This is a genomic window from Fibrobacter sp. UWB13 (assembly GCF_900177805.1).
Taxonomy (GTDB): domain Bacteria; phylum Fibrobacterota; class Fibrobacteria; order Fibrobacterales; family Fibrobacteraceae; genus Fibrobacter.
On sequence record NZ_FXAX01000001.1, the window covers coordinates 978,613 to 1,439,985 of the forward strand.

At 47.4% G+C, this 461,373-nt stretch carries 374 protein-coding genes, 5 tRNA genes and 3 pseudogenes (2 of these 382 cut by a window edge); 165 read left to right on the forward strand and 217 right to left on the reverse strand.

Features of this window, described 5'->3' with window-relative positions; all coding sequences use genetic code 11:
* Together B9Y77_RS04130 and B9Y77_RS04135 are read right to left on the reverse strand one after the other, a co-directional pair.
* Positions 1–2,027 carry the 5' portion of a carbohydrate binding domain-containing protein gene (locus tag B9Y77_RS04130; protein WP_085490563.1) on the reverse strand. The gene continues 1,135 nt to the left of window position 1, outside the view, so only the first 2,027 of its 3,162 coding nucleotides appear in the window; it begins with the start codon at positions 2,025–2,027; its stop codon lies off the left edge, out of view.
* A 101-nt stretch (positions 2,028–2,128) separates the two neighbouring features.
* Positions 2,129–2,863, reverse strand: coding sequence for a DsbA family protein (locus tag B9Y77_RS04135; RefSeq protein WP_085490564.1), 735 nt, complete (start codon positions 2,861–2,863; stop codon positions 2,129–2,131).
* 442 nt (positions 2,864–3,305) lie between these two features.
* Between B9Y77_RS04135 and B9Y77_RS04140 the strand changes: the two genes are divergently transcribed.
* Both B9Y77_RS04140 and B9Y77_RS04145 read left to right on the forward strand, forming a co-directional pair.
* A complete protein-coding gene (locus B9Y77_RS04140; protein ID WP_254899916.1) occupies positions 3,306–5,102 on the forward strand; it encodes a homoserine O-acetyltransferase MetX in 1,797 nt (598 codons plus the stop codon).
* A 1-nt stretch (position 5,103) separates the two neighbouring features.
* Complete coding sequence (locus B9Y77_RS04145) at positions 5,104–5,985, forward strand: YicC/YloC family endoribonuclease (protein ID WP_085490565.1); 882 nt, start codon at positions 5,104–5,106, stop codon at positions 5,983–5,985.
* Positions 5,986–6,212: 227 nt separating this feature from the next.
* Here B9Y77_RS04145 and B9Y77_RS04150 read toward each other — a convergent pair whose 3' ends face one another.
* The 4 genes from B9Y77_RS04150 to B9Y77_RS04165 all read right to left on the reverse strand — a co-directional run bounded on the left by B9Y77_RS04150 (position 6,213) and on the right by B9Y77_RS04165 (position 12,880).
* Positions 6,213–7,082, reverse strand: coding sequence for a hypothetical protein (locus B9Y77_RS04150; RefSeq protein WP_085490566.1), 870 nt, complete (start codon positions 7,080–7,082; stop codon positions 6,213–6,215).
* 3 nt (positions 7,083–7,085) lie between these two features.
* Entirely contained in the window at positions 7,086–11,192 is a 4,107-nt protein-coding gene (locus B9Y77_RS04155) for a C25 family cysteine peptidase (protein WP_085490567.1), read from the reverse strand.
* 86 nt (positions 11,193–11,278) lie between these two features.
* Positions 11,279–12,163, reverse strand: a complete 885-nt coding sequence (locus B9Y77_RS04160; RefSeq protein WP_085490568.1) for a hypothetical protein — start codon at positions 12,161–12,163, stop codon at positions 11,279–11,281.
* A 36-nt stretch (positions 12,164–12,199) separates the two neighbouring features.
* The gene (locus tag B9Y77_RS04165) at positions 12,200–12,880 is read right to left on the reverse strand and encodes a hypothetical protein (protein ID WP_244536504.1); all 681 of its coding nucleotides are present in this window, start codon (positions 12,878–12,880) and stop codon (positions 12,200–12,202) included.
* Between the two features lie 33 nt (positions 12,881–12,913).
* On the opposite strand from B9Y77_RS04165, the gene B9Y77_RS04170 reads away from it, so the two are divergent.
* Together B9Y77_RS04170 and B9Y77_RS04175 are read left to right on the forward strand one after the other, a co-directional pair.
* Positions 12,914–13,405 (forward strand): peptide chain release factor family protein, encoded by a 492-nt coding sequence (locus tag B9Y77_RS04170; protein ID WP_073423952.1) that lies wholly within the window; start codon positions 12,914–12,916, stop codon positions 13,403–13,405.
* Between the two features lie 144 nt (positions 13,406–13,549).
* The gene (locus B9Y77_RS04175) at positions 13,550–14,788 is read left to right on the forward strand and encodes a hypothetical protein (protein WP_085490569.1); all 1,239 of its coding nucleotides are present in this window, start codon (positions 13,550–13,552) and stop codon (positions 14,786–14,788) included.
* A 127-nt stretch (positions 14,789–14,915) separates the two neighbouring features.
* Here B9Y77_RS04175 and B9Y77_RS04180 read toward each other — a convergent pair whose 3' ends face one another.
* The gene (locus tag B9Y77_RS04180) at positions 14,916–15,374 is read right to left on the reverse strand and encodes a hypothetical protein (RefSeq protein ID WP_073423950.1); all 459 of its coding nucleotides are present in this window, start codon (positions 15,372–15,374) and stop codon (positions 14,916–14,918) included.
* Positions 15,375–15,408: 34 nt separating this feature from the next.
* Positions 15,409–15,822 (reverse strand): Holliday junction resolvase RuvX, encoded by a 414-nt coding sequence (ruvX, locus tag B9Y77_RS04185; protein ID WP_173465762.1) that lies wholly within the window; start codon positions 15,820–15,822, stop codon positions 15,409–15,411.
* A 91-nt stretch (positions 15,823–15,913) separates the two neighbouring features.
* Here ruvX and typA point away from each other — a divergent pair, with 91 nt between their 5' ends.
* Complete coding sequence (gene typA, locus B9Y77_RS04190) at positions 15,914–17,749, forward strand: translational GTPase TypA (protein ID WP_085490571.1); 1,836 nt, start codon at positions 15,914–15,916, stop codon at positions 17,747–17,749.
* 188 nt (positions 17,750–17,937) lie between these two features.
* On the opposite strand, the pseudogene B9Y77_RS04195 reads toward typA, so the two are convergent.
* Both B9Y77_RS04195 and B9Y77_RS04200 read right to left on the reverse strand, forming a co-directional pair.
* Positions 17,938–18,141, reverse strand: a pseudogene (locus tag B9Y77_RS04195) (cell filamentation protein Fic); the annotation flags it as partial.
* Positions 18,142–18,215: 74 nt separating this feature from the next.
* Positions 18,216–19,202, reverse strand: a complete 987-nt coding sequence (locus B9Y77_RS04200; RefSeq protein ID WP_085490572.1) for a virulence RhuM family protein — start codon at positions 19,200–19,202, stop codon at positions 18,216–18,218.
* A 403-nt stretch (positions 19,203–19,605) separates the two neighbouring features.
* Between B9Y77_RS04200 and B9Y77_RS04205 the strand changes: the two genes are divergently transcribed.
* Complete coding sequence (locus tag B9Y77_RS04205) at positions 19,606–20,769, forward strand: LPO_1073/Vpar_1526 family protein (RefSeq protein WP_217807215.1); 1,164 nt, start codon at positions 19,606–19,608, stop codon at positions 20,767–20,769.
* A gap of 117 nt (positions 20,770–20,886) precedes the next feature.
* Here B9Y77_RS04205 and B9Y77_RS04210 read toward each other — a convergent pair whose 3' ends face one another.
* The 6 genes and pseudogenes from B9Y77_RS04210 to B9Y77_RS04235 all read right to left on the reverse strand — a co-directional run bounded on the left by B9Y77_RS04210 (position 20,887) and on the right by B9Y77_RS04235 (position 28,070).
* Positions 20,887–21,546, reverse strand: a complete 660-nt coding sequence (locus B9Y77_RS04210) for a hypothetical protein (RefSeq protein WP_139829255.1) — start codon at positions 21,544–21,546, stop codon at positions 20,887–20,889.
* A gap of 1 nt (position 21,547) precedes the next feature.
* A complete protein-coding gene (locus B9Y77_RS04215) occupies positions 21,548–22,570 on the reverse strand; it encodes a hypothetical protein (protein ID WP_085490574.1) in 1,023 nt (340 codons plus the stop codon).
* A gap of 606 nt (positions 22,571–23,176) precedes the next feature.
* Entirely contained in the window at positions 23,177–24,022 is an 846-nt protein-coding gene (locus tag B9Y77_RS04220; RefSeq protein ID WP_139829256.1) for a hypothetical protein, read from the reverse strand.
* Positions 24,023–24,253: 231 nt separating this feature from the next.
* Complete coding sequence (locus B9Y77_RS04225; RefSeq protein WP_085491443.1) at positions 24,254–25,276, reverse strand: virulence RhuM family protein; 1,023 nt, start codon at positions 25,274–25,276, stop codon at positions 24,254–24,256.
* A gap of 385 nt (positions 25,277–25,661) precedes the next feature.
* Positions 25,662–26,135 (reverse strand): annotated as a pseudogene (locus B9Y77_RS04230) (UDP-N-acetylglucosamine 2-epimerase); the annotation flags it as partial.
* A 57-nt stretch (positions 26,136–26,192) separates the two neighbouring features.
* Positions 26,193–28,070 (reverse strand): hypothetical protein, encoded by a 1,878-nt coding sequence (locus B9Y77_RS04235; protein WP_085490576.1) that lies wholly within the window; start codon positions 28,068–28,070, stop codon positions 26,193–26,195.
* A gap of 212 nt (positions 28,071–28,282) precedes the next feature.
* Here B9Y77_RS04235 and B9Y77_RS04240 point away from each other — a divergent pair, with 212 nt between their 5' ends.
* From B9Y77_RS04240 to B9Y77_RS04250, 3 genes are read left to right on the forward strand one after another with little or no spacing between them, the layout of a single operon-like run.
* Entirely contained in the window at positions 28,283–28,861 is a 579-nt protein-coding gene (locus tag B9Y77_RS04240; protein WP_217807217.1) for a TIR domain-containing protein, read from the forward strand.
* A 43-nt stretch (positions 28,862–28,904) separates the two neighbouring features.
* On the forward strand, positions 28,905–29,408 hold the full coding sequence (locus B9Y77_RS04245; RefSeq protein ID WP_085490578.1) for a TIR domain-containing protein: 504 nt from the start codon (positions 28,905–28,907) through the stop codon (positions 29,406–29,408).
* Complete coding sequence (locus B9Y77_RS04250; RefSeq protein ID WP_085490579.1) at positions 29,405–30,286, forward strand: macro domain-containing protein; 882 nt, start codon at positions 29,405–29,407, stop codon at positions 30,284–30,286. The genes B9Y77_RS04245 and B9Y77_RS04250 overlap by 4 nt, the downstream gene beginning before the upstream one ends.
* A gap of 69 nt (positions 30,287–30,355) precedes the next feature.
* Here B9Y77_RS04250 and B9Y77_RS04255 read toward each other — a convergent pair.
* The 5 genes and pseudogenes from B9Y77_RS04255 to B9Y77_RS04275 all read right to left on the reverse strand — a co-directional run.
* Positions 30,356–30,577: pseudogene (locus B9Y77_RS04255) on the reverse strand (IS256 family transposase); the annotation flags it as partial.
* A 12-nt stretch (positions 30,578–30,589) separates the two neighbouring features.
* Positions 30,590–31,102: a hypothetical protein gene (locus B9Y77_RS04260; protein WP_085490581.1), complete on the reverse strand. Its 513-nt coding sequence runs from the start codon at positions 31,100–31,102 to the stop codon at positions 30,590–30,592.
* A complete protein-coding gene (locus B9Y77_RS04265; protein ID WP_085490582.1) occupies positions 31,102–31,665 on the reverse strand; it encodes a Panacea domain-containing protein in 564 nt (187 codons plus the stop codon). The genes B9Y77_RS04260 and B9Y77_RS04265 overlap by 1 nt, the downstream gene beginning before the upstream one ends.
* 91 nt (positions 31,666–31,756) lie before the next feature.
* Complete coding sequence (locus tag B9Y77_RS04270; protein ID WP_085490583.1) at positions 31,757–32,500, reverse strand: hypothetical protein; 744 nt, start codon at positions 32,498–32,500, stop codon at positions 31,757–31,759.
* A gap of 31 nt (positions 32,501–32,531) precedes the next feature.
* Positions 32,532–32,879, reverse strand: a complete 348-nt coding sequence (locus B9Y77_RS04275) for a hypothetical protein (protein ID WP_139829257.1) — start codon at positions 32,877–32,879, stop codon at positions 32,532–32,534.
* A gap of 323 nt (positions 32,880–33,202) precedes the next feature.
* Here B9Y77_RS04275 and B9Y77_RS04280 point away from each other — a divergent pair, with 323 nt between their 5' ends.
* The 10 genes from B9Y77_RS04280 to B9Y77_RS04325 all read left to right on the forward strand — a co-directional run bounded on the left by B9Y77_RS04280 (position 33,203) and on the right by B9Y77_RS04325 (position 42,812).
* Positions 33,203–34,465 (forward strand): DegT/DnrJ/EryC1/StrS family aminotransferase, encoded by a 1,263-nt coding sequence (locus tag B9Y77_RS04280; protein ID WP_085490585.1) that lies wholly within the window; start codon positions 33,203–33,205, stop codon positions 34,463–34,465.
* Positions 34,465–35,148 (forward strand): sugar transferase, encoded by a 684-nt coding sequence (locus B9Y77_RS04285; protein WP_085490586.1) that lies wholly within the window; start codon positions 34,465–34,467, stop codon positions 35,146–35,148. Before B9Y77_RS04280 ends, B9Y77_RS04285 begins: the two co-directional genes overlap by 1 nt.
* Positions 35,148–35,741, forward strand: coding sequence for a hypothetical protein (locus tag B9Y77_RS04290; protein ID WP_085490587.1), 594 nt, complete (start codon positions 35,148–35,150; stop codon positions 35,739–35,741). The genes B9Y77_RS04285 and B9Y77_RS04290 overlap by 1 nt, the downstream gene beginning before the upstream one ends.
* 3 nt (positions 35,742–35,744) lie before the next feature.
* Positions 35,745–36,938: a glycosyltransferase family 4 protein gene (locus tag B9Y77_RS04295; RefSeq protein ID WP_085490588.1), complete on the forward strand. Its 1,194-nt coding sequence runs from the start codon at positions 35,745–35,747 to the stop codon at positions 36,936–36,938.
* 15 nt (positions 36,939–36,953) lie between these two features.
* Positions 36,954–37,733 carry a glycosyltransferase family A protein gene (locus tag B9Y77_RS04300; protein WP_085490589.1) on the forward strand — a complete coding sequence of 260 codons (780 nt, stop codon included), beginning with the start codon at positions 36,954–36,956 and terminating at the stop codon, positions 37,731–37,733.
* Complete coding sequence (locus tag B9Y77_RS04305; RefSeq protein WP_139829258.1) at positions 37,718–38,605, forward strand: glycosyltransferase family 2 protein; 888 nt, start codon at positions 37,718–37,720, stop codon at positions 38,603–38,605. The genes B9Y77_RS04300 and B9Y77_RS04305 overlap by 16 nt, the downstream gene beginning before the upstream one ends.
* 103 nt (positions 38,606–38,708) lie before the next feature.
* Positions 38,709–39,761, forward strand: a complete 1,053-nt coding sequence (locus B9Y77_RS04310) for an O-antigen ligase family protein (protein ID WP_176221710.1) — start codon at positions 38,709–38,711, stop codon at positions 39,759–39,761.
* The gene (locus B9Y77_RS04315; protein WP_085490592.1) at positions 39,736–40,755 is read left to right on the forward strand and encodes a glycosyltransferase; all 1,020 of its coding nucleotides are present in this window, start codon (positions 39,736–39,738) and stop codon (positions 40,753–40,755) included. Before B9Y77_RS04310 ends, B9Y77_RS04315 begins: the two co-directional genes overlap by 26 nt.
* Entirely contained in the window at positions 40,752–41,570 is an 819-nt protein-coding gene (locus tag B9Y77_RS04320; RefSeq protein WP_085490593.1) for a PIG-L deacetylase family protein, read from the forward strand. Before B9Y77_RS04315 ends, B9Y77_RS04320 begins: the two co-directional genes overlap by 4 nt.
* 138 nt (positions 41,571–41,708) lie before the next feature.
* Positions 41,709–42,812 carry a glycosyltransferase WbsX family protein gene (locus B9Y77_RS04325; RefSeq protein WP_085490594.1) on the forward strand — a complete coding sequence of 368 codons (1,104 nt, stop codon included), beginning with the start codon at positions 41,709–41,711 and terminating at the stop codon, positions 42,810–42,812.
* Between the two features lie 135 nt (positions 42,813–42,947).
* Here the strand turns inward: B9Y77_RS04325 and B9Y77_RS16320 are convergent, their stop codons facing one another.
* From B9Y77_RS16320 to B9Y77_RS04430, 21 genes are all read right to left on the reverse strand, one after another.
* On the reverse strand, positions 42,948–43,610 hold the full coding sequence (locus B9Y77_RS16320; protein WP_085490595.1) for an acyltransferase: 663 nt from the start codon (positions 43,608–43,610) through the stop codon (positions 42,948–42,950).
* Positions 43,607–44,581 carry a glycosyltransferase family 2 protein gene (locus tag B9Y77_RS04335; RefSeq protein WP_085490596.1) on the reverse strand — a complete coding sequence of 325 codons (975 nt, stop codon included), beginning with the start codon at positions 44,579–44,581 and terminating at the stop codon, positions 43,607–43,609. Before B9Y77_RS04335 ends, B9Y77_RS16320 begins: the two co-directional genes overlap by 4 nt.
* On the reverse strand, positions 44,574–45,938 hold the full coding sequence (locus tag B9Y77_RS04340) for a lipopolysaccharide biosynthesis protein (RefSeq protein ID WP_085490597.1): 1,365 nt from the start codon (positions 45,936–45,938) through the stop codon (positions 44,574–44,576). Before B9Y77_RS04340 ends, B9Y77_RS04335 begins: the two co-directional genes overlap by 8 nt.
* Position 45,939: 1 nt before the next feature.
* Positions 45,940–47,721, reverse strand: a complete 1,782-nt coding sequence (locus B9Y77_RS04345) for a thiamine pyrophosphate-binding protein (RefSeq protein ID WP_085490598.1) — start codon at positions 47,719–47,721, stop codon at positions 45,940–45,942.
* A gap of 3 nt (positions 47,722–47,724) precedes the next feature.
* Entirely contained in the window at positions 47,725–48,618 is an 894-nt protein-coding gene (locus B9Y77_RS04350) for an NAD-dependent epimerase/dehydratase family protein (protein ID WP_176221711.1), read from the reverse strand.
* Positions 48,618–49,592, reverse strand: coding sequence for an acyltransferase family protein (locus B9Y77_RS04355; protein ID WP_085490600.1), 975 nt, complete (start codon positions 49,590–49,592; stop codon positions 48,618–48,620). The genes B9Y77_RS04350 and B9Y77_RS04355 overlap by 1 nt, the downstream gene beginning before the upstream one ends.
* A gap of 14 nt (positions 49,593–49,606) precedes the next feature.
* Positions 49,607–50,689: a CDP-glucose 4,6-dehydratase gene (rfbG, locus tag B9Y77_RS04360; RefSeq protein ID WP_085490601.1), complete on the reverse strand. Its 1,083-nt coding sequence runs from the start codon at positions 50,687–50,689 to the stop codon at positions 49,607–49,609.
* A 3-nt stretch (positions 50,690–50,692) separates the two neighbouring features.
* A complete protein-coding gene (rfbH, locus tag B9Y77_RS04365) occupies positions 50,693–52,027 on the reverse strand; it encodes a lipopolysaccharide biosynthesis protein RfbH (protein ID WP_085491444.1) in 1,335 nt (444 codons plus the stop codon).
* Between the two features lie 14 nt (positions 52,028–52,041).
* Positions 52,042–52,818: a glucose-1-phosphate cytidylyltransferase gene (gene rfbF, locus B9Y77_RS04370; RefSeq protein WP_085490602.1), complete on the reverse strand. Its 777-nt coding sequence runs from the start codon at positions 52,816–52,818 to the stop codon at positions 52,042–52,044.
* A 159-nt stretch (positions 52,819–52,977) separates the two neighbouring features.
* Entirely contained in the window at positions 52,978–53,631 is a 654-nt protein-coding gene (locus tag B9Y77_RS04375) for a CatB-related O-acetyltransferase (RefSeq protein ID WP_085490603.1), read from the reverse strand.
* Positions 53,632–53,690: 59 nt separating this feature from the next.
* Positions 53,691–54,605, reverse strand: a complete 915-nt coding sequence (locus tag B9Y77_RS04380; protein ID WP_085490604.1) for a glycosyltransferase — start codon at positions 54,603–54,605, stop codon at positions 53,691–53,693.
* Positions 54,606–54,647: 42 nt separating this feature from the next.
* A complete protein-coding gene (locus B9Y77_RS04385; protein WP_085490605.1) occupies positions 54,648–55,769 on the reverse strand; it encodes an EpsG family protein in 1,122 nt (373 codons plus the stop codon).
* Positions 55,770–55,781: 12 nt separating this feature from the next.
* Positions 55,782–56,666, reverse strand: coding sequence for a glycosyltransferase family 2 protein (locus tag B9Y77_RS04390; RefSeq protein WP_085490606.1), 885 nt, complete (start codon positions 56,664–56,666; stop codon positions 55,782–55,784).
* Positions 56,667–56,784: 118 nt separating this feature from the next.
* Positions 56,785–57,489: a DUF2334 domain-containing protein gene (locus B9Y77_RS04395; RefSeq protein WP_085490607.1), complete on the reverse strand. Its 705-nt coding sequence runs from the start codon at positions 57,487–57,489 to the stop codon at positions 56,785–56,787.
* Positions 57,486–58,595, reverse strand: coding sequence for a glycosyltransferase family 1 protein (locus B9Y77_RS04400; RefSeq protein ID WP_085490608.1), 1,110 nt, complete (start codon positions 58,593–58,595; stop codon positions 57,486–57,488). Before B9Y77_RS04400 ends, B9Y77_RS04395 begins: the two co-directional genes overlap by 4 nt.
* Positions 58,592–59,716: a glycosyltransferase family 4 protein gene (locus B9Y77_RS04405; protein ID WP_085490609.1), complete on the reverse strand. Its 1,125-nt coding sequence runs from the start codon at positions 59,714–59,716 to the stop codon at positions 58,592–58,594. The genes B9Y77_RS04400 and B9Y77_RS04405 overlap by 4 nt, the downstream gene beginning before the upstream one ends.
* A complete protein-coding gene (locus tag B9Y77_RS04410; protein WP_085490610.1) occupies positions 59,717–60,637 on the reverse strand; it encodes an NAD(P)-dependent oxidoreductase in 921 nt (306 codons plus the stop codon).
* Positions 60,634–61,611 (reverse strand): acyltransferase family protein, encoded by a 978-nt coding sequence (locus tag B9Y77_RS04415; protein WP_085490611.1) that lies wholly within the window; start codon positions 61,609–61,611, stop codon positions 60,634–60,636. The genes B9Y77_RS04410 and B9Y77_RS04415 overlap by 4 nt, the downstream gene beginning before the upstream one ends.
* A 15-nt stretch (positions 61,612–61,626) precedes the next feature.
* Positions 61,627–62,220, reverse strand: coding sequence for a sugar transferase (locus B9Y77_RS04420; RefSeq protein WP_217807219.1), 594 nt, complete (start codon positions 62,218–62,220; stop codon positions 61,627–61,629).
* 27 nt (positions 62,221–62,247) lie between these two features.
* On the reverse strand, positions 62,248–63,087 hold the full coding sequence (locus B9Y77_RS04425) for an aldolase/citrate lyase family protein (protein WP_085490613.1): 840 nt from the start codon (positions 63,085–63,087) through the stop codon (positions 62,248–62,250).
* Positions 63,088–63,327: 240 nt separating this feature from the next.
* Positions 63,328–64,245 carry an Rpn family recombination-promoting nuclease/putative transposase gene (locus B9Y77_RS04430; protein ID WP_085490614.1) on the reverse strand — a complete coding sequence of 306 codons (918 nt, stop codon included), beginning with the start codon at positions 64,243–64,245 and terminating at the stop codon, positions 63,328–63,330.
* A 231-nt stretch (positions 64,246–64,476) separates the two neighbouring features.
* Between B9Y77_RS04430 and B9Y77_RS04435 the strand changes: the two genes are divergently transcribed.
* Positions 64,477–65,547, forward strand: coding sequence for an acyltransferase family protein (locus B9Y77_RS04435; RefSeq protein ID WP_085490615.1), 1,071 nt, complete (start codon positions 64,477–64,479; stop codon positions 65,545–65,547).
* 264 nt (positions 65,548–65,811) lie between these two features.
* Here the strand turns inward: B9Y77_RS04435 and B9Y77_RS04440 are convergent, their stop codons facing one another.
* Positions 65,812–66,774, reverse strand: coding sequence for a PD-(D/E)XK nuclease family transposase (locus B9Y77_RS04440; protein WP_085490616.1), 963 nt, complete (start codon positions 66,772–66,774; stop codon positions 65,812–65,814).
* Positions 66,775–66,972: 198 nt separating this feature from the next.
* On the opposite strand from B9Y77_RS04440, the gene ruvA reads away from it, so the two are divergent.
* Together ruvA and ruvB are read left to right on the forward strand one after the other, a co-directional pair.
* The gene (gene ruvA / locus B9Y77_RS04445; RefSeq protein ID WP_085490617.1) at positions 66,973–67,581 is read left to right on the forward strand and encodes a Holliday junction branch migration protein RuvA; all 609 of its coding nucleotides are present in this window, start codon (positions 66,973–66,975) and stop codon (positions 67,579–67,581) included.
* A gap of 74 nt (positions 67,582–67,655) precedes the next feature.
* Entirely contained in the window at positions 67,656–68,693 is a 1,038-nt protein-coding gene (gene ruvB / locus B9Y77_RS04450; RefSeq protein WP_085490618.1) for a Holliday junction branch migration DNA helicase RuvB, read from the forward strand.
* 169 nt (positions 68,694–68,862) lie between these two features.
* On the opposite strand, the gene B9Y77_RS04455 is transcribed toward ruvB, so the two are convergent.
* Positions 68,863–70,314 carry a BamA/TamA family outer membrane protein gene (locus B9Y77_RS04455; protein ID WP_254899917.1) on the reverse strand — a complete coding sequence of 484 codons (1,452 nt, stop codon included), beginning with the start codon at positions 70,312–70,314 and terminating at the stop codon, positions 68,863–68,865.
* A 29-nt stretch (positions 70,315–70,343) separates the two neighbouring features.
* Between B9Y77_RS04455 and B9Y77_RS04460 the strand changes: the two genes are divergently transcribed.
* The 6 genes from B9Y77_RS04460 (at position 70,344) to B9Y77_RS04485 (ending at position 78,698) form a co-directional block, all read left to right on the forward strand.
* The gene (locus B9Y77_RS04460; protein WP_085490620.1) at positions 70,344–72,776 is read left to right on the forward strand and encodes an MMPL family transporter; all 2,433 of its coding nucleotides are present in this window, start codon (positions 70,344–70,346) and stop codon (positions 72,774–72,776) included.
* On the forward strand, positions 72,760–73,950 hold the full coding sequence (locus B9Y77_RS04465) for a pyridoxal phosphate-dependent aminotransferase (protein ID WP_085490621.1): 1,191 nt from the start codon (positions 72,760–72,762) through the stop codon (positions 73,948–73,950). The genes B9Y77_RS04460 and B9Y77_RS04465 overlap by 17 nt, the downstream gene beginning before the upstream one ends.
* Before the next feature lie 12 nt (positions 73,951–73,962).
* On the forward strand, positions 73,963–76,041 hold the full coding sequence (locus B9Y77_RS04470; protein WP_085490622.1) for an ATP-binding cassette domain-containing protein: 2,079 nt from the start codon (positions 73,963–73,965) through the stop codon (positions 76,039–76,041).
* Positions 76,038–77,543 carry a serine/threonine-protein kinase gene (locus B9Y77_RS04475; protein ID WP_085490623.1) on the forward strand — a complete coding sequence of 502 codons (1,506 nt, stop codon included), beginning with the start codon at positions 76,038–76,040 and terminating at the stop codon, positions 77,541–77,543. The genes B9Y77_RS04470 and B9Y77_RS04475 overlap by 4 nt, the downstream gene beginning before the upstream one ends.
* A 50-nt stretch (positions 77,544–77,593) precedes the next feature.
* Positions 77,594–78,010, forward strand: a complete 417-nt coding sequence (locus B9Y77_RS04480; protein ID WP_085490624.1) for a YraN family protein — start codon at positions 77,594–77,596, stop codon at positions 78,008–78,010.
* 100 nt (positions 78,011–78,110) lie between these two features.
* A complete protein-coding gene (locus tag B9Y77_RS04485; RefSeq protein ID WP_085490625.1) occupies positions 78,111–78,698 on the forward strand; it encodes an L-threonylcarbamoyladenylate synthase in 588 nt (195 codons plus the stop codon).
* A 105-nt stretch (positions 78,699–78,803) separates the two neighbouring features.
* Here B9Y77_RS04485 and B9Y77_RS04490 read toward each other — a convergent pair.
* From B9Y77_RS04490 to B9Y77_RS04520, 7 genes are all read right to left on the reverse strand, one after another.
* A tRNA-Arg gene (locus tag B9Y77_RS04490) sits at positions 78,804–78,876 on the reverse strand.
* A 142-nt stretch (positions 78,877–79,018) separates the two neighbouring features.
* Positions 79,019–81,358 (reverse strand): MAC/perforin domain-containing protein, encoded by a 2,340-nt coding sequence (locus B9Y77_RS04495; protein ID WP_085490626.1) that lies wholly within the window; start codon positions 81,356–81,358, stop codon positions 79,019–79,021.
* Positions 81,359–81,798: 440 nt separating this feature from the next.
* Positions 81,799–84,006 (reverse strand): HD-GYP domain-containing protein, encoded by a 2,208-nt coding sequence (locus B9Y77_RS04500; RefSeq protein ID WP_254899986.1) that lies wholly within the window; start codon positions 84,004–84,006, stop codon positions 81,799–81,801.
* 286 nt (positions 84,007–84,292) lie between these two features.
* Positions 84,293–84,847 carry a DUF1353 domain-containing protein gene (locus B9Y77_RS04505; protein ID WP_085490628.1) on the reverse strand — a complete coding sequence of 185 codons (555 nt, stop codon included), beginning with the start codon at positions 84,845–84,847 and terminating at the stop codon, positions 84,293–84,295.
* A gap of 62 nt (positions 84,848–84,909) precedes the next feature.
* Positions 84,910–86,928, reverse strand: a complete 2,019-nt coding sequence (locus B9Y77_RS04510; RefSeq protein WP_085490629.1) for a hypothetical protein — start codon at positions 86,926–86,928, stop codon at positions 84,910–84,912.
* 59 nt (positions 86,929–86,987) lie between these two features.
* Positions 86,988–87,719 (reverse strand): hypothetical protein, encoded by a 732-nt coding sequence (locus B9Y77_RS04515; protein WP_085490630.1) that lies wholly within the window; start codon positions 87,717–87,719, stop codon positions 86,988–86,990.
* Between the two features lie 327 nt (positions 87,720–88,046).
* Entirely contained in the window at positions 88,047–88,316 is a 270-nt protein-coding gene (locus B9Y77_RS04520) for a hypothetical protein (RefSeq protein WP_139829259.1), read from the reverse strand.
* A gap of 18 nt (positions 88,317–88,334) precedes the next feature.
* On the opposite strand from B9Y77_RS04520, the gene B9Y77_RS04525 reads away from it, so the two are divergent.
* Together B9Y77_RS04525 and B9Y77_RS04530 are read left to right on the forward strand one after the other, a co-directional pair.
* Positions 88,335–89,675 (forward strand): LuxR C-terminal-related transcriptional regulator, encoded by a 1,341-nt coding sequence (locus B9Y77_RS04525; RefSeq protein WP_085490632.1) that lies wholly within the window; start codon positions 88,335–88,337, stop codon positions 89,673–89,675.
* An 88-nt stretch (positions 89,676–89,763) separates the two neighbouring features.
* Positions 89,764–90,318, forward strand: coding sequence for a hypothetical protein (locus B9Y77_RS04530; protein ID WP_085491445.1), 555 nt, complete (start codon positions 89,764–89,766; stop codon positions 90,316–90,318).
* Between the two features lie 143 nt (positions 90,319–90,461).
* Here B9Y77_RS04530 and B9Y77_RS04535 read toward each other — a convergent pair whose 3' ends face one another.
* The 5 genes from B9Y77_RS04535 to B9Y77_RS04555 all read right to left on the reverse strand — a co-directional run bounded on the left by B9Y77_RS04535 (position 90,462) and on the right by B9Y77_RS04555 (position 94,822).
* The gene (locus B9Y77_RS04535; protein WP_085490633.1) at positions 90,462–91,790 is read right to left on the reverse strand and encodes a TldD/PmbA family protein; all 1,329 of its coding nucleotides are present in this window, start codon (positions 91,788–91,790) and stop codon (positions 90,462–90,464) included.
* A gap of 78 nt (positions 91,791–91,868) precedes the next feature.
* The gene (locus tag B9Y77_RS04540) at positions 91,869–92,105 is read right to left on the reverse strand and encodes a helix-turn-helix transcriptional regulator (RefSeq protein WP_073422880.1); all 237 of its coding nucleotides are present in this window, start codon (positions 92,103–92,105) and stop codon (positions 91,869–91,871) included.
* A 94-nt stretch (positions 92,106–92,199) separates the two neighbouring features.
* The gene (locus B9Y77_RS04545; RefSeq protein WP_014547195.1) at positions 92,200–92,490 is read right to left on the reverse strand and encodes a GIY-YIG nuclease family protein; all 291 of its coding nucleotides are present in this window, start codon (positions 92,488–92,490) and stop codon (positions 92,200–92,202) included.
* A gap of 100 nt (positions 92,491–92,590) precedes the next feature.
* A complete protein-coding gene (locus B9Y77_RS04550) occupies positions 92,591–94,279 on the reverse strand; it encodes an alginate O-acetyltransferase AlgX-related protein (RefSeq protein ID WP_085490634.1) in 1,689 nt (562 codons plus the stop codon).
* Between the two features lie 36 nt (positions 94,280–94,315).
* Positions 94,316–94,822 carry a hypothetical protein gene (locus B9Y77_RS04555; protein WP_254899918.1) on the reverse strand — a complete coding sequence of 169 codons (507 nt, stop codon included), beginning with the start codon at positions 94,820–94,822 and terminating at the stop codon, positions 94,316–94,318.
* Between the two features lie 159 nt (positions 94,823–94,981).
* Between B9Y77_RS04555 and B9Y77_RS04560 the strand changes: the two genes are divergently transcribed.
* Positions 94,982–95,962 carry an Rpn family recombination-promoting nuclease/putative transposase gene (locus tag B9Y77_RS04560; protein ID WP_244536405.1) on the forward strand — a complete coding sequence of 327 codons (981 nt, stop codon included), beginning with the start codon at positions 94,982–94,984 and terminating at the stop codon, positions 95,960–95,962.
* A gap of 267 nt (positions 95,963–96,229) precedes the next feature.
* Positions 96,230–100,675, forward strand: coding sequence for an acyl-CoA dehydratase activase (locus tag B9Y77_RS04565; RefSeq protein WP_085490635.1), 4,446 nt, complete (start codon positions 96,230–96,232; stop codon positions 100,673–100,675).
* A gap of 156 nt (positions 100,676–100,831) precedes the next feature.
* On the opposite strand, the gene B9Y77_RS04570 is transcribed toward B9Y77_RS04565, so the two are convergent.
* The 10 genes from B9Y77_RS04570 to B9Y77_RS04615 form a co-directional block, all read right to left on the reverse strand.
* Positions 100,832–103,120 (reverse strand): hypothetical protein, encoded by a 2,289-nt coding sequence (locus B9Y77_RS04570; RefSeq protein WP_085490636.1) that lies wholly within the window; start codon positions 103,118–103,120, stop codon positions 100,832–100,834.
* A 364-nt stretch (positions 103,121–103,484) separates the two neighbouring features.
* Complete coding sequence (locus B9Y77_RS04575) at positions 103,485–104,930, reverse strand: glycosyl hydrolase family 8 (RefSeq protein ID WP_085490637.1); 1,446 nt, start codon at positions 104,928–104,930, stop codon at positions 103,485–103,487.
* Between the two features lie 88 nt (positions 104,931–105,018).
* Complete coding sequence (locus tag B9Y77_RS04580) at positions 105,019–106,695, reverse strand: hypothetical protein (RefSeq protein ID WP_085490638.1); 1,677 nt, start codon at positions 106,693–106,695, stop codon at positions 105,019–105,021.
* 21 nt (positions 106,696–106,716) lie between these two features.
* The gene (locus tag B9Y77_RS04585) at positions 106,717–109,485 is read right to left on the reverse strand and encodes a TIGR02171 family lipoprotein (protein WP_176221712.1); all 2,769 of its coding nucleotides are present in this window, start codon (positions 109,483–109,485) and stop codon (positions 106,717–106,719) included.
* Complete coding sequence (locus tag B9Y77_RS04590) at positions 109,486–112,245, reverse strand: TIGR02171 family lipoprotein (RefSeq protein ID WP_085490639.1); 2,760 nt, start codon at positions 112,243–112,245, stop codon at positions 109,486–109,488.
* Between the two features lie 3 nt (positions 112,246–112,248).
* The gene (locus B9Y77_RS04595; RefSeq protein WP_085490640.1) at positions 112,249–115,005 is read right to left on the reverse strand and encodes a TIGR02171 family lipoprotein; all 2,757 of its coding nucleotides are present in this window, start codon (positions 115,003–115,005) and stop codon (positions 112,249–112,251) included.
* A 40-nt stretch (positions 115,006–115,045) separates the two neighbouring features.
* Positions 115,046–117,826: a TIGR02171 family lipoprotein gene (locus tag B9Y77_RS04600; RefSeq protein ID WP_085490641.1), complete on the reverse strand. Its 2,781-nt coding sequence runs from the start codon at positions 117,824–117,826 to the stop codon at positions 115,046–115,048.
* Positions 117,816–120,674: a TIGR02171 family lipoprotein gene (locus tag B9Y77_RS04605; RefSeq protein WP_085490642.1), complete on the reverse strand. Its 2,859-nt coding sequence runs from the start codon at positions 120,672–120,674 to the stop codon at positions 117,816–117,818. Before B9Y77_RS04605 ends, B9Y77_RS04600 begins: the two co-directional genes overlap by 11 nt.
* Before the next feature lie 20 nt (positions 120,675–120,694).
* Positions 120,695–121,384, reverse strand: coding sequence for a transglutaminase-like domain-containing protein (locus B9Y77_RS04610; protein ID WP_254899919.1), 690 nt, complete (start codon positions 121,382–121,384; stop codon positions 120,695–120,697).
* 40 nt (positions 121,385–121,424) lie between these two features.
* A complete protein-coding gene (locus B9Y77_RS04615; RefSeq protein WP_085490644.1) occupies positions 121,425–123,380 on the reverse strand; it encodes an alginate O-acetyltransferase AlgX-related protein in 1,956 nt (651 codons plus the stop codon).
* 210 nt (positions 123,381–123,590) lie between these two features.
* Here B9Y77_RS04615 and B9Y77_RS04620 point away from each other — a divergent pair, with 210 nt between their 5' ends.
* The 19 genes from B9Y77_RS04620 to B9Y77_RS04715 all read left to right on the forward strand — a co-directional run bounded on the left by B9Y77_RS04620 (position 123,591) and on the right by B9Y77_RS04715 (position 145,992).
* A complete protein-coding gene (locus B9Y77_RS04620) occupies positions 123,591–123,782 on the forward strand; it encodes a TM2 domain-containing protein (protein ID WP_073422902.1) in 192 nt (63 codons plus the stop codon).
* 38 nt (positions 123,783–123,820) lie between these two features.
* Positions 123,821–124,447, forward strand: coding sequence for an RdgB/HAM1 family non-canonical purine NTP pyrophosphatase (gene rdgB, locus B9Y77_RS04625; protein WP_085490645.1), 627 nt, complete (start codon positions 123,821–123,823; stop codon positions 124,445–124,447).
* Positions 124,448–124,449: 2 nt separating this feature from the next.
* Entirely contained in the window at positions 124,450–125,445 is a 996-nt protein-coding gene (locus B9Y77_RS04630; RefSeq protein WP_085490646.1) for a tRNA-dihydrouridine synthase family protein, read from the forward strand.
* Positions 125,442–126,329: a radical SAM/SPASM domain-containing protein gene (locus B9Y77_RS04635; RefSeq protein WP_085490647.1), complete on the forward strand. Its 888-nt coding sequence runs from the start codon at positions 125,442–125,444 to the stop codon at positions 126,327–126,329. The genes B9Y77_RS04630 and B9Y77_RS04635 overlap by 4 nt, the downstream gene beginning before the upstream one ends.
* 561 nt (positions 126,330–126,890) lie before the next feature.
* On the forward strand, positions 126,891–128,264 hold the full coding sequence (locus B9Y77_RS04645) for a radical SAM family protein (RefSeq protein WP_085490649.1): 1,374 nt from the start codon (positions 126,891–126,893) through the stop codon (positions 128,262–128,264).
* Between the two features lie 3 nt (positions 128,265–128,267).
* Positions 128,268–129,500: a hypothetical protein gene (locus B9Y77_RS04650; protein ID WP_085490650.1), complete on the forward strand. Its 1,233-nt coding sequence runs from the start codon at positions 128,268–128,270 to the stop codon at positions 129,498–129,500.
* Positions 129,497–130,216, forward strand: coding sequence for a WbqC family protein (locus B9Y77_RS04655; protein ID WP_085490651.1), 720 nt, complete (start codon positions 129,497–129,499; stop codon positions 130,214–130,216). Before B9Y77_RS04650 ends, B9Y77_RS04655 begins: the two co-directional genes overlap by 4 nt.
* A gap of 20 nt (positions 130,217–130,236) precedes the next feature.
* On the forward strand, positions 130,237–131,370 hold the full coding sequence (locus tag B9Y77_RS04660; protein ID WP_085490652.1) for a DegT/DnrJ/EryC1/StrS family aminotransferase: 1,134 nt from the start codon (positions 130,237–130,239) through the stop codon (positions 131,368–131,370).
* Positions 131,371–131,432: 62 nt separating this feature from the next.
* Positions 131,433–132,596, forward strand: coding sequence for a sugar-transfer associated ATP-grasp domain-containing protein (locus B9Y77_RS04665; RefSeq protein WP_085490653.1), 1,164 nt, complete (start codon positions 131,433–131,435; stop codon positions 132,594–132,596).
* A gap of 8 nt (positions 132,597–132,604) precedes the next feature.
* Positions 132,605–133,927, forward strand: coding sequence for a CapA family protein (locus B9Y77_RS04670; protein WP_085490654.1), 1,323 nt, complete (start codon positions 132,605–132,607; stop codon positions 133,925–133,927).
* Positions 133,928–133,997: 70 nt separating this feature from the next.
* A complete protein-coding gene (locus B9Y77_RS04675) occupies positions 133,998–134,945 on the forward strand; it encodes a hypothetical protein (protein ID WP_139829260.1) in 948 nt (315 codons plus the stop codon).
* A gap of 16 nt (positions 134,946–134,961) precedes the next feature.
* The gene (locus tag B9Y77_RS04680) at positions 134,962–136,404 is read left to right on the forward strand and encodes a lipopolysaccharide biosynthesis protein (protein WP_085490656.1); all 1,443 of its coding nucleotides are present in this window, start codon (positions 134,962–134,964) and stop codon (positions 136,402–136,404) included.
* On the forward strand, positions 136,401–137,432 hold the full coding sequence (locus B9Y77_RS04685; protein ID WP_085490657.1) for a glycosyltransferase: 1,032 nt from the start codon (positions 136,401–136,403) through the stop codon (positions 137,430–137,432). The genes B9Y77_RS04680 and B9Y77_RS04685 overlap by 4 nt, the downstream gene beginning before the upstream one ends.
* Positions 137,433–137,435: 3 nt before the next feature.
* Complete coding sequence (locus B9Y77_RS04690; protein ID WP_085490658.1) at positions 137,436–138,767, forward strand: O-antigen ligase family protein; 1,332 nt, start codon at positions 137,436–137,438, stop codon at positions 138,765–138,767.
* A gap of 4 nt (positions 138,768–138,771) precedes the next feature.
* Positions 138,772–139,740: a glycosyltransferase family 2 protein gene (locus tag B9Y77_RS04695; RefSeq protein ID WP_085490659.1), complete on the forward strand. Its 969-nt coding sequence runs from the start codon at positions 138,772–138,774 to the stop codon at positions 139,738–139,740.
* Positions 139,721–141,994, forward strand: coding sequence for a glycosyltransferase (locus B9Y77_RS04700; protein ID WP_085490660.1), 2,274 nt, complete (start codon positions 139,721–139,723; stop codon positions 141,992–141,994). Before B9Y77_RS04695 ends, B9Y77_RS04700 begins: the two co-directional genes overlap by 20 nt.
* A 25-nt stretch (positions 141,995–142,019) precedes the next feature.
* Positions 142,020–142,643 (forward strand): LbetaH domain-containing protein, encoded by a 624-nt coding sequence (locus B9Y77_RS16290; RefSeq protein WP_303393598.1) that lies wholly within the window; start codon positions 142,020–142,022, stop codon positions 142,641–142,643.
* A 58-nt stretch (positions 142,644–142,701) separates the two neighbouring features.
* Positions 142,702–143,745 carry a glycosyltransferase family 4 protein gene (locus B9Y77_RS04710; protein ID WP_217807220.1) on the forward strand — a complete coding sequence of 348 codons (1,044 nt, stop codon included), beginning with the start codon at positions 142,702–142,704 and terminating at the stop codon, positions 143,743–143,745.
* Between the two features lie 78 nt (positions 143,746–143,823).
* Positions 143,824–145,992 (forward strand): polysaccharide biosynthesis tyrosine autokinase, encoded by a 2,169-nt coding sequence (locus tag B9Y77_RS04715; protein ID WP_085490663.1) that lies wholly within the window; start codon positions 143,824–143,826, stop codon positions 145,990–145,992.
* 63 nt (positions 145,993–146,055) lie between these two features.
* Here the strand turns inward: B9Y77_RS04715 and B9Y77_RS04720 are convergent, their stop codons facing one another.
* Together B9Y77_RS04720 and B9Y77_RS04725 are read right to left on the reverse strand one after the other, a co-directional pair.
* Positions 146,056–147,636 carry an ATP-binding protein gene (locus B9Y77_RS04720; RefSeq protein WP_085491447.1) on the reverse strand — a complete coding sequence of 527 codons (1,581 nt, stop codon included), beginning with the start codon at positions 147,634–147,636 and terminating at the stop codon, positions 146,056–146,058.
* Between the two features lie 77 nt (positions 147,637–147,713).
* On the reverse strand, positions 147,714–148,208 hold the full coding sequence (locus tag B9Y77_RS04725) for a nucleoside deaminase (RefSeq protein WP_085490664.1): 495 nt from the start codon (positions 148,206–148,208) through the stop codon (positions 147,714–147,716).
* A 160-nt stretch (positions 148,209–148,368) separates the two neighbouring features.
* Here B9Y77_RS04725 and B9Y77_RS04730 point away from each other — a divergent pair, with 160 nt between their 5' ends.
* Entirely contained in the window at positions 148,369–149,250 is an 882-nt protein-coding gene (locus tag B9Y77_RS04730) for an arginase family protein (RefSeq protein WP_085490665.1), read from the forward strand.
* On the opposite strand, the gene B9Y77_RS04735 is transcribed toward B9Y77_RS04730, so the two are convergent.
* The 6 genes from B9Y77_RS04735 to B9Y77_RS04760 form a co-directional block, all read right to left on the reverse strand.
* Positions 149,237–149,428 carry a hypothetical protein gene (locus B9Y77_RS04735; RefSeq protein WP_085490666.1) on the reverse strand — a complete coding sequence of 64 codons (192 nt, stop codon included), beginning with the start codon at positions 149,426–149,428 and terminating at the stop codon, positions 149,237–149,239. The two genes, B9Y77_RS04730 and B9Y77_RS04735, sit on opposite strands and share 14 nt — an antisense overlap.
* A complete protein-coding gene (locus B9Y77_RS04740) occupies positions 149,415–149,972 on the reverse strand; it encodes a hypothetical protein (RefSeq protein ID WP_085491448.1) in 558 nt (185 codons plus the stop codon). The genes B9Y77_RS04735 and B9Y77_RS04740 overlap by 14 nt, the downstream gene beginning before the upstream one ends.
* Positions 149,973–150,220: 248 nt before the next feature.
* Positions 150,221–153,193: a type I restriction endonuclease subunit R gene (locus tag B9Y77_RS04745; RefSeq protein WP_085490667.1), complete on the reverse strand. Its 2,973-nt coding sequence runs from the start codon at positions 153,191–153,193 to the stop codon at positions 150,221–150,223.
* 47 nt (positions 153,194–153,240) lie between these two features.
* A complete protein-coding gene (locus B9Y77_RS04750) occupies positions 153,241–154,509 on the reverse strand; it encodes a restriction endonuclease subunit S (protein ID WP_085490668.1) in 1,269 nt (422 codons plus the stop codon).
* 94 nt (positions 154,510–154,603) lie between these two features.
* A complete protein-coding gene (locus B9Y77_RS04755) occupies positions 154,604–156,442 on the reverse strand; it encodes a type I restriction-modification system subunit M (protein ID WP_085490669.1) in 1,839 nt (612 codons plus the stop codon).
* A gap of 395 nt (positions 156,443–156,837) precedes the next feature.
* Entirely contained in the window at positions 156,838–158,532 is a 1,695-nt protein-coding gene (locus B9Y77_RS04760) for a pectate lyase family protein (protein ID WP_085490670.1), read from the reverse strand.
* Between the two features lie 176 nt (positions 158,533–158,708).
* Between B9Y77_RS04760 and hisC the strand changes: the two genes are divergently transcribed.
* Together hisC and B9Y77_RS04770 are read left to right on the forward strand one after the other, a co-directional pair.
* Positions 158,709–159,818: a histidinol-phosphate transaminase gene (hisC, locus tag B9Y77_RS04765; RefSeq protein WP_085490671.1), complete on the forward strand. Its 1,110-nt coding sequence runs from the start codon at positions 158,709–158,711 to the stop codon at positions 159,816–159,818.
* A 68-nt stretch (positions 159,819–159,886) separates the two neighbouring features.
* Complete coding sequence (locus tag B9Y77_RS04770; protein ID WP_254899920.1) at positions 159,887–160,615, forward strand: pseudouridine synthase; 729 nt, start codon at positions 159,887–159,889, stop codon at positions 160,613–160,615.
* On the opposite strand, the gene B9Y77_RS04775 is transcribed toward B9Y77_RS04770, so the two are convergent.
* Genes B9Y77_RS04775 through B9Y77_RS04795 form a run of 5 tightly spaced genes read right to left on the reverse strand, consistent with a single transcriptional unit; the run spans position 160,612 to position 165,619 of the window.
* Positions 160,612–161,496 (reverse strand): NAD(+)/NADH kinase, encoded by an 885-nt coding sequence (locus tag B9Y77_RS04775; protein ID WP_085490673.1) that lies wholly within the window; start codon positions 161,494–161,496, stop codon positions 160,612–160,614. The two genes, B9Y77_RS04770 and B9Y77_RS04775, sit on opposite strands and share 4 nt — an antisense overlap.
* Positions 161,497–161,548: 52 nt before the next feature.
* The gene (locus tag B9Y77_RS04780) at positions 161,549–162,928 is read right to left on the reverse strand and encodes a 3-phosphoshikimate 1-carboxyvinyltransferase (RefSeq protein ID WP_085490674.1); all 1,380 of its coding nucleotides are present in this window, start codon (positions 162,926–162,928) and stop codon (positions 161,549–161,551) included.
* A 19-nt stretch (positions 162,929–162,947) separates the two neighbouring features.
* Positions 162,948–164,132 (reverse strand): prephenate dehydrogenase/arogenate dehydrogenase family protein, encoded by a 1,185-nt coding sequence (locus B9Y77_RS04785; protein ID WP_085490675.1) that lies wholly within the window; start codon positions 164,130–164,132, stop codon positions 162,948–162,950.
* A complete protein-coding gene (locus tag B9Y77_RS04790) occupies positions 164,132–164,395 on the reverse strand; it encodes a chorismate mutase (RefSeq protein ID WP_014547164.1) in 264 nt (87 codons plus the stop codon). Before B9Y77_RS04790 ends, B9Y77_RS04785 begins: the two co-directional genes overlap by 1 nt.
* Before the next feature lie 60 nt (positions 164,396–164,455).
* Positions 164,456–165,619 (reverse strand): mechanosensitive ion channel family protein, encoded by a 1,164-nt coding sequence (locus B9Y77_RS04795; protein ID WP_085490676.1) that lies wholly within the window; start codon positions 165,617–165,619, stop codon positions 164,456–164,458.
* Between the two features lie 57 nt (positions 165,620–165,676).
* Here B9Y77_RS04795 and galE point away from each other — a divergent pair, with 57 nt between their 5' ends.
* Entirely contained in the window at positions 165,677–166,693 is a 1,017-nt protein-coding gene (gene galE / locus B9Y77_RS04800) for a UDP-glucose 4-epimerase GalE (protein ID WP_085490677.1), read from the forward strand.
* Between the two features lie 89 nt (positions 166,694–166,782).
* Here the strand turns inward: galE and B9Y77_RS04805 are convergent, their stop codons facing one another.
* The 3 genes from B9Y77_RS04805 to B9Y77_RS04815 form a co-directional block, all read right to left on the reverse strand.
* Positions 166,783–167,253 carry a hypothetical protein gene (locus B9Y77_RS04805; protein ID WP_073422928.1) on the reverse strand — a complete coding sequence of 157 codons (471 nt, stop codon included), beginning with the start codon at positions 167,251–167,253 and terminating at the stop codon, positions 166,783–166,785.
* A gap of 152 nt (positions 167,254–167,405) precedes the next feature.
* Complete coding sequence (locus B9Y77_RS04810; protein ID WP_014547160.1) at positions 167,406–167,996, reverse strand: inorganic diphosphatase; 591 nt, start codon at positions 167,994–167,996, stop codon at positions 167,406–167,408.
* 119 nt (positions 167,997–168,115) lie between these two features.
* Complete coding sequence (locus B9Y77_RS04815) at positions 168,116–169,399, reverse strand: BamA/TamA family outer membrane protein (protein ID WP_085490678.1); 1,284 nt, start codon at positions 169,397–169,399, stop codon at positions 168,116–168,118.
* An 86-nt stretch (positions 169,400–169,485) separates the two neighbouring features.
* Here B9Y77_RS04815 and B9Y77_RS04820 point away from each other — a divergent pair, with 86 nt between their 5' ends.
* Both B9Y77_RS04820 and B9Y77_RS04825 read left to right on the forward strand, forming a co-directional pair.
* Entirely contained in the window at positions 169,486–169,950 is a 465-nt protein-coding gene (locus B9Y77_RS04820; RefSeq protein WP_073422931.1) for a hypothetical protein, read from the forward strand.
* Between the two features lie 84 nt (positions 169,951–170,034).
* Entirely contained in the window at positions 170,035–172,647 is a 2,613-nt protein-coding gene (locus B9Y77_RS04825; RefSeq protein ID WP_085490679.1) for an ATP-dependent helicase C-terminal domain-containing protein, read from the forward strand.
* Between the two features lie 184 nt (positions 172,648–172,831).
* On the opposite strand, the gene B9Y77_RS04830 is transcribed toward B9Y77_RS04825, so the two are convergent.
* From B9Y77_RS04830 to thiL, 14 genes are all read right to left on the reverse strand, one after another.
* On the reverse strand, positions 172,832–174,409 hold the full coding sequence (locus tag B9Y77_RS04830; protein WP_085490680.1) for a choice-of-anchor I family protein: 1,578 nt from the start codon (positions 174,407–174,409) through the stop codon (positions 172,832–172,834).
* 33 nt (positions 174,410–174,442) lie between these two features.
* Positions 174,443–174,901: a hypothetical protein gene (locus B9Y77_RS04835; protein WP_085490681.1), complete on the reverse strand. Its 459-nt coding sequence runs from the start codon at positions 174,899–174,901 to the stop codon at positions 174,443–174,445.
* A 10-nt stretch (positions 174,902–174,911) separates the two neighbouring features.
* Complete coding sequence (locus B9Y77_RS04840; RefSeq protein ID WP_085490682.1) at positions 174,912–175,871, reverse strand: adenosine kinase; 960 nt, start codon at positions 175,869–175,871, stop codon at positions 174,912–174,914.
* Positions 175,871–176,764 carry a rhomboid family protein gene (locus B9Y77_RS04845; protein WP_085490683.1) on the reverse strand — a complete coding sequence of 298 codons (894 nt, stop codon included), beginning with the start codon at positions 176,762–176,764 and terminating at the stop codon, positions 175,871–175,873. Before B9Y77_RS04845 ends, B9Y77_RS04840 begins: the two co-directional genes overlap by 1 nt.
* Positions 176,751–177,332: a pantetheine-phosphate adenylyltransferase gene (coaD, locus tag B9Y77_RS04850; protein WP_085490684.1), complete on the reverse strand. Its 582-nt coding sequence runs from the start codon at positions 177,330–177,332 to the stop codon at positions 176,751–176,753. The genes B9Y77_RS04845 and coaD overlap by 14 nt, the downstream gene beginning before the upstream one ends.
* A gap of 19 nt (positions 177,333–177,351) precedes the next feature.
* Positions 177,352–177,894 carry a 16S rRNA (guanine(966)-N(2))-methyltransferase RsmD gene (rsmD, locus tag B9Y77_RS04855; RefSeq protein WP_085490685.1) on the reverse strand — a complete coding sequence of 181 codons (543 nt, stop codon included), beginning with the start codon at positions 177,892–177,894 and terminating at the stop codon, positions 177,352–177,354.
* Position 177,895: 1 nt separating this feature from the next.
* Positions 177,896–178,885 (reverse strand): hypothetical protein, encoded by a 990-nt coding sequence (locus B9Y77_RS04860; protein WP_085490686.1) that lies wholly within the window; start codon positions 178,883–178,885, stop codon positions 177,896–177,898.
* Positions 178,882–179,793 carry a type IV pilus biogenesis protein PilM gene (locus B9Y77_RS04865; protein WP_073422948.1) on the reverse strand — a complete coding sequence of 304 codons (912 nt, stop codon included), beginning with the start codon at positions 179,791–179,793 and terminating at the stop codon, positions 178,882–178,884. Before B9Y77_RS04865 ends, B9Y77_RS04860 begins: the two co-directional genes overlap by 4 nt.
* A gap of 33 nt (positions 179,794–179,826) precedes the next feature.
* The gene (locus tag B9Y77_RS04870; RefSeq protein ID WP_085490687.1) at positions 179,827–180,300 is read right to left on the reverse strand and encodes a ComEA family DNA-binding protein; all 474 of its coding nucleotides are present in this window, start codon (positions 180,298–180,300) and stop codon (positions 179,827–179,829) included.
* Entirely contained in the window at positions 180,287–181,039 is a 753-nt protein-coding gene (locus B9Y77_RS04875; RefSeq protein WP_085490688.1) for a 3-deoxy-manno-octulosonate cytidylyltransferase, read from the reverse strand. Before B9Y77_RS04875 ends, B9Y77_RS04870 begins: the two co-directional genes overlap by 14 nt.
* Before the next feature lie 6 nt (positions 181,040–181,045).
* The gene (gatC, locus tag B9Y77_RS04880) at positions 181,046–181,327 is read right to left on the reverse strand and encodes an Asp-tRNA(Asn)/Glu-tRNA(Gln) amidotransferase subunit GatC (RefSeq protein WP_073422954.1); all 282 of its coding nucleotides are present in this window, start codon (positions 181,325–181,327) and stop codon (positions 181,046–181,048) included.
* Positions 181,328–181,422: 95 nt separating this feature from the next.
* Positions 181,423–183,957: an ATP-dependent helicase gene (locus tag B9Y77_RS04885; protein WP_085490689.1), complete on the reverse strand. Its 2,535-nt coding sequence runs from the start codon at positions 183,955–183,957 to the stop codon at positions 181,423–181,425.
* A 196-nt stretch (positions 183,958–184,153) separates the two neighbouring features.
* A complete protein-coding gene (locus tag B9Y77_RS04890; RefSeq protein ID WP_254899921.1) occupies positions 184,154–186,079 on the reverse strand; it encodes a GspE/PulE family protein in 1,926 nt (641 codons plus the stop codon).
* The gene (gene thiL, locus B9Y77_RS04895) at positions 186,076–187,062 is read right to left on the reverse strand and encodes a thiamine-phosphate kinase (RefSeq protein WP_085490690.1); all 987 of its coding nucleotides are present in this window, start codon (positions 187,060–187,062) and stop codon (positions 186,076–186,078) included. The genes B9Y77_RS04890 and thiL overlap by 4 nt, the downstream gene beginning before the upstream one ends.
* A gap of 64 nt (positions 187,063–187,126) precedes the next feature.
* On the opposite strand from thiL, the gene B9Y77_RS04900 reads away from it, so the two are divergent.
* The 4 genes from B9Y77_RS04900 to B9Y77_RS04915 are packed head-to-tail and all read left to right on the forward strand — an operon-like array spanning position 187,127 to position 190,202.
* Positions 187,127–187,582: a hypothetical protein gene (locus B9Y77_RS04900; protein WP_139260759.1), complete on the forward strand. Its 456-nt coding sequence runs from the start codon at positions 187,127–187,129 to the stop codon at positions 187,580–187,582.
* A gap of 17 nt (positions 187,583–187,599) precedes the next feature.
* Positions 187,600–188,580, forward strand: coding sequence for a hypothetical protein (locus B9Y77_RS04905; protein WP_085490691.1), 981 nt, complete (start codon positions 187,600–187,602; stop codon positions 188,578–188,580).
* Positions 188,581–188,620: 40 nt separating this feature from the next.
* Complete coding sequence (locus tag B9Y77_RS04910) at positions 188,621–189,475, forward strand: hypothetical protein (RefSeq protein WP_085490692.1); 855 nt, start codon at positions 188,621–188,623, stop codon at positions 189,473–189,475.
* Positions 189,476–189,527: 52 nt separating this feature from the next.
* On the forward strand, positions 189,528–190,202 hold the full coding sequence (locus B9Y77_RS04915; RefSeq protein ID WP_085490693.1) for a hypothetical protein: 675 nt from the start codon (positions 189,528–189,530) through the stop codon (positions 190,200–190,202).
* A 3-nt stretch (positions 190,203–190,205) separates the two neighbouring features.
* Here the strand turns inward: B9Y77_RS04915 and B9Y77_RS04920 are convergent, their stop codons facing one another.
* Together B9Y77_RS04920 and efp are read right to left on the reverse strand one after the other, a co-directional pair.
* Complete coding sequence (locus B9Y77_RS04920; protein WP_085490694.1) at positions 190,206–191,780, reverse strand: sialate O-acetylesterase; 1,575 nt, start codon at positions 191,778–191,780, stop codon at positions 190,206–190,208.
* 192 nt (positions 191,781–191,972) lie between these two features.
* Positions 191,973–192,557, reverse strand: coding sequence for an elongation factor P (gene efp, locus B9Y77_RS04925; RefSeq protein ID WP_072827029.1), 585 nt, complete (start codon positions 192,555–192,557; stop codon positions 191,973–191,975).
* Positions 192,558–192,598: 41 nt separating this feature from the next.
* Between efp and B9Y77_RS04930 the strand changes: the two genes are divergently transcribed.
* On the forward strand, positions 192,599–193,567 hold the full coding sequence (locus B9Y77_RS04930) for a KamA family radical SAM protein (RefSeq protein WP_085490695.1): 969 nt from the start codon (positions 192,599–192,601) through the stop codon (positions 193,565–193,567).
* A gap of 9 nt (positions 193,568–193,576) precedes the next feature.
* Here the strand turns inward: B9Y77_RS04930 and B9Y77_RS04935 are convergent, their stop codons facing one another.
* The 8 genes from B9Y77_RS04935 to B9Y77_RS04970 all read right to left on the reverse strand — a co-directional run bounded on the left by B9Y77_RS04935 (position 193,577) and on the right by B9Y77_RS04970 (position 203,378).
* Positions 193,577–195,445: a hypothetical protein gene (locus B9Y77_RS04935; protein ID WP_085490696.1), complete on the reverse strand. Its 1,869-nt coding sequence runs from the start codon at positions 195,443–195,445 to the stop codon at positions 193,577–193,579.
* Positions 195,432–196,268, reverse strand: a complete 837-nt coding sequence (locus tag B9Y77_RS04940; protein ID WP_085490697.1) for a TIGR02147 family protein — start codon at positions 196,266–196,268, stop codon at positions 195,432–195,434. Before B9Y77_RS04940 ends, B9Y77_RS04935 begins: the two co-directional genes overlap by 14 nt.
* Positions 196,269–196,506: 238 nt before the next feature.
* Positions 196,507–197,565 (reverse strand): hypothetical protein, encoded by a 1,059-nt coding sequence (locus tag B9Y77_RS04945; RefSeq protein ID WP_085490698.1) that lies wholly within the window; start codon positions 197,563–197,565, stop codon positions 196,507–196,509.
* 294 nt (positions 197,566–197,859) lie between these two features.
* On the reverse strand, positions 197,860–198,444 hold the full coding sequence (gene hisB, locus B9Y77_RS04950; RefSeq protein ID WP_073422978.1) for an imidazoleglycerol-phosphate dehydratase HisB: 585 nt from the start codon (positions 198,442–198,444) through the stop codon (positions 197,860–197,862).
* Between the two features lie 11 nt (positions 198,445–198,455).
* Positions 198,456–199,400 carry a helix-turn-helix domain-containing protein gene (locus B9Y77_RS04955; protein ID WP_085490699.1) on the reverse strand — a complete coding sequence of 315 codons (945 nt, stop codon included), beginning with the start codon at positions 199,398–199,400 and terminating at the stop codon, positions 198,456–198,458.
* Between the two features lie 3 nt (positions 199,401–199,403).
* Positions 199,404–199,976 (reverse strand): Maf family protein, encoded by a 573-nt coding sequence (locus B9Y77_RS04960; RefSeq protein ID WP_085491450.1) that lies wholly within the window; start codon positions 199,974–199,976, stop codon positions 199,404–199,406.
* A gap of 13 nt (positions 199,977–199,989) precedes the next feature.
* Complete coding sequence (locus B9Y77_RS04965; protein WP_254899922.1) at positions 199,990–202,467, reverse strand: putative LPS assembly protein LptD; 2,478 nt, start codon at positions 202,465–202,467, stop codon at positions 199,990–199,992.
* Positions 202,468–202,568: 101 nt separating this feature from the next.
* A complete protein-coding gene (locus B9Y77_RS04970; protein ID WP_085490700.1) occupies positions 202,569–203,378 on the reverse strand; it encodes a PDZ domain-containing protein in 810 nt (269 codons plus the stop codon).
* A 262-nt stretch (positions 203,379–203,640) separates the two neighbouring features.
* On the opposite strand from B9Y77_RS04970, the gene B9Y77_RS04975 reads away from it, so the two are divergent.
* A complete protein-coding gene (locus B9Y77_RS04975; RefSeq protein WP_085490701.1) occupies positions 203,641–204,462 on the forward strand; it encodes an ADP-ribosylglycohydrolase family protein in 822 nt (273 codons plus the stop codon).
* Between the two features lie 3 nt (positions 204,463–204,465).
* On the opposite strand, the gene B9Y77_RS04980 is transcribed toward B9Y77_RS04975, so the two are convergent.
* From B9Y77_RS04980 to B9Y77_RS05065, 18 genes are all read right to left on the reverse strand, one after another.
* Positions 204,466–205,578, reverse strand: coding sequence for a hypothetical protein (locus B9Y77_RS04980; RefSeq protein ID WP_014547124.1), 1,113 nt, complete (start codon positions 205,576–205,578; stop codon positions 204,466–204,468).
* Positions 205,579–205,588: 10 nt separating this feature from the next.
* Positions 205,589–206,395 carry a metal ABC transporter permease gene (locus tag B9Y77_RS04985; RefSeq protein ID WP_085490702.1) on the reverse strand — a complete coding sequence of 269 codons (807 nt, stop codon included), beginning with the start codon at positions 206,393–206,395 and terminating at the stop codon, positions 205,589–205,591.
* Between the two features lie 117 nt (positions 206,396–206,512).
* Positions 206,513–207,241 carry an HAD family hydrolase gene (locus B9Y77_RS04990; RefSeq protein WP_254899923.1) on the reverse strand — a complete coding sequence of 243 codons (729 nt, stop codon included), beginning with the start codon at positions 207,239–207,241 and terminating at the stop codon, positions 206,513–206,515.
* Positions 207,225–208,532 carry a deoxyguanosinetriphosphate triphosphohydrolase gene (locus B9Y77_RS04995; protein WP_073422990.1) on the reverse strand — a complete coding sequence of 436 codons (1,308 nt, stop codon included), beginning with the start codon at positions 208,530–208,532 and terminating at the stop codon, positions 207,225–207,227. Before B9Y77_RS04995 ends, B9Y77_RS04990 begins: the two co-directional genes overlap by 17 nt.
* A gap of 65 nt (positions 208,533–208,597) precedes the next feature.
* Positions 208,598–209,593, reverse strand: coding sequence for a metallophosphoesterase (locus B9Y77_RS05000; protein ID WP_085490704.1), 996 nt, complete (start codon positions 209,591–209,593; stop codon positions 208,598–208,600).
* Positions 209,593–210,405 carry a thymidylate synthase gene (locus tag B9Y77_RS05005; protein WP_072827012.1) on the reverse strand — a complete coding sequence of 271 codons (813 nt, stop codon included), beginning with the start codon at positions 210,403–210,405 and terminating at the stop codon, positions 209,593–209,595. The genes B9Y77_RS05000 and B9Y77_RS05005 overlap by 1 nt, the downstream gene beginning before the upstream one ends.
* 22 nt (positions 210,406–210,427) lie before the next feature.
* Complete coding sequence (locus B9Y77_RS05010; RefSeq protein ID WP_085490705.1) at positions 210,428–210,682, reverse strand: hypothetical protein; 255 nt, start codon at positions 210,680–210,682, stop codon at positions 210,428–210,430.
* Between the two features lie 62 nt (positions 210,683–210,744).
* Positions 210,745–213,162, reverse strand: a complete 2,418-nt coding sequence (locus B9Y77_RS05015; protein WP_085490706.1) for an OmpA family protein — start codon at positions 213,160–213,162, stop codon at positions 210,745–210,747.
* Between the two features lie 170 nt (positions 213,163–213,332).
* The gene (gene radC, locus B9Y77_RS05020) at positions 213,333–214,034 is read right to left on the reverse strand and encodes a RadC family protein (protein WP_073422998.1); all 702 of its coding nucleotides are present in this window, start codon (positions 214,032–214,034) and stop codon (positions 213,333–213,335) included.
* Positions 214,035–214,140: 106 nt separating this feature from the next.
* A complete protein-coding gene (locus B9Y77_RS05025) occupies positions 214,141–215,040 on the reverse strand; it encodes a porin family protein (protein ID WP_085490707.1) in 900 nt (299 codons plus the stop codon).
* Between the two features lie 175 nt (positions 215,041–215,215).
* The gene (locus tag B9Y77_RS05030; protein ID WP_085490708.1) at positions 215,216–216,037 is read right to left on the reverse strand and encodes an amino acid ABC transporter ATP-binding protein; all 822 of its coding nucleotides are present in this window, start codon (positions 216,035–216,037) and stop codon (positions 215,216–215,218) included.
* Positions 216,038–216,045: 8 nt separating this feature from the next.
* On the reverse strand, positions 216,046–216,705 hold the full coding sequence (locus B9Y77_RS05035) for an amino acid ABC transporter permease (RefSeq protein ID WP_085490709.1): 660 nt from the start codon (positions 216,703–216,705) through the stop codon (positions 216,046–216,048).
* 71 nt (positions 216,706–216,776) lie between these two features.
* Positions 216,777–217,568 (reverse strand): amino acid ABC transporter substrate-binding protein, encoded by a 792-nt coding sequence (locus tag B9Y77_RS05040; RefSeq protein ID WP_085490710.1) that lies wholly within the window; start codon positions 217,566–217,568, stop codon positions 216,777–216,779.
* Between the two features lie 276 nt (positions 217,569–217,844).
* On the reverse strand, positions 217,845–218,621 hold the full coding sequence (locus B9Y77_RS05045) for a succinate dehydrogenase/fumarate reductase iron-sulfur subunit (RefSeq protein WP_014547104.1): 777 nt from the start codon (positions 218,619–218,621) through the stop codon (positions 217,845–217,847).
* The gene (locus B9Y77_RS05050; protein ID WP_085490711.1) at positions 218,621–220,534 is read right to left on the reverse strand and encodes a fumarate reductase/succinate dehydrogenase flavoprotein subunit; all 1,914 of its coding nucleotides are present in this window, start codon (positions 220,532–220,534) and stop codon (positions 218,621–218,623) included. Before B9Y77_RS05050 ends, B9Y77_RS05045 begins: the two co-directional genes overlap by 1 nt.
* Positions 220,535–220,545: 11 nt before the next feature.
* Positions 220,546–221,391 (reverse strand): succinate dehydrogenase cytochrome b subunit, encoded by an 846-nt coding sequence (locus B9Y77_RS05055; RefSeq protein ID WP_073423018.1) that lies wholly within the window; start codon positions 221,389–221,391, stop codon positions 220,546–220,548.
* 40 nt (positions 221,392–221,431) lie between these two features.
* On the reverse strand, positions 221,432–221,884 hold the full coding sequence (ndk, locus tag B9Y77_RS05060) for a nucleoside-diphosphate kinase (RefSeq protein ID WP_073423020.1): 453 nt from the start codon (positions 221,882–221,884) through the stop codon (positions 221,432–221,434).
* Positions 221,885–222,024: 140 nt separating this feature from the next.
* On the reverse strand, positions 222,025–224,106 hold the full coding sequence (locus B9Y77_RS05065; RefSeq protein WP_085490712.1) for a peptidyl-prolyl cis-trans isomerase: 2,082 nt from the start codon (positions 224,104–224,106) through the stop codon (positions 222,025–222,027).
* A gap of 309 nt (positions 224,107–224,415) precedes the next feature.
* Between B9Y77_RS05065 and B9Y77_RS05070 the strand changes: the two genes are divergently transcribed.
* Positions 224,416–228,390, forward strand: a complete 3,975-nt coding sequence (locus tag B9Y77_RS05070; protein WP_085490713.1) for a hypothetical protein — start codon at positions 224,416–224,418, stop codon at positions 228,388–228,390.
* Complete coding sequence (locus tag B9Y77_RS05075) at positions 228,387–230,324, forward strand: BamA/TamA family outer membrane protein (protein WP_073423026.1); 1,938 nt, start codon at positions 228,387–228,389, stop codon at positions 230,322–230,324. The genes B9Y77_RS05070 and B9Y77_RS05075 overlap by 4 nt, the downstream gene beginning before the upstream one ends.
* Before the next feature lie 44 nt (positions 230,325–230,368).
* Here the strand turns inward: B9Y77_RS05075 and B9Y77_RS05080 are convergent, their stop codons facing one another.
* The 10 genes from B9Y77_RS05080 to B9Y77_RS05125 all read right to left on the reverse strand — a co-directional run bounded on the left by B9Y77_RS05080 (position 230,369) and on the right by B9Y77_RS05125 (position 248,372).
* On the reverse strand, positions 230,369–231,196 hold the full coding sequence (locus B9Y77_RS05080; RefSeq protein WP_085490714.1) for an ABC transporter ATP-binding protein: 828 nt from the start codon (positions 231,194–231,196) through the stop codon (positions 230,369–230,371).
* Positions 231,193–231,891 (reverse strand): hypothetical protein, encoded by a 699-nt coding sequence (locus tag B9Y77_RS05085; RefSeq protein WP_085490715.1) that lies wholly within the window; start codon positions 231,889–231,891, stop codon positions 231,193–231,195. Before B9Y77_RS05085 ends, B9Y77_RS05080 begins: the two co-directional genes overlap by 4 nt.
* Before the next feature lie 165 nt (positions 231,892–232,056).
* On the reverse strand, positions 232,057–233,364 hold the full coding sequence (locus B9Y77_RS05090; protein WP_085490716.1) for a polysaccharide deacetylase family protein: 1,308 nt from the start codon (positions 233,362–233,364) through the stop codon (positions 232,057–232,059).
* Between the two features lie 172 nt (positions 233,365–233,536).
* A complete protein-coding gene (locus tag B9Y77_RS05095) occupies positions 233,537–237,136 on the reverse strand; it encodes a fibro-slime domain-containing protein (RefSeq protein ID WP_085490717.1) in 3,600 nt (1,199 codons plus the stop codon).
* A gap of 281 nt (positions 237,137–237,417) precedes the next feature.
* Positions 237,418–238,701 (reverse strand): serine hydroxymethyltransferase, encoded by a 1,284-nt coding sequence (gene glyA, locus B9Y77_RS05100; RefSeq protein ID WP_085490718.1) that lies wholly within the window; start codon positions 238,699–238,701, stop codon positions 237,418–237,420.
* Positions 238,702–238,906: 205 nt separating this feature from the next.
* A complete protein-coding gene (locus B9Y77_RS05105; RefSeq protein WP_176221713.1) occupies positions 238,907–240,601 on the reverse strand; it encodes a pectate lyase family protein in 1,695 nt (564 codons plus the stop codon).
* Entirely contained in the window at positions 240,591–241,532 is a 942-nt protein-coding gene (locus B9Y77_RS05110) for a TIGR02147 family protein (protein WP_085490720.1), read from the reverse strand. Before B9Y77_RS05110 ends, B9Y77_RS05105 begins: the two co-directional genes overlap by 11 nt.
* Before the next feature lie 465 nt (positions 241,533–241,997).
* Positions 241,998–243,752 carry a GDSL-type esterase/lipase family protein gene (locus tag B9Y77_RS05115; RefSeq protein WP_085490721.1) on the reverse strand — a complete coding sequence of 585 codons (1,755 nt, stop codon included), beginning with the start codon at positions 243,750–243,752 and terminating at the stop codon, positions 241,998–242,000.
* Positions 243,753–243,815: 63 nt separating this feature from the next.
* Positions 243,816–245,675: a GDSL-type esterase/lipase family protein gene (locus tag B9Y77_RS05120; RefSeq protein ID WP_085490722.1), complete on the reverse strand. Its 1,860-nt coding sequence runs from the start codon at positions 245,673–245,675 to the stop codon at positions 243,816–243,818.
* A gap of 60 nt (positions 245,676–245,735) precedes the next feature.
* Positions 245,736–248,372, reverse strand: coding sequence for a rhamnogalacturonan lyase family protein (locus tag B9Y77_RS05125; RefSeq protein WP_085490723.1), 2,637 nt, complete (start codon positions 248,370–248,372; stop codon positions 245,736–245,738).
* Positions 248,373–248,644: 272 nt separating this feature from the next.
* On the opposite strand from B9Y77_RS05125, the gene B9Y77_RS05130 reads away from it, so the two are divergent.
* Positions 248,645–249,610, forward strand: coding sequence for a YihY/virulence factor BrkB family protein (locus tag B9Y77_RS05130; RefSeq protein ID WP_014547088.1), 966 nt, complete (start codon positions 248,645–248,647; stop codon positions 249,608–249,610).
* Entirely contained in the window at positions 249,607–250,206 is a 600-nt protein-coding gene (locus B9Y77_RS05135; protein WP_073423051.1) for a hypothetical protein, read from the forward strand. The genes B9Y77_RS05130 and B9Y77_RS05135 overlap by 4 nt, the downstream gene beginning before the upstream one ends.
* 126 nt (positions 250,207–250,332) lie before the next feature.
* On the opposite strand, the gene B9Y77_RS05140 is transcribed toward B9Y77_RS05135, so the two are convergent.
* Together B9Y77_RS05140 and B9Y77_RS05145 are read right to left on the reverse strand one after the other, a co-directional pair.
* On the reverse strand, positions 250,333–251,082 hold the full coding sequence (locus B9Y77_RS05140) for a fibrobacter succinogenes major paralogous domain-containing protein (protein ID WP_085490724.1): 750 nt from the start codon (positions 251,080–251,082) through the stop codon (positions 250,333–250,335).
* 369 nt (positions 251,083–251,451) lie between these two features.
* Positions 251,452–251,661, reverse strand: a complete 210-nt coding sequence (locus B9Y77_RS05145) for a hypothetical protein (RefSeq protein ID WP_244536412.1) — start codon at positions 251,659–251,661, stop codon at positions 251,452–251,454.
* A 151-nt stretch (positions 251,662–251,812) separates the two neighbouring features.
* On the opposite strand from B9Y77_RS05145, the gene B9Y77_RS15905 reads away from it, so the two are divergent.
* Positions 251,813–251,953: a hypothetical protein gene (locus B9Y77_RS15905; RefSeq protein WP_170861477.1), complete on the forward strand. Its 141-nt coding sequence runs from the start codon at positions 251,813–251,815 to the stop codon at positions 251,951–251,953.
* Between the two features lie 67 nt (positions 251,954–252,020).
* Here the strand turns inward: B9Y77_RS15905 and B9Y77_RS05150 are convergent, their stop codons facing one another.
* Positions 252,021–252,860, reverse strand: a complete 840-nt coding sequence (locus B9Y77_RS05150; RefSeq protein WP_085490725.1) for a fibrobacter succinogenes major paralogous domain-containing protein — start codon at positions 252,858–252,860, stop codon at positions 252,021–252,023.
* 201 nt (positions 252,861–253,061) lie between these two features.
* On the opposite strand from B9Y77_RS05150, the gene B9Y77_RS05155 reads away from it, so the two are divergent.
* Positions 253,062–253,499, forward strand: coding sequence for a Panacea domain-containing protein (locus B9Y77_RS05155; RefSeq protein ID WP_073423057.1), 438 nt, complete (start codon positions 253,062–253,064; stop codon positions 253,497–253,499).
* Complete coding sequence (locus B9Y77_RS05160) at positions 253,418–253,915, forward strand: hypothetical protein (RefSeq protein WP_139260761.1); 498 nt, start codon at positions 253,418–253,420, stop codon at positions 253,913–253,915. The genes B9Y77_RS05155 and B9Y77_RS05160 overlap by 82 nt, the downstream gene beginning before the upstream one ends.
* Before the next feature lie 30 nt (positions 253,916–253,945).
* Here the strand turns inward: B9Y77_RS05160 and B9Y77_RS05165 are convergent, their stop codons facing one another.
* Complete coding sequence (locus B9Y77_RS05165) at positions 253,946–254,563, reverse strand: fibrobacter succinogenes major paralogous domain-containing protein (protein ID WP_085490726.1); 618 nt, start codon at positions 254,561–254,563, stop codon at positions 253,946–253,948.
* Between the two features lie 118 nt (positions 254,564–254,681).
* On the opposite strand from B9Y77_RS05165, the gene B9Y77_RS05170 reads away from it, so the two are divergent.
* The 5 genes from B9Y77_RS05170 to B9Y77_RS05190 all read left to right on the forward strand — a co-directional run bounded on the left by B9Y77_RS05170 (position 254,682) and on the right by B9Y77_RS05190 (position 261,223).
* Complete coding sequence (locus B9Y77_RS05170) at positions 254,682–257,252, forward strand: excinuclease ABC subunit UvrA (protein ID WP_085490727.1); 2,571 nt, start codon at positions 254,682–254,684, stop codon at positions 257,250–257,252.
* 24 nt (positions 257,253–257,276) lie between these two features.
* Positions 257,277–258,533: a glycoside hydrolase family 18 protein gene (locus tag B9Y77_RS05175; protein ID WP_085490728.1), complete on the forward strand. Its 1,257-nt coding sequence runs from the start codon at positions 257,277–257,279 to the stop codon at positions 258,531–258,533.
* 74 nt (positions 258,534–258,607) lie between these two features.
* On the forward strand, positions 258,608–259,024 hold the full coding sequence (locus B9Y77_RS05180) for a Fur family transcriptional regulator (protein WP_085490729.1): 417 nt from the start codon (positions 258,608–258,610) through the stop codon (positions 259,022–259,024).
* 36 nt (positions 259,025–259,060) lie between these two features.
* Entirely contained in the window at positions 259,061–260,218 is a 1,158-nt protein-coding gene (locus B9Y77_RS05185; RefSeq protein WP_085490730.1) for a CobW family GTP-binding protein, read from the forward strand.
* Between the two features lie 93 nt (positions 260,219–260,311).
* Positions 260,312–261,223 carry a TIGR02172 family protein gene (locus B9Y77_RS05190; protein WP_085490731.1) on the forward strand — a complete coding sequence of 304 codons (912 nt, stop codon included), beginning with the start codon at positions 260,312–260,314 and terminating at the stop codon, positions 261,221–261,223.
* On the opposite strand, the gene B9Y77_RS05195 is transcribed toward B9Y77_RS05190, so the two are convergent.
* On the reverse strand, positions 261,220–262,728 hold the full coding sequence (locus B9Y77_RS05195) for a glycosyl hydrolase 53 family protein (protein WP_085490732.1): 1,509 nt from the start codon (positions 262,726–262,728) through the stop codon (positions 261,220–261,222). The genes B9Y77_RS05190 and B9Y77_RS05195 overlap by 4 nt on opposite strands.
* Before the next feature lie 128 nt (positions 262,729–262,856).
* On the opposite strand from B9Y77_RS05195, the gene B9Y77_RS05200 reads away from it, so the two are divergent.
* The 3 genes from B9Y77_RS05200 to B9Y77_RS05210 are packed head-to-tail and all read left to right on the forward strand — an operon-like array spanning position 262,857 to position 266,095.
* A complete protein-coding gene (locus B9Y77_RS05200) occupies positions 262,857–264,251 on the forward strand; it encodes a class I SAM-dependent methyltransferase (protein ID WP_254899924.1) in 1,395 nt (464 codons plus the stop codon).
* Between the two features lie 15 nt (positions 264,252–264,266).
* The gene (gene ung, locus B9Y77_RS05205) at positions 264,267–264,944 is read left to right on the forward strand and encodes a uracil-DNA glycosylase (RefSeq protein WP_085490733.1); all 678 of its coding nucleotides are present in this window, start codon (positions 264,267–264,269) and stop codon (positions 264,942–264,944) included.
* Positions 264,945–264,958: 14 nt separating this feature from the next.
* Positions 264,959–266,095, forward strand: coding sequence for a cation diffusion facilitator family transporter (locus B9Y77_RS05210; RefSeq protein WP_085490734.1), 1,137 nt, complete (start codon positions 264,959–264,961; stop codon positions 266,093–266,095).
* 20 nt (positions 266,096–266,115) lie between these two features.
* Here B9Y77_RS05210 and B9Y77_RS05215 read toward each other — a convergent pair whose 3' ends face one another.
* From B9Y77_RS05215 to B9Y77_RS05225, 3 genes are read right to left on the reverse strand one after another with little or no spacing between them, the layout of a single operon-like run.
* On the reverse strand, positions 266,116–266,859 hold the full coding sequence (locus B9Y77_RS05215) for a hypothetical protein (protein ID WP_085490735.1): 744 nt from the start codon (positions 266,857–266,859) through the stop codon (positions 266,116–266,118).
* Positions 266,856–267,485 (reverse strand): hypothetical protein, encoded by a 630-nt coding sequence (locus B9Y77_RS05220; RefSeq protein ID WP_085490736.1) that lies wholly within the window; start codon positions 267,483–267,485, stop codon positions 266,856–266,858. Before B9Y77_RS05220 ends, B9Y77_RS05215 begins: the two co-directional genes overlap by 4 nt.
* The gene (locus tag B9Y77_RS05225; protein ID WP_074208746.1) at positions 267,482–268,228 is read right to left on the reverse strand and encodes a hypothetical protein; all 747 of its coding nucleotides are present in this window, start codon (positions 268,226–268,228) and stop codon (positions 267,482–267,484) included. The genes B9Y77_RS05220 and B9Y77_RS05225 overlap by 4 nt, the downstream gene beginning before the upstream one ends.
* 562 nt (positions 268,229–268,790) lie before the next feature.
* Between B9Y77_RS05225 and B9Y77_RS05230 the strand changes: the two genes are divergently transcribed.
* Both B9Y77_RS05230 and gatA read left to right on the forward strand, forming a co-directional pair.
* A complete protein-coding gene (locus B9Y77_RS05230) occupies positions 268,791–269,117 on the forward strand; it encodes a DUF4321 domain-containing protein (RefSeq protein WP_073423078.1) in 327 nt (108 codons plus the stop codon).
* Complete coding sequence (gatA, locus tag B9Y77_RS05235) at positions 269,117–270,535, forward strand: Asp-tRNA(Asn)/Glu-tRNA(Gln) amidotransferase subunit GatA (RefSeq protein ID WP_085490737.1); 1,419 nt, start codon at positions 269,117–269,119, stop codon at positions 270,533–270,535. Before B9Y77_RS05230 ends, gatA begins: the two co-directional genes overlap by 1 nt.
* A gap of 98 nt (positions 270,536–270,633) precedes the next feature.
* On the opposite strand, the gene B9Y77_RS05240 is transcribed toward gatA, so the two are convergent.
* From B9Y77_RS05240 to B9Y77_RS05320, 18 genes are all read right to left on the reverse strand, one after another.
* The gene (locus B9Y77_RS05240) at positions 270,634–271,722 is read right to left on the reverse strand and encodes an expansin family protein (protein WP_085490738.1); all 1,089 of its coding nucleotides are present in this window, start codon (positions 271,720–271,722) and stop codon (positions 270,634–270,636) included.
* A 112-nt stretch (positions 271,723–271,834) separates the two neighbouring features.
* Positions 271,835–272,590, reverse strand: coding sequence for a hypothetical protein (locus B9Y77_RS05245; protein WP_139829261.1), 756 nt, complete (start codon positions 272,588–272,590; stop codon positions 271,835–271,837).
* A 217-nt stretch (positions 272,591–272,807) separates the two neighbouring features.
* Positions 272,808–274,973 carry a hypothetical protein gene (locus B9Y77_RS05250; RefSeq protein WP_139829262.1) on the reverse strand — a complete coding sequence of 722 codons (2,166 nt, stop codon included), beginning with the start codon at positions 274,971–274,973 and terminating at the stop codon, positions 272,808–272,810.
* A 316-nt stretch (positions 274,974–275,289) separates the two neighbouring features.
* Positions 275,290–276,747, reverse strand: a complete 1,458-nt coding sequence (gene guaB / locus B9Y77_RS05255) for an IMP dehydrogenase (RefSeq protein WP_073423085.1) — start codon at positions 276,745–276,747, stop codon at positions 275,290–275,292.
* Between the two features lie 168 nt (positions 276,748–276,915).
* Positions 276,916–278,019, reverse strand: coding sequence for a glycoside hydrolase family 11 protein (locus tag B9Y77_RS05260; RefSeq protein WP_085490741.1), 1,104 nt, complete (start codon positions 278,017–278,019; stop codon positions 276,916–276,918).
* 106 nt (positions 278,020–278,125) lie between these two features.
* On the reverse strand, positions 278,126–278,680 hold the full coding sequence (gene pth / locus B9Y77_RS05265) for an aminoacyl-tRNA hydrolase (protein WP_015732305.1): 555 nt from the start codon (positions 278,678–278,680) through the stop codon (positions 278,126–278,128).
* A gap of 22 nt (positions 278,681–278,702) precedes the next feature.
* Positions 278,703–278,855: a hypothetical protein gene (locus tag B9Y77_RS15910; RefSeq protein ID WP_158212973.1), complete on the reverse strand. Its 153-nt coding sequence runs from the start codon at positions 278,853–278,855 to the stop codon at positions 278,703–278,705.
* 22 nt (positions 278,856–278,877) lie between these two features.
* Complete coding sequence (rhuM, locus tag B9Y77_RS05270) at positions 278,878–279,825, reverse strand: RhuM family protein (protein WP_085490742.1); 948 nt, start codon at positions 279,823–279,825, stop codon at positions 278,878–278,880.
* Positions 279,826–279,942: 117 nt separating this feature from the next.
* Complete coding sequence (locus B9Y77_RS05275; RefSeq protein WP_073423094.1) at positions 279,943–280,563, reverse strand: 50S ribosomal protein L25; 621 nt, start codon at positions 280,561–280,563, stop codon at positions 279,943–279,945.
* A 31-nt stretch (positions 280,564–280,594) separates the two neighbouring features.
* Positions 280,595–280,666, reverse strand: a tRNA-Gln gene (locus B9Y77_RS05280).
* A gap of 104 nt (positions 280,667–280,770) precedes the next feature.
* Positions 280,771–281,676, reverse strand: a complete 906-nt coding sequence (gene ispE / locus B9Y77_RS05285) for a 4-(cytidine 5'-diphospho)-2-C-methyl-D-erythritol kinase (RefSeq protein WP_085490743.1) — start codon at positions 281,674–281,676, stop codon at positions 280,771–280,773.
* 26 nt (positions 281,677–281,702) lie between these two features.
* Positions 281,703–283,163 carry a PP2C family protein-serine/threonine phosphatase gene (locus B9Y77_RS05290; protein ID WP_085490744.1) on the reverse strand — a complete coding sequence of 487 codons (1,461 nt, stop codon included), beginning with the start codon at positions 283,161–283,163 and terminating at the stop codon, positions 281,703–281,705.
* A gap of 1 nt (position 283,164) precedes the next feature.
* Positions 283,165–284,889, reverse strand: a complete 1,725-nt coding sequence (locus B9Y77_RS05295) for an MATE family efflux transporter (RefSeq protein WP_085490745.1) — start codon at positions 284,887–284,889, stop codon at positions 283,165–283,167.
* Between the two features lie 8 nt (positions 284,890–284,897).
* Positions 284,898–285,197, reverse strand: a complete 300-nt coding sequence (locus tag B9Y77_RS05300; RefSeq protein WP_073423102.1) for an STAS domain-containing protein — start codon at positions 285,195–285,197, stop codon at positions 284,898–284,900.
* 24 nt (positions 285,198–285,221) lie between these two features.
* Positions 285,222–288,170, reverse strand: a complete 2,949-nt coding sequence (locus B9Y77_RS05305) for a non-ribosomal peptide synthetase (RefSeq protein ID WP_085490746.1) — start codon at positions 288,168–288,170, stop codon at positions 285,222–285,224.
* A gap of 15 nt (positions 288,171–288,185) precedes the next feature.
* Positions 288,186–289,313, reverse strand: coding sequence for an aminotransferase class I/II-fold pyridoxal phosphate-dependent enzyme (locus B9Y77_RS05310; protein ID WP_073423106.1), 1,128 nt, complete (start codon positions 289,311–289,313; stop codon positions 288,186–288,188).
* Complete coding sequence (locus B9Y77_RS05315; RefSeq protein ID WP_139829263.1) at positions 289,306–290,460, reverse strand: type III PLP-dependent enzyme domain-containing protein; 1,155 nt, start codon at positions 290,458–290,460, stop codon at positions 289,306–289,308. Before B9Y77_RS05315 ends, B9Y77_RS05310 begins: the two co-directional genes overlap by 8 nt.
* Positions 290,461–290,617: 157 nt before the next feature.
* Positions 290,618–293,782, reverse strand: a complete 3,165-nt coding sequence (locus tag B9Y77_RS05320; RefSeq protein ID WP_085491452.1) for an FtsK/SpoIIIE family DNA translocase — start codon at positions 293,780–293,782, stop codon at positions 290,618–290,620.
* A gap of 101 nt (positions 293,783–293,883) precedes the next feature.
* Here B9Y77_RS05320 and B9Y77_RS05325 point away from each other — a divergent pair, with 101 nt between their 5' ends.
* Positions 293,884–296,913 (forward strand): CHASE2 domain-containing protein, encoded by a 3,030-nt coding sequence (locus B9Y77_RS05325; protein ID WP_073423112.1) that lies wholly within the window; start codon positions 293,884–293,886, stop codon positions 296,911–296,913.
* 10 nt (positions 296,914–296,923) lie between these two features.
* Here B9Y77_RS05325 and panC read toward each other — a convergent pair whose 3' ends face one another.
* Genes panC through folK form a run of 3 tightly spaced genes read right to left on the reverse strand, consistent with a single transcriptional unit; the run spans position 296,924 to position 298,937 of the window.
* Positions 296,924–297,775: a pantoate--beta-alanine ligase gene (gene panC / locus B9Y77_RS05330; RefSeq protein ID WP_073423114.1), complete on the reverse strand. Its 852-nt coding sequence runs from the start codon at positions 297,773–297,775 to the stop codon at positions 296,924–296,926.
* Between the two features lie 2 nt (positions 297,776–297,777).
* Positions 297,778–298,428, reverse strand: a complete 651-nt coding sequence (locus B9Y77_RS05335) for a deoxynucleoside kinase (RefSeq protein WP_073423116.1) — start codon at positions 298,426–298,428, stop codon at positions 297,778–297,780.
* Positions 298,428–298,937, reverse strand: a complete 510-nt coding sequence (folK, locus tag B9Y77_RS05340) for a 2-amino-4-hydroxy-6-hydroxymethyldihydropteridine diphosphokinase (RefSeq protein WP_073423118.1) — start codon at positions 298,935–298,937, stop codon at positions 298,428–298,430. The genes B9Y77_RS05335 and folK overlap by 1 nt, the downstream gene beginning before the upstream one ends.
* A gap of 363 nt (positions 298,938–299,300) precedes the next feature.
* Between folK and rho the strand changes: the two genes are divergently transcribed.
* From rho to B9Y77_RS05355, 3 genes are all read left to right on the forward strand, one after another.
* Positions 299,301–301,316 (forward strand): transcription termination factor Rho, encoded by a 2,016-nt coding sequence (rho, locus tag B9Y77_RS05345; protein WP_254899925.1) that lies wholly within the window; start codon positions 299,301–299,303, stop codon positions 301,314–301,316.
* A gap of 191 nt (positions 301,317–301,507) precedes the next feature.
* Positions 301,508–302,314 (forward strand): pyrroline-5-carboxylate reductase, encoded by an 807-nt coding sequence (gene proC, locus B9Y77_RS05350; RefSeq protein ID WP_014547045.1) that lies wholly within the window; start codon positions 301,508–301,510, stop codon positions 302,312–302,314.
* A gap of 3 nt (positions 302,315–302,317) precedes the next feature.
* Complete coding sequence (locus tag B9Y77_RS05355; protein WP_085490748.1) at positions 302,318–303,688, forward strand: sigma-54 interaction domain-containing protein; 1,371 nt, start codon at positions 302,318–302,320, stop codon at positions 303,686–303,688.
* On the opposite strand, the gene B9Y77_RS05360 is transcribed toward B9Y77_RS05355, so the two are convergent.
* The 3 genes from B9Y77_RS05360 to B9Y77_RS05370 all read right to left on the reverse strand — a co-directional run bounded on the left by B9Y77_RS05360 (position 303,669) and on the right by B9Y77_RS05370 (position 306,340).
* On the reverse strand, positions 303,669–304,499 hold the full coding sequence (locus B9Y77_RS05360) for a TraB/GumN family protein (RefSeq protein ID WP_176221714.1): 831 nt from the start codon (positions 304,497–304,499) through the stop codon (positions 303,669–303,671). The genes B9Y77_RS05355 and B9Y77_RS05360 overlap by 20 nt on opposite strands.
* Before the next feature lie 107 nt (positions 304,500–304,606).
* Positions 304,607–305,359, reverse strand: a complete 753-nt coding sequence (locus B9Y77_RS05365) for an ABC transporter ATP-binding protein (protein ID WP_254899926.1) — start codon at positions 305,357–305,359, stop codon at positions 304,607–304,609.
* A 9-nt stretch (positions 305,360–305,368) separates the two neighbouring features.
* Complete coding sequence (locus B9Y77_RS05370; protein WP_085490750.1) at positions 305,369–306,340, reverse strand: FecCD family ABC transporter permease; 972 nt, start codon at positions 306,338–306,340, stop codon at positions 305,369–305,371.
* Between the two features lie 130 nt (positions 306,341–306,470).
* Between B9Y77_RS05370 and nspC the strand changes: the two genes are divergently transcribed.
* Positions 306,471–307,598: a carboxynorspermidine decarboxylase gene (gene nspC, locus B9Y77_RS05375; protein WP_085490751.1), complete on the forward strand. Its 1,128-nt coding sequence runs from the start codon at positions 306,471–306,473 to the stop codon at positions 307,596–307,598.
* A 116-nt stretch (positions 307,599–307,714) separates the two neighbouring features.
* Complete coding sequence (gene tsaE, locus B9Y77_RS05380) at positions 307,715–308,128, forward strand: tRNA (adenosine(37)-N6)-threonylcarbamoyltransferase complex ATPase subunit type 1 TsaE (protein ID WP_073423128.1); 414 nt, start codon at positions 307,715–307,717, stop codon at positions 308,126–308,128.
* Positions 308,129–308,182: 54 nt separating this feature from the next.
* On the opposite strand, the gene B9Y77_RS05385 is transcribed toward tsaE, so the two are convergent.
* From B9Y77_RS05385 to B9Y77_RS05395, 3 genes are read right to left on the reverse strand one after another with little or no spacing between them, the layout of a single operon-like run.
* Positions 308,183–308,875 carry a hypothetical protein gene (locus B9Y77_RS05385; RefSeq protein ID WP_085490752.1) on the reverse strand — a complete coding sequence of 231 codons (693 nt, stop codon included), beginning with the start codon at positions 308,873–308,875 and terminating at the stop codon, positions 308,183–308,185.
* A gap of 9 nt (positions 308,876–308,884) precedes the next feature.
* Positions 308,885–309,337: a SufE family protein gene (locus tag B9Y77_RS05390; protein ID WP_254899927.1), complete on the reverse strand. Its 453-nt coding sequence runs from the start codon at positions 309,335–309,337 to the stop codon at positions 308,885–308,887.
* A 1-nt stretch (position 309,338) separates the two neighbouring features.
* Positions 309,339–310,535 carry an NAD(P)/FAD-dependent oxidoreductase gene (locus tag B9Y77_RS05395; RefSeq protein WP_085490753.1) on the reverse strand — a complete coding sequence of 399 codons (1,197 nt, stop codon included), beginning with the start codon at positions 310,533–310,535 and terminating at the stop codon, positions 309,339–309,341.
* Between the two features lie 122 nt (positions 310,536–310,657).
* Between B9Y77_RS05395 and B9Y77_RS05400 the strand changes: the two genes are divergently transcribed.
* The gene (locus B9Y77_RS05400; RefSeq protein WP_085490754.1) at positions 310,658–311,974 is read left to right on the forward strand and encodes a pentapeptide repeat-containing protein; all 1,317 of its coding nucleotides are present in this window, start codon (positions 310,658–310,660) and stop codon (positions 311,972–311,974) included.
* Between the two features lie 78 nt (positions 311,975–312,052).
* Here the strand turns inward: B9Y77_RS05400 and radA are convergent, their stop codons facing one another.
* The 3 genes from radA to B9Y77_RS05415 form a co-directional block, all read right to left on the reverse strand.
* Complete coding sequence (gene radA / locus B9Y77_RS05405; protein WP_073423136.1) at positions 312,053–313,444, reverse strand: DNA repair protein RadA; 1,392 nt, start codon at positions 313,442–313,444, stop codon at positions 312,053–312,055.
* Between the two features lie 100 nt (positions 313,445–313,544).
* A complete protein-coding gene (locus B9Y77_RS05410) occupies positions 313,545–317,510 on the reverse strand; it encodes an EAL domain-containing protein (protein ID WP_085490755.1) in 3,966 nt (1,321 codons plus the stop codon).
* A 276-nt stretch (positions 317,511–317,786) separates the two neighbouring features.
* The gene (locus B9Y77_RS05415; protein ID WP_085490756.1) at positions 317,787–318,524 is read right to left on the reverse strand and encodes an SDR family NAD(P)-dependent oxidoreductase; all 738 of its coding nucleotides are present in this window, start codon (positions 318,522–318,524) and stop codon (positions 317,787–317,789) included.
* 306 nt (positions 318,525–318,830) lie between these two features.
* On the opposite strand from B9Y77_RS05415, the gene B9Y77_RS05420 reads away from it, so the two are divergent.
* The 5 genes from B9Y77_RS05420 (at position 318,831) to argC (ending at position 322,602) form a co-directional block, all read left to right on the forward strand.
* The gene (locus B9Y77_RS05420; protein WP_085490757.1) at positions 318,831–319,196 is read left to right on the forward strand and encodes a helix-turn-helix domain-containing protein; all 366 of its coding nucleotides are present in this window, start codon (positions 318,831–318,833) and stop codon (positions 319,194–319,196) included.
* 40 nt (positions 319,197–319,236) lie between these two features.
* Positions 319,237–320,310, forward strand: coding sequence for a dual-specificity RNA methyltransferase RlmN (gene rlmN / locus B9Y77_RS05425; protein ID WP_012820178.1), 1,074 nt, complete (start codon positions 319,237–319,239; stop codon positions 320,308–320,310).
* On the forward strand, positions 320,304–320,924 hold the full coding sequence (locus tag B9Y77_RS05430) for a methyltransferase (protein ID WP_073423141.1): 621 nt from the start codon (positions 320,304–320,306) through the stop codon (positions 320,922–320,924). Before rlmN ends, B9Y77_RS05430 begins: the two co-directional genes overlap by 7 nt.
* 188 nt (positions 320,925–321,112) lie before the next feature.
* Positions 321,113–321,610: a YchJ family protein gene (locus B9Y77_RS05435; RefSeq protein WP_085490758.1), complete on the forward strand. Its 498-nt coding sequence runs from the start codon at positions 321,113–321,115 to the stop codon at positions 321,608–321,610.
* Between the two features lie 26 nt (positions 321,611–321,636).
* Complete coding sequence (gene argC, locus B9Y77_RS05440) at positions 321,637–322,602, forward strand: N-acetyl-gamma-glutamyl-phosphate reductase (protein WP_085490759.1); 966 nt, start codon at positions 321,637–321,639, stop codon at positions 322,600–322,602.
* Between the two features lie 147 nt (positions 322,603–322,749).
* Here the strand turns inward: argC and B9Y77_RS05445 are convergent, their stop codons facing one another.
* On the reverse strand, positions 322,750–324,825 hold the full coding sequence (locus tag B9Y77_RS05445; RefSeq protein ID WP_085490760.1) for a transketolase family protein: 2,076 nt from the start codon (positions 324,823–324,825) through the stop codon (positions 322,750–322,752).
* A gap of 194 nt (positions 324,826–325,019) precedes the next feature.
* Between B9Y77_RS05445 and B9Y77_RS05450 the strand changes: the two genes are divergently transcribed.
* From B9Y77_RS05450 to gmk, 3 genes are all read left to right on the forward strand, one after another.
* Positions 325,020–327,581: an NPCBM/NEW2 domain-containing protein gene (locus B9Y77_RS05450; protein ID WP_085490761.1), complete on the forward strand. Its 2,562-nt coding sequence runs from the start codon at positions 325,020–325,022 to the stop codon at positions 327,579–327,581.
* Positions 327,582–327,746: 165 nt separating this feature from the next.
* Complete coding sequence (locus B9Y77_RS05455; RefSeq protein WP_085490762.1) at positions 327,747–328,658, forward strand: glycosyltransferase family 2 protein; 912 nt, start codon at positions 327,747–327,749, stop codon at positions 328,656–328,658.
* A 104-nt stretch (positions 328,659–328,762) separates the two neighbouring features.
* Positions 328,763–329,323 (forward strand): guanylate kinase, encoded by a 561-nt coding sequence (gene gmk / locus B9Y77_RS05460; RefSeq protein ID WP_012820245.1) that lies wholly within the window; start codon positions 328,763–328,765, stop codon positions 329,321–329,323.
* Between the two features lie 93 nt (positions 329,324–329,416).
* On the opposite strand, the gene B9Y77_RS05465 is transcribed toward gmk, so the two are convergent.
* Positions 329,417–330,427 (reverse strand): hypothetical protein, encoded by a 1,011-nt coding sequence (locus B9Y77_RS05465; protein WP_085490763.1) that lies wholly within the window; start codon positions 330,425–330,427, stop codon positions 329,417–329,419.
* A gap of 121 nt (positions 330,428–330,548) precedes the next feature.
* On the reverse strand, positions 330,549–333,335 hold the full coding sequence (locus tag B9Y77_RS05470) for a TIGR02171 family lipoprotein (RefSeq protein ID WP_085490764.1): 2,787 nt from the start codon (positions 333,333–333,335) through the stop codon (positions 330,549–330,551).
* Positions 333,336–333,457: 122 nt separating this feature from the next.
* On the opposite strand from B9Y77_RS05470, the gene B9Y77_RS05475 reads away from it, so the two are divergent.
* From B9Y77_RS05475 to B9Y77_RS05490, 4 genes are read left to right on the forward strand one after another with little or no spacing between them, the layout of a single operon-like run.
* Complete coding sequence (locus B9Y77_RS05475) at positions 333,458–334,723, forward strand: hypothetical protein (RefSeq protein ID WP_085490765.1); 1,266 nt, start codon at positions 333,458–333,460, stop codon at positions 334,721–334,723.
* Between the two features lie 25 nt (positions 334,724–334,748).
* Positions 334,749–335,666: a hypothetical protein gene (locus B9Y77_RS05480; RefSeq protein WP_073423150.1), complete on the forward strand. Its 918-nt coding sequence runs from the start codon at positions 334,749–334,751 to the stop codon at positions 335,664–335,666.
* A gap of 11 nt (positions 335,667–335,677) precedes the next feature.
* Positions 335,678–336,571: a hypothetical protein gene (locus B9Y77_RS05485; protein WP_085490766.1), complete on the forward strand. Its 894-nt coding sequence runs from the start codon at positions 335,678–335,680 to the stop codon at positions 336,569–336,571.
* A 52-nt stretch (positions 336,572–336,623) separates the two neighbouring features.
* Positions 336,624–337,499, forward strand: a complete 876-nt coding sequence (locus B9Y77_RS05490) for a DUF6544 family protein (RefSeq protein WP_085490767.1) — start codon at positions 336,624–336,626, stop codon at positions 337,497–337,499.
* A gap of 182 nt (positions 337,500–337,681) precedes the next feature.
* Here B9Y77_RS05490 and priA read toward each other — a convergent pair whose 3' ends face one another.
* The gene (gene priA / locus B9Y77_RS05500; protein ID WP_244536420.1) at positions 337,682–339,736 is read right to left on the reverse strand and encodes a replication restart helicase PriA; all 2,055 of its coding nucleotides are present in this window, start codon (positions 339,734–339,736) and stop codon (positions 337,682–337,684) included.
* A 130-nt stretch (positions 339,737–339,866) separates the two neighbouring features.
* Between priA and B9Y77_RS05505 the strand changes: the two genes are divergently transcribed.
* Both B9Y77_RS05505 and B9Y77_RS05510 read left to right on the forward strand, forming a co-directional pair.
* Positions 339,867–342,776, forward strand: a complete 2,910-nt coding sequence (locus tag B9Y77_RS05505; RefSeq protein WP_085490769.1) for a DUF349 domain-containing protein — start codon at positions 339,867–339,869, stop codon at positions 342,774–342,776.
* A 63-nt stretch (positions 342,777–342,839) separates the two neighbouring features.
* Positions 342,840–343,802, forward strand: a complete 963-nt coding sequence (locus B9Y77_RS05510) for an L-threonylcarbamoyladenylate synthase (RefSeq protein ID WP_254899928.1) — start codon at positions 342,840–342,842, stop codon at positions 343,800–343,802.
* A 63-nt stretch (positions 343,803–343,865) separates the two neighbouring features.
* Here the strand turns inward: B9Y77_RS05510 and B9Y77_RS05515 are convergent, their stop codons facing one another.
* Together B9Y77_RS05515 and B9Y77_RS05520 are read right to left on the reverse strand one after the other, a co-directional pair.
* Positions 343,866–344,594 carry a M15 family metallopeptidase gene (locus B9Y77_RS05515; RefSeq protein WP_254899929.1) on the reverse strand — a complete coding sequence of 243 codons (729 nt, stop codon included), beginning with the start codon at positions 344,592–344,594 and terminating at the stop codon, positions 343,866–343,868.
* Positions 344,595–344,641: 47 nt separating this feature from the next.
* Entirely contained in the window at positions 344,642–346,993 is a 2,352-nt protein-coding gene (locus B9Y77_RS05520) for a hypothetical protein (RefSeq protein ID WP_085490771.1), read from the reverse strand.
* A 66-nt stretch (positions 346,994–347,059) separates the two neighbouring features.
* Here B9Y77_RS05520 and B9Y77_RS05525 point away from each other — a divergent pair, with 66 nt between their 5' ends.
* The 6 genes from B9Y77_RS05525 to nth all read left to right on the forward strand — a co-directional run bounded on the left by B9Y77_RS05525 (position 347,060) and on the right by nth (position 351,522).
* The gene (locus B9Y77_RS05525) at positions 347,060–347,857 is read left to right on the forward strand and encodes a nitrilase-related carbon-nitrogen hydrolase (RefSeq protein ID WP_085490772.1); all 798 of its coding nucleotides are present in this window, start codon (positions 347,060–347,062) and stop codon (positions 347,855–347,857) included.
* Between the two features lie 231 nt (positions 347,858–348,088).
* Positions 348,089–348,226 (forward strand): hypothetical protein, encoded by a 138-nt coding sequence (locus B9Y77_RS15915; protein ID WP_170861481.1) that lies wholly within the window; start codon positions 348,089–348,091, stop codon positions 348,224–348,226.
* A gap of 95 nt (positions 348,227–348,321) precedes the next feature.
* Positions 348,322–348,591 carry a hypothetical protein gene (locus tag B9Y77_RS05530; RefSeq protein ID WP_139829264.1) on the forward strand — a complete coding sequence of 90 codons (270 nt, stop codon included), beginning with the start codon at positions 348,322–348,324 and terminating at the stop codon, positions 348,589–348,591.
* Positions 348,592–348,835: 244 nt separating this feature from the next.
* Positions 348,836–350,020, forward strand: coding sequence for a phosphotransferase (locus B9Y77_RS05535; protein ID WP_085490774.1), 1,185 nt, complete (start codon positions 348,836–348,838; stop codon positions 350,018–350,020).
* A 54-nt stretch (positions 350,021–350,074) separates the two neighbouring features.
* Entirely contained in the window at positions 350,075–350,863 is a 789-nt protein-coding gene (gene cysE / locus B9Y77_RS05540) for a serine O-acetyltransferase (RefSeq protein WP_085490775.1), read from the forward strand.
* A gap of 32 nt (positions 350,864–350,895) precedes the next feature.
* Entirely contained in the window at positions 350,896–351,522 is a 627-nt protein-coding gene (gene nth / locus B9Y77_RS05545; protein WP_085490776.1) for an endonuclease III, read from the forward strand.
* A 33-nt stretch (positions 351,523–351,555) separates the two neighbouring features.
* Here nth and B9Y77_RS05550 read toward each other — a convergent pair whose 3' ends face one another.
* Both B9Y77_RS05550 and B9Y77_RS05555 read right to left on the reverse strand, forming a co-directional pair.
* Positions 351,556–352,590, reverse strand: a complete 1,035-nt coding sequence (locus tag B9Y77_RS05550; RefSeq protein ID WP_085490777.1) for a DUF3300 domain-containing protein — start codon at positions 352,588–352,590, stop codon at positions 351,556–351,558.
* A gap of 173 nt (positions 352,591–352,763) precedes the next feature.
* Positions 352,764–354,431 carry a glutamine--tRNA ligase/YqeY domain fusion protein gene (locus B9Y77_RS05555; RefSeq protein WP_085490778.1) on the reverse strand — a complete coding sequence of 556 codons (1,668 nt, stop codon included), beginning with the start codon at positions 354,429–354,431 and terminating at the stop codon, positions 352,764–352,766.
* A 152-nt stretch (positions 354,432–354,583) separates the two neighbouring features.
* Here B9Y77_RS05555 and B9Y77_RS05560 point away from each other — a divergent pair, with 152 nt between their 5' ends.
* Positions 354,584–355,498 carry a DMT family transporter gene (locus B9Y77_RS05560; protein ID WP_085490779.1) on the forward strand — a complete coding sequence of 305 codons (915 nt, stop codon included), beginning with the start codon at positions 354,584–354,586 and terminating at the stop codon, positions 355,496–355,498.
* 7 nt (positions 355,499–355,505) lie between these two features.
* On the opposite strand, the gene B9Y77_RS05565 is transcribed toward B9Y77_RS05560, so the two are convergent.
* Entirely contained in the window at positions 355,506–357,026 is a 1,521-nt protein-coding gene (locus B9Y77_RS05565; RefSeq protein ID WP_085490780.1) for a Na+/H+ antiporter NhaC family protein, read from the reverse strand.
* A 3-nt stretch (positions 357,027–357,029) separates the two neighbouring features.
* Positions 357,030–357,203, reverse strand: coding sequence for a hypothetical protein (locus B9Y77_RS15920; RefSeq protein WP_170861482.1), 174 nt, complete (start codon positions 357,201–357,203; stop codon positions 357,030–357,032).
* 139 nt (positions 357,204–357,342) lie between these two features.
* On the opposite strand from B9Y77_RS15920, the gene B9Y77_RS05570 reads away from it, so the two are divergent.
* The 10 genes from B9Y77_RS05570 (at position 357,343) to B9Y77_RS05615 (ending at position 372,974) form a co-directional block, all read left to right on the forward strand.
* On the forward strand, positions 357,343–358,641 hold the full coding sequence (locus B9Y77_RS05570) for a DUF1565 domain-containing protein (protein WP_085490781.1): 1,299 nt from the start codon (positions 357,343–357,345) through the stop codon (positions 358,639–358,641).
* Positions 358,642–358,793: 152 nt separating this feature from the next.
* Positions 358,794–360,410, forward strand: a complete 1,617-nt coding sequence (gene thiC, locus B9Y77_RS05575) for a phosphomethylpyrimidine synthase ThiC (RefSeq protein WP_085490782.1) — start codon at positions 358,794–358,796, stop codon at positions 360,408–360,410.
* Positions 360,411–360,451: 41 nt separating this feature from the next.
* Positions 360,452–362,224: an AAA family ATPase gene (locus B9Y77_RS05580; RefSeq protein ID WP_085490783.1), complete on the forward strand. Its 1,773-nt coding sequence runs from the start codon at positions 360,452–360,454 to the stop codon at positions 362,222–362,224.
* A gap of 21 nt (positions 362,225–362,245) precedes the next feature.
* Entirely contained in the window at positions 362,246–363,640 is a 1,395-nt protein-coding gene (locus tag B9Y77_RS05585) for a class I SAM-dependent methyltransferase (protein ID WP_085490784.1), read from the forward strand.
* A gap of 40 nt (positions 363,641–363,680) precedes the next feature.
* Positions 363,681–364,835, forward strand: coding sequence for a LysM peptidoglycan-binding domain-containing protein (locus B9Y77_RS05590; RefSeq protein ID WP_073423167.1), 1,155 nt, complete (start codon positions 363,681–363,683; stop codon positions 364,833–364,835).
* A 127-nt stretch (positions 364,836–364,962) separates the two neighbouring features.
* Positions 364,963–367,011, forward strand: a complete 2,049-nt coding sequence (locus tag B9Y77_RS05595) for a sensor histidine kinase (RefSeq protein WP_085490785.1) — start codon at positions 364,963–364,965, stop codon at positions 367,009–367,011.
* A complete protein-coding gene (locus tag B9Y77_RS05600; RefSeq protein WP_244536424.1) occupies positions 367,008–367,730 on the forward strand; it encodes a response regulator transcription factor in 723 nt (240 codons plus the stop codon). Before B9Y77_RS05595 ends, B9Y77_RS05600 begins: the two co-directional genes overlap by 4 nt.
* Complete coding sequence (locus B9Y77_RS05605; RefSeq protein WP_085490786.1) at positions 367,723–370,251, forward strand: PQQ-binding-like beta-propeller repeat protein; 2,529 nt, start codon at positions 367,723–367,725, stop codon at positions 370,249–370,251. Before B9Y77_RS05600 ends, B9Y77_RS05605 begins: the two co-directional genes overlap by 8 nt.
* Positions 370,252–370,382: 131 nt before the next feature.
* On the forward strand, positions 370,383–372,116 hold the full coding sequence (locus tag B9Y77_RS05610; protein WP_254899931.1) for an ABC transporter substrate-binding protein: 1,734 nt from the start codon (positions 370,383–370,385) through the stop codon (positions 372,114–372,116).
* 60 nt (positions 372,117–372,176) lie between these two features.
* The gene (locus B9Y77_RS05615) at positions 372,177–372,974 is read left to right on the forward strand and encodes a CDP-alcohol phosphatidyltransferase family protein (RefSeq protein WP_073423172.1); all 798 of its coding nucleotides are present in this window, start codon (positions 372,177–372,179) and stop codon (positions 372,972–372,974) included.
* A 93-nt stretch (positions 372,975–373,067) separates the two neighbouring features.
* On the opposite strand, the gene mpaA is transcribed toward B9Y77_RS05615, so the two are convergent.
* The 3 genes from mpaA to ruvC form a co-directional block, all read right to left on the reverse strand.
* Positions 373,068–373,766, reverse strand: a complete 699-nt coding sequence (gene mpaA, locus B9Y77_RS05620; RefSeq protein ID WP_085490788.1) for a murein tripeptide amidase MpaA — start codon at positions 373,764–373,766, stop codon at positions 373,068–373,070.
* A 108-nt stretch (positions 373,767–373,874) separates the two neighbouring features.
* Positions 373,875–374,558 carry a M15 family metallopeptidase gene (locus tag B9Y77_RS05625; RefSeq protein ID WP_085490789.1) on the reverse strand — a complete coding sequence of 228 codons (684 nt, stop codon included), beginning with the start codon at positions 374,556–374,558 and terminating at the stop codon, positions 373,875–373,877.
* A complete protein-coding gene (ruvC, locus tag B9Y77_RS05630; protein ID WP_085490790.1) occupies positions 374,555–375,124 on the reverse strand; it encodes a crossover junction endodeoxyribonuclease RuvC in 570 nt (189 codons plus the stop codon). The genes B9Y77_RS05625 and ruvC overlap by 4 nt, the downstream gene beginning before the upstream one ends.
* A gap of 90 nt (positions 375,125–375,214) precedes the next feature.
* On the opposite strand from ruvC, the gene B9Y77_RS05635 reads away from it, so the two are divergent.
* Genes B9Y77_RS05635 through B9Y77_RS05645 form a run of 3 tightly spaced genes read left to right on the forward strand, consistent with a single transcriptional unit; the run spans position 375,215 to position 380,273 of the window.
* Positions 375,215–377,098, forward strand: coding sequence for a CHC2 zinc finger domain-containing protein (locus tag B9Y77_RS05635; protein ID WP_085490791.1), 1,884 nt, complete (start codon positions 375,215–375,217; stop codon positions 377,096–377,098).
* Positions 377,098–378,279, forward strand: a complete 1,182-nt coding sequence (locus B9Y77_RS05640; RefSeq protein ID WP_085490792.1) for a glycosyltransferase — start codon at positions 377,098–377,100, stop codon at positions 378,277–378,279. Before B9Y77_RS05635 ends, B9Y77_RS05640 begins: the two co-directional genes overlap by 1 nt.
* On the forward strand, positions 378,276–380,273 hold the full coding sequence (locus tag B9Y77_RS05645) for an LTA synthase family protein (protein WP_085490793.1): 1,998 nt from the start codon (positions 378,276–378,278) through the stop codon (positions 380,271–380,273). The genes B9Y77_RS05640 and B9Y77_RS05645 overlap by 4 nt, the downstream gene beginning before the upstream one ends.
* A gap of 114 nt (positions 380,274–380,387) precedes the next feature.
* Here the strand turns inward: B9Y77_RS05645 and B9Y77_RS05650 are convergent.
* Together B9Y77_RS05650 and B9Y77_RS05655 are read right to left on the reverse strand one after the other, a co-directional pair.
* Positions 380,388–380,461: transfer RNA gene (locus B9Y77_RS05650), tRNA-Pro, on the reverse strand.
* A gap of 117 nt (positions 380,462–380,578) precedes the next feature.
* Complete coding sequence (locus B9Y77_RS05655) at positions 380,579–381,313, reverse strand: hypothetical protein (protein ID WP_139829265.1); 735 nt, start codon at positions 381,311–381,313, stop codon at positions 380,579–380,581.
* Between the two features lie 34 nt (positions 381,314–381,347).
* Here B9Y77_RS05655 and B9Y77_RS05660 point away from each other — a divergent pair, with 34 nt between their 5' ends.
* The 3 genes from B9Y77_RS05660 to B9Y77_RS05670 are packed head-to-tail and all read left to right on the forward strand — an operon-like array spanning position 381,348 to position 384,180.
* Positions 381,348–382,136 carry an HAD family hydrolase gene (locus B9Y77_RS05660; RefSeq protein WP_085490795.1) on the forward strand — a complete coding sequence of 263 codons (789 nt, stop codon included), beginning with the start codon at positions 381,348–381,350 and terminating at the stop codon, positions 382,134–382,136.
* A gap of 41 nt (positions 382,137–382,177) precedes the next feature.
* Entirely contained in the window at positions 382,178–383,299 is a 1,122-nt protein-coding gene (locus B9Y77_RS05665) for a cysteine desulfurase family protein (RefSeq protein ID WP_085490796.1), read from the forward strand.
* 20 nt (positions 383,300–383,319) lie between these two features.
* Positions 383,320–384,180: a tRNA 2-thiocytidine biosynthesis TtcA family protein gene (locus B9Y77_RS05670; RefSeq protein WP_073423897.1), complete on the forward strand. Its 861-nt coding sequence runs from the start codon at positions 383,320–383,322 to the stop codon at positions 384,178–384,180.
* A gap of 14 nt (positions 384,181–384,194) precedes the next feature.
* On the opposite strand, the gene B9Y77_RS05675 is transcribed toward B9Y77_RS05670, so the two are convergent.
* From B9Y77_RS05675 to B9Y77_RS05690, 4 genes are read right to left on the reverse strand one after another with little or no spacing between them, the layout of a single operon-like run.
* Entirely contained in the window at positions 384,195–384,896 is a 702-nt protein-coding gene (locus B9Y77_RS05675; protein WP_085490797.1) for an AgmX/PglI C-terminal domain-containing protein, read from the reverse strand.
* Between the two features lie 22 nt (positions 384,897–384,918).
* Positions 384,919–386,199: a tyrosine-protein phosphatase gene (locus tag B9Y77_RS05680; protein WP_254899932.1), complete on the reverse strand. Its 1,281-nt coding sequence runs from the start codon at positions 386,197–386,199 to the stop codon at positions 384,919–384,921.
* A gap of 16 nt (positions 386,200–386,215) precedes the next feature.
* Positions 386,216–386,827 carry a DUF2238 domain-containing protein gene (locus tag B9Y77_RS05685; RefSeq protein ID WP_254899933.1) on the reverse strand — a complete coding sequence of 204 codons (612 nt, stop codon included), beginning with the start codon at positions 386,825–386,827 and terminating at the stop codon, positions 386,216–386,218.
* A 44-nt stretch (positions 386,828–386,871) separates the two neighbouring features.
* Positions 386,872–387,705: a PDDEXK family nuclease gene (locus B9Y77_RS05690; RefSeq protein WP_085490799.1), complete on the reverse strand. Its 834-nt coding sequence runs from the start codon at positions 387,703–387,705 to the stop codon at positions 386,872–386,874.
* 500 nt (positions 387,706–388,205) lie between these two features.
* Between B9Y77_RS05690 and miaB the strand changes: the two genes are divergently transcribed.
* The 10 genes from miaB (at position 388,206) to argS (ending at position 395,976) form a co-directional block, all read left to right on the forward strand.
* Complete coding sequence (gene miaB / locus B9Y77_RS05695) at positions 388,206–389,528, forward strand: tRNA (N6-isopentenyl adenosine(37)-C2)-methylthiotransferase MiaB (RefSeq protein ID WP_012820295.1); 1,323 nt, start codon at positions 388,206–388,208, stop codon at positions 389,526–389,528.
* 158 nt (positions 389,529–389,686) lie between these two features.
* Positions 389,687–390,652, forward strand: a complete 966-nt coding sequence (locus B9Y77_RS05700) for an SPOR domain-containing protein (protein ID WP_073423186.1) — start codon at positions 389,687–389,689, stop codon at positions 390,650–390,652.
* Positions 390,653–390,769: 117 nt separating this feature from the next.
* A tRNA-Leu gene (locus B9Y77_RS05705) sits at positions 390,770–390,853 on the forward strand.
* 25 nt (positions 390,854–390,878) lie between these two features.
* The gene (locus tag B9Y77_RS05710) at positions 390,879–391,610 is read left to right on the forward strand and encodes a hypothetical protein (protein WP_073423187.1); all 732 of its coding nucleotides are present in this window, start codon (positions 390,879–390,881) and stop codon (positions 391,608–391,610) included.
* 6 nt (positions 391,611–391,616) lie between these two features.
* Positions 391,617–391,973 (forward strand): aspartate 1-decarboxylase, encoded by a 357-nt coding sequence (gene panD / locus B9Y77_RS05715; RefSeq protein ID WP_012820298.1) that lies wholly within the window; start codon positions 391,617–391,619, stop codon positions 391,971–391,973.
* Between the two features lie 83 nt (positions 391,974–392,056).
* Positions 392,057–392,635: a hypothetical protein gene (locus B9Y77_RS05720; RefSeq protein WP_085490800.1), complete on the forward strand. Its 579-nt coding sequence runs from the start codon at positions 392,057–392,059 to the stop codon at positions 392,633–392,635.
* A 127-nt stretch (positions 392,636–392,762) separates the two neighbouring features.
* On the forward strand, positions 392,763–393,350 hold the full coding sequence (locus B9Y77_RS05725) for a hypothetical protein (RefSeq protein ID WP_085490801.1): 588 nt from the start codon (positions 392,763–392,765) through the stop codon (positions 393,348–393,350).
* 74 nt (positions 393,351–393,424) lie between these two features.
* Entirely contained in the window at positions 393,425–393,874 is a 450-nt protein-coding gene (locus B9Y77_RS05730; protein WP_073423190.1) for a LytR C-terminal domain-containing protein, read from the forward strand.
* Positions 393,858–394,277, forward strand: a complete 420-nt coding sequence (gene rsfS, locus B9Y77_RS05735) for a ribosome silencing factor (RefSeq protein WP_012820303.1) — start codon at positions 393,858–393,860, stop codon at positions 394,275–394,277. The genes B9Y77_RS05730 and rsfS overlap by 17 nt, the downstream gene beginning before the upstream one ends.
* Entirely contained in the window at positions 394,264–395,976 is a 1,713-nt protein-coding gene (argS, locus tag B9Y77_RS05740; RefSeq protein WP_073423191.1) for an arginine--tRNA ligase, read from the forward strand. The genes rsfS and argS overlap by 14 nt, the downstream gene beginning before the upstream one ends.
* A gap of 90 nt (positions 395,977–396,066) precedes the next feature.
* Here the strand turns inward: argS and B9Y77_RS05745 are convergent, their stop codons facing one another.
* The gene (locus B9Y77_RS05745; RefSeq protein WP_073423192.1) at positions 396,067–397,188 is read right to left on the reverse strand and encodes a fibrobacter succinogenes major paralogous domain-containing protein; all 1,122 of its coding nucleotides are present in this window, start codon (positions 397,186–397,188) and stop codon (positions 396,067–396,069) included.
* 106 nt (positions 397,189–397,294) lie between these two features.
* Here B9Y77_RS05745 and purU point away from each other — a divergent pair, with 106 nt between their 5' ends.
* From purU to fusA, 11 genes are all read left to right on the forward strand, one after another.
* Positions 397,295–398,134, forward strand: a complete 840-nt coding sequence (purU, locus tag B9Y77_RS05750) for a formyltetrahydrofolate deformylase (protein WP_233138457.1) — start codon at positions 397,295–397,297, stop codon at positions 398,132–398,134.
* Positions 398,135–398,143: 9 nt separating this feature from the next.
* Positions 398,144–398,767: a hypothetical protein gene (locus B9Y77_RS05755; RefSeq protein ID WP_085490802.1), complete on the forward strand. Its 624-nt coding sequence runs from the start codon at positions 398,144–398,146 to the stop codon at positions 398,765–398,767.
* 9 nt (positions 398,768–398,776) lie between these two features.
* The gene (gene pyrE / locus B9Y77_RS05760; protein ID WP_073423194.1) at positions 398,777–399,448 is read left to right on the forward strand and encodes an orotate phosphoribosyltransferase; all 672 of its coding nucleotides are present in this window, start codon (positions 398,777–398,779) and stop codon (positions 399,446–399,448) included.
* 27 nt (positions 399,449–399,475) lie between these two features.
* Positions 399,476–400,171, forward strand: a complete 696-nt coding sequence (locus tag B9Y77_RS05765) for a hypothetical protein (RefSeq protein ID WP_073423195.1) — start codon at positions 399,476–399,478, stop codon at positions 400,169–400,171.
* A complete protein-coding gene (locus B9Y77_RS05770; RefSeq protein ID WP_085490803.1) occupies positions 400,168–401,424 on the forward strand; it encodes a hypothetical protein in 1,257 nt (418 codons plus the stop codon). Before B9Y77_RS05765 ends, B9Y77_RS05770 begins: the two co-directional genes overlap by 4 nt.
* Positions 401,425–401,487: 63 nt before the next feature.
* Positions 401,488–402,879, forward strand: coding sequence for a DEAD/DEAH box helicase (locus tag B9Y77_RS05775; protein WP_073423197.1), 1,392 nt, complete (start codon positions 401,488–401,490; stop codon positions 402,877–402,879).
* Between the two features lie 40 nt (positions 402,880–402,919).
* On the forward strand, positions 402,920–403,681 hold the full coding sequence (gene map / locus B9Y77_RS05780) for a type I methionyl aminopeptidase (RefSeq protein ID WP_012820312.1): 762 nt from the start codon (positions 402,920–402,922) through the stop codon (positions 403,679–403,681).
* Between the two features lie 128 nt (positions 403,682–403,809).
* Entirely contained in the window at positions 403,810–404,145 is a 336-nt protein-coding gene (locus tag B9Y77_RS05785; protein ID WP_085490804.1) for a hypothetical protein, read from the forward strand.
* A 20-nt stretch (positions 404,146–404,165) separates the two neighbouring features.
* A complete protein-coding gene (locus B9Y77_RS05790; RefSeq protein WP_085490805.1) occupies positions 404,166–404,453 on the forward strand; it encodes a hypothetical protein in 288 nt (95 codons plus the stop codon).
* A 17-nt stretch (positions 404,454–404,470) separates the two neighbouring features.
* Complete coding sequence (locus tag B9Y77_RS05795; protein WP_073423200.1) at positions 404,471–405,187, forward strand: EcsC family protein; 717 nt, start codon at positions 404,471–404,473, stop codon at positions 405,185–405,187.
* A gap of 192 nt (positions 405,188–405,379) precedes the next feature.
* Positions 405,380–407,509, forward strand: a complete 2,130-nt coding sequence (fusA, locus tag B9Y77_RS05800; protein WP_085490806.1) for an elongation factor G — start codon at positions 405,380–405,382, stop codon at positions 407,507–407,509.
* Between the two features lie 426 nt (positions 407,510–407,935).
* On the opposite strand, the gene mazG is transcribed toward fusA, so the two are convergent.
* A complete protein-coding gene (mazG, locus tag B9Y77_RS05805; protein ID WP_085490807.1) occupies positions 407,936–408,733 on the reverse strand; it encodes a nucleoside triphosphate pyrophosphohydrolase in 798 nt (265 codons plus the stop codon).
* A 172-nt stretch (positions 408,734–408,905) separates the two neighbouring features.
* Between mazG and B9Y77_RS05810 the strand changes: the two genes are divergently transcribed.
* Positions 408,906–409,778, forward strand: a complete 873-nt coding sequence (locus tag B9Y77_RS05810) for a DNA-processing protein DprA (RefSeq protein ID WP_085490808.1) — start codon at positions 408,906–408,908, stop codon at positions 409,776–409,778.
* Positions 409,779–409,782: 4 nt separating this feature from the next.
* The gene (locus B9Y77_RS05815) at positions 409,783–410,061 is read left to right on the forward strand and encodes an FtsB family cell division protein (protein ID WP_085490809.1); all 279 of its coding nucleotides are present in this window, start codon (positions 409,783–409,785) and stop codon (positions 410,059–410,061) included.
* An 11-nt stretch (positions 410,062–410,072) separates the two neighbouring features.
* On the opposite strand, the gene B9Y77_RS05820 is transcribed toward B9Y77_RS05815, so the two are convergent.
* The 10 genes from B9Y77_RS05820 to B9Y77_RS05865 form a co-directional block, all read right to left on the reverse strand.
* Entirely contained in the window at positions 410,073–413,129 is a 3,057-nt protein-coding gene (locus B9Y77_RS05820) for an efflux RND transporter permease subunit (protein WP_085490810.1), read from the reverse strand.
* Positions 413,129–414,220: an efflux RND transporter periplasmic adaptor subunit gene (locus tag B9Y77_RS05825; protein WP_085490811.1), complete on the reverse strand. Its 1,092-nt coding sequence runs from the start codon at positions 414,218–414,220 to the stop codon at positions 413,129–413,131. The genes B9Y77_RS05820 and B9Y77_RS05825 overlap by 1 nt, the downstream gene beginning before the upstream one ends.
* Positions 414,221–414,394: 174 nt before the next feature.
* Positions 414,395–415,102, reverse strand: a complete 708-nt coding sequence (locus B9Y77_RS05830) for a hypothetical protein (protein ID WP_073423207.1) — start codon at positions 415,100–415,102, stop codon at positions 414,395–414,397.
* A complete protein-coding gene (locus B9Y77_RS05835) occupies positions 415,102–416,628 on the reverse strand; it encodes a hypothetical protein (protein WP_085490812.1) in 1,527 nt (508 codons plus the stop codon). The genes B9Y77_RS05830 and B9Y77_RS05835 overlap by 1 nt, the downstream gene beginning before the upstream one ends.
* Before the next feature lie 89 nt (positions 416,629–416,717).
* Positions 416,718–419,570 (reverse strand): MBG domain-containing protein, encoded by a 2,853-nt coding sequence (locus B9Y77_RS05840; RefSeq protein ID WP_085490813.1) that lies wholly within the window; start codon positions 419,568–419,570, stop codon positions 416,718–416,720.
* Positions 419,571–419,764: 194 nt separating this feature from the next.
* On the reverse strand, positions 419,765–420,211 hold the full coding sequence (rplI, locus tag B9Y77_RS05845; protein ID WP_012820326.1) for a 50S ribosomal protein L9: 447 nt from the start codon (positions 420,209–420,211) through the stop codon (positions 419,765–419,767).
* A gap of 16 nt (positions 420,212–420,227) precedes the next feature.
* The gene (rpsR, locus tag B9Y77_RS05850; RefSeq protein ID WP_012820327.1) at positions 420,228–420,479 is read right to left on the reverse strand and encodes a 30S ribosomal protein S18; all 252 of its coding nucleotides are present in this window, start codon (positions 420,477–420,479) and stop codon (positions 420,228–420,230) included.
* Complete coding sequence (gene rpsF / locus B9Y77_RS05855) at positions 420,479–420,850, reverse strand: 30S ribosomal protein S6 (protein WP_073423210.1); 372 nt, start codon at positions 420,848–420,850, stop codon at positions 420,479–420,481. Before rpsF ends, rpsR begins: the two co-directional genes overlap by 1 nt.
* 123 nt (positions 420,851–420,973) lie before the next feature.
* A complete protein-coding gene (locus B9Y77_RS05860; protein ID WP_085490814.1) occupies positions 420,974–422,098 on the reverse strand; it encodes a hypothetical protein in 1,125 nt (374 codons plus the stop codon).
* Between the two features lie 191 nt (positions 422,099–422,289).
* Positions 422,290–423,285: a tryptophan--tRNA ligase gene (locus B9Y77_RS05865; protein WP_085490815.1), complete on the reverse strand. Its 996-nt coding sequence runs from the start codon at positions 423,283–423,285 to the stop codon at positions 422,290–422,292.
* 126 nt (positions 423,286–423,411) lie between these two features.
* Between B9Y77_RS05865 and B9Y77_RS05870 the strand changes: the two genes are divergently transcribed.
* The 4 genes from B9Y77_RS05870 (at position 423,412) to B9Y77_RS05885 (ending at position 428,351) form a co-directional block, all read left to right on the forward strand.
* The gene (locus tag B9Y77_RS05870; RefSeq protein ID WP_085490816.1) at positions 423,412–424,572 is read left to right on the forward strand and encodes a ribonuclease D; all 1,161 of its coding nucleotides are present in this window, start codon (positions 423,412–423,414) and stop codon (positions 424,570–424,572) included.
* 53 nt (positions 424,573–424,625) lie between these two features.
* A complete protein-coding gene (locus tag B9Y77_RS05875) occupies positions 424,626–425,180 on the forward strand; it encodes a 5-formyltetrahydrofolate cyclo-ligase (protein ID WP_254899934.1) in 555 nt (184 codons plus the stop codon).
* A gap of 84 nt (positions 425,181–425,264) precedes the next feature.
* On the forward strand, positions 425,265–426,380 hold the full coding sequence (locus B9Y77_RS05880) for a TrmH family RNA methyltransferase (RefSeq protein ID WP_085490818.1): 1,116 nt from the start codon (positions 425,265–425,267) through the stop codon (positions 426,378–426,380).
* 174 nt (positions 426,381–426,554) lie between these two features.
* Complete coding sequence (locus B9Y77_RS05885) at positions 426,555–428,351, forward strand: CotH kinase family protein (protein ID WP_085490819.1); 1,797 nt, start codon at positions 426,555–426,557, stop codon at positions 428,349–428,351.
* Between the two features lie 103 nt (positions 428,352–428,454).
* On the opposite strand, the gene cysK is transcribed toward B9Y77_RS05885, so the two are convergent.
* From cysK to B9Y77_RS05900, 3 genes are all read right to left on the reverse strand, one after another.
* Positions 428,455–429,375, reverse strand: coding sequence for a cysteine synthase A (cysK, locus tag B9Y77_RS05890; protein ID WP_085490820.1), 921 nt, complete (start codon positions 429,373–429,375; stop codon positions 428,455–428,457).
* A gap of 64 nt (positions 429,376–429,439) precedes the next feature.
* Positions 429,440–430,849, reverse strand: a complete 1,410-nt coding sequence (locus B9Y77_RS16185; protein WP_254899935.1) for a hypothetical protein — start codon at positions 430,847–430,849, stop codon at positions 429,440–429,442.
* Positions 430,842–431,675, reverse strand: coding sequence for a TIGR02147 family protein (locus B9Y77_RS05900; RefSeq protein WP_085490821.1), 834 nt, complete (start codon positions 431,673–431,675; stop codon positions 430,842–430,844). The genes B9Y77_RS16185 and B9Y77_RS05900 overlap by 8 nt, the downstream gene beginning before the upstream one ends.
* Positions 431,676–432,039: 364 nt before the next feature.
* Here B9Y77_RS05900 and rbr point away from each other — a divergent pair, with 364 nt between their 5' ends.
* A complete protein-coding gene (gene rbr, locus B9Y77_RS05905; protein ID WP_085490822.1) occupies positions 432,040–432,579 on the forward strand; it encodes a rubrerythrin in 540 nt (179 codons plus the stop codon).
* 100 nt (positions 432,580–432,679) lie between these two features.
* Here the strand turns inward: rbr and B9Y77_RS05910 are convergent, their stop codons facing one another.
* The 3 genes from B9Y77_RS05910 to B9Y77_RS05920 all read right to left on the reverse strand — a co-directional run bounded on the left by B9Y77_RS05910 (position 432,680) and on the right by B9Y77_RS05920 (position 434,501).
* The gene (locus B9Y77_RS05910) at positions 432,680–433,090 is read right to left on the reverse strand and encodes a hypothetical protein (protein WP_139829266.1); all 411 of its coding nucleotides are present in this window, start codon (positions 433,088–433,090) and stop codon (positions 432,680–432,682) included.
* 153 nt (positions 433,091–433,243) lie between these two features.
* Complete coding sequence (locus B9Y77_RS05915; RefSeq protein ID WP_085490824.1) at positions 433,244–434,296, reverse strand: polysaccharide lyase; 1,053 nt, start codon at positions 434,294–434,296, stop codon at positions 433,244–433,246.
* A 16-nt stretch (positions 434,297–434,312) separates the two neighbouring features.
* The gene (locus B9Y77_RS05920) at positions 434,313–434,501 is read right to left on the reverse strand and encodes a hypothetical protein (RefSeq protein WP_073423223.1); all 189 of its coding nucleotides are present in this window, start codon (positions 434,499–434,501) and stop codon (positions 434,313–434,315) included.
* Positions 434,502–434,728: 227 nt separating this feature from the next.
* On the opposite strand from B9Y77_RS05920, the gene B9Y77_RS05925 reads away from it, so the two are divergent.
* The gene (locus B9Y77_RS05925; RefSeq protein WP_085490825.1) at positions 434,729–435,619 is read left to right on the forward strand and encodes an Rpn family recombination-promoting nuclease/putative transposase; all 891 of its coding nucleotides are present in this window, start codon (positions 434,729–434,731) and stop codon (positions 435,617–435,619) included.
* Positions 435,620–436,292: 673 nt separating this feature from the next.
* Here B9Y77_RS05925 and B9Y77_RS05930 read toward each other — a convergent pair.
* Positions 436,293–437,456: a hypothetical protein gene (locus tag B9Y77_RS05930; RefSeq protein ID WP_139829267.1), complete on the reverse strand. Its 1,164-nt coding sequence runs from the start codon at positions 437,454–437,456 to the stop codon at positions 436,293–436,295.
* Positions 437,457–438,018: 562 nt separating this feature from the next.
* Between B9Y77_RS05930 and B9Y77_RS05935 the strand changes: the two genes are divergently transcribed.
* From B9Y77_RS05935 to nudC, 6 genes are all read left to right on the forward strand, one after another.
* Positions 438,019–439,293, forward strand: coding sequence for a saccharopine dehydrogenase family protein (locus tag B9Y77_RS05935; RefSeq protein ID WP_074208888.1), 1,275 nt, complete (start codon positions 438,019–438,021; stop codon positions 439,291–439,293).
* A 132-nt stretch (positions 439,294–439,425) separates the two neighbouring features.
* On the forward strand, positions 439,426–441,324 hold the full coding sequence (gene speA, locus B9Y77_RS05940) for a biosynthetic arginine decarboxylase (protein ID WP_085490827.1): 1,899 nt from the start codon (positions 439,426–439,428) through the stop codon (positions 441,322–441,324).
* 1 nt (position 441,325) lies between these two features.
* Positions 441,326–442,144: a glycosyltransferase family 2 protein gene (locus B9Y77_RS05945; protein WP_085490828.1), complete on the forward strand. Its 819-nt coding sequence runs from the start codon at positions 441,326–441,328 to the stop codon at positions 442,142–442,144.
* 2 nt (positions 442,145–442,146) lie between these two features.
* Positions 442,147–442,848: a glycosyltransferase gene (locus B9Y77_RS05950; RefSeq protein ID WP_254899936.1), complete on the forward strand. Its 702-nt coding sequence runs from the start codon at positions 442,147–442,149 to the stop codon at positions 442,846–442,848.
* Positions 442,849–442,857: 9 nt separating this feature from the next.
* Complete coding sequence (locus B9Y77_RS05955) at positions 442,858–443,799, forward strand: glycosyltransferase (protein ID WP_085490830.1); 942 nt, start codon at positions 442,858–442,860, stop codon at positions 443,797–443,799.
* 7 nt (positions 443,800–443,806) lie between these two features.
* Positions 443,807–444,640, forward strand: a complete 834-nt coding sequence (gene nudC / locus B9Y77_RS05960) for an NAD(+) diphosphatase (RefSeq protein ID WP_085490831.1) — start codon at positions 443,807–443,809, stop codon at positions 444,638–444,640.
* 95 nt (positions 444,641–444,735) lie between these two features.
* On the opposite strand, the gene B9Y77_RS05965 is transcribed toward nudC, so the two are convergent.
* Positions 444,736–445,362, reverse strand: a complete 627-nt coding sequence (locus B9Y77_RS05965; RefSeq protein WP_073423233.1) for a hypothetical protein — start codon at positions 445,360–445,362, stop codon at positions 444,736–444,738.
* Between the two features lie 71 nt (positions 445,363–445,433).
* Here B9Y77_RS05965 and B9Y77_RS05970 point away from each other — a divergent pair.
* The 5 genes from B9Y77_RS05970 to B9Y77_RS05985 all read left to right on the forward strand — a co-directional run bounded on the left by B9Y77_RS05970 (position 445,434) and on the right by B9Y77_RS05985 (position 452,546).
* A tRNA-Gly gene (locus B9Y77_RS05970) sits at positions 445,434–445,506 on the forward strand.
* A 418-nt stretch (positions 445,507–445,924) separates the two neighbouring features.
* Positions 445,925–448,102 carry an MAC/perforin domain-containing protein gene (locus B9Y77_RS05975; RefSeq protein WP_085490832.1) on the forward strand — a complete coding sequence of 726 codons (2,178 nt, stop codon included), beginning with the start codon at positions 445,925–445,927 and terminating at the stop codon, positions 448,100–448,102.
* A 167-nt stretch (positions 448,103–448,269) separates the two neighbouring features.
* Positions 448,270–449,307: an FISUMP domain-containing protein gene (locus tag B9Y77_RS05980; RefSeq protein ID WP_083555456.1), complete on the forward strand. Its 1,038-nt coding sequence runs from the start codon at positions 448,270–448,272 to the stop codon at positions 449,305–449,307.
* A 58-nt stretch (positions 449,308–449,365) separates the two neighbouring features.
* Positions 449,366–450,412 (forward strand): type 1 periplasmic-binding domain-containing protein, encoded by a 1,047-nt coding sequence (locus B9Y77_RS15925; protein ID WP_158212992.1) that lies wholly within the window; start codon positions 449,366–449,368, stop codon positions 450,410–450,412.
* On the forward strand, positions 450,399–452,546 hold the full coding sequence (locus B9Y77_RS05985) for a C13 family peptidase (RefSeq protein ID WP_176221715.1): 2,148 nt from the start codon (positions 450,399–450,401) through the stop codon (positions 452,544–452,546). The genes B9Y77_RS15925 and B9Y77_RS05985 overlap by 14 nt, the downstream gene beginning before the upstream one ends.
* Before the next feature lie 25 nt (positions 452,547–452,571).
* Here the strand turns inward: B9Y77_RS05985 and B9Y77_RS05990 are convergent, their stop codons facing one another.
* The 6 genes from B9Y77_RS05990 to B9Y77_RS06010 form a co-directional block, all read right to left on the reverse strand.
* Positions 452,572–453,660: an HAD-IIA family hydrolase gene (locus B9Y77_RS05990; RefSeq protein ID WP_073423237.1), complete on the reverse strand. Its 1,089-nt coding sequence runs from the start codon at positions 453,658–453,660 to the stop codon at positions 452,572–452,574.
* Between the two features lie 5 nt (positions 453,661–453,665).
* Entirely contained in the window at positions 453,666–454,310 is a 645-nt protein-coding gene (locus B9Y77_RS05995) for a hypothetical protein (protein ID WP_085490834.1), read from the reverse strand.
* Positions 454,311–454,380: 70 nt separating this feature from the next.
* Positions 454,381–454,518 (reverse strand): hypothetical protein, encoded by a 138-nt coding sequence (locus B9Y77_RS15930; RefSeq protein ID WP_159462285.1) that lies wholly within the window; start codon positions 454,516–454,518, stop codon positions 454,381–454,383.
* Between the two features lie 80 nt (positions 454,519–454,598).
* On the reverse strand, positions 454,599–455,507 hold the full coding sequence (locus B9Y77_RS06000) for an aspartoacylase (RefSeq protein WP_085490835.1): 909 nt from the start codon (positions 455,505–455,507) through the stop codon (positions 454,599–454,601).
* A 9-nt stretch (positions 455,508–455,516) separates the two neighbouring features.
* A complete protein-coding gene (locus tag B9Y77_RS06005; RefSeq protein ID WP_085490836.1) occupies positions 455,517–458,150 on the reverse strand; it encodes an efflux RND transporter permease subunit in 2,634 nt (877 codons plus the stop codon).
* A 78-nt stretch (positions 458,151–458,228) separates the two neighbouring features.
* On the reverse strand, positions 458,229–460,163 hold the full coding sequence (locus B9Y77_RS06010; RefSeq protein WP_254899937.1) for an LTA synthase family protein: 1,935 nt from the start codon (positions 460,161–460,163) through the stop codon (positions 458,229–458,231).
* 87 nt (positions 460,164–460,250) lie between these two features.
* Between B9Y77_RS06010 and B9Y77_RS06015 the strand changes: the two genes are divergently transcribed.
* Positions 460,251–461,373, forward strand: the 5' end (the start) of a protein-coding gene (locus B9Y77_RS06015) for an SNF2-related protein (RefSeq protein WP_085490837.1). It continues 2,786 nt past the right edge of the window; only the first 1,123 of its 3,909 coding nucleotides appear in the window; it begins with the start codon at positions 460,251–460,253; the stop codon falls past the right edge of the window.

The following is a 461,373-nucleotide window of genomic DNA, read 5'->3' on the forward strand; positions in this document are numbered from 1 at the left end:
ATGCCGTGGTTGATGCGCTTTGCAAATTCACGAGTCTGAACCTTGAAGTTCTTGTTGTCGAGCATGTCGCCGTCCCAAAGGGCTGCGTTGATACCGAACAAGCCACCAGAGATTTCCGGGTTGAGAACTTCCTTTTCGCCCTTCACCAAGACCTTGATGACAGCCGGACGTTCCTTAGCCTTCACTTCGCGCTGGTTGGTCAAGCGGACGTTATCGATCTTGAAGCCACCGGCAGTACCTTCGCCACTCGGCTTGAAGTCGAGGTTGACAACACCCTTGAGGTCAAAGATGCCGTTTTCGACAGCCTCAGGCGGCTGGTAGTACGGGAACTTGCCGAACGTGCGGAACGGAACGAGAAGGGTCGTCTTGCCCTTCGGAGCACCGACGTTGGAAACGAAGATTTCGTTGCCTGCATCCTGCACCTGGACGGTAATGGACTGCCAAGCCTTTTCGGAATAGACATCGAACATGATGCCCCAGTGCTTGGTCCAGTCGCGATCCGTTGCCGGGCGGCCAGTCTTCTTCATGTCAAACACCACATCGACCCAGTCGGCGAGGAGGTAATGTTCGACATTCAAGCAGTTGCTCTTGAATTCCGGGCAATTTTCGATCTTGAAGCGGAGCTGGGACTTCGGACCCATGGACGGTTCCCACTTGTCCTTAGCATACTTGCTTTCGAAATCCGTAATGACGAGATCCGGAGCGTTGGACTTGAAGGAATCCCACTTGAGATCCGGGTCAACCCAGTCGATATTTTCAGTAAACGTAATCTGGTCAACGAAGACCGTCACAGGTGCCGGCTTGCCCGGTTCGCCTGCGTTTTCGCCCTTGCCGACAGAGAAACGGATTTCCTGAATCTTGTTCCACTGGATGTCCTTAGCGACTTCGGCCTGCTTGTTAGCGTCCCAAGCCTTACCCTTGTCCATGAAGCGCTTCAGAGGAATCTTGACGAGCTGCCAATCCTTGGAGACCTTGATCCAGTCATTGAGGCCAAGCTTGGTCTGGCTCTTCACGTCGTTGCCCTGGTTGTCGAGGATACCGACATAGAGCTTTTCGCCGCCGAGCTTACCCTTGATCCAGAAGTAGAGGCCGCCCTTGTTGCGGACCTTGGAAAGGTCGATGTACTTGCCTTCGCCAAGCGAGTAGGTCACGCCGGACCAGTCGTTGTTGTCGATGTACATGGCGAGCACGTTCTTGTTGCCCGGAGTCTTGGACTGAGCTTCACGCTGAGCGGTGAGGCCACCATAGCTATAGGCAAAACCCTTGACCTGGTTGTCATAGAACGTAGCGAGCGTCTTGGCCTTGCCGTCGAGCTTTTCCGGGTTCTTTGGACCGTCAATGATATCATTGTTTTCGTCCCAGTAGACCATCTGCTTCTTCGGAGCAGCCTTCTTGTTACCCTTCACGATTTCGATGTTGTCGACCCAGACTTCGAATTCGCTTGCAGCGCTCTTGTCAATGGAGAAACGGATTTCAGCAATCTTGTCCCAGTCGATACGAGCCGGGAATTCGGACTTGCGGGTGTTGTCCCAGTAGAGACCACGGTCCGGGAAGTCCACGAGAGGAATGGAAACCTTCTTCCAATCCGTCGTCACAGCACCGCCTTCGATGTACTTGTTCATCGGAAGCACGACCTGAGTCTTCTTGCCATCAGAGACTTCTTCGTCGAGAAGACCGACCTTGACAGCTTCGCCACCATGCTTACCCTTGATCATGAATTCGACCTTGGAATCAAGCATGTACTTGTTCAAGTCGAAAAATTCATTGTAAAGGCAGATGGAAGCACCGGAGTATTCCTTCGGGTCCAGCTTGATGTTCAAGGCAGCCTTGGACTTGTAACCACCAGACTTGGTGATGGTGACACCCTTGCTCGTGCCGCCGTAAGAGTAATCGTATCCACCCGGACGGTACTGTTCATCGAAGAACTTGTACACAGCCAGATGCGGACGTTTCGGCTGAGCCATTGCAGCTGTAACGCTCAAGCCGAGGACGGCGAGCGAGGCAACTTTCAATGATTGCTTAATCATAATGTGCATCCTTTTGTTGTTTTTTTTGAATTTAAATTACAAACTTGAAAATTAAAAAGCGCACACGTCAATCAATTTAACGTGCACGCCTGAAAACGTAATTACTTCGCTTCCTTCAACATCTTTTCGACGAGTTCCGGGCTGAAGCGATCCTGACGCTTGCCGTTGATGTAGAAGTTCGGGGTACCCTGAACGCCGACCTTGACGCCCAACTGGAAGTCCTTGTCGATGCGAGCGCTCATAGCGGAATCGAGAACCATGTCCTTCTTGAACTGTTCGACGTTGAGGCCAATTTCCTTAGCGACAGCGAGGTAGACGGAGTCAGAGAGTTCGCGGGAGTGCGGTGCGAGAGCATAGCGGTATTCCCAGAACTTGCCCTGCTTCTGAGCTGCGATAGAAGAAGCGGCTGCGGCCTTAGCATTGGAGTGGAAGCTAAGCGGGAAGTGCTTGTAGACGAACTTGATTTCGTTCGGGTACTTCTTGTTGAGTTCCTGCATGGTCGGAGCGATACGAGAGCAGTACGGGCACTGGAATTCAGTGAATTCGACAATCGTGAGCTTAGGATTCTTGGTGTTGCCAAAGACCGGGCTTTCATCATCCGGGATGTCCCAGACCTTGTTGTCAGCTTCCATTTCGGCACGAGCCTGTTCGAGGGAAATGCCGCGCTTGTCGAGAGCATACTTGATGATTTCAAATTCTTCCTTGACCTGCTTGAAATCCTTTTCGAGGGAATCGAGGCGAGCCTGCTGGTTGAACGAACCGCCAGCGGAAGCTTGGTTGCAAGCAACGAGGCCGGAGACTACAAGAGCCATAGCAATGAGAGATAGACGTTTCATTTTAGTCCTTTGAGTTAAAACTTTGGGGCACAATCAGCCCACGATGTGTGAGAAATATAATAACGAAAACTTACTTTGATTGGAGAAAATCATCAAAAAAGCATACACAATCGTCTCATCTGTATCCATTAAAATCGATTGTAAAATCCGAATTTTTGACCATTTTTCACAAATCGAAGTCCGTAACTATAAGCAATTCAATAAGTTACAAAAGTGTGGTGGGTAAAAAACGTGACTAAAATCGCACGAAAAGAATTTACAATGTAGTTGTTAGTCAATGGTCAGTGGTCATTGGTCAGTGGTCAATAGTAATTGGTCATTAGTCAATGGTATAAGTAACAATAGACAAATGTTATTGTCGCAAAGCTATCATCGAAAGACATTTAACTAATGACAAAAGGCGAACGACCAAGAACCAAACATTTTACTATTTTTTATGCATATGAGTGAATATTTGCATAAATCGTTTGGTCCCGTAATCCCCAAGGATTTCAACAAGGATTATGGTGAACAGGGCTTTTTGCTGGAAAGCGGCAAGACGCTCCCTGCCTTGACCATCCGTTACGAAACGTACGGCACATTGAACGCCGCCGGCGATAACGCCGTGTGGGTTTGTTCGCCGTTGACCGCTGATGCGCACGCCGCCGGCTGGTACACCGAAAATGACAAGAAGCCCGGCTGGTGGGATGAACTCATCGGACCTGGCAAGGCTATCGATACAGACCGATTCTTTGTAGTTTGCAGTAACATCCTCGGCGGATGCAAGGGCTCTACTGGCCCAGCAACGATCAACCCGCGCACGGGCAAGCCCTACGGCAGCACCTTCCCTACCATTACGATAGGCGACATGGTACACGCCCAAAAGGAACTTGCAGACGGTCTCGGCATCAAGGAATTCTACAGCGTCATCGGCGGATCCATGGGCGGATTCCAGGCGATGAAATGGGCAATTTACTACCCGGAACAGGTAAAGCGCATCATCGTGATTGCTAGCTCGCCCAGATTCTCGAGCCAGGCGCTCGGCTTTGAAGTGGTGGCCCGCGATGTCATCACGCAAGACCCGAACTTCCACGGTGGCGACTATTACGAAGAAGGTAAGACAAGACCGGACATCGGCCTTGCGAACGCCCGCAAGCTTGCGCACATCACATACCTCTCTGCAGTGGGCATGGAGAAGAAGTTCAAGCGCGCCCAGGACCAGGAAAACAGAAGCCACGCCGTCACTTACTCGACGCCATATGACTTGAACCTCCCAATTGAAAGCTACTTACGTTATCAGGGAACGAAGTTCGTCGATCGCTTTGATGCGAACAGCTATTTGCACATTGCACATGCGACCGACGCATTCGACCTCGAAACGGAATACGGCAGCATCGAAAACGCCTTCAAGGGCATCAAGGCTGAAGTCCTGAACGTGAACCTTTCGACCGACTGGCTTTTCCCGCCGCACGAGAGCCGCCGCATTACAAGCGCACTCCTCAACACCGGCAAGACCGTGACGAGCCTCGAACTCGACACGCAATTTGGCCATGACGGATTTTTGATTGAAGTGGGTGAACTCGGCAAGGCTGTGGGCCGTTTCCTCGATTCAAAGATTATCCCGCAGAACGGAACGCAGGCAGTGCCTGTATTCCACGACCAGAGCGACTTCCAGCGCATCAGCAAGCTCGTGAAGGAAGGTAGCCATGTACTCGACCTCGGTTGCGGCAGTGGCGACTTGCTAGATTACCTTATCCGCAAGAAAAACGTCACGGGCTTTGGCATCGAAAAGAACATCAAGGGAATTCTAGACTGCCTCGAAAAAGACGTACAAGTTATCCAGCGCGACTTGGATGAAAGTGGTCTCACGGACATCAAGGACGGAAGTTTCGACTACGCGATTATCAACCGCACGATTCAGGAAATCCGCGACCCGGTGGCCCTTTTGAACGAACTTTTGCGCGTTGCAAAGCAGGTCATTGTGACGTTCCCGAATTTCGGCCACTGGTCTGCCCGCGGAAGCCTGATGCTCCACGGTCGTATGCCGATTTCGAAGGAACTCCCCTACGAATGGTACGACACGCCGAACATTCGCGTGCTTACGCTCAAGGACTTCTATACGTTGTGTAACAAGGAAGGATTCAAGATTGAAAACCTGCACTTCCAGAATGAACACAAGATAAGCAAGTTCCTGACCGCCATTGGTCTCCCGAACTTCGGCGCCGAACACGTCATCGCTACGATTTCGAAGAAGGTTTAGAATGTCTATTATCTCCATGACCGGATTCGGCAAGAGCGAATCCACATTGCAAGGAATCACGTGCGTTATCGAAGTGCGTAGCGTGAACAGCCGTTTCCTCGAAATTTCGAGCAAGATTCCAAAGAACTTCGCCTACCTCGAAAACGATTTCAAGGCACAAATCAAGGACAAGCTCGTTCGCGGTTCCGTGAACTTTTCGATTACGCTTGGCGCAGGCAACGCCGGGAACATTCCCGTTTGCTACAACGAAGCCGCTGTGGCAAAGTTCGTGGAAATCACGAAGGCAATGCAGAAGAAGTACGGCATTGCAGGCGACATCAAGCTCGAACATGTACTTGCCATCCCTGAAGTTTTGCAGTTCACGGACGGCAACGGCGACAACGAAGTCTGGGAAAAGCACCTGAAGGCTGAACTCGACAAGGCTTTGGACGGTGTCATCGCCATGCGCGAAAAGGAAGGCGCGAACCTCGCCGTAGACCTTACCCGCCGCGTGATACACCTGAACGAAGTCATCGACAAAGTCGAAGTCCTCGATCCGCAGCGCATTGAAACGTGGAAGGTCAAGTTCCGCGAACGCATCAATACGCTCATGAAGGATTCCGAAATCGACGATGTCCGCCTGTTGCAAGAAGCCTGCATCATGGCAGACAAGCTCGACATCCACGAAGAAATCACGCGTTTCCGCAGCCACAACAAGCTGTTCCTCGACGCGCTCGCCAAGGGTGGCGCCCAGGGCAAGAACCTCGGGTTTATCCTCCAGGAAATGGGCCGTGAAGCGAATACGCTTGGCACCAAGTGCCAGAACGCCGAAATCGCAGCACTTGCCATCGAGCTCAAAAACGAGATTGAGTGCATCCGCGAGCAAAGCATGAACGTAGCGTAGATCAACACGCACGGAAATTCTCAACACTATTTCTCAACATGGATTTTTTATCCATAAAAAGCCCTACGAAAGTAGGGCTTTTTGCTTCAAAACAATCTAACTTATAATCAGAAAGAATAAAACATCCACACTCCAACAACAAGCGTCTCGTGCAAATCGCACGGGACGCTTTTTGGTAATGGTTAAAATGGAGATGCCCGATCAAGTCGGGCATGACATGGTAAGATTTACTTCTTTTTAGTGGATTTCTTTTTCTTGTCGGTCATCTTGACGCGGCGGGAGCCGGAGCGGATGCGTTCCCACGGGGCAAAGGACATCGTCCCGAAGGTGAAACCGAAGAACCACACGTTAAACGAGAGCCAAAGAATGGCGGCACAGCCGATCCTCTTCCAGTCCACGACAACGCTCATATCAATCACAAGCGCCGAAAGTGCGAGAAGCGAGGCTATAATCACGGGAGCAAGCATTCTCTTGCCCGCCTTCACGAGAGCGCCTGCAGAAGGCGTTCCTTCACCGAGTTCCTTGCCTGCAATCAGAGCACAGGCGACAACGCCCGAGAAAGCGATAGCGCTAAGCACAGCCCACATGAGCCAAGCCTTGCCAATCATCAACGGGAACCAACTTACAAATCCCGTAAGCAATAGCCACGAAAGTGCAAACGGGAACAGCGCACAGGCAACGCTCCACTTGGCAAAAAGCACGAGCAAAAGTGCAACACCCGCAAACACGGCAAAGAAAATCAGGAGCAAGTCTTCGTCACCGCCCAAGGCAAACAGCGAACCCACAAAAGCAGCGAGAGCTAGCAAGCCGCCCACGCCACCGCGAACCCCGCCAAAGACGGAAAAGAGCACAATCATCGAAAGCGCTGCGACAAAGATGTACTGCGAAGAATGCCAAGCCGAAGCCACATTCGTAAAGTTCGCCACCCACATGCCAAGCGCTTCAGAAGCGCCCAACGGGAGAGAAGCCATCTGCTGCCAGCCTGTCGCGAGGAACGCCACAGAAAAGCCAACCATCAACAACACAAAAATCAGGCGAAAGCGGAGGGATAGTTCCAGAAGCTTTTGCACTTTGCCCGGTTTTTCACGTAATTCCATTATTTACCTCGAAATCAACAGTTTTTGTTTTTTAGTCCAAGTTTGAGTTTTAGAGCCGGAAGTCTTGACTTCGTTCCGTACTACATAGTGGTACAAGCCATTAGCAAGCAAACGACCGTAATTGTCCTTGCCATTCCAGTGCGTGACACCGGACTTGGCATCCTTAATGACCTTAACGAGTCTGCCATGCTGGTTGTAAATGAATATCGTTACCCTCGAATCGGATTCAGGAGCGAGATTCTTGAAGTAGAATGTCGTGCCTTTTTTGCCGACCGGATTCGGGACGTTGAACACATCCGTGAGCCCGACCTGCAAAGACTCCGTAATCTGGAGATTGACGTACTTTATAGAGAGATTTCCAAGCACATCCAAGGCGCGCACCCTGAACGTATAGGTTCCCGGCGGGAACGCTTCCGTAGTCAACGTTTTGCGGGCAACAGCGCGTTTCGAAGACTGTTCCAGGAATGGAGCCGGATGGTACGGGGATTCCACACCGATGATATCAAACGTGATACCTTCATCTGCCTGTTCGCGGTAATCCAAAGCGGTTTCATCTTCTATAACGACCTGCAAGCATGCCGGAGTCTGCATCTTGACAAACTGGTTATTGGAGAACGAAGACGAAGAGCCCGCATAGCACGACTGGATACTAATCGACGGAGGCGTTTTGTCGTCCAGCGAGTCCGCATAATTCGAAATACCCGCAATCTTAATATTCTGTTCGAGAGAGCGACCGATAGCCACATCATTTGAAGAATAAGCCCAAGCACGCAACTCCGCAAGAGTATCACCGATATTGAGCTTTTTCGGAGTCACAAATTCGGTTTCGAAACGGCCGCCGACAACTGGAATAACTTCGGAATAAATAAGAGCGCCATCGTAAAGAACAGGCGTCGTCACATCATTGACGGACGTAAATTTCTTTTCAAATCGACCTTCACGAAGCGTCAAGGAAATATTGCCCGAAGACATCCCCGATACCGTTCCGGACAACTTCATCTTGTCCAGAGCCATGATAGAATCCACCGGGTTATCAAATTTAATTTTCTTCTCGGCGAGCGGCATACGGATGACCGGTTCGCCAATATAGACAAAGTGTTCTGCATTGTACATGCAATCTTTGTCGCACGCACCGCTATAAACGCTGTCTTTCGCCTTCATATAGGCAACCCCTAGGTAAATACCATTTTCGCCCAGTGCGCGACGAATAAAGTTATGGGCAAAGACTTCGTTCGAGCCAGCATACGTTTCGCGAGCAGCACCAATAGCGGCAATAGCACCAACATCCGAAGCCATCACAAAGGTTTCCGACAAAGACCTCGTATCGCCTTCATCAAAGCGCCCAACAGTGCAGGCAAAAGAATTCAGCACAGTGTACTTTTTCTTGTTGGATAGTTTCGACACGTACGAATTTTTAAGCAAGCCTTCTGAAGCCCAAGCCACCTTTGAACCATGTCCAAAATACGTTGTCATCAAGGCGCCCTGGTTCATGACATTCAAGAAGTCATTCATGGCATCCATTTTCTGCCCCGCCGCATCGAACACATAATCCAAGAGGTAAATCTTCTTGAGGTTCAAACGGAAACCCTGCGAAGCCGCAACTGCATCGATAGCTCTTGCCAAAGTTTCTTGGTAACCCGTATGCTCGATAATATCTTTCTCAACAGAATTGCGATCGTCATCGGCAGCAAGCAAGAGCGTCGAACGCCATTCACTTTGATCAAACCAATTCACTTCGTCGTAATCGCGAGCCTTACTGACGTAGCCATAGAATTCATCCACAGAAGAAACAGGCAAACGCCCTAAAGCCAAATCCAAATCGTACATTTTACCGCTACGCACGACTTCACCGGAATCGAGAGCGGCAAAGAAATCTTCCGTCACAGAAGATTCCTTTTCAAACGGAGGCATATAGTTCTTGCCATACTTGGCGTTGAACCCACGGTAGTCGTAATGACCGGAACCCGCCAACAACACAAAGCGCAAGTCCGGACAAACGCTACGGGCATAAGCGATATAGTTTCTAATCGCAATCGGCGAAAGCCTGCCTGCAGTATAATGCCTATAAATATTTTCGACAGCGACAACAGCCGTTTGAAGAGGGCTTGCAGACTTGTCACTAGAACGGAACACCGCCAAAGATTCGGCAGGCGCCAGGAATTCTTCGGGCGTAATGATGAGGTATTCCGTCTTCGAAGAAATTTGCGAAAGCTTCTGCACAACGTTCTGCGAGGCAAGCGGAATCCCCTCAATAGAGAGCGTCTTACGTCGATCCGCATTGCGGCGGTCCTTGCCATTCAAAAGCAAATAGCGGACATCATCATTGTAACCGATGCTATCAACAGCAACCCCGTTCGTAACCTTCAAGTACCCTACGGGAACATTGTCCTTGAACTTTACCAAGCGGAGATTTTCATTTTTGCCCACCGGGATGCGGACAATGCCAGTAGCAAAGCCCGGCAACATCCATTCCGCAGAATCTATAGAAACCGCAGTCGGATCCCACTGGTAAGCGACAGAATAGCCATCAAAGCGGTCGTACTGGTAATCGTTGGGGTATATTGTCAATTCATATTCGTTCCCGGACTCTTTCAGGGAATAGACTTGCATTGCAAAATTGCAGCCCGGCAAAATAGTACCATCATTCCAGTAATCTTCTTGCGCTTTTAATCTCGAATGGAATTCGTCATTTACCCTCATTCCAAAATGAATGAACTTAATTCTATCGGCATAACTAAAAGCTGTAGAGAATTTATAGCTTGTAGACTGGTCGACATCTTTAGAAGAACTCAAAGAACGGTACGGGAAAAATGAAACCGCAACAAAACCTTTACCGCCAGAAACAAGTCCCGGCAATTCCGTAGTCGGCATGTGCAAGCCCAGTTCCGAAGAGGAAACTACAGTCGTATCTTTTCGAGCATGCCAAACCCAGAACCATTCCTTACCGGTCGTCTTTTCCCAGTCAATGGACTTTCCATAATAAGTATCGCGCAACAGCACGTCTTTTTCGCCACGGACGTAACGGAGCCATTCAATATCCTTCGGCGTAGATTTCGGTTCGGAGAGTGTTTCTAGGCGGAGCCCCTTCCCCACTTGCTTGTATCCCAAAATAAAATGCTGGGTCGAGGAATACGGCGAATACGAATGGAAATACGCCATGCTCGTTCTAGGAGAGCTTAGCGGTTCTGCATCGATTCGTTTCCAGAAAGCGCTGCCATAGCCAACGAAATAAAGGGAGTCGCCATCATCGAAAATGCCGTTGGAATTGCGGTCATCGACTTTGATGGGCAGTTCAAGCAGCTGGTTCGGGTTACGGAGCTTGGAACCCGGAGCCATGTCCGCAAGCGTATCCGGCGAGACACCATACAGGCAGAGCTTGTCAACAGAAATTCCATCGAGCTCACTTTGGCGCACAACCTTCAAAAGCGAATTGCGGATTTGCTTAAAGTCGACCGCATACATGCCGTCTTCGGCAAATGTCGCCATGTTGTCGTCACCCACCACAAATTCGGCGAGCTGCACCATATCATCAATTTCAGAGCGGGCTTCCTTGCGCAAGACTGCATTTGATCGCCCTGCAATACCAAATTGGGAGGCTCCCTTGGTATTTTCCACACGCATGAGCGCACGGGCACCAGGATTTCGACCGCTGGCAGTAGCCGATGCAAACTTGACATTCAAGCGGAAATTCTCACGTAAAGCGATGGAGGCGCCCTGCTTCACATAAAGAGGTACCTGCACATCGATCATCCACACATTGTCCTTGAGGAACGGCGAAGACATCGTGATGGACTGTTGCTTTATCAAAACGGATTTGCAAAGCGATGAACCTAGCGGAGTAAGCTTGCTGTTCGTCACAGAGACCGAAGGCTTATCACCAGACGGCAGCGCCAAGCGATAATTGCGGAATGGAGCCCCATCCTTAAAAAAGGCATTTTCGGGATGGAATTGCTTTCCCGAACCGTCTTCACAAGACACTTCAAACGAGCTGAGGACTTCGTCGTCTAAAATAAACTGTTTCCTGGAATCTTCAATGACAGAAGACGCCAAGCTAGAAACTGCTGCACAGGCAACAAATAGAATCTGAAATTTTTTGATGATAGACTTCACGAATTCTAAAATAGTAAAAAACAGAAATGGAAATGCCCGCTCAGCGGCGGGCATGACAAATGGTAACATCTTTTTGGGTGTTAAAATTAGGGTCTTGTAATGACCATTTCTAAAAATCCGTTGCCCGTTGTACGCATTTCAATCATTTCGCCGCTAGAAGCCTTGGCTTTAAAGACTGTTATATACTCCGGAGGGACACCCTTAGAAAGAATCATCTCGATTTCCTTAGCCGAAATCATGGATTTTGCGTTCCACTTGTCCATATACCAGTGCCATGGCTGCCAGTTGAAAATGCCACGGGTCGACTGCACAAAGGCACGGAGCATCATAGAATATTCATACTTCAAAAAACCGAGATAGTCGTTCACTTCGGTACGCTTTTCGACAATAGTCTTCTTTGCAAAATCGGGATCGTAACGGAGCGGGGTTTTATCGGGATTGTCATACGTAAAACGAATCATCTTGTCCAGCACAGAGATTTTCAAGTTCGGACGGTCGAGATGCACGAACTCCTTTTCAGAAATTTGTTTGTAATCTCTGAACACGACATCGGGAGAAAGGACCTTGTTGAGCTTCAGCTGAACCGGCTTACCATCGAGAGCCCCAAGTTCGTAAAAGACAATGACCTCGCCCGCCCCCTTCGGCAAGAGCACAGCAAGCAACGGCTTTGCGCGTTCGGTAATCGCCCAAATCATCTTCGGCTTGTTCGTCGAATTCAGAAGCGGGTCCAAGACCTTCATCACGGACGGATCACGAACGCCGTTCACGTCCCATTCCATCCACGTTCCCGTACCGCCGACAGAATCGAGCACGTCAAAAAGGCGCCCGCCTAAAAAGCCATCCTTCGCTTCGATAGCGCCATAGATTTTAGTCGAGCCCACCGACTTTGCTTTCGCAGAAGATGCGGGTGCAGCAAACGCAGAAGTCACAAGAATGGAAAAAAGCGCACAAACCGCAAGAAACTTACGCATAGACACTATACCTTGATTTGAAGTCCGAAAAAAGAATTAAAAACCAATAGGCTCAAACAACGATTCGTCCAAACGCGAATACTGCAAGTGGTACTTTTTGTCGAGCCAGTAAAGGGCAAGCTTTGCACCAGTCCAGTTTTTCTTCGCAGCAGTCGCTTCGACACCCTTCGTGATGAGCGGGAGCGTTTCAATCAAGTCGAGTTTCCACTTGGTATCGTCCCAGTTAAAGAGCATAATCGGAACCTTCGGGCTTGAAGCAAGTCCAACACTTCCGCGGTCGTTCCTGACTTCGAACGGTCCCATTTTCACGTGGTCCACCACATCCAAAAAGCCGCTATCGTAAAGGAGCAAGTAAAGCATGCGGTAATCCGGCACGGTCCAGAGGTGTTCGCGTTCGTAAAGCCTGTAAAGCACGATGGCGTAGGCTTCGTAGAACTGGCATGTGTCCATAGCGGCGGCATCATAAGACTTGGCGTGGCTTTCGAGTTCATTAAGCCAATCTTCCGAAGGGTCCGTCAAGAAATCAAGCAAGATATCGTGCGGAGCGCGGTTTTTGACCGAGGACTTGAACAGTTCATACATCTCTTCGAGCATGACAAGCTTTTGGGATTCCTGGGCTTTGACCTTTGCGTCACGGACGGCTGCCGTCTCGGTTGGTTCACCCGCAGAGCCTTGAGAAGACCCGGCACAACCCGCCATAATTGCAAAAACGCTCACCAAAAGCGCTAGAACTATTTTATTTTTCAGAACATGCATCGCGATACCTACCTGAAAATGAATCTGGATGAACTTTTACGCGCCTGTTCCCTGAAAGGTTATCAGGGCAGCGGACCCGGCGGCCAGCATAGGAACAAGACCAATACCGGCGTTCATCTTTCGTTACAACAATATAATTTAGAAATTAAGTCTTCCGAAAGCAGGAGCGCAAAAGAGAACAAGATTCACGCCCTCCATCGCATGCAAATGGCGCTCGCCTTAAACGTTCGCGAAGAACCGCCCGCCGTCGAGATGAAATTCCCCGGGAGTAACGGGCATATCCAGCCGAGCAATCCGCAGTTTCCGCTGTTTGTGGCACACGTCTTTGACATCATGGCGACTAAAAACGGCGATACAAAAGCCGCAGCGGCGGCGTTCGGGCTGAGTCCGAGTGCGCTCGTGAAGATTTTACGGCAAGACAAAGCCTGTGCAGCGAAGTTGCAAGGAAATCGCGTCGAGAACGGGAAAAGTAAATTGCATTTGTAAAATGCGGCTGCGGGATGCGCGCGGAATGACAAATACAATCGCGCGGAATCTAGTTTAGAAAAATTTACAGAAATTTAGCGGAATATTTGGAGCAAACTTGCGTGTTATATACGTGTAGGACCAACCATTATATCAGGAGGTTATATGAGTCCTACAACAAAAAAACACGTCTGCCGTTGTGCGGCTACGGCTCTTACTGCTCTTGCACTCTGGAATTGCTCTGACGAATCCAAGGCAGAGGCGCCCATCACCATCGAAATCGGCGAAACCGCGAACGTTGCGCTCAAGCTGGACTATACCGAAACACCCTTGCTCGATAGCCTTGTGCTGGACTGCTATGGCACGGATACGGTCCACCTCGTGCATTCCATCGAAAAGAAGTCGTTTAATCTCGACCTTTTCCCGGGTGACGACTGGACTTTTGAAGCGAAGCTCTACGCGAACGGTGCTTTGATGCAGAAAGGCGAAGTCACGACAGCCCTCGAAGCAGGTTCCGCCGTGAACTTGAACATTCCGATGCATGCGCTTGTCGGTTTTGTCTACGTGAAAATTCCTATCGGTTTCGGGAACCCTGCTGGTATCAAGAAAGGCGAAATGAAGCTCACCAGCGGAGACGAAACGTTCACCTACCCCATGGTGTTCGATTCGGACAACGTCACATTCACCAGTGACAACCTCAAGCTCGACCGAGAATACCACATCGCCATCTCGATGCAGGACGAAAGCGGAAAGACTATTTTCAGCATGGAAGACGACTTCACGCTTGACGAAAACACGCCTATTCCGAATTTCCAGATTGAATCGCTCCGCAGCAAGATAGCACTTGCCATCGACATTGCGAAGGACGTGAATTTGCAGGTATCGCTCAAGCTACCCGCCATGAAGCGTTCGCCAACCACAAATGACATCGTGGTCAGCGAGTTCTTTGTGCAGCCCAAGGATTCTACGCAGTACACGTTCGTGGAATTCTACAACGGCAGCACGGACACGCTCGTTTTGGACAAATGCACGCTCGGGAAAACTTCGAACGTGAGCGGTGCGGCAGAAATCGCCACCATGACGTTCCCACCCAACGAAGTGCTTGTCGTTGGTAGTAGAGAAACCGCAGACATTGCAGGCATTTACAGGTACACCGAAAGCATGCCGCAATTCGGCAAGACTTCGGGTTCGATTGTGTTGCAGTGCAACGGGAACGTTCTCGACTCGCTCTATTACGGCAAGGCGGATACGCTCCACGTGACTCCGCTCCCCATCGGGTCTTCTTCGGCGGCGGTACGCAAGAGTACACAGCTCAATATCGGGTTGTGGAACAAGCGTAATGAACCGGATTCCTGGTGCACGGACACGCCTACGCCGGGCGTGATTTCCGCCTGCGGGAATTAAAAACGCCGATGCCGGAATAAATCCGGCATGACAAACAAGGTCGTCCCGTTTTGGGGCGACCTTTTACAAGATGGCGATGCCGGAATGGTTCGGCAGGCTCACCAACCTTAGTGCGGCATGACAATGCTTAGGCGTGGATTTGGGAGCTGGCGCGTTCGATATCGAACAGGCGACGCAAGTTTTCGGCCTTGGCCGGTTCGCGTTCTTCCGGGAGCGTGAGCGGACCCATGTTGATGGCAACCAAGATTGAACCCGGATAGTTGTTCACGCGCTTGATGAAATCGCTGACGGAAACACCTTCGGTGTAGAAGTCCACGACGAACGTATCCCAGTCGTCTTCTTCGAGCTGCTGCAGAGCTTCTTCTTCGGTCTTCACGGCCTTGAAGTAAGCGCCCACGAGCAAGTCCGAAAGGACTTCGAGGCAGGCTTCACGGCGGACATCGTCTTCTTCCCAAATCAGGATGCGACGGTCGCTGTAGTCACGGACTTGCGGGACAAAGTTTTCTTCGGCGTTCAATGCATCGAGCATCGCACCGTTGGCTTCGTCCATTTCTTCATCATCAAAATTATCGATTTCTTTAGCCATAGTTAAAATATAGTAAAAAGTTGGGTATTAGGTTTTATGGGTTTTCGTCGAACCAGCGCTGGAGTATGATCGCGGCGGCGGTACGGTCGATGATTGCCTTGTTCTTCTGCTTTTTCTTTTTGCTCATGTACGAGGTAAACTCCTGCGCCTGCACACTAGAGTACGATTCGTCCTGCGTATGGATTTTCATCCCCGGGAAGCGCAGCGCCAAATCCTTGATAAAAGCCTCCACCACCACGTTCTTGCCATCCTTGCGGCCGTCCGGGTGGTACGGCATCCCGACCACGAATTCGTCAATCTTGTTGATGCGCACGAGCTGGTCCAGACGTTCGAACAGGTTCGTCGTCTTTTGGTCGATCGTCTCGCGCGAAAACGCCATCTTGAGCTCGGAATCGCCAAATGCGACCCCGACACGATGCTCTCCGTAATCCAAAGCCAAGTAATTCACGCCTCTAAATATAGAATACGAGCGCTAAATATTGCAATTTTCCACTCATTTTTCTATCTTTGCGCCGAAAATTAAAGCCAAACGGTAAAATATGGATCAATCAAAAATCAGAAACGTTGCCATCATCGCCCACGTTGACCACGGTAAAACTACCCTGGTGAACCAGCTCCTCAAACAGTGCGGTACCTTCCATGAAGGTGAAGAAATCGTGGACCGCGTGATGGACTCCGACAACCTCGAACGCGAACGCGGCATTACCATCCTCTCCAAGAACACGAGCGTGATGTACAAGGGATACCGCGTGAACATCGTCGATACCCCGGGGCACGCCGACTTCGGTGGCCAGGTGGAACGCGTTTTGGGTACAGTCGATGGCGTTCTTCTGGTCGTTGACGCATTCGAAGGCCCCATGGCCCAGACCCGCTTCGTGACGAAGAAGGCTTTGGAACTCGGCCTTACCCCGATCATCGTCGTGAACAAGATCGACCGTGACGGTTGTAACCCGCTCCTCGCCTTGGACAAGGTCTTTGACTTGTTCTGCGAACTCGATGCAACCGAAGAACAGCTCGATTTCGACAGAGTTTTTGGCAGTGGCCGTAAGGGCATTTGCCGCGCCGAACTTGAAGACCCGGATGGCGACTTCAGCATCTTGATGGACAAGATCATCGAACGCATCCCGGCTCCGAAGGGCGATCCGAACGGCGAACCGCTCCTCCAGATTGCCTCCCTCGAATACTCCAGCTTCCTCGGCCGTTTGGCTGTGGGTCGCGTGCAGCAGGGCGTGTTCAAGCCGAACCAGACCTACGCTCAGGCATTCCCCGACGGAACCGTCAAGAACGTCCGTCCGCAGAAGATCCTCCGCTACGAAGGCCTCACCCCGAAGCCGATCGAAGAAGCTGGTCCGGGCGAAATCATCCTCATCGCAGGTCTTGACTACTTCGATATCGGTGATACGCTTTCTTCTACGAACAATCCAGTTCACTTGCCGCGTATTCACATTGACCCGCCGACAATCTCCATGCTCTTCACCGTGAACACTTCGCCGCTCGCCGGCAAATACGGTGGAAAGTTCATGACGGGTAACCAGCTCCAGGAACGTTTGGAACGCGCCCACATGGCTGACCCGGCACTTCTCGTCGAAAAGGCCGAAGGCGCCTCTACGTTCAAGGTCTCTGGCCGTGGCATTTTGCACCTCACGATTCTCGTCGAAAACATGCGCCGTGAACTTTATGAATTCACCATCGGTTCTCCGCAGGTCATTTTCCAGAAAGACGAAAGCGGCAAGCTTTTGGAACCGGTCGAAGACTTCAAGGTCGAAGTTCCGAACGAATTCAGCGGCGCCTGCATCCAGGAAATCCAGCAGCGCAAGGGCGAAATGGTCAACATGACCACCGACGAAAACGACCGCGTTTCTCTCGAATTTATCGTTCCCTCCCGTGGCCTTATCGGTATCCGTCCGAAGCTCCTCTCCCTTTCCAAGGGTTACGCTGTGACGCAGTCCTTCTTCAAGGAATACCAGCCGTACAAGGGAGAAATTCCGTCTCGTATCAACGGTGTACTCATCGCCAAGGAACCGGGCGAAGCTGCAAGCTATGCTCTTTCTAACTTGGAAGATCGTGGCTACCTCATCATCGGTCCGGGTGCCGAAGTTTATCCGGGCATGATCGTGGGTGAACACAACCGCGACGTCGATATCACCGTGAACGTCACGAAGGGCAAGCACCTCACCAACATGCGTTCGAAGTCCGCTGACGACATGATCCAGCTCACGCCGTACCGCCGCATGACTTTGGAAGAATGCGTGACCTTCATCAATGAAGATGAATGCATCGAAGTCACTCCGGAAGTGCTCCGCATCCGCAAGACCGAGCTCGACCCGATCAAGCGTAAGCAGATGTCCAAGAAGCCGGCTGAAGACGACGATTAATTAGACGAAAGAACGAACCTTCGGTTCTACAGACGAAAAATTAGAGAAGCACCCTGCGGGGTGCTTTTTTCGATGAACCAGCGTTACCATACTACGCCTTATATTCTGCGGTAGCTTCCATCAGTTTATCAAAATCACTTTTGTAGGTAGCATCTCGAATCACACGAAATAATAGCTCCGTGCGGAGTGGTTGTTTCCATTTTGGAAACAACCACTTTTTCATCAAGTTCCCCACTTTCGAAGATGTTCTTCAAATGCTTTGATATAGCCGATTTTTGAACATCAAAAAGATTGGCCATTTTCGCTTGAGTAAGCCAAAGATTTTCGTTATGCAATAAAATCTCAACTTTGACTTCTTCGTTTTCGGTCTTGTAAAGCAGAATCTCTTTCATATACACAAATGTACACTAAAGTTATAATTCTGTCAAGTAATGCAAAAAGGGGCCTTACGCCCCTTTTCCCCCGCCTAAGTTTTTTTCGAAGTCTTTTTCTCAATCGTCTTGATGGAATCCAGGAAAGCCTTCTCTACAGACGAGAGCGTCTTTTGCTGGTACTTGCGATATTCGCCGGTAGCCTTTTCGACCGCCAGTTCATGGGAAACAGATCCGTTGCCTTTAAGCAACTGTTCTCCGCCAGCCGTCAGGATCTGGTCCAGGTGCTTAGACCAGTCCGCCATAGTCATCGGTTCATGGCGTTCGGCCTTGCGCTCCGCGAAATCCAGATAACCCGAAACGATTTGCCCCATGGCGCGCAATTCCTTTTCATCCAGATAATTTTTGGCAATCAACGCCTCTTGAAGGGTCGGCTTGTCCCCGGAAAAAGTCGTAAGCCCCATAAAGACCTTCTCGGCATCTGCGCGGCTATAGATGACCTCCGCCGCAGTCTGCCCGTGCACGGCAAAATGCATCTTGTTCTGCACCTTCTTGAAGAACAGGACCGAAGTATCCGCCTTGGGGTCATAGTCAATACTCGTCGCGTAAATGTCGAGAACCTGACGGTAAAACACCTTCTCGCTGGCACGGATGTCGCGAATCCGCGCCAGAAGTTCTTGCCAGTAATTGCCTCCGCCCAGCTTTTTCAGGCGATCGTCGTCCATCGTGAAGCCCTTGACGATGTATTCCTTGAGGCGTTTCGTGGCCCACTGCCTGAACTGGGTGCCTCGCAGGGACTTTACGCGATAGCCCACAGAAATAATGACGTCAAGGTTGTAAAAATTGGTCATTTTCGTCAAATTTTGCGTAAATTCGGAATTTCCGAATTTTCTCATCACCTGCGATTCAACCAGTTCACCTTCCTGGAAAATATTCTTTATATGCTCATTTATGGTCGATTTCGATTTACTAAACAGCACGGACATCTGGTCCTGCGTAAGCCAGGCCGTCTCATCCTCAAAACGGACCTCCACATTGATGGCCTCGTCGTCGGTCTTGAAAATTACAATCTCGTCGTTCATATCGCCCCCCAAAAAAGAAGCCTACACATTTGTTCACCACAAAATATACACAAATGCATGGCGATTGTCAATAGCCCCTCCCCCATGTCATCCCGGCCTTGTGCCGGGATTTCATGCAACTATTGTTGACATCAAGAAATCACGGGCGTTCCCTGCTGCGCAGGGGCAGGCTCTCGCGGCATAAAATTACGGCCTCACGCCGCAATTTTTCCGCCTAGAGGGCCGAGCGCGGGACACCAGCGGCCCTCCCGGCCCTACGGGCTTCGATCCCTAACGCAGAAAGGGGCCTCGCCCCTTTCGAACGGAGCCTCATTCACCGGCACCGCAACGCCCCGTTTGCTTCTAGAATGTTTGTTGACAGATTTGTTCTTGCATTAGTATATTTCATCTAAAGGATAATTCTATGATTGACTACATCATCGCAAACAAGACATGGATTTTTAGTGGTATAGGCATTCTAGTAATTACCGGAATCGGTTCCTTCATCGCAATAATCTTCAAGCGTAAAAAGAAAAACAACTCTTCGCAAAATCAATCTTCGGGGAACAATTCCGTCAACATACAAACCAACGGAAATGTCACAGTCAATCAAACTAGCGCATCCTATACAGAAATCAGAGAAATTGCACTTGATGTTTTCAAAGCAAACTTCATGGTATCGACTGGAAACTCTCAAAAAACAGCGAACAAAAGAGCAGAGCATATAACAGAAGAATTTCTTGGCAGATTGCAAGAAGAGAATCCATCGGGATTAGGCGCTGCGGAGGAACCAGATTTCCAGGACGCATTGTTTACTGTACAAAAAGAATATGCAAAAAGCGGAGATGCTAAATTAGGCGACATTCTAGTTGATTTGCTCATAAACCGAAGTAAAGAACAGCACCGTAGCCTAATCCAGCTTGTTCTTAACGAGGCCATAAAAACTGCTCCGAAATTAACACAAGAGCAGCTGGCAATACTTTCCGTGATATTTTTACTTCGGTACACAGCACAACTTAACATCACATGCTTAGAAAACCTCGGCGATTATTTAGATAAATACATTCAACAACAAATCCCTCACCTGAACAAAGGGGATGCATATTATCAACATTTACAATATGCAGGATGCGGAAACATAGAATTGGGAAGTGTTGAATTATCCAGAATATGGGAATCGCACTATCAGGGGTTGTTTTTTAAAGGGTTTGATCTATCTCTGGAAGAAAAAACAAGAATCTCTGAAGGATCATTTTCGACATTCATCATACCTTGCTTAAACAACCCTTCGAAATTTCAGGTCAATGCCCTAACGCAAAAAAATTTAGAAGAAAAACTGTCTAAATCAAATCTCAGAGAATCAGAGAAAACATTTATCAAGGAACTTTTTAACAGGAACAAGATGTCCTATGATGAAATAAAAACGAAAATAACAGAAATCCGCCCATATATGAGCGATTTCTATAACATTTGGGAAAAATCCTCAATGAAAAAATTTCAACTAACTAGCGTTGGAATTGCGATTGGACATGCCAACATCAAGAAAACGAACGGAGAATTTACCGACCTTTCGATATGGATAAATTAAACAGGATCTTGCTTGTCGGGATTTCTTTCTATAGGTTCTTAATGGTTGTTCGGGTCAAAGCAACCCACGGCGGTTCCGAGATAATTGTTGACATCCATATTCTTTGACATTACACAATCACTTCACTATGGCAATTTTTCCATCAAACACCAAAGTTCCTCCCTCATAAAAGAGTCCTCCTTCTTTATGGAAACTGCCGGATATCCAACCTTCTCCATCAAGCGAAAATAAAGTCGATTTCAAGAACGAATGTCCCTCTTTCTTACCTTCCCTTTTTATCAAAGCCCGCAGAACATAGATTTCTAATTGATATAAGCCCATTAACGCTTTAATGACATTCCCTTGGTTTGCAAATTTATAATACTCCTGGGTAATATCCTCGATAGTTCCTACTTTGAAGCGTTCGTGTTTTATCTTGTTATACGCAGTCCACCAACCGGGATTTCGCATGCTCCAATTCTGCCATGGAATTTCATCAAAGGATTCCGACACAACTCGAACACGTTCAAATTCCGGGACGTTTGCCAAAATATATGTTTTGTAATCATTAATGTTTGAGACGTTGTTTTGCCTCAACCCCTCCGAGCAAAAATACCTGGCAAGAATATCAATTTCGCTACCTATTTCAAGGAGTAATTTCAAGAATGCCGAAGAATAAGTTGTGTAATTACATATATCAAACGCAACAAATCGTTCCGTCTGAATAAATTCTTCTTCTATGGAGGTGTAATTCTTCCAATAAAGCTTTCTAAAGGTCTCTGCAGTCATTTCTCCCATTTTATGCATCCTTTTTTAAAAATTGAACATCGGCTACACCACTCTTTTCAGGAGGATCAAGAATTTCCATGTAATCGTCCAGTGTTATTGGATCATAAGTGTATTTGACAAAAACAAGACAATCTTCAAATTTATTCAGGCCGCACATATAATTATGGAAGACCGCCAGCCATTTATACTTTCGTATGATCTTATTTTTCAGAGCAACAGCATTTTTGTCGTCTTTGTTGACATCGCTATAACCACAATACTTCTGAATGCTTCCATATAAAAACTTCTGATGCCTAGCCAAATTGTCGTGAATTTGTTTTTTTACATCCGAAGATATCGCTGTTCGAGTTCTCTCGTATTCTTCTGGAGAATCCTTTTCAAGTCGTTCCAACACTTCCATGCCACCATTTTTCAAAACGGGATAAACCTTTTCTAATTCGGGAACGGACAAATAATTCAGAAAAGGCTTTTTGTCTCCAACAGCACCGAATACCAACGATTCAACCCACGCCAGCATACCGTCCTTTGTAAGAAAATCATTCGGGAATAGATTGTTGATTAAAGCAGAAACTGCCTTATCTATTGAATTATCGATAAGAATTCTTGGGTAAATCCCTGTTTCCTCCAGATTTACAGCCTCTATCAGAGCGGGTCCCATAATCAGCGTTTCGTCCGAATAAAATTTTCCCGCCGTGACCCCTCCTCGCAACAATAACGCATGACCAAACAAAACCTCCCTTTGTAATTCAGCAATCACCTGAAGGAAAGTCAGCAATCGAATTATTTCCAAAGGAGAATCAGTAATCTTTAGGTACAAGGCAACATTATCCGAAAACAACCTATATTCTATTTTCATTTCAGGGAGCGTATTCAGAGGCCTTGAATTGTTTATTCCTAGTGCAGCTTTTAGCGAACAAGCAACCATCCCCTTCAATTGGTACAGAAAAGACAAGGCCGCATTGTCATCATCGGCAAAATAGGATTTGCAGCCAAGAACATCAAAATAGGCTATGTAGTATTCACCAAATTCCATATTTGGCACTCCTTTAAAGGAAAAAAAATCACAGTTAAATATACATTCCCATTTTGTCACAAAATGACAATACCGCCCCTTTTTCAAGCAAAACATCCCCTTCCGAGTGTGGCGACGGAGCCGTCACCCTCGGTTTTAGGAAAGTGCATTTGTCTAGATTATCTACTTTTCCTTTCATAAACAACCTTTTTTGTATTATAGCAGACTTGTTACGCATCCTATCATGGATTTCAACAAAAAAAATTTTTTCACATCAGAAGTTTCCCGCCAGGATTACACGAACCTTAGCAAGGTTTAAACCACCCTCCAACCTTGAAGAAATGGTTTTCCTATATATTATACGGAGTAACTAGTACATCACCGGGCAAAAATGCAGTTCGGTTGGGATAAAAAAAGTCCATCAGGACCAGATTTGGTTCGCCGAGAAGGGCAAGCCCCACGAAGCGACTGTGCTAAAGCGGCTTAGCGGAATCGAGATGAGCAACGATTTCGATTTGATCGAGGCAATGAAGGGGGGTAAGGGAACAGAAAACCGAACCTTCCTGGCTCAAGGAAATGTCCGCTGGAATCGACCGTGTCGAGCCGTTTCACTAGCTGAATAAAAAATCAGGAATCAACCTCATCTATATAATCATACATATCAGGTTCAGATTCATGCATTTTTTCATAATTATCAAAACAAGCCGAAAGTGCATTATACGACATCAAAATAGAACTTACCTCATGAGCAGCGTCTTCCGTGCCACCCAAATCAAACCACACCTTATCTTTTAAAATTAAAGAGATGTTGGCTGCAACAAAGGCAATTTGCTTATTCACCAAACTTTTCAAAGACTGAATTGAATTATAATTGTATGTACCAAACGGACTTAATGAAAGAAAATTAGGGTCGCCTATGTACGGTTCTATAGGCAATGCTGAAGACGAATTTGCATGAATAAATTCTGAGAGTTTTGAGCCAATAGGATCTTTAATAAACTCATTATAACAGGTTTCGTCGACATCCTTTAAAACAGTTTCTATTTTCTTTGCTGCCTTGCCTCGGCCTACATGTTTATTCCAATACTCATTAGCATCCAAGGATTCTCCCATAATAGCTTGAGCTTCATTTTTATCCAATATAATCAACAATTCCAGTTGCATTTCTTCGAACGCACGTCTATAAAGAGCCAACCCCATTGAAGAATATCCAGAAAGGAAAAGGATTCTAACAGAATTCACGTTCTTTATCAAATCCAATACCAGAGTAACAGGGGATTTCGGAGTGTCAATCCTTTCATACAATTTGGACAAGAGCCACATTAGATAAATACTTTCTTCATATAGCCTAAGCCAAGGTTGCAGCAGTCCATTAAGTTTCTGATCAATTTCACTCCGACGATTCAATTGACGATAAAATTCTTCTCGACGATTAATATCTTCTTTTGAAAAATCTTTTTCTTGTTGTTTCAAGTACCGCAAAATAGATAGATCTATTTGATTGTCAATATAATCGTACATAATTCTCTAACCTTCATATTATTTTTTATTTTCGCACACCTGTCTGCAATCCGATCCCGAGACCCTTTCTCCAGAAAGGGTTTCGCACTCTATACGCCCGGTCAAGCCGGGGAAGACAGGTTGACAACAAAAGGATGATTCACCTGAAACTAGTTCAGGGCAGGCTCTCTCGGCACGAAGTTTTCACTTCTTTTCTTCAATCGCTTTCGCTTCATTCAGGAACTTGTCAAAATCGCTCTTGAACAGTTTGTCCTGGACAACGCGGTATTTTTCGAATTCACTTTCGGCAAAAGCCTTTGCAATTTCAGCCGACACCCGACCCTTGTCTGTCAGAATCTCCACCTCGTTGAAATCCAGGAACTTGTTGAGGCGAAGCGCCCAATCTTCCATCGTCATGGGAATCTGCCGTTTCGCCTGAAATTCCGCATAGTCAAGGTACATTGTCACGAATCGTTCCAGTTGATGCAATTCATCCTTTGAAAGGTAGTTCTTCGCAATGCTGACATCCGACTTCTCGATTTTCCCGTCAGGCGCCTTGCGCCAGGTCGTCAAGCCCATGTGCGTCTTTTTCGCATCGGCGCGTTCCATAATGAGTTCGGCAGCCGTATGCCGGTGGATAGCCCAGTGCAACTTGTTCTGCACATTTGCGAAAAAATCCCTTGTCGTGACGGCATCCCGGCTGTAATCGACACTCGTCGCGTAGATATCGGTAATCTTCTGGTAGAATTTCCGCTCCGACATCCGGATTTCCCGGATTTCTTCAAGCAGGTTCTCAAAGTATTCTTCGTCAAAAATCTGGCCGTTTTCCAGGCGTTGTTTGTCGAGAACATAACCCTTTATCGCGAAATTGCGCAAAACGTTGGTCGCCCATTGCCTGAATTGCGTTGCGCGGATAGAATTCACGCGGTATCCCACCGAAATTATCGCATCGAGATTGTAGAATTTGGTATTGTAAGTCTTGCCGTCGGCGGCAGTATGTGCAAATTTTGCACATACTGAAATTTCTTCCAACTCGTTGGTCTCAAAAACGTTCTTTAAGTGCTTGGTGACTACGGACCTATCGACATCGAACAGCCTTGAAATTCCGTCCTGCGTGAGCCACACATTTTCGTCCTGGACGCGCACTTCTATCGAATCCTGAGAATTCTGCTTGGTAAACACCAAGAAATCGATGGTACTATTGCGAATCTGCAACATTTTGCTCATTTCTACCTCAGAATTCAACACAACAGGCTCTTTTTTGTTCATTTTCAACTCCTTCCTTGCGGACAAGCAAAAACCGCAAGGCACAAAGATACACATTTGTTCACTATTAAATATACACAAACACGAGACGGTTGTCAATAGGTCCGCCCCGTTTTTTGCTGGAATTTTCTGTCCTTCGCGTAGGCGGCCACCGCATTCGACACCGGGCGTTCCCTGCTGCGCAGGGGCGGGCTCTCGCGGCATAAAATTGCGGCCTCACGCCGCAATTTTTCAGCCTAGAGGGCCGAGCGCGGGATACGAGCGGCCCTCCCGGCCCTACGGGCTTCGATCCCTAACGCAAAGAGTCCCGCCATAGCGGGACTCTTTCAATTTCAAGAGCAAGATTCTAGAACTTTCGCCAAACCATCTTGTTGACGATACCGGTGTAGCTCTGGATGATCTTCACGACCTTGGTCGAGACGTTTTCTTCGATGTAGTCCGGCACGGGGATGCCGTAGTCGCCGTTCTTATTCATCGTGACGGCGGTGTCGACGGCCTGCAAGAGGGACTTTTCGTCAATGCCGGCGATAAAGAAGCAGGCTTTGTCAAGCGCTTCGGGGCGTTCCGTGCTGGTGCGGATGCAGATTGCCGGGAACGGGTGGCCGACGCTTGTGAAGAAGGAACTTTCTTCGGGGAGCGTGCCGCTGTCGCTCACGACGGCGAATGCATTCATCTGCAAGCAGTTGTAATCGTGGAATCCGAGCGGTTCGTGCTGAATCACGCGCTTGTCGAGCTTGAAGCCCGAGGCGGCAAGGCGGTTACGGCTGCGCGGGTGGCAGCTGTACAGAATCGGCATGTCGTACTTTTCGGCCATTTTGTTGTTTTAACGCATTATAACCCGTTGCGCAGAAATATCTAAGAGGTCCCCAAAGCACATTCACTTATTCGACACCCTTAATCTAGCGACAGGACTTATTTGGCTTAAAAATCTAGTAGCTTGCTTGTCCATCGGCTTATTTGGATTAATTAAATTTTCCCTTTCATTCATTTTATTTCTCAAAAAATCATTTTTTTCGATTAATTTACTTCCTCCATATTTGGCCAAAGCAGCAAATGTTCCAATGAATCCAAAAATTGCCAAATCACCCAAAGCCTTACCCAGTGCAAAACCAGCCACATCGCAAAGAAGAGATAATTCCAAATCCAAACGTTTCGCCTGTTCATCTCTTTTTAATCTTAAATTTCCAAGCGATTTATTATATTCTAATATTTTCGCATTTCGTTCTTCAGGAGTAAAAGAATCCAAGTAAGAGAAAAGCGTATTAAAATTTTTCGACGTACAATATGTTTCCGAAAACTGCAAAATTTCATGTATTGTGGGGTAATCTTTAACTTCTAATATATCCAAATTAGGAACAAACATTTTCCCATTTGAATAAGATTTCATCTGTATATTATGCTGTTCTAATTCATCCGCATTCCGACATTTAAACAACTTAATCATATTGTACATAAGCGATGCTTGCGTTTTTGTTTCATAATCTTTTGCCCAAAAAGGAAAATAGAACGCATTCAAAGCACTTGCAATATGAACATATTCTGAGTTCACAACGAATTCAAATTCTAAAGCATCTCTATTTGGAACATTATCAGGTATAGAAAAGCAATTGTTAACGCCCAATGCAGAAATACATGAAGAAGAATTAAGTGTCAGCAGCTCAAAAGATTTTCTAAGTGCTCTTCGAGGCCATGTCGCTAAATTATACAATTTTTTGGACACATCTACTCCCAAACCAGCAAACAAATCAGGCGATAAAACAGGCAAACATTCATCTGCAATCAAACAATTTTTATTCATTTCAACCAAATCGGCTATTATAAGAGCGTTCAAACATCGTCTAGAAAGAACTGCTTCGGGTTTCATTTTATATATCGAATCAAGAAAACCATAGTCAATCCTATTTGATGGTTGGTTCGTAATAAAAGTTATCCGACTTTGATTAACCAAAGAGATTAACTCATCTTCAGTAACTTGCTGTTTTAAACAAAAATCTTTAACAGATGTTTCACAGGGTAATTCAACATAAATATGATCAAACATCAATATTCCATTACGAATATTCACATTTGAAAAACTAGAGTATTTGATATAACAAGAATTTTTTTTACAACGTTGGCCAAGAATAGTTTCCTTAGAAACTGATCCATTGTATATACCCTTTATGTTATCAAACCAAAAAGCTTCATCATGTCTTTCGTATTCAACATTTGCCGAATTCCATCTCGTTGGCAAAATTATCAAAACAGGATTCGTGTCGGAGCCCACACTAAAACTTCCATCCTCAACCTGATCAAAAACAGCCTTAAACTTGATAACATCACCACTCATTGAGTCTAAAAAAGATGTGAGCTGAGAATTATACAAGCCACTCATGTTGTTAGGAAAATGGACCTTGACAACCCTATTTTCAACAGAATCTATCTTAATTGACTTTAGGAAAGAAAACTTAGAATACAATAAATTGTAAAACTGATTAACAGTCCATCCTATGCCAGAGAAATTATCCCCTATTTGGGAATCTTCAATAGTAGGGATTTCCCTGACAAAATTTTTGGGCAAATCAAAAGTCAAATTAACAGGACTAGTTACAAAACGAATAGAATAATCAAACTCTTTACATAAAGCTACCCTATTCTTAATGGGATTCTGAATATATATCAAAAACTTATTTTCCGAAACTTCGAAAATTCGCGTTTTGAAAGAAGGATACACACTTCTCAATCTTAAATCATCTCTTCTCACATATTGTTCCATACAGGTTTCCTTCAAAAAAAGCCAAATTCATTAACATATATTTAAAATCAGCAATTGGCACAATTATTTTGAATATAAAAAAATACCTTTTGAGATTTCATCTATAAATCTTCAACACGTATACAAAACACTCTATATCTTGCACAAACAACTTAACAAATCTATGAAACCGTTCTTATATTTCCCCAAAAGAGCCTTGTCCACAAGGAGGAATGAGATTTATGGAAGACCATAGAACAGGCAACTACACCGCCTTTTATGTCAGCGAACCTTTCGATTCGTCAAATTTGGGTGCCAACGCGACCAAAGACTTCTGCTATTATCGAACAATAACAGCATGGGAAGCAAAAGATCCTGATTTTCACTTCATAGATTCCCATGACAAAACATACAATATTCGCGATGACAGCTCCTGGGAAGATACATTGAAGCCAAGACTCCACAAACGTCTCAGAAAATCAAAGAACATTATCCTAATCTTGAGCTCCAATACAAAAAACAGCCGAGCTATTCGGGAAGAATTAGACTACGGGATTAACACCTGCGGTCTGCCCATTATTGTGATTTACCCCGATTTCCCCGAGAAATCAGATATCGTTAATAAAGAAGGTAAAATCCTCCTCAATATAAAAAAAATGTGGGACAAATTACCGGTTTTCAAAAACAATATGAGCAAAGTCGCTACGATTCATATAACATTCAAACAGGATCTATTAAAGACGTGTTTGGACGCCCCTGATTTAACCGTACAACATATGACAAAAAAAGGCCGATTCTATTTTCCTATATAAAACAAGTCCATATTTGTTATTATATTATTCATTGGAGAATAACATGACCTACAGAAATAGAACATACATTGCTTTTGACGGCGACAATGACATGCCGTATTACAACCTAATGCGAGCATGGAGTGAAAACGACAATTTCGAGTTTAAATTCTATAATGCCCATGGAATAAACACAGCTCGTGACACCAGCCAAGAAGAATCGATTAAAAAACAATTATTGTATCGTTTCGAATACACAAAAATATTTGTATTACTTGTAGGAGAGCACACACGGTTTCTATACCGTTTTGTTCGGTGGGAAATAGAGCAAGCCATTCGACTACAGTTGCCAATAATCGTAGTAAACATAAATGGCACCCGGCATATCGACAGCGAATTTTGTCCACCAATTCTCGAAGACAAGCTAGCCATTCATGTTGCGTTCAAGCAAAAAATCATCCAGAAAGCTTTAAATGAATGGCCCGCATATCATGAAAAATGCCTGAAGGAAGGAAAAACTGGTCCTTTTTATTATAATGATTCTACATATGAGGGCTTAGGATTATGAAATATCTCACCAAGCTTTTTTTTGTTAGATATATTGAAACCATTGGAGTTTTCCTATTAATAAACGAATTACTGTGCACGCTTTTAGGTCCTGACAAATTAGATTTCATTCCAAAACCAATCATTTTCGGCGTACTTCCTGTAATAGTTTGCATCATCGAGTTATTACGCAAGTTATTTTTCACCGATTATTCAATTAATCAAACGGATTCAAAGATTTCACTATCATTTGGAAATATCTTAAGAAAAAAAGGAATTATCATCATACCTGTAAATCAAGAATTTGACACATATGTTGGTGACGGTATCGTTTCCCCAAGATCTTTGCATGGAGAGTTTATAAATAGATTCTATAAAAACGATTTAACTACACTAAACACGCTCATTGACGCCGAATTACAAAAACAAAAAACATCTTATATAGCAAGACCTAACAAAACAAAAGGCAAGCAAAAAAGTTATCCATTAGGAACATGTGTTAGAGTTGAAAAGAATGGCATAATCTTTATTCTTGCCGCATTAACAACTTTTGATGATAAATGCCACGCCAAATCAATAGACAGATTTCAACGAAACGAATTTTTATCAAAAATTTGGGAATGGGTTCGATTAAACGAAGAACCAAGTAACATTCACTTTCCATTAATAGGGGCTGGAAATTCAAGAATGAAAGGAACCTCACAAGAAAAATACCGCGCTATAGTTGATTCGGGAATAGCGGAAATTAGCCAAGCAAAATCATTTCAAACATTTGATATAACACTACCATTTTGCAATTTTTCAAAATATGAGGAATTTGACGAATACATCCGTTTTAAAGCATTGTATAAGGATGTTTCTAATTCGGATCAAACCAATCTAGGAACGGAGACAAATTAGTCTCGCCATACAAGCCGGAAGTGTAAATCAAACTGTGTCATCGTCCGTTGTTTGATCACTTGAGTAAAGTTATAAAATTTTAAATCGTTCCTCGAACCTTATACATAGTTGCTGAGCGATTAAGGACCAGTTCGCCAAGGGCATGGTCCATTTCTTTTTTATGTTGCGATAAGCCAGATAGACGAGCTTTAGCAGGGGCTCATCTGAACAGAACTCGTCTTTAGTCTTTGTCACTTTGCGGATTTGGCGATGGTAACCTTCGACCGTATTGGTCGTGTAAATCAGCTTGCGACACAGTTTATTTTACAGCCTCGCCTCAACTTTGTCTTCGTCTGGCAACACAAAATCATTTATGCCGTAAATTTTCTTTATGTGTTCTTCAATAAAATCGGAATCTTTTAATTTTCGCATCATAACGCTTAAGTCATAAGAATTTAAGCGACCTTTCTTTTGTGCGTTTCTAGCAACAATCTTGCGGACTTTTAGTTCCTTGATTTCAAAGCAATCCAACCAACTGTCGTATTCTAAAATTCCTCTATAATTTTTCTCATACAACAGATATTGTTCATTTTGCCATTCTTTTGATTCTGAAAAATCGTTATCCGAATTAATCAAAACTGCAGCAATTTGTTTTCTATCTGATTTTGCACCAGAAACAACAATGTATTTTAGTCGAGTCGGGTAGCCTTTTGTATTTATACCATCAGCCGGATCTAGTTCGACATAGATTATGTCGCCAACACACAAATCCTCGGCAGACTTTACAAAACACAATTTTTCATGAAGTTTAGCAAGAACTCCGCCTTTATCTTCCACTATGCAAACTCCGCTGCAAGAAGTTCCTTTTCGCGGATATATGCAATCATTTTTTCAGAAGCTTGACCGGACCTTGCAATGTCGATAAACGTCATTACATCTTGTTGCGGATCTAGCTTAGCCCTTTCGACCACACTTTTGTAAACGGAATCATGCGATTCATCAGACAAAGCATATGATTCTTTGTCCTTACAGTAGTCAAACCACTTGTCGAGGTATTCCCGTTCTTTTTTAGCTATAAAATCCAAATCAGGTTTCTTTTGAGCAAAAACCTTCTGATCTATAACCTTAATAGAATCCATAAATTCTTTCAAATCAGGAAAATTATTATAGGAACCTTCCTCAACATTTTTTATAACCTTATTAGTCAATGTTGGAATAGGGCCGTGCATTCTAGCTTTAAATGTTTCAGGAACAATAGGTTTTCCAAAACGACTCAAATAATCACGTTGGGCAAAATAAAGAATTTTAAAAAGTTTGATATAATCAACGCCATCATCAAACTTCTGTAATATATATAATATTACATTTTCTATTTTTTTTATTTGTTCTTGAGTTTTCATTTTTTCACTTCAAAAATAGCCATTAAAAAAAGCGTTGTCAAGCATCCATTTCATTATTAATATACAAAAACATTACAAAAACGCCAATATATTATTTATTTCTCAAATCAATACAAATAACCGCAACCTTTTTCTCAAAGCCATATGGAATTTTCTTTTCTATATCCTTTTGCAATGTTTCAGGATCTTTTTTGAAACAGAAAACAAGACATATGCCCAAATATATGCCTGACGTAAAATACTTATCAATTAATTGTTCTGTTAAACCACTATAAAGACTTTCTGCATTAAGGTCCCTTTTGCATTCAACCTGAACTGTATAATTTCGGCCTTTTTTGTTTACAAGCCTCATATCTACACGATTATGACCTTCATTTCCTTCTTGAATAACATCCAAATCATCCTTGTTTGCACGAATCAAATTTCTTAAAATTTCATCTCTACACTCGTGATAATCGGGTTCATCCTTCAAAACATTAATGAAAGGCTCTTTATAAAAATATTCTAACCGTTCATCTTCTAAGACATCTTTGGCCAATTTCCTTATTTTACCTGACGAACCTAATGTTAGCAAGTCACTTAAAAAGAAAAGATAGTGATTAGGTTCGCTTTTACATTTTCTATATTCCGCAATTAGGAAAGTATCTAGTCCCGACTCATAAAAGGATTTTGAGGCGAGCGAAAAGCCCTTTCTATAAAAATATGGATCATTTTGAGAATAATCTCGAATAGCTTCAACGACCTGTTTCTTTTGTTGTGTTGAAAAGAAAGAATTGTCTCCATATTGATATTGTAAATACGGATCAATTTTTATCAATTCATCTTCTTCAAGCAATGTACAGAGCCACGAATATACACCCCGATATTCAGAATACACACAACCACTTTTGCTCATAATTTAGAGGATCAACAGTATAAACCTTAACAGGCGCATTTACAAAGTTACATAAAGCATCTTCATCTCTATTTCCACACCAATCCATTTCACGACATGCAATTACAACGGCAATTTCTCTTTGTGCAAAATCACTCAATATCATGGCAAGTTCTTTGACAATTGCGCTTTTAGACTTGCCCGTATTCGAATTTCGATATTCATCAAATCCATCGAGCAACAAGAATTTTGCTGTCTGAGCTATACTTTTTTTCAATAAAAAATCTTCAACAGAATAATACAGACATTCTTTTGGGTGTCTTTTTTCAAATTCCTGCAAAATCCGTTAAGGTCAACCCGACAAATGGAATATCACTCACAATCACCCTCTTTATTTAACAAACTTTTCAACCAAGTCTACAAGTTGGCTATACGCCCCTTTTATTTTTGTCAAACTATATTCCAAGACTTAGAAATTGTAATGTTTTTGGGATTAAAAATACATTTTACATCAAAAAAAAATCCAAAAAGGAATATTTGTTTGAAAAACGCCCCAAAAGAGGGGCGAAGCCCCTCTTTTTAGGCTTTTTTTCATACATAAATTTGCCGTTTTAGCGGTTTCTCCCCTCCCCTACCGCAACTACCCTGAGGTTGCGGTAATCCATGACGCGTTTCGAGAAGAAGGTCTGGCTCTCTAGCCCTACTATGCACGGCGACGAGATCAAGTTTGTCACCGAGGCTTACGAAACCAACTGGATGAGCACCGTCGGCGCGAACATCAACGAAGTCGAAAGGCTCGCCGCTGAGAAGGTCGGCTGCAAATACGCCGTCGCACTCTCTGCCGGCACCGCAGCCCTCCATCTCTGCACAAAACTTGCTGGCGAAGCCCTTTACGGCATGCCCAAGGCGGGCGAAGGCTCGCTCCGCGGACACAAAGTGTTCTGCAGCGACATGACGTTCGACGCCACCGTGAACCCCATCGCCTACGAGAACGGCGAGGCAGTGTTCATCGACACCGAATACAAGACGTGGAACATGGACCCGGTCGCCCTCGAAAAGGCATTCGAAATTTACCCGGACGTGCGCCTGGTGGTACTCGTACACCTCTACGGAACCCCGGCCCGTGTTGATGAAATCCGCACCATCTGCCAAAAACACAACGCCCTCCTTATCGAAGACGCCGCCGAAAGCTTCGGTGCAAGCTACAAGGGCAAGCAGACCGGCAACTTTGGCGACTACAGCGCCATCAGCTTCAACGGAAACAAGATTATCACCGGCAGTAGCGGCGGCATGTTCCTCACCGACAGCAAGGACGACGCCGAGAAGGTGCGCAAGTGGAGCACCCAGAGCCGCGAGGCCGCCCCGTGGTACCAGCACGAAGAAATCGGCTACAACTACCGCATGAGCAACGTCATCGCTGGAGTGGTACGCGGCCAGATGCCCTACCTCGAAGAGCACATCGCCCAGAAAAAGGCCATCTACATGCGCTACAAGGAAGGCCTGAAAGGCCTGCCCGTGCAGATGAACCCCTACGATGCCAACAACAGCGAACCGAACTTCTGGCTCAGCTGCATGATTATCGACAAAGACGCCATGTGCAAGCAGGTGCGCGGCGAAACTGAAGCCTTGTTCATCCACGAGAAAGGCAAGAGCTGCCCGACGGAAATCCTCGAGCGCATCGCCGCCATGAACGCCGAAGGACGCCCCATCTGGAAACCGATGCACATGCAGCCCATGTACATGAGCCACGCATTCATCACTGCTAACGGAAATGGACGCGCTCGCACGAACGCCTATATCGCAGGTGAAACCCGTGACGTGGGTGCCGACATCTTTGCCCGCGGACTCTGCCTCCCGAGCGACAACAAGATGACCCCCGAACAGCAGGACGCCATCATTCAGACCATCAAGGAATGCTTCGAGTAATGTACGCTCGTTTCTTCAAACGCCCACTCGACTTCTTCTGTGCTCTGGTAGCCATTCTCTGCCTGAGCCCGATTCTCGTCGTGCTCACAGTCCTTGGAGCCATCAAGATGAAGGGCAACCCGTTCTTCACGCAACCGCGTCCGGGCCTTAACGAAAAAATTTTCAGGCTCATCAAGTTCCGCACGATGACGAACGAAAAGGACGCCAACGGCAACTTGCTCCCGGATGAAGTGCGCCTGAATGCTTACGGCAAGTTCCTCCGCAGCACGAGTCTTGACGAACTCCCGGAACTATTCAACATCCTCAAGGGCGACATGGCAGTAATTGGGCCGAGACCGCAACTTGTGCGTGACATGGTCTTCATGACTCCAGAACAGCGCAAGCGCCACACCGTGCGTCAGGGACTTAGCGGGCTTGCACAGGTGAACGGACGTAATGCCGTAACTTGGGAAAACAAGATTGCTTTTGACTTGAAATATATCGACCATATCACCTTTATCGGGGATGTGATAATCATTCTCGCAACGCTGGGTAAAGTGTTTAGGCGTGATGGGATCACCGAAGAAGGTTGCGATACAGCTACTGACTTGGGGGACTATCTGCTTTCAAGTGGCAGGATTACCCGCGAACAGTACGACCGTGGACAAGTTGAAGCGAAAAAACTGATTGCGGAGGCTTTCTGATGCTCTACAAGTTGGCGCACATACTCCGCGACAAGTTCGGGTTCCTTTGGAACATCATTGAATGGTGCAATGCTTTTGTGTTTTCTCTAACCCACAGAAACGCTTTGAAACAGATCCCGGAAATCCTTAAAGAATGCTCTGGGCAGTTTACACTCCGCATGGCTGCACCAGCCGATGCGGATCCGCTTGCCATATTTTTTGCCGAACAACCTGAAGAAGCCTTTAAGTTCTTTAAGCCTCATGCATTCGATGAGAAAACACTTTCGAAAATCATCAGAAACAAGGCATTCCTTACGTTCCTCGTCATCGATGGCGATAAAATTGTCGGATACTTTTTCTTGCGCTGTTTTGTGAACGGGAAAAGTTTCAGGGGGCGTATTGTCGATTACCGTTGGAGAAACAAAGGTATTGCAAAATTGATGGGCTTAACGATGAACAAAATCATCGCGCAACTTCATGTCCGTCTTTTCGGTTCGATTTCACCCGACAATTACGCCTCCTTGCAATCTACAAAGGCCGTTAATGACATTCGCATTATCAAGACTCTTGATAACGGTTACTACTACATCGAATATTTGCCGAAAAAAGACTAGTATATGAAAGACATCGTTATCATTGCGAATTTTGTAGGTGGATTGCACGGGACGGACAATAATCGTTTCCCGTATTTGGCAAGCATGCTGTGCAAAGATAACGATGTGGAACTGGTTGCGTCCGATTTTTGCCATGGGGAAAAGGCTCGTCGGACAAATATTTATAATTTTCCATTCAAGATAACGCTCTTGAACGAACCGGGATACAAGAAAAACATCTGTTTGAGACGGTTCTGGAGCCATTATGTCTGGGGCAAGAATGTCGTCAAGTATCTGAAATCTCGAAAGAAACCAGATGTTGTATATTGCGCGGTCCCTTCTTTAACTGCTCCAGCAAAAATTGCTGACTATTGTAAAAAAAATGGCATTAGATTTATTATTGATGTGCAGGATCTTTGGCCTGAAGCGTTCCAAATGGTTTTCAAAGTTCCTGTACTCAGTAAACTTGTTTTCTGTCCATTCAAATACCTGGTAGATAAAGCGTATAAAAATGCAGATGAAATTGTTGCAGTTTCGCAGACTTATGTGGACCGGGCATTGTCGGTGAACGAAAAAGGCGCTAAAGGCTATTCTGTTTTCCTTGGTACGAATCTTGAATCATTTGATGAAAATGTAAAGAAAAAGATTGATTGGTGTAAGCTTGTTTTTCCGAAAGATGATGAAATATGGCTTGGGTATTGTGGAACACTAGGAAAAAGCTACGATATTCCAGCCGTTATAGATGCTTTATACCTGCTTGGTTCAAAAAACAAATCAGTTCCTAAATTTATTGTTATGGGAGACGGCCCTCAAAAGGCTGAATTTGAGGCTTATTCGAAAATAAAGAATGTAGATGCATTGTTTACAGGACGAATGCCTTATGAATGTATGTGTGCTCTGTTGTCACTCTGTGATATAGTTGTTAATCCCATTGTAGGTTCATCAGCTGCAAGTATAATTAATAAGCATGCAGATTATGCTTCTGTTGGGAAACCTGTTATTAACACACAGAATAGTCCTGAATATAGAAGGCTGATTGATGCGTATGAAATGGGGATTAATTGCGAAAGTGGAAATGCAATAGAAATAGCCCAAGCGGTAGAGACGTTGTCTGCTGACAAAGGTTTAAGAATTAGGATGGGGAAGAGTGCTCGCAAGTGCGCAGAAGAAAAGTTTAATCGAGGAAATACATATTTGGCAATTTCAAACATCATCTAGAATTGGAAATATACTATGAGCCAAGTTGAAGTTTTAATATCCGCAATGAATCAAAATGGTCCGTCTATTTTTAGACAGACAAACATTCAGTCTAGTGCTTTGATGGTAAATCAATGTGATGTAAATGATTATTGGGAACAAAAGCTAGAATTTGGAACAATCAGAATCTTTTCAACAAAAGATCGAGGCTTAAGCAGAAGCCGAAATATGGCTGTAGAAAACGCCTCAAAAAAGTATGCTTTGTTATGCGATGATGATGAATATTTATACAAAGATTATCCTCAATTAATCGAAACGGCTTTTGCAGACAATCCCAAAGCAGATGTAATCTGTTTTCAGGTCAAGTGTCCCGGGAAAAAATATTCAAGTAAAAGCTTTAAACTTGGATACATAACAACTCTTAGAATTGCAAGCTGGCAAATTTGTTTTAGATTAGAATCTGTAAGAAAAGCAAACATCGTCTTTGATACTCGATTTGGCTCTGGAACTGTGATGGGATCTGGCGAAGAGAACATTTTTTTATATGATTGTTTGAAAAATGGCTTGAACATTTACTATGTGCCGATTTGCATTGGTGAAGTGTCTCGTAAAAAATCAAATTGGTTTAAGGGGTTTACACAAACTTATTTTTTTAATCGAGGGAAAATTTTAAGACGGATGATGGGTTCTTTTTGGGGAGGTGTATATTGTGTGTATTTTGTAATTGCAAAACATCGACGCTATAAAAAGGAAACGAACTTCGCAAACGCCTGCAAGAACATTGTTAAAGGTTTTTTCTCGTGGTCGGAAAAATGAGCCCTTTAGTATCTGTCATTATTCCAACATTCAAAAGATCGGAAATGCTTCCGAGAGCGATAAATTCTGTATTGTCGCAAACGTATAAAAATGTTCAAGTTGTAGTTGTTGATGACAATAATCCTAATACAGACTACCGCCAATTAACTGAAAACAGAATGAAACTTTTCGCAAATGACAATCGTGTAAAGTACATTCTTCATAGTAAAAACAGCAATGGCTCTGTTGCTAGAAATACTGGAATAAAAAATGCAGATGGAGAGATTGTTACGTTTTTAGATGATGATGATGTGTATAGGCCGGATAAAATACAAAAACAAGTCGAATTTTTACTTAAGAATAAACGGTACAGAGCTGTATATTGTGGATGGACTAGAGAAAAAGAATATATTCCATCTCATCAAGGAAACTTGTCATATGATATACTGAGTGGTGACAATATCATTTATACAAATGCAATCATGATGTGGAAAAAAGACGCTTTATCATGTGGAGGGTGGGATGAAACTTTTCTACGTCATCAAGAAGCGGCCTTTCTTCTGCGTTTTTTTTCTAAAGGTGGAGAAATTGGCGTTGTATCAGAATCTTTAATAGATTTTGATGTGTCTGATAGATCAAATGCTCCTCAAAATCCCGACAAAAATAGAGACCATGTATTACATTTGCTAAAAAACTATATTGATACAATGGAATGTAGTGAAAATATTGAAATAAAAAAGAAGATTGTTTCTCATAGGTATCGCGGAATTTTGTTAGGCTATTTGAAAAGACGTTGTTTTATAGGGGGACTATTCTTCTATTTTGGGGCGTTAATTAAAATGCCCATACGATTCAATGTTGATTTAATAATATATATTTTGAAACACGTCTAAAATGTTAAGATATATAAAGACACCGGAATTTCTTTTCGTTTTGTATGTTTATGGATTTGTTTTATTACGTCCATTGATATATTTGACACATGATTATTCCACAATGATTATAGGTGGTTATGTATCATTATTGTTGATTTTGCTCACGGTAGTAAACAGATCTTCTAGAATAGACTTGCGAAATATTTTTGTATGGTTACTCCTATCATTATTTTTTGGATCTCAACTCGTTTACGCAACTTTGTTTAAGGGGTATGAGACTTCTTATCAATATTCTCTAAATTTCATCATATTTGGATTTGTTCCGTTATATTTTTTATTGAATGTCAATAATTTTAAATTATTGATTTATTGTGCCTTTATAATTTCATGTGTAAATGGTTTGGTTTTATTACTTGATCCTTTGAATGATTATTGTTTGTCTGGTAATTATATGGGGTATGGTTTTGACTTGTTGATGTTTTCGTTTTCAGGGTTACTTTTTGGTTTTTATGCTTTAAGGAAAAAAATACTGCTTGCTCCAATAATAATAGAATTATCTTTTATAGTTATCTATGGAAATAAGGGCGCTGCGCTGGGTGCTTTAGCCATGCTGTTGGTGATGTTCTTTTTTCAAATAAAATCCATTTCTAAGTTAATTCTTTCGTTGGTAATCTTTCTTATTTTAGCGAATTGGAAATTGTTGCTGTCTGCAATTGTTAGTCAACTTATGAAATTCAATCTACCCACGTATTCACTCTTAACATTGCAATTGCTAGTCTTGGATGAATCTGATCAAGTATATTCAGCAAGAACAAATATTTGGAATGTTGCAATTGAATGGATTGAACGAAATCCTTTTTGGGGGAATGGAATATGTACTTTTGACGAGTTTAACAATGGCTATGTTCATAATGTTTTTTTAGAAATAACGCTCGCATATGGGTATATGGGATTAATTGTCTTTGTTGGGTTGTTAGTGCATAGTATTTTTTTGCTTGTGAAGATGAATGATCCGTATAAAAGGTTCTTTCAATTAATCCTTTTAGTTGGATGGCTTGTTCCGATGCAATTTTCTTTAACCATTTGGAATGTTTCGTTATTTTGGATTTATATAGGGATATATCTTCTTTCGATTACAGGAAAAAAAGATGAAAGTTTTAGTCAATACGTATGATACGGCTTTTCAAAATATAGCAGGAGGTGTTCACAAACGAATAGAAAAAACCTCTCGTTTTATAAGGGATCTTGGTTGCCAAATAGATTTCTTTGATAAATTTAGTACAAAAGTTGAAGATTATGACATTCTACATGTTTATATGATTGATGTTGGTAATGTTGAATTGGTAAAGTATGCAAAATCCAAAGGTTTAAAGATTGTTTTGTCGTCTATAGTCAATCTAAATCATAGCCTTTCATTAAGATTGTATTGGCTTATTAGAAAAATGCCGATAATGACTACATATAAATTATTTTTCCAAATGTGCTTGTTGGCTGACGTTATTGTCGTTGAAACGGAAAAAGAAAGAAAGTTTGTTAGTAGATATTTTCATGTTTCTGAATCAAAAATAACAATTATTCCAAGTGGAGTTGATGAAGTTTGCTATAAAAAAGATGAACTTATTTTTGAGAAAATAGGGAAAAAATGTGACTATGCAATAGAGGTTGCAAGATTTGATCAAAACAAGAATCAGCTGAATGTAATAAAGGCTATGGCAGGTGAAAAGGAAAATGTTGTTTTTGTTGGTGGCGGCGATTCAAAGAATTCCAAATATTATCAGCAATGTTTGGATATTGCAAAGAAATGTAAAAATATTCATTTATTAGGTTGGGTTGATGCGAATTCTGATTTGCTGAAATCTGCCTATTCAAATGCAAAAGCTGTCATTTGTTCATCTTATCAGGAAACTTTTGGCCTTTCAATTTTGGAAGGAATTCAAGCTGGAGCATTCCCTATTCTTTCTAAGACATTACCGATTTTAGATTTTAAAGAAATGAGTGGATGTGAAACCTTTGATCCAGATGATTTGATGGATATAAGGGATAAAATTAAGAAAGTTATGAATACTAATAAAGTTTTTGAAAATAGAGATATGGTAAAATCGTCATTTTCATGGGATGCTGTTGCTAAGAAACATGTTGATATATTTGAAGGCTTGCTGATAAAATGATGCAAAAAAAAATAATTATTAGTTTTTTGTATAGAATAAAAACCAAATTGTTTTGGACTGTTGATAGAGTTGTTGGTCGACTAAAGTCTGAATATATTGATATTCCTGTACTGAATGCCGATTGTAAAATATTGATCCTTGCCCCGCATTCCGACGATGAGTGGATAGGTTGCTCACAAATCATCAAAGATAATACAGATGTGTTAATTTGCAACATGGATATGGATGGTGGTGATACACAAGAAATTCATGCCATTCGTTATCAAGAAATGAAATCTTTGGCAAATAAATATCATCGACCGTTTTCTACCGTTAATGCGAATAATAGGGAATGTGGTCTTTTGAAAATAGTTCAAGATTATCGCCCAGAAATTATTTTTCTTCCTTTTTTTATGGATTGGCATGAAGAACACGTTCAGGTAATGAATGTACTGAAGAGCGTGTCTGCCTCAGTTAAAGGATTTCAAATAGGAATGTACCCCGTATCACTACCAATGTTGCCGAATTTTATTACTCATTTTAGACCTTTGAATAAAACAGCATTAAAGGCCAAATGGGATGAGTTCTTGAATGTTTATAAAACGCAAACGTTTATTCCATGGAAGCGCTTCTTGGCAAATGAGCGAATTAATGGTGCTTATTTAAACCAATATGCGGCTGAAGTTTATTCGATAATTCCTGTAGAGCAGTGGATTAAATTGTTGGATAATCACTTGTTGACTGACGAGCAAAAAAAATGCTTAAAAGGTAATTTGAATAAAATTTCTAAAGTTCGAAAAATGATGAGTCTGTTTTATGCTGCGAAAGAGGCTTGATGTTATGAAAAAGATTGGGCAAGAGACTATGTTTGGCAATAATTACGGAGCTTGTTTGCAGGTGCTTGCTTTGTAACATATATGTTGTGCAAACATTCTTGCTTTAAAAAATATGCAAGTTGAAATAGGAGAAATACCATGTCTGATGCTAAAATTCTAGCTTATTATCTACCCCAATTTCATCCATTTAAGGAAAATGATGAATGGTGGGGGAAGGGATTTACGGAATGGACGAATGTTGGAAAAGCAAAGCCGTTGTTTAGGGGACATTATCAGCCTAAAGTTCCTGCAGATTTAGGGTATTATGATCTTAGGTTGCCTGTTGTTCGTCAGCAACAGGTTGAGTTGGCCCAAAAAGCTGGCATAGATGGTTTTTGTTATTGGCATTATTGGTTTGGTGGAAAAGGACGTCAGTTAATGAACTGTATTATTGATGATGTCCTGGAATCTGGAAAACCTGATTTCCCTTTTTGCCTTGGTTGGGCGAATGAGTCTTGGAAGGCAAAGTTATGGAATAAGGATGGTAAGGGTGATAAGCTGTTGATGGAACAGCGTTATGAAGGAATAGATGATTATCGTGCACATTTTGAGTATGTATTAAAATTATTCAAAGACCATAGATATGTTAGAGTAGATGGGAAACCTTTTTTTCTGATTTATCGCCCACAATTGTTTAGTGAAGTTCAATTGTTTATCAATCTTTGGAATAAATGGATTAAAGAATCTGGTGTTGCCGATGGAATATATTTTGTTGCGAATCTTGATGATGAAAGTGAATATAAAAAATGGATTTCAATGGGATTTGATGCGGTAACTCCATCAATGTGGTCTCGGACAGATCCTTATTTTAATTATTCAAAGCTTGGAAAATATATTATGCAAAAACGGCGGGCACATTGGCCTAGCCCAGTAAGAAATGATTATGGATATATTTGTAATCATCTCCTTTGGAAGGATTATATGGATTTTAATGATGATGTAATCCCATTCATAATTCCACAATGGGATCATACACCAAGAAGTGGGACGAAAGGGCGCGTGTTTGTAAATGTAACACCTGAGCTTTTTGAACAACAGGCAAAAAAAATTCTGCAGAATGTACAAAAAAAGAATAACAAAATCGTCATGTTGAAATCATGGAATGAATGGGGTGAAGGCAATTATATGGAACCCGATTTAAAATATGGGCATGGTTTTATTGATGCTTTGAGAAACGCTTTGAACACCATATTGAATAAATAATTGGGGGCTGCGAAGCCTGTTGTTTGAAAAAAACGAAAGCCATCTCTTAAGAAAGGAATGAGTCCGGTATAATACCGGACTCATTGCGCTTGTTTAATCCTTGCTTCAAATAATCCAACTTTTGGGGCTGCAAAACTAAGCCTGAGAGTCTCTTTGTAATGTTGGTTGCTTTATAATTTTCGCCGGATTCCCAGCCGCAACGCTATATGCAGGTACATTTTTTGTTACTACAGCATTTGCGGCGATAATTGCGCCTTTGCCGATATGTACTCCTGAGAGAATCGTTGCCTTATCTCCAATCCAAACATCATCTTCAATAACAACAGGTCCCTTTGAAATGATAGGTCTTTTTAATGGATGCATTTTCAACATTTCCATAGATGAATCTCCATGATTATTGTCTGAAATTGTAACCCACTTACCTGTTAGTACGTTGTTACCTATTGTCATTTTATTAGTACATGTAATATGATTGAATGCCCCAAAATCACAATAAGCACCAATCATTAAAGAAGGTTTTTCTTTAACAAGATTGGGCCATGTTGTTAAATAGATATAATCGCTAAAATATGTTTTTTCTTCAATTGTTATGCATTCTCCACCATGAATGAGTCCAATTTTTCCAAAAGATACCGTTTTGTCGCATTGTTTAAAAATTGGCTGAAGCCAGTAGGAACGAATCCTTGTTTTTAAGGATAAATCTACATATTCAAAGGTTTTATAGGAATAGATAAATCTTAATAAAGAAACAATCCTTCTTAACAAAAAAGAAATAAAACGATGTACTTTTTTTTTCATTTCATTCTCGCTCTAATAAAATTCAATACAGTTTTTGCTAGTTGTTTCGGAATCAGCGTCCAAAAATACAATTCATGACCATAATACTTAAGCAATAATTTCCATGCTCCTTTTATCTTGAATCCATTACGGTTGCCAATATTATTCGCATTTTCGCTTTTGACATTTCGGTGAAGCAACAATAACATGCAATTGTAATTAATGATAAATTTTGAATAAATATCCCTTTTTATGAATGCATAGCATTTTTTAGAAACAATTCCCTTATCTACATATTCTTTCCAAATGTTTAGGTAGTTTTCAACAAAAACCTGATAAAAGTTATACCCACCATTACTACTTCCATCGAGTCCATCTTGCATTACAGATTTTCGAACAAAAAGGTTCTTCTCTCGGAGTGTTGAAGACATTAAATAAAATGGAACCTGCAACAAACGAGTTGGAATGTAGCGTTCACAGTTATCAACAAGATGTACAGCCTCTTTTAAAAATATACTGCCACTCATGAAGGTCACCCAAAAAGAAATGGCCTTCCAAAAATCATCGCAATCAGAATATTCTTGAGTCTCGGGTAGGTTGTCTTTATTTTTTAAAACACTTAAATGGATTAATCCATAATCTCCGTTTCGAATTAAATCTAGTATATATGAAATTGAACCATCTTTTAAAAGATCGTCATCTCCCAATAACCAGATGTATTTACCTGATGCCCATTGCATACATTTTATAAAATTACCTGCGGCACCAACATTCTCGGGATTCCTATTATATGTAATAGGTAATCCCTGATCAATAAACGATTGAACAACTTGGGGTGTATCGTCGTCAGAGGCGTTATCAGAAACAAAAATTTCAATTTCTGATGAATCTATTGATGCAAGCTGTTCACAAAAGCTATTCAATGATATAGATAAAATTTTAGCACGATTCCATGTCGGAATACATATTGAAAGCAAAGGTTGTTTAGTCATTGTGCCATTCCCTCTTTTTATGGCGATATATGTAATTAATCCATGTCAATGAAACAAAACGGAGCAAAGCAAATGCTATTGTAATGCCGTAAACTCCATATAGATTTCCAAATGTAATTGTTGATATGCAACATAAAATTCCGACAACAACAGAATTAAGTAACAACGGTTCTTTTTTATGGCACCTTAAATATGTAGCCCAGCAATTTATAGGGAACATTGTCCATATTGCCCAAGCCATTAGACTTAATGGGAGTATCGGTAAAAATCTATCCCCAATATGAATTCCAAATAGCATAAAGTCCATTTTTTGAATAGCATATATAACAACTATAAAGGCAATCAAGCATGAAGTCCCAATTAGCATCATTTGTTTCATAGTTTTGCCAAAAAGCAAATCTAAATTTTTGTAGTCCTTCTGAGCGATGAATCCAGAAAGTCTCGGAACTTTTGTATTAATCCAACTCTGAGTTAAAGCATGTAAACCATTGAGGGCTGCCATAGTCATGCCCATTTGTCCTGCAACCCTTGCACCTTCAGTCGCGAACAACACTGGATTAAATAATTGATAGATAAAATATCCACTAATCCAACTTACAGCAATTCGCCATTGATATGGGAATATTTCTTTCATATAAAGGACTGCTTCAGATCCAAAATCATTCCAAATATTCTTTAATATTTTGAAGAAGGGAGACTTTGCAATAATTATAACGACGATAAAAACCCTTACAAAAGCATCTGCTCCGGATACAAATAATTTTCCACCAATAGATAGGCCTCCCCAGACTACAATCGGATGCACAATTTGCTGAACAAAACGCAACTGAGCAACTTCTTTGACTTTCCCAAGCCCCTCCAAAAAAGCTGTAATTGGAGACAGCAGCAAATTAAATGCAGTACCAACAGCAAGTAAGATCCACGGCAAGAACCATTCAATGTCCTTGTGTTCAGCACTATATTTAGAGAAGAATATGGATCCAAAAATTCCAAGAGCGATAAACACGAGAATCGCTATAACAAGATACCATTTTGTACAAAACTTCAAAAGTGAAGAAAGTCTTGATCGATATTTTTCTTCTCCTTCCATTCTGTATTCAGAATTCAGCTTCAAGTGTGAAGCTTCATGAGCAACAAACTGCGTAATAATGCCTGTCAAGCCAAGCTCAAAGAAAACTTGCAAAGCAACAATGCTGCCAAAAGTATAGTAGAATCCCTGTTCCTCCGGCGAAAGATTTTTTGCAATGAAAAACACCGTGAATAGGGCTGTCGATATAGACAACCCTCGGCTTAACAAAGTGTAAAATATCGCCTTGTCAACGCCTAGTTTCTGTGTTACAAATGTTTTAAAGCTCATATTACTTTGCTGACACTGACATGATTTCTGCGAGTTCTTCTGGAGGGAGCAATGGTTTCATGTCCTCTAGTGGGCGTGATGCCATTTGTCCTTCTGGAGTCTTGTAGTTTGCTTGGCGAGGCTGAATCGGTTGCGTTATGCAGACCTTTACATCGCAGAGAGCGGGACCATCGTATGTAAGAACCTCTTCAACAACAGAATCAATTTCAGAATTGTTGTTTATAGCAAAAGTCTTTATTCCATACGCTTCGGCAACGGCTTTGATGTTTCCGATTGCTAGACCTGAATTTTGATTACAGCATACAAAATGCTGATTGAATACATTTGTCTGTGTTGCAACAATTGTGGCGTAACCATTATTGTTCAAGATAAAGAACTTGATTGGATAGTTATGGTATTTGATTGTTGCCAAGTCCTGAATATTCATGACAAAGCCACCATCACCATTATTGCATACAATCTTTTGTCCAGGGTGCGCTACAGCGGCACCAATTGCTGCAGGCAAACCATAGCCCATCGAAGAAAGACCCTTAGTCGCAATGACTGTTTGGTTCTTTTTTACCTTGAAAGCATGAATCACGGTGTCAACGCAAGTTCCTGCACGACCGCCACAATAAACGTCATTTACGTTCATTTGGCGAGAAATAGAGTCAACCAAATAATACGAGTTCACGAAATCTGTATTATTCAGCCATTCTGGATTCAGTACTGGGTATTTTTTTGCCCATGTTTTGCCTTGAGCAATCCAAGCCGAATTATCGTTAGGAATAATATCAAGCGAATTTAACTCTGTAAAAAAAGTCTTTGCATCGCTTTGGATTTTCAAGTGGGGATGCAATTTTTGCTTATCAAGTTCCGCTTTGTCTATATCAACCATGATTAATTTTGCAAATCTTGCATAGGCATCGTAAGCGAACCCTGTCTGAAGTGGCGCAAGTCGCGTCCCCACAGTAATCAGCAGGTCTGAATTTTGAAGAACGAAGTTGGCGTGTCTTTGACCAATCGCTCCAGGACGGCCCATATACAGAGGATGGTCATCCCAAATCAAATCCATTCCGTTCCAAGTCGTCAATACCGGAATTTGCAATTTCTCAACAAATTGGAGAAACTCTTTTCTAGCATCACCTAGAGCGACTCCTGCCCCCACATAAATAACGGGGCGTTTCGAGTGTTCAAGCAAAGACTTTATTTCTTTTAAATACTCATTCGGTATTTCATACTTGTCGTATTCAGCGTTAAATCCATCAAGAGTATTTTCGTCCACACGTGTTGCTTGAACATCTAATGGGATATCCAACAGGACTGGGCCTGGGCGACCATTTTTTGCCATGAATACGCACTTTTCCAACTCATAGCGAATCTTTAACGGATCGTTCAAAAGAACAGCATACTTTGTTACAGGCTTAGCCATTTCAACGATGTCCACTTCTTGCACACCCATTTGGCGCACCCCTGTGCCAATCATAGAATCTCCGCGTTTAACCTGACCGCTAATCACGAAGAGCTGGGTTGATTCAATCCAAGACGCAGCAACAGCTGTAAGTGTATTCGTTGCCCCGGGGCCCGTAGTAACGATGGCAACGCCAAGTCCGTTCTTGTTTCTTGCATAACTTTCTGCAGCCATGGCACATGTTTGCTCGTGCAGACATGCCACGCAATTCATATTCGGATTAGCACCTGCAGAATCGTCAAGATGCATGGCTCCGCCACCGACAAACATGAAAACATCGGTTACACCATGCTTTAACAAAAATTCAATTACGTAATCAGAAACTTTAATCATCTGTTATTTCCAACGAGAATCAATCCCTTCAATGTTCAGAGAATCTTTTTGACTTAAATAATAGCGATAAACTTTTTCTACAGCGGTCTCAATAGAAGTGAGTGTAATAGGAAATTCCGCCTTCATTCGCTTGTTAGATGCGGTGTATTCTAGATTCAAACCATCCGTAGCAAAATGAATTGCATTCTTGTTATTGGATAAGTTCAGAATCATTTCTGCAATATCAGACAACAGATAACTATCATCCATTGCAAGATTGTAATCGTGATATTTCAGATCCGTTTTTAGTGCGGATTCAATAATTGACACAACATCATCGATATCAATAAAGCTAAACCTGCAATCCTGACGCAATTCCAATGGTTGTCCTAAAATTGCCTTGACGCATAAATTAGAAATTACATTCTTGGTAAAGCGTTCATACCGGTTTACCGTTCCGAAAAGTCGAAAATTGTATATATTGTCGCTTTTGAGCGTATGGCAATTCATTAGGTATTTTGCAAGACCATATTTGTTTTTGGGAATAGACCTTCCAAAATCAGTTTCAGCAACATTTACAATCGGTTTTGACTTATCAAATTCTGCACCGCTACCCATGTAAACCATTTTTTTGAATTTTGATGATTGGGATGCGAGCGCAAAATACATTCGTATGTTACTTTCCAATTCCTCGTCAACAAGATGAGAAGCGTCAGCGGATGTCGGTCGAAAAGTTGCACAATGAATAATATAGTCTACACTATTATTAGCAAAAAACGTCCTAACAGCATCGTCGTTAGTTAGGTCAAGTTCCTTGCTAGACGGGGTAATCAAGCGATACATTGATTGTAGGCGTTCCTTTATTAAACGCCCCGTAACACCTTTAGGACCTGCCCCAGTGATAAGAATAGATTCCACTATAACCCCACAATCCACTTATATTTTGAATGTTTCAAAGCAACATTAGCTATAGGTAGAATGGCGATATTAGAAAGTAACAATAACGCCAAAAGAATCGTTTTTTCAAATTTAAAAACATCATCTACGCAAAGAATAATATCAATAACTATCATGTGCAACACATAGTATGTCATGGAATCTTGTCCTATTTTTATTAAAGGAATAAACTGTATGTTAATTTTTTTTAACAAATTGTTAACAAAAATCACAGCACACATTGCATAGACTATCCATAAATAAAAATTTCCGTAAATTAGAGAGTTGTTTGCAAAAGATACGGAACTATCCTTAAATACTGCAATAAGAACAAGGACAACAGATGCGATTATAAACACACTCCATTTATATTGTTTATCTTTCAATAAATATCCCGCGGAATAGAAAAAAAGACCTAGAGAAACATTTAAAATATACCATGGCCTCGATATATTCAAACAATGGAAAATAATAGAAAATAAAAGACAAACTAATGGACAAAGATATAATGCATATGAAGGCAATTTTATGTTTATATAATTAAAAAGCAATCGACAAGCAAACAGAGACAATAAAAACCATAAAGCAAGATTGCCAGGAAAAGCTCCATTAACTAGGAACGTTCCCATGATTTGTTTAAAAGTCGTAAAAACATCATTACCAGAAATGAAAACTTTTCTCGCAAAAAAAAAGACAAAACCAAATGAAGAAAAAACGACAAAAGGAACAATTAACCTTTTGTAACTAGAACGAGCTGTTTCAAGCATATCCTTTTTTTTGTAAAACATTCCTGCTTTAAAGAAAAACCAACTCATTGAAAAAAACAATATGTGAAAATACTTATAAATGGAGCAATCAGTCATACCCGCAGCTTGGAATATATGACTTACAACAATATGAAGTATGCAAAGACCGCATACCATATCTAAATATTCAGAACGAATCTTCTGTTCCATTCTCACATACCTTTTTAGGATTTGTCGTTTGTGAAAGTCTCAATTTCTTCTACACAAAGCTTATACACATCTTCATTCTTATAACGCTTATACCAGTCAGCAACAAGAGCCAAACACTTTTGCATATCCAATCTCGGTTTCCAGCCTAAACGAGTCTTGGCCTTGTTAATGTCAAGCATCAGCAATTGAGCTTCGTGAACAGAGTTAGGGTTAGAAGAATCTTTCAATTCGCCTTTGCCAAAATTCTTGACCAATTCTGTTGCGACATCCCAAACTGTAGAAACAGATTCCGCTTCAGGACCAAAATTCCAGCCTTCGCAATATTCTGTCGGTTTATTCCACATTTTCTGAGCAAGCAACAAGTAGCCAGAAAGAGGTTCCAACACATGTTCCCACGGGCGTACCGATTTTGGCGAGCGAATGTCGATTGGCTTGTTAGCTTCCAACGCACGAATGCAATCGGGTATGATTCTATCTAAGGACCAATCGCCACCACCAATCACATTGCCTGCACGAACAGAGGCTATCGACTTGCCATGTTTTTCGAATTGGTCCGGGTTAAAGTAGCTCCGACGCCATGACTGAATGGCAATTTCGCAAGCACCCTTCGAAGAACTATACGGATCGTAACCGCCAAACGGATCGTCTTCCTTGTAACCGCAAAGTTGTTCCTTATTGTCGTAGCATTTGTCCGTAGTAATCATCACACCGACCTTCACGCTTTCAGTGGCGCGAATAGCTTCGAGAATGCTGATTGTCCCCATGACATTTGTTTCATAGGTTTCTACGGGTTTTTCATAGCTCAGACGGACAAGAGGTTGAGCAGCCAAATGAAAAACAATCTCCGGCTGGAATTCAGCAAAGATATTTTTCATTTTCTGCAGGTCTCGGATATCCGCACGAATATCGGCCTTAATTTTTGAGCCGATACCGCTCAAAACGAAATTATCCTTTACAGAATACGGTTCAAGACCAACGCCAATCACTTCAGCTCCAAGTTCATGAAGCCAAATCGAAAGCCAACTACCCTTGAATCCCGTATGACCGGTTACAAGGACTCGCTTGCCTTTATAGAAACCATTGAACAAATCAATCATAAATTACCGATTGCAAAATTCCCTGATAGAATCGATCATGTACTGGAGCTTTTCCTCGGTCATACCAGGATAGACACCAATCCAGAACGTGTGTTCCATGATAAAGTCACTCACTTCAAGTGAGCCCGGCACGCGGTAGTCCACATTCTCGATATATTGCTCAAATGCAGGATGCTTAATCAAATTGCCCGCGAACAGGTTGCGAGTCTGGATTTTCTTGCTTTCGAGGTAAGTGGTCAAATCGTTGCGCGTGAATCCGGCGTCTTCTTTGACCGTAATCAAGAAACCAAACCACGACGGATTAGAATTTTTCTGCGGTTCAGGGAGAATAAGCCCCTTGGTTCCTTCAAGTCCTTCGCGGAGAATCTTGAAATTCTCGCGGCGGCGCTGCACAATGGTGTCAAGTTTTTCAAGCTGAGCGCAGCCGATTGCAGCTTGCATATCAGTAGCCTTGAGATTGAAACCAAGATGGCTGTAAACGTACTTGTGGTCATAACCCTTGGGAAGCTGACCGAACTGACCCGTAAAGCGTTTGCCGCAGGTGTTATCCACTCCACCCACGCACCAGCATTCACGCCCCCAATCGCGGAAAGATTTCACGTACTTGTCGAGTTCGTCGTTGTTGGTATAAACGGCGCCGCCTTCACCCATGGTCATATGGTGCGGCGGATAGAAGGAACTTGTACCGATGTCGCCGATGGTGCCCGTCTTTTTCCATTCGCCGTCAATCAAGTATTCGGAACCAAGTGCATCGCAGTTGTCTTCGACCAACCACAAATTGTGCTTGCGGCAAAAATCGACAACAGCCTGAAGATTGTATGGGTTGCCCAAAGAATGAGCGATCATCACAGCTTTGCACTTGGGTGAATAAGCGGCTTCAAGCTTTGACACATCGATATTGTATTCGGGAATGTTCATGTCCACAAACACGGGAATAGCACCATATTGCACAATTGGGGCGACTGTTGTCGGAAAACCTGCAGCCACAGTAATCACCTCGTCACCACGCTTGATCTGTCGGTCTCCGAGTTCCTGCGCAGTCAGAGCAAAGAACGCAATCAAGTTCGCCGAAGAACCCGAATTGACCAAACTGCAGTGTTTGACTCCCAGCCACTTGGCAAAGCGTGTTTCAAACTTGCGAGCCCATGGACCTGCTGTCAGCCAAAAATCCAACGACGAATCCACGAGGTTCACCATTTCTTCGGCATCAAAGAAACGACCACCATAATTCACATGAGTTTTACCCGGAACAAAATCCGGCTTAGTTTCGTGGACCTCCCTGTAATATTCACGGGTAAGTTCCAAAATCTGTTGTTTGAGTTCTTCTTTTTTGGACATAAACGTTTCCTTTGTTACCATTTTTTCCAAGGAGCCTGACCACAGGCTAATAATTTTTCCAGCATTGATTTTTCGCGAATGTTGTCCATACACTGCCAAAAACCTGTGTGAGTGTAGGACATCAGCTCTCCATCACTAGCGAGTTTTGCTAGCGGTTCTTTTTCGAACACGCAAGTATCATCAGTGAGATAATTGAATATCTCGGGCTGCAACACCATGTAACCAGCATTAATTGTAACACCGTCATTCACGCTCTTTTCACGGAATGACTTAACTGCGTTATTGCCGCCAATGTTGAGAACGCCCTTGTCTTGAGCCAATTTGACCGCAGTGAGTGTTGCTATTTTGCCATGACTCTTATGGAATTCAAGAAGCTTATTGATGTCTACATCGCAAACACCATCACCATAAGTCATAAAAAACGGTTCATTTCCAACATATTCTTGAACGCGCTTAATGCGCCCACCAGTCATCGTATTGTAACCAGTATCGACTACAGTTACTTTCCACGGTTCAATGTGACTATGGTGAATTGTGATTTCGTTTTTGTTGTTGCTAAAATCAAAACTCACATCAGAATTTTGCAAGAAGTAGTTTGAGAACCATTCTTTGATATATTCCTGCTTGTAACCAGCACAGATGATAAACTCCGTATGACCATAATAGGCATATTCTTTCATGATGTGCCAAAGAATCGGCTTTCCGCCTATTTCAATCATGGGCTTCGGCTTGAATGCAGATTCCTCTGAAATACGGGAACCAAAACCACCTGCTAAAAGAACTGTTTTCATTAAGAAACCTTACAATATTCTTTTTTATATAGTATTATCAAATTGAAACAAATTTAAAAAAAAATAACACATTGTCAAATATCATTGAAAACAATTGACATTTTACCGCATTCTGGCAATGGTGGTTGATATCTCAATAATGATTTTTTTCAGGTATGACTAAATATCTTTTTTGGGAAACCAACTAAATTTTTCTTTTATTTTTTCTAGCTCAATTTCATTTATAGAATTATAAAGGTTATCGACGTGAGCTTTTATATGCTCTTTTGTCAGTTTTTTAAAATCTAAAGATAAAAGATAACCGATTGTTTTTTCGTCGAATCGTTTTTTTATAACTCGAGCAGGAATTCCTCCCACCACCGTATATGGAGGAATGTCTGAGGTTACTACTGCTCCTGCCGCTATAACTGCGCCCTGTCCTATGTGGACTCCTGATAAAATTGTAGCACCAAAGCCAATCCAAACATCGTCATCAATTACAATATCGCCCTTACCGATTGGTTCATCAGCGATACCAAGTCGTGCTTTGAATGGATATGTCGATATCGTTGATAAATTGTGCTCAACTTCTAGCAAAAACTTCACATCATTAGCAATAGAAACGCACGTTCCTATAATTAGCTTATGCTTTCGACCATAAGTTATGAGATGTATAGGACCATATGAAAACTTGCCGACAGAAACTAAATTCTGGTTGTAATTATTTTGGGGATAAGTCCAATTTTCAGCATTTTTCTTTCGCCAACGATTATACAACATATTTGTTTTAATATGTCTTAACAATTTTCCTAATAAGGTTTGTTTAAAAAACATGATTTAGTCTCTTTTTAAACCAACTTCTATCTAATTAAATCCAAGTTTTTTAACAATCCTTAATACTGATTTGTTAAAATTCGAATCAAATTCTTTATTTTTCTGTCTTGGTCAACTCTGTGCAACTCTCTTCTTATTAATTTTATTTTATCAGAAATATTTGTGCGGTAATTTACGGATTTTTCCAAAAGCTTTAAATTGTTATTTGACATATATTCTCTAAAATTTTCAACAATATATTTTCGCATTAAGAAATTTTTTGAGTTACCATGGTCTTTTAAGATGTCCGTTATTTTTTTGAAAACGCATCTCTTAGCCTTTTTATTACCACTAGCATTCCTATTGTGTTGACGATAAAGAAGAACCTGCGAGTCATCCCTGTAAAATGTACCTATAAAAGGCGTTAGTACACTCAAAAAATTATCATGTGCAAAGGAATAATATTTTAAATCAATTTTATGTAAAATGTTATTCAAAGCGTTGTTCCATACAAAGGTGCATCCTAAACCGAAAAATTGGTATCCCAGCGCATCGTCTACATTCATTTTGCCAAAATGTAAATGATCAACCATAGAGGAACAGCCATTTAGTGGAGATAGTTTTGAATCAACATATTGTGGAAGAGCGCTGTATGCAGCTGGTTCTGTATACTTTTTCAATCGTTCGCAAGCTTTTTCTAATTTGTTGTTAAGCCAGACATCATCTTGATCGCAAAATGCGTAAAAATCTGCTTTTTCTGCGATCTTATTTGCTAGCCACATGAAACTTCTTCCAAATCCTAAATTTTCAGAATGAATAACCGTGATTTTATTATAGCCACAATATTTATCAATATACGCAGCTTCTGTTTCATTAGAACCATCGTCTCGAATGTATATATGTACATCTACATTTTTCTGTTTTAACAAACTTGCAATTTGATCATCTATATATTCCGAACCATTATAATAAGATAAATAAACATTGACTTTCATAGGAATACCTATATTCTTGATTTATATTTCTGAAAATAGATGCTATATTAACGCTCCATAATTTATATAATAAATAATGTCGTGTCTCAACTTCACTATTATAGAGGTTCCCAAAACAAACAATATGGCAAAATATCTGTCAACTTCATTTTTTTCATATCGAATTAATAAATAAAAGAAAATTCCTATTGGTACATAAAATAAAGCGGTAAATCTAAACATCCAATACGAAACAATTGAGAATAAATACAAACAAGATCCGATAATCGATAAAAAAAGATATTGGTGATAATATGGAATAATTTTCTCAAAATTATTTTTTTTCATTAATCCATAACATGTTATAAAATAAAAAGGAATTCCCTTGATGAATGTCAAAAAAGAACCATACCCAGTATATTCTTCAAAAAAATAATGAATAATTTTTGCGGATAAAACCGGTATAAAAGATGATGAAAAAGACACTAAAAAAATTAAAATGTGTTTAAAAAAAAGAAGCATCAATAGCATTAAAAAGAGAATAAATCTTAGAGATACAACCTTTTTTTCAATGAGTTTCATTGCTAAAAAAATTGGGAAAAGAATAAAACCTGTTGTATGAAATAATGATGCACTCAAAGCATAAAGTACACAAGCAACATCTCTTTGAACACTACTTTCTTTTAAAATGTTTGCGAAAAATAAAATACAAAATGCATTTGTATAGCACTGTTTCAGCTGTGCAAAAGTTAAAGAAAAATAATCAGTTACAAGCAAAAAGAATAGAACAAATAACGAAAAATTTTTTGTTTTTTTTAAACCATAAAAAGTTATTGTGCAACAAATAAACGTTGTTGCGTATAGAACATATAGAAAATCAACATGAAGAAAGCGTGCAGCATTAAAAATAAGTTCCAAACCGGGCATTTCCACTCGATGGTTAACAAAGCTAACAAAATAATTAAGCCTGTCTCCGCCCAAACCATTAATCCCGCCGGAAAGATTAGTGCAGAAAATGTTATAAAAAGTGAATATCAATGAAAATAATATTATGTCAAAATTTGAGAACCTTATTAATGGATATGCGAAAACAGTTGTATTAACATACTTCATTTTTGTATAAGAATATATCAGCACAACCACAAAAAAATACAATAAAATTGTACTTAAAATTTTTACATCCATATCATCTCCAAATTATCTTTTTACCCACATCCTTTTACAAATGTAATATGCTAATAACCCCAATGGGTATAAAATAGCTGTTAAAATAGGTCGTGAAGAGCCATAAACGGGATTCCCTTTTTTAAGGAATGAACAAGCTATGATATATTTTATGCAATATTCAACACGTTTTTTTAAATATTTGACATGTTTAACATTGTTGTTGTATAGGTCACAATATCCATTTAAATTTTTAAACCAATTTTTTCGAACATTTGAAGTGTATCCAGAATCTTGGTATTCAATGTTCGTAGTAAAATCGTTCAGGATGAGGAACGGTTCGTCCGGTAATTGAAACCACTTATAGCTTTCAGAAACCAATTTCTCATTTGAGTAAACAGGAAATTTATTAGTTTTTTTTATCACATCAGTTCTGATAATGATTGCAATATCTCCGTAAACTTTATATTTACAGAACAAATCTTGATAGGAAGATTCTTTAAGTCCAAGAGGAAACTTGGTTTGATTCAGTTTGTTAACATTTCGATCTAAAGCAAAAATTCCAAGATAGGTTCCTTTTTTTTTATTCCATAATGTTTGAACTTTTTCAACGGCATCATTAATTAGCCAATCATCGGAATCAACCCCCCATAAAAGTTCTGTTTTAGCAATTTCAAAAGCAATTTCTCGAGCTGTATGAACGCCTCCATTTTCTTTATAAACATATTCTATCTGAAATGGAGAGCTTTGTTTCCATAGATTGATTAAAGCCCCAGTTCCATCAGATGATCCATCATCGACAACGAGCCAGATAAAATTTTTGCATGTTTGATTGCATAAGCTATCATACAATCGAGGCAATAAGTTTTTACGATTGTATGTTGGCGTGTAAATTGTGAACAATGGCAAATTAAACATTTTATCTTTTCTCAATTTTCTTTGTGATTACATTCATTTTTACAGCAGAGAAGTTTGAAAAAAAAATCATATTTTCCCTAAGTATTTTGCAAAATAATTTATTTGTCTAATGGATCTATTAGTGTCTTGCATAATACATTCCCATCAAAAATTTATCAACTAACGATAGTTTCCTTGTAGATTCTTCAATTGGAAAAATTTCAAATCTGTTTTGCTGTAAGAATTTCTCCAAATTAACAAAGCTGCTTTCATTCATCGTATTTGGATGATAGCAGAATGTAACCGTATTAAAAGGCAATTTACGAACACGCCCAGACTGTTGCGGAACAAAAGTCATTCCGTATTTTGAAAACGGCTTATTTGCTGGTGTGTCTGAAATTATGCGGATGTCCGAAGCATCCTGCAGTGCCTTTATTGTATTTTCATCAAACGTATGTGCCGGCGCAAAGAATACCTTAGGGTTTATACCATGACTGCGTAGAATGGCGACACCATCAGCAATCATCCGTTTTTGCTCTTCATACGGAAGCCCGGCAAATTCAGAACGATGATTTACAGGGTTAATACCGCCACAATTTGTTTTGAAGATATGGTTATAGCCATGTAATGCCAATTGCCAGCCTTTTTTTTGCCAAGATGCTATTCGCTTTGTCCAAAAATCTGCATCTTCCGTAAAACAATCCATATCGGGATCTTTGCAATCAGGAATTACACCAACAAGCGGTTTGACACCATACTTTTCAAGCAAAGCTTCCATTCTATCCCATTTAGCCATATTTCGCTTAGGGCAAGCATCATCAAGACGCATAATGTAGCGTGTCATGCAGACCTCCAATTTGCTTGATAAAATTCAGCAAGTTTTTTTGAAGATTCCTTAATATCGAACCCATGCTCAACAACAGACTGAATTGGATTCATGGAAGAATCGGTTCGTTTTGCCCATAGAAGTGCTTGTTCGGCCCATTTTTGTGCGTTGTCGGTTGGCAGAAAGGCACATTGTTCAGTTACTTTGACCAATCGAGGGATGACATCACTGCAAACACATGGTAATCCTGCAGACTGAGCTTCTACGGCAACCATTCCAAATCCTTCCCAAACAGAAGGAAATAAGAAACAATCTGCCGCCTGCAAAAGATTTGGAACATCACTCCTGCTTCCTAGCAAAATTACATCGTTTTGCAAATTGAGAGAAGTAATTTGCTTTTCAATCTCTGGGCGTAATTCACCATCACCAGCAAGCAATAAGACTGTATTCGAATCAACCTTATGTATCTCGGCAAAAACATTCAGTAAAAATGGATGATTCTTTGCTGGATGAAAACGGCCCACATGAATAAATGTTTTCTTGTCACCTAAGCCAAGTTTTTCGCGGTATTCCTTACGAATTTCTGGATCAAATTTGTACTGTTCCGTATCAATGGCGTTTTGCAAAATATGATACTTCGGACTGTTGACAACATTATTGCCAAACAGCCATGCACCCGCTTCTTTAGAACAACCAAAGAAATACTCGGCCTGCCAGCGCAAAGGATACTGCATAATACGCTTTACGACAGAACTTAAGCCATTGCCATTAGAAGTGCTGTGGCTATGAATAATTGTTTTCAGTCCAGCTTTTTTTGCAATAGGCAGATAAAGTGATGCATAGCTGCGAACATGAGAATGAAGAATCTTGTATTCAGGATGTTCTCTGAAGAACTGCTTCCAAAGTTTCTTCATCTTGAAATAGTTCAAGCCATTAAATGCCGGAAAGCTATAGATTTTGCCACCTAGCGCAATGATTTCGTCATAATAGGCTTGGTGTTTGGTCGTATGAATTATAAAATCAAACTGTACTTGTGTTCTGTCTATGGCACGGTAGAGGTTCATCACCATTGTTTCTGCGCCACCACGTTCCAAACCACCTAATACATGGAGAATTCTAATCATTGAATATTCTCCATTTCTTGATACCCAATAACATCCCTCATCTGCTTATTGATGATGGAGACTTCGTATTTTTCTTTGCAGATTCTGTATGCGGCATCGCCCATGGATATGACTTTGTTTCTATCGCAAAGATCAATCATTCTTTCAGCCAAAGCTTTGCTGTTCTTGATCGGTACGAGATATCCATTCACTCCGTTCACAACAGCCACTCTGCATCCCGTCCAATCTGTTGTAATCACAGGGCGACCACAGGCAAGAGCTTCCAAAATTGTCCTCGGCAGCCCCTCACGATAATAGGATGGTAACACAAATACAGATGCTTTGGCGTAAAACGCAATAGGGTCTTTCACTTCGCCCGGATGTTCAATCGTGCCGTCATTGATATAGGCTTGAATATCTTCTGACTTCAGGGCTCCAATAGAAGTATCAAACCCACCGAGAAGAATGCATTTTGCTTCTGGATGAACTTTTTTCAATTCTCGGGCAGCTTCACAAAATTCAAGGACGCCCTTTTCCTTGATGATGCGCCCCACCATCAAAAACACAGGCTTTTCTGGAATTTCAGTTTTCTTGAAACGATCCAAGTTCACTCCGGAGCCATTAACAACGGTAGTTTTTTCTTTAGGCAAATAGCCATTGCTTACCAGATACTCTATATCATCGCCATTTTGGAAAATAACCTTGTCACAAGCTTTGAATGCCTTCTTGTAAAGAGTCTTTGTGATAAGGCGAAGCACCTTGTTTTTCAGTCCGCCTGCACCGTAAACGCGTCCAAGTCCGGTTACCATTGCATAGATGTGCGGTACTTTGCAAGATTTTGCAGCAATGCTGCCGTAAATGACAGGCTTGATGTTGTAACTAAATACGATATCTGGCCGAATTTCCTTAATGTTTTTTTTCAATAGCCTAAGGTAATTCAGATCGTTTTTTACACTTGTATTATCTTTAACCGAAGGAATTTCAATAAATCTCTTAACACCCAACGCCAAGACATCGTCTATAAAATCCTTATTCGGACCCGTCACATAAACTTCGTTTCCGTGAGCAATCATATCCTTGACGAGATCACCACGGAAGTTAAATACGGTCTTATTTTTTGCAGAAACAATCAGGATTTTCATTTAAGCCAACTCCTTCTTACTCTGCATGTTGTATTCTTCCAAATTTTTCATAATCACATCGCTCATGCGTTTGCCATTTCCGTTCCCGACAAAGCTATTGTGCGGCGTGACCAAAACATTTTTCATATTCCATAAGGAACTTGTTTCAGACAATGGTTCTTCTTCAAAGACATCCAAAACTGCTCCGTACAATTTATTGTCCAAAGCCTCAATCAGAGCGTCCGAATCCACTAGTGCTCCCCTTGCGATATTCACGAGAACAGATTCGTTTTTCATCGCTTCAAAAAGCTTCTTGTTGAACATATGCCTAGTTTCATCTGTCAGTGGCAAAGTGATGATTACAACATCTGATTGTTTCAGAGCTTCAAAAGAATCGTCAGTATGGAAAATGCGGGAGAAATATTTATTTTCTCGAACAAAAGGATCCACCCCAATTACGGAGCAACCCATCGCTTCAAATCTTTTAGCGCACTCGGAACCCACAGAACCGCAGCCAAAGACGCAAACAGTCTGACCATGCAGTTCTTTCAGTTCTCTCTCTTTTTTCCATAAGTGACATTTTTGATTTTCGAAAAAGGAACGTCCTTTTTTATAAAGCGCTAATACGGAATACAGAGCGTATTCCGCCATCGGGATGCTGTAAACGCCTCTAGCATTGCAAATTTTTATGCCACGCTCTTTCACGTATTCCATCGGGACACGATCAAAACCTGCTGACGTCAGCTGGATGTATCGGAGATTCGTAAAAGATTCAATAGGGTGAGAAAGGAATATTCCGTTACCAATAATTCCTTCAACCCATGCCGGGTCGCATGGCAACTCATCTTTCTCCCATGCAAGGAACTTGACTGAATGAGTCTTTTCAATCTGTGCAATATATTCGTTTGCCTGTTGCCAAGCACCAGTTATCAGCAGGTTCATGTATTCCCCCTAAGCATTTTGTCTACAGAACCACTCATCAAGCCCCAAACTTTGTGCAAGATAAACGCAGACAAAAGAATAGATGACGTCAGAACAAGCCAATTTAACGGGAACATCAAATTAAGGTTCCTAACAGCATCAATAATAACATACTGAACCAAATAAATTTCGAGCGTTATATCAGAAAGCAGTTGTATCATTTTTTTTACACGGATGGGTGCTTTTTCAAGCATTCCGTCTAAGCCACAGAATGTTCGGAAAAGGAAAAAGAGAACAAGGAATATTGCAATTTGATTCAAGAATTGAAATGAAGCCAAATTCATCATATGAACAAACAGCAATTTGCTAGCAAAATAAGCCAAAAAAGACAGAAAAGTTGCAATCGGATAGAACCATTTAAACTTGTTTCTCAGCTTTTGGTCATTTTGCCTAAACCAAGCCCCCAACAGCATACTTTCCATAAACAAAAAACGAATCATCGGTTCGCGCACTTTATCTATGTGATAATAACTATGGTCATAAGCAAGCATATAAACAAGCAACCATACAACAGCCAAGCCAATCATAATCAATACAAGTCGTTTGTTCAATGCAGGAATCTTAACAATAAAGAACAGCGGAATGTACAATACAATAATAGATGCAACAAAATGATAATTCGTTGGGTAAACATACCACCAAGCAGCACCCATTTCTGCACTAAGTGCGTACGCTCCCACAAACATATAGATTGCAGTCATGATAATGACAGGTGGGTATATGCGCCAAATTCTTCTACCATACCATTGCGCAAAGCCTATGGCGTTTAAATCATACTTCACATTATAAAGGCAAAAACCGGAAACGGCAAAGAAGAGTACATCACCAATCAAGCCTCCATTAGCAATGAGATCTGTAGGATATATTCCCGTATAATGCGCATTTGTTATAAAACAAGCCGCTAGAGCACGTAAAAAAGTCACGAAGAATATCACAACCGTTTTCCTCGATTACTTTTTAACAAGAGTCTCGCCAATATTTTGATTATCGGCATTCGTAGCGACCTTGAAAATGGTCATAAAGAAAATTTTCATGTCAAGCAAAAGTGATACGTGATCAACATACCAGACATTCAGTTCAATTCTCTTGTGCCATTCAACATCTTTACGACCATGGACTTGAGCCCACCCCGTAATGCCAGGACGTACATCAAACATGCGCTTCTGCTCTGCGGTGTATTCATTAATTGGCCACGGATGGTAAGTCAGAGGCGGACGAGGACCAATAAGGCTCATGTCTCCCTTAAGCATGTTCAATGCTTGGGGGAGTTCATCAATCGAAGTCGCTCGAATGATGCGACCAACAGCAGTCACTCTTGCATCGCCTTTGCCGCTGTACACGCCCGAACCGGTATGTTCCGCATTTTGCACCATAGAACGGAACTTGTAAATGTCAAATTCTTTGCCTCCGAGACCTAAACGACGTTGCTTGAAAATCACGGGGCCCTTGGAATTGAGTTTAATCGCTATAGCCGTAATTAAGAGAACTGGAGACAGAAAAACAAGAACACCGAGGGACACAACAATATCAAGTAACCGTTTCAAAAAACTCTTATACATCAGATTATCCTTTTATGCATTTTTTTTCGCACGTTTGATTGCGGCAACAACATCGGCAACGGCTGTTGCGACTTCGACTTTGTTTTGTGCAAAATCTTCAGGAGTTTTATTAGCGAGAGAGGCTTCGAATGCACGGAGCGTCTTCAAATTTTCACTGAAGGTCTGTTCAATTTCAGTAATGTCCGTAATTTTGGCACAATCGCAGAATGAGCGAGAAAGGATGGCGCGGGTAGAATCGAGCCTGTAATGTTCCATGATGACCTTTTCGGCAGGCAACATGCCGCTACCAAGCTTTGCGATACCGCCAAAACCGTATGGAATTTTTGCAGTCTTGAACTTGTCGCAGAGTTTTTCGACAGTTCCATCCGACAGAAGTTCAAACATGAAAGTCATGCCGTACGAAAGGTGCAGGTCGTTGAGTCCAATATGAATTTCGTCAAAACCGCCTTTCGCTAGAACTTCGTCTACGCATTCCAAAGCCTCTTTTGTTTCGAGAAGCAGCGTTGTTTTGCAACGTCCATCAACAGCTTTGATAAAATTCGAGACTTCCTCGGGTGTTTTCCAGTACGGGAGCATAATGATGTCTGCCCCGGCTTCTATTACAGAATCAATTTCAGCAAGGCTACCGTCGTACCATGGGTTTATGCGAACGAGCATTTCTGAAGTCGTAAGATGCGGCTTTATGCTCCTGATATCTGCAACGGAGTGTTGAGACTTGACCGAATCGTAATTTTTCTGTCGTTCCTCTTTGCCTCGGGTTTCCAAATCAACCCAAATGCGGTCAACGCCGTATTTCTGGGCAATTTCAGCCACATCAGACCGATTCGTGATGTACATCAGCTTTAGTGGCATTTAATTACCGCAACCTCAGGGTTACTCCGGTCATCTTTTGTGTGTAGCGACCTCCGCTATTCCTGGTCAGACCGGACGTGGAACTAATTGTGGCAAATATAAGTAATATTATTGTAATTTTGTAGGGTTACTGCCCATTTAATGACAGATTTCTTATTTTTTCTTTAAAAGATGACGTTTCGGAAGCAAAAAAACGGCCTCAAAAAGACCGTTTTTTACGTTTTTTGAATGTTTGAGGGGTTATTTGATGGCGAGCATCGCAGCAATCACATCATCCGGAATGTTCTTCGAACGGAGATACTCGACCCGTTTGGAATCACGTTCATCGATTTTTTCGCGTTCTTGCTCAACGCCTAACTTTTTCCCACGACGGAGTGCGGCACGTTCTGCGGCACGCAGGCGATCCCCTGCGGTCTTGATGCCTAAAGCCTGTCCGATACTAATTTGCATACGCAACTCCTCCACGACATCCTTGTCGAGGTACTCTCCTAAATATACTACAATTTTTTCGGCAAGAGTAGCCCTCGCGCTGTTCTCCATCTTCGAGAGCATTTTTACCAACTCGCCACAAATCTTTTTCAAACCGTCGGCATCAAAAGCGTGTTTCATCACCAAAGCACCCACAGCAGCCTCTATATTTTGCTCCGCAAAGCAGGCCTTGTCAGGGACATCTGCGAGGTTAACGAAGACACATTCAAAAGGCAACTTCTTGCCACTAAGCTTTCCCCCATGTTTCTTGCGGAACTCCGCCAGCGGATCCCAATTCTTTTGCCCGTTATAGATGACAATAGCCTTCGTATGAAGCCACCGAAAATCCGTCGCGTTCTTGTTAACCATGACCTGGAAGGTGTATTCGTAAATCTGCGAAAGCACATCCCTTTCACGGTAGGATTTGTGTTCGAGCAGAATCCCCACAAAAAACTCGGAGCCGTCCTTGTATTTTGCAGTGAAAGCAAGGTCTGAATAGCCCCATTCCTTGACGGAACTAAAGCTGCCAGGAATCAACTCAAGGCTCTGCATGTCCACAACGGAAAGCATCTGACGGAGTTCAGCATTCTTAAGCTGAGCAAGTCGCAATAGTGCCCGAGTATTTTCAGGAACAGCATAGACATATCGGAAAAACGGATCGTGTTTGCGATTTGTTTTCTTCTTTTTCATTTAAACATGTTTATCTCTCGGGAACGCCCCCGTAAAGCAGTAGGATTTCCCCATACCACTATATTTAACACGCGATTTTCCCGGAAAAGTTTCGGTTAAATTTTGGATACATTGCAATTAGTCCCAAAAACAACTAATAGCGGTTTGTCAAAGAAATAAAACATTTATCCGTCTCATTTTATATTAAATTTTCATGAGTACGTAACAGAGACTTTGTTTTCAAGGTTAAGGATGGATTCAGCGGGACCGCACAAGTGTTTAGAGCGTTCAAGGAACTTGGACATTATCAAGGGCATCGGGATTGTCCTTGTGGTTCTTGGCCATTGCGAATGCGCGGCGAAGCATTTTATTTACTTGTTCCACATGCCGATTTTCTTCATGGCTTCGGGCCTTGTCCTGAATTCGGGCTACAGCGATAGCTTCCCCAAGTTTCTGGATTTGCTCCGGAAGAGGTTCAAGAGCCTGTGGTTGCCGTGTTTCTTTTTCAACACGCTGTTCCTTTTGCTCTCCGGGGCGTTCATCAGGTACGAGATCTACCCCATCGATGTCAAGACGGCTCCGACTCTTGCAAACGGGATTCTTTTCAACGCGCTTTTGTACATGAAGGGCGGGCCGCTGGCGGGTGCCTGCTGGTTCCTCGGGACGTTGTTCGAGGTCACGATTCTTTACGCGTTTGTGGATTATTTGCTCAAGCGTCTGCACGTGCGGTTCCGGGAATTTGTGAACTTTGCGCTGGGGCTCGCGCTGTTTTTGGTTTCGTTCTACCTGATTCAGCGAGGCATTCGAATTCATAGCATTTTCGAGCACATCGCGGGGGCTTATGTGATGTTTGCCATCGGGGTTCTGCTGAAAAAATTGCCGTTTAACGCCATTTCGCCACGGATTTGGATGTCGGTTTTCGTGGTGACGCTTGCGATTTTGCTCGTCTGTAACCAGTTCGGGTCAGTAGAGCTGAGCATGGGGGTCTACACCTCCCCCGCGTTCTATTTGTTATGCGCGGTCGCGGGCTGGTTCCTGATTTACTCCGTTTCGGTCGGGGTGTCGCATTTTTCGCATGCTTCGAGCTTTTTCAGTTATCTGGGGCAGAATACGGTCTGCATCATTGGGCTGCACTTTTTGACGTTCAAGATTGTGACGTACATCCAGGTTAGCCTATACAATTTGCCGCACGAGACTCTGAGCGTGTTCCCGGTTTTGGCGGATAGGCCGTTCTGGTGGTTGGCGTACACGGTCGTCGGTGTTGGGGCGCCGCTGCTAATCAATCAGGGGTACAAAAATGTCAAGAGAAAAGTATTCTCTTGACCCCACAATGATGGTCAAACATGTTAGCCTCCAATGCTTTCAAAAGTTCTGGTTTCTTTTTTTCGATTAAGAATATATCTATTCTATATGAACGGCGCAAGTGATTGGAGTTTTCAAAGCAAAAGCAGAACGGGTAGAGATTCCCTACCAAACGCTTTTAAACTCAATCGTGAAGCGTTACACCGAGAGTATGCTAGACAAAAAAACGATTTAAATTTTCAGCTCCTGCAAATTTGCAGGAGCATTTTTTAGGAAGATTTTTAGCTACTTCAGGGCAAAACCCTCAGAGATAATATCTTCCGGAACGCCCTTAGAACGGAAATACTCAGCCCTCTTGGAATCACGAGCATCACTTTTTTCGCGTTCCTGCTGGGCACCCTTTTCCATACCACTCGCAAGGCCCCGAGCTTCGCCCTTAAGGAAGGCTTCGGCTTCAAGAGCTTCGTATTCATGATGGTCAAACATGTTAGCCTCCAATGCTTTCAAAAGTTCAGGTTTCATGCGGCTTACGCGCAAACGTTCACGAGCATTCACGAAAATTGGGTCTTCCGTTTCCGGAACCTGAAGCGGACCTCGAGAAATAAGACGGAGCCAAAAATCCTCGCGGGTTTTCACGCCCTTACGCAAACGCAAAAAATTGGGCAAGTCCACTACAATATACCTATTTTTCCGAGAAATAGGAAGTGCGTTCCCCGACTTGACCTCATATTCGCTATAAGTGGTCCAAACGTCCTTATAGATGTCCTTTGATTGAAGAATCGAACTATTGCAGAGCCAAATAGATACTGTTTCTGGAAGCTCATAATAGCGATACTTACGATCCTCTTCCGACAGTCCTTGAAAATACGGCGAACGATTATATTCATACTTGCCACGCAGCGTGAGGTACGAATTATAGAGTTGCATGCGGTCAAAGAAGAACGAGTGCACCTTATTCTGCATTTCAATATTAAGATACCGATTGTCCTTGGTATGTACCCAGACATCAAGACGCGCAGGGTCATTTTCCGGCATAAAGATGTCAATGGGCTTCTCGAATTCGTATTCGAGATCAACAATTTCATGGTCATGATCCAGCTGAAGTAAGCTATTAAGGACATCACGAATAGTATCCTTGTCATCCATTAAAATACGGAAGATTGCCGCGTATTTAGGCAGCAAGAATTCCTCGCCTTGTTCGTTCCTGACTATGTATTTTTTAGTCGATTGATTAGCGTTATTAGACATGTATTTTCCCTTTTTGTTAAGATATTGCACCCGCCCCTATTACTTAACACGCTTTTTTGCGGAATTTATTCCGCTAAACTTTTGTAAAAAATTTCAAACCCCTAAAATACAAGGCTTGCCAAAGTTTTCTCTTGACACGCGTACAAAAATAGTGTATATTCGTGCAGTAGCACAAAAGTGCATATTTTTGGAGATTTTATGATTGAGCGGATTCGAGGCGTTTTGGTGCAGAAATCCCCCACGTTTGTGGTTGTGGAGTGCGCGGGTGTCGGTTACGGCATCAATATTTCGGCTTTTACGGCGGGCAAGCTGCCCGAAGAAGGTGCCGAAGTCACGCTGCATACAAATCTTGTGGTGCGCGAAGATTCCATGACGCTTTTCGGATTTGCGGACACGACCGAAAAGAACCTGTTTTTGATGCTTTTGGAGGTCAACGGGGTCGGTCCGAAGCTTGCTCAGCGGATTCTGAGCGGGAGCACGCCTGCGGACTTGCTGAACATGATTGCAAGCGACAACAAGGCTTCTCTTGGAAAGATCAAGGGGCTCGGCAAAAAGACTTGCGAACAGATGACGCTTACGCTTAAGGAAAAAGCGGCGAACATGCTGCAGGCGCTCGGCGATGTCGAGGGCAGCGGGATTACAAGTGTCGGGGCGCTGACGGGAGCAAAGCTCGAGGCTGTTTTGGCACTGCATACGCTCGGGGTGAAGGATCCGGCGGCGGAAAAGGCTGTTGTAAAGGCGGTCGAGGTTCTTGGGGACGGGGCGGATGCCGCAGCCCTCATACCGGAGGCTTTAAAGTATTTATAAATTGGCGACCCCAAAACAAAAAAGCCTCCAATACAATAACTATTGACTACTGACCAATGACTAAGAACTAAAATATGGAAGATCAGCGTATTATTTCACCGCAGAAGTGTTCTTTTGACGAGGGCGATACAGACCGCAACTTGCGACCGCCTAGTTTGAGCGAATTTACAGGGCAAGACGACATCAAGGAAAGCCTTTCGATTGCGATTGAAGCCGCGAAACAGCGCGGCGATGCGCTCGACCACTGTTTGTTTGCAGGCCCTCCGGGACTCGGAAAGACGACTCTTTCGAGCATTATCGCTAAAGAAATGGGAGTAAACATCCACATTACAAGCGGTCCCGTGCTCGAGAAGGCAAGCGACCTTGCGGGGCTCCTCACGAGCCTGCAAGAGAACGACATTTTGTTCATCGACGAAATCCACCGATTAAACCGCGTGGTCGAGGAGTACCTCTACCCCGCCATGGAAGATTTTCGCCTCGACATTATGTTGGATTCTGGGCCTGCGGCAAGGAGCGTGAATCTCCCGCTCAAGCATTTTACGCTTGTGGGTGCGACCACTCGCAGCGGGCTTTTGACCGGACCGCTCCGTGACCGCTTCGGGTTGCAGTACCGCCTGGAGCTGTACAACGAAAAGGACATCGTCAAGATTCTCATGCGTAGCGCTCGCATTTTAGGCGTTGAGCTCTCGGAAGAGGCGGCCAAGATTCTCGGCGGACGCTGCCGCGGGACGCCACGTGTGGCAAACCGTGTACTCAGGCGTTGTCGAGACGTGGCTCAAGTGCGCGGAACAGGCGTGATTGACGAACGCGCCGCACTCAAGACGCTCGAAATGCTCGGAATCGATAGCGAAGGGCTGGACCCGACCGACCGCAAGATTCTCGCGATGATGATCGACAAGTTCAACGGAGGTCCGGTCGGTCTCGGGACGATCAGTGCTGCCATGGGTGAAGAGCCGGACACGCTCGAAGAGGTCTACGAGCCATACTTGATCCAAAAGGGGCTTATTTCCAGGACGCCGCGCGGACGCATCGCAACGCCAAACGCGTACAGGATGCTGCACAAGACAATACCAAAATCGCTGATGAGCGAGCAGATGGAATTGCTTCTGTAAAAAATCACTGGATCCTTCGACTACGCACCTACGGTGCTTCGCTCAGGATGACGAGAGGGAGGTGCCCGCTCGGTGGCGGGCATGACAGTGTTGCGATTCGAGAAAGGCGATGCCGGCACAGTGGTCGGCATGACAGCATTACGGCTCGGTGGCCGGCATGACAGCGTCATTAACGGAATTCTGGGGCGATGGTGAAAATAAGGCTGATGCCGTGCCAGCTATGGAAGGCAAACTGCAAGCGGAGCAAGAACATATCGGGCTTACGCACGCGGACACCAAAACCCCACGAGTTGTAGAGATGGTCCTTTGACCAGCTATTCACCTTATCGCTAATCATTGCATATTCGTCGAACACAACGCCATCCACCAAGCGGTCCACCGGCCAACGGTATTCCGCCGAAAATCCCATCAAGAACGGAGCCACCCACGCGTTCGTGTAACCACGCAGGGGGAACCTTGCATTCAATGCCGGGAAAGCCGAATACGGCGCGCCGCCCTTTTCCATTTCCCAAACGCCCTGGAAACGGAACTGGAATGCAAAAACACGGCGTTCAAAAAGTGTTTCCACTAGATTTTCTGGGCGCCACACACGAAGCGCTTCGCTCCACGAGAAATCTGTATAGAATTTTCTCGTTTTGCGGCCTTCTTTTGCCGTAAGCACATACTTATCCGCACTTCCGATGAAGAAATAGATTTGATAAAAGGCGTCGATACTGATAAAGTCATGGTTTTTGCCACCATCCTTTAAACCGCCCTCACGTTTCAGACCTACCAACGCAAGGTCATCGGAATTAATCCCCTCGTACTCACTTACAGCCACATAAGACGCTCTCAAGCTAAAACGTTGACCTCTCGACGGCGCATACGGGAAATCTAGGTTATCATAAACGAGGTTCATGAAAATCGGAAATTCATAGTGGGTCTGGTACAAGCCGCGGTCTTCTATCCGGTATTTTGGGTCATCGAGCACGGAGTCCTTTGTATCCGTAAAATCCGCCCAATGGTAATAGAGTTCGCCTCCAAAGCTAAAGTTCCAATTTCGCGATTCCGTCAACGGAAAACCCAATTGCACGCCCCAATTCAGAGTCGTATCCGCCTGCTTGAACGATTCCTTTGTCATCGGCAGAACAAATCCATTATCACGGTCCATATAGAGGTTCAAATTCGTCGCTCCGTACAATTTTTTCCCGAAAAGGGACTGCTTTGAATAGCGCAATTTGACATCGACGTCGCTATTGGCGTAAAAATGCTCCTCAATAACGGTATAGTCGCTCTGCAAAAACAGGTTCCGGTGGCGGTAGCACACGCCAATCATCGTGGAGCTCCCCGGTTTCAGGTTAAACACCGGGTAAATGAGGATATTGCGCTTGCTTCCGAACGTGATAAGCTCCACCGCCTTGTCGGCAACGCCATTGTCAATCGCATAAAGCATCGGAGCCGCAATCGGGTAAACGAGCGAGCTAAAAAACGGCTGGATGACATGGACGAAGGGCCAAGAAATGATCTCGAAGAACGACGAAGAACTCGAAGAAGTGTCCTGCACCGCTTCGCTAGACTCATTTGCACGCGCAGGCAAACACAGCACGCCCACAAGTACCAGTAATGTTACCAAACGAATCATTTCCACCCTAATATATAGTTATATTGAGTATGATGTTTTCACTTTTTGCAAAAATTATCAAAAAATTAGCGACTTACCCAAAGATTATCCTTACGGTGTTCCTTGCGGTAGGCATCTTGAGCATTTACCCCATCATGCACTTGCGCTGGGATTTGCAGCTGCAAGACACGATTACGAGTGCGCGTGAACCGAGCAACGTCCAGAAGATTGAAGACGAATTTGGTGGGCTCGGGAGCCTCATCGTCATTTTGCAATCGGCGGATTCGAGCGCGAACTATCGCATCGCCAAAGACCTCGCACAAAAGATGCAGACGAGTCCGGCGGTCCATTTTGCGGACTTCGAGACCGACATCGATTATTACAAAAAGAACAAATTCTTGTACGCCAGTGAAAACGATATTGACATCATGGTGCATCGTATCGAGCAGCTCAAGCACGACTACATCATGAAGAACAACCCGCTGTTCATCGACCTCAAGAGCGCGATTGATTCCATCACGCAGACGACTTCGGAACAGCGCGAACAGCTTTTGAGCGACCTCGAAAAGAAGTACTTTGACAAGCTCGCCGTGAGCCATTCCAACAAGACCGGGACCATCCGCATTGTCGAGATTTACCCGACGCATTCCATCTCGGATTTGCAGGCGAATCGTAACCTGTTCTATGAAGTTACCGAGCAATTGAAAAACGAAAAAACGCCCAGCGATTTCCAGGTGCATTACGCGGGCAAAGTCTACGAATCTATCCAGACCGGCAAGCGACTTTTGCCCGAAGCGAAGATGGTGGGCTACGTCACGGCGGGGCTGATCATTCTGCTTTTGATTCTCAACTTCTTTAGGCAGCCGCAATTGATTTTTATTTCGGCACTGCCGATTGCAACGCCGATTGTCACGACGATGGCGTGTTCGTACTTGTTCTACGGGCGCATCAACCTGTTTACGCTTTTGCTTGCAATTGTGCTTCCGGGGCAAGCGCTGCAGATTATCAACCACGTTCTGAACAGATACTTCTTGGAACGCGAACAGAACTTGAGTCCGCAACTTTGCATTGAAAGTGCGCTGCTCGGCATTGGTCCCTCCACCGCTGTTTCAACTTTTGCATTTGCCACGTTGTTCGCTAGCCTCATCTTGATTCCGCTGCCGGGACTCCAGGAACTCGGCGTGCTCGGATCGACGGGCTGCATTTTGAACTGGGCGATTACGCTGCTTTTCTCGACCGCACTTTTGCAGGTGGCACAGCGCAAAAAACCGTTTTCCATCAGGCATTCGCAAATCCATCCTGAATGCAAAATTTCGATGCTTTCGAACCGTCTGAACTGGACGATTTTCTCGATTATCATCGCGGCAAGTCTTGTCGGACTTTACATCGGCGGCACACGCTTGCACATCCGCAACGACTTTTCGGCAACAGAAATCAACTACAAGGACGCGACGATTGATTCCCTGATTGCAGAGACGGGATTCATGAACAAGACACCGGTCATCGTGATGCTCCCGGAAAGTGCCGAAAGCGAGAATCTGCTGGAAGAATTCACCAAGCTTAAGAACGATGGTGAACTTTCGACCGTCAATTCACTGTTTACGCTCGCGCAGTTCTCCCCCAACTTGCAGCAGAAGAAAATGGAAAAGCTCCGCCAGTTGCATAGCTTGGTCACAAAGGAATTCCGTGAAGCGCTCTCCAAGAGCGAACTTGAAAATCTTGAGAAGGTGGAACAAGCTCTAGAATTTGACGAAACGGATGATTTTGAACCGCCCGAGTACATCGCCAAAAAGTTCCGCGACAAGCACGGCAAGCAAGGGCGTTTTGCGTTCATCTTTACCGACATCAAGGAAAACTATGGTAGTGAATGCGTCAAGCTGTACAAAGAACTTCACCAGATTGAAGGAATCGATAGCGGAAAATACTTGGTGGCGGGCATACCGATTACACGCGCTATTTTCTTGGACAGGATTACAAATAACTTTAGTAGGCCCTTGCAAGTGGGCGGTATTTTGATATTCCTGTTTATCCTCGTTTATTACAACCGCTTTAGCCGTGCGTTGTTTACGGCGCTCCCGGCCGTATTTGCGGCGTGCTGGTTCGTAGCGTCGCTCAACGCGTTTGACGTACAAATTTCGGCATACAGCGCCCTCGCCTTCCCTATCTTGCTTGGCACAAGCATCGATGGTTCCCTCCAGTTCTTCACGGCTTATTATGAGAAGCAAAAAGGAACGGCGCTCACCATTCTTAGGGACAAGTTCTTTACGATTTTCCTCTCGCAGATGGCTGCGTTTATCGGTACTTACGGCATGCTTGTTTCGTCCCACCCGGGGTTGCGTAGCATGGGTTATGTCTCGTTGACAGGCCTTATCTGCATATTCATTTCTCAATTCACCATCTTCCCCCTCATCGCAGGATCGCTCGACCAATACCGTCTGAGACAGAAAAGGAAAAAGGAAGCTAAAAATGAAAACGCTTTCTGATAGAACGCAAAATATTGCAGCATCGCTCACCGTCGCCATCGACACGATGGCAAAACAGATGATCGCAGACGGCAAGGACGTCGTGAGTCTCGGCGCAGGCGAACCCGACTTTGGAACGCCCACTCCCATTCAAGATGCGGCTATCGAGGCAATCCGCGCAGGCAAGACGCGCTATACCGCACCCGTCGGGATTTTGGACGTGCGTAAGGCAGTCGCCAAAAAACTGGAAGACGAAAACGGGCTCCATTACGACGCATCGCAAATCATCATGACTAGCGGTGCAAAGCACGCTGTGTTCAACGCACTCGCCGCCTTGATTAACCCTGGCGACGAAGTGATTATCCCCGCCCCGTACTGGGTCACGTACCCGGAACTTGTGAAGTGGCTCGGCGGTACGCCGGTGTTTGTTGAAGCCGGCATTGAAAAGAACTTCAAGATTGATGCCGAAGATTTGCGCAAGGCTTGCACGCCGCGCACGAAGGCAATTCTCTTGAACAACCCGTGCAACCCTACTGGCGCCGTTTACAGCAAGAGCGAACTTGAAGCACTCGCCAAAGAAATTGTCGCACAGGACATCTACTGCATCTCGGACGAAGTTTATGAATACTTTGTCTACGATACAGAATTTACAAGTGCCGCGGTATTCCCCGGCATGGCAGAACGTACAATTGTGATTAACGGTTTCTCGAAATCGCATTGCATGACCGGCTGGAGAATCGGTTACGATGCTGCCCCCGCTCCTATTGCAAAGATCATCGGCAAAATCCAAGGGCAGGCCACGCACCATCCGAGCAATGTCGCACAGTACGCCGCCCTCGGCGCACTCAACATGGACAAGAGCAATGTACACGCCATGCAGGCAGCCTTCCGCAAGCGCAGGGCTTACATGCTCGAACGCACTTCGTTCCTCTCGACCAAGCCGCGCGCCCCCGAAGGTGCATTCTACCTGTTTGCACCGGTGAGCGATTACTACGGCAAAAAGACTCCGGACGGCAAGGTGATTGCAGGCTCGATTGATTTTTGCAGCGCACTTTTGGAAAGCAAGGGACTTGCGATTGTGCCGGGAGCCGCCTTTGGCGACGACACATGCGTTCGATTCTCGTACGCCGCAAGCGACGAAAATCTCGCGAAGGCTTGCGACCGCTTTGAAGCGTTCGTGAAAGAATTACAATAACGGACAAACGCGATGTTTCCATTCCGCCTCGTCAATCCAGACCCATCGAAACCGTTTACCATCGGGCGCAAATCGGATAACGTTTTGCAATTCGACAACCTGATGGTTTCGAGGTATCATGCGGTTCTGAATTTTACGGACGGCAAATGGATTTTGCAAAGCTTGACCCAGAACAGCATCACGATGCTGAACGGGAAAGACGTGACGACCGCCGTTTTGAATGATGGCGACGTGATTCTCATTGGGCCAAGGCAGTTGCGAGCAACGCTCCGTGGCGCAGATTTGACGCTTTTGATTATGGAGCGAGAAGCGGAAAGCGATATGCAGACCGTAACGCTCACGACGGAATGGAGAGAAGTCGAGATTCCGGGAATCGGGAAAGCGAAGTGCCGCAGGATTGTGAGCCGAGATGCGCGCAGTTCTGGAAGTGCCGAGATTAAATTCGCGAAAGCGATTGTGGACGAGGGCGGCAAGCGCACACGCACGATTTCGATTGCAAGCGGTGACGCCTGTCGATTTGAATCGGCTGTGGTCGGGTTCCGCAATAACGATTTGCTGATTGAAGCGCAAAATTCGGGCTTTGATGTTTTTGCGCAAAATGTGAATGTTTTTGCTGGTAAAAAGCAATTACTGAAAGGGATTGATTTCGAGCTCCCCGCAGGTGAAATTCTTGCGATTATCGGGCGTTCCGGTCAAGGTAAATCTTCACTCCTGAAGATGATTCAAGGCATCAACAGTTGCGACAAGCAAAGCATTGTGCGCATTGGCGGTGTCGATTATCGCAAAAACGAGATTCGCAGGCGCATTGCAATATTGCCGCAAGACCCGCCGCTCCGCCCGGAGCTGACCGTCGAGGAAACCATCCTCGACGGTGCGCGTTCGTCGATGGACGTGCGGAACTTCAAGCAAGATGCACTCGCGCGACTCGAAAAGTTCTGCGAACTTTTCGGGCTGAGCGGACGCAAGCATAACCTCGTGAAGACGCTCAGCGGCGGCGAAATGCGCCGCGTCGCGCTCGCACGCGAGCTCATGGGCAATCCGGGCCTCGTGATTCTCGACGAACCGCTCTCGGGTCTTGACCCGTACAATTCGAGAATCCTTTGTACGCACTTGAAGCAGCTAGCGTTCCTCGGTCATACGATTATCCTCACGACTCACAGCTACGAAGCGTTGCAGATTGCAAATAAAGTTCTCGTACTGCACCTGGGCGAAGAAGCATTCTTCGGTACCGTTCAAGCAGCATACACGCACTTCAATACGAACGACCCGCAAGCGCTCCTCACGAGCATCACACAAAGCAAGGCAGCGGAATTTCACGAGAACTACAAGCACGAGCAAAAAGTGCGCGACAGCAAGTATTACTTTGAACGCACGAAGCTCCCCCGCAATTTTGCCTACACCGTACGCCTTACCGCCAAGCAGTGGTTCCGCGACAAGGGCCGCATTGCCGCACTTTTTGTGCAGCCTGCGATTATCGGATTTTTGCTTTCGCAGATTTTTTCCGATCAAAGTTCGCTTTGGACCGTCGCCTTCGCGATTATTCTTTGTGCGAACTGGTTTGCGCTCTCGCTTTCCATCCGTGAAATCGTGCAAGAGAAAGACATTCTCCGCGACAAGTTCCGCCGAGGCGTTTCGGCACTTTCGACGCTGACTGCAAAATGCACGCTCCCCATCATTTTCACAATGATGCAGACGGCAATCGTCTATGCGTTTATCAGTAGCCGCATTACCCCCACCCCCAAAATTACACTTATCGCCTGCGTTTTCGCCTGCATCGCCGTCCCCGCAACCACCGTCGGGCTTTTCACGAGTACGCTCGCCAAGAACACGAGCCAGGCAAATGCCTTCTTGCCGCTCCTCATCATCCCGCAAGTCGCCCTCGCCGGAGCCCTCGTGCCACTCGACCAAATGCAGCCCATTGGCCGCGCGCTTTCGAGCGTCATCTGGTCGCGCTACAACCAAGCTTCGCTCCTCAACATTTTGCTGGAACGAAAAGACGACATTTTCAACGCGATTTTCGCCATCGCCATCGCGCTTAGTTTCTATATTGTAACTGCAATTTTACTACACAAATTAAAGAAGCCAAGATGATACGTCCAGAACAACCGCTAAATTTTCCGTACCCCTTTAACGAAAACTACGAACTATTGGGAACGCTCGGCAAAGGTGGAATGGGCTATGTCTACAAGGCTCTCGATAAAAGGCTAAACCGCGAAGTAGCCTTCAAGATTCTCGACTCGACCTCCGATGTCGAAGCTATCAAGCGTTTTTATCTCGAAGCGCAGGCCATGAAGGAACTCGACCACCAGAACATTGTTCACGTGTTCGACTTTGGACAGCAAGGGAACCAGCTTTTTATCTCGATGACTTACGTGCAAGGTATTTCACTTGCCGAAATTTTGCAGAACAAGAGCAAGCTTTCGTTCGAGGCGATTGAAGTCATCATCAAGCAAATTGCACGCGGATTACTTTATGCGCACAGCAAGGGCATTGTCCACCGCGACGTGAAGCCCTCGAACATCATGCTCACGCGCGACAACCGCGTCTACATCATGGACTTTGGCATTTCGTACATCCAGGAGATGGAAAAGGAACGCCTCACCCGCACCGGCATGACGATGGGTACGCCCGAATACATGTCGCCCGAACAGTGCCACGGTGACGAAGTCACGCTCCAGTCCGACATTTACAGCATGGGCGTGATCCTTTACGAAATGACTTGCGGACGTTTGCCCTTCGAAGGCAGCCGCCCTGTGGAAATTGCGCTCAAGCACGTGCAGGAACCGCCTCCGGCTCCGGAACTTTTCCGCGAAGATATCCCGGACGGACTTTCGGCGCTGATCCTCAAGTGCCTCAAGAAAAAGCTGAACGAACGCTTCCACGACATGCAGGAATTCTTGGACGAATGCGACCAGGTGTTCCCGCAGCACGACACGCCTTATCAGAATTCTTCTGTCGGACGAAAGACCGGCAGCCACCGCAGCGTGCCTTCCATTGCAGAAGCAGCCAAGCGATTCAGCAGCAACCTTACTCCGCACAAACTCATCATTGTCGCGTTCTCGGTGTTGTTCCCGCTCATCGTAATTTTGCTCATGCTCCTCATGTTCACGCACAAGCCGCAGAATATGTTGCACGAAATCGAGTGGAACGAGGTCATCGCAAACTACGAAACGAGAGCGATCGAGCCTGAGATGAAAAAGGGTTACCCGATCGAAAACTTGACCGACGGCGACCTCACCACGGCATGGCTCAACAAGATGCCGCTCAAGCCGCTGAACCCGGTGCTCGCCATGTACTTCGACCAGAACACGCTCATCACGAACATCGGCATTGCCGTTGGCTACCAGAAGTCCGTGGATGACGCATTCGGTGACCGCTTCCGCATTTTCAAGAAACCGCGCACGCTCACCATCGAGACGAAGGATGGGTTCAAACAACGTGTTAAGCTTGAGAACATCAAGGGGATGCAGTACCCGAACATTCAGGCGGTTGAAACGACGGAGCTCAGGTTCTACCTCGAAGATGTGCACGAAGCCGACAACGACGACTACGCTATTTCGGAAATTCGCCTGCTTGGGATGGAAGTGAAATAGAGACGAGAGAACGGCTCAGAGAGCCTACAGACGAAAGACGAGAGGGGATAATGCAAAAAAAGGTTGTGCAAAGAACATGCAACCGCGCTAAAGGAAATTTTATCGAGTCGCAGGCGGTGGCGTTCTTGATGCGCAAAGGCTACCAAGTTGTCGCTCGTAATTACGCTTACCATGGCGGAGAGCTCGACATTGTCGCCCGCGATAACGGAACGCTCGTTTTTGTTGAAGTCAAGTCTGTTTGGAACAACCAGGAAGGGAATCCCGCTGCCCGCGTGAACAGTCTCAAGCAAAAGAAGATTTGGCAAACCGCTTGCCATTTTTTATCAACGCAAAAAACAATCGCGCCCAAAGGTTTCGACACGCCGTGCCGTTTCGACGTTCTGAGCACCCGCGCCTACCAGGAACCGCTCCAGTTCGCGCACTTTAAAAACGCCTTTGAAGCAAGCGAAGTCCTCCCGAGGATTTGATGATAGCATCATCGCGATTAACGCGATTTTCGTCACAGCTTTTTCCCGACTTTTTTTGTATATTATTCCCTCAAAAAACGAGAAATACAGATAGAATAATATGCGACTCGAAGTACATCCAGAAAATCCGCAGACCCGCATCGTGAAGCAGGCAGCCGAAATCCTCGAAGACGACGGACTAGTCCTCTACCCTACTGAATCCGGCTACGCCATCGGCTGCAACGCCGAATCTTCCAAGGCCATCCACAAGCTTTACGCCCTCAAGAAGCCCATGAAAAAATTCTTCATGGCGCTCATCGTCCCAGACATTCGCTTTGCCACCGGCTACGCCCACGTGAGCAACTTCGCGTTCAACATCATCAAGCAGCGCGTGCCCGGTCCGTACACGTTCATCCTCCCCGCCGACCCGCACATTGCGCGCAAGCTCGACGTGAAGCGCCCGGAAATCGGCATCCGCATTCCAACGCACCCGTTTTTCAAGGAACTGTTCCAGCATTTTGACAAGCCCATCTTGAGCACTGCCGCCAAGCTCAGCGACAAAGACATCTACGAGACGGACGAGCTCTGGAAAACGTTCCAGCACTCCGTGAACATGATGGTCGACTGTGGCAATATCGAAATCAACCCGACAAACGTCGTGAGCCTCGTCGGTGACTGCGTGGACGTAATCCGCGGGGAACTGGTTTAAAAAATTGCAAGGGAGATGCCCGCTTTCGTCGACTTCGCTCAGAACAGGCTCTGGCGGGCATGACAAAATATGAGAAAAGGACCGCGCGAAGCGGCCCTTTTGCTATACCCGGTTCGCGAGTCGAACGCGAGTTTAATCCTTAGGAGGGACTCGTTCTATCCATCTGAACTAACCAGGCGAGTAAGCGGGTGTGAATATAGAAAAAATTTCAGGATTCATCAAGCGGAATAGGCCAAAGCCAATGTTCCCAAGACAAAATGCAGAAAAGGGCAGACTTTCGTCCACCCTTTTTTTCACTTTCAAAAGGAAGATGCTTTCGATTAATAATAGAGGTACGGAATTTTAAGCACGCACTTAACTCCTATGTTACCATAATCATTACCGGAATCATCAAGCTTGACATACACACGAGAAGTATCTGTGTCAATGAATTGGCAACCTGCTTTTTTAATAACATCGGTCACATCGATATAATCATGATACTTTCCTTTATAAGTTCCGTATACATCGTCACGAATGTACGTTGTACCATTAATAACAGGCTGATTTGCAGCTTGATAAATATAATGACGAGGAACTTCTATTTTTTTTCGAAGTTGGATTACGCTCCGCCCTGCACCCTTACCACCTTCGTATACAGTGAGAGTCAACGCAACAATAAACGAACCATCATCAAAATTAACAGGTTCTACACCTATTTGCCATCCAGTTATTTTCTTCTTTTGCGTGCATATATCCCCATCACAAGAGCCACCATTCAATTTGTCATAATTCACGCAATCATTCCCCCCCCTGTATTCAGTGAATGGCAAATACATAGTGCTATACTTACGATCTGCAAAAGTAGTGCCATTTTCCGCATAATACTTAATAATAGCACTCTTTACCATAGAAGCTGTTAAACGATGACCAACAGGAATAATTTCATGAAGCGGAATAATTGTTCCAGGAACAAAATCGGAGAAAATAGGTTTAGTGCAAGAATTCAACCATCTTTCATACTTGCTTTCATTACTAGGATCTGTAGTATACAAATTTCCGTAGTTAATATTACCACCAACAACTTTAACTTCAACCTTAGAATTTTCTGTTTCAATGTTAGAAGTTGTGGTAGAAGTTTCTTCCATCAACACAGAGCATGCGCCACCCGTTCCTCTAGGAGCATCACCGGTTTTATCACTAGCCGGTTTTGCCGTTGTTTTCGTAGAACTATTTTTTTCTTTGTCTATTGCAACAGTCAACTCCTTGATTAACTGTGCGTTTGATGAGTTTATAACTTTTTCCTGTAATTTTTGGAGATATGTTTTTTCTGGAGTTGATTTTTTCTGCGAAGGCAATCCCGTTGTGCTAAATTCGAAACTCGTAGATGTCGAAAAACTTTTAGTCGTTGTTTCTTTAGAAACGGAACGGTCATACATGTAACTATAATCTGCACGATAACCCATATAGACACCCATCAATACATGGGTACCATATTCTCTGACAAGATTATCCGCAGTATAGCCAACACGATCCAATTTCTGTAAAAAACTAGGGCTAAGGAACGCCGATACCACAGCAGAATCTTTATAACCTTCAATTCTATACATATACTGGTGCATAGAATTACGAGAAGTCTTGAATGCACAAGTCCTTGTTTCACTAGTATTCTTTTTAGATGTAACCGACGTTTGATGACTCAACGATGCGCCAAAAGCACTTGCAGAAGCCTTAACTTCAAGTTTCTTAGAAATATCAGAGGTATATTCTTCAAAAGTTTTACCTTCTTCAACTACTGAACTAGCTTCATCAACCTCAACTTCATTAATTCTTCTGTATGCATTTAATGCTTTAACATCCATAATCGGCTCTTTGCAACCACCGGGACAAGCATATTCACCCACACACATGTCGTAGCCATGTCCAAGGGTATCCATCACACCATCCGATATTTTAGAAAGTACATCATTCGAACCATACGATTTAGGCAAAGTTCCTACAGATGCAGCCTGATCATCAACAACCGTAACAGTAGTTTCCGAGCCAGAGATTTGTAACGGAATGCTTAAGAAGCCCTTAATACCCATATTTCCGGCCTTTGTAAGTTCACTACCGGTATCATCTATTTTAACTAACAATTCACCATAATCATTTTCTAAAGGAATCCATGATTGATGTTTTTTCGTGGGAGTATAACCACCATACCATGCGGGATCCAGCTTTGAGTTTGGACTAATACTGAGCCAGCCATGTCTTTTATCTTTCGTATTGTAGTAATCCGTATAAAAAGCTTCTGGGCAAGCAACCAGACTAGCAGTCTCTACTGTAGTGATTGTAGAACTGCCTTCTTTACGAGATAAATTTTTATTAAAACGTGAAATATCAATGTCTTTTGTTGCAGTAAAATAAAGACAATCACTTTTTTTACCAGGCTTTTTAAAATAGCTTGATTCCCAAACTTGATACCTTATAGTCAATCTAAGCAAACTAGTACTGATCTGAGACATATTAGCTGTTGCACTGAAGATAACCTTGCCGCCATCACCAGTATTAATATCTCCATCACCCAAACTGTAGTTGTACTTATAAACCTTAGCATTCCCCTCATTGCCTTTAAATTCAAAGGGTTCGGACAATGTGATTCTATTTTGATATTTTCTTGTTGTTGTCTTTATACTCATTTTTTTACCATGGACCTTATTTTATAAACAACTATCCAACAACGGCAATCGGTCCTTTAATTGCCATTTTGATATAGTTCCTTCTTTTATTCGATTTTGGAATAAAATTTCTATAGCAAACTTACAACAAAAAGAATACAAAGAAAAAAAGTAAAAAAAACAATACAAAAAAAATTGTATTAATACGTCTCATCAACACCAATTAACATATAAAGTAAGTATAATATTTCAAATTAGGGCAAATTAAACAATAAAATTTAAAATAAAATAAAAACAGTATATTTTATTTAAAATATAAACATTCATCATATACGTGATATTGATATCTATTTTTTACACACTTAAAAAACAAACACCCAAAACATAAGCCTAGTCCCGCAAGGGGCTAGGCTTTCTAGATTCCAAGATGGAGATGCCCGCTCGGTGGCGAGCATGACATTCTATACAGGTTTCGCGGCACCCGGCGCGGCATTCTCCGTTGCTTTTTCAGCCGCATTCCCAGTATTCCCCACGACATTCCCAGCTGCATTTTCAGCAGCCTCGCCCGCTTCAGGCGCGAGCTTTGTGCGGGCATCGTACAGGCTCTTGGAAATATGCGTAAACGCTTCGACAATGACGGGGTCAAAGTGTTTGCCAGCCCCTTCGGTGATAATGGCCATAGCCTTTTCGTACGGGAATCCCTTCTTGTACACACGTTCGGCGATGAGGGCGTCGAACACGTCTGCAACGGCCATGATTCGCGCGGAGAGCGGGATTTCCTCGCCTTTGAGGTGTTCGGGGTAGCCCGAGCCGTCCCATTTTTCGTGATGGTAGCTTGCCATTTCGATAGATTCGTTGAGGTAGCCCGCATCGAACGTGTCGCCTGCATCGTGCACAATCTTCTTGAGGATTCGCCCACCTTCTGTCGTGTGGCTCTTCATGATGGCAAATTCTTCGTCGGTGAGTTTTCCATTCTTGTTCAGAATCAAGTCCGAGACCGCGATTTTACCGATATCGTGGAGCGGAGCTGCCTGCTTGAGTTTACTGATGTAGCCATCATTCAACACACCCTTGAACTTGCCTTCGGATCGCAATTCCTTTGCAATCGCTTCAACGTATTCAGCGGTCTTTTTGATGTGGTCGCCAGTGTTCTTGTCGCGAGCTTCAACGAGTTCTGCGAATTCCGTAATCATCACGTTCTGCATTTTCTGGATTCTAAGAACCTGATCGCGCACCTGTTCAATAAAGCGCTGGGTGTCCTTGGTCATCGAATTGAAATGGTCGTACAATTGGCCGATTTCATCACTTGTATTAATCTTGAGGTCATTCACATACGCAACAGCATTTTGAATCAGCGAAAGATCGAGCTTGCCCATTTCAAACGCCATCGCCGTACGCATCGTAGCCCCAGAAATTTTCATAGCAGCATGAGACATTTTGTTCACGGGCACAACAAAGCCATACTTCATCACTTCAATAATCACCATCATGATAATCAGCGAAAGACCAAAGAAGAGCGACAGAAGCTTGATAAAGAACACGGCCTCGTCGCGAACAATGGATTCCATGGAGATATCGGCAGCCACATAGGCAACCGTCTTCCCCTCCGCATTTTTAATCGGTCTGTAAACCGTGAGGAGCCAGCCAAACTGGTCATCCGAAATAATCGGCTCGATTTCTTCGCCAGCCAAAAGCTTCGGCAAATAGGGTTCAAAAGACGGGTCAAATTCCACCAAGGAACCCGGAGCACTGCCCGGCACACCATCCGTATCTAGGTCAAACACCACATGGCATCCATCCGGCAAAATTTTGTACACATACACGTACTTTGTCTGCGGGAAACTTTCACGGATGCCACCAAGAACATCACGAGTATGCGCATAGCCCTCGACTCCATACCCCTGCGCTACATAATTGTCCACCTTTTCAGCATCAATTGCTATAGAGGCAGCTTCGGTCACGCCCCTTGCAATACTAACAAAGTTATTCACACAATTATCACGATACAAATAGAAGCCGATCATGCTCGCAAGCCCTCCCAAAAGGACTTCCGCGATAATCACCATGATTACAACCTTGTTCAGCAAGGATTTTTTTTTCGAAGAAAAAACCTTTTCGGGACCTTTATGATGGAACAACTGAACATCTTTAAGTTCATCCTTGATGTTCTTTGGGATAAAACGGAAAATGAGAGCAGACAAAAGAACAATGGCACTCTTGTCAAAAATGTCAATCACGATATCGGCAACAAACTGTGAATAAAAACGATTCCAGTGCAAAACATCATGGAACGCAATAGCAAACGGCGCAGAGATGCCCTCGCCAAAATTGAACCCATACAAAGCGTAAGTAAAGATAGAGCCAATGCCGCCACCAATCAACGCAAAAAGCAAGATGACTATAAGGAGTTTCCAAATCGTATGGAAGAATCCACGACGGAAAAGGAAAGTCGCAAGCATCGCTATCAAGACGCTCAAGACGCCGTAATACATCGCGACCGGTTCAGCAATCCCGTTGATAGCATTCACACTAAAGCCGACGATAACCGCAGGCAAGTAACCGCCGAGCATAGCCGTAAGCACGGTGCCCAGGCAGTCCAAAAACAAGGGGATTCCAAAGAAAATAGCAAGCTTGGCAGGGATGACGTTCAGAAGCAAGCCCACGAGCATCAACAAAAGGATATTCCTCGACCGCGAGAAAAAGCCCTCGACGGAAGCCCATATCGCTTTCAGTTTTAATTTTAATTTCAAAACATACTTTCTCATACCCAAAATTCTTCCTTTTAACTTACATAAAATAAATAAAAAAACAGGCCACTATCACGAGCTTGCAATAAAAAAACATCATATAAAAGGAGATGCCCGCTCGGTTTATTTACCGGGCGGGCACTCTAGACTTAACCGGGTCCTTCACTTTCGTTCAGGACGACGAAAAACGTTCGGGATGACGAGATGTTTAGCGGTATTCGAACTTGGCCTTAAACAAGTGTTTGCAATCGTTGGAGTCATTGCCCCAGTGGTCCGAAGAGCCAGCAAAAACGTGGATGCCAAGGTCTGCAGCACCTGCCACCAGACGGCTCATGCCAGCGATACGCCAGATGCCACGGAGAACATCGTCGCATTCTTCACGAGTGAGGTCTGCCCCATCGATAACGCCCTTGCACATGTACAAGCCATCGTGGATAAACGGAGCCGAATTGTAGACATCGTTACCGGCCTTGATATCTGGGACAACAAACTGGGCAAAAGACGGAGCCGAAGCGCCATCGGACATAAAGCCACGCTTGAACAGGCAAGTCAGCAAAAAGTCGCGAGTCTTACCATCAGCCTTGGTGTAGCGCGTGCCCTTGACATAAACGTAACGGTCGAGCTTGAAGAAATACATTTTGCCGTTGCCATCGAACATGAGCGGGAAATCGATCGTGACATCGTCCACGGTAATGGAATTACGTTGTTTTTCGAGATAAGTTCGACTCTTTACCTTGTCGATATACATTTTTAAGTTAGCCATAAACTCCTTCACGGTGCAACGCTATTGTGCACACGAAGTAAAAGATATAAAATTTATCGGGATTACATTTTCTTTTTGCGCACCATGACCACAACAATCGCTACACTAGCAACTAATAATACACATGCAACAAAGCAGACAAAGCGGATTCCCCAACGATGCATACAGACGAAGGAGGCAATTTTTCCTTGGCGCGAGCCATCACCATTTTCATTTTCGAAATACTTGAGCATGCATGCACCGAGATTTCCTCCTACAACACAAGAATCCTTTGCAGAGATATCCGTGGCGTAAGGACCTACACCGAAGTTGTAATACGAGTCGTTATAATACAAGGCATCGTTACTAAACTTATCCCATCCAACATTATCAAACCAAACGACAGGAACCAAAGAATTTAACACATTGCGACGATCAAGACCGTCCAACTGCAAACTCATATCATTCAAGAGAATCTGTTTATTCCGAGACACAGGTTCGTCCAGCACAACGTACAAGTAATTTTTAGTTTCATTTTTTTCAGATTTGAGCAGATTCAAGAAATTATTGTAACTATAAATTCCGCTAGACAAAACCTGCACCACAGTATCAGCAATCAACTGATGATTATCTACAGATAAATCGAATTGATTCATCATCAAATTTACATAAACAGACTCGTTTTTCTCAGCAAGCTTATTTTTCAATTCACCAAAGAAATTATTAAACTTCGATGTGCTACTACTATCCTTCGGGAAATTTTTAAAGAATAAAGTTACACCATCACCACGATTTTCCAATTCATCGGTATTGAATGTAACCGCGTTTACGAAACGCTGGAAAGATGAATTAATTTTCTTGTTTAAAAGTTCATCAATTTCACCAGTAAGTTTAGCAAAGAACGATTCTAAGCTAACATTTTTCCAATCATCTTTAAGAACAACCCAATCTAGCTTTACATTATGGCGATGAGCTTCATTGACAAATTCATAATTATCTTTTTCGTCAAAATGCGTCAGCGCAGATTTTCCTGAAGGCGTCACAAGAGAGCCGTTATTATCAGCCTTCAGACCATAATAAGCAAGTCGAGTAATCCCTTCAAAGTCCACCCATTTAGTTGTATCACCAGCATACCAGTACGGATAAAAACCTACGATTTCGCCATTCAATTCCTCTTTATGGCTAGCTCCACTAAATTTGCCGTTTAAAATTATCGAAGCATCATCATTGTTGTACACCTTATCAAGCGAAAAGTCTACGACTTCCTTAAAGTAAAGAGAATAAAGAGAATCAAGCCTATCGAAAGATTTTTTCCAAAGATCATCCGAGCAGATTCGGCCACTATATCTATCAATAAATCTCTTTTCACGATTAACATCAGAAGCTATTATTTTCCCCACATTGCTATATATCTGACGCATGTTGCATTTTTTCTCCATACATGCGCCATAATCTTTTTCTTTTTTGCATTTTTCGCTCTGAACATTTCTTATGGAATCTACAAGGTTCTTTCTCTTCTCAGAAAAAAAAGACTCGAGAGTGGAATTTACATACTCGTCTAAATCATTTACTTTTCCGCTACAAAGATTAAAACTCGATGCCAAGAGATTTTTGAAGTATCGATGAAGCTGTATTGAATCCAAAAATGCAGTTTCCTGCATCTGTTTTACAAAATCATACGCTTGTTGAGAAAACACCATCTGGTTTGTAGCATCATCAACGATATACCATTTCAACGAATCGATAGAGTTATCATCCAAAAAGGCCTGCATATTGAGCATTCCCATCACGTCTGTAACGGTATCCTCTCGGATCGTCCACGAAGTCTGAATGAAGTTATTTACAATTTTCTGATGCTGAGGATAAGCCTTAAACCTTTCGTTGATTTTTTCGGCCATTTGCGAGCGACTTTCATACTTAAAAGCCTTCTGCTGATTAAGCGTATCAAACACCGCAGCGGTATCTTTCAGCAAATCCTGTTCTGCATACTTTTCCACTTTTTCGGGAGAAATCGTGTAGTAACCCATTCGCGATTCATTTGCAAACGACAAAACAGAAGCAAGTCCTAAAACAAGACTCGCAAAGAAATACTTCATTTTCATGGGATTTCCCTTCCTATCAAAAATACGAACATACTAAATATAGTATTTCTCAAACAAAATCACGGATTTACAAAGCATTCAGCGACAATCGCCCTTGAGCCATCATCGAGGCTTGCCTTGGCAATCGATTTGGCACTTGCATTTGGGAGGCTTTTCACAAGGACTTTCGATGTTGCAGAATCGAGCAACTGGAATCGTGGAGGCGCCCCGCTTACAATCGGGATTTCCGTCCGCGACACATATAGCGATAGACGCGGGGACTTTTCCACACAATCGAACTGTACAGGATGTTCGCCGTTCAGCGAATCGTTTATTTGCAAGTCACGCTCGGCAAAACTGCCCGAGACGCAGTAACACCACCTCAATTTCTTTGTTGGAACTTTCACGGTGCAGGTCAACATTTTGCGGGGAGTCAAATGGAGTTCGAGTGCAAAAATAACGCCAAACATTCGTTGCAATTCGGGCATGGAATCCTTCTTGCGCCCTTCAAAACACGTTCCATTTCCAGAAACCACGGCTACCGGAAACTCGTCATGCGCAATGCAATCGAAGTTCGTCACGTTCCAGACTTCGGCAATGGAGGCCTTGACGTAAAAGAAAAGCGTCGTCTCTTGCGAAAAAGCAGCTGCAGGCGCCATTATACGAACTTTTCCGTCGTATATACGGCACAAGGCTTCTTCCCTTTTTAAGATTTCAGCGGTCTCGGGAGAAGCGAGAACCTTAAAGCCACAAGAACTCCCATTATAATATTCGTGACAAAGCGATACATCTACAATTCTTGCGTATTCCACTAAACAACCTCCTTTCTCGGCATAAGAGATTGTCGCATGCAGATTTTACGACACAATCCAAAACTGCCAAGAGCATGCTTCTTTGGCATAAATTTCAACACCTCAAACATTTTTAGCATCCCTTACATTTTATACAAATTCCCTTATGTATTATAAGTTTATCTGCATCACATACACCCATCGCCGCAATATAATTATATGTACAGCGTTTTGTAAATTGTAAAATTTATTTTTCTAGTTTTCAGTTTTTTTTAAAGACAAAATATTGTAATCGAGCAGACAAGCTAGAAGAAATTTATCACAAAACGAAGTTTAGAACAACATTTTTCACAAAAAGACAAATTTAAGTAAACAAAAGTTTTCAAACAGCCATAAAAAGAACATATTCAAAGGCAAAACAGGCCTCATAAAAATCCAAAAAGTATAGCTAAATACTATACGTATCATGTTATGATACAGCCCTATAATACAATTTGAAGCAAAAACCGCCCAAAACGGCTCAAAAACGCGTTTTTTTAAGCCTAAAGCGCCATCTTTACCTTTTTGTAACAAAAATAACACATTAATTACAGCATATTCCATAATAATAGAACCCACATTTATTAAATTATAGCCATGTTTGAGCAAAATAAGCAATCTGAGTTAACATCCCGCCAAAAAGAGATATTGTCTCTACTACGCAAGGGACTCACCAATAACGAAATTTGTAAGACTTTGAATATTTCGGCGAATACCGTCAAAGCGCACCTCGCCAACATCTATAAAATTCTCGAAGTTACAAATAGAACTGAGGCCGTTTCTACAAAAGCCGACGAAAAAAATTTTAGCGACGATATCAAAAAAGACCTCAACATCATTTTTCTCAAGAAAAACGACATTTCTGCGTTTCCAAAAGCCAACGGGCTTTACTACGCGCTCGTAGAATCGCTCCATCAGTACCATATTTTTCGCATTTCAGACACGGCCGAAGCAACCGTAGAACCCGCATTTTCCATTGATGTTTCCGCCGCCGAAGACAAAGACGAAGCTTTATTCTTATCTATCAGAATTGGCTCGACACACGAAATACTTTGGACAACCTCTGTCAAAATCAGCTCAGACAACATTCTAGAGATTGCCCAGAAAGCGGCAATGCTTTTGTTCCGACACATCGTGCTTGCGACGGCCAATATAAAGTATACTCCCCAAAGTCCCATTCCCTATTGGTGGTACGCGACCGCGCATTGCAACATCAAGTTCGAAAACCGCAGCAAGGAAACATTCAACTACTGCAAGGACATGCTCACGCCTCTTGCCACTGGCGAAATCTACAGCGAACAGGCGGCATACACGCTCGCGCTGGTCTACTATATTGCGATTCTTGACAACTGGGGCAATTCCGCCGCCTACACAAAGCAGCTCGCCGAGATCGCCCGCAAGACCATGTTCAACGCCCCCTACTCCATCTATTCCCAGATGGTCATGGCGTTCTACAACATCGTTATCGGCAACAAGAGCGAAGCAATTGCTTATTTCAAGCAGGTCATCGAGGCAAACCCGCAGACGATCATCGCACGTACCATCCTTATCCAGATTTACATGCTGATTGGCCAGAACGAAAACGCGTTGAACCTCATCAACGAATGCGAGCGCCTGATTCCAGCAACTGCGGCACAAACCTCCATCAAGCAAGGCAAAGCGTTCATCCTGCTTTTACAGGGCAAGTACGAGGAATGCATCAACCTTGCAAACCAGATTTTGCTTTACACCCCCAAAGCGACCGTTTTGCGCCTGTTTATCATTTTCTGCAACAATAAACTGGGTAAAAAGGTCGAAAGCGAAGTTCAAATCAAGGAACTCTACGAGCAACACCCGGATTTTGACAAGCCGTACCTCGAACAAATCCTGAAAGGGGTCAATCCGCAGATACAAAAGCTGTTCATGGACAACCTCCAGAACCTTTTTGTGCAAAAATAACCCATAAAACTACCCAAATGGGCTATTGCAATATAACCCATGGGGAATATATCTTTGGTCTATGCTTTTCACGGAGTGCAGGACCAAAATGACGATAATAGACAAAATTATCGAAATAATCGATAAACCGCAGGCGGCAAGGCTTTTATGCCCATATTCCGGCCTCGTCTTTTTGGCCATGGTCCTCATTTACAAGGACGTCTCCGGCATAAACCTCCGGCAAGCGACAGTCATCAAGCTTTTAAGGGCTGCCGCCTCCGAATTAAAGGCAACCAAGCTAAAAAGCAAGCTCAAAGTAGCGGTTTTACCGCAAAATTCGCCAAAGCGTTCGGTGACATTGCTAGACCTCTACGCAGAACACGCTGCCGAATACAATTTCAAGACATCGCGTTTTGCGACAGGAAGCGACGAACCGGTAATGGAGCCTGTTCCAGAACTTCTCAAAAATCTCATCGACAAGGGTAACGCAAACCACGTGGGTTTAGTCAAGGGGAATGCCTTGAGCCACGCCATCGAAGAATTTTTGAAGGCGATGATGATCGCCTGCGGGATTATTGTCAAGGATATCAAGGACTTGATTGAAAACGCGAAAAGGCAGCAAGCCTCGTTTGTCATCCCAGACGAGCTAAGCCTGCAAGCGTAAAAAAGATTGACACCTCAAACATAGTGCTGCAAGGACCTGAATTTGGCCACCTCCGGATTCTCGACCTTGCAGCATTTCTGTATATAGAAAAGGCAGGCAAAAGCCTGCCATATTCATCAAGATGCCAGCCGAAGAGCCGAGCCTTAAGCACTCACGCTGAGTTCGCTCAAAGCGAGGGCGGGCACCTTGTAGCTTGCAAACGGGTCGCGGTATTCGTTACCGACCGCCACGATGTTCTTGAGAATGTCGAAGAAATTACCGCTGAGCGTGACGCCATCCACCGGATGCTGGATAACACCATTCTCGCACCAGAAGCCGTGCGCCCCGATACTGAGTTCGCCACTCACGGAACTGCAACCGGAATTGCCTTCCAGGCGTACGATAAGCAGGCACTTCGGGAAGAGCTTGAGGAGTTCCATCGCGGTCATGCTTCCAGGCGGCACGAGCAAGTTATAGAAGCTCGTCGACATTTTGCTGCCAAAGCCACGGTCACCATTGCCGGTCGTTTCGCGGCCTGCCTTTGCAGCCGTTTCGAGGTTGTAAAGTGCAGAATTGAACACGCCATTTTCGATGACCTTCACGCGCTTGGTAGGGCAACCTTCGGAATCAAAATAGCTCTTGTGTTCGAACATTTCGCCGGTCGGATCGTTCCACATCGAGAACACATCGCTGGCAATCTTTTCGCCTTCCTTACCGTCGAGGCGAGACTGTCCCTTCTGCATGGCTTCGGCAAAGAACGGACGAGTGTACATGCCGATGAAGCGAGAAGAAACGCGTTCCGAAAGGATCACCGGAATCTTGCCGCTTTCGATTTTTTTTGCGCCAAAGAGTTCCGTCGCATATTCGGCGGTCTTGCTTGCGATTTCATCGACAGAGAATTCGTTCCAGTTGCGACCGTTCTTGACAAAGTTGCCAAGTTTCTTGACGCCATCGCGGCTTGCGACAGCTCCTGCACCCGCAGAAGCGCAGTTCGAACGGGCTTCGTAGAAAAGTCCCGTATTGTTTGCGACAATGGAATAGTCATGCTCGATGTCGCCACCGAGGTACGGGATGTTCTCGATTTCTTTGGACTTTGCGAATGTAGCCTTTTCGAGCTCGATGCAGAAGTCCTTCACCGTTGCAAGGTCGAGCGATTCGAGCGCCGGGTTGTAGTTCGGTTCGCCCTTCGGGAGTTCAATAGCCTGCGGAAGCGTAATGTCGATTTTTTCGGTCCACTGCGTGTGGCAAAGAGCATCCTTGAGCGTCTGGCGCAAGGCTTCGTCGGTGAGGCGTTCCGTATGGGCGTAACCCGGACGACCGTCCTTGATGACGCGGACCCCGAGACCTACAGAATCCGAAATTTCAGTACTCTGGACCTGCCCCTGGAAGACGGACAAGCCTTCGGAATGGGTGTTAGAAGCGATAACATCGAACTGTTCGGCTTCGCCCTTGGCGAGGTCACACATGAAAGAAACGGCATCTTTAATATTCATATCGCAAGTATAATAATTATATAGTCAGGCAAAACTACTCTAATTTGTCATGCCCGCCTCCGAGCGGGCATCTCCCATTTATCGAGAAGCGCGGCTTTTGCGTTCGAGCATTTTCCAATAGGCGGCGGGGCTGCCGGTCACGGATTCAAGCGCATTCGCTATTTCGGTCGAGATGCTGATTTCACCCGCAATCAGCTGGTCGAGCATTTCTACAGAAACGCCCACCCTGCGGGCAAATTCCGGCTTGTCGATCTTAAGCCATTCAATTCCTTCGAGGATCGCCTGTCCCGGCGTCGGTGTTCCATGTCTTGGCATATCTTAGTCACTAGTTAAAGGTCAATAGTTAATAGTTAGAAATGAAGCAAACAGTGTCATTCTGAGCGAAGGGCGTAGCCCGTAGTCGAAGAATCTAAGAGTCATCCTGCAAAAGATCCTTCCATAAAGGATTCATCTGCATAATGAGGATCTCCTTTTTCTCTCGTCGCCAGCCTTTCAACTGTTTTTCACGTTTTATTGCATCTGTAATTTCCGTATATCGTTCAAAGTAAATCAACTTATTAATCTTATATCTTGAAGTAAAAGTAGCTCCACAACCTTCAATATGCTCTAAAGCGCGGCGACTTATATCATTTGTAACACCTACATAAAGAGTTGTATTACTTTGATTTGTCATCATATATGTATAATAACTATTTGGCATACTTAAAATTATAGATCCTTCGACTCCATTACATTCCGCTCAGGATGACACAAAGCATAGATTCGAAATTCAACAACATCTTAATCCCAACATCCGATTTTTAAAAATCCACATTCTTCCAGCCTTCGGCGCCGAAGCGGAGGTCGCGTTCAACGAATTCCCAAATGAGGAGCTTTTTGCCCTTGAGCACGCTTGCTTTGCGGGCGAGTTTTTCACGGACGAGCGTCGAGGCGCCACCGTCACTCACGATGCTTGCGACGCGGGCGTTCATGTTCTTCGCGAAGTGGGCAATCCATCCGGCGTTTACCGGCGAATCGGTCTGATAAATACGGCTGAAGCTATCACCGAGAATCAAAATTTCGGACTTGCGAAAATCGTCTTTGAACGGAGTAACGGTCGTGTCATAAAGCACCGTGTCACGCTCGCAAAGCGCTGACTGAGCCGTAAAGCAAGAATCGTTCTTTTTGCAAGCGATCTTAGCAGCATCGACACAAGTCGAATCCACCGGGAGCTTTTCGGTGCGTTCCTTGATATTCTGCTGCGAAACCACGTGTCCCGTCACCTGTTGCACCTTGAACACACCGAACTTATTGAGGCCACTCATCTCGCCCACGTCACCCATGCGGTCTGCGATGGAATCAGAGGCTATGTAGCGCACATCGTCCTTTCCGCGGAATTTGACAGTTCCTGCATCCACCATCTCGCGGACTTTCTTCGCGATTTCAGCCGCCGCAAGTTCAGCACCGCGCGGAGTCCAGTGCGTATCATCGTTCAGGTAAAGCGGACCTTCGGCAGCATCGCGGGACTTTGCGGCCAAAAGCGGCGTATATAAATCTACAGTGTTAAAGCCTGCACGAGTAAGCGAATCGAGAATTTTCTTGCCATGCGACTGAAGCCCAGCACCATCCGAATTCTTGCCCGTCAAACGTTCGGTATAGATGCTCGGCTTGCCCGGCGTAATCACCACCAAGAGTTCCACGCCCTTCGCCTTGAGCTGGTCGCGGAACCTTTCAATAGCCTTCACCGGATTGTCGAGCTTAGCACTGCGCACATCAAGCGGAGACGGCTGCACCAGGAATTCCACATCCTGGCGGTAGAAAAGCCATTTGTCTTCGGGCTTGGCATCTTCCCTACCGCAAGACTTGCCGATGCAATTACCAGCAGCGCCGAGAACGACCTTCTCGCCCGGATCGCTAAAGAGGTTCCACACCGCAAGTTGGTACTTGGGGCGCAACGCCAACACAATAGCGCTTTCGTCATCAATCTTATTTTCAAAAGCACGCAAATAGCGGCTCGTCCACACGCCGTAATGTTTCACATCCAAGAAAGCACGCCTCAGCGACACATGCCCAAGGTCAGCCACGAGCGACTTGATGCAAGAATCCGCCTGTGGGAACGATTCCGGTTCGTCCTCCAGCTTCGAGAGGAGCGTATCCGCCAACTTGAGGCTCTTGTAACGAGCTTCAGCCGTATCGAGTTCGGCATACGTATTCACCGAAAGCACCGCCGCTTCCAAGTCCGAAAGCGAAGATGTCACAGGCTCCAAAGCATCAGCGACCTCAGCACCCGCAGCAATAGCCTCGCGCGCCGCACGCCATTTTGCATCGAGCGAGTCCGCAGCCGCAGCGACCTTTTTCTCGCGCACAATCGGAGTGTAAACCACATCCTTGAAAATGTCAAACGGCTGGAAGCGCTTTTCGCCACGCAGGTCGACAACCGCCTGCACGCCAAACGGGAGCAACAACAAAATCGAAAAAATAACGACGGGGATGATATACTTTTTATTCACGGGAGATAAGATAGAATTTTGTGAAGTAGTTACTAATTAATAGTTAGTAGTTTCTAGTGATATATCGTAAGAATATGTGTCGTTATAGAAATTAATGTAGTAAGGCGTGTTTTCTTTACGGAAATGCACCCTAAGTGTATCAACACCAATAAGAGTCGGCGTTTGGAATGTCAGGCATGAATCGCTAGATATAATCGCTTTTAATGATGTTTCCCACGCGACAACAGGCGCGTCAACACAAATCTTGACGATTTCGTTTTTCGCCACTTCGAGCCAGTTTTCTTTGTTCAAAACATCGCGACTTACATTAAATGTTCTTTGGATTTTATTTTCAGGAATCTTTTCCAAATTCTTTCTTGGCTTAACGCCTTCAACCGGCTTTTTCACCAAAATCGGGCCATGGAATCTTTTTGCAAGCCCAACAAGCGTCGCGTAGTCCAAGCTGTCCTTATACGCACCGCGACTTTCTCCATGCTTGTCGTAATAGAATTGAGCATTCGCAAGCGCAAAGCACATCGTTAGGAGCAACAAAATCTTTCTCATACAACAGAATATACAAAAGTAGCGTCATTTGCAATTGTCAGCGCATGCCCCGCTCCTGTCTAAAAATATTTTACAATGATTTCTTGAAACAAACGGCTTGCTTATGCGTGTTAATAGTATAGGGGCCAAATCATAACCAACCCTCTAAAGGAAATGTAAATGACCGAAAACAACACAACTTCAGAAAAGAAAGCCTACTACATCGTTACGAACGAACAGGGCGAAGAGTTCTTGCTCCCTTATTACAGCGAAACGTTCCGTGTGCTGATGGATGACAAGGACACCATACGCGATATGCTCAACTGCTTGCTTGGGCTAGACCGCGACCACGAAATCATAGATCTCGACTACGAGTTCGAGAAGCCCATAGACGTTTTCATGCCGGAAGATGACTCCGCGCGCCTAGACGTGTGGGTAACTACAAAGGATCACCGTTATTTCAACATAGAGATGCAGAATAGGAGCCATCCATTCTTTCTTGACCGTCTCCAACTCTACAATTCTTACCAGACGTTACGTGGCAAGTACGAATATAACAGGTCAACGTATTTCAAATTGATGGACGAAAAGGAGCGTAAGGTTCATTTTTATGAACTACCTGAAACGGTATCTATCTGGCTCTGTAATTTTCAAATTCTCAAGTCAAAGGATATTTTTAAAGACACTTGGGCCGTCTATAGCGAGGACAACGTCAACCACAGCGACTCAACACATCGGGCGCTTCCCATTTTCAGTAAAAATAGATATATTATAGTAGACCTTCCGAATTTCAAGAAACTGCGAAAAAACATCAGTTCACGCGAGGACTACTGGCTGAAACTCTTGTCGCAGGGTCCACTTGAAGTTCCCGAATCGAAGGACCCGATCTTTAGGGATGCCCTCAACCGTTTACGAGTAAGCCGCATAAGCCCTGAACTGCTTAAAGCCTTGGAGGAACATATGTTCGATAAACACGCTGATGAAGCTATCGAAGCCGAAATTTGGCTCAAAGCAGAAGCTAAAGGGCGAGAACAAGAACGTGCAGAAAATAAAGTCGATACAGAAGCCGTTCTGCGAGCCAAGGGTCTTTCTGAATCGTTGATTACTGAAATACAATCCGAGCTTGAAGCCCTTCGACAAAATCGTCACGTAGAGAAATGAGCTTCTTTTCGCCCCGCTTCAGCGTAGCAATTTCACTAAGCGGGGCTGTTTCGCTACTCAGAATTGGACTGCAATTCGGTGAAAGTTTTTAGAAAGGTGAAGTGCATATAAAAAGAGGTCGTTGGGCCTCTTTTTGTTTTGCGCGGTCCCCTACAACAATCTGCACATGCGAGCAATTACCCAAAATCCCCCAAATTGCGCGTTTTATCGCCATAAACGCAAAATGACTTTTTCAAATAATGAAAAAAAACTAAATTTGGCTTCACTATGAATACTTCTATGAACGATTTATGGGTGGGTGTCGACGTAGGCTCCACCACTGTGAAAATTGCTGTAGTCGATCCCGAGACATCTAAGCTTTTACACTATACATATCAGCGTCATAACGCCATGCAGGCGAAAAAGGTCTACGAGGTCCTGCGCGAAGCCCATGCCCTTTTCCCGGGCAAGAACTTCAGGGTCACGTTCTGCGGTAGCGGCGGTCAGCCGTTCGCCGAGGCCACTCACGCCTTCTTTGTGCAAGAAGTAGTCGCAAACGCACTTGCGGTGCGTGCCACCTACCCCGATTCCAGGGTCGCCATCGAACTCGGCGGTCAGGATGCCAAGGTTGTGTTCTTCGAAAAGGACAAGACCACCGGTAAGCTCATCGCCTCCGACATGCGCATGAACGGCGTGTGCGCAGGCGGTACGGGTGCATTTATCGACCAGGTCGCGGAACTCCTCCGCATCAAGACAGAAGTATTCGAAAGCTACGCCAAGCGTGGCCAAAAAGTCTATGAAATCTCGGGCCGTTGCGGCGTGTTCGCCAAGACGGACATCCAGCCGATGCTCAACAACGGCATCGCGAAGGAAGATATCGCACTTTCCAGTTTCCACGCCATCGCAAAGCAGACTATCGGTGGCCTTGCCCAGGGCATGGAAATCAAGCCGCCTGTCATTTTTGAAGGTGGCCCGCTCACGTTCAACCCGACTCTCGTGAAGGCATTCAAGGAACGCTTGGGCATCTCCGACGAACAGGCGATTGTTCCGGAACATTCCGAAGTGCTCGTTGCCATGGGCGCCGCTCTCGCTAACGGCTCCATGTTCGCAAACCAGGAATGCATGTACCGCGAAGAGGGTTCTCTCGACGCGCTCGTTCACTTTAACGAAATCCGCCAAGCCGAGAATAAGGCAAAGGCAGCCTCCGACCTCTTCTTCCAGAGCGAAGCGGAATACAAGCTGTTCCTCGAAGAGCACAAGATGGCGGACAACCATTACCCGCAGCCGCCTTCCGGCACGACCATCAACGCCTACTTGGGCATTGACGCGGGCTCTACCACCACGAAGTTCGTGCTCATCGACGAAAACGAAAAGGTCATCGACGGCTTCTACGCCAGTAACGACGGTGAACCGCTCGCCGTCTTGAAGCGTGCCATGGTGGACCTCGCCGACCGCTACGAAGAATACGGCGTGAAGCTCAACATCTTGGGCGTGGGTACAACCGGTTACGGCGAACAGCTCTTTGCAAAGGCTGTCCACGCAGACTACCACACGGTAGAAACGGTCGCCCACGCAAACGCAGCCCAGCGCCTCTGCCCCGACGTCTCATTCATTTTGGACATCGGCGGTCAGGACATGAAAGCCATCTCCGTGCAAGACGGTGTCGTCACGGGTATCATCCTCAACGAAGCCTGCTCCTCGGGTTGCGGTTCATTCATCGAAACGTACGCCCGCAGCCTCGGCATCCCGATGGAAAAGATTGCGGAACTCGCTTTCAACTCCAAGAGCCCGTCCCAGCTCGGCAGCCGCTGCACCGTGTTCATGAACAGTTCCATCATCACGGAACAGCGCGACGGCAAGCAGCCCGAAGACATCATCGCTGGCATCTGCCGTTCCATCATTAACAACGTCTTTACGAAGGTCATCCGCATCCGCAACCTGAACACGCTGGGCAAAAAAGTCGTGGTGCAGGGCGGTACGTTCAAGAACAACGCCGTTCTCCGCGCCTTCGAACAATATACGGGTCTCAAGGCCATCCGTCCGGAACGACCGGGCGAAATGGGCGCTATCGGTATCGCTCTCCTCACGAAGAAGTTCATGGAAGAAAAGCGTGCCGCAGACCCGAACGTGCAAAGTAAGTTTATCGGCCTCGAAGCCATGCGCACCTTCAGCTGGCACAACCAGCCGGGTCAGCTCTGCCAGTACTGCACCAACCATTGTTCCCGCACCATCGTCACGTTCAGTGACGGCCAGAGCTTTGTGACAGGCAACCGCTGCGAACGCGGCGAAGTCACCGCCGACCCGAACGATCCGGCCACAAAGAAACTCATTGCCGAAATCAACAAGAAGATGCAGGCCGTGCCGGACATGATCAAGCGCACGAACCAGCTCTTGGTCAAGGACTACGCTCCGCAGATTCTCTTGCCGCAGAACGGAAAGACCATCGGTATCCCGCGCGTACTCGAATTCTGGAACAGCCTCCCCTACTGGAAAGCATTCTTCACCGCCCTCGGCTACACCGTTGTCGTAAGCCGCCAGAGCGACTACAAGATGTTCGAAGCAGGTCTTCACAGCGTGCCTTCGGATACGGTCTGCTTCCCGGCCAAGCTCGTCCACGGTCACGTGCTCAGCCTCATCGAAAAGAAGGTCGACCGCATCTTCTTCCCGATGATGATTTCGCTCCCGAGCGACCACACCAAGTTTAACGCCACGACGGTCTGCCCGGTCGTGCAAGGTTACCCGAACATTTGCCAGAACACGGACGAACCCGAAAAGAATTACGGCATCCCGATGGACCAGCCGATTTTCCACTGGGCAAACACCAAGCTCCGCAGAAGCCAGACCATCGACTGGTTCCATGACAACTGGAACATCGACCGCAAGACTTTGGACAAGGCCGTCACGGAAGGCGAAAAGGCACTCAACAACTACCGCACCACGCTCCTCGAAGAAGGCCAGAAGATTCTCGACGACGTGAAGGCGAACAACAGTTTTGCCGTGGTCATTGCAGGCCGCCCCTACCATGCCGACTTGCTCATCAACCACAACATTGCAAGCCACTTTACCGCAATGGGCATTCCGGTGCTCACGACCGAATCGCTCCCGGGCGTTTACGACCAGGATGTGCCGAACCACACCCGCGTAGAAATCAAGAACACGTTCCACTTGCGCATGCTCGGTGCAACGATGATTGCTTCGAGAGACCCGCATGTTGAACTTGCCCAGATTGTGAGCTTCGGTTGCGGACACGACTCCGTGTTGACCGACGAAATGATGCGCATGATGCACCGCGATTCCAACAAGGAAATGCTCATGCTCAAGCTCGACGAAGGCGACGCAAGAGGCCCGGTGGGCATCCGCATCAAGAGCTTTATCGAAACCGTGAAGGCCCGCCGTGCGGCGAACCTCCCGGAAAAGCCGATTTCGAACGAACCGCAGTTCCACACGCCGTACGTGGCAAGCGACAAGAACAAGCGTATTATTTTAACGCCGAACCTCTCCCCCGCTTTTGCCATTCTCGCAAGTAGCTACATCCAGGGCAAGGGTTACCTCTCGGATTACCTCCCGGTTGCAGACAAACGTGCTATTGAACTTGGCAAGAAGTACGTGCACAACGACATCTGCTTCCCCTGCCAGATCAACATTGGCGAATGCCTCAAGTGGCTCGAAGAACACCCGAACGTTCCGCAGACCGAAGTTTCGATGTGCCTTGCCAAGAACTGCGAAAACTGCCGCGCTGTGCAGTACTCCGTGCTTGGCCGTAAAGCTCTTGACGAAGCGGGTTACAAGGACGTTTCCATCATCACGACCGGCATCGACTATAAAGGCATGCATCCGGGATTCCAGCTCGGGCTCGACTTCCGCCTCCATACACTTTGGGGCCTTGCCTTCATGGATGCCATCGAAACAGCGTACCGCGCACTCCGCCCCTACGAAATCAACAAGGGTGAAACCAAGAAGATTTACAGCAAGTGGATGCCGGAACTGATGAAAACCGCAGCAACGCTCAAGAAGACGGAACTCGGCTCTGCCAAGCGCCTTGTCGAAATGCTGCACCAGTGCATCGAGGAATTCAACAAGGTCGAAATCACGGAAAGCCGCAAGAAGGGCATCCGCAAGCCGCGCGTCGCTGTGCTCGGCGAAATCCTCATGAACTTCCACCCGAGCGCCAACGGACATGTCGAAGACTACCTCATGGACAACGGCATGGAAGTTTACCTCCCAGGCATGATGGACTTCTTCCGCGTCGACGAAGTTGTGCGCGCCGAAAAGATCAAGCGCGGATTCTCGGCAAATCCGATTTCAGACCGCCTCGAAGGTGGCATTACCGCAAAGCTCTTTGAACACGCCGCAGCAACCGCCAATAAGGTCATGCAGTCGTTCAAGCTTTACGAACACCACGCAGACTGCTTCGAACTCGTGAACTACATCGACGGCATTATCGACCCGACGTACAACACGGGTGAAGGCTGGCTCATCCCGGCAGAAATCCTTTACAACTCGAAGCACGGCATCAATAGCTACATCATTGTGCAGCCGTTCGCCTGCCTCGCAAACCACATCAGTGGCCGTGGCCTCACGAAGGCTGTAAAGGAACGTTGCCCGCACGTGCAAATCCTGAGCTTGGACTACGATCCGGATACCAGCTTTGCCAACATCGAGAACCGCTTGCAGATGCTCATCATCAACGCTCGCGAACTCGAACGTGCGAATAAGGTTAACGTTAATCGCTAGCCAGTAAGCAGTGTCATCCTGAGCGAAGTGCGCAGCACGAAGTCGAAGGATCTATATATCAGAAGAGGAACCCCCGACGGGGTTCCTTTTTTGCATTAAAAAAAGCTTCCTCTTTCGAGGAAGCCCTTTCACAATTCGACTTAAATCGTTAAGGAATTAGCGGATTGCAACGCGCTTCGTAGCGAGGACCTTGCGGCCTTCGACGAGACGGACAATCACAGCGCCCTTGCCAGCAAACTGAGCCATGTCAACGGTCTTTGCAGCACCGGAGAATGTTTCAGAGAGGAGCATGTCGCCGCGAACGCTAAAGATCTTCACGGACTTGACGCCGTTGGAGTTCGTTGCGATGCTCAGCATGTTGTTGGAAACAGTCATGCTAGCCTTGGTTGCAACTGCTGTAGCGAGAGCGGTCGTGCCATTGTTACGGCCGTTAGCCTTGGCAACAACCGGTTCCGGCTTCGGTTCTGCGAGAATCGGCTTGACATCAGCGCAATCATCGCCCTTGCAGACAATTTCGATCGGTTCTTCAACCGGTTCTTCGACAACTTCCGGAGCTTCACCGCAAGAAGTTTCGACCCACCACCAAGTCTGAGCGGCATCGTCGTTAATCCACTGCGGGACACCTTCAGCAACGCGAGCCGGATTCATGGTGTAGCACTTGCCTTCAGCCATGTTTCTCAAGCCAGCGTTATAGCAATGCTGATCGTAGTCGCCAGTGCCGTTCACATAAGCAATGCAAGTAGACACGACGATTTCGCTAGAGCTAGAAGATTCTTCGCTGGAGCTGGATTCAACAGAGCTGGAAGATTCTTCGCTAGAGCTAGATTCAACAGAGCTGGAGGATTCTTCACTAGAGCTAGATTCAACAGAGCTGGAGGATTCTTCGCTGGAGCTAGATTCAACAGAGCTAGAAGATTCTTCGCTAGAGCTGGAGATTTCGGTACCGCAAGAGGTTTCAACCCACCACCAGGTCTGGGAAGCGATGTTGTTGATCCAAAGCTGGTTCTTGACATCGTTATAGCGATCCGGGTTGATGGCGTAGCACTTGCCTTCTTCCATTTCGAGGAGACCTGCGTTGTAGCAGTTATCAATGTAGTTGCCAGAGCCGTTCACGAATTCGATGCAAGTAGACACAACGATTTCGCTGGAGCTAGAGACTTCTTCAGAGCTAGAAGATTCTTCGCTAGAGCTGGATTCTTCAACAGAGCTAGAAGATTCTTCGACGCTGGAGCTAGATTCTTCAACAGAGCTGGAAGATTCTTCGACGCTGGAGCTAGATTCTTCAACGGAGCTGGAAGATTCTTCGACGCTGGAGCTAGATTCTTCAACAGAGCTAGAAGATTCTTCGACGCTGGAGCTAGATTCTTCAACAGAGCTAGAAGATTCTTCGACGCTAGAGCTAGAGACGACGATTTCTTCGTAGCACGGAGTTTCGATCCACCAATTGACACTCTTTTTATTTTTACCATGTCCTGTGGTTTTAACACCATTAACATCGCGAGTGTATCCGGAATAAGAGCCGAATTGAGCCTTGATTTCCGGATTAATGGCGTAGCAAGTTTCCGCCTTCATGTTTCTCAAGTCAGCGTTGTAGCAGTTATTAGCAACAACACTGGCATCCAACTTTTTATTGCCGTAAGCAACGCAGAGTTCAACGAGTTCAACCTGAACGCTAGAGCTGGATTCTTCAACAGAGCTGGAGGATTCTTCGCTAGAGCTAGAGACTTCTTCGGAGCTAGAAGATTCTTCGCTGGAGCTAGATTCTTCGACAGAGCTGGAAGATTCTTCGCTAGAGCTGGAGATTACGGAACCACAAGAGGTTTCGACCCACCACCAGACCTGAGATGCAATGTTGTTGATCCACAGCTGGTTCTTGACATCGTTATAGCGATCCGGGTTGATGGCGTAGCACTTGCCTTCTTCCATTTCGAGGAGGCCTGCGTTGTAGCAGTTTTCAGTGTAGTTGCCAGAGCCGTTCACGAATTCGATGCAATTAGAAGCAACGATAACTTCGCTGGAGCTAGAAACCGGCGTTTCGCTAGAGCTGGAGAGCGGTTCTTCACTAGAACTGGATTCTTCAACAGAGCTGGAGCTCGATTCCGGTTCAACGATTTCACTGGAACTGGATTCCGGCTCAACGATTTCGCTAGAGCTGGATTCCGGTTCGACGCTGGAGCTAGAAACTTCTGCGATGCAAGGAGTTTCAGACCACCACCACGTCTGTGAAACCACGTTGTTGATCCACTGAGGAACGCCTTCCTTAACACGGTCAGCGTTCATGGTGTAGCACTTGCCTTCTTCCATGTCAAGGAGACCGGAATTATAACAGTTCTTGTCATAATCGCCGACGCCATTGACGAACGGAATGCAAGCAGAGCCTTCCTGAGCAAAAGCCATTGCAGATGCCAAGCCCAAGAAGATGGTTGTTGTTTTGGTTGTTTTCATTTATTCACCTTTTTTTTAGTTTATTTTAAGGTCGAATAAATTTAGTAAACAAATCATACAAAATAATTTCAAACATACAAAAATTATATATTATATACACAAAATGCTTAAATTTTTAAAATTTAAGCAATATCACACACGATGTAATTTTATTTTTACTAGTTGACAACGTAATTTTAGTTTACTTATGAGCACCTGTTTATAAAAAAGCAAACAAATGTTTACAAGTAAAGATTGTTCAAAATAATTCGTTAAAAACACATTAATTCGTCATAATTTTACACAACAAAAAAAAAGCCCGAGAACTTGCAGTTCCCGGACTTTTAAAGTTTTCCCGCAGGGGCGGGCTTCGCTGTTTTAGCTTTTAGTCGAGCTTGATTTTCTTGAGGCTCGTCATACCAGCGTTCTTGACGCGTACAACGTAGAGACCGTTCGGAACAGCCTTCAAGGAGACGTTCAACACTCCATTGGCGTGATTGTCGAACGACTTCAACACGCTACCCGTCATGGAAATCAAATCCACATGGACATTGCCATTGGCGGCAATCTGGAGCGTTCTACCGGCAAGCGTCATCTTCGGAGCGCTCGTCATTGCGGCGGTCAAGGCAGTCGTTCCGCTGCTGGAGCTGGATTCCGAATTCACAGAGCTCGAAGAAGTCGGCTGCGAAGGCGTTGCAGCGGCGAGGTTCGGCATGTTACCCGAAACGAGAAGTCCGTTCAAAAGCTTGAGAGACTGGTTGAAGTAGTTTTCGTCACCGAGAGCGACCGCTTCCTTCCAGTATTCATCGAGCTTTGCCTGATACTTGGCATCGGAGATAAGAGATGTCATGAGGGAGGTCACGAACGTGCTGTTGTGATCGTTGCCAAGACTGCCAGACGATCTGAGGACAGGGCCCTTCATGTTGGCGGCACTGACGGTAGAGACAAATTCAGCCATTTTCTTGTCGAGAGCGAGAGCACGCGTATCGCCATGCCAGCAGACAGCCTTTGCATTACGCCACGGAGCGCGGGATGCATCGTAACTATAGTAGTCGTCTTCGCTCTTACCGTTTTTATCAGTCCAGTCATCAATGAGGCCCGTCGTAACTTCTGCAGAGCTAGCTTCGTAAAGCTTCATGTTGGCATCGTAAGCGGTCTTGTTCCAGAATTCCGCATTGTCCGTATCGATCAAGGCAAAAACCGGCATGTAGGCAGGGTCAAAATAGCCCGGGTTCTTGCGGTTGAAAGCGGCATCGCCCCACTTGTCGCCCGGCAAATGCAGACCGTTCGATTCGAACTCGGACTTTTTCATAGCTTGGATGAGCTTCTTGGCATCTTCCTTGTACTTTTCGTCACCGAACTGGAAGTAAGCCATTGCAAGAGCAGCGGCGGCATCGATATCGCCATCGAGTGCAGCACCGTTACCCGCATCCCACGACTGAGAAAGGTTACCGACCTTCCAAATCATGAGGCCGTTTTCGTTCATCATCTTCTTGTAGAAGTTCCAAATCTTGTCGAATTGCGGCTGATAGCTTGTAGTGTTATCGCTAAAGTAGACCATAAGGAGCATGCCATAGCCGACACCTTCCGAGAAATACGTATCGGAGCCCGGATCAGAACGGACACCGGCAACATCGCCCTGTTCGTTGTACATGGTTTTGAGCCAGTAGGCAAACTGGGACTTCAATTCTTCGGAGGCCTTGGCCTTGTCGCTCAAAAGCGTCGCATTTCCACCGTAATCCGACATCTGCGGGAACGGGAAATTGACCTTAGCCTGGGCAAGACCAAAAGCAAACAGGCCTGCAAGACCCATTTTCACCAAACGATTCATACACAACTCCATTGCCCACACAGGGCCGTTAAATCTATCTAAAAATAAATTATTAGCGACCAAATTTAAATTTTTTTAGTCTTACGTTTTAGTACTGTGTGCGGTCCATCACGACAAAAAGCGAATCGCGGTACCCAACGTGCCATTTTTCGCTAGAATCAAGAGCTGCAATCAATTTATCCCACCTGGCGTAATAGCGGAGCGGGAGCACTACGCGGTCGATATCCTGCAATTCGGCATCGCGCAAAAAGAGCTGCGGCGTTTTCGCATATTCGAGATAGCGTTCAAAAAATTCCGCCGTCTTCAAAATAAATCGCCCGTCAATGTAAGTTGAATCTAGCGGGTTCATAAATGCCAAGTAACCGCCTGCACGGTCATCGTTGAAAAGTCTCCCCGGGTGCGGATTTTCCATCATCCAGTGCGCCGCCGCCACGGGCACGCGCTGGTACGCCACCATGGAATCGTAAGACAAGACTGACTTTACCCAAAGTCCGAGAAGGAACGCGACAACAAGAGCAGCAAGCAACGTATCCGATGTGTTTTTCGACTTTTCGGCAAGACGGTTCTTGAGTCTAAGCTTAGAACTCAACCTCTGCAAATTCTTAACATGACGATTTTTTACCTGCAACTTAAAGCTTGTGTGACGCCACGAGAATTGCAAAAGCACCGCCAAAAACACCGGTAAAAAGAGTACAAAGTTACGCTCGGCAAGCAAAGCAAGTACTGCCGTGATGAAAAGCCAGGAGGGCTGCAAGCGACGCACAAAGATAGCTTCGACGCGTTCTTTTACCTGCCAAGACAATTGCCACGACGAATAAGGGGCGGGCTGCAAATGCCACCGCACCGCGGCAAGTACAATTCCACCCACGCAAAGGACAAGCATCAAAACAGACTGCAACACATTTTCACCGTTCAGCAAAAGCGTAATGGGCGAACGGTTCTCCGCAATTTCAGTTGCAAAAACCATTGCCGAAGGCGAAAGCCCGAGCAAGCGGTCGAGCAAGCCAAACGGGTAAGGCAACAAGTTAAAGCCATCTCGATGAAACACCGGCATGATAAAGAGCAAAATCACAAAAAGCGTCTGCCATGCAAGAGTCCTGAACGGGATCCTCACGCCCTTCCATTGACGGACCTTTCCAAAATTTCCCCAACGGCGGAACCAGAGTCCATACAAGAAAAAGCCATACGCAAAAATCAATCCTAGAATAAACAGCCCCTGACTTTTGCACCAAATCCACTGGATAAAAAGAACGACAAGTACTCCCAAGAACTTGTAAGAAATAGTTATGTCGTGAAACACTTTGCGAAACACAAAATGGAACTTTTTAGCTTGTGTGCTCCGACTTACTTTGTGTTCATCACGCCATCCGTAAAAGAGCCACGGCAATACATTCCAGTAAATCCCGAGGAAGAGCATGCTAAAAAGCACCGGTCGAATTTCAAACTGGTAGCGGAAAATAAAGAGGAGAATAGCGACACAGGCAACAACAACCCAATTGCGGCATTTCGCACGATGCAAGAACAGCGCAAAAACGATGCCCCACAAAATCGCCTTGAATGCGACCAACAACGGAGCGCCGCCAATGTCGTAGACAAATGCCACAACCTGCTGAAAATACTCGTGTACGTTCACGACAGGTTCACGTACAGGAGTCCATGTCGTCACCCATTCCCGCGCGCAAGCCAAGTGCCACCAGATATCAGTATCTGTCAGCGGGAATATCGCAAAAAGCGAAACAGCAACACATATAGCAAGCGCGATCATTTTCAGCTCCCCTTCAAAATACTACTTCAACGTTTTCTTCAGCAAAGAATCAAGACGTGTCGCCATCACTTGTGCGCCCTGAAGCCCAAGATGGTCTTCATTGGCAAAGTCTTCAGGAACAAAGTCATGATAGCCATCATGGTATTCGTCGAGCACCGCAAAATTCGGGTATTTTTCGGTCAATTCCAGCACGGCATCTTCCATAATCTTTGCCGCCTTACGGGTCGGTCCATAACGGCCCCAAGAATTCGTACTCAAGAAATTCGGCGTTTGCGGGTAGACAACACCAACAACATAAACATCATGGTTGCGAGCCAATTCCAAGATTTCCGTCAACTTCTGCATGTTAAAATCAAAACCGGAACGGTCGATTTCAAACCAGTTGGAATCGTTGGCAACTTCAGGATTAGGAGCACCCCATCCCTTTGCCGGGTCATAATACAAGCCACGATGGTATCCAAACTGTTCGTATTCATCTTCGGTCGGGTTCAGCGCCGCCTGCGAAGCTTCATACATGTCGCCAATCAGCCCGTCTTGCCAGTAACCGTGATTCTTGTCGTATTCATAGCCTGGAATATTGGCAAACCAGACCTTGAAATTTTCGTCCTTGACATACCAGCGGTCATAATCCAGAGTCAACGCCACGACTTTCAATTTAGGCATCAACGGCAAGATGTAATTTTTCACGAAGAACGTCGTACTTTCCATATCCTGCGCGGAATAAGCCATATTGATAGCAAACATGGATTCAATGTATGTCGGATCCATGCCCGCAAACGATCTCGAAGACCCGATAATCACAAGTTCAGCCGTGTCGCGATACTTCCAGAAGTAATCCATCTTGACTTTCATGAGTCGCGTCGCGATGTTCGTGTTCTCGGTCATGTAGACGCAAGCACTGTCCGGATCCAGAGCACTTTTTTCGCCAGAATTCGCAGACGTTTTTACCCACAAGCTCGGGTGCCACAGTTCATCGCCATCGGCAAGTTCTACAATGGAACTATCGGAAATATCCACCAAGACAATCTTGGAATGAGCACCGTTTGCATTCGTGAGTGTTGCCACGGCGAGATTTTCACCGCCCGAAATCCATTCGCTATGGTCAAAAGTATAGCCCTTCGGAGAGGCAATCGAGTTGACTAGCTTTCCGTTGGAATCTGCCATGAACAAACGTTCATGCGTGCTGTAATCCTCCCCTACAAACTTCTTTCCGGTTTTACCAGCAAAGTCGAGGAACAACGTACGTTTGCTACCATCTTTGGCAAGCGAGACATTGCAAGCCTGGTCCCCACCGTACCAAACGGTATCGCTAGCCTTGCCTGTTACCGTCGAACCCGATTTTGCAATGCGGGCGCGCAGCAAGCGTGCACCCGTTACTGCAAGTTTATTGTCTTCGCTAATGCCGCCGTGGTAAGCGCCATCGAAAAGCTTTTCAGGCTTGCCAAACTTGCCCTTTGCAAACTTGACCTGCCACGTACTTGCATCCGCAAAAGTAGCATCATCCTTATTGTTACCCGCATCCGTCACATAGACAATCGCCGTATCGCCATTGTCAAGCACGCGCCAACGCGGAATCGAAGCACTTTCAACATCGAGCTTCACAAGATTCGAGCCTTCGGCATTGAGGTCACGCACATAGAGGTCCGACTTTCCAGAAACACCTTCGATGCGTGTGCAGAACGCCACGCGCTTGCCATCCGGAGAAACTTCGGGATGGTAGACATCGAGCGTGTCTGCAATTTCCGTCACCGAAAGAAGGCCTGTAGAATAATCAATGTAAGCGAGATTACCCGTCACGTCATTGCGGAAAGCAAGCTTTACCTTGTACGTTCCCGTCTTAGAACGCATTTTAGCAGAATTCGCCAGCGGGACAATTCGGCTTGTCGCCGCCTTGCCATCAGCGCCCATCCATGTCGCCCCAGGGATTGCACCAAAAACTACACGGAAGCCCACGTAATTGGCACGAGTCGAAGACGTGACCGTGTAAACATCACCGCGGCTGTACAAGTTGATGGATTCCGCAGAATTGCGGTAGCTCCCGCCTTTGACAACGCGCTCCGCCAATGAGCCACCATCAGGTGCCCCGACAAAGTTCGTCAAAGTCGTATCGCGCAAATTTCCAAGCCAGTCATTTGCCCATTCCATGGCATTGCCGACCATATCGCAGACACTTGCACTCGAATCGCCCTTGCTACAAACCTTGTGGAGCTTGTAATCCGAATTGTCGGCAGTCCAGCTTTCGGACGGGTTCCAAGACTTCTGGGCGACAAAAATCCATTCCGCTTCAGTCGGCAAACGGTACGCTTCTTTTTCGGGATGGAAAGCAAAGCCTTCCAAATTCGTGCAATGTTTGTCTTTATCAAACGAAGCCTTGCTATATGTGTAAGCGGTATCGAACTTTTCTGATTTGCTGCGTTCATTTGCAAAAAGCACGGCATCGTAATACGTGAGGTCCGTTGCCGGGAAATCCTTATCGTCGCAATCGAGCTTGAGCCCCGTAGCCGGTTTCATCAAATCATTAAATTCACTACAAGTGACTTCGTACTTGCCGATCGAGAACTTGTAATTCAAAGCTACGCTCATTTGCGGGCGTTCATTTGCCTTAGCAGAGACTTCATTTGTCCCAAGCTGTACCACAGCATTTTCTGCAGAAATGCGCATCATTCCCGGAAGCGCGGCGGCAGGATCATCCTTAGACTGGCTCGACGAAACACTATCGGAATCAGAGCAAGATGTCATCTGAGACAATATAAAGAACAAAGCTAAACCGTATCGTAAGTACGTCATCATTTACCTCATCGTTTTTAATAAAGAATCCAGTCGAGCGGTCATCACAAGGCTGCCATCAGAACACAAGTGGTCTTCATCGAAGAAGAGCTCGCTTTCAAAATCATGATTGCCATCGTGGTACTCATCAAGCACCGTGAAATTCGGATATTTTTCGACAAGTTCCTGGACGGCAGCCTGCATGACTTTAGCCGCCTCGCGCGTCGGTCCGTAGCGCCCCCAGGCATTAGTCTTGAGATAGTTCGGCGACTGCGGGAAAACAACGCCCACAACGCGAACACCAAAATTGCGAGAAAGTTCAAGGATTTCGGTCAAATGACCCAGATTAAAATCATATCCCGACTTATCCTTATCAAACCAGTACGGGTCATAGACAACATCAGGCACGTCTTTGCCCCAGCCTTCTGACGGAGACTTCATCACGCCACGGTGGTACCCAAAAGCTTCATATTCATAATCGTTAACGCCCATCGCATGTTGTGAAGCCTCATACATGTCGCCAATCAAGCCATCTTGCCAGTAACCATGATTCTTGTCATACTCATAGCCAGGAATATTGGCAAACCATTCATTCCAGTTTTCATCCTTGACATACCAACGGTCATAATCTAAAGCCAAGACAATAAATTTCAATTTGGGCATCAGCGGCAGAATGTAATTCTTGATATAAAATAGCGTGCTACCCATGTCCTGTGCGGAATAAGACATATTAATCGCAAACATGGACTTGATCATTTCAGGGTCAATTCCCGCAAAAGTTCTCGAAGAACCGATGACCACCAGTTCCGTCGTATCGCGGTACTGCCAGAAATAATCCATCTTGACTTTCATAATTCGCGGGGCGACACCCGTCGTTTCCGTGATGTAAGCGCAGGCACTGTCCAAATCCAAAGCGTTTTCGCCATTGAAAGAAGCTTGCGTTTTTACCCAAAGGCTCGGGTGCCAAAGTTCATCGCCTTCGGCAAGTTCTACAATCGAGCTATCGGACAAGTTCACAAGGACAATTTTCGGATGCGCACCGTTTACATTCGTGAGCGTCGCCACAGCAAGGTTTTCACCGCCAGAAATCCATTCGCTATGGTCAAAGGTATAGCCCTTCGGTGCGGCAATAGACTCCACGAGTTTTCCGTTGGAATCCGCCATGAACAAGCGTTCATGAGTGCTGTAATCCTCGCCTACAAACTTTTTCCCTGTTTTCCCCGCAAAGTCGAGGAACAAAGTGCGTTTGCTCCCGTCCTTCGAAAGCGATACATTGCAAGCCTGTTCGCCACCGTACCAAACCGTATCGCGCGCCTTATCCTTAACCGTCGAACCAGTTTTTGCAATGCGGGCACGCAACAAACGAGCACCCGTTACCGCAAGCGTGTTATCATCACTAAAGCCACCATGGTAAGCACCATCGAAAAGCTTTTCTGGCTTGCCAAACTTGCCATTTGCAAACTTCACTTGCCACGTGCTCGTTGATGCAAAAGCAGCGTCATCCTTATTGTTGCCCGCATCCGTCACATACACGATTACCGTATCGCCATTGTCGAGCACACGCCAACGCGGAATAGCCGCACTTTCCACATCGAGCTTTACAAGGTTCGAGCCATCACTATCAAGCGTGCGCACATAAAGGCTAGACGCCCCCGAAACACCTTCGATCTGAGTGCAGAACGCCACAAGCTTTCCGTCGGGCGAGATTTCAGGATGGTAAATTTCAATGGAATCTGCGATTTCTGTTACCGATAAAATTCCACTGGAATAGTCGATATAAGCGAGGTTCCCTGTCACGTCATTTCGGAACGCGAGTTTTGCCTTGTACGTTCCCGTCAAAGAACGGATTTTCGCAGAATTCGTGAGCGAGACAATCCGGCTTGTCGCCGCCTTGCCATCTGTTCCCATCCACGTTGCTCCAGGAATCGCCCCAAATGCAAGGCGGAATCCGACGTAATCCGCACGAGTCGATGATGCAACCGTATAGACATCGCCACGGCTGTACAAATTAATGGACTCCGCAGAATTGCGGTAACTGCCGCCCTTGACCACGCGCTCACCCAATGAACCGCCATCGGGTGCGCCTACAAAGTTCGTCAAAGTCGTATCGCGGAAAGCGCCAAGCCAATCATTGACCCATTCCATCGCATTGCCCATGACATCGCAGACGCGAGCGCTAGAATCGGTCTTGCTACAGACCTTATGGAGTTTGTAATCCGAATTGTCCGCCGTCCATGATTCAGACAAGTTCCAATACGTCTGAGCGACGAGCACCCATTCCGCTTCTGTCGGCAAGCGATAGGCTTTTACATCTGGGTGGAACGCAAAACCTTCCAGGTTCGTGCAATGATGATCCTTATCAAAAGACGCATTGCCGTAAGTGTACGCCGTATCAAATTTTTCAGCCTTGCTGCGTTCATTGGCAAAAAGCACGGCATCGTAATACGTGAGGTCGGTTGTCGGCAAATCCTTGCTTTCGCAATCGAGCTTAAGTCCTGTCGCCGGTTTCATCAAGTCGTTGAACTCGCCACAGGTCACTTCGTGCTTGCCCATCGAGAACTCGTAATCCAGCACGACATTCATCTGCGGGCGTTCCTTGGACTTTGCCGTAGCCTCATTCGTCCCAAGCGAAACAGCGCGGTTTGATGCAGGGACGCGAATCATCCCCGCCAAAGATTCATCCGAAGTAAATTCATTTGCTCCACCGGATACACTTTCAGAATGATCGCATCCCAGGAATGCCATCATCAAGAAAAGGTGTGCTATAGCAAACAAATTCTTCATAAGCTACTTCAAAGTTTTCAAAAGTGAATCCAGACGGGAGGTCAACTGTTTTGCGCCCAAATAGCACAAATGGTCCTTATTCGTCGCCATTTCATCGGTATAATCGTGGTCGCCCATTTTATTTTCATCCATGAAAACGAAATGAGGGTATTCCTTTTCTAATTCCTGGATTTCTTTCAGCAATTTCGGTGCTTCGCTCCGGCGAATGCCATAACGCCCAAACGAACCCGTTTTTTTGAAATTCGGGTTCTGCGGGAACACAACGCCCACGACATAGACTCCATAATTTTCGGCATTCTGCAAGATATTTTTCAGATGATTAAAGCTAGAATAGAAATTGGCAGACGCATAATCCATCCAAGTGCTATCGTTATCTACCGTAGGAGTTCCGCCCCATGTTCCGGATTCCCCATAGCTGAAACCGCGCGATTCCATAAGGACGTCATAGTACTCGTAAACACCCATGGATTCGCTCGTCAAGCTCGCCAACTGATTCGGGACACCATCTTTCCAGAAATCATGGTTCCGGTCATAGACATAACCCGGATAACTTTCATATTCCTTATTAAAGAAGTTGTACGTTTCCGTTTCACCGTGGTACCACAAATCAATATCCAGCGATATAATAATGTACTTCAATTTTTTCACATGCGGGAATGCGTAATTAGTCAAGAGGTAATCCGAAACAGCCACCATGTTCGGGACATTGGCAAGATTAATTGCAAAGAACTTGTCACTAAACACGGAGGGTGCTATGCCATCGAGCGGGCGTGAAGAACCCACAATGACCACATTCGCCGTATCCATGTACTTCCACAGGAGTTCCATCTTGTAACGGAGAATGATAGCCGCTTCGCCACCCTGTTCTGTAAAATAGACACCGGCACTATCCGCATCGAGTTTGACATCAGAATCAGCGCCATCGGTTTTCTTGACCCACAAGCTCGGGTGCCAAAGTTCATCACTTTCGACAAGTTCCACAATCGAGCTATCAGCGACATTCACAAGGACAATCTTGGAATGAGCACCATTGGAATTTGTAAGCGTTGCCACAACAAGGTCTTCGCCACCCGTTGCCCATTCGCTATGGTCAAAGGTATAGCCTTTAGGGGCAGCAATCGAATTCACAAGCTTTCCGTTGGAATCTGCCATGAGCAAACGTTCGTGCGTGACATAATCCTTCCCCACAAACTTTTTCCCTGTTTTACCGGCAAAGTCGAGGAATATCGTGCGTTTGCTACCATCTTTGGCAAGCGAGGCATTGCAAGCCTGTTCTTCGCCATACCAAACCGTATCGCGAGCCTTATCCTTAACCGTCGAGCCCGACTTTGCAATGCGGGCGCGCAGCAAGCGAGCCCCCGTCACCGCAAGCGTGTTGTCTTCGCTGATGCCACCATGATAAGCGCCGTCGAAAAGCTTTTCGGGCTTGCCGAACTTGCCCTTTGCAAATTTCACCTGCCAAGTGCTCGTTGATGCAAAAGCGGCATCATCCTTATTGTTGCCCGCATCCGTCACATAGACAATCGCCGTATCGCCATTGTCAAGCACGCGCCAACGCGGAATGGCAGCACTTTCGACATCGAGCTTTACAAGATTCGAGCCATTCACATTGAGGTCGCGCACGTACAAGCTAGACTTCCCAGAAACGCCCTCGATACGCGTGCAGAACGCCACACGTTTTCCGTCAGGAGAAATTTCAGGATGGTAAACTTCAATCGAATCGCTAATTTCATTAACGGTCAAGATTCCACTAGCGTAATCAATAAAGGCGAGATTTCCCGTCACGTCATTGCGGAATGCTAGCTTTGTCTTGTACGTTCCCGTTTCAGAACGGATCTTTGCGGAATTTGCAAGCGGAATAACACGGCTCGACGCCGCCTTGCCATCTGAGCCCATCCACGTAGCTCCCGGGATTGCACCAAAAGCAAGACGGAAACCCACATAGTCCGCACGAGTCGAAGATGTCACCGTGTAGATATCACCACGGCTATAAAGATTTATCGATTCCGGAGAACTGCGATAGCTGCCGCCCTTGACCACACGCTCGCCCATCGCACCGCCATCAGGAGCGCCCACGAAATTCGTCAAAGTCGTATCGCGGAAACCACCCAGCCAGTCATTGACCCATTCCATGGCATTGCCAACGACATCGCAAACTAGATTATCGGACTTTACTTTACTGCAAACCTTATGGAGTTTGTAATCCGAATTATCGGCAGTCCAGCCATCCGATACATTCCAGTAAGCCATTGCCGCAAGCACCCATTCCGCTTCTGTCGGCAAGCGGTAACCATCTACATCTGGATGGAACGCAAAACCTTCCATGTTCGTGCAATGCTTATCGTTGTCAAAATAAGCCTTGCTATAGGTATAAGCGGTATCAAATTTTTCTGCCTTGCTGCGTTCATTGGCAAAAAGCACGGCATCGTAATACGTGAGGTCAGTCGCCGGCAAGTCCTTGCTATCGCAATCGAACTTGAGCCCCGTCGCCGGTTTCATCAAGTCATTGAACTCGCCACAGGTCACTTCGTGCTTGCCAAGCGAGAATCCGTAATCCAACACAACACGCATCTGCGGGCGTTCATTGGACTTTGCTGTAGCATCATCGGTCCCCAGAGTCACAACGGCATTCGATACAGAAAAGCGCATCATTCCCGAAAGAGAATCTTCAACGACTTCCATTGAGCCTGCAGCCGACCCGCCATCCGATTCAGAACAGGCGTTCAGCAACACAAGCAGAATAGCAAGCAAAAACTTCATAAAGACAACCTATTTTTTAATTAATCTACAAAAAATGCAATCATCGAGCCAACGTCGAAAGCAGTGAATCCAACCGATGCGTAAATTGCTTTGCCCCGGCAGTACCTAAGTGGTCAATATTATACGCCATCGCATCCGTGTAATCGTGATCGCCAAATTTATTTTCATCGAAATACACAATGTCGAGCTTTTGCACCGAATCTAGGATATCCTTAGCGATACTCCTACGCGGTCCATACACTCCAAACGAGCCCGTATTCTTATACGCCGGATTTTGCGGGTAAACAGGCACGACTACTTTAATGCCCTTTGCCTGAGCCGTTTCAATAATCCAATGGAATACCGCAAAGTTTTCCTTATAAACAGGATCATTCGTCTTAAATAAAGTCGTATCATTTTGAATGAAAGGATCCCCCCATTGCACACTCGGCAGCAAGAAATTTTCAAGATCGTAAGGATGCATCAAAGCCGTTTCAGGGCGCGGCGTCACTTTTACGGCATCGATGAAATGCTCCGGCAAGCCATCGACCCAGAAATTGTGATTTTCATCGTACTTAAATCCAGGGACTTTATCATAAATTGCATTTTGCCAAGTTCCATAGCCATCATACCACAAAAAGTCTGGAGACATTTCAAGCACAATGACTTTTAGATTTTTCAGGTGGTTCAGCACGTAATTTTTGAACAAGTACTTAATGCCCGTCATCTGCCCTGCAGAATACGCCATGTTCAAAAGATTGTACGATGTGATTTCCTTATCATGCAACGCAAACATCGTTCTCGAAGAGCCCAATGCCACAGCCGTAATGCTATCGCGATTTTCCCAAAAACGTTCCATTTTCACGCGCAATTCAAGGGCACTGTAGAAAGCACTCGAGAGGTAGTAAACGCCCGCGCTATCCGTATCAAGTTCTTCGCTATCGTAAAGGTTTCTGGAATGCCACAGACACGGGTGCCAAAGTTCATCGCCACTGGCAATGATTTTCACGGAACTATCGGCAAAGTTGACCAAGGCTATTTTTTCGTGGGCGCCGTTCACATTGACCAATGTCGCCACCGCCATATTCGAGCCGCCAAGAACCCATTCCGTATGGTCAAACGTATAACCCTTAGGAGCTTCAACACTTTGAATCAGCCTGCCCTTAGAATCCATGACCAGGAGACGTTCATGCGTGCGATAATTCTGTCCGACAAAATCACGCCCCGTCTTGCCGCCAAAATCAAGGAACAGCGTTCTATTGCTACCGTCATTGGCAAGAGAAACGTTGCAAGCCTGTTCGCCATTATACCAAACCGAGTCAATTCCATGGAACACCATTTTGCTGCTCGTCGCCATCTTGGCACGTAAAAGTCTAGCCCCGGTCACCGCCAGTTGCTTATCGAGGCTGACGCCGCCATGGAATGCGCCATCGAGAATTTGTTTCGGAGTTCCAAATTTTCCATTGTTAAACGGCACCTGCCAAGTGCTCGTCGCTGCAAACGCATCGTTATCCTTATTGTTGCCCGCACTCGTCACATACACAATCGACGTATCGCCATTTTCCAAAAGTCTCCAACGCGGAATAGCCGCATTCTCGACATCGAGCTTGACAAGCCCAGAACCTGTAGCATCCAGATTGCGCACGTAGACACTCGACGGCCCCGCAACGCCTTCAACACCCGTACAGAAAACCACCCGTTTGCCATCGGGAGAAATGTCTGGATGGTAGGCATGCAAAGTATCCTTGATTTCAATAACGGAGTTCACGCCATTTCCAAAATCGACAAAGGACAAATTGCCCGTCACATCATTGCGGAACACCATTTTAGATTCGAAAGTTCCCGTCAAATGTTTCATCTGGAATGTCGCCATGGAAACTTTTGCCACCGATTCCTTGATCGTTCCGGTTTCATCGAGCCAAGACGCTTTAGGGATTGCGCCCAAAGCCAAACGGAAACCAAGGTACACGCCCTTTGTCGACGAGGTCACCGTGTAAATATCCCCGCGACTATACGTATTCATTTGCGAGAGTTCCGTTCGGTAGCTCCCGCCTTTGACAACGCGTTCACCAAGGCTACCGCCATCAGCTCCGCCCACAAAATTTATTAAAGGATCCTTCTTGAAATACGTGAGCCAGTCATTGACCCATTCCAGCACATTCCCTGCCATGTCGTACACACCGACATCATTTGCAAGCGTCGATGCCACATCATGGAATTCGTAGCCCGAATTTTCGCTATTCCAGCTGACTTCGGGATTCCAGCCCTGGTTCGCCACAAAGACCCATTCCGCTTCCGTCGGCAGACGATAGCCAAAAACATTTTCATGGAAGACAAGTCCGGACAAATTCTCACAGCTACCCGCGGCATCAAAAGACGCCTCCGTGTACGTATAGACAGTATCGAGATTTTGAGACTTGCTTAAAGCATTTGCATAAAGAACCGCATCATAATAAGTCACATTGGTAACAGGGCTTTCATCATCGCATTCGCATTCGCATTCTGCCCCCGCATTGGGGCGCAAGGCATTGTACTCGCCACGAGTCACTTCGTGTTCGCCAATGAAAAAATCGTACGAAAAAGCAACTTCCATTTGTGGCGTTTCACTATTACGCACGCCGGGTTTATCTGTTCCAAGGAACGTCGACTTGCCAAGAGATGCAATCTTGACAAAACCTTCCATTTTGCTTGCAGATGAAAGTGAAGATGATGAAGACAACGGCAACTGACCTGCCGGTTCAATGACAGGACAAGGTGGATTCTCTTCGGTGCAAGATGCCAAAAGAACGAGAATAGGTACTAATGAAAGCCATCCCAACCCAAACAGAGACTTACATTTCATTTTCCTCCTCCCAAGACAATAGCAATTTGTTCAAGCGCGAAGTCAGGAGCGTCGCCCCTGCATAGCACAAGTGGTCTTCGTCAATAGCCATTGCATCTATGTAATCGTGCTCACCCATTTTGTTTTCATCCATCAACACAAAATTCGGATATTTTTTCTTTAAGCCATCGAGTTCCGCAATCAACTTTTTAGCAGAGGTTCGGCGCAAGCCATAACGACCAAACGAACCTGATTTTGCATAAGCGGGGCTCTGCGGGAAAATAACGCCGACCACTCGGATATTACGCTTCGCCGATTCTTCAATGATTGTGAGGAGTGCATCCATGCTATCATCAATCAAATTCCAATGTTCATCGACATAGTTGCTGTCCTGTTCGATTTCAGGCTCATCTTTCCACGAATTGCAGCTGGCATTTAAGTAGCGACCACGATCTTTCATGTAATGGGTTTCATCCGACGAACCCACGGAACTTTCCGTATATTCCAGCAAACCCTCTGGGTATCCATCCTTCCAATAATCATGATTGGCGTCATACACGTATCCCGGATAATTTCCAAACGTCGTGTAGAACATGTTATCGCCATCCGGACCATCAATCTTGTGCCAGAAATCAATATCGAGCGACACGACGATATACTTGAGTTTTTTCATGTGATTGAACACGTAATGGTTCAAATAATCTCGGGTCATGTAAATGGAATTTGGAGTTTGTCCAAAATTCACGGCAAAGAACTTTTTATCGAACTGTGCCGGGCTCACACCGAACATCGGTCTTGAAGAACCGAATACAGCGACGTTTGCAGAATCGCGATACCTCCAGAGGAGTTCCATCTTAAAGCGCATGATGACAGATTCCCACTTGTCCGACGGATACAGATAAGCGCCCGCACTATCAGGATCAAGTTCCGATGATTCAGGAACATAAATTTTCTGCTGCCAAATGCTCGGATGCCAGAGTTCATCGCCTTCCACCAAGTTCACGATGGAACCATCAGCCACATTAACAAGCACAATTTTGGTATGGGCTCCATTTGCATTTGCAAGGGTCGCCACGATATAACCGTCATCCGCATGAGCGCCCTTATAATTCAAAGCCCATTCCGCATGGTCGAAGCTATACCCCTCAGGTGATGCAATAGCCTTAATTAAGCGCCCCGTACTATCGGTAATCAGCAAGCGTTCGTGCGTGCCATAGCTTTTACCGACAAATTCCTTCCCCGTCTTGCCTCCAAAATCGAGGAAGGAGACGCGCTTGGAGCCATCATTAGCAAGGGATACATTGCAAGCCTGTTCGCCATTATACCAAACCGTATCACGTCCATTAGCAAGAGAACCACCCTTTGCAATACGAGCACGCAATAAGCGGGCACCCGTCACAGCAAGCGAATAATCCTCCGAAATTCCGCCATGATAAGCACCATCAAAAAGCTTTTTCGGTGTACCAAAGCGTCCCTTGGCATAAGTCACCTGCCATGTACTCATCGCCTTGAACGCAGACTCGTCCTTATTGTTCCCGGCATCAGACACATAGACAATCGCCGTATCGCCATTTTCCAAAATGCGCCAACGAGGGATGGCGGCATTCCCGCTTACCTTGAGTTTTAGCGGTTGAGTCCTCGAGCCCGTAATCGGACGGATATAGACCTCGGACTTCCCGGAAGTTCCTTCCGTACCAGTGCTAAACGCCACAAAACGACCATCGGGAGAAATATCCGGATGATAGGAATCAATCGTATCTGCAAGTTCTGTCACGGACAAAGTTCCATTGACATAATCGATATACGCTATATTGCCAGTGATATCGTTTCGGAAAGCCAACTTTGCGCGGTACGTTCCCAGATTATTCTTGACCGTAGTCGCCCCCGCCATCGGGATGATTCGACTGTCTCGGGCATGACCATCACGCCCCATCCAAACTGCATTCGGGATTTTTCCAAAAGCCAGACGGAAACCGAGATAGTCCGACTTTGTCGCCGAAGTGACAATGTAGACATCGCCTCGACCGTAAAGCTTAATCGCCGAAGGATCATTGCGATAACTGCCGCCCTTGATGACGCGCTCCCCAACGACACTTCCATCAGGAGCACCGACGTAATTGGTAATCGTCGTATCCTTAAAATAGCCCAGCCAATCCGAAACCCATTCCTTGACGTTACCTGCCATATCGCAGAAATCGCCATGCATGCGAGCGTACGAACAGACTTTCTTCGGTTCAAAATCAGAATTTGCGGCATTCCATTCCACGGATGGATTCCAATGGCGTTCAGCCACCATAATCCATTCCGCTTCCGTTGGCATTCGATACCCTTCGACTTCAGGATTAAACGAAAGCCCTTCCATGGCAATGCAATTGCCTACAGCATCAAAAGTCGTCGATGTGTAAGTATAAACGGTATCATAGCCTTCACGCTTGCTCCGTTCATTTGCATAAAGCATCACATCGTAATAAGTCACCATCGTTACAGGCAACATGTCCGAATCTTCATTTTTGCAGCGGGCATCAAAAGTTGTACCCATGACACTCTTGAATTCCGCACAAGTGACTTCGTGCATGCCCATGGAAAAATCGTAATTCAAAGCGACACGCAATTGCGGGCGTTCATTCGCCTTTGCCAACGAGGAATACGTCCCCAGATAAGACAAGGCGCCGCCACTCGAATTTTTAATCTTCGATGCTCTTACAGTAATCAAGCCATCATGAACGTTATCCGTTTCAACAGGGGCGTTCAGCCAGACGTGTTCCCCTAAAAATGTATCGCAACCTAAAAGGATAAAAAGAACAAAAATACAGGGTACTAAAAAAAGCACCTTCATCAAAAAAGAGGAGTTATTAAAACGTGTCGACATTTCCCCTCAAAAATAGAAATTTATGGCAGCCGACTTTTCGCAATAGTCTGATTTACGCTAATTCCCGGATATTCCGGAAAAAATTCTTCCGCCATGCGGTACCACGTGAGCGCTCGCGGGACATCGTTTTCAAGGTACAAATTGCCGATATCAAATGCGGCAAGCCCTACGAACTGCCGAGTTTCTAGCGGTTTAAATTCAAGACCGGTCCATCGGCCTTCTTTATATTTTTCGCGATATTCATCATCGGTATAGGTAAAGCCGCGACGGTTCGGTTCCAAATTCACAAAACTGTCCGAGGAGCCGTAACGCAAAAAGACATGCCCCGGAAGGAGAATAGCGTCGAGAGGCAAACCACGCGACTGCGCCACCATGAGCGCAAGCCACGAAAGTCCCATGCAACCCGATCTTTTGTTTGCAAGAACGCGAAGCGGGAGCACGGATTCTTTTGCAATAGCCGCCTCGCCCGCCCCGGCAAATTCGATATTCCAAAATTGCCAAAGCAGGTTTTTCAGGGATTGCAAAGTGTCGTGAGTCGCCGCAACACTACTATCAAAGTAAGCAAGTCCCGCATGCCAATCGTGAATAGAATCAAGGCAACCCGGCGCACGTTCTTCAAAAACGCACGCCATTTCGCGATAGCTCATGGATTCGTTTTTCCCGTTCCAAAGCAGAAACGGGAGTGCTATCACGAGCGTCGCGAAGAACAAAGGCCAAAAAATTCGCGCAAGCATAAATGCGCCAAAGACGCTACAGGCCGTCCCATTCCATCGGACTTTGCCAGTAGTCACGAGCAGTCATCATGTAAATCACGAGACGCTTGCTCAGCATGTCCTTTTTCATCTTCTTGAGGCGAGCGCGAACACCAGGGCCACCGCCCCAACTCGTAAGCACCTGCACGTCGAGACCCGTTGCATAAGCAAGCAAGGAACCCGGGCCACCGCTCTTCTGATCCACAGATTCAAACACCCCCGTGAACGAGTCGCCCATCAAGAGGATCGGTGCATTTTTGCCGCCTTTGTAAGATTTGTCGCCCTTGTAGATCTTCATGCCTGCAAGAGTATCGGCGGCATACTTGGACTTTTCCTTATCCGGCAAATGAGCCACCAAGTCCCCTTCGCGGAGCACTACCGTATCCTTCATCACGAGGCTACCCGGCTGCGGATTTGCATCGGCATACCAGCTGTACTGCGTCACGCGAGAAGCAAGCTGTTCCATCGCGGCAAGCATGCCCGGCAATGCCCAGTGCGTATCGTAGCGCTGGTAGCTGTAATGCGGAGCATCATCGCCACTGCGGGCCGCCATCAAAGACGGATAAAGGTCGAGCACATCAATCCCGGCAGCAAGCATTTCGCGGATAAATTCACGACCGTTTACGTTTACGCACAAGTCCGCAGGCGTACCCTTTACAAGCTTGTCTGCATAAATTTCTTCTTTCACAGGCACCGGAACCACAAGGAGCTGAACATTCATGGAATCCAAGTACTGCTTGAGTTCAATCATTCTCGGGAGCGGATTGTGGAGGCTATCCTGACCGCTAATTTTATCGGCAACGAGGTAGTTTGCATTACGGCGGAACCAGAGCATTCCGTTATCCGCCCAAGCATTTTGTTCCTTCGGGAGCTTCGCCAGTTTCTTCTTCAAAGCTTCGCGGAACTTCTTTGTCGCAGGCGTTGCAGGGCAGCTATTTTCCATAGCGGCAAGCGTTTCCAAGCGGGCATAAGAACTCGTATCGAGCGTGCGGTTCACCGGCACCACTTCACCGGCAGCCGCCAAAGAATCAGCCACAGCGGCAGCACGCAACTGTTCATCCGTCAAGCGGAACGCCGGGACTTCAAAAGCAACCCACATGGGCTTACCCATCGGATTACCACGCATCACAGCAAACGGGCGGTTCGCACTCGAGTTTTCCCAAATAGCGCCTGGCGTATGCTGTTCCAAATCCGTATTCAAAGTCGGGTACCAGTAAGACGAAAGCGTACGAGCCCAGTTCATCGCCTCTTCACCGTTCATCTCGGCAGTCATGTAGTAATTCAAGACTTCCGCAGATTCGCCACCCGAAACAACCTTGAGCTTACCGTAGAACGGAGCACGTCCCGTCCACGCAGCAGGCATCACTTCTGCCCACCATTCAATCTTCCCTTGATTTTCACCCGTTCCAGGCACACCCCACAAACGGCTTACCGTCTGGAAAGCGCGGAACACATCGGGTTCATCCCACTTGACCGCTTCAATCTCATTCAATGTCTTCGAAAGCGTTTCATCGCCAGTCTGCGCATAGAGAATCTTCGCAAACGGTTCCCACGCAATCGGCGCTACCCCCGCAACAGCATCCGGTTCATCTTCCGAAAGGGAATCGAGCATCGGGAACGGGAATTCTGCAAGCTTCGCATTCGCCATTTTGCCCGTGTAATTTTCAGGCTTTTCGTCCATACCCGCCAAGCGGATCGGATTCGAAAAATATGCCGCAAAATCAAGAGCGGCAAGCGTCGGCTTTTCGACAACGCGGACTTGCTTATCCCTGTCGAGCACGCGCATTTCAAAAACAGCTACTGGAGCGGCATAAACCGGAGTGTGAGCTACCGACGCCACTGATTCTGTAGCCTGCACGGAAGGATTGACAGACGGAGCCGCACAAGATGCAGCGAGGAACATGCCCGCAGAAAGCCCTGCGAAACCCAATAAGGAAAGAGATATTTTTTTCATTTTCACAAAAGGAATAATAATAAATGTTGAGTTATTGGTTGTTGGTTATTAGTCATTAGTTACTAGTTATTGGTCAATACTTATTTGTTGATTTTCTGCTATTGGCTAATTGATCTTTTTGCAACGCAAATGGATTGACTTCGAAAAAACTTTTGCGGTCTTGTAATCCCCATATTTTCTAAATTGTATATCGTTAAACAAGGAGTCTTTATGCCCTCTACTGGTGAACACAATAAGTGGATAGCTCTCGCCCTCTGCATTCTGCTCGGATACTTGGGTCTGCACCGTTTTTACGAAGGAAAAATCTGGACCGGAATCTTGTGGCTTTGTACCGCAGGACTCTTTGGCGTAGGCGTTGTCGTTGACGCCATCTTGATCGTCATGAAACCGGAACATTACTAATTAGTTATTAGTCAATAGTCAATAGTTATTAGATTAATATGAAACGTTTATTTGTTATCGCAACCGGTAGTGCCGGAAAAATTAGAGACTTCGCTCATATTTTGGGCACCGACCACTACGAATTCAAGACTTTGAAAGATATCGGTTTTGACGAAGATATCATCGAAGATGGAAATTCCTTTGCCGAAAATGCCATCATCAAGTCGAATACAACCGCTCAATGGCTCGCCAAGCGCAACATCGAAGCAACCGTTCTCGCCGATGATTCTGGCCTTGAAGTTTTCGCCTTGAACGGCGAACCGGGCATTTACAGCGCACGTTACTGCGGCAAGCACGGCGATGACGAAGCCAACAACGTCAAGTTGATGCAAAAGCTCGAAGACATCGAAGACCGCAAGGCACGTTACTTCTGCGCGCTCTCGTACCAGACCGTCACCAAGAACGAAAAAGGTGAATTTGTCATCAGCAAACCGATTATTTTTGAAGGCGAATGCCGCGGCGAAATCAACCACACACCTGTCGGCGACATGGGCTTTGGCTACGATCCGCTTTTTGTCCCGGATGGTGAAACGAGAACGTTTGCGCAGATGGAACTTGAAGAGAAAAAGGTTATCAGCCATCGCGGAAACGCCATCCGTGCGCTCAAAAAAGCGCTTGGGAAATAAAATTGAGAATTCTATTCGCACCGCTACAAAGTTACACGACGGGCATTTATCGAAAAGCCCACGCTGAAATCTTTGGCGGTGTTGATGCATATTACGCACCGTTCTTGCGAATTGAGAACGGAAAGCCGCGCGAAAAAGATTTGCGGGATTTAAATGCGCTTGAAGGGAATGCGCGCGAGATTCCGCAAATTATCGCGAACAGCGTCGATGAATTTAAAATCCTCGCAGACGCGCTAATCGCTAAAGGCTACACGGAAATCGACTTCAACATGGGATGCCCCTTCCCGATGCAAGTCAACCGCCATCGCGGAGCAGGAATCTTAAACGACAAGCAAACCGTCCAAGAAATAATGGACGAGATCAGGAAAATATCTAACACAAACGGAACTGCGCCGACAATTGTAAAAGGAACTGCGCCGGTAAAATTTTCCGTCAAGATGCGGCTTGGGCAAGACTCCCCTGACGAAGCCTTTGCTCTCCTCCCGATTCTAAACGAAGCGCCGCTCTCGCAAATCACACTTCACCCAAGACTCGGCAAACAGCAATACAAAGGCGCAATCGATTTCAAATCATTTGAAAAGTTTTATGAGGAATGCCGCCATCCGCTCGTTTATAACGGCGACATCACAAGCGTCTCGCAAATCTGTGAAATGGAACGACGCTACCCGAAGCTTGCCGGCGTGATGATTGGACGTGGACTGCTCGCACGCCCAAGCCTCGCCGCGGAATACAAGGAATTGCGCGATATAAACTGCGTAGCCCCCCTAAACAGCGACACTCATCAAGATTTCCTCGGCAAAATTCTCCAGATGCACCAGGTCATATTTGATCACGCTTGCAAAACGTACCAAGGCGACAGCCAGATTCTTTCGCACGTACAAAGTTTCTGGGAATATCTCGAACCAAGCATTCCCAAAAAGATTTTCAAGAAAATCAAGAAAGCAGGGAAACTCAGCGAATACCAAGAAGCAATTACGGCGATGAAGGAGCTCTCGTGAACAGCGTCTACATCGAAATCACGAACGTTTGCAATTTGCATTGCAGCTTTTGCCCCTGTGGCAAGGAGCCTACGAGCCGCACGTTCATGGATTCCAAGCTGTTCGAGACAAGCATCGCAGGCGCTCAAGAAATCGGTGCAACAAACGTCTACTTTCACGTTCTCGGCGAACCCACGCTCCACCCCGGCTTTGCACACTACGTCAAGAAGTTAGAACAAACGCCCTTAAAGCTCACGCTCACAACAAACGGCACAACGATTGAACGCTCAGGCCGACAAATTCTAGCCTCGCCCGCCGTTCGGCAAGTCAACTTTTCGACGCATGCCTACGCGGAACTCCCCCGCGAAACCGCTGAACGATATTTGCAAAATGTCCTTGATTTTTGCAGTCTCGCAATTGTCGAGCGCCCCGACCTCTACATCAATTTGCGTTTATGGAACGTCGGTGCCGATGAAGCCTCCCCTTGGAACAGCTACATGCTTAAGCGCATCCACGAAACATTCGGTATCGAAATCACGCCCGGGCATTTCTGCAGTCGCCACAAGAGTTTCAACATCACAGGGCGACTTTATTTGCACGAAGACACAAGATTTGAATGGCCTAGTATAGACGAGAGAACGAGCAAAGCCCTACAGACGAGAGACGAAAGATTTGCAGGCACTTGCCGCGCGCTAGACACTCACATAGCAATCCTCCACGACGGTCGCGTTGTCGCCTGTTGCCTTGACCATAGCGGACAAATTACACTTGGGCATACAACCGAACAAAACCTTGCTGAAATTTTAGAAAGCCCGCTCGCGCAAAATATAAAAGAAGGGTTTGCGCAGCACGAACTACGCCACCCTTTTTGCCAAACCTGCAGCTTTTGCAAGCGATTTAAATAAATAAAAAATCCTCAACAAGGAATGAAGAGGATTAATACTCAGACAAATCAAGGGGTGGGCTTATTTTTCCTTGAATCTCTCCTTAGCTTCGCCAATGAACCAATGTTTCATAAGCGTGCAAGGCGAGCATTGAAAAAATGCTTGCAAATTTAGCAACCAACTACAACACCCTGTCTGTCCAAATTGCATTTTCCATCAAAATTGACAGAACATCCAAGCCCTTGTTTCTAAAAAAAAGCTTTTTAAAAGGGGAAATCCATCAAATATCATATAAATCACAATTTTTTCACAAAAACATACTTTTTTTGTAGCCAAAAAAAAGAAAAAAACGTAATATTCCAAAAAATCTTCAAGAAGGAAGAAAATAAATATGTCCACCTGTATATACAGGACATTTTTATCGGAAATCGATCTAATCTTAAGGCTTTTAGCAGCGTTAATTTATACGCATTTGCTTCCAAGAGAGGCATTCAGCCCAATTTTCGTGGGTCATCATTTGCGGAACTCCTTCACTGTCCAAAAAGCTTTTCAAAAAAATTGATTCAAAAACAAAGGATACTCATGCCGAAACACCCCATTGAAATGCAAAATCTCTACGAACACGAGATCAACGCCTATAACCTCGAAGGTTTCCAGCCACAAATTGTCGATGCCGAATATTTGAAAAAGCTTGGCGTCACGATTGAACCTTCTGAAGAAACATTGCAAGGCCTCATTCGCGGCTCCAAGATGTTCAAGAAGCGCTTGGAAGAGCACTGCGTCATTCCCAAGTCCGTACTCTACCTTGAAGATTGCGACCCTGACACCGTGGAAACAGAAATCCACAACTACACAGGACGCTGCCCGACGCTGACCTTCGAGATCAACCCCATCAAGGGATGCCATCTGGGATGCCAGTATTGCCTGGTGACCGACGGAGTGCACGAACAGAAACTCGTGGCTTATGAAAATTACCACCTTTATGTGCGCAAGCTCTTGGAAGAGATGAACGGTGCATGCAGCGAGAATCCTAACGCTGTCACAGCCGAAGACATTAAAAAACGCAGCCAGCTGTTGCAGGAATTGGCAACGGCCATCGTCGAAGCTCCGGAAAAGAAAAAGGAAATCGAAAAGAAAATCGTGGAACTGAGCCGTGGCAAGAACTGGAACCATTACTACTACTTCTCGCCCAAGACCGAAGCTTTGCAGGAACCGACGCTTTATACAGGCATCGCCCACCGCATTTTGCGCGAATTCATCGCCCACTTCAAGAAATACCCCAACTCCAACGCCCGCCTCTTCATCGCATCGAAGGCCGGCACCAAGCACCTCCTGGTGGAAAACGAAGGCGAAACCATCCTCGACCTCTTCGAACAGCTGAAGGACAAGATGCAGTTCAATACTTCTGTGAGCATCATGCCGACGGAATTCCGTAACCTTCTGGAACCCTTCGCCGCCCCGATCGAAGAACGTCTCGGCGCCGTACAGATGTGTCAGGAACACGGCATCCTCGCCAACTCGGCATTGGTACAGCCCATCGTCGTCCCCTATCTCACCGACGAACGCATCAAGGAATTCTTCGACATGCTCCGCGCCGCTGGCATCGTGAACTACAAGCCAGAATTTCTCACAGCCTGCATGGAGAACTTGGCTCAGCTGGGACAATGGCTTGGATACTTCGACAAGAACATGGAACGCGACCTCTACATGGACTATATCAGCCCGAAAAACGCCGACCACCGCAAGCAGCGCGGACGCACAGCCCCCAACCGCGCACTTTCGACCGAGAACATCCAGCGCCTGATGAAGTACACCGAAACCATCGGCATGTCCACCAGCATCTGCTTCTGGGTTCGCAGCCAGCTGAACGTGCCCACGAACATCATTCCCATCATCAACCATAACGGATTCCAGTGCTTGGGCTACCAGTCACATCTGTTTAGAAGCGAAAAGTAAAGAATGAAAAGTAAAGGACTTTCTTGCCAAGATGTCTGTTTTCAGATATTTGCGGACAAAACGGACTACTACCACCGCTGGTATCACGCCAAGCCGATGCTTATAACATCGGAACGTCGCGACGAACTGCGACGAATGCAGGCCTTGCTCTATAAATGTATCGCATATATGGCGGAACACTACCGCGAGTGGGTGCCGGAATATATGCCATTGGACGAGAAGGTGATGGAGATTCTTGACCGCCAGCGCCGTTACCCCTTCCGGGCAGGAGCCTACCGTCCCGACTATCTCATCAGCGACGATGGACGGCTGCTATTGGTGGAAATCACCAGCCGTTTTTTCGGACACGGCATCTGGGCCAACTACCCCTCGGTGGTCAAAGCTGAGCAACTCATGGCAGACTTTCCAGACATATCTTGGGAGAACCGCTATGACGAGCTGCTGACCTATATGCGCGACGCCATCCCCGCAAATAGTCCAGTCTATGTGCTAAAGAGCGGCGATCGCGGTAGCGAAAGTTCCTTCTATACGAAGTTCTATGAGTACTACGGACATGAGGTGACCATCTATGAGGCCGATGAAGTAGAAGCAAATATCGACAAGTGGAGTCACGATGCAGTGGTGTTCAGCGCCCTCAACCAGCAAGACATGCTGTCTTTCAAGATGGATACCCTGCAGGCCATGATAGACGCGCGGATGCTGAACGACTTCCGTACCATTTTTCTGGCTCATGACAAGCGATTCTTGCACCTCATCTTCGTAGACGACTTCACACGTCAGTGCCTCACGGAAGAGGAAACATCATTCCTGAGACAGCACACCATCCCCACCTATTTATACAATAGCCATCCCGAAAAATGGAACGACGCCTTGACGCATAAGGATCAGTATATCCTCAAGCCGTTCAATTTGGGCAAAAGTGTAGATCTATATGCCGGCGTGATGACCGACGAAGAAACGTGGAAACAAAGCATCTTGGCAAGCGAAAAGGGCGGATTCATCTTGCAGCCATTTGTCAGGCAGCGGACTTATCCTTGCGAATGGGAGGGCAAACACTACGACGAGTATGTCTGTGGCATGATGCTGTGCATGGATGACCGCTATTTCGACAGCGGCGTTTTCCGCACCAGTAGTGCCCCTGTGACCAACAAGGTGGATGACCGCAAGATGTGCGTTATCCACAGTGACGATGAAAATTTTGCAAAAAAAATTAAAAGCAACTGTTACGTATTATGATTGAAGGAAAACGACATATAGCTATTTGGCAGCCATACTTTTTCCCTTACATAGGCTATTGGCAGATTATTCATGCCGTAGATTTGTTTGTTGTTGGCGATAATGCCCACTTTATCCAAAACAGCAGGATATACCGTAATAGTATCCTAGGACAAGGATGCAAGCCACAGAACTTCGGCATTGAAGTCAGCCAAGCTTCCTGCACTCACCTTATCTGTGAAACGAGTCGGGTGGTCAACCTGAAACGCGCAGAAAAGATGTGCCGCGTATTGGAGTACTACTACAGTAAAGCTCCATATTACAAAGATGCCATGAATGTTATCAAGCCGATTCTTTTCGACGAAGAGTCGGACCTAACGCGCTATCTCGTCAAACAACTGAAGGCAGTCGCCGAGTATTTAGGCATCAAGACAGAAATCAGGTTGCTATCAGAGGTTTCAGCCCGTTGGGATTGCAAGGCTCCGGAAGTCATCCGTCGAACTTGCGAACATTTCGGCATTACCAACTATATCAACTCTATCACCGGAACGAAGTATTACGACAAAGATGCTTTCCGCGAGATGGGCATCAATCTCCAGTTCATGCGTCGCAACGATGACATCCGCTACAAACAACGCTGTGACGAGTTTGTTCCCGACCTCAGCATAATTGACGTGATGATGTACTGTTCGCGCGACGAGATACACGATATGTTGAACCGTTACCATTTTGCATAACAATACAAAACAAGAATATTATGATTAATGTTTTTCAGCCATCACTAGGAAAAGAAGAGCTTGATGCTCTTGAAAAAGTCTTTGAGTCCAACTGGATTGGAAGAGGCAAAAAGGTAGTGGAATTTGAAGAGAAGTATGCCGAGCATATCAAATCTTCAAAGGACTTGGTGTTAACGACCACTTGCTGTAGCGAGGGATTGTTTTCCTCCATGCACCTTCTGGATATACAACCAGGCGATGAAGTAATTCTACCTACAATCAGTTTTATCGGAGCCGGCAATGCCATCTGTGCTCATGGTGCCAAGATGGTGCTTTGCGATGTGGATCCTCACACATTGAACGCCCGTGCCGAGGATATCGAAAAGGTGATTACACCAAAGACAAAAGCACTTCTGTTGCTGCATTATGGAGGCATACCCTGTGAAATGGATGAGATCATGGAGCTCTGTAAGAAGCATCATATAAAAGTCATCGAGGATGCCAATGCCGGCGTATGCTCTTTCTATAAGGGAAAAGCCGTTGGTACCATCGGCGACATGGGTATGTGGTCGTTTGACGCTATGAAGATTCTGGTTTGCGGAGATGGCGCTATGCTGCATTTCAATACACCTGAACTTCGCAATAAGGCAGACCGCTGGCTTTACTTTGGTCTGGAAGCCAAGAGCGGCTATGCAAACACTGTGGCTCAGAAATGGTGGGAGTTTGATATATCCTGTTTTGGTCATCGTGCCATTATGAATAATATAACTGCAGCTATAGCATTGGAACAGCTTAAGAAACTGCCAGCATATATAAAAAGGCGTGCCGAGATACATCAGTACTACAATGAGCATCTTAAGCAATTTTCATGGATAGAATTACCGCCAACGTTGCCTGAATATGCAGAGACCTCTTATTACTTCTATCACATTCAGATAAAAAATGGCAAGCGCGACCAGTTTGCGAGATTCTTACGCGAGAATGGAATTTATACAACATACAGGTATTTTCCTCTTCATCGCGTACCCGGTTATGGCGTGACCGGCAGCTTTCCAAATGCAGACTACGCCGCCGACCATACATTGAACATACCGATTCATCAGTCCATTACCGATAACGACTTGGAACTCATTATTGAAAAGATTTGTGAGTTTGACCGTTTGTATTGTAGGTAGGACAACATTCTAAGCTGTCATCATTTCTTATAAAAAAACAACCGTAATGAGATTTTGAATTTATGAAACTATACGCAAGTGAAGACGAGGCCTATCAGATTCGCACAGGCCGTGAGATTGTAGATGCTTATCCAGAAATCTACAATCCGTGGATTATCCAAAACATCAAGCAGAAGTTGGAAGCACGTGCCAAAACCAGACCCGACATAGCAGGCGGCAGAAGCATAGAGGACATCTTTGCCATTGCTACTTATGACTACTGGCAATATGGTATCGATACACCCGAAGAGTTCTCACACGAGCAGTTAGGAGCCTCCCACGACAAGAAGTGCCAGTATATCACCTGCAGAAACCGCTTCAAATACATCGATTATCTGAACAAGAAAGAGGACATGCACCTGCTCCGCAACAAGTGGCATGCCTACCTGTTGCTTAAGGACGCCTACCGACGCGAGGTGCTGCTGCTCGAAAGCGAGCAGGACTTTCCTGCCTTCGAGGCATTCTGCCAGCGTCACCCCACATTCGTCGTCAAGCCTGTCGGTCTCGGTCTGTCGTTGGGAGTCCGCAAAGTGGAGGTCGGAGATACAGACCCCCACACGCTCTTCGACCAGTTGTTTATAGAAATAGAGACCGAAAACGGCCATTGGAATAGTGGCACCGAAAAGGGTGTGCTGGTGGAGGAACTGATTGAGCAAGGCGAGGAAATGGCTATGCTTCATCCTGCCAGTGTCAACAGTGTGCGGATGCTCACCATCAATCTGGGAGATGGCGACATCCGTCTATGGTATCCTTACGTCCGTATCGGTGTGGGTGGGCATTTTATCAGTTCAGCAGCAACCGGTAGCATTGTTGCAGGCATCAATGCGGGTACAGGCGTGGTGGAGACTACTGGTTTTGACAAGTTAGGTAAGATTACGGATGTGCATCCAGACACCCATTTCACAATTAAGGGTATCAAGATTCCCCGATGGGGGCAGCTCTGCCAGAAAGCCATAGAGATGTCTAAGCGTCTGCCTACCCTGCGCTACATCGGCTGGGATTTTGTCTATGACAAGGACGGAGAGTGGATTGTGATGGAGGGCAATGAAAATGCCGGAATAAGCAGTTCTCAGCTGATTCATCACAGAGGAATGCGTGAGGAGTTTGAACAACTCATCGGCTACCATCCCACCAAAGAATACTGGTGGCAAGGCAAATACCCTTCAAGATTCGAAAACATTAAATAGGAGGCATCATGTCTGAAATTAATATTTTGGGAGTCGGAGACATCCTTGTATCAAAGCGACTGCCCTCAAAAGGCTACTGTGGCTATGACGAGATAAGACACTTGTTAGGTAGTCATGATGCCTGTTTTGGCAATCTTGAGACAACAGTCCATGATAATGAGGGCTATCCATCTGCTTTCCCCGGTGGTTCGTATAAAATGGCTAATCCCGCTGTTCTTGATGACTTAAAGGAACAGGGCTTTCATGTGCTGAACATTGCCAACAACCATGCCCTTGACTATTGTCAAAAAGGCTTGGAAGCAACTATTCGCAACCTAAAGAATGCGGGAATGGCATACGTAGGGGCAGGCAGAAATCTGTCCGAGGCGGCTTTGCCTAAATATGTGGAATGTCGGGAAGGAAGGGTCGCCTTTATTGGCGTAACCAGTTCTTACCATGATACGGACGCTGCCGGTCCTCAAGGCGGCATTGTGCCTGGACGACCGGGCATTAACCCTCTCAGAAGAATTGAGTATTATGAGGTGACGGAAGAAAACTTTCATGCCTTGAGCAAAGTTGCTGAAGAGACGGACATGAACGATGGCTACAAATGGGCGGTTGCCTACGGCTATAGAAAAGCTGGTGAAGTTTCACCTGCGTCTGAGCAAAGCGAAGAGCTCTTCCTGCGGGAAATGAAGTTTGTAAAAGGCGGGTGCAACCGAAGGGTTAATCACCCGCATCCAGCCGACATGGAGAGAGTAAAAACCGCCATTCAGGAAGCAACCCTTCAGGCAGACTGTGTGGTGGTCAGCTTCCATTCCCATCAGATGAGCGGAAGTGCCGACAAACCGGCACCGTTTATCGTCGAGTTTTGTCACGCCTGTATTGATGCTGGTGCGAACGTTATATTCGGCCACGGCTCCCATGAGTTAAGAGGATTGGAGATATACAAGAATGCACCTATTTTCTATGGGCTTAATGAGTTTATCCTGCATAATGAAATGCAAGAGGTACAACCTTTCGAGTTTTATGAGCGGGTTCATCAGGAGCCATCTAAATATGATTATGTAGGATTAGGGATGAATCTCAGGAGTAAGGGTGGCACACGCGGGCTTTCTGCCGACCGCAAGGCATGGGAGGCCGTAGCGGCAAGTGTTTCCATGAAAGATCATGAAGTAAAGGAAGTGAGAGTCTATCCCATTTCTTTAGGATTTGAGCTGAGCAGAGCGCAGCGTGGCTGGCCGGTGATAGATAAAACAGGAAAGATCCTCGACAATTTCTGCAAACTGTCAAATAATCAATACGGAACCCAGTTTGAGTTGGCGGATGGTTATGCCAGAGTGCTCCTCTAAACATGAAACAAGTGTATTAAAAGTAAAAAAGATGTACGTAGAGCCCGTAAATAGACCAATCTTGACATTTATGTTGAAGGTTGCACGCAAGATATATCATATCAGGCGTCCGGAATATTTTACGGAGGCCTATTGCGATATTATGAATCAAGACGGCAACGACCTCATTCTGGAAATGCTAAACAGAAAGGGGGCATCGGGCTTCATGCTGTCAAAATGGGGCACGATAGAGTTCAATCAGGCACTGAGTTCCTATCTGTGCCGAAATAAGCCGGGATGGAAGCTCTACAAGGACATGATTCGCGGCGAGGTGCCCATCCCAGAACCCGTGGCCAAACACTATCTGTACTACAATGCCGGGGTGTTTCCTTTAAGCGCAGAAACAGCCGACCGCTTCGGGATGCAGGCGTTAGAAGACTGCCAAATGATAGACATACTTGCATCGTATATACCCAACGAGCAGTATCTGGCCCACTACTGGAGTGGGGCTGTCAAGGTGAATCTGGATTCGCTGTACGCACCGTGGCTTTTCCGCAATCCTTGGACGAAATGGCTGAAAGGCAAGCGTGTAGTGGTGGTTCACCCATTTGTGGAGAGCATCAGGCACCAATATGAGAATAACCGTGAGCGGCTGTTCACAAACCCCGAGGTGCTACCCGAGTTCAAGGAGCTTATCTGTATCAAGGCTGTACAGACGCAGGCAGGCGAGCCATCTCGGTTCGGCGATTGGTTTGAGGCTCTGCACTACATGGAGGACGAGATTGACCGATGCGAATACGACGCGGCCATCATCGGATGTGGTGCCTACGGCATGAGCCTGGCAGCGCATGTGAAACGCCGGGGAAAGGCGGCAATCCACCTTGCAGGATGGACGCAGATGCTCTTTGGCGTTTACGGCGAACGGTGGGTCTCCCAGCAGCCTAAGTACAGCAGTGTAATCAACGACTATTGGATACGTCCCAGCGACAACGAGAGAATCAAGAACGGCTCGATGGTTGAAAATGGATGTTATTGGTAAGAATAGGTTTTGAGGAATGGCAGAATCGTTGAAAGATAAGACGGTAAAGGGCTTAGGCTGGTCGGCACTGGATAATGCCGCCCGCTATGGCATGCAGTTCGCGGTGGGCATTGTGCTGGCCCGACTGCTGTCGCCCGACGACTATGGACTATTGGGACTGGTGGGCATTGTCACCGTGATATGCACAGCACTTGTCAATGGTGGCTTCACCACGGCCTTGATACGAAAGAAGGATGCCACCGACGATGACTACAACACCGTATTTATCTGCAACCTCGGCATGAGTATGCTGCTCTATGCCGTGGTATTCCTCTGTGCGCCGCTGATAGCCGATTTCTTTAACCGCGAAGTACTTACCCCACTGGTACGAGTATCTTCGTTAGGGCTGATCATTGGAGCATTGGGCATGGTGCAGCAAACACGCCTGACCAAGCGTATCGACTTCAAGACACAGACAAAGATTACGATTGTGGCCACTGCGTTGAGCGGAATTGTAGGCATCGGCATGGCACTAACGAGCTTTGGCGTCTGGGCACTGGTAGCCCAGCAACTCACTTCACAAGCCGTGACCACCATGCTGTTGTATATATATAATAGGTGGTTACCACAGCTGCGCTTCTCTATGGAAAGTTTTCACGATTTATTCGGATTCGGGTGGAAGATGATGGTGAGTGTACTTCTAGATGCTGTTTGGAAAGAGCTACACCAAGTGGTGGTGGGAAAATTCTACAGCCCTGCAACGTTAGGGCAATATACCCGGGCACGGCACTATGCTGGGCTGTTCTCGTCAAACCTGACAAGCGTGGTGGAACGAGTTACCTACCCTGTGCTGAGTAGTATTCAGGACGATAAGGAGCGTATGTTCTCGGCCTATCGACGCATCATCCGCACCAGCATGTTCATCACCACCGTGGCTTTGTTCGCTCTCGGTGCTGTCAGCGAACCGCTCATCTACTGTATGATAGGCCCCAAATGGCATGAGGCCTCCACCTATCTGCCAATCATCTGCATCAATTACAGCCTCTATCCGCTGCATGCCATCAACCTGAATATGTTGCAGGTGCAGGGGCGCAGCGACCTGTTCCTCGGACTAGAGGTCATTAAGAAAATCATCATCTTGCTGCCCCTGTTCATCGGTGCTTTCGTAGGCATCATGCCCATGCTCTTGACCAACACCGTGATTGGCATCATAGCCTACTTCCTCAATTCCCATTACTCAGGCCGTCTGTTGGGGTACAGTTCATGGATGCAGTTGCGCGACATCGCCCCCTCATACGCTCTGGCAATAACCATCGCTCTGTCGGTATGGTTCTTGAAATACTTGCCTCTGAGCTATTGGTTGGTGCTGCCCATGCAGATGGCTGTAGGGGCGACAGTGTTCTTCGCCTGCTGCAAGTTGTTCAAGATGAATGAATATAAAGGAATCATGAAAATTCTAAAAAACCGGAAAAAGAAATGAACGTTGCGACAAACAATTCTCAATTAAAATATAAGGTAGTTGTATGGTGCAATACATTCAACCAGGCATCCTATATCAAGGATACCATGGATGGCATTTGCATGCAGCAGACAAACTTTCCGTTCGCTTGCCTCATCATGGACGATGCCAGCACCGACGGGGAGCCTGAGGTCATCAAACAATACCTGAACGACTACTTTGACACAGAGTGGACAAAGGAAACCGATGACTACCACCTGACGCTGGCTCGCCATCAGGAGAACAAAAACTGCTACTTTGCGGTTTATCTGCTAAAATACAATCATTATAGTATTAAGAAGCGAAGACTGAGATATTATAAGGAATTGACGGATGAGATAGATTATGTGGCTTTGTGTGAGGGTGACGACTATTGGACCGATGCGCATAAACTGCAAAAGCAGGCGGACGCCTTAGATGCCAACCCTCAAGCGACACTAGTCTATACCAACTTTCAAACAATTGATGCCGAAGGCAATCCGATAATCAGGCCTTTTATCAAAGATTTTCCTGGCCGTTCCCATTCCGGTGACAATCTGCCTACGCTGCTCCGTTACGGCAACTACATCATGGTGCTTACCAGCATGTACCGCTATAAAGTGTTTGAATCTGAATTCCTCACCAACTGCCCCGTAAGAATGGATTTTAACACCACAATGTGTGCCGCCCTGATGGGAGACTTCATCTGGTTGCCGGAACAGATGGGGTGCTACCGCATACTGGAGAGCGGAATCATACAAACAGGCCGGCGGAAAGGTGCTGAGGACTGGGGGCAAGTTATCTACCGCTACTATGCCGGATTGGTGATGAATGGGCGATGCAAGCCGCTGTCATTAGGTCAGCACATTCATTACACGATTCTTATCCTCATAAACGCGCTTAACAAAAAAGATGTTCAGCTTATAAATAACACGCTGAAATCCAATTGGCTGTCTTGTCTTTTGCTGCCAGTGGCATACGTCAATGTGAAAGTTAAAAGACTGAAAGACAGAATCAGAAATAGGAAATAAGGAATGAAGATTGTTGCATTCATAGTCACCCTTATCAGTTGTTGCCTGATGTTCTACGTCAAACGGGAATGGAAGGCAGCTCTGCTCGTCATGGGCACTATGACATTGACGGTAGTAACCATTCCCGCAGTTCCTTTGCACAACGCAAACTTTTTGCTGCTGGCATCGTTCCTACTATCGGAATTGCCTTATTTACGGTGGCACCTTGGAGCGTTACGCAGCACTCCATTACTTCGGAACGTACTCTTTTGGGCATGTATATCAGCATTGATAGCCGCATTCACAACCACTTACACTTCTCCTGGCTTATTTTTACGTTTCGAGCTTGTGTTCAAGTATTTTGTTATTGCATACGCTTTTTTGGCAGTCAAAGACGAAAAATCTTTAAAGCCAGTATTATATGTATCGATGTGGTGTTTGATAGTACTTACTCTTTTTGGAATTTTGAATTACATAACCAAAAGCGCTACTTTTGTCAATGCTTTGACGGAAGGCAGCACAATCCTTTGGACTAAAGATACGTCCTTGGGCGATCTTTATGCACAGGATAGACGTTTCAGGGTGTTATCAATGTTCACATCAGCTTTTGATTATGGTTATACCTGTCTTGTTATTTTATTGTTGCACATATATGCTTGGATTCGAGGTCTAGAATCCAAAAGCACTTTCCTTATAGTACTTGTTTGCAGCTTATTTGGTATTATTTTCTGCCAATGTCGTATTGTATGGGTAAGCCTCCTTTTGTCAATCAGTTGTTTTTACATATGGAATTTTTCTCCCAGCAAAATCATCGTTGCAAGCGTCTTAATCTTGTGTACTTTTATTGTCTCCTATACTTCGATTCCCATTGTAGAAGAAAAAATGAACATGCTGACCGACGCTTTCGCCGAAAAAAGTGAAACAGAAGGAAGTTCTATACAATTGCGAATGTCCCAATTCATACATGTACTTTCCTACACTAAAGGACATGAACTGTTAGGGTTGGGACATGGATATTGGGCATACAACTTAACAGAGGATTTAGAATCAATCGAAGGTCTTTTCGGCATAGAAAGTGTTATCCTTCAATATTTGCTTGAACGGGGCTACATAGGTCTCATTTTATGGGCGCTTTTTTATGCGATCATTTTCCGATATTTTTGGAAGAATCGCAAAAAAGTCCGGACATTAACGGGCTTAGGAGCTTCAATCCTTACCGCGTATCTAATTTTCTCATTAGGCACCGGTGAATTGGGATCTGTTCGTCCAACGCTATTGTTATTGGGTTTCGTTATAAAATTGATAGAACAGCCTAAATCAAAAGAAAAGTGTTTAACAAATACCACCCTCTCCTAATAATATGACACATCGACTCGCTATCATCATTCCTGCTTACAAAGCTACTTTTCTGCCGGCTGCACTTAATTCTATTGCAGCACAGACATGCAAGGACTTCACCTTGTATGTTGGCGATGATTGCAGTCCGGAACCGATTAGCGATATCGTTGAACGATACAAAGAAAAGATTAATCTTGTTTATCAACGGTTTGAGACCAATTTAGGAGGGAAAGACCTTGTTGCTCAATGGGAACGGTGTATTGCCATGAGTCAGGATGAGCCTTACATATGGCTATTCAGCGATGACGATGTGATGGAGCCGAATTGCGTGGAGGAACTATTCAGACAGATAGATAAGACGGAGGGAGTTTATAACCTGTATCACTTCAATGTAGATGTAATTGATGAACATGGAGCGTTTAAATTCCGGAAGCAAGATTATCCGGCAGAGCTTTCAGCATATCGTTTCTATTGTGGCAAGAACTCGATGAGACTTTCTGCTTTTGTAGTGGAGAATGTTTTCTCACGAGAAGTTTATGAACGATTTGGGGGCTTTATGAAATATGATCTGGCATGGGGCAGTGACATAGCCACATGGATTGTGTTTTGCGGGGAAAAAGGAATGTGTACCGTACCTCATGCAAGGATAAAATGGCGTCAGAGTTCACAGAATATTTCACCCAATTATTCACAACAGATAGCAGAACGTAAGTTAAAGGCAGACCAAAATCTGCTGAATTGGGCATATCGGTATTTCGGCATGGAACCAGACATCTACAACGTAAATAGAGCCATCTTTATTTATAAGATACATCAATACAAGAAACATGTGAGTAAGGCATGTCTCAAGGAAGCATTTGCATCTTTCTTTGCAGTACACGGACGTCACTGGGACAGGCCGCTGATCTATTTCTTCGCCATCCTCATTGACGGGATTTACTTCCGAATCAGAAAATGGTTCACATGGCTCTATGGAGATTTTAAAGGATGAAAAGATGAAGATTATATATTATAGTTCCCCTTTTTATGCCGACTGCGATTTCCCATTGATAGGGGAATTGCAACGTAGAGGCCATGACGTGAGATATTACATCTCTGTTGCGTCTTTCAGCAAGCGGTCAACACTTATTGACTTAAAAGAGTTGTATCCGCATACAGGTATTTATCCTGCAACGAAAATATACCCGGAGTTCAATGAGTTCCGCCATATTCTTGATCTTTCGCAAGTATATGTCGTTAATCAGAAGTACAAACAGAAATTTCATCCTGTCAACCTACTATTGATGATTAAACTGGTCATACATTTTACGATGCAGAAGCCAGATGTTATTCATTTAACCGAACCGCCTTGCTTGACACAGAAATTATTGTATCTGATAAAAAAGAAATTAGTATTGACCGTTCATGATCCTTTCAGACATTCTGGTTTTACAAATAAAATGGCAGAGAGGAATAGAAGACTGGCTTTTAAGAATATTTCCAAACTGGTATTACTCAATGAGAGGCAGTCTTCCTCATTTGCATCCTATTATGATGTTCCCAAAAATCATGTCTTTATCAACAAACTGGGGATGTATAATTGCATTCAGCATATAGACCCACTGCCATTCCAGATTGACAGGCCTTTCATTCTCTTTTTTGGGCAAATTGTAGAATACAAAGGGGTTGAATATCTATTGGAGGCCATGAAGATTGTACATAGCCATCATCCCGAATTAATGTTGGTGATAGCCGGTGGTGGGAAGTATTATTTCGACATTGAGCCATACAAGAAACTGGACTATGTAAAAATCATAAATCACTATATAGGCACCAGGGATTTGGCAGGCATGCTTCGGGCTTGTGAATTCGGGGTCTGCCCTTACAAGGACGCAACGCAAAGCGGCGTCATTCAGACAGCCTTCACTTTAGAGGTACCGATGGTTGTTACCAATGTGGGCGCTCTCGCTGATGCTGTTCAACACAACAAGACGGGTATAGTTGTAAAGCCCTGTGATGTGAACGATTTGGCAAATGGAATCATGGACTTATATTCAAACAAAGAAAAACTGAATGCGATGAGAAAGAATATCAAGGAAGAATGGAAGAAGGATATGGGTTGGGATTCTATCGCAAATGACTATCTGAAATGTTATAAAAACATGAAAATCCTTGAAGTTGTATTTAACCTTCGTCCTGGTGGCGCAGAACGTTTTGCCGTTGACCTGACAAACGAGCTTTCAAAAGCCAATGACGTAACTATAATGGCAATAAAAGATGATTCTGTTGAACCAGAACGAGATTTGTTTTATGCTTCCGAGTTGGCGGAGCGTGTAACATACAAAAATGTTGGTATTAGTAAAGGTTATTCTTTACATAAAGTAATAAAGATCTACAAGGCCATAAAAAATGAGAAGGCGGATATTGTTCACTTGCACGGTGACAATATGCCTCACTATTGTATTCTGGCCATATTACTGCTCAATCGGAAATCAAAGTTTTATCAAACCATTCATAACGATATTCATAACGGATACGATACATTGTTCTATCGTTTTCTTGTTAAAACGTTTGGCTATAAAAAGAAAATGGGGTTTGTTGCATTAAGCGAAACCAACTACCGCGACATGCTTGAGATTTATCCAAAAATCAAAGGAGTATGCATTCCCAATGGTCGGGCGCCTATAGTGCCAACGGATAGATTTGAAGAGACAAGAAAGGAAATAGCTTCATATAAAAGTGTAGCAGATAGTCGTATCTATATTCATGTGGCACGGTGTAATCCCCAAAAGAACCAAACGCTTTTGGTAGAGGCTTTTGGCAAGTTTGTGCAAAAAGGCTACCATGCAGACTTGATTATTATCGGTCCCGGTTTTGAAAACAAATTAGGGGAATCCATTCGGGCAAAAGCTGGGAAGAATATCCATTTCATAGGAACGCGCAAGAATGTGGGTAATTACATACTCCATGCAGATGCGTTCTGTCTGTCATCGGATTTTGAGGGTATGCCTATAACCTTATTAGAAGCAAGCCTCGTTGGTGTTCCTATTGTATCAACACCTGTTTGTGGTGCTGTGGATATCATTGATAATAAGGTTAATGGGATATTAAGTAAAGGACACACAGTAGAGGAATACTTGGATGCTTTAGAATATTCTTATAAACATTTGAGTGAATTGAGGCAGAATTCTCTAAAGATGAAAGATAAGAGTTCTTATACGATAGAGAATTGTGCGAGAAAATACATGGATTTTTTCAATCGGTAATTAGAGGATCAATTTTTATATGGTTATGTCAATAAGTAATTTTATAAAGCAGAATAGATTTATCAGAGGTTTTTACTTTCTTTATCGAGACTACTTTGGCTGTTGCAAGCGAAGTAGGTTTGGTTATATAGCTGATGATGTTACATTGATGCCACCTCTTCGAATAGATAACCCAAAGAATGTATTCCTTTATGGCGACAACGGGTTAAGAAATGCCGATATTATGGTAACAAATGCTCGTTTTATCATGAAGCCCCATTCAGGAGCCGCGGAAGGATTGCGTGTAACAACAGGAAATCACGCCATGATAGTTGGTCGATTCTATCGTACAATTACCGAGCAAGAAAAGCCCTATGGCTACGATAAAGACGTGGTTGTAGAGTCTGATGTATGGATAGGGCGGAATGTAACTCTTCTCTGCGGCATTACTATCGGAAGGGGTGCCATTATTGGTGCCGGGGCTGTTGTCAACAAAGATGTTCCTCCCTACTGCGTCGCCGGCGGTGTACCGGCTAAGCCCATTAAGTTCAAATGGACAATTGACCAAATTCTGGAACACGAATCGAAACTATACCCCGAAGAAGAACGCTTTTCAAGAGAGCAATTAAAAAAAATATTTACCGAAACAAAGACAAGGTATAAGGTTTAAAGTTATGCGAGTCATTATAGTCTCACCCTCTCTTGACCCGACGAAAAATGTCAGCGGAATGTCCTCTGTGACGCGATTTATCATAGCGAACAACCCACATCACAACTATGTGCATTTTGAATTAGGACGGAAGGATATCGAAAAGGGCGGCATTTATAGGGTAAATCCTATCATACGAAAATATAAAGACTGGAAAAGCCTTCTAAAGACTTACCCTGATGCTATCGTACATTATAACTTTCCATTGGATAAACTTGGCATCGCACGAGATACGCCCTTTATGCGTGCGGTGCTCAAGAATGGAAACAAGATGGTTGTTCACATTCATGGTGGGGTTTATCTTACATCCGAAAGCATCCCATTTCCTTTCCGACAGATGTTGAACTATGTGTTTTCATGGAATGTGCCTTTCATTACGCTGAGTGAGACGGAAACTGAGATCCTTAGAAATAGATTCCATGCAAAACACGTAGTGTCACTGCCGAATTGCGTGGATTTGCAAGACTCCCGAACTTATGATCGCAAATACAAAGATACTTCAACTCCTCTTACATTAGGCTATTTTGGCCGTATAACCAAGACAAAAGGCATGGACTATCTCTTGCAGGCTTGCTGTTTATTGAAAGAGCTCCATATCCCGTTCAGTCTAAAAATCGCAGGAGCGGAAGAAGTTGAAGGACAATATCTGCCGCAGTTCAGTAGGACGTTTGGAAATCAGTTTGTGTATTCGGGAAAAGTTAGTGGAGATGATAAGAAATCCTTTTTGCAAAGCCTTGATGTACTTGCTATGCCCACCTTTTTCGAGGGACTTCCAATGTCGCTGCTTGAATGTATGAGCTATGGAGTGGTCCCTGTCGTTACGCCTGTTGGCAGTATTCCAACTATTGTAACAGACCGACAGAACGGGATGCTCATAAAAGTAAAAGATACGCAATCTATCGTGGATGCGATTACTTACTTGCATACCCACAGAGACAAATTAGAACTGATGAGCAAATTATCTCGCAACTACATATACGAGCACTTCGACTCAGATTCTTATATAGACAAACTCAACAACATTTATAGGACCTGCTCATGTCACTCCAACTCAAAACGCTAAATAAAACCGCAGAATAAAGGTATAAAATTCTGATTTTTTTTAACTTTCATATATACGAATCCTAAATACTGAATAATTATGATTAATGAAGTCAATCAAAAACAAAATTCGCAATGCTCAGAGCATTCGAAGCCAGTCGATGCAGCACAAGATATTCTCAACCTGCTAAATATTATCCGACATCACTGGATCATAATCGTGAGTTTTACTATTGTCGGCTTAATGGCGGGGCTAACCTACTCCCGCTATAGCCGAAACTTATTTGAATGCACCACAATGCTCCAGCTCGACACAAAATCGAAGAACGCCAAAGCAATTGTAGATATCGGCGATCTTTTCCAGCAGCAGAGTCCTGCCAAAGCAGAAATACTCTTGATTCAAAGCATGAGCGTCATGCTACCCGTTGTTGAAAAACTGCACTTAAATTATACAGCAAAACCACTGGGGATAATCGATCGTCTTTTGCAGCGCGAAGGCCGCATGGACTTGAAACTGTTCGAGCCGCCAAAACCCAAGGATGATGAAAAGATCGAATGGATTACCGAAATCCTTTCTGATAGTACTTATGATTTACGTTCTCCGTTTGGAGGTAGCCTTGTCATAGGCAAAATTGGAGAAACCTATCGCGTGCCTTTTGCTGATGATACCGTAGCCATTTCTGTTGAGTCCATATCCGCCAAACCAGGGCAAAAATTCAGTCTTACGAGGATACCAGCCCTTTACGCAGCGAAAAATTTGAGTCTAGCCATAAACGCAATTGAAAAAGAAAAAAATACCAACATCATTGAAATATCGTACATGGACCGTTATCCAGACCGAGCTGCTGCAGTGCTCAACGCCATCGCCGAAACTTATGTGCGACAGAACGTCGAGATGCGCAGTGCAGAAGCCGAGAAATCCCTCGAGTTTCTGGAACAGCAATTGCCGTCCATCAAGGCAAAGCTTGATTCCGCACAACAACTCTTGACAAACTACCGTAACACAGTCGGGACAGTCGATTTGGGAGCGGAAGCCCAAGGAACCTTGAAACGTCAGGTGGAACTCAGGACAATGTTGCTGGCTTCGCAGCAGGATTACCAGGAAAAAAGCCGTCTGTTCAAGCAGGACCATCCTGTCATGCAGGCCCTTTTGCAACAACAGGCCCGCCTAAAAAAAGAGATTGGTATCGAAGAGAACAAGACGAAGAAACTTCCGACCACACAACAGGACGTTTTAAAGCTCCAGCAGGACGTCGAAATCAACAACGAACTCTATACAAGCGTTTTGAACAATATGCAACAACTTCGCGTGGTACGTGCAAGTGAAATCGGCAACGTGCGCATTGTCGATAAAGCTTATATCGACGCCAAACCAGCAAAGCCAAATCGCAAAAAGATCACACTGGCAGGCTTTGCAGGAGGACTTGGATTCGGTTGCATTCTAGTCATTCTTTTGCAGCGCATACGAAATCGAGGCGTAGGGTCATCCACCCAAATAGAACACGAAACTGGAGTGAGCGTCTATGCAAAGATTCCTAAGACAAAAATCAACCCCAAGCTTCCGAACGTCAACGACAAGCGTTTCATTTTGGCAAAGGAAGATTCCGAAGATATCGCTATAGAAAGAATCAGGACTCTCCGCACGACATTGGAATTTTCTTGTTTGGACGAAGGTGGAAAAGTAGTCATAGTAACAGGCATCACCCCCGGTGCCGGAAAATCATTCATTTCATTAAACTTGGCATACCTTTTTGCTAAACAAGAGAAACGAGTACTGTTCATTGATGCCGACCTCCGCAAGTCAAGGCTTTCTCACATACGTGAGAAGGGCGTTTCTGATATAATCTCAAAAGTCTGCCATTTAGAGGACGTCATAATTAATTTGGGCGAAGGTGCAGACTTTTTACCTAACGGAACACATACACAAAACCCAGCCGAAATGCTCTCGTCCAAAGCATTTGCAGAACTCATACACGAATGTCGAGAAAAATACGATGTCGTCATCATCGATACTCCGCCGACATCACTTGTTTCTGACGCCCAAGCCATTGCAAAATTGGCCGACTTCGGTTTGCTAGTCATTGAGTACAAAAAACATACCATGGAAAGCATACAAGAAGCCATAGACCTAATCAGCTCTTCCAAACTTGAGAAAAAAGCTATTGTGTTGAACCAATGTGTTCAAGACGACAGTTCCTATGGTTATGGATACGGTTATGGATATGGCTACGGCTATAAGAACCGATACAGATCCGACGAAAAGAAATAACTAATAAGTATCCCCCGACATAGCAAATGTCGGGGGAATTTTTGTCTAGATCAACGATGTAATTTACCCATCCACCATTTTCCAATCGCCGATATTCCGTTTTTTTGAATCGATGTTTACGGCAACTTTGTATAGTTTCTTCGGTAAACCTTGTTCAGTTTTATGTAGTCTGTACGGGTCAAGGTAACCACGGCTGCCAATTTGAGCCAAAGCATCTTCAATTGAACCGTCCAACTTGAATTCAATAACATATACGGCAGTCTTTGTTTCCAACACTATATCGGCACGACCGCCAGCAGATTTCTGTTCACAATGGACTAGAAACGGAGTCGCAATACGGAAAACCCCGAAAATTAAAGTACTATAGAGAAGTTCATCCCGCTTTGCGGCATCGTAAGGGATGTCGCTCAAGTAAACCTTGATTGCATCCATCACAGAAGCCACATCGCCAGAATTAAATCCGTTGATGATTGTGTTCGCAACGGCGTTATATGCCATAGAATCCTTGCCCGAAAAATACTTTAAAAGTCCCTTGGTAAAGCCTTCTGCAACTTCCTCGTTCGGGTATGCCAGCGTGTATGGCAAAAACTGCGATTCGTCATAACCTTTAATAGTCAGGTAGCCGCTCTGGTATAGCACAGGAACTGGGCTGCCATTCCCTTCTGTCGGAACATTAAAGTCATCAGCAGAAGCGGCAATTCCGTTTTTCAAAAGCTCCGGATCAATGCCAAACTTGCAAATCCAATCCATGAGGTATGTCGGAGTTCCCGTTTCGAACCAGTAATTTGTAAGATCTTTATCTTGCAATGCATTTATCAAACTGAACGGATTGTATACGTCTGGCGACTTTTTGGAAAAATGGTAACCGTCATACTTGCGCTTAAGTCCCGCGCACACCTGTTCAAAAGTTTTGCCGGTAGCTTGAGCCATCACCTCAATTTCGGGATTCATCTGCGTCCGCAGTTCTTCTTCGGTAATGCCACAGAGAGCCGCATAATCATCGACCATGCTGATGATTTTCAGGTTATTGAGTTCGCTAAAAATACTCAACTGGCTGAACTTGGTAATACCCGTAATGAATATGAACTTAAGATGATCATCAAGACTCTTGAGCGGGCTGTAAAAGTCGCGTAATTTTTGACGCATTTGGTCAAAAGCATCTTTGTCAACAAGAGTATCCAGAAGCGGAGCATCATATTCATCAACAAGGAAAACAACCTTCTGCCCCGTTTTTTGCTCGGCTCTCAATATGAGTCCGTTCAATCTGGAACTTGGAGAATTCTCGTCAATTCCTTTCCCGTAAACTTTTTCGTATTCAGCAAGACTGAGATTAATCAGTTCATCCAGCATGCCGGGGTTCATATATTTCATTTTGCTGAAATCGAACCTTAAAACTGGATGTTTTTTCCACTCCGTTTCTAGCTTGTCAATGGCAAGCCCAGCAAACAACTCCTTGCGACCACTAAGGTAACAGTCTAGCGTACTGATAAGCAACGATTTTCCAAAACGCCGAGGGCGAGCCAGAAAATAGACTTTGCCTTCCTTGACCAGCTTATACACCAAACCGGTCTTATCAACGTAAATCGCATTATTCTCCCGGATAACCGAGAAAGACTGCATACCTATAGGGAACATTCTTGCCATATCGCTAATATAATAAAAGAGAGCAAAGCGAACAAGCGGGGACGCTTTCGACCCCATTTGAGAGTCTCAGAACCACTTTAATAACGAGTCTTGTCCGTCTTTGTCGCCCACTTTTTAAATGCAACTAGCGCTTCGTTCCGCATAAAATGATCGCACTTGATGGCGCGTTTTTCGTACGGCAAGTCAAGCTGATCATAAATAAAGGAATCGTCAAATTCAATTGCGGCAGCATCGGCTTTTGTATTGGCGTAGCAGATGCGTTTGACTCGAGCCCAGTACAGAGCGCTCAGGCACATCGGACAAGGTTCGCAACTCGTGTAAACAGTACAGCCGTCCAGCATGAAAGTTCCGAGTTTTGCACAAGCATTGCGAATTGCAGTTACCTCAGCATGAGCCGTCGGGTCGTTATTCGGCACAACGCGATTTGCGCCCGTAGCCACAACCTCGCCATCCTTGACAATCACAGCGCCAAACGGACCACCACCATTATCAACATTTTCAACGGACAACTGAATTGCCATCTGCATAAAGCGCTTGTCTTCATCCGTAATATTCTTCAATTCTTCTTGCATAAAAACTCCTTGACCTCACTAAAATAATCAAAAAATCGAGGAAAAACAACAACAAGAAAAATTCAAAACATGCTATTTCTACCAAAGTCTGTCATGACAGCCTCCGAGCGAGCAACGCCTTTTTTGCCCAAGACAGCAGATTTTTAACTATTTTTTGACAATGATGATTACAGTTCAAGATTTCACGGGCGTTTACGCCGAACAAGCCTTTATGCAAGAACTGCGCGCCACCGCAGAAACAAGCAAGGACGTTCGCTGGCTCGACTGCACGAAAATCGTAGGAACCGACTGCTACTGTGACGACGACGCCATCAAGGAAATCAACGAATTGATTGATAACGCAGAGAGCAACAGCAAGAGTGAAAGCGACCGCAATATCGAGAATCGCGACAATTCCACAAGCGGCATTGCGCCACAACTAAGTATTCACTTTTTTGACAACGGCAATTATCATTACATGAGCAAGCTCTGGACTGACAGAGTCCAAGAACCGTTTACGCTCATCGTATTTGACCACCATCCTGACATGCAACCACCCCGCTTTGGCGGAATTTTAAGCTGTGGCGGCTGGGTCAAAGAAGTCCTCGACAACAATAAGTTTGTCCAAAACGTCATTATCATCGGAGTCAAGGATGAACTCGTCGAAACCGTCCGCAAAGAGCTTTCGCAATCCGGGGAAGCTAATATTTTAGAGAAGGTTACATTCATCAAAGAAAGTGAACTCAGCATTCTCTCGTCTCTAATCTGCAGCGATTTTGTGAACGTCCTCTCGCCTAATCTCTACATTTCCATCGACAAGGACGCACTCTCACCCACCTACGCTGCAACCAACTGGGATCAAGGTTCACTTACGCTTGACGCCCTCAAAAATTTCATCACGACACTTACCGCAGGTCGCAAAATTCTTGGCATTGACATCTGCGGCGAACGCGCCCACGATTTCGAAGGCAACGAACACCACACTGTTCAAGAGGCTGATTCGCTCAACAGCGAGCTAAATCGCGAACTTGTCGAGTTTTTAAAGAAGATTAAGGAATCTTGAACTGCAGAATTTCTTCGGCGGTCAATTCATCAAATTCCTTTCCCACACGCTCAGCGTACTTTCCCAATTCATAGATATTCAACTTGCTTTTCGGCGGATTCTTATACGGATCAGGCGGAGCCAAATACTCTTCCATGGAATCAGCTAAAATAACAGCGGGCTTTCTAATTCCACTCATAGGTATAGACCTCCAGGAGTTTTCGAGACGTTTCCGTTTTAACAGCAAATTGATATGGATGCAACGCACCCAAATAAGTTGCTCCTAGAACATCAATATAATGATTTAACAGTTCCTTGTTAAGGGCAAAACCATAAATAAATCCATCATACCCCCAAGCAAAAGAACGGTCGGCCGCAATAGCAAAAAGATGACCTCCAACACCGATGTATTTTTGAACTTTTGCAAGGCCTTTGTTATTGTGCGGAGCAGTACATGCCCAATGAATATAAGCAGCCCGTGCGTCTACATCATTTCTCACCCCTACAAGCCCCTGGATTTCATTATTTTCCTTCAACGCAAGGGCAAAAACTTCAACTTCTTTGGGCGTTTTTATCCAATTGATTCCCCAACCATTCTTTTCGTTGAATTGTCTCAGGAAAGACCTACTTTCAATCCTGAACACCACAGTTTCCTTAATTTCACCAGTCTCGGTATCTTTGAGACAGGGAACAATTTCGTCAAGCCAAATGCCGACACCACCAGCGTTTACTCCATTCTTCATTTTTCGCTCCTCTCCGCCTACAAGCATAAAAAGGCGGGGCTTAATTGTTTGTCGCCCAAAGCATATAAGTATACATTTGAACACTAACAAATATAAATTACTAGATGGCGATAGTCAAGAGGTTTTCCACTTTTTTGTCATTTATCTCATTTAGCAACCCATGGTTGCTATTTTGCAATTTCAAAAAGAGCAGGCATTGCCTGCTCTTTTTTTTGCAAGCAGAACTTGCACAAACTACTTAACCTTCCCTATCCGACAGTCGCTCTCACCATTGTTCTTGCAGCAGAAATGACCCGTTCCACGAGGAAATTTTGAAATTCCTGATTATTAAGGAATATGCGGAAGAGTTCCGAGCGGGCAGCCATATTCTTGACGATGATTTGCTGCAAGGCATCATTGCCTTCGATTTGCACAGTTGATTCATCGGCATGCAAAACGGCATTGGCGAAACTTTCATTTTCGGCAAGTTCCTTGGGCAGTTCATCAATATCCTTCTTGACCTTATCGGGATATTCCCATTCCACACCGCCGTAGCGTTGATTGAATTCCTCCAGAATATCACTCAACTTGACAAGTTCCGGTTCCTTTTTGCCAACGGCTCCATTACCTGTCGGCACGGGCGCGATTTCGGCATTCTCGTTTTCGAGAGAAATCTTTGCCGCTTCTTGCTCCACAATTCGTAATTGGTCAAAGTCAATAGAATCTAACAAGCCTTCTGTAAAGTCGTCATCTTTTAACTTTGGCAATTTCGTCACGAGAAACTTGTAGAACGTCCAGCGTTTTTCCCAATCCTTACTACCGAACGGCATAATGGCAGCAAGGAAAGTGTAGATGCGCACGAAATTCTTCATGGCACTCTTGCATGCAATTTGCTGTTCTTCTTGCAAGTCATTCTTAAAGCGGTCCACGCACACATTGATAATCGGATCCAGTTCTTCGCGTGGAGCAGAACCAAAATACTTTTGGCAATACAAATCTATCTCGGCTTGCGTGTAGATATTGTATTCATCCAACTCAAAAATCAAGTCGTTCAGTTTATTCGGATCGGTTTCGCCAGCAAGCGTCGTCATCTTGTAATAGCGTTGGAACGACGCCTTGATATTTTCAGGCTCATTCGCGAAATCGAGAATGAAGGTATCTTTCTTTTTTGGATGACAGCGATTTAAGCGGCTAAGCGTCTGCACAGCCTTGATATCTGTTAAGCCTTTATCGACATACATCGTATGCAGCAGCGGTTCATCGTAACCCGTCTGGAATTTGTCGGCAACAACAAGAATGCGATACGGGTCCACCTTCATGTTCTTTTCGATATCGGCAGACGGGAACTTGTTGATGCTCGCCTCGGTTTCTTCCTTGCCGTGATACATTTTCTTTCCGCTAAATGCAACAACAGCCTTGTACGGACTCTTCATATCCTGCAACTGCTTCGAAATGGCGTAATAGTAATCAATCGCCCTTTCGATTCCGGCAGTCACCACCATGGCACGGGCCTGTCCACCCACCTTGTTCTTGTTGATGACGTTATTGATAAAGTGGTTTACAATGATGGCGGCCTTTTTCTCGACCGTTTCGGGGCGACTCTCCACATACCAGCGGATTTTCTTTTGCGCCTGGTCGCGGTCAAATTCAGGATTTTCCTTTCGCTTGCGGATGATTTCCGATTCAACGACCTTGTAGTAACTCTGGTACGGCGTATAGTTTTTCAGCACATCCAGGATAAAGCCTTCCTGAATGGCCTGGCGCATGGTGTAATTGTGGTGCGGTTCGAATTTCGGTTTTCCATCAGGTTGTGGAATCTTTTTTCCGAACATTTCGAGAGTTTTGTTCTTGGGAGTCGCGGTAAAGGCGTAGTAATTCGCGTTCTTTACCATCTTACGACCTTCTATAGTCTTGTTCAAGATGTCTTCGAAATCTTCCTCACTCTCAGCATCAACACCGGAAATTGCCATATTCATTTTAGCCGAAAGCGAGCCGTTTTGACTACTATGAGCTTCGTCAATGATAATTGCAAAACGACGGTTTGCAAGCGTCGTGCCTATTTCCTTGAGAATAAAAGGGAATTTGTGAACAATCGTGATGATAATTCGCTTGCCAGCAGTGAGTTCATTGCGCAGCGTTTCCGAAGAATCCGCCCAACCAACAATATTACCAAGTTGGTTATAGGCTTTTATATTATTACGAATTTGCTTGTCAAGATTCACACGGTCAGTTACAACAATAATGGAATCCATCAGCTTCTCTGTACCACGCAATTGCTGAGCAAGCATAAAGGCGAGCCACGTAATCGTATTCGATTTACCCGAACCCGCACTATGCTGAATCAGGAATTTTTGCCCTAATTCATGCGACTTGGTTTCTCTTACCAAATAACGAACCGCATCAAGCTGGTGGTAACGAGGCCACACAACAGATTCTTTAACAAGCCTTCCTTTTTCATCTGTAAATCTAGCCACTTGTGCCAAATTTTCAATAATGTACGAGAGCGTAGGCTTTGTAAGCACGTAATCCCATAAGTAGGCCGTTCGCGGACCATTCGGATTCAACGGATTGCCAGCACCTCCATCAACACCCTTGTCAAACGGCAGGAACCACGATTCCTTGCCCTTCAATTCCGTACACATGCGGATGTTGTCATCATCTACGGCAAAGTGGACCGCACAACGCCTGGGCTGCAACAGCAATTCCTTGGGATTGCGTTCATTCGGGTTAGAATACTGTGCAACCGCATTCAACACGGTCTGGCCGGTATAATGATTCTTGAGTTCAATGGTGATGACAGGCATGCCGTTAATGAAAATCACCATGTCGATAGAGAGATCCGGATTTGCGACGCTAAAGTGAACCTGGCGTGTGACAGAAAAAATATTTTTATTGTAAAAGACATGTCCCGATTCGCTTAATTCAGAAGGGAGTGGGTAATACATGTCAAAATGCGTGGTATTGTAATTGTACCCCTTGCGAATAACATCAATAACACCACGCTTAGTAATTTCGTTTTTGAGTCGTTCGAAGAATGAATGTCGTGAGTGTTCATTGCTAAAATCTACAGCATTTCGAACTTTATCCTGTTGCGTATCACAAAGGAACGTTTCGATCTTATTGCAATCTAAAGCATAATCGGTGCTGTAATCGGATGATATCCCCCTAAAGTAGCCGTTCTGCTCAAGAAGGTATTTTTCGATGAGAGTTTCGAGACCTTTTTCTGAAGTATCCGTTGGCATATTTCAAACCTCTTTTCTTTTAAGTTCACTGAGCTTGCCGAAGTGAACTAACAAACTTTTACCTTGCCTGTAACCACATCACTTATCAAACTTTGCTTATACTCGTTCAAGTTCGCAATCTGATTTTCGATGGACGCAATCTGAGAATCGATAGAAGAAACTTTCTTCTCTATATAGGCAACAATTTCCTTTTGTTCGGAAAGAGGGGGAATAATCACAGGAAATGTATAGAACTTACTTGGATATAATCTCAATCTACTGTCAATAATCCCTTTTGAAAGAGTTTTAAAAGCCCCTGCATAAGCCTTTAGCCTCAGCAAATAGTGAAAGTACTTCGGAACACAATCAATTATAAAATTGAACACGCAATACGCAGGACTTATCACACCTTCTAATTCTGAAACAGCATAACTACCATTCCACGCAAGCATAATATTCATTACAAACTGATTTTTGTGAACAATTTTATAACCTTCAGTTGTTTCCGCCTCAAACATCCCAACCTTTTCACAATCTCGCTTTAAAGAAACTCCAGTGTACTGTGAAAGGCTTAACAATTCACCTGTATTATCGGTAATTTTCTCATCGCTCTCATTAAAAACATGTCTTATTCTTTTTACTTCCCAGTTTTCAGGGATTTTCCCAATCCAGGAGATGCCAGAGTCTTTCATTCGGCAATCCTTATTCAACTTGCCTGTGACGGCATTTGCGATAACGGACTGTTTGTATTCTTTCAGGAGTTCGATTTGTTTCTGTTTTGCCGAAACAAGTTCATTGATTTGTGCAGTCTTTTTGTCCAAGTATTCCGCAATCGCCTTTTGTTCTGAGAGAGGAGGGATAGGAATAAGTTGATTTTTTATATCTGCAAATGACAAAGTTAGCCTAATTCCAGAACCCATTCCATGAAGCATCTTTTTATTATCCATTGTCTTGAAAAGCCATAGATAATACATGGAATCGATGGAATTCTTTGGGGACATAGCTATATAAGCAGATGTAATAATACCCGGAGCAGGGCATATCGCAACACGCTGGGAAACGAAGTCGTAATTAAGATTTAGGCCATTAAAAACAATATCATTCTCGTTTAAAACCGTGTATTTGACATAGGTATCTTCATATTCCCGTTCATCGCCAAGTTCATTCTTCAGAACAAGGGAACCAAATTTAAACTGATAAGCCTTTTTGAAGATGAAATCTTTATTTAGCGCTTTGTTTTCATTAAAATACGCTCCAACACGTTTCGTTTCCCAATGTTCCGGCACCTCTCCTATCCAAGAGATTCCTGAATCCTTGTATCGCGCATACTTTCTCATACAAACAAATTCCTTTAGATTCTTCGACTCCACTTCGTTCCGCTCAGAATGACACTCGAATAAGAGATTGCTTCGCTCAGGATGACAAATGGGGCTATTCTTCCAGAATCTCCGCTAGGGCACCTTCGGTTTGCCGTTCCAGTTTCATGATGTCGTTCTTGATATCTTTCAGGCTACGGAGTTCCACAGGCTTGTAGAAATACTTGGTAAAGCTCAGTTCGTAACCAATGGTGGGTTCGCCGAAAATCACGTCGGGCGTGTAGGGTTTGACTTCGTTCTCGTAGAAGCCTTCAATCCCGCCAGGATAGTTCATCGGAATCTGTTCCGTTTCGTTACGGCTCGCCTTGTATTTTACATTGCCTTTCTTGTCCTTGACCGGTTTTCCACTTTCGTCCAATACGGGCTTCATCAGCGGCACAGACCAGTAACCGAATTCAGAATTGTCGAAAATCTTGCTCTGTTCCGTTTCCTTGAAATCCATCAGGAGTTTCAAAATCTTTGCACGGTCCGCCTCGTTCGTTTCGCAATTCTTTTCGCCCAGATTCTTGCGAAGCGGGGTCTTGATGGCAGTCGCATCAATCAACTGCACCTTGCCCTTGCGGCGTTTTTCCTTGCGGTTCGTGACAATCCAGATGTAGGTGCCGATACCCGTGTTGTAGAAATCCTTTTCAGGCATGGCGACAATCGCTTCGAGCATATCGTTTTCGATGATATACTTGCGCAAGTTGCTATTGCCCGAGCCCGCATCACCCGTAAAGAGCGAACTTCCGTTGTGTACTTCCACAATGCGAGTGCCGAGTTCCGTTTCCTTCATGCGGCTCACGTTGTTCGCCAAGAAGAGCATCTGCGGGTCGCCAATGTCGGGGACAAAGTTTATGTCGTCCGAAAGCACAAAACGGCTGTCGGTGATTTCCTTCTTGTCCGAAATTCCCCAGTTCTTGAGGTCTTCTTTCCATGCCGTACCAAACGGCGGGTTCGAAATGCAGAAGTCATAAGTTTCGCCAATGTGACCGTCTTGCGAAATGGTCGAGCCAAAAGCGATATAATCGCGCTGCTGCTTGTTCAACGAATAACTGAAGCTCTTGATTTGGCCCGAAATCATGATGTCCGCCTTGCAGGTGGCGTAAGTATCGGGCATCAGTTCCTGACCGAAAATGTGAATCTTGATTTTCTTGTCGCGTTCTTTCGCCATGTCAAGGATTTTCTCCTTGGCAACCGACAAGATTCCTCCCGTACCGCAGGCTCCATCGTAAATGGTGTATGTCGAATTTTCAAGTTTGTCCGCAATCGGGAGTATAGTCAAGTCGGCAAGCAGTTTCACCATATCGCGCGGCGTAAAGTGACGACCGGCGCTAGTCACCGCGTAGGCTTCGTTGAAGCGGCGAAGCAGTTCTTCGAACACCGTTCCCATCATGTGGTTATCGACACCGGGCAAGGTCTCTTTTCCGCTCGCATCTTTTACAGACAAGATTCCCAAGTTGATGGACTTGTCGGTAAACTTCTCGAGAATGGATCCCAGGCGGTTGTTCTCGGTAAGCTTGTCGATGGTCGGCAACAGTTCGAATTTCTTGACAATATCCTGGACATCCTTGCTATAGCCGTCGATGTATTCCAAGAAGTTCATTTTGAGACGGGAAGGATTTGTCTCTGCCGTCAGCGTGCGCATCGTGAACTTTGAAACATTCACAAAGGGATACTTGGTGATGGCGGTCAGCACAGGCTCGTAGTTCACAATCTTCTGCTTGTCGAGTTCGGCCTTTTGCTTGAGAACAGCCTCTTTTGTGGGCTCCAAAAGCACATCAATGCGGCGGAGCACCATCATCGGGAGAATGACCTTCTTGTAATCAACCTGTTCAAAAACATCCACCAACACATCGTTGGCGATATTCCACATAAAACTGACCAGCTTGTTGAACTGCTGCGTGTTATCCATAAGAACCTCAATTGTAAGCCCTTATGCAAGCACAATCAACAATCGCTCTAAATGACGTTTATGACAACAAAAAAGGCGTGGTATCGAATGCACCTACCGCCTCAGGTAACGACCAAGTAACCCAGTATCAGATAAGCACAAACGACCCACGCACAGGGTGCGTGAGTGTCTGCCTTACTCTCTGATACTTGAAATTTTGGTCGTTTTCGAGGCGAGAATAAGAGCTATAACTCAAATTTCTATGCGCCCTACATCTTGCGATGCAAGGCTATGTCACTAACAATATAGATTATTCAAAAGAAAAAGGAGATTTCCGCGTTCGCGGGAATGACAAAAAGCGCTCACTACGACGTAAAAAAAGATGCCGCACGGAGTTCGGCGCGGCACCCCCATTTCTACTTCACGGTAATAAACTTGCTTCGATCCACGCCTGCGTCGGGAGCACTCATTCGCATCATGTACAGCCCTGCAGGCAGCCCACGTGTCATCCAGGCGACATCACCAACTTTTGCGGACAGCACATTCATACGGCGAACCAGCGAGCCCTTCGTATCGAAAATGTCGACGTGATAAACGCTAGGCTCAACCACAGCAGCTGTTTTCGTGTGAATCGACGTCGGCTTTTCCGTCGTATCTTTTTCAGCAGCCTTTACGAGCGTGACATCGAACTGATCGATGTTCGGGCCATCATTACCGCCAACGGTTGCAAACTTCACAGCATTTTCATCTGCAGCAAGACTTACCAAAACTTCAGCAGTTTCCCAGACGGTCCAGCCACCCGTTGTCTTGAAAGATGTCGTTGCGGTATCCAGGCCTGCAGAAATCGCAAGAGAGCGAGCTTCACTGGAACCGTTTGCGAAATCGATATCAAAACGATATTGACCAGCCGTATCGACTTTTACTTTCACAACGACATCGCCGCCCTTATCGAAATTCACGTAGCCATCGCCGTGATAGCCGCCATTGCTATTTTCAGAAACGCCACCTGTGATTGTACCCTTTTCAGCCTGGTACTGTTTATCAGGTGTCGGCGGTTCCGGTTCCACATAATTAGCATCACATTCCGTCGGACTCTTGAGCGTAGCGCCCGCATTCGCCTTCACGGCAGCTTCAACTTCGCTCGCCTTGAGCATAAAGCTCGTGTATTCATACGGCGGTGTAAAAGAAGTCCCCGTTCCCTTCGTATTGCCTGAGCAGTTTGTGAAAATGTTGTCTATAACTTCATTCACGCCCGTGCCATTTGCTACACCTGTATAAATCGGATTATTTTCGTTGATGAACACATTGCGTTCGGTGCGCACTCTGCACATATGCCCTGCAGCAACACCAAGTACATCCGTACCATTCGTGATGTTAGCGTCACCCGTTAAAAGGTTGTTCACCACATGCACATTACCATAGCGGCAGCGAGGTTTGCGCTGGTTTGCAGCCTTCCACCAGTTGAACATGTAAGTCACATTCAGCTTGCCTTCGCTTTCGGGTTCATTGTCAGAACTGCCGATGAGATTCGAAAGGTTGTGCGAACTCTTTTTCTTGTAGCCAAAAATGCACCACGTAAACGTTACGTTATCTGCACCTTTTACCACATCGGCATTGCCATCCTGACCATCCCAGAATTCACAGTGGTCAATCCATATATTTTTGGAACCGTTATTTTCAATGGTAAGGTTGTCCCAAGCCTGCTCAGCATTACTGCCCGGCCCTTGAATCACGATATTGCGAACGATAATGTTTGAAGCCTTGCTGATGTGAATTGGCGCTTTAAGCACAGTCCCCGGCTTAAGTCCGATGATGGTCTTGTTGGAACCCGTGATATTCAAGCGGTCCCCCGTTCGCCCGCTCCAGCCATCGCCAAGCGTACCGTCTATGTAAATCACACGCGGAGAAGAATCCTTCGCGTACTTTTGCAAATCAGCAAATGTTTTTACGGTAATGGGAGTTGCATTTCCGCCACCGGTTACATTAAATTCAGTCGAAGTACGGCCCGAACGAGTCGCCCAGCCAATCGGTTTGCACTGATCCACCGCTGCAGACGCACAAACAGCAAGTCCGCACAACATCGTTAAAATTCGATTAGATACTTCAAACATCTCAAAAATTCCTTATTTTTCCAACATATAATTTATATTCCTAAAGCCATTACAGGGCGCAATCCTGAATTAAATTTCTAGACATTTTGTCAAAGAAACCAAGCGACGAAACTAAAATTGCTATTATTCCTTACGGATTACAAATAATCAATAACTATAACTAGCAAATAACAACTATGGATATCAATCAGCTCGCACAACAGCACATTTTGAAGCAGCCGCTCTACGTGACCGGCAAACCCATCGCCTACACCGCTCGTGAATTCGGTCTCGACCCGAAAGACATCGACAAGCTCGCCAGCAACGAAAACCCGTTTGGCCCGAGTCCGAAGGGCATGGCCGAAGCCCGCAAGGCTTTGGAAGAAGTGAACCTCTATCCGGATGGCGGTTCTTACGACCTCATCGGAAAGATTGCTGAATTCCGCGGCGTGAACCGCGACCAGATTGCTGTGGGTAACGGCAGTAACGAACTTTTGGACATGATTGCCCAGGTGTTCCTCGGCCCCGGCACGGAAGCCGTCATGGGCAACCACAGCTTCGCTGTTTACAAGCTCGCCACGATGGCCATGAATGCCAAGATTGTTGAAGTTGACATGCCCGCTCCGGGATACAACTACAACCTCAAGGCTATGCGCGACGCCGTGAACGAAAAGACCCGCATCGTGTTCCTCGCTAACCCGAACAACCCGACCGGTTCTGATCTCACCGCCAAGGAAATTTTGGACTTCGCCGACAGCCTCCCGGAAACTTGCGTTCTCGTGATGGACGAAGCCTACACCGAATTTATCGAAGACACGCCGGAACTCGTTCCGGATTTCAACAGCCGCATCGCCGAAGGCAAGAACATCATCTGCTGCCGTACGTTCAGCAAGATCTACGGTCTCGCTGGTCTCCGCGTGGGCTACTGCATCACCCGTCCGGAAATCGTCGCCCTCATCAACCGTGTGCGTGAACCGTTCAACGTGAACAGCATCGCTCAGGCAGCTGCAATCGGCGCTATCGACGACCAGGATTACGTGAACAAGGTTCGCGAACTCAACAAGAAGGGTCTCGAACAGCTCAAGGCTGGTTTCAAGGAACTCGGCCTCGCCTTCGTCGACAGCCACGCAAACTTCATCGCCGTCAGCGGATTCAAGGATCCGATGGACGCCTTCAAGTTCTTGCAGGCCAAGGGCACCATCATCCGTCCGCAGCCGGCTATGGGTGACGTGCTCCGCATTACCGTCGGTACCGAAGCTCAGAACAAGAAATGCCTCGAAAACATCAAGGCATATCTCGGCAAGTAAACCGAGAAAGAGACTGCGCGAAGCCCGCGTCTGGCGCCACTAACGCCAAAGCTCACGGCGTTGCCCGTGTGATTTCTAAACGCGGTTTTTGCAGCAGAAGCCAAGCAGAAAACCTGGTCCGCGAGGGCCGGGTTTCTTTGCGTGGTAAAATCGTCCGCGATCCGGACACTCCCGCTCGCGAAAATGATGAAATTTGCGTTGACGGAAAGCATGTAAAAGCAAGCGAGTTCGTTTACTTTATGATGAACAAGCCGCGCGGCTATGTCACTACGGCAAGCGACGAAAAAGGGCGCGCAACCGTCATGGACCTTTTCCGCGAGCAATACGCCAAGATGTTCCCCGACAAGCCTGTGCCGCACATATCGCCCGTTGGCAGGCTCGATGCCGCCAGCGAAGGGCTTTTGCTATTTACAAACGATACGCAATGGGCGGATGCTTTGCTGAATTCTCAAGAGTCGCGCGGCCTCACCCACACAAAAATCTATCGCGTTCAGGTTGCGGGAATGCCAACTGCGGCGGAACTTTCGCAAATGGAAGCGGGTTTCAACGTTCCGCCACGCGTCTTTGGCGAACCCGAAGAGTTCATGCACGCCGTCAGCGCCAAGCTCTACAGTGCAGGCGAAAAGAACTGTTGGTTAGAAATCACCTTGGACGAAGGCAAGAATCGTGAAATTCGCCGCATGCTCGCGAAGCTCGGCTACGAAGTTTTACGCCTTGTGCGCATCAAGTTCTGCAATTTTAAGTTGGGCGATTTAAAGCAGGGTTGCATCAAAAAACTAGATGCCCCGCAACATTAAGCAGATCGCGGTTTACCCGTCCAGCCAAGCTTTTCGCGAAGAGCGCCCACAAATCCCGTGTGACGCATACGAATAAACGTCGTCACAAGCTTACTTTCAGACAACATCACATATTCATCCGGTTTCATTTCAAGCGTGATGCGCCCGTCAAAAACGAGATCAAGCGAGCAATTTACCGCCGAAGCCATTCGCAACTTTTTATCCGTCAGCGAAAGCACAAGCGGACGCACCGAGAGACTACTCGGAGCCACAGGCGTGAGCACCACTGCCGGCGTCGAAGGATGGATAATTGGGCCTCCAGCAGCAAGGTTGTATGCAGTCGAACCCGTCGGCGTCGAAACGAGAATTGAATCCGCCCAGTATTCCGTCAGGCAGGTATCGTTATAAGTCACGTTCACGTTTACCATGCGTTCCGGAGCGTGCGCGCGCACGTGGACTTCGTTCAGCACGGTCTGCTTTGCAATGCACTTTCTGCCGTGATAAACCGCAGCCTCGATCATCATGCGTTCGCGAGTCGAGAAGTCGCCAGCAAGCAAGCTATCGAGCGTCTTGGTCAAGCCTTCCACACGCGATTCCGCCAAGAATCCCACGCGCCCAGCATTCACTCCAAGAATCGGGATGTTATGGCCAAGTGCCATGTGCGCGGCCGTCAGCACCGTGCCGTCACCGCCAATCGCAAGCAGCAAATCCGTCTTCTGCAACGCGGATTCTTTCACCACGCGAATCGGCTTTTTCACGAGCTCCTTGAGGGAATCGAGCGCATAAAATTTCACCTGCGGGTGTTCAAGCGCCCAAGAAGTAATCTGCTTCAAGGCACACGCCAAATCGGCACTTTTGTCCTTGAACCCGACAATTCCAATGCTGCTGAAAGACTTTTCCATAACCATCCTCAAGTTTCGCGTTCACTCAAAGCGTTCGTTCTGCGCGCAATCCCTAACCCGCTTTTTCAGCGTTTTTCTCGGCATTTTCTGCCACAAGCACATTCTTGAGCTTGTCGACAACACCCGGGAACATCGCTTCGACCTTGTCCATATTTTCAACCGGTTCATCGTTCTGGAGGGCAAGCGACAACACGCTCAAGGCAAGTCCCATCTGCGCCGAATCGCCACCATCAAAATCGCTACCGTTCACAATCGTTTCAAGGCCGCGAATCACAAGGCCATCGTCGTACACGCCAACTTCGGCCCCCGTCTTGCGCAAGTTCACCGCCAAGAATTCATTCTTGGGGCGCATTTCCTTGCGGACTTCCTTGGGTACACGCAAAATCGTTTCGCCTTCACCGTAGCAAGCCGCCACAGCCAACAGCGGGTATTCTTCAAGCGCCGTCGCAATCACGTCTTCGCTAAAGCGACGCCCCTGCAAGCGCTTCCCAGAAGCAAGCGGCTTGATTTCGACATCGCCAAAAACATCGCCATACTTTTCACGACGGCTTACCGTTTCAACATTCGCGCCCATACGCTTGAGGCATGTGAGTGCACCCGCACGGCTGCTGTTCAAGTCTACGTTCAAAAGCTTGATGACGTTGTCCTTCGGCATGTTCCCGACAGTCGCAAGTACCGCAAATGCAGTCGCTTCCGTCGTATCGCCCGGCACATAGTATTCGCGCGCGGTAATCACCTTCGTTTCCGAAAGTTCCGTAAACTGCGTACGTTCAATCTTCTTGCCCTGAGCAATCATCAAGCGGCGTTCAAATTCGCTCAACTGTTCCATGCCACGGCCTTCATATTTCACAGCCGCACCAAAGTAAATGAGCATTTTCGTCCACTGGTCATGTACCGTAGACTTTTCTTCAAAATTCAAGTAATCATTGCGGATAAGCGCTCGGAGCAAAAGTCTATTGCGCATCACAGACGAAACGTTCCCGAGAGAATCCTTCTTGACGTTCAGTTCATCACGCAAAAAGTTAAAGACAAACTTTGCCGGTTCATCTTTTTGCACCTTAATCTTGAAATACTTCTGGAGCGTTTCCTTTGCCGCATTCACACGGGCAATGCCCGCATCATCAACTTCAGCAGCAAACGTGTAGAGCTGTTCTTCGTCCTTACTTGCGAGCGTCCAAAGCATCACGTTATCAGCTTCGTTGAACTTGAACGGAAGCATGGTCGGAATAGAGTACTGGAACCCCTTGCCATTCAAGACAAGCTGATGCCCTTGCAATTCGTAAGTGAGACCAAAATCTTTCAGCGCCTCGGCATACTTTTCACTACCACTTGCCCACGCAAAATTTTCCAACACGGTGCGGCCATTCACCAAAAGCGCCATCACCAACGTCAAATTCATCCGTTCACGGTCGGGATTCATCAAGAATTCCATCGTCTATTCCTTAAGCAAATTAACGTCTTTCTTTAACTTCGTATTCCAAATATTGCAGCGTCTTCACGGCACGGGCCGCTTCTTCTTGAGTCTTGAATGCAAGCAAAAGCGTACCCGCCACATTTTCGCGGACCTTCATGAGTTCAATATCGCGAATGTTAATACCTTCTTCAGCAAGCGGCTGCATCACGCTCAACAGAGCGCCCGGCTTATCCTTAAGCTGGACCGTAATTTCGTAGAACGAGTTGGTGTTATTGCGACCCGGAGCAAACAAGCTCGCACGGCCATCGTTACCCGCCTTGAAAATATCGGCAAGCGCCTGCGAATTATCTGCAACCACGCTATGCTCGTCATTTTCAAAATCACCCGAAGCAGGCTTACCGTCTTTCACGACGTTGAGTCCGTTCATCGCCGCAATCGTCTTGTCGAGGCCATCGCGGACTTCGCAAAGGGCGCGAGTAGTCTCATCGCGATTCGTCACGGCGATATCGTGCCACATTCCCCAGCCCGAGGCGGCAATGCGCGTCATGTCGCGGAAAGCGCGGCCTGCAAAATGCTGGTAGTTGTGCTCGAGCAAGCGTTCCGGCAAGTTCCCGGCAAGCGTTGAGCTCAGCATCTGCGGCATGTGACTCACCCATGCCATCGTGCGATCGTGATGTTCCGGCGGGAACACGACAGGATTTGCGCCCACAAAGCGGATAATTTCCAAAAGCGGGGCATAAACAGATTCAGGCGTTCCATCTGGCGGGCAGACAAACCAATATGCATTTTCAAAAATCGCAGGATCGTTGTATTCGCAAGTGCGTTTTTCAGAACCCGCCATCGGATGGCTACCGACAAAGCGGAACGGAGCGGGCAAGCGCACGCCCGCCTTGCAAATTTCAACCTTTGTCGAACCGATATCACTCACCAAGATTTCTCGGCCAGCATTAGTACCAGCCCACGAAACTTTACCGAGCGCATCAATCATCTTCAAAATGTGGAGGATCGGCGCACAGAGCAAAATCAGGTCGCTATCCTTCGCCCACTTTTCAGTCTCGTCGTATTCAAAAAATTCATCGGCAAGTTCAAGTTCACGAGCACGCTTGAGCGTTGCAGGAGAACTCACGGCACGAATCTTCGTCGGGAGCTTAGCCTGTTTGATGGCAGCAGCAATCGAGCTTGCCAAGAGGCCAAACCCCACCATAGTAATGCGGGCAACCATTATTCTTCCACCTTGCGAGTTTCTTCCATGATGACACGGAAAATATTTTGGAACGATTCCGGAGAAAGCGGGCCACCGGCCTTTGCAGCCTTCTCGGCGACCAAATTCAAGACAGACTGTTCGCGACCTTCATCAAAAACGGGCAAACCTTTCTGTTTCTTGATTTTCCCAATTTCAGCAGCGTATGTAGCCCTCTTGTTGAGGAGCGACATCAGTTCATCATTAAGTTCGTCAATGCGAATGCGCCATTCATTAATATCCATATTGACGAATGTAGAAAAAATTGAGCGACGGGCGAACGCCCGCCTCCCTACACACAAGCCTTACGGCACGCGGTTTGCGTACTGGTACAGCGAAAGCCCAAATTCCGGGAGCGATGCGATCAGAAAATCAAAAATATCGGACTGGATATTTTCGTATTCTATCCATTCCACCGTATTGGCAAACGCATAGATTTCAAGCGGGAGCCCGGTCGGCGTTGGCGCAAGTTGGCGCGTCATGAGCGTCATGTCTTGAGCAATCGTCTTACGGCTGCGGAGATACGCCGTGCAATATGCCCTGAACGTTCCGATGTTCGTCAAATGGCGACCATTCAACTTTGTAACAGTGACATTTTCCGACACACCCGAATCTTCACCGATTTCACTCAGCTTTCGTTCCAAGTACGGGCGAAGCACATCAATCTTCATGAACTTTTCAATTTCTTCAGGCGTCAAAAAGCGGATGCTCTGCTGGTCAATGAAAAGCGAACGCTTGATGCGGCGACCGCCGGATTCCTGCATACCACGCCAGTTGCGGAATGAATTGGTAATCAAGTCGTACGCCGGAATTACCGAAACCGTATTGTCCCAGTTACGCACTTTCACAGACGTGAGCGTAATGTCAATGACCGAACCATCAGCATGATGGCGTTCAATTTCAATCCAGTCGCCCTTGCGCAAGAGGTCCGACAAGTTTATCTGGATTCCAGAGACTAATCCCAAAATTGAGTCCCTGAAAACCAACAACAAGACCGTAGCCATGGCACCAAGTGTCGATAAAATAATCACCGGGCTTTTATTCACAATCTGCGACGCCACAAGGATGGTCGCCACGCAGAACATCGCAAGTTTAATCGCCTGGAAAATGCCACGCATCGGGCGCAACTTCATTTTCACATTGCGTTCATTTAAGCTTTCAATGACATCGAGCACCGCACTTGCAAGCAAGAACGCCGCCACCGTGAACAAAATATTTCCGATATGTTCACAAAATTCATAAAGCCAATGGCCCTTCGCGAGCACATACGGGAACGACTGCACCAGAATTATTACCGGCACAAAAAAGAGCGCACGCGAAATCACTTTCTTTTTCACAAGCAAGTCATCAAACTTGTTCGGAGTCTTTATGGCAATCCATTTCGCAAGCGGATGCACTACGAAATACAAAAAGGCATAAACAGCCACAACGACAGCAGAAAGTATTGCAAATTGATAGTAATCGTTCATGCCTACAATCTAAAAATTTCGTATATTATGCACCGAACTTTTATCATTGGAGCAATCATGAAAATAGCTGTTATGGGTGGCGCAGGTTATATCGGAAGCCACACCATCATCGAACTCTACAAAGCGGGTCATTCCGTTGTCGTCGTCGATAACCTCGTAAACTCAAGCGATGAATCGCTCCGCCGCGTAGCAGAGCTTGTCGGCTCCCCCATTCCGTTCGTCAAAGCAGACGTCCGTGACGCGGCCGCCATGGACAAGATTTTCAGCGAAAACAAGTTTGACGCCTGCATCCACTTTGCAGGTCTCAAGGCTGTCGGCGAATCCGTCGCGAAGCCGCTCGAATACTACGAAAACAACATGAACGCTACATTCGTGTTGCTCCATACCATGCGTAATCACGGCTGCAAGAACCTCATTTTCAGTTCTTCGGCAACCGTTTACGGCAACCCGGCACAAATCCCTATTACAGAAGCTTGTCCCAAGGGCCAATGCACCAACCCCTACGGACAGACGAAGTCCATGCTCGAAGAAATCCTCCGCGACGTGCAAAAGGCCGACCCAGAATGGAATATCGTTTTGCTCCGGTACTTCAACCCGATTGGCGCACATCCGAGCGGACGTATCGGCGAAGACCCGAACGGCATTCCAAACAACTTAATGCCTTACATCACGCAGACCGCAGTCGGACTCCGCAAGGAACTTGGCGTGTTTGGCAATGACTATGACACCCCGGATGGCACCGGTGTCCGTGACTACATCCACGTCTGCGACCTTGCCTCTGGCCACGTGAGCGCACTCAAGGCAATCGAACGCAAGTGCGGACTCGCTATTTATAACTTGGGTACAGGTCACGGTTACTCCGTGCTCGATGTCGTAAATGCTTTCGAAAAGGTCAACAACGTCAAGATTCCGTACAGCATCAAGCCGCGTCGCGCAGGCGACATCGCCACTTGCTACTGCAACCCGCAAAAGGCATTCGACGAGCTCGGTTGGAAGGCCCAGTACGGCATCGAAGAAATGTGCCGCGACGCTTGGAACTGGCAAAAGAACAACCCCAAGGGTTACAAGGGCTAAGCCATAAAAAAAATTCAGCCTCCCGCTTTAAGCGAGAGGCTTTTCAATTTCAGCAAGCGAGCAGGCGCTCGCTAAAATTTTACGCAAAATTAGTCGCGGTAGTCACGATGAGTGTGGTGTTTCTTGCGCGGCGGTTCCGGGCGATTGTTGCGATAGAGATCTTCGCATTCGCTGATGCTGCGAGCGGCAAAGAACTTACCACGTCTCGGATCTCTGCAATCAATACGGTCAGCACGGTCACGACGGTAATCAATCTGCATCCAGACATCACCATTGTTGCAATAGAAGTCAAACTTGCGTTCCTTTTCGCCACGATAGCATTCGCCACGGCTATACATCTTCTGATCGTTGCTATAACGTTCAGCATGGATTCTGTCATGACGGTCGCACTTCGGTTCTGCAAACTTGCAGGTGATCGACGGAGCCGGAGGAGGTGGCGGAGGAGGCGGAGCCACGCGAGAGCTTTCCTCTTTCTTCGGTTCAACGTTAATCGTCAATGCCATAGCAGACGTGCTAAGCAGCATGAGCGACATCGCGCAAGTAAGCATAAGCTTATTCATAAGACCTCTATATAATTTAATTGTTACAACAAAAATAATATATTAAATATTTTGTAACAAAACCAACAAATTCTAAAAAAAATGGCCTCGCCCTCAAGGGCAAGACCATAGACAAATTTTATAACCCGCGACGCTAACCGCAGCTCTCGCTACTAAATGAGTTCTTCGGCAGTTATCTTTTCGTCGTGTTCGGGTTCCTGATAGCAAGATTCTGGCACCTGGACCTGGTTCTGAAAGTAAGCCTTGTGTGCAGCAATCACCTTTTCACGAGCAAAAGCGGCATCCTTCCATTCACCAATTTGTACGTCCTTGCCTTCCAGTTCCTTGTAGTTCTGGAAGAAGTTCTTCGTAATGCGGAGGAACATCTGGTCCACGTCAGTAATGTCGCAGAACGGACGCGGGTTGAACACCGGCACGCCCAGAACCTTGTAGTCCTTCTTGCCACCGTCGGTCATATCAAGCGCACCGATCACACGGCAAGTGCAAACCGTACCCGTAATCATGGATGCCGGGCTGTAAATGAGCATGTCCAAAGCGTCACCATCGTCAGCCTTGGTGCTCGGGATAAAACCATACGTGCAAGGATAGCTCATAGAGCTCAAGAGGCAACGGTCAAGACGGAACACATGCAGGCGTTCGTCGTATTCATACTTCAAGTTCGTGTCTTTGCCGATTTCCACGACGCAATCCACTTCGTAAGGATACTTGCGTCCAATAGGAAGATCCAAATAATTAATAGCCATTTATTCTCCGTCGGCCCACTTTGAGCCTCATTATCTTTTTATTACAAATATAATCCCTAATTTAGTATTTATTCGGAAATTGTAAAGTCTTTTTTTACCAAAGTATATTCAAAACCGAATTACCTGCTCCGCCAGCGCTGCGTTGTCGTCTTGCCCAAGATACCCCAACTAAACTTCGGTTTTCCCGTATCGGGGCTGTAGCCAACTTCAAAACGGATTCGGTCAAGCGCAGGGATCACGATATGCAAACCACCATAGACAGCCCCTTCGTAATTTTTCCAACCAGGAGCCCCCTTGTCCCAAAGCACGCTTGCATCAAAACCTGCCACCAGCTGGATTCCGTAAAAGAAGTTAATTCCCCACAGCGATGCCGAACGGCGTTCCAATAGCACAAAACGCTCTTCAAGATTCAAGAGCATTTCATGAACGCCCAAATGCTCCGCATCCGGACTGTTAAGACCACGGAAAGAGTTCGTACCGCCATGATAGAAATAATCATAGCGCTTTACATCGCCCGGACGCAAACGAACAAGCGCAGTTGCTCCCGTGACAAATCGCCCGATCGAATAGTAAGCGCGAGCATCTTCCAAGAATTCGACAAAATTTTCGCCGCGCTTTCCGCCAACGCCCACATGCGTCACATCGCTTTCAAAATAAATTCCCTTGCGAGTATCGAGTTCGCTATCGCGGTAGTCCACAGCAAAGCCAAGCCCAAATTCCGGTAGCACGCCAGGTCCTTTTTCAAGATAGCGATAAGTCAACTTTCCTAAAAGCGAATAATGCGGAACAAATTTCCAATTCAAGTCCAAACTCAACAACCAACTCGCGTCCCTGAATTCACGGAGATCGTCCCAGCTATCGGTTCGCGTAAAATCAATATTCCAACCAAGCGGGATGCCAAACAAATATGGCGAACTCGCGTAAAAGGCATACTCGTTATTTTCAAAGAACGGATCGATAGCCGTGCGGTAGTGCACTTCGGCACGAATGTCTTCGCCAAGCACATTCAGGTTCGCAAGCGCAAGTCCAAGCATAAGACCATCGCGGTCAGTTGTCTTGCTATCCGGCGATGGGATCCAACGGAAGATTTCTTTGAAATTATAAACGACGTTTCCACCTTTACAAGAAACGTAAATATCCGTAAAGAGGTCCAGGTCTTGCAGGCGAAGCTTTTCCGACTCAAAAGTCTTCTGCGAAAATTCGCCCCCAACCTTGTGCGTGAGTTCGCGCCACACCACACGAGGCTTAGTATGTTCCAAGCCTTCAAACTCAATCGATTCGATTTTTGCACCATCGCTACACTGGTCAGAATCGACACGCAGCGAATCCGACTCTGCAGCGTTTGCAGATACAAAAGCGGAAACGACTCCCGCTAACAAAAAAGTCTTCACAAAAAATTTCACGAATCAAAGATACAAAAGGCATTCGCTAGCGTTTTTTGCGAAGCTCACAAAAATTGCTATATTTGAGGCACCAAATTGAGGTGATTATGTTAGACTTTTTAGCAAACAACTGGCCCTACCTGATTATTCTGGTCGTGGTCGTCGCTTTATTTTTTGTTATCCGTGGTGCGCTCAAGGGCCTGAAAGCCAGAAGCCCGTTCAACATGGAAAACATCCGCAAGAGCACCGAACCGAACTTCCTCGCTCTCCAGCAGAAGTCCAAGGCATTGCTCGCCGACGCCGACATGATTTGCGAAATCAAGCCGGGCAGCGATCAGGTGATTCCGAAGAAAGAAGATGTGAAGTTTTTCCGTCGCGCTGTTTCGCAGAAGTTTAAACTCGCTGTGTTCCAGGTTCCGGGTACAAACAAGGTCGTGTTCTTCTTCTGCAAGACCGAAGCAGGCATCAAGAGGAGACTCCAGAACTTGGTCATCAACCAGAAGTTCCGCGAAGGAAAGCCGCCTTACATGGATGTCGCTACTGGTGAAAAGCTGAGATACCCGAAGGCTTAGGATCCAGTTAATTCTTCTTTTATATTACCCCGGTCAATGCGCCGGGGTCAACTTTTTTAAAGAGACCTAAAGAGAACATCTACAATGCGCACGTACAAAGATTTAGCCATTGCCGAAGAAGAACAAAAGCTCGTAGACGCCGTCAACAAGACGAACAACTTGCTCGTCGAAGCGCCCACCGGTAGCGGTAAGTCTTTGTACATCCCATGGTTCTTGAGCAATCACTTCAGTGGTCGCATTGTCGTATTGCAACCGAGACGCATTGCAGCACTCGCCCTCGCGCAATACTCCGCAAAGCTTCACAACGAACCTTGCGGAAAGACGGTCGGTTACCAGTTCCGCCAAGACAGTTGCAAATCCAGCGCTACGCGAATTTTGTTCCAAACGTACGGTAACTTTTTACAGGAACTTCTGCACGGCAAGATGAACGCGGAATGGGTCATCTTCGACGAATACCACGAACGCAAAGCCGACATGGACTTGCTCTTTGCGTACTTGCTCAAATTGCAAGCCGCAAGCCAAGCATCAGGTCGTGAAAGTATCAAAGCACCGAGAATCGCCGTCATGAGTGCAAAGCTCAACCGCGAAGAAATGGAACAAGCGCTCGGCGTCAAATGTCTAGAACTCGGACATCCGCTTTATCCCGTGCAAATTCTTCACCAGAAACCCGCCGCAGGCGTAAACATCAGCGCAGGTCAGGGAATCGAAAGTGAAGTTGTCCGTGCATTGCGCACGTTGTACCGCAATAACGTATGGCAAACAACGCTCGTATTCTTGCCGGGTAAAGCAGAAATTGCCAAAAGCCACACCGCCGCGAGCGAAGCTCTGGGCGACAACGTCGCCGAGTTCCTTGAACTCTACGGCGGTCAAGACCGCGAAACGCAAGACCGCATTTTTGAAGAAACAGAACGCCCACGCGTCATCTTTACAACCAACATTGCAGAAACGTCTATCACAGTTCCAAATGTGACAGGCGTTGTTGATAGCGGCATTGAGCGAGTCAGCGAATATGACGATAGCGAAAAAGTAAACGTCCTCCGTACGCTCCCGATTTCGTTGCAGAACGCCATCCAGCGCAGCGGCCGTAGCGGTCGTACACAAAACGGTTGCGCCATCCGCCTCTGGACGGAAGATGCCGAAAAACACATGCCACAAGGCATCGTGCCCGAAGTCTTGCAAATCGAACCCTCGGAACTTTTATTGCAAAAGGCTGCACTTGAAGATTCATGGGCCCTATCGCCTAACGGCTCCAGGGTGACAATTGATGATGACGTCATTGCGAGCCCCAAAGGGGCGAAGCAATCTCAAATAAAACTGCCCACGGCGATTCCAGAAGCGCGCGAAAGAGTCGCCACATCGATGCTCAATAACTTCGGCATGTTGCAAGACGGTCACATCACGGAACTCGGCAAGCGAGCCATTCAAACACCGATTTCAAGCATTCCGCTCGCATTGATTTTAGCGAAAGCAACAAGCGCCGCAGACCTCCCCGACTTGCTCCTCGCCGCCATGGCCTGGATCCATTCCGGCACAGAATTTGTACAGAAATCAAAAAATACACTCAACTTGTTCACGCTCGCAAGCGATACGCTTTCTAAAGCCATCAACGTTCCACGAGAAGTTTCGTTCTCGCTAAAGCAGCTCCGCGACTTCCGCGACTCATTAAAGGAGATGCCCGTTTACTCTCCGTCCTCACATTTCATAGCGCAGCAACTTCTCGCCGCATTCCCAGATGCACTCGCCACTCCAAGCGGTAACGTTTACAAGTTGAGCAACGGCAACACAATCCGTTTGCAAGTTTCAGAGCCGCCATATGCATTGCTCGCGCTCTCTATGCTCCGCACGGGTGGCGGCAGCAAATCAGAACTGCACGTAAGCCTTTACGCTCCAGTGCCCAAAGAATTGCTCGGCGGCGAAAGCGAAAACATTCGCTATGAACTGTTATGGCGTAGCGGTCAAGAACGCTTTATCGGTGTCGAGATTCATGAAAGCGAAAGCCCCAACGGCGACGTTCGCGAAACAAGCCGCAAAGAAATCCTCCCGCAAGAAACCTCGCCCAAAGTCCTCGAAAAGCTCAAAGAGCTCACCGCCGAAGCTTGGCGCGACAAGCTCGAAAAAGAAAACTGGACCGGTCGTTACCTCACCGAGAACATCCAGACGCTCCTCATCAAGATGCGTCTTGCAGCAAAGCTTTACCCGGAATACGGCCTCCCCGAATTCAATGACGAGGATATGGAACTTATTCTAAACGAGCTTACGGACGGCATATTCCTTTTGCGCGACATCAACGAAGACCGTTACCGTAACATTGTCGAAGATTACTTCGGCAAGTCCATGCTTGCATGGTTGCAAAAAACGTTCCCCGATCATTACGTATTGCCCAACGGCAAGCGCGCCCGCTACAGCTATCAAGAAGTCGCCACCGCCGATGAACAGAGCAGCGGCAAGATTGTGCAAAGTGCAGACGGCGTTCTTGTCGAGATATCCGCACGCATCGAAGACTTTATGCAGCTCCGCGGCGAGCACAAAATCGCAGATGGCAAGCTCAAAGTACGTTACGACATTCTCGCACCAAACTTCCGCACGATTCAAAAGACATGGGATCTCACAAGTTTTTGGCAAAACACCTACGCCGAAGTTCGCAAAGAACTCCGCGGACGCTATCCAAAGCACCCGTGGCCTGAAAAAATCATGTAATTTCATTACATGAAAAAAAAGTTTTTTTGAAAAGCATGCGGGCGGGGCCCCAGCTCAGAGTTGCGAAGGCCGCACGGGCCCCTCCCTGCACCCTCCCCATCCTTGGCCGACGCTTTTTGTAATACAAGACGCTAATCTATTTAATAATATTAAAGCACCTAAAATTTACTGTAACACTAAGAAGTTACTTCACACTATACACAGCGAGAGTTTTGCTGTACTCGTAGCCTACAACTAAAAGCGGTTCACCATTCGGGCTCTTTTCAGCAGGGATAAACAAGATGCCTTCAGGGCCGCGATCTTTCGGGTCTAAATAGAAATCTTCCAGTTTCGGAGCATTCCCGCTCTCGATTCCCGTAATGTCAAACACGGCAACGCCACTCGTGCGTTCCAGGCCAACAAAAGCATAGCGCTTATCGCCCACAATACCCGTCGTCACGTTTTCCGGTTCGCAGCCCTTGTCTTCACTGCGGGCATCCATTTTGACCTTGCCCTTCTTGGAATTCCAGTTAAAGTAATCAGGCGCCATCTGAGCCATCGTCTGTTCAAAAGCGTCGCCAGAATCCCACATCAGGTGCCCCGTTTCGCCATCGAAAATGCTAATCGAGCGCGTTCCAAAGCTATACATGTAAGGGCATCTGCCATTCTCCGTCTTATCCGGAGCCACATTGCAGCGTTCCAAATTGCTCACAGAAATGTTCTTCACCTCTTCGAGCATTTCGGTCGTAAACACGCTAGGATCCAGCAAGCCATTCTGAGCCAGCATCATCGGAGTCGTCACATCCGTCCAAGCCTTGTAATCATTGACCGGAGCACCTTCATTCGCCGTAAGCACAAACGTCTTTCCGTTCACAGTGAACGCCGAAATTCCATCCGGTTGGCGCAAACCACGCAACGGATAATTCTTGATTTCAATTTGCTTGTTCTTCTTGATGTCCAGACCAAATCCCGGCTTGGAATGATCCACATAACCAAGCGGGAACACATCCAATATTTTCTTCGATTCGACATCAAACTTCACAAGCGCATTGTTCTCTTGCAAGCTCACCCAAGCCATCTTGGAATCTTCGGAGACCGTAATGTATTCCGGCTCAAGCGACTGAACAAAACTCTTCACGCCCGTCTTACGAACGCCCTTTGCCATCAGAGCAAGCGAATCGAGTTCGCCAAATCCGACAACCGTCTTCTGCGGCTTTTTCCAAGCTTTCGCCAAATCAGCAGCACTCGACACATTCACGCCAGCAATCGACAAAACACCAATGCCGCCTTCCGGGTCTTCCACAAAATTTTCATCCGGAGAGCCTTCGCATGCCACGAGCAAATTCTTTCCATCCGGAGTAAACGTAATCATGTCAGGCATGTAGCACAGTTCATGTTTACCAAGAACTTCAAGTTTCTTGTTGTAGCGCATGACCTGCACATGTCCCATTTTCCATTCGGGGTTGTTCAAAAGACTTACCGCTACGAGGTCACCATTGACCGTCACGCTAGAGGCGCCACCCGGCAACTTGACTTCACTTATCTTTTGGGGCTTTGCGGGGTCTGCCATATCGACCACTTCCAAAACATTTTCGCCGCCAACCACGAACAGCACTTTCTTTTCGGGCATGTACGCCGAAATTTCAGCCGTCGTCATCGGAATGGAAGCAATCTGCTTCAGTATCGAACGCAAATGGAACGGTCCTGCCGGCACATCCGATTTTTTAGCAAACGAAAAGCCCGCGCACATAAGCAGGCTCATGACGAAAGCGGTTCTTTTCATTTCAACTCCCCGCGGCGGTGCCGCGACTAAAAATTAATCAAGAATCAACCACATGATAAGCATGCCAAGACCAAAGCTACCAAGCATCGATGCAGACTGCATCATCATGCTGTTCTTTTCATCTTCCTTAGCTTTGGCATCCTTGGCTTTTTGCTTTTCTGCCTGTTCCTGACTTGCCTGCATTGCAACGCTCAATGCCTTGGCACAAGTTTCGTTGTTCTTCTTCAGCGTGTTGTAGCTCTGTTCCCAGTTTTCGCACTTAGCCTTTTCCACTTCGAGATCCGAACGCAGCGATTGCTTTTCTACAGTGCATGCGCTATCGCGAAGTGCCATCACGCTATCACGCACAGCAATTTCTGCGACAAGCTCCGCATTTTCTGCAGCACTACCTGCAGTTTTCGAATCAGCTGCATTTACAGCACTTACCAAAGCAAGCACAAGCAAAGAGCCCCAAGCCCACGACTTCACAAAAGAACGAACAACAGAAACCATATTCCCTCAATTACATCTGGGCGTAAATGCGCTGCCAGCCTTCTTCCGGAATCTGGGCGCCCATCACCTGAACGACTTCGTTCGAAACAATGCTACCGAGCTTGCCCGAGCGTTCCATATTCCAGCCGTTCATGTAGCCATAGAGGAATCCCGATGCCCAGAGGTCACCAGCACCCGTCGTATCAATAGCCTTTGCAGCACCCGCAGACACGCGAGTTACCACGCCATCCTTAGCGATCAAGGCACCGCGCTTGCCAATCTTCACGACCGCGACCTTAGCCTTCTTCGCCAAGACTTCAAGAGCCGCTTCTTCCTTGACACCAGCATAAGCAAAAGCTTCATCTTCGTTAGCGATGATGATATCAATCATCTTTTCTTCGAAGAGTTCATCGAAGAGCTTGCGGCAAGCTTCGACCACGCCGAACGAGCTAAAGTCGAGAGCGGTTTCGACACCGAGGCTACGCGCGAGCGTAAACGACTTCTTGAAGCATTCGCCATTAAATGCACGGTAGCCTTCAGCGTAAAGGAGTCCCACATCGTCATAAAGAGCCGGAGTAAAGTCATCCGAACCGAGGAAGTCCGAAGCGCCAAGGTAAGTCCACATGGAACGCTGGGCATCCGGAGTCACAGCAGAGAAAACGCAACCCGTAGCGACATCGCTCATCCCGAGCTTCGATTCCACGCCGTTATTCTTCAAGTGTTCCTGGAAAAGCTTGCCGAGTTCGTCATCGCCAATCTTCGAAATAAAAGCAGCCTTGCCATGCAAGCGAGAAAGCCCCACCATGGTATTGCAAGTCGAGCCACCCGGCACGCGAATCGGATTGTCAAGAGCGCCGAGGAACTTTTCCATCTGCGGCCAGTCGACCATGTTCATGCCACCCTTCTGTACACCCTGAGCTTGAATCCATTCATCGCTCACGTTAGCCAAAATATCAACAAGGGCAGCGCCCATACCAAGAACTTTCTTCATTAGAATCCTCCGCGACGGCGACGCAACTTGTCACCCGCTTTTAATAAAAATTCACGTTCCGATTCACTCAAGGACTGGAGGCCTTCGCGCTCCACCTTCTTGAGAATTTCATCCATGCGTTTCTGTTCATCTACGTAGAACACTTCACCTTCGAGAACTTCCGGTTCATCGGAACGGCGCGAGTTCGAACGCGCTCCCGAACTACGGTCTCGATTATACTTTTCAGGGTCTCTGGAGAACAAACGGAAAATAGCCGAAAGCGGTGAATTGTAAAGCACCTTCGCTCCGTTCTGGAAAATTGCCATGTAAATAAAACCAGCGACCACACCGCCCAAGTGGGCAAAGTGCGCAATCATGTCGCCCGAATTAGCAAAGAGAATATCAAGCGCAATCATCACCCACATGGCATTCTTGATTCGCATCGGAATGACAAAGAACATGAGGATAACGCGATCCGGGAAAAACTTGTAGTAAGCGACAAAGACACCCATCAAGGCGCCCGACGCACCGATAATCGGATTGTTCGTAAGCCCGAGGACGCACATGAAGAAACTGAACAGCGCCGCAAAAATGCCACAGAAAAAGTACATTGAGACAAAATGACGCGTCCCCATCCATTCCGCGACCTCTGAACCGAACATCCAGAGCATCAGCATGTTGAAGAAGAAATGCATAAAGTCGAAATGGATGAACATGTACGTCACATAGCGCCAAAGCTCCAGCGGAACTCTCGGCATAAAGGCGCCGTAGTAGTTGATGTAATCCGTGAGGCTCCCATAACCAGCCCCTAAATTAACTTCTAGTCCACGCCCAAGAAAAGCGATAATGAATACGACTGCATTCGCAAGCAAAAGCGTCTGCAAAGCCTTGGGCAAATATTTAAATGGCTTCATAATTTTTCCTAAACTCTTTTAAAAGCATGGAGACCATGTTCTTCGGCACATATTTAGAAATTAGCGACTTCTGTTCGGCGGCACTCTTCTCGGCACCACACTTGAGGAGTTCTCGCACAAGCGTACTGCTCACCACAAGATGTTCCTGCGCACTGAGCAAAAGCACCGTCTCGACATCGCCATCACCGTAAATGACCTTGTTGTTCCAGGCGACCGCCTGTTCAGCATCCAAGTCGGCAGAATTGCGGATTCCGCGCACCAGGTAATGCGCGCCCACCGATTTCATAAAATCGACCGTCAGCCCACCATGGACGGCGACCGATACATTCGGGAATTCAGAGACCGCCGCCTCCACCATCGCCTTGCGCGTTTCGGCATCAAACAAGTTTTTCTTACTTGCATTCTGGGCGACAAGTACAATCAGGGAATCAAAGATGCCGGCGGCACGTTTTACAAGGTCAAGGTGACCGACTGTAAACGGATCGAAGGATCCCGCAAACACCGCCACACGGTGTCCGCAGCCTTCCTCCACAACTGATTTTTTCTTTGCTTTAGAATTCCACACCATGTGGTATAATGTACAAAAATCACGCCCTAATAATTATCAGCGACGACTCGCCATAGCGGCGAACTTGCCCCTGAAAATCATCACCCTTAGCCCATTCAGGCAACTTGCGGCTCGGAGCCTCAAAAACAGCCACACCACCAGGGCTCAGCCATTCGATAAACGGTCGCAAGTCCGGGTAATCCATGTCCTTGAACGGCGGATCCGCGTAAATCAAGTCAAAACCGCCATCGGCACAGACAATCTCTTTCTTGAGCGTAAGCACGCTTGTTTCCAGAAGCTTGAGCCTGGAATCCATGCCGACCGACTTGTAGGATTGTTCAATCATCCTCGCCTGCGGACGAGCAAGCTCCACCGCAGTCACACTTGCTGCCCCACGGCTCAACGCCTCAAGCCCCATAATGCCACTGCCGGCAAAAAGGTCCAGCATGCGGAATCCATCGACGCCCTGCAATATGTTAAAGAGAGCTTCCCTCGTGCGGGAAGCTGTCGGACGTGTTTTCATGGTATCCGGGGACTCGATATTGCGTCCCCGCAAAGAACCGCCAGTAATTCGAATCGGCATACTAGCGGAGAACGAACATTTCGACGCGCAAGTTCGTAATCAGGAACTTCTTGGCGTACTTCAAGTCAGCCTTCGGTACACCCATGCGAATCGGGGAATTAGCAAATGCATTCATGAAGTTCAGCAAATCAGCAAAGTCCGAAGTCGTCGACACGTTGTACGCATAGCGTTTGAACACACCGAAGTCTTCAACAACAGGCTTTTCCAAGCCCTTCAGCTGAACCTTGTTCGAAGCGGCAAGATTCTTGAGAGCCTTGACTTCTGCCGGAATTTCTGCAGCAGGGACAAAACCACGCACAGCATCGAGACGCACCTGCGGAACAGAGAACTGCCCAAACACAGCCACTTCGGTAGCCGCTTCAGATGCAATCGGCGACTGGAACTGCTTACTTACAGCTTTAAGTCTATCCATAAGTGTATGCTGCGAAGAAGCCTTCATAGCAACACCGCGCAAGTAATAGTAGTTCGGAGCCTGGTACACGCATTCCGAGAAACCGATATCATCCGGGGCTGCGGTATTGAGGAACGAAAGGAACTGCGGAAAGGAAGTCTTCTGATAAGAAAGCTTCTCGAGCGGCAAATAGCTGCCGTAGCCTGTTCGTTTGTTATTAAACAGGACCTGCGGATTGATTTCGGCAACAATGTCCTTTACAGGCATAGCGGCACGAACACGAGCCACCGCTTCTTGCTGCTTAGCAAGCTCTTCGGCGGTCGGACCGGCAGGGGTCGTCGTGGTTGTCGAACTCTTCTTCGCCCCAATCAAGTTGAGGTAGGAATCCGGGAACACGCCGTCCAAAACAGCCGGGACACCCATCACGCTCAAGTAGCAGCTAAAAGCGACAACGGCAAACAAAGCCGCAACGGCAACCGTCAAATACTTTCTCTTGTAGCGACGTTCCACATCTGCAACGTTCGTCACATGCAAATGCTGGGCAACACTACCGATGGTGGAATTCTTTTCCGCCACCGCAATAAGGTTCATGTGAATCATACACCCTCCATCTGATTGAGAGCGGCGCCAACAGCACCAACACAGCAAATCATGTCAACGGGGTTCACGCTTTCGTCACACGGAAGCTGAGACAAGCCAGTCATCAACGATACCTGGTAATCGCCAAGTTTACTCGTAAGCGCATTCACAAACTGCTCGTTCGAAGCCATCTCACCGCAAAGGCGCACATCAGTCACACCATTGACGGCATTCTCCGTCTGGACAAGTTTCATCTGTTCAACAATCTCGTTCGCAAGAATCGGATAAGCCACGTCTTCGGTCTTACCGACCATCGAAAGCGTCGAGACGCAACGCAAAGCGAGAAGTTCATCGCGGCGCATCCAGGCAAGCGTCACGCCAGCGAAGTCCGCCTTCACCACGCAAACAGCATCCTTGATCTTTTCGCCAACATCCATCACGTTCATGAGCGAAAGCACATCGACTTCCATGGACTTCGGAGAAAGAATGCGGGAACGGAAACCCTTACGCAGAGCTTCGACCCATTCCTTGCGGACCGCCATGATCAGTTCGTTATACCCAAAGGAATCATCGCCACTCAATGTAGTCGAGTCCACGATGTAGGCACTCACATCGGCATTGGTAAACAGTTCCATATACCATTTCAAGTACTGGTCCTTGTTGGCGACAGCCTCTGGCGGTACGTAGACCTTACGGATAATCGACATCGTTGCAGGCATCGTGACAGAAGTCGCCTCGATATCTTTAATCTGGTTTTCGTCCACCCACTGCTGGAGAGTGCTTTCAAAAAGGAAAATATCGTAAATAGGGTTCGTTTCCGTCGGAAGGACAGCCACCTTGACAACCTTCTTTGCAGAAGAATCCACAAGGGCGACCTTCATGGAAGTATCCCCTACCTCAACACCTAGATATAACTTCGTTTCACTCATAAATATGCTTATGTAAAGTTTTATATCCTAAAACTAATCAAAAATTATCAATTGTATCATGTTTTCAAGCTTTTTCTTTCCAATTCCATGCACTTTTTTGAGATCTGAAGGGGCTTTGAACGGTCCAGAGGCGTTTCGGCGCTCTATAATCTTCTCCGCGAGCTTGGGTCCCACCCCCTTTATCGCGCACAAGTCGTCCGCACTCGCCGTATTGATGTTCAGCGGGAACGTGACTTTTTTCTTCGTCTTACGGTGATGCTCGGACAATTTCGGGACGGGATCTGTAAGGGTTATTACTTTGTCGGTATCGTTAAACGGGACCGCACTCGTATCTGCATCAGGAACCGCTGCCGAAGATGCTACCGGAGGCGCATTTGCGACAACTATAGCGTCACCGACTTCGAACGTTTCGATAGACGGGAGTCCCCACGGGAGGTAGCGGACGGTTAAGCCAATGATAAAGAGGAGGATTGCGAGTTTGAGAATTCTTTTTTCAGATGCGTTCATTGCCTTTTATAGAGGGTTCATCTAATAAGGGATATAATAAACGATCTACTAATATATTCTCGACGTGGGCTGCGTCCGCAGGGACGTCCACGGAAATGCTCGGGTAAGCGCTCTGGACAATGCGGATGGGGCGGCGCCCTAAGATTCGCATCTGCTCCAGCGAGCGTTCCAGCTCAATCTTGTTCTGCGTGAGCGACGCAAACTCATCGCGAGCTTCGCGGGAGTATGCGTAAATGCCCTGGTGCTGGAACCAGCGGTTCGCTTCTGCAGGCGGCACAGACCTTGTAAAGTCTACAGCCACACCGTCGCGCACGAGCACTTTCACGACGGTCTTGAGTTCAGCTTCTGCAGGGTTCAACGGGCATGCGACCGTCACCCAGCAGTCGGGGTGTTCCGAGAGGTCTTTCGCGACATCGCGGAGCACGGAAGGTTCAACGAGAGGCTCATCGCCCTGAAGATTCACGACAAGGTCAAGACCAAGCTTTTTGGCGGCCTCCGCCACGCGGTCGGAACCTGTTGCACATTCGCCAGTCATCACGCAGTCAAAGCCAGCCGCCTGGACGACAGCTTCGATTTCAGGACTGTCCGTCGCACAGACAATGCGATCAAAGCAATCCGCAAGGAGCGCGCGTTCCATAGTACGGACAATCATCTCCTTGCCGTTGAGCTTCAGGAGAGGTTTCCCCGGGAATCTGGACGAGCCCATGCGGGCAGGAACGATGCAACTGACCTTGTTCAAGGCGAATTACATCACCTTCGGGATGGCGAAGTGGTCGTTTTCGACAGCCGGAGCGTTAGCAAAAGCCTGTTCGAGCGTAAAGCCCTGCACCGGCACGTCTTCGCGGAGGATGGTAGCGCCGTTTTCGACAGCGGTCATCGGTTCCACGTTCGAAAGGTCCAAAGCCTTCAATGCTTCGAGATGGTCGAGCATCTTGTCCAAGTGACCCTTGATTGCCGGAATATCTTCTTCTGCAATGCTCAAGCGAGACAACTTCGCGAGCTTCAAAACTTCTTCACGTTCAAGCATAAAAAACCTCTTTTTTACAGGATGCAAGATAGAATATTTTAGTAGGAAGTAGGAAGTAGACTGTAGGAAGTGGCTGGTAAACAGCGCCGGAGCAGCTATCCAATCACTTCCAATGCAGCGTATTTGAGGATAATGGTACGGTTCATGTTCTCACGGTCGAAACGCACATCGACGCGGGCGTTATCGCCACTGCCGTAAGCCTTCATAATCACACCCGTTCCATACCTGGAATGGCGAACGCGAGCGCCCTCGTGATACGGATTGTCATACTCAATTGTCGGGCCAGACGGAGCAGGCGATTTCACAACCTTCACCGGGTTGCGGTACACGATGTGCTTATCATTCTTCTTGATGGATTGTGGCACAGGCGCCGGGCGCGAACCAAACGAAGACCCGCCAAAACCGCTACGGGAGCCGCCAAAGCTACCGCCATGGGAGGCGCCGCCAAACGAGCGATTGCCATAGGAATTGCCATACGAATTGCCCGAGCCCGAATTGCCATAAGACGGACGAGAACCATAACTCGACGAGCCGTACGATGAGCTAGAACGCGTATTCCCCACAAAGCTAGGAACAGACGGGCGCGTATTCAAACATGGCGTAAAGTCAACGACGGAAGGATCCAGTTCTTTGAGGAACCTGGACGGAGCAAACGGTCGAATGTTCCCTTGGAAGAACCTGCGTTCCGCATGGTACAGATAAAGTTTTTTTTCAGCACGGGTGCAGCCCACATAGAACAGGCGGCGTTCTTCTTCCATCTGCTCGTTAATTTCAGCCATCGAGAGCATAGACGTTCCACGCACAAGCGGGAAGATTTCGTCATCGCAACCCGCCAAATGAACCGTATTGAATTCCAAGCCCTTTGCCATGTGAATCGTCATGAGCGTTACAAGACCCTTCGACGTATCGACCTTCTTATCGCCATCCGTCAAAAGCGAAATATCCTGCAAGAACGCATCGAGCGTTGCACCCGGATGTTCTTCGTCAAATTCGCGGATAGCGTTAATCATTTCGTCCAAGTTCGCAATTCGTTCGTCGGCAGTGACTTCGTCTTCCTTGCGCAAGAAGTCCTTATAGCCTGTATCGTTGATGATATGTTCAGCAAGAATCGGGAGCGGATACTCACCAGAAGTCATCATGTTCTTCCAGTTCGTCACAAGGTCCGTAAACACCTTAAGCTTCGGAGCGCCGCGCCCCGTGCCGTTCGCCTCGGCCAATAAGTTGTCCCAGAACGACCCCTCGCCCGCTTTCACCTTGGCTAGTACGCCTTCGACTGTCGTCTTGCCGATGGCACGCGGCGGAGTGTTAATCACGCGCAAGTAGGCTGCATCGTCTTTTTCGTTGGCGAGCACGCGCAAGTAGGCAAGCACATCCTTGATTTCCTTGCGGTCCCAGAATCTTGTACCGCCAAAAATCACCGACGGGATGCGCAAATCGTTGAGCGCCTTTTCAAGCACGCGGGACTGCGCGTTCGTGCGGTAGAAAATTGCAGTCTTGGCATAAAAATCAGGACCCGCCTGCGCCACCGTCTTTGCAATGTTCGATGCTTCGGCACGGTCATCTTCAAAATAGCGCACGTGAATGAGTTCGCCCGCTTCTTCCTTGGAGAACACGTTTTTCTGCATTTCTTGCGGGCGGACGTTATGCGCAATCACGGAACCCGCGCCTTTAACGATGTTTGCGGTCGAGCGGTAATTGCGTTCGAGCTTAACAATCGTCACCGGAGCAAAATCGCGGTGGAAGTTACGGATAATCTTGATATTTGCGCCACGCCAACCGTAAATACTCTGGTCGTCATCGCCCACCACCGTCACGTTTTTCGTATTCTTGTCGATGAGCAACTTCAAAAGTTCATACTGGACGTCGTTCGTATCCTGGTATTCATCCACGACAACGTACTGGAAACGTTCTCTCAGCTGTTCCGCCAAATTCGGGACCATCTGCAACATGCGAACCGTATTGAACAGCAAGTCATCGAAGTCCATCGCATTCGATTCCGCAAGCTTTTTCTGATAAGCGGCGTAATAGCGCGCCTTACGTTCTTCGTCGGCAAATTCAGCGTTCAAAGCCGCCACATCCGGAGTCTGCAAGACAGCATTATTGTTCTTGTACAAAACTGTATTCTTGAAACGGGAAATCGCGCTGTGGACCTTCTTCAGTTCATTCACGTCATAATCATCGCCAAGATCGTCCTTCAAGATTTCCTTGAGGATGCGCTTCTGGTCATCGTCATCGTAAATGGAAAAGTTTGCATCAAACCACTTGCCGCCAAGAGCCTTGATTACGGATTCCTTGGCCAAGCAGAGTTTCAAAAGCTTAAGGCAAACGGAGTGGAACGTGCCCATCCACGTGAACGGCTTACGGCAATTCAAAAGCTTCTGGATACGGTCCTTCATTTCGCGGGCGGCCTTGTTCGTAAAAGTCACCGCCAAAACGCGATTAGAATCAATCTTGTGGTACGAAACCAGATGAGCAATCTTGTAAGTAATGCAACGCGTCTTTCCAGAACCTGCACCGGCAAGAATCAACATCGGGCCGTTGATTTTCTTTGCGGCAGCGGCCTGTTCCGGGTTCAACTCTTTATCTAAAACACTATCATCAACAACATTGCATTCTACGAAATCGTCCATCTAGCACTCCTAGTCGATATACAGATGTGCAATATAGTAATTTGGTTATTGGTCAATGGTCATTAGTTATTTGTTTAGACTCTTACAAAAATAGGAGATCCCCGCTCGTCCCCGTCATCCCCGTCAAGCGAGGACAGGCGCGAGGACAGGTAGGCGGGGATGACAAGATTAATAGTCCGAGGTGACAAGCGTCGAATTAATCGTCGGCGGTGGACGCGCCGATGGCTTGTTCCAAAGTGGTCTGACCCTGGAGCGCCTTGTTGATGCCGTCCATACGGAGCGTAATCATTTCGCAAGACTTAATAGCCTCGCGCTTGATTTCGTCACCGGAAGCGCGCTTAATCACGAGGTTACGCACAGCTTCGTTCGGCACGAGGAACTCGTAAATACCGCAACGACCCTTGAAGCCCGAACCATCGCACTTTTCGCAACCGCGGCCATGATAGAACTGCATGTCCGGAGAAAGGTGGAGTTCATCGCGGAGTTCCTGAGAAATCTCGACCGGTTCCTTACAGTTCTTGCAAATGCGGCGCACAAGTCGCTGAGCCAACACACCCTTAATAGCTGTAGACACAAGGAACGGTTCCAATCCCATTTCGAGCAAACGAGGGAAAGCACCGGCAGCGTCGTTTGTATGGAGCGTACTGAAGACCAAGTGACCCGTCAAAGCAGCTTCGATAGCCATCGTCGAGGTTTCTTGGTCACGCATTTCACCGATCATGATCACGTCCGGGTCCTGACGGAGCAAGGCACGAATGCCCGCCGCAAAGGTAAAGCCTGCGGCATTGTTGATCTGACCTTGGTTCACACCGTCAATATTCAATTCCACCGGGTCTTCCATCGTCGAGATGTTGATCGTGGAATCCAAAATTTCTCGAATAGAAGCGTAAAGCGTCGTAGACTTACCGGAACCCGTCGGACCGGTAACGAGCACAATGCCGTTCGGGGCATTAATCGCATCGATAAACTGCTTGAGCACGCGGGCATCAAAGCCCATTTCCTTAAGCGGGAACTGACCCGAATTCGGGTCCAAAATACGCATAACGATCTTTTCGCAAACACCGCGCTTACGTAAAGAAATCGGGAACGAGCTCACACGAAGGTCAACTTCGGATCCCTTGTAACGCACCGTGAAACGTCCGTCCAACGGCTTACGCTTTTCAGCAATGTCCATCTTGGACAAGAGCTTGATACGCGAAAGAATCTGTGGCATCAAACGTGCCGGAATCGGAGACATCACCTGCAAGTCACCGTCAATACGGTAGCGCAACTTGAGGAACGTCTCTTGCGGTTCAAGGTGAATATCGGAAGCGTGACGGGCAATAGCTTCGTGAATCAAGGTCGTCACGATCTTCACGACCTGGCGGCCTTCTTCGTCAGTCAGTTCCGGTTCATCGCTATTGCCACTTCCACGTTCGACCGTTTCAAGTTCATCCTCGTTAGAACCTCCAATAAGTTCTGCAAGGGATTCTTCGGCAGGGCCATGGCCCGCAAAGAGGATATCGATAGTCTTCTTGATGTCCTGTTCAGACGCCATGACCACATCGACATTGCGCTTGACCTTAAACTTGATAGAGTCCCTGAGACGCACGTTCGTCGGGTCCGCCATAGCGACCACGAGAGCCTGGCGAGCATCTTTCGACACGTAAAGCGGAACAATCTTGTTCGCCTTGCACTGTTCTTCGGGGATAAACTCATAAACCTTTTCATCGAGCTTGATGGAATCGAGCTTGACGTAAGGCACTTCGAACTGGCAGCAAAGAATGTCCGTGAGCTTTTTCTCGTCGATAAATCCTAAATCGATAAGCACACGGCCAAGGCGCTTGCCGCCCGACGTTTTTTGCTTTTCAAGAGCTTCGTTCAGTTTTTCCTGAGTAATAAAGCCCTGGTCCAGGAGCATTTCACCGATACGTTTCTTGGTAACGCTCTGCATCTGGACACCGAGAATATCGGTCAGCTGTTCCTGCGAGACCATCCCCGCCTTCACAAGAACCTGGGCAAGAGTCAGTTTCTTGCCTTTTTGCGTCCAAAACTTAACTTCGTCTTCGGCGTACTTTAACTGGTCTTCGTTAATCAGGTTAACGCGAACCAGCAACTGCCCTAAACTATTTGAATCTTTCATAGATGCGACCAAGCCTGAGCATTCAGGAGTGCCTTAACTCCATCTTGCCTTTTCAAATAAACACCACTGCCACAAGATACCAAACCGATATCGTGGATTTCGCCCTTTTGGGGCACACTTTCTAAATATATACTTTTTGTAAGATTAGAAGTGAACAGAAGTTCGTATTCTTCGCCACCATTTAGTGCAAATTGGAGGGGAGAAAGCCCAAAATACCCGCACATTTCCAAAACATCGGGGTCAATAGGCAGTTTTTCCTCGTCAATTTCGATAGAAACGCCCGACGAGAGCGCAAGGTGGTTTGTTTCGGAACTAAGCCCATCGCTAATGTCCATGCAGGCGCCACGCACCCCCTGTTTGATGAGTTGAACCCCCGCATCCTCGCAAATTTTCGGGGCAAGGTGGTATTCGACGAGCCTCGGGAAGCGTTTAGCCTCCTCGGGATGGTTGATCAAAATCCAGAGTCCGGCATCGGATTTGCCGAGCGTGCCCGCCACAAAAACATGGTCCCCCGGTTTTGCAGCACTGCGAAGGAGTGTCGTTTCGCCATCGGTTGTGCCGAGGAGTGTTGTCGAAAACATCCCGACATCGCCAGAGACCGTATCTCCGCCAATCAACGTAATTCCTCTTCTCTCAAAGCCTTGAGCAACCGCTTTTGCGATTCTATTTCGAGTTTCTTCGCTCCAGTTTTTGTTCACGCAAAGTCCGAACAGCGCAATCTTGGGTCGACCGCCCATGGAAGACACGTCTGAAACGTTGGACACAATGTGCTTCTCGACCGCCTGTTCCGGACTCGACCAGTCCAGGCGGAAGTGCGTGTTTTCGACCGAGAGGTCCTTGGTCGCAAGCCAGCCATCAAAGATGGCACAGTCATCCCCCGCCGACAGCCAACCACGGTGCGTGGGTGGTTCATTTTTTAAGGGAGCGACCCCATCCAATATTTTACGGACAAACCGAAATTCACCAAGATCAGGGAAATTCATATTTTTCAAGGACAATTCAAATTTTCTCCCAATAATTTAACAATAAACTTTCTATACTTTAGGCGTGGGACATATATTTTTTATAACGCCATCATCGCCAGGCAGCCTCGATAAGCTGAACCAGTGGACCTTCCGCTGGCTTTTAGAACATGGTAACATGGCGGAAGATTCCACCCTCTATACTTGCAATTCCATCGAAAGTGCTCAGAGCCTTTTGGAATCAGCCCTCATCATCGGTCAGTCGCCATCGCTCATTATCTTTGACCATGCCGACCACGCTACCGAGAAGAACTTGGCTTTTAGCAAGGAACTCCACAACGGCATTCCCGAATCGTGGATTATCGAAATCATCCCGGACGACATGCCGCTCCCAGAAGATTCGAGCGACAACGGAACGTTCTGGATCAGACGCCCCATCAACGAAGACGAATGGTGCGCTACGCTCGAAAATGTGCTGCACAAGAACGGCTGCCCGCAGTGGGCAAAGTGGACTCAGCACAAGAGCTACAGAGGATTTTAAAACAGAGGTTTTTAACCGTGATTAAAGGCGTCAGCTACTTTGGTGTGCGCTCTCCGAAGCTCGCACACGTAGATCTTGTACAGATAAAAGAAGCAGGATACAACGCAGTCCTCCATACATGGAGCGAAGAAGACCTACAATATTATTATGATACCATGAAGCAGATCGTGAACGATTCTGCCGCCATGGGACTTTCCGTTTACGTGAACCCGTGGGGAGTCGGACGCGTATTCGGCGGTGAAGCTTATTCGGAACTCACCGCAAGGAATCACGACATGTGTCAGGTCGCCATAGACGGAAAGCCTAAGGTTGCCGCCTGCCCGAACCACCCGGAGTTCCGCGCCTACATGCACAAGTGGATTGCCACAGTCTGCGATACAAACGTCTCTACGATTTTCTGGGACGAGCCGCACTTTTACTTCGAGAAGGGCGGGCTTAGCAACTGGAGCTGCCGCTGCGAAAAATGCCGCGCAAAGTTCCGTACAAAGTTTGGCTACGAGATGCCCGCCGAGCTTACGGATGACATAAAACAGTTCCGCGAAGAAAGCCTTATTGAATTCTTGGACGAGATGACACAAGATGTTAAAGCGCGCGGCAAACGCAACTGCGTTTGCATGCTCCCACCGTGGTTCCCGGCGGGGCTCGACGACTGGAGTCGTGTCGCGCGCCTCGATGCCGTCGACGAAATTGCAAGCGACCCGTACTGGGAGCGCGGAGCAAGTGAAGAATGGGTCCGTGAAAAATACCGCGAAACAGCAAATAAGCTCGTCGAAGTCGCAAACCGCTACGGGAAATCCGTACAAATGTGGGTCAAGGCATACCAGATTGAAGCAGGGCGCGAAAATGACCTCGCCATCGCCGTCGATGAAAGCCGTGCCGCAGGCATCAAGAACATATTCGCCTGGAGCTACCGTGGCACCGAAACATTAAGTTGGCTGAAAAGCGATAATCCCGACAAAGTTGCAGAGGTATTCCGCACAAAGCTTAAAAATTGCTAATTTGTATTTTAAATACAATTATACACCAAGAGGATCTAAGATGAGAGAAAAAATCATTGGCGCAACGCTTTTACTGGCATCGCTTGCATTCGCTCAATATGAAACAAGCGGCGATTACTTCGGAACAAGCGAACCGACAAATTCCACAAGCGCTTTCGAAAGCACTTCTTACTCCACAACTACCGCTCCTGAAAAAAAGGAGAAAAAAGACCCGTACTACCACTCACACAAGGGCTTCTATTTTTCAACAAGCCTGACGTTTGGTTACACCTATCTCCGCTACAATAACCACGACGTGTATTACGATGGTGTGGAAATCGATGAATACAAGTTTACCGGTTTCATGACTCCTTATGAAGAAGTCCGCCTCGGTGGTTCCATCGCCAACGTAGCCTCTGTTTACGGTTTATTGGGCTTTGGTATTGGAACAGGAACGTTCAAAACGGAAAGCATCAACGATAGACATAGCTATGGCGATAGCTACAGCTACGATAACGGATTCTATCACAACCAAAGAAAGTACGATGCCACAAGCATCAAGTTCTATTTTGGTGCAGGCTGTGAATTCTACCCCATCCAAGACATCGACAATCCCATGTACGGATTGTTCCTCGGACTTTCTTACGGTCTTGCTGTTGATGGAGCTTTTTACGAAAAAGTCGACACCTATGATGGATACAAATACGACAAGTCCGAAGGCTTCATCACAGGCGCCTTCAGATTTGAAGTGGGTAAGGACTTCTGGTTCAGCAGACGCTGGAGCTTTGGTGTCGCCTTCAACTACACTATTGGTTGGCTTGACCTCGATGATTCAGACTACTATGACAGAAGCTATCAAGATAGCGAAACTTATGCTCAACACACCTTCGGTTTGACCATCAGGCTGTCTCACTAAAAAATTAACCAAGGACGCCCGCTAAAAAAGCGGGCTATTTTTATAAAAAGATATGATTAAGAAACTACTTGCCACCACTGCTATCGCACTGTTTTTAACATCGCAAGCTTTTGCGGCTGATACGCGCACAGACGCAAGCAAAGTTCACGCCCACCATGGATTTTATTTCTCTGCAGATTTGGCTTTAAGCTACGCAACATCAGAAGACATTGTTACCGACTGGGATGATAAAGTCGCTCTGAAATGCAATGGCTGGTTGCCTTACAGCGAGGTCCGGGTCGGCGGATACATTGCAAACATGGTATCTGTTTACGGAGCTTTCGGTCTTGGATTAGGGAAAGCCGACTACGAAAACCCGAGCGCCCACGATTCAGATAAAAGAAAAATGGACGCCGTCATAATGAAAGCGCTATTGGGTGTCGGTGCCGAATTCTATCCTTTCCAGAACAAAGAAAGCGCTCTTTACGGACTGTATTTCGGGCTTAGCGTAGGCTATGAAATGGTCAAGACGCAAGACGACAACGATGGTTTGACCTATAACAGCGCAAAAGATGATTTAAACGATTTCCCCAGCGTCTTTATCCGACCTGAAATCGGTTACGACTGGTGGTTCAGCCCACGCTGGAGATTTGGCGTCGCATTCAACTACTCCTATGGCAAAATTGATGACGACTGGGAAACCAATACAAATCACAGTTTCAACTTTGCCATTAGAATAGCGCGCTAGTTTTTACTTCATCACACGTATCGTCGCGGAGCCGTTACGGGACTTCACGAGATACGTGCCTTTTTGTTTTACGAGAGCGCGAACTTTCTGCGAAACATCTTGAGCGGTTGCGGCCTCGACGCGACCAACATGCGCTCCGAGCATATCGAATACATCGTAGGTTTGTGCGCCCGATGAAGCCTCGAATTTCGGACGAATGGCAAGCGACGGATCATAAACATTAATCCAGTCAATGTTCACATAGTTGCTTGTAATCAAGAGCTTCAGCACATGCTCGCCCTTAGTAAATTCGGCCTGCCCCAATTCCAATCTTTCATAGACATCCCACTCATCGCCCGTTTTTGGAACTTTCGTGGAAGGGACAATTTCTTTATCATCCAAAAGCAAGCTAAAGCTAGACGATTCCGTACCTGAAGCCACATTCGCAGAAATGTAGAACTTGCCATCACGCTTCACATTCACGGTGTATTCCAGCCATTCGCCTTCTTGCGTATAACCGATAGCGTAATTGTCTCCGCCCTTATAAATATCGACACCATCCTTACGGTACTCGCCACCCCTGTTCTCGGAATCGTTATCCAAGTAAGAGGAATTGCCCGAACCTACACCATTGATATCATAGTTTTCCGCCTCGATCTTGCCCGGGATTTTGACGGCCTCACCTGCCACAACACTATCGCCTTCCACCTTGCCAAACGGTTTCTGCGGAACAGGTTCCACGGGTTTGCGGTTCACCGCCTTGAGCATCTGCGCTGCATAACGCTTGCCGAATTCCACGTAGGCATCGTGATTGAAGTGATAGCGGTCCACGCCATTGCCCTTCAAGTTCTCGGACGAGGCGTAATAGGTGTTGTCCATCGTGTTCGGGAGTTTCGACACGCGGTCGGAATAGCAGCAGCCTTCACGCAAGAGTTCGCCTGCCACGAACGGCACCGTATCGGAGCTCAAGTTGAGCGCCTTGAGAATATCGTCGCGAGTTTTCTTCACAATTTTTGGCCAGTCCGGGTAACCGCCGTCCGTTTCGCCCTGGTGGAAGATGATACCCTTGATAACGCCCTTTTCCTGCGCCTTTTTAGCGATGTCGATAATCGTCTTCGTCACGTTTCCGTCGCTTGCATATTCTTTCGCGTAGTTCTGGAGCCAGGTTTCTGCCGTCGAGAGGTAACTCGCATACTGATCCTGGTCAAAGAGCTTGATGCTTGCACCGCCCACCGCGACCGGGATAATCCCAATCGTCACGTCGGGCATGCTGTCGGCCATGGTGCGGCCAAACCAGTCCGCCACAGAAATCGTGTTGCCGCAGTTAAAGAGCGAAGGCACTGCCGGGTAAACGTCACCGAGCGTATTGCGCCCCTTGCCCGAGCATTTTTGCGTTGCGAAAATTTTGAAGCGTGAATTTTCGACCTTATCTGCGCTCTGAGCATCAGCCGTGCCGCCCATATTGGACTGCCCGTACGCAATGTAAATGTGGAAATTCGGGTCTGGAGCAGCACTTGCCGAAATTGCACCAAACGACATCAAGCCCGCAGCAACACATGCCGCGGACGCAAAACCAGAAAGCTTATTAAACATTCCCATATATCCCTTTGGGTTAAACAACAATTATAAATTATACAGAAATGCGGCTAAGCGCGCGACTGCCCCGAGAAAAACTATAGACAGTTTGTCTATGCGACTTCGCCGCAGTACAACAAAAGCCCCGTCGCTTGGACGAGGCTTTTGAAAAATCACTGGATCCCATCGCGCTACGCGCTCCAGGATGACAATGTCTTACTTTGCGCGTTCGAGGTAAGAACCGTCGCGGGTATCCACGCGGATCTTGGTGTTGTTTTCGATGAAGAGCGGAATCATCACCTTAGCGCCAGTTTCGAGAGTGGCTTCACGCATCACGTTACCGCTGGTGTTGCCCTGAACTGCCGGAGGAGCGTCAACGATCATCAAGTCAACGAAGGTCGGCGGGATAACTTCGATCGGAAGTGTAGCCATCGTCTTCGGGTCCTTCCACCAAGTGACTTCGACAGTAGCGCCATCGAGGAGCCAAACTTCGCAGCCATTGAGAGCTTCCTTGGAGATTTCTTCAGTTTCCTGAGTTTCGCTGTTGAGGAAGTACCAAGTAGAACCGTCGTTGTAGAGGTAGGTCATTTCGGTGTAGGTCACATCAGCTTCTTCCACCGTATCACCGCTCTTCCAGGTGCGTTCGAGAGTACGGCCAGTCACCAAGTTCTTGATACGAACGCGGTTAAAAGCCTGACCCTTACCCGGCTTCACAAACTGGTTTTCGATGATTTCATACGGCTGACCATCAACCATGATTTTCAATTTTTTACGGAATTCGTTGGTGCTTACAGTACCCATATTATCCTCTTTTGGTTTTTGATTCTAAATTTAGCAATATAATGGACAATTCTGTTAAAACATTCACGCATATTTCTGAATTTTTAGACTATTTGGGCAATGATTTTACCGGTTTGACAAGCGAAATGCGCGCAAACCTCGACCAAGAGCCCACATTCGCATTCAACTGTTCCAAGCACTACGCCGACCTCATCAAAAATTCGGCAGAGCCCGTCAAACTGCTACGCGAGGTTCTACCGAGCAAGGACGAACTCAAAGATGCCCCCGGCTTTGTCGATGATCCTGTGGGAGACCTCCCCGCCGGCAAGTCCGAATGCATTTTGCAAAAGTACGAGAACCGAGCCCTCATCGTCTCGACTTCTGCCTGCGGTGTGCGCTGTAGATTCTGCTTCAGACGCAACTATCCCTTCCAGGACACTCAGAATATCGCGAGTGAAGTTTCGAACTGGCTGGATGTCCATACGAGCATCTGGGAAGTGATTCTCTCGGGAGGAGACCCGCTCACGCTTGGGCCGGGACCGTTCCGCGACCTCGTGGAAGCAATCGCATTCCACCCGTCTGTGACGACACTCCGCATCCACACGAGACTCCCGATCATGAGACCGGACCTCGTGATGCAGCATTTTGAACTTTTGCGTGAACTCCCCGCACGATTCAATTGTGTGCTCGTGGTGCACGTGAACCACCCCGACGAACTAGACGAAGAATCCGCCGCCGTTTTCGCACAACTTAAATTCAGCGGATGGACACTTTTGAACCAAAGCGTTCTTTTGAAAGGCGTGAACGATGACGCCGATACACTTGAACGCTTGAGCCGCAGACTATTCGAGCAAGGTGTACTCCCCTACTACCTGCACCAACTCGACCATGCAAAAGGTGTCGCCCATTTTGAAGTCAGCGACGAACGCGCCCGAGAACTCATCGCGCAGATTCGCACCAAGCTCCCCGGCTACCTCGTACCGAAACTCGTTCGAGAAATCGCCGGCGAAAAGAGCAAGACGCCGGTGTAGAAAAATTTTTTAATCCTTCCGTTCGCGTCCGAGGATTCCATTAATGCAATCCTCGAATTCAGTGTCATTACGCTTTCTAATCTCGTACGCTCCCGATTCCATTTCTTTTAGATAGGGAGCATTTTCTTCACGGCACTGTTCTTGCGTAATATTTGGATTTTCTCGGTTATACGCATTGCAAACAACATTACCCGATGTCAATGTTACGGACACACTATCCTTTATTCTCGCATAATTCAATTTCAAATCAAAAGAGTGTCCCTCATAAGTAAACTTCATACTCCTATTCGTTTTTTCTTGCACTGTAATTCCATAATCTTCAGCTAAAGATTCAACATTCCGACCACCATAGAAAGGAGTTTCAATCTGAATAGAATTTTGGCTGTCCAAGAACATAAATAATTCTTCGACAAAAACGGATTTCATGTAATCATAGTCCGCAAGCTCAGCAATATAGAACTCCGTTTTTCCATTATCAATTTTTACAAAATCCTCATCGGCATCATTCAGGCAACCCATTTCACCTTTAGCATCAATCAGTCTGCACGGCAAAATTTTCCAGATTCCATCAAGCTTTCCAGACGATCCTCCAACAAGGAATATCGTCTCTGTCGATTCAAAACCGTCATTACCATCTGCATAAAGTACCGCCGGCCGTGTAAGCGCCAAAGTATCGCCGCGGAAGCCATAGGCATACGTATTTGAATCACCGTAATAGAAATCAGGGTCATACATAAATGATTCGCCTTTCTTGAGGCATCCACCCACTTGTTCATCAACAAACGTTAACGAGTCTTGAGTTTCATTAACAAGAGCTTTACCGGAATACACCATACGAGCCGATGCAAATGCAGTTTGCACATCAACATTTCCAGAGTCAGCACTTGTAGATGTCTTTACATCACTTTCAAGAATTCCCTGGATGCATTTTGAGAATTCTCGACCATTATCTCTTTGATATCGCAGCGCATGACCATCAGAATCTGAATCTTTTGCTAGAAAATCCAGATAAGCTGAATTTTCTTCACGGCATAATTCGGGCGGGACATCATTTTTCTTACTGTAATTGCCAACGCACGTCGTTCCATTAGACGAGAGCGTTACAGCCATACTATCGCTATAACGGACATAATCCAATTTCAAGTCAAACGTGCGACCTTCATGTGTAAACTTTATACTCTTATTCGTTTTTTCTAGGACAGTAATTCCATATTTTTTAGGACTATTGTTATAACGTGAATAGAAAACATCTTCGAACATAATGGTTTGTTTATCGTTCAAAAATCGGAATACATCACCCACAAAATCCGAGTTCATATAATCATAGTTAGCCACATCACCAACACGGAATTCAACTTTATCGCCATCGAGCTTAAAAAACTTTTCGTAAGCGTCATTGTTACAGTAATAAACTCCGTCAAGATAGAAGCACTGCGTCAAGCGCCAAGTGCCGTTCAACACACCAGAGGTTCCGCCAATATATTGAACCGTCTCAAGTTCTTTTGTTGTTTCATCTTCGTAAATGAAGGAAAGCTGCAATGTATCTTTGCGGAAGTTATAGGCAAAGTGATTTGTATCTGCAGAATAATAGTCTGGATCATAATAAAGCGATCCATTGTGATTAAAGCAGCCCCCCAAGTTTTCAATTACAAACGTAAGAGAATCATTGGATTCATCAACCACAGCCTTACCCAATTGAGACACGCGAGCCGAAGCAAAAGCAGTCTGAACATCAATGATTCCGCCATCATCATTCGAAGACGTATTCGTATCTTCGGTAAAACCGGAGCACCCCGCAAATAGCGTAATACTAGTGAAAACCGTTGCGAAAGCAAGGCTCATGGCAAATATATTTTGCATCAGATTATTCTTTTTCATTTTTTTCTCCAACTTGTTTGCTCAATGGAAAGAGCTGTAAATTCATTCGATAAACGCGATCGTAGCTTTTCACGTTCGATACGATTTCCACTACTTTTTTGCGGAAAGCATCAAGTTCTGCAGCTAGGCGCTCATACGCTTCTCGGTCAAGCCCCATCGTCATGCCCGAAATGTGGCGGTATTCTCGCGTGTAGCGTTCTAGGGATTCGGCAGCCAAATGCGCATATTGCTTTTGCATATTGACAACCGTCGCCGAGATAACTTCACGAGAGCTCGAAACACCTTCGCTTGTTTGCACGTAATTTCCGCATTCATCTTTTTTCAAGAGCCCAAGCGATTCCTGAAGTTCCAATGATTCACGAGCTTCGGCAGCAGAAATGGCAGGCACAAGAGCATGTCCCATTTCAAGAGGCGTTGCGCCCTTCATAATCGGGGCTAGTTCCCTGAGTGCCGGGTTTGCCCACGACGAAAAATATTCAAACGACTTTGCCTCTAAAAAATCAATCTTGTTTTCTTGCGCAATTTTCATCATCCGTTCAAAAGCGACTTGACGGACTTCAGAGCGAGCGGAATCGCAAAATTCGACCATCGCACGAAAATATTCTGCTTGCGCACCAGACAAGTTCATCGCCGGCAAGACTTTTTCAACGCCCACTTTCGAGAGACGCGTTTTACCATCGCAAACAAGTTTCAAAAATCCCGACGAAGAGAAGCCCGCAAGTTTTGCAAACTCGCGCCACGTAAATGCGGAACACTTTTTACGGCTCTCGTAAAAATCTCGCATGTATTCGCGGTAATCTCTATATTCAAAAACGGATTTCATTTTATGGGTAATCTTTACACCAATAAAGATAAATTACACCGCCAAAAAATTCAACAATAATGAAACAAATTTTTTAAATTTTCTCTATTTTTAACGATTTTTATTTAAAATTGCAGATTTTTATTTAAGTATATGAAACAACATGTTTCATAAGGGAGAGGCCTGCTTTCGCAGGCATGACAAGGTGGCGGGCATGACAAATCAATTCAAGACTTCACTGGAGTCAAGAAGGACTATTTTAGCACGCGAGCACGGATTCGATAAATTTCCGTTCTAGGAAATCATCAAACGATGTTGGCGCCATCACACGCAGGCCATCGCCTCTGCTGTACACCAAGCAATTTCCCTCAAGCCCGCCATACCATTTCATGCCCTTGAATACAAGAGTCATCCAGTCATCGATAGCGTAATCAATAGCATCGTATTCGGAATCAGGCGTAGCATCCACACCGTTCAGGTACGGATGGAAAAGCGCGGCGTTGTACTTGGGCTTGAATTTTTCAATAAAGACATTCTCCGCATCCATCGCAAGCAAATCGATAGAAGGCAAAGCAAGCCCGTTTAAAGGGAGTTGGAATTCGTTAATCGAAACCGCATTGCCAATCAAAAGGCTGTTATCCCGTTCTTCGACATCAAAGAACAGGAGCACAACATCATCACGGATATCCTCGCAATCTTCGATTTCCGATTCGAGCATATCAAGGAAGGGCTCGCGAGCATGACGCATTTCAGCATGTTTCACAACCGGTCGCACAATCTTCCCGATAAACATCGGTTCGTAATTCCAAAGGAAACACTTGGTTTTATCCAAGTTCGGGATTCGAATCAGCCTATTCGAATAAAGGTACAAGAGTTTCTCGGGCGTAAGCCAAGCCACAAAAGAGTCTTCGTCCAGGCACTTTTTCAGTTCCCTGTCGCTCGCCTTTTCATAGAACGCCGTATCAATCTCATAGAATTTCATTGCGTGAGTTGTTGCGACAACTTCATCTTTGGCGAGGACATGCGGCACGTCTGTACCCACATCGACAACAAGCGTTTTCTTTTCGCTCGGCTTAAAAAGCGGTTCATCGGCAGGGATAGAAACGCTTACGCGACCGCATTCGCTTACGAGGTCAAGATCAATTTTATGCCCCGAAAATTTCACATTGCAGAAATCAAGGCGGGGCTTTTTAGCCACCATATAGACGCGAGCTTTACCAAGCGATTTACGATAGTCGACATCGCTTTTAGCCCACGCCATATCGCAGAAAGCCAAAGGGCAACACGTCAATTTCAATGTCGTAGAAATCACCTTCATCTCATCCTCGCTAAATCACCCAAACCGAGGCAAAACATAAAACTTTTATAAGAAAAAACTTAGTATGTAGGACGTATATAAATACGTTAAATTTCTCACAAAATAAAGAATCTTTACAGAAAATGGCGAAACCGAAGTTTCGCCATGTAAAGCTTTACAAGATGTGAAAAGGATTCTAAAAAGGCGATGCCGGAACGAAGTCCGGCATGACAATAAAGATAAAGCCCGCTTTCGCGGGCATGACAAGTTCGGCGATTTTCGCGCTTTTCAACCGCGACGATTCTCGCGACCTTACTACAGAACGCCTTTGCTGCTGGGGACGCCCTTCACGTTGCGGGAAGGAGCAACAGCCATGGCAACAGCGCGTGCAAAAGCCTTGAAGATGGATTCCAGGCAGTGATGGTTGTCATTGCCATAGAAGAGTTCCACATGCAAGTTCATGCGAGCGTTTTCACAAAGGCTCTTGAAGAAGTGTTCGAACATGCTTGCTTCAATTCCGCCTGCAGTTGCAGCCGGGAGCTTCACGTTCCAGACAAAGCCGATGCGATTGCTAAAGTCGATGCACACGCGGCTCAAGGCTTCGTCCATCGGAACAAAGTAAAAACCATAACGTTCGATGCCCTTCTTGTCGCCGAGGCATTCAACGAGAGCCTGGCCAAGCACGATGGCGATGTCTTCCATGCTATGGTGCATATCGACTTCGGTATCGCCCTTGCAGGTCAAATCGAGGTGGAAACCGCCATGCACTTGGAACAAGTTCAGCATGTGATCCAAGAAGCCCGAACCCGAGCTAATCTGACCTCTGGAGCAATCGTCCAGATTCAAGAAAAGTTGAATATCGGTTTCACTCGTCTTACGAGAAATCTTAGAAGAACGCATCTTAGCACCTCTTATTTAAGGACACGACCGTCATAAACGCTGAAGCGAGCCACACGGCCAAACTTCGGCACAGGAACTGGAGTTTCCACGCCGTTCAAGTACATCTTGCCAATGGCACGCGGTTCACCAATCACAATGTAGAGCGTACCACTTGCGGTATAGACAAGCTTGTTATCAACCGTTGCAATGTTCGCTTCTTTCACAAAATCATCATCGTCTTCGTCGCGCTTGATGCCGACCCAAGAACGCATTTCGCCGGAACCGACAAGTTCAATGCGAGTACGGCCGTTATCCGAAACCGGGCCCGTCGTCACTGTCGTATCTTTCTTGGACGTCGAAGAGATAAAAATCGTTGCAGATGCCGGGAGATTTTCAGCCTTTTTCACAGCCTTATCGACTTCAGCCTGAGTCACCGTCTCGTTCTTTTCTTCCTTGATGGAATCGACCGGAACCGCAATAGCGCCTTCAGGCATGTCCTGATTGACTTCGGCAGATTCTTCGGCAGCAACCACCGATGGCGGATTGGCACTAGCGTCAGAAGCGGCTTTTTCACGGGTCACAAAATGGAGCCCGACCACCAAGAGGACGAGAATAATCACGATAGCTATAGGCACAGCCTTGCTATGTGGTTTCTTTTCTTCGTCCGTCATCGGAGCGATATTCTTGATGGGTTCAGCCTCGCGGACTTCGTAGCTTGAGCCCACTTCTTCGGCATACATTTTAAGGACAGCCTTGGGATCCAAGCCAAGCTTCGTACTTACGGAGTTCAAGTAGCTGCGGACATAAGCTTCGACCGGCAAAGACTTCCAGTCGCTCGATTCAATGAAATGAAGCATCTTTACCGAGATTTTCGTGCGCTCGGCAAGATCATCAATAGTAAGTCCTTGAGATTCACGAACGCGGACCAAAAAGTCACCAAGGCGTTCGTTTGGATTTTTCTCTTCCAACTGAATCATTTGCTATACCCTAACTTGTAAACCATCCAACATTTCCAGTGTACGTGCAACTGGTAACCCAACCACGTTGTAGTAGCAACCGTTGATAGACTTGATCAAGCGCGCGCCATTCGTTTGAATGCCGTAGGCGCCAGCCTTATCCATCGGGTCCTTAGAATTTACATAATCTTTGAGCTCTTGTAAGGTGCAGTTTCTGAAAAACACCTCTGTTTTCTCTTCGGAGGCGCTAAGGATTTCGCCGTTACGGGCAATGGCGACTCCAGTAATCACAAAATGACTACGATTGTTTAGTTTGCTTAACATTTCAAGAGCGTTCGCTTCGGATTTCGGCTTGCCCAGCGGAACGTTATCCAAAAACACAAGCGTATCAAAGCCGAGCACATAAGCATCGCGTTCCTGGCGAGAAACAGACAAAGCCTTGATGCAGGCATTTTCACGCGGGAAATCGAGCGGATTTGAGCTTGCGGGCTTTTCATCTTCGCCCGAGACGACCACACGGAAGTTAACACCCAACTGTCTTAAAATTTCGGAACGGCGCGGCGAACCGCTTGCAAGTACAATTTCAGATTTAGTCATATTATCCACAGCACTAGTCATAATTCTTTGTATCGGTGCTGCCGGCGTTGAGCTTGATATCGGGCAAGTCGCGGACATACACGGAGAAGCTCCAGCCTGCGGCAGGTCCCGTCGGCGTCCATGTGAAATCGAGCTGCCAGCAATGCAACACACGTTTGAACGTGAATTCGTGCGAAACAAACTTGCCTTCGTTATAATCGTAACGGGTGCTATAAGAAACATCCCAGTTGACCGTCGGCTGGAATGTTGCCGAAATTCCCGTCGAATGAGATATGTTGTCCTTAAACAAATTCTTAGCCACGCGCGTACTGCTGAACGAATAACGGTAATCCAAACTCAAAGACCACTTGAGCATTTCGTACTTTTCAAGTTGTGACGGAAGACCGCCATTAAACGTACCGCTCCAATGGAAATTCTTAGAAAGCTCATAGCCCCAATACGTGAGTTCCGGGAACTTTACCTTGTTCGGATTCGAGTCGTACTTATGGTAGAAGCTATGACGCGTATTGATGGTAAACATGTAGTCCGGCAAAATTTGGAAACCAAACGACGAAGATATATCCGAGAAATTGAGCGAATCCGCCGCAAAGTTGTACGAGAAACTATGCCTTGTCGTGAGCAAGCGACGCGTGCCATACTGGTCTTCGACCGCTTTAGCCTTTTTCGTGGAATCGCCCGTTGTATCGACATGCCCAGCCACCTTGAGATACTTGATATCAAAGTCGTTGCTCAAGCTAAAGCCAATCGTCTGTTGCTTTTGCTGGTACGGATACTGTCCCAAATACGGATGCGGAGCAAACTTCTTGACCGTATCAATTTCAGGCGCGTACGTGTAAGAAACACTCGGAGAAAGCACATGGCGAACACCCGTGAATCGTCCAATTTCAGGCACCCAGATACCATAAAGTTTCGTGTCGGCAGTCAAGCTGTAATTGTGATTGTACGCGACATTACCAAACGTTCCCTCGTCCGGATTAAAGCTCATATAACGTTTTCTCTTGTACAGAGAATCGTTCGGATTGCGCCAAGACGTACCCGTCCAATAGCCCGTAAAAGTCGCTCTCGGAGTAATGTTAATGACGTCAAAAAGTCGTCCAGAGTAATCCAACGTGTACGTACCCGTATAGCCCAAGTATTGTGCGGTCGTATCCTTGTTGAGCGTCGTATCACGTTCACGATGCGACTTGTAGTTAAAGCGGTTCGTAAAGCTGTAATTGAACTTTTCTAGGAACGACTGGAACGAGCCGTCCTCAGCAGCCACCTCGCCTTCTTCCAGCTCAAAATTGAAAAGGTTCCCGCTCATGCGGTACTGGATATCAGGCAAATCCCTTTCGAGCATGCCCGTCGTGAGGTTATGGCTCTGCGAAATCTTGACCGTCAAACTCTTGTTATTCCCGAACTTTCCGGAATACGCCAACGATGCGTTTGCCTGCTGGTTCAAAATCGTACTAGCTTCTAGCGAGTTATCCTTACGAACGCTCTGCTTGCTCACAAAAGAACCCTGACCACTCAACGTATGCTTGGCATCGGGAGTCAAGTTCTGGTTATGCGAGAACTGGATATCGTAATCGCTATTGGCAAAATCAAATTCATTGAGATAACTCGTGTACTTCAAGTACCCATCTAGCAAATAACGCTTCTTGTAACGGACCTCGCCCGTGAGCGTCGAACGTTCAAAACGAGCCTCGTCACCTTCAATAATGTCGGCAGCGATAGTTGCATCCCAGTAATCGTTGGCAGCGTAATAGAAACCGATATTACGCATGTAATAGCCCTGCTTCTGGTCACCACCGAACTTAGGCGTCAAAAGACCCGACTTACGCCCGCTCTTAAGCGGAGCCACAATCATCGGGAGAACCGCCACCGGCACATCGGCAATATTCAACACCACCGGTCTTGCAGTAATCGTTTCCTTGGGCTTTACCACCATGCGGCGGCCATAGAAGTAGAAATGCTGATGCGTCGTATCGTTACACGTACTGAAGTCACCACGAGCAATCTGGATTCGCGTATCCGGCAAGCGACGGACTTCCATGCCGTTCAGCTGCTGGTTATCCTGGAACGTCGTCGCGTAATACACCTCGCCTATTTTGGACTTGAGGTTGTACTTGAGACGCATACCCGAAAGCGAGGGGTTCTTCGTTTCGCGGAGAATCGGGTTACCACTTGCGGCGAGAATCTGATTTTTCTGGTCCATCCAAATCGTATCTGATTCCAGCGTTGCCGTGCGGTACTTGAGCTGAGCCGACTTGTTCAAGTTGAACGTCGAAGTTTCCACATCGTACACAAGATCGACCGCATGATATTCAATCGTATCCACCCCAGTCGTATCGTTCATCCAATCGACTTCAGTCGTGTCTTCGACAGGCTGCTCGCGTTCTTCAAGTTCAAAGCGGGTCATTTCCTCGCCGTAAGAGCAAGGAGCAAAGACCGCAGCGATAAACAATGCGATAACGGCCCACAGAACGCAATGGGTTTTGGATAAAATCACGGTTCCACAAGATAGAAAAAATGAACGCTCCAAATACGAAGCGTTCATCAAATTTTTTGTGTAAAGCAGAAACTAATACCGCATGCGAGAATCGCAGCGAATTACTTCAGCACAGCGTTTGCACCGCTCACAGCGCCATTGTGGTCAATGGAAATAACATAGCGGCCGCTCGGCACCTGAGCACCATTCCAGTTAAGCGTATTCACGCCTGCAATAGCATTATCGAGGTTCAGCGTTGCCACCTGTTCGCCATCAGCACTCATGATCGTAACCGTTGCGCGGCCCGGAGACTTGAGCGTAAATGCGATAGCCTTGCGGTTGAAGAAGCGGAGGCTTGCATCACCCGTGCGGACTGGAGTCGTCTTGGTAAACTTCGGAGCAGTCTTTGCCTTTTCCACATAAATTCCGTTAACATCAGCAGAAGCGACAGCAACATCGTTCTTGATGAGGTTGCCACGGCTAAGCACTGCAACGAGCTGCTTGTCGTTTTCGGTAGCGCTAGCAAACGTTTCAAGTTCCTGAGCGTTCACGCGTTCCTTGTCGCCATACCAGCTCTTGACAGCCTTGTTATCCAAGTCCTTCACCGTAATCTGAGCGCGACGAATCACGGCAGAATAGGTTTCGCCATTGCTCGTGTAGGTAATTTCGAGCGGCTTGTTGACCTGACCGCGAAGCTTAGACTTCGAAAATTCGATATCCTGACCCTTGAGGCTCACACCGTCAACAGAGGTAATCACGTCGCCAGCACGGAGATTGGTCTCAGCAGCAGGCGTACCCGGAATAACTTCTGCCACGTGAACACCTTCGCGCACCTGGTAAATGGTGATGCCGACGCCACCAAAGGATTCGTCAGCCATAAGCGGAGCAGTCATCATTGCAGCAATCAAAGAAGCCTTAACGAAAGAATTCATAATATTCTCCTTAAATTTTTACTTCACTAATATACATTAAATTTTTGCTATTTCAAGCGACATACACTAGAAATATGAGCCCCAAAGGACGTTAAAGGAGGGGAAATTGCTAGAACATGTCGATTACATTGCAAACCAAGTCTAATTATTCACAACCTCACTGGAAGCCTCTTCTTTAGAAGCTATCCAAAAAACTTTTTTCACTTTACATTTCCCCCTCATAACGCGATATTATTATTAGAATAGAAATAAGGAGTTTTTTATGATTGGAGCAATCATCGGCGATACCGTCGGTTCCATTTACGAATTTGAAAACTACAAAGCTAAGGATTTCGAGTTGTTCCCGGACGGGGTCTCGCCCACGGACGATAGTATTCTCTCGTTTGCAACGGCAGACTGGATTATGCGCGGGGGCGAAGCGTGGAAGTATTACGTCGCTTACGCGAGCAAGTACGAATGCCCGGTCGGTGGTTACGGAGGCGGATTTACGCAATATGTCGCTCGAGCCCGTCGCGACGGCTTTGGCACGCCTTACAACAGCTGCGGTAACGGTTCCGCCATGCGCATTTCGCCTGTAGGCTGGGCGTTCAATACCAAAGAAGAGGTGCTTGCGAAGGCTAAAGAATCTGCCGAATGCACGCACAATCATCCCGAGGGGATCAAGGGGGCGCAGGCAACGGCACTTGCGATTTTCATGGCACGCATGGGCGCCAGCAAGGACGAAATCAAGATGGCAATCGAGAGCGATTTCGGCTACGATCTGAATTTCACGCTTGACAAGTTGCGTCCAGAATACAGCTGGAACTACCCGGGAGCGGCACTTTGCCAGGGTACGGTTCCGCAAGCAATCCGCTGCGTTTTGGAAGCTACCGATTACGAAGATGCCATTAGAAACGCAGTATCCATTGGTGGCGATAGCGATACTCTCGCCTGCATTGCGGGAGGCATTGCAGAACCGGTATTCGGCATCCCGAAAAAGATCTACACGGTCGGCATGAACATTCTCAAATACTACTTCCCGGAACCGCACAAGTTGGTAACGGAATTCGAGAAGAAGTACGGGAATCGCGTGCTAGAAAAATAAAAATTATTCCGTCAATTCGCGGGCTTCTTCATTAGAGGGGCGGTCGTCTTCGTAATCCTTGATGGTCTTGTCGCCCGGCACAACGATAAGTCCAAGAGTTACCGGCTCGCCCTTCAAATTGATGTAGGCTTCCAGGTAAAGCGTGGTCGAGAGACGAATCAGGCGCAAATCCATCATGGTTCCGCCCTTGTGAATGCTCATCGGATCGCGATTGAAGAAGAGGAACTTCTTGTTGATGTATTCAAAGCGGTCTTTTTCGTAGTTGATGGACCATTCTGTATCGCCGTCATTTTCCTGACGGTAGATGCAACGGTCGTTATCGATATCGCATTCGAAGCTTGCGCTTTCCTGGTAGCGCTTGTTCCATTCGCGGCTAAAGGCACAGGACTGCACGCGGGAACCGCCATTGCGCTGTTTGTTCAGCTGGTCGTTGATGACCACGTAGTCCATCTTCATCTTCTTGACTTGATTGTAGACATTCATGAGGATGATGTAAGCTTCGATATCCTTCGGGCATTTGCCAGTAAGATTCACGTCTTCGTGAGCCTTGAGAAGGGTCTGCTGCAAATCGATATCGATCGCATCCGGAATTTCGCTCTTCTTGATTCTGTCAAGAGTTTCTTTAGGCGGCACGTGGATAATCTTGTCGCCTTTCTTAATGGCGTAGCCAAGCTGGTCGCGCACGTAATCCAAGCACTGTTGCACGTGAATGTGGACCGTATTGGAACCTGCAGAAACGAAGTCCGCGCCGATGCGCACGTTCCATTCGTCAGCGGTATTTTTCGCCGCCTTGTCGAGTTCGCAGAACGGTTCTTCGCGGGTACCATCCACAAAAATCAAGTTCACGTGAAGCTTTGTTACGAGGGATTCTTCTTTGTTGATGGCGCTACCCAAGCTCCAGAAATTCGGATTCAGGCGAAGCACTTCGGCAAAAGCCTTGTCGCCATCGAATGCCGGCAAGAGCGAATCGTTACGGGCGTTTTTCTCTTGCAAAAGTTCGGAATAAGACGTTTTGACGTCCATGTTGTCGAACGAATTACGGGCAACGGCAGAGAATGCAGACGTCGCCAAGAACGAACAGGCTAAAGCTACAGAAACGCGCAACATTGAAAACATTTTCCCTCTCCTATTTTTTCACAATCTTTTTAACGGCAAAGTTGAGCAAGTACAAGATGACGCCACCTGCGATAATCGTAGGTCCAACGACAAAGTTCAACTGGCATGCGACTAAAAGTCCAAGCACCACAAGTACAAGCGAAACCAGAACCGAAATAACCATCATCTGGAGTAAATTTTTGGCATAGCATTCCGCGATGTAAGCGGGAATCGTGAGGAGCGCAATCACGAGAATCATGCCCACCGCCTGCACGGCAATCACGACCGTGAGCGCAATTAGCGCAATCAAAAGCATGTAGTAATTCAGCACAGGGATGCCGCGGACGCGAGCAAACTCAGGATCGTATGAAATCGAAAGGAAATTGCGGAAGCAAACCGAAACAGCGCCCAAGATGAACACGAGCAACGCCCCCATCCACCAGAGAAGTTCTGTCGGCACGGTCAAAAGGCTACCGAACAAGAAACTCATCATTTCGCCACTGTAACCAGGCGTCAAATCCGTTAAAATCACGCCAAGTGCCATGCCTGCCGCCCAAATAATTCCGATAAACGTATCGGCATGTTTGCGGTCGCGCCACGTGAGCGCACCCATGAGCATCGCACAGGCAAGCGCAAAACCAAGCGAGCCAAGCATCGGCGAAAAACCGATAAAGCAAGCCAGCCCCACCCCACCAAACGAGGCATGCGCCACGCCACCCGAAAGAGCCGTCAAGCGGTTCACCACGACATACGTTCCCATAACGCCACAAGCAATGGCAACAAGCACCGCTGCGATGAGGGCGTTCTGCATAAAATCCATGGAAAGTAAGTCGAACATATTTTTAGCTTTTGGTTATTAGTTATTGGTTATTAGTCAATAGACTTTTGTTTAATAATCGCGTCCAAGGCGTCTTATAAAAACTAAAGACCAATGACTATTGACTAAAGACCTCTGTTATAGATTCGTAATTAACTTCTCCCGTAAATTTAGTAAATGCGGGATATGAAAATCCACCCAACCAGGCGCTTGAATGTTCGGATTCACAAGAACAGTCGTCCAGCCACGTTCATGAGCGGGTTCCAAATTGCGTAACGAATCTTCGAGCAGCACAATTTGCGACTTTTCTGACGATTCTTGAGCCAAAACGCCCCGCGCCACAAGCCATTTTTCAATTTTATCATATGCGCTCACGTGAGGCTTGCCTTCCCAATCCATGAGCTTGAGGTCAAAAACATCCTCAATCGCAGAATCGAGCTGCATGTGCGCCATGCCCGCGCGGCTCCAATCCCCACGCCCATTCGTAAACACAAAGCGATGCCCTACAAGCGACTTCAGGAGTTCGAGCTTTTCAGGCGCGACCTTCGGGTAAATGAGGTATTCGGGTTCATGGATAAAGTCAAAAAAATCGTCCGGATGAGTACCGTTCATCGCCATGAGTCCCGAAAGCGTCGTGCCAAAGCGGTGCAGATAATCCTTGCGGATTTCCGTAGCGCTTTCAAACGTCCCGCCCACGGTCTTTTGGACAAATTCAGCAATGCGATGATCGAGCGAATTTAATACAAAGCGTTCCTCTTCGCCGTAAAGCGTCAAGTCATAATCGAACAGCCAAATTTTCGAAGCATCGTTCTTGATGCCGATATCCAGCGCACTCACGGAGCAAGACCTCTTAGTAGCCCATCGCAAGCCCGCCAATTTGACGAGCAAGGTATGTGGCATAATTGTCCGTCATGCCGCTCACAAAGTCGAGCACCTGGTGGTAAGCTTCGGCGGTCGTTACGCTCTGACCAATTTTGGCTTGCCCAATCAAGCGCACAATGCGGTTTGCGCGGTACGAATTGCGGTCGTTCTGGCGATAATCGTAAACACCGTTGATAAACGCATCGAGCACGGTGCTGAGCGTCGTATAGCTACCGACTTCAAGTTCCGTCTTACGGCGGTCGGGGTAAATGCGTTCTACGCCCAAGCGCTTTGCAATGCGGATGCCTTCCATCGTATCGGAACGGGAAAGGTCAATCAAATGCTTGTCGAGCGTCCCTTCCATGATGCGGTCGTAATGCTTTACAAAGAGCACCGCCACGTCATCAATCAAATTCTGAATAGCACGCCCGCGAATGCTACTGAGGAAGTCTCTGAAGTTCTGGCCGTTTTCTTCGAACTCGCGGTCGATATCGACTTCCGGGCCGCACAAGAAACTGAACATGTTGCGCACATCGCCAAACGTCAAAATGCCAAGTTCAATCGCATCTTCAACGTCAAGGATGGAATAGCAAATATCGTCTGCAGCTTCCATCAAGTACACAAGCGGATGACGCGCCCACACGCCATTGCCAATTTCCGGGATTCCAAGAATTTCAGCCGTTTCGCGGTAGAGTTCTGCTTCGGTGCGGAACAAGCTCGTCGGGCAACCGTAATACGCAAGTCGCGGGTACTTGATCATCGAACCGATTGTCGCATACGTGAGTCGCATACCGCCATCAAGGAAGTGGTATTCGAGCTTACTCAAAATGCGATGGCCTTGAGCGTTACCGTCAAAGTTTTCGAAGTCTGCAATTTCCTTGTCACTCAGTTCAGACATCGGTGCGGAATGGCGATTTTTGCGGAACCATTCGCGGATAGCGGCTTCACCCGCATGACCAAACGGCGGGTTACCAATATCGTGAGCGAGGCATGCCGACTGCACAATCGTACCGAACTGGTATTCGTTCACGTACTTCGGCAAATGCTTTTTAATCAGGTGATACACCGTAATCGCGAGGCTACGGCCCACACTCGAAACTTCGAGGCTGTGCGTGAGGCGGCTGTGAACGTGGTCATTCACCGAGAACGGGTGAACTTGAGTCTTGCGGCCTAAGCGACGAAATGCGGTAGAAAAAACGATGCGGTCGTAATCGCGATGGAAGTCAGAACGGTTCGGGTCCGGATCGGCCGGGTGACCGTAACGCGTTGCAGAAAGAAGCGTATCCCATTGTAGCATATTATCAAATATAGAAATAGCGTCTTCGACGCAGTTGGCAGAACTTAGAACTTAGTAGGCAGAACTTAGGATGAGCCAGCGGCGACCGAGACGAACTTTCGGTTATCAAGTTTCTGTTCGCCATCAAAACGATAAGCAACCAGGCGCCCGTCACCGCGATAGCCAGCCACACTGTAATCCAGACAGCAAACGTTATCACGAATAAGTTCAGGCATCCCCGTCAACCAATAATGCCCAAAGAAAACAGGGCGTTCATTTTCGCCATAGAAATCGCGAGTCTGAATTTCGAGCGGAACTTCGCGCGGAGGCAATTCTACGCCCGGCTGGAAGCTGAGCTCCTGCAAAGTGACGTTCTTCGGATTGATCCACCAGCGGATTCGCGTACGCTTGCGATTGACACCTTCAGCATCGCGGAACGTCACACCTTCCGGCAAATCTAATTCCGGACCTTTCAAGAACAAACTTATCGGCCAATACAGCGAATCGTCGTATTCGTCATTTTTGTCGTTCGCACGTGCAATAAGCTCGTCGAAATCGCCATCCATAAAAGAACGGATACCTTCAGCTTTAAGCACTTCAGCGCATTTCAAGTCAAAGCAGGCATGTTGCGCACGGAACAAGTCTGTTTCCAAGTAAAACGGGAGCGTCTTGAGGAAATCAAGCATTTCCTGGAATTCCGCCTTGCGCCCGCGATAGCTTTCGACAGTCTTCACATGAATCGCTACTTTGTTAAAAGAATGCTCACGCAAATAACCGCCACGAATCGATTTTATGGGTCGCCCGCCGGCTCCATTCTCGTGCCAAAAGCTAAGCGCATTGAACTCGTGATTGCCCAACAACGCCACAGCAGAACCCGCATCGCGCATGGCGCGCACGAGATTCACCGTATCGCGCACTCGACTTCCGCGGTCGATGTAATCACCTAAAAATACGACCGTACGTTCATCGCCCGGATAGCGGAACGCGCCTCCACGTTCTTCGTAACCCAGCTTTTTAAGGAGCACAACGAGTTCATCGTAATGCCCATGAATATCGCCAATGAAGTCAATCGATGCGTTCATTAAACCGCAATCGGAGCCTTGATGGTCGGCCACGGATCGTAATTCACAAGTTCAAAATCTTCGAACTTGAAATCGAACAAATCCTTGACATCAGGATTCATCTTCATCGTCGGGAGCGCACGCGGCGTGCGCGAAAGCTGTTCACGAGCCTGGTCAAAGTGATTGCTGTACAAATGCAGGTCGCCAAAAGTATGGACAAACTCGCCCGCTTCGTAACCGCAGACCTGGGCAAGCATCATCGTCAAGAGCGAGTACGATGCAATGTTGAACGGCACGCCGAGGAACATGTCGGCACTGCGCTGGTAAAGCTGGCAGCTGAGCTTGCGCTTACCGCTAGCGCCTACACCGCCCACGTAGAACTGGAACAGACAATGGCACGGAGGCAAAGCCATCTTGTCGACTTCGGCAACGTTCCAAGCGCAAACCAAGTGACGGCGAGAATCTGGATTGTTCTTGAGGCTATTGATCAAATTCGCAATCTGGTCAATATGTCCGCCATCGGGTGTCGGCCAGGAGCGCCACTGGTGACCGTAAACCGGACCCAAGTCGCCATTTTCATCAGCCCATTCGTCCCAAATCGTAACCTTGTTATCGTGCAAGTACTTGATATTCGTATCGCCCTTCAAGAACCACAGCAGTTCGTGAATGATACTGCGCAAGTGGAGTTTCTTAGTCGTGAGGCACGGGAAGCCCTTGGAAAGGTCAAAGCGGGTCTGGCGGCCAAACACAGAACGAGTGCCGGTGCCAGTGCGGTCAGAACGATCTACACCGTTATCGATAATATCTTTGAGAAGATCTAAGTATTGCTGCATATTGTTAATGTAATAAAAGTTGCTAAGCGACTTCGTCGTTTCCGAACACGTCCACGCGTTTGTACTGCTTAGCGACCTTACCTTCCACTTCAGCAGCGGTTTGCTGCAAGAGTTTGTTCAAAGCCTGCAAAATTAGGTCTTGCGTGTGCTTGGGCACAGGCTTCTTGCCGAGGCGCGCCTTCTGCACCATCTTATGGTTCAAGTTTACGGGGAGCATTTCAACGAGATCGTGATTGCTAAAGTTATTTGCGGTCAGAATTTCATCAAGTTTTGTCATGCCGTAAATGTAGAAAAGCCCCGGGCTAATGCCCGGGGCTTTGGTTGAGACTCTAAAAGTTATTAGTCACCAACGTAGTTGCTTTCGCACTTCATACCGTCATTTTCCGGTGTGACGAAGTGCATTTCAATACGACGGTTCATTTCGCGACCATCTGCCGTGGAGTTGTCGTCAACCGGGCAGGTAGAACCGAGACCAACAGCCTTGATACGGTTCTTGGCAACGCCGAACTTCGTGAGCTGCTTCATAACAGCCTTAGCGCGGCGGTCAGAGAGCTTGAGGTTCTTCTTAGCCTTACCGCGGTTGTCGGTATGACCCTGGATCACAATCTTGAGATCCTTGTATGCTTCGTCTTCCTTAAGCTTCTGAGCGATACCCTTAAGGATTCTCTTAGCGTTAGCGTTGACAGTTGCAGAACCGCTCTTGAAGGAGATACCTTCGAGCTTTTCTACCTTCTTCTTCGGGCAGCCGAAGCCATCATCGCCAGCTTCATTCGGGCAGCGATCAAGACCAGCGCAGACACCTTCGAAGAGGTTGAACATGTTCCTTTCGGTGACCCAAGCATCGCAGACGCCATCCTTGTCAAGGTCCGGATCCGGGAGCGGGCAGCCATCGTTGGCAGCAGCACCGTGTTCGAGCGGGCACTTGTCGAGACCCTTGCAGGACTTGGAGATGAACCATTCCTTAGCGAGAGCTTCGTCTTCAGCAGCCTTTTCGAAGTAGTAGCCAAGCTTCTTCTGTACAACCCATTCATCGCAGATACCGTCGCCGTCGCTGTCCGGATCATCCCACGGGCAGCCCTTATTGCCGGCAGCACCAGCTTCACCCGGACACATGTCGTAGCCCTTGCAGACGCCAGCATACTGGTCAAGCTTGTTCTTGTCGGTAACCCACGGAGAGCAGAGACCGTCGCCATCCGGGTCCGGATTGTCTTCCGGGCAGCCGTTGTTGACGAGCGTACCAGCTTCAGCCGGGCACTGGTCGATACCTTCGCAAATATCCTTGAACTGATCGAGCTGACCCTTCTGGCTTACCCAAGAATCGCAGACGCCGTCCTTATCCGGGTCCGGATCATCGCTCGGGCAACCGTTAGAGTTGTTACCCTTTTCGGTCGGGCACTGGTCGATACCTTCGCAAACATTACGGAATTCGTCAAGCATACCCTTTTCAGAAACCCAAGCGTCGCAGACACCGTCTTCGTCGCTATCCGGGTTACCCATCGGGCAGCCGCCGTTCAAACGGTGACCATAGTCATCCGGGCAGCGGTCATCAGAGTCAGCCACGCCGTCACCGTCGCGGTCCTGCGGAGCAAGGAAGCCCGACCAGGTAAGACCACCGAACAAAGCGATCTGCGGGTTCACGCGGGTTTTCATCACTTCGATACCAGACTTGAGCTGACCATCAGCGGTAACAGCACTTTGGTCACCAGCAGAAGCTCTTTCAGCAGCCTTGTTCAAATTTTCTTCATTGTGCATCACGCGAGCATAATGAACAAAGTTGTCGTTGCCCACATAGAAAGAAGCACCGAGCTGGATGTCAAGGCCCACCGGCAGGTGGAACACGGCACCAGCAGTCACCTGCTTCATGTCGAGCTTTTCAGGAGCGTTGTACTTGCCTTCATTGCCAACATTCCATGTAAATTCATCAGTCTGAATATCCATGTAGAGTTCGCCGAAGAAGGAGAGGAAGTCAAGCACATAGAATTCAAGAGCTGCGCTTGCGAACGGGAAGGACAAGTAAGCCTTGTCCATGGACATACGGTAACCACCGTTGAAATGGACGAGGAGAGGCATGATGTCGGCCTTGGTAAGGTCGAACGTCAAAGCAGCACCGACGGTGAATACAGACTTAGCAGAGCCGTACGGATAAGCAATACCGGTTTCCTTCTGGAAGTATTCCGGTTCACGAACCCAAAGACCTTGCTTGGTATTCTTAGAAGTCTTGAAAGAATATCTGAAGAAAGCAGCGAAGTCGACAGGCACATCAGCCGGGATCGGAGCACGAGCCTTCAAGCTAGCCGTCACGTTACCGACGTATGCGTTGCTCGTACCAGCAAGCGGATTGCCATCGCACTTACCACCATCAATTTCAGACGGTTCGCAAGCGGTATTGCCGTTAAACTTGTCATAATAGACCGGCAACGTCACACCGATGTCGAAGTAGTCCAAAAGACCAATAGCGAGGCCAACATAAGCGCTGATACCGTTATACTGGGCAACATTTGCTCTCTGCTGCAGCCCAGGAGCATTATCATTAAGCAACACATGGCTGTAACCGGCTTCCGGTTCATTCTTGAACATGCTATTGCCAAAAGCATAGTCGCCCAAAGCTGTAAACACAAGCTTTGAATGACCGAGAGACTGAGCTGACTGTGTCTTATTGACACCGACGAAGCCCGTCTTGTTAATCGTATTGGCGTGACCAGCAAAGGCGGATGATGCCGCCAAAGCCAGGGCCAATCCCATTGCTACTCGTTTCATAGAGTCTCCTTGTTTTAACCAACCCTTAAATAGAGTGGTCCTTTATAGTAATGTTTAACGAAAATATAACTCTTTAAAAAAAAGTCCGCACTTTTTGTCGTTCGATTTAATTGATAAATAATACATACTTTTTGTATTTTGACTATTTATGTCTTTTTTTTTACACATTTTCACTTAAAAAATGTACTTTCGAACATTTCTGGGTAAAGACGGCATAGACTTGTAAACCCAGTTTTACCAATGATAATATGGTCCAAAACCGGTATTTGCAAAATTTTACCTGATGCACAAAGGACTCGCGTAATTGAAATGTCTTCTGGGCTCGGTTCTAGCGATCCTGAGGGGTGATTGTGGACAAAAATGACCGATACAGCGCGGTCCTCGATAGCTAAGGCAAACGCTTCTCGCGGGTGGACCGGAGTCTGGTTGACAAGTCCGGTTGTGAGTTCATGCACGCGAATAACGTAATTGGCGGAATTTAGCGAGACAACGACGAGATGCTCCTGCGATTCATACTTCAAGTACGCCACACGAGAGAGCACATCTTCGGGAGTCGAAACAGGAACAGCCTTGTCACTCAAAATAAAGCGCCCCGAAAGTTCCAAACAGGCAAGAATCTGTGCCGCCTTGACTTTTCCAAGTCCACGAATTTCTTTGAGACGAGCCAATGTCGGGATCGAGGTTTCGGTCGACAAAAAATCCGAGAGCCTTCTCGACAGTTCGAACACACTACATTCGTGACTGCCGCTCCCCAAAATAATGGCTAACAATTCTTCATTGCTCAATGCGCTTACACCTATATTTTCCATTTTTTCACGAGGCAACAAATGAAATTCGGGTTTGGCATATAACGCAAGTTGGTTATGGTTCATTTTTTCTCCTGCTAAAAGTGTCTACTATATAACACGCTTTTTTCAGGAAAAAATTTCACTTTTTTTTGAAAAAAATTTGGCGGGTCAAAGCCCGCCTTTTTAAACATTAGAAGAAGTAGTTAAGAACAAACTGAATTGAGAAGATTTTCGAACCGACATCGACCGCCTTGAGATAACGGGAATCATCAGTTTCATAGAAAAGCTTGTCGTGTTCTTCGATTGCAGTCAAGTCCCAGAAAGCACGGATGCCCAAGTCAACTTCATGACCATTGATGAGGAATGTCGTGCCTAAACCTGCCATGAGGGACGGAACAAAAGTTTTGACTTCCCATTCATCATCGGCTTTACGCGTCACGTTCTTGTACTCACCTTCTTCTCTATCATAGTACTGAAGAGCGTTGCCGTTTTCATCGGTGTATTCATAGTCATGAGATGTTACGAAATTCAAGTTAAGGCGAGCACCAGCTTCCAGATAAACAAACGGGACATTCAAGCGGAGAGCGAGCGGAATATTAAAATTGACAAGGGTACGCGTGTCATTGACCTTGTACCATTTCCAATAACTGTCATAACCTTCGGAGCCTTTAATTTCTTCCGAGAAGTAGCTCACGCCAAAGTTGATTTCAGGAACAAAAGAAATCAGCGGGTTCAGGCGGTATTTGAGCACAATACCGAGATCAAAGGATAAGCCACCCCATTCATTCTTACCGAACTCATCAACAAAATCTTCATCAGTCGGATAATCATAAAAACCGGCATAGCCAATGCCCATGTGGACACCGACCTGCAACTTCGGACGCTGACCGTTATTTGAAGAAGAGCGGGCTTCTTCGAAGCTCTTGTATTCAGGTTCGTTTGACGACGGGAGCTTGTTGCCATAGCCGTCATCGACAGTTCCTTCGGACCTTGCCGCCGGGATATCGTTACCGTAGCCATCATCTTCGGCAAAGGCGTTTGCGCTAAGACACATCATGGCGATAGCGGATGCAATAAAGAGCTTTTTCATTTAATCTCCTTCAAATAACACAAATGTTATTTAAAAATTCAAAATTTGTTAGATGAAGGATAAAATACAAAAATGGTAGACAACATTTCTAGAACTTTTTACAAAAAAATCCCAAAAATGTTTTAAAAGTCTACAACACGTCAAAATTTGAAGATAAACAGCAAATTTGGATGTATTATGTTCTTGAAAATCTTTCCAGGAACGAACTCAAGCGTTTGTTCTGAGACTGGTTGAACACAAAATCCGGTGTTCCCTGTTCCACGACAACGCCCTGGTCCATGAACATAACCTTGTTCGCCACATCTCGGGCAAAAGCCATTTCGTGAGTCACGATGACCATTGTCATGCGGTCTTCGGCAAGTTTCTTAATGATTTTGAGGACTTCGCCCGTGAGTTCCGGGTCCAAAGCGCTCGTCGGTTCATCAAAAAAGAGAATCTTAGGCTTTAACGCAAGCGCACGCGCAATGGACACGCGCTGTTGCTGACCGCCCGAGAGTTCACATGGGTAAGACTTTTCCTTTCCTTCGAGCCCCATCTGCTTGAGCAAGAATCGAGCCAGCGCACGGGCATCTTCACGGGAATCGCCGAGCACGCGGATCGGCGCAAGCGTCAAGTTCTGGAGTACGGTCAAGTGCGGGAACAAGTTAAAGTTCTGAAACACAAGCCCCGTAGAAAGGCGAATGTCACGAAGCGTCTTTGCAGGAGCGTACTTGATTTTACCGCCAATGCAAGAACCGGGAATGACCATGTCCTTGCCATCGACACACACCTCGCCCGCTTCAAAGGTTTCGAGCTGCGTGAGGCAACGGAGGAGTGTGCTCTTGCCTGAACCGGAAGGCCCGATAATCGAAAGTACCTCGCCCGCATTGAGGTCAAACGAAATATCCTTGAGCACATGCAAATCGCCAAAGGACTTCTTTAAATGCTTGACTTCGAGAATCGGAGTGGAATCCAGAGACGCGTCATTAATGATAACAGACTGAACTTGAGAATCCATGACACGCCTCACTTGTAGTAATTCAACTTACGTTCAACGTAAGCAAAGACCATGCTCAAAAGCAAATTGGCGATGTAGTAGAACACGCCCGCGACAAACAACGGATAAATGCTTGCGTAAGCAGCCTGCTGCTTTTTCGCGAGTGCAAAAAGTTCCGTCACAGCAATGACCTGCGCCAAGGAAGTATCCTTCACAAGCGTGATGACTTCGTTTGCACTAGCAGGCACAACACGCTTGACCACCTGCGGGAGAATGATGCGATAGAATGTCTGACCGCGCGTAAGGCCGAGCATTGCTGCAGCCTCGTACTGGCCCTTCGGAATGGACTGGATGCCACCGCGGAAGATTTCGGCAAAGTAAGCGGCATAGTTTATCGAGAAGGCGACAATCACTGCCGGAAAACGGTCAAACGAGAATTCCACTCCCGTGTATTCGCTCAAGTAGTACGAGCCAAAGTAAATCGCCACAATCTGGAGCAAAAGCGGAGTGCCGCGCATCACCGAGATGTAGAACGATACCGGGTAACGCACAATGCGGTAGCGGCTCATCTTGAGAACCGCTACAAGCAAGCCGAGCGGAATCGAGAACAACAACGTGAGCGCGAAAATCGCGAGCGTCGTGCAGAAGCCGCCCCAGAGAATAGGCAAAAGCGTTGATAGTTCCGACATAAAAGAAAAACCTCAGCGGCGCACAGCGCCGACCTCATACATCAAAGCTCCCGTAGGGAGCGAGCCCACACCTATTTGCCGAACCACTTGGAGGAGATTGCGGCGAACTTGCCGTCAGCCTTCATCGCAGCAAGGACGTTGTTCACAGAGTCACGGAGAGCCTGGTCCTTTTTGCGGAAGCCCACAGCGTAGACTTCGTCGGAGAGACCTTCTTCGAGCACCGTGTAGTCTTTGGCGTTCGTGACAATCCAGTACTTGGCAACGATTTCATCGAGGAACACGGCATCGACACCGCCCTTGTCCAAATCCATGAGAGCTGTCTGGTTGTCGTCAAACGGAACGATTTCCTTGGCAGCCTTGCCTGCTTCGGAAGCATCGAGCAACTTCTGTGCGGTAGAACCGTTCTGCACGGCAATCTTCTTGCCAGCGAGAGCAGCGAGGTTCGTGATAGCCTTGTCCTTCACCGTGAAAATCATGCGGTTCCTGAGGTAAGCATCGCTCAAGTTCATTGCCTTGGCACGTGCAGAGTCAACACTCATGCCGTTCCAGATGCAGTCAATCTTGCCGGTATTCAGTTCCTGTTCCTTAGCGTCCCAGGAAATCGGTTGCGTCTTAAGCTTGATGCCCAAGCGAGCGCAAACTTCAGTGGCGAGGTCAATGTCAAAGCCCACGATGTTATTGTCCTTGTCGCGGAAACCCATCGGCGGGAAAGAATCGTCGAGGCCGAGCACAAACACGCCCGCGGCCTTGACCTTGTTGAAGGAGTCATCTGCAGCAGTCTTCGTTTCAGACTTCTGGTCGTTACAGGCAGAAAGAACCGCGGCACAAGCAACAGCCGCAAGCATCGCAAAAATCTTTTTCATCTTAGATTCCTTTTTTAATTTCTAATGGAAATATAGGAAAGCGAGTGGCTATAAGGCGCCGCAAATGCCATCAAGCTACAATTTCTTTCAGAGATACCTCGAAAAAATGACCGATTCCCGAGAGATTTGGACGATTGCCGTTTTCATACAAAAAAGGGCCGCATCGCTGCGGTCCTTTTTAAATGGCGATCCCGTCCCCATTCGCGGATCATGACTACTAAGCAGCAAAGCTGCAAGTAGTCAAAGAGAACGGAGTCCGGGATGACATGTCAGGGATTAATCCTTTCCGTACACCTTTTCGGCGTAGGTGACTGTTGCGCCGAGGTATTCGCGGTTCATCTTGGCGATGTAATCGACGGTGATACCCTTCGGGCAGGCAGCCTGGCATTCGTAAAGGTTCGTGCAGTTGCCGAAGCCTTCCTTGTCCATCTGAGCGACCATGGCCAAAACGCGCTTCTTGGCTTCGACCTTGCCCTGCGGCAAGAAGCTGAGGTGAGAAACCTTAGCAGAGACGAAGAGCATAGCAGATGCGTTCTTACAAGCAGCGACGCAAGCACCGCAACCAATGCAAGCGGCAGCGTCGAATGCGCGGTCGGCATCAGCCTTGGGAACCGGAATCGTGGAAGCTTCAGGAGCAGCACCGGTGTTGACGGAAACAAAGCCGCCAGCCTGGATGATGCGGTCGAAAGCGGTACGGTCGACAGCGCAGTCACGGATAACCGGGAATGCAGCAGCGCGCCACGGTTCGATCACGATGGTGTCGCCATCCTTGAACTTGCGCATGTGAAGCTGGCAGGTAGTCGTTGCATGGTCAGGACCGTGCGGCATACCGTTGATGACGAGAGAGCACATACCACAGATACCTTCGCGGCAGTCGTGGTCGAAAGCGAAGCCTTCCTTGCCCTGCTTCATCTGTTCTTCGTTCACAATGTCGAGCATTTCCAAGAAGGACATGTCCGGAGAAACATCGTTGATCTTGACAGTTTCGAACTGTCCCTTGGTCTTGGCATCCTTCTGACGCCAAATCTTCAAAGTCAAATTCAGTCCGCTCATTATTTGTAGCTCCTAGTAGCAAGGTGGACGTTATCAAAGGTAAGAGGTTCCTTGGAGAGTTCCGGTGCGATACCGTCGCCCTTGTATTCCCAAGCACCGACGTAGCAGAAGTTTTCATCATCGCGCTTTGCTTCGCCTTCCGGAGTCTGGCTTTCTTCACGGAAGTGGCCACCGCAAGATTCCTTACGATGGAGAGCGTCGAGAGTGAGGACTTCGGCGAATTCGAGGAAGTCAGCAACGCGGCCAGCACGTTCGAGGTTCTGGTTGAAGGAACCTTCGGAGCCGAGCACGTTGACGTTTTCCCAGAATTCCTGACGGAGTGCCGGAATCTTTTCGAGAGCCGTCTTGAGGCCGGCTTCGTTACGAGCCATGCCAACGTATTCCCACATGATGTTACCGAGTTCACGATGGATATCGTTAACAGTGCGGTGACCCTTGATGGAGAGGAGCTTGTGGATGCGTTCTTCGGTCTGCTTCTTGCAGTCAGTGAAAGCAGGATCAGATTCGGAAACCTTTTCGAGCTTGGTGCCTGCGAAGTAACCACCGATGGTGAACGGAATCACGAAGTAACCGTCGGAGAGGCCCTGCATAAGAGCAGATGCACCGAGGCGGTTTGCACCGTGGTCGGAGAAGTTTGCTTCACCGAGAACGAAGCAGCCCGGGATAGTGGACATCAAATCATAGTCGACCCAGAGACCACCCATGGTGTAGTGGATAGCCGGGAAGATGCGCATCGGGACCTTGTACGGGTCTTCGTCTGTGATCTTTTCGTACATCTGGAAGAGGTTGCCGTACTTGGCAGAGACGCCTGCAACGCCCATACGCTGGATAGCGTCGGCGAAGTCGAGGTACACAGCCTGCTTGGTGTTCCCCACGCCGAGGCCTGCGTCGCAAACCTGCTTGGCGTTACGGGATGCCACGTCACGCGGGACGAGGTTACCGAAGCTCGGGTACTTTTCTTCGAGGTAGTAGTAACGTTCTTCTTCCGGGATCTGGTCCGGAGAACGGGTGTCGCCAGCCTTGCGCGGAACCCAAATACGACCGTCGTTACGGAGGGATTCACTCATCAAGGTGAGCTTGGACTGAAGGTCGCCATGGCGCGGAATGCAGGTCGGGTGGATCTGCGTGTAGCACGGGTTTGCAAAGAGAGCGCCGCGCTTGTAAGCACGGAATGCAGCCGTGACGTTGGAACCCTGGGCGTTGGTAGAAAGGTAGTAGACGTTACCATAACCACCAGTGCAAAGGCAGACAGCGTCTGCAACGTGGCTTTCGAGTTCGCCAGTGATGAGGTTACGGACGATGATACCGCGAGCCTTGCCGTCGATCACGACGAGGTCCATCATTTCGCGACGCGGGAACATCTTGACCTTACCGGCAGCAACCTGGCGCATGAGAGCCTGGTAAGCACCGAGGAGGAGCTGCTGACCCGTCTGGCCACGAGCGTAGAACGTACGGGAAACCTGCGTACCACCGAAAGAGCGGTTGTCCAAAAGGCCACCGTATTCACGACCGAACGGAACGCCCTGAGCGACGCACTGGTCGATAATCAAGTTGGAGTTTTCTGCCAAGCGGTGCACGTTAGCTTCGCGAGCACGGAAGTCACCACCCTTAACGGTATCGTAGAACAAACGATAAACGGAGTCGCCATCGTTTTTGTAGTTCTTTGCTGCGTTGATACCGCCCTGGGCTGCAATGGAGTGTGCACGGCGCGGGCTATCCTGAATGCAGAAAGACTTTACGTTGTAACCAAGTTCACCGAGGGATGCGGCAGCAGAAGCACCTGCAAGGCCAGTACCCACGACGATCACTGTGAACTTACGCTTGTTAGCCGGGTTCACGAGCTTGAGTTCGAACTTGTGCTTGGTCCACTTTTCTTCGATGGAACCACCGGGGATTTTAGAATCAAGAATCATTAGTGGGCTCCTTACTTTTCAATATTGAAAGAAACTTGTACTTCGCCAACAGACGGGATGACGAAAGCAGCCTTGTCGGCCTTGGCCTTCTGCTGTTCGTACTGCTGCTGGAGGCTACGGGACTTTTCGATAAGAGCCTGGGTTTCAGGCTGGTTAGCGAGGTAGTAAGAGGCAACAGCGGTGATGCCGAAGCCAAGAGCAACGACGACGCTATAAACGATACCGGCGATGTCGATAATCGGGGTCCACTTCTGGTGAGCGATACCCATCGTCTGGAACGCAGACGAAATAGCGTGGAAGAGGTGCATACCGATCACGAACATGCTAACAACATAGAAAGCAGCCCAGCCCGGATTTGCAAACATCTGGATCGTGGTGAGCCACATGTCGCGGATGATTTCGCCCTTGTCGTTCACATAGAGATAGTGCTCACCGAACTTGAGCATCATGAGGTGCTGGATGAGGAAGCCGAGAATGAAGAGACCAGACCAGATCATGGTGAAAGTTGCGAAAGTCTTCTTGCCCTTGCGTGCATTGACTTCGTATTCAATTCCGCCACGAGCCTTCTTGTTCTCAATCTTCAACTTGATAGCAAGGAAGATGTGAATGGCAAAAGCAGCCACGAGTACCAGTTCGACGAGGTAAATCATCTTCACCGGGAAGTGGAGCGGGTTGAATCCGGTCAGGAATTCGGTATAAGCGTTGTAGGACGCCTGTGCCGCAGCCTGGTCGAAGTTCAAGAGCTGGAAGTTACCACACATGTGGCCAAAGATGAACAGAGCCAAGAAGGCGCCAGTGCATCCCATGATCTGCTTCTTACCAATGGACGAGGTAAGATACTTGATGATCCATTGCATTTGAGTCTACTCCTTAGAAGGATTGTTTTATTGTTAAAAATTAGAGGACGCAGCAGGCCTTGAGAGAAGGCATTTCGTAAGCGTAGCGTTCTTCCTTCTTGAACCAGAAGTCGAGTTCGCGTTCTGCAGAAGCCGGACTATCGGAGCTGTGAACGACGTTTTCGGTCATGGAAGGAGCAAAATCGTAGCGGAGGGTACCCGGTTCCGCCTTAGCCGGATTGGTAGCACCGTTAATGGCGCGGACCTTTGCAATTGCGTTTTCGCCACCGAGAGCAAGCATCACGGACGGCCCCTTGGTCATGTAGGCTTCGAGTTCCGGGAAGAACGGCTTTTCGACGTGTTCAGCGTAGAAACCGCGAGCATCTTCGGAGGTCATCTGGTGCATCTTGACGGCGCAGACAGAGAGACCGGCAGCGATGTAACGATCGATAATACGACCAACCAAGCCAGACTTGACTGCGTTCGGCTTGATCATTGCAAATGTCATTTCCATAGTAGTACCTTTTAGTTAAAGATGTGAGAAATATAGGTTTTTTGATGGTCTTTGGTCATTAGTTATTAGTCGTAAGACTTAAGAATCGCGGCTACGCCGCCAAACTAGAAACTAACGACCATTGACTATAAAACTAGAGACTATTCCTCGGCTTCGATTTTTTTCATCAAATCATCGGCAAGTTTGCCGTTGCTCTTGATGTTCTGGACAAGCCAATCGACAGATTCATTGAGTTCGCTCTTCGGGTAGAGCTTCTTGAATTCGTCAAAGACCTTAAGGGCTTCGTCGTTCAAGTGCAGATTTTCCGTCAGGATGAAGCCGCGGCTGAACATCGCCTTTTCAGCATCCGGAGAGTCCGGCCATGTACGGTAGAAAGCCTTGTATTCTCTCTGGGCTTCATTGAAATTTTCCCTATCGCTAAAGATATGAGCCAGTTCAAACGTAGCCTTCTTGGCCACAGAATCAATGTCCACATAGCGGTCACGGATTCCATCCCAGGCGAGGTAAGCCTTTTCAACATTCTTTGCCTGCGTGTAAAGGGAATCGGCAGCTCTCATGGCCTGTTCTGGAGAAGCTTCCTGCGGCATGAGTGTAATGTTGTCTGCAAAAAGATCCACCTTTGCAGTACCCCAGGAAGACACGACTTCCCTGTCCCAACGACCAGAACGGAGCTTCAGGAAAGCAGATTCAAACACGTTCTGTTTAGCCTGTTCGTACGTTTTCGGCAAGTAGTCTTCTTCGGCGTAGTAGTACGTCCTCTTCATGAGGTTTTCGGGGATAGTAAACCAGTCGCTCAGTTCCGCACGGGACTGTTCATAAGAAAGGGTCGGCTGTGCAGGGTTGCCCATGCGGTCATACAAAGCCTTGAGGGAATCTTCGGGAACCGAGACCTGGCTCAACACTTTGTTTCTATAAAGCTTGATAACGTAATCCACATCGCTCTGGCGCTGCAAGGCTCTATATTCCCAGGAGTGGTCCAAGCCGATTTCGCGAGCTTCTGTAGCAAAGGCAAGCTGGAGAGCAAGAGAACTTACCACCTGGTCGTGCGATCTGCGGGAACGGATCATCATCGGATTGTCTTCGTATGCCGCAAGAACGTCCTTTTCGCGGATAACCGGTTCACCGTTTTTCGTCACGAGAACGTATGAGGAATCCAGTTCATAATTAGCAGACGTTGCCAGCTCGCGTTCAACAGTCTTGCGGACTCGGTCAAACGGTTTCTGTTCCGAAGCAACAGCCGAAACACGATAGAATACATGGAAGCGCCCTGTCGATTCAGACTTGAGAATCGAAGAAACGGCTCCATCAGCCAATGTATCGAGTTCAATAAACATATTCGAGACAAAACCGATGCCGTACGGAAGCGGATGTCCCAGAATAACCTTGCCGACATAGCCCTTGGCTTTCTTGGTTTCCTTGTTCTCACTGAACTTGGAAGCAATCTTCATGAAGCCCTTAAGATCCACCTTCTTGCCCTTGAAACGCTTGGCAAGAGCTGAAGAATCGGCGGCTTCCACATGATAGACGACAAAGCCGTTCGGGGTCGTGTACTTATTCTTGTGTTTTTCATAATAAACTTCGGCCGAAGGCAGCTGGATTTCGGTTTCCTGGATGTTGTACTTTTTCAGGAGTGCAGGACCCGTTTCACGAACAATCCTTTGGCGATGGTCCGAGACGAAACTTTCCTTGATATCGTCCGTAATCTTGACTTCGGCTGTAGAATCAGCCAAGTTCCTATGCTGGTACGCATAAGCCCTTAAAGAATCCTGGTTCGCCTCGATATACTTGGCATCGGCAACCTTGTCGCGGAGATTCATGTAAGCCAGGGAATCCGGGAACTGGTCGCGGTGCTTGTCGTAGTAGAAAGCGAGTTCATCGTCGCTGTACATCAGGCGGTCCATCGAATAGAGGCGCTGATAGATAAACGTGAGGAGGTAATTTTCCAAGGAAACATTGTGAGCTGCAAGCTGATCCTTGAATTCAGGATACTTCTGGAGAGCAACCGTATAAAGGGCCTTGCGGCTAAACAACGAGCCCGACGCTTTTCTCATCTGTTCCGTATTGGGGACAATATTGCCTACGCGCATCATGAAGGCGTAGTCTTCCTTGTATATGGGTTCACCATTCACCCTAGCTACGAGAGTATCCTTTTCTCCGATGGAATTGCACCCTGTAAAAACAAGAGTACAGAAAGACAAAAACGCAAGCAAACCCTTTTTCATAAAGTCCTCATGAATATGTACGCGTGAATATAACAATTTTTATAGTTAATAGTTACTGGTTATTGGTCATTAGTTATTAGAATTTAGTCAATAGTCATTAGTCAATAGTTAATAGTTTTTTATGGCAAGAATTCCTAACTCATGATTTAGAAATTCATGAACCAACATCTAATGAACATAGACTAACGACTAGCAATAAATTACTTTATTCTAAATAAATAATAATTTACACATCCTATATACTTTCAAGCGTAAGTTCCACGTAAGCATTCATTTTACAAATACCAACATTATCTATATTAGGGGCACTTGAAGAGTATTCTATCAATATTCCTTATAAAAGCCGCAATTACGACGGCTATTGTGGGCGCCATCGCCGTAGGCGTCTGGTATGTCCATTTTGCCATTGAAGAGCTCCTCTCGACCCCGCACACGTTTGGTGACGTAACAATAACCCCTTACGGGCACCATCAAAACAACCTCCTCGACCACTATTACGATTCTATCCTCGTTGAAAAGGGAGCTTCGACCTACATGGTCCGTGGTCCCCACCTGGACATCACAATTCTAGGAGAGGATAAAGGGGTTGCCCTGGATGTTAAAGAGGTTTCCATAAACCAGGTCCCGGACACAACCAAAAGCCAACCGACGGCAAAAGACACGACAAAGCTTGAAGCATTTGCGATTCCCGACAACTGGCGTACGCCGCTCCCTGTAAAAATCAGTGTCGGAAAGCTAGACTTTGCCATGGGTGACATGGGCTGGAAGGCGCAGAATATCCTCGCCAAGAGTAAAGGTCAAAGAAGTTTACTGCTGAACGCAGACAGCATCCAAGGCAGCTACATCGCTGAGCCCGCCAACGTGCGGCTCGACTTGGACTTCGAACAGAAAAACGTCATCGCAAACGTCAATGTTTCGACACCGAACAACAGCGTGACGATAAACGCGACAGCCCCCAAAAGCGACGTGACCCAGTTGAAAGTCGCCACAAACGTGAACGTCAAAGATCCTCTTAGCTGGGTCCCGATGAAACTTCCGAAGGCGGTTCCAGGAATAAGCAACCTGAGTCTAAGCGGAAATGTTTCGACATCGCTTACCAAAAAAACGTTCCAGTACAATTTTACGCTCAAGACGCACATCGGAGAAGTTTGGCCGTTCTTGCCGCTTGATGCCACCATTAAGGTCAACGGAAGCCCGAAACACACCAACATCGAGTCCGTATTCCGCAATAACGAAGGCGGACACATCAATCTCGACGGTGTGATCAACGACAAGCTGGACTTTGACTTTTCCGGTGAAATTGCATACATGAGCGCCATGTACGGGCCGCAGATGATGCCGATGGACATGGACATCCAGTCGATTACAAAAACAGGTGACGACATCGAAGCCTCCATTGAAACCCGCGAAGGCTCCGTCATCAGAACGCGAATCAAGACCAAGGACAGTCTCAAGGTATTCTTCGCTGCTAACCTCGCCGCAACAGAACCTTGGGCGCTGGACTGGGTTAAGGGGAATGTCGAACTCGGACGTAATCCCAAGCTCATCGGGTCGTTCCAGAACAACAAATTGCGCGCTTACCTGAAGGCAGACTCCATCGTCAACGCTTACCACCTGAAGGCAGACTCCCTCCGCCTGCACTTGGTCCTCGACCTCAACCGCAATTACATCGAGTTCCCGAAAGTGACCGTATTCACGCCAAACGAGGAATTTGCCATTACAGGCGATGTCGATTTCCACGAGCCGACGCTCCACACTTCTTGGAAACTCACGCAAAAGAACGGAGGTACAGCCGAAACGGTTGTCCACCTTGGCGATTCACTCCTCGTCTGGGCTCGGGTAGACCATGCAGAAATATCGACACTCCCCCTCTCGGACATTGAACTGAACGACAAGCTCAAGGGCACAGTCACTGGCACCATTGACTACAATCTCGATTCCCGTGTCGGCGAAGCTGAGCTCGATATAGACGGCAATGTGGAACCGTTTATCGTGCACGGACACACTAAGATTAGAGAAATTGGCGATACCGTAATTGTCGATACAGCGGTTTTCACGCACAACAGCAACAAGGTTGCCATGAAGGCTTCGTTCGTATTGCCTAACGATTCGAACCCGGACTTCAAGCCTACCGCTGTGCTCCCCATCCAAGTTTTGCATTCCTGGGCTTCAGCAGAAGACTTCAACTTGCCGATTCTTTTGGAACCGCTTGGCGACACGACGCTTTCTTCCGGTAGCTTCAACGGTGAGATTTCGTTTAATGAAGAATCAGGCATGCTCGGCAATATCGAATTCAAGGACTTGAAGTTTACCAACATTCCTCCAGAACTCTTGAACCTCAAGCAACTGAACGTTTCGGCAAAGAAAAACAAGATTGAATTGCTTACCAACTTCGACATCATGAATGGCGTCTGGACAGGTGTTACAAATATTGTTGTAGACAACATTTTCGATGACAATAGGCTTGTCAGCCTGACCTACACAAGCCCGAACGGAGGCTTCATTAATGGTAAAGGCTCCATCAATAACGACCTCGACTTCTTAGGTGTAATCAATCTCGGTGGCATATGGCTTATCCCAGAAACCCGTGCCGAAATTGACAAGACCGATATGAGAATCAACATTCAGGCGAAACTCCGTGAAGGCTTACCGGGAATCGCAGCAACGCTCTGGTCAGATTCTACCATTGTCCGTTACGGGACACTCCCGATGGACTTCCCGCTCCGCGTGAGAGGCGACCTCAAAGACGGCGTGCTCGCCATCAACGAAATTTCGACGCAGAACGATCGCGGCGACTTGATTCTCGCTACCTTGCTTTACGATTTGAGAACCATGAGGCTCGAAGCGCTTGATATCAGCACCGACAGTTACACGCTCGAAACGGACAACCACACAGTCATCTTGAAAAATGTCACTAGCCACTTGGAAGATTCCGAAGAACAGATGTCCCTCGTCGCGAACTTCCCTCTGATTCTATACAAATTTAATGATGAAACATTCGGTACAGCAAACCTGAAAGGCAAAAGCGATCTTACGCTCAACATTCCGCATACGCAAGACAGACAGATTAAGAACAAGAGCATCAACGGCAACTTCATTATCGATAAGCTCGTCTATAGAAAGGATTTGGATATCGAGATTACGCCAAGTTCTCTCGACAAGGTGCTAACGCTCTTCAATAACGCTATTGCCAACCTCCGCAATAAAGAAAAGACCGAAGCCAAGATTTCTGTATCGAGCCCCATCGACTTGTCGTTCCACATCAGCGATTCCCAGAGCGACTCCGTCGAAATCATCTCGCCGTTTGCCTCTTTCCCGCTCACGCTTGATATTTGGGTGCTCGGCACGACGACAAGACCTCTCTTACGCGGCGACGTGACCAACGCGGATAACGGTTTCATCGGCGTTAAGGACATTTACGAATTCGAACTCAGCAGCTTCAATCTCTCGTGGAACGATGTTCCTTGGCAGCAAGGCATTATCGACGTTTCTAGTTCGCAGGAACTCCCCTACTGCACTGAACAAGAGGACAAGGACAAAGAAACCTGCCCGATTAACTTTGATATTCAAGGAACCATTACCAACCCGCAACCGATGCCGAGTTCCAACTGCGGAACAGAATCGACCGCTGCAGATACGTACCGCAACATATTCCTTGGATGCGTCGCTACAGAGGATGGCGTTTCTGCAGACTGGAACAAGCTTGCCGGCAAGGCAATCGGTAAAGTCATTTCTTCTACAGCAAACAAGACCTTGGGCGGTGACTACATTGGCGATATCGACATGAAGGTGATGCTCTTCGACAACTCTGCCAACGACAAGGACTCTTCGTACGTCAAGGTTCCGATTTCTTTGGATCGCTGGGTCAAGAACTTGAGCCTCATTTTCGGTTACACGCAAGACCAGAGTATAGACCCGGTTTACGAACAGGCATTGCAATTTGGCGCTACCTACACGCTCCCAGTATTCCAGGACAAGGAATACTCGCACAAGAACCATTTCTCGCCAACGTTATCCTTGAACGGTCTTTTGATTTCGAAGCAATACACATCGAACTCTGGTACAGAAAGTAACAACGAAAGTCGTGTCGAAAAGAACATCGGCATCAACTACACATACAAGTTCTGGAACCCCTGTATTTTAGGTATCGGGCACTGCGAAACGGTCCGCCCGCCAAGAGCGATGCGCCAGCCGAACGATACGGACGTTTTCGATTCCACTACTTTTAAAAAGTTTGGTAACAAAAAGCCTAGCGATACGAAGTCCACGGAGAAAGCAAAATGATTTTATTGATTTGTGCATTATTGTTTTTTTCGTCGATTGCATTTGCGGATAACGATGACAAAAGTCCTTGGTCTGTTTCCATCGAAGGCAATAAGATTTTCTCGAAGTTCCAGTTAAACGAACAGCTTGACATTCCCGATGAATTTGGACAGCTCGACACCATCAAGCAAGACTTTTTGATGCGCCTTTCTTCGGAAAACATAAAAGCCCTTTATTATTCCCGTGGATACTTCAGTCTCGACTTGAAATTGGAAATCAATCGTGAACCGCTTTCGAACGGAAACATCCAGCGCAACTACGATATTACTGTAAGCGAAGGCGAATGCTATAAATTCAACGATGCCAAAATCATTTCTGCCGGCGATGAACCCATCCCTATAGATTTAGCATCTCTGAAGATTACAAAGCACAGATATTACAACCAGGACGACATTTCCGAAGACTTGCAAGAAGTCCAGAAAGCATATCGCAAACAAGGTAACTTGCACGTTTATATTTCGTCCGAAGAACATGTCGATACAACGGCAAAACAGATCAACGTCATCATCAATGTGAACCCCGGCCCTAAAGTCTTGATGGGTAACGTCATCACCACCACGCAACGCGTCATCAACAAGAACGAAAAGAACCAGACACCCGAGCAAGGGCTGACAGACACATCCTGGCTTTCTTCACTTTGGCGAATCCCTAAAGGTGAAATCATCGACGGTAACCAGTATTTCAACTTCAAGAGCAAGCTCTATTCAACGCAGTTGTTTACGCAAGTCAAGCTGAACGATTCACTTCGTGAAGACGGGCTTTCGGACGTTCACCTCGATGTGATCGAACGTGTGCCGGGCGAAGCGCGCTACGGATTTTTCTTTGAAGAAATCTACGGTTTCGGCGCCATGGCTTATGCCGACCACAAGAACTTCTTTGGAAAGTTCAATGAATTTTCGACAAGCGTTCAGATTGCACAGCACAAGCAAGAAATCACGCTCGGATACGCAAACCCGCTCTTGTTCGGAACAGCATTCACGTTCATCCCGACGGCTATCCGTTTTGTAGACCGACTTTCTTTCAACCACGAAAAGATTAACCCGCCCGCTTACCCAGACAGTATTGAAGAGCGTTACGAAATCATCAACCGCGGTGACCTGACATTCGGCATCACGAACAACATCAGATTCCGCGGTACTATTGATACTCGATACGTGAATAAAAACGAAGACAAGCTTTTCAAGCTCAAAGGCGAAATCGGTTTGACGTTCGACTACACCAACGACTACTTCAATCCGACAAAAGGTATTCGTGTGTTCCCCACGGCGGGTTTTGGCACGAACTTTAGCGGAAAGAACGACTACGAAGACGGACACATTTACACTTATGGCGAAGCGACAGTCAACCTGTACATGCCGCTGTTTTGGACGCTATACGGAGCATTAAGTGGCAGTGTCGGCAGATTTTTCAACACAGCCATCGAAGATGACGCCCGCGTGTTCTATCAAGGTGGTTCCCGTTCTGTACGCGGTTACCGTTTCCGCAGCATTTACGCGAGCTACACTTCAGAAGTTCCGACTACAATCACGACAAAAGATGAAGATGGTTCTGTAGTTACAAAGGATACGACTAAAGAAGTCACCAACACTGCACTCACGCCAATGTATTTCCGCATCAACGAGGAATTGCGCTGGACGTTGCCATGGAAATCTTTGAGAGCTTGGCAAATCGTGCAATTCTTTGACTGGGCGAAAGTCATGGACATGAAAGATGACCAATTCAATTCATCGCAAGAGGGAAGCCTTGGTCTTGGCATCCGCTATCATTGGCAATTCCTGACATTCCGCCTGGACTATGCAATTATCACAGGGCTTACAAGCGTAGACGAAAGCAAGAAGAACTCCACCAGATTTAAATGGGGACGTTTCGCCTTCGACTTGTCGCAGGCATTCTAAAATGGCTGCGCAGCAGCTGGTAGAAGACCGCCGAAATTAGGAATTTACTGAATAATTGAACGATAAAGCTTTGAAAGGCTTGTGTGTTCAAGATTAACGTCTGCGGAGATGCCAGCAGCATCAAGAGCAGCACGAATTTGTTCTAGAGTTGCGCCAGCTGCATTTATCTTAAACGATGTGGTATCGGCTCCGACATCGGCGACTCGCCCACTTTTCAATACTCGACCGCAGTCAATAATGGCATAATAAGTCGCCCACTGGTCCATTTCAGCAAGCACGTGCGAGCAGACAATCGCTATTCCGTTTTCTTTTTTGCGCCATTCGTCGAGCAGTTGCCAGACCGTATCTCTTGAAATCGGGTCGAGATTTGCAACAGGCTCGTCGAGAATCAAAAGCTTCGGGCTATGCAAAAGCGCACGGACAATCTGCACCTTTTGGCGGTTCCCAAGCGAGAGCGTTTCCAAGCGCTTATCGAGAGGCGGCAATTTGAGGCGTTCAGCAAAAGACTTGCAACGTTCCAGCATCGCACCATTTTCGCGCCAAACCTCTGCGCCAAAGCCATAAAAACCTGTAAAATACTGGAGGTATTCCTTGATGGAAAGTTTCGGATAAACACCCGGATTTTCGAGAAGCACACCGTACTTTTCGGCATTCAGAAATCCCGCAGAATTGCGCAAGGACTCGTCAATTTTGACAGAGCCTTTGAATGCGCCTAGACGTCCACAAAGCAAGCGCAACAAAGTCGTCTTGCCAGCGCCATTCGGGCCAATCAGCGCAAAAAAGCTCCCTTGCGGGATATTGAGAGAAATATTAGACAGAGCATCTGCCGTGGATTTCGGATAACGGAATGTTACCGAATCAAGCTCAATCACGCGCAGAATTCCTTGACAGCAGGAGCCGGATTCTTAATCAGCTTGAGGGCATCCTTAGAAGCCTTGACCGCTTCCATCTGCACCTTTTCGCTAGCACGCTGCAAGTACTGGATGCAACGCCAGTCCGTGCGGACAGCGGCGAGCTGCACCGGTTCAGTACGGCGACGAATGCTCACGTATTCAAATGCATGGTAGTCCTGCTTGACCGCAGCCACAACGACAGCCGCCGTCGGGACTTCGATTTCCTGAATGTACTTCCAGTCACGTTCCACAGCAGCAACGAGCACTTTTTCGCCTGCATTGTGAACAAATTTCAAAGCGTCCGCACTCTGACGAACGGCCTCGGCCCAAAGTTCATCGGAGGCTCCATCGATTTTACGGACGATGCGCCAATCCTGCGACACAGCAACCTTGAGAAGAGCGGGATTCGTGATAAACTTGAGCAAGTTCGGTTCAGCCTTGAATGCGGCGAGGAACTTAGCCTCGTCCATAGCGTTAAGCGCCTGCTTCAAAGCTTCGCACGGACCGCACTTCACGTAAAGAATGGCCTGCTCATTTTTTTCAAATGCAGCCTTTTGCACTGTTTCAGTCGGGTTCTGGATGAGACTGATGGCATACCAGTTCAGCTTAATCGCTTCAAGCTGTTGTTCTTCTGTGGGGTTTTCAATATTCTTGATTTCGGTCCAGGACTGCATAAAACCTCGTGTTTATAATACAAAGATAGTTTTTCATTTTAAGTAGGAAGTAGGAAGTAGGAAGTAGGAAGTCTATTTTTCACGCCAAAAAAGCCCCCAGCGATGGAGGCTTGCGCTTATTTGCGAACGAAGTTTGCAACCAAGTTCTTCTAGCAAAAGAAAACGTCATTTTCTGACTTGAATAATTTGTGTATTACGACCATCAATCTTGCCATAACGCATGAAATAAACACCATTCATAAGTCCTGCCTTAACGTTATTCCAGGCTTCGCTAGCCGACCCTGCCATTACATTTTTCGACATCATCAGTTGTCCATTCGCATCGAACACTTGACAGTGAACCATAACCGCGCCACTTTCAAAAGCAATACGCGGTGCAATACCATTTGTTTCCGAGGAACTTGAAGACTGCATGGAACTCGACGAAGGCGCAGAAGAGCTCGATTCAGCAAGTTTTGAAGAGCTGGACAAAACCACGGACGAAGAACTAGATTTCACCTGTTTTGAAGAGCTGGAGGATAGCGCCTCGCCAGAAACTTCAAGTTCAAGCGCCATGAATTCAATCGTGTAAGTACCATCGGAATTCGGCTTGACCTCTTTGCCCTTCTGGCTTACAGTCTTGCCCTGCGCGCCCTGAATCTTTACGCGAAGCGGCACACTCTTTGGCATATGCGCATGCGGAGACGTCCACTTGACTGTAAAACCGTTTGCGGTGTTCGTTGCGGCCGCCTTGTCAATGGTGAAGTGAGCACGCAAATACGCCCCCACCGTCGAGAAGCTCGCCACCCACAACTTCTTGCTGACCGCGTACTCAATAAGCGTCTTGATGTCGGCGGCAGAAATCACGTCCCAGTCAGCACCTACGCCATGGTTCAGTTGCACGTGCCACTTGCTCTGGCTTGCCGCCTGGTCCGCACTGCTCTTGAATGCCGACACCGTACTTCCATTCTGTTGCCAATAGTGGGAATCAATCTGCATCCAATCAGGTTCCGTATCCCAGCCCGTAAGGCCAGAACCGCCGCACCCGCGGCTAATGAAATGTTCCTTGTTAATCGCATTCTTGACTGTCTGATTCTGCGCGCAATACGGAGTCGCCAAAGATGTCGCTTCCAAGCCCATACCACGCAGTTTCGAGGCCGCACCACTAATTTCCGAATTCAAGTCGGCGTTCTGCGTCAAGTTCTTATGAGCCGCCGTATGGTTCCCAATCTCATGCCCCTTCTTTGCATAATTCAAATGAGGTTGCGTATTGCTACCAAAGCCCATCGTGTTGGTACAAACAAAGAATGTCACCGTCACATCCGGCATATTGTCCAAGAAGGTCAGGTTGTTCGTCTGCGAGTGCAGACCGTCATCGAATGTGAAAGACGCCGCCCCCGGGTGCCCATTCCAGGGAACCGTTGTAATCGGGCCAGCAAAAGCCGAAACAGCGGCCAAAGAAAGCGCAGCAAAGGATAATTTTAAACATTCCATACATATCTCCCATACATTTTTCTATGCATGAAAATACCCTCTTTTAAGGTAAAGAGAACAAACTACGTTACAAAAAACATTGACAAAATGCTAAAAGCACCCTGAATTGCAAAACGCAGGCTCTTTCGAGTCTGCGCATTTGGAGTCTGTGGGTGTTGTATATGCTTCAATTTCAAAGACTATTTTTATGAGACAACGCGCCACCTTTACGGCGTACGCCCATCAATTTATCCCGAACCTGGTGTATATTTTTTTTCCCGTTCACGATAACCTTGATTTCAAGGCGTTCGATATAAACTCCGGTGCCCACTAAACGGCCATTATTAGAGCGCATATTCCAAGCTAGGAAAATTCTTCCCTTGGTTTTTAAGCAACCTTCTTCTCCATATAAATCACGATCCGAACATTTAATTGAACTGGAATAATCTCCAACAAATTCTCCCAAGTGACTGAAATACCGCGTATGGTAATAAAGTTCAACATCATCACCCGAAATTACAGTTTTTTCGCCACTGCGATATTCACCGATATTGAATTCATTTACATCGCCATTTTTTATGGCATCAATCAGTTCTTGGCTTACACCGGCTTGCAAAAGTTCTCTATCCATTTTTCCTTGTCGAATTGCATCGAACAAGTCTGTCTGCGTTACAGATAAAATTTCATCTATCGCAATGGTGGTATCGCGGCTCGCATCAACATTCGCTTCGACCATCGTCGCGATAAGCGCCTGGTCTTCCGGTCGAACTATTAATTTATAATTACCCTCGTTTATAGCTCCGTCTAAAATCCCGTTGACCGTCTCTTCGCTAAACCCGTAAGACGTATCCACAACTACGGTACGGATGTCGTTAAAAAGTTGCACAAGAGCTTCTTCTTCGCTGATGCTTGTAACGGTGGTGTCGTAGTGGACCGTATTATCAATTCGAGATTCAATAAACGCATCAAGATGATTCACTGCAGTCTGAGTCTGTTCAATCATAATTTTCGAGACATCGAAATCGACAAGACTTCCCTGAACGCCAAGAGAATCCCCTATTTCCTGAGCATTCTGCGCTGTGTTAGGAATAAGCAGAGCCTGTGTAACGGAATCCTTCTTGATGATATCATAAGGATCTTCGCCAATCAGTACCACATTGGGACTTTCAAGAGAAAGTTCCTGATCCCCGGCTATGACAACCCAAGGGTTCTCTTTATGGGCCTTATTTTGTGCAAGGTCCGTAACAATTCCATCAACGGTAAAACGAACGCGATCACCACTAGTCGGGAGCACCGCATCTTTTGCAGTCGCCTCGTAAATGAGCAACATGGTTTTATCAGTCCCTCCTTGCAGCATCGGATTTTCAGGAGTACGATTTTCTCCTGAACGTACACAGAGGAAATCGAACATTTGTACAAAATTCTTTTTGGATTCATCGGACACGGTTTCGCTGAAAGTAAGCAAGAGCATTACATTTCCATTATTATTTTTTGATTTTACAGCCGTAAGAATAACAGGCCCGACCCCATCAGCAATGGGTTCATTTTCCATATAGAAGCGACCAGTCTTTCCTTTGTCTTCATAGGTAAACCAATTGTTTAAACTTCCGACATAAACGTCCGAGGTGCCCCCTGTAAAGACCTTGCTTCCAAAGCCGCACACATCCCCAGAGCAATTTTGCGGAGTCAAGTTTTCAGCCGTAATTACAATATCATTTTCATTGACAATCGTAAACTTGGAAGTCGTATTAAACGATTCCCCAAAAGTAAACTGGATAGAATCGAGTTTGCTCTTTTGCTTGAGAGATTTATCAAAATGCACATACAAACTATCGGCACGACCATCACCGTTTCGGTCAATCGCAATGGCATTTGACACGCGGGGAACCGGCGGAGCCGCAAACACAAGGTCCGTCCACACGGACACACCTGCAGCAGCACCCTTCGCCGTAAGCGTCACGCCCGACACAGGCGCATTAGCACGGACAAAGAATGTTGCTTTTCCATTTGCATCCAAATTCACAGCATTGATTTTATTTCCGTCCACAGTATCCAAAATATCAATATTCACATCGGAGAATGATAGATTTATCTTTCGATTGTAATTGTTGACCTTCGCCCATTCTTCAAAGAAGGCAATATTCACTTGATAGGTCGCATACGCCCATTCGCCAATTTGCGCCGTATCGCCAGAAACATTTTTCCCGAGAATAGTCCAATCCGTCTTCATAAAAGCAACGCTTGGCACCGCATAAGAGGGAACCGTAATTTCAACTTTAGTCTTTTGGCTGGGATCTGCCTTCAACGTAATTTCCAAGAAGTAATGACCAGGAGCAAGGGCAACATTCGACACAATCGCCGCCGAGTCAATGTAGAATGTCGAATCGCTTGTAATTACGATGCCTTCGTAATGCGTTCCGACATCAAGAATTTCAGGTCCTGCAAGATTTCCGCCGGTGAGAGTAAACGTAGAGACGCCTCCAATCGTATCCAGTTCCGTTGAATTTGCATCGTAATTGCAAGACAGCTTATTTTTCTTATTGATTTGCCAAATTTCAAAACGCTTTCCTTCATTGCGATTATCAGACGTCAAGAAAATCGACGCATCCACATGCAAGTCAATGGAGGTGCGCATGCGGAAATTCGAGGAACCCGTATGGCGTTCAACGTAAAAGATGTGGAAATCATAAGTCTTTCCAGGAACAAGCTTGTTCCCAGTATTTTGACCAATCGTATCGAGATCCACGGCACCCGCCACTTGGGCGTGCTGGCCACCGATATCTACAGCCAATCGATTATCAATAAACACCCAAACGTCATCGTCTCCATAAAAATCAAAATACTGCCCTGGAACATATTCAAAGGTCGCCTGAATTTTTGCAGTATAGCCAAAATTATGCTTGCCGATTTTTGTTCCCTTAAGTTGGTCAAAATAAGGATTCGGAACGGTCTTTGCATCATCGAGATATTCAAAATCATCCAGTAGGAACATGCCATCTGAATTCTTTTCGTTGCCTTCCGATATGCGGTCTTTCGACACTTCTGCAAGCCAAAATCCATCATCGTCCAAAGAAACATAAAGGTCGCGGCAAGTCATATTGGTGTACTCGTTACCCGCAGTATCCATGCCGATAACCTGTGGCAAGAACCAGCTATCCAAATGATCCGTAATCTTGCAGTTTTCCGGGAACGGATTTGCACGAACAGGAACGCCGTTTGGACCGAGATTGTATTCGACCATGCCCGTCACAGCCTTCGATTTGCCAGAGCATCCACCCGACCCAAAATCAGCGCTCACACCGTTTGCCGGGTCGCCATTTTTACCGCTACCGTCTCCATCGCCCTTAGTTCCATGAAGCCAGTCGTAAACAGTCACAGGAATTTTCTTTAGCGGGCAATCGCCAAGAACGCCAGGATATTTCGAAAATAGCGCGGGCACATCCGTCTTGTAGCCTTGAACCCAAATCGTATCCGAAAGGGCCATCACAGAATCAAGCGCAATTTCAGTCGCCATAGTCGGTTCCGTCGAGACCAAGCCTTCGGCGCCGACATAATTAAATCCGACGGTCTGTTTAAAGTAAACCTTGAAATCGCTTTCAGGGGCATCTACCGTAGCCTTGAACCACCCGCAGTAATTTTCAAGCGAAGTCATGGTGGCTACAGAATCGCCGCCCATATAAAGGACAGCATTCGTATTCGACCACGGAGTAAAGAAAGCAATTGTTTTTTGTTGGCCGCTTGCAAAAGCAGCCGTAATGCCTAGAAACAGCCCTAACACATATTTTTTCAACATCCCGACACCTTTTTTGGGGATAAATCTAAAACGGGAAGCGTACAAAATCACACAAAAAAAGGGCGAGCTTTGCAAAGTGTCCTCTACAGACAACACTTGTTTGGATTCTATCGCCACTGCGTGGCTCCAGAATGACAGTCGTGAGTAAAGCTTCCGTATGACACAAATGCAAAAAGCGGCCCGTTTTTAACGGGTCGCCTTTTAATCTTTCGCACCGAAGGTGCCATCTAACAGCAGTGTCCAGCAGCAATTCCTAACCACTAACCACTGTTTACTAGCCACTACTTATAAAGCGGGTGCTTCTTGCAGAGAGCGACGATGTCTTCGCGGATCTTGGCGAGACCAGCTTCGTCGTCCTTAGCCTGGATAGCGCGGTCGATAATGCGAGCCACTTCGCGGGTGTCTTCTTCGTCGAAGCCACGGGTCGTGATAGCAGCAGTACCGAGACGAACACCGGACGGGTCCATCGGCTTGCGCGGATCGAACGGAATCGTGGAACGGCTGCAGGAGATGCCGACCTTTTCCATAGCGACTTCGGCTTCCTTACCGGAAACGCCCTTAGAAGTCATATCGACAACGATGAGGTGGTTGTCGGTGCCATCGCTGATGACCTTGTAGCCGAGCTTCTGCATTTCGGCGCAGAGAGCCTGAGCGTTCTTGATGACGTTCTTCGCGTAGGTCTGGAATTCCGGTTGCAAAGCTTCGAGGAATGCAACGGCCTTACCGGCGTTGATGTGGTCATGCGGACCACCCTGCATGCCCGGGAACACGCCCTTGTCGATTTCCTTGGCCAAAGAAACTTCCTTGAGTTCGCCCTTCACCATCTTCTGGATGGTGCGGTCCTTGCACATGATGATTGCGGAACGCGGGCCACGGAGAGTCTTGTGGGTCGTGGTCGTCACGATGTCGAAGTACGGCACCGGAGATTCGATTGCCTTACCGGCGATGAGGCCAGCAATGTGAGAAATGTCAGCCATCGTGAGAGCGCCAACTTCGTCTGCAATTTCCTTGAAGCGCTTCCAGTCGAGGTTACGGCTGTAAGCAGAGAAACCAGCGAGGATCATCTTCGGCTTTTCGCGGAGAGCAATTTCGCGGACCTTGTCCATGTCGATGCGACCAGTTTCCTTATCGACTTCGTACTGCACGAAGTTGTAGAGCATACCGGAGAAGTTCACCGGATGACCGTGAGAAAGGTGTCCACCGTGGTCGAGCTTGAGGCCGAGGACCTTGTCACCCGGTTTGAGAACGGCGAAGTAGACAGCAGCGTTAGCCGGAGAACCGGAAAGCGGCTGAATGTTCACATGGTCGCAACCAAAGAGCTTCTTGCAACGATCGATAGCGAGAGCTTCCATTTCGTCGATAACTTCGTTACCACCGTAGTAGCGCTTGCCAACGTAACCTTCACTGTACTTGTTCGTGAGAACAGAACCCATGGCTTCCATCACAGCCTTGGAAGTGTAGTTTTCAGAAGCGATAAGTTCGATACCATATTCCTGGCGTTCGGCTTCCTTCTGGATGATGTTATAGATTTCCGGATCGGTCTGTTGCAATGTAGATTTAAGCATTATAGCTCCTTTAAAGTTCGCGTCCCAAATATAGCTTTTTTAGACGAGAGACGAGGGACGAGAGACGAGAGATTTTTCTTAAAACTAGCGCAAAGCGCAGTTTTTTTATGGAAGGGGGATGTATCCCCCTGGTTCGCACGTTGTTACTCTCCACCCCCTCTACGGGCTTCAAACGCCAGCCCGTAACGCCCGGCTTAGCAAGATTCTACCGGGGACCGGCTTCGTTTTTCACACGAACGGCAAGTTCTGCACCAGCTTCATCAACAGAAACCTTGTAATCGGGCTTATAGCCCTGGGCATCGCCAGCAAGTTCCTCGCCACCACGACCAAACGTATTCGAATCCATGTAAACAAATCCAACCGTCGATTCATCCGGCGCGCCATCTTCGTTTTTCAGGCGATATCCCCGAACTGGCACATCGTTATTGTAGACATTGCCCTCGATGTAGCAAGCCGCATAATCAGAACATTCCATTCCGGCATCGCCCACGCCGTAAATGAAATTGTTGTAGGCGTGGATTTTACCACGACGCGCAAGCACGCCTCGAAGTTCCAAGTTCGAGAAGTAATTGTGATGCAAAGTCAACGTCTGTGCTGAATCAACGAAAAGGTCCGGTTCCAGCCCAAATAAAATGCCTGACTGTGCATTTTCAAAACGGTTCCACGAAAGCGTGACCGCATTCGAGCCTCGCTTGACATCAACCAAGATTAGCGGATACTCTTCAAACGTGCAATGGTCCACCCAGACATGGTGCGTGCGGTTATGAATCGAGAGAGCGCGACGGCTTGTTGTATCATGAGCTGTTATCGCAGGCGCCGTAAAAGTCAAGTTTTCAAAAATAAGATTGGACGATTCATTTGTCAAAACCCCCATGCCCGTAATGCGAATATCACGCCCACGACCATCCACAGTTTTATCAGACTTTATGCGCAATGGCGAACGCAAATTGTACGTTCCATCTTTTTCAAAGAGAATCCAGACTGGAGTATCCTTCTCGGCGCATTCACGGAAAGAGCCCTGGGACAAGGCGACCTTAGTTCCGTAATTTCCCAACGAATCCACCTTTGAAGAGTCGACAACATCAATTAAATCTTCAGTTGTCGTGACAATGCAAACTTCGCCTTCCACTTTCTCAATTTTTCCCGTGCTGTCGGTTTTTCCAGTAGCACCAAGCGTTCCAACTGCATAGCCTTGAATTTGTTTGAGCAAGGCTTCATGAGCACTCCAGTCGCTCTCGGGATATTCTGTTGCTGTTGCGATTTCAGGCTTTACGACCTTGATGTCCGAAGCCACATCGGAGCCGTCAACAAACAAAGTATCCCCTGCATTGGATTGGACCGTCGTCGAATGGACTTCCTCCGGGTCGCCAATTTGCACATCGAAACTCCCCTGCGGAAGCGAGTCAATTACAAAATGCCCTGTACTATCAGGAACAACATAACGGTCAAGACCCGCCACGCGGACAACAGGCGATTCACCAAGGACTACATAGCCTTCAATAGACGTTAGTTCGCCCAACTTGATGGTATCAACCTTGGAATCGGCCTTGGCATCAAGCGCTATAGAATGCACAGCACCCGAAGCCTTAGATTCACTCACGTTACGCGCTTCAATGGTATAGCGGCCGTTACGGACATCAAACGAAACCTGCCCATCCTCATCTGTTTCGTTCCAAGTTTGTTCCGCAGGGCCGCTAGAAAGGTAGTCATCAGGCAAAATGCGAACGCGCGCCGTTGAAGCGGGCGTTCCATCCGCCATTTGTATGTACAAAGCAATAGTTGACTCGGCTTCGGTGCCACCAGCAACGTTTCTTTCGGTGCACGCCGTCAAAGCCAACGCAAAAACTCCAAGCCAAGCAAGCAAGCGCATTTGAGCAATCGTCATCAAACTAGTTTTCATGATTGCCCCCTTGAACTTCGGCAGGTTCGCGAGATTCATCCGCAATTTCACGAGAAGCATTCTGTATTTCGGCACCACGAATGCGGCGTTTGCGCCCACGCCTCTGCGGTGGCGGATACGGGTCCGAAAGCGGGAAAAGTTGCATGCCGAGCTGGAAAACGCGATTCGGCTTTTGACACGCACCTACTTTAGCAAGCACTTCGCGACGGAACCTGCGCACCATTTCGACAAGCTCTTTATAAGTCGTTTCGTCACAACCAAATGCGAGCGTCGAAAGATTGCGTTCACCGCGATCAAAGCGGTCCATCGCCGTTTGCGCCACATCTAAATTCTGCTGGATGTAAGCGTTTACCGCTGTATTGTACGATTCAAAACCACTAGAAACAAGACCTTGCGTTTGTTCATAAAATCCTGTTTGCTCGTTTTTCTTGATCATCGACAAGCGTTCCAAAAGCGCAATCGAAGACTTTACCTGGCTTGCAGAAATCGGCGGGCGTACCATAAGGCCCAAAGCGGCATCGTCCCCCACATACGGGTAAAACGTCACAAGTTCACGAACGACAGCATGGTACCAATGGTCAAAATATTCAAACTGGTCCTTCGCCAAGTTTTCAACCTTGCACTCCTTGGACGCGACAAGCTTTTCCAGGAATTGACGGCTTTCGGTATGCGTTTTCGCCTGGTTAAAAGCAACCATGTTTGCAAAGTACGCTTTTTCGCGTTCGTCACTGCAAAAGATAGACGCAAAAACTTCGACAATGCGGTCGGTCAAATTGCGCTTGCCCTGCAAGATCTTATTGAACATCGATGAATCGAAGCCCGCTTTTTCGGCAATAAAACGATGGCTAAAACGCCAATCGCTTGCATGGCGCTCTTCGTAGGCGTCTTTCAAAAATTCGCGGTAATTCAGATATTCAAAAATATTGATCATTAGGCTATAAACTATGAGGTCGGGGTTTCGCCCCTTTGAGGTCTGAACTTGTGATTGTCATGCCCGATTTAATCGGACATCTCCTTTTATTAGAAAGAGTTACTAATAGTAATATACATTATTGTCCACAGTTTTGCAAATTTTATGTCCACATTATGTTATAAAAAATGTGTTATTTTTTTTTGAAAAATCTAAAAAAGTTCATTTTTTACGTGAAAAATATCGAATTATCAGATTTTCTCACGTAAAAATTCAGACAAACTTATTAAAAATTCAGCAAAAAGTATCTTTCGCCACCTTTTAGACAGTGTTTTAAGCTTTAAAAGCTCAAAATTTTTCATTTTAAAGCAAAAAATCCGTATTCAAGCGGATTTTAACTACATACAACATCAAAATTTTACGTGAATATCAAGCTTATTTTGAAGATATTCACGTAATATACAACTAAAAATGGAATTTTCGTTTTTAATAGCGGAAGTAGTTGCCTTTAGGGAGGTTTCGCAAATCCGACTGATTGCGAACATTTTGCACTTTTTGGCCAAGCGCATTGACCGTGATGCCTTTGGCTCGCGGCTTTGTCGCAAGCTTTTTCGGAACAATCGACACAGGTCCCTGTCCCTGCTGATTTTCGCGAGAGGCCTTGCAACCGGTACGATAAACATCCTTCATATCAAACGCAATCATGTCGATATTCGGGCCGCCATCCGCCGTCGCCGACTGTAAAATCACTTTGAAGTCCAAGGCATCCACCCAGACGTTGTCGATATAGACCGTATCCCACTTGTCCCAGCTTCCGGTGGACTTGAATGTCACATCGTAGGTGCCATTATCTACCGTAACCTTCATATCGCGATTAGCGCTTCCCGAAAACGAATAGCGGATCATCACACGGGCCTTTTCTGCAGACTGGTCCGAAGTCACCATGTACGTGGCCTTGCTGTAGGCAGAATTATCAAGATTGAAGAAACCGCCGCCAGTATAGCCTTCATGATTCTTTTCAGTCCAGCCATCTCCAAATTCAGGTTCCGCCATGTCAATCACTGACGGCCAAGCATCCGTACCAGCCTTGAGCGAGCACAGAGCTTCGTCAAGTTCCTTGACTTCCACTTCACCGCTTGAACTGCTCGAACCGCCACCAGGACCTTCTTCGTAAGAATCTTCCGAAGCATGAGAAATCGGCGTGCAAGCGGCACCGCCCTTGAACATCGCCGTGTATGTGATGTCACGGGCCTTCGTCTTGAAGCCATAATAAATCATGTCCTTCGAGAGCTCGTTGCAGTCATCATCGACCCACTTTTCAAACGTTTGGCCGTTCGGCGTCACACGAAGCGTCATCGGGGAACCCGCCGGGAAATACTGCGTCTGCGTAATGAGGCCGTTGTAATTCGAGAGGTTCGTCTTGACCTTGATGGTATAACGCTTCTTAATTGCAGACACAAGCGTCGTAAGCGCTGCCTTTGCATCGGCAGAGAGGTTCGTGTTGGACTTGAGATTATCTGCAAGCTCTTCGCAAATCATCTGGGCGTGGCCCATCGAGCCCATTTCCTGGAAGTGCGTCGTACCATCGTTCACACCATCAGGGAAATTCGGGTATTCACCCTTTTCCAGCTTTTTGTAGAGATAGCGGGTCACATAATCGCCCATACCTTTGTACGTATTGTTATACGTATTGTACGACTTCATGTTCAAATCGACAAACGGAATCTTGTTGTTCTTGGCAACCGTCTGCATCATGCCGCGGGCATCGTAGTTGTTAGAGCCCGTCGAGAACACGTTGCGGCTACCGTTCAAGTTCATCGGAGAGACGAGGACGACATTGGCGCCCTTGCCCTTGCCAGCATCGACATACTGTTGGATGAATCCAGAGAACTTCGACGGCTCCACATAACGCGCGGCCTTTGAATAGTCGCGGTCATTATGGCCAAATTGCACAAAGAGGTAGTCGCCCTTTTGGAGCTTTCCCTTGACCTCGTCCAAGCGGCCTTCTTCGATAAACGTTCTAGAGCTACGGCCACCGATTGCATAGTTAAGGACTTTCACACGGGAGGCGTCAAAGAAATGCCCAAGCACCTGGCCCCAGCCCGTTTGCGGATAGACGTTATCCTTATACGTCTGTACGGTCGAATCGCCCACCACGTAAATCGAAAAACTGGTGGAATCGCTTACAGCGACACCCGTGAAAACAGCGGCAGCAAGAATCATTTTTAAAGAAAACTTCATATACAACCTCTGGATCCTTCGACTTCGAGGCTACGCCTCTTCGCTCAGGATGACAATTTGTACTTATTTCACCTTTGCCCAAGTCGCAACAAGCTTTTCACGACCCTGGCGAACGACAACGCGGTAAACTCCGTTTGTACGCACGAGAGAAGACATATCCACCTCGCCCGCCAAAACAGCCTTACGCACGACAAGACTTCCGCTCATATCGAACACGCTTATGTCAGCACGTTCCGGAAGCAAAAGCTTATCGCCAAGGAGCTTTGCTCTAGCCGCCATCTTGATACCTTGCAGCGATGTCGGAATTGAATCCTTAGCATCCTTGCAATCCACACCAACACGGCAGACACCATCTAGGTTAAAGCCAAACGCATCAAGGTTCGGAGCACCATCAGAAGTCACCGACATAAACTTGAGTTCGGCTTCGCCCTGCGGCGCATCCATCACAACGTAAGCGGTATCCCACTTGTCCCAGCCACCTGTCGGAGGGGCGCTCAAATAGTAGTCGTGGTCAAGGTAGGCATTGAACATACGGTCTGTAGAACCGCCATTGGCGTAACGCACAGCAAGCGTCACGTAGCCTGCACCGGGGAACTTCACCTTGTAACTTGCAAACGACACGTTCGTGTTATCCAAGTTGAAATAGCCATCGCCAATATAGCCAGTCCATTCCGTTTGGGTCCAGCCAATTCCTGCAGTATCCGGCTTACTTGCGTCAAAGAATTTCTTGATATCCTTATCCACCTTGGTTTCTGTTTCTTCACTGCCATCAATCGGCGTGAACGGTTCAAACGTCACATCGTCAAGGCTCTTCGGAGTCGTTGTCGGGAATGCGGTCAAAGCCTTGCCATCGCCCGTGTACTTCTGAGCGGTACCGCCTTCATACACTGCAGTGAACTGCGTCGATGCAGAACCCATGACAAACGTGTGGATGTACGGAGACTTTACATTGGAGCGGCTCGGGGCGCCGACCTTGTTGCCGTTACCGTCATACCAGCCCAAGAACTTTTTGCCGGACTTCGGAATGGTCTTGAGCATAACCGTCATGCCCTTCGGGTAGTAAGCGCTAAGAGAAGTCGCTTCGGCAGCGCCTTCCGGACTCACCTTGACATCTACCTGGTACATAGGCGCCATGTAGTCGCCAAGTTTTTTCACAATCGGATCCTTGTGGGCGCGCATCTGTTCTGTAATGATACGTCCAAAGGCATTCGCACCGTTCATCTGTAAATGCACCTGGTCCGTCTGGTCACTGCCCAAGTTGCTATATTCAGATTTTGTAGCATAGTTGAAGATAAACTGTGCCGAATAGCGTTCGCCCACTGAAATCATGTAGTTCGCGACCATTTCGCTCATATCGATAAACGGAACGTTCAATTCCGTTGCAAGGCTCTGGTTAAGAGCCGGGTAGCCACGATAGCTGTTATGGATCTGCGTTGGAGAATCATAGTACAAGCGACGAATCGGGCTCATGATAATCGGATAAGCGCCTTTCGCCCTGACATCGCTCACAAGCTTTTTCATGTTGGAGGCAAAGAAGTCTTCCGTGCTGTAGTTCACGTCGTTAATACCGAACTGGACAACGACATAGTCGCCAGCCTGCAACTTGTCCGCAATGCAACCACCATTGGAGCAGCCCTTCTTAAAGAACATGTCGTAATAGCCGACCGCGGTGTTACCCTTTTTGTCCTTACCGCCGCCACCAAGCGACATGCCGCCCTGTCCACGGTTCACCACTGCCGCCTTGTTTACATCGAACCAGTAATGAAAATCCTGGCCCTGGCCCTGTTTGGGATAATAACCATCAGCCCAGTCCTGCATGGTGGAATCGCCAAGCATATAAATTGTAACCTTCGCAATCGCAAGCGGAGTCGCCAACATCGAGGCTACAACAGCACCCTGCCAAACCTTAGAAAACATACCCATTTGAAAACCTCTTAAAAAAATCCCAAAAGCTTCCGAGAGCAACTCCCGGAAGCACACAAGTTATTTTGCGGCCTTACGCAAGCTCTTCGAAATCACGCGACCGTTCAATTTCACAACCATCATGTAAGCACCACGCGGGAGCATTTCGCGGTCAAACATAACCTTAGACGTTCCGGCAGTCACATTGCGGGAGATTCCGCCAACGAGCTTACCAGTCACATCAAAGGCATAGATTTCAGCAAGGCCTGCTTCATTTGTATGGAGGATTCCCGTTACCGGATTATAAACATTCGGCCTGAACGACTGAGGCGCAATCGATACCGGCTGGTCAACAACCTGCGTTCCATTGTAAAGTTCTACGCCGTCAATTCCGAACGTGAACATATCAACATTCGGGCCACCATCGCTCGTCATCGACGTAAGCTTGAGCGTATTGACGCCAGCCTTCAGCTTCACATCTACAGAGGCCTCTTTATACGTTGTCCATCCTGTAGCCGGGAAACTAACCGTACCTGCTGACTTGCCATTCACGCTAACAGCCATGCTACGATCAGCATTTCCACCATTGGCGTAACGGATTGTCAAAGTCGTCTTAGCCTCGGTCTTCGAGAAGATTTCCCAAACACCATAGCTAGAAAGTGTGTTATCAAAATTGAAGTAACCGTTTTTGAGGAATCCTTCATTCGTCGATTCTGTCCAACCAACGCCATCCTTCGGCTTAGAGGCATCAAGCATGGACAAACCATCGTTCACGACCGGAGTCGTATCGACCGGCACTACGACATTTTCACCGACCACGTAAATATCCGGCTGCTTGAGGCTTTTCACCATGTCCGGCATAAAGAATCCCACATGCGGCGGCTGGTTGTATGCCGTATTTTCGGAGGCAACCGCAGTACGGTACGTGGCGTCGTGCATCAAGGTATAGACGCGGTGCGGGCTTGCCACCGGAGTAGAAACGATGTAAATCGTGGTCGGATCCTTTTCGGAACGCACCACAAGCTCTTCACGCCAGTCACCAAAGAGGTCCGCCACAAGGCTCGGGGTATTCTTGGTGCCGTTGCAGCCCGTTGCGCCAAGCGCGGCCGGACCGTCAAAATAAGTTTCGGACTTCTTGTCGATGGAGTTAAACTTTGTTACAAAAGCACCGTCCAAAAGCTCATCGTATTCATCACCGTCAAAATAAATACGGAAATTCTGAGACACTGCAGGCGTTCCAATGAGCTTACCCTTAGCGGTTTTCATTCCACCACCCTTTGCAGACCACATTTCATAGCCACGATATTCAGAATCAACGTCCGCCGCCATGCCACGACCATTGTCCACTCCACCGGAAGAAGGCTGCGGAGTACCCCAAATAACCTTACCGTCATGGCCGCGCATTTCTTCGGTATACTGAGCATCCTTGTGTTCGTGAACGTCCCAGGATTCAAGCCCCGGGCGGTCCGGATCCATATCGGCAATATGGTGGGCATCGCCATGACCAAGGCCAGTGCGGTAACGCAGGGTGCCATCGTGATTCAAGGCTGCAGCACCGAAAAACACTTCATCATAACCATCGCCATCGAGGTCAGCCGCCTGAAGACTGTGGTTTCCTTCGCCATAGAGACCCTTGCCCGGGTCTTCAGACTTGTGGTACCAGCGTTGCTTCAATGTTTTGCCATCAAAATCATACGCAACCACATAAGCAGACGTGTAATAACCACGTGCAAAAATTGCACTCGGATGGACGCCATCCAAGTAGCCAGTCGCAGCCAGGTAGCGTTCGCAACGGTTACCGTAGTTGTCGCCCCAGTAGCCCTTGCCATCCTTGCCCTTCACATGCTGGTTGATGTCTCGACTCGGCACAAAATCAATCGTCGAAACCGCAGCGCCATCAGCACCGCGGAAAACGGTCAAGTATTCCGGTCCCTTGAGCACAAGGCCGTTGCCGTCACGGTAATCCTTGGACTTGTCGCCAATCGCCTTGCCTGTTCCGTCGATTGTACCGTCGGCGGTCTTCACAATCATTTCCGCCTTGCCGTCACCGTCGTAGTCAAAGACCTGGAATTGCGTATAATGAGCACCTGCGCGGATGTTCTTGCCGAGGTCAATGCGCCAAAGGCGCTTGCCATTCAGCTTGTAGGCATCAATAAACACGGTACCCGTATAACCCGTTTGCGAGTTATCGTGAGCGTTAGACGGATCCCATTTGAGAACCAATTCATATTCGCCGTCACCATCGAGGTCAGCCGTGCTCATATCGTTCGGAACGTAAGTGCACTTTTCACCGTTCGGCATCGTCTGAGCAGCAGGAACTTCAAGTTTAATCGTCTTGTAGGGGAAGGAATTTCCGCTGTTCGAGACCGTCTTATCCAAAACGAGAGACAGACCAATCTGGGACTGTTCTTTACCATCGACAACGGCAGCCACCGTGTACTTGGAGGTCGTTGCACCCGTAGCATCAAGGTAGCTCGTGCCGGCAGACTTACCAACCGAGGCAATCTTCTTTCCATCACGATAGAGGACAAATTCCGTCGCCGGGTCGTCGGTGCCCAGCAAGCGCCAACTGACAAGCATTCCCTTGCCCACGTTTGACGCGACAAGGCCGCGCGTCAAGTTTTCCATTTGACGAGGCGCAGCAAAAGATGGAACAGCAAGCCCTGCAGCAAGCGCAGAACTTACAAGAATAGACTTGAAATTACGATTGGATCCCATATACAACGCTCCTAACGGTGTAAAACCAAACTCTTGTTTCTTTCAAATATAATCTCTTTTCAATAAAAAGTCCACATTTTTTATTATACTTTTAACTTTCAAACGATAATCTGCTAGAAAAAGTCCACAAAAGGAATTTATTATTTGTCTACATTAGTAAACCTATTTTTAGGAAATTTCGACCACAAAAAGTACAGTTTTTCGTAAAAAAACGAAACGAAACGCGCCAAAAGTTCTCGTAAGTCGTTCCTTTAACTATATTTAACACGAGTATGCCGCATTGGTGGAAAAATTTTTCGTGGGAATGGCTGTTCGATCATATCGCAGCCCGTTCTCCGACATTTGTAAAAATCATGGTTGTCACCGGGAAGTCATTCCTGTACTATCACGGAATGACCCGTGCCGCATCTTTGACCTACACGACGCTCGTGGCAGTCGTTCCACTCCTCATCATGCTCACCTCCATCACTCTCGCAGTCGGGTTCGGCAACTTCATTTCGGACTACCTCCCCATCGTGATTGACATGCTCAATCTAGACTGGCCGACCGAGCAAATCATGGACATCGTCGAAAACGCCGAACACATTCCCATCAAAAAGCTTGGATTTATCGGTGCAGGCGGTCTTTTTGTCACGTTTATCCTCGCATTCGGAAGCCTCGAAACGAATTTCAACGTGGTCTGGGAAAACAAGACTTCCAGAACTTTGATTCGCCAGATTAAGATTTACACACCATTCCTCCTCATCGGGGCTGCCGTAGTCGGCATGTTCGCAGGTTTCGTGAACCATGTGCAGAACGTGCTCAAAGTCATCATTGTTGACGGATTCCACTTTTCGCCGGAAGTCATCAAGGCGCTCATCACCGTATTCTGGTACTCGGCATTCCACATCGCGGCTCTCCTCGTGATTTTCATTATGCTTTATGCGCTCCCGGCGCGCCCGGCAGGCCACAAGCCCTACACCCGCCGTAAGCTGTTCTTGGCGTCGATGCTCTCGACTTTGCTTTCTTGGCTTGCCATCAACATTTACGTGAAGATTTTGATGCTCATCCAGACCGCAATGGTCACGCGCATGTCCATTTTCTATGGATCACTAGCTTTTATTCCACTATTCCTCTTCTTGCTCTTTGGCGTTTGGTCCATCATTTTGTGCGGCAACAGTCTCGTATGGACGATTTGCCACTGGCCCGCGGTCAGCGCAAAGAACTGGAGATGGGAAGGTAACACGGACGGACTATGAAAACAAAACTTTTGACATCTCTCCTCATGGCGCTCTCGCTCGCCGTAAGTTCCCACGCCGAACTCCAGGGTTCCAAAGATTACGAACCGAGCAAGGCCGAATCTTCCGATTGGAGCGCACTCGTTGGCGTTAGCGGAGGCAACTCGCTGATTGCCCGCGATGGTACAATTTTCATGAACCTTCGCATTGGTATCGCCTTAAATCCCTACATCAGCTTTGGCGCATACCATTCCTCTATACTCAGCAATGTACAGAATCCGAAAGTCCATCATTCACAGATGATTGACTACCATGCCTATGGCGTTTTTGCAGAACCAGTCGTTTTCCGCAATGGCATTTTCTCGATTTCGCTCCCGGTGAGCATCGGCGGTGGCGAAGTCGATTTTATGGACAAGGGTGACGAAGACGGATTCAAGGCAGAAGACGGTTTCTTTGTAGCTGACTTTTCGGCACAATTCAACTTCCGCGTGACAAAGCTCTTTGAAGTTTCTATCGGTGGCGGTTACAGACTGTTCGCAGGCATCGAAGAAAACAACTTGAAGAACAAGGATTTCCGCAGCCCGTTTGGCGAACTGAGATTCACGTTTAAGGAATAGTCGTTGGTTCTTAGCTAATAGTTATTAGAAAAGCCCGGCAGATGAACTGCGCGGGCTTTTTTTTGCAAATCTCGGACAGCCCAAAGCTGTCCATTTTCTACGGAACTTCTGCAGAGTCCCTTGTTGTTAGTCCTTTAGGCAACGAACCGGGAAGGCATTGTTCTTGCTGAAGTCGTACAGATACCCGTCTCCATAGTAGTAGCGCAGGTACATGTTGTTGGCATAGCCGCTAGTGAACTCCGTAGCACACCAAAAGTACGCGTATTTGCCACCATCGTAGAAATAGCCATCCCCTTCCCTGTAGCCAACGGGCCGTGCAGAAAAGCCGTAAGCATCCGTACCGTTTCCATTTTCGTCCCAACCACTCTGGGACTTAAGAACCTTGCCCGCATTGTCCTGGCCACCCACTGCCGCGAACAACGTTTTCCATTCTGCCGGACTGGGCAGGTGCCAACCGCTAGGACAAATCCCCTGCACCTTGCCAGAAAGACCGCAGGTTTTGCCAAAACCGCAGTCCAACGGATTCGAGGCATCGTTTGCAAGTTTCACCGAGTCGATGGCTGCCGCCCAGGTGTAAAGGCGACCTGCCGCTTCGCAATTTGCGACCGAATCATTGTAGCACCAGCTCTTCCCCTTGAGGCTTGGGGTATTGGCACTGTCGGCGTAGTTAAGGTTTTCGGCCATCCAGGTCTGGGAACCGATTGTCACGGTCTTGTACGTTTTACCATCGCGGCTGTCGGTAAGATTTCCGTTAGTCACATCGGCAGGCTCAGTGACCTTACTAGAATCGCTGACGCCACCGCAAGCAGCAAGGAGTGCCAGGGATCCTACAGCCACTACGCGGCTCCAAAGTTGCAAATGTTTCAGGTATTTCATAGAACCTCCATGATAAGCATTTTGTAAGAAACCTATAATTTAATTTTACGAAACGTAACAGAATAGGGCAAAAAAAATAATCATTAATTGATATTCCGTTTGCCCGTTAACAGCCACCACGTTTTTCCCAAAGAGACAAAATCACTGTTTTTAGACTGTAAACAGGCAATTTTATGTCTAAATGGCACGCGCCGAAATCAAGGGAGACGGCTTATTCTGAAAAATTATTCGGAATCCTTTCGTCCTCGGTAGAACTCCAGAAGTACGCGTTGTTGCCCTTGTTGTCGTAATCCCCATTGAGGCCCCAGAAGCCGGCAGGGAGCTAACTGCGCGGGCCGTTTTTTTGATTTTTTTTCAATTGAAATTTAGTTAGCGTTTCCAGGAAAGCACTTCTTCTTTAGAAATATGAAGAAGCGCAACGGCATCTTCGACCGTCAACTTTCCTGCGTTGAACAGAATTTTAGCAGATTCAAGAATACCATCACCTTTTCCTTGCAAGTAAGATCCTTGTTTCTCATAAAGCAAATCTGTCATTCCGTCAACCTCATTCAAAAGCGTTTCGTCTGTGTACCCTTTCAAAGATACATCCTTGATGAAGTCCTTGTCAAGAAGGCCTATTTATCAGCTTTTTCTTAGAGAAAACATATAACAACACAAACGCGCCCACTTTAGAAAAAATGTATTTTAATGAAGTCGATATTTCCGGAGGCTTTTATGACATATTCTGCACTTGAAGAAAAAAATCAGAAAAGTTCCATCCGATGAATTAACCGCCGCAATCAAAGAAAGCGAAACTATGCTCAACGATCCGAACGCAAAGAAGTTCGATTCTGTTGACGCCCTATTTGCTGATCTTGATGCGGAGGAATAGATGGGATATCAAATCGAATAGCGATTTATCTAGAACATTCTGGTCAGCTCAAAGCGATCCGTTTATTTTAGTCCTTTAGGCAACGAATGGAAATGCCTCCTTTTTTTTCAAAGGGGAGCAAGTAAACGCCATCGTCGATGTATAAGAAAGCGTTACGCGCGCTATTACTATAACAGGACTCGCGTTTTGTAGTACTACAGAAAACAACCTGTGAGGAGCTCCAAAAAAACGTTTCGTATCCCTCACCGATATAAGCCCCATCACCATCCAAAGAACCGGCTGTTAACGCCGAGAAAAACAGAGCATCAGAACCATTGCAGGGTTCACCAGAGAAATAAGAAGACCAACCTGATGAGGACTTGAGAGCCTTGCCCGCAATCAAACGTCCACCGACAGCCGTGAATAATTTTTTCCATTCTGTATCGCTTGGCAAATGCCACCCCTCGGGACAAGCTCCGCGAACAGGAAATGTTGGTGAACATATAAAATCATTACCGCAGCCTTTGCCATTCGCGCTCCAGATGCCAGCACTATCCATCGCTGCAGCCCATGTATACAAGCGACCATACTTGACACAGTTAAAGTTTTTATCATCGTAACAATAACTATTTTCAGTTTCGTAGTTCAGGTTCTGAGCCATCCAAGTCTGTTCGCCAATTTTCACAGTTTTGTAGATTTGACCGTCACGAGAGTCCGTCATGGAATCTACGGTTACCTCAATAGGATCAACAGTCCTGACGGCAGACGACGTTGGCAAAGCAACGCTTGATAAATACAACGCTGAACTACTGCTAAATTTATACAAAATTTTACCGTTATCCGAATTATTTGCTGACGTCAATGAATCGTCACCACAAGCAATAAAAAACAGAGCAAATAAAAAAGAAAGCCATAAAGTTTTTTTCATAATTGTAAATATAATTTTTGTAAAAAGAAATTTCCAACATTCTTGCTAACGGTTGATTGCAAAATTTAGTGTTTTTCCGTTTTTCGTGATTTTCGTTTGTAGATTTACCACAAACCGCAAAAACTGCAAAATGTCAAGAAAAATACGAATCATTGACATCTGATTTTGCAAAACTTATTTTTAGAGGCAAAAGGCACATAAATGGCATACAAGGCGTTACAAATAGCTCAATTGCTTTTATCAAAAGCTGCAGAAGGAAATCAAGAATTGATGTCCAATCTCAAGCTGCAAAAAATGCTTTACTACGAACAGGGTTTCCATTTGGCCGCATTTGACACTCCTTTATTTGACGAAAATATCGAAGCATGGATGTTCGGTCCTGTAGTTCCTGAAGTCTATGAAAAATATGCAAAATATGATGCAAAGGGAATTGAACCACCTACCCAAATAGACATCAAACTAAACGAAGAAGAAACAACTTTGTTCAACAACGTCTTTGATGTTTACAACCAGTATTCAGCCGTAAAACTAGTGGAAATGACACATAGCGAGCCGCCATGGAATTCAGTATCTCCAGGCAAAGGCAACATTATCAGCCAAGAATCAATGAAGAAATTCTTCTTAACAAGACTCGCCTAAAAGAAATGACACATAAATTCAAAATTATTCCGCCAATACAAGGCGTCGCAAGTGTTTCTAGAACAGCTGTATCCAGCAACGACGTTCTTTTTTCATTCAAATATTTGGTTGAAGAATCATACAACAAGTGCAGCAACTCAAAATTTTTTACCGATTTACTTGGACGTTTCAAAAAATATTCGACAATAGGTTGGCAAGGAATCCGCGCTTCAGGGCGACATCAATGGGGCATGGAAAAAATGCCTGTTGGTCAGATTAAACATACCGCAAAAGTCGAATGTCTAACACCTGACGTAAAAGATTTGCACATTCTCCGTTCAAGCGGGGACAATCGCGTTTTAGTAGGATTACAGGAACAACAAGTATTTCACATTTTCTTCATAGAAGCCAGCTTCGGCGATATTAGCAATCACTGAAAACTAGAGGCTTCCTGCGAAATCTTAAAGCTAGTCCTTTAAACAACGGACAGAAAACACATCGCGTCTGGAGGAGTAGTCCCAACCAGCACCATCTGAAAAATGACTTAAAAAGATATCATACGAATCTGGGTCAGTGCGTTCATATTTAGTAGCGCTCCAGAATTCCGCAAATTCTCCTTCACGCTCATATTTTCCCCTGCCAATCGCAAAACCAGCAGGCAAAGCCGAGAACAAGAATGCATCCGTACCGTTGCCATCCTTAACCCAGCCATTTGTGGCCTTTAGCATTTTACCCGCAATATTTTTTCCGCCAACGGCATCAATCAAAACTTGAAACTCATCCAATGTCGGCAAATGCCAACCCGTAGGACAAGATTCCATCGCAGCAGCCCAAGTGTACAAGCGACCATACTTGGAACAATTTGCCGGATCATCGCCATAGCAATAGCTATTTTCCGTTTCGTAGTTCAGGTTCTGCGCCATCCATGTCTGCGAGCCGATAGTTACAGTTTTGTAGGTCTGACCATCGCGAGAGTCCGTTATAAGCCCGATTCGTTCGTCATCCGAATCATTTGCCGAAGTTGACGAATCGCCGCCGCAAGCGATAAAGAATAGAGAAAACAAAAAGTGGATTAGCAATTTCATGACAGACGCCTTTCAATAAACATTTTAGAATGATTTTCTTTATTACAAATATAGCCTTTTCGCACTAAGAAACCTCTAAAATTTGCTTTGAACAATCATATTAATTATCTTTTAAACGATGCTTGATTACATTTCGATTCGCGGTTGCAGACTCCATAATTTAAAGAATGTCAACGCCCAGTTTCCGCTGGGGAAAATTACGGTTGTATGCGGACCATCGGGTTGCGGAAAATCGACGCTCGTGATGGACACGCTCCATGGAGAAAGCAAGCGACGTTACCTAGAGACGCTCTCGCCTTTTGCGGCAGATTTACTCGGAGGCAAGCGAACGATTCCGCTGGACAGCGCCGAAGGACTCCCGGCAAGTTTAGCGATTGCCGCCACGCGTGGAGAAGCCCCCGCAAAAGCATCAGCGCTTTCGATTGCCGAATGTGATAACGCATTGCGAACATTGTTTGCCGCATTTGCAAAGCCCGCCTGCCCCATTTGCGGAGCTCCGATGGTGAGCCAGAGCCGCGAAGAGATTATTCGCGAAATTGCGGGAATGCCAATAGGGACGAAGCTACAGTTCTTGGCGAAAATCGAAACGGGAAATGCGGAAATGGCGACCCCGTCCCCATACGCGGATCATGACCACATAAGAGCTAAAGCTCTAAGTGGTCAAAGACAACAAGTGCGGGGTGACATCAATGCAGACAGGAATGACAAAAAGAAAGCGCAGAGTAAGAGTCGCACGACGTTGGATAAACTGTCGGCCGTATTTTTGGCACAAGGTTTTACGCGAGCGTTGGCCGATGGCACGATGTATTCGCTAGCAGACTTGCTCCCTGGCGAAAAGGTTTTGACGCCCAAAGAATTTTTCATCATCGTTGATAGAATCATCGTTCGTGAAAACACACGCACACGAATCGCAGAAGCCGTTGACGGTACGCTAAAGCTCACGCACTCTGCAATTACGCTTGACATTGCTGGCGAACGCAAGTTCTATAGTACAAAGCCGTGCTGCCCGAATGCAAACGACAAACAGCACCAAACAAGCGACATACAAGAAACCATCGCGAGCCTAGATGCGCGTGCGTTCTCGCCATACAGCCGCACCAGCGTCTGCGAATACTGCGAAGGCACGGGAATCATTCAAGAAGCTGCCCCAGCAAAAATCAACGAGAAAGGAGGCGGCAAAGGTCGCGCTGAATCCAATGTAGAAAGTGACGAGGACGAAAACGCAGAATGCTCGCACTGTCACGGGCTCCGCCTCAAGAAAACATACTTGAACGCGACTGTGGATGATATCAGTTACAAGCAAATTCTCACGACGGAATTTGCAAATTTGCCAGAACATCTGCACAAAATTTTCGATAACAAAATCGGACAGAACTTAAAAGCGACATTCAATTCGCTTCTCGATCGCATTGAAGCGATTAACGATTTGGGCATTGGTTACCTCACGCCAGGACGCGCGGGGCAAACGCTTTCTGGCGGCGAATTGCAAAGACTCAAACTCGCAAGCCTCAGTACAGGGCATTTGAATGGTCTTTTGATAGCGCTTGACGAACCCGCCAGCGGTCTCCATGCCAGCGATGTCACGGCTCTTTGGAAAGTTCTCGAGAAAATCCGCAAGCGCGGCAACACGCTCGTACTTATCGAACACAATCCGCAAATCATCAAGCGAGCTGATTACATCATTGAAATGGGGCCGGGCGCAGGCGAAAAAGGCGGCGAGATTTTGTTCCAGGGCAACCGCGACGAAGTGCTTGAAAACCCAGGCTCGCCCACGGGAATGTGGATTAGGAAATTAGACGAAAGTGGAGATTCCCGCTCGGCGGCAATCCAAAACACCAAAGAAAGCACAGCGATTCTCGTTGATAACTTCGCGAAGTTCGACATGGCACCGGTGAACGCAGCCTTCCCCATCAACAAATTCAGCGTGATTACAGGCCAAAGCGGCAGCGGAAAATCGACGCTCCTTTTTGAAAACATCGCCAAACGCGCCAAAGCCGAAGAATTCAAAAAGCTCGGCATCGACGCACTTTCCATCCTCACGACCGGTGATTTTCACGGGAGCAAACGCAGCACCGTCTTGAGCGCCATCGGCCTCACCACACTATTACGCGACTTGTTCGCCAAACTTCCCGAAAGCAAAGTACGTGGCTACACCGCCTCCAAATTCAGCATGCACGCCCCCGGCGGTCGCTGCGAAAATTGCAAAGGCGAAGGAGTCATCTACGATCCGCTCGGCTACGAAGAATCCGAATGTCCCGTTTGCCTCGGCAAGCGCTTCCGCGATGAAGTCTTGGAAATCCGATTCAAGTCGCTTTCCATAGCCGACATCTTGGACATGGAAATCGGTAGTGCATACAAGCTATTCACGAACATGAAGCCGTTCGCTGAAAAACTGAAACCGCTTGTAGACACAGGCCTTGACTACTTGAAACTCGGTCAAACGACAGCACACCTCTCCGGTGGCGAACGCGCTCGACTCCGCCTCTCCATTACACTCGCGCGAGCCAAAGCCCCGAACACATTGTTCCTCTTTGACGAACCCGCTCGCGGTCTCCATCAAAAGGATATCCAGCAGTTGCTCGGGCTCATTCACGGACTTTGCAATGCCGGCCACACCGTCATTGCTATTGAACATGCACAAGACTTCGTCGACGCCGCGGATTATGTTGTCGAATTGAAGAGAGGCTAGGAGTCGTTAATTAGGAGTTTAAAGATGAAGAATAGAATTTCACATATTTTTGCAACGTTCGTTGCAACCGCTATTTTCACTCTCGCCGGTATTAGTTCCGCATGGGCCGCTCCACTGTTTATCGGCTACTATCCCGATTGGGGGAAATGGCACAAGCCCGCCTACACTGTAGATAAAGTTCCGTACAACAAATTAACACACGTGCTGTGGAGTTTCATCACGCCAAACACGGATGGTTCATTGCGCGGAGATGCCGCAGAAGACCCAAGCGCACTCGACGAAATGGTAACGCTCGCCCATGCAGCCGGTACAAAAGTCATCGTCTCGCTCGGCGGTGGCGGACAAAGCGACAACTTCGTGCCCGTTGCATCAAACGATGCGCTCCGTCAAAAATTCGTCGCAAACCTCGTCAAATACGTCGCTGACCACAATCTCGACGGGCTCGACATGGACTGGGAATGGGAATACAATCCCGTCCCCGAGGCAGACACTATCGCCTACAACAAATTGCTCACAGAGCTACGCGAAGCCCTCCCCAAAGACAAAAGCCTTTCGGCAGCACTTCCCTGCTCGCCCTATTACGGGAAATGGTTCACAGCCGAAGTCCTCGTGAAAAACTTGGACTGGTTCGGATTCATGACCTACGACATGACCGGCGACTGGGATGACAAAGCCATGTTCGATTCGCCGCTATACCCGCACGATGGATACACCACATGGTCGTGGGAAGAAACACGCGACTATTGGAAAAAGCGCGGCGTCCCGACAGAAAAGATGGTCTTCGGAATTCCGTCATTCGGGTTTCAATTTCAAGGAGCAACAGGACCGGGCTCCGACTTTACCAAAGGAACCGCCAAGCAAATCGCATACAAAGATATCGTCACAAACACCGACTGGAAATACTTCTATGACAGCGTCGCTGTAGAGCCCTACGGCATATCTTCAACCGGATACGTGACCTTCGAAGACCCGCATTCTTCCGCCGTAAAATCGCGTTGGGTCAAGGAAAATGGTTACGCCGGCATCATGGTCTGGGAAGTTTCGCACGACTACATCGAAGGCGTCGGGAATCCGATTCTTGATAGCATTGCTGTTGTATTGCGCGAAGGAACTACAGGAATCCGCGACATTCACAAGAAGCGCGCGACAGGCTCTCGGCTAGACGCCTCGAAAACCCCGAATGCGCAAACAACGCGCGTAGATGTACTCGGAAAAAGCGTGCAAAACGCAGGCCGCGAAAGCCGTTTAAAGAACAAGTTTATTTTTAAAGTGGAACAGTAAATATTCCTTTCCCCTTGCCAAATATCTTTTACTTTAGTATAATTTGATAACGATTATCAAATTTAGAGATAAGCATGGGCATTATTAAATACAAAACCAAACAGCAGGAACTGCTCCTATCTTGTTTCAAAGCGATGCAAGGCCGCCATTTCACAGCAGAAGATGTGTCGGCTTATTTCCAGAAGCAGAACATTTCTATCGGCATTGCAACTATTTACCGCCAGATTGAAAAGTTTGTGGCGATGGGCGTTGTTCAAAAGTATTTCCTTGGCGAACAAAATGCCGCCTGCTTCCAATACATGGGCGAAGAATGCCACAAAGAAGTTTCGCATTTTCACCTGAAGTGCGAAAAATGCGGCACGCTCATCCATCTCGAATGTCACGATCTTGAACAGCTGAGTTCGCACCTGATGGCAGAACACGGTTTTGCACTTGATCCATTCCGCACTGTTTTTTACGGACTCTGTGAGAACTGCCGCCTAGCGAGCTAACAACTTAATTACATAATTTTTTAACAAAGGATTCTTATGAAAAAGAATAAGAAACCGGTGGTACTCATCACCGGGTATTTGGGGTCGGGTAAAACCACGCTTTTGAACAATCTTCTCAAGCAAGAAAAGAGAAAAGTCGCCCTCATCGTAAACGATATGGGAAGCATCAATGTCGATGCCGAGATTTTGAAAAAGAACGGTTCGAACGTCACCGAATGCCCGATGTTCGAATTGCAAAACGGTTGCATCTGCTGCACGTTGCGCGATGAATTCATCCAGCAGATTGAAAAAATTTCCAACCTCGATTCCATTGAAGTCGTATTTGTCGAAGCCTCCGGCATCAGCGATCCGGGTGCGGTGAGCGCAAGTTTCCTTGCTTACGAAGAAGACAATTCAAATACGAATGTCTACTTGACTTCCATCGTCACTGTTGTTGATGGCGACAGAATTTATCGTGAATTCCTTAGCGAATTAAAGCAGAAAAAAGAAGAAAGAGATTCGCTCGCCGAAAAATACGATTTAAGCGATGAAGAAATTTCGACACTGATTGTAGACCAGATTGAATTCTGCAATTTCATCATTTTGAACAAGTGCGATTTACTCAGCGCAGACCAGCTCAAGGAAGTGGAATCTATCGTTCGCGATTTCCAGCCTCGCGCCCCGATTATCCATTCCGTCAACGGCGATATCGACATCGAAAAAATCATGACGACAAAGCCGTTCAACTATGATCAAATTGATTCCTCTTCGGCCATCCAGAAGGCTACCGCAACATTAACCCAGCCAGGTCGCAAGAACAATGGTTGCGTTGACGAATACGGAATTACATCGTTTGTTTTCGAAGCTAGACGCCCGTTCAACAGAACCCGCTTTATGGAATTTGTCAACAACAGATACCCGTCACAGCTTATCCGTTCCAAGGGCTACATCTGGTTTTCAGACGCCAGCAAGGACGTGCAGCTTTTCGAACAGGCAGGTCGTAATTCCTCGATTTTGCCCGTTTCGTATTGGATTGATGCTCTGCGCGAAGACGTTAAGCAATCGTACATCGCCGAAAATCCAGAAATCAAAGAAAACTGGGACACTCAATTTGGCGACCGCGAAAACCAGGTTGTGTTCATCGGCAAAGGCTACAACAAGGACGACATCATTGTCGAGCTTGAAAAATGCCTTGATGAAAGAGCGTACGCTTAACGGATATCACAAAATATTTGCTTAACCGCAAAAAATTCGAAAAAAGGGCGACCAGACAATCACTGAGTCGCCTTTTTGTTTATATTCGTAATTATGAATTACAAACAGATCAATTTAAATGACTGGGAATTGCAAGGGGAAGGGGCTTTCGGAGAAAGCTACTTTTCAAAAACAGATTCGAGCATTATGCTCAAGCTCATGAAACCTGAGGGGCGCAAGGAAGACATTATCGCAGAGTTTGAAAACTCTAGAAAGATCGCTTCCGTCGGCTTTAAAACTCCTGCAGCAATCGAACTGGTTGAAGAAAGTCAATCGGGACGCCTTGGCATAATCTATGAGAAAGTGCAAGAAAAAATTTCGTTCACAAGGATGATTCACGACAATCCAAGAGACCTGCCCCGCATCGCAAAAATCCACGCCGAAGAAGCGAAAAAATTTCATGGCATAAACTGCGACCCAACCCAATTCTTGTGCTATAAAGAAACCATACGCAAGGCCATTCCAAAGCTATTCACATTCAAGAAGCACAAAGATATCTTGAAGGCCGCTATAGAGCTAGTTCCTGACAGCTATGGTTGCCTACAGTACGATTTCCAGCCTGGCAATATCGTACATTCAAACAAGACCGGTGAAAATTACTGGATAGACATGGGCGATTTCGGCTATGGGCATTACCTTTTTGATATAGCCTTTCTGTACATGTTTACCAACATTCTTTGTACCAAAAAGAGCGTGCAACAAATATTTCACATGACAGAACAACAGTTGCGCGATTACTGGGTGGAATTTACAGCCGCATATTTTGGCAGATCAATTCAACCAGACGAAATGTTCGGGAAAAAGATTCGGCTTCACTTAGCCATGGCTGTGACTATAAAATACCATATGATTCCTGCTCCGGGACCAATAAAGTATATCATATTGAATATTATGCTTAGAAACGCCCTCAAGGGAATCACTCTGGAAGACGTTGCCGACATAATGGCGGCGGAAGTTAGTTTCTAGAAAAACTCTTCAAAAGCCTTAGCGTTTGCGTAAAGGTCTTTACCGCGCCAGTCAAAAAGTCCCGAGCCCCACGCACCGCCGATTGTCGGTTCCCAGAAGAATGAGCCAATCCAGCGGTTCATTTCGCGGACGGATTCACGAGTCTTTTGGCGGGATTTGTCGAAATTGTAGTGGTTATCGGAATCACCACCATTATATTCTGCAACGATAAATTCCAAATTTGAATACTTTGTTGTAATCGTATTGAACAAATTTTTCCACTTATCGGGAGTGCCGTCACCATATGCTGTGTAAGCAGAGAAACCCATCACGTCAGCAGGGATTTTATAGTCATCAAAGATGACGCCCATCCACCATTTTACCGTTTCTGCCTGGCGGATACGTTCAATGTGAAGCACCGTTTTCGTTGTCGGCGAAACTTCCTTGACCGCCTTGATGCCCGCATTGAAATACTTGGCGGCATTCGCCTTGCCCGCCGAAGTCCCCATATCGCCATTGACGGAAGTTGCAGCCTTATCGACGCCATTACCCCAGCAATCTGTTTTGCTGTTTGGCTTGTGAATCAAGATGCCCGGAGTTGTTTCATTGCCCACTTGCACCATGTCCGGCGTTGCGCCAGCATTCTTAAGTGCAATCATCAAATCCTTGGTGTATGCGTACACGGAATCCGCCATCGCATCAGCGTTGTTCACGTTACGCCAGCGTTCGGGGATAATCTGTTTGCCAGGATCCGCCCAGACATCGCTGTAATGGATATCAACGAGAAGCCCCATGCCAGCCGCTTTGACTTTCTTGGCAAAAGCAACAACGTGGTCTTTGTCACCATACGCTTCGGAATCATGACCGCAACCGCTCGCCGCATAACCGTACTTTGCCTTGGGCGAAACAAACGTGCGCAAACGAATGGAGTTGAATCCGTGTTTTTTCAGAATTGTGAAGATATCGCTTTCTTTGCCATCGACATCGTAAAACTTCGTATTATTTCGTTCGTATTCCTGGACTTCGGAAATATCGGCGCCATTGTAGAAATCAATTTTTATAGGTTGTGCAGAAGATGAACTAGGTGTTTCCGAAGAACTGATCGCTTGCGATGACGAGGATTCTATTGCAGAAGAGGGTTGCGACGCATTAGAAGACGACGATGATTCAGCCGCCGATGACTGAGCTTCGGACGAGGAGGAACTCTGCAACGTTTCAGACGACGTCGGTTCTACCGCAGACGATGTCGCCACGGCTGAAGACGATTCCGTCCCTGCCGACAAAGAAGTTTCCGAGGACGAGGGGCCACCCACATTTTGACTAGAGGACGATAAATTTTCAACAGACGACGAGGATTCTTGAGCCGAGGACTCCGGCACGCTCGATGAAGATTCTAACGATTCCTGCGCAGACGAAGAACTTAAAGCATAAACAGGTGACAATGCCGTATCGTCACCACAAGATTGCATTAGCAAAGCAACAGAAGCGCAAGACACGCACGCCGCAAGATTTTTCAAAAACTTCATACCAACCCAATCCTATTAAAGGAGATTTCCGCTCAGAGGCGGGAATGACATACATAAAAATACATCTTAATCGCTAATCCTCAAAATTTTAAATTGTAAAATTCCCGCATAAAAATTAAATTTCTAGCATGTTCAACGCGGATTTACTCACTTCGGCTAAAGTTCAGGATTTCATCAAGCTTGCAACCAAGAAAAAATTGGATGCATTGCAAGTTTCGACGCAGCTAGCCAAGGAATTCAGCAATGAAGAACGAGCCGCCATTATGGATTATATGGCGCTTGTGCCGAGATTCCGCGAAAAATTCGGAATCGAGAGTACCGCGTTCCTCCTTTGCGATAAACTAGCGCTGGAACAGAGCACCGCGCAAGATATCGGACGCTGGAAAGCAAACTTGTGGCCAAGCGGCCCCGAAGCCGTCGGCAATACTGTTCATGACCTTTGCTGCGGCATGGGAGGCGATTCCTTCTTTTTGCCGAAGGAACTGACTGCAATTGGCGTTGACCTCGACGAAAACCGACTTGCAATGTACCGCTACAACAGCAGCGTGATGCGAGGAGTTTCGCCAGAAGCCAGCAACGCACATACCATCCTCGGAGATGTCCGCGAAGTCGCCAAAGAAAACGATTCCAAGAATGCGACGCCCGCCCGCCCCAAAGCCGGCTATTTCACGATTGACCCCGCCCGCCGAGCCATCGAAGGCGAGAACCAGCGCGATCTGCGCAATCTTACGCCCACATTCGAAGAAGTCATCGAGATTTCGAAGCATTACAAAGGCGGCATGGCAAAAATCCCGCCCGGCTACCCCATTTGCGAAATTCCGCGAGGCACAGAAATCCTGTACATTGGCTCCCGCACGGACTGCCGCGAATGTTTGGTGCTGTTCGGCGAACTCGCCAAGAATCCCGACCATGTCCGCGCCGTGATGGTCGACAAAACAGGGAACGAAATTGCCAACTGGACGTTCGCCCGCGACGAGAAGCGCGAAGCCCGCAACGAGAGCGAACAATCGCAATACGACCACAATTACGAGCTCGAAGGCCGCGACCGCATTTACCGCACATCGAGCAGCGAATCCGACTTGCCTCTCGGCGGGATTTCAAAGTTCATCGCAGAACCCGCACCGGTGTTGCTCCGCAGCCACCTCTTTGGAGTGGTCGCCCTCGCGCACGACGAAACCACGCATCTGATTTCGCCGGGCATAGCTTACGTAACCAGCGAAAAACCACTCCCCTCGCCCGCCTTCGCCAACTACGAGATTTTGGAATCGTCCGAGATTTCGACAGGCGCCGTCCGCGCGATGCTCAAATCGCACGACATCGGAAAACTCACACTCAAACTCCGAGGCGTCAAAGTCGATCCCGACCAAGAAATCAAACGCCTCAAGCCCAAAGGCAAAAACTCCGCAACGCTATTCTACACACGCCTCGACGGCGAGAAAATCGCGATACTCGCGAATCCTGTAAAGGAGATACCCGCCTCCGCGGGCATGACAAGCGGCGGAGCCGCCCCTAAAAACCTATAACCTACAACCTATACTATGTCCGTTAAACTTGAAGAATCTTGGCTGAAACTGCTCGCCGACCAGTTCGAACAGCCGTATTTTAAGCAAATCAAGGCAAAACTTTTGCAGGAACACGCGGAACATCACGTGGTGTACCCTCCCGGACCGCAGATTTTTGCAGCACTCGACTATTGCCCTGTCGATAAAGTCAAGGCCGTCATCATCGGACAAGACCCGTACCACAATCCAGGTCAGGCTCACGGGCTTTGCTTCTCGGTGCCGTTTGGCATTGAACCGCCGCCATCCCTCGTGAACATTTTCCAAGAGCTGCACGACGATCTCGGCATTACACCGCCGCCACACGGGAACTTGGAAGGCTGGGCTCACCAGGGAATTTTGCTGTTAAACGCCTCGCTCACGGTGCGCGCCCACATGGCGGCAAGTCACGCAGGCATTGGCTGGCAGCAGTTCACGGACACAATTATCCAGCGCCTTTCGCAGGTTCGCGAGAACCTCGTCTTTTTGCTCTGGGGCAGTTTCGCTATCAAAAAGCAAGTGCTCATCGCACCCAATCGTGGCCATCTGATTCTCACCGCCCCGCATCCGAGCCCGCTCTCAGCATACCGCGGATTCTTCGGTTGCAAGCACTTTAGCAAAGCAAACAACTATCTTATCAGCAAGGGGCTCGAACCCATCGACTGGAGCATTAAATAAACAAGAGGTTCATCATGGCAAAGAACTGCAATGAAGAAAAGCACAACGAAGAAAACCGCAATAAGGTCATCGTCAAGACTAGCGTTGTCGGGATTGTCACCAACGTCATTCTCGCGAGCGTCAAGGCGGTTATCGGCCTTATGGCTAATTCCATTGCCGTTGTTCTCGATGCCGTAAACAACCTCTCGGACGCGCTCTCGTCCATCATCACAATTGTCGGCAACAAGCTCTCGCGAAAATTGCCCAACGAAAAGCACCCGCTCGGTTACGGTCGCATTGAATACCTGACCGCCATGCTCATCGCCTCCATCGTGATTTACGCGGGCATCACCTCTTGCGTGGAATCGGTCAAGAAAATCATCCACCCCGAAGAAGCCGACTACTCCACCGTTTCGCTTATCATCATCGCCATCGCCGTGGTCGTGAAATTCGTCCTCGGTCGTTACGTGAAATCGCAAGGCGAGCGCGTGAATTCCGGTTCACTCATCGCCTCCGGCTCCGATGCTCTCTTTGACGCCATCCTCTCCCTTTCCGTTCTCGCCTCCGCACTCATCTTCATTTTCACAGGTCTCTCGCTCGAAGCCTACGTCGGCGTTCTGATTTCCATCTTCATTATCAAGGCCGGCTTTGAAATGTTGAAGGACACCGTGAGCGACTTGCTCGGCAAGAAAAATGATAACGAACTCACCAAGCAAATCAAGAGCCTCATCCGCAGCGAAGAAGGCGTCCACGGAGCATACGATCTCGTCATCAACGATTACGGTCCCGAAAAGAAACTTGCCTCCGTGCACGTGGAACTCCCCGACACCATGACTGTCGCCGACCTGGATTCCCTCACGCGCAAGCTCGAAAAGAAGGTCTATTGCGAAACAGGCGTCATCCTCACCGCTATCGGCGTTTACTCTTACAACACCCAAAACGACGAATCCGCCAAAATCCGCGACACGATTTTAGACAAAGTCAAGTCACACGATTGGGCGCTCCAGATGCACGGTTTTTACGTGGACATCGAAGCCAAGGAAATGCGCTTTGACGTGGTCATCAAATTCGGCGTGAACGCACAGGAAGCCCTCGATACAATCAAGAGCGAAGCGGCTGAGCTCTACCCCGACTTCACGATACAGGTTTCACCCGATATCGATTTGGGGTAACGCAATTTACGCTCCGTAATTTACTCTCCGCGACTCAGTTTTTCTTCCTGTTCGCGGAGCTTTTTGTATCCAGGGCTTTCAAGCGGAAGGATGGACGAATCGAGTTTCAGGGGCTTGTAGCCTTTATGATCCTTGGGATCGGTGCGAACAGTCAAAGAGAAAACAGGCTCATTTAATGGAATATCAAATTCATAAATGGGGCCTTGCAAAGTTTCTCGAATTCGTCCTTGTTCATCTTTCACAGCGAGATAATTTTGTTCTATTCTTTTGTGGTTTCGAACTTGTCCAGACTCAATAAGAAGGCTATCACCCGCATAGAAAACACGAACATTCTCATCTGTTGTATCCAGCACTATATTTCGTCCAAACACAGCACTCATAACATTTCCCAAAGTCAAAGGAGTCATTTCATATACGCACTCCGCATCTAAACCTTCATGATTTTGATTAGAATCAAACAATTTTTCACCTAAAAGAACAGACCTTTGCAAGCAAAAACTGGGATTATAAAGACCATCTTTATTCCTTGATGCTTGACCAAATGAATAAACAAGTGCTTCCTTGTCAATATTCCCAATCATTCTAAGCGAAGAACAGACCAATCGCAGCATATTCCATTCCGCATAAACGTCAATTGTTTGTTTTTCAGGAATCAAAAACGGTTCTTCGGAAGAAAGCCGAGAATGAAGCCATTCGCCAGAAACAGGCTTATTTGCACATCCGCAAATAAGTAAAATAAACATTAAGGCAATAATTTTTCTCATTCGCAGCCATCCATATAAACATCAAACGGATACTTTTTTAGCATATCATACAAAGGAATCAGCATATCCAACGGTTTCTTTAACACGACACCATTGCTCCGAAAATCATTGAAATAGAAATTTTTGATAAAAGAGCCTTCTTTTACAAACCCTAAATATTGAATATTTTCTATTTGCGGTAATTCAGGCCAATCTTTCATAACAGATATTTGAGGATACCGTTCAAAAGTAATTTTTTTCAAAAAAGAAAAAGCGTTCCCATCATCATTAATTCTTTGCAAACATTTACCAATATTTAATCCACGAATTTTCTTTTTTCGTTCATCCATATACTCTTCGGGATTTGTCCAACGAGATTCTTTCATTTTCGGATATTGAAACAATTCTACACCAGATTCATTTATAAAGAAAAGTTTCAGAGATTCCTTTTGAGATACAAAAAGGTATATTCCATCGCGGTTCCAATTATACAAGGAATCCTTAAAAAACATTTCCATCGAACCTTTTTTTAGTGTTATTTCGCGATTCATCATTTTCTTTGGAACTTCATCAAAAGAACTTTGATTTCCCATTGCTGAATTCACTAAAAAGAAAAAAAGAGACACAATAAACTTTATCTTTTTCATAAATCCGAGCACCTTATTTCTTTAATTTTGCCTTCATTCGAACGAATGGAGAAATGTTCGGGATTATCCACAAGTTTATCCCACCAGCATTGCGGAAACTCATAATTTGCAAACTCACTAAGCAACAGATAAACTTCTCTATAATAATCTAAAATCACAGATTGAGATTCTTTCTTTATTTTCGAAAAGTCGGGAATTGTAAAGATCTTTTCTTTTCCACTCTGATCAAAAGCCAACACATAAACATCGTCACCACTACCAGCAGACAGTATCTCAGAATAATTTTTACTCAACAATTCAATCCATTCCCTGAGTTTAGGCTTTAAAGGAAATGCTTTCGCACAAGCATTTCGATATCTTTCGATATGCTGCAAAAAATGCTGTTTCATGCAATTACCGATACGAGTAGATAAAGAAGGATCCGCAGAATATTCCGACGGATCTACAGCAAAATAGAGAGAATCTTCTTCAAATGAAAAATATGCATATTTGTAAACAAAGAAACCATCTTTTCGATAAGATGTATAAAAGAAAGTTCCTTGATTGCCAATATTCTTTTCTGGGAACAAAGGACTGACAGCATTAGCAACGCTTTTTGAAATATCAAAATATTTGTATAATTCGCTAGCGTCATCTCTATACGAAATATTATGCGAAAAAGATTTCTGAACAAACAGAGTGTCATTCGCACATAAACAAGTCACTAATACAAGAATCGTTAACAAAGTTACAATTTTCGCCATGCATACCTCAAAAAAATTTCATAAAAAATACACAGCAAAAATCAATATAGGTAATTCGACTGCAAGCGAAAATAATCATCCTCCAAAATCCAAGTTGAACAAGTAAAAAAAGCAATTTTTGCATTTTTATGCTACCAAAATCAATTTTTAGTCGTGTTTGGTAGCATATTTTTTTACTTTGTTCTACAAAATATTTAGCTAACAGGCTTACATAATGTTACCAAATCTAATTTTTCACCCCAATTGGCAACACATTTTCCACAAACAATCTCATATTTAACGATTTTTCATTAAGTTTATCTACAATTTATGCTACCAAAAGGGGATTTTTCACACATTTGGTAGCAAATTTTCACATTTTTCCGCACCAAACCACCATATTCGCCTCCCCCTCAAAAAAAAACGCTTAAGAAAGCTTTAACCGCCGACCACCAAGCAACACCAATGACAAAAAACAACGACTAACGACCATTGACCAATGACCAACAACCAAAGACAAAAATTCCCTAGTAACTAGTAACTAATAACTAGTAACTCATTTCCAAAATACTATATTTGCGGCATGACTCACAAGAACTCATTGGCACGTGTCGTCCTCTTTATTTTTGTCGGCCTCATTTTAGGCGGCATCATGAGCGAAGCTCTCGGAGCTTTGTTTGGCGAACTCGGAGTCCTCTTGAACGCCGGTGGATACGATAACAGCGTTCACCACATTTTTACTGCGGCTGCCGATTACAGTATCGGTTTTTCTGGCGATACCCCGCAGCCCGTCGTCATTGATTTGTACCTCGTCAAATTTGCGCTTGGTTTTGGCTTCAAGGTGAATGCCCTAAGTGCAGTTGGCATGGGTTTAGCTCTTTACATCATGAAATGGTCCGGAGAAAGATAATGCAGACTATTCAGGAACTTCAGGCTCAACTTGCAAACGGCAGCACCACTGCCGAAAAGCTCGCACAGGCCTCCCTCGAAAAAATTGAATCTACAAAGAATTTGAACGCCTATATCTCGGTGCTGAACGACCGCGCTCTTGAACGCGCTAAGGAAAGCGACAAGCGCCGCGCCGAAGGCAAGTCTCTGGGCGCCCTCGATGGCATCCCGGTCGCCGTGAAGGACAACATGTGCTTGAACGGCACCCGCACTACAGCCGCCTCCAAGATTCTCGATAACTTCGTTGCCCCCTACACTGCAACAGCACTCGAAAAGCTCGAAGCCGCAGGCGCCATCATCGTCGGCAAGACGAACATGGACGAATTCGCCATGGGTTCCAGCAACGAAACCTCTTACTACGGCCCGGTCAAGAATCCGCTCGACGAATCCCGCGTTCCGGGTGGCTCCTCGGGTGGTTCCGCAGTCGCCGTCGCCTCTGGCACGGTTCCTTGCGCTCTCGGTTCCGACACGGGTGGATCCATCCGCCAGCCGGCTGCCTGCACGGGTGTCGTCGGTTTAAAGCCGACTTACGGCCGCGTTTCCCGTTACGGTCTCCTCGCCTACGCAAGCTCTCTTGACCAGATTGGTCCGTTCGGTGCAACCGTTCGTGACTGCGCAACGCTCCTCGGTGCAATTTGCGGCATTGACCCGCACGACAACACCACCAGCACTCGCCCGACCGAAGACTTTACCGCAAAGCTCGGCACCGGAGTTAAGGGCAAGGTCATCGGCGTTCCGAAGGAATACTTTGGCGAAGGCCTCGATGCAGAATGCAAGGCCGCCATCGAAAACATGCTTAAGAAGATGGAAGCCGAAGGCGCCACGATCAAGGAAGTGAGCCTCCCGCACATCAGCTATGCAGTTTCGAGCTACTACATCATTGCAACGGCAGAAGCAAGCTCCAACCTCAGCCGCTACGACGGCGTGCGTTACGGCTACCGCAGTCCCGAAGCTCGTAAGCTCTTCGACCTTTACGCCAAGTCCCGCAGCGAAGGTTTCGGCAAGGAAGTGCAACGCCGCATCCTCCTCGGAAGCTACGTTCTCTCCGCCGGTTTCTATGACGCTTACTACGTGCAGGCCCAGAAGGTTCGCCGCCTCATTACGGACGACTTCACCGAAGCCTTCAAGACTTGCGACGTGATTGCAAGCCCGACGATGCCGGGTCTCCCGCTCAAGTGCGGCATGAACGAATCTGATCCTATGGCCGTTTACCTCTCCGACATCTACACCGTTAGCTTGAACCTCGCCGGTCTCCCGGGCGTGAGCGTTCCGTGCGGTATGGCAGGCGGACTCCCGGTTGGCCTCCAGTGGATTGGCAAGCCGTTCCAGGAAGCAGACTTGCTCGCAGTCGCCGAAGCAACCGAGCGTTTGAACAAGTAAAAAAAGCGCGGCTTTAAAAGCCGCGACTCTCGCAAAAAACGACGCCCACCAAGGCGCCGTTTTTGTTTCTGCAAGCATCGAAGATGCGCTGCGATTTCCTATTTCTTCCGGTGTTCGTACAAATAAAGGTTCGCTTCCGGCACCGCCAAATCAGAACCCTTTAAAATCCATTCGTCATCGGTACCGCTACGATAAGTAACGACCACACTGTAACTTTTTTCTGATTGCAGAACTTCCTTCGGAACAGTCCAGAAGTTTTCCGTCCCGACGACAAATTCAAGCGGATAAGTCTTGTCGCCATCTACCTCGTTGAACACGATTTTGCGGACAGCATCTTTCGGGTTACGAACCTGAATAATGCTCCAGTACGAGCTAGCGCCTTCCTTAACCCAGATGGATGTGGAATCGCCCCACACGCCTTCGATTCCTTCGCAACTCACGAATTCCCATTCGCCGTAATAACGACCGACCTGGATTCCCATGATGTCGCTAGCGGGCGCACCGCCCAAATCCACACCGCAGTTTGCATCCGGGCAACGGTCCGTAATGCGCACAGTCACCTCTTTCCAGCCATCCGGCGTCTTCGCCTTCACGTGAACGCAGCCGCCACATGCCATGCCACCATCCCACGGGCCCTTATCATCCCCCGGAGAAACATTCACATGGATTGCCGCATAATACTGGATATTCGTCTGTCCGTAATTGCAGGCGCCACCGAGACTCGTTTCTTTCGCAGTGATGCTCCCGTAAGTTGTCACAGAGCCCTTACCGCCGTTTTCCACAAGCGTCGGGTCTGCCGCCGTATAGCTATCGCAGTTCGTGCAAACACCGCTATCCGACGATTCCGCAGGCTTCTCGGAAGAAGACGATTCTGCGGCCTTCTCGGCACTAGAGCTTGATGATTGCGTGACCTTTTCAGAAGAAAATTCCGCAGACTTTTCCGAGCTCGAGCTTTCGGACTTCACCGACGATGAACTTGCGTTTTTTTGGGCAGAGCTGCTCAATGGCTTCGCGGATTCTTGAGAAGACGAAGATTCAGCCAGCATCTCAGAAGAAGAGGAGCCCTCACCCACCGCAACCGGCGAGCCATCAGACGAATCGCCACACGCCACAAACGCAAACGGCACCACAAACGAACCTGCGAGCACAGCCGCCAACAACCAACTCGAACGTGACCTTTTATTCATAAAAAACGCTACCTTGCTGTCATGCCCGCGAAAGCGGGCATCTCCTTTTCAAAAAGCTCTTTTTCCTAATATATATCAAAAAAACGCAGCCTGGAGAAGCTGCGATCCTTATTTAAAACTGCGCAATTGGAGTTTTCTCGATCATGTGTAAAATCAATTCTCGTAAAACATTTACCCAGTCATGCTCGATTACCCGTTCCTTGGAACATTGATCTTCATCCAAGCGTCCAAAATCCATTCGTTTTCCAGCCTTTGCATCATAAAAAGCGTATGAAGCTGAAATCTTGACGCAGTTGTTTGTTCGATACCCCATAACCGGGATTGGAAAAGCAGGCGTGCTTAAGCCCGAATTATAAAGATTCAAGTTCTGGTAAGACTTCATTTCGATACTGTCTAGCACAAAATAAACTTCGGCACCATCAGACATCGAAACCGGCTTTGGCACACGAAGACTATCGCCATCCAAGACCTCTACAGAATACGTGACTCTATCTTTCGAGATACAATCCAGTTTATAATGAACATTCGAGTTAAACTTAAGCGTATTGTCCACATTGCTCGAGAACCACTCCTTCATTTTTTCCATATTTTCAGACATCATGAGCGTGTCTCTCGAATCCACAGTTTTTTCGGAAAATGTTGACATTCCAGAAGCATCATTCGCACTTGTATAAAACCACGGGAAAACGGTCCATTCCTTAGAGTCTTCAGAATCTTTTTCTTTGTTCAAAACTACAGGTTCCGTAAACAAAACGTTCATGCTAGCCGGTTTTTGTGTCCAGGACGCATCCTTGTGTTGCTTTGTCCCTGAACAACCCAAAATTGCAGTTGCAAGAACCATAGGAATCATCAACTTCACTAATCTCATTTTCAACTCCTTCTAAAATTTGTTCAAAAAAAATATAACAAAAATCCGGCACGCTTTTTGCGCACCGGTTTTCATAGGATATCCTTCGACTTCGGCTAACGCCTCCGCTCAGGATGACATGTAAGGCCCATCGACAACACTTCGATAAACTCAGCGCTTCGGCAACAAAAAATATTCAAATGAGAATCCCGATAGTTGTATTTCTCAACCATCAATTCTACAGCTTAAGAACTTCGATAATTTGTCTAATACGTTTCATCTGGTAATCGTAAAGGTCCGTATGACCTTTCATCTTGCTTTCGTAAGGTTTTGTCTTTTTAACAGCCGCCTCAAAATCTTTCGCGTTATACGACTTGATATCCGGCAAGTAATTTCGACTGAGAATGATCAAGCCATCTCTATCCTTCATCTTAATTCGAACCTTCACGTTGACTTCAAGGAAAGGAAGACTTATACCATTTTCTCTCCACATGGTTACATACTGGGGCTCTATAGCAAAGCCATTCGCGCCACGCCCTCTAATATAGTTTTCCATGGTAACATACAATTCCGCCTTATAACCACCCATGTTATATTCTTCGCTCTCATAGAGCAAAGTGTCTGACTCCTGCATTCCATACTTGTCTTCACTTGCATAAAGAAAATCAAACAGTTCCTTTGGACTGTCGGGCCACATGCTATCGCTATATGGAGCGTGATAATTGGAGTGCGTTCCAAGTCCGAACGCACTACGTATTTTATCATTTTTGGGCTGCATATTCTTTCTAGCCCCGCAAATAGCCTCAACCTCAAGCCATTCTATTTTGTCTTCCGAAAAGATATTCGGATTCAATTCCAATTCAATGCTATTGGGATCAAAAAAGTAGGGTGCATAATACTCTTCATAATTATACACCATCCGTTTCATGTACGAATTATCCCAATAAACCACGGGCGAAGTCTTTAGATTCCACACCCCCTGCCCCATCGTAGAATTTTCCAGATTAAAACTGGACATATAAACAGTCGGCGAAGCAATATTATGGTTGGCCTTGGAACCACTAACAATTCCCTTGGTATCAATAGAACCATCAAGTCCAAGGTTAATCGTACCATTAAGCGAGCCCTTGTAATTTGTGGGACCTCCACCTCCTAGCCCAGCCAACTGCGTTCCCGTACCGAACATCTGACCAACGGAGCCAAGTCCTTGGGCAACATTGCCCGTGTAAAAATTAGCGATGGCACTACCCGCCTGCGCAACAGCCTGAAGTCCAAGCAAAATTCCCTTTGCGGTACTTGACGATTTCTGCTGCACCTGTTCCAGTTTTAAATCAGCCTTGAAACCACCATCGATAGCCGCTGCCATGGCACTATAAAGTGAAGTTTGGTTTTTCTCCCAAGAGCGCATCTGCAACCTGATATAATCCTGGTCAAGATCAATCCTAGCATCTTTCCGATAAATAGAGAGGTCAACGTCAAAAGCCCACCATCCGACATTAGGAGTAATAAAGCCATCGCTACTCCTATAATCCACCCAAGGAGTCACATAATCCATATACGTTCCCCGAACAGTCTGTCCCAGGGCATCCTTGTCCACAATTTTACGATCCGATGGTACACCATAACTCCAGTTACCAAGCTGTGCCAAATTGTCGGGCATAGACACCTGCCACACATGGTCATTACCCGTCAAAGTATTATAGGGCTGATAGAAGAAAAAGCGAAGGATGCCGGTATACTTATTGTAAACGGCAAAGAAATTGTTATTGACATCCTGGAAACGGCCGCACAAGTTAAGCACCCATTCCCATCCGTTTTCAGGCGTAACATCATCTGTAAAACGATCCGGAAGATTCGATGCAACAACTTTCTTATTCCAAGGAAGGTTCACCAACGTATAACCGTCGTAGCCACGGTCATCCTTAATTCGGCCCACGCCGTCGTATATGTAGATGGCGTCCTGCCGCCTCCAATTTTCGCGCGTAAAATCCTTGTCATTAATGTTGTAATTATCGGACATGGCTCCACCAGTCGACATCCTTTCCAACAAGACAGCCATTTCGTCTAATGGGCGCTCCATTTTGAAAATTTTTCCGTCAGCGGTAAACACGATAGTATCATTGTCGTATTTTGCAGAGAGCTTTCGAGGATAAAAAGTCGAATCCCAGTCTTCGTTGACACTTATTTTGATTGAATTATCATGATGCGATGTGTAAGCGAATCCCCCATCGGAACTTTTTCCGCCAAAACGGTCCACCGGATCCGTTTCTTCGTCGTTGAAGAAAAGCCTACTCCACCAACCGGAGCCATCTTCATTAAATTGCAGGATTTCGACAACGCGGGAGTACTTCACCTCATCGCCAAACGAACAGGTTCCCTCCTCGTCGTATTCAGTCCACCACATTCCCTTAAGCTGCGAAGCCAAGGGATTTTCGGCCCGAGCCTCCCCAGTAGGACTCGAACTGTTAGAACAAGAGGTCAATACTAACGGAAAAAGCATTAGCATTGCGCTTAAAAGAGCCCATTTTCGCATGATTTCTCCTTCTTATAAGAGTCAATCCTCTCTAAATATATTTTTTTTGCGCAAGAACGAGGAAATTTTAAAGCAAATAACATTCCAGCTTGGAGTGTAAATGACAAAAACGGCGAGCTGATGCCCGCCGTCTTTAATTCTTGGATCCTATCGCATCTTCACGGACACTCCAGGATGACTCTTCCGATTAGTCGCCTGTTCTGTAGTTCGGGGCTTCCTTCGTGATGGTCACATCGTGCGGATGAGATTCACGGAGGCCTGCGCCCGTAATACGGACAAACGTTGCCTTCTTGTAGAGTTCTTCGAGGTTTGCAGCACCGGCATAACCCATAGCAGAGTGGATACCGCCAATCAGCTGGTAAACGGTGTCGCGGAGCGGTCCCTTGTATGGAACACGGCCTTCGATGCCTTCCGGAACGAACTTGCGCGGTTCCTGAACGCCACCCTGGAAGTAACGGTCTGCAGAACCAGCCTTCATGGCGCCGAGAGAGCCCATGCCGCGGTAGCTCTTGTAGCTACGGCCATCAGCGAGGATGACTTCACCCGGAGCTTCTTCGGTACCGGCAAAGAGAGAGCCCACCATCACAGCGTGACCGCCAGCAGCCAAAGCCTTGACGATGTCGCCAGAGAACTTGAGGCCACCGTCAGCGATAATCTTCACGCCGACCTTGCGAGCCATCTTGCCGCATTCCACGACAGCGGAGAACTGCGGGTAACCGACACCAGCAATGATACGGGTCGTGCAGATAGAACCCGGACCGATACCCACCTTGACGATGTTGGCACCGCACTTGGCGAGTTCTTCGACAGCTTCCGGCGTGCAAACGTTACCGGCGCAAATCGTGAGCTTCGGATATTTCTTGCGAACGGTCTTCACCATGTTACGCACACCGATGTGGTGGCCGTGAGCCGTATCGATAATCAACAGGTCAACGCCTGCGTCCACGAGGGCAGCAACGCGTTCAAGAGTATTTGCAGAAGTGCTGACGGCAGCACCGACGAGCAACTGACCATTCTTGTCAAGGCTTGCGTTCGGGTTGTTTTCGCGCTTCAAGATGTCCGTCATCGTGATGAGGCCCTTCAAAGCACCAGAAGCGTCCACGAGCGGGAGCTTTTCAATGCGCTTTTCGGCGAGGATTTCCTTCGCCTTGGCGAGGCTCACCTTCGGGCTTGCCGTCACAGGATCCTTGGTCATGACCGTGCTGATTTTCACGTTCATGTCGCTAACGGTGCGGAGGTCGCGGCTCGTGAGCATACCGACGAGCTTACCCTTGGAGAGAATCGGGAAACCGCTCACCTTGTTGCGAGCACGCTGTTCAAAAGCAGCAGACACCGGTTCATCGGCATCAAGCGTCACCGGATTGGTCACAATACCAGACTGCCAGCGCTTGACCTTGCGAACTTCTTCAGCCTGGTCTTCAATGGACATATTCTTGTGGATAATACCGAGACCGCCCTGCAAAGCGAGGGAAATAGCCAACGGAGCCGTCGTAACGGTATCCATTGCAGCACTGATTATAGGAATGTTCAGCTTGATATTCGGGGCGAGCTGGGTGCTCACATCCGTCTGAGCCGGAAGAACAGAAGATTCAGCGGGAACGAGTAAGACGTCATCAAACGTCAAAGCTTCTGGCAAAAGTTTCATAAAGTACCTCTTTTGCGCATTGAATATAGTAATATTTTGGTTTTTAGTCACTAGTTATTTGTCAATAGATTGTAAAAAAGGGGGAAGTCTCCCCCTGGTTCGCACTACGTCGCTCTCCACCCCTTCGAACGGGCGCTCAGTCGCCGCCCCGTAACGCCCCGGCTTGTATTAGCGCTCGACAGCAATCGTCTTGGCAAAGGCCCCTCGCTTGACCAGATAAACGGACGAACGAGCAAACTTGTTTGCTACAGCCTGCTTAAGCGACAAACCACTCTTCAGTTCAACCTTGCCGAGGAAATTTCCCTGCATATCGAACACTTGATAAATCCCCGCCTTGTCAAAGCGCTGTACCGTAAACGGAATCGCATCGGTCCCCGAACTCGAAGAACCGCCAACACTGCTCGAAGATTCTGCGAGCACATCCGATGACGAACTCGGCACAGTTTCAGAGGAACTCGACGCCACAGAACTTGAACTTAAAGCAACAGAACTGGACGACGGAACTTCGTCGCCTTTGACATAAACCTTTATATGCGGAAAATCGGCCGTACCGGAAACGCCGTTACTCATGCTCCCCGCTTCGCCAAGCACCTTAGCTTCGTAGAGCTTACCCATTTCCATGCCCAGCTTTTCCCACTGTCTCATGTGAGCGCTAATATTGATGACTCCGCAATCACGGGCATTTTCACGAATGCTGAAATACTGCAAAAAAGTCGTATTGCCCTGTGTCTTGATGGCCGGCCCCGTATGTTCACCCCAATAAACGGAGTATTTGGCACCATCGATTGTGTAATCGCCCATCTTATGGCTAGCGACCCAATCGCCAGGCCTCCACCCCGTCAGCCAGTTATCGACAACATAATATTCGACCAGTTTGCTCGGGGATTTCGAGACTTCTTCCATCCAACCATAGACGCCGACATAGGAGTAATCGGCACCATTGATATTCTGCTTCACGAGTTTGAATTCTGCAAGCATATCGCCGCCAAGTTCGTTATACTTCTTGTCGCTATCGAACGAAAGCCCCGCACGGCAAAGGTAGTCTCCAGCACTCTGGAAAGAACAAGACATGGATCCGTCTTCATAAATCGTAAGCGAACCCGAAGTAGCCCTATCGTACCAAAGCTCGTAACCGACACCGTTGTACGAGCTCACTTCGTTTCCATTCACTTTTTTGCTTGCACCTGTATGTTTAGCTGCATTGCAAAAATCCTGTGCCAAGACCCCCGCCGTGAGTCCCATACTCAAGGCGATAATAATTTTATTCACCATACATACCTCCACCAAAAGGTTACTTTCAATATAATAAAAAAGCCCGACAAGTTAATCACTAGTCGAGCTCATAACAATTTTAATGTATCAGTTGCATATAGCGGCGTCACTTTCCGTTATAGCGCTCCATGCACTTCTCGATGCCGAGCTTAAAGTAGCATTCCACAAGCGCTGGGACCTTCGCAATCGCTTCATCGAATTTCGGGCGGTCTTCGGGCGAGAACTTCGCCAAGACCCAGTTGCTGAGGTCAAATTTCGGAGGGCATTTGCCAACGCCAAAACGGATGCGCGGGAACTTGTCGCCCACATGTTCAATAATGTTGCGGAGTCCATTCTGACCGCCATGGCTACCGTCCTTGCGGCAACGGATACGGCCTACATCCAAATTAATATCATCGCTGAAAACGAGTAAATGATCGACCTTGACCTTGTACCACGTCATCAGAGCCTGCACTGCTTCACCAGAGAGATTCATATAGGTTTGCGGCTTCACGAGGAGGCATTCCTCACCTGCAATGTTCACCTTCATGGTGAGCGCCTTATGTTCCGATTTCCAGTCCTTGCTCGGGTCAGCGAGCTTTTCAACTGCCATAAAACCGGCATTGTGGTGCGTGTTCGAATACTGCGTTCCAGGATTTCCAAGACCGACGATTAAATACATAATAAAACCTTAAAAAATATCGTTACTTTTCCGCATCGAGTTCGCTATACGCTTTTGCGGCATTTGCACGAACTTCATCTGCATTGCTATCCTGCTGCTGTACGACAGGTTCAGAACTAGCACACCCTAAAAGTGCGATAAAAGAAAGGCAAGATAAAAGCTTGAGTAATTTCATATCTAGAATATACAAAAATCGGCTACGGCTTGTATTGAGCCATTTTTTCATGAAGCTCAAGGAAGTAATCAAAATCGCTATGGAATAGCTTATCCTGCACAATGCGGTACTTTTCCCATTCTGTAATCGCATGAGCCTGAGCCACTTCCATCGAAATCTTTCCCGCATTAGTCAAAAGTTCGTGTTGTGTAGCTTCTAGAATCCGATCAAGATGTTTTGCCCAATCTTCCATCGTCATCGGGATATGCCGATTCGCTTGCATTTCAGCAAAGTCTAAATAACCCGAAACAATCAGTTCCAACGCCTTAAGTTCATCCTTTTCTAAATAGTTTTTGGCAATAATAACATCGGATTTCAAAAATTTGTTCTGCACTTTCTTGAAAAAATCTTGTGTAATCTTAGCCGACGAATCGTAATCTAATGCCGTTGAATAAATATCCGTCACTTTTTGATAAAAACGCCGTTCGGATACGCGTATTTCACGTATAACTTCCAACTGACGTTCAAAGTAATCTTCGGTAAGAATTGTCCCAAAATTTTTGAGACGTTCCTTATCCATAACCCATCCCTGGATGGTGTAATCCTTAACGATTTGCCCCGCCCACTTGCGGAATTGCACCGCACGTTCATTATTGACTTTAAAGCCCACAGCGATAATCATTTGGAGATTGTAATGCAATACATCACGGGATACTTGCCGAGAACCTTCGGTTTGAACTATCCGGAAATTCCGGATAGTTGGATCTTCAGGCAATTCTCCATCACTCAAAATCTTGGAAATATGCTCGTTTATCGTTCGAACATCAACCCCATACAGTTCCGCCATCATCTTTTGCGTCAGCCAGACGTTTTCATCTTCATAACGCATCTCGACACTCTGCTCAGAACCACCTACCGCAGAAATATAGGTCAAATACTCCGCAGCCGAGCTGCGAATCGATACAGGATTTATCTTCTTATCTTTGCTCATTTGAACACTAATATAAAATTAGAAGTCAAGATTGTCAATAGACTCAGAATTTTCAACGAAAAAAGACCCGCCCCAATCGGAGCAGGTCTCTTAAAGCCTTTCAGCTTGTTGCCAGAATTAGTTGGCAGCCGGAGCAGCGGCAGCGGCGTCAGCAGCCGGAGCAGCAGCAGCATCCTTCTTCTTGGACTTAGAAGAAATCGTGAAGATAACGGTGCGCGGGCCAGAAGCGAGCGTAACGTTTTCCGGGAGCTTGAAATCCTTAGCGTAGAAGGTCACGTTCGTTTCGAAGTTGGAGATATCCAATTCGAGAACAGACGGGATGCTTGCCGGCTTAGCAGCGAGCATGAGATAACGAGCTTCCTGAGAGAAGAGACCGCCCTGAGTCTTCACGCCAACCGGGAGACCGGAAAGCTTGACCGGGATGCGAACCTTAACGAATTCGTCATCAGCGATCTTGATGAAGTCAACGTGCGTAATCTTCTGGGTGAGAGCGTCCTTCTGGACACTGTAGACGAGAGCCGGATTGCCAGCCTTGCCATCGATTTCGAGGTCAAGAAGCGTGTAACGCTTGCCCGGAGCAAGAACCTTGCGCAAGTCGATTTCGCTGACGCTGATGTTCTTAGCTTCGATACCCTTACCATAATAGACGGCCGGAATCTGACCAGCCTTACGCAAACGGGCGTTGTCGCGGTTTGCACCTAGCACTCTCGAGGCAGCTTTGAGCGTTGTGAGTTCCATTGTGTTATCTCCATTAGATAAAAAAAATTCATTGGGGTAGCAGGATTCGAACCTACGAATAACGGAATCAAAATCCGTTGTCTTACCACTTGACGATACCCCAATGGTGCGACAAAGATAGTAAAAAAGTCCCTTTTGTCAAAGACAAACGTGCAAAAAAAGAGCTGAAAAAAGTCATTTTTCGCACATTTTGACAAAAAAGCGGCACTACCTATGCCAGAATTTGGTGACGGTCTGGTAGCGGGAAATCGGTTTCATTGCAGCGGCAGCCTTTTCCGCCTGTTCCCGAGTCTTGAAAATTCCGAAAACGGAGGCGCCCGAACCAGACATCAAGGCGACATCAGCCCCGAGTTCAATGAACATCTGCTTCATTTCGGCGACAAGCGGGTGCGTCGGGAATACGGAAATTTCGAAAGCATTGAAACACATTTCGGGATTGACAATCTGCTTAAACGTTTCCGAAGGCGGTTCAGCAATAGGATCTCCACACAACGGAGGATTCATTTTTGATTCCCACGCCGCTTTGTACTGCTCCCAGCGGTCCGGGCCAGACTTCGGGACTCCGGCATAAGCGTCCTTGGTCGGGACCGCATCAAGCGGAGTTGCGATGAGGAGAGCGGCCCCCTCCGGGAGTTCGAGCGGTTCCACGAACGTCAAACGCTCGCCAATACCTTCAGCAAAAGCAGTTCCACCACGAACGAGGAACGGCACATCCGCACCAAGACGGGCACCGATGGATTCCAAAGTTTCGAACGGGAGGTTCAAGTTCCACAAGTTGTTGAGCAAACGGAGCGTCGCTGCGGCATCAGCACTGCCACCGCCAAGCCCCGCCCCAAGCGGCATGACCTTCGTGAGATGGATGTCGGCACCAAGAGAGCAATTGGCATATTCCTTGAGCGCTTTCGCAGCCTTGAACACGAGGTCGGATCCCAGCGGATAGTTCTGCGGTTCGTTATAGGTCAGGTGGATTTCGCCATCTTCGCGGAGCGTCGCTTCAACCGTATCGCCAGCGTCAATCGTCTGGAAAACAGTTCCAAGATCGTGGTAACCATCTTCGCGCTTGCGGATGACATCTAAAAACAAATTGATTTTTGCAGGAGCGTATTCTTTCATGACCACAAACCTAGCAAAAAAAATTTTTAGTCCACCTTAATTACCATCATCGTAAGGTCATCAAAGGGATCTGTTCCTTCAGAGAATACATTCACGTCATCCGAGATTTCCCTCAAGAATTTTTCACCGCCACGAATTTTGATGGAATTTAATTTTTTCAAAAGTCGTTCTTCACCATAAAGTTCTGCGGAAGCATTGTGAGCTTCAGTAAGTCCATCCGTATAGAGGAACAAGCAATCTCCGCTTTCAAACTGGATGTCAGTTTCTTTATATTGCGTAGTGTCAAACCCGGCGAGGAACACCCCATGGCGTTGCCGCAGGAACTCGAACGAGCCGTCTTTTTTGGCAAAGCATACGGCATTATGCCCCGCATTGGTACATTTCATAATCCTGGTGTTAGTATCGAGAATACCAATCCAGGCTGTCGCAAACATTTCTTCAGCATTGTTTTCGCACAAAAGGCGATTCACGTCATTAAAAATCTCTGCCGTAGAAAGCTTCATGTATGCATGGTCACGAATCATCGTTTTAACAACCATCATGAACAAAGCAGCAGGAACACCCTTGCCCGATACATCGGCAATCACAAAGCAAATATGCGAATCATCTATTTCAAAGAAATCGTAAAAGTCGCCGCCCACTTCTTTTGCCGTGGTCATTGATGCAAAAACATTGAGTTCGGGATGCTTCGAGAACGCATGCACCACCGTAGGGAGCGCACCCGACTGGATATTTGCGGCCAACTGTAAATCGGACTCCACCGCAGCCATTTTTTCACGGCTTTTTACAAACCTATCCGTATTCACGTTTGTCGTAAAGAACACAAAACCTATTGCCCAGGAAAGACTCGTCACCACATAATTCTCATCAATTTCAAGGATATAACCCTGCAATAATTGTACCCCCACACCTATTACAGCAAATATCAGCAAATTCCTTGCATAAGCAACCTTTTCTTTTTTCTTTTCACGATGCATTATTACGTAATAGATTGCAAGAAAAAACGAAGAACCCATATAAAGAAAACATACAGGAGCAAGAAAATATTCAAACAAGTTCATGTACTGAATACTACAACTTTCATCAAGAGAATATATTAAAGCAGTCCATGGAGTCGAAAGACACAAAAACACGGTAAGAATAGTAGGGGCTACAAAAAGTAGGGCATACATTTTTTTTGAACTTAAAGTCAATTCAAAACGTTCTAGGCTGAACCACGCAAACATCGATGTAGCAAAAACGAAACTGATCGCAAAAACATAGCCACAGGCATAATTCAACAGCCTAAGTTCAACATTCCCATCGACAAAATGCCAAATTCCATCAAAAACCGCAAGTACAATAGACGATATAAGGACAACAGATAGCTTATCCTTCAAGCTTATTTTATACAATACAATATTGTTATACAGCAAAAACACAAGCAACAGCGTTGAGAATAGAGAGACCTCTACGAACAATGTTTCTGCAATTTCATTATAAAGCATATTAAGCCTCGTATTTAATCCTGAATGTATTACGGTTATAGCTCATAGTGGTCAGGTATTTCTTGTTTTCCTTCAATTTCTCCATGTAGCCAGAAACCATAAATTCAATAATCGAACCCGCAATAACATCTTCACTGGACAAATCAAACAGAACACCATCATCCTTAGTAATAATCTGCACACCCGTTTCTCGAATAATGACAGTACATTCCGCATAAACGGCTTTATCCACGCCATTTTTTTCATAAATGAGCATATAAAGGTCTTCTATAAGCAACTTCGCTTTCGAAATGGTTTTCTGTTCAATATTATTTTCTACAAGGAATTTTTCTACTTGATGCTGAGTCCCAACAATCGACTCCGGATTTAGTTTAAACTCATAAAATTTATGTTTAAAACCCTTTAACTTTTCCGAAAGCAATAAAGGGTAATTATCTTTTCCATACCGGAAGCGGATGTACAAGACCGTAATCACGTAGGTCAATGCAGGGCCAATAGCAACTCCGGCAAACATTCCATATATACCAAAGAAATACCCCAGAACTACACAGACAGGGGTCACCACAAGTACATCACGGAGAGCACTCATCACAAAACCAAGCTTAATCTTGTCAATGAGCAAATAGTAAGAACTCAACAGATACAGCAAACTCAAGAACACAAGTCCAAACACTTCGATTCGAACACCAAGAACCGCATAAGAATAAACCGCCGGATCAGAAATATCATAAAGTTCAACAATAAAAGGAGCAACAAAAATCATCAACAACGTCAAAGCCAGGCCTTCAACAACAGCGGTTTTCAAAGAAAGGTTATAACATTTTTTGACAGCATCATAAGATTCTTCGCCTAGATAGATATTCATTAACGGAGTAAACGCCTCCCCTACGCCATCAAACACAATTTGAATCTCTTTAACAAAAAGGATAACGGCTCCAAGTACAAGCATTTCGGGACCATAGGCGAAGGTGATAAAACGGTTCATTGCAGCGGTGAAACAAGCCAAAAAGAGATATGTACCCGCATCAATTGCACTATACTTCACGACATCGACAAGCCATTTGAACGAAAAATAAAAACCCAATTTCAAGGAATTGCCTTTACGAAGAAGATGCGCAAAAGCAACAAGTAACGCAACCAAAGTTCCAATAAACGATCCAAACCCAATTCCCTCAATACCTACAAATTTTGCAAGAACAATCGAGCAGACGATGTTTCCGACAATCTGAACAATCCCTGAAACCATCGACAAAGTTTCATCGCCGTCGGCAAGGACCATTTCGTCCATTAACGTCATAATAGGCAACAACAAGATTGTGTACTTATACCAAAAGAAATAATCCTTTGCCGCATTGAAAACGCTTGTAGAAGGCTCATAGAAACGAAGATAGGCATCCCCAAACAGCATAAAAACGGTATACAGGATTAATCCCATCACCACAGCCATAAAGAGTCCAAACGCAAAACAACGATCCGCCTTTTCCTTATTAAACTCCCCCATGGCCCGATTATAGAGGATTGGAATCCCCAAAGCAACCACACAAGCACCAAAGCCAGCCAAAGAATAGGCGGGGACAACAAGGCAAATGGCCATAACGGCATCTTCGCCAAGCATCACACCCGCAATCACCGAATCCGAAAGAGCAAGTACCGAAATAACGAGAATGCTAATCGAACTCGATAGTAAGAGGGAAAAGAATTTTCTTGAAAGGAATGTCTTGAACATAGAAGTCGCTACAAAATTCCGAACGCAACATCCAATCCGGTTGCTTCGAGAACTTCCTTAAAATTGGGGCCCACATTTTCAAGTCGCATATCGCCCTGGTTCTTTTTTAACGTCTTAAACGAAGAGAGCAGCACGCGGATCCCTGCCGACGAAACAAAATCACATTCCTTAAAGTCAAAAACAAGGGATTTTATCTTTTCAAGATGCGGAGCGAGGAATGTCGAAAGCTGTGGAGCCGTCATTGCATTCAGCTCCCCCGAAAGTTCCACCGTCAATTCTTCACCATTCAAATTAGACTTAATTTCCATATAGACTCCTTACTCTCTCAAAAGTTATATTTTTTGCCATTGTTTTTTTACTTCCCCAATCGTAAGCCCGGCATTTTCTTCTATTTGTAAAATCATCTGGCAGCAAAAGACAAATACTTTCGAAAAAGTCGCGATACTTTCTCTCTTGTATTTTCCGCCGTCGTAGTCAAAAGAAACTTCGGTTTTTCCATCATCTACCTTAACCTCGATGTCCATGATGCTTTCTGCAGCCCTATCCGAATTTTCAATCCATTTGGCAGAAGTGAAAAAGCCGTGGGTGTTCGGAACGTACATTTCACCCTGAAAAATAAAGCAGATTTTATTTTCATCTGGCAGAACCCTCTTTTGGGACATGTCATTTGCACTGGAAAGGGATTGTAAAATTTTATTTTTGCAAGTTATAAGAGCGTCAAGAACGGGGGTACTTTGAGGAAGTTCCAGCGCAATAAAACATTCCTTCAAGAAATAACCAATGGTATCTGCATATTTTGCAGAATCTCTACCATTCCAAATCCAGTCAAAAGCAACTTGTTCACAGTCATTGTAAAGGGCAAGGGAAAGAGCCGTGGCAAAAAGATAAAACTCGTTCTGGCTGACGGAATGCGAGAAACAAAAATCTCTTATTTTTTTTGTACAAGGGATTGCTATTTCTTGACAAGCGGCCTTATCTTCTTTTTCAAAATCATGCTTTGGCGCACAATAACAGATTTTGCCATTTGATAAAGTGAGTGTGGAATTTTGGTTTGCAGTCAATGAAAGCAGGGATGTATCTTTTTCGGCTGCGAAGATTTCTTTTATAAACTCATTGTAGCAGTCTTTTGTAAGAACTTCGCCTCGATAAGCCTTTTCTATATCGGAAAGGAAAATATGCAGGGAAAGTCCGTCTACAATAGCGTGATGAACTTCTAAAAGAAGAACAAGCCGTTTTTCTGTTCTGATGATGCGGCATCTGAAAAGTGGGCTTCCATCAAGAGGGAAGATTTCTCCAAAGTTTTCGACGATAGCGTCAAGTTCTTTTTCTGACATAGCCTCTACGCTTATTGCATCGTCAATATTCTGTTTTTGATACTGCACATAGCCTTGTTCCCTGTCCTTTTCAATCACGGTGCGTAAGGCCGGGTGCGCCTCAATCACTTTTTTCAGAGCTTGATAGAGTTTTTTTTCGTCAAGATCCGAACGTAAAGTCAAATACAAGGGAACATTGTCTACGATGGTGTCTGGGAGACAAGCTTCATAATCAAGCACCTCCTTTTGAGAAAGGATAAGGGGGAGTTTTTCTTCTGGAGTCTCTTTTGCTGTGGCTGGGGAACTTAAAGATATCTTCTTATCTAGCACTTCGGCAAGAGCACGGACAGTACGTTTTTCATAAATAAGCGGCACGGTCAACTTTAACTCCTCACAAGCAAGCATAAGCTCCATGGCACTTACGCTGTCGCCTCCCATTAAAAAGAAGTCATCGTCAATGCCGATTTTTTCAATTTCCTCAAAGTCTTCAAGGGCTTCCTTGAATGCATCGCAGAGTATTTTTTCACATTCTGTCCGAGGTGCAACATATGTATTTTGAGAAACAAAATTAGGGATGAGTAGATTTTTCCTGTCGATTTTTCCGTTTGTATTCAGGGGAATCTTTTTCATCTGCACAAAAAATGAGGGGATCATATAGGCGGGGAGCAAGGGCTTTAGCGAGGCGCGGATGGTTTCCACAGGAATAGAGTATTCTTTCTGATAATAGGCGCAGAGATAATATTTTCCCTTTTTTTCAAAGGCTTTTACAGCAACCATTTTTGTTTCCAGAACTTTTTTCAGTACTGTCTCTACTTCGGCTGGTTCCACCCGGTTTCCGTTAATCTTTACCATATCGTCTGCCCGACCCAGCACATACAGAAGTCCGTCTTCTCCGCGGCGGGCAACGTCCCTCGTGCAGAAGAACTTTTTCCCGCCAATCGAGACAAAAGCCTTCTCTGTCTCTTCCTTTTGGTTCAGGTAGCCGCGGAAATAAGGCAGATACAGACAGATTTCCCCTTCTTTTTCCGAAACTTTACCGTCATCGAGCAAAAGCATATCCGTGTATGTACAGCCTTTCCCAATGGGTGTGTTGGGATAGGATTTGTCGAGTTTAAAAAGACAGGCCGTAGACATAAGTTCCGTATTGCAATAAAGATTCAATATGTCAAAGGACTTTGAGAAAACATTGCTTACCCGCTCGGAAGAAAGGGCAATTGCTTTAAGCGAGAGATTTGGTGCTTCTGAAAATGTATTTACGAGAGATGCTGTTAAAAACATGATTTCAATTCTATTTTTGACCAGATACTGCATGTAAAGCGCAGGATTTTTCAGCAGGGGTTCTGAAACAAGGCAGACTGTTCCTTGAAAATACAGCACACTAAATGAGATAATATTGAAGGCGGAAAAAGTTACCGGTGCCACATTTGCAAATCGTAAATCATCATCTTCTTTATGGTACGGTGAGAGTACAGGCAATGCAGTTCCTGTAGTGATAAATCTATACGCACCATATTCTTCTACAACTCCCTTCGGCGTTCCGGTGCTTCCGGATGTATAGATGACGAAGGCAAGATCGTGCTCGTCAGAATCCGCCCAAGCTTCAGTGCTGAGAGGCTCGGCTTCCATAGCTTTTTCCAATGTGTCCGCATCAAAAACAAGTTTTGCACCAGAATCTTTTAATACATGCTCAATTCTTTCCTGCCCCATGCTGTCAGAAAGCGGCACATAGGCAATTCCCGCTTTCATCACGCCTAATTCCACGGCAATATATTCCATGGATTTTTCAAGATGTATGACAATCAAGTCTTCTTTTTGAAAACCTTTGCTTTTTAAGAAAGCTGCTACACGGCTTGAAAGTTCATCAAGTTTTTTGTATGTAGTGCTGCGATCACCGTCTTTATCTAAAACAGCTACACGTTCAGGGTAAGCAGCAACGGTTTCTTTAAATTTCTGCAAATAATCAATCATATTTATGCCCCCTGATTACTTCTCGGTATTTTTTATGTATTCAAGGACAGCCTTCAGCCCGTTTTCAATATCATTGCTATTTAAAAGCATATTTATTCGAAAACAAAAACACTTTTCTGGGTCAAAGCCCTGCAAAATGCCGGGATAGACAAAATAGCCTTTTTCCTTCATCAGGCGTTTCATCGCCTCTACAAAGGATGCATCGTCTACAGCGCAACGGATAAAAATCATGGCATAGTGGCCAAAGGTTTCCGGCGAGATTCGGGCAAAATCATAGTTTTTTACAATGTTTTTCACCTTCAGAATGTTATCCTGCCAAAAGGCTGTGTAAACATCCCGGCAGTCGTCGAAATTCTTTGAAACAAAATGTCTTGCTCCTTCCTGGCAGGAATAGCACAAGGAGCCTCCGTAGATATCTTCAAGGTTGTTGATGTCATCATAGTATTTTGTATGACACACAACGTAAGAGAATTTTATTCCTTGGAGTCCCAAAGCCTTATGAGGGCTATAAATGTAGAGGAGATTTTCCTGAACTCCAAAAACTCTTGAAAGTTCATATCCGTTTACGCATAGGGATTCATCTAAGATGACTATTTTACCTGCATCCAGGAGTTTTTGAATTCCTTTTGTAACGCGCTCCTTAAAATAAATGCTGCAAGAGTTGACCGGAGACGTAAACCAAAATGCAGTACAGTCAGACTGTAGGAGTTCTTCTACATCAAAAGTACTGTTTATGTTTTCCATGTAATCGCTAAAAAGGCGATAAGGTATGCCAATGTCATCAACGCAACTTTGTACAGAAAAATAAACCGGCTCTACAATCCCCACCTTTTGATTATGCTTTTTTAAGAATATAGCGAGCGTTACGATAGAAAGGGTGCTTTGAGATACAGGCGCAAAAAAAGAATTTTCATAAGCTTCATCAGAAAATCCCAATTTATGGGCAAGGTCTTTTTTTATGCAGTCAGGAAAGAAATACTGATAATCAAACAAGTCAGACTTTTTACCAAGCTTTACAACTGATGCAAGCTTTTCCTTATAGTCAGAACCAGAATTCCAGTCGGAAAGATTTACCGGCGGATTTTCTTTTGGTAATGCTTCTAAAGCAGCTTCCAATTCCATTTCAATTTCATAATCAGTCATAGAGAGCCTCGTAGTTCATGTAATCGAAGGATTTTATCTGCTGGAATCCGTTTTTTTCGCTGTAAAAACAGATATCAGGATAATTGATGCCGTTGAAATAATTCATCTGTGCAAAGGAATAAGAACCCATGTCACCAAAGACGATTTTGTCACCCGGCTTTAAGGGGGCAGAAAAAGAGTACTCGCCAAATACATCGCCAGAAAGACAGCTGTTTCCTGCAAGCAGATAGGAATAGCCCTTTTCCCCGGCCTGTGGATAAATTACGGGCAGCTGATAGTAATTTTTAAGGACATCCAAGGCATGGCACGAAATAGAACTGTCCAAAATGGCGATGTCCTTTCCATTATGCACCACGTCCAAAACAGTGGTCAGAAGAAAGCCCGCATCCATCACCAAATACTCGCAGGGTTCAATGTGGGTTTTTAAGTGATACTTTGAATGCAGGATGTCCAGATTTTCGGCGAAGTCAGCAAAATCAAAATCGTCTTCGAGAAGAGCCTGTCCTCCTCCAAGATTTATCCAAGATACAGAAGGAAGGTAGTCAGAAAATTTATCCAGAACGGCAGAAATCAAATTGTTAAAATCTTTTGAGGAAGATCCGCACAAGGCGTGAATGTGAAAACCAGAAATTTTGTCAAAAAAGCGACCATCTACAGCCGAAAGCATTTCTTTTGTAAGGCCAAAACGGGAATACGGGGCGCATGGATTGTAAACCGGTTCTTCTACGATAGAAACCTCGGGATTCAAGCGGAGGGCAAATTCGTTTTTAGCAGTAGCGACGTGACTAAAGACCTCTTGCTGATGAGGTGAGTTTAAGACAATGTGAGAGCAATGGGCTGCAATTTCTTCCGCATCTTCTTTTTTGTACGCCGGGGTATGGACATGAACTTCTTTTCCGAGCTTTGACCCCAACTTTGCCTCAAAAAGCCCAGACGCGGAAACTCCGTCAACATAGGGTTTGATAAAGGGGAACGATTTTGCAAAGGGAAAACCTTTCATGGCTAGCAAAAGAGAAAGGCCTGTTTGATCTGCTTTTGCCCGTATGTTCCGGAAATTTTCGGCAAGTACATCAGTGTTAACGATGTAGCAAGGGGTTGAAAGCTCCTCAATAAAACTGTTCTGATAAAAACACATACACTTCAGCACACACCTTTACAATATTACTACGAAAATATAAACAATATTATTACAAAGATGTGGTAAAAAGCTGCTGAAATAAAATAAAAACGAATAAACCCTATACCCACAGTTTTACTGATGGCATATTGAGGTCAAAAACCTTTTAGTATAGTATCAAATAAGTTTACCCAAATCTTCCGGAGCGTTCGAGTTGCATGAGTTCGTCCATTCCAATGAGCATGGCACGCGGTTTCGAATTGCCCTTGCTGGGGCCGCACACGCCAAGGCCATAAAGCTGGTCCACAATCTTCCCTGCTCGGCTGTAGCCCACACTAAAGTGGCGCTGTACCGCCGAAGTCGATAGACCGTTCACGCTAATCGCCCATTGAGCCACTTCGAACAGGAGCTTGTCGAGTTTCTCGTTCTTGAGAGAACCACCGCCTTCTTCATCGCCTTCTTCGCCACCCGAGACATCGAACGATTCCACCTGCGGGTAGAACACGTTCTGGTCGGAGCATGCGTCGGCCAAGCGTTCGGCTTCTTCGTCGCTGAGGAAAGCACCATGCACGCGCACCGGATCCGGGTCGTTCACAGCCTTGTAAAGCATGTCGCCACGACCCAAAAGTTTTTCTGCACCGGCATGATCCATCACCGTGCGGGCGTCAATCTGCGATGCGACCTTGAAGCTGATTCGCGTCGGCAAGTTCGCTTTGATGATACCCGTAATGACCTTCACAGACGGACGCTGCGTGGCAAGCACCAAGTGGATACCCACAGCACGAGCCTTAGCCGCTAAACGAGCCACGGACTTTTCGATTTCCTTGCCCGCGACCATCATGAGGTCCGCCATTTCGTCGATAATCACGACGATAAATGCCATACGGTGACCGCGATCTTCTTCAGGGACTTCATCCGGTAATTCACCCGCTTCGAACTTTGCGTTGAAACCGCCAATGTTACGCACCTTCGCAGAAGCCAAAACTTCGGTACGGCGGTCCATCTCATAGCAGAGCCACTGGAGCGCCTGGATAGCAATTTCGGGTTTCGTGATGACAGGCGCCAAGAGATGCGGGATGTTTTCGTACATCTTGAGTTCCACCGCCTTCGGGTCCACGAGAATCATGCGGAGTTCATCCGGAGTCTTGCTAAACAGCATCGACGCCATAAGCGCGTTAATGCAAACAGACTTACCGGAACCCGTCTGACCTGCAATCAGCAAGTGCGGTGCCTTCGCCAAATCCATCGTGAACGATTCACCGGTGATGTCCTTCCCTAGCGCCACAAGAATCTTGTCATGCGCGGGCTTGAACTTTTCGCTCATGAACACATCGCGGCAGAACACGGTCTGGAACTTGCGATTCGGGATTTCAACGCCAACGGCAGCCTTGCCAGGAATCGGCGCCAAAATGCGGATGGACGAGACCTTGAGCGGGAGCGCCAAGTCTTCTTGCAAAGCCGAGAAGCGGCTTACTTTCACACCTGGACCCGGTTCCACTTCAAAACGAGTAATCATCGGGCCCGTTTCGCAACCAATTACACGACCCTTGACCTTGAAGTTTTCAAGCTTTTCTTCGAGCATCTTACCGATGGCGTTCAGCTCTTCTTCGGTGTAATCCGCAGTCTGCGCTTCGTGCGTGTCAAGAATTTTTGCGATTTCAGGAATCTTGTATTCGTCGTAAGACGCCGTCGGAGCCACAGGAATCGGAGCAGAATGAACAGCCGGTTTAGATGCCGGGCGAGCTTTTCCACCAAAATCAGATCCAAAGGTCGGGTCCTCGCCCGCTTCATCAGCACCGACAACAACCGGGGCAAAAGATTCATCATCTTCGACCGCCGGGCTTCCCGGGAAGTCCTCTACGTAGGCGCCATCGCCGCCCAAAAGCTCTTCGGCATGGATTGCCGCACGAGTTTCCACAGAATCCGAAAGCGTAGCATCACGGACAATCGTATTCGCGCTCGTTGAAGAATTCGTAGCCCCCGCAGGTTTAGCCGTTTTCGAAGATTTCGGTACTTCAACTTTTCCAACAACAGTTCTCTCAGAGGTTCGACGAGCAGCCCCGCCAACATTTGCCGCATTTACGCCAGCATTCGCAGCAGTATTTCCAGCAATAGCTGCATCCACAGTTTCAGAGCCCGCCGTACGGCGCACATCGCCCTTCACCTGCATACGACCCTTATGACCCTTTTCCCAGTCAATCAAGTCGCGGGCACGGCGAAGCGCGCCAATGCGTTCCTTGATTTCCAAAATCTGGAGTGCATTCATGTGGCGTTCATTCAAACGCAATTCTTCTTCCAAGCGACGGATTTCCGGATCTTCATAGACGCCATCACTGTCCGTTCCGCCCAACGTTCCTCCCACTGGAACATTCCCGGCATTACCTATCGTCGCATTTGGCAAATCGCCCGGTCGCGCATTCCCCGCAGCATTTTTAGGCAAAAAATTCCCCGTCGCATACTGGGGCAAACCAAACGAATCCCCGACTTGCGTCTGCATCTCCGAGCGATTCACATCTAAATCGTCCGTGAGCCAGTTATGGCGACCGTTAAACGGTTCGACTTTCCCGCGCCTACGCATTTTCACGGAATCCGGAACAAAAATCATCGTCTCGTCTTCCATGACCACGCCACGGCGGAGCGTCTTTTTCTCTTCGACCTTTTCGCTCTTCTTATCGCTCTTAACGGCAGGGAAATCGAGCGTTTCAATTTCAATCTTGCCCATCGAACGGCGCTGTCCAAAAACACCACACACATAACGCATCGCCTGCGCGATAAACTTAAAATGCCTCGGTCGCACACCAAATGAAAGCACAAGAATCAAGGCAAGCGCCACCAATAGCAAAATCAGTGGAGCCACATACGAAACTTTCCCAAACACAGGGATCGCCAAGTTCTGCAAAAAGAACTCGCCCAACACGCCACCGCTCATCGAAAGAGTTTCATTCGAGACATGCTTATCGCCAAAATTTTTAAGCGACATGAGGAACGACACATTCACAGCAAGCAGGCTCGCTCCCACTGCAAAACGCAGCAACTTTCCACGAAGCGAAGCAATCGCAATAAAAACACCCCAAAGGATAAGCGCCGCCGTAAAGATAACGACAGCCACACGCCCAAACAGGAACGTCATAAAGCTCGGGAACATGACGCCAAAATAATCCCCAAGCCAGTTTTCTTGCTCGCCCACAATCGAAGTCGTGATGCAGCCAAGCAGCAGAATGACACCGGCAAGCATAACCAGGTAGCCCACCATCATCGTAATAAAATACGAATCTGGCTCCTGAATGTCCTTTTTCGGTTCGACTTTAGGCTTCTTCGTTTTCTTTACAGTTTTTTTCTTTTGTGCAGCCAAAAACAAGCTCCTCTATTTTTCTTCATAAATATAGTTTTTATGGTTCATTATTTTAGCACAAAAAATGACACCCCTTACTCAATTATTATCTTTTTTATGTCATGGCACAGAAAAATTCAAAAAATCAAAAAAAGCTTTTTTTCGGGGTAGCATTTTCGGCAATCGCCGTCTTGCTCATTCTCATTTTTGGTAATTCACACGAAAACTATATCGCTGAATCGGCAGAAAACATTTTTTACGACCAGTTCTTTAAATGGAATACCGAAGTCATGGACACCACAGGTGTCAAAGATGGAATTACACTAGAAACCAATTCCTACAACGACCCCAACATCATCATCGCCGATATCGATGAAAAATCGCTGCAAAAACTCGGGCACTACTATAGCTGGGACAGATCCATCCATGCCAAGGTCATCGAAAACCTGGGTAAAGGCGGAGCCGCAGCTGTCGCATTCGATATTCTGTTTAAAGATGCCGACTTCGGCAAAAAGAAGGCTACACAGTGCCAGCAAATTCTTACGGAACTCGATCCAGATACAAGCCATACCAAATTTTTCACCCAAATCCAGTCCTATTACAACTACGATTCCATGCTCGTCGAGGCAACGCATAATTCTAACATTTGCATCGTCAGCTTTTTGATGCCGCACGTCTCGTACTACAAAAACAAAAGCGACTGGGAACCCCTGAGTACCTGGGAGCGCGCCAAAGAAGTCGGCTTTTCATCGACGTTCCAGTTAAACCAAGTCGACAAGCCTCAAGATATCGAATCTCGCCAGTTGCTCGACAACGTATTCCCGGAACTTGCTAACGCAGGCGCCCGCCTCGGAGCAGTAAACGCCTATCCCGATAACGACGGTACGGTTCGCCGCATCAAAATGTTATACAAGTTCCCCTATGTCGAAAACGACAAACTCGCGCCGCAACGCATTTACTCGACTCTTTCGCTAATGACCATTTTGCACCTGTTCCACAAAGATCCCAAAGACGTGAAAATCAAGATGGGACAGTACATCGACATCGGAAAGCCTTTCGGGATTTACCGCGATACCCTCGGCGAATACCACACGACATACCCGAACTTCACTTACCCCATGTTTACCGCCTTGCGCGACAAGATGAAACAGATTAAAGCAAGCGGTGTAAAAAAGGCAAACCTCGTCGAGACCTCCTCCAAAATCATCGCCAAACGAAACGAAGACGGGCATATCGTTTTTGACATTTTTATCGATGACGAACAGCAACTCGATAGCAAGCTTTCCCGCATTTTACGAAGACTTCCAATCGGCATATTCGACAAGCTCGAAGGAACCAGTTCCATCGACCTGAAATTCGGCTACAAAATATCAAAGAGCGAAGACGACGAAGGCGTCTACGTCATCACAGATGAAAACGACGAAGAATTCTTTATCACGCCAAGTATTCTCAAGACGATTCATTTTTACGAACCCAGCTATCGGCACATAAAAATTGGCGAATACATAAATTTATCCAGACACATGGATATCAGTTACAATAGGGAAAAAGACGAGTGGTCTGCCTCCAACAGCTTTTTCACGAATAATATTCTACAGGAAATCGCCAAGGCAACGGATGAGCAAATCAGCAACTTAAAGGCCGGTGAAGAATTACGATTCGGTCCATACAAAAAAATCCCCATCGACAAGGAAGGTCAATTTTTAATCAAGTTCAAGGGAAGATTCAATAAAGTCACACCGAATACGAGAACATTCAAGCACGTTTCCTACTATGATATTTACAGAGATTCCATAAATCTTGACCAGTATGCCGGCAAAACCATCATTCTCGGTTCCTCAGTTTCGGCACTTTTCGATATTGTGAACGGTCCGCACGAAGAAAACCTCCCTGCGATTCTTGTGCACGCAAGCACCATCAAAAACATTCTTGAAGACGACTATCTGACCATAATGAAAGAACGTTACCAGCGTTATGCCGTGATTTTGCTCGCCCTGATTTGCACGTTCGTCGGTCTTTACTTCAGAAGTTTTGCCTCGCTCCTTTTTGTAATTGGCATTTCCGTTCTTTATACACTTTTTGCGTTCTTCTGCTTCAAGCACAATATTTACATCGGTGTTTCAAAGCAACTTTTGGCAATCATTTCGACCAACATGTTTGCCATGGTCGTGCAAGCGTATTTCGAAAACAAGGAGAAAAAATTCATTGAAAGTTCATTCAAGCAATACATTTCTCCGGAACTGATTGACGAAATGGTGGCAGGCGGCATCACCCCGGAACTCGGTGGCGAAGAATCCAAGATTACCGCTTACTTTACCGACATCCAGGGATTCTCGACATTCTCCGAAAAGATTGGAAGCGCAAGCAAGCTAGTCGAACTGTTAAACGAATACCTGACCGCCATGACGGATGTCTTGATGAAAAACAAAGGCACGCTGGACAAGTACGAAGGTGATGCCATTATCGCATTCTTTGGCGCTCCTAAGCCTTACACCGAGCACGCCCAATGCGCTTGCGACACCGCACTCGACATGCAAAGCGAACTCTTAAGATTACGCAAAAAATGGCACAGCGAAGGCAACAAATGGCCACAAGTCGTCCACGACATGCACATGCGCATTGGCATCAACACAGGCAACATCGTGACTGGAAACATGGGTTCAACCATGCGTAAAAACTACACAATGATGGGCGACGAAGTAAACCTTGCCGCACGCCTTGAAAGTGCAGCCAAACAGTACGGAGCCTACATCCACATCTGCAAGAACACCATTGACCAGCTTGTCGAACAGGGAATCAACGACCAGTACATCTACCGTACACTCGACATCATCCGCGTTGTCGGTAAAGACGAACCCGTTGAAACATTTGAACTTATCGGCTACACCAACGACGAAAATGCAGATACGCTCAACAAGCTCTGTAAGCTTTGGGAACAAGCCCGCACTGCCTATCTCGACATGCAATGGGACAAGGCAATTGAGCTCTTCACGCAATGTCTTGAATTCGAGCCGCACCTGCCTGGGCGCGATCCGGGCAGCAAGACTTGTCCGAGTGAAGTCTACATCAAGCGCTGCAAAGCCTATAAACAAAATCCGCCCGCTCACGCAGGCGAAAAATGGGATGGAATCTTTACCGCTACAGAAAAGTAGCGGGAAACTCCTAGTTCAGTTCCATATTGTCGATGAGACGGGTCTTTCCGAAGAAGGCGGCGGCGAGAATCACAACCTTGTCTTCTGCAGCGAGAGCGCCATTGCACTTCTGCAAGTTCTTCTGGTTAGCCACTTCCACATACTGCACAATGCCACGGGCAGCGACAATAGACTTCACGACGATATCGCGAATCTTCGTAACGCTGCGTTCGCCAGCTTCGTAGGCAACCTTAGCAGCCTTCAAGCCGTTGTAAATGCCGAGAGCCTGAGCGCGTTCTTCTTCCGTCAAGTATTCGTTACGGCTAGAACGGGCAAGCCCGCTTTCTTCACGCACGATCTTCACACGATGAATCTTGATGTTGAAGTTCAAGTCCTTCACCATTTTTTCGATCAAGAACACCTGCTGGTAATCCTTCTCGCCAAAGTAAGCGTCATTTGCACCAGAAATGAGGAAAAGCTTAGAGACAACCGTCAAGACACCACGGAAATGTCCCGGACGGTAAGCACCGCAATACATGCCTTCGAGCTGTTCATCACGAACAAGCGTCATCGGGTCGCCATCGGGGTACATTTCAGCAACAGACGGAGCAAAAACGTAATCTGCACCGATAGATTCGGCAAGCTTAGCATCAGCTTCTAAACGTTTCGGATACTTGTCCAAGTCTTCGTTTTTACCGAACTGGATTGGGTTCAAAAATACACTTACAACAGTCACATCGCACTCGCTCACGGATGCCTTGATAAGAGCGCCATGACCTTCATGGAGCGCACCCATCGTTGGAACGAGACCGATTCTTTTCCCTTCCTTTGCAAGAGGAGCAAGCGTTTGACGTAGGGAATCGATAGACTTAATTATCTGCATGTTTAGTTACCTTCTGGAACAAAATAAGTCGTTTGACTTGGGCAGGACGCAATCGCGTTCAATACCATCTGCAAATGGCTTTCGTTATGGACAAAATCGATATTATCCGTATTAATAATCAGCACAGGAGCATCCGTGTAATGCCAAAAATGATGGTCATAACGGTCCTGCAAATCGCTCAGGTAGTTACCGTCAATGGTCTTTTCCATCGCGCGACCACGACCCCTGATGCGTTGTAAAAGCGTCGAGACGCTCGCCTGTAAATAGACAACGTAATCCGGCTTGCGGATATCGTGGTTCAAGGCGTTCGACACCTGGTCGTACATGGCAAGTTCGTTTTCGGTGAGGTTCTGCGAGGCAAAGATGCGGTCTTTGTCAAACGTGTAATCGCTCACCAGCAAATCGTGGAATAAATCACTCTGCAAAGCGGAATTCTGGAGTTGCTTAAAACGGTCGAGCAAAAAGAAAAGCTGTGTCTGGAAAGCGTATGCCGAGCGGTTTTCATAAAACTTCGGGAGGAACGGGTTTTCGGCAAAGTTTTCTTCGATGAACATGGCGTTCCAACGTTCACAAATGGCTTTGGCAAGTGAAGTCTTTCCGACACCAATTACACCTTCAATCGCCATAAAATGAATTTTCTTGTCCAAAAGCATCAGGGTTCCTCCCCTTCAATGACGCGGAACGGAATCTTTTCTTCTTTTTCAAGCAATTCCGTTAGCAAGTCCTTCACGGTCTTGTTCGTCTTCGGGTCCACCCAGTCCGGCGCAATGTCGCACAGCGGCACCAGCACAAACTGACGGTTATAAATCTGCAAATGCGGAATATTCGGGCGTCCAGAACACACTTCGCGACCGAAGAACAGCAAATCCAGGTCGACCTCCCTAGAATTCCAATGTCCACGGTCCTTACGCCCAAGAATAAGCTCGGAGCCCTTCAAATAATAGAGTAACTTTACGGGATCGCCATCGTACCAGAAGCTCACCACCTGGTTAAAATAAGGACCCTGACCCGCCGGTCCAACAGGAGGCGTCTCATAAATCGGGCTTTCAACCCAGCCACCTGCGCTTATACGGCGAAGCATATCTCTCCCGGCTTTCAAGTGAGCCGAGCGGTCAGGAAGATTGCTTCCGAGTGCTATATATACTCTATTTAAGGAATCCACGCCCCAAATATAGTCAATTTCTAGTTATTAGTTATTGATTATAGGTCGTTAGTCATTGGTCATTAGTTACTAGTGATTAAAAAATTTTTCTAACAACTAATAACTAGTGACTAAGAACTCCCAATATTTTTCATAAAAAAAAATTTTTTTATGACATTTCACAAAATTTAATGTATCTTTTAAGCCGTTCCGCAGTTTCGGGACATAATATTAATTATCAATAAAATTTATGGGGCAACAAGCCCTTATTGTCGTTTCAATTATATCGTCTATTTCATTTTTTGAAATATGTAATTATAGGACGCTATCGTGCCCAGAACACCTAAAAATCAGAATTTAGAACAAAACGTTCAAACACAGTCTTTGACAGATCTCGTTTACCCCGAAAGCACAGGCATCCCTGTTCCCGAATATTTAGGAACGGTTGACAAACTGCCGGACAATACCGAAGAAGTTCCTCAACCTAAACGCCGAGGCAGAAAACCAAATCCTAAGACGAAGGCACGCAAAGGACCTGCATTAGAACAGAACGTCCAAGCCGAAACCGAACCAGAATTTCAAGAAAAGAAACAGCCGGTCGATGGTATAGCAGCTGCTGAAAAGCGCCTCGCCGAGCAGTACGGTGTCGCAAACATCGATGCCATCACAGAACCGATTTACACCGGCGAACAGAACTACAAACCAGCCGAATCTACCGAAGAAAACGCATTCGTAAGCGAAAACACCAGCGAAGCCGTTATCCCGCAGAATGGCGATATGGCTCAAGCACAAGCAGAAAACCAAGGTGAAGTTGCCACCGATCACAATGCAGATCCGAACGCCCAGCAGCAAGGTGAAGCCCAAGCTCAGAACGGTGAAGGTCAAGATGACCGCCGCTTCAATAACCAGAACGGTAAATTCAACAAGTTCAATAAGAACAACAAGTTCAACAAGAACAACCGCAACAACCGCAATTTCCAGCAGCAAGAAGAATTTGTCGACGACTCTGCAACGCTCCCGGCACCGGGTTCCGAAGCTATTTTAAAGGCAAAGGAAAACTGGCTCAAGTTCCGCAAGCTCTCCATGAGCGAACTCCAGGAACTCGCCGTGCAGAAGGAAGTGGACTTCCGCAGAATGAGGAAGCAGTCCCTCAACTACATTTTGCAGAGCCTCGAAAATGAAGGCAATATAATTTATACGGAAGGCGTTCTCGAAGTCACGCCACAGGGTCACGGGTTCCTCCGCATGCCGGATCAGAACTACCAGACAAGCACCGACGACGTTTACGTGAGCCAAAACCTTATCCGTAAATTCAATCTCAAGATTGGCGATACAATTGAAGGTCTCGTCCGCACGCCTCGCGAACAAGATAAGTACTTTTCCATGCGCCGCATCGACCGCGTGAACTTTGAAGAACCGGACAAGATGCGCCGCCGTGTGGCATTCGAATATTTAACGCCAATCCACCCGGAAGAAAAGATCCACCTCGAATGGAACGAAACGGAATTCAGCACCCGCATCATGGACGTTTTCTCCCCGATCGGTAAGGGTCAGCGCAGTATCATCCTCGCCCCTCCGCGTACCGGTAAGACCGTTCTCTTGCAGAACATAACCCGCGCTATTGCGAAGAACCATCCTGAAATCATCCTGATTACACTCCTCATCGACGAACGTCCGGAAGAAGTCACGGAAATGCGCGACATCATCACAGACATTAAGGAAAAGGCTGCTGAAAAAGGGATCGAAATCAAGGCTGAAGTTGTTGCATCGACGTTCGACGAACCGCCTGAGCACCACACCCGCGTCGCCAACATGGTTTTGGAAAAGGCAAAGCGCCTCGTCGAAAGCCAGAAGGACGTTGTGATCTTGCTCGACTCCATCACGCGTTTCGCCCGTGCAAACAACGTTGTCATCCCGCACTCCGGCAAGATTTTGTCTGGCGGTGTGGACGCTAACGCCATGCAGTTCCCGAAGAAGTTCTTCGGTGCCGCCCGTAAGATTCAGGACAAGATTCGTACCATCAAGAACGAAGACGGCTCGATTAGCGAAGAAGTCCAGAAGAACGGTTCCCTTACCATCATCGGTACAGCCCTTATTGAAACCGGCAGCCGTATGGACGAAGTGATCTTCGAAGAATTCAAGGGCACCGGCAACATGGAACTCGTGCTTGACCGCCGCATCGCCGAAAAGCGCATTTGGCCCGCCATTGACGTGTTTAAGTCCGGCACCCGTAAGGAAGAACGTTTGCTTACGATGCTTGAACAGAATGCCGCCTGGAACTTCAGACGCGGTAGCCAGAACGAGACGGAAACGGGCATCATGGAGAACCTGCTCAAGCTTTTGAACAAGTTTAAGACAAACTCTGAGCTTATGAGCGCTCTTTCTAAACCCAAAGACTAATACAAATTCGGCTAAAACCCAGCCAAACAGCCCGCCAAAAGCGCGGGCTGTTCTTTTTTACGCTTGTCATGCCCGTCTCCGAACGGGCATCGCCTTTTTATCCCCTGTCATGCCGGACTTTGTTCCGGCATCGCCATTTGGACATCGAAAATATTTTTACGTTTACTACGAAATTTTAAAAAGGAATAAAAATGAACACTACGATTTTCTTTGCCGGTACTGGTAACATGGGCGGAGCCATCCTCCGCGGTCTTTTGAACGCAGGCACAGACGCCAAGAACATTTTCTTCTTTGACCCGAGCGACAAGGCTGCCGAAGCCGTGAGCGCCCTCGGTTGCGTCCGCGTCAAGAGCTTTGCCGAAGGCATCGAAAAGGCTAACGTCACGTTCCTCTGCGTCAAGCCGCAGATTTTCAAGCTCGTCGCCGCCGAATGGAAGGCAGCCGCATCCGCTCTCAAGAGCGAAAAGACGTTCATCAGCATCATGGCAGGTGTTGCCCGCAAGAGCCTCATCGAAGTGCTCGGTGAAAAGAACCAGGTGCTCCGCGTGATGCCGAACTTGCCGCTCACTGTTGGCAAGGGCTCCGTTGGCCTTGCCACCGACGGCGTCTCCGAAGAAACGCTCAAGCTCGCCGAAGAAATCTTTGGCAACATCGGCGTGACCTGCCGCGTTGCAGAATCCCTCATCGACGCCGTGACCGGACTTTCCGGCAGCGCCCCTGCTTACGTCTTTGAATTCATCGAAGGTCTTACCCGCGGCGGCGTAAAGGCTGGTCTTACCCGCGATGTCGCTTTGAAGCTCGCCCTCGGCACCATCGAAGGCAGCGTCGAACTCGTCAAGCAGTCTGGCAAGAGCCCGAGCGACCTCTGCGCTATGGTTTGCTCTCCGGCAGGCACGACAATCGCAGGCATCGACGCCCTCGAAGAAGGCGCATTCCGCAGCACGCTTATCAAGGCTGTTGTCGCCGGCACAAACCGCAGCAAGGAATTGGGCAAGTAACAAGTGCGCCCGTCCATCGACTTTTTCACAAAAGAAACTTCGACGTCCTCGTTCATCTTGGACGTCCTTTCTTCTGTGGATAACACCGTCGATGTCCACACTCCCACAAGCGACGAGGCACCCGAAATCGCAGAAAATTTGCGTTTTCCACTCGCGCCCATCGTCATTTGGGACCTTGATTCTTTCACTGCAAAAAACGCAGAACTGCTTTCGAGACTTCGCGACTTTAGCCCAGATTCCATGATTCTCGCCTACGCGGAATCTCCCGAAAGCTACACCGAAGTTTCAAGCAAACTCTACGACACGATTCTCTCCGTCGAAGCACTTCGCCTCCACTTGATGAGCAAGATTGCGAGGCTCAAGGAAATCTACAACGCAAAGCGCATTTTCCGCGAAAGAATGTCGCACCTCGTTGGCAAAAGCGATGCCATGCAGCGCCTCCGCAAGAACGTAGAACGCGCCATTTTGCACACAGGCCCCGTCCTTATTCAAGGCGAATCGGGCGTTGGCAAGGACCTGGTCGCAAGAGCTATCGCCTGCGTTTACGACAAATTCGTCACTGTCAACTGCAGCGCCATTCCGGAATCACTTTTCGAAAGTGAACTTTTCGGTCACACGCGCGGAGCATTCACAGGCGCCCAAAACGAACGCATCGGTCTTTTCGAAGATGCAAACGGTGGCGCCATCTTCCTGGACGAAATCGGCGACATGCCGCTCCACGCTCAAGTCAAGCTTTTGCGCGTCATCCAGAATCACGAAATCCGCCCCATCGGTGCAAACAAGACGCGACACATCGACGTGCGCATCATCGCCGCTACAAACCGCGACCTCCGCGAAGAAATTCGCGAGAAGCGTTTTCGCGAAGACCTTTATTACCGCCTGAACGTGATTCCGATGCAGCTTTCACCGCTCCGCGACCGCAAAGAAGACATCGAAGACTTGGCGAATTACTTTATCCGCCAGTACTCGCCTGCAGGCGAACCTTATACGCTCTCGCCTGAAGCGTTGCAAAAGCTCCAGAATCACAACTGGCCAGGCAACATTCGCGAACTCGAAAACGTCATCCAGCGCGCCCTCTGCTTTACCGACCCAGGCGTTTTACGCGCTGAAGATTTGCAAATTGACGAAAATTCCGACAACAATTCAGTGAGTTTCACAAGTGCAGATCGCGCAGCCATAAAAGCATTCAACGCGAGCAATTACGAAGAATTTCGCGAATTGCAGCTCGACGAAGAACGAGAATTTTTGAAATCGACCATCCGCAATTGCGATGGTTCCGTAAGCCTTGCCGCCGAACGGCTCCGTATGAACCGCACAGCCCTTTACAACCGACTCACACGACTCGGCTTAAGCGTTAAAAACGTTCAATCTTAAAACCGCGCTTGCGAAGCGCATCAATCACGTTGTCTTTTTCAAGCGCCAAGTGCGCTACACCGACCACAACAAAAACGTTTCTATCTTCGCGCAAGAAAGTCGCAATTGATTCCGCCATTTTGGCATTGCGATTCACATAAACACGTTGTTCAAAACCATCCTTGAACTTTTGATCGCTAGACAACGATTCATCGCTTTCGTCTTCTTCATCATCTTTGTTCAACAAGCTACGCAATAAATCGTCATCACCCGTTTTCCAGGCATGAATCAAATTACCCACAAGCGTTTCAAAATCTGCAATTTCACGTAAAGTCGTCTTTAAGTAATACACACCCGCCGAATCCGATTCCGTCGTATCTGCAAGCGCGCCAATCTGTTCTTCTGCAGTTTCCAAGCCGACAATGGCCTTGCCATCTGACGCCGCTCTATCCAAAAGCACATAGTCAATCCCATATTCAGGATTCAATCCGGCCTGTTCAAATGCATACGCACTAAGCGTTGTCGCTACAAGCCAGGGGCGCATTTTTTCAAACACCACCATAGGAATATCCCAGGCCGCACAAAGGCTATCTAAAGACTTCCACATTTCTGGCGGCAGAATATCTCGAAGCAACCTATCTTCAAGCATTCCCTGCGAAACCGATTCCTTGCCAATCTCCTTCACGACTTCTTCATCGTTCATGTTGAGTTCGACGGCAAGCTCATCCGAACGTGCAAACGCAGAATCAATCACAGGAGCAAGCGGGTACAAAGTCGAATCCGCCAAATGGATACTCCCCAGCACCCACACCGAAGAATTCTCATCGGACACTTTCCAAAAGAAATGCTTTTGTTCCGATGAACCTGCCGTACTCCGGTTACCCGCACACGATGACAAGCATAGCGCAACACAAAACACACCAATAGCGTAAAATAAAATCAAAGAGCGTCGCATATTTCCGTCCAGTCTAAAAGTCCATTTTTTCGAGCATCCGCAGCCGAAGCCACCTTTACCGTTCCGCCATTTACAACCATAATCTTATCGCAATAGCGTTCCGCGTATTCCACGGAATGCGTCGAAACAACAATGCCCATTTGGCGTTCCACGGCGATTTTCTTGAGCAACCTAAAAAGCGCATGGCTACGCGGAATATCCAAAAACGCATTCGGTTCATCGAGCAACAAGATTTTCACCTGCTGCGCCACAGCCTCTGCCAAAAACACGCGGCTGCGTTCACCATCGCTCAATTCTGCAATCGGGCGATTTGCAAAATTTGCCACATCCAAAAGCGCCATCGAATTTTCGACAATGCGATTATCTTCTTCTGTGCGGCTGTCAAAAATTCCAGAATACGGCGAACGTCCCAAGCGCACAAATTCACTCACGCTCATTCGCGGGGGCACCGCACTCGACATTCGAACAAGCGAGATTTCCTGAGCACGTTCACGAGGCGCCCATTCCGTAAGAGATTTCCCTTCAAGCGAAACCTCGCCTGCCACCGGCGCAAGTAAGCCTGCAAACGTTTTCAAAAGAGAACTCTTGCCGCAACCATTCTCGCCCATCAAAGCTACAACATTTCCCGATGCAAGCGAAAAATCAAACGGGAATTTCATCGACGGGAGCGCTTTACCATAGCCGACAAGCAAATCCTTACATTCCAGCAAAATGTTCTGCGATTCAACACTGGTCATAAAAGCCCCCTAAAGACGCGCACCGGAACCGCGCACAAGCACCCACAAAATCACAGGTACGCCCACCAGCGAAAGCACAGCATTCAACGGCACCGAAGCCGGGAAGAGCCCGCCCAAAAGCGCAAGTGCCACACCGCACAACGCGGCCCCGGGCAAAAGTACGCGATGGTTCGTCGTCTTGAAAAGCAGATAAGCTAAATGAGGCACCGCAATTCCGATGAACGCGACAGGCCCGCAAAACGCTGTCGTAGCACCCGCCAAAAGGCTCGCCCCGAGCAACACGCAAATCTTGGAACGCTTCACGTTCAACCCAAGCCCATGTGCAAAATCATCGCCCAAAAGCGCCGCATTCAAGTACCGCAGCGAAACGCCTATCATCACCAATCCCACAAGCACTGCCGCCACAAAAATCCAGACATCACCGAGCGTCACGCGCCCAAAGCTACCCATGCCCCACGCCACATAAACGCGCAGCGATTCCGAAGAATTCCCTGCAATCAAGACGCTCACAATTGAATCGATAAAGTAGCCCGTCAAAAGTCCAACAATCAAAAGCACGCCCGTCTGCGCAAAACGCGTCGCCGCAAACATCACGACAAGCGTCACAAGCAAAGCCCCAAGCGCCGCCGAGCCCAACACGCCGACACTACCAAAGCCAATTCCCGCCAAAAGCGCAAGCGCCACACCCAAACTAGCACCACTGCTAATGCCAAGTACAAACGGTCCCGCCAGCGGATTCCGGAACACCGTCTGTAGCGACAAGCCCGACACCGCAAGCGACGCACCCGCCAAAATCGCGGCAATCATTCGCGGGATTCTCAAGTTCCACAAAATGTTCGACGAAACATCCGCACCCGGGCTAAACAGCGCCTGCACCACCGACGAAAACGGAATGTTCACCGCACCAAAGCAAAGCGTCGCCACGCACAGCAACACAATCAAAATCACCAACGCAATAAAACCAATCAATAAACGACGCAAGCGAACCTCCAATTATTCAAAAACAACCATAGAAAATTTCAACAAATTTATAAAAAGCTCCGATTCAATACATCTGAATAATACAAAAAAGCATTTGAGCGACAAGACAATAATTTCTATCTTTCCCACCATGCTCGACTATTCTCAAGTTCCAAGTCCCTGTTTCGTACTTGACGAAACGCGTCTCCGCCGCAATATGGAAATCCTCGACGATATCCAGAAAAAGACCGGCGTCAAAATCATCTGCGCTCTCAAGGGTTACAGCTTCTGGCGTTCCTTCCCGCTCATCGGCGAATACCTCGCCGGCGCCACCGCCTCTAGCCTCAACGAAGCCCGCCTCGCGCGCGAAGAGATGAACAAGGAAGTCCACGTCTTTGCACCCGTCTACGAAGACGACGAAATCGACGCCATCCTCGATGCAGCGGACCACATCACGTTCAACAGCTTTTCGCAGTGGCAGCGTTACAAGGACAAGACGCTTGCCCACGGTGTGAGTGCCGGCATCCGCGTGAACCCGGAATTTTCGACAGTCGAAACCGACCTTTACAACCCCTGCGGCAAGTTCTCCCGCCTCGGCGTGACCGAAAAGGAATTCAAGCCCGAACTCCTCGATGGCATTGACGGACTCCACTTCCACGCGCTTTGCGAACAAGACGCCGACGCTCTCGAAGGCGTTCTCGCCGCATTCGAGCGTCACTTCGGCAAGTACCTCCCGCAAATGAAGTGGGTGAACTTCGGCGGCGGTCACCACATCACCCGCAAGGACTACCACCGCGATGAACTCGTGCGCATCCTCAAGGATTTCTCCGCACGCTACCCGCACTTGCAGGTCATCATGGAACCGGGCGAAGCCATCGGCTGGCAGACCGGTGAACTCGTCACAAGCGTTGGCGACATCGTCCACAACGAAATGGACATCGCAATACTCAACGTTTCCATCAGCGCCCACATGCCGGACTGCCTCGAAATGCCGTACCGCCCGAACATCATCGGCGCCGCATTCCCGGGCGAAAAGGCTCACACCTACAAGCTCACGGGCAACTCCTGCCTCGCCGGCGACCAGCTCGGTGATTTCTCGTTCGACGAACCGCTCAAGGTCGGCGACCGCATCATCTTCGAAGACATGATCCACTACACCATGGTCAAGACCACGTTCTTCAACGGTGTACGTCACCCGAGCATCGGCAAGTTCGACGAAAACGGCAAGTTCCACCTACTGCACAAATTCACGTACGAGCAGTTTAAAGAGAAATTGTAATTGACAACGCCACAGTAATTAGTTAGTAGTCATTAGTTCTTAGTCGCATAATCGCGCCATAGGCGCCAAATATAAACTACAGACCTACGACCATTGACTAACAACTCCATTTCATTATGCTATTCCATTCTGAACAAGACACATACAACTGGGCGCTTGGTTTTGCGAAGGAACTCAAGGTCGGCGACAAAGTCGCCCTCTACGGGAACCTCGGCGCAGGCAAGACCGTCATCAGCCGCGGCATCTGCAAAGGGCTCGGTTTCGAAGGCACGGTCTGCTCCCCGACCTACACCATCCTCCACGAATACCCGAACAACCCGCCCATTTTCCACTTCGACCTGTACCGTCTCGAAGGCGGTGCAGACCTTTATGAAGTCGGCATGGATCCGGACTATCTCGAAAGCGGCATCAGCCTCATCGAATGGCCCGAGCGATTAGAAGAAAACGACGCAGGCATCACCCACGTCGTTAAAATCCAAATCGTATCCGAGACCGAACGCGAAATTACATTAACAGTCGTTGGTCATTAGTCGTTAGTTATTAGAAATGCTATTGACCAATGACCATTGACTACAGACTAAAACTTATTGCGCCTTCTTGCGCTTACCCTTACGAGCAAGTTTCTTGTTCGCTTTTTCAATAGAATCGGCAACAGCCTTTGCGCGGAGTTCAGCAGCAACCTGAGCCAAGGAATCCGCAATTGCCTTTTCTCTAGCAATCGAATCGGCGCGAGCAGCGGCAGCAGCAACACTAGCCTTGACAGCTTCGTTTTCGGCAATGTTGTTCCAATCCTTGCGGTCACCCTGATTCAAAAGCATCGGGCCCTTGTATTCCTTCACAATGTTGTATGCAGCAACGGTATCGCGAGCAGCCATGGCGCCCATGGCGTCGGCATACAAGTCCTTCTGCTGGTTGCGCAAGTCTTCGATAGCACCCAAGCGGTTCTGGCGGAGGATTTCCATAGTATCGCTCACAAAACCCAAATCCCAGGTTTCGTTGTAGCAAGATTCAGCTTCGACATACTTTGCCGCATCCGTTTCTGCAGCTACAAACAAGGCGTCGCACTTAGCAAATGTATCGGCACTTTTTTGCTTAGCATACTGGTAGTAGTAATAACCACCTACGATTAAACCGATGAGTACGAGCAAGAACACACCGTCCTGCCAGCCCATAATCGGCGCCTGCGGAAGCTTCGGTCTACCATTGATTGTTTCACCGGCTTCCAGTTTTTCTTCAGCCTCGTCAAACGGGCTTTTTCCATTCAAGAAACTAAACATAGAGTCGTCCTATTTTTTTGAAATTGCGTCAAAGACGCGTGCGTATAAATAAATCTGTTTCAAAAGGCTCGCAAAACCGTTCGAGCGCGTCGGCGAAAGCCCGACATTGAGTCCAATCTTCTGGAAAAACGTCGGATCCACCGAAAGGATATCGGCAGGAGCCATGTCGTTGAAAATCTGCAAGGCAAGCGCACCGAGACCACGGCTAATCAGCGGGTTCGTCGTACCGCCTTCCACATCCATCTCAAAATGAATTTTTGCACCATCAAACTTCGGCACCAGATACATTGTCGAGGCGCAGCCCTGGATAATGAACTTTTCTGCCTTGAGGGAGGCGTCCATTCCCTTGTGTTCACGAGCCAAATCCAAGAGGAATTTCCACTTGTCATCCGGGTCTGTGAACGATGCAAATTTTGCTCTAATCTTTTCTTGACGATCAACAATACTTTCAGACATAATCATACTAATGCAAAAAAGAACGCATTTTCCAAATTACAGACGGGCAAGACCAAAGCACCGCCCAGAAAATTCTAAGTAGAGTCTGCTTTTCACGCGGGAGCTTCGAGAGGCGCATAGCCGCCTTGTCAAACTGTTCATCCTTGATTTTTGCAAGCCCGGGCTTTGCTCTCGCAATTTGCAAATGAGACTTTCCGAGCTTAGCCATCCAACGATCAAGGACAGAAGCTTCAATACGGGCACGAGCGCCATCGTCCGTTGCATTCAGCCATTCATGAACCGCTTCTGCAGTAATCTTTCCGCTAAGGAGCGCTTCAACAATTCCCGAACGGCTCAACGGATTCACGCAACTAGCCGCATCGCCCGCCTTAAAAAGACCACACTTGGCAAGTGGCTTATCAGACTGCCCGCAGGCAATCATGCCACCATAAATCGCCTTGATTTTGGCATTCGGGTAATGCGTCGCAATAAAATGCTTGAGTTTTTCACGCAAAGGCATATCCGGCTTTGCATCCTTCGAAAGCACAAAACCGACATTCACTTCCTTGCCATCACGCGGGAAAATCCAACCGTAACCGCCTTCAAATTCGCTTCCGTAAAGCAAATCGATATGGTCACGTTCGTGTTCAATACCTTCAGCCACAGCAAAAATGCCCGGTTCCAAATCAGTATCACCCGATTCAATCCCTTCAAGGCACGGAATACCACGCGTCAGGCGACAGCCAGGACCACTGGCATCAATAAAAGCCTCAGCCGAAAGCAAAAACTTTTCTCCGCCCACCTGGACATTCAAATTCCAGCCTTTTTCAGCCTTTTCGATGCTTTTCACAAGCGCATCAAAACGGCATTCCACGCCCGCTTCGACGCAAGCATCGGCAATCGCATGGTGGAATTTCGAACGATCGAGCAGACGACCGCAGTCCTTGCTGTAAAATTCAGCCTTATAACCCTTAGGCGACGTAAAATAGATACCCGAAAGGCTTCCACGCACCCAAGATTCATCAATAGGCCACAAATCGTTCAAACGATGGGTCGATACTGCTTCGGCACAAAAAATAGGTTCCTTCCAGGGTTCCTTTTTGTCCAAAAGCAGGATTTGTCCAGCACCGCCCGTCAATTTTCCAAGCTGGTAAGCAGCCATAAGACCGGCCGGACCTGCCCCGCAGATCACCACTTTGTAAGAATTTGAACGAAAACAAGTCATTTCAACGTAAAATTAGTATTTATTTGGTCACTTTTTATTTTTAGTTGTTAGTTTTGCAAATTTTTTAGTTATTTTAGGGCTATCCGTTATTTGATTTACTTTTTCATAAAGGGAATTTGACTATGAATATGAAGAACGTCTATAAATTTGGTCTCTGCCTCCTTGGTGCTCTCGCGCTCAACGTGTCAGCACAGGATTTCAGAGGTAAGGACCTGAACACCTCCTTCCGTGACAAGCGTATCGACAACTACCAGTTCCAGAAGGCAAGGGCCATCAAGGGCGTTACGGACTTCCAGCGCTCTGCCGGTGAATCTCCGGACTTCGAAGAAGCAAACCTTCCCGAAGTCTCTTTCCGCAATGCTGTGATTAGCGGAGCCAACTTCGAAAAGGCAAACCTCAAGGGCGCAACGATTAGCGGTGCAGACATCCGTTCTGCAAACTTTGAAGGCGCAAACCTCGAAGGCGCAAACCTCTATCGTGCAACGCTTCTCGATAGCAAATTCCCGAAGGCAAACCTCAAGAGTGCTCGTCTTGACGCTATGAAGGTCTCTGACGAATGCGATTTCAGCAAGTCAGACCTCACTCAGGCATCTGTGATGGACATGGACCTTACCCGTGCTGACTTCAGCAAGGCAAACCTCACCAACACGAACTTCTCCCGTTCCTTGATGGCTAACAGCGACCTCCGCAAGACCACCATGGAAAAGACGGACTTCACAGCTTGCAACCTCATCGCTGCAAACTTCTCCGGTGTGAAGCTCAACAACGTAAACTTTGCTAAGGCAGGTCTTTCTCAGGCTGACTTCGACGGTGCAACGTTCAACAACGTGAACCTCCAGGAAGCTGACCTTTCCTTGACCACGTTCAATGATGTCGACCTCTCCAGAACCCAGCTCCAGAAGGCTAAGTTCGCCCAGTCCAAGGTCAAGAACATGAAGTTCAACAACCAGGACTTGAACGGCGTCATCTTCGACAAGGGCGAAGTTTCCAAGAGCTCTTTCGACAAGACCAAGCTCAACAAGTCTTCCTTCTTCGATGCGAGCGTCAGCAAGAACGTGTTCAACTACGCTGAACTCATGAAGGCAGTCTTCGACGGTGCTTATGTATTCAAGGACATCTTTGATAACGCAGACCTCACCAAGGCAAACTTCGCAAACTCCACCATCGAACGCTCTGCATTCAACAACGCTCAGCTTTCTGGTGCAAATTTCTCTGGTGCTAAGCTCATCAAGGTTACCTTCACCAACGCCAAGATGGAAGGTGTCAAAATCGACGCCGACACCAAGATGGAAGACGTAGACTTCTCTGGTGCAGACCTCACCGGTGCAAAGATTGAAAAGTTCACCGCCAAGCGCGTGATCTACAACGAAAGAACAAAGTTCCCCAGCGGTTTCGATCCGCGCGCATTCGGTTTCTCTAGACCAGGCGAAAAGCGCTAATAAAGCCTTTCAATAACGGAATATAGGGACGCTCACTTGAGCGCCCCTTTTCTTTTGCCCTTTTGCGTCAAAGGAGCCTTACTTCTTGTCCATGAGCCAGCTTATCGCTTCGGACAGAGAATGAACCCGCACAACCTTCATCGAACCCATATTCTCAGAAAGCTTGCAGCTCGCCGGCACAACCGCCTCCGTCATCCCAAGGCGGCTCGCTTCCTTGAGCCTCTGGTCTAAAAGACTTACGCCACGCACCTCGCCCGACAGTCCAAGCTCTCCAATCGCAATCGTCTGCCGCGAAAGCGGGATTCCCAAATGATTGCTCGCCACCGCTAACGCAAGCGCCAAGTCCGACGAAGCATCATTTACCTTCATGCCACCAGCTATGCTCGCAAACACATCCGAGGCGCCAATCGTCACACCACCGAACTTTTCCAAAAGCGCAAGGATAATCGTAAGTCGTTTCGGGTCTATCCCTGCCGCTACACGCTGCGGCACTGCAAAATTCGTCTGGTTCACAAGAGCCTGAGTTTCGAACAGGAGCGCCCGAGAGCCTTCCATTGTACAGCAGACAGCACTCCCCGGAGTCGGCGGAACCCCCTCCTGCAAAAAGACCTTGCTCGGGTTCAGCACAGGATTCAACCCATGACTCGTCATTTCAAAAACGCCAATTTCATCGGTAGCGCCAAAGCGGTTCTTGATAGTCCGCAAAAGCCTATACTGGTGATTACGGTCGCCTTCGAAATAAACAACCGTATCGACCATGTGCTCCAAGATTCTCGGTCCAGCAATCTGACCGTCCTTCGTCACATGACCAATGAGAATCGTGATGCATCCGGAATTTTTGGCAAAAACCATCAAGTCCAAAGTGCATTCACGCAGTTGTGTTGCACATCCGGGCGTCCCAGCAAGGTCGCTCTTGTAAACAGTCTGGATGGAGTCTATCACAAGAACCTGAGGCTTTACCTCTTTTGCCTGTTCCAAAATCTTTTCGAGATTCGTTTCGCAGAGGAGCATCATGTCGCTCCCCGAAACATTCAAGCGTTCACTGCGAAGTTTTACCTGGCACGCACTTTCTTCACCACTCACGTATAAAGCCTTGACTCCCGCCGCATTCATCGTCGCAAGTGTCGTGAGCACAAGCGTCGACTTACCGATTCCCGGGTCACCCCCAATCAGCACCAGGCTTCCCGGCGCAAAGCCACCACCAAGCACACGGTCAAATTCCGAATTCGCCGTGCTCAAGCGCCGCGTATCTTCTGTCGCCACATCCTTGAGCAGCACCACCTTATGGACAGGCCCGCCAAGCCCACGTCCCGTGCGCCCAGCCCCTTCAGTAATCCGTTCAATGACATGTTCCTTAAGCGAACTCCACGCCCCGCAAAACGGGCACTTGCCAGCCCACTTCGGAGTTGTATTGCCGCATTCCGTACAGAGATACTCAATTTCTTTCTTCGACTTGTTTAGTGCTACCATGAGCACTAATATAATAAAAGTAGAATGTCAAAAGGTGACAATATACGGAAAATTTCCCGTCCATAGGACGGGAAATTGACTTTTGCATGGAGGAAAAGCTTTATATCAATTCATTTTTGGCATGCGTAACATCCGAAACGGTAATGATGTACTTGTTAGAACCATTATACAGCGCTTTTGCGCGAACGAACTTCACATGTCCATCTTCAAGCGTCAGAGTTCTGCCATAAGTTTCACCAGAAGCACTATTTCGATTAGCCCGTTCCATAAACGCTTCCACAGAGCAAAGCGGCATCTGGAACAACTTGCAGAGATTCTCTATCGAATCAGAAATAGACCTTTGGACATACATAGGCTTACCTTCAAGGCAAGAAAGACTCAGTAGCCTATCCGTATTGCCATCGAGGTAGATGATCTGGTCATACAGATTCAAAACGACCGCATCCGTCAATTCCTTGTAGGCTTCGACATCCGTATTATTTTCATTCTGGAGTTTCAAAATCACGTCACCCGTATCCGGGTCTGCCATCATGTCAAAAGTCGATTTGATGGAGAACCAACCATTCTTAAAATTGTAATTCAAGTTCAGCGAAGGGACCGCTCGCTTATTCGCATAGGCAAGAATCAACTTTTCACGGGTATAGGCAGTCGTTTTTTGAATATTGACGCTATCCTTTGACATCAATTTCACCAAATAGTCAAAGTGGGCGTCATAAGTGTACTTACCCGTAAGTTCTTTCGGAATATACGAAATACCGTCCATCCTGATTACCGGCGAATTCCTCGTGAGATTCCAGAACAAGTATCCCTTGTATCCCGGCTCATACGACTTGGTATGAGTAGCCTCGCCCGACGCCATAAATATCTTGAACGCATTCTTGCGACCAAAGTAATTTTTCAAAGCCATATCGTCTTCAGAGACAAACACCGACAAAATGCGTCCATACGGTGTATCCCTAAAATAACGACCCACATGGTAAATACGTTTGACAAATCCCTTCTTGGTCCTGACTCTGTATGTCGTTTGTGAAGGCAGAGCACTCCTACTCCGGAACAGAGTTTCAAGAGTTTCACCAACGGCAGCATAATCTTCTGGAAGAACAGCCCCCTCAAACTTATTACCCGCCAAGCTGCGGAAATCGTCAACGTTATCGCAATCGAAGATTTCTAGCGCACGGCCATTCACATACAGGATATCCCCACTGACAGCTTCCAAAAGGATAACTCCACCCGGGACGTATTCCATATAGTTCAGCGCAAGCTGGTGGAGCAGTTCCGTATTCTTGATGGCATCGTCAATTTTCGACTTGACCTGATCCTTATTCTTAATCGGCGTAAGGATTGACTGATAAGCCCCCAAGCGGACACTTTCCTTTGCCAATTCTTCGTTATCGGTCATCACGATAAACGGCATCTGGAATTCATGCTTGTCGCCATGGAATTTCTGAATAATCTTGAAGCCATCGATTTTCGGAAGAGCGGCATCCACCAGCGCTAACGAAATACGGTTACCATACTCCAGCAAGAAATTGAGCACCTGTTCGCCATCCTCGGCAAGCAGCAAGTTGTAATTCGATCTCAAGACACTTTCAAGGAAAGCGCGGTTCTGCGGATTCGTATCGGCAAGCAAGATTGTCTTTGCATCTGTCGGGAGCGACGTAATCTTACTACTCGATGAAGAGATATCAAAGGCGCTCACATGCGTATTGCGCAACGACATGTCGTAAATATGGGTACCTTCGATATCGGCAATCAGGTATCCACTCAAGAAGACATACGAACCACGAGCGGCATACGTTATTTCACGCGGACCCGTATAAGCCGCCTTTTCAGCTTCGTGCAGCGTGTAGTATGCAGGATCCTTTGGGTCATTGATAGCCTTTTCAACATCTTCAATATGGGCAAAGCCAAGGCTCGATATCTGCTCTTCGAGCTGCTTGTTCACAAACAAGAACTTAAACAAGCCATCCTTATAAGAGAGAATTCCCTTAGGAGAATCCACAAGGTAGTCTAAGCTTCCCAATTTGGAATAAACCACACGTGCATTATGGTCTTCGACAGCCATACCAATGGATTCCATGTGTTTCATGGTATCCTTTAACGGCTGAGGTTTTCCGTAATAGTACCCCTGGACCTTTTCGCAACCGATGCCCTTCAAGAAATCCATCTGTTCCTTGGTCTCGACACCTTCGGCAAGAGTCTTTAGCCCAAGATTTTTCGCCATGCGAACCGTGGAACTGATAATCGTGCGAGAGGCATCGTTAAAGTTCGAAAGGAACGCCATGTCGATTTTTAGCTCATCGAACTTGTAATCCTTAAGCGTATTGAGCGAAGAGTATCCACTGCCAAAGTCGTCCATCCAGACTTCGTAACCGACCAAACGGAATCTCTGGATTTCGCTTTGGACATAGGAATCCGAAGCCATGATGCTTTCTGTAATTTCGACTCGGATGTATTCTCGGTCAATGCTGTATTTTTTAAGAGCTCGTTCCACGACATCAAAGATATCGCAGCCGATAAAGTCCAGACGCGAAAGGTTAAAGGACACAGGGACAATCGGTTTGCCAGCATCCAGTTCCGCTCGCATTTCCTTACAGACAATGTTAATGACGTGGCTATCAAGCTTATGGATCTGGCGAGATTCTTCGAGAGCGCCAATAAAGACCGCCGGATTCAAAAAACCATATTGCGGATCCACCCAACGGGCCAGCGCTTCCATACCGCAGAAAGTTTCCGTAATCGTACGGACCACCGGCTGGTAGTAAACCTTGATGTAACCATTATTTATAGCCTCGTCAATGTGGTTTACCACGTAGTTCTGCAGCACAAGCGTCTTGCGCAAATCTTCATCGTAATAACGGAAAAAGTTATCACTAGACTGTTTCTGAACCTTGCATGCAATCTTAGCCTTTTCGCAGGCATCGACCATCGTTTCAAAATCATCAATCTTACAGACCCCGATGTTCACATCCATCGAAATCTTGGAAACGACACTCTTGACATATTTGCGGATTTCACAAAGTTTTTTCTCGATGTTTTTCATGTCAGCAACGACCGTAAAATGGTCATTCGCCATGCGACAAATCAAGTTATTCGGGAATATTTTTTTTAGCGTTGCCGCAAAATTGAGCAAAAATTCATCGCCCTTGCCGTAGCCATTGGCGTTATTGTAGAGTTTCATCCCGACAATGTCAAAGAATATGACCGAAGGCGTTCCGCCAGCAATCCTGATATCAGTAACATAACTTTCGCCACGCATGCGGCAATATTCCATATTCGGAAGTCCCGTCAATGTATCAAAATAACGGTCCGTCCTTTCGCTTATTCTATGGAAAATCGCATCCTTGCCATGCCACTTGATTAAGGAAGCTTTCAAAATCAAGTCACCGCCGGTACGGGAATTCGGAACAAGGACTTCTCCTTTTTCAAGAACCTCGTCAAGTGTGATAAGCTGGACTTCATTGGGGTCAAAGAAATACTCTTCAAACGTAATGCCGGAATCAAAAGCTTTTACAGGCGTCCAAACTTTATCAACAGACGCACTGAGCATATAGATTTCATGAGTTTTGGCATCGACAATGACAAAAGGCTCTACGCTGTCATTGTTCAAGAACTCCATCAAGCCATTATCGAATTCATTGCGAAAATCTCTACATGTTTCACAAGCGGAAGTCACATCGTCATAAATAACGATTGCACATTCTGAGCCATCATCCAAAACACGATGGTAACCTTGAGCATGCAACGTACGGTATTCGTCCTTGCCATACAATTTTTGACGGTAAACAACCTCGTAACGACCATCCTTGGATTTTGCAAATTCTTTAGCCTTAGTCGCTACAAAAACAATGTCTTCACGATGGACATCCCTGTACATGTCCGTATCGAGGAACTTCAACAAATCTTCACGTGTACAACCAGGAGCCTGCCAACGAACAAGTCCATCAGAAACAAGAATAGTCTGAATATGACCATCTACAAATCGGTAGACAGCAAGCGGAACTTCGGAATGCTCTAATTCATTCCGTATCCCCTCAGGAATCTTTTTTTCACCAGCATCAGACATAACCACACGCCTCCGCAACGAAGGATTTTACATCCCATAACGGTCCAAAACCACTCCCCTCCCAAAATCCCCCCTAAAAGCTAAAAATAACCTTTATTTATTAAAATAGCATAAATTTTTAAAAATCGCAAGTTTTACAAAATATTTTTGTATCAAAATTAAAGCATTATTGTGACCGGCAGCACATGTTGTAAATCAAGAAAATCTAGCATTAGAAAAATCCCGCATTCCATGCGGGATCAAACATTCGCCATTCAGGCAAAAAACTAATAACGATTAAGCGAAGACGTTGCGACCAGCGTCTACAGCATCAGCTACGCTTTTGCCCACGTAATCCTGAGCGCTAAACCAGCGACCGCTCTTCTTGTCATCGAGGAGCACGCTCACGAGAGCCCCAGGAACAACAGTTTCCGGAGCGTTCGGGGCATTCGGACCACCGAGATCCGTACGGAGCCAACCCGGATCCATAACATTCATCATCACGTCGGTACCGTTCAGCTTGCAAGCAAAATCCTTCACGAACTTCGTGAGAGCAGCCTTAGCACAGGCGTAAGCGGCAAGTTCCGGTTCATTGGCAATACCGCTCGTCGTGAGCTGCATGCGACCAAAACCGCGCTTGATCATGCCCGGCAAAAAGTGATACACAATTTTCATCGGCGCAAAGAAGTTCACCGCCATCGCCTGGCGGAAGTCATCCATCGTGTTCGTCGTATAATCGGAAAAATAGTGGCTCATGAGACCGGCATTATTAAATACGAGGTCCACCTGTACGCCAAAGGAATCGATTTCGGCAAGGGCAGCATCAATTTCAGCTTCGTTTTCGAGATTACAGCCCACAGCCTTCACTTGTACACCATACGGAGCAAGTTCTGCAATGACCTTTTCGGCATGGCTCTTGTCGCGCCCCTGCAAAATGAGGTTTGCACCGAGTTTAGCCATTTCGATAGCGATGAGACGACCGACACCACGGCATCCACCTGTTACCAAGCACCATTTTCCTTTTACATCAATCATTCCGTATCCCTTTGCGCAACGCGCGATAAATATGTCCCTACGGAAAAATAATCAAACCTTTTTGAATAAAAACAAACGAATGAAACGTTTCTGTATACAAACGTAAAAGATACCCAAATTTTTCACTCGTTTTTCGATACGAAAATTCCCGTTTTTTAGCCAAAACAAGTGTTTTCCGAGGAAAAAAACTCATCGTCATTTTATGACATATGTTTTTAAGAAAATCAAAAGATTTCAAAGTTTTACGTCTTTTGCAAACTATCGCATGCACAAAAATTTTGTGTTTTTTCGTAAAATTATAGCCCGATGAATTACGAGACACTCCTATTCCATGAAGCCATACGGCTTCTTATAATTTCGGTTCGACAAAAACAGCAGCACACGCAACAATCGCTGTCCATCGAATCAGGAATTTCTAGACAGTTCATATCGCAATTGGAATGCGGGAAGCGAATTCCATCGATAGATACACTCTGCCAACTCGCAATTGCGCTGAAGACAAGCATCAGTTGTCTTTCAGTCGAACTTGACCGAATCTACCAGCAACTTTTTTGGCAAAGGCATGCACAGCGAAACGAAACATCCACGGATTGTTCAGCAGAAAATGCCGCCGAAAACAGGAATTTTGGGCTAGAATACATACGCAAGACAGGAGGGTTAGACAGGCTTTAGCCCTTAACAAGAAGCTTAAAATTTTCTATCTTTACAGGATATGGAATGGCAGCGCAATATAAAAACTTTGACAACCGACGAGCTCAAAGCTTGGCTTCGGGATGTTGACGAAAAGCCCTACCGCGCCGACCAAATTCAAAAATGGCTATTCTGCCAGCAGGTGCGTAGCTACGATGAGATGGTAAACATCTCCCCTGCCCTCCGCGAAAAAATGGCAAAACAGTTCACGCTTTGCGGTCTCAAGGAAGACCAGCGTTCTGTTTCTGTCGATGGAACGGTCAAGTGGCTTTTTGAGACCGAAGACGGTCACCATATCGAAACCGTGATGATCCCGGCAAACGGTCGCTATTCCGTTTGCGTTTCGACCCAGGTCGGCTGCGCCATGAACTGCGCATTCTGCCGCACCGCCAAGATGGGATTCACGCGTAACCTCGAAGCAGGCGAAATTCTCGAAGAAATCATCAACGTCAACTGGTACTTGAAGGACAACGGCTTCATGAACGAAGAAGGCGGAGTCGCCCAGGTGACGAATATCATTTTCATGGGCATGGGCGAACCGCTCAACAACCTCGAGAACGTCCACCGCGTCTGCTGCACGCTGCACAACCAGAAACTTTTCAACATGGGCGCAAAGCGCATGACCGTGAGCACTTCGGGTGTCGTCCCGAAGATCAAGGAGCTCGTGGACAGGAACACGCCCTGCTGCCTCGCGGTAAGCCTCAACAGCACGAACAACGAATACCGTTCGTCCGTGATGCCGGTAAACAAGACTTGGCCTATCGAAAAACTTTTGGAAGCGGTTGACGAATACATCCGTCGCACCGATAATTATGTGACGTTCGAGTTCGTGCTCATCCAGAACATCACCTGCACGCCCAAGGCTGCAAAAGAGCTCATCCGCATCTGCGCCCCGCGCCGCGTGAAGGTAAATGCCATCGTGCTAAACGACGGCGATGACCCGACGCTCCACGCCCCCACCCCCGAAGAGGTGGAAGATTTCCTCGCCGCCGTGCGAGCAGCTGAAATTCAAATAACGATCCGCAATCCGCGCGGTAGGGATATCCTTGCTGCGTGTGGACAATTAGCGTACAAAAAGGAAGGTAAAGAATGTTAACGCAAAACCTCCCGGAATTCTGGGATAATCTTTATGCCGAAGGCAAGGACTACTGGAATTTCAAGAAGGCGACTCCAGCCCTGATTGAATTTTTTAAGCACCCATCCTGCCCTGCAGAGGGCTCCGTGCTGATTCCAGGTGCCGGGTTCGGCTACGATGCCGAAGCATGGGCTTTGCGTGGACACGAAGTTTTGGCAGTCGACTTTGCTCCGACCGCTGTTGATGAACTGGACCACTTGAGCCGCAAGCACAAGAACTTGCGCTCCCTCGACCTCGACTTGTTCACCCTTTCTCCGAAGGATGCCAAGCGCGGCGGTCAGCAGTTCGACATCATTTATGACTACGGCACGTTCTCGGCTATCCATCCGGGTCGCCGCGACGAATTCTTCGAAGTCTGCTACAAGATGATGAAGGACGATGGCGTGTTCATCTGCCTCATGTACCCGCTCATGAACGGCAAGACCATGCAGGGCCCTCCGCACTGCATGAGTGAAGGCGAACTCATGGCTCGTCTGGACGGTGTGTTCGACATTGTTGAACGCATCAAGCCCACGAACAGCATTCCGGGCCGCGAAGGCAAGGAAGAGTTCTGGCTCATGAAGAAGTGCCTGTAAAGCCTTTGGTCATTAGTCAATGGTCTTTAGTTATTAGAATTTGAGTCCGTTGTAATTTTAGCTGTCATGCCCGCCTCCGAGCGGGCATCTCTTTTTCTAGACTTTGTGCTTGTAAAAAAAGCGCGATAGACTCCACAGGCGCACCATTTTTTTGTATTTTTAGCCCAGTTTTTTATAAGGATTTTACTATGGCTAACGATTTATGCCCGTGCGGTTCTGGCAAAGCATATTGCGACTGCTGCGAACCGATTATTAAGAAGACAACTCTCGCCCCGTCCCCGGAAGCTTTGATGCGCTCCCGTTACACCGCTTACGCCAAGCACGAAATTGCATGGCTTAAGGAATCCCTCGAAGCCACCCAGCGTGACGACTTTGACGAACCGAGCGTAGAAGCTTGGAGCCGTGAATCTGAATGGCTCGGCATCGAAATCAAGCAGACCAAGACCGAAGAAGAAAAGAACATTGGCTGGGTCGAATTTGTCGCTCGCTTCAAGCAGGGCAACATCACCCGCAACCACCACGAACTTGGCGAATTCCACAAGGTCGGCGGTGCATGGTACTTCTATGATGGTCGTGCCGTGAAGCAGGAAACTGTCCGCCACGAAGGTCCGGTTGTCGGTCGTAACGACCCGTGCCCGTGCGGTTCCGGCAAGAAGTACAAGAAGTGCTGCGGCGCTAACAAGTAATTAAACTCTAACCCCGATACCTAAAAATGTTCAAGATATTCGTAGATGGCGAAGCAGGGACCACTGGCCTGCAAATTTTCGAGAGACTTGCCAAGCGTAACGACCTGGAAATTCTCAAGATCAATCCAGAACTCCGCAAGGACGTGAACGAACGCCAGAAGATGATCAATGAATCAGATGTGACGTTCCTTTGCCTCCCGGACGCAGCGTCCATGGAAAGTGCCGCCCTCTGCACGAATCCGAACACGCGCATCATCGACGCCTCCACGGCTCATCGCGTGAACCCGGCTTGGACATACGGTATGCCGGAACTTTCTGCTGAACAGCGCGAAGCGATTTCCAAGAGCAAGCGCATTGCAAACCCCGGTTGCCACGCCTCGGGATTTATCCTCGGCGTCCATCCGCTCGTTGCCTCGGGAATCCTCCCGAAGAGCGCAAACCTTGCCGCTTACAGCATCACCGGTTACTCCGGCGGCGGCAAGAAGCTCATCGCCGAATATGAAGCCGAAGAAGCCCTCAGCCACAAGGCTGGCGAATCGAAGGCTATCATGGCTCCCGCCCCGTACGCGCTTGCGCTCGCCCACAAGCACCTCCCCGAAATGAAGAAGTACTGCGGACTCGAAAACGTCCCGTTCTTCAACCCGGTGCTTGGCCCCTACTACAAGGGTATGGCCGTGACGGTCGCCATCTTCCCGAACATGCTCACGAAGAAGGTCGGTCCGCAGGACTTGACCGAAATCCTCGCCAAGCATTACGAAGGTTCGAAGTTCGTGAAGGTTTTGCCGTACGAAGCCGCTCCGGTACTCTTCAACGGTCGCTTGGACCCCACGGTCTGTAACGACACGAACAACGCTCGCATCCAAGTTTTCGGCAACGAAAACATCATGCAGGTCACGACGATCATCGACAACCTCGGCAAGGGTGCTAGCGGCGCAGCTATTCAAAACATGAATATCGCGCTCGGTCTCGACGAAACGATCGGTTTGGTCTAGTCCACAGAATTATTCTAAAACGAACACCGGCTCACTAGCCGGTGTTTTCTTTTTATACAAAAACAGACCATTAGACTTTGAAACGTTACAAACAAAAAAAACGGCACCGTCAGGTACCGTTTTCAAATTTTCGTTTGTACTCGCTAATTAAGCGTTAGCTTTCTTGAAGTCTTCGACGTTCTTGGCGTATTCAGCGAGGTATTCCTTAGCAGCTGCAGCAACAGCTTCCGGAACGTAACCGAATTCCTTTTCGAGGACGCCTGCCGGAGCAGAAGCACCGAAGCGTTCGAGACCGGAGACCTTACCGAAACCACCCACGACCTGGGCGAACAGGAGCGGAAGACCGCTAGACTTTGCAAACACAGGAGTCCACGGAGTGATGATACTGTCGCGGTAGGATTTCGGCTGCTTGAGGAAGAGAGCCGGGCTAATCATGGAAACTACGCGCACGGACTTGCCTTCGTCGCGGAGGAGTTCAGCAGCCTGGTGTTCGAGGAGAACGTCACTGCCGTTTGCAACCAAAGTAAGATCCGGCTTCTTGCCTGCGGCAGTGTTGTCGCTGACAATGTAAGCGCCCTTTCGGCAAGCCTTGGCAGCTTCGTAGCGGTTTTCACCCGGAAGCGTGTTCACGACCTGGCGAGTGAGGATGAGAGCCGTCGGGCTGTCGTTGTTTTCAAAAGCCATTTCCCATGCAGCGAGAGTTTCGTATGCGTCTGCCGGGCGGAGCACGAGCATTTCGGCCTTGCCGCTAGCCTTCGTGAGGCTTTCGAGCAAACGAATCTGCGTTTCGTGTTCGATCGGCTGGTGCGTCGGGCCGTCTTCACCCACGCGGAAGCTGTCGTGCGTGAACACGTACTTGACCGGGAGGCCCATGAGAGCGGCCATACGGATTGCCGGCTTCATGAAGTCACTGAAGACAAAGAACGTTGCGCAAATCGGATAGAGACCGCCGTGGAGAGCGATACCGTTTGCAATGGCACCCATCGTGAGTTCAGCAACGCCGACCTGGACAAATGCACCCTTGAAGTCGTTAGCGCGGAAGATGCCCGTCTTGTCGAGGAATGCCTGCGTGTTGTCGGAGTTCGAAAGGTCTGCAGAGCTGCAGATGATGTTGTGATAATTTTCGGCGAGGTAGCCAAGAACTGTACCGCTCGTGACGCGAGTGGCAACACCTTCCTTGATGTTGAGCTTGGAGAGGTCGATTTTGAGACCCTTGCCCGAGAGCCATTCGTTGAGGGTAGCGGACTTTTCGGCGTTAGCCTTGTCCCAAGCAGCCTTAGCCTTCTTCCATTCGGCGACCTGCTTGCGGAGTTCGTTTGCGCGAGCTTCGAAGCCAGCCTTCACATCGTCAAAGACCTGGAACGGATCATCCGGATTGCCACCGAGATTCTTGACCGTAGCAGAAGTAGAAGCACCTGCGGCATTGAGCGGCTGACCGTGCGTAGAGACAGCGCCTTCGTAGCTCTTGCCATCTTCGGCGATTGCTCCCTTAGCCATCGTGGTGTGACCGTAGACGAGCACCGGCTTTTCGGTTTCAGCCCAAGCGGCCTTGAATGCCTTGCGAAGTTCTGCAATGTTGGAACCGTCGCATTCGATAACGCGGAAGCCCCAGGATTCGTACTGCTTCACGAAGTCGTGGTCCATCACGTCTTCAGTCTTGCAGCTAAGCTGGACCTGGTTTGCGTCGTAGAAGAAAATGAGGTTCGAAAGCTTGAGGTGACCTGCAATGCGGCCCACGCCGTATGCAATTTCTTCTTCGAGACCGCCGTCAGAAACGAGGCAGACGGTCTTGTGTTCGAGGATAGAGCCAAAGCGTTCGACCATGAAGCGTTCAGCGATAGCGCCACCGAGAGCAATGCCGTGGCCGATACCGAGCGGGCCCGAGGAGTTTTCAATACCGAGGGCGACATCGACTTCCGGATGGCCCGGAGTGCGGCTGCCAAGCTGGCGGAAGTTCTTCACGTCTTCGAGCGTGAGGCGGTTCGTGAGGACGAGTTCGGAGTAGAGGAGCGGACTCATGTGACCCGGGTCCATGAAGAAGCGGTCGCGAGCCATCCAGTTGGCATCGTCCGGATCGTAACGCAAGAATTCAGCAAACAAAAGCGTGATGGCGTCTGCGGCGCCCATGGCTCCACCCGGATGTCCGGACTTGGCCTTCTGCACCATTGCGGCAGAAAGGATACGGACGTTGTCAGCTGCTTTTGTAACTAATGAATCTTGCACGGTCTAACCCCTTTAGAGTTTTGTTTTTACGCGGCAAATTTAGTTTTTTCTTGCGAAACTCTCAAGGTATATTGTCAAATGAAAAGCCCAAAGCAATAAAAAGTTATATTTTCGCAACAACTTAAAATAATCCCTAAACGCCCCAAAAGAAGCGATTCTTGGAGCGCTTTTACGTGTTATCGAGAAGGAACCAAATGAATATTAAAGACGCTATCTTGAGACTATTCAAGAACTTAGCTCACCCCACAGGCATCTTAGGCACCCTCATTGCCATAGCCATTCCCTTTCTTATTTACCTCGCCCCCAACATCAAGCACAGGGAAACCATCCGCCAACTGGATATAAACCTCCCACTCCCACTTTTTGGGATCCAGTTCATTCTTGGAATCGTTATTTTCTGTTTTTTGAGTAAAGATTTTAGAGAATGGCTCAAGGGAATCCTCCCCGCAAAGTCCGTGAGCATCATGACTCTCGTATTCGCCGTCGCGGTTTCGATTTTTGCAGGCACCCAAATTGAAGCCCGGCACCGCGTCCAAAGTGACGAAAGCGTATTCATGTCGGTCGCTCAGAACATGTACTACAACCACGAATCCTACACCTGCAACCAGGGCGAATTCGACAACGGCACACTAAAATGCAAATCTACGTCCAACAGCTTTAAGACCAAAGGACTTTCGTTCCTTTATTACCTCGGCATGCCATTGTTCGGCAGCGATCTGCGCTGGATATTCACAGCCGAATTCGTGATGCTCCCGCTTTCGTTCCTACTCATGTTCCTTGCGATTGTCGCCTGGACAAGGCAACCCCTCCTTGCGTTTTTCGCCTCGCTCCTCATGGCTCTCCAACCGACAGTGCTGTTCCAGTTCCGCGCCATGTCCGTTGAACCGCTCTATATTTTCCTCTCCGCACTTGCATTGCTCGTCTTTAAATGGGCTTACGACAGGAACACCGTTTGGCACTGGACTCTCCTCGCCCTCATCCTAGCCTTCTTCGCCCAGACCCGCCAAGAAACCATCTTCTGCATCTTTGCATTCGTCCTCTTTGCACTTCCGAAGCTTCTCGACAAGAAAGACGAAAAAGCGCCTGTCTTCTTCGTGACCCTTTCGCTTTTCTCCGTACCCGCCCTCCTCACAATTAGCTACTTCCAGGGATTCGGTTTCCAGGGTGGTGAATTTGAAGCCCACGGTCACTTCTTCGAAGACCTCGCCAAGAACTGGGAAGTCATGACGAAACCGCTCAAGAGCAATGGAGAACTCGAAAATCCGTTCCTCAGCTACTTTAATTATTTGTTCGCCATCGGTAGCATTTACCTCCTCTTCCGCGCCATCAACGATGCCAGAAAGAACAATTTCACATACCTCAAGATTCTCGCCTTTTTACTCCTCTACCACCTGCAAACATATGTGATTCTCGAAAACGTCTCTGGCGATTTCAGCATCGAAATCAACCAGCGCTATAGCCTCGTGATGTTACCGTCCATGGCATTTGTCGCAGCGCTCCCAGTCACGCACATGGTTCAGTATTTTACCACCCCGACAGGCTGCAAAAATCGGAACGGCAAAAATGCAATTATCGGGATGGTGATTGTGGCACTCGCCTTTACAGGTTGGACATTCCACTACAAGCAAGACTTTAAAAACAATATCATGTACAACCGCAACCACTTGACCATCGAAGAACATGAAATTCTCGGATGGCTCAAAGACTTACCGAAGGCAGACCGATTCTTTATTTACGGCCGTCCTTGGCACTTTGTGGGTTACGGCATGTCTTCCATCCACTACGACAACGCTCGCAAAATGTCGAACAGCGAAATGAAGGACTTGATTGACAAGTACAAGGGAGAAGTCTATTACATCCGCGGACTGGACTGCTGGGACAGCCACACTTACCACAAGAAAGCCGTGGAACACCGCATCGCCACGACCTGCGATGTGTTTGAACGCGAGATGGATTTGACGGGCGTCAAGAACATCTTGATTACGAACAACTACTGGGTCCAAATAGCAAAGTTCAACGGTCGCAAGAACTACAATCCAGGGAAAATTATCGCCACGAACGAATTGGAAGTCACTCCTGCCGATTCCGCTGCAGCACAGTCTGCATCACTCAAAATTCATTACGAGCTTAAAGAACAAAGTAAAGCCGCCGCGAATTGGAATATAACGCTATTGGTAAATGACAAAATTATCGAGCAAGCCATTTACAAATTCGGTTCGTACGATAAGGAAATCGATGTAGCCAAATTACAGCCGGGCTATAACCAGGTGCGTTTTTTGGTACAGGACTTGGTTACCAAAAGCAAGCTCGCCGATGTTTCCAAATTCTACTTTGAAAAAGCTAACGGTGCAATCGCCCTCACGAACTACCCCATTGAAAGCCACAAACAGGAATGGGGCAAATTGCATAAGAACGAAAGCATAGAAGGAAACAAGCTCAACGTCAATGGACAAAGCTTTATTAATGGTCTTGGCACACATGCCTCTTCAACAACCGTTTTTGATATCGGACAAAAGTTCGCGAAACTCAACTTCGCGACAGGTCTTGATGATGAATCGCTTTGCAGCGAGGGCGCTGCTGTAGAAGTTTTCGGAGACGGCAAGTCGATTGCAAAAACACCTTTCTTTAGAAACGGCGAATTGCACAAAGTCGAGGCGAATGTCGCTGGTGTCCAAAAGCTCACCATCATGACCTTCCCAAAAGAGGGCATCAACTGCAGCCACGTAGACATCATCAACCCCGTACTTATACCTTAGTCATTAGTCAATAGTCACAAGTCATTAGTTTTACGTATGGCGGCAAAGCCGCGATTATTTAGCTAATGACTAATGACCAACTTACTAGAAGAATTTATATAAAAAATTCCTAGTAACTAATAACTACTAACTAGTAACTATTTTTTAAATTGCTATAATTGCACTATGCTTTTATCCGTAATTATACCTGTTTTTAATGAAGAAGAGATCGTTGCCGAAACCTACCGCGTCTTGGAGGAAGAGCTCAAGGATATCGAACACGAACTCATTTTCGTAAACGACGGTTCCAAGGACCGCACCCGAGAAATCGTGGAAGGCCTCCTCCCCGGGAACCCGAACAACAAAATCATCAACTTTAGCCGTAACTTCGGTCACCAGGCAGCATTCAGCGCAGGTCTCGACCACGCCCAGGGCGCAGCCGTCGTCATTATCGACGGCGACTTGCAAGACCCGCCAAGCCTTATCCACGAAATGCTCGAAAAGTGGCGTGAAGGCTATCAGGTCGTTTATGCCCAGCGCAACAAGCGCAAAGGCGAAACACTCTTCAAGCGTTTCACGGCATTCTGCTTCTACCGTTTGATTGGCAAGCTCACGAGCATTGATATTCCGCCTGACACCGGCGACTTCAGACTCATGGACCGCTGCGTGGTAGACCAGCTCAAGAACCTTCCGGAACGCAGCCGCTTCTTGCGCGGGCTCGTATGCTGGGTCGGCTTCAAGAAGATTGGCGTCAAGTATGACCGCGCCGAACGCACCGCAGGCACTTCGAAGTATCCGCTCAAGAAGATGTTGCGCCTCGCGTTTGACGGCATCACAGGCTTCAGCTCGGCTCCGCTCAAGATCAGCTTCTACATGGGCTTCATTGCAACAATCGTTGGCTTTGCGCTCCTCGTCTGGTCGATTCTCGAAAAGTTCCTCTCCCCTGCGACAACGGTTCCGGGCTGGGCATCGCTCATGACCGCCATCGTGTTCTTCGCAGGCGTGCAGCTTTTGACCATCGGCATTCTCGGCGAATACATCGGCCGAATCTACGACGAAGTCAAGCAGCGCCCGCTGTACATCGAAGACAAGAAATAGACGAGCGAGTTGTTAGTCTTTGGTTATTAGCTATATTTGGCGCATATAGAGCCTAGTTAAAGCTAATGGCTATTGACTAACAACTATTGACCATTGACTAAAAAATGAAAAACAAGCTTTTCGTTATGAGTGCCGCTAGTGGCGCAGGCAAGACCACCCTCAAGGATCTTGTCATCAAGGATTTCCCGGACATCAAGTATTCCATTTCGGCTACAACGCGCAAGCCGCGTGAAGGCGAAATCGACGGAGTCCACTACTTCTTCAAGACCAAGGAAGAATTCGAGCAGATGATCAAGGACGACGCTTTGGTCGAATACAATCTGGTTCACGGGAACTACTACGGAACGCCCAAGAGCTTTGTCGAGAAGACTCTCGCCGAAGGAAACCGCGTGCTGTTTGACCTTGACGTTTTCGGTAAGGTCAACTTCGACAAGGTTTACCCTGACGCAACAGGCATTTTCATTTTGCCGCCAAGCGACGAAGAACTCGAACGCCGCCTCCGTGGTCGTGGCACCGACAGCGAAGAAGTCATCCAGCTCCGCCTTGCAAACGCGAAGAAAGAAATCGAATTTGCAAAGACTAAGGGCAAGTACGAATACACCATCGTGAACGATGATCTTCAGAAAGCCGCTGACGAACTCCGCGCTATTTTGAGCCAGAAGTAAACTGCCCCAAAAGCCGCGAGATTCGCACTCGCTACAACCTTTGAAATTCCCGCCCCATCGTTTACCGAGAGGCGGGAATTTTTGTGTGAGGTGTTATGTGTGAATTCTTACGACAATGGAATTTTCAAAGAAGCTCGGATCCGCCCCCAAGCGCCACAGCTTAGAGCCGTATGCAAACAAGCCTGGACGAGCCTTGCGCAAAATCGCCGCCCCCGTCGCACGCAGATACCCCGCCTTGCTCTTTGACGTCACCCCCTTGAGCCTAGCCACCAAATCATCAATACTCACGCTAATGGCATTATGATCATGCGGGTTATACGGTTCAGCCTGCACCTTGGTCGCAAGCGATGCGAAAAATTCCTGACATTTCAAGCCAACTGCAGCAGCATCTTCAAAAAATCGGAACGCCGTCGCTCTTTTAACAACCGATTCGAACTTTTCGATGCCAGCAATCCAGGGATGGTTCGTTGCACCCACAAGCCCAATCGTAAAGTCAAACGATTCCGTTTCGCGGAAATAGCGGATGAACATTTCCTCCGGCGTTTCCTTTTCAGGATTCGGCTTGAGAACTCCTTTTGCAGCCTCTAGGAGAATCGCCGCAACATTCGTTTCGCCCGTAGAAATCGGAGCATTAGCCTTGTAAATCTGCGCAAAGTCAGAATCGCCGCGGAAACCGCCATAGACATACGCAAATAGAGCCTCAGCCGCAACAGGTTTTATGAGATGCACCACCAGCGGCAAAAAGTTCGCAAACACAGCAGCACGGCGACGCAAAAGTTCCGCAACAAGCAGTCCATCATGTTCATCAACAGCCAGCAGCAGCGCGCCCACATGCAGCAAGAACGAATATTGCCCGACATCTAAATTTTTGACATCGTTTGGCAAATAAACATTGATCGACGCTTGCAAAACCTTTGGCAAGTACATGTACCAAGAAGGCGTGAAATAAGCACTCCCGTCAACGCACTGCATCTGCGAAAGTTCCTCATCTGTCGCAGACGCGCCATTGACAAGATCAAGAATCCCGGTTGCGCTCCGCGAGAAACCGTAAAACATTATATCCCGATCTGTCTCTATCTTGATATAAAATATTTCATTTGCCATTGCAGGCCTCCTTTCTGAAGGTTACAAGACAAATATACGTTTAAAGAATGTCATATAATGACATTCTAAACTTTTACAAAAATTCTTCAATATTTTTAATAAGTAATCTTTGCGATTCTTTTTAAAACTTAATATCTAGCGTGTGAACCAAAGAATCTAAACGATGAGTCAGCTGTTGGGTACCATAATCCGAAATATGACTATTGTCATACCCCATGATGTCCGTGTAATCATGGTTTCCCATTTTATTTTCATCAACTAATATAAAATTCGAATAAACTTTACTCAAATCTGATATTTCCTGGATAAGAGCAGGCGCTTCACTTCGACGAAGTCCCGTATAACCATAAGCCCCCGTATCCTTGTATCTTGGATTCTGTGGAAACAAAACGCCTATAACAAAAATATCATTCTCTTTGCAAATTTGTAAAAGGCGTTCTAACAGTCCAAAATTCATTCTGTAAATATCTGATTTTTCATCCATCCAACAAGAATCTTCTCTAACCCAAACTGACGTTGTCGCCCAGGATGAACCAAATAAGGAATAGTAACCCAGATCCTCTCGCATCTTATGCTCCAATACAGAATCACCACCAGCGCTTTCATACGTAGCCTGATAAAGTCCTTCGGGGTACCCGTCTTTCCAGAAATTGTGGTTTTCGTCATAAACGTAACCAGGATAAGATTTATAAGTCTTGTAGAAGATATTTTCGGAGTCTTGCCCCGTAAGGTACCCACGATCAATGTCGATGGAGGTGATGACGAGCTTAATATTTTTCATATGGGGCAATATGTAATTTTCAAAAAGGGACATATTCCCATAGATAGTGGCTGCGGGAACCGCCATATTGACGACCTTCATTTTTTCATCAAAGAGTCTTGGATTAACACCGTGATAAGCTCGAGAAGATCCAAGAATGACGGTTTTGGCAGAATCCTTATAATGCCATAAAAGTTCCATTTTGTAGCGGAAAATTGCAGCACGTGGGCAAGCACCAGAATTGTTATAATACACTCCAGCACTATCTAAATTGAGTACAAAAGTTTCTTCTGTTGAAGAAACTTTGCGTTTTACCCATAAAGTCGGATGCCAAAGTTCTTCGCCTTCAGCCAATTCAACGATACTTTCGTTAGCAAGGTTCGCAAGGACAATTTTTGTATGCGCGCCGTTTACATTGGCAAGTGTCGCTACAATGTTAGAAGTTTTACCATCACTCACCCATTCGCTGTGATCAAACGTGTAACCAGATGTCGCCTTAATACTCTTTATTAATTTACCCGTACTATCAGCGATAAGTAAACGTTGGTGTGTGGAATAATTTTCGTTAGCAAACGTTCTACCAGTATTTCCGCCAAAATCCAGAAACGCAACGCGTTTGCTGCCATCTTGCGCTAGAGAAACATTACATGCCTGCTCACCATTATACCAAACCGTATCACGAGCTTTATCTAAGACTGTAGAACCGGATTTAGCCATGCGTGCGCGCAACAGGCGAGCCCCACTCACAGCAAGCGAATAGTCTTCGCTAATACCACCGTGGTATGCACCATCAAAAAGTTTTTCAGGAACGCCGAATTTGCCGTTTGCAAACTTGACCTGCCAAGTAGAGGTTCTTTTAAAAGACGCATCGTCCTTGTTATCGCCCGCATCTGTAACATAAACAATGACAGTATCTCCGTTTTCGAGGATTCGCCACCGAGGAATAGCGGCACTTGCGACATCCAGTTTTACAAGGTTCGTTCCTTTTTCATTCAAATCACGCACGTAAAGACGAGAATCACCACCGAGCCCTTCAAACTTGGTACAAAACGCCACCTTTTTCCCATCAGGCGAAATATCAGGATGGTAAACTTCCATAGAATCGCTAATTTCCGTTACGGTCAAAACAACGTCTTTATAGTTTATGTAAGCCAGATTTCCACTAATGTCATTGCGGAAAGCAAGTATCATATCATTGGTTCCAGTGAAACGTTTTAATGTCGATGCACTTACAATCGGGGAAACAATTCTTGATTGCACATTTCCACTAACGCTTAGCCACGTCGGCGCAGGAATCGAGCCCAAAGCAAGTCTGAAACCGATATGTTTAGCCCTAGAGGAAGAAACTACCGTATAGTCATCTCCACGCGAAACGACATTCATGTTTGATGCACGATCCGAATAATAGCCACCTTTCAAGATGCGTTCACCGATATTGCCATCGCCAGCACTTCCCACAAAATTCACAATAGTAGTGTCACGTAATTTTCCAGCCCAGTCATTGACCCATTCCTTTACATTGCCTGCTAAATCGCAGAAACCAAGCGTGTCTTTTTCTACAGTACAAACTTGGTGCACTTTAAAATCGGCGTTATCGGCATTCCAACTGTTACGCGATGGGTTCCACCCACGAGAAGCGACATAGACCCATTCCGATTCTGTAGGCAAGCGGTAGGCATTTACTTCTGGATGGAAAGCAAAGCCATCTAAATTTGTACAATGACCATCGCTGTCAAAAATAGCCTTGCTATATGTATAAGCCGTATCGTAGTTTTCCAATTTGCTCTTTGCATTCGCAAACAAAACGGCATCGTAATAAGTCACATTGGATAAAGGATATCTACCATCTTCGCATTTACCAAAATCATAGAGATTTCCATTTTTTGCTGCATTCTGGTAATCATCGCAAGTTACCTCATGAACATCCATATAAAAATCATAATCCAACAACACGTTCATTGCAGGACGTTCATTCACTCTATAACTAGAATCATTGCTACCTAAAGTAAGCGATCCTCCATGAACAAGAATCATCCCATCCACTTTTTTTGAGGAATCACTAGAAGCAATATCTACAAAACTAGGGGAACTATCACTACAAGCCGCCAAATAACAAAAAAGCAAAAGAGCCAAACATACCTTTTTCATAAACCCCTCTTGATAACTCTAGACACTCTTAATATACCATATTTTAGCACAACGGAAAGAAAACCGGATGTTGAAGTTAAAAAAAATCGCTATAATTTTTATGACATTCAAAAAATAGACAAATGAAGAAATACGAGCTTGATACAGTAGGACAAATCTATGGGGCTATCCACTCCAAAACGTGGAGTCCCATATTCAGATTGCAGGCAACGCTACACGACGTTGTCTCCCCTGACTTGCTACAGCAAGCGGCAGATGAACTCAGAATCCGATTTCCCTACATATTTGTCGCCCTAAAGAAAGGTACCTGTTCCTACTACTTAGAAGAGAACGACGAGCCCTTAAAAATTACGCCCGATAACGAAGGCGTCCTCACCTATTACGGAAAGGAAGAGGCTTCGCACCATTGTTTTCGCATTCTCTACGGTGAAAAACATATCGCCCTCGAGGTTCTACACTCGCTAACGGATGGTCATGGAGCAAGCGTTATCTTGCTCACGCTTTTGCACCGCTATTTGGAACTGAAACATGGTTTACCAGGCATCCCAGCAAATTTTCAGCACAACCTAGTCTATTCATTTAACGGCAAGCCACTAAAAGAAGAAACGGAAAACGCCTTTGCAAAGAATGCAGGCAAGAATCCCGTCGATTTAAAAGAACCCAAATCATACGAATTGCATGGCACCCGCCTAGCTAGCGGTCAAAAATTATTCACGATTGGTATCATCGATACGGACGCGCTCATTGCCAAAGCACATAGCTATGGAACTACGGTCACAACGCTCCTTTCTGCAGTTATGGCTGAAGTGATCAACGGCATGCAAAACAAGGAGCAGAAAAAGCAACCCATTGCCATCGGCATTCCGGTCAATGTCAGAGAAATTCTTGCAAGCAAAACCATGCGCAATTATTCAGTGCAAAAGAGCATTACTCTTCTTCCCGAGCAATCGAACCTCAGCCTACAGCAAAAGTGTAATCTGATGGGCAAACAGCTTAAAGATTTTTTGCAAGACAAGGATTTTGTGCGGAATATGACCGCCGCCTACGTAGCGCCATTGGAGAATCCGCTGGTAAAATATATGCCGTGCATTATTAAGGACAGGATTATCAGCTACCTCTACTCAAGAGAAGCAGACGCTGTTATAAGCATTGTTATTTCAAACCTTGGCGATACAAATCTTCCAGACGAAATGCGTCCCTTCATAGATCGTCTATACTTTATTTTAGGAACGGAAAAAACGATTCCCAACACCTGCAGTATCATCAGCGTGAACGGCAAAGCGTTCATTAATTTTTCACGAAACATCCAAGAAACTGCTATTGAAAACGAATTCTTCCGCCGGCTACAGGAACTTGGGTTGAATGTCGAAGTAGAGCATTTGAAATAACAACACCCCACACCATAGCGTGAAAATGAAAATCTACTACCACCTCCCCGGGCTATTTGAATTTTACGAGCTGTACAAAGCGTTCTTGCCACTTTGGCGTGAGCACCGGGAATATTTTTACGACTGGTGCGAAATCGGCTCCATTTACGGAGCACCGAACGATTGCATTTGGGGCGGTGGGCGCGTAGGCCTCGGGGAAGCAGAACCACGGAAAGTTGCTGAACTCATGAAAGAATATGAGATTTCGGCGAGGCTCACTTTCAGCAATTCATTGATTCGCGAAGAACACTTCGCCGATGCCCGATGCAACAAGTTGTGCAAAATGTTCGAAAACGGCGCAGTTTCCAGCGCTGGCGAGATGCGCGCAGTTCAAAATGGAATCATCGTTCATTCCGACCTGTTGCTAAATTACATCAAAGCAAAGTATCCCGACTTTTATTTCGTATCCTCGACCACAAAAGTCATCACCGATTTTGAGCAATTCAAAGCAGAGCTAGACCGCGAAGAATTCCGCTATGTCGTTCCTGATTTCAGGCTCAACAAGCAATTCGAGAAACTGAATACGCTCACAGATGCGCAAAAGCAAAAGGTCGAATTTCTTTGCAATGAATGTTGTTGGTTCGGTTGCTATGACCGCAAAAAATGCTATGAGAACGTGAGCCAGAAAAGTCTCGGTGAAAACAGCGAAGACCACATCTGCGTCTCGCCCACAGCCCAAAGGGGCTACCGTTTCTCCGATGCAATGAAGAATCCCGGCTTTATTGGAATCGAGGACATTCAAAACATCTACGCCCCCGCAGGATTCCAACACTTTAAAATCGAGGGTCGCAGTCTCGGTAGCGCCCTCATTTTGGAATTTCTACTTTATTACATGACAAAGCCCGAGCACCAACTCAAAATCCGCGAAGAAATTTATCTGGATAGCACGTTGGATTTATTCTAAACGGAAAAATTATGGAACCGACATACGCATTATTCATGACTATTGCAAAACTTGTACTTATTGTCATTTTCGCAATAATTCCCTTTTTATTTGGTGTATTTTCCAACATTTCCACCAAGTTCCACAAAGTATTTTTTATTGCCGGAAGAATCATTTCTATTCTGCTAGCCATTTCTATTGCGGCAGGTCTTTCTGTCGGAATAGTTTTTGTCACTGAAAATGCATTCGAAGCGCGACCATCCTACATTTACGCATGCTACTTTTGCGGGCTGATTACAGCATTTATTCCTTTATCTACATTTTACTTTACTACATGCAAAAAGACAAAAAAGCAACGAGCATGTTATCTCGCCCTCTCGTTTATTGCATTTTTTGTAATCCTTTCAGGTTTTGAATTTCTATACAATCGTGCTTTTGGATTCGTTTTTCAAACGGAACGAGAAGAACAATCCATAAATGAATTTTATACAGACCACCCAGAAGCCGATAAAAACAGTGACATCAACGTATTCGCATCACTTAGTGCAGGCATTGAATGGCTTACCGTGAATATCTCCGTATATAAAGATTCCATCATACTAAAGACAATAGAAAGCAATTATATTGGCGACGGCAAATCGGAAATTGATTCATGTTATCGCAATGATTTGCCTCCAGACTTGACTCAAGACATCATTGAAGAAATCACTTATTATCAACAAGAGACCGATTATAGCCCTTTTGCAGATGCGTGCCTTCATCCACACGCATCTATTGAGCTTGCTAACAACAAAAACGCAACAACGATAAAATTAGACCTTCCAGACATTGATGAATATCATCCCAACGCACAACGTTTGGTAAAAAAAATCAAAAGCCTTGCAAAAGATTCAAAAATAAATCCGACAAAAGGTTGTTCCAATTAATTTCAAGCATTAAAAAAACATGCAAAAAATGAAACCCGCAAAGAGAATTTTCATGGCTATCTTAATTATCATCGCCACCATCATTTTGCTTTTGGCAATTTGGTTCAACATTCCCTATTCGCCCGTCAAAACGCAGTTTCAGAACGATGTTGAAGCAAGGTTGCAAAGAGCCGTGACTCACACAAACGTAAACACCGACAGTTCCGTCGCACCCGCCGGAACGCTTAATTCCGCAGACATCGCAAACCTCCCACCTCTCATTCAAAAATATCTCGAAACGAACGGTTACATCGGCAGCGAAAGGCGCACGCACTTAACTATGGAATACAATGATGTCGATTTCGGCATGGGCGTAAACAAGCCGCGAATCAAAATCGACTACACGCACGTAGACTTTGCCGATTCTCCAGACAGGCTCGCCTTTATCGACAGCAAAATGTTCGGCATTCCATTCCAAGGCTACGATTATTACATGAACGGCAAAGGAGGCATGAAAGGCGTTCTCGCAAAGCTCTTTACACTATTCGACCAAACAGGCCCAGAAATGGACAAGGCCTGCCTCATCACCTATCTCGCCGAAGCATTCTTTTTGCCAGAAGCACTCCTAAAAGATTTCATCACATTCAAGCAAATTGACGAGCACTCCGTAGAAGCTACAATTACAAACAAAGGCGTAACTGCAACCGGCATTTTCCACTTCAACGACGCTTACGAAATGACCTCATTTACCACAAATGATCGTGGTCAAATTTCACCCGACGGAACCATAGAATACACCCCGTGGGAAGCACAATGCGAAAACTACAAAACCTATTCCGATGGTATCAAGCGCCCCACCGTTTTCCGAGCTGTATGGAAAAACAAAGACAGCGACTTCGTCTATTTCAACGGAAAAATCAGTAAAGTGAACGGAGCTATTAGACACTAATGACACTTCTCTTAGGCATCCTTTTCCTTGCTCTTTTCATAAGCGCCATTGTCCGAGGCAAGTTTACGTACGGTCAAGCCGATTACGATTTTCATGAGCACCCGGTGCAATTTATCATCGTCGTTGTTTTTATTCTAGGGATGTCTGTGCTCTGTTTTTACAGATTCATTATTGATTTATAATCAATCCAATTCGACTTTAATATCTACGCCCGCTACCCACGCCTTAGGCGCATTCAAAATGGGAGCAAGCACCTTGCGCACTGCCGCAAGGTTTTGCGTTTTAATATAGAGTTTCACCCAGAACACATTTTGCACCTTCGGAACAAACGCATCGACAGGTCCAAGTACCGTCATCGAAGATTCTTTGCGTAAAATGTTTTCAAGGCGGTTTACCGTATCGCGAAGCAAGTTTTCATCGCGTGAGCCGCAACTGATTTCAACAAGTTTGCAAAACGGCGGATAAAAAGCCATTTGGCGGTTCGAAGATTCAGTTTCGGCAAAGCCATCAAAATCATGGCGAATGGCGTACTGCATTACAGGTTCTGTCGGATTGAGCGTCTGGATAAACACGCGCCCCCCGCCACCGGCGCGCCCCGCACGGCCCGCCGTCTGGCTCAACAGCTGATACAAGCGTTCCGTCGAGCGGAAATCAGGAATACCAAGCCCAGAATCAGCACCGACAATCCCCACAAGTTTCACACCCGGGAAATCGTGACCTTTTGCGACCATCTGCGTTCCAAGCAAAATATTGTATTCACGATTCCTGAACGATGTCAAGATTTTTTCGACAGCGCCCACGTTCTGCGTTGTATCGCGATCCATGCGAATCACTTTCGCATCCGCCACCCATTCATGGATTTCTTCTTCGAGTTTTTCAATCGCACCACCGACAAATTCATACGTTTCAGCACCGCATGTCGGGCACGGCGTATCGACCGGATAAAGCGCAGCACAGTAATGGCACATCAGCGCATTGTACTGTTTATGATAAACTAGCGGAATATGACAATGTTTGCAGTAAAGCGTTTCACCACATTCAGAACAAACTCTAATCTTAGAGTAACCGCGACGATTCATGAGGATAATCGCCTGGTCGCCACCGGCAATGCAATCCGAAAGCGCTTCGCGCAATGCAGGAGACATAAGCACGCCTTTTTGCTGGCGCACCTTGCCCATATCAATCACTTTCACTTCGGGAAGCGGAGCCGCAGTCGCACGGTTCTTGAGCGTCAACAGTTTGAGGTTCCCTGCCTTTGCATTGCGGAACGTTTCAAGGCAAGGCGTTGCAGAGCCAAGCACTACAAGCGCCCCATACTTTTGCGCCAAGTGGAAAGCCAAGTCACGCGTATGGTAACGCGGAGCCGGATCCTGTTGCTTAAACGAAGAATCATGTTCTTCGTCCAAAATAACAACATCAAAATCAAATGGCGAAAGAATGGCACTGCGCGTCCCAAGCACAACTTTTGCAGAGCCATCGAGTACAGCCAAATAACCCGCACGCTTTTGCGGAGCCGAAAGTGCCGAATGCAATACAACAACAGGCACCTTCAAATAATCTTCAAAACGCGATGCCGTCTGCGGAGTAAGCCCAATTTCTGGCACAAGAATAAGCACGCGCTTATTGCGCTTAAGCGCTTCGCGCACCAATTCCTGATAAACTCTCGTTTTGCCACTGCCGGTCACACCATGCAGGAGCGTTCCACGAAAACCATCCTTATCCAAATCTTCAACAAGACTGGCAAGTGCAGTCTCTTGTTCGCCTGTCAAGGGGGGCAGGTCCGAACAGACCTCCATTTCGGGTCCATTTGATAGAGCCTCGCCCCGAGGTTCAGATTTTTCGGCCAGTAAGGCATCGAGAAACTTGTCAAAATCGGCAGGCCAAAAGACGTTCAAGGTGCGCATGGGCGAACTTATATAATACTTAGACACCCACTCCAGCGATTCCATATAACGTTCAGAAAACACATACCCCGACTCATGCGGACACGCATACCGAACGTCAAATGACGGTTTATCGCTATGGACACGGCTCACCAAGGCAAGCGTAGGCTTACGGCGGGCAAGCTGCACCCAAACGACACTCCCCCGCTGAATATCCGCTCCTTCCGGCACCCCGTAAGTAAAAACCGATGGGGACAACGGGATGTAAACCTCGCAAAAACGCGACAGGAGCGCCGAATTACAGCGTTCCTTGACCATCTCCGGAGCAGACGTTTTGGGAATTCTTTTTGCCACGCGGCAAAGATAGTATTGTTACAAGCTTAAATGGGCATAAATTCGCACTGTTTTTCCTGACTATAATATTTTTTTAGTTAGATTATGCTATACGGAGCTGAGGAAGCCCCGCCTACCTATTGGAGATATTATGAGCATTTTTGACGCATTTAAACCGAAATGGCAAAATTCCAACCCCGCAAAGCGCATCGAAGCAATTGCAGACTTGGATGAACTCACTAGTCAAGATATTGTCGAACGAGTGGCCCTTTCTGATGATAATGTCGAAGTGCGAATGGCTGCAGTTAAGAAACTTGCAATTATTAAGACACTTCAGGATATTTCGACAAAAGACAGCGATGCCGGCGTACGCCGTTTGGCAGAATCGAGAGCTTTCGAAGAAATCGTCAAAAAGCTGAAAAACTTTAAAGAATCCGCTCTGAATAGCGAAGTCCTCGGTTACATCGAAGCCATCAAGGACACGCGCTATACCGAAGATGTCCTCAAGGCAACAGACAACGTAACTTTGAAGAGAGAACTTGTCAAGCAGTGCAGCAAGCAGTCCTTGCTCGCCCAGATCGCTACCCGCGATTCCAGCGAAGAAATCGCACTGCAAGCCGCAGACCGCGTAACGTCTGAATCATTGCAGGCAGACCTCATCAAGAGCTCCAAGCACACCTCCGTCCGTAAGAAGATTTCGGATAAAGTTCGTGCCAAGAAGGAAGCCGAAGACAATGGCAGAAAGGCAGCCGAACTCTTGCAGAGCAAGCGCGAAGCCCTCATCAAGCAGGCTCACTTCCTCGCCGCCCAAAAGGACGCTTTTGCCACCAAGCCACAGTTCGACGATTTGATGAACGAAGCAAATGCTCTCGGCATGGGCGAATCTGCTGCAACGCTCAATGAAATTTACGAAAGCTTCAACAAGTTCTACGACGAAGCGAACGCAGCAAAGAAGGCTGCAGAAAACGCCGAAGCTGAAAAGCAGGCAAAGATTGCACGCCTCACGGAATCGCTCACTGAACTCGAAGGATTGCTCGAAGCAGGCACGACCGAAGAAAACGCAGACCGCGTGAATACAATCATCCAGGAATGGAACGAAGGCAAGTCCGTCATGGATGCAGCCTTGATCAAGCGCTTCAACAACGCCTACTTCAAGTCTCAAGAAGCAAAGAAGATTGAAATTCCGACCGCAGAATCTGAAAACGCAAGCGAAGAAGAAATAGCCATCCGCAAGAGCCTTCTCGAACGTCTCCAGGCACTTTCTGAAACGGAAATCGATGAAAACACGGGCAAGCACTTGCATGCCATCGTTCGCGAATGGGAAAAGCTCGCACTCCTCGAAGGCGACGATCCGATTCTCCAGGCATACAATGCTCTCCGCACCAAGCTGAGCGAACTCATCAGCGCATTCAACGAAAAGACCCAGAAGGTCATCGAAGAAAATTCCAAGAAGCTCCGCGGCCTCATCGAACGCATCCAGAACATCGATGAAAACCAGGAATTCCGCGAAATCCACAAAATTCTCCGCGACACTTATCAGGAATGGAAGGAAATCGTTGGCGAACAGAAGTTCAAGTACCACGATCTCTGGCAGGAATACAAGATTGCCACCTCCCGTTTCCAGGAAATGCAGCAGTGGGAAAACTGGCACAACGAAAAGGACCGTGACACCATCATCGAAGAAATGGACGCGCTCTCCAAGGAAACTCCGAGCCAGGCTGTGCTTGCCAAGTTCCGCGAACTCTGCGGCAAATGGCGTGAAATCGGCCCGATTTCTGCAGCCAAGTTCCAAGACTACCGCGACCGCTTCCAGGCTCTCGTAGACAAGGTCAAGGAAAACTGCGCACCGTTCATCGAAGAACAGAACGCCGAACGCCAAAAGAACCTCGTCGACAAGGAAGCCCTCTGCCAGAAGGTCGAAGACCTCGTTGCTAACGCTGAAATTTTCTGGAAGGACAAATTCAAGGCAGTGCAGGAAATCCAGGAAAACTGGAAGAACATTGGCATGGTCCCGAAGGAAGCTTTTGCAGCCCTCAACAAGCGTTTCAAGGACGCCGTAAACGCCTTCTATGCCCAGCACAAAGAAAATGTGAAGCGCGAAGATGACAGCCGCGAAGCCAACTACGAAAAGAAGGTTGCTCTCTGCATGGAAGCCGAAGCCATCAAGGATTCGACAGACTGGAACGCCACCTCCACCAAGCTCAAGCAGTTGCAGGACGCATGGAAGGCAACAGGCCCAGTGCCGAAGAGCAAGTCCGACGAAATTTGGACACGCTTCCGCACCGCTTGCGATTCCTTCTTTGAAAAGAAGCGCAGCCACTTTGAAGAAATGGACGCCGCCAAGCAGAAGAACCTCGAACAGAAGCAGGCCCTCTGCGAAAAGCTCGAAGCTCTCGACATCGCCAACATCACTCCAGAAGTCATCGAAGCTTACAAGGCCATCGATGCTGAATGGAAGACGATTGGCATGGTCCCGAAGGACGCTGTAGAATCCATCAACGAACGCTTCAACGCAATCGTCAATAAGATTGTCGCCAAGATGGCTGAATCTGACCCGGAACTCCAGGCCAAGATTGCAGACATCAAGAAGAAGAAGCAGGAAATGATCGAAAAGGTCCGCCAGTTTGCCGAAAGCGCAGGTTCCAACCAGCTCGCCGATGCCGTTCGCGACATCCAGAAGGAATGGGTCACGCTCGGTTCTTGCGGTAACGACGACGATGAACTCCGCAAGGCATTCCGCGATGTCTGCGATGACTTCTTCACCCGCCGCCGCGACCAGCTCGACATTCAGGAACAGGCTCGCCAGAACAACCTCCAGAAGAAGATTCTTCTCTGCGAACAGGCCGAAGACTTGCTCACCGACTTGAACGATCAGACGGTCGTTGCCTCGATGAACAAGGTCAAGCATTTCCGCCGCTTGTGGAAGGAAGTCGGTGCCGTTCCTCGTGAGCACTCCGAAAAGATCTGGAAGCGCTTCAATTCCGCTTGTGACCAGGTATTTGCCTTCGGCCGCAAGGACGAAAAGAAGGAAGAAGCTCCGGCAGCAACAACTGAAGCTTAAGCGAAAAACATATAAGCAAAAAAGAGGATGGCAGAAAAGCCATCCTTTTTCTATTTTTGGGTCATGAAATTCCCGCCATGGACAAGTGTAAGCGAAGCAGCCCGCCTCCTCAAGGAAGGCGAAGTCGTCGCCATCCCGACAGAAACGGTTTACGGGCTCGCCGGTAACGCTTTCGAGCCCAAAGCTCTCGCCAAGATTTTCGCAGCTAAAGAACGCCCGACGTTCGACCCGCTGATTGTCCATATCGCAGACATTGCACAGCTCACCGACATCGCGAAGGACATTCCCGATAGCGCCTACAGACTCGCCGAAGCCTATTGGCCGGGCCCGATGACGATTATCCTTCCCAAGAAGGATTGCATCCCCGACCTTTGCACAAGCGCCCTCCCCTCCGTGGCCGTGCGCTTCCCGAGCCATCCGATTGCACAGGCAATCATCAAGGAATCAGGGCTCCCGCTTGCCGCCCCGAGCGCAAATCTCTTTAAGCATGTAAGCCCGACAACGGCAGAACACGTAGCAGCACAGCTCGCCGACCGCATCGCGGGCATTGTCGATGGCGGCCCCTGTTCAGTCGGTGTCGAAAGTTCCATCATCTCGCTCATCGGTGAACCGACCGTCATGCGCCCAGGCGCCATCACGCCAGAGATGTTCAAGGCCATTCTCGGTGAAGTGAAAATCAAGGAATCTACGTCCAAGCCGGGCCAGCCGATGCTCGCCCCCGGCCAATGCGACACGCATTACCGCCCGCAAGTCCCGCTTTACTACGGTGAAGTCCCAGCCGGCTACAAACTGCCGGAGCATACCGTTCGCATAGCATTCGGTACACAGCAAGGCCCTGTTCCTGCAACTGTAAATTTGTCAGCAACAGGCGACATGGTCGAAGCAACATCCAAGCTTTACGCATTCATGCACGACCTCGACGACCCAAAATTCGATTTGATTCTCGTGGACCCCATCCCGAACACAGGCGTCGGCATGGCGCTCAACGACCGCTTGAAACGCGCAAGCATCAAGTCATTACCGTAAATACGAGATTATAGTTACCATGGGCGGCATCGCCGCAGTAACTAGTAACTCGGAACTCTTAACTCAAATCGGGAACAGCGGGTAGTGTTCCTTGGTATAGGCACGCGTGAATGCGTTGAAATGCCACCATTCACTAGAGAGCATCACCCACCCCGCACGCTTCATGATATTGCGGAGCAAGTTGCGGTTATCGATTTGCTGTTGCGTGAGGCGCCCGGACTTTAAAGCATCAGCCTCGCCCACTGCACCCGCACAGCGTTCAAAAGAATCAAAGTCAGCACCCATATCCAGCAAATTGCCTGTGGTATCGGCAATGCCTAAATCAAGCGCAAGCCCGTAATTGTGGAGCCCGCCAGTCTTGCCCGACGAAACGAAATGGCTGTAAGGCGTTCCCGCCACAGATTGTTTCAGAACGGATTGCGCATACATCGGGCGCGCCGCATCAAAAATCACAAGCGTATATCCCGGCAATTCCTTGGCGATAATCGAAAGCGCTCGTTTCAGCTTTGGCAAGCCATCCTTATGGATAAACGCACGCTGGATACCGCAATACATATCGTGACCAGTCACGTTGTTAAACGTGGCATAGCGCAGGTCCATGCGGAGCCCGCGCATATACGTAATTTCGACCAAATTAGAATCGTGGCTTGCGTAATCCACCCATTGCTTTGCCGAAGAGCAATAACGCAAAGGTTTCGCGGGCTTCGGCGGCACAAACAAGCTATCCGTTACATGCGCAAACGAGGAAACCGCGAAAAACGCAATTGCTAAAACAATAGATTGCTTCGTCACTTCGTTCCTCGCAATGACAACTTGCGCGACATTCTACAATCTACGCATTAAATTCCCAGCTGCACTTCTACGCCAAACTGGAAGTAGAGTCCCATGCCCTTAGCAATAAACGGCACGAGGTCATAGCCATTAGCTGTATTCTTGTCGTTATCGCGAGCGACCCAAGAACGTTCACGAGCATTCTCGGAACCAAGGAACTTCAAGGCTGCGACATCGAGCTTCGAGAAAATATTATCCAGTTCGAGGTAGAATCTTGCGTTCCTGAAGAAACCCTTTGTCTTTGTCAAATCGAGATTCACACGCAAATCCGTTCTGTACAAGTCAGCGAATTCGTGATAATCCTTAAGTTCACGCGAGCCATTCTTATCATTTGTTGCAGGCTTAATCGCATAATAGTAAAGCGGTCTATGCCATGCTGCATGGTGCGTCAAAATCACAGACACAATCGAATCCTTGCGCGGATAATATCTGAGATGCGTCACCATATCCAAACGGGAGTTCGCTTCCCACGGCAAAGACTTTCCGCCCTTCAATTCGTATTCACCATACACAGAGCTTGCATTCATCGCGAGCGAGAAGTGATGAGAAGTCTTCCATTCCAAAGATCCCGAAGCGCCAGAAACCCAAGCGTAATCAACCGGAGTCACATCATTGTAATTAGCAAAAGCCTTCGGCAACGGGAGGAGAGGATCAAAGTAGAAACGTCCAAAGCCCGAGAACTGAGCCACCAAGTACTTGGAGCGGTAGCCAAAGCCAAGCTTGAGCGACGTTCCCGATTCCAAACGACCGGTCAAATCGCCATTGTCAAAGTAATGCTTCCAGTCTGCACGGTAAGCAGCATTGCCAAAGAGTCTCCAGTAAGCAGAGTCTGTTTTAGACAAATTGCGTTCCATATCGAAAGAAGCTGTCGGCAAAGCCTTGTGGTCCGCAGCATCCGCCACAGCTCCCACAGAAAGCATGTGTTCCGAATAATTATCCTTCCAGTCAAGAGTCACTGCACCCGACAGAACGCCCGTCTGGTAATCGCTACTTTCTTCACCACCAGGAACCGGGAAACTGCGTTCAACCATGTGGTGTTCATAGAGAACAGCGCCACGCAAGTCCGCACCAAAGATGTCTGCATTAAATCTCTTATCCGCACCAGCACTGAGCGTCGTATGCGTTTGGCTGTAACCGTCAATAAAAGTTCTTGCCGATTCATCGGAAAGCTTGCCCGAACGGAATCCCGTCGTATCACGCAACGTATCGCTCAAACTCTCGCGGACAAGCCCCGCATGGAAGCTCGCGCCAAACTTAGAAGCGTATTCAGCACCAAGCACCAAATACTTTTGACTACCCTCGATAATATCAATCGAATTGATGGCACCATAAGTAGACGATGTATCCTGACTGATCTTGTATTCATCAGAGCTGTACAACGCTCTCAAAGCCCAAGTCTTATTTCCGAGAGAATCGGAACCGTTCAACTGAGCATAAACATCAAATGCCGTAAGATCAAACGGATCCGAAGACTTCACCTTGCAGTCGCCAGAGCAATCGTCATCACGCTTGCGGAATTCCGTAAAGAACTTTTCGCCCAAATTTTTGAGCATCTCGCCATCCAGGCGGCGGAAAGCAAAGCGGAAGCTATCCCAGATAAAAAACGGTGCATCAAGCACAACTTCCTGGAGTGTAAGACCGGCAGAGCCTCTCAGCCCCCATTCGCCACTCGTCTGTTCCGGAATGTACTGGATTGAAGTTGCCAAGCCTTGCCCAAGAGGTCCTTGTCCGTAATGGTCATGAACTTCGATACCGCTTAACGTGTGCGGGTTCACGATAGACAAGTTGCCCGGAAAGCCCACATCCAAATGACGCATGTTCGGGATGCGGAGGCGGCCCAAATGGTAGGCAACGTCGCTTGCACGAGAACCTTCATAATAAAGAGCGCTGCTAAAATCTTTCTGACCCGAAATACCAGGCATCTGGCTCAAGTGCTCCGTCAAGTCAAAACGCATTCCCGCCGCATCTTCAAGCTTTTCAAGTTTTACCGTTCGTTCAACTTCCCACTTGACCGGTTCACCATCGCCAATAATCGTGCTCGAACCAAGATTCGTGACATTCGTACTGAGCGTAATGACCATGTCCATCAAGTCGGCATAGTCCTGCAAATCCACAAAGACGCTATCGAAGCCCTCTTTCTTGAACACAAGCGAGGCATTCTTGGAATCCACGGTCAGCTCAAAACGACCTCGGGAATCCGTCTCACCGATGCGCTTGCCGGACTGATACGTAATAGCCACATCCTTGACAGGCAAATCAGATTCTGCTTCAAGGACGACACCGATAACCGTTGTAGGCGAAGCCGCAAAGACCCCAACCACAATAAACAGGACAAAACTGAAAAATAAGCGGAAATTCATACTTTCAAAATAGATATTTTATGCAAGAAAAATTCAAGCAAGTCCTCAACATCTTATATTATACGCATGCTTAAAGTTTATTTAGTCCAATTCGACAGCGTTAAGGGCAACAAAACCGAAAATCTCGCACGAGCAAAGAAGATGATTCTCGATGCAAAGCCCAATGAGGGGAGTCTCGTGCTCCTTCCCGAGATGTTCGCCACAGGGTATGTGCCCGCCAATCTCGACAATGCCGCCGAAGACTTCAGCTCGAATAGCGCCGGTGAAACCGCACGCACGCTCTCCGAAATCGCAGACGCAACGAACTGCACCATCATGGGAGCAGGCATCACCCGCGCAAGCCACGGATTTTATAACCACGTAAGCATCTACAAACCCAACGAAGCCCAGGAATTCTGCGGGTACAACAAGATGAACTTGTTCTTTCCCGAGAAAGAACGCTTTAAAGCGGGCGAGAAAGTTAATTTATTTAAGTTCAATAATTGGACCATAGCTTCGTTTATCTGCTACGACTTGCGGTTCCCCGAAATCTTCCGCGAAGCGACCAAAAAAGGTGCAAATTTCATCACGATCCAGGCAGCGTGGCCCGCCAAGAGACGCGCCCACTGGGAAACGCTCCTCAGAGCACGTGCCATCGAAAATCAAGTCTATATCGCCGCCGTGAACGCCGTCAGCGAAAACCCCGACCAAAAGCTCCCGCTTGCAGGCACCTCCCTCATCATTTCGCCGAACGGAGACATTCTCGCCGAAGGCCCAACCCAAAACGAAATCATCATTTCAGCCGAACTGGACATCCAAGCGGAACGTGATTATCGTAAATCCTTCCCCGTTCTCGAAGGCATCGTCCCTCCAGAATTTTTATAGAACTGGCGCAAATCATAGACGAATCCGTAAGAATCAAGTGAACTGAATCACACCATAAAGGGATGTGGCTCAAAGACTCTTGGACAATCAGTCAAGCCCAATCCATTGACTATCAATGTGTTACAGAACACGTTTTTTATATATTTGCCGAAAAATTTTCTTTCCGGTATTGACATTTTTACCACAGAAAGATTATTTTTATATTACGTCTTTTAAGAAAAGAGGCTTAATATGGCAACAACAAGAAAAATTGACGAAGCAAAAGAGCTCATCAAAGCAGGGCTCAAACGCGAGCTGATTTTAAAAATCACCTCTATTTCGGAACACGAGTACAGCCTTCTCCAGCGTGAACTCCTCGCAACGGCATAGGCTTGCAGCTCATTCTGAACATACCCGCCCAACAAGCAACCGACGGAGCTTCTCGTAAGGCCGCCGTTATTGCTTGTTATAAAGACGGGAGCCTCTTGCTCGATGCGAGGGACAACCTCAAGCCCGCAAGATTTACCATGCATCCGTCCGACAATTTTCCATGGACGGAATTCATCGAAAAACTGCTTGCCGCATGGCAGCTCTGCGATTACAGCGATGTTCCAGAAGCGTTCAAGCCCATCAAGCAGATTCCACCCTTCGTAATCGAAGGTCTACCGCGCGAACCCGTGCCACAGCAACTCAAGGTACTAGCCTCGTTACGCTCACAAGGCTATTTCGCAACGCTTCAGAATCCAGGGAAATAATTTAGGGCAAATAAAAAAGAAAGTGCCCTCTCCTAATCCGTATCGACCAAACATCGACCATAATCGAAGACACTTTCTTTGTTTTTCCAAGGAGAATCCACCCTTCCATCTCCTACGTTTTATATTATACATTATTTTGGTCAAATAGATTATTATTAAAAAAATATTTTCTAATCAAAAATTATATATTCAAAAAAAACGTGTAGGGAGATTCCCGCCTTCGCGGGAATGACAAGTTTATATTATGAACCTTATCAAGTATTTTAGCAAGCAACGTTGGTTCATGGGAAAAAACAGAACCATCTTACGCGCAGACACGCTCGACTCCACAGAAGCCGGCAACACGCGCATCAGGCTTATCAAGGTTTCGTTCGACGACGGCGAAAGTGACATTTATACGGTCATCGATGACGAAAATGCAGTTGGTAAAATTCTCGAAGACGCATTCCTCGATGGTTCTCAGCAGTCCGTTTTCGCAGGCGACTCCGGATTTTTCTCGTTTAGAATTACATCGCCATTTTCGAGAGCGGCGCTCACGAGTATCAAGCCCGTTTCAAAGGAACAGAGCAATTCCGCATTTTGCGCTCCCGGCAAGTTTTTCTTCAAGCTATACCGCAGGCTAGAACCGGGTTTACACCCCGAAGCCGAAATTCTAGAAGCAATGAACAAGGCAGACAGCAGCCGCGTTCCAAGACTTTACGCCGTCTGCAATTACAAGGCCAAAGGCGGTGAAATTTACACGTGGGGAATCCTCGAAGAGCATTTCCCGAACGCACTTGACGCCTGGAGCGAATTCTGCAATAACATGAATAGCACGGACGCTTTCCAGCTCGGGATGTCCACTGCGCAAATGCACGAAAGCCTCAAGCGTTTAAGCGGTCCCAAGTACAGCGGCATCGAACCGCCATTTGACCGATTGGCACAACTTTTGAAGAACTCCACGGATACCGAGTACGTTCCAAAATTGCGCGATAAGCTCCCGGAACTGCGCATCCGCTACAGTGACTTGCTCCGCGAAACATTCAGCGACAAGACTATCAAAAAACAGCGCATCCACGGAGATTACCACCTCGGGCAAGTGCTAATTACGCAAAGTGCAAACGGCACCAAGCATTTCGAGATTATAGACTTTGAAGGGGAACCCACGCGTAGCCTCGACTACAGGCGCACCATCCGCTCCCCCGCTGTCGATATCGCCGGGATGCTGCGCAGCTTTGCTTACGCAGGCGCCATAGCCAAGACCGACCCGACCGAAGCACAAAAATCTTTTATCACAGGATATTCCAAAGTCTCCGGGATTTCCACCGAAGAAATCGAAAAGGAATCCAAGCCCTACATTCTCGCAAAAGCCATCTACGAAGCATGCTACGAGTTAGAATTCCGCCCCGACTGGTTCTGGATCCCCGCCAAAGCGCTACTAGAGTTATAAGAAAAGCAAATAGGAACGCGCCGCGACTGCATATTTTCTATATTTGGCGTCATCATGACACCAGAAGAAATGGAACAGTTACTCCGCAAGGACGCAGCAGAGCTCGTCAAAACCGAGTCGTTTTCGAAGTTGATGCTCGAAGAGCAAATCCTTAACCGCAAGAACTTTGCGGATATGCTTGGAGTAACCCTCGCCTGTCAGCTCGCCGGTGAAGTCATCGACCGCGCAGAACTCGAGAAGATGTTCCGCGTCATGTACGAAAAATATCCCCAATTGCTTATTTGCGCGACAAAGGACTTGCACGCAACGGTCCTCCGCGACCCCGCTTGCACGGGCCCCCTCGAACCGCTACTGTTCTTCAAGGGTTTCCAAGGACTGCAAGCCTACCGCGTAGCCCATGTTCTTTATGAAGAAGGCCGCCACTTCCCCGCCAAGATGCTCCAGAGCATCATCAGCCGCAAGTTCGGTATGGACATCCACCCGGCAGCAAAGATTGGCCACGGACTTTTGGTGGACCACGCCACAAATATCGTCATCGGTGAAACCGCAACCGTCGGGAACAACGTGAGCTTTTTGCATGGCGTGACCTTGGGCGGTACCGGTAACGAAATCGGCGACCGTCACCCGAAAATCGGGAATGGCGTGATGCTCGGCGCCCATGCCCAATTGCTCGGAAATATCCACATCGGCGATGGCGCAAAAATTGGCGCTGGCGCCGTGGTGCTTTGCGATGTTCCTGCTCACACGACGTATGCAGGCGTCCCAGCCGTTCAGGTGGGCCACCCGCACGATGACATGCCGAGCTTCAACATGCAGCAAGACTTCACGCGCGACAAGAATTAGACGAAAGAACGCCCAAAGCGAGAATCGCGTAAATGAACAAGGCTGCGAAAATCAAATTCATTGGCGATAAGCTGGACGAACTATACCCGAATCCGCCCATTCCGCTGGATTTTACAAGCCCATTCACACTCCTCGTTGCCGTTGTTTTAAGCGCTCAGTGCACCGACATCCGTGTAAACCAGGTGACCGCGGTTCTCTTTAAAGAAGCAAACACTCCCGCCAAGATGATCAAGCTCGGAGTAGACCGCATTGCCGAAATCATCAAGCCCTGCGGTTTCTTTAACACCAAAAGCGTGAACATTTTCAAGCTCTCGCAAGCGCTCGTCGAAAAGTTCAAAGGCGAAGTCCCACACACGTTCGAGGAACTCGAAAGCCTCCCCGGAGTCGGACATAAGACGGCAAGCGTCATCATGAGCCACATCTTTAAGCTCCCGGCATTCCCGGTCGATACGCACATCCATCGCCTTGCCGAACGCTGGGGCTTGAGCGACGGTTCAAGCGTTGAAAAGACCGAAGCGGATTTAAAAAAAGCTTTTCCCGAAAGCGAATGGGAAAAGCGTCATTTGCAAATCATTTATTTTGGGCGCAACTACTGCAAAGCGCGCGGGCACAAAGACGAAGAATGCCCAATTTGCTCTGTAGTGAAAAAACACAAGTAAAACTCACGAGGGCGATTCCACCCCAAGATAGCCTTACCTTCTACGCGATGGTGGCGGAGGTGGCGCATTATGCGAGCCATGATGACGTTCTGAACGGCGCGATTGCCAACGATCCTCATCGTCATTTGAGCTAGAAGCCTGCGGCGGAAGTGGTGCCGGACGCTTATAATTCGACGGAGGCGGAGGCGCCGGTCGAGTATTGTTCGAAGGAGCCTGAGCTGAAGTCGCCGATTTTCTCAAGACATTTGACGAAGGCGCTGGAGGAGGTGCCGACGGTCGCCTATCCCACGATGAATGCGAACGCGGAGGAGGCGGATTGTCAAAACGCCTGGGCGCAGGCCTATCATAACGCGGACCCGGAGCAGGTCTAGGCTTTACACGGTGACGCGGAGGCGGTGCATAACGATGCGGATGGCGATAATGCGGACGGCGATGCACCCAGTCATAATAGAACGGATCCCAGCCCCAATAAACGAGACCCGCACCAGTCCAAACGCCGTTCACATAACGGAGGCGAATGTTGCCGTCTGAAACAACGTAATAAACAACACGCGGATCGTATTCCGGGACGTACACATATTCTTCGCGAACCGGCTGAATCGAAACGTTATCATCAACGGTCACTGCAATTTTGTCATCACTGCTCAAATAGCCATTTCTGTGAGCAACCCGACGCATTCTCTGCACGGCATCCATCACATCGGCTTTTTGCATATCCACGGCTTCGCCAAGCTGTTTTGTCCAAGTGGCATACTTCGACATTTTACGGAGCACATCCGGAAACGGGATAAGCGCGATTACCGATTCGTCGAATTCCAAATCAGCTCGTTCAATGGCACTCGCCAAACCGTCGCCCGACAAATGACGATGGGCAGTAGCAAAAGCAGACGCACGCGGAATATCATCAACATACACCGAAGCATCCAGAACATGCACCAAGAGCGGGTCTGGATAAAGCGCAATCGTCGCGACTAGCGTATCGAGTTCCGAAGGCGTATAGCGAGTCTGGGCATTAGCCATCAGCGGGAGCGCAATCATCGCCACAAGCAGAGTCATTAAACGTTTCATAAGACCTCCTTCTTTAAAGGACCTCTTTTTAATCTACAATTTTTTTACCGTAAAAACAAAATACCCCGGCTGTTGGGCCGAGGTAACTAAAAGGAATAGTCATTAGAAGTTAGCCGTTAGTCATTAGTTCAAAACCAATGACCACTGACTAATGACTACAAACCAAGTTCAATTTACTTTGTAGGATTAAATGAATCTTTCAATCCCACAGTTCTGTTGAATACGAGGTGACCCGGCTTGGAGTCTTCGCTATCGAGGCAGAAGTAGCCCTGACGCATGAACTGGAAGCGGTCTTCAAGCTTCGCATCGGCGAGAGCGGGTTCCACCTTGGCCTGCTTAATAACCATGGAATTCGGGTTCAGATAATCGTGCCAATCTTCGCCTTCCGGGACCTGGGCCGGATCTTCGAGCGTGAACAAGTTATCAATGAGGCGCACTTCGGCATCCACAGCATGTGCTGCAGAAACCCAGTGGATCGTACCCTTGACCTTGCGGCCATCCGGAGATTCGCCACCCTTGCTGAGCGGGTCATAGACGCAGTGGATGACCTTGACCTTGCCGTCAGCATCCTTTTCGACGCTCTTGCAAGTGACAAAGTAAGCACCCTTGAGACGGACTTCGCCTTCCGGCTTCAAGCGGAAGTACTTCTTCGGCGGTTCTTCCATGAAGTCGTCTGCTTCGATGTAGAGTTCACCGCTGAACGGCACCTTGCGGGTTCCTGCGTTCGGGTCGTTCGGGTTGTTCTCGACTTCGATCATTTCGACCTTGCCTGCTTCCCAGTTGTCAATCACGAGCTTGACCGGATCAATCACGGCCATCACGCGGTTAGCGGTCTGGTTCAATTCTTCGCGGATGCAGAAGTAAAGGAGGTTCACGTCGACCATGGAGTCGGCCTTGGAAACGCCGATGCGGCTGCAGAATTCGCGGATGGAACTCGGGGTAAAGCCACGGCGGCGGAAACCGCAAACAGTCGGCATACGCGGGTCGTTCCAGCCAAGCACAGCCTTTGTCTGCACAAGTTCGAGGAGCTTGCGCTTACTCATCATCGTGTACGAGAGGTTCAAGCGAGCAAATTCAATCTGCTGCGGACGGTTCTGCAAACCAAGTTCAATGAGGAACCAGTCGTAAAGCGGACGGTGAGCTTCGAACTCCAGCGTGCAGATGGAGTGCGTGATGCCTTCGATCCAGTCGCTAATCGGGTGCGCAAAGTCGTACATCGGGTAGATGCACCACTTGTCGCCCGTGCGATGATGCGTGCAATGCTTGATGCGGTAGATGACCGGGTCGCGCATGTTCATGTTCGGGCTTGCGAGGTCGACCTTGGCACGGAGGCACTTTTCACCGTCGGCGTACTTGCCGTCGCGCATTTCGTGGAAGAGCTTCATGTTTTCTTCGACGCTGCGGTCGCGGTAGGGGCTCGGGCGGGAGGGCTTGCCAGCATCGTTGCCGCGGTATTCCTGCATTTCGTCGCGAGTCAAATCTTCGACGTATGCCTTGCCCATTTCAATCATCTTTTCGGCAAAGGCGTAAATCTGGTCGTAGTAGTCGCTTGCGAAAAATTCTTCTTTCCATTCAAAGCCGAGCCACTTCACGTCTTCGCGGATGGAATCGACGTATTCCACATCTTCCTTGGTCGGGTTCGTGTCGTCGAAACGGAGGTTCGTAAAGCCGCCGAACTTCTTGGCGGTGCCGAAGTTCAAGCAGATGGACTTGGCATGTCCAATGTGAATATAGCCGTTCGGTTCGGGCGGGAAACGCGTCAGCACGTGATCGCGCTTGCCAGTCTGGAGGTCGTTAACGATAATGTCCTGAATAAAATTCGAAGATTCGGGGATTTCCATATTTCAATCCTTTGATTTTTACAGCGGATAATTTAGAAAATAGACGAGAGACGAGAGACGAGAGACGAGAGGAAATAGTGGCAATATAAGGTTATTGAACTTAGGGCTTAGACTGAACAATCTTTGACAAGCATTTCTATTTTTACACTAGAATGGCAAATATTGGATATAGTTTTTTAATGGTACTGGCGGCATTTCTGTGGGGTTCCACATTTGTCGCCCAAATTGAAGGGAACGACGTTGGTCCGTTCGCTTTCGTGTGCATGCGAAATTTCATCGCCACAGGAGTCCTTTTCGGACTGGCGAAGGTATTGGACAAATTCAACAAAAGCCCTAGAAAGCCGAAAACAAAAGAAGAAAACAAGGCTCTCTGGAAAGCAGGCTTATTCTGCGGGCTTACGCTTTTCTTTGCAATGAACTTGCAACAAACGGGACTTTTCCTCGGATGTTCCGCCGGGAAGGCAGGGTTCCTGACCGCGTGCTACATCATTTTCGTACCGATTCTAAGCACATTTTTTGGCAAGAAGATTTCCCCTAAGATTTGGCTCTGCGTAGCCATCACGCTTGAAGGGCTTTACCTGCTCTGCATCAAGGAAGATTTTACCATCCAACCATCCGATATCGTTCTATTGCTTTGCGCTCTTGCCTTTGCAGCACACATTCTCGTCGTCGGAAAGTACGGCCCTTACATGGACAATGTGAGACTTTCGGCAATACAGTTTCTAGTGGTGGCATCGCTTTCCATTTTCCCGATGTTTTTCGTGGACTTGAAAGGAAATTTTGCGGGGTTTGGCACGGTGATAGACGTCTATTCGCATTTCAAGCCGTGGATTCCGCTTTTGTACGCCGCCATCCTTTCGAGCGGTGTCGCATTCACGTTGCAAATTGTCGCGCAAAACAAATTAAGGCCCACCATAGCATCGCTATTGATGAGCCTTGAATCTGTATTTTCCGTGATTTCTGGATGGGTGATGCTCGGTGAGCGATTTACCCTTCAAGAAGGAATCGGTTGCGTGCTAATGTTTACCGCCGTCATCCTCGCGCAAGTCAAAATCAGACGCCAATAGTGCGGAGTTATTCGCCTTTTTTCTTGGCACGCTTTTTAAGCAAGACAAGCGTACCGAAGGTCACTAAAAAGCCGAACAAGAGCGAAAGTATTGCGCTACGGGTAAAGCCAGCAACAATGTAGGTGACAAATGAAATTGCCGCCACTATAAATACATACGGGATCTGCGTATTGACGTGATTCACGTGGTTGCATTCCGCACCAGCACTAGCCATAATCGTCGTATCCGAAATCGGAGAGCTATGGTCACCGCAAACGGCACCCGCCATGCAAGCCGAAATCGAGATGACCATAAGGCTGTAATCCACGCCGCCAAACGCCGCGACGACAATCGGGATGAGGATGCCGAATGTTCCCCAGGAAGTTCCCGTTGCAAAAGCGAGGAACGCCGCAATCACAAAGATAATCGCCGGCATAAAGTTCATGAATCCAGCGGCACCGCCCTTCACAAGACCTGCTACAAATTCCTTCGCACCAAGCGCATCCGTTGTTCCCTTAAGCGTCCAAGCCAAAGCCAAAATCAAAATTGCAGGAACCATCGCCTTGAAGCCATCCGGCAAGCAAGCCATGCAGTGACCGAAACGCAAAACGCGACGAACCATGTAAAAACAAACCGTAAAAACAAATGCGCCAAACGAACCAATCGCAAGACCAACAGACGCATCGCTAGAAGCAAACGCATCGACAAAGCCCTTTGCCGCATCGCCTGATGCAAAATAACCACCCGTATAAATCATGCCGAGAACACAGAAAACAATCAAAGAAGCAATCGGCATCACAAGGTCCAAGACTCTGCCTTTTGTCGATGTAAAATTCAAGTCTTCCAGATTTCCGCCGACAGCGTTTGTATGCATTTCATGCTTTTTCATCGGACCGATATTCACATTCCAAACGACAACCAAGAACAACGTAAGAATCGTCAACAACGCATAAAAGTTAAACGGGATTGCCTTGATGAAAAGCGTGAGTCCATCCTCACCTTCCACGAATCCAGAAACCGCGGCAGCCCACGAGCTAATCGGTGCAATAATGCAAATCGGAGCCGCGGTAGAGTCAATCAGGTATGCGAGTTTTTCATGGCTCACCTTGAAGCGGTCTGTTACCGGGCGCATCACGCTACCCACCGTAAGGCAGTTGAAATAGTCGTCGATAAAAATCAAGATGCCAAAGCAAATCGTTGCAATCTGCGCACCAATTTTTGACTTGATATGCGTCTTAGCCCAGTTGCCAAAAGCGGCAGAGCCTCCTGCCCTGTTCATGAGCGCAACCATAGCACCCAACATAACCAAGAACACGAGAATGCCCACGTTATAAGGGTCAGCAACCTTTGCAATCAAGCCGTTCTTGAAAACAGCATCAAAGAATCCCGAGCCAGTCCCCTGGCAAAGAAGAAGTCCTCCGACAATGACGCCTAAAAAAAGTGACGAGTAAACTTCTTTACTCACAAGGGCTAAAATAATTGCGACAAGAGCCGGCACGAGAGCCAAGAAAGTACCATAAGCCATTATTGAATTTGTGGCCTGTTCCATAAATTACTGTTCCTCTGGATTTAAGGATTTGAGCGGATTTTTAATCCCTGCATTTTCCAATTTTTGCAAGACTTCAATAGCGTAATCAATCGCATCCAAGGAATGCGAGCTCGCATACATTCTCAGGTCAGAAAGCGCATAGATAGCCCTCTGGTTGTTCATCTCTTTTTCCGACATGATTTTTATCCTTTGATTGTTTATAAAACTACTCTAGGTAATCTAAATATTATTTAGCGAATTCAAACAACAATACCAACATGATACTCCATTTTTAGAAATCATTACTATATTTCAAGCATCTAATAAGGAGAAAATAATGAAATCCATTAAAATTTTAGCTACAGTAGCAGCGTTTTGCCTCGTAAGTCAATCGTTCGCAACAGATTGGTACGTAAGTCCAAGCGGCAAGAACAAAAACGAAGGAAAATCTCCATCCGCCCCGCTCAAAAACATCTGGAAAGCCATTGAACTCGCTTCTAACGGAGATGTCATCCGCGTGGCAGCTGGCAATTACAACGGACAAATGAAGCAAGGGTGGATCAAGCTCGACAAGCCTGTGTCCATCATCGGTGGCTACTCGGACGATTTTTCCAGTCGCGATGTTGTTAAAAACAAGACTTTATTCCAGCCGACGAACGAAATGAACGGCACCAAAGGCCAAGGAATTCTGCACCTCAATTACAAGGGAGCTAATTCGAAGGTCGTCATCGATGGATTCATTTTTGACCAAGGCGAAGCCAACAGTTACCACCCGGTTGAAGGCAAGCCAGAAGGCGTCGAAACCGGCATGTGGCTTGAACCTCCGTCCAAGGGAAATACCACCTTCCCCTCCCTTAACAACTACAGCCTCTACGGTGAAAACTCTGAAGGCGACCTTACCATCCAGAACTGCGTCTTTGTAAATGCCGGTAATATTGCATTGAACTTAAACCATGTCGCAGGCAAGGTCAAAGTTTTGAACAACATTTTTATCGCTAATAGAATCGTTGGCGCAAACGTACAAGCCAAGCAAAATAAAGTCGATGCCGTCGATTATGAATTTGCCTACAATACTGTGATGTTCACCTGGACTCGCACCAAACTGTTCGAAGACATGGGCTACGGCGTACGAGCCAACACAAACTGCATTACCCGAATCCATAACAACATTTTAGCCCTCAATATGATGGCTGGATTTGACAACACCAAGGGTGACCCAAAATCAAAGAAGGTCTATCTCGACAAGAACGCATTCATCCTGAACAAGAAGGGTGACGTCACTGTTACCGTGAGCCCGAACATCCTTTGGCTTAACGTCGCCGATGGTGCATTCGAAGACTTAGAAGACGCACCGAGCATTCAGAGCCTCAATGGAAACATTTCCATTAGCGATCCTAGCATTTTCAAGGGAAAAATCAACCAGGCTTACTTGGAAGGTTTCTTAAACGCAACTTACACAGAACAAGCTTCGTACAATGAAAATTCCCCGGCAAACCTTTTCAGAGCCGCTATGGGTCTCAACAAACAGGGTTCCATCAAGTCTAAGGTATCTATGTTCATGAACAAGTACCCGATGGAAGAAGCTCTAGCCCTCTTTGGACTAATGGAAGGTTACGGCGCTCAAAAGCAAAAGTAATCCAGAAAACTTGCAAAATAGGCACCTCAATCGAGGTGCTTTTTTTATACCGGCTACAATGTTCTATATTATAGGCGGGGTGCCTGCACTCAATACGCGGGCTGAGATTATACCCCTTGAACTTGGTTCGTAATTGAACAAAAGGAACGAATATGTCTGAATCCAACGGCTTCTTCAAGCCTTTTCCGCAGTCTCGCAAGATTTATGTCCCCGGCAAGATTTTCCCGGATTTGAAAGTCGCCATGCGCGAAATTTCGCTCGACGACCCGAAATGCCCTGTGCTCCCTGTTTACGATACGAGTGGCGCTTATGGCGACCCCGACAAGACAATTGATGTAAAGAAAGGACTTGAACGCATCCGTGAACCGTGGATCCGCGAACGCCTGGAAAAAGACGGCGCCCACAAGACTCAGATGCAGTACGCCCGCGAAGGCGTCATCACTCGCGAAATGGAATACGTTGCCATCCGCGAAAACCAGAAGATGGACGAAATTTTTGGCAGCAACGGTGATGCCATCACACCGGAATTCGTGCGCAAGGAACTCGCCGAAGGCCGCGCCATCATCCCTGCCAACGTGAACCACCCGGAATGCGAACCGATGATTATCGGTCGCAACTTCCTCACAAAGATCAATTCCAACATCGGGAACTCTTCTGTCGCTTCTTCTATTGAACAGGAAGTCGAAAAGATGGTTTGGTCCGTGCACTGGGGTGCCGATACGGTGATGGACCTCTCGACCGGCAAGGACATTCACGAAACGCGCGAATGGATTTTGCGCAACAGCCCGGTACCTATAGGAACCGTGCCGATGTACCAGGCACTCGAAAAGGTAAACGGCATCGCTGACGACCTCACGTGGGAAGTGTTCCGCGATACGCTTATTGAACAGGCCGAACAGGGCGTCGACTACTTTACGATCCACGCAGGACTTTTGCTCAAGTACATTCCGTTTGCCTTGGAACGCACGACAGGCATCGTGAGCCGTGGCGGTTCTATCATCGCCCGCTGGTGCATGGTCCACAAGCAAGAGAACTTCCTCTACACGCACTTCGACGAAATATGCGACATTCTCGCGAAGTACGACGTTTGCGTTTCTTTGGGCGATGGTCTTCGTCCGGGTTCCATTGCAGATGCAAACGACATGGCACAGTTCTCCGAACTCGATACGCTCGGCGAACTCACCGAAATCGCATGGAAGAAGGGCGTTCAGGTCATCATTGAAGGTCCGGGTCACGTGCCGATGCACAAGATTCGTGAAAACATGGACCGCCAGATTGAAATGTGCCACAACGCACCGTTCTACACGCTTGGCCCTCTCACGACAGATATCGCTCCAGGTTACGACCACATCACATCCGCCATCGGTGCAGCCATGATTGGCTGGTTCGGTACCGCCATGCTCTGCTACGTGACGCCGAAGGAACACTTGGGCCTCCCGGACAAGAACGACGTGCGTGAAGGCGTGGTGACATACAAGCTCGCCGCCCATGCCGCAGACCTTGCCAAGGGCCACTTTGCAGCGCACTTCCGCGATGACGCGCTTTCACGCGCCCGTTTCAGCTTCCGCTGGAACGACCAGTTCGCGCTTTCGCTCGACCCAGAACGCGCCGTAGAATTCCACGATGAAACGCTCCCGGGCAACAACGCAAAGTCCTCGCACTTCTGCTCGATGTGCGGTCCGAAGTTCTGCTCGATGCGCATTTCTAAAGACATTCAGGAATACGTAAAAACCGGCAAGCTCGACCCGAATAGCGACCCGCTGAAGTAAACTGAAACTCACCAAACCACTCGAGAGAATTGGAGGTGTCCATGGAAAACGGAAAGAAAATTCTTAACGACTTCGTAAAGAGCAAATTCGCCGACCAGAATGAACTGAAGAAGGCTTTGTTCCAAGCAGGCGTTGCCGCGCTTGACGAAGGCTGGACGTTCATGGACGCCACATTCCAGCTCGGCGGCAAAGCTCGCGACGAGGGGCTCTCGGCAGACGATGTCGAGAAGATTTTGCGCAACGCCTTCTCTGAAGAAAAACGCCGTACCGAACGCGAAGCCGAACAAAAAGCGGCCGCACAAGCCGCAGCGCAACCCGCACAAGCTCCACAGGCCCAAGCAGCCCAAGCCCAGCCGGGCATGGCTCCAGGCTACGCCGCCATGGGCCCAACCGTCATCTCGCCCATTTCAGCAACGATGATGCAGCAGATGATTGCGCTCGGTCTCGACAACCAGTCTCTTGAGCTGTTGCAGAACTTCAAAATTGACCCCGAAGCGCTCTCGATTCCATGGCCCGCCCCTGACTGGCGCAAAGACTTTGCAAAGCTCTTAGCAGCAACGTTCAAACCCGACGAAACTGTTGAATTCAAAATTTCGAACACGCCTTCGGGTTCTCGCGAAATCGTCTCAAAGATTATCGCACAAGACGAAGCGCTCAAGAAAATCATGAAGCAGCTCGACGGTCCGGACGGAGCGCTCCTCACGATTAACGCTGTGAAAGGCGGCGCCGATGCCACCGACGAAAGCTGGCATTACCGTTACGTTGTCGTAGACAACCCGAAGATGACGCTCGCCAAACAGCTCGCTTACTACAAGGCCTTGAACCTCCCCTGCGCCGCCCTTGTGAACACGGGCGCAAACTCCGTGCAGGCGTGGATCAAGATTGAAGCGCACGACCAGGAAGAATACAAGGAACGCGTAGACTTCCTTTTCCAGACGCTTGAATCGCAAGGCTTTAAAGTCGATGACGGAAACCGCAACCCAAACCAGATGGTCCGCATGCCAGGCGTGCTCCGCAACGGCAAGCAGCAGTACCTCATCGCTTTGGAACAAGGTGCCAAGAACTTCACGGATTGGCGCGAATGGGCGGAATACTCTCTCGACGGAAAACCGCTCGTAGAACTTGCAAGCGATAGCGAAGAAGCTCCGAAAAAAGATCCTTGCATTATTGAAAACGTGCTCCGCGCTGGCGAATTTTTCTTGTTCACAGCCCCGCCGAAAAGCGGAAAATCGCTTGCGCTCATGGACATGGCGCTTTCCATATGCCACGGCGAAGACTGGCTTGGCAACACGACAAACGAAAACGATGTTCTGTACATCAACTTGGAACTCACCAAGTCCGTGTTCCTGAACCGTCTCTTTTTGCTTGGCGAAAAGCGCAATCTCCAGCCTAACACGCCCAAATTCGGTTTCTTAAACCTCCGCGGCACAGCGCTAACACCGCTCGAAATCGCACAGCTTATCGCGAAGCGCATTCAAGGCGCCAAGAAGCTCGAAAATCACGATTACAAGGTCGTCGTAATCGACCCGATTTCTGCCGTTTTGCACAACCCGAAGTCTTCAAGACTCAGTGGCTCCCCGCACCAGATTTTGATGCAGATGGTCGATTCGATTATCGCCCTCACGGGTTGCGCCGTCGTAACTTCCACGAATTTCAACGAATACCCCTACCTTGAATCCCGCGCCGATAGCGTCATTTCGCTCACGCCGGTTGAAGGTAGTCTGAACACGTACCAGATTAAAGGTTCGTTCCGCGAATTCCCGAAGACACTCGCCCGCGAATGCTCCTGGATTTATCCTAGATTTGTAGTTTAAACATTCAACACGATTATAAAGATGTACAAACAGAACAATCGTTTTTCACGCCGCTCCGAAGGGAGCATTGCCCGTAACACCATGGGCAACAGAATCGGCAAACCCCTCGCCGGAGGCAAGTTCCACGCTTCCAGAAAATCCGATGTCCGCAAGGACGATGAACTCGACGAAAAGAAGCCTAAGGCAGAAAAGCCTGTTGTCCGCAAGATTCTTTCGTTCGACGACATCAAGACCCAAGTTGCCGCTTGGATGGAAAACGATCGTATTCCGGGAAAGTTGCAGGCATGGTTTACCGCCGATGCAACACCGGAAAACTCCGACTGGAGAATCATCAAGGAATACCACGGCGCCCAGGAAAACCTGGTCATTGACGCACCGTCCCGCGACATGAAGCCGCTCGAGCTCGTGAAGCGCGTCCTGGAGCAGCTCCACAAAGAACATTTGCGCATCTTCAAAAAGGCTTTGCGCCAAATCTGGTTCCGCGCCACAGGCGACGGCCGCTTTGCGCTCCTCGTACAAGTGAATGTCAAAGGCAAGATTTCGGCCCATGGCTACAAGACGTTCGTCGACTTTATCGAACGCAGCTGTCCCGAAGTCATCAGCTGCCACCAGATCCAGTGCTTGCCGGATCGCCTCTTTGACCCCGCCGATGCTCAGGGCATGAAGGTCGAATCCAAGTGCTCTTTCGGCAGTAGCTTTATGCCGATTGCCTCGACTGGCTTTAGCATGCACGTCCTCGACTGGACGCCGCGCATCAAGGATGCATGGCTCAACCTCCCCGTGCGCATCAAGGACGCCATCCACCCGAACCGCGAAGACCGTTTCTTCGAATTCTGCTCGGGCCCGTCTTACGTTTCTGCTTCGCTCGCCCCGTTCTTCAAACAGGTCGAAGCACTTGACTGCCGCGAATCCGCCATGCAGTCTTCTAAGCTGAATATTCGCAACCTCGCCACGCAGAACATGCGTTTCCACCGCAGCCATTTGGACGCCAATTTCGTCTCGAAATTCTTCTCGAAGAGCGATAACGCCGAAGGCCGCTGGACGTTCTACCTCAATCTGAGCGCAAACGACACGTTGACATCGGAAATGATCCTCACACTCGCCGGTTCCCGCCCCGAACGCATCCTTTTGCAGACCGGGAATCTCGAAACCGCCTCCAAGGCCATCAAGGCTTTCCGTAACGAGGGCTACATGCTCCGCAAGAACATCCCGCTTTACATGGAACCGGGTCGCGGAACTTTCGAAATTCTCTTCTTGTTCGTGCCGGATAGAGTAGGCATTTTGGGCCAAAACCCCGCCCTTGCACACCGTTCACGCAATATCCAACGCCCGAAAGAACGCCCCATGCGTTCAAATTCGTCGGATATTCCTCATTTTGTGCAAAAAACGCCCACTTTTAAGCAAAGAAAAGATTAAATTATTTAACATAACACCAAAATTTTGCTTAGGGAATAGTATGCGATTTTTAAAATGTGCTTCGATCTGTCTTGGTCTTTCAGCTCTGATTGCATCTGCCTATGTGGTCAAAAAAGGCGATACCCTCTGGGACTTGAGTGCCGAATTTTTAAACGATCCGTTCGCATGGCCGGACCTCTGGGAAAATAACAGGCACATTGAAGACCCGCACTGGATTTATCCGGGCGACTCCATTTATTTAGGCGATGGCATCGATGAAGGTTACCGCCTCCCGAAAACAAGACCGTGCGAAGCCGCAGTCGCCGATTCCAACTTGCCGAAGGGGATCAAATCCGTAGGCTGTGACGAAAAAGACGCCCGCAGTGGTGAATTCGAAAACATGCTCGGGAATCTCCGCGACAAGGACAAGAAGCACAAGAAGAAAAAACTTGCCGACACTTACCTTTATAAAAAGCGTCCGGCACCGAAGATTTTCAACGGCTACTACCAGATTCTCGCCCCCGAAATCTATACGCTCGATTCCATCAAAAAGGACAAGAGATTCTTCTCTATCCGCTCTGGAGAAAAAAAGGAACCGATTATCCACATTCCGGAATCAGAAGTTGTCGTAGGCATCGGACGTAAAACGAACGCCGACCTCAAGAAAGGTGACCTCGTCGAAATTCTTGACGCACGCGCTATCGAAGTGCCCGCAAACAAGGGCAAGAGCTATGATAACTTTGCATTGGTAAGGCTCACGGGATACGCAAAGATTACCGCTATTGGCGATACTCTTTCGAGAGCAAAGATTGTCCAAAGCTTTAGGGAAATCAAGCTCGACCATGCCAAGGCACGTTTAAAACAGCCGCTTAACATTTTGAACGTAACCGGCTACACCGCAGTCCCCGAAGCCAAGATCGAAGAAATGGCAATGCTTCGCTATACCATGGATCCGATGCTCATCATTGGCGCTTATGCCTATGTCATGGTAGACAAAGGTACCAAACAGGGATACAATACCGGCGATGCCATTGCCATCTGGGAAGAAGACAAGTCCGATGCAGGTCTCCCACCGAGACTCCTTGGACGCGGAATCATCGCAAGAGCTACCGACAACGAATCTACAGTTCTTGTTCGTGAAGTCTATTCGAACAGCCGCCGCATTGAAGTTGGCCACAAGGTTTCTATAACCCATCAAGCAAACTTGGCCCAGTGACAAAGAACTTATTGATTATAATCGGCATAGCAATTTCACTTCTAGCCATCCTCATGGCTGGGAGTGTTCTTATTATCCATTATCCTGAATTGTCGGCACATATTCCATTTTAAGGAAATGGACGCCAATGCGGATATCTCGTAGCAACCTTCTTTTTCTTTCCTTTTTTGCAGGAGGAATTGTCTTACCGACGGCAATCCTCTCGTTCTTGAGTGTAAGGAACATCCAGAACGAAGCTTTTCTTGCACAAAAGAACTTTAGCGAAAGTGTAGCGACATTCCGCGAAGAATGTGAATCGACCATCAGCAAAGAACAAAGCAAGATATTCCAGGAAGTCAAGTCCGCTTCGCTGTACCTTTACGAACAGCCGCATAGCCTACTCGACTTTGGAAATGCAACGCAGTTCAAGACAGTAAACGGCATCGAGGCGATGTTCCTGTACAACAACGGAACGCTCATCTACCCCGATATTTCGTCCAAGCATTTTTCGAAGACTTCAGACTACTCGAACAGCATCGCCAGTCCATTTGAAAAAATGCTTTTCCGCGAAGAGGTCAATACCGCCATGCCGCAGCCGGCAAACCTCACGCGCTCCGCTCGTCAGCTGCGATTTTCATTCGATTCAATCGACGACCAGATCCAGAACATCCTGGGACTGGTTCGCATTGCTTACAAGACCAAAGACTACGACGAAGCGCTCCGTCTTTTGAATATCCTCGAGGAGCACCCACACCAGCAGGGCTACCTCCATTCAGACTTGACCCGCTCCGTCAACTTGCTGCACTTTGAAATTCTCGTCGCACAAAAGAAGCACAAAGAAGCCGAAGACTACACGATTGCAGTCTTAAACCAGTTTTTGCAGAGCGAGAACATCGAGAACCTCCCTTCGGCAAAGTTCTTCTTCGAAACCGCATTTACCCAGATTCTTTCTTTTGAAAACTTAAGCCAGGAAAAACGCGAAGCGTTCTGGAATTTGCGCGAGAACTTCAACCGCCAGCTCGGCTACATGGACATTTTCTTTAGCAACAAGGATATCGTCCAAGCACTCTTGAACAAGGAAACGACTTCCAAGAGCGGCATCGACATCATGAGCGACAACAAGTCGACGTTCATCAAGATGAGCTACCCGATCCTCTCAGGCGACCAGGTGGTGCTAGCCAAGGTAAACATCGATGAATACCGCGAGCGCATGCGTTCCAAGCTCAAGACTTCGGCTCAAGGGTGGAAAAACATCCCTTACTCCATTACCGAAGGTTCTGACAAGACACTTATCCTCGGCCATGTTTCGGACAGTTCCGCCGTGATGGCTCAGATCATTTTAGACAAAGTCATTTCTTGGAATTTGACCTTATACGAAAAAGGTCTCAGCGAAATCAAGAAAGAAACGCGCAAGCGCATGTTCCTCATGTATGGGCTTTTGTCGTTCTCGCTGATTACAGTGTTGCTCGGTTCCATCGTGATGTTCCGATTCCTCACGCAAGAACACAAGCTCCTTGCCATGAAGGCGAACTTTCTTTCGAGCATTTCGCATGAACTCAAGACCCCGCTTACCTCCATCAAGATGTTTGCCGAAATGATGGCTCGCGGACGAGTCCAAAAAGTCGAGAAGGTGCAGGAATATTCGGGTCTTATCGGCAAGGAAGCGACACGTCTGGAAAACTTGATAGGCGCCATTTTGAACTACACACGCATGGAACACGGCAAAGGCGGTTTCCATTGGGAAAAGCTCGACTTTTCCGCCTGCGTGCAGAAAGTTTTCGATAACGTTGAAGACATTGGCGTCGAAAAAGGACTTTTATTCCATACAAAACTTGAGCCGAACCTATTTGTCATTGGCGATTATACAGCCCTTTACAGCTTGGTTCAAAACTTGATTGAAAATGCGATCAAATACACTAACGCTCCGGGCGATATTACCATAACGGTCGCCCCCGACGAAGACAGAGTCGTTTTCTCCGTGGCGGATACCGGTATAGGCATCCCGTCTTCGGAACAAAAAAATATATTTAATGATTTTTATAGAGTCGGTGACGAAATGACCCGCAGCACAAAAGGCTCCGGACTTGGGCTAGCCATCGTGAAACGCGTGGCAGAAACACACAAGGCAACCATTTCTCTCACCAGTAAACCCGGCAAAGGTTCCACCTTCACCGTACGATTCAAAAAGGCAGAATGATTATGCAACAACACAGAATTCTCATTGTTGAAGACGAAGAAATCATCCGGCTTGGGCTCCAGGACAACTTCGAGCTCGAAAACTACGAAGTCGAAACGGCATGCGACGGCGAAGAAGCTATCGCAAAAACGGACTCGTTCCAGCCACACTTGATTTTGCTGGATGTGATGCTCCCGAAGAAAAGCGGTTTTGAAGTCTGCCGCATCATCCGCAAGAAGCATCCGGAATGCATCATCATCATGCTCACGGCAAAGACCGAAGAAACGAGCAAAGTCGCAGGGCTCGACATGGGTGCCGACGACTACGTGACAAAACCGTTCTCGATTTTGGAACTTTTGGCACGCGTGAAGGCGTTCCTCCGCCGAATCGACTTGCAGACGCAAGCAAGTCCGGCAAAGCAGCTTGCCTCCGTCGATGCCATTGACTTTGCAGACATCCATCTGGATTTCAAAAAATTCGTTGCCACAAAGGGCGGTGTTCCGCTGGAACTTTCCACAAGGGAATTCCAAATCCTCAAGTATTTCTGGCAGCGCCGTGGCGAAGTTGTATTACGCGAAGACTTGTTGCAAGATCTTTGGGGCTACACGCCGGATAACATGCCCTCCACACGCACGATTGACAACCATATCGTGAACTTGAGGCGCAAACTCGAAGACGACCAGGCAAATCCAAAAATTATCCTTTCTATCCGTGGAGCAGGCTACAAGTTCGATGCGTAATCTTGGGCTAAAAGAAAACATATTCAAGGCGTGGATTCTTACAATCCTCGCCCTCTGTTCGCTGTTTTCTAGCCAAGCGCTCGCAAGCAAGATGGCTTCGCAACTCCAGGAAGCCATCTACCTCTTCGAGATGAAAGGGGATGTCGATGACGCCATAAGGCTGCTCGAAAAGATATCCCGACAGGGCGATGCCGATGACAAGGAATTTGCCTTTTTCTATCTCGGCAAAATTTACGATTTAGGGAGCAACAAGGCTCAGGCAAACCATTTTTATAGCCGAAGCCAGGCGTTTACCCAGAATACAAGCAAATCTTATTGGCTCGCCCAACGCGACGCAGCCACGAGTTTTGCCCCGGAAAGGCTCCTGCAAAAGACCATTCCGCTCCGCAGCCCCATCCGTAAATTCTTCGATGGAAAAAATGCCAACATCCTTTTCGAGAACGGTCATATCGCCAAAATCGAAAGCGGTATGATTATCGAAATCGCCTCAAAGCTCAACGAAAACGAGCACCTGCTGCAAATCAATGCCGACGGGATGTGGTTCCAGAATCCGACTCGTGATTCGCTCTTTTACAAGCCACACAACGCTCCTAATCAAGAAGTTTCTTTCGAAGTCAAGAATATTTCCCAATTTACAGCCACAAGCAATAACGCCATCGCCATCACAGACAAGGGCTTTTCCATAATCGACCGCAAAGGTTCTATCGTCAAGGGAAACACCGATTACGCCTCTTGCCAGCTCATAAACGATCAATTTATCAACGACAACTTTATTTTCAACTGCCCCGATAACGCACTCCACTTTGTTTCTGCAAGTACCGCCACAGAAACGTTTACGATTGCCCTATACGACATCATCCAAAAAGTATTCGTCTTCAAAAACCTCATATACCTAGTTTCCGGGAACGAACTGTTCTGCTATTCGCTGCAAAACACAAAGAACCCGCTCTGGAAAGTTGCCATCGGAAATATCGAAAGCCTCCAGAATTTTGAAAACAACATAGTCACGCTAGAAGCTTCTGGAAAAATTACCCTGTACAACAGAACGACAGGCGCCATTCTTTCAAGCGTCCGGGCTAACGCTTCAAACATATACACACTCGCACAAGGCACCCTCGGACTGTTTTCAAACGAAGGTTCCGTCATTACCGTCGATACTTTGCTCCGCCCGCTATGGGGGTTCAATTTTGCCAAAGCCCCCATGACTCAGCCCGTCGCCAAAAGACGTTTTATATACGTTCCTTTCGACAACAAAAAAATCTACGCCATCGACGCCCATTATTACGGTCAACGCCCACTATTCTCAAGCAAGCTTGCTTCACAGGCTGTACACTTAGCCAAGAGAAATCGTTGGGATAACATTTCCCCCATTCTCGATTCCATCATCAAGAACGAGCCAGGCAATGCCGAAGCACATTTCCTCAAGGCGTTTAACCTCGAGCGGAAAAAGTCGTCCGAAAAAGACCGACAGAAAGCATGGGCAGAAGCCGTAAGGCTATCTACAGGCAGCCCACAAATTGCTCGAATCGTCTTAAAGTATTACCGAAAAGTCATCGGAGCCACATTTGCAAGCCAACTCAGCGTTTCCCCGAAAACGCTATACCCTCAATTACTGGGTTCTAAAAAGAACATCTACACGGTAGACCCCGCCACCGAGCAGCTAATCTGCATCAATGCCGAAACAGGCGAACAGCGCTGGAGCAAGTACATCGGTAAAATCGGTAACGCCCCCGTCATCCAATCCGACGAGAATTCCATCGTGATATCAACGGGCTACCAGATGAACATTTACGACATGAACAAGGATTCGTTCAACAAGCCATTACAGCTGCCCGGCAAGGCTTTTAACTTTACCATAAGCGGGGACTACATTTACGCAGCCACTTGGAACGGATTCTTGCTCAAAATTTCCCGTAACACCAACAGCATTGTCTGGTCGCGCAAAGTTTATTCCATGCCATTCCATGTTGTCAAGCTCAACCGTACGTTACAACTTTGCAACCTTGATGGGGAACTGACTCGCCTCAATGACGATAATGGGCTTACCATAGATAATACTACAAACAAAATCCAGGTCAATATCACCGCCATGGAAGGTATCGATTCGACATTGGTTCTCGTTTCCAGCACAAACAAGCTATTCCTGCAGAATACAAAGCGCAAGGAATTCAGCCCCATACAAGTGCTCATGGAATATCCGATTATCTCGATGCAGGTGCTACGCGACCAAAACGAGGACAAAATCATCATCTCGCTTGCAGACCAGTCGATTCTCCTTTATTCGAACATCGGGACTCCTCTTTGGAAATTCCAAGGGAAAAAATCCATTTTCTCCAAGCCTTTTATCTACGATGGAAAAGCGTGGATTGACCAGGGTAGCGAACTTATCGCCATATCTATCAAAACTGGCAAGATCGTAAAGACATTCAACACGCCAGGCGGCGCGGGTACCCCCTTCATTTTGAACCACGCCTTGTTTACAGCCTCCCCCAAGCACGTTCTTTACGCGTTCCCCCTCTAACTTGGAGTATGGTAAACTAAATTTTAGTGGTCATTTTTGCAAAATCTCACTACATTTAGCAAGTTCGTTTTTGCAGGATAACCATGACCGCTAATTTCAAAAAAATAGTGTCTCTAGGCAGCCTTTCCATAATGGCCGCCTTTTGGGCTACAGGTTGCAAAGACGACGTTTCAAAGACAGTCAAGACAAAGTTATCCGATTACCCCAGAAACGAAACTCTCTACGTAGGTGGTTTTGACTGGGCACCCCCAACGACGTTCAACCCGCTCGATCCAGACCCGAATTTCCCAGCGGATGGCAACATCAGACTCATGTACGAGTCGCTCCTCGCCTATAACCAGCTCACAGGGAATCTGGATCCGATGCTTGCCGATTCGTACAGCCAGACGGACTCGACCATTACCGTGCATCTGGACACAAGGGCAAAGTGGAATAACGGAGAAAAGGTCACCGTCGAGGATGTCGTTTACTCCTTCAAAATCGACTCCATTCTCCCGACTGCTCACCATAATAACTGGAAGCATATCAAGACCGTTTCTGCCGACAGCGAAAACCACATCACGTTCCAACTCGCCGCAAACAGAAACCCGCTCATGGTCCTGAATGCGATTGCCGAGACATCGATCCTCCCCAAGTCTGTCTTTGAACCTCTGCTCAATTCTGCAAAAAGCGGAAAGAGCTACAACATGGACAAGATTCTCGAATTCAAGAACGACTACCAACCGGTCGCTTCGGGACCTTATACCTTAGCAAACTACTCGCCCGACCAGATTGTGCTCACGCGCGTCGAAAATTACTGGAAAACGAGCAAATATGGTGGAAGAAAGCCCGCTCCCAAGTACATCATCCACCCGATTTACGACGGGAACGACAATTTCAATAACGCGATGGTCCGCGGGAATCTGGACGTATCCTCCATTTATCTCCCGAGAATTTGGGAAAAGACAAAGGACAGCATCCGCGCCTGGAGCCGCGTCGAACCCTACCACCTTCCGTCAACGATCACAGCCCTTGTCATCGCCACCACGAAAGAACCGTTTAACAATGTAAGTTTCAGACGCGCCCTCGCCCATGCCATCGACTTTGAAAAAATCAAGGCACGAGCGGTTTCAAACTACACCCCAGCTATGCAGCCCGGGTTCATCCTCCCATTTGGTATCGAAAAAAAGTACTTCAACAAGGAAGATGCCGACGAACTTGGCTATAGCTATAACACAGAAAAGGCTCGTGAGATTCTTTCCGAAGCAGGTTATTCCTGGAACGAAGAAGGCAAGCTCCTCGACAAGAAGAAAAAACTTGTCCGCAATATTTCTATAGAATGTCCGCAAGGGTGGACCGACTGGATTGACGCCATCAACGTCATCGCAGAATCTTTTGCAGAAATCGGCATTACGGCAACACCGAGCATCGTCGACTACGGCATTTGGGACATGAACCTCCGCAAGGGAACGTTCGACCTCGCCATGAAGACGCCACCCTCGGAGCATTCCATCGCCAATCCGTGGAACAGATTCTACCAGATGCTTAACAATGCCACCATCAAGCCCGTCGGCGAAGAATCCTACGCAAACCAGGGGCGCTTCCAGAACGATGAAATCAACCAGCTTTTAAACGATATCCCGACAATTTCGAATGAAGATTCTCTTACGCATGCCTACCAAGAGCTCAACAGGCTGTTTATGCAAACAGTCCCTGTGCTCCCAGTCATGTACAGACCGGCGACATTCTACCAGTTTTCGACCAAGCATTGGACGAACTTTCCGACAGAAGAAAACCCCTATGCACCGCCCAATAACCTCATTGTAGCGGCTGGCGTTAGCGCACTTTGGGAAATTGTGCCTGTCGAACCGCAGGATAATCAATAAAAAAGTTCCTCTTTTCCGGTAAAAAAATTATCTTTAGCACACCATTCTAAGGAGTATATCGTGGGAAAATTACGTTTTGTTTTGCCTAATACTTTCACAAGCCTGAACTTTTTGCTCGGTGTATTTTCCATTTGCTGGACAACCGGAGCGTTCGGTTCGTTTAGTACGGCAGACCAGATCCGCATGGGTGCCTACTTCGTCATGTTGTGTGCCCTTTTTGATAAGCTCGATGGCTTTGCCGCCCGCCTCGTGAACGCCAGTTCTGAATTCGGCGCCCAGTTCGATAGCCTTGCCGACTTGGTCGCTTTCGGTCTCGCCCCGGCATTCTGCGTTTTCTTCACCTACAAAATTTACGCACCGGAATGGTTCCAGAACCATGGGCTCCTGATGACGGTTGCACTTGCCGTTTACGTGCTCTGTGCCGCCATGCGCCTCGCCAAGTACAATGCTTGCGATTCTGACACGTACCACCACCATTTCTCCGGCCTCCCCTCCACCTTTGCAGGCATGGTCAATGCAACTCTCATCGTGTTCCTCATGACCAAGGGCGTTTTCGCAGACTCCAACACGTTCCTCTTCTGGCTCCCGATTATCGTGTTTGTCGTTACAGGATTCTTGATGGTAAGCCCGTTGTTCCTCCCGAAACTCCAGCCGCGCAAGAACAAGGCATTCAACATTTTCCAGATTGTGCTGATTTTGCTCACCTATGTTGCCGGAATCCTCTTCTACAACCCGAAGGTGCCGTACATTCTCGAATACCTGCTCATTCTCGGTTCGAGCTACATGGTGATCGGTTTTGCAGTAGGCCTCATCTACCGCAAGCAGATTATCGAAGAAGCTAAAGCTGCTAAGAAGTAGTGGTTAGTCGCTAGTCACTGGTCTCTAGCCTTTAGTTTGAATTTATGCCCGCCGCGAGCGGGCATTTCTTTTTATGGAGATTATAGAAGCTTTCTAGCGCGACACAAAGCGTTCCAGGAATTCAGCTAACGTGCGACCATAGCGGTCAAACAATTGTTCTAGCGACATGCGCGGAAGTTCAAGCGTCACGCATTCCAAATGGTGTTCACCGCACCACGTCCCGAAGCTCCCCGGCGTTTTGTATCCAATGTCCGGTAGCCAAGGCAAGTTGAACGCATCCATCACGCGCTCAACAAGCGTAGTCTTTTGCGGGGCATCGACGCAGCCCATCGGGGCATGCATCGCAAGTACGCTCGCAGGATTCAGCGTTTCAATTAACGCAACAAGCGCTTGCGTTTCCGGTTCGCTTTCTGCAAATGCACCCGGCGATAAAAGCGTATCGCGAGACGCTTCGAGAATCGAGCGCGAACCGACCTTTTCCGTCGAGAAGTTCTGCGTCTTGAAATTGCGGTTCAAGTCCACGCCGCCTGCGTTCCCGCGCGTTCCAAGAGCAACACCGTCTGGATTGGCACACAGAATAAACGCAATAGATTCAAAAGACTCATCAAAAGCACGGAGCACGCGGCTCAGGAGGAACGTCGTCTCCGGCTCTTCGCCGTGAATCCCCGCCATTACAAGCAACTTGCATTCGCTCTTGCACGGGTAGTACAGCAGCGGCGCGCCCAATACAGAACGCCCATATTCAAGAGAAGGCAACCGGATAATACCGCGAGAATCTGGAGAAAATTTCATAATCAACTTAGCCTATAGTCTTTAGTCATTGGTCATTAGCATTTTTAATGCGGCGAAGCCGCCAAACTTGAAACTAATGACTATTGACAAACAACTAATAACGAAATTTTAGATAAAGTAAGGATAAATGTATTCCTCCGCGAGCTTGGGCAAGCGGGCAAGCACAACACGTTTGCATTCCATGTCCGAGCGTTCATAGATGCTCCGCAGCGTATCCAGCGAGAAATGCTCCAAGCGCTTACGCGATGTCGGCAAGTGCGCAATGTGCCAACCTTCAGGCTTAATTTTTCCGCGCCCAGGAATGAACACACGGCTAAAGCCAAACGATGTTCCAGCTTCCATCCGAGACGTCAAAAACGCATGGAACTTCGCAAACATGCCACTGCACTCCGCAGGCGTGAGCTCAACCTCATAGCCCTCCGGGCACGCAGCTCCATCGACCACGTCGATGTCCGTCCCCAGATGGTGACGGCTCGCCCCCGGCAATGCCGACCATGTGAGAATCGCATACATCAGCTCTTCTTCGTCTTTCGGACGTTCCATCGGCTCGCCCTTTTCATTCAAGAGCTTGAGTTCGCCTCGAGCCTTGCGGTTCCAAATCGAAAGTTGCTTTTCGAACGAGCGGTACGCCGATTCAATGCGCAGTTCAAAACCGTTCGCCTTGGCTTCGTTTGACAAAGCACGCAAGTCATCCACAATTTCGCGGTCTACAAAGTATCCCGGCTGGAATTCCACCAAGTCAGGCGTTCCAAGACCGTAGGGCAACAAATCCAGAGACAACAAGTCCGTCATTGAATCGTCCCTCCCATTTTTTCAATCAAGTCTTTCCACTGCTGTACCGTCGTTTTCTTTTTAGGTTTCGACTTTTTATCCAAAAGCGACTGCGCCAACGGAGCCGGGTTCGCATGAGTCCATGCAATCGCAAGCGCATCCGAAGCATCCAGCGGGAGGTCCCCGCCTGCGATTCCCAAATGCGCAAAAATCATATTCGCCACATGTTCCTTCGAGGCAGCACCATTGCCTGTAACCGCCTGTTTCACGACCTTCGGCGGGTATTCCTCGTACGTCATTCCGCGACGGTGGCACGCCACAAGTATCGCCCCGCGGATATGCCCAAGCACAAGCGCACTCTTCACGTTCTTCGCAAAGAACACGCCTTCCATCGCAAGCGCATCCGGGTGGTAATAGTCCAGGCGCTTTTCCAGCTCCGTCACGATATGCACAAGCCTGTCTTCGAGATTTTTAGTGGCATTCGCGTGGAATGTGCCATATTCCAGCACCTGAATCTGGATGCCGGTCTTTTTCAAGAACGCATATCCGGTCGTAATCGAGCCCGGGTCAATACCAAGAATAACCATAATCCAAAAAATAGATAAAATTGCTTTTTTTTCAAAAAAAACGCATTTATGGGGGCGTACTTTATTAGATTTCTCTTATAGGAGGCCGCAATGCTGATTGATCAAGAACATGCAGAGTATATGAGAACCAAAGCTCACCCGAGGCAGCTGGGAATTCCCCTGAGCCGTTGGGGGCGCAACCTTATCGCCTGCTGTCCGTTCCACTCACCGGAAGAAACATCGCTGTTTTTCTACGATGCGCTAGGTTATTGGCGCTATCGCTGTCTCCAATGCGGTGCCGAAGGCGACTTGGTCGATTTTTTGATGAAGAGCCGCTTTAACGGCGTAGACGAACAGACCGCCCGTTCCGAAGCTTTTGAATTCCTCGGCGCACTCGACAAGGACATTGCGAACAGCCAGGATAGCGAACACCCGTGGGTCAAGGAAGTCGGTGGCGAAAAGTCCAAAGTGCTCGAATGCTTTGTGCGTTACTGCCACTGGGCAGCCTGCAAGAGTCCCTCCTCGGCAAAGTTCCTCGAAGCCCGCGGCTGGAGCATTGGCCAAGCCCAACTTTACGGTCTCGGTTACTACAGCGGCGACCCGGAACCATTCATCAGCTACTGCATGCTCTCCGGCATCGAACGCCACCAGATCAGTTTTTACCTCGACAACCTCGAAGCGTACCACGAACCGCGAATTACCATTCCGGCCCGCAATTCCAAGGGATTTATCCATTCCGTTTATGGTAGACTCATCGACGATAACGAAAAGAGCCATACCTACATTACGTATGCTTCCGGCCCGACCGTTATTCCGTTCAACATCCAGGCAGATAGCGAAAACCCCATTATCGTACAGGGATTCTTTGACGCGCTCACCGCTGACCTCGCCGGCATCCCGGGCGTTGTCTCCACGATGTTCCAAGAACTGAACATCAACCACCTGTACAAACTCAAGGCTTGCGGTGCCGAAGCGTTTACCGTCATCTTGCGCCGTGAAGAAGACCGTCGCAATCAGGAACTCAAAATTCAGAAGTACTTGAAGCTCGCCGAACAGATGCACATGAGCCTCAAGTCCATCGTGCTCCCGAAAGACGAATCTGTCGATACATTTGTCCGCAAGAACGGCGCCGATCAGCTCATCGACCTTATTGCCAATACCGAAGTCGATACCATTCATTCGCACCGCCGCTCCATGCTATTGCAGGACATCAAGGAGAACTTCGATACCGCAATGGCATGCCCGCCAGACCAGAGCGTAGGCTACAAGCTCAGCACATTCCCGAAGCTCACCAAGGAAATCGACGGCGTTCAGTCGGGATGTTTCTTTGTATCGTCTCAGCCATTCGGCCTCAAGACATTCTTGCTTTCGAGCCTTACGCTCGACCTTATCGAGAGCAACCCGAACCTCAAGGTCATTTACGTCGCTTACGAAACGCCACGTCGTCAAATCTTTGACCGTTTCGTTTCCATGCTCATCGGCGAATCAATTTTGAACGTCCGCAAACAGAATACGAATAACGAAATCAATAAAAAGATTTTGGATGCAACGCGCGAGCTCATGGGTTACGTGCGCAACAACCGTCTCGAAATCTGGGACGATATGCCGTCGCTTGACTTTAACGACTTGCTCAAGACGTTTAGCCAGGAACTCAAGGACCACCCGGACTTGATTCTCGTGATTGACGGTATCGACCACATGAAAATTACCGACCGTCCGGAACTCCCGGACATCCACGAGAAGCGTTCGTCCATCATGCTCGACTTGTACAAGGCGCTCGATATCCCGATATTCCTCGGTGGCGAGCTCATCGATTCTAACATGGGACTCCTCGGCCCGCGTGCGTACCTCCGCGATTCCGACGCCATTTACTGGCTTACCGAAAAAGATGGCATCCTAAATCTCTCGGTGGATTCCAAGCGCATGGGCACAAGCCGCGTGTACGAAGACAAGATTTTGATTGACCCACAATCTAGCCGCATGAAAGAAGCTTAATGTTTACCATTGTCGATTTTAACAACTTCTGGAGTCCGTCAGGAGGCGGAGTCCGCCGTTACCATTTGCAGAAAATGGCGTTTTACAAACGCCAAAACGAAGTCCGTTCCGTCTTCGTGATGCCCTCGGCAAGCACTTATACAGAAACGCGAAGCGATGGTTTAATTATCGAACATGTAGAAGCATTCCGATTCCCCGGCAACTGGGAATACCGCTTTATGTGGAAGTCCAAACAAATTCGACCGATTCTTGAGAAGTACAAGCCGGACGTGATTGAAGTGGGTTCGCCCTACATTTTGCCATCCGCCGTGCGCAGCATTGCAAAAAAAGTTGTTCCCAATGCGGCACTGTTCAGCTTTTGGCACGCCGACTTCCCCGTGACTTACGTGGGGCGCCCCATCGCCAAAAAATTCGGCACAGGCGTAGGCGTTCTCTCCCGCAGAATAGCATTCTGGTACGCCAAGCAAGAATTTAAAGGCTACGATTGCGTACAAGCGTCTTCGAAAGAAGCGATGGCTCGCCTCAAGAAGAACGGACTCCCCGACCCGCGTTGGATTCCGCTCGGTTGCGACATCGATACATTCTCGCCAAGCCGCCGCGACGAAGCACTCGTAAACGAACTCAAGGATGGCGATCCGAACCGCCTCACGATATTCTTCCCGCACAGGCATTGCAACGAAAAAGGCATTGACCTCGTTCTCGGCGCTTATGACATCTTGACGCAAAAGCTCGGACACGAGCCCGCCATTGTCTTTGCAGGCACGGGCCCAAGCCTCCCGCTCGTACAAGAAGCGGCCGCAAAATACAAGCACGTCAGCTATATCGGCTTTGTGAATTCCATCGACGAGATGGCTCGCTATTACGCTAGCGTCGACATGGGACTTGCACTCTCTGGCTGGGAAACTTTTGGTCTTTCTATTTTGGAAAGCATGGCAAGCGGAAACGCACTCGTCGGAGCTGCCGCCGGAGCCGCATTCGAACACGTCACGGAATCGGGCGCAGGCACAATCCTCAAGGAACGCACGCCTGAAGCCTTGGCAGATGCGATTGTCGAGCTCTACCATTCCGATCTCACCGACAAGAAGATTAAAGCTCGAAAATACGCTGAAAAATTCAGCTGGAACGATTGCTTCAAGCGCCAGCTCGCTTTGTACAAAGAAATTTCCGGACTCAAGAAATGAAAAACTTTATACAGAAAATCGCCAAGTTCTTCGAGCCATCCAAGAACTTGGTTTTAATCTCGCTCGCATTCTGGGTCACGCACATTCTGCTACGCGTGATGCTCTTGTTCCGCAGTAACCCTTACGGATTCCCGTTTGTATCTAAGCCGGACTGGTTCATTTTCCACGCGGTTTGCATCGACTTCATGTGGATTTGCAATGCGCTCGTGGTGTTTATGGTGCTCGGCGGGATTGCCGCAAAGTTTAATAAAACAAAAATCACGACAATCGCCTACACGGTTTTTCATAGCGTCATTCTGCTCTTTACGCTCCTCGATAACGAAGTGATGCGATTCCTCGGCGGGCATTTAAGCTTTGGGCTTATGGACACGTACAAAGACACTTCGTCCATTGCCATGTTCTACGACTACGTGGCAAACGACTTGTCCGTTCCGTACTTGCAGTTCGTCGTACTCGTGCTGATGCTCCCGCTGACCTATGGTCTTTACAAGCTGTTGTACAAGCATTACCGCACGCCTGACGGATTCCGCATAAAAAAGTCCGTCATCGCAATGGTCATTTTCTACATCGCCTCGTACTTGTTCGTTTATTTTATCTGGACCGGAAACGCCCGCATGGCAAAACTCCGTCCTGTCGTATCGCTCGTCTACAACGATTTATTTGTCACTAAAAAAGTTGCAGGTCTTACAGAAAAAGAGCTTGCCACCTACCGAACCTCCTACCAGAATTTGTGGCAGCGCGTTGAAGGCGATAGCCTTTGGAAATTCTCGGACGCCAAGGAAGGCCACGGTCTCCCGCTTTACCGAGTCCCAACCGCAGAACTCCAGAACAGCGAAAAGCTCGCCGCCCAGCGCGAAATGAAGCCAAACTTTATCCTCGTGCTCATGGAATCGCATCGCGGGCTCAATACAGGCTATATGAATCCGCAGATTCAGCCCTCGCCCACGCCGTTCCTTGATTCGCTCGCCGCCAATTCGCACGTGTGGATGCGCATGCACACGAGTGGCGTCCCGACCACCGGAGGCGTCCTTTCGACGCACCTCGGAATCCCGCACCACTCCAGACTCGCGCAAGCCACCGACCTTGCACATGTGACGCTCCCGAGTTTTGTCTCGGTGCTAACCGAGAATGGCTACAGCACGCATTACATGTCTGCCGCAGACCCCGCCTGGGATAACCTTGGCGTTTGGATGGCAAAATGGTACACCGCCGAACATTACAGCCGCGAACGCGAAGACGATTCGACATTCATGGACCATGCCGCAGAATTCGTACGCGACACGCTTTCCAAAGTTGGTAAGCCGTTCCTCGCCACGCTTATGACGCGCTCCAACCATTACCCGTTCAACTTTGCAGCCGGCATGACCGAAGAAGAAAAAGCACGCCCGTTGCAAGAACGCATCAACGTCACGATGAATTACGCCGACAGGCAGCTCGCCCGATTCATCCGCGCCATCCAAAACGAAGAATGGTACAAGAACACCTACGTCATCATCATGGCAGACCATGGATTCCCCTTGGGTGAAAACGGCGTTTCGACCATGAACGGCGGCGGATTCTCGAACATCAGCTGGATTCCGTTCTTTATCCACGGCAAGGGACTCGACGCAACACGCGACACGACGACAGCCGCACAAATCGACATCGCCCCCACCGTGCTTGAACTCGCAGGCTACGCGGTTCCGAACATTTTCATGGGACACAACTTGCTGCGCGACACAGAAACCATTCTCAATGCAGATAGCACAAGCGTTAAAAAGGAACGCGCAGGACTCTCGCTAGGCGCTTACTCGGGCTACTCCGCGCTCGGTCTTGACAACTACCGCGTTGTTTCCAAGACCGCAAGCAACGACGAAGTCTACCTCTTTAACGATGGCGACATGCGCCAGGAACACGACCTCGCTAAAACAGAAGCCGAACGCACTGCCAAAATGCACGCTACGCTCGACACGCTCATCAAAATTTCGGATTACTCGCTCGAACACGGGCTATAATTCGCGAAACGCGCGTACAAGACGCGCGCAATCCAAACGGCACACATCAAGATGCGCGCTCAAAGCTCGCAAGCTATAACGCAAAAAAGACTCGTCAATGACGAGTCTTTTTAGTCGGGATGACTGAATTCGAATCAGCGACCTCTTGAACCCCATTCAAGCGCTCTACCAGGCTGAGCTACATCCCGAGGTCTCTTACAAGAGTATGCCAAAGTTAGTTAAACCACGGTATTTTTTCAAGGCAAACTCCCGAAAAAAGCATTAATTAGCCCATTCCGGCACTTCCAGTCCTTTCTAGAATATCGCTAGTCCTTCCAATAGCCGATAATCAGCACTTCGGGCGTTGCCTTCGGGAATTTTTTGCTCTTGAAGCCCACAATCTTGCGGATGCTCTTCTGCTTGAGTTCCCAGCCCGTGCGTGTAAGTCCAGCGGTCGAAAGCGTGACCTTGATGCCAGGCACCTTGCCGCCTTCCTTGATTTTGCCCATGTCATCGACATTGAGCATCACGTTCTTGGTCTTGAGCTTGAATTCCTTCTGGGCATTTTCATCAAGCGCCAAGTCCGGGCGCGTCTTCTTGTCCGTTCCCCAAACGTAGAACGTCCATTCACGCTTTTCATTGGCGGCATAATAGCCCGTATCAAAAAGCTTTTCGCCAAAGAAAATCGGATTTTTCACATAGCCGTCGAGCTGTGCTGCATACGACTTGCCCTGATTATCGACCATCACCACGACCGGGTTGATTTGGCCGTCCATGCCTGCAAAATCCATATCGAATTCAATCGTCACCGCAGCATTCGGCGCAATTTTCGTCGGATACTTGAAGTTCGACATGCCAATGCCCTGGCCCATCACAGTTTCAAGAACAATTTCTTTATTTGTAATATTAGCACCCTTGATGACGATATGGCGCACATCGCCCTGATCCGCATAACCAATCGGGTAAGGATCCGGCACAAAACGGATAATATCTTCAGCCATGACCGTCGCCGAAAAAGCGAGTGCCGTCGCAAAAACAGATTTAAAAATTTTAGACATCATGGTGTGAATATACAAAATTTCTAGCTTTGGCGCCATGACTTCACTCGACGAAATCAAAGCTCTCATCGCGCAAAAAGAACTGTTCATTTTCGACCTAGACGGCACGCTATTCAATACGCTTGGCGATTTAGCGCCAGCCGTAAACTACGCGATGACACAATTCGGCCTGCACACGCATTCAAACGACGACGTGCGCACATTCATCGGGAACGGTTCCATGAACTTGATCCGTCGAGCAGTCGCTGCAAATTTCATTCCCGTCGCAAGCACCCGCGACATGGCAAAAATCGCAGAAACGCTAGCCCGCGAAAACTACAGCGAAGAGAAAATCAAGGAAATCCATAAAGTTTATTCAGATTTCTACTGGGAGCATTGCATAGAAAATACGGAACCGTACAAAGGCGTCGTGGAACTACTGCAACGAATCGCCGATGAAAACCGTGATGGGGATTGCGCGACAAGTAATGGGAACTGCGCCGGGGCTAAATGCGCGGCGATGCTTACGAACAAGCCGGTCGCCCCCGCACAAAAGATTCTCAAAAAATTCGGTCTTGAAAATTCTTTCGCCACATACCTCTGCGGCGACACCACCCCCGAACGCAAGCCAAGTCCTGCCGGCATTTACGAGATTCTCCGCCAAACCGGAATTGCTCCCGATAAAGCAATTATGATTGGTGACGACACTCCCGACGTTCTAGCAGCAAAAAACGCAGGCATTGACTGTATCACGCTTTTCGAAGGCTTCGGCAAAGCAGAAAACTTGCTCCCGCTGGAGCCCCGCTACACCGCAGGCCATATCAAGGACTTCGCCGAGTTCATTTAACCGCAGAAGGCACCTCCCAATTTTCTATCTTTTTGATAGTTATGTCCTATTTCGACTACACGGCAAACACCCCGGCATGCGAAGAAGCCTTGCAACGATTCTGCGAAGTTGAACGCAGGTTTATCGGCAACGCCAATTCAAATCACGAAGCAGGACATGCAGCAAAAGCTTTCCTCGCCCAAGTGACCGATTCCATCGCGAAACTTTTGGGCGTAAACCCCGACGAAATCATTTACACCTCGGGCGCCAGCGAAAGCAACAATACCGCCATCCGCGGCATCGTCCAGGCCAAGCGCCATGTGGGCAAGCACATCGTCACGAACCCGCTGGAACATTCTTCGGTAAGCGCCACGCTCACGGCTCTGCAAGAAGCAGGCTACGAAATCGAGATGGTAAAAATCGGTACCGACGGGAAAATCGACCTGGAAGACTTACGCAGCCTGCTCCGCAAAGATACGGTGCTCGTAACAGTGAATGCAGTCGATAGCGAACTCGGGACCGTGCAGCCGCTGGAATCCATCAGTAAGATTGTCCGCGAGTTCCCGAACTGCAGCCTTCACGTGGATGCGACGCAGGCCATCGGGAAAACGCCCATAAACCTGAATTTGGTAGACACGGCAAGCATCGGCGCGCACAAGTTCTACGGGCTTTCGGGCAGCGGGCTTTTGTACAAAAAAAGCGGAATCGCCATGGAGCCGCTCATTTACGGCGGTGCCAGTACCACCATTTACCGCAGCGGAACCCCGACGCTCGCGCTGGACACATCCCTTGAAACAGCGCTGTCGCTTGCCATGGAACTTTTCGAAGAGCGATTTGCCCGCGTCAAGGAACTGCGAACGATTTTGCAAGAAAAACTCTGCGGCTATCCGAAAGTCCGCATCAATTCGCCCGCAGACGCAGTCCCGCACATCTTGAACCTGAGTGTCGCAGGGGTTCGCGGAAGCGTTTTCCAAAAGGCACTTTCGGACAAAGGAATCTGCGTGTCAGTCAAGTCCGCCTGCAGCGTGGATGCACTCCCCTCCCGCGCCGTTTTTGCCGTCAGCCGCGACCGCAAAAACGCATTGAACTCCTGGCGCATAAGCCTTTCGCACCTCACCACCGAAAAAGAAATCGACGAATTCATGGACGCATTCGACAGCTGCTACAAGGAACTTTGCAAGTAAACGCAAAAAAGGTAATGAAAATGGCAAGAGAACTTTCATTTGTCCAAAGCGTAGAACGGAGCATTTCGAAAACATACCGCGAAAGGCTTTGGACGCCGTTCATTACCGCCATCAAAAACTACAAGCTCATCGAAGAAGGCGACAAAATCGCTGTCTGCATTTCCGGCGGCAAGGATTCCATGCTCATGGCGAAGCTCATCCAGATGCTCCACCGCCATAGCGACGTGAAATTCGACGTGGAATACCTGGTGATGGACCCCGGCTACAACGAAATCAACCGCCAGAAAATCGAAAGCAACGCAAAGCTCCTGGAAATCCCCATCACCGTTTTCGAGACGAACATTTTCGACGTGGCGAACAACACCGAACGTTCCCCCTGCTACGTTTGCGCCAAGATGCGCCGCGGCCACCTCTACCACAAGGCAAAGGACCTGGGCTGCAATAAAATTGCGCTAGGTCACCACCTCTCCGACGTCATCGAGACCACCGTCATGGCGATGTTCTACGGTTCGCAACTGCAAGGCATGATGCCCAAGCTCCACAGCCTGAATTTCGGCGGCATGGAACTCATCCGCCCCATGTATTGCATCAACGAGCAAGACATTATCAACTGGAAAAATTACAACGGGCTGCAGTTTATCCAGTGCGCCTGCCGCTTTACCGAAAGTTGCACCGTCTGCGACAACGGCGGTGGTGGAAGCAAGCGTCAAGAAATCAAGGCGCTCATCAAACGCCTCAAACGCGAAAATCCGAACATCGAAAAGAGCATTTTCAACAGCCTGCACTCCGTCTGCATCGAGACATTCCCCGGATTCAAGGCCGGCGGCGAACTGCATTCATTCCTCGAAGACTACGAAAATCGCGAACCGCAGAAAGGCTAGAACATAGCGACAAGCTACTTGTTCTTTATTGAGGACGAATCATCAAACATCGATGGTTGCGGAAGCATCATGTAAAAGGAAATCGGGAACGAGAAAGTCGCCCCGTTTTTCGTTTTCGGGAATTTCCAATGGCTGACAGATTCCTTGACATCTTCATTAATAGCGCTAAAGGGGCTATTTTCGGCAATTGTAGTCGATTTAATTTGAACATTTTCAACTTCGCCGCTTGAAGCAATTTTCAAAGTCAAGACTATTCTTCCTTCAAATTCACTTGCTAAATCTGATCGACGCCTTACATTCTTATCGAAGATAAAACGTAAACCAGGAACTCGTTGGCGATAAACCTTTAAAAAAGTCTGAACATCAATATCACGACCTTCAACGACAACGTTTTTTGCAGACAAAGGATTAATACGGCATCTAGGGACCACCTTGCCATCACCCCCTTTGTGAACAACATCCGGAAGGACACCATAAAGAGCCACAGTTTGATTTTGCATAAATCCACCCAAGTCGGGTTTTAGCGTTTTTACAGGAATACTATCACGATAAATTTTAGAGAGTTCACCCTTTTTCAACTTTATCGGATTAACAATCGACTTTGTATCTGATTTAGGATCCTCCGCCTTTTTATCAGAATCGTTACAAGCCGACCACAACGTTGCAGCGGTCATCAAAGCGATTTTGCCAAGAAATTTGCTAAAGTTTTTTGCCATACATCATAAATAACAAAATTATCTACTTCAGTCGCGATTTCAGCGCTTCGATTTCTGATTGTTCCATGCCGAGCGCCAGCAAATACTTTTCTGTAGCGGACGCTAAATCTGCATTTTCGAAATCAGAGATATCAACACCAGCCGTTTTGAACGAATTCTGCATAAGTCTTACAATAATCGCCTGAAGCAGCTCAACCTGCTTTGTTGTTAAATCAACATGTTTACCATCGACCACGTTGTAAAAATTCTTGTGAGTCGTGGCGTAATCCGCCTTGATTTCACCAGCGGTTGCCCCCATCAGCGCTTCGAGCACAGCAATCGTAAACCCAGTTCGATCCATGCCATACGTGCAATGCACAAGATACGGGCCGTCATGCTCTATCATATAGCGCAAGCCTTTGACAAGCCCTTCCTTGAACGGCGAATTCGCAAAAGCAGGTTCCACATTAAGATAGACCACATTCTGCGTTGCATAATAAGATTCAGCATAGCCTTTGTATTCTTCGGCATATTGCAATTCATCTGCAAGGTTCACAAAAGCCTTAACGCCAGCCACCGCCGCCAACGAATCCGCAATGGCATTGCGATAAATAGAAGGATTAATCGGACTTGAAGAACGATAAAGCACGCCCTCGCCCATTCCGGTTGTACGCACCATTCTAAAATTCGCAAACTCCTCAATTGATAAGTCTGGATACGATTCTGAATAATAAGCAAACGAAAGCGACTTCAAATTTTCAAGATGGTCCACATAGCCACCCTTTTCCTTCATCTGCACAACAACATCTATCGGGAATGTTAAACCTCGCTCAAGACCAACAACCTCAGCCATTTGGCCGTAACGAGCCTCAAGCTTGATATAATTCAACCCCTCGGAGACATACAAAAAGAATTCACCGGGGAAAACATATCCGTAACCCGCAACTACAGGAACGTCCACTGTATCGTAGCCCGCAATCATCACCGTCACGACATCGCCATAATCAAACTTTGTCAGGAACGAATCCGCAACAACGTTAAGATTCACACCCCCGAATGCAAAAATTTCAAGCGTATCCTCCATAACAGTCGTTGTAATCGCAACAAGCTCATCCGCAGAAAAACTCGATATCACAACAGACGAGGACAACGCGTAATCCGAAGAACTTGATACTTCAATGGCAGCGCAACTTTCGCCACCTACAGGATTCACCAAAACAGTACCATTATCATCGTTGCTACAAGCAGCAAAAAGCAGCGCAAAGGCCAGCGCGCAAAACGCCGCCATCTTTTTATCTAAAGCAATCACCCAAAATCCAACCATGACTTAAATATATTTCTTAAGTTTCTAATTTGCGGAACTTTTTAACATTCAAATAAATTAAAACAGAAATGGTCGCCCCGATAAGGCACATGAACATATCCGTCTGTGTATCCCAAATGTAGCCCTGCGTTCCCAGGAATGCTTCCGTATCCGTCGGATTGCTGAGCGATGCCAACCACTCAATAATTTCATAAAGCGCAGAAATAGCCTCCGCCACACACACCGACAAGAATCCCGTCCAGCCAGCCGTCTTGATTGGAGTCGTTCGGCGCAAAAGTTCAATCATCACAAGTGCAGGAGTAACGCCCTGCATCAAATGCCCAATTTTATCGTAGTTGTTTCGCGTCCAGCCGAACCAATCTTCCATCCAGAATCCAAGAGGAACCTTCGCATACGAATAATGCGCCCCCACCAAAAGCACCGCCATATGGAAAGCCATTACCACGTAAAGATACGTGGGCATCCTGAACTTTTTGTATGTAAATACAAGGACCAACAGCCCGACAATCGCGGGAGCCGCTTCAAGAATCCACGTGAGGTAAGTATCTTCAACTCCGACAACAGACCAAAGCATTGTCAGGAGAACTAAGCCAAGCAAGAACAAATGAGATTTTGCGATATTATTCATAGTAGGAATAATACAAATTTTCATCGACATACAGTATTTCAGAGTTACTTTCCATTCCCCCTAAATACACCTTGAATAATTAATCTTACTTCTGTTTGGCTCAACGGTTTTTCAGAACTTTCCATTGAAATTATGAGATTTTTCCCAGGGACATAGCCGCATTGGAGGTAAGACGATAATTTTTTGACCGACAAAGAAGCATACTCAGGATTATCCATCATTCCCAAATGTTCCCATAACAGTTCTTTACGTGTACGCAAATCAAGACAAGTAAAATCTGGATAAACGCTCCGACCACCATCCGCGAGTTTCAACGGACATTCGTATTTATAAGGGATTCCCAAACGCCCAAGCGTATCCGCAATAATCACCTCTGACTTTGAACGTACTCGTTCGCCCTTTGCAGTCCGCAAATCTGGAACTCCCGCTTCAAAATGTTTTCCCTTATACGGCACAGCAAGCCATCGCCTCGCATATTCTTCATCCGAAAGCAGGATTGGTTCAACCAAAGACTTGCGGACTTCATTCATCCGATTGTAAATGTTTGTCAATTCTTCGGGACTGTATTTTGCAATAAAACCATCAATTAACGAAAGTTCATGTTCCATTTCCCGAAGTGCTTTTTCGTCATAATCCTTCTGCGCAAGTTTTGACATTTGCGAAACATTGTCTTTGGGAATATATTCGCCCTTTAGCGATTTGGCATCAGTCAAATGATAACCGTAAAATTGATTTCCGCGTTTTGCGAGCCTCAAATGCCCCTGCGGAGCACGCTTCAAAGATTTTTTCGTTCTTTCAACAGCACGGAGAAGTTCCTCCGCACGATTTTGTAACGATAGCAACAAAATGTCGGGAGACAAACATTCAAATGATTGCATCGCACCCTCTTGTAATAGTTCATATAATAAACGATATAGCAAACCGAGGAGCGAACGCATCCTACATATAATAAGATAGGTCAGGTTGCATAACCCGACATTTGAAATATGCAAAAATAGTCGCGAAAAAACAAGTGGAGAAGCATATTTCACATTCAAAGAGAAATTTTTGAAAAAACATGCTACAAAAATGAACTTTTTAACAATTTAGTAGCACAAATTTTACTTTATATTCAACATTTAAAGACTAGGCCGCAGCAATTATGCTACTAAAACGGGCATTTACGCAATCCTGTAGCATACAAAAGAGCTCAATCATGAAATCATGCATTAATTTTAGTTATTTTATTCAAATTTCATGCTACTAAATCAGGTATTTTGGCAATTTTGTAGCACATTTTCGCATTTCCCGCACATTCGAACGGCAACATCCGCCTTTTACAATAATGGTCAGCTTTCGCGCTTCTCTCGCCTTGCATGCTTTTACTATCTTTGGCCGCATGAAAAAATACCACTTGGCCACATACGGCTGCCAGATGAACGAATATGACTCCGCGATGATTGCGCAGGAGCTGGACATGTGCGGTTGCGTCGAGACGAACAACCAGGAAGACGCCGACATCATCATCGTGAACACCTGCAGCGTGCGTGAAAAGGCCGAGGAAACAGCCATCGTCAACATCAGCAAGCTCAAGTACTTGCGCAAGAAGAATCCCGACGTGAAAGTCGTTGTGTGCGGTTGCATGGCTAAGAATCGCGGACCGGAACTGCTCAAGCGCCTCAAGAACGTGAACTACATCGTAGGCCCGGACCAGTACCGCAAAATTCCAGAACTCCTGTTCGGGGATGCCCAGAGCCCGCTGCACAAGACGCACCATAAGATGTTCATCGACGAAGACCGCGACGAGAACTACCTCGGCGAATACGCCAAGCTCCAGAATGACGTGAGCGCATTCGTCGCGATCCAGCGCGGTTGCAACAAGCGCTGTAGCTACTGCATCGTGCCCTACCTCCGCGGTCCCGAGAAATACCGCGACATGGACGACGTGCTGACAGAAGTCAAGCGAGCCGCCGACAAGGGCATCACCGAAGTGATGTTGCTCGGCCAGACGGTGAATGCCTACAAGACGCCAAACGCTGACTTCACGACTTTACTAACAAAAGTTTCCGAAATCGGTGGTATCAAGCGCATCCGCTTTACAAGCCCGCACCCGCGCCATTATACGAACGAACTCATCGACGTTCTCTTGAACAACCCGAAGGTCTGCCATTACGCGCACATTCCGCTCCAGAGCGGCTCCGACGCCATCCTCAAGAAGATGCGCCGCCAGCACAACATGGAACAGTACATGACCGTCATTGAGCAGTTGCGCAGCAAGGATCCGTACTACGCCATTTCAACAGACGTCATCTGCGGATTTGTCGGCGAAACTGACGAAGATTTCGAACAGACTATCAAGGCGTTCGAAGCTTGCCAATTTGACACAGCATACATGTTCATCTACAGCCCGCGCAAGGGCACTGAATCGTTCAACGAAGCAGAGATCCTCACGCCCGAAGAAAAGTCGGCACGCCATTCGCGCCTCGTGGAACTCCAAAACGCCATTACGCTCAAGCGCAACCAGATGATGATTGGCCGCACCGAAGAAATCCTCGTCGAGCACGGCTCCACCCGCGACAAGACAGAACTCGTCGGCAAGACGGACAACTTCAAGAAGGTCATTTTCAAGCCGGAAGAAGGACGCATCATCAAGCCGGGCGATTACGTCAAGGTGAAAATTGACGATATCCGTGGCTGGACGCTCCGCGGCACTCTCGTGTAGCCCTCCCCTCGCGCAAGCCTATTAGCCATCGAAAAAGCAGACTCCGCACCGAGGTTCATTCACGTAACTTACGGAGTATCAACGACTTACACGCTTTCATGTCTGCCATTTTGTAAATATATTTGTATCTTTACTCTTGAGGGTAACTAGAGGGTAATATGGCTAAATATTTTATTCACAATTTGGTTATTACAGGCGCACTGTGCGCATTTGCCACCACAGCATCTTTTGCTGAGGCCGCACCGACTCTCGCCACCGCCCAAAAAGCTTACGTCAATGGCAACTGGAAAGTCGCCGCAGCCGCTTACGAACAGGTTTGCCCAAACGAACCCGAAGCCACACGTACCGAATGTTATTTATGGAACGTGCTAGCCCTTTCGCAAACGGGTATTGCCGCTGATTTCAGCAAGGCAGGCAAGCGTCTCGACAGTCTCATCGACAAGACGAACCCGCAACAAGCCATTTACGCGGACCTTATGATGACCAAGGCCCAGTTCCAAATGTACCTTGGTCGCTACAACAAAGCCGCCGAATCCCTCGTACATGCTATTGAAACTTCGCAACCACACCAAGTGACTGTGTTGCAGAAAGTCTGCGTCGCCGTTCAAGACCGCGCCCACAGCGAAGAGCTGAATGAAGCCTGCAAAAATCTCGGCAATCCGGAAGCCCAGAAGCTTGCCGCAGCCAAGAAGGAACAAGCTCAAACCGAGCAAGCCAAGAACAATCAAGTCGCAAGTACCGCCCCGCAAACAAGCAGCAATCCATCTGCAAACAATGACGCCGCAAAAGTCGCAGACTCCAAGCCTGTAGCCTCCGCAACCGTCACCGCAGAACCCGCACAAACAAAATCTCCCGAAGCAAAGCCTGTCGAAGAAAAATCCGCATGGCAGCTGCAACTGGGCGCATTTGGCGTCAAGTCCAATGCAGACCTGCTCGTAGACAATCTTAAAAAGCGCAACATCGCTTGCACCATCATCCAGAACACGCTTGAAAGCGGCAAAGTCCTTTATATAGTTCGCACAGGTCCATTTGAGACAAAGGAAAGCGCAGTAGATTACGGAGCTAAAAAGCTTGCCCCACTTAACGTAGAATTCAGGCCGATGCTAGTAAAACAAGCCCTTTAAGCAAATAAAATTATACTCGAAAAAATTTTTTACAGATTTTATCGACTAAAACTTGCGTTTTTTTGCTTAATACCTACAAAAAAAGCAAAAATAGTGCTATATTTGTGTTGCTCCCCCGCCGGGGTGGTGAAATTGGTAGACGCGCTGGACTCAAAATCCAGTACTCGCGAGAGTGTGAGGGTTCGATTCCCTCCCCCGGCATTAAACGTTTAAGAAAGAGATCAAAATGAGTAACATGTTCAAAGTGCTTTCTGCTGTTCTTTTCGCGGGCTCACTAGCGTTTGCTCAGTCTGACGACCTCTTCTCTGACGATTTCCAAGACGCTGCAACTGCAGATTCTATCGCACAAGCTAACGCTGAAGCAACGACTCAATCAAACATTGGTAACGCACAGGCAACTGGTGGTCAATGGGATGGCTTCAAATATGAAGACATGGGTCTTACTCAGTGGGAATATCAGCAGGCTAAGGAACAAGGCGTCACTCGCGAAAAGTTGACGAAGCTCGTCGAACTTGGCATCCGCCCGACAGAATATCTCCAGAAGCCGTGGAACAGACTCGGTGTGAGCGAAGAAGATTGGCTCAGCCAGCGTGCCGAAGGCATGGAAGATGCTGACATCGACCGTTCTTATCGCTATCGCAATGGTGATCAGGGTAGCGCTTATCTTTCTCTTTTAATTCCTTCCTACTATCAGTGGAAAACAAAGCAAACTGCTAAGGCAACCTTCATGGATGTCCTTGAAATCGGTAGTATTGCTGTTACTGTGGTTCTCAAAGTTCAAGACAAGAGCTATTGGTGGTACGGATTCCTCGGAATCGCAGCTGCTCATCTCTGGTCCTTTGCAGATGCCTTCATTACCACTCAGTGGGATAGCAACCCGGATGCAAACCGCTTCAGCTTTGGTGTTATTCCGACTCCGGACCAGGGCGTAGCAAGTTTCTTCAATGTCAAGTTCTAAGCAGCAATGCAGCTAGAATTACTTAAAGCCAAAATTCATCGTGCTACTGTAACTGATGCAAACCTCAACTATGAAGGTTCCATCACTATAGCTCGCGATTTGATGGATGCAGCAGGCATCCTCCCCTTCGAAAAAGTCGGCGTCCTTGACGTCAATAATGGTTCTCGCCTCGATACTTATGTTATCGAAGGTAAAGCCGGTTCTGGCGTGATTTGCCTGAACGGTGCAGCCGCTCGCTTGGTACAGCCGGGAGACCTCGTGATTATCGTAGCTTATGCAACGATGTCTCCGGAAGAAGCCAAAACCTGGAAGCCAACTGTCATCCGCGTCAACGGCAAAAACGAAATCATCGAAAAAATCTAGGCGTAAACCATAAATACTGAAAATTTCGTCAAAACGAGGAGACTTCATTTTATTTCGAAGCCTCCTTTTTTTATATTCATGATATGCGATTCATGTGTTTTACAGTGTTATTCCTAGCAGCGTTCACCTTTGCCGCCTCCCCCGCAAAGGCTGATTCTACCGCGCTCTCGGAAACTCTCGTTGCAGCACAAGATACCATTGTCGATACAATCTACGTCATTCAAGAAAGCGGAATCCCCTGGAACCGCGAGAACTTTGACCCCGAACGCCTCGTCCGTCACGACACTTTCGACCCAGCGCTAAAAGTCGCTTACACTTATTCCGTAAGTTTTATCGGCGGTTCATTCGGATCGTTTGCTCAGCAAAGCTTTATGGCTCATTTCGCTTACGAGTTCACCCCTAATTTGCACTTGTACGCCAACGTTGGACTATGGATGCCACTCTATTCAAGCCTCCATTTCGGCAACCGCATTGCCCGCGAGGACGTGAAGCAAGGAAACGTGGGCGTATTGATTCCAGACATCGCGCTCGAATACAAGCCGAGCGACAAGGTCTCATTCCGCATCATGTACGTCAACGAACGAGATGCCTTCAGAGCCTATGGACCACACCGTTACTTCTACGACGATTGTCCATGGAGAAACCCGCATTATTGTTGGTAGTTAATTTTGCTACTCTCGCATTGCACACTTTTGACGCCTTCGGCGTCCGTGGCGGCGGCTCGGTAATAAAATTGAACAAGTTCAATTTTACTACTCTCGCCTTGCACACTTTTGTATATTCGTTTTCATGAAACGAATTATTTTATCTGCTCTTTGCATATCAACGCTTGCTTTTGCAAACGTAACCACAAACATCGAACCGTCCGAAATGGCATCCCAAGTCATTGCCGAAACATCAGTATCCAAAAGCAATGAAGCCGATGCCAATTACGAATTTCGAAACGATGGCATCCCCTGGAACCGCGAATTTGATTCCGACCGCATGGTCCGTCACCAAACATTCGACCCGGCCTTAAAAGTCGCATACACCTATTCACTCAATTTCGTTGCAGGAAGTTTCGGTTCATTCGCAAACCAAAGCTTTATGGGGCATTTTGCCTACGAGTTCACACCGAATCTTCACTTATACGCAAATATTGGTCTCTGGATGCCAATTTACGCAAACATTAGCAACGGTTCGCGCATTGCAAGAGAGGACTTACGCCAAGGCAATGTCAATGTGTTGATTCCAGATGTTTCGCTGGAATACAAGCCTAGCGAAAACACATTAATAAGAGTTTCCTACGTCAATGAACGAGACGCCCTGAAAGCCTACGGTCCACACCGTTTCTTCCACAACGAATGTTCTAGCCGAAGTTCCATCCTCTGCCAGTAAGCACATCTATTCTATGTTGTCACCCCGGATTTATTTCGGGGTCTTTTTTATTTTTCTAAATTTTATAGCAAAGAATGTTCCGCAACTATTCAAAAACGCTCCACCTAAACTTTGCCGTAGGAGTTTCTTCGGCTGTTCTAGCCGCATTCCTCTTTGCAGGCTGTGAAGAAGAAAAGCCGGCTCCTGTTGTTCGCGAAGTCCGCAGCATCAAGGGCGAAGTCGAAGTGCTGAACAGTTGCAGCATGAAGGGCGCAGCCACAAAAATGCAGGCGTTTTTGCGCAACAACGGATTTGATGTCGTCCACATCGAAAACGAACGACTCCAGAACTACGAAGAAACGGTCATCGTGCTCAGAAACCCGGAATGGGAAGGTGCTCAGGCACTCGCCGCCACCTTAAAGACCAAAAACGTCCTCGTTTTGCTCAACAAGAACGCGACCGTCGATGCCGTCGTACACACCGGAAGAGATTTTCAACAAATAATAGAACCCGATCAGGGAGAACAAAATGACAGCAACAAATAACCAAGATTTTTCTGAAACCGTTAAGCTTGGTGCAGGTATCCTTTTTGAACTTCGCGCCCAGAACGTGCAGCTCATCGACCTCCGCGGCGTAAAAAACGAAGCGGACTACTTCCTCATCGCCACTTGCGAAAGTGAAGCTCAGATGCAGGCAATCTTGAATGAACTGACCAAGGAATTCAAGGCTCGCAAGCTCCACTATGTCGGCGTTGAATACAAGGAAGGCGTGCGTTGGGCAATCTTCGATGCTGGTCTTGACCTGATGGTTCACCTCTTCGAAGAAGAAAAGAGAAACGAAATTTCCTTCGACCGCCTCTATGCAGACGGCAAACTCATGAACCTCGACGAACACGACTTCATCCGCGAAGACGCTAAGAAGTCTGGAGACGACAATGAACTCATTTAATGCAGAAATCGCAAAGGCACTTGCAGCAACTGGAGCTTTTGACGAAGAAGCCGCATTGAAACTTATTTCCGTACCGCCTGATACAAGTCACGGCAACTACACCATTCCTTGCTTTTCTCTCGCAAAGACACTCCGCAAGGCACCGAAGCTCATTGCCGAAGATTTAGCCGCCAAGGTTCAGCTCCCGGCAGGGCTTTCTAAAGTTGAAGCCGTGAACGGCTACCTCAACTTCTTCATTGATCGCGGATTCCTCGCCAAGTCTACACTCGACGAAATCGCCGCCAAGGGTTTGGAATACGGCCACGCCGCATCGAATGGCAAGGTTGTCTGCATCGACTACAGCTCCCCGAACATCGGTAAGGAACTCGCCTTCCACCACTTGCGTTCTACAATGATCGGTAACTCGCTTGCCCGCATCTACAAGGCTGCCGGTTACAAGGTCGAACGCATCAACCACTTGGGCGACTGGGGCACAGCATTCGGTAAGCTCATCGTGATGTACCTCCGCGAAAAGCTCCCGACCGACGAAGCCACTTTGAACGCACTTACCGTGAAGGAACTCAACATCCTTTACGCTAGCTTCTCCAAGGCTTCCAAGGAAGAACCCGGTCTCGAAGACGAAGCACGCGCCGCATTCACGAAGCTCGAACAGGGCGATGAATTCTACCGCAAGCTGTGGACCGCATTCCGTGCCGCAACGCTCAAGGAACTCATGCGCATTTACGACATGATGGGCGTTGGCTTTGATCACTACACCGGCGAATCCTTCTTTGAAGACAAGATTCCGGCAGTGCTCGACGAACTCCGCGAAAAGAACTTGTTGGTGAACAGCCAGGAACGCGACGTGGTGATGCTCGACGAATTTGACCTGAACCCGTGCCTTATCCGCAAGAGTGACGGTTCCACGTTGTATGCAACACGCGACCTCGCTGCCGCCATCTACCGCAAGAAAGAATACAACTTTGACAAGTGCCTTTACGTGGTGGACTTGGGACAAGCTCTCCACTTCAAGCAGGTGTTCCATGTGCTCAAGAAGATGGGTCGCGAATGGTACAAGGACATGTACCACATTCCGTTCGGCGTGATCCTCCAGATGGTCGATGGCAAGTGGGAAAAGGGCAAGACCCGTACCGGTACGGCAAGCCTCCTCCGCGACGTGATCGAAGCCGCCCAGAAGAAGATTCTCGAATTCATCGACGAAAAGAATCCGACTCTCGAAAACAAGGAACTCATTGCACGCCAGATCGGTATCAGCGCTCTTACCTTTAACGACCTCAAGAACAGCCGTTTGAAGGACGTCCGCTTTGACTGGGATGCCGTGATGAGCTTCGAAGGCGACACAGGTCCGTACGTGCAGAACGCACACGTCCGTCTTTGCAGCATTATGCGCAAGGCCGGTTACACCGTTCCGGTGGCCGACGTGGATTACGCACAGCTTACCGATGACGCCGCCTACAGCCTCATCAACATTCTCGCCAAGAAGGGCGAAAAGATTCTCGCCGCCGTCAAGGACGATGAACCGAGCGTGCTCGCACAATACGCACTCGAAATTGCCGAAGCCGCACACAAGTTCATCCACGAAGACCGCGTGCTCGGATCCGCCGAAGAAAAGTCCAGACTCTTCCTCGTGCAGTCTACACAGATTGTGCTCGAAAACGTCCTCGACTTGCTCGGCCTCTTCCCGATCCGCCAGATGTAAAATACGCCGCGCCCTCGGCGCGACGCATTTTTTATGCATATAAAAAAAGAGAGCTTTTTAAGCTCTCTTTTTTTGCGCTCTGCGCAAGCCCTAGTTACCGTTGATGCAGCGGACAGAATAACCGTTGTTCTTTGCGGTTGCCGGGACGAGCTGGCGAACCATCTGGTCGCTCATACGACCCATAGCCCAGAGCCAAATGGTTTCGTTACGGCCGTTCTGTGCAGACCAGAAACCAGCGTATTCGCCCATATCTTCATAGCGAACCGTAGACTTGCCAAGAAGCTTGCGATAGCCCGAAGAGAAAATGGTGAAACCGTATTCATCGGTACCGCCACCGCCCTGCCAGCCAGTCGTAGCCTTCATCTTTGTAGCAAAGTTACCGCACTTGTCCACACCATCGTAGCAACCCGTGAGGCCCTTGAGCATATCGGACCATTCGCGGTCACGCGGCAAGTGCCAGCCTTCCGGGCAAGCCTTGCGGGCACCTTCGAGGTCATACAGACGACCGCTACGAGCGCAGTAAGAGTCCTTGTCTTCGTAGCACCAGGAATGTCCTTCGACATTGTAGTTCACGTTCTGAGCAAACCATTCACGGCCTTCGACCTTGATGATTCGGTAAACTTGTCCGTCACGCGGGTCCGTGAAAGAAGTGGACTTGTCGCGGATTTCAGCACGATGTTCCTGTTCAGCCACGCGGAAAGCGGAAAGCTGTTCGCGCTTGTACTTCTGACGGCCTTCGAGTTCTGCTACCCAAGCCTTCTGGGCCTGTGGATTCGTAAACTTTATACGCAAGTCATGAACGTTGAACAAGTCGTTGCCACACGCAAAGTCCACGCCTGCAATATTAATGATAAGATCTTCATTGCCAAAGTGACGCGGCTTATCAAAGTAAGAAACCCAGGCTTCCATTGTGTTGCGGCAGTTTTCATAGAAGTTCGGATCTTCCACCATCTTTGCCGGAACCGTCATGTTACCAGCAACGGAAAAATCAAACTTGTCATCAAGAATGCGGAACGAGACCGGCTGGATGTTCTTGTAATGAGTGTATTCACCAAAACGGATATCCCCGTCAATCTTGGCGGCGCCATATTCGCCCTGACCTTCAGCGTTAAAAATGGCATCCCACGTTTTAGGTGGAGCGGCAAAAACCTGTACCGCAGACAAAGCGAGTATAGAGCAAAGTCCAAGTTTGAACAATTTAATTCTCTCCATTTTTCAATCCTTTCTATTTCTTACTGTAATGTTAGTTATTTTTTATCTACTTGGAAATAAAATATTTGGTAACATGACCTAAATTTTTTAATATTATAGTATGTCTATGACTCGTTATATACTCCAGATCCTTTGCCCCGACCAAAAAGGGCTCATTGCCGGCACTACGCAAGTTCTTGCCAAAGCCGGAGCCAACATTATCGACCTCCAGCAACACACTGCCAAGGACATCGAAACGTTTTTCTTACGTGCCGTATTCGATATTGAAGCGGATGGCATTCCCGAAGTCAAAAGACACCTCGAAACCATCGCCCCGCATCTCCAGCTGAACTGGAAATTGTTCGACACCTCCAAGACCGAACGCGTTGCCATTTTTGTTTCCAAGACAGACCACTGCCTTTACGACTTGCTCCTCAAGCGCCGCGATGGCGACCTTCCCTGCGAATTCAGCTGCATCGTGGGTAACCACCCGGACTTGGGTCCTGTCGGTGGCTCCTTCGGCGTGCCGTTCTACTATGTGCCGTCCAACCCGGACAAGACGATTCCCGAAAACCGTTTCCGTGAAATCATCGAAGAAACCAAGACGGATACAATCGTTCTTGCACGCTACATGCAGATCTTGACCGCACAGTTCACAGAAGAATTCAAGTACCGCATCATCAACATCCACCACGGGTTCCTCCCCGCATTCAAGGGAGCAAAGCCCTACCACCAGGCATGGCACAAGGGTGTGAAGATTATCGGTGCAACAGCCCACTTTGCCACAGAAGACCTCGACCAGGGGCCAATCATTTGCCAAGACATCCAGCGCGTTCCCGAGACAGCAAGCATTGATGAACTCGTCGAACTCGGCAAGGACATCGAAAAGCGTACGCTTTCGCAGGCACTCAAGCTTTGGCTTGAACACCGCGTTTTCGTCCACGCAGGCAGAACGTTTATTCTCTAGGAGTTCCCAATGTCCGAAGAAATCAAGAATGAAGCCCCCGCTCAAGAGCCAACAGTTTCCGCAGACAGCGAAGTCAAGACCGAAGCAACAGCCGAAGTCAACCAGGCCCGCACCGAGGTAAACTTCGAGGACAATTCGTCCAACGAAGAACTCGTCAATCCTCTGACCGGCGAAGTCATTTCGCCTAAGAAGAACAAGGAACCCAAATCGAACTCGCCCTACAAGCAGTTCAAACCGGAAACCTACGTCAACCCGATGACCGGTGAAGAAGAACAGACCACAATCGGTTCCCAGGTCATTGTCAAGAAAGACCGAGGACTAGCCTACTACGTTGGCTTTGCTCTTCTTGTTGTCCTGAGCTTCGCATTCTTTTTCTTGCCGGGCATTACCATCACGTTCGCCGTTAGCCGCCTCGTAGACCTGAACACATCCGCCGCTTGGGTATTCAGTTCTATCTTGAGCTTTGGCGTCTGGCTCATATTTAAGCTGAAAATCAAGGGTTTTGAAAAATCCTTCCACAGCTATTTAGTACTTTGCGTCATATGCTTGGTCGCCATGTTTGCGATCCAGTTTATAACCGACTACAACATCATCTCTGAAGTTATAGCGCTCCTCGTCGGAGCTAAAGCCTAGGAATTTGCAATGAACAATACAGATACTTTTGTACACTTTCTCGTAGAATCGGGCGCCCTCAAGTTCGGCAACTTCGTGACCAAGAGCGGTCGCGAGACTCCTTACTTTATCAACACTGGAGAGTTCCGCACAGGCGCATCCCTTTCCAAGCTTGCTGAATTCTACGCTGCAGCATTCATGGTTCACTTTGACGGCAAGGCTCAGAACCTCTACGGTCCGGCATACAAGGGCATTCCCCTTTGCGCAGCAACAGCCATGAAGCTTTCTGACGTGTACGCCCAGAACCTTACTTTTACGTACAACAGAAAAGAAGTCAAGGACCACGGTGAAGGCGGTTCTCTCGTCGGTTACAAGTACACCGAAAAGACAAACGTCGTCATCATCGAAGACGTGATTACCGCAGGTACATCCGTCAACGAAACGATGCAGGCTCTTTCCCAAATCGAAAACGCCAATGTCGTAGGTCTCCTCATTTCTGTGGACCGCAAGGAAAAGCTCGAAAATGGCAAGTCCGCGCTCCAGACTGTTCAAGATGAATACGGCATCGAAGCCCATTCCATCGTGAACATCAACGACATCATCGCATTCCTCGAAAGCGAAGAAAACCGCAAGGCAATCAACGCCCCCGAAGGAATCCTTGACCGCGTCTATGCCTACCGCGAAAAGTGGGGAGCCGTCTAAGGCATATCCTGCAAAACATAAAAGCGAATGACAATCAGAAAGTCGATACTTTCCATTGGATTTGCAATCTGCATGCTCACCGGGTGTGCAGATTCTTATCATTGGACTGCAAGCCACCCCTCGTACCATAAGGCTCCTTATGGCGGTATTGCAGTGACGGGTATCGAAAATGCATTTGTCATCACGCGCTCGAACTGGTTTGCCAAGCGCCTCGAAATCGGCACAGACAGCATCCAAATTAAAGGAACGCTCCACTGCCGCAATACTTTCGAAACCGAGATGCGCAAGGCTTACGGAAACCTCATCGTCCTCCCCGATACAGCGAACACCAAGTTCCCCGAAGAAAGCTTAAAGCTTGATGAACGCATTTTCATCAAGGGGCATATTCCGGAACAAGGCGTTACGCTCAAGGACTCCGCAGGGAATGTCCCTCCCGTAGTCCTTATTCTGCACGAATTCATCATCGGCACGGACTTGAAGCGCGAAAACTTTTTTGACTACGCGCTCATCCACAACGAAAGTGGCAGCATCCGCAAGCCGGACAACGTCAGCGCGATATTCTCGTACACACTCTGGGACAACTTAAAGCAGCGTCCGCTTTTCAGCGCCGTTGACGAATTACAGCAACCCATTACGACGTACAAGCTTTCGAATTTGACAAACCTCATCCAGCTCGCCGTCCAGCAAATCCGCAAGAACCTATACGAAGGAGTTGTCAAATGAAAAAACTCCTTGCCATTATAATGGTCCTTGTCGCATGGGCTAGCGCAGCCGATGTTTACTTTGATTCACGCTTTACGCTCTGGAAAGACGCCACAATTTACATTTGGACATTGGATGGAAATTCCCCCATCAACGCCAATGAATTTTGTCTTTCGCTCCGCCGCAACAACACTGGCATCGGAGAACCCAAATGCCGCGAACTCGGCGAATGGGAACGCGACACCATCGCCACACGTTATGGATCCTGGCTTTCGAACAACCTTGAAAAAGGTTTACCGTCAAGCTACTTGAGAGCAAGACACCCCGGCATGGCTGCTAAGATCCAGGCTCTCGAAGACAACATCGTCCTCTTCCTTGCACCTCAGGGAAAATTCATTCAAGTTGCCATCTTTGACGAGACAACGCAAGAACCTAAAGCCGCAGGAATCGTAAAAGCAAACAACGATAAAGTCGCCCTCAGTGACGAAATAGCCTCCACATTCTTTGACAAGCGCACCAAGCGCCGCCTTACCAAGGAAGAACGCCTCAAACAGCAAACCGAACCCGATGACCTTTACAAAGAAGTCCCGAACCTTAAGATTTGGGCAGGTGTTGGAATCGGTTACTCCCAAGCACATTTCCCGCTCACGCCGGACAACTGGACAAGCAGCCACACCAAGAGCCGCGTACGTAATTACCGCATCACCAAAGATTCCGTAAGCCTCTGGAACTTTATCGAAGACGATGACTCATTCCTGAGTCTTTACGCAGGGCTTACCTGGCATGGATTCATCGGTGTCGAACTCATGTACCGCTATTCCAACCGCGATATGAAAACAGACAAATCAGACACAGTCTATCGCGAACTCGACCATTGGAATTTTGGACAGCACGATATCGGTCTCAACGCGCTCTTGTCCATGACCTACCCCATTACACCATGGCTTGACATTACCCCGCTATTCTTCCTCGGGTTCCAATACACATTCTATTCCGAAGACATCGGCTTAAAAAGCGGAGTCAAGTCGCCCTCCAGAGCTTACCAGTACCGCATCAAGTTCGAAGACGTCTACAAAGGCGCATTGCTCGGATTTGGAGGACAGTTCGTCTTTAAAAAGCATTACGGCGTAGACATCCGCGCAGGCATTTCGAGCCGCGGCAGGGATATTTACGAAGCACCCTCGCCCGATGCAGGCGCCGCCCCCACAACCATCGGAAAATCGACCATCGATTGCTTTGTAAGCCTCGGGTTTGAATACCACTGGACGCTATAACCCCCTGCTTTTTCACACCTCTCGTCTCTCGTCTCTCGTCTATTTTCTAAATTTGCGCTCACTATGAGTGACGAAATTAAAGAAGAAACGAAAGAAAGAGTAAATCCGTTTTTAACGCCTGTCAAAATTATCGAGCCTAAGAATAAGCTCCCCGATTATACGTTTGATATGCTCCCCGAAGAACAGAAGGCTATTCTCCGGGAACACGGCTGGACCGAACTGATGCCAGTCCAGCGCAAATCCATTCCTTATATGCTCGCTGCCCGCGATATGCTCGTGCAATCGAAGACGGGTTCGGGCAAGACTGGCGCATACGCCCTCCCGCTTTTGCAGGTCATCGTCCGTGACCATCCGTATCCGCAAGCACTTATCCTCGTGCCGACGCGAGAACTCTGCATCCAAGTGCAAGAAGAATTTGAAAAGCTCTCCAAGGGTACGGGAATCAAGTCCGTCGCTATCTTTGGCGGCGTGAACTACGAACCGCAAATCAAGGCTCTCCGTTCTGGCGTACATGTGATTGTCGCTACTCCGGGCCGCCTCATGGACCACATCCAGCGCGGTAATGTAGACTTACTTTCTATCCGCGACCTCGTCCTCGACGAAGCAGACGAAATGCTCTCGATGGGTTTCTACCCCGACATGCAGAAAATCCGCAAGTACTTGCCGAAGGCCATCTCTTGCACAATGTACAGTGCAACAATTCCGCAGACGGTCAAGAGCCTTGCCCGCGAATTCCAGCGCCCGGGTGCCGATTTCCTTTCGCTCAGCTACGACAAGGTCATCGCGAACAACCTCGAACACCGCTACTACACTTGCGACGTGATGGAAAAGGATTCCATGACCATCAAGGTTCTGGAATACTACCATCCCGAAAGCTGCATGATTTTCTGCAACTATAAGCGCGACGTGAGCTACCTCGAACAGGTGCTCTCCGGTTACGGCTTTGAAGTCGGTGCGCTCAGTGGCGATGTCGCCCAGAGTCTCCGCGAAAAGACGCTCAACGCCTTCCGCGACAAGAAGCTCAAGATTCTCATCTGCACAGACGTGGCCGCCCGCGGTATCGACGTGGACCACGTGACGCACGTGATTGTCTATGACCACCCCGCCGACCACGAAGTCTATGTGCACCGCAGCGGACGTACCGCCCGTGCAGGCCGCAGCGGTCTCTGCATTTCGCTCATCACACCAGTCGAAGAAATCGACCTCCGCCAGACGGCAGTCGACTTCGGCATCAACTTCATCAAGATGGATCCGCTCACAAATGAAGAAATCGCGAAGAAGGTAAGTGAACGTACACGCGTCCGCCTCGAAGAAGTCCGCAAGCACTTCGGCGGTCAAAAAGCAACCGAACGCATCAGCCGCATGCTCCCGCTCGTGAAGGATCTCGCGAACGGCACAACCGACGACCAGATGCTCCTCGCCTACCTGCTCGACAGATTCGCATGGAAGAAGTAGGCGCATAAAAGAACTTAAATAAAAACAAGAAGACCTAAAAATGGCTAAGATCAAAGTAAAATCCGCAAAAGAAATCGAACTGATCCGCGATGCCGGCGCTCTCGCTGCCGAAACGCTGATCCGTGCGGGCGAAATGTGCAAGCCCGGCGTCTCCACGCTCGAAATCGATGAATTCATCGGCGACTACACTCGCCAGCACAAGGGCATCTCCGCCTGCATGGGCTACCACGGTTACCCGCGCTACGCCTGCATCAGCATCAACGAAGTTGTCTGCCACGGCATCCCGAACGCGAACACCATCCTCAAGGATGGCGACATCGTGAACATCGACATCACCACAATCCTCTCCGGCTACCACGGCGATACCTCCGCCATGTTCTGCGTTGGCAAGGTCTCTGACATTGCCCGCGAACTCGTCGATACCGCCAAGTTCTGCATGGAAGAAGGCATCCGCGCTGCAGGCGAAAGAGGCGCACACTGGAACGACATCGGCTGCGCCATCCAGGACATCGCCGACGAACACGGCTTTAGCGTTGTCGAAGACTACTGCGGTCACGGCATCGGTCGCGGCTTCCACGAAGAACCGACCGTCTACCACTTCCGCAACTACGAACGTTGCCCGTTCATCGAAGTCGGTAACGTCTTTACGGTCGAACCGATGCTCAACGTCGGACGCCCGGGAACAAAGACGCTCTCTGACGGCTGGACAGCTGTGACCCGCGACGGCTCTCTCAGCGCCCAGTGGGAACACACCGTCGTGAAGACCAAGGATGGCATCGACATCCTCACGCTCCCGCGCTAACCCGCTACATTTAATGCAATTCAAAACGCCTCGCGCCGTAAAATGCACGAGGTGTTATTTTTTGCGTTTTTTTCAAAAAAATATATATTACCATCACAATCCCAAACCATAAAACCAACGACTTCATAATGTCTTTTCTTAGTAATGCACGTGATAAAGCCATCGAAATGTTCGTCCAGCGGCTCGACATCATAAAAAGATTTGGCGAAATTTTAAACATCGATATCGAGTCAGAAGAAAACCGGATTAACATCACAATGCTTTTGAAAGGCGAAACGACGCCAACCAAAATTTGTGCGTACTACTGTTTCGAAGACACAGATCAAAACACTCTGATTGTTATAAACAAAATAGAAAGTGAAAGAGTTTTGATTAATGAAATCGCAGCCTTGTGGCTCAAGGGCGCCCCATTCAAACAAGCGCTCCCCAAGGGAACCGGTCTTTTTGCCAAAATGATGTTTTAATCACCCCAGAAGGAGTATTCATGGAAACCCAGCCTCAAAAAAATTTAAACAACGTCTCCTTCAGCGTCAATGCCGAAAAACAGACTATTGACCTTACAATCATCCCCCATGGCGAGACCACCCCGATTTCGTTCCACGTAAACTACAAACTTACTGAAAGAAACGGAGAAACCGAAATTAGCGTTCAAAACGCAGCATCAGATAGGATCTGGGTGAATGAAATCCTCAAAATAGTACTTGAAAAATACAATTCTGAATATAAAATCCCCCAAAACATCGCAGAAATTGTTAAAATGTTCTTGAAATAGGAGAAAGGAGCTTGCCCATGTTAAATTTCAAAGAATTCAAAGACAAAAAGAACGAATCCATCCAGGAAATGTTCAACTCGATTATATTCAACCTGATTACGGATATCCCGGACTCGCTCCTTTGCCCGAACAACGACCCCGACAAACGCGCCGACGTACTGATCAAGCAAGCCGCCCTCAAAGCAGCCACAGTAAGTACCTCGCTCTCTATCCCGGCAGGTTTCACCGGTGTCTTAACCTCCATTCCTGATATAGCCGCTGTTTGGCGTATCCAGGCGCAGCTCGTCTCCGACATCGCCTGCACGTACGGCAAGTTTGCCATGCTCAGCCGTGAAGCGATGGTTTGGTGTCTGTTCCGCCACAGTGCAGCATCGCTCCTACGAGATGTCGCAGTCCGTACCGGCAGCCGCATTGTCGTCCAGAAGCTGTCATTAACAGCCCTCCAGAAACTGCTCCAGAAAATAGGCGTCAAAATATCCGCGAACTTCCTCGGGCGCATCGCCCTCCGAGCCATCCCGGCAATCGGAGCCATCGGTAACGGAGCCTACACATACTTTGATACCACCGAAGTCGGAAAGACCGCCATGGCTTACTTCAAGGCTCTCGAAGGTATCGAAAAGCCGGAGCTTGTCGAAAATTCTATAGACAAAAATCCAGATTCAAACGAACCTTCTATAGAACAAAGCGCGACTGGAGAAAAAGACGCCGAAGCAACTCCCGACGAAAACGTATAAACAAAAATTTTCTCATTTAAGCAAAACGAAGCAGCCATTTTTATGGTTGCTTTTTTGCATTTTAGGCCAATTTTAGCCATTTTACCCCCCTTTTATACTATCAAATGAAAAACCGCCCTTGAGTTCCCCCCAAAATTTTCTATTTTTGGGCGCAACATTCAATAACATCAACTCCATTAGTGGAATAAAAATATGAAAGACATTCAGCTGCACAGAAATATTGGTATTTCTGCTCACATCGACTCCGGTAAGACTACTCTTACCGAACGTATCCTCTACTTCACAAAGCGTATCCACGCTATCCACGAAGTTCGTGGTAAAGACGGCGTCGGTGCCACGATGGACTCCATGGAACTTGAACGCGAACGCGGCATCACGATTCAGTCTGCTGCTACGTTTGCAAACTGGACTCACACCAAGACCGGTGAAAAGGACTCCATCAACATCATCGATACTCCGGGGCACGTGGACTTCACGATCGAAGTGGAACGTTCTCTCCGCGTGTTGGACGGTGCTATCCTCGTCCTCACTGGCGTTGAAGGCGTCCAGTCCCAGTCTATTACCGTTGACCGCCAAATGCGCCGTTACCATGTGCCGCGCGTCGTGTTCGTGAACAAGTGCGACCGCTCTGGTGCAAATCCGCTCCGCGTTGCAGTCATGCTCAAGGAAAAGCTCAACCACAAGCCGTGCGTCATGCAGATTCCTATAGGTTTGGAATCCAATCTTAAGGGCGTGGTCGACCTTCTCGAAATGAAGGCATACTACTTCGAAGGCGACAATGGCGACGACATGATCGAAAAGGAAATCCCGGAAGAACTCGTCGACCAGGCTAACGAATACCGTGAAAAGCTCGTTGACTGCTGCGCTGACTACAGCGACGAAGTCATGGAAAAGGCTATGGAAGGCGAATACGGTGTCGATCAGATCGACAAGAACCTCCTCAAGAAGGTCATCCGCGAAGCTACCATCCGTCTCGACATCACTCCGGTGTTCATGGGTTCTGCTCACAAGAACATTGGTGTCCAGAAGCTCCTCGACGGTGTTATCGACTTCCTCCCGTGCCCGACCGACGTTGAAAACAAGGCTCTCGACCTCGACAACAACGAAGCTGAAGTTATCCTCAAGTCCGAAGACAACGCACCGCTCGTCTGCTACGCATTCAAGCTCGTGAACGACCGCTATGGCCAGCTCACCTACGTCCGCGTTTACCAGGGTACCCTCAAGAAGGGCGACATGATCACCAACATGGCAACCGGCAAGAAGGTTTCCGTTGGCCGTCTCGTCCGTATGCACGCTGACGAAATGGTGGATATCACCGAAGCCGGTGCAGGCGACATCGTTGCTCTGTTCGGTATCGACTGCGCATCCGGTACGACATTCACGGATGGCAAGAACCACTACAACATGACTTCTATGCACGTTCCTAACCCGGTTATCGAACTTGTTATTGAAGCCAAGAACCGTGACGACCTCGATAACATGTCCAAGGCCCTCAACCGCTTCACGAAGGAAGACCCGACGTTCCAGGTCGAAGTTGACAAGGAATCTGGTCAGACCATCATCAAGGGTATGGGCGAACTCCACCTTGACGTTTATATCGAACGTATGCGCCGTGAATACAAGTGCGACGTGACGACTGGTGCTCCGCAGGTGGCTTACCGCGAAACCATCACCCGCCCGGCCAAGTTCGACTACACCCACAAGAAGCAGACCGGTGGTTCTGGTCAGTACGCTAAGGTCGTCGGTGAAATGCGTCCGATGGCTGTCGAAGGCGACCAGGAAAAGGTCTACAACTTCGTCAACTCCGTCGTCGGTGGCCGTATTCCGAAGGAATACATCCCGTCTTGCGATAAGGGTTTCCAGAGCTGCATGGAAGCAGGTTCCCTCATCGGCTTCCCGGTTGTCGGTATCGAAATGGAAGTCCAGGATGGTGCATTCCACCCGGTCGACTCCTCTGATATGGCGTTCCAGGTTGCAGCCCGTATGGCCTTCCGCGAAGCTTTCGCTAAGGCTGGCGCTCAGATCCTCGAACCGATCATGAAGGTCGAAATCCAGACCCCGACCGAATTCCAGGGCGGTGTCGTGGGTAACGTTTCCCAGCGTCGTGGTAGCATCGTTGGTACTTCCGAAGAACTCGGCATGACCACGATTACTGCTGAAGTTCCGCTTTCCGAAATGTTCGGTTATGCTACGGACCTCCGTTCCATGACCCAGGGTAAGGCAGAATTCACGATGGAATTCTGCAAGTACCTCCCGGTTCCGAAGAACATCCAGGAAGAACTCATCAAGAAGTACGGCGACAAGGTCAAGGCTAGAGCCTAATACGACCGCTCGGGGCTAAAGGCTGACTTAAAACTCCGTCGGCCCCTCGCTCTCGCAAGAAACCCTCGGTTAATACCGAGGGCTTCTTTTTGCTCACGACCAACCCCTAGAACTTCTCGAAAGTTTAAAAGGCCTGCAACGGAAGTTGCAGGTCTTTTTGTTTAGGGGTAACACACACACAGTAATTCGCACAAAAGAAGAGTCCCGTAATGCGTTCACGGGACTCTCTTATAAACGTAACACTAGTAAGTTCTACTCCGCGATTCGATTCGGCTTCCCGTCTCAGAACCAAAATTTACTTGTGCCACAAGAATAATATAGCACACGAATCGAAAGTGCGAACAAAATTTCGCGCACTCTTTTAATCCCGCGCGGAACATTCCAAATTGGAGTAGCGGACAATGACTACTGACCAATGACCATTGACTAATGACTAAGTTTCGCTTCTTTCCACAGCTTTTGCAGGCCCTCTAGGCCCACGTCCTTGATTTCCTGGCCCTGTTCCTTGACGCGGCGTTCTACTTCGCGGAAGCGCTTCTCGAACTTGTTGTTCGCGCGTTGCAAGGCGATGTTAGCGTTGAAACCGCAATGGCGAGCCACATTCACGAGACTGAACATGATATCGCCGAATTCATCTTCCAAGCGATCCACATTTGCATTCTCGGGAGAAATCTTTTCCATCTCGGCACGGAATTCCGCAAATTCCTCTTGCGCCTTGTCGAACACGGGAGCAGCCTCCCCCCAATCGAAACCGACTTTCGCCACGCGGCGGATAATATCTTGTGAGCGCGCGAGCGTGGGCATGCTCTTGCTGACTTTGTCCATAATAGACTCGCCCGCATGCTTTAAGTTGTTCTTTTCTTGCGCCTTGATGCGTTCCCAGCGGCGGCTCACGTCATTTGCCGTATCTACTTTAGCATCGCCAAACACATGCGGATGCCTGCGCACCATCTTTTCGCACAAGCCCTGGATCACGTCATCAATCGTAAAGTCGCCCTGTTCCTTGCACACCTGCGAATGGAAAATTACCTGGAACAGCACATCGCCGAGTTCCTCGCACATGTGCTCCTTGTCGCCATCTTGCGCGGCATCGATAAACTCACAGCTTTCTTCAACCAGATATGGCAACAGCGAATGCGTGGTTTGTTGGCGGTCCCACGGGCAGCCATTTTCCGAACGCAGACGAGCCATAATATCGACGAGATCCTTAAACGTGTACTTCATGCGCCCAAAGATAGAAAAGATAAAAGTAAACGCGCACCCTTGTTTTTACTCATCAAATTCAGTAAATTAAGCTACACCTTTATTAGATCCTTACTTATATCGTTTCTTATATCCCTTAATTTTATTTTTACCAAGCACGACACCCCCAAATACATCCGGGGTACGAAACAGTATGGAAACGAAACTCACTCCCGAAAAATATCCACTCGCATTACAAGCATCAAAATATTGCCCAAAACAGCTCTTTTGCAAAGGCACACTCCCCACAAACGATAAAATCGGCATTGCCATGGTCGGCACACGCCGCCCATCCGCATCAGCCGAAGAGCTCTGTAGACGACTCGTCGATTCACTCCGACCCACAAAAGCCGTTGTTATTTCGGGGCTTGCACAGGGCATAGACAGCTTTTGCCACCGTGCCGCCCTCGATGCAGGGATTCCCACAATAGCAGTCCTCGCACAAGGTCTAGAGGCAAAAATCGAGGGGGAACGAGCCTTACTCGCCCAACGAATTTTAGACGCAGGAGGCGCCCTATTAAGCGAATACGAAGGTGATACGCCAGCCTACAAGGGGAACTTCATCGCACGGAACCGCATCATCAGCGGGCTCAGCCAATCAACGCTCGTGGTCCAGAGCCGTAAAAAAGGAGGCGCCCTACTCACCGCGCAATTCAGCCTAGACGAAGGGAAGCCCCTCCTCGCCTGCCCTGGGAACTTCGACTGCGAACTCTACAGCGGCACGAACGCGCTCCTCGACAGCGGGCACGCCAAAGCCGTCTTCATCCCCGAAAGTCTACGGGCTGTCGCCGGAATTCCATGCCTCGAAGGGGCAAAAATCGAGCAACTGACCACATACGGGGTACAACTGTCGGACGGGGCTCAAAAAGTCTTTGACCGGTTTAACGGATTCCGCAAAACATTTTCGGAACTTCAAGAAGATTTCGACTTTAAGGCGCCAGAACTTTTAGCTATATTGACGGAGCTAGAAATATCTGGTCTAGTCTCGTCAAAGGACAACTTCCAATTCTATTTTAACGGAGCATAATTAGTTGCACATACGACTTATTATTGGAATTGCCACCGCGATAACCTTCGCGTTCCTGGTCTTCCATTTGCTGTTCGGCAAGAACAGTATTCCGGAGCAGCGTAGAATTGCGAAAGAAATCCAGCTTTACCAGATGCAAATTGATTCGCTAAGCAAAGTTATCGAACAGCGCGACGAACTCATCCAAAAACTAAAGACCGATTCCCTCTACAAAGAAGAAATTCTCCGCACCCGCTACGGCATGAGCCGTGAAGGCGAGAAAGTGTTTCAGCTGGTGAAGTAGCGGCGTTGCCGCTACGCCATCTTGCTTGCGTCAGTGCGGGTACCTTCGACCTTTCCGGCGAAGAAGCTATAGGCGGCAGGCACAATAAAGAGCGTCATGAACGTCGCAAACGTGAGACCGCCAACAATAGCAACACCCATTGCAATGCGGCTCGGGGTGCCGGTCAGGATGAGCGGCACTGCGCCCAATACCGTAGAAAGGCTCGTCATGAGGATTGGGCGGAAGCGGCGTTCCGCCGCCATCCGAGCCGCCTCGAGCTTGCTGCAGCCCGTATTCTCGGCAATCTGGTTTGCAAATTCCACAATCAAGATACCGTTCTTTGTCACAAGTGCAATCAACAAAATCAAAGCGATTTCGCTAAAGATGTTGAGCGTCTGACCTGTAACAAACAAGCTTACCAAAGCGCCCGAAAGTGCAAGCGGCACCGTAAAGAAAATCACGAACGGAGCACGGAAGCTTTCGAACTGCCCCGCGAGCACCAAAAACACTAGCGCAAGCGCAAGCAAGAACACCACGTAGAGTCCCGAAGAACTTTCTTCGAATTCCTTAGACGAACCGCTCAAGGTCGTACTCACGCTCGGGTAATCCTTCAACAACTTCTTTGCAATGCGGCGCATTTCTTCGACACCATCACCAATCGTCTTGCCCGGTACAAGACCCGCCTGGATAGTCGCAGCGCTAAAGCGGTTGTAACGCGGGAGTGACGGAGAAGCGGACTGTTCCTTGTACGTAATAAAGTTGTCCAAGCTCACCAGCTCGCCCTTGCCGTTCTTGACCGTGAGCATCGAGAGGTTTTCCGGCGTATCGCGGTACTGGTAACCGACAGCGCCAATGATATCGTACTGACGTCCATCTTTGTAGTAATCGCCATAAGTCTGGTCGCTAATTGCAAGTTGCACCGCCTGTGCAATATCGTTCACCGACACGCCTTCTTCATTTGCCTTGTCGCGCAAAATTTCGATGTGGAGTTCCGGCTTCGTGAAGCGCAAGTTGCTGTTCACCACGCTGAACACAGGGCTCTTGCTTGCCGCTTCTTCAAATTTCGGAACAAGGTCGCGCAGCACTTCGATGTTCGGTGCCTGCAGCACAAACTGCACCGGGAGGCCACCGCGTTGCGTACTGATGCTCTGCGGTTCAAACACCATCACACGCAAATCCGGATATTCGTTACCAAGCACCTGGATTGCTCTTGCTATCTCACTCTGCGGACGGCGAGCTTTCTTATTGTCGTTCAAGAACAAACGCATTCTCGAGTTGCCCGCATTCCAAGCACCCGCCTGGAATTCCGTGTATTCATTGGAATCGAGAATCGAAGTCACTTCATCGACAAATTCATCGGCCATGCGCTTGGTGCGCGAGAGGTTCACGCCTTCGGGCATGCTCATGTTCACCATCACAGCGTTGGAGTCTTCCGTCGGCGCCATTTCGCTACTCATGTTATTAAAGCAGAAGTACGCCCCAAACAAGAGCACCGCCACAATCGGGAACAACAGCAAACGCCACTTGAGGAATCCACCCAACAAGCGGGAATACAAAGCGTTCAATCCATCAAAGAACGGTTCAGTCCACTTATAAAAGGCACCTTTTTTCTGGCGTTTCAAGAATTTAGAACAAAGCATCGGCGAAAGCGTCAAAGCGCAAAGCGTCGAGAGGAACACGGTTCCAATCATCACCGCCACAAATTCGCGGAACAAAAGACCCGTCGTACCGCCCAAGGCAAGCACCGGGATAAACACAGCCATCAACACGACTGACGTTGCAATCACCGCAAAAAAGATTTCATTTGTTCCTGCAATTGCCGCCTGTTTCGGCGTCATGCCACTTTCAATCTTGTGGTAAATGTTTTCCACAATCACAATAGCATCGTCCACGACAAGTCCAATCGCGAGGACCATCGCCAAAAGCGTAAGCACGTTGATACTGAACCCGCAAAGGTAAAGCACAAAGAAGCTACCAATCACAGATACAGGCACTACGACCATCGGGATAAACGTCGTACGGCCTTCGCGGAGGAACGCAAAGATAATCGCAATCACGAGAATAAACGCAATAAAGATGGTTTCCACCACTTCCTTGATGGACGCGCGAATGTTAATCGAAGTATCGCGACCATAAAGCAGTTCCACGCCTTCCGGGATTTCACGGCGGATGTCTTCGACGCGTTTGTAGAATTCGTTTGCAATTTCGACATGGTTACTGCCCGGCTGCGCCATGAGCGCAAGCGTAATGGAATTCTTGCCGTTACGTCTAAAACCGGTACGCGTATCTTTCGGTTCGTAATGGATATCCGCGACATCAGAAATGCGGATCACAGTTCCATCTTCAGCCGTCCTCACCGCAATGTTGCCAAAGGACTTTGGATCGATAACTCGGCCAAGCGTACGAATTGAAAGCGTCGTTTCAGTACCTTCAATAGAACCAGACGGAAGTTCCAAGTTACCTTGTTTCAAAGCAGCCGCCATCTGCGCTCCCGAGACGCCAAGCGCCTGCATACGCACCGGGTCAATCCACAAACGCACAACCGGGCGTTTTTCACCCCAGATTGCCACTTCCGAAACACCGTTAATCGTCTGCAAGCGTTCCTTCACGTGGTTGTTCGCAATTTCCGAAACTTCCATCGGGTCGAACTTGTCGCTCACAAGGCTCACCATCAAAATCGGGTCGCTATCGCTATCGGACTTGTAGACCGTCGGTTCATCAACATCATCCGGCAAGCGGCGACGCACACGGCTCACGCGGTCGCGGATTTCATTTGCAGCCGCTTCCAGGTCCATGCCCGTTTCAAATTCGATGCTGATGTAAGAGAAACCATCACGGCTCGTCGACGTCAAAGCCTTGATACCAGACGCGCTGTTAATGGAGGCTTCCAAGATTTCAGTAACTTCCGCTTCGACCACGGCAGCGTTTGCACCCGGGTAAGAAGTACGCACCTGAATCAACGGATAGTCGACGTTCGGGTATTCACGAATGCCGAGAGAACTGAGCCCAAAAAATCCAAGCAACAGGATGACAAGCGCCATCACCGTCATGAGGACTGGGCGACGAACGGAGAGCTGGCTTACGCTCATTACTCTACCTCGTAATTAATCGAATGGCGGAGTCCCTTAATCTTGACATCGGCACCTGGGCGGAGGCTCACAATGCCAGAAACAATCACCGTATCGCCAACATCAAGGCCCGAAAGCACCTGCACAGACATCGGCGTGCGGAGTCCCGTCGTGATATGCTTGATTTTAGCCTTGCCACCCTGGCTCACAAACACGTAAGCGCCTTCCCTGTCGAGAATCATCGCTTCGGACGGGATCGTAAAGCTCTGCACGTTGCTAGCTTCCATAGCGACATTCACGCTCACAAAGCTCCCCGCAATAAGTTCGCCCTTTGCATTATCGACATCGACCATCACACGGCGAGTGCGGCTGCTTTCAGAAATCACGGCGTCAAGCGCAGATACAACGCCTTGCTTTTCAACATTGCGTTCAGAGTCCTTGAGAGAAATCTTATCGCCCACCTTAATTACAGAAGCGTAACGCTGCGGGAGCGAGAACTTTGCCTTGAGGCGGTCCACTTCGCTGAGTTCTGCAATTGGCGTACCGGAGTTGAGCCAGGCGCCCACGGACACATCGACAAAACCCAGCTTGCCACTAAACGGCGCACGGACTTCTGTCTTTGCAAGTTGCGCCTGGATGAGTTCTACGCTAGCCTGAGCAGACTTGAGAGAAGCTTCTGCCGATTCCAAATCCTGCTTGGTCGCCCCGTTCTTTTCAAAAAGACCGCGTACACGCTGTTCCTTTTGCTCGGCAAGCATCTTGTTCGACTGCGCCTGCTTGAGCTGCGCACGGAGTTCAGAATCGTCAATCTTTGCAAGGAGTGTACCCTTCTTGACTATTGCACCATCTTTAGCCTTGAGGCTTACCAGGCGGCCAGAAGTCGCCGCCGAAAGCGAAACGCTGTTCTTCGGCACAAGCGTTGCCATCGTCTGGAAGTTCTTGCCCAGCTGCCCAAGTTCTGCCACATAACCTTCGACATTCAGCACTCTCTGAGCGCCACCCTTTTTGCCGCCATTGCCTTTGCCAGCAGGAGCGCCCTTGGCGGAATCGTCTTTACTACCACAAGCCACAAGAAGAAGAGAAGAGAGTGCTATTAAAAGAAGGTGTTTCATATTTTAGTTAGAAGTAGGAAGTAAACAATAAGAAGTAGTTTGATTTTATTCCGTCATTCTGACACCGAAGGTGGAAGAATCCAGGGCTTTTCAATTTCGAATTTTTAGATGCGTGATACAGTTAAAAAGTTGCATAAAAAAGGACATTCCCGCACTGAGGCGGGAATGACAAATTTAAAATTTTACGTTCATCAAAAGCGCGCCGCCGTCTTGATAAAATTCCGGTTCAAACTGCACTCGTTCCGAGAAAGACTTGCTCGACGTTGCACGATAAACTCGTATAGCATCAAGCATGGAAACGACGCGGTTCAAAATCAGTGCGCCCACGGAAACTTGGAACACAATGCGGCTCACGCGGTAATGGCGCATGCGACTCTTGAATTCATCAATATGCTCCGTAGTTTCCGGATTGTCAGAACTGCCCCAGTCCCACTGGACATCGCTTGAAAATTCTTCATCGACTTTTTTGCCAGAACGGATCATCGCCTGGTTGTAATCTTCGTCCATATCCGGAGAGGAGTTCTGTCCAAAAACACCAGAACGGCTGCGATAAGAACCCACCGTATTCAAGAGAGAGACACTCTTGTTGCCCGTAAATCCTGCGTGGCGAACGGCATAATTATGTGCAGACGTCACATAGCGGTCGCCCACGACATAGGAACCAATTGCAGCCACCCACAAAGCAAGGTCTGTCCACACAAACGGGCGAACCATCTTTTTTTCGTTTAGGTATAGCTCGCCCATACCCGGTAAAAGTGCCGAAGCGCCGACAGCAAGGAATACGTTCTTATCACGATTCTTATAGACGTCGGCATCGACGCTTACCACAGTCTGCGAAAAAGCGGCGACTGACGCAAGCAGTATGGCAAGAATTATACGCATTAGAATCCCCAATTTGCACGAACAGACCAGCCAAAGGAATCAGTCAACGAAAGACCGCTATCGAAGCGCAGATGATCGTACCAGGAAAGGTCTTCCTCGTAGAGGACTTTGTTATGGGCATTAGCGGTAAATGCAGCATCCACAGCAGAAATGATGTGGTTCAGAATCAAGCCGCCGATAAACCACGCCTGCGTGTCGGCAAAGTCATTGGCCTTGTTACGCATAGAACGATACGTATTCAAATTCTCGGATTCGCCAAGAACTACAGTCTCGGAGTTCGGGTCTTCGAGATTGAGATTGATTGCCTGAGCTTCTTTTTGAACATCATCCCAGCCACGGACATACGCCCCTTCCGAAATCAACTGGAACACTTCGGATTCATTATTGAAGGAACGTCCAAAGTTAGCCATTTCAACGCCCAGATTCGTCACCTTCTTGTTATCCGGTTTCGGGAATTTGCTCAAGTGCTGAGCATCATCCTTAAACAGAGCGTCATCCTGATAGCAACCGCCATAATTTGCGTTTCCATAAATCGCTTCGCAGAACGATTTGCGGGAACCCATATAACGCCTATTAAATTCATCACCATAAAGGTCAGCATCCGCATTGTAAAGATCATGCATGACGCTTTCGTACAAGCCGATAGAATAATGTTCCTTAGCAAATTTCTTGTACTTGTCCACCTGCTTGTTATACTTGTAGACTGAGAAGTAACCCCAGCTGCTCCACAAAATCACTTCCAAAGCCATGTAAGCGCCACCGCGGACATAAGTCGCCGTCGTACCGCCAACATACAACTGGCCTGCACCAGGAAGCAAAAGCGAGAGGAACAAAGCCTTGCGCGGATTCTTGTAACGGCCCTTCATTTCATCAATGCCATTGACCTTGGAAACTTTGACCGGTCCCAAAAGATCACGACGGCTTATGCTATTGGAAGATGCGGCAACAGAACTGCTACTGACATTCGTAAGGCCTGCAGCCTGAGCCTGCGCAAGAGAATCAGCACGTCTCGAAGAATCGGCTTGGGCACGAATCCTTTCGGCTTCTGCAATAGCGGCTTCGCGCATCAGCGAGTCACGAGCGGCAGAATCCAACACCGACGTATCTGTAATCGCCACAGCAGGAGCAATATCTGCAGCTGAAGAACTCGATTCTACAGGAGCAACCGATGGCGAACTGATTGCTGCGGAACTTGCAGGCTCGCTAACAGCCACAGAAGAAGAGCTCACCACCACCGAGGAGCTCGAAAGCGGTACAGCCGACGAGCTAGACACAGCCTTACTGCTGGAGGACTTCGCCTTGGACTTTTTAGAAGCAGAACTCGCCGGAGCCTTAGCAGAAGAACTTACCGGAGCAACCGCAGCAGAGCTTGCGGGGGTTGCCGGGGTCTTCACTTCGGGTGTCGCCTGCGTTGCCGGGGCGGCAGCTTCTTCTTCGAATTCAGCGAAAAGGTCTCGTACCTGGGCAAAAGAAACCTGGGCTAGAGAGAGACCAAGAAACAAGGGTAAAAGAGCAAACTTGCGCATATATCTCTAAAATAGCAAAAAATGTTGTCAAAACAAAAAGCCTCGGACATAAATCCGAGGCTTTATTTGTCAAAATTTCGAGTTAAAGGCTACTTGACACGAATTCGCGCAGCAGAAGAGCCAACTCGCACCATGTAAACACCAGCATTCGTCACAGGGATTTCAAAATTAGCAGCATCGACAACGCCCGAGCGAACAACTCTACCCTTCATATCGTGGACAGAATAACGTTCGCCCACCTTGGAACCGCTTACCTGAATACGGCGATTCATGGAAGAAAGCCTAAACGTTTTGACGCCCTTTACAGCAGCCAATGAGATTTCCGGTCCCTTATCGTCGATAACGAGGTTACCGTCAATAGAAAGAACAAAGCTCACATACTGGAAGTTTGGCGAAACATTGACAAAGTCAGCAACGTCAAGTCCCATGGGGTAAATGCTCATTTCTGTTCCAGATACTGTCGGTTCGCCCTTGTAAGCGACAAAGTCCTTAGAATACGTATATTCTGCAGACAGCGTACAATCAAGAGACGGAATAAGGGCGACATCAAACTTCTTGTCTACGGTAATTTCTTCACCCGTATACTTCATGACGACATCTTCACCGAAAATGGCAACCGTAATCTTATTCGGGTACGGCAAAATCGCGAAGTTGCCCTGTCTAATCTTTACCTTGTAATTTGCACTCGGTTCAGAAGCAAACGTTGCAGAAATACGGTACGTGGAATCTTCACCATCGACATCCTTAAGCACGTTTTCACCCGCTTCACGAGCAAGAGTCAGCACAGGCAATTCGTCACCTTCGATAAGGCCCGTAACTTCGTACAAGAACGAAGCCGGATCCGGATCACCATAAACCTTTTGGGCATCGGCAATCTTAACCGTCACAACCTTTTGTTGCACCGTAAGAGAATTCGTTTCATAGCTACTTACAACATAATTTCCATTTGTCGGGCTCTGGGCATCAAACGTAAGCGGATAATTACCAGCATCGAGGAGTCCGGTCTTATCAAGCGAAACATGGATGTTGTCCAGTTCGTCACCTTCCAAAAGGCTATCGGCAACCCACTTGAACTCCGTCGGCGTTGCATCACCATAAGTAATCGTATCTGCCAAAGCCGTAACCACCAAGGATCTCGGCTTCACAAGCAAGACACCATCCGTGATGTTGAACGTCACATTAGGATAGTTGACGGAAGTATTCTTGAAGTTCGAGGCAGAAAGACCCATCAAGTATTTGCCAGCATCGGTTCCAGAAACAACAGAATCACCGGTATACTTGACATACGAGAGGGAGTACACTTCGCTATTGGAGGTAATGTCAAAGCCCTGGACGATTCGTTCCTTGCCATTGTATTCCACCGTATCAGTATGTCCCTTAATCGTAACGACAATCTTATCTTCATTTGCGGTAATTCCAAACGAACCATCAATGGTGGTAACGATGTAATTGGGGTTAGATTCTTCATCCACCGTAGCCGTAATAGTATACAGACCAGCATCTTCACCCGGTTCACGAGACAGGGCTACATCCTTCAGAACATCTTCAACGCCATCAAAAGTAGCAAGTCCTTCAACTGTGTATTCCAGTTCCGGATCTTCTTCGCCAAACTTCTTAAAGACATCAGTTACAGTCAAAGTAACTTCTTTCTGTTTAATCGTCAAAGTAGAAGGCGTTACAGTCAACGTATAATTGGAATTGGAGCCTTCGGCAAACGAAACAGAGACCTTGTAAGTACCGACATTTTCACCTTCGGCACGAGTAATTATCGGGAGTTCAAGTTCTTCACCTTCGCTCACAAGACCGTCTACATCAAAAGTAAAATCCGGGTCCTTATCGCCATAAGTCTTTTCCGCTTTATTTACAGTTACCTTAGCAGCCTTCGGAGTAACCGTCAAAGTACCACCGGTGGTCGTCACCGCGTAGTTCGGGTTGGAAGCAGCCTTCACGCTTGCCGTGATGTCATATTCGCCAACATTTTCAAGCCCAGTCGAGGAGCACTTTGCACAAGACAGAGTCACACCCGAAAGGACATCCTCGCCGATAAGTCCAGTGACCTTATAAGTAAATTCAGGTGTTGCCTCGCCATAAACTTTAGAGACATCGTCTACAGTAAGCGAAACCGGGGCCTGAGAAATGGTAAATTTACCCGGAGAAGTAGAAACGATATAATCTTCCGTTTCCATTTTTTCTACAGAAACTTCAATATCATAGGAACCAACCTTTTCGCCATCAACTCGAGACGGCAAAATTTCACCAAGCTTGTCGTAATCGGCTTTTTTGATGTTACCTGTAATGACATATTCAAGCTTAGGATCTGTTTCGCCATAAACCTTGTTTGCATCCACGGCAGCGACAACAACCTTAGTCTTTGTAATGGTCAACTTTCCTGTTTTCACAATGATATTGTAATTGGGGAAAAGTTCAAGAAAATTGACTGACGGATCCTTGATAATATCAAAAGTGGATCCCACTTGTTCATCACCATCACTTAAAACCAACTTTATATTCTTTTTAAGATCCTTTTGAAATTGTACCAAAGTATCGGCTTGCAATTCATCTAAAGCACTATTTTCATCGATAGTCCAAGTAAATTCAGGATTTTCAGCTCCTAATTCCTTTTCAGTATCAACAACTAGTATGCGGACACCCTTTGGATAAATTCGAAAATTTTTTGTAACAACAACATCATTGGGTAAAGTTACAGTCACAGAGCCTGCATCAGTACCTGCATTGATGTTCTTACCATAAACAACACTAACCAAATCGGATTCAGCATATTCATCATCGCCACAAACGACTTTTGTGACGGACGGTTTTATCTGATTACCGGTAAAGGTCAAATCATCATCCGAAATCAAAACTGAGCATTCATCAGCAGCAACAGCATTCGAAAACGCCGCCGAAACGGCAAGAGCAAACATTGCAATCTTTTTAATCATAAACCACTCTCTTTTTTAAATTAATCAGACCCAATTATTCAAACCCAATGAAAAATATATTTTTTTGCTTACGATTTCAACTACGCAAGCCGTTAAAACGTTGTAAAATAGGGCATAAAAAGCAAGAACCGCCCCCGATTGGGAGCGGTCCGTAAGATTTTCAGTGGAACTGAAGAAAATTACTTCGTTAGAAGTTACTTCTCAGCGACCACCCAAACCTTGACCTGTGCTTCAACGTCGCTGAAGACCTTGACAGTCACGGTGTAGACACCGAGCTGCTTGATCGGTTCAGCAAGGTCGATCTGAGCACGGGAAACCTTGACACCAGCCTTGGTGATTGCTTCAGCGATGTCACCTGCGGTCACAGAACCGTAGAGACGTTCGCCTTCAACAACGCGGCGTTCGAGGTTGACAGAAACCTGAGCGAGCTTTGCAGCAACATCGCCGGCAGCAGCGAGTTCCTTCTGGAACTGAGCTTCAACAGCAGCGCGGTTGTTTTCGATTTCAAGCTTGGCTTCCTTAGTTGCGCGAACAGCGAGCTTACGCGGGAAGAGGTAGTTACGTGCGTAACCATCCTTAACCTTCACGACGTCGAGCATCTTGCCCAAGTGGGGGACGTTAGCCTTAAGAATAATTTCCATAGTCTAGTTCCTCCTATTAACGCATGCTGTCCGAAACGAACGGGAGAATAGCCATCTGACGGGCACGCTTGATAGCTTCGTTCAGCATACGCTGATACTTAGCGGAAGTGCCAGAAATGCGGCGCGGGATGATCTTGCCACGTTCAGAGATAAAGCGACGAAGAGTCTTTTCGTCCTTGTAGTCAATGAACTTGACGTTGTTCTCGGTGAACCAGCAAGTCTTCTTGCGGCGGATGCGAGTAGCCTGCTTCTTATCTTCAAAAGCCATTATTCAGCCTCCCCTTCTTCTGCGTCAACCGGAACAATTTCTTCGGTGGACTGTGTCTGAGTCTGATCGTAGACGATTTCGCTCATCGGATAATCAGCGAGGGTCATCCAACGGAGAACGTTTTCGTTCAGCTTGAGAGCGGCTTCCATAGCAGCGACCGTTGCAGCTTCTGCCTTGTAGTAGAAGATGACATAGTAGCCGTGCTGGCGCTTGTTGATAGTATATGCGAGCTTGCGCTTGCCCCAGTCGTCACGGCGGAGAATTTCGCCGTTGCCGCTGGTGATGTTTTTGCCGATGGTCTCGACTTCAGCCTTGATAGCGTCGTCAGAGATCATAGCGTCGATGATCACCATCGTTTCGTATTGTCTCATAATGAGTCCCTTTGGTCTATCGCCCGGAAACCGACATTGGCTCCGGGAGGGTTCCGAATAAATCGGTGCGCCTAATATAGAAAAAAGTGATTTGCGTTGTCAATCCGCAGGGGGCAGTCGAGGCTAAATTCCGAACTGAAGACCGATAAAACCGCCAACAGCCCACTCCCCTACACCGCGATTGAAGTATCGCTGGAAGATCATTTCGAAAGATACCCACGTCGAACGGAGGTTTTTCATTCCCCACGGCCAGATTTCTTGTACATTGAACGCGATTCCCGGACTGAACGTGACTAGCTGCGCCCACGAGAAGTTGAATTCGTAACTGGCACTACCCAAAATGCCCAAATAGCGGAACAGGGCGACACCCATGCCGACTTCGACACCTAGAGTAAAGCCATCCAGCGAGAACATCTTTTCGCAATTTTTCTCGGCTATCGCATTTTGAGAACTTTCACTATCACTAGACAGGCTGTCCGATTCTGCAACTTTACTTGAATCCACTCCTATTGAACGTTCCCTATAAACGCCATCCTTCAGTTCCTTGCGGAATTCCGAAAGGTCGGTCGTTTCGAGTCCAAGCACAGCGCCCGCATAAAAGTCAGCCCCCGAAAAGGTCTTGTGGATTTTGACATTCAAACGATAACGCTGATACATGAGCATCATTTCTTTGTCAAGAGTTCCACCAAAGAAGCGGACATCAAAACCGCCTGTAATGTTATCTCTATAATGATATTCCAGTTGCCCCTGCCAAATGCCAAGACAATCGCAATCCTTGGACGCATTGAAAAGCCCAGCACCGACGCCCACGGAAATGCCCTGACCTAGGAATGCAGCCTGGTGCGGAAGCGGGATGTTATAGCATTTTTTACTTTGTTTTGAAGCTGCAGTATCAGGCATGACAACGTAAACAGTATCGACAACTGTATCTCGCACCACGATGTAATCATTTGCGGAGTCAGCCACAGAAGATGCCGAAATCGCAGGGTTCGCAAAATTCGTAGAAACATCAGTTGAGTCGGATTGCGAAGCGGATTCTTGAGCTGCGGTTTCGAGATTTGCGGATTTTTTCGATGATTTGCGAGAGGCTGTTTTGCGAGACTTCGCCGATTTGGACGTTGTGGACTTTTTAGCGACCACCTCGGACTTTGCTTTTTTTGTCTTGGAGCTAGAACGAGTTGCACCGGAGCCTTTGGCTTCGGCATAGACGTTCAAAATCAGCAATAGGACTAAAAAAAGAATTCGCACGCTTGTAATTTAATAAAATCAATTGAAAAACGCAAAAGCTCCCGGAGGAAATTCCGAGAGCCTTGTAAAATGATTTTTCAGAAACCAAGCGGTCTCTTTGTGAGCCATAAGCGACCCGTATTAACGGGTCGTGTTGGCGAGAGCGAGGCGAAGACGGAGTCCCCGTCTAGCACAAGAGCCGAGCGGTCTTATTAATAAGTGCCGAGCAAATGGCGCACACGGTCCATCATGACCTTGGCCTTGGCGCGGGCGCGTTCCTTACCATAAGCGAGAATCTTTTCGATTTCGTCGGTATGGTCGAGCAAGTAGAAGTACTTTTCGCGAGCGGCACCGAGATGTTCTTCGAGAACGTTCTGAAGTTCCTGCTTGGCGTGGCCCCAGCCCATGCCACCTGCACGGTAGCGTGCTGCGAGAGCTTCGGTCTGTTCCGGCGTTGCAAAGAGTTTGTACAACTTAAACACATTGCAAGTATCCGGATCCTTCGGTTCTTCAATGCCCTGGGAGTTCGTCACAATCTTGCCAAGACGCTTTTTGAGAGCCTTCGGTTCGAGGAAGATGTCGATGTAGTTGTCGTAGGACTTGCTCATCTTGCGACCATCGAGGCCCGGGATAACACCGGTGGATTCCTGGAAAACCGGTTCCGGGACGGTGAACACTTCTTCGCCAAAGTGCTTGTTGAACTTGATGGCGATATCGCGAGCAAATTCGACGTGCTGCTTCTGGTCCTTGCCCACCGGCACGATGTCAGCGCTGAACATGAGGATGTCGGCATCCATGAGGCACGGGTAGCAGTAAAGGCCCATGTTCACGTTGGAGTCCACATCAACACCAGCAGCGGTGTTGGCTTCGACCTTAGCCTTGTAAGCGTGGGCGCGGTTCATGAAACCCTTCGGCGTGAAGCAGCTGAGAGCCCAGCTAAGTTCAAAGATTTCAGGAATATCGCTCTGCTTGTAGAACAGGGATTCTTCCGGGTTGAGACCGAGAGCGAGCCAGGTTGCTGCGACCTTGTAAATGTTCGCGCGCATTTCGGCGCCGTTCTGCACAGTCGTCAAAGCGTGATAGTCCGCAATGAAATAGACCGTGTCGTAAGTCTTCGTAAGTTCAAGAGCCGGGCGGATTGCGCCCACATAGTTGCCGAGATGGGGAGTGCCCGTCGGCTTGATACCGGTAAGTGAAATCTTTCTCATGGCGTGCAATTTAGGAAAATTTCACTGTGCGTTACAGCACACTTGCGCGGGGAAAGTGCTGTGTTGGGGTAAATTCGGGGGAAAAAGAGCGCGCTATCGATTTCTTTTATTACATTTCCTTGTCAAATGATTAAAGACGAGAAATACATATTGGTAGATAGTGAAGAATCGCTCGCAAACTTGCTTGCTGATTTGGAGCTTTATGACATGGCCGCTGTCGACACCGAGGCGGATTCCATGTACCATTACACGGCTCGTCTCTGTCTTATCCAGATTACCATTGGCGAACACCATTATATTGTGGATCCGCTTTGTGGGCTGGACCTTGCACCGCTGTTCAAGGCACGTGCAATGCAGACGCTGATTTTCCACGGTGCAGATTACGACCTCAGACTTTTATGGCAGACTTACGGCTTTTCGCCGAAGAGCATTTTCGATACGATGCTTGCCGCAAAGATTCTGGGCGAACAGCACCTCGGGCTTGCCGATTTGGTCAAGGAATATTTTGGCGACGAGCTCAAGAAAGAAAACCAGAGAGCCGACTGGACGATTCGACCACTTTCGCTGGACATGTGCGAATACGCCATCCACGATACGTTCTACCTTCACGAACTTTGTGCCATTTTAGCAGAAAAGCTGCAACAGGCCGGTCGCATGAACTGGCTCACGGAGCAGTGCAACACGCTTATCGAACACGCAAGGACTCCGAACGCCCCGAAAAAAGATCCGTGGCGCATTACTGGTTCCAGCATTTATAGCCCCTGCGCATTGAACATCCTCAAGCACTTGTGGGAATGGCGTGAAAAGCAGGCCGAAGAACTCGACCGTCCACCTTATAAGGTGATGCAGTCCGAACTGATGCTTGCGATTGTGAATGCCCAGAATTCACATTTTCCGGAAGTCAGCGAAACGTTCCTGCCAAAGCTCCCCCGCAATTTCAAGGGAGACCGTCTGGAATCGTTCCTGAACATGCTACGCACAGCTGTGGCAGTTCCGGAATGCGATTGGCCGATGCGCCTCCCGAAGGCTCCACCACCGCCAGTCATCCCGCATTCGGACTTGCTCAACGCGCTTAAAACGTGGCGTGACGAAAAGGCCGAAGAGCTGAAAATCGATGCAGCGCTCCTCGCAAACAAGTCTCAGCTGATTTGGCTTGCCGCTCCGGGAAACATTCCGTGGGAAAAACGCTACGAAGAAGCGCACTTGATGCACTGGCAGCAAGGCCTCTGGAACGAGATTTTGCGTGACAAGTTGCCAACGGCAAAGCGCATTGGCGACGAAGAATAGAGCCTCAAAATAAAGGTTTTTAAATGGCCGCGTCCATCGTTATTATAATCTTAGTGTTGCTGATTTTCGGCAGCAGCCCCATCGTCGAGATGATCTTGAAGATGCGTCGCATGAAAAAGGGCGATGACATCATCAAGGAACCGTGGCAGGAAATCCACGACATTCCGGGCTACCACGATGCAAGGAACATCGCTGCTTTTTACCCCATGAAGGGCGAGCCGAACATCATGCCGATTATCGAGGAACTCGCCACCGAAGGACGCCTTTTGCTCCCGAAGTGCGAAGGAGACGGCATCATGCACTTCTACAAGATTGCAAACCTCAAGAAGGACCTGGTCAAGGGGCACTATGGAATCATGGAGCCCCGCGAAGGCATCGAGAAGTTTGAAGGCGACATTCCTGTGTTTCTGGTCCCAGGCGTAAAGTTCAACTGGGACGGGAGCAGACAAGGACACGGCAAGGGATACTACGACAGGTTCCTCGCCAAATACCCGAACGCATTTAAGGCAGGGATTATGACTCCGGCGCAACTTTCCAAGGAACCGCTAGAGCAGAAAGAAACCGATGTGAAAATGCACACGGTCATCGCCTGCCGAGAAAAGTATTAACCGACTCAACATTGGCGATCCCGGAATAAATCCGGGATGACAACGCAAAAGAAAAGTCTTTAACAAATCACGGAGATTCACAAAATGAGTTTCAATAATGACGACAGCCGTCGCGGTTTTGGTAACGATCGCAAGCGTCACTTTGGACGCACAGCACGCCCCACATTCGATGAGGCGAAGTTCAACCGCGAACATCCGGACGAACCTGAACGCGCACCCGAACGTCGCGAATTTTCACAGGAACGCCGTGAAGGCATCGGAAGCCAGGCACACCTCCGTCGCGACCGCGACAACTTTGCAAACCGCCCGAGCCGCTTCGACAGCGACCGTCCGAGCTTTGGCGACCGCCCGAAGCGCTTTGAAGGCGAGCGCAATTTTGGCGAACGCCGCGAATTTGACAAGAGCCGTGCAAATCAGGAAAACTTCGTGCCTGCAGTCGGTGATGCCGATGCAGCCCCGCAGGTTGCCGTCGGTGGCATCAAGGAAGTTGAAGAACTCCTGAACAAGAACCCGCTCCAGGTCCACCGCGTACTCTTCATGCACAAGTCCGGCAACCCGAAGCTCTATGAACTCCAGAAGCTCGCCAAGCGCGCCCACGTGCACGTGCAGCAGGTCGATTCCAAAATTCTTGACAGCTACGCCCGCCCGAACCACGGCGTCGTCGCCCTCATGAACGAGAAGGAACTCCTGAACTGGATGGACGTCCGCGAAGAATTCTTCAAAGCACGTGACACGGGCGAAAAGAAGCTCATCGCCGTTGCCACAAACATCGAAGACCCGCGTAACCTCGGAGCTTGCATCCGTAGCTCGCTTGCATTGGGCGTCGATATTTTGCTCCTCCCCGCAAAGGGCATGTGCGGCATTACCCCGAGCGTCGCCCGCACTTCCGCAGGCGCACTTGAAAAGCTCCGCATCTGCCGTCCGGACAACCTTGAAGGCGCTATCGGCGAACTCAAGATGGCTGGCTATCAGATTCTCGGGCTCGATGCCGACACCGAAACAAACCTCGCCGGATTCGACTTTGCAGACCACGTGGTGCTCGCCGTCGGTGGCGAAGACGTAGGCCTGCCCCCGTTCATCAAGAAGCAATGCGACGCCGTACTCCGCATCCCGATGAAGCCCGAAGCTCATTCGTACAACGCATCTGTAGCCCTTTCGCTCGGCCTTTACGAATACGCTCGCTTGCGCATCAAAGCATAATTTGCACAAAACGCGCGAAATTAGCCGTTGTAAAGTTGTAAACACAAACAACGTGTAAACAGAAATAAACGCACCCTTTCAACGAGGGTGCATTTATTTTTAGAAGAGATGGATAAGGAGTGTGGATACATTATGCTAAAAAAAGCCCTATTATCGTGTTGCTTTGCGGCAGGGATGTCCCTTGCGCAAACGTACGACTTACCGATTGTTTTCGTTGACACCAAAGGCGAATGCCTTGACAAAAATGTCACTGAAAAGATTCCCGCGACCATGCGAGTACTCGACGGGAAAACAAATTCCGTTGCAGACAGTGCCAAAGGTACGCTTTATGACATTGGCATCAAGGTAAGAGGGCAATCATCCGCCTTGTTCCCGAAGCCAGGCTATGGCGTAGAAGTCCGTGACGAAAAAGGTGAAGGTCTTGACGTCAGCCTGTTCGGGCTCCCGCCTGCAGACGACTGGGTTTTCCATGGTCCTTATGTAGACAAGAGCATGATGCGAAACGCTCTCGCCCACTGGCTCTTTAGACAAGCAGGCCACTACAGCCCACGCACTAAGCATTTTGACTTGTACATCAACGGCGTTTACCGCGGCGTGTACGTGCTTATTGAAAAAATCAAACGCGGCAAGTATCGCGTGAACGTAAGCAAGCTCAAAGAAACCGACATCGCAGGCGATAGCCTCACCGGCGGCTACATTTGGGCTTTTGACAAAACGGGCACCAACACCGGTGGCGCAGGCAGTGGCCCCATTGAAAAGGAAGGCTTTAACACTTCTGACGGTTTAAACGTCATTTTGCACTACCCCAAAAAGGAAAACATCCAAAAGCAACAGGAAGATTACCTAAAAAAATACCTAAACGATCTTGAAGGCTTGTTCAAGAACGGCAAGAACGGTCAAGGCTATGAAAACTACGTGGATATGACATCGGCTCTGGACTATGTCTTGCACGAAGAAGTGACGAACAACGCGGACTCCTACTGGTGCAGTTTCTTCTTGCACAAGCCAAAGGACAAAACCGACAAGAACGGAGTCAAGACGGAAGGCAAGGTAACACTTGGCCCGGCTTGGGACTTTAACCTCGCCATGAGTAATGGCAGCCAGCCCGAAAATGGCGGAGGCAATAACGGCGGTGGCATGTGGGGCGGCGGCTTCGGTGGCGGCTTCGGTGGTGGCGGAAACGGCTTCGGAAGTTCCGGCACAAGCGGCTGGCAAATCGAAAACAGCCAAAAGTCAGGCAATGGCGGCATGTGGGGCATGGGTAGCTCCCTCAAGGCCCCAAACTGGCTCCTTGGCATGTGGAAGGACAGTCACTACCAAAGTGAATTGAAGAAACGCTGGGCAGAACTCCGCAGTGGCGTTTGGCACACCAAGACTTTGGATCTCTACCTCGATTCCATGAAGACGTACCTCAAGAACGCAGCTGACAGAAACTTCAAGCGCTGGCCGAACTTGGGCAAATCAAGCGGTCAGAACGATGCGGACCCGCAGCCAATGAAATACTGCAATAGCAGCAGTGGCGGTGGCTTTGGCATGCCTATGGGTGGCTACAACGCAACCACGTGGGATGGAGAATTTGAACATCTCCGCAAGAAGATGAAAGAAAGAATGCAGTGGATGGACGAACAGCTTGGTTTCAAGGAACCGGCAACACCCATTGCGATGGCTCCTGTGGATCCGTCAATCCATGAACCCGATTGGCAAAATGACGACAAGAAGAAAGACTCGATTCCGCTGAACATCAACTACGACGATCTCAGCAGGCTCTCGCCGACAAACTTCTTCGTGGTCATTGGTAACTACCTCGAAATCCACACGGATATGGGAGGCAAGTTTGCTCTAGTCGATTTGAACGGTGCTGTTTTGTACAAGACCCAGATCAAGGCGGGAACGACGAATATCGAAATCCCAGCCAGGGCAAGGGACAGGCACTGGATAGCAACGCTTAACGGCAAGATGCTTTCTAAATAAACTTCTTAATGAATTCCTCACTTAATAGAAATGCCGGCTCACGGGAGTCGGCATTTTCCTTTTTAAAGGCGATGCCCGCGCAGTAGCGGGCAATACAATACAATTACGTGTTCCAAAGCCAAGTGCTGAGGTAGCGTTCACCAGTATCCGGAAGCACTGCGACAATGCGCTTGCCCTTGAATTCTGGGCGCTTCGCGACCGTAAGCGCACATTCGAGAGCTGCACCCGACGAAATCCCAACGAAAATTCCTTCTTCGGCAGCGGCAGCGCGTGCGGCGTTCCCAGCCTTTTCGGTACTCGTGAGGTAGACTTCGTCAATGACCTTCGGGTCGTAATTCTTTGGAACAAAGTTTGCGCCAATACCCTGAATCTTGTGCGGACCAGCAACACCCTTAGAAATCATCGGAGAATCGTCCGGTTCAATCGCAATTACATAAATGTTCGGGTTCTTTTCCTTGAGGAACTTCGCCGTGCCAGAAACGGTTCCGCCCGTGCCTGCGGTCGCGATAAACACATCCACCTTGCCTTCCGTATCGCGCCAGATTTCCGGACCGGTCGTGCGGTAATGCGCTTCGGGATTCGCCGGATTGTCGAACTGCTGCGGGATGAAACTTCCCGGGTTGGCAGCGGCAATTTCATTTGCCTTCGCAATGCAACCCGCCATGCCCTTAGCACCTTCGGTCAGCACGACTTCGGCACCGAGCGACTTGAGGAGCATACGGCGTTCCATGCTCATGGAATCCGGCATCGTGAGCACCACCTTGTAGCCCTTGACTGCACCCACATAAGCAAGACCAACGCCTGTGTTACCGCTCGTCGGTTCGATGATAAGCGCACCCGGCTTGAGCTTGCCTTCTTGTTCGGCACGATTAATCATGTTCAGCGCCACGCGGTCTTTTGCGCTACCGAGCGGATTAAACATTTCGAGTTTCACATAGACTTCGGCATCGCCCTTGTTGAGCTTATTGATGCGCACCAGCGGCGTATTGCCAATCGTTTCGAGAATGTTGTTATAAATTGCCATAAAAAAAGTTCTCCGTACTGTACGGAGAACAATCTAGAATTATTTATAGAAAAATTGCAAGTTATCAGTCTACAACGGGCTGCACAAAAGTTGCATACGCATTTCTGAACAAGTTTTTCTGTTGACTCAAAATTCCGTCAAACGTTATGCCCGAAAAATTCTTGACAGCACACGCTACAGCAACATCAGCCATAAATGCCGGACCATATTCATAGAAAGAACCACTGGTAGCTTCACATTCCATTCTAAAAGTGTCTATAAGCAGACTTGCATAAGAACCAAGCGTAGCTCGCACCAAATAAAGTATAGAGGATTCAGAAACTTGAAGAGTCGTTACAGAAATAGAGCCCTGACCACCATAATATACATCTAGCGGAAAAAGACTCATAGAGCTTTTTACACCGTTTTCTTCGCGATATACATTTATCTCACTGCGTTCCGTACCCTCACCACGGACATAGTATTCTTCCTGTTCGGTTGTAAAAGGATATTCCGCAACATAACTTAAAAAGATCGTCATGCCATCAATAGCATCAGTCTTAGTCTTTTGAGGATAAGCTCTTGCAAGGCTATCCAAAATTGAACGTTCCGCATCAGACACATTCAAAGCATCAACATTTGGCTTGATGACAAAAGAACGATTAGAATTCGTATCTACACCAATGGCGGAATAAGACGGTAATTCCTGACGCGGATCCACGGGCTTCACCTCCAATTCATTGCACTTTTTCCCTGTTTCTTCCAAGCATTTAATATTGGGATCAACGAAACTACTCGTCGGCTTATCCCCCGTACTAGAGCTAGACATATCGCGGGATGTCGAAGATGGAGTTGTAAAGTGACCTGTCGTTGAGCTAGCGCCTTTGGAAATAGCGTTGCACACTTCACCCGAGAACTTCGAGAAATCCTTAAATAGTTCGTTGAAATCAATGGTGGTTTTCGCAGGCTTTGTTGTGCAAGTTCCAGGAACAGTCTCTGTACACACAGTCATAGCAACAGCTCTATCATCAACGCAATAGGCAATCACATTACCATGTTCATCACAGGATTCTTTGTTATTACTACCATTGAAAACAAGCGCCCTGGATTGGCACGATGCGACAAATTCTGCAAGCACGCTATCACAAGAACTTCCAAAGTTTTTTACCTCTATGGAATTTTCAACAAGTCCATCATTCACCTTGAGTTTTGCCTCAAAAGATTTTCCATCAGCCGTGCAACCCGCTTCAGCGCCGTTTTCTTCGCCATAGACAGAAATATCGGCATTGTCAACATTCAATACCTCTGTTGCCTTGGTCGAGAAAGCAATCCGAACAGGCACATTCATCGAAGCGCTACTGTTATTCGCAACTGACGAACTACTATTTTCTGCAACGGCATTATCCTCAATCGCAGCACCGCTGACATTGCTATCGGTACAGCCCATTAAAGCGAGAACACTCGCCACTATGGTGAATTTAATTACGTTATTCATGAGACTCCTCCTCGACCTTTTTTGTTAAAGGAAACAACTGAAGATTCAGTCGATAAACTTGGTTGATGTTTTCATATTCGGCAGCGATATTTGCCACCTTGCGAACAAATGCGTCCAGTTCCTGCGAAATGCGGGCGTAGGCTTCTTCGCAAAGCCCAAGCGTTGCCCCCGTGAAATGACGTTCTTCAATCGGGAACTTGTCGATAGCCGTTCTCGCAAGCGATGCCATTTCTTTGTGCATGCCGCGAACCGCAATGGGAAGCGATTCTTTTGTGCCGATGACAGTCTTTTCCGTCTGCACATAAGTATGTTCCGCCTCGCGCTTGAGAAACCCCGTCTGCACCAGGAACGCAAGCGAGTCACGCACCTGTTCTGCCGAAATCACTTGATGGCAAGCTTTCGCCATTTCGAGCGGGCGCTTTCCAGGCATCATCGGAGCGAGTTCGCGAATCGTCGGATTTTTCCACGATTCATAAAATTCAAATGATTCCGCATCGACAACGCGCACTTGATGCTCGCGAGCAATCTTCTGCATTTCAAGAAGCGCCTCTTTTTTCACGGAGTCCTTCGTTGCATTGCCGAACTTGACCATTTGCGTGAAGTAAGCAAACTCGTGCCCCGCAAGCCCCATCGCATGTGCGACCTGTTCCATCTTGACGAAACTCAAGCTGCTCTTGCCTTCGCAAACAAGCTTTAGGTAAACCGGCGACTTGAACCCCGCCAGCTTGGAAAACTCACGCCACGAAAATGCGCTCGTCCTTTTACGCTCTTCGTAAAAGTCCTGCATGTACAGGCGGTAATCCTTATATTCTGTTATCGGTTTCATAAGTAGTCATTAGTTATTGGTCAATGGTCATTGGTTAGAACAACCGTTCTTACATGTATAAATTTAAATTTTTAGCGAACTGCACGCAACATTCAAAATGATACAAAATCAAATAAAATTGCAAATTTTTAATGATTTTTATAAATATTTTTCAATTTTAAAATCTAAAAGATACACAATGTATCATTAATAAAAAAAGTCACTGGATCCTTCGACTCCGTTACACTCCGCTCAGGATGACAAGAATGAGCAGATCCAATAACCCAATTACTCCAACTTATTACAAAAATGTGTCACAAAAGTTTCCTCACAGCAACAAAATGAGTGTATATTAAAGTAAACCTATCAATTTAAGGGAGTTTTTATGGCAAATAAATACGCTGGTACCCAGACCGAAAAGAACCTTGAAGCAGCATTCGCAGGCGAATCCCAGGCTCGCAACAAGTACACTTACTTTGCAAGCCGCGCCAAAAAAGACGGTTTTGAACAGATCGCTGCATTGTTCCAGAAAACCGCTGACAACGAAAAGGAACACGCCAAGCTTTGGTTCAAGGAACTCGAAGGCATCGGCGACACCGCCCAGAACCTGAAGGCAGCCGCCGAAGGCGAAAACTACGAATGGACCGACATGTACGAAGGTTTCGCGAAGACCGCTGAAGAAGAAGGATTTACCGCGCTCGCCAAGAAGTTCCGCATGGTCGCCGCCATCGAAAAGATGCACGAAGAACGCTACCGCGCCCTCCTCAAGAACGTGGAAACCGCCAAGGTCTTCGAAAAGAGCGAAGTCAAGGTTTGGGAATGCCGCAACTGCGGACATATCGTGGTCGGTACAAAGGCCCCGGAAGTCTGCCCCGTTTGCGCTCACCCGCAAGCCTACTTCGAAGTCCACGAAGAAAATTACTAAGAGCCGAATGCATCAACAAGATGCGCGAACTCAAAAAAGCAAAATTGGCACCGGAGAAATCCGGTGCTTTTTTAGTATCGCCCCAAACAAGTCAAGGCGGCTAAAACCAAAATTCCCCACTTTCAGAGTATTCCTTAATCTTATCCACGTTATCAATGACCTTCTGTTCCACAACCATCCCCGCCTCAATCTTGATATGAAGCTCCTTTTCATAGATGGATGAGAAACCCATGTGAATATAGTGAACCATTTCCCCTTGCGGAACAACAATGGTCCCAGTAACCCATGTAGCATGAACAGGCTCATCTTTTAGCAGCTTGTATTTTCCTTCAAGCTTAATCAAGTAGAACTTACCATCCTTGATTTCCCATGTACCAACATACTTTCGCCAGCAAGCGGAAGTGAAGAGATACATTCCAAATTCTTGCCCCTTCGCGGCCTCGTAAGCCTCTTCCTCAGACAATTCAGCGACAAGAGCTGGATCATTTGGAATCGGCGGGCAAGCATGCATGCATTCCCTTTTGGCATTGAGAATGAGCTGTTCTGGAATTTGCGCTGTCATATTTATACCTCGGACTTAGTTTTTTCATCCATATTGCAAATATACAATCACAGAACGTCATATTATGACAGTTCAAAAATTTTAATTTTTTCAGTCTATTTTTTACCGTTCTATTTGCAACTGGATAATTTTACCGTTCCGGAGTCTTTGCATATTTACATCAGAGCTTGAGTGTTGGCGACCTACTAGCGAGCCGTTAACGCGATAAATTTCAATAGGCTTTGAGACTGAACGGCGATTTTCTCTCCTCAAATTTTTACCCAAGCCAACTTCGCCCCCGTTATCGAGAGTCACCGCAATAGAATCGGTCGAAACCGTAAAATTGTCAAATCGGATAAAATTATCGTGTGTCGGAGCCCATTCAGCACTACTCCCGCCATGGAACGTGGAAAGATAGAACTTGTCCACATGCAAAGTATCGTAATCGCGGAGCCTGAGCGTATCGACATCAAGCACGAGCTCGCCATCAAGCCACGCCTGCACACGACCGTTCTTGTTGCCCGCGCCAGGAGTCTTGACCGTATTCATCGAGACTTTATTGACTATGCGATGCCATTTGCCAATCGTGAATTGCGCTTGCGGATTTTTACCGCCGAGATCCCACTTGAAATCATCGCCGTATTCAGAATGTTGCCCCATGAAGTAAATCAGCTGAACAGCGTTCCCGCCCTTGCGCCACATAATTCGCGCACTCCAGCCATCCCCCGTTTCGGGCATCGCGTTCCCCGTGTAGCACTTGCCGCCACATAGCCCCGGAAGCTTGCCTCCCAACTGGAATTCAAAACCTTCCTCGAAGAAAATATCGTACGCACTCCACATCGTATCGGCAGTTTTTACAAGCGGCTGTATGATTTGCGCCGCACATGCGGGAGTATCATTGTCATTCGGACCAACGCAACCCTTGGGGTACTTAAGCTGCAGCACATTGCCGTGCGCCACGCCGTCATAGACAATCTTGGAATTTTCGCCGTTGTTCTTGTCCATCGCATACCACCAGCTTTTATCCGTGGTGTTGCGCTTGAAATCTTCCTTAGCCTCCGCATTGCCATAAACACCAACTTCGCGATTTTCGAAGTTGACAAACGAGACCGTATCGGACACGGCTTGAGCAAAAGCGGCAGAAGCGCAAAATAAGAAGAACGCGTACTTATTCATATTCCTAAGAATGAATTTAGGATTTTTTCGTCATTTTGCCACCGGCGATAAGCACTAAAAAGGCGGCACCGCCTACACCCACAATTTTCTTGATATCGCTCCAAAATTCGCGACGTTTTTCGCTACAAGATTCGCAAAATTTTTCAGAATCCGCAGCTTTATCGCAGCCGCATTTTTTGCATTTGTTCCACAATTTCTGAAGCATAGCCAAATTCCTTAATCGTTGGAGGTTAACGTGAAGTCTTTTTAAAATACCATTTTTTGTTAGGAATGGGAGTAGTGGGGATCACAATTTTTGGGGAAAGGATTGCCACCTATAGTTGACAAAATGAACGATTTTGCAAACGGTTGATTGCAAAATTTGCAAAGTTTCACTTTTTCGAAATTCGCCATTGTAGATTAGAGCCTCTAAACTTATCAGGAGGTTAATCTATGACTCAAAAATTCTCTCATGACTCTTATGTACGCTCAGTGCTAAAAGATCCCGCTCGAACAGCAGAGCTTCTTCGCCTTGCGTCTCGAAAAAACAGTAATCTCGCACAATTTCTTGCGACAGTAAATCTCGACACACTACAAGAGATTTCTGAAGCATTCAGTGACACTGCAACTCATGGCGATGGTGACCTAGCTTTTACCGTGAAACTCGAAAGCGACGAACCCAAGCAAGCCGAACTTCTCGTCGGCATTATTGAAGAACACAAGAGTTATCCAGAAACGGGAATTATCCAGCAATTAGTCAAATACTGGTTCCAGATTATGTTTCGCAACCAAAAGAATATTCCAACCGTCGCTATCGTCTTGTACAATGGTAAAGATCCATTCCGCATAGAAAAAGAGGTAATGTACCCAAATTATCCTGAATACTATCACAAGATTGGATTGCCGTTCTTATTAGAAGTCGTCGATGTGAGTGAAATTTTCGAAGATTTTGAAATTTCGATGATTTCGCCTAAAATTGCACTTGCGCTTGTTGCCTTGAAGTACGTTTTCAACGGAGAAAAACTAAAGAAATATCTGAAACCGGCTATGGCGGGACTTAAGTCTCTCCCCCGCGAAGAGGCAGAAGACTTTCTTACCCAAACTTTTATATATTTAAGACACTGGTTTAAAGGCGAAGCCAAGGAGCAGTTCAAAATGGATTTCAAGAAATGCAGCGAAGTTTATGGATACAAGTCCATTGCCGAAGTCGAAGAAGAAGAAATGGCGGAAAAGATTGCTCAACGTGATCGTGACTGGATTGAAGCAATGACTGCTCTTGGCGATTCTGATGAAAAAATTGCAGCCGTTTCCAACTATATAAAGAAAATTCGTGAAGCACAATAATTAAATCTGAACGAAAACAAGGCGCAATTAGAATGTTTCTAGCTCTGCGCTATACAAGCCATTTTAAAAATCCACGGTGTTAGAGCCGTGGATTTTTGCAACTTATTTTGCCTATTCCATTCCATAAAATTCAAATCATTTTGTCAAAAAGTCGAATAATTTGACAAATCAGAGATGGGATAACGCAATAAAAAAGCGCTAATTTTACGAGAAAAACAGCAATAATTCATTATTATTTGACAAATAGTTAAAACGGCTGTATTCGGAAATAAATGATTCAGCCCCTGTCATTTCCAAACCATTTTTTAAGGAAATACGGAAAATGTTTAGATATTCCAAATTTCGTTGAAAAGTTTTAAAAAACGACTACAAATTTGAATATTTGTAGTCGTTTTGTACAGACAAATTGCGTTAGGGATAGTGACCACGGTGTGGCGGAGACTTGCACAAGCAAGGCTCCGTTCTAGGAGGTGAGCGGCGAGCGTAGCGAAGGCGGTTGCCCCTAGAATATAGCCCGACCTTGCCCATGGGCAAGGGAACGCCCAACACAAGTCTTGCACAAGGAGATTCCCCATCAAGTGGGGAATGACAAGGAAGAAGTGCTCAAGAACAATGCAGAACAGGCGCGTTATGCGCTCCGCATGCCCCTCGACGAAAAAAATTTAGGATTAACCTACTTTTTCGGTTTTCCCATAGGCAACTTGCCATCAAAACCGATACCAATATAAAAGCGATTCATCACCCCAACTCCATCCCGGTTTTTCATATGATCGGTATAGGAGGGGACCACTTCGATTTGCCACTGAACTTTTGGTATAATGTCAAACATGTCCCCAATCGGGAACCTCTTAAAAAATTGGACTCCGGCAGAAAAATACACAAAGGTATTTTTCATTTCCTCTTCTTTATCAAGGTTGTCGTTCTTATACTTTATTGTCTCTTCGGCTAAGGATAAACCACCAAAAACATCGAGACCGTACGATTCCAAGTCCATCAAGGCGTAGCCTCCCATAAGGCCAAATCCACCCCACACCCAATTATCTCCAAAGAGAGCGTTTATATGTATCATAATCAGCGCTGAATAGATTTGGAGCCTCGCCTGAGCCATGCACGAGAAGCTTTCATCGACAGAACTCATTGTCGAATTGAAAAGGCTTCGACCAATCATGTATGTCATGCCAAAATGAAAATTCAAACGTTTGCGGTCGCTTTGTAGCATTTTGTCAACAGATGATTCATTAATCAAAGTATTCACAAGTGTATTATACTTGCCTTCGGGAAATGACTTTAAAAACACATCGCGCATCACAATCAGCCATGAGTATCCAAAATCGTAGTCGCTATCGTGTTCAAACGGATTATCTTGACGAATCCACAGATATAGCCATGAAGGAAGTGCGTCTGCAGCTAAATTAGAGACTACCCCAATAGGTGTTGGATTTTTGAATGCAGCGGAAACAACAGAAGAGCTTATATCAGCGAGTTCTGAAAGCAATTGAATTAATTTATCAGAATCATTCTTGGGTTTCGTTTCCTTATTTTTTTCAAAGGCATATCCCGAATTGTATTTGGCTAGGGCATATTCAAAGAACAAGTTCAAGACAGCAACATCTTCATCTTCTAAGTTCATTGAATTGAAATCAATATTCTTTACAAGACGTCCGTTGTAAGTAAGAAATGATGATGCTTCAACTTGACGTTTTTTAAGGCGGTCTCCCAAGCAATCACCAGAATCGACTTGCAATTCTTCGTTTTGAATAACTTCAAGGATCGAATGCACGGCGCTATCGTTTTGCGGATAAATTTTGACAAAGCCATCTAGCAGTCGTTCGTCCATATCGCAAACGTTCATCGCTTGCGAAGAACGGATTCCAAGGAGGACAAAAAGCAGTGCAAAACAAACGCAATTCAATTTCATTTTGATACAAACCACTCTACAGCGATAATATACAAATTTGTTTTGCAGCGTTTTTTTGAGTTGCGTTAGGGATAGTGACCACGGTGAGCCAAAAGCGACTCGTATAAACGAGTCGTGTTGGCGAGAGTGAGGCGTAAGCCGAACGGTCGTTCTGTGGCGGAGACTTGCACAAGCAAGGCTCCGTTCTAGGAGGTGAGCGGCGAGCGTAGCGAAGGCGGTTGCCCCTAGAATATAGCCCGACCTTGCCCAAGGCAAGGGAACGCCCAAAAACAAGCATTCGCTCGCAACGCATTTTTACAGAATCACTAGATCCTTCGACTTCACTTCGTTTCGCTCAGGATGACACGTCGCTTTTCACCCATATTTTTCGCACCCGTCCGAACATTTTACACCCCATTTTCTACATTATACTCAGTAACATTCTCTACCGGGATCGCCATCCCGATGGATTAACTCTCAACAAATGAGGAACAAACAAAAAATGGCAAGAGCATTGATTATCGGTTGTGGCGCCGTTGCCACAGTTGCTATCAAGAAGTGCTGCACCTGCAGCGAAGTTTTTAGCGAAATCTGTATCGCAAGCCGTCATCGCGAAAATTGCGAAAAGCTGGCCCAGGAACTCCGCCCGAACACAAAGACTGTCATCACGACAGCCGCAGTAGATGCCGACAAGGCCGAGAACGTCTCTGCTCTCATCAAGCAATACAAGCCGGACCTGGTGATGAACATTGCACTCCCGTACCAGGACCTCGCCATCATGGATGCATGCCTTGAATGTGGCGTGAACTACATGGACACGGCTAACTACGAGCCGGAAAATATCGACGATCCGGAATGGCGCAAGGTTTACGACAAGCGCTGCAAGGAAAAGGGCTTTAGCGCCTACTTCGATTACAGCTGGCAGTGGGCTTACAAAGAAAAGTTTGAAAAGGCTGGTCTCACGGCTTTGCTCGGTTCCGGCTTTGACCCGGGTGTTTCTCAGGCATACTGCGCCTACGCCTTGAAGCACCAGTTCGACACGATCGAAGAGATCGACATTCTCGACTGCAATGGCGGCGATCACGGTTACAAGTTCGCAACGAACTTCAACCCGGAAATCAACCTCCGCGAAGTGTCAGCTCCGGGCAGCTACTGGGACACGGACGAGAACGGCAAGGGCCACTGGGTTGAAATCCCGGCCATGAGCATCAAGCGTGAATACAACTTCGCACAGGTCGGCAAGAAGGACATGTACCTCCTCCACCACGAAGAAATTGAATCCTTGGCCCAGAACATTCCGGGCATCAAGCGCATCCGCTTCTTCATGACGTTTGGCCAGAGCTACCTCGACCACATGCGTTGCCTCGAAGACGTGGGCATGCTCAGCACGCAGCCGATCAAGTTCCAGGGTCAGGACATTGTTCCGATCCAGTTCCTCAAGGCTCTCCTCCCGGACCCGGCAAGCCTCGGTCCTCGCACGGTGGGCAAGACGAACATCGGTTGCATTTTCAAGGGTACTAAGGATGGCAAGCCGAAAACTTACTATCTGTACAACGTTTGCGACCACCAGGAATGCTACAAGGAACTCGGCAGCCAGGCTATCGCCTACACCACAGGCGTTCCGGCAATGTGCGGTGCCATGATGGTGCTCACGGGCAAGTGGAACAAGCCGGGTGTGCATACGGTCGAAGAGTTCGATCCGGATCCGTTCATGGAAGCCCTCACCAAGTACGGTCTCCCGTGGAACGAAGACTTTAATCCTGTATTAGTCGACTAAAAAAGTCGGTCATTAGTAGTTAGTCATTGGTTATTAGTTGTTATAAAAGCGACAAAGTCGCCTAGTATAAACTACAGACTAATGACTATTGACTAATAACTAAACTTGACACCTGATTCTTGAGACTAAACAATGAAAAAATGGCGCATTGACGATTCCCGAGATCTTTACAACGTAAAGGGCTGGGGCGTAAGTTACTTTGACATTAACGACAAGGGTCACGCGACGGTTTCGCCGATCAAGAATGGCGGTCCGAGCATTGACCTTTACGAGCTCGTGCAGGAACTTTCCTTGCGCGATGTTTCGACTCCTGTGTTGTTGCGCTTCCCGGATATTCTGGACAGCCGCATCGAAAAGATTCACGAGTGCTTCACGAAGGCGACGACTGAATATGGCTACAAGGGTGGCCATTACAGCATCTTCCCGATCAAGGTGAACCAGCAGCGCGCGGTCTTGGAAGAAGTGGTGAGTCACGGTTCCAAATTCAACATCGGGCTAGAAGCAGGTTCCAAGCCGGAACTCCATGCGGTTCTTGCGAACATGCAGAACCCGGACGCTTTGATCATCTGCAACGGCTACAAGGACGAAGACTTTATCGAACTTGCTCTCCTCGCACAGAAAATGGGCAAGAAGATTTTCATTGTTGTCGAGAAGATGAACGAGCTTCACTTGGTTGTAGACTTGTCTCGTCGCATCGGTGTGCGCCCGAACATCGGCATCCGCATCAAGCTTGCAAGCTCTGGCAGCGGCAAGTGGGAAGAATCCGGCGGATACCACAGCAAGTTCGGTCTCAATAGCTCTGAACTTTTGGAAGCTCTCGACTACATCAAGGAAGAGAAGATGGAAGACTGCATGAAGCTCATCCACTTCCACTTGGGTAGCCAAATTACGAACATTCGCCATATCAAGAATGGACTCCGCGAAGTGTCGCAGTTCTACGTCCAAATTAGAAAGATGGGCATGGGCCTTGAATTCGTGGACGTGGGCGGCGGCCTCGGCGTGGATTACGACGGTACACGCAGTTCTAACGCGAGCTCCGTGAACTATTCCATCCAGGAATACGCAAACGACGTCGTGTACGCGATGTTCGAAGCTTGCGAAAACGGCGACGTTCCTCACCCGAACATCATTGCGGAATCAGGCCGTGCTCTTTCAGCTCACCATTCCATCCTGGTGTTCAACGTGCTTGAAACGGCAGGGCAGGCGTTCTTTGACGAAAGTATTCATGAAATCAGCGATGATGCGCCGGAAGCACTGAAGGACTTGTACGGCATTTACAAGAGCCTTTCTCCGAAGAACTTGCTCGAAAGCTGGCACGATGCCATGCAGATTAACGACGACACCTTGAGCGGTTTCAAGATGGGCGACGTGGATTTGCAGACGCGCGCTATGAGCGAACGCTTGTTCTGGAGCATCGCCCGCAAGGTGGACCAGCTCGCTCGCGACTTGCGCCATCCGCCTTATGAATTGAGCGAACTTCCGCGCTTGCTTGCCGAAAAGTACTTCTGCAACTTCAGCCTTTTCCAGAGCCTCCCGGACAGCTGGGGCGTGGATCAGGTGTTCCCGATTATGCCGATCCAGCGTTTGGACGAAGAGCCGACGATTGAGACGACGATTCAGGACGTGACTTGCGATAGCGATGGCAAGATCGACATGTTCGTTCGCGGTGGCGAAGTGGCTCGCACCATTCCGCTCCACCCGATCAAGAAGGACGAGCCGTACTTTATCGCAGTTTACCTCGTCGGTGCATACCAGGAAATTCTCGGTGACCTCCACAACCTCTTTGGCGATACAAACGCTGTGCACATTGTCTGCAACGACAACGGCGGCTATGATATCGACAAGGTGATTGACGGCGAATCCGTGGAAGACGTGCTCGACTACGTGAACTTCAGCGACAAGGCTCTTGTCCGCAACATGGAAAACTGGGTCACGCGCTCTGTGAAGGAAGGAAAGATTACGCTTCAGGAAGGCAAGGAATTCTTGAACATCTATCGTTCCGGACTTTACGGGTACACGTATCTGGAGTAGGATGCTCCGAAACAATTACAAGATTGCGGTTTTGCTAGCCACATACAATGGCGGCAAGTACATCAGGGAACAGCTTGATTCTCTGTTCCAGCAATCTTGTAAACAGTTCCATTTGTATGTTCGTGATGACGGTTCCTCGGACGATACAATGAAAATCGTCGGGCAATTTCGCGAAATGTATCCAGACAGAGTTACGATTTTAAAAGACTCGCAAAAGCACAGGGGTGCGGCGAAGTCTTTTATGTACCTGCTGGAAAATGTGGATTCCGAGTATTACATGTTCTGCGACCAGGACGATATTTGGTTGCCGGAGAAAATCGAAAAGACATTTGCTCGGATGAAGGAAGCCGAGGGGACAGCGCCGGTTCTCGTTGCGACGGATTTGCGTGTGGTCGATGAACAGCTCTCCCCCATCAAAGAATCGTTCAACGAAGATTTGAAAATTGACGTTTTCCGCAAGCACCCAGAATTAATTTGCGTGCGCCACGTGGTCACTGGTTGCACGATGATGTTCAACCGCGCCGCCAAGGAAGTCTCACTCCCAATGTCTCCTCGCGCAACCATGCACGATGAATGGGTAGCCCTTTGCGTCCACTTTAAAGGCGGAGTCATCTCGATTCTCGATGACGCGACGATTCTTTACCGCCAACACACCAGCAACACGCTTGGTGCAGAGCAAGCTCGCAAAGGCTTTTTCGCACGCGCCATCGCACGCGCAGGGCAAAAACAGTTCTTCCAAGTCGCAAAATTGCTCCACAAGGATTTCGGATTATCGTACTTAAAGTTCTTGATGTACAAAATTTTGTATAGTTGGTTCTAGGTATGAGAAGAAGCATTTGCATGGCGACCTACAACGGCGCCAAATACATCAAGGAACAGCTGGACAGCATTATTCCGCAACTTAGGGAAGATGACGAGTTCATCGTTTCTGACGATGCATCAAAAGACGATACGTTGAAAATCGTCCAGAGCTACAACGACCCGCGAATCAAGATTTTCCACAACGAGAATCACGGCGTTGCGCACAATTTTGAAAACGCAATGAGACAGGCCACGGGCGACTTGATTTACTTTGCCGACCAGGATGACGTCTGGTTGCCGGGCAAACTCGACAAGATGGAAAAGTTCCTTACGGAAGGCGGCTACGACACGATTCTTTGCAACTGCTCGCTCGTCGATGCAAACTTGAACGTGATCAAGGAACGCCATTACGACGAAAAATGGCCGATGAAAAAATCGCTCTTGCGAAACATCATCAACAATTGCTGGCTTGGAGCTTGCATGTGCTTTACCAAGCAGGTGAAGGACGCTTGCATGCCGTTCCCGCCGAAAGTCGTCGCACACGATTTGTGGGTTTCGTATTACGCACAAAAGCATTTCAAGTGCGGCTACCAAGACGAAGTTTTGCAGCTTTACCGCCGTCACGAAAACACAGTCTCGTTCACGGGCGGCAAGAGCACGAACAGCCTTTACTTTAGAATCGCATACCGCGCTTACCTCGCGTGGCATATCCTTTGGCGTTAGGCGTTGAGCATGAAAATTTGCATCACACTCGCAACTTATAACGGCGAAAAGTATCTCGCGCAGATGCTTGATTCTTTGGTCGCGCAGACAAAACCTGCCGATGTTATAATTGCGGTGGATGACGGTTCCAAAGATTCTACATGCGAAATCTTGGAACGTTATAAAGACAAGCTCCCGCTAGAAATCACAAAGTTTGAAAAGAACAGAGGGCACCGCGCATCATTTTCAACGGCATTGGAAAAGGCTCGCGAATTGCTCGCTAACGACGATTTGATTTTCCTTGCCGATCAAGACGACATTTGGGCACCGAACAAGATCGAAGTCATGAGTCAAAAGATTGGCGACAATTCCATGATTTTTGGCGATGCCGAAATTATTGATGGAGATGGGGTCGTCACAGAATCATCGTGGCGAAAGAAAGCCGAAATTGTCGAACAACTGAGCCAGCAAGCGCTCCTCACCGGATACACGAATGTAACCGGTTGCATGGTCGCTTTCAAGGCAGGATTATTGAAAACCGCCCTCCCGATTCCGCAAGACGTGCCCGTACACGATCAATGGATTACGCTTTGCGCCACTGCAGAAAACGGCTATCGCGCTATCGCAGATAAAGTTATTCAATACCGCATTCATGAGAGCAATGCCATCGGCGAAGGCAACAAGACTTGGAGCGAAAAACTCCAGACGAATTTGCAGTGGGCAAAGGCTGTAAGAGGCTCGGACATTTTCGAGAAACTGCCAGACGAGAGTCGTCAATTCTTGAACAAGTTCATTCAGTTCTTGGAATTGCGCTTTAACCATGCGTTTTTATCGCCTCTATGGTTCCCGTGGATTGTCCGTAACGCGCGCAACATCTACCCGCAGGTTACAAGCGCCACCCAAATGATTGGACGAATTCTGTTTTCGTTCGTGGGCGTCTCGACCGCCAAAAAATTTTTCAATAAGAAATAAAAATCCTATGATTCACGAAATTGCACCGCACAAGCTGAATAACGAATTTAAGACCATTGAACCCAAGCCCACCGATTACTTGATTATTTTCAATGGCGAGCAAACGCTTTTCAAGAAAGCTGGTGAAGATGTTTACGAAATACCACGAGTGCGCGACTTCCCTAAATGCGAATGCCATTACTTGATTAGCATCGATGGTGACGCATATTTCTTGTGCAATTCGAACTTGCCGGAAATTCCGGAAGGCTACGAGTTCCGTGGGAACCGCACATTTCGCACACTCGAAAGCCATTTGGAACGCCTCGGAGGCGCCACGTCGGCACACATTGCTAAGTGGGAAAGTTTGAACAAGTTCTGTGGTAAATGCGGATGCCTCATGAAACGAGGAATCAAGGAACGCTCCATGATTTGTCCGAGCTGCAAGAACACAGTCTACCCCAAGATTTCGCCGGTCGTGATTGTCGCTGTTCGCAACGGCAATGAGCTTTTGATGGCTCGCAACTTGGACAATCCGGACAAGACGCGCATGTTCCTCATTTCTGGATTTGTAGAAATTGGAGAATCGCTTGAACAAGCGGTCAAGCGCGAAGTTCTTGAAGAAGCGGGCGTTCGCGTGAAGAATATCAAGTACTTTGGTAGCCAGCCGTGGCCGTTCTCGGAATCGCTCATCTCGGGCTACACCGCAGAACTTGACGGAGATCCAACCATTCACATGCAAGAGGCGGAACTCGCTTGCGCCACTTGGGTCAAACGCGAGGACATTCCCGAATACGATACGAGCGTGAGCATCAGCAGTTGCTTGATCGAGAACTTCCGCTCGGGATATACGATTAAGGAATAACGCAACGACAAGAAATTACTGGATCCTTCACCCTTACAGGGTTCAGGATGACAAGTACAGAGAAGCGCGGCTGAGAAGCCGCGCATTTTTTTCAGTTACTTTTCCGAAGCTTTATCGGCTTTCTTTTTCGATTTGCTCGGAGATGCTTTGGGCGTTGCTTCGGGCTTACTCGCGAGCACGACGTATAACGTATCGTGAATCACGACGGTATCACGCACGACAAGTGTATCGTGCACAAAGACCGTATCGCGAGCGCAAACAACATTTGCAGCACTGCTTGTGGGAACCGCAGAAGAAGAAATCGGCTTCGACGCACTCGAGCCTGCCGTATTCAGCAAAACACTAGAGCTAGACTGCGCAGCGCTCGAAAGAGCGGCACTTGATTGCGCGACGTTCACCCCAGACGGCATTTTCTCAATCACCGTAATCAGCGAATCACGGACATTGCGGAGGCTATCCAACTGCTTGCGGTAGCGCGTCTTATTGCCCGGACGGCGTTCTCTAGAATACTGAACTTCAATCTTATCGATTTGCGTTTCGACGCCCTTAAGTTCATCAAATATAGGACCTTCGCCTTGCACAGAACCACTCGGCGTAAAGAAGTTTACGAAACTATCAAAAAAGCCACGTTTTGAACCGCCCTCGCTCCACGCAATGTTCGTCGAAACAAGACAAACGAGCGCCACTACGCCACAAACAGATTTAAACTTGAAATTTTGCATATTTCAATAATAGAAAAAAAGAAGGCATACCTTTACAAGCCCCCTAATTTTACTAAATTAAGACTACCCATGCGGGAGTAGCTCAGTTGGTAGAGCGCGACCTTCCCAAGGTCGATGTCGAGGGTTCGAAACCCTTTTCCCGCTCGAAAAAAGAGAAACCACCTATCAGGTGGTTTTTCTTTTTTTATATGGTAAATGGAGGTTGAGAACCCGAGAAGAGGGTTCGACAAAATTCGGTCATGGACGAAGTCCGAAGAGCGAATTTTGGACTTATCGCGCAAGTTTGGTTCTTTTTCTTCAAAACATTCCAACTTGGAATATTCAAGTTTCGATACAATTTTCTTACACTCATTATTGACCTTCTCACCCAAAAAAAATGATTTTTCAATCATAATGCACTCAAGTGCCTAAACATTTCCTAAGAAGGAGGGGTAATCATGAATTACTCAAATACCCACAAATCTTCTGTGGAATTAACTCTCATATGCGCCTTAACCGCAGGTCTAGTCGCGTGTTCAGACTCTCCTAGTGGGGGGGGAACGAAAACTCCATTGCAGTCGAAGTGTCTGGCAAGACTGTCGGCGACACGTTGATGTTGGACATGATGGACAGCACCTACGATTTCAAGATCGTGGCTGACGGAAAATGGCGCATCGAGGATGAAACAGGATTTATTCAGTCGATTAGCAAAAAATCCGGTAGCAGCGATGCGACCGTTAAAATTCGTTTAACCACAAACGATTTGGACGAACGTTTTGTGGGCGATCTGCACATTGTGTTCCCTGAAGACACCTCCCTGAACAAGACCATTACCGTAGTGCAGAAGTATAGCGGCGACTACGATGATAATGCGGTGACTGAGCTGACGCAGAGTAACAAGGTTTATGCTATTGGCTATGGCTATAATGCCATTACTGGGGGCTATCCCGACTATGAAGCTATCAAGTGTGAAATTTTTGATGTCAAAAAATTGAATGAGGATGGAGGCGTTTCTATCGGGCCGACGAAGGCAAGCCTCAAGACTACAAGTATTACGGGGTCGACAATTTCCGATATAAGTTTCCAGTTGAGTTCCAAAGTTAATGTTGAGGGCGGAATAGCAGGCTTTTCGGGAGAAATCGGAGCCGCATTTGATATGAACACATCGAATAAGAGTAATTATGAATATGCATTGACCTATCTGGACCTTGCTGTAAAGACTGCGGGTTTTGATCTTCCTTTGGAATTGCTCAAGTCTGAAGAATATATGAAAAAATTCGCCTACAATTCCATTAATGGATTGAATACAAGTTACCCAAGTACTAATGAAGGGTTCAAAAAGCTGGTTCGTGATTTTGGAACCCATGTGGTATGGGGTTCGAGGCTTGGCGGGCGCATTCGTCAATCGATGACGGCAGATGTATCCAAGATTACATCCAAATACGATATCAGTGCTTTCGCCAAGGCTGCGTACAAGGGCGTTGTTGACGCGAGTGCCGAAGTGAGTACGGAAATGAAATCGAGCTTGGAACAAAACCTTTCGAATGTGAATATCGATATAGATGTTCTTGGGGGGGATGATGGTTTAGCGCTTAAATTGTCGGATTCCAAAATTCTGAATAATGAAGATGTGAACAAGTGGAAACAGTCTGTTTCAAAAAATACCGGCGCAGCAACTCTTATCGGTTTTTCGGATGGAGGCTTAATTCCACTTTATGAATTGATTGACGAAAGCCTTGGCGAAAAGGCCAAGGAACGTAAGCAAAAACTCAAAGATTATTTGAACGGTAAACAGGTCGCTTCTGATTTTGAGTATGGCTATGACTGTGGGACCGTGACCGAAATCGATGTACCGAAGATAGAAGACCTGGACACCAACACCTTGATTAAGGATATTTACTTGGGCGGACAACTGGTGGCGAAGGCCATGTTGGAATTTGTGCCGCTCCTGAACCTCAAAGAAAAAGTGATGGTTATTTACCCCGTCATCAACAACAAGGTCCGCTTTAACTTGGGCTTCTACATTGGCGACAAGGACCACAAGCCGGCCCGTGTCAGCTGGGATGGAACCGATGCCGCCATAGTCGAATATGAAAACATGAACTTCGGCGCGGCGAAGAAACTCTATATTCGAGGAGCTTCTGTGACGAGTGTAGCGCCTGAAGGCACGGAACATCATGCAGGCACGGTTGAAGACGCTTATTTAGCTTCGAAGATTTACGTTCCTAAAAAGTATCCTCCCAATAGTGAAAATGATTTAAGAGATGGCAAAGTTCAGAATCATAATTATCCCTTGGTTAAGGTTTTCAATCGTATTTGGCTCCGCGATAATTATGCTAGCACCATTGATAAAACAGGAAAAGAATATCAATATGTAGCTGTCGGTGAAGGAACTTTTAATGTTGGCCACGGTTTAGATAACAAGCCCATTCTCATTTACAAAGTCAAAGAGAAGGATAAATTTGTTCCATCAGGATGGAGTATTCCTACTAAGGAAGCATTCCAAGAAATTGAAAAAGTTTTTAAAAACAATAAGATTACTAACTTAGGTGCAGCCATGACGAGAAAGAGCGAATGCGACTCGAAGGATGTTAAAGGAAATATTTGCGGACTTGTTGGGTTAGGATTACGGAAAGATAAGAATGGCTATACGAGTTATTATGCAATAAATAATGGCCAGATCGGTGTGGAAGATGGTGCTAGCACCTTTAATATTTTGGAGGCGGCCGCATATGACGCGCTTATATTCTATCAGGAATAAAATGATTTATCAATAAATTTCACGTATAACAAAAAGTTCCCCCGCTTGGGGGAATATTTCTGCATATAGACTATTCTAAGTTGGAGCGTTGTTCGAGTTTTTTTTATTGAATTCATGTTGAAAAGAATTATTTTAAAATAAAGTATCCGTCAAAGAAGGAGAAAATCATGAGCTTTGCAAAAAGTTATAAATTCACGATGATCGCACTTGCTTTGTGTGCGGTCGGTTTCATTGCCTGCTCGGATTCGGACAGTTCTAGTGACGCAAACGGTGAAGACAACGTGCTCTCTATCAAATTGGGTGAGACGCCTGTCAACGGTGGCGTGCTGTTGCTTGGCAAGGGGGAGAGCTTCTATGAACTAAATCTGGAATCCAACGGTGAGTGGCGTATCGAAAATAATTCCACTTTTATCGATTCGGTCTTGCCGGAATCGGGTTTGGGTAATGCGGATGTGAAAATCCATGTGAAAAAGAATGATTCAGAGGGGCAGCGTAAGGGGGAATTACGTGTCGTTTTTCCCAAGGACACTAGTCTGAATACAGTCATTGATTTGAGGCAGATGTATAGCGGAGATTATGAAGATAATGACGCTTCTTTTGATTCTCTTGAAATGGGTGCGATTTTCGCTTGTAGTTTTATGGGACTGTTTAGCAAGGAGGCTGCGTTACAGTGCCTGACGGATGCGTTTGAGAAGAGTGAAAATTATAGGGTTGATCCCCGTGATGGTAAAATGTATAAATTGGAAAAAATCGGCTCGCAACTTTGGATGGCAGAGAATCTTCTGTATGAAACACCGAATAGCTATTGCTATGACGACAATGCGGATAATTGTAAAAAATATGGTCGACTTTACGAATGGGATGCGGCTATGGAGGCGTGCCCCAAAGGGTGGCACTTGCCGAGTAAGTACGAATGGAATGAATTATTTTATGGAATTGTAAAAAATAAGGGCAAGGCTCTCAAATCTACTTCAGACTGGCTGCGCGATGGAAACGGAAGTGATGACTACGGCCTTAACGTTTTGCCTGCAGGTTACAAGGATAGCGAGTATCGTTCCTTAGGTGATATAGCACGGTTCTGGACTTCGACAGATGATCACGGCTATACTGCGTTCTTGGTACGTATAGAAGCGCTTAAAGACGATGCCTATCTGAACGAAGAGGTAAAGTACAACGCAAACAGTGTTCGTTGTCTAAAGGATTAGTTTTTCAGAACAACAAAAATATTCCCTCGTTTGAGGGAATTTTTTTATCATTAAGGTAATGATGTTAAGGCTGTTTTTTGGATTCTTTCTACTATTTTCGCTGTATGCCTGTTCCAACAGCGAATCTGTTTTTGATGCTGTGCAAAATCGCCCGGGCATAGCGAACATTACGCTTGTGGCAAGCGTCAACGGCATTGGCGATAATAGCTATAATGACCAGATATTGGCAGGACTATTCCGGTTTAATGAAGATAGTGGAGTGCCCTTCCGTCTGCTGCAGCCGGAATCTATGGACGAGGCCGATTCACTTGTGCAGGCGTGGCTCAAGGAAAATGCCGACACGGATTCCTCGTTGCTTATCCTGGCGTCTTCGGCGTATGCCGGGTTGGCGCAAAAACTTGACATCCGTTTTTCGGGTGACGGGAACAAGGTCCTGTTGTTTGAGGCCGACTCGGCGGGCTTTCCGCAAGACGTTTATTCATTCTCGATTGACCGCTATGGCGCAAGTTACTTGTCGGGGGCAATTCTGGGCATAAATCCCTGCATGATTTTGGCGGCGGCACCTGGTTTTGCGAGCCTTGAAACATCGATTGATGGCTTTAGGAAGGGTTACGATGTGCATAAGACGATAGCAGATACTTTGGGGGTGGATTATCTTACTTACAATGAAAATGATGAAACGGCTTTTAACAACATTGAATTTGCCTACGTGGCTACTTTTTCGATAACGAATTATATTCTAGATGCGGATAGACCTTCGGCTATTTTTCCTTTGTTGGGGGGCGCTATCAAGGGCGTGCGTCGGGCCTTGATCGATTATCCGAATACGGGACACTTTATGATTGGGATGGATGTTGACCAAAGCGGCGTGTTGCCAAAGGTGCCGTTTACTTTGGTCATTGACATTAAGGGGATTGTTATTCGCTACTTGGAAGAATGGGCTTTGGGTAAGGATTGGCCTCGGTTCCGCTCTTTTGGCTTGGGTGACGGTGCCGCCTCGATTGTGTTTAACAAGAATTTTGACGATACGAAAGAGTTCGAAGCCCGCTATGAAAAGTATTATGACGAAGCGGTTCGCGAGGAGGCTCGCCATGCAAAGAAGTAAGCCTGCTCTGCTTTTGATATGGATGACGGTAGCAATACTTTGCCTTTGCGGCTGTTCTGATAATTCCGTCTCTGCCAAGACCGATACGAAAACGCGTAAAATCAGGGTCGCCGTCATGGCGAAATCTTCTGAAATGGTCCGTTGGAAACGCAGCGCCGAATGGGCTTTGGAAAATATGGAAAAAGCTCAGGACGGGCTAGACCAAAAGGTAAAACTGCAACTGGAATTTAAGAACCAGGATGATGCCGATATCGACGAGTATATGGAAAAGGTGGCTCACGATACGGACTATGCGGCCATTGTGGGGCCCACTCAATCGGACAAGGCGTACCGCATGGCGGAACTTTTGCGGAAAAGTGCGAAGCCGATTCTTTCGCCCAAGGCGTCGAATGTGGAATACCAGCGTTTTTTTGCCAACATGCCGAATTTGTGGAACTTGGTTGAAAACGACTTTATGCTGATAGAATCCGCTTTCTCGCATTTGGCTAGTTCTTTTGCGTCTATTTTTATGAATGAACTGAAACTTACACTTTTGGCTCCGTCAAGCGAGTTGAATGGCGGACTCGTAAGTTCTTATGTCGACTGGCTAGGTTTTATGGCCGAAGAATTCGGTCTTAAAATAGACAGAATCTTTTTGTACAATGACGAAACCGAACTGCGGAAGCTTACGCAGACTTATTTGGAACGAAGGAAGCCGTATAGCGTTTTGTTATTTGAACCCTATGATGACAAAATGGCCTTAGCCTTTGATGATGAATTGTATCAACAGGATGTCGCTTCTCAAGGTGGAATCCGAGTGGTGTGTTCGAATAATTTCGCTTCGGACTCTATCGTGAAAAAACTTCATTACGATTTTTACCGTGGCTTTGATTTGTACGCAAGGCCCGAGTCTGGGTTTGCGCAAGCATACCATGAACATTTTGGCGAAGACATTCTCAATGGCGAAGCGCATTTCTTTGATGCTCTGTATATTTTAGCGTATGCCACGACTTATTCCGTTTCGTCGGGCCTGGAATTGAATGAATCGATTAGAGCTGTGCTCGGAGGAAGGGACGGCACAGGCGGCGATTGGATGGTTGCCGGAATGCAGGAAAATTTCAAGTCGTTGCAGAACGGACGCTTGCCTGATTTGACGGGGGTATCGAGCTCTTGGACTTTCCTGGATAGGGACAACAGTGTGAGCGGTTCAGTGTATCGCGGGTGGAATATTGCTGACCATAAATATGTCACGAATGATTTTACCAGCAACGACGACTCGAAACATTCGATAAATCCAGAAGAAAATTGGCTGGATTTTTTCAAGGCCGATGTGGATACGAGCTTTTTCGAATATGCAGACTCGAATATTTCTTACAATGACGTTTCAAAACATTGGGCTCTTTTGGTTGCAGCCTCATCGGGCTGGGCAAATTACCGGTTTCAGGCGGACATCTTTGCCATTTACCAGAAACTCAAGAAGATGGGGTACGACGATGACCACATTATCGTGATTGCAGAAGATGACATTGCAAATCATCGTCGCAACCTGTATCCGGGGGAGCTGTTTATCCGTTTGGATGGAGACAATGTCTATGAAAAGGGTGTAGTTGATTACAAATTAAGTTCCGTAACGGCGTCTGACCTAGGAAATATATTAAGGGGAAATTCAAGTGATAAGTTGTCAAAGGTTCTCCGTGCAAAGTCGACCGACAATGTTTTTGTCTTTTGGAGTGGACACGGAATGCCGGGGTATTTGGAATATGGTAAAGACAAGGTTAGTTATGAGCAGATTGTTGCGCTGATAAAAGAAATTCCGCACCGCAAGGTGTTGGTTGCCGTGGAGGCCTGCTATAGTGGTGGACTTGGTGAAACGGCGGAAAAGGCGGATATTCCTGGTATCGTTTTTCTAACAGCGGCGTCGCCTTATGAAACGAGTAAGGCGGATGAACGAAACGAAGAAATGGGCGTATACTTGACGAATAGTTTTACCCGAGGTTTTACGAAGTTGCTTGATGAAACACCCGACGCAACGCTGAGGGACATGTATGTCGAAATCGCAAGTAAGATTTCGGGTTCGCACGTGCAGTTGTACAACGTGAACCATTATGGAAATATCTACAAAGAAACGATAGGTGAATTTTTTGTAATAAAATAAAAACGCAAGCTTGGTTCTTTTTATTTTACGGTTCCAAATAATAATCCGGGCGAATACCGAGAGCCTTTTCGTCAGCTTCTAATTCTGCGGCAGGAACATTTCGACCGACAACGAGCGCCGAATCAAATCCCGCAATTTTCGCGCCATACACGTCTGTTCCAAGCGTATCGCCAATCATCAGCACGCGAGAGCCCACCGGAAGCGAAGCTTTGACACGCTCCCAAATCTGCGGGAAAGGCTTGCCCAAGTAATAGGTTTCACAACCCACGCCCCCATTAGCGTCGCACATGGAATCACGGCGCAAACGTTCCGAGAGTGCGCCCGAAACAGGCTCGCGTTCAGTCTCGCCATTTTCATCAGGGGCTTTCGGAGCCCAAGCATCCGAATTCAGCACGAGAAGGATTGCACCCGGTTTCTGCAAAATCTTGACCGCGCGCACATAAGTTTCTGGCGTGTCTTTCGCAGACGAAATTGCCACAATCGGCTCGGCAGGTTCTGCATCCATTGCAACTGCGGTAATTCCACAAGCTTTCAAAACATTCCTGCCCGATTCACGGCCGATGTAATAGACTTCGCGCAATTCAAGCGGTTTCGAGGAAGTTCCACCCGCGGTTTCGTTCACAATTCCGGCAGCCGCATTTGTCGCGACACCCGAACGCAACTGTTCCACGAGTTTCGGTAGCAAGCTTCCCGACGAAATCGTTTCTTCCGTCGAAAAGTCAAAGCCACGCTTTTCCGCAGCACGAGCCAAAACGCCGTCCACATCGGAAGCGGCATTTGTCACTAGGCGAAGGATTTTACCCGCATGGCGGAGCGACTGAAACCAATCCATCGCACCGGGGTAAACAAATCTATCACGATTGTAGAGGGTGCCGTAGCCGTCAAAACAAAACGCATCGTAGTGGTCCAACAAATCCGCCATGTGAACATGGCGAGGGACTGCACAGGAATAGCTCTGGATCCTATCGGGCAGAGCCCTCCAGGATGGCAATTCAGTTTTGCAAAGAAATGGAGATCCCGGAACTAGTCCGGGATGACATTTAAAGGAGCATGCCTTTTGCGATTCAATAATTTGCTTGTAACGCAGGTAGATTTCTGTTTCGAATTTATCCATAGCGATTATGCGTCGCTACGGAGGATGCCGTAATCGCGACCTTCCACGGGAATCACGAGCTGTAACTTCGAAAGCGTATCGATATGCTTTTCAAAGACGACCTTGAAATCTTCGCCAAGTTCTTCTTCGTCATCGTGATCGAGATTGTAAGCAACGTAGCTGCCATCCGCAAAAATCGATATGCAGCAATCCCACGTGATATCGCCTTCCTGCGGTTCTTCGTCATCGGCACGGTCCTTGCTTTCGAGCATCAGAATCGGGCGCGGTGCAGGAATAGGTTCCGCATGTCCATTTTCAAAAATAAAGTAATTGCGGCCAATGAGTTCGTGTTCAAGAGCCATCGTACTCGGAACGCGAGCAAACTCACCACGCAAGCGATTAATGTTTCCGAGGTCGTCTTCATACGGGTCCTGAAAATCTTCGGGCAAAACAATCTGATAATAGTCAAATTGCTTTCCGCTAGAGGCATAGTTGTCCTGCCATGACTGCGGCGGTTCAGGGCGGATTGTCAAGAAGTCTTCGAAGGCATCCAGAATATCGTTCAAACGGGAATCCCAAGGTTTTTCCTTGAGTTCTTGAACCATTTCCATGAAATTCTTGAGGCTTTCTTCGCCCGTGATAGACTTCAATTCATCTTCATTTTCTGCCATATCAGACCTCTGTATTTACGGTATAAATGTAGAAAAGTATCTACGATCCAAAACTAGACTTCACTGGATCCTATCGGTCGCTTGCGCACCCTCCAGGATGACGAATTCTAAATAAAAGGCGATGCCGTCCCCATTCGCGGATCATGACCACATAAGAACTAGTTGCATTCAAGGCGAGTGTCGCGACAGGCTGCTTGCAGACTGTCATGATTGAGCCGAAGATGCTGACGCAAAGCGTCAAAGTTCTAAGTGGTCAAAGAGAACGGAGTCCGGCATGACAATGCGAACTTACCACTCTTCCACGGTTTTCACCGTGAGGCTCATGGCAATGTCTTTCTCGTAGTACGCAGGTTCGTTGATGAAAATCGGATAGACCGAGCGGCCATCCGGTTCGCCCTCGAACAAGATGTCCTTGCCATCAAACGTACGGAAAAGCTTGTCGCCTTGTCTGAGTTCGCGGTAATCGTGACCATCCAATTCCGGGTGGATCATCGCCTGTATAGCGCCACCGCCCTGCGGCTTCGGGTAGCCCAAGTCTCGCAGCTGCGTATAAACTTCAACCTTAATCGGAGCGCGCTTTTGCAACTCTCCACGGTTCCATTCCTCAGCAAGTTCCAAATAACGTTTCACAAGCTTTTCGGAACGTTCAAAAATAGCGGCGTTCAGCGTTCCATGCTGTTGCGGACCAATTTCAATGCACACGTCCGCCTTGGCAACCGTTCCAAAGTACGGCGAAGCGCTACGTTCTTCGGGCTGGTAATAAATCCAGGCGTCCTCGAATTCTTGCGTGAGCACGGCCGAAGCCTTCATCGTAAACGGATCACGTGTCGAAAGAATCAGGCAATAGCCCATGTTCGAACCCGTGTTATGCACGTCCAAAATCAAGTCCGTGCGCGTATTTTCGCCCTTGGGCCCATAAACCTTATTGAGTTCACGAGCACGGCGGAATTCGTAGTGCACAGGCTCCACAGACATATCCAAGCAAGTCTGAGCAAATGCGCGATTCAAGTCATGGTCACGGTAACGGCGATTCAGGCGAACCGCCTCCGGATTTGCAAGCACAACATCAACCGTTGCCGATTTACAAAGCGTATTATAACATTCAGGATGAGCCTTCCACTTTTCGACCAGGCTCACGCCCGTGCGTTCGTTGCCATGCGTTCCACCGGCAACGACAATTGTGTTGATTTTACTCATAAATCATCCTTATTTCTTTTCACCTTTTTTCCTGAGCCAGGAGCCACAAAGATACATCGAGAAGATGACACTTGTCACGAGGAACATGAAGATTCCCATGCAAGCGAGGTGCCCAATGCCCTGCAAGCCGCGATGCGTCGTAAAGAGGAAGCCGACAAAGCCTGCAATCGTAGTCAAGGAGCTTGCCATCACGTTACGACCCGTCGTGTCAAAGAGCTGACGAAGGGTCATCCCTTCATTGGATTTCGAACACCAAGACGTAATGAAGTGGATTGTCGCATCAATGCCAATACCCAGCGTCATCGGAATCACAATCACGTTGTAGATGCTGATTTTTCCAAATTCAAAGAAGTACGTGAGCGCACCCAAAAGTCCAAGCGTGAGAAGCGCCCCCATGCCAAACGAGACACCTCCCGCCAAGAACATCGAAGGTTTGCGGAACGAAACAATCAACGTGAGGAAAATGACAAGCACAATGACCGAAGCCAGGTTAAAGCTGTCCGCCTTCACCGATTCAATCACGTCCGAAAGGATGAACTGCGACGAGAACGTGCGCAAGCGTTCGCCATCAAAGTTCCAGTTGCCATAGCGTTCCTGGAAGCGGTGCAACGCATGGGCATCCCAGCTCGGGAAGTCACCGTAAATAAAGCCAATCTTACCGTAAGAGCCATCCTTTTCGCGGAGCAAGTCGAGCGTCCATGCCGGGACATCTTCGGCGGCAAACGGCTTTTCAACTTGAGCAAGTTTGCGGAGCGTCGAGACGTTTGCGGAATCGTCGCCTTCGGCCTTGTCAAAGACTCTCGCTTCGACCAAGTCACGAATTTCTTCGATAACTTCAAGGCGCTTTTCCTGGGAATCCGCAGGCGGCACAAAGCTCTTGAGCGTAAGGAAACTGCCTAACAGCGGATCCTTTTCGTCATGGAGTCGAACCATCAACGTGTCATAAAGCTTATCAAGCTGTTCGGCCTTGGAGCCCATCACAGCTGCAGGAGTCGAAGTCACAGCACGGTTTGTCGCGCGAGTGACCTTGGTCGAAATTTTCTGTTCTGCGGCAGGAACAACCTTATCCGTATGCACACGGCGCAAATTCTTCAAGTTGTGTTCAAAATCCACATGTGGTGCAAACCAGAGCGCTACGGCACCGAGCACAAAGCCAATCAAAGCGGCATGCTTGAAGAAACTGAAAATGCGCTGTTCGCTCCAGGAATCCGGCAACAGAGACTTCTGCGGAGCCGCAGGAATACCGCCCATGCAAGCGACAAAGACCGGCAAAACGAGGACGGACGTCATCATACTGAAGAGCACACCCATCGATGCCACAATGCCGAATTCATAGAAGCCACGGAAGTGTGCGACCAAGAGCGTGAGGAACGCGGCAATCGTCGTGAAGCTCGCCAAAATAAACGGCTTGAGCATCTTGCGCTGCGTTTCTTCGAGAACTTCTTCAAGAGAACTGTACTTGTTCAAAAGTTTCTGCGCATTGCCCAAAATGTGAATAGAATAGTCAATGCCGATACCCAAAATAATCGATGCGACAAACACCGTAAACGGATTCAACTTGCCATAGAAAAGTGCGGTAAAAGCAAGCGTCGGGAGGCAAGCGTAAAGCACAGAGCCGGTCACGAGAATCGGGCCCTTCACACTCCTGAAGAAGAATGCGGTCAAGAGGAAAATCAAGACAAGGCTAATGCCGAACGAGAAGATACTGTCGTTTGCAACTTCATCAACTTCCTTCAAGCCTTCGTAAGTGCCTTCCACCGTAAAGCGAGTCGGCACCGGGTATTGCTTGCTACGGAAAAACGCCAAAAGCTCATCAGTCTTTGCCAAAATTTTCGTCACAAATTCATAGTCCGTCGAGGGCTTAATCAACTTTGCGTTCACAACCGCGTTAAAGAGAATCTTGCCCGTGCTATCGGGTTCCGGACTACCAATCAAGCGATTCTTCAAACTATCCGGAAGGTAAGCCTTCGGGTTCCATTCCTTTTTACCCGTTTCGGTTTCAGCAGGAGTATTTTTCTTGAAGAACGCATCGAATGCACTTACCGCTTCTTCGGGGAGACCGAGTTCCATCGGCAAATTTGCATCGAACCAGACGCGTTCCTTTTTCGAAGTAGCTTCGCCGTTTGCAGAACTAGCAGAATCCGTCGGACCATCGCCGAGCAAGTCGACAACGAGCGGACCATTTTTGCGTCCAATTTCAAGCTGCAGATCTTCAAGATTATCGCGGATGTTTTCAAGGTGCTTGACCGGGAGGTACAAAAGCGCATTGTCCTTGAAGAACTGGTTATCGTTATCCACCTGCGTCGAGACAAAATCGCCCTGCCAGTTTTTGTGGATGTAATCCTGAATGGAATCCTGCAAAGCGGCGGCAAGTTCCACGCTTTCGCTCTGGATGGCAATCATGAATCGGTCGGTACTGCCGAAACGCTCATACGATTCTTCAAGCGCCTTAACGCTCGGCGTATCTTCGGGCAAGAGGTGCGAAAGGTCAGCGTCGAGTTTCAACCCCGGCTTCACGAGAATCGGAAACGCGAGGAGGAGCGCTAAGAAGAAATAGAAGGTAAGAGCCTTATACTTATTTTTGCAAATGAGTGGAATGTACCACTGTGAGAATTTTTCAGCAAACGACTTTTTCGTATTCATGCGTAGAAATATATTAATAATCTTACAACATACGCACATCGCCATCGGCAAATTCCGACGAACTGCCTAAAAACAGGACTAGTGGGGCAGCATATTGTCGTTACGCAAAAGCGAACGCAAAACTTTGCTTGCACCAACGGCATGCGCCTTCCACTTAAGCGACAAGGAATCCGAAACATGCTCAAAAGAGCCGTTTTTCCCTTTATACACTTCATCGGATTCTAAGCCTCCCGTCAACACGGAATCGCGGAAACCGAGATAATAGGCGTTCTGCGTGTAAAATAGCGCAGGCTGTTCTGCCGGGCGTTTTTCGGTAAGCAAGTCGTAACCCCAAAAATGGCTCGGAGCGCGAACTTGAGCCAAATCGAAAATCGTAGGGCCAATATCCAGCTGAGACGCCACATCTTCACGAATTTCAAGACCTTTAAAGAGGTTTGTGTCTGCAGAGAAAATCCCCATAAAAATCTGCGCCGCAGAAACACCAAGCGGTTGAGGAACCTTATAGTCAATGGAATCCACAGGTGTATCGTGGTCACCAACAACAAATACCACCGTCCGGTCAAAATCAGGCCTTGCATAAAGCGCTTCGAAGAATCGACCCATCTGTTCATCCGTATAACGTAAAGCATTCTTGAAACGCACCATCGCGTCTTCGGGCTTGGCAGCGTAACTATCCGGGTAGCCGTAGAACGGAATGTGGGTCGCTATCGTATTTGCCGCCAAGAACCAAGCGCTATCCGTCGGCATTGTCTTAAGCATTTCTATGGCGAGATCCATCCCAATGCTATCCGAGGTTCCGATGATTTTCGGGTCTTCTGCCACGCGCCAATTGCCACCATAGAAGCGTTCCACGAAAGGCAAGGTGTGGTCAAACACTGGATTTGATACCGTCATGTACGCACGATGATAATTTGTCAGATATTCCTGGAAACCCTTGAAATGATTCGAGGCATAGAACGCAGGCACATCGCGGTTCGGGTGTGACGGGAATCCGAGATAAGCCGAAGTCGTGCCGCGAACCGTAGGATAGCTTCCGCTGAACGCATTCTTGAACCAGAATCCACCGACATTTGCCATTTTCCACAAGTTCGGAGCAAGCGCCGTATCGCCTTCGAGCATTTGATTCAGCACGCGGCCTTTATAGGATTCACCGAATATAAAGACGATGTTATACGGACGCGTTGCCTTGTATTCGTGTGTCGGAGCTTTACGATATCCAGGGTAGTTTTTATCCGAGCGAGCCCCTGCGAAATCCGCCGGCAAAAATGCATCGAGATCATGGACAAGTTCATCGGTAATAGAATAGCCATCACGGAAAAATTCAAACGTTTCAAGCCCTGCAATATGCAGCACCGGAGCCGTAAGCGTGTATTTACCAAGCGTAAAACGCCAATCGATTTGAAACGGGAAATTCGTAACGCCACGAGCGCCAATAATGAACAAAAGCAACGGAATCAGCGAAAGCGTCAATCCCGAAGAGAGCATCGTGACTGCAATTCTCTTGTTCGGCTTTTGTGCAATCGCAATTTGAGCCATCGTCATGCGCTTTTGACGCATGGAATACGTCACACAAAATGCGATGCCACCCGCCAAAATGAGGAAAATAAGTCCAACCCACAAAACCGTTCCAAAACCATCGCCACCAAGCGTCGAGACCGTCGTAGCATCGGTGATATTGGAAATATGGAAATAGGTACGGATAAACGAATACGAAAGGCGTTGGTGATTAAAGCGGAAGACCTCGTAATCGGCGATTGCAAAGAAAAAGTAAAATACGTAAAATACGGCAAGCGCCCGAGGGCTTTTCAAGAACGTGAAGATGGAAGACATCACGAGAATTGCGCCATACGCCATGAAAATTTGCCAAATGGTCTTGCCCGCAAACATTTCGGACATCGAAAGCCCAAGCGGATCCGGCAACGCATAGAACAGGACAAGCATAACCGTCTGCAACAAAAAAGCCACAGACGTAATCAAGATAAACGGATTTTTGAAAAGCTGTTTAATCATCATACCAACGCAGAAAAATTCACATAAATAATAACAAAAACCACCGCACTTCATTTGTTCATTTGTGCAGTTTTTACTATATTTGGGCGCATGGATTTTGGAAGTTATGGTAAGACATGGTGGGCAAACAAGTGGCTAAACTCGATTCTTGCAACGGCAAGCGAGCAAGCTATTTTGCAGGGAATCAAGTTCGCCGCCCGTGGTCAAGTCACAAGCATCGATATAGTTGACAACCGCGTGATTTCTGTGGTAAAGGGTCCGAATGGCGGGCTCCACAACAACTACATCGTCTTCCCGAAATTTTCAAAAGAATCTTCCGAAATTTTCGTGAACTTTTTGAAGCAGCAGCCTGCGGAACTTTTGGCGTTGAACAACAAGGCGCTTAGCCCTTCGCTTGAACTCCTGATGAACAAAAGCGGTCTCCAGCTTTTTGATGACCCCGCCAAAGTCAACATGGGTTGCGACTGCCGCGATGAACGCCCATGCAAATACCTCATTGCCACGTTTTTGAAAATCGCAGAACAGGCAGACAAAGAGCCTAACGTCCTTTTCAAGATTCACGGACTCGACCTGGAATTTATCAAGGACTACAAGCCGGACGCGATGGAAATGGAAGCGCCCAGCGAAACAAATCTCATAAGGTCGTTCAGCAAAGCGACGAGACTCGTAGGGAATGCTGCAAGCACGGATGCTGCGAGCGTTTCGGGAAATGCCACCGAGAATGGCAACGGGGATAGCGACGAGCGCGCAGAACAAGAAGCAAGGCACGCCGCCGAACTTTCTCACGCAGAAGACGCGAGTGCTAGTTTATTTGGTGGGTATAAAGGCTCGGGCCGCGAATCGCAAAACAGCATCCCGCCCAAGCAACTGCCGACATTCGATTTCAAGAGTTGGAAAGACTACTCACACATTCTGCCCGCGATGTTGCAAAACTTCCCGAAGTTCTGCCCCGCCGGGAATTTCCGCAAGAGTTTTACAGATGAACTAGAATCATGCCACAAGTTCTTTACCGGCTTTGATAATTTCGACGCATTCTCGGAACAGTTCCGCGTGAACAACGCAAAGACGTTCCTAATGGAAAACGAGCAACTGCGACTGTTCCACAAGCCCGGATGGCATTGGAATTTCGAGCAGTCGATGGCAGACAAAGTTATCAATAGCAACCTCACCGTCACAAACGTGATGGGCGCACTTTGCTGCCTGAGCGCCGGGA

Bases quoted from the DNA above. Each gene is read 5' to 3' on its own strand.
- B9Y77_RS05160 (WP_139260761.1), top strand. From the start codon at position 253,418: ATGGAATTCAGTATCTCCAGGCAAAGGCAACATTATCAGCCAAGAATC.
- B9Y77_RS04830 (WP_085490680.1), bottom strand. From the start codon at position 174,409: ATGAAAAGAACCGCTTTCGTCATGAGCCTGCTTATGTGCGCGGGCTTT.
- B9Y77_RS05985 (WP_176221715.1), top strand. From the start codon at position 450,399: ATGCAAAGAAGTAAGCCTGCTCTGCTTTTGATATGGATGACGGTAGCA.
- B9Y77_RS05170 (WP_085490727.1), top strand. From the start codon at position 254,682: ATGCTTGATTACATTTCGATTCGCGGTTGCAGACTCCATAATTTAAAG.
- B9Y77_RS05670 (WP_073423897.1), top strand. From the start codon at position 383,320: ATGGCAAGAGAACTTTCATTTGTCCAAAGCGTAGAACGGAGCATTTCG.
- B9Y77_RS05880 (WP_085490818.1), top strand. From the start codon at position 425,265: ATGAGTTTCAATAATGACGACAGCCGTCGCGGTTTTGGTAACGATCGC.
- tsaE (WP_073423128.1), top strand. From the start codon at position 307,715: ATGCTATTCCATTCTGAACAAGACACATACAACTGGGCGCTTGGTTTT.
- B9Y77_RS05140 (WP_085490724.1), bottom strand. From the start codon at position 251,082: ATGAAATACCTGAAACATTTGCAACTTTGGAGCCGCGTAGTGGCTGTA.
- B9Y77_RS04825 (WP_085490679.1), top strand. From the start codon at position 170,035: ATGCGCACGTACAAAGATTTAGCCATTGCCGAAGAAGAACAAAAGCTC.
- rplI (WP_012820326.1), bottom strand. From the start codon at position 420,211: ATGGAAATTATTCTTAAGGCTAACGTCCCCCACTTGGGCAAGATGCTC.
- B9Y77_RS05295 (WP_085490745.1), bottom strand. From the start codon at position 284,889: ATGTTCAAGACATTCCTTTCAAGAAAATTCTTTTCCCTCTTACTATCG.
- B9Y77_RS04460 (WP_085490620.1), top strand. From the start codon at position 70,344: ATGATGTTTTCACTTTTTGCAAAAATTATCAAAAAATTAGCGACTTAC.
- B9Y77_RS04295 (WP_085490588.1), top strand. From the start codon at position 35,745: ATGAAAGACATCGTTATCATTGCGAATTTTGTAGGTGGATTGCACGGG.
- B9Y77_RS05935 (WP_074208888.1), top strand. From the start codon at position 438,019: ATGGCAAGAGCATTGATTATCGGTTGTGGCGCCGTTGCCACAGTTGCT.
- B9Y77_RS04985 (WP_085490702.1), bottom strand. From the start codon at position 206,395: ATGTTCGACTTACTTTCCATGGATTTTATGCAGAACGCCCTCATCGCA.
- B9Y77_RS05585 (WP_085490784.1), top strand. From the start codon at position 362,246: ATGTACAAACAGAACAATCGTTTTTCACGCCGCTCCGAAGGGAGCATT.
- radC (WP_073422998.1), bottom strand. From the start codon at position 214,034: ATGAACCATAACCAACTTGCGTTATATGCCAAACCCGAATTTCATTTG.
- B9Y77_RS05910 (WP_139829266.1), bottom strand. From the start codon at position 433,090: ATGCATGCTTGCCCGCCGATTCCAAATGATCCAGCTCTTGTCGCTGAA.
- B9Y77_RS04375 (WP_085490603.1), bottom strand. From the start codon at position 53,631: ATGTTTTTTAAACAAACCTTATTAGGAAAATTGTTAAGACATATTAAA.
- B9Y77_RS04495 (WP_085490626.1), bottom strand. From the start codon at position 81,358: ATGAGTATAAAGACAACAACAAGAAAATATCAAAATAGAATCACATTG.
- B9Y77_RS04740 (WP_085491448.1), bottom strand. From the start codon at position 149,972: ATGAAGAATGGAGTAAACGCTGGTGGTGTCGGCATTTGGCTTGACGAA.
- nth (WP_085490776.1), top strand. From the start codon at position 350,896: ATGAACAAGGCTGCGAAAATCAAATTCATTGGCGATAAGCTGGACGAA.
- B9Y77_RS16290 (WP_303393598.1), top strand. From the start codon at position 142,020: ATGTCAATAAGTAATTTTATAAAGCAGAATAGATTTATCAGAGGTTTT.
- B9Y77_RS05000 (WP_085490704.1), bottom strand. From the start codon at position 209,593: ATGAACGCATCGATTGACTTCATTGGCGATATTCATGGGCATTACGAT.
- B9Y77_RS04675 (WP_139829260.1), top strand. From the start codon at position 133,998: ATGTTGAAGGTTGCACGCAAGATATATCATATCAGGCGTCCGGAATAT.
- B9Y77_RS05110 (WP_085490720.1), bottom strand. From the start codon at position 241,532: ATGATCAATATTTTTGAATATCTGAATTACCGCGAATTTTTGAAAGAC.
- B9Y77_RS05835 (WP_085490812.1), bottom strand. From the start codon at position 416,628: ATGCGCAAGTTTGCTCTTTTACCCTTGTTTCTTGGTCTCTCTCTAGCC.
- B9Y77_RS04540 (WP_073422880.1), bottom strand. From the start codon at position 92,105: ATGCCAAGACATGGAACACCGACGCCGGGACAGGCGATCCTCGAAGGA.
- B9Y77_RS04645 (WP_085490649.1), top strand. From the start codon at position 126,891: ATGCCGAAACACCCCATTGAAATGCAAAATCTCTACGAACACGAGATC.
- B9Y77_RS04655 (WP_085490651.1), top strand. From the start codon at position 129,497: ATGATTGAAGGAAAACGACATATAGCTATTTGGCAGCCATACTTTTTC.
- B9Y77_RS05645 (WP_085490793.1), top strand. From the start codon at position 378,276: ATGAAAAACTTTATACAGAAAATCGCCAAGTTCTTCGAGCCATCCAAG.
- B9Y77_RS04865 (WP_073422948.1), bottom strand. From the start codon at position 179,793: ATGAGTGAAACGAAGTTATATCTAGGTGTTGAGGTAGGGGATACTTCC.
- B9Y77_RS05185 (WP_085490730.1), top strand. From the start codon at position 259,061: ATGAAAAAGAATAAGAAACCGGTGGTACTCATCACCGGGTATTTGGGG.
- B9Y77_RS04760 (WP_085490670.1), bottom strand. From the start codon at position 158,532: ATGTTTGAAGTATCTAATCGAATTTTAACGATGTTGTGCGGACTTGCT.
- hisB (WP_073422978.1), bottom strand. From the start codon at position 198,444: ATGCGTTCTTCTAAGATTTCTCGTAAGACGAGTGAAACCGATATTCAA.
- B9Y77_RS04160 (WP_085490568.1), bottom strand. From the start codon at position 12,163: ATGCGTAAGTTTCTTGCGGTTTGTGCGCTTTTTTCCATTCTTGTGACT.
- B9Y77_RS05485 (WP_085490766.1), top strand. From the start codon at position 335,678: ATGGAACCGACATACGCATTATTCATGACTATTGCAAAACTTGTACTT.
- B9Y77_RS05125 (WP_085490723.1), bottom strand. From the start codon at position 248,372: ATGGGATCCAATCGTAATTTCAAGTCTATTCTTGTAAGTTCTGCGCTT.
- B9Y77_RS04135 (WP_085490564.1), bottom strand. From the start codon at position 2,863: ATGAAACGTCTATCTCTCATTGCTATGGCTCTTGTAGTCTCCGGCCTC.
- radA (WP_073423136.1), bottom strand. From the start codon at position 313,444: ATGGTAGCACTAAACAAGTCGAAGAAAGAAATTGAGTATCTCTGTACG.
- B9Y77_RS05470 (WP_085490764.1), bottom strand. From the start codon at position 333,335: ATGAAAAAGGTATGTTTGGCTCTTTTGCTTTTTTGTTATTTGGCGGCT.
- B9Y77_RS05535 (WP_085490774.1), top strand. From the start codon at position 348,836: ATGAACCTTATCAAGTATTTTAGCAAGCAACGTTGGTTCATGGGAAAA.
- B9Y77_RS05465 (WP_085490763.1), bottom strand. From the start codon at position 330,427: ATGGCAAATGAAATATTTTATATCAAGATAGAGACAGATCGGGATATA.
- B9Y77_RS04910 (WP_085490692.1), top strand. From the start codon at position 188,621: ATGAGAGAAAAAATCATTGGCGCAACGCTTTTACTGGCATCGCTTGCA.
- B9Y77_RS04210 (WP_139829255.1), bottom strand. From the start codon at position 21,546: ATGGGAGAAATGACTGCAGAGACCTTTAGAAAGCTTTATTGGAAGAAT.
- B9Y77_RS04795 (WP_085490676.1), bottom strand. From the start codon at position 165,619: ATGAACGATTACTATCAATTTGCAATACTTTCTGCTGTCGTTGTGGCT.
- rbr (WP_085490822.1), top strand. From the start codon at position 432,040: ATGGCAAATAAATACGCTGGTACCCAGACCGAAAAGAACCTTGAAGCA.
- fusA (WP_085490806.1), top strand. From the start codon at position 405,380: ATGAAAGACATTCAGCTGCACAGAAATATTGGTATTTCTGCTCACATC.
- B9Y77_RS04235 (WP_085490576.1), bottom strand. From the start codon at position 28,070: ATGGAACAATATGTGAGAAGAGATGATTTAAGATTGAGAAGTGTGTAT.
- gatC (WP_073422954.1), bottom strand. From the start codon at position 181,327: ATGCTTGAACGTGAAGAAGTTTTGAAGCTCGCGAAGTTGTCTCGCTTG.
- B9Y77_RS16185 (WP_254899935.1), bottom strand. From the start codon at position 430,849: ATGAATAACGTAATTAAATTCACCATAGTGGCGAGTGTTCTCGCTTTA.
- B9Y77_RS05920 (WP_073423223.1), bottom strand. From the start codon at position 434,501: ATGCTTCAGAAATTGTGGAACAAATGCAAAAAATGCGGCTGCGATAAA.
- panD (WP_012820298.1), top strand. From the start codon at position 391,617: ATGCAGCTAGAATTACTTAAAGCCAAAATTCATCGTGCTACTGTAACT.
- cysK (WP_085490820.1), bottom strand. From the start codon at position 429,375: ATGGCAATTTATAACAACATTCTCGAAACGATTGGCAATACGCCGCTG.
- guaB (WP_073423085.1), bottom strand. From the start codon at position 276,747: ATGAAACTTTTGCCAGAAGCTTTGACGTTTGATGACGTCTTACTCGTT.
- B9Y77_RS05015 (WP_085490706.1), bottom strand. From the start codon at position 213,162: ATGAAACGAGTAGCAATGGGATTGGCCCTGGCTTTGGCGGCATCATCC.
- B9Y77_RS05225 (WP_074208746.1), bottom strand. From the start codon at position 268,228: ATGGCGAAAATTGTAACTTTGTTAACGATTCTTGTATTAGTGACTTGT.
- B9Y77_RS05220 (WP_085490736.1), bottom strand. From the start codon at position 267,485: ATGAAAAAGATAAAGTTTATTGTGTCTCTTTTTTTCTTTTTAGTGAAT.
- B9Y77_RS05665 (WP_085490796.1), top strand. From the start codon at position 382,178: ATGTCCTATTTCGACTACACGGCAAACACCCCGGCATGCGAAGAAGCC.
- argS (WP_073423191.1), top strand. From the start codon at position 394,264: ATGAACTCATTTAATGCAGAAATCGCAAAGGCACTTGCAGCAACTGGA.
- B9Y77_RS05135 (WP_073423051.1), top strand. From the start codon at position 249,607: ATGAAAACAAAACTTTTGACATCTCTCCTCATGGCGCTCTCGCTCGCC.
- B9Y77_RS05945 (WP_085490828.1), top strand. From the start codon at position 441,326: ATGCTCCGAAACAATTACAAGATTGCGGTTTTGCTAGCCACATACAAT.
- B9Y77_RS05690 (WP_085490799.1), bottom strand. From the start codon at position 387,705: ATGCAATCATTTGAATGTTTGTCTCCCGACATTTTGTTGCTATCGTTA.
- B9Y77_RS05065 (WP_085490712.1), bottom strand. From the start codon at position 224,106: ATGAAAAAGGGTTTGCTTGCGTTTTTGTCTTTCTGTACTCTTGTTTTT.
- B9Y77_RS04170 (WP_073423952.1), top strand. From the start codon at position 12,914: ATGCATCGCGATACCTACCTGAAAATGAATCTGGATGAACTTTTACGC.
- B9Y77_RS05775 (WP_073423197.1), top strand. From the start codon at position 401,488: ATGAGTGACGAAATTAAAGAAGAAACGAAAGAAAGAGTAAATCCGTTT.
- pth (WP_015732305.1), bottom strand. From the start codon at position 278,680: ATGTATTTAATCGTCGGTCTTGGAAATCCTGGAACGCAGTATTCGAAC.
- B9Y77_RS05190 (WP_085490731.1), top strand. From the start codon at position 260,312: ATGAATTACAAACAGATCAATTTAAATGACTGGGAATTGCAAGGGGAA.
- B9Y77_RS04615 (WP_085490644.1), bottom strand. From the start codon at position 123,380: ATGAAAAAAATATCTCTTTCCTTATTGGGTTTCGCAGGGCTTTCTGCG.
- rpsF (WP_073423210.1), bottom strand. From the start codon at position 420,850: ATGAGACAATACGAAACGATGGTGATCATCGACGCTATGATCTCTGAC.
- B9Y77_RS05290 (WP_085490744.1), bottom strand. From the start codon at position 283,163: ATGCTTTATAATGAAATTGCAGAAACATTGTTCGTAGAGGTCTCTCTA.
- B9Y77_RS04440 (WP_085490616.1), bottom strand. From the start codon at position 66,774: ATGTCTAATAACGCTAATCAATCGACTAAAAAATACATAGTCAGGAAC.
- B9Y77_RS04780 (WP_085490674.1), bottom strand. From the start codon at position 162,928: ATGGAATTCTTGATGAATCCCGACCGTGAACGGATGAATTTGACGTTG.
- B9Y77_RS04525 (WP_085490632.1), top strand. From the start codon at position 88,335: ATGTTTGAGCAAAATAAGCAATCTGAGTTAACATCCCGCCAAAAAGAG.
- B9Y77_RS04340 (WP_085490597.1), bottom strand. From the start codon at position 45,938: ATGAGCTTTAAAACATTTGTAACACAGAAACTAGGCGTTGACAAGGCG.
- B9Y77_RS04620 (WP_073422902.1), top strand. From the start codon at position 123,591: ATGCCCTCTACTGGTGAACACAATAAGTGGATAGCTCTCGCCCTCTGC.
- B9Y77_RS04955 (WP_085490699.1), bottom strand. From the start codon at position 199,400: ATGATTCAGTTGGAAGAGAAAAATCCAAACGAACGCCTTGGTGACTTT.
- B9Y77_RS05725 (WP_085490801.1), top strand. From the start codon at position 392,763: ATGAAACGAATTATTTTATCTGCTCTTTGCATATCAACGCTTGCTTTT.
- B9Y77_RS05965 (WP_073423233.1), bottom strand. From the start codon at position 445,362: ATGCAAAATTTCAAGTTTAAATCTGTTTGTGGCGTAGTGGCGCTCGTT.
- B9Y77_RS04475 (WP_085490623.1), top strand. From the start codon at position 76,038: ATGATACGTCCAGAACAACCGCTAAATTTTCCGTACCCCTTTAACGAA.
- B9Y77_RS15915 (WP_170861481.1), top strand. From the start codon at position 348,089: ATGGCAACAACAAGAAAAATTGACGAAGCAAAAGAGCTCATCAAAGCA.
- miaB (WP_012820295.1), top strand. From the start codon at position 388,206: ATGAAAAAATACCACTTGGCCACATACGGCTGCCAGATGAACGAATAT.
- B9Y77_RS04885 (WP_085490689.1), bottom strand. From the start codon at position 183,957: ATGGACGATTTCGTAGAATGCAATGTTGTTGATGATAGTGTTTTAGAT.
- B9Y77_RS04605 (WP_085490642.1), bottom strand. From the start codon at position 120,674: ATGTCGACACGTTTTAATAACTCCTCTTTTTTGATGAAGGTGCTTTTT.
- B9Y77_RS05995 (WP_085490834.1), bottom strand. From the start codon at position 454,310: ATGGCAGAAAATGAAGATGAATTGAAGTCTATCACGGGCGAAGAAAGC.
- B9Y77_RS04890 (WP_254899921.1), bottom strand. From the start codon at position 186,079: ATGAAAGATTCAAATAGTTTAGGGCAGTTGCTGGTTCGCGTTAACCTG.
- B9Y77_RS04250 (WP_085490579.1), top strand. From the start codon at position 29,405: ATGAAATATCTCACCAAGCTTTTTTTTGTTAGATATATTGAAACCATT.
- B9Y77_RS05610 (WP_254899931.1), top strand. From the start codon at position 370,383: ATGGCCGCCTTTTGGGCTACAGGTTGCAAAGACGACGTTTCAAAGACA.
- B9Y77_RS05210 (WP_085490734.1), top strand. From the start codon at position 264,959: ATGGCAAAGAACTGCAATGAAGAAAAGCACAACGAAGAAAACCGCAAT.
- B9Y77_RS05310 (WP_073423106.1), bottom strand. From the start codon at position 289,313: ATGACTGATTATGAAATTGAAATGGAATTGGAAGCTGCTTTAGAAGCA.
- B9Y77_RS04785 (WP_085490675.1), bottom strand. From the start codon at position 164,132: ATGGTTGCCCGCATTACTATGGTGGGGTTTGGCCTCTTGGCAAGCTCG.
- B9Y77_RS05950 (WP_254899936.1), top strand. From the start codon at position 442,147: ATGAGAAGAAGCATTTGCATGGCGACCTACAACGGCGCCAAATACATC.
- B9Y77_RS04995 (WP_073422990.1), bottom strand. From the start codon at position 208,532: ATGCTACAATGGGATACGCTTCTTTCTGCAACGCGTTACGGTCACCCG.
- B9Y77_RS04530 (WP_085491445.1), top strand. From the start codon at position 89,764: ATGACGATAATAGACAAAATTATCGAAATAATCGATAAACCGCAGGCG.
- rfbF (WP_085490602.1), bottom strand. From the start codon at position 52,818: ATGAAAACAGTTCTTTTAGCAGGTGGTTTTGGTTCCCGTATTTCAGAG.
- B9Y77_RS04325 (WP_085490594.1), top strand. From the start codon at position 41,709: ATGTCTGATGCTAAAATTCTAGCTTATTATCTACCCCAATTTCATCCA.
- B9Y77_RS04690 (WP_085490658.1), top strand. From the start codon at position 137,436: ATGAAGATTGTTGCATTCATAGTCACCCTTATCAGTTGTTGCCTGATG.
- B9Y77_RS05870 (WP_085490816.1), top strand. From the start codon at position 423,412: ATGATTAAAGACGAGAAATACATATTGGTAGATAGTGAAGAATCGCTC.
- gmk (WP_012820245.1), top strand. From the start codon at position 328,763: ATGAAAAACAAGCTTTTCGTTATGAGTGCCGCTAGTGGCGCAGGCAAG.
- rpsR (WP_012820327.1), bottom strand. From the start codon at position 420,479: ATGGCTTTTGAAGATAAGAAGCAGGCTACTCGCATCCGCCGCAAGAAG.
- B9Y77_RS04845 (WP_085490683.1), bottom strand. From the start codon at position 176,764: ATGAAGCCATTTAAATATTTGCCCAAGGCTTTGCAGACGCTTTTGCTT.
- B9Y77_RS04980 (WP_014547124.1), bottom strand. From the start codon at position 205,578: ATGTTTTCAATGTTGCGCGTTTCTGTAGCTTTAGCCTGTTCGTTCTTG.
- B9Y77_RS05840 (WP_085490813.1), bottom strand. From the start codon at position 419,570: ATGATTAAAAAGATTGCAATGTTTGCTCTTGCCGTTTCGGCGGCGTTT.
- B9Y77_RS04820 (WP_073422931.1), top strand. From the start codon at position 169,486: ATGTTAGACTTTTTAGCAAACAACTGGCCCTACCTGATTATTCTGGTC.
- B9Y77_RS05555 (WP_085490778.1), bottom strand. From the start codon at position 354,431: ATGGAAATCCCCGAATCTTCGAATTTTATTCAGGACATTATCGTTAAC.
- B9Y77_RS04565 (WP_085490635.1), top strand. From the start codon at position 96,230: ATGAATACTTCTATGAACGATTTATGGGTGGGTGTCGACGTAGGCTCC.
- B9Y77_RS04870 (WP_085490687.1), bottom strand. From the start codon at position 180,300: ATGAACGCATCTGAAAAAAGAATTCTCAAACTCGCAATCCTCCTCTTT.
- B9Y77_RS05770 (WP_085490803.1), top strand. From the start codon at position 400,168: ATGAAAAAACTCCTTGCCATTATAATGGTCCTTGTCGCATGGGCTAGC.
- B9Y77_RS05915 (WP_085490824.1), bottom strand. From the start codon at position 434,296: ATGAATAAGTACGCGTTCTTCTTATTTTGCGCTTCTGCCGCTTTTGCT.
- B9Y77_RS04140 (WP_254899916.1), top strand. From the start codon at position 3,306: ATGAGTGAATATTTGCATAAATCGTTTGGTCCCGTAATCCCCAAGGAT.
- B9Y77_RS05040 (WP_085490710.1), bottom strand. From the start codon at position 217,568: ATGAAAAAGATTTTTGCGATGCTTGCGGCTGTTGCTTGTGCCGCGGTT.
- B9Y77_RS05430 (WP_073423141.1), top strand. From the start codon at position 320,304: ATGTTAACGCAAAACCTCCCGGAATTCTGGGATAATCTTTATGCCGAA.
- B9Y77_RS05595 (WP_085490785.1), top strand. From the start codon at position 364,963: ATGCGGATATCTCGTAGCAACCTTCTTTTTCTTTCCTTTTTTGCAGGA.
- B9Y77_RS05050 (WP_085490711.1), bottom strand. From the start codon at position 220,534: ATGATTCTTGATTCTAAAATCCCCGGTGGTTCCATCGAAGAAAAGTGG.
- B9Y77_RS06000 (WP_085490835.1), bottom strand. From the start codon at position 455,507: ATGAGTAAAATCAACACAATTGTCGTTGCCGGTGGAACGCATGGCAAC.
- B9Y77_RS04510 (WP_085490629.1), bottom strand. From the start codon at position 86,928: ATGAAAATGAAGTATTTCTTTGCGAGTCTTGTTTTAGGACTTGCTTCT.
- B9Y77_RS04775 (WP_085490673.1), bottom strand. From the start codon at position 161,496: ATGGAAAAGTCTTTCAGCAGCATTGGAATTGTCGGGTTCAAGGACAAA.
- B9Y77_RS05090 (WP_085490716.1), bottom strand. From the start codon at position 233,364: ATGGAATGTTTAAAATTATCCTTTGCTGCGCTTTCTTTGGCCGCTGTT.
- typA (WP_085490571.1), top strand. From the start codon at position 15,914: ATGGATCAATCAAAAATCAGAAACGTTGCCATCATCGCCCACGTTGAC.
- B9Y77_RS05195 (WP_085490732.1), bottom strand. From the start codon at position 262,728: ATGAAGTTTTTGAAAAATCTTGCGGCGTGCGTGTCTTGCGCTTCTGTT.
- B9Y77_RS04435 (WP_085490615.1), top strand. From the start codon at position 64,477: ATGGATTCAGCGGGACCGCACAAGTGTTTAGAGCGTTCAAGGAACTTG.
- B9Y77_RS05480 (WP_073423150.1), top strand. From the start codon at position 334,749: ATGAAAATCTACTACCACCTCCCCGGGCTATTTGAATTTTACGAGCTG.
- B9Y77_RS05005 (WP_072827012.1), bottom strand. From the start codon at position 210,405: ATGCAGCAATACTTAGATCTTCTCAAAGATATTATCGATAACGGTGTA.
- B9Y77_RS05795 (WP_073423200.1), top strand. From the start codon at position 404,471: ATGTTAAATTTCAAAGAATTCAAAGACAAAAAGAACGAATCCATCCAG.
- B9Y77_RS05325 (WP_073423112.1), top strand. From the start codon at position 293,884: ATGGCACAGAAAAATTCAAAAAATCAAAAAAAGCTTTTTTTCGGGGTA.
- B9Y77_RS06010 (WP_254899937.1), bottom strand. From the start codon at position 460,163: ATGATGATTAAACAGCTTTTCAAAAATCCGTTTATCTTGATTACGTCT.
- B9Y77_RS05755 (WP_085490802.1), top strand. From the start codon at position 398,144: ATGTCCGAAGAAATCAAGAATGAAGCCCCCGCTCAAGAGCCAACAGTT.
- B9Y77_RS05055 (WP_073423018.1), bottom strand. From the start codon at position 221,391: ATGCAATGGATCATCAAGTATCTTACCTCGTCCATTGGTAAGAAGCAG.
- B9Y77_RS05980 (WP_083555456.1), top strand. From the start codon at position 448,270: ATGAGCTTTGCAAAAAGTTATAAATTCACGATGATCGCACTTGCTTTG.
- B9Y77_RS05030 (WP_085490708.1), bottom strand. From the start codon at position 216,037: ATGGATTCTCAAGTTCAGTCTGTTATCATTAATGACGCGTCTCTGGAT.
- B9Y77_RS04680 (WP_085490656.1), top strand. From the start codon at position 134,962: ATGGCAGAATCGTTGAAAGATAAGACGGTAAAGGGCTTAGGCTGGTCG.
- B9Y77_RS05955 (WP_085490830.1), top strand. From the start codon at position 442,858: ATGAAAATTTGCATCACACTCGCAACTTATAACGGCGAAAAGTATCTC.
- mpaA (WP_085490788.1), bottom strand. From the start codon at position 373,766: ATGAAATTTTCTCCAGATTCTCGCGGTATTATCCGGTTGCCTTCTCTT.
- B9Y77_RS04215 (WP_085490574.1), bottom strand. From the start codon at position 22,570: ATGGAATTTGGTGAATACTACATAGCCTATTTTGATGTTCTTGGCTGC.
- B9Y77_RS04545 (WP_014547195.1), bottom strand. From the start codon at position 92,490: ATGCCAAATAGTTATTATACATATATGATGACAAATCAAAGTAATACA.
- B9Y77_RS04145 (WP_085490565.1), top strand. From the start codon at position 5,104: ATGTCTATTATCTCCATGACCGGATTCGGCAAGAGCGAATCCACATTG.
- rfbH (WP_085491444.1), bottom strand. From the start codon at position 52,027: ATGTCCAAAAAAGAAGAACTCAAACAACAGATTTTGGAACTTACCCGT.
- B9Y77_RS04355 (WP_085490600.1), bottom strand. From the start codon at position 49,592: ATGGAACAGAAGATTCGTTCTGAATATTTAGATATGGTATGCGGTCTT.
- B9Y77_RS05420 (WP_085490757.1), top strand. From the start codon at position 318,831: ATGAATTACGAGACACTCCTATTCCATGAAGCCATACGGCTTCTTATA.
- B9Y77_RS05175 (WP_085490728.1), top strand. From the start codon at position 257,277: ATGAAGAATAGAATTTCACATATTTTTGCAACGTTCGTTGCAACCGCT.
- B9Y77_RS05025 (WP_085490707.1), bottom strand. From the start codon at position 215,040: ATGAAAAAGCTCTTTATTGCATCCGCTATCGCCATGATGTGTCTTAGC.
- B9Y77_RS05155 (WP_073423057.1), top strand. From the start codon at position 253,062: ATGGCATACAAGGCGTTACAAATAGCTCAATTGCTTTTATCAAAAGCT.
- B9Y77_RS04915 (WP_085490693.1), top strand. From the start codon at position 189,528: ATGATTAAGAAACTACTTGCCACCACTGCTATCGCACTGTTTTTAACA.
- B9Y77_RS04555 (WP_254899918.1), bottom strand. From the start codon at position 94,822: ATGAGAAAGATTTTGTTGCTCCTAACGATGTGCTTTGCGCTTGCGAAT.
- B9Y77_RS05095 (WP_085490717.1), bottom strand. From the start codon at position 237,136: ATGTTGAAAAAATATGTGTTAGGGCTGTTTCTAGGCATTACGGCTGCT.
- B9Y77_RS05785 (WP_085490804.1), top strand. From the start codon at position 403,810: ATGTCTTTTCTTAGTAATGCACGTGATAAAGCCATCGAAATGTTCGTC.
- B9Y77_RS04685 (WP_085490657.1), top strand. From the start codon at position 136,401: ATGAACGTTGCGACAAACAATTCTCAATTAAAATATAAGGTAGTTGTA.
- B9Y77_RS04290 (WP_085490587.1), top strand. From the start codon at position 35,148: ATGCTCTACAAGTTGGCGCACATACTCCGCGACAAGTTCGGGTTCCTT.
- B9Y77_RS16320 (WP_085490595.1), bottom strand. From the start codon at position 43,610: ATGAAAAAAAAAGTACATCGTTTTATTTCTTTTTTGTTAAGAAGGATT.
- B9Y77_RS05640 (WP_085490792.1), top strand. From the start codon at position 377,098: ATGTTTACCATTGTCGATTTTAACAACTTCTGGAGTCCGTCAGGAGGC.
- B9Y77_RS05990 (WP_073423237.1), bottom strand. From the start codon at position 453,660: ATGGATAAATTCGAAACAGAAATCTACCTGCGTTACAAGCAAATTATT.
- rsmD (WP_085490685.1), bottom strand. From the start codon at position 177,894: ATGCCGATTCGAATTACTGGCGGTTCTTTGCGGGGACGCAATATCGAG.
- B9Y77_RS04580 (WP_085490638.1), bottom strand. From the start codon at position 106,695: ATGATCGCGCTTGCTATATGTGTTGCTGTTTCGCTTTTTGCGATATTC.
- coaD (WP_085490684.1), bottom strand. From the start codon at position 177,332: ATGGTGTGGAATTCTAAAGCAAAGAAAAAATCAGTTGTGGAGGAAGGC.
- B9Y77_RS05825 (WP_085490811.1), bottom strand. From the start codon at position 414,220: ATGAAACACCTTCTTTTAATAGCACTCTCTTCTCTTCTTCTTGTGGCT.
- B9Y77_RS05675 (WP_085490797.1), bottom strand. From the start codon at position 384,896: ATGGCAAAAAACTTTAGCAAATTTCTTGGCAAAATCGCTTTGATGACC.
- map (WP_012820312.1), top strand. From the start codon at position 402,920: ATGGCTAAGATCAAAGTAAAATCCGCAAAAGAAATCGAACTGATCCGC.
- B9Y77_RS04945 (WP_085490698.1), bottom strand. From the start codon at position 197,565: ATGAAGGTGATTTCTACGACATTGAAATTGACGTGTTGCCCTTTGGCT.
- B9Y77_RS04300 (WP_085490589.1), top strand. From the start codon at position 36,954: ATGAGCCAAGTTGAAGTTTTAATATCCGCAATGAATCAAAATGGTCCG.
- B9Y77_RS04715 (WP_085490663.1), top strand. From the start codon at position 143,824: ATGATTAATGAAGTCAATCAAAAACAAAATTCGCAATGCTCAGAGCAT.
- B9Y77_RS05335 (WP_073423116.1), bottom strand. From the start codon at position 298,428: ATGCTTTTGGACAAGAAAATTCATTTTATGGCGATTGAAGGTGTAATT.
- B9Y77_RS05790 (WP_085490805.1), top strand. From the start codon at position 404,166: ATGGAAACCCAGCCTCAAAAAAATTTAAACAACGTCTCCTTCAGCGTC.
- B9Y77_RS05520 (WP_085490771.1), bottom strand. From the start codon at position 346,993: ATGAATTTCCGCTTATTTTTCAGTTTTGTCCTGTTTATTGTGGTTGGG.
- B9Y77_RS05745 (WP_073423192.1), bottom strand. From the start codon at position 397,188: ATGGAGAGAATTAAATTGTTCAAACTTGGACTTTGCTCTATACTCGCT.
- B9Y77_RS04400 (WP_085490608.1), bottom strand. From the start codon at position 58,595: ATGATTAGAATTCTCCATGTATTAGGTGGTTTGGAACGTGGTGGCGCA.
- B9Y77_RS04485 (WP_085490625.1), top strand. From the start codon at position 78,111: ATGCGACTCGAAGTACATCCAGAAAATCCGCAGACCCGCATCGTGAAG.
- B9Y77_RS04575 (WP_085490637.1), bottom strand. From the start codon at position 104,930: ATGAATCGTTTGGTGAAAATGGGTCTTGCAGGCCTGTTTGCTTTTGGT.
- ruvB (WP_085490618.1), top strand. From the start codon at position 67,656: ATGGAAGATCAGCGTATTATTTCACCGCAGAAGTGTTCTTTTGACGAG.
- B9Y77_RS05680 (WP_254899932.1), bottom strand. From the start codon at position 386,199: ATGGTTGGATTTTGGGTGATTGCTTTAGATAAAAAGATGGCGGCGTTT.
- B9Y77_RS04960 (WP_085491450.1), bottom strand. From the start codon at position 199,976: ATGACTAAATCTGAAATTGTACTTGCAAGCGGTTCGCCGCGCCGTTCC.
- B9Y77_RS05660 (WP_085490795.1), top strand. From the start codon at position 381,348: ATGACTTCACTCGACGAAATCAAAGCTCTCATCGCGCAAAAAGAACTG.
- B9Y77_RS05930 (WP_139829267.1), bottom strand. From the start codon at position 437,456: ATGGACGAACGACTGCTAGATGGCTTTGTCAAAATTTATCCGCAAAAC.
- B9Y77_RS05130 (WP_014547088.1), top strand. From the start codon at position 248,645: ATGCCGCATTGGTGGAAAAATTTTTCGTGGGAATGGCTGTTCGATCAT.
- B9Y77_RS04410 (WP_085490610.1), bottom strand. From the start codon at position 60,637: ATGAACCTGCTGATAACTGGTGCTTGGCAACAGGCAAACGAATATATT.
- B9Y77_RS05720 (WP_085490800.1), top strand. From the start codon at position 392,057: ATGCGATTCATGTGTTTTACAGTGTTATTCCTAGCAGCGTTCACCTTT.
- efp (WP_072827029.1), bottom strand. From the start codon at position 192,557: ATGGGTACTGTAAGCACCAACGAATTCCGTAAAAAATTGAAAATCATG.
- B9Y77_RS05550 (WP_085490777.1), bottom strand. From the start codon at position 352,590: ATGAAACGTTTAATGACTCTGCTTGTGGCGATGATTGCGCTCCCGCTG.
- nspC (WP_085490751.1), top strand. From the start codon at position 306,471: ATGCTCGACTATTCTCAAGTTCCAAGTCCCTGTTTCGTACTTGACGAA.
- B9Y77_RS05525 (WP_085490772.1), top strand. From the start codon at position 347,060: ATGCTTAAAGTTTATTTAGTCCAATTCGACAGCGTTAAGGGCAACAAA.
- B9Y77_RS04935 (WP_085490696.1), bottom strand. From the start codon at position 195,445: ATGAAAAAGAATAATCTGATGCAAAATATATTTGCCATGAGCCTTGCT.
- B9Y77_RS05180 (WP_085490729.1), top strand. From the start codon at position 258,608: ATGGGCATTATTAAATACAAAACCAAACAGCAGGAACTGCTCCTATCT.
- B9Y77_RS05075 (WP_073423026.1), top strand. From the start codon at position 228,387: ATGATTTTATTGATTTGTGCATTATTGTTTTTTTCGTCGATTGCATTT.
- B9Y77_RS04200 (WP_085490572.1), bottom strand. From the start codon at position 19,202: ATGAACGACGAGATTGTAATTTTCAAGACCGACGACGAGGCCATCAAT.
- B9Y77_RS04535 (WP_085490633.1), bottom strand. From the start codon at position 91,790: ATGAATATTAAAGATGCCGTTTCTTTCATGTGTGACCTCGCCAAGGGC.
- B9Y77_RS05590 (WP_073423167.1), top strand. From the start codon at position 363,681: ATGCGATTTTTAAAATGTGCTTCGATCTGTCTTGGTCTTTCAGCTCTG.
- B9Y77_RS05010 (WP_085490705.1), bottom strand. From the start codon at position 210,682: ATGACAAAACTTGATGAAATTCTGACCGCAAATAACTTTAGCAATCAC.
- B9Y77_RS05580 (WP_085490783.1), top strand. From the start codon at position 360,452: ATGGAAAACGGAAAGAAAATTCTTAACGACTTCGTAAAGAGCAAATTC.
- B9Y77_RS05245 (WP_139829261.1), bottom strand. From the start codon at position 272,590: ATGAGATTAGTGAAGTTGATGATTCCTATGGTTCTTGCAACTGCAATT.
- B9Y77_RS05710 (WP_073423187.1), top strand. From the start codon at position 390,879: ATGAGTAACATGTTCAAAGTGCTTTCTGCTGTTCTTTTCGCGGGCTCA.
- rsfS (WP_012820303.1), top strand. From the start codon at position 393,858: ATGACAGCAACAAATAACCAAGATTTTTCTGAAACCGTTAAGCTTGGT.
- B9Y77_RS05605 (WP_085490786.1), top strand. From the start codon at position 367,723: ATGCGTAATCTTGGGCTAAAAGAAAACATATTCAAGGCGTGGATTCTT.
- B9Y77_RS04930 (WP_085490695.1), top strand. From the start codon at position 192,599: ATGGACAATTCTGTTAAAACATTCACGCATATTTCTGAATTTTTAGAC.
- B9Y77_RS05165 (WP_085490726.1), bottom strand. From the start codon at position 254,563: ATGAAATTGCTAATCCACTTTTTGTTTTCTCTATTCTTTATCGCTTGC.
- B9Y77_RS04310 (WP_176221710.1), top strand. From the start codon at position 38,709: ATGATTATAGGTGGTTATGTATCATTATTGTTGATTTTGCTCACGGTA.
- B9Y77_RS04755 (WP_085490669.1), bottom strand. From the start codon at position 156,442: ATGGATAACACGCAGCAGTTCAACAAGCTGGTCAGTTTTATGTGGAAT.
- B9Y77_RS04725 (WP_085490664.1), bottom strand. From the start codon at position 148,208: ATGCAAGAAGAATTGAAGAATATTACGGATGAAGACAAGCGCTTTATG.
- B9Y77_RS04385 (WP_085490605.1), bottom strand. From the start codon at position 55,769: ATGGATGTAAAAATTTTAAGTACAATTTTATTGTATTTTTTTGTGGTT.
- B9Y77_RS04395 (WP_085490607.1), bottom strand. From the start codon at position 57,489: ATGACACGCTACATTATGCGTCTTGATGATGCTTGCCCTAAGCGAAAT.
- ispE (WP_085490743.1), bottom strand. From the start codon at position 281,676: ATGAAAGAATACGCTCCTGCAAAAATCAATTTGTTTTTAGATGTCATC.
- B9Y77_RS04345 (WP_085490598.1), bottom strand. From the start codon at position 47,721: ATGATTAAAGTTTCTGATTACGTAATTGAATTTTTGTTAAAGCATGGT.
- B9Y77_RS15910 (WP_158212973.1), bottom strand. From the start codon at position 278,855: ATGAAATTACTCAAGCTTTTATCTTGCCTTTCTTTTATCGCACTTTTA.
- B9Y77_RS05275 (WP_073423094.1), bottom strand. From the start codon at position 280,563: ATGGAACTCACAACGCTCAAAGCTGCCTCGAGAGTGCTAGGTGCAAAC.
- B9Y77_RS04245 (WP_085490578.1), top strand. From the start codon at position 28,905: ATGACCTACAGAAATAGAACATACATTGCTTTTGACGGCGACAATGAC.
- B9Y77_RS04315 (WP_085490592.1), top strand. From the start codon at position 39,736: ATGAAAGTTTTAGTCAATACGTATGATACGGCTTTTCAAAATATAGCA.
- B9Y77_RS04860 (WP_085490686.1), bottom strand. From the start codon at position 178,885: ATGATTCACATGAACCTTATTGCGGTGGCGGAAAAGAATTCCACCATC.
- B9Y77_RS05260 (WP_085490741.1), bottom strand. From the start codon at position 278,019: ATGGTGAATAAAATTATTATCGCCTTGAGTATGGGACTCACGGCGGGG.
- B9Y77_RS04595 (WP_085490640.1), bottom strand. From the start codon at position 115,005: ATGAAGTTTTTGCTTGCTATTCTGCTTGTGTTGCTGAACGCCTGTTCT.
- B9Y77_RS05635 (WP_085490791.1), top strand. From the start codon at position 375,215: ATGCTGATTGATCAAGAACATGCAGAGTATATGAGAACCAAAGCTCAC.
- B9Y77_RS05085 (WP_085490715.1), bottom strand. From the start codon at position 231,891: ATGCAGTCCTGGACCGAAATCAAGAATATTGAAAACCCCACAGAAGAA.
- B9Y77_RS05565 (WP_085490780.1), bottom strand. From the start codon at position 357,026: ATGGAACAGGCCACAAATTCAATAATGGCTTATGGTACTTTCTTGGCT.
- B9Y77_RS05505 (WP_085490769.1), top strand. From the start codon at position 339,867: ATGAGCATTTTTGACGCATTTAAACCGAAATGGCAAAATTCCAACCCC.
- rlmN (WP_012820178.1), top strand. From the start codon at position 319,237: ATGGAATGGCAGCGCAATATAAAAACTTTGACAACCGACGAGCTCAAA.
- B9Y77_RS04735 (WP_085490666.1), bottom strand. From the start codon at position 149,428: ATGAGTGGAATTAGAAAGCCCGCTGTTATTTTAGCTGATTCCATGGAA.
- B9Y77_RS05655 (WP_139829265.1), bottom strand. From the start codon at position 381,313: ATGATGTCTAAAATTTTTAAATCTGTTTTTGCGACGGCACTCGCTTTT.
- B9Y77_RS04480 (WP_085490624.1), top strand. From the start codon at position 77,594: ATGCAAAAAAAGGTTGTGCAAAGAACATGCAACCGCGCTAAAGGAAAT.
- B9Y77_RS05600 (WP_244536424.1), top strand. From the start codon at position 367,008: ATGATTATGCAACAACACAGAATTCTCATTGTTGAAGACGAAGAAATC.
- B9Y77_RS05395 (WP_085490753.1), bottom strand. From the start codon at position 310,535: ATGACTTGTTTTCGTTCAAATTCTTACAAAGTGGTGATCTGCGGGGCA.
- B9Y77_RS04560 (WP_244536405.1), top strand. From the start codon at position 94,982: ATGACCGAAAACAACACAACTTCAGAAAAGAAAGCCTACTACATCGTT.
- B9Y77_RS04840 (WP_085490682.1), bottom strand. From the start codon at position 175,871: ATGAAGAAAGTTCTTGGTATGGGCGCTGCCCTTGTTGATATTTTGGCT.
- mazG (WP_085490807.1), bottom strand. From the start codon at position 408,733: ATGAAGTACACGTTTAAGGATCTCGTCGATATTATGGCTCGTCTGCGT.
- pyrE (WP_073423194.1), top strand. From the start codon at position 398,777: ATGAACAATACAGATACTTTTGTACACTTTCTCGTAGAATCGGGCGCC.
- B9Y77_RS04660 (WP_085490652.1), top strand. From the start codon at position 130,237: ATGATTAATGTTTTTCAGCCATCACTAGGAAAAGAAGAGCTTGATGCT.
- B9Y77_RS15925 (WP_158212992.1), top strand. From the start codon at position 449,366: ATGATGTTAAGGCTGTTTTTTGGATTCTTTCTACTATTTTCGCTGTAT.
- B9Y77_RS04205 (WP_217807215.1), top strand. From the start codon at position 19,606: ATGATTGACTACATCATCGCAAACAAGACATGGATTTTTAGTGGTATA.
- glyA (WP_085490718.1), bottom strand. From the start codon at position 238,701: ATGCTTAAATCTACATTGCAACAGACCGATCCGGAAATCTATAACATC.
- purU (WP_233138457.1), top strand. From the start codon at position 397,295: ATGACTCGTTATATACTCCAGATCCTTTGCCCCGACCAAAAAGGGCTC.
- rdgB (WP_085490645.1), top strand. From the start codon at position 123,821: ATGAAACGTTTATTTGTTATCGCAACCGGTAGTGCCGGAAAAATTAGA.
- B9Y77_RS05150 (WP_085490725.1), bottom strand. From the start codon at position 252,860: ATGAAAAAAACTTTATGGCTTTCTTTTTTATTTGCTCTGTTTTTTATT.
- B9Y77_RS05900 (WP_085490821.1), bottom strand. From the start codon at position 431,675: ATGAAACCGATAACAGAATATAAGGATTACCGCCTGTACATGCAGGAC.
- B9Y77_RS04335 (WP_085490596.1), bottom strand. From the start codon at position 44,581: ATGACTAAACAACCTTTGCTTTCAATATGTATTCCGACATGGAATCGT.
- B9Y77_RS05365 (WP_254899926.1), bottom strand. From the start codon at position 305,359: ATGACCAGTGTTGAATCGCAGAACATTTTGCTGGAATGTAAGGATTTG.
- B9Y77_RS04380 (WP_085490604.1), bottom strand. From the start codon at position 54,605: ATGAAAGTCAATGTTTATTTATCTTATTATAATGGTTCGGAATATATA.
- ndk (WP_073423020.1), bottom strand. From the start codon at position 221,884: ATGGAAATGACATTTGCAATGATCAAGCCGAACGCAGTCAAGTCTGGC.
- B9Y77_RS05765 (WP_073423195.1), top strand. From the start codon at position 399,476: ATGACAATCAGAAAGTCGATACTTTCCATTGGATTTGCAATCTGCATG.
- B9Y77_RS04390 (WP_085490606.1), bottom strand. From the start codon at position 56,666: ATGTTTAATTTGCCATTGTTCACAATTTACACGCCAACATACAATCGT.
- B9Y77_RS04790 (WP_014547164.1), bottom strand. From the start codon at position 164,395: ATGGATATTAATGAATGGCGCATTCGCATTGACGAACTTAATGATGAA.
- B9Y77_RS04940 (WP_085490697.1), bottom strand. From the start codon at position 196,268: ATGAAATCCGTTTTTGAATATAGAGATTACCGCGAATACATGCGAGAT.
- B9Y77_RS05215 (WP_085490735.1), bottom strand. From the start codon at position 266,859: ATGAGAAAAATTATTGCCTTAATGTTTATTTTACTTATTTGCGGATGT.
- B9Y77_RS04455 (WP_254899917.1), bottom strand. From the start codon at position 70,314: ATGATTCGTTTGGTAACATTACTGGTACTTGTGGGCGTGCTGTGTTTG.
- B9Y77_RS04665 (WP_085490653.1), top strand. From the start codon at position 131,433: ATGAAACTATACGCAAGTGAAGACGAGGCCTATCAGATTCGCACAGGC.
- B9Y77_RS04720 (WP_085491447.1), bottom strand. From the start codon at position 147,636: ATGGCAAGAATGTTCCCTATAGGTATGCAGTCTTTCTCGGTTATCCGG.
- rfbG (WP_085490601.1), bottom strand. From the start codon at position 50,689: ATGATTGATTTGTTCAATGGTTTCTATAAAGGCAAGCGAGTCCTTGTA.
- ruvC (WP_085490790.1), bottom strand. From the start codon at position 375,124: ATGGTTATTCTTGGTATTGACCCGGGCTCGATTACGACCGGATATGCG.
- B9Y77_RS04465 (WP_085490621.1), top strand. From the start codon at position 72,760: ATGAAAACGCTTTCTGATAGAACGCAAAATATTGCAGCATCGCTCACC.
- ung (WP_085490733.1), top strand. From the start codon at position 264,267: ATGTCCGTTAAACTTGAAGAATCTTGGCTGAAACTGCTCGCCGACCAG.
- B9Y77_RS04265 (WP_085490582.1), bottom strand. From the start codon at position 31,665: ATGAAAACTCAAGAACAAATAAAAAAAATAGAAAATGTAATATTATAT.
- B9Y77_RS04500 (WP_254899986.1), bottom strand. From the start codon at position 84,006: ATGCTCGTGGGCTTGCTTCTGAACGTCATCCCTGCCAAGCTTGCTATT.
- B9Y77_RS05885 (WP_085490819.1), top strand. From the start codon at position 426,555: ATGTCCCTTGCGCAAACGTACGACTTACCGATTGTTTTCGTTGACACC.
- thiC (WP_085490782.1), top strand. From the start codon at position 358,794: ATGTCTGAATCCAACGGCTTCTTCAAGCCTTTTCCGCAGTCTCGCAAG.
- B9Y77_RS05820 (WP_085490810.1), bottom strand. From the start codon at position 413,129: ATGAGCGTAAGCCAGCTCTCCGTTCGTCGCCCAGTCCTCATGACGGTG.
- B9Y77_RS04175 (WP_085490569.1), top strand. From the start codon at position 13,550: ATGAGTCCTACAACAAAAAAACACGTCTGCCGTTGTGCGGCTACGGCT.
- B9Y77_RS04975 (WP_085490701.1), top strand. From the start codon at position 203,641: ATGATTGGAGCAATCATCGGCGATACCGTCGGTTCCATTTACGAATTT.
- B9Y77_RS04730 (WP_085490665.1), top strand. From the start codon at position 148,369: ATGATGATTACAGTTCAAGATTTCACGGGCGTTTACGCCGAACAAGCC.
- B9Y77_RS15920 (WP_170861482.1), bottom strand. From the start codon at position 357,203: ATGTCGGAAAAAGAGATGAACAACCAGAGGGCTATCTATGCGCTTTCT.
- B9Y77_RS04695 (WP_085490659.1), top strand. From the start codon at position 138,772: ATGACACATCGACTCGCTATCATCATTCCTGCTTACAAAGCTACTTTT.
- B9Y77_RS15930 (WP_159462285.1), bottom strand. From the start codon at position 454,518: ATGACAGTCTGCAAGCAGCCTGTCGCGACACTCGCCTTGAATGCAACT.
- B9Y77_RS04970 (WP_085490700.1), bottom strand. From the start codon at position 203,378: ATGAATTCTTTCGTTAAGGCTTCTTTGATTGCTGCAATGATGACTGCT.
- argC (WP_085490759.1), top strand. From the start codon at position 321,637: ATGTTCAAGATATTCGTAGATGGCGAAGCAGGGACCACTGGCCTGCAA.
- B9Y77_RS05450 (WP_085490761.1), top strand. From the start codon at position 325,020: ATGAATATTAAAGACGCTATCTTGAGACTATTCAAGAACTTAGCTCAC.
- B9Y77_RS04585 (WP_176221712.1), bottom strand. From the start codon at position 109,485: ATGATGACGTACTTACGATACGGTTTAGCTTTGTTCTTTATATTGTCT.
- gatA (WP_085490737.1), top strand. From the start codon at position 269,117: ATGCAGACTATTCAGGAACTTCAGGCTCAACTTGCAAACGGCAGCACC.
- B9Y77_RS05560 (WP_085490779.1), top strand. From the start codon at position 354,584: ATGGCAAATATTGGATATAGTTTTTTAATGGTACTGGCGGCATTTCTG.
- B9Y77_RS05510 (WP_254899928.1), top strand. From the start codon at position 342,840: ATGAAATTCCCGCCATGGACAAGTGTAAGCGAAGCAGCCCGCCTCCTC.
- B9Y77_RS05390 (WP_254899927.1), bottom strand. From the start codon at position 309,337: ATGATTATGTCTGAAAGTATTGTTGATCGTCAAGAAAAGATTAGAGCA.
- B9Y77_RS05230 (WP_073423078.1), top strand. From the start codon at position 268,791: ATGACTCACAAGAACTCATTGGCACGTGTCGTCCTCTTTATTTTTGTC.
- B9Y77_RS05305 (WP_085490746.1), bottom strand. From the start codon at position 288,170: ATGATTGATTATTTGCAGAAATTTAAAGAAACCGTTGCTGCTTACCCT.
- B9Y77_RS04805 (WP_073422928.1), bottom strand. From the start codon at position 167,253: ATGAATAAGCTTATGCTTACTTGCGCGATGTCGCTCATGCTGCTTAGC.
- B9Y77_RS05250 (WP_139829262.1), bottom strand. From the start codon at position 274,973: ATGTGGTGGACTGAATACGACGAGGAGGGAACCTGTTCGTTTGGCGAT.
- B9Y77_RS04505 (WP_085490628.1), bottom strand. From the start codon at position 84,847: ATGGCTAACTTAAAAATGTATATCGACAAGGTAAAGAGTCGAACTTAT.
- B9Y77_RS05490 (WP_085490767.1), top strand. From the start codon at position 336,624: ATGGCTATCTTAATTATCATCGCCACCATCATTTTGCTTTTGGCAATT.
- B9Y77_RS05925 (WP_085490825.1), top strand. From the start codon at position 434,729: ATGACTCAAAAATTCTCTCATGACTCTTATGTACGCTCAGTGCTAAAA.
- B9Y77_RS05865 (WP_085490815.1), bottom strand. From the start codon at position 423,285: ATGAGAAAGATTTCACTTACCGGTATCAAGCCGACGGGCACTCCCCAT.
- galE (WP_085490677.1), top strand. From the start codon at position 165,677: ATGAAAATAGCTGTTATGGGTGGCGCAGGTTATATCGGAAGCCACACC.
- B9Y77_RS05385 (WP_085490752.1), bottom strand. From the start codon at position 308,875: ATGTTTAGTTTCTTGAATGGAAAAAGCCCGTTTGACGAGGCTGAAGAA.
- B9Y77_RS05300 (WP_073423102.1), bottom strand. From the start codon at position 285,197: ATGGAAATTAAGTCTAATTTGAATGGTGAAGAATTGACGGTGGAACTT.
- B9Y77_RS04470 (WP_085490622.1), top strand. From the start codon at position 73,963: ATGTTTCCATTCCGCCTCGTCAATCCAGACCCATCGAAACCGTTTACC.
- B9Y77_RS05625 (WP_085490789.1), bottom strand. From the start codon at position 374,558: ATGACGGACTTGTTGTCTCTGGATTTGTTGCCCTACGGTCTTGGAACG.
- B9Y77_RS05475 (WP_085490765.1), top strand. From the start codon at position 333,458: ATGAAGAAATACGAGCTTGATACAGTAGGACAAATCTATGGGGCTATC.
- panC (WP_073423114.1), bottom strand. From the start codon at position 297,775: ATGCAGATAATTAAGTCTATCGATTCCCTACGTCAAACGCTTGCTCCT.
- nudC (WP_085490831.1), top strand. From the start codon at position 443,807: ATGATTCACGAAATTGCACCGCACAAGCTGAATAACGAATTTAAGACC.
- B9Y77_RS05115 (WP_085490721.1), bottom strand. From the start codon at position 243,752: ATGAAGTTTTCTTTAAAAATGATTCTTGCTGCCGCTGTTTTCACGGGT.
- thiL (WP_085490690.1), bottom strand. From the start codon at position 187,062: ATGAATTTCCCTGATCTTGGTGAATTTCGGTTTGTCCGTAAAATATTG.
- B9Y77_RS04320 (WP_085490593.1), top strand. From the start codon at position 40,752: ATGATGCAAAAAAAAATAATTATTAGTTTTTTGTATAGAATAAAAACC.
- B9Y77_RS04150 (WP_085490566.1), bottom strand. From the start codon at position 7,082: ATGGAATTACGTGAAAAACCGGGCAAAGTGCAAAAGCTTCTGGAACTA.
- B9Y77_RS06005 (WP_085490836.1), bottom strand. From the start codon at position 458,150: ATGAATACGAAAAAGTCGTTTGCTGAAAAATTCTCACAGTGGTACATT.
- B9Y77_RS05570 (WP_085490781.1), top strand. From the start codon at position 357,343: ATGAAATCCATTAAAATTTTAGCTACAGTAGCAGCGTTTTGCCTCGTA.
- ruvA (WP_085490617.1), top strand. From the start codon at position 66,973: ATGATTGAGCGGATTCGAGGCGTTTTGGTGCAGAAATCCCCCACGTTT.
- B9Y77_RS04920 (WP_085490694.1), bottom strand. From the start codon at position 191,780: ATGGGAATGTTTAATAAGCTTTCTGGTTTTGCGTCCGCGGCATGTGTT.
- B9Y77_RS04240 (WP_217807217.1), top strand. From the start codon at position 28,283: ATGAGATTTATGGAAGACCATAGAACAGGCAACTACACCGCCTTTTAT.
- B9Y77_RS05200 (WP_254899924.1), top strand. From the start codon at position 262,857: ATGTTCAACGCGGATTTACTCACTTCGGCTAAAGTTCAGGATTTCATC.
- B9Y77_RS05400 (WP_085490754.1), top strand. From the start codon at position 310,658: ATGAATATGAAGAACGTCTATAAATTTGGTCTCTGCCTCCTTGGTGCT.
- B9Y77_RS05045 (WP_014547104.1), bottom strand. From the start codon at position 218,621: ATGAGCGGACTGAATTTGACTTTGAAGATTTGGCGTCAGAAGGATGCC.
- B9Y77_RS05240 (WP_085490738.1), bottom strand. From the start codon at position 271,722: ATGAATAAAAGGTCACGTTCGAGTTGGTTGTTGGCGGCTGTGCTCGCA.
- B9Y77_RS04430 (WP_085490614.1), bottom strand. From the start codon at position 64,245: ATGAAAAAGAAGAAAACAAATCGCAAACACGATCCGTTTTTCCGATAT.
- B9Y77_RS04180 (WP_073423950.1), bottom strand. From the start codon at position 15,374: ATGGCTAAAGAAATCGATAATTTTGATGATGAAGAAATGGACGAAGCC.
- hisC (WP_085490671.1), top strand. From the start codon at position 158,709: ATGGATATCAATCAGCTCGCACAACAGCACATTTTGAAGCAGCCGCTC.
- B9Y77_RS04810 (WP_014547160.1), bottom strand. From the start codon at position 167,996: ATGGCTATTAATTATTTGGATCTTCCTATTGGACGCAAGTATCCTTAC.
- B9Y77_RS05120 (WP_085490722.1), bottom strand. From the start codon at position 245,675: ATGGGTATGTTTTCTAAGGTTTGGCAGGGTGCTGTTGTAGCCTCGATG.
- B9Y77_RS05435 (WP_085490758.1), top strand. From the start codon at position 321,113: ATGGCTAACGATTTATGCCCGTGCGGTTCTGGCAAAGCATATTGCGAC.
- B9Y77_RS05455 (WP_085490762.1), top strand. From the start codon at position 327,747: ATGCTTTTATCCGTAATTATACCTGTTTTTAATGAAGAAGAGATCGTT.
- rhuM (WP_085490742.1), bottom strand. From the start codon at position 279,825: ATGAGCAAAGATAAGAAGATAAATCCTGTATCGATTCGCAGCTCGGCT.
- B9Y77_RS04405 (WP_085490609.1), bottom strand. From the start codon at position 59,716: ATGAAAATCCTGATTGTTTCTGCAAAAAATAAGACCGTATTTAACTTC.
- B9Y77_RS05700 (WP_073423186.1), top strand. From the start codon at position 389,687: ATGGCTAAATATTTTATTCACAATTTGGTTATTACAGGCGCACTGTGC.
- cysE (WP_085490775.1), top strand. From the start codon at position 350,075: ATGACACCAGAAGAAATGGAACAGTTACTCCGCAAGGACGCAGCAGAG.
- proC (WP_014547045.1), top strand. From the start codon at position 301,508: ATGAACACTACGATTTTCTTTGCCGGTACTGGTAACATGGGCGGAGCC.
- B9Y77_RS04700 (WP_085490660.1), top strand. From the start codon at position 139,721: ATGGAGATTTTAAAGGATGAAAAGATGAAGATTATATATTATAGTTCC.
- B9Y77_RS04600 (WP_085490641.1), bottom strand. From the start codon at position 117,826: ATGAAATGTAAGTCTCTGTTTGGGTTGGGATGGCTTTCATTAGTACCT.
- B9Y77_RS04225 (WP_085491443.1), bottom strand. From the start codon at position 25,276: ATGAGCAAAATGTTGCAGATTCGCAATAGTACCATCGATTTCTTGGTG.
- B9Y77_RS05105 (WP_176221713.1), bottom strand. From the start codon at position 240,601: ATGAAAACTAGTTTGATGACGATTGCTCAAATGCGCTTGCTTGCTTGG.
- B9Y77_RS05830 (WP_073423207.1), bottom strand. From the start codon at position 415,102: ATGCGTATAATTCTTGCCATACTGCTTGCGTCAGTCGCCGCTTTTTCG.
- B9Y77_RS04280 (WP_085490585.1), top strand. From the start codon at position 33,203: ATGACGCGTTTCGAGAAGAAGGTCTGGCTCTCTAGCCCTACTATGCAC.
- B9Y77_RS04650 (WP_085490650.1), top strand. From the start codon at position 128,268: ATGAAAAGTAAAGGACTTTCTTGCCAAGATGTCTGTTTTCAGATATTT.
- B9Y77_RS05810 (WP_085490808.1), top strand. From the start codon at position 408,906: ATGGAAACGAAACTCACTCCCGAAAAATATCCACTCGCATTACAAGCA.
- B9Y77_RS05730 (WP_073423190.1), top strand. From the start codon at position 393,425: ATGTTCCGCAACTATTCAAAAACGCTCCACCTAAACTTTGCCGTAGGA.
- B9Y77_RS04570 (WP_085490636.1), bottom strand. From the start codon at position 103,120: ATGAAAACAACCAAAACAACAACCATCTTCTTGGGCTTGGCATCTGCA.
- B9Y77_RS04835 (WP_085490681.1), bottom strand. From the start codon at position 174,901: ATGGTTTCTGTTGTTCGTTCTTTTGTGAAGTCGTGGGCTTGGGGCTCT.
- B9Y77_RS04745 (WP_085490667.1), bottom strand. From the start codon at position 153,193: ATGCCAACGGATACTTCAGAAAAAGGTCTCGAAACTCTCATCGAAAAA.
- B9Y77_RS04285 (WP_085490586.1), top strand. From the start codon at position 34,465: ATGTACGCTCGTTTCTTCAAACGCCCACTCGACTTCTTCTGTGCTCTG.
- B9Y77_RS04710 (WP_217807220.1), top strand. From the start codon at position 142,702: ATGTCCTCTGTGACGCGATTTATCATAGCGAACAACCCACATCACAAC.
- B9Y77_RS05035 (WP_085490709.1), bottom strand. From the start codon at position 216,705: ATGTCGGAACTATCAACGCTTTTGCCTATTCTCTGGGGCGGCTTCTGC.
- B9Y77_RS04590 (WP_085490639.1), bottom strand. From the start codon at position 112,245: ATGAAGAATTTGTTTGCTATAGCACACCTTTTCTTGATGATGGCATTC.
- B9Y77_RS04670 (WP_085490654.1), top strand. From the start codon at position 132,605: ATGTCTGAAATTAATATTTTGGGAGTCGGAGACATCCTTGTATCAAAG.
- B9Y77_RS05685 (WP_254899933.1), bottom strand. From the start codon at position 386,827: ATGAATAATATCGCAAAATCTCATTTGTTCTTGCTTGGCTTAGTTCTC.
- B9Y77_RS04425 (WP_085490613.1), bottom strand. From the start codon at position 63,087: ATGCCACTAAAGCTGATGTACATCACGAATCGGTCTGATGTGGCTGAA.
- speA (WP_085490827.1), top strand. From the start codon at position 439,426: ATGAAAAAATGGCGCATTGACGATTCCCGAGATCTTTACAACGTAAAG.
- B9Y77_RS04750 (WP_085490668.1), bottom strand. From the start codon at position 154,509: ATGAGAAAGTATGCGCGATACAAGGATTCAGGAATCTCTTGGATAGGA.
- B9Y77_RS05410 (WP_085490755.1), bottom strand. From the start codon at position 317,510: ATGTCTGATGCTGGTGAAAAAAAGATTCCTGAGGGGATACGGAATGAA.
- B9Y77_RS05415 (WP_085490756.1), bottom strand. From the start codon at position 318,524: ATGATTGATGTAAAAGGAAAATGGTGCTTGGTAACAGGTGGATGCCGT.